410 protein-coding genes, 3 tRNA genes, 1 other RNA gene, 4 pseudogenes and 1 riboswitch (1 of these 419 only partly in view) are annotated in these 461,373 nt (G+C 63.6%); of the genes and pseudogenes, 203 read left to right on the top strand and 215 right to left on the bottom strand.

Annotated elements, in window-relative coordinates:
- Window positions 1–530 precede the first annotated feature (530 nt).
- On the top strand, window positions 531–965 hold the full coding sequence (locus FJW04_RS10240) for a hypothetical protein (protein WP_140660712.1): 435 nt from the start codon (window positions 531–533) through the stop codon (window positions 963–965).
- A gap of 9 nt (window positions 966–974) precedes the next feature.
- On the opposite strand, the gene FJW04_RS10245 is transcribed toward FJW04_RS10240, so the two are convergent.
- From FJW04_RS10245 to FJW04_RS10255, 3 genes are read right to left on the bottom strand one after another with little or no spacing between them, the layout of a single operon-like run.
- On the bottom strand, window positions 975–1,835 hold the full coding sequence (locus FJW04_RS10245) for an alpha/beta hydrolase-fold protein (RefSeq protein ID WP_140713935.1): 861 nt from the start codon (window positions 1,833–1,835) through the stop codon (window positions 975–977).
- Between the two features lie 28 nt (window positions 1,836–1,863).
- Complete coding sequence (fhuB, locus tag FJW04_RS10250; protein ID WP_246673799.1) at window positions 1,864–3,855, bottom strand: Fe(3+)-hydroxamate ABC transporter permease FhuB; 1,992 nt, start codon at window positions 3,853–3,855, stop codon at window positions 1,864–1,866.
- A gap of 49 nt (window positions 3,856–3,904) precedes the next feature.
- A complete protein-coding gene (locus tag FJW04_RS10255; RefSeq protein ID WP_246673779.1) occupies window positions 3,905–4,831 on the bottom strand; it encodes an ABC transporter substrate-binding protein in 927 nt (308 codons plus the stop codon).
- A gap of 271 nt (window positions 4,832–5,102) precedes the next feature.
- On the opposite strand from FJW04_RS10255, the gene FJW04_RS30245 reads away from it, so the two are divergent.
- Window positions 5,103–5,444 (top strand): hypothetical protein, encoded by a 342-nt coding sequence (locus tag FJW04_RS30245; protein WP_015319229.1) that lies wholly within the window; start codon window positions 5,103–5,105, stop codon window positions 5,442–5,444.
- Window positions 5,445–5,525: 81 nt separating this feature from the next.
- Here the strand turns inward: FJW04_RS30245 and ggt are convergent, their stop codons facing one another.
- From ggt to FJW04_RS10275, 3 genes are all read right to left on the bottom strand, one after another.
- The gene (ggt, locus tag FJW04_RS10265; protein ID WP_140713939.1) at window positions 5,526–7,259 is read right to left on the bottom strand and encodes a gamma-glutamyltransferase; all 1,734 of its coding nucleotides are present in this window, start codon (window positions 7,257–7,259) and stop codon (window positions 5,526–5,528) included.
- Window positions 7,260–7,473: 214 nt separating this feature from the next.
- Window positions 7,474–8,766 carry an L-rhamnose catabolism isomerase gene (gene rhaI, locus FJW04_RS10270; protein WP_140713941.1) on the bottom strand — a complete coding sequence of 431 codons (1,293 nt, stop codon included), beginning with the start codon at window positions 8,764–8,766 and terminating at the stop codon, window positions 7,474–7,476.
- 112 nt (window positions 8,767–8,878) lie between these two features.
- Entirely contained in the window at window positions 8,879–10,981 is a 2,103-nt protein-coding gene (locus FJW04_RS10275; RefSeq protein ID WP_140713943.1) for a bifunctional rhamnulose-1-phosphate aldolase/short-chain dehydrogenase, read from the bottom strand.
- Window positions 10,982–11,169: 188 nt separating this feature from the next.
- Between FJW04_RS10275 and FJW04_RS10280 the strand changes: the two genes are divergently transcribed.
- The 7 genes from FJW04_RS10280 to FJW04_RS10310 all read left to right on the top strand — a co-directional run bounded on the left by FJW04_RS10280 (window position 11,170) and on the right by FJW04_RS10310 (window position 18,313).
- Window positions 11,170–11,973, top strand: coding sequence for a DeoR/GlpR family DNA-binding transcription regulator (locus FJW04_RS10280; protein ID WP_140713945.1), 804 nt, complete (start codon window positions 11,170–11,172; stop codon window positions 11,971–11,973).
- 54 nt (window positions 11,974–12,027) lie between these two features.
- Window positions 12,028–13,023, top strand: coding sequence for a rhamnose ABC transporter substrate-binding protein (rhaS, locus tag FJW04_RS10285; RefSeq protein ID WP_015319234.1), 996 nt, complete (start codon window positions 12,028–12,030; stop codon window positions 13,021–13,023).
- An 83-nt stretch (window positions 13,024–13,106) separates the two neighbouring features.
- Window positions 13,107–14,648 (top strand): sugar ABC transporter ATP-binding protein, encoded by a 1,542-nt coding sequence (locus FJW04_RS10290; RefSeq protein ID WP_140713947.1) that lies wholly within the window; start codon window positions 13,107–13,109, stop codon window positions 14,646–14,648.
- Window positions 14,645–15,625 carry an ABC transporter permease gene (locus FJW04_RS10295; RefSeq protein WP_140713949.1) on the top strand — a complete coding sequence of 327 codons (981 nt, stop codon included), beginning with the start codon at window positions 14,645–14,647 and terminating at the stop codon, window positions 15,623–15,625. Before FJW04_RS10290 ends, FJW04_RS10295 begins: the two co-directional genes overlap by 4 nt.
- Window positions 15,622–16,623, top strand: coding sequence for an ABC transporter permease (locus FJW04_RS10300; protein ID WP_140713951.1), 1,002 nt, complete (start codon window positions 15,622–15,624; stop codon window positions 16,621–16,623). The genes FJW04_RS10295 and FJW04_RS10300 overlap by 4 nt, the downstream gene beginning before the upstream one ends.
- Complete coding sequence (gene rhaM / locus FJW04_RS10305) at window positions 16,623–16,940, top strand: L-rhamnose mutarotase (protein ID WP_140713953.1); 318 nt, start codon at window positions 16,623–16,625, stop codon at window positions 16,938–16,940. The genes FJW04_RS10300 and rhaM overlap by 1 nt, the downstream gene beginning before the upstream one ends.
- Complete coding sequence (locus FJW04_RS10310) at window positions 16,937–18,313, top strand: FGGY-family carbohydrate kinase (RefSeq protein ID WP_140713955.1); 1,377 nt, start codon at window positions 16,937–16,939, stop codon at window positions 18,311–18,313. Before rhaM ends, FJW04_RS10310 begins: the two co-directional genes overlap by 4 nt.
- On the opposite strand, the gene FJW04_RS10315 is transcribed toward FJW04_RS10310, so the two are convergent.
- From FJW04_RS10315 to galE, 3 genes are all read right to left on the bottom strand, one after another.
- Complete coding sequence (locus tag FJW04_RS10315) at window positions 18,314–20,140, bottom strand: alanine racemase (RefSeq protein WP_140713957.1); 1,827 nt, start codon at window positions 20,138–20,140, stop codon at window positions 18,314–18,316.
- Window position 20,141: 1 nt separating this feature from the next.
- Window positions 20,142–21,392 carry a D-amino acid dehydrogenase gene (locus FJW04_RS10320; RefSeq protein WP_140713959.1) on the bottom strand — a complete coding sequence of 417 codons (1,251 nt, stop codon included), beginning with the start codon at window positions 21,390–21,392 and terminating at the stop codon, window positions 20,142–20,144.
- Between the two features lie 115 nt (window positions 21,393–21,507).
- Window positions 21,508–22,503: a UDP-glucose 4-epimerase GalE gene (gene galE, locus FJW04_RS10325; RefSeq protein ID WP_140713961.1), complete on the bottom strand. Its 996-nt coding sequence runs from the start codon at window positions 22,501–22,503 to the stop codon at window positions 21,508–21,510.
- A gap of 279 nt (window positions 22,504–22,782) precedes the next feature.
- Here galE and hemA point away from each other — a divergent pair, with 279 nt between their 5' ends.
- Window positions 22,783–24,060 (top strand): 5-aminolevulinate synthase, encoded by a 1,278-nt coding sequence (hemA, locus tag FJW04_RS10330; protein ID WP_140713963.1) that lies wholly within the window; start codon window positions 22,783–22,785, stop codon window positions 24,058–24,060.
- A gap of 65 nt (window positions 24,061–24,125) precedes the next feature.
- Here the strand turns inward: hemA and FJW04_RS10335 are convergent, their stop codons facing one another.
- Window positions 24,126–25,292, bottom strand: coding sequence for a pyridoxal phosphate-dependent aminotransferase (locus FJW04_RS10335; RefSeq protein WP_140713965.1), 1,167 nt, complete (start codon window positions 25,290–25,292; stop codon window positions 24,126–24,128).
- A gap of 109 nt (window positions 25,293–25,401) precedes the next feature.
- Window positions 25,402–25,824: a large conductance mechanosensitive channel protein MscL gene (mscL, locus tag FJW04_RS10340; RefSeq protein ID WP_015319245.1), complete on the bottom strand. Its 423-nt coding sequence runs from the start codon at window positions 25,822–25,824 to the stop codon at window positions 25,402–25,404.
- Window positions 25,825–26,064: 240 nt separating this feature from the next.
- Here mscL and FJW04_RS10345 point away from each other — a divergent pair, with 240 nt between their 5' ends.
- Window positions 26,065–29,574 carry a PAS domain-containing hybrid sensor histidine kinase/response regulator gene (locus tag FJW04_RS10345; RefSeq protein ID WP_140713967.1) on the top strand — a complete coding sequence of 1,170 codons (3,510 nt, stop codon included), beginning with the start codon at window positions 26,065–26,067 and terminating at the stop codon, window positions 29,572–29,574.
- 133 nt (window positions 29,575–29,707) lie between these two features.
- On the opposite strand, the gene FJW04_RS10350 is transcribed toward FJW04_RS10345, so the two are convergent.
- Together FJW04_RS10350 and FJW04_RS10355 are read right to left on the bottom strand one after the other, a co-directional pair.
- On the bottom strand, window positions 29,708–30,367 hold the full coding sequence (locus FJW04_RS10350) for a response regulator transcription factor (RefSeq protein ID WP_015319247.1): 660 nt from the start codon (window positions 30,365–30,367) through the stop codon (window positions 29,708–29,710).
- Between the two features lie 122 nt (window positions 30,368–30,489).
- Complete coding sequence (locus tag FJW04_RS10355; RefSeq protein ID WP_015319249.1) at window positions 30,490–30,924, bottom strand: hypothetical protein; 435 nt, start codon at window positions 30,922–30,924, stop codon at window positions 30,490–30,492.
- Window positions 30,925–31,031: 107 nt separating this feature from the next.
- Between FJW04_RS10355 and FJW04_RS10360 the strand changes: the two genes are divergently transcribed.
- Complete coding sequence (locus FJW04_RS10360; protein WP_140713969.1) at window positions 31,032–31,382, top strand: DUF952 domain-containing protein; 351 nt, start codon at window positions 31,032–31,034, stop codon at window positions 31,380–31,382.
- Window positions 31,379–32,458 (top strand): quinone-dependent dihydroorotate dehydrogenase, encoded by a 1,080-nt coding sequence (locus tag FJW04_RS10365; protein WP_140713971.1) that lies wholly within the window; start codon window positions 31,379–31,381, stop codon window positions 32,456–32,458. Before FJW04_RS10360 ends, FJW04_RS10365 begins: the two co-directional genes overlap by 4 nt.
- Here FJW04_RS10365 and FJW04_RS10370 read toward each other — a convergent pair.
- Window positions 32,451–33,791 (bottom strand): MATE family efflux transporter, encoded by a 1,341-nt coding sequence (locus FJW04_RS10370; RefSeq protein WP_140713973.1) that lies wholly within the window; start codon window positions 33,789–33,791, stop codon window positions 32,451–32,453. The genes FJW04_RS10365 and FJW04_RS10370 overlap by 8 nt on opposite strands.
- A 131-nt stretch (window positions 33,792–33,922) precedes the next feature.
- Between FJW04_RS10370 and FJW04_RS10375 the strand changes: the two genes are divergently transcribed.
- Window positions 33,923–34,825, top strand: coding sequence for a histone deacetylase (locus tag FJW04_RS10375; protein ID WP_140660692.1), 903 nt, complete (start codon window positions 33,923–33,925; stop codon window positions 34,823–34,825).
- Window positions 34,826–34,828: 3 nt separating this feature from the next.
- Here the strand turns inward: FJW04_RS10375 and FJW04_RS10380 are convergent, their stop codons facing one another.
- Window positions 34,829–35,092 (bottom strand): DUF6460 domain-containing protein, encoded by a 264-nt coding sequence (locus tag FJW04_RS10380; protein ID WP_023770995.1) that lies wholly within the window; start codon window positions 35,090–35,092, stop codon window positions 34,829–34,831.
- A gap of 342 nt (window positions 35,093–35,434) precedes the next feature.
- On the opposite strand from FJW04_RS10380, the gene FJW04_RS10385 reads away from it, so the two are divergent.
- The 5 genes from FJW04_RS10385 (at window position 35,435) to FJW04_RS10405 (ending at window position 40,708) form a co-directional block, all read left to right on the top strand.
- Window positions 35,435–36,463, top strand: a complete 1,029-nt coding sequence (locus tag FJW04_RS10385; RefSeq protein ID WP_140660691.1) for a glycosyltransferase family 2 protein — start codon at window positions 35,435–35,437, stop codon at window positions 36,461–36,463.
- Between the two features lie 13 nt (window positions 36,464–36,476).
- Window positions 36,477–36,953, top strand: coding sequence for a GtrA family protein (locus FJW04_RS10390; protein ID WP_224588043.1), 477 nt, complete (start codon window positions 36,477–36,479; stop codon window positions 36,951–36,953).
- Window positions 36,950–38,443 (top strand): hypothetical protein, encoded by a 1,494-nt coding sequence (locus FJW04_RS10395; protein WP_140713975.1) that lies wholly within the window; start codon window positions 36,950–36,952, stop codon window positions 38,441–38,443. Before FJW04_RS10390 ends, FJW04_RS10395 begins: the two co-directional genes overlap by 4 nt.
- A gap of 207 nt (window positions 38,444–38,650) precedes the next feature.
- Window positions 38,651–40,582 carry an acyltransferase family protein gene (locus FJW04_RS10400; protein ID WP_140660689.1) on the top strand — a complete coding sequence of 644 codons (1,932 nt, stop codon included), beginning with the start codon at window positions 38,651–38,653 and terminating at the stop codon, window positions 40,580–40,582.
- A gap of 52 nt (window positions 40,583–40,634) precedes the next feature.
- A tRNA-Gly gene (locus FJW04_RS10405) sits at window positions 40,635–40,708 on the top strand.
- 67 nt (window positions 40,709–40,775) lie between these two features.
- Here the strand turns inward: FJW04_RS10405 and FJW04_RS10410 are convergent.
- Window positions 40,776–41,537, bottom strand: a complete 762-nt coding sequence (locus tag FJW04_RS10410) for a Stf0 family sulfotransferase (protein WP_140614736.1) — start codon at window positions 41,535–41,537, stop codon at window positions 40,776–40,778.
- 365 nt (window positions 41,538–41,902) lie between these two features.
- Between FJW04_RS10410 and FJW04_RS29920 the strand changes: the two genes are divergently transcribed.
- Window positions 41,903–42,169, top strand: a complete 267-nt coding sequence (locus FJW04_RS29920) for a hypothetical protein (protein WP_181171003.1) — start codon at window positions 41,903–41,905, stop codon at window positions 42,167–42,169.
- An 85-nt stretch (window positions 42,170–42,254) separates the two neighbouring features.
- On the opposite strand, the gene FJW04_RS10420 is transcribed toward FJW04_RS29920, so the two are convergent.
- Entirely contained in the window at window positions 42,255–43,244 is a 990-nt protein-coding gene (locus tag FJW04_RS10420; protein ID WP_140713977.1) for a LysR family transcriptional regulator, read from the bottom strand.
- Window positions 43,245–43,535: 291 nt separating this feature from the next.
- On the opposite strand from FJW04_RS10420, the gene chvE reads away from it, so the two are divergent.
- The 4 genes from chvE to araD1 all read left to right on the top strand — a co-directional run bounded on the left by chvE (window position 43,536) and on the right by araD1 (window position 48,787).
- Window positions 43,536–44,606: a multiple monosaccharide ABC transporter substrate-binding protein gene (gene chvE / locus FJW04_RS10425; RefSeq protein ID WP_015319282.1), complete on the top strand. Its 1,071-nt coding sequence runs from the start codon at window positions 43,536–43,538 to the stop codon at window positions 44,604–44,606.
- Between the two features lie 163 nt (window positions 44,607–44,769).
- Entirely contained in the window at window positions 44,770–46,302 is a 1,533-nt protein-coding gene (gene mmsA / locus FJW04_RS10430; RefSeq protein WP_140713979.1) for a multiple monosaccharide ABC transporter ATP-binding protein, read from the top strand.
- A complete protein-coding gene (mmsB, locus tag FJW04_RS10435; protein WP_140713981.1) occupies window positions 46,299–47,591 on the top strand; it encodes a multiple monosaccharide ABC transporter permease in 1,293 nt (430 codons plus the stop codon). Before mmsA ends, mmsB begins: the two co-directional genes overlap by 4 nt.
- A 203-nt stretch (window positions 47,592–47,794) precedes the next feature.
- Window positions 47,795–48,787 carry an AraD1 family protein gene (araD1, locus tag FJW04_RS10440; protein WP_015319285.1) on the top strand — a complete coding sequence of 331 codons (993 nt, stop codon included), beginning with the start codon at window positions 47,795–47,797 and terminating at the stop codon, window positions 48,785–48,787.
- A 142-nt stretch (window positions 48,788–48,929) separates the two neighbouring features.
- Here araD1 and FJW04_RS10445 read toward each other — a convergent pair whose 3' ends face one another.
- The gene (locus FJW04_RS10445) at window positions 48,930–50,024 is read right to left on the bottom strand and encodes a 2'-deoxycytidine 5'-triphosphate deaminase (protein WP_140713983.1); all 1,095 of its coding nucleotides are present in this window, start codon (window positions 50,022–50,024) and stop codon (window positions 48,930–48,932) included.
- 159 nt (window positions 50,025–50,183) lie between these two features.
- A riboswitch (SAM riboswitch) is annotated at window positions 50,184–50,261 on the top strand.
- Window positions 50,262–50,317: 56 nt separating this feature from the next.
- On the opposite strand from FJW04_RS10445, the gene FJW04_RS10450 reads away from it, so the two are divergent.
- The gene (locus FJW04_RS10450) at window positions 50,318–51,508 is read left to right on the top strand and encodes an O-succinylhomoserine sulfhydrylase (protein WP_140713985.1); all 1,191 of its coding nucleotides are present in this window, start codon (window positions 50,318–50,320) and stop codon (window positions 51,506–51,508) included.
- 30 nt (window positions 51,509–51,538) lie between these two features.
- On the opposite strand, the gene FJW04_RS10455 is transcribed toward FJW04_RS10450, so the two are convergent.
- Entirely contained in the window at window positions 51,539–52,690 is a 1,152-nt protein-coding gene (locus FJW04_RS10455; RefSeq protein ID WP_140660685.1) for a ceramide glucosyltransferase, read from the bottom strand.
- A gap of 219 nt (window positions 52,691–52,909) precedes the next feature.
- Between FJW04_RS10455 and apaG the strand changes: the two genes are divergently transcribed.
- Complete coding sequence (apaG, locus tag FJW04_RS10460; RefSeq protein WP_023772981.1) at window positions 52,910–53,302, top strand: Co2+/Mg2+ efflux protein ApaG; 393 nt, start codon at window positions 52,910–52,912, stop codon at window positions 53,300–53,302.
- Window positions 53,303–53,376: 74 nt separating this feature from the next.
- Here the strand turns inward: apaG and FJW04_RS10465 are convergent, their stop codons facing one another.
- From FJW04_RS10465 to FJW04_RS10475, 3 genes are all read right to left on the bottom strand, one after another.
- Window positions 53,377–54,408, bottom strand: coding sequence for an Hsp33 family molecular chaperone (locus FJW04_RS10465; RefSeq protein WP_140660684.1), 1,032 nt, complete (start codon window positions 54,406–54,408; stop codon window positions 53,377–53,379).
- A 164-nt stretch (window positions 54,409–54,572) separates the two neighbouring features.
- The gene (gene argF / locus FJW04_RS10470; RefSeq protein ID WP_140660683.1) at window positions 54,573–55,484 is read right to left on the bottom strand and encodes an ornithine carbamoyltransferase; all 912 of its coding nucleotides are present in this window, start codon (window positions 55,482–55,484) and stop codon (window positions 54,573–54,575) included.
- Between the two features lie 16 nt (window positions 55,485–55,500).
- On the bottom strand, window positions 55,501–56,700 hold the full coding sequence (locus FJW04_RS10475) for an aspartate aminotransferase family protein (protein WP_140713987.1): 1,200 nt from the start codon (window positions 56,698–56,700) through the stop codon (window positions 55,501–55,503).
- A 355-nt stretch (window positions 56,701–57,055) separates the two neighbouring features.
- Between FJW04_RS10475 and FJW04_RS10480 the strand changes: the two genes are divergently transcribed.
- Window positions 57,056–57,574, top strand: a complete 519-nt coding sequence (locus tag FJW04_RS10480) for a GcrA family cell cycle regulator (protein WP_140614743.1) — start codon at window positions 57,056–57,058, stop codon at window positions 57,572–57,574.
- Between the two features lie 71 nt (window positions 57,575–57,645).
- On the opposite strand, the gene FJW04_RS10485 is transcribed toward FJW04_RS10480, so the two are convergent.
- From FJW04_RS10485 to FJW04_RS10495, 3 genes are all read right to left on the bottom strand, one after another.
- Window positions 57,646–58,653 carry a magnesium and cobalt transport protein CorA gene (locus tag FJW04_RS10485; RefSeq protein WP_015319294.1) on the bottom strand — a complete coding sequence of 336 codons (1,008 nt, stop codon included), beginning with the start codon at window positions 58,651–58,653 and terminating at the stop codon, window positions 57,646–57,648.
- Window positions 58,654–58,750: 97 nt separating this feature from the next.
- Window positions 58,751–59,476 carry a phosphate signaling complex protein PhoU gene (gene phoU / locus FJW04_RS10490; protein WP_140713989.1) on the bottom strand — a complete coding sequence of 242 codons (726 nt, stop codon included), beginning with the start codon at window positions 59,474–59,476 and terminating at the stop codon, window positions 58,751–58,753.
- Window positions 59,477–59,590: 114 nt separating this feature from the next.
- The gene (locus FJW04_RS10495; protein WP_140713991.1) at window positions 59,591–60,856 is read right to left on the bottom strand and encodes an ATP-binding protein; all 1,266 of its coding nucleotides are present in this window, start codon (window positions 60,854–60,856) and stop codon (window positions 59,591–59,593) included.
- A 156-nt stretch (window positions 60,857–61,012) separates the two neighbouring features.
- Here FJW04_RS10495 and ppk2 point away from each other — a divergent pair, with 156 nt between their 5' ends.
- Window positions 61,013–61,921, top strand: coding sequence for a polyphosphate kinase 2 (ppk2, locus tag FJW04_RS10500; RefSeq protein ID WP_140713993.1), 909 nt, complete (start codon window positions 61,013–61,015; stop codon window positions 61,919–61,921).
- 52 nt (window positions 61,922–61,973) lie between these two features.
- On the opposite strand, the gene FJW04_RS10505 is transcribed toward ppk2, so the two are convergent.
- The 3 genes from FJW04_RS10505 to FJW04_RS10515 form a co-directional block, all read right to left on the bottom strand.
- On the bottom strand, window positions 61,974–62,723 hold the full coding sequence (locus tag FJW04_RS10505; protein WP_140660678.1) for an enoyl-CoA hydratase-related protein: 750 nt from the start codon (window positions 62,721–62,723) through the stop codon (window positions 61,974–61,976).
- Window positions 62,720–63,358 (bottom strand): acyl-homoserine-lactone synthase, encoded by a 639-nt coding sequence (locus tag FJW04_RS10510; RefSeq protein ID WP_015319299.1) that lies wholly within the window; start codon window positions 63,356–63,358, stop codon window positions 62,720–62,722. Before FJW04_RS10510 ends, FJW04_RS10505 begins: the two co-directional genes overlap by 4 nt.
- 98 nt (window positions 63,359–63,456) lie before the next feature.
- Window positions 63,457–64,188 (bottom strand): LuxR family transcriptional regulator, encoded by a 732-nt coding sequence (locus FJW04_RS10515; protein WP_041163567.1) that lies wholly within the window; start codon window positions 64,186–64,188, stop codon window positions 63,457–63,459.
- 259 nt (window positions 64,189–64,447) lie between these two features.
- On the opposite strand from FJW04_RS10515, the gene FJW04_RS10520 reads away from it, so the two are divergent.
- Window positions 64,448–65,299 (top strand): transporter substrate-binding domain-containing protein, encoded by an 852-nt coding sequence (locus tag FJW04_RS10520; RefSeq protein ID WP_140713995.1) that lies wholly within the window; start codon window positions 64,448–64,450, stop codon window positions 65,297–65,299.
- 39 nt (window positions 65,300–65,338) lie between these two features.
- Here FJW04_RS10520 and FJW04_RS10525 read toward each other — a convergent pair whose 3' ends face one another.
- Window positions 65,339–65,752 (bottom strand): tellurite resistance TerB family protein, encoded by a 414-nt coding sequence (locus tag FJW04_RS10525; protein WP_140713997.1) that lies wholly within the window; start codon window positions 65,750–65,752, stop codon window positions 65,339–65,341.
- Window positions 65,753–65,907: 155 nt separating this feature from the next.
- On the opposite strand from FJW04_RS10525, the gene FJW04_RS10530 reads away from it, so the two are divergent.
- Window positions 65,908–67,554 (top strand): lysine--tRNA ligase, encoded by a 1,647-nt coding sequence (locus FJW04_RS10530; RefSeq protein WP_140713999.1) that lies wholly within the window; start codon window positions 65,908–65,910, stop codon window positions 67,552–67,554.
- Here FJW04_RS10530 and FJW04_RS10535 read toward each other — a convergent pair.
- From FJW04_RS10535 to FJW04_RS10575, 9 genes are all read right to left on the bottom strand, one after another.
- Window positions 67,520–68,374, bottom strand: coding sequence for a thermonuclease family protein (locus tag FJW04_RS10535; RefSeq protein ID WP_348641967.1), 855 nt, complete (start codon window positions 68,372–68,374; stop codon window positions 67,520–67,522). The two genes, FJW04_RS10530 and FJW04_RS10535, sit on opposite strands and share 35 nt — an antisense overlap.
- Window positions 68,375–68,383: 9 nt before the next feature.
- Complete coding sequence (locus tag FJW04_RS10540) at window positions 68,384–69,019, bottom strand: helix-turn-helix transcriptional regulator (RefSeq protein WP_015319305.1); 636 nt, start codon at window positions 69,017–69,019, stop codon at window positions 68,384–68,386.
- Window positions 69,020–69,157: 138 nt separating this feature from the next.
- Window positions 69,158–69,397, bottom strand: coding sequence for a hypothetical protein (locus tag FJW04_RS10545; RefSeq protein WP_224718779.1), 240 nt, complete (start codon window positions 69,395–69,397; stop codon window positions 69,158–69,160).
- A 169-nt stretch (window positions 69,398–69,566) separates the two neighbouring features.
- Complete coding sequence (locus FJW04_RS10550) at window positions 69,567–69,752, bottom strand: hypothetical protein (protein ID WP_318011802.1); 186 nt, start codon at window positions 69,750–69,752, stop codon at window positions 69,567–69,569.
- Window positions 69,753–69,780: 28 nt separating this feature from the next.
- Window positions 69,781–72,000 carry a 3-hydroxyacyl-CoA dehydrogenase NAD-binding domain-containing protein gene (locus tag FJW04_RS10555; protein ID WP_140714001.1) on the bottom strand — a complete coding sequence of 740 codons (2,220 nt, stop codon included), beginning with the start codon at window positions 71,998–72,000 and terminating at the stop codon, window positions 69,781–69,783.
- A gap of 13 nt (window positions 72,001–72,013) precedes the next feature.
- Complete coding sequence (locus FJW04_RS10560; RefSeq protein ID WP_015319308.1) at window positions 72,014–73,222, bottom strand: acetyl-CoA C-acetyltransferase; 1,209 nt, start codon at window positions 73,220–73,222, stop codon at window positions 72,014–72,016.
- Between the two features lie 34 nt (window positions 73,223–73,256).
- Entirely contained in the window at window positions 73,257–74,429 is a 1,173-nt protein-coding gene (locus FJW04_RS10565; protein ID WP_140714003.1) for an acyl-CoA dehydrogenase family protein, read from the bottom strand.
- 46 nt (window positions 74,430–74,475) lie between these two features.
- A complete protein-coding gene (locus tag FJW04_RS10570; protein ID WP_140714005.1) occupies window positions 74,476–76,266 on the bottom strand; it encodes an acyl-CoA dehydrogenase in 1,791 nt (596 codons plus the stop codon).
- A gap of 265 nt (window positions 76,267–76,531) precedes the next feature.
- Window positions 76,532–76,993: a MerR family DNA-binding transcriptional regulator gene (locus FJW04_RS10575; protein ID WP_015319311.1), complete on the bottom strand. Its 462-nt coding sequence runs from the start codon at window positions 76,991–76,993 to the stop codon at window positions 76,532–76,534.
- Window positions 76,994–77,445: 452 nt separating this feature from the next.
- On the opposite strand from FJW04_RS10575, the gene FJW04_RS10580 reads away from it, so the two are divergent.
- The 4 genes from FJW04_RS10580 (at window position 77,446) to FJW04_RS10595 (ending at window position 84,841) form a co-directional block, all read left to right on the top strand.
- Entirely contained in the window at window positions 77,446–81,510 is a 4,065-nt protein-coding gene (locus tag FJW04_RS10580) for a peptidoglycan-binding protein (RefSeq protein WP_140714007.1), read from the top strand.
- A 192-nt stretch (window positions 81,511–81,702) separates the two neighbouring features.
- Entirely contained in the window at window positions 81,703–82,626 is a 924-nt protein-coding gene (locus tag FJW04_RS10585) for a sulfite exporter TauE/SafE family protein (protein ID WP_015319313.1), read from the top strand.
- Window positions 82,626–83,414, top strand: coding sequence for a TIGR02186 family protein (locus FJW04_RS10590; protein WP_140614750.1), 789 nt, complete (start codon window positions 82,626–82,628; stop codon window positions 83,412–83,414). The genes FJW04_RS10585 and FJW04_RS10590 overlap by 1 nt, the downstream gene beginning before the upstream one ends.
- Before the next feature lie 170 nt (window positions 83,415–83,584).
- Window positions 83,585–84,841 carry an Hsp70 family protein gene (locus FJW04_RS10595; protein ID WP_140714009.1) on the top strand — a complete coding sequence of 419 codons (1,257 nt, stop codon included), beginning with the start codon at window positions 83,585–83,587 and terminating at the stop codon, window positions 84,839–84,841.
- 8 nt (window positions 84,842–84,849) lie between these two features.
- Here the strand turns inward: FJW04_RS10595 and FJW04_RS10600 are convergent, their stop codons facing one another.
- Window positions 84,850–85,746, bottom strand: a complete 897-nt coding sequence (locus FJW04_RS10600) for a LysR family transcriptional regulator (protein ID WP_015319316.1) — start codon at window positions 85,744–85,746, stop codon at window positions 84,850–84,852.
- 278 nt (window positions 85,747–86,024) lie between these two features.
- Between FJW04_RS10600 and FJW04_RS10605 the strand changes: the two genes are divergently transcribed.
- The 3 genes from FJW04_RS10605 to FJW04_RS10615 are packed head-to-tail and all read left to right on the top strand — an operon-like array spanning window position 86,025 to window position 90,628.
- Window positions 86,025–88,955: a molybdopterin oxidoreductase family protein gene (locus tag FJW04_RS10605; RefSeq protein WP_181172919.1), complete on the top strand. Its 2,931-nt coding sequence runs from the start codon at window positions 86,025–86,027 to the stop codon at window positions 88,953–88,955.
- Window positions 88,952–89,686, top strand: coding sequence for a 4Fe-4S dicluster domain-containing protein (locus FJW04_RS10610; protein ID WP_140714011.1), 735 nt, complete (start codon window positions 88,952–88,954; stop codon window positions 89,684–89,686). The genes FJW04_RS10605 and FJW04_RS10610 overlap by 4 nt, the downstream gene beginning before the upstream one ends.
- Window positions 89,687–89,692: 6 nt before the next feature.
- Window positions 89,693–90,628 carry a DmsC/YnfH family molybdoenzyme membrane anchor subunit gene (locus tag FJW04_RS10615; protein WP_140714013.1) on the top strand — a complete coding sequence of 312 codons (936 nt, stop codon included), beginning with the start codon at window positions 89,693–89,695 and terminating at the stop codon, window positions 90,626–90,628.
- 3 nt (window positions 90,629–90,631) lie between these two features.
- Here the strand turns inward: FJW04_RS10615 and pdeM are convergent, their stop codons facing one another.
- The 5 genes from pdeM to FJW04_RS10640 form a co-directional block, all read right to left on the bottom strand.
- Window positions 90,632–91,348 carry a ligase-associated DNA damage response endonuclease PdeM gene (gene pdeM, locus FJW04_RS10620; RefSeq protein ID WP_015319321.1) on the bottom strand — a complete coding sequence of 239 codons (717 nt, stop codon included), beginning with the start codon at window positions 91,346–91,348 and terminating at the stop codon, window positions 90,632–90,634.
- Window positions 91,349–91,351: 3 nt separating this feature from the next.
- On the bottom strand, window positions 91,352–93,880 hold the full coding sequence (locus tag FJW04_RS10625) for a ligase-associated DNA damage response DEXH box helicase (RefSeq protein ID WP_140714015.1): 2,529 nt from the start codon (window positions 93,878–93,880) through the stop codon (window positions 91,352–91,354).
- 68 nt (window positions 93,881–93,948) lie between these two features.
- Window positions 93,949–94,809: an NlpC/P60 family protein gene (locus FJW04_RS10630; RefSeq protein ID WP_140714017.1), complete on the bottom strand. Its 861-nt coding sequence runs from the start codon at window positions 94,807–94,809 to the stop codon at window positions 93,949–93,951.
- 33 nt (window positions 94,810–94,842) lie between these two features.
- Window positions 94,843–95,193, bottom strand: coding sequence for a MarR family winged helix-turn-helix transcriptional regulator (locus FJW04_RS10635; protein ID WP_015319324.1), 351 nt, complete (start codon window positions 95,191–95,193; stop codon window positions 94,843–94,845).
- 79 nt (window positions 95,194–95,272) lie between these two features.
- A complete protein-coding gene (locus tag FJW04_RS10640; protein WP_140714019.1) occupies window positions 95,273–96,637 on the bottom strand; it encodes a leucyl aminopeptidase family protein in 1,365 nt (454 codons plus the stop codon).
- Between the two features lie 126 nt (window positions 96,638–96,763).
- Between FJW04_RS10640 and FJW04_RS10645 the strand changes: the two genes are divergently transcribed.
- Window positions 96,764–97,594 (top strand): tetratricopeptide repeat protein, encoded by an 831-nt coding sequence (locus tag FJW04_RS10645; RefSeq protein WP_140714421.1) that lies wholly within the window; start codon window positions 96,764–96,766, stop codon window positions 97,592–97,594.
- Between the two features lie 89 nt (window positions 97,595–97,683).
- On the opposite strand, the gene FJW04_RS10650 is transcribed toward FJW04_RS10645, so the two are convergent.
- The 9 genes from FJW04_RS10650 to FJW04_RS10690 all read right to left on the bottom strand — a co-directional run bounded on the left by FJW04_RS10650 (window position 97,684) and on the right by FJW04_RS10690 (window position 106,785).
- A complete protein-coding gene (locus FJW04_RS10650) occupies window positions 97,684–98,700 on the bottom strand; it encodes a type II secretion system F family protein (protein ID WP_015319327.1) in 1,017 nt (338 codons plus the stop codon).
- Between the two features lie 9 nt (window positions 98,701–98,709).
- Window positions 98,710–99,723 (bottom strand): type II secretion system F family protein, encoded by a 1,014-nt coding sequence (locus FJW04_RS10655; protein WP_015319328.1) that lies wholly within the window; start codon window positions 99,721–99,723, stop codon window positions 98,710–98,712.
- 29 nt (window positions 99,724–99,752) lie between these two features.
- Complete coding sequence (locus FJW04_RS10660) at window positions 99,753–101,264, bottom strand: CpaF family protein (RefSeq protein WP_015319329.1); 1,512 nt, start codon at window positions 101,262–101,264, stop codon at window positions 99,753–99,755.
- A 23-nt stretch (window positions 101,265–101,287) separates the two neighbouring features.
- Complete coding sequence (locus tag FJW04_RS10665; protein ID WP_140714020.1) at window positions 101,288–102,577, bottom strand: CpaE family protein; 1,290 nt, start codon at window positions 102,575–102,577, stop codon at window positions 101,288–101,290.
- 47 nt (window positions 102,578–102,624) lie between these two features.
- The gene (locus FJW04_RS10670; RefSeq protein ID WP_140714022.1) at window positions 102,625–103,356 is read right to left on the bottom strand and encodes a CpaD family pilus assembly protein; all 732 of its coding nucleotides are present in this window, start codon (window positions 103,354–103,356) and stop codon (window positions 102,625–102,627) included.
- Between the two features lie 14 nt (window positions 103,357–103,370).
- The gene (locus tag FJW04_RS10675) at window positions 103,371–104,885 is read right to left on the bottom strand and encodes a type II and III secretion system protein family protein (protein ID WP_140714024.1); all 1,515 of its coding nucleotides are present in this window, start codon (window positions 104,883–104,885) and stop codon (window positions 103,371–103,373) included.
- On the bottom strand, window positions 104,882–105,691 hold the full coding sequence (gene cpaB / locus FJW04_RS10680) for a Flp pilus assembly protein CpaB (RefSeq protein WP_140614762.1): 810 nt from the start codon (window positions 105,689–105,691) through the stop codon (window positions 104,882–104,884). The genes FJW04_RS10675 and cpaB overlap by 4 nt, the downstream gene beginning before the upstream one ends.
- 210 nt (window positions 105,692–105,901) lie before the next feature.
- Complete coding sequence (locus FJW04_RS10685; RefSeq protein ID WP_015319334.1) at window positions 105,902–106,420, bottom strand: prepilin peptidase; 519 nt, start codon at window positions 106,418–106,420, stop codon at window positions 105,902–105,904.
- A gap of 188 nt (window positions 106,421–106,608) precedes the next feature.
- The gene (locus FJW04_RS10690; RefSeq protein WP_140614764.1) at window positions 106,609–106,785 is read right to left on the bottom strand and encodes a Flp family type IVb pilin; all 177 of its coding nucleotides are present in this window, start codon (window positions 106,783–106,785) and stop codon (window positions 106,609–106,611) included.
- A 348-nt stretch (window positions 106,786–107,133) separates the two neighbouring features.
- Between FJW04_RS10690 and FJW04_RS10695 the strand changes: the two genes are divergently transcribed.
- The 3 genes from FJW04_RS10695 (at window position 107,134) to FJW04_RS10705 (ending at window position 108,955) form a co-directional block, all read left to right on the top strand.
- A complete protein-coding gene (locus FJW04_RS10695; protein WP_140660658.1) occupies window positions 107,134–107,553 on the top strand; it encodes a pilus assembly protein N-terminal domain-containing protein in 420 nt (139 codons plus the stop codon).
- Between the two features lie 138 nt (window positions 107,554–107,691).
- On the top strand, window positions 107,692–108,273 hold the full coding sequence (locus tag FJW04_RS10700) for a TadE/TadG family type IV pilus assembly protein (RefSeq protein ID WP_015319337.1): 582 nt from the start codon (window positions 107,692–107,694) through the stop codon (window positions 108,271–108,273).
- A 40-nt stretch (window positions 108,274–108,313) separates the two neighbouring features.
- The gene (locus FJW04_RS10705) at window positions 108,314–108,955 is read left to right on the top strand and encodes a TadE/TadG family type IV pilus assembly protein (RefSeq protein ID WP_140714423.1); all 642 of its coding nucleotides are present in this window, start codon (window positions 108,314–108,316) and stop codon (window positions 108,953–108,955) included.
- Window positions 108,956–108,960: 5 nt separating this feature from the next.
- Here FJW04_RS10705 and FJW04_RS10710 read toward each other — a convergent pair whose 3' ends face one another.
- On the bottom strand, window positions 108,961–109,881 hold the full coding sequence (locus FJW04_RS10710; RefSeq protein ID WP_140614766.1) for a phosphate/phosphite/phosphonate ABC transporter substrate-binding protein: 921 nt from the start codon (window positions 109,879–109,881) through the stop codon (window positions 108,961–108,963).
- Window positions 109,882–110,016: 135 nt separating this feature from the next.
- Between FJW04_RS10710 and FJW04_RS10715 the strand changes: the two genes are divergently transcribed.
- The 9 genes from FJW04_RS10715 to FJW04_RS10755 all read left to right on the top strand — a co-directional run bounded on the left by FJW04_RS10715 (window position 110,017) and on the right by FJW04_RS10755 (window position 119,635).
- Window positions 110,017–111,258: a phosphopentomutase gene (locus tag FJW04_RS10715; RefSeq protein WP_140714026.1), complete on the top strand. Its 1,242-nt coding sequence runs from the start codon at window positions 110,017–110,019 to the stop codon at window positions 111,256–111,258.
- Window positions 111,251–112,141: a bifunctional DNA-formamidopyrimidine glycosylase/DNA-(apurinic or apyrimidinic site) lyase gene (gene mutM / locus FJW04_RS10720; RefSeq protein ID WP_140714028.1), complete on the top strand. Its 891-nt coding sequence runs from the start codon at window positions 111,251–111,253 to the stop codon at window positions 112,139–112,141. Before FJW04_RS10715 ends, mutM begins: the two co-directional genes overlap by 8 nt.
- Before the next feature lie 33 nt (window positions 112,142–112,174).
- On the top strand, window positions 112,175–112,948 hold the full coding sequence (locus tag FJW04_RS10725; protein WP_140714030.1) for an enoyl-CoA hydratase: 774 nt from the start codon (window positions 112,175–112,177) through the stop codon (window positions 112,946–112,948).
- A gap of 179 nt (window positions 112,949–113,127) precedes the next feature.
- Entirely contained in the window at window positions 113,128–113,394 is a 267-nt protein-coding gene (gene rpsT / locus FJW04_RS10730; protein ID WP_015319343.1) for a 30S ribosomal protein S20, read from the top strand.
- A gap of 854 nt (window positions 113,395–114,248) precedes the next feature.
- On the top strand, window positions 114,249–115,793 hold the full coding sequence (gene dnaA, locus FJW04_RS10735) for a chromosomal replication initiator protein DnaA (protein ID WP_015313987.1): 1,545 nt from the start codon (window positions 114,249–114,251) through the stop codon (window positions 115,791–115,793).
- A 200-nt stretch (window positions 115,794–115,993) separates the two neighbouring features.
- Window positions 115,994–117,112: a DNA polymerase III subunit beta gene (dnaN, locus tag FJW04_RS10740; protein WP_015313988.1), complete on the top strand. Its 1,119-nt coding sequence runs from the start codon at window positions 115,994–115,996 to the stop codon at window positions 117,110–117,112.
- Between the two features lie 66 nt (window positions 117,113–117,178).
- A complete protein-coding gene (gene recF / locus FJW04_RS10745; RefSeq protein ID WP_015313989.1) occupies window positions 117,179–118,318 on the top strand; it encodes a DNA replication/repair protein RecF in 1,140 nt (379 codons plus the stop codon).
- A gap of 31 nt (window positions 118,319–118,349) precedes the next feature.
- On the top strand, window positions 118,350–119,102 hold the full coding sequence (locus FJW04_RS10750; RefSeq protein ID WP_015313990.1) for a molybdopterin-synthase adenylyltransferase MoeB: 753 nt from the start codon (window positions 118,350–118,352) through the stop codon (window positions 119,100–119,102).
- A gap of 2 nt (window positions 119,103–119,104) precedes the next feature.
- Entirely contained in the window at window positions 119,105–119,635 is a 531-nt protein-coding gene (locus FJW04_RS10755) for a GNAT family N-acetyltransferase (RefSeq protein ID WP_181172920.1), read from the top strand.
- Here the strand turns inward: FJW04_RS10755 and FJW04_RS10760 are convergent.
- Entirely contained in the window at window positions 119,625–120,626 is a 1,002-nt protein-coding gene (locus tag FJW04_RS10760; protein ID WP_140660652.1) for a D-glycerate dehydrogenase, read from the bottom strand. The two genes, FJW04_RS10755 and FJW04_RS10760, sit on opposite strands and share 11 nt — an antisense overlap.
- Window positions 120,627–120,774: 148 nt before the next feature.
- On the opposite strand from FJW04_RS10760, the gene FJW04_RS10765 reads away from it, so the two are divergent.
- Window positions 120,775–121,335, top strand: coding sequence for an SH3 domain-containing protein (locus tag FJW04_RS10765; protein ID WP_015313993.1), 561 nt, complete (start codon window positions 120,775–120,777; stop codon window positions 121,333–121,335).
- On the opposite strand, the gene FJW04_RS10770 is transcribed toward FJW04_RS10765, so the two are convergent.
- Window positions 121,325–121,705, bottom strand: a complete 381-nt coding sequence (locus FJW04_RS10770) for a DUF4260 domain-containing protein (RefSeq protein ID WP_140714034.1) — start codon at window positions 121,703–121,705, stop codon at window positions 121,325–121,327. The two genes, FJW04_RS10765 and FJW04_RS10770, sit on opposite strands and share 11 nt — an antisense overlap.
- 28 nt (window positions 121,706–121,733) lie before the next feature.
- Window positions 121,734–122,165, bottom strand: a complete 432-nt coding sequence (irrA, locus tag FJW04_RS10775) for an iron response transcriptional regulator IrrA (protein ID WP_015313995.1) — start codon at window positions 122,163–122,165, stop codon at window positions 121,734–121,736.
- A gap of 242 nt (window positions 122,166–122,407) precedes the next feature.
- On the opposite strand from irrA, the gene fabA reads away from it, so the two are divergent.
- The 4 genes from fabA to FJW04_RS10795 all read left to right on the top strand — a co-directional run bounded on the left by fabA (window position 122,408) and on the right by FJW04_RS10795 (window position 126,715).
- On the top strand, window positions 122,408–122,926 hold the full coding sequence (gene fabA / locus FJW04_RS10780; protein WP_127276870.1) for a 3-hydroxyacyl-[acyl-carrier-protein] dehydratase FabA: 519 nt from the start codon (window positions 122,408–122,410) through the stop codon (window positions 122,924–122,926).
- Between the two features lie 49 nt (window positions 122,927–122,975).
- The gene (fabB, locus tag FJW04_RS10785) at window positions 122,976–124,196 is read left to right on the top strand and encodes a beta-ketoacyl-ACP synthase I (protein ID WP_015313997.1); all 1,221 of its coding nucleotides are present in this window, start codon (window positions 122,976–122,978) and stop codon (window positions 124,194–124,196) included.
- Between the two features lie 31 nt (window positions 124,197–124,227).
- The gene (fabI, locus tag FJW04_RS10790) at window positions 124,228–125,040 is read left to right on the top strand and encodes an enoyl-ACP reductase FabI (RefSeq protein ID WP_140660650.1); all 813 of its coding nucleotides are present in this window, start codon (window positions 124,228–124,230) and stop codon (window positions 125,038–125,040) included.
- Window positions 125,041–125,170: 130 nt separating this feature from the next.
- A complete protein-coding gene (locus FJW04_RS10795; RefSeq protein ID WP_140714036.1) occupies window positions 125,171–126,715 on the top strand; it encodes a bifunctional diguanylate cyclase/phosphodiesterase in 1,545 nt (514 codons plus the stop codon).
- A gap of 116 nt (window positions 126,716–126,831) precedes the next feature.
- On the opposite strand, the gene FJW04_RS10800 is transcribed toward FJW04_RS10795, so the two are convergent.
- The 10 genes from FJW04_RS10800 to rimP form a co-directional block, all read right to left on the bottom strand.
- Window positions 126,832–127,842 carry a class I SAM-dependent methyltransferase gene (locus tag FJW04_RS10800; RefSeq protein ID WP_140714038.1) on the bottom strand — a complete coding sequence of 337 codons (1,011 nt, stop codon included), beginning with the start codon at window positions 127,840–127,842 and terminating at the stop codon, window positions 126,832–126,834.
- Window positions 127,843–127,911: 69 nt separating this feature from the next.
- Complete coding sequence (gene pnp, locus FJW04_RS10805) at window positions 127,912–130,059, bottom strand: polyribonucleotide nucleotidyltransferase (RefSeq protein WP_015314001.1); 2,148 nt, start codon at window positions 130,057–130,059, stop codon at window positions 127,912–127,914.
- Between the two features lie 277 nt (window positions 130,060–130,336).
- Entirely contained in the window at window positions 130,337–130,606 is a 270-nt protein-coding gene (gene rpsO / locus FJW04_RS10810; protein ID WP_015314002.1) for a 30S ribosomal protein S15, read from the bottom strand.
- A 181-nt stretch (window positions 130,607–130,787) separates the two neighbouring features.
- Entirely contained in the window at window positions 130,788–131,882 is a 1,095-nt protein-coding gene (gene corA / locus FJW04_RS10815; RefSeq protein WP_140660647.1) for a magnesium/cobalt transporter CorA, read from the bottom strand.
- Between the two features lie 52 nt (window positions 131,883–131,934).
- On the bottom strand, window positions 131,935–132,915 hold the full coding sequence (gene truB / locus FJW04_RS10820; protein WP_015314004.1) for a tRNA pseudouridine(55) synthase TruB: 981 nt from the start codon (window positions 132,913–132,915) through the stop codon (window positions 131,935–131,937).
- Window positions 132,915–133,325, bottom strand: a complete 411-nt coding sequence (gene rbfA / locus FJW04_RS10825) for a 30S ribosome-binding factor RbfA (protein WP_015314005.1) — start codon at window positions 133,323–133,325, stop codon at window positions 132,915–132,917. The genes truB and rbfA overlap by 1 nt, the downstream gene beginning before the upstream one ends.
- A 140-nt stretch (window positions 133,326–133,465) precedes the next feature.
- Window positions 133,466–136,042: a translation initiation factor IF-2 gene (gene infB / locus FJW04_RS10830; RefSeq protein WP_015314006.1), complete on the bottom strand. Its 2,577-nt coding sequence runs from the start codon at window positions 136,040–136,042 to the stop codon at window positions 133,466–133,468.
- Window positions 136,039–136,689, bottom strand: coding sequence for an RNA-binding protein (locus FJW04_RS10835; protein ID WP_140714040.1), 651 nt, complete (start codon window positions 136,687–136,689; stop codon window positions 136,039–136,041). The genes infB and FJW04_RS10835 overlap by 4 nt, the downstream gene beginning before the upstream one ends.
- Before the next feature lie 38 nt (window positions 136,690–136,727).
- The gene (gene nusA / locus FJW04_RS10840; RefSeq protein WP_015314008.1) at window positions 136,728–138,323 is read right to left on the bottom strand and encodes a transcription termination factor NusA; all 1,596 of its coding nucleotides are present in this window, start codon (window positions 138,321–138,323) and stop codon (window positions 136,728–136,730) included.
- A 49-nt stretch (window positions 138,324–138,372) separates the two neighbouring features.
- Window positions 138,373–139,020: a ribosome maturation factor RimP gene (gene rimP / locus FJW04_RS10845; RefSeq protein WP_140614778.1), complete on the bottom strand. Its 648-nt coding sequence runs from the start codon at window positions 139,018–139,020 to the stop codon at window positions 138,373–138,375.
- A gap of 285 nt (window positions 139,021–139,305) precedes the next feature.
- On the opposite strand from rimP, the gene FJW04_RS10850 reads away from it, so the two are divergent.
- A complete protein-coding gene (locus FJW04_RS10850) occupies window positions 139,306–139,470 on the top strand; it encodes a hypothetical protein (RefSeq protein ID WP_140714042.1) in 165 nt (54 codons plus the stop codon).
- Window positions 139,471–139,522: 52 nt separating this feature from the next.
- Here the strand turns inward: FJW04_RS10850 and FJW04_RS10855 are convergent, their stop codons facing one another.
- The 18 genes from FJW04_RS10855 to FJW04_RS10940 form a co-directional block, all read right to left on the bottom strand.
- Window positions 139,523–140,224: a tRNA (guanosine(46)-N(7))-methyltransferase TrmB gene (locus tag FJW04_RS10855; protein WP_140714044.1), complete on the bottom strand. Its 702-nt coding sequence runs from the start codon at window positions 140,222–140,224 to the stop codon at window positions 139,523–139,525.
- 27 nt (window positions 140,225–140,251) lie between these two features.
- Window positions 140,252–141,517 carry a methionine adenosyltransferase gene (metK, locus tag FJW04_RS10860; protein ID WP_015314012.1) on the bottom strand — a complete coding sequence of 422 codons (1,266 nt, stop codon included), beginning with the start codon at window positions 141,515–141,517 and terminating at the stop codon, window positions 140,252–140,254.
- Between the two features lie 168 nt (window positions 141,518–141,685).
- Entirely contained in the window at window positions 141,686–142,105 is a 420-nt protein-coding gene (locus tag FJW04_RS10865) for a helix-turn-helix transcriptional regulator (RefSeq protein WP_127279029.1), read from the bottom strand.
- Between the two features lie 138 nt (window positions 142,106–142,243).
- Window positions 142,244–143,836 (bottom strand): apolipoprotein N-acyltransferase, encoded by a 1,593-nt coding sequence (gene lnt / locus FJW04_RS10870; RefSeq protein ID WP_140714046.1) that lies wholly within the window; start codon window positions 143,834–143,836, stop codon window positions 142,244–142,246.
- Window positions 143,837–143,922: 86 nt separating this feature from the next.
- Window positions 143,923–144,393, bottom strand: coding sequence for a VOC family protein (locus FJW04_RS10875; protein ID WP_023795402.1), 471 nt, complete (start codon window positions 144,391–144,393; stop codon window positions 143,923–143,925).
- Between the two features lie 14 nt (window positions 144,394–144,407).
- Window positions 144,408–145,502, bottom strand: coding sequence for a hemolysin family protein (locus tag FJW04_RS10880; protein WP_015314016.1), 1,095 nt, complete (start codon window positions 145,500–145,502; stop codon window positions 144,408–144,410).
- 28 nt (window positions 145,503–145,530) lie between these two features.
- Window positions 145,531–146,037: an rRNA maturation RNase YbeY gene (gene ybeY, locus FJW04_RS10885; protein ID WP_015314017.1), complete on the bottom strand. Its 507-nt coding sequence runs from the start codon at window positions 146,035–146,037 to the stop codon at window positions 145,531–145,533.
- An 18-nt stretch (window positions 146,038–146,055) separates the two neighbouring features.
- On the bottom strand, window positions 146,056–147,048 hold the full coding sequence (locus tag FJW04_RS10890; protein WP_031241013.1) for a PhoH family protein: 993 nt from the start codon (window positions 147,046–147,048) through the stop codon (window positions 146,056–146,058).
- 83 nt (window positions 147,049–147,131) lie between these two features.
- Window positions 147,132–148,553 (bottom strand): tRNA (N6-isopentenyl adenosine(37)-C2)-methylthiotransferase MiaB, encoded by a 1,422-nt coding sequence (gene miaB / locus FJW04_RS10895; RefSeq protein ID WP_140714048.1) that lies wholly within the window; start codon window positions 148,551–148,553, stop codon window positions 147,132–147,134.
- Window positions 148,554–148,616: 63 nt separating this feature from the next.
- Window positions 148,617–149,417, bottom strand: coding sequence for a 1-acyl-sn-glycerol-3-phosphate acyltransferase (locus tag FJW04_RS10900; RefSeq protein ID WP_015314020.1), 801 nt, complete (start codon window positions 149,415–149,417; stop codon window positions 148,617–148,619).
- Window positions 149,418–149,538: 121 nt separating this feature from the next.
- The gene (locus FJW04_RS10905; protein WP_140714050.1) at window positions 149,539–150,033 is read right to left on the bottom strand and encodes an N-acetyltransferase; all 495 of its coding nucleotides are present in this window, start codon (window positions 150,031–150,033) and stop codon (window positions 149,539–149,541) included.
- 82 nt (window positions 150,034–150,115) lie between these two features.
- Window positions 150,116–150,793 (bottom strand): tRNA (adenosine(37)-N6)-threonylcarbamoyltransferase complex dimerization subunit type 1 TsaB, encoded by a 678-nt coding sequence (gene tsaB / locus FJW04_RS10910; RefSeq protein ID WP_140714052.1) that lies wholly within the window; start codon window positions 150,791–150,793, stop codon window positions 150,116–150,118.
- Between the two features lie 107 nt (window positions 150,794–150,900).
- Window positions 150,901–152,007, bottom strand: coding sequence for a DUF1513 domain-containing protein (locus tag FJW04_RS10915; protein WP_015314023.1), 1,107 nt, complete (start codon window positions 152,005–152,007; stop codon window positions 150,901–150,903).
- A 352-nt stretch (window positions 152,008–152,359) separates the two neighbouring features.
- Window positions 152,360–153,439 carry an imelysin family protein gene (locus FJW04_RS10920; RefSeq protein ID WP_015314024.1) on the bottom strand — a complete coding sequence of 360 codons (1,080 nt, stop codon included), beginning with the start codon at window positions 153,437–153,439 and terminating at the stop codon, window positions 152,360–152,362.
- Window positions 153,439–155,040, bottom strand: coding sequence for a di-heme oxidoredictase family protein (locus FJW04_RS10925; RefSeq protein ID WP_140714054.1), 1,602 nt, complete (start codon window positions 155,038–155,040; stop codon window positions 153,439–153,441). Before FJW04_RS10925 ends, FJW04_RS10920 begins: the two co-directional genes overlap by 1 nt.
- A gap of 12 nt (window positions 155,041–155,052) precedes the next feature.
- The gene (gene bfr / locus FJW04_RS10930; protein ID WP_015314026.1) at window positions 155,053–155,538 is read right to left on the bottom strand and encodes a bacterioferritin; all 486 of its coding nucleotides are present in this window, start codon (window positions 155,536–155,538) and stop codon (window positions 155,053–155,055) included.
- Window positions 155,504–155,815, bottom strand: coding sequence for a (2Fe-2S)-binding protein (locus FJW04_RS10935; protein WP_015314027.1), 312 nt, complete (start codon window positions 155,813–155,815; stop codon window positions 155,504–155,506). Before FJW04_RS10935 ends, bfr begins: the two co-directional genes overlap by 35 nt.
- A gap of 48 nt (window positions 155,816–155,863) precedes the next feature.
- The gene (locus tag FJW04_RS10940; RefSeq protein WP_140714056.1) at window positions 155,864–157,153 is read right to left on the bottom strand and encodes an imelysin family protein; all 1,290 of its coding nucleotides are present in this window, start codon (window positions 157,151–157,153) and stop codon (window positions 155,864–155,866) included.
- Window positions 157,154–157,586: 433 nt separating this feature from the next.
- On the opposite strand from FJW04_RS10940, the gene FJW04_RS10945 reads away from it, so the two are divergent.
- Window positions 157,587–158,840, top strand: coding sequence for an FAD-dependent oxidoreductase (locus FJW04_RS10945; RefSeq protein ID WP_140714058.1), 1,254 nt, complete (start codon window positions 157,587–157,589; stop codon window positions 158,838–158,840).
- A gap of 112 nt (window positions 158,841–158,952) precedes the next feature.
- Here the strand turns inward: FJW04_RS10945 and FJW04_RS10950 are convergent, their stop codons facing one another.
- Window positions 158,953–160,230, bottom strand: coding sequence for a 4-aminobutyrate--2-oxoglutarate transaminase (locus FJW04_RS10950; RefSeq protein ID WP_140714425.1), 1,278 nt, complete (start codon window positions 160,228–160,230; stop codon window positions 158,953–158,955).
- Between the two features lie 59 nt (window positions 160,231–160,289).
- Window positions 160,290–160,613 (bottom strand): hypothetical protein, encoded by a 324-nt coding sequence (locus tag FJW04_RS30250; RefSeq protein ID WP_224585246.1) that lies wholly within the window; start codon window positions 160,611–160,613, stop codon window positions 160,290–160,292.
- Here FJW04_RS30250 and FJW04_RS10955 point away from each other — a divergent pair.
- The 3 genes from FJW04_RS10955 to FJW04_RS10965 are packed head-to-tail and all read left to right on the top strand — an operon-like array spanning window position 160,612 to window position 165,748.
- The gene (locus FJW04_RS10955) at window positions 160,612–161,595 is read left to right on the top strand and encodes an efflux RND transporter periplasmic adaptor subunit (protein WP_246673784.1); all 984 of its coding nucleotides are present in this window, start codon (window positions 160,612–160,614) and stop codon (window positions 161,593–161,595) included. The two genes, FJW04_RS30250 and FJW04_RS10955, sit on opposite strands and share 2 nt — an antisense overlap.
- Window positions 161,592–162,662, top strand: coding sequence for an efflux RND transporter periplasmic adaptor subunit (locus FJW04_RS10960; RefSeq protein ID WP_140714062.1), 1,071 nt, complete (start codon window positions 161,592–161,594; stop codon window positions 162,660–162,662). The genes FJW04_RS10955 and FJW04_RS10960 overlap by 4 nt, the downstream gene beginning before the upstream one ends.
- On the top strand, window positions 162,659–165,748 hold the full coding sequence (locus FJW04_RS10965) for an efflux RND transporter permease subunit (RefSeq protein ID WP_140714064.1): 3,090 nt from the start codon (window positions 162,659–162,661) through the stop codon (window positions 165,746–165,748). Before FJW04_RS10960 ends, FJW04_RS10965 begins: the two co-directional genes overlap by 4 nt.
- Window positions 165,749–165,788: 40 nt before the next feature.
- On the opposite strand, the gene FJW04_RS10970 is transcribed toward FJW04_RS10965, so the two are convergent.
- The 12 genes from FJW04_RS10970 to ffs all read right to left on the bottom strand — a co-directional run bounded on the left by FJW04_RS10970 (window position 165,789) and on the right by ffs (window position 177,807).
- Window positions 165,789–166,550: an ABC transporter ATP-binding protein gene (locus tag FJW04_RS10970; RefSeq protein ID WP_140714066.1), complete on the bottom strand. Its 762-nt coding sequence runs from the start codon at window positions 166,548–166,550 to the stop codon at window positions 165,789–165,791.
- On the bottom strand, window positions 166,547–167,410 hold the full coding sequence (locus FJW04_RS10975) for an ABC transporter ATP-binding protein (RefSeq protein WP_140660629.1): 864 nt from the start codon (window positions 167,408–167,410) through the stop codon (window positions 166,547–166,549). Before FJW04_RS10975 ends, FJW04_RS10970 begins: the two co-directional genes overlap by 4 nt.
- Window positions 167,407–168,333 carry a nickel transporter permease gene (gene nikC / locus FJW04_RS10980; RefSeq protein ID WP_015314038.1) on the bottom strand — a complete coding sequence of 309 codons (927 nt, stop codon included), beginning with the start codon at window positions 168,331–168,333 and terminating at the stop codon, window positions 167,407–167,409. Before nikC ends, FJW04_RS10975 begins: the two co-directional genes overlap by 4 nt.
- Before the next feature lie 196 nt (window positions 168,334–168,529).
- A complete protein-coding gene (locus FJW04_RS10985) occupies window positions 168,530–169,591 on the bottom strand; it encodes an ABC transporter permease (protein WP_140714068.1) in 1,062 nt (353 codons plus the stop codon).
- Between the two features lie 19 nt (window positions 169,592–169,610).
- Entirely contained in the window at window positions 169,611–171,254 is a 1,644-nt protein-coding gene (locus FJW04_RS10990; RefSeq protein ID WP_140714070.1) for an ABC transporter substrate-binding protein, read from the bottom strand.
- A 260-nt stretch (window positions 171,255–171,514) separates the two neighbouring features.
- Complete coding sequence (locus tag FJW04_RS10995) at window positions 171,515–172,792, bottom strand: lytic murein transglycosylase (RefSeq protein ID WP_140714072.1); 1,278 nt, start codon at window positions 172,790–172,792, stop codon at window positions 171,515–171,517.
- Between the two features lie 188 nt (window positions 172,793–172,980).
- Window positions 172,981–173,586 (bottom strand): recombination mediator RecR, encoded by a 606-nt coding sequence (gene recR, locus FJW04_RS11005; RefSeq protein ID WP_015314042.1) that lies wholly within the window; start codon window positions 173,584–173,586, stop codon window positions 172,981–172,983.
- A 78-nt stretch (window positions 173,587–173,664) separates the two neighbouring features.
- Entirely contained in the window at window positions 173,665–174,672 is a 1,008-nt protein-coding gene (locus tag FJW04_RS11010) for a cell wall hydrolase (RefSeq protein ID WP_140714074.1), read from the bottom strand.
- Window positions 174,673–174,923: 251 nt separating this feature from the next.
- Window positions 174,924–175,331 (bottom strand): hypothetical protein, encoded by a 408-nt coding sequence (locus tag FJW04_RS11015; RefSeq protein WP_015314044.1) that lies wholly within the window; start codon window positions 175,329–175,331, stop codon window positions 174,924–174,926.
- An 84-nt stretch (window positions 175,332–175,415) separates the two neighbouring features.
- The gene (locus FJW04_RS11020; protein ID WP_015314045.1) at window positions 175,416–175,739 is read right to left on the bottom strand and encodes a YbaB/EbfC family nucleoid-associated protein; all 324 of its coding nucleotides are present in this window, start codon (window positions 175,737–175,739) and stop codon (window positions 175,416–175,418) included.
- 31 nt (window positions 175,740–175,770) lie between these two features.
- Window positions 175,771–177,606 (bottom strand): DNA polymerase III subunit gamma/tau, encoded by a 1,836-nt coding sequence (locus FJW04_RS11025; RefSeq protein WP_140714076.1) that lies wholly within the window; start codon window positions 177,604–177,606, stop codon window positions 175,771–175,773.
- A 104-nt stretch (window positions 177,607–177,710) separates the two neighbouring features.
- Window positions 177,711–177,807: signal recognition particle sRNA small type (gene ffs / locus FJW04_RS11030), an RNA gene on the bottom strand.
- A gap of 144 nt (window positions 177,808–177,951) precedes the next feature.
- Between ffs and FJW04_RS11035 the strand changes: the two genes are divergently transcribed.
- The 3 genes from FJW04_RS11035 to FJW04_RS11045 are packed head-to-tail and all read left to right on the top strand — an operon-like array spanning window position 177,952 to window position 179,696.
- Window positions 177,952–178,371, top strand: coding sequence for an HIT family protein (locus FJW04_RS11035; protein ID WP_015314047.1), 420 nt, complete (start codon window positions 177,952–177,954; stop codon window positions 178,369–178,371).
- 50 nt (window positions 178,372–178,421) lie between these two features.
- Window positions 178,422–179,366, top strand: a complete 945-nt coding sequence (gene nudC / locus FJW04_RS11040; RefSeq protein WP_140714078.1) for an NAD(+) diphosphatase — start codon at window positions 178,422–178,424, stop codon at window positions 179,364–179,366.
- Between the two features lie 30 nt (window positions 179,367–179,396).
- Entirely contained in the window at window positions 179,397–179,696 is a 300-nt protein-coding gene (locus tag FJW04_RS11045) for a Dabb family protein (RefSeq protein WP_140714081.1), read from the top strand.
- 1 nt (window position 179,697) lies between these two features.
- Here the strand turns inward: FJW04_RS11045 and FJW04_RS11050 are convergent, their stop codons facing one another.
- Window positions 179,698–180,561: a prephenate dehydratase gene (locus FJW04_RS11050; RefSeq protein ID WP_140714083.1), complete on the bottom strand. Its 864-nt coding sequence runs from the start codon at window positions 180,559–180,561 to the stop codon at window positions 179,698–179,700.
- A gap of 9 nt (window positions 180,562–180,570) precedes the next feature.
- Window positions 180,571–181,299 (bottom strand): 3-deoxy-manno-octulosonate cytidylyltransferase, encoded by a 729-nt coding sequence (locus FJW04_RS11055; RefSeq protein WP_140714085.1) that lies wholly within the window; start codon window positions 181,297–181,299, stop codon window positions 180,571–180,573.
- Window positions 181,300–181,491: 192 nt separating this feature from the next.
- On the opposite strand from FJW04_RS11055, the gene FJW04_RS11060 reads away from it, so the two are divergent.
- The 7 genes from FJW04_RS11060 to FJW04_RS11095 all read left to right on the top strand — a co-directional run bounded on the left by FJW04_RS11060 (window position 181,492) and on the right by FJW04_RS11095 (window position 191,238).
- Window positions 181,492–182,193: a cytochrome c family protein gene (locus tag FJW04_RS11060; protein ID WP_140660620.1), complete on the top strand. Its 702-nt coding sequence runs from the start codon at window positions 181,492–181,494 to the stop codon at window positions 182,191–182,193.
- Window positions 182,194–182,358: 165 nt separating this feature from the next.
- A complete protein-coding gene (locus FJW04_RS11065; RefSeq protein WP_140614807.1) occupies window positions 182,359–184,236 on the top strand; it encodes an extracellular solute-binding protein in 1,878 nt (625 codons plus the stop codon).
- Window positions 184,237–184,250: 14 nt separating this feature from the next.
- Window positions 184,251–186,119, top strand: a complete 1,869-nt coding sequence (locus FJW04_RS11070; RefSeq protein WP_140714087.1) for an extracellular solute-binding protein — start codon at window positions 184,251–184,253, stop codon at window positions 186,117–186,119.
- 279 nt (window positions 186,120–186,398) lie between these two features.
- Window positions 186,399–187,493, top strand: a complete 1,095-nt coding sequence (locus FJW04_RS11080; RefSeq protein WP_015314055.1) for a microcin C ABC transporter permease YejB — start codon at window positions 186,399–186,401, stop codon at window positions 187,491–187,493.
- A complete protein-coding gene (locus FJW04_RS11085) occupies window positions 187,493–188,638 on the top strand; it encodes an ABC transporter permease (protein WP_015314056.1) in 1,146 nt (381 codons plus the stop codon). Before FJW04_RS11080 ends, FJW04_RS11085 begins: the two co-directional genes overlap by 1 nt.
- Window positions 188,635–190,266 (top strand): ABC transporter ATP-binding protein, encoded by a 1,632-nt coding sequence (locus FJW04_RS11090; protein ID WP_140714089.1) that lies wholly within the window; start codon window positions 188,635–188,637, stop codon window positions 190,264–190,266. Before FJW04_RS11085 ends, FJW04_RS11090 begins: the two co-directional genes overlap by 4 nt.
- A gap of 30 nt (window positions 190,267–190,296) precedes the next feature.
- A complete protein-coding gene (locus FJW04_RS11095) occupies window positions 190,297–191,238 on the top strand; it encodes a glyoxylate/hydroxypyruvate reductase A (protein ID WP_140714091.1) in 942 nt (313 codons plus the stop codon).
- 115 nt (window positions 191,239–191,353) lie between these two features.
- On the opposite strand, the gene FJW04_RS11100 is transcribed toward FJW04_RS11095, so the two are convergent.
- From FJW04_RS11100 to FJW04_RS11110, 3 genes and pseudogenes are all read right to left on the bottom strand, one after another.
- Complete coding sequence (locus tag FJW04_RS11100; RefSeq protein ID WP_140614811.1) at window positions 191,354–191,881, bottom strand: AAA family ATPase; 528 nt, start codon at window positions 191,879–191,881, stop codon at window positions 191,354–191,356.
- Between the two features lie 14 nt (window positions 191,882–191,895).
- Window positions 191,896–192,255, bottom strand: a complete 360-nt coding sequence (locus tag FJW04_RS11105) for a hypothetical protein (protein WP_140714093.1) — start codon at window positions 192,253–192,255, stop codon at window positions 191,896–191,898.
- A gap of 100 nt (window positions 192,256–192,355) precedes the next feature.
- Window positions 192,356–193,275: pseudogene (locus tag FJW04_RS11110) on the bottom strand (methyltransferase domain-containing protein).
- A 150-nt stretch (window positions 193,276–193,425) separates the two neighbouring features.
- On the opposite strand from FJW04_RS11110, the gene FJW04_RS11115 reads away from it, so the two are divergent.
- A complete protein-coding gene (locus FJW04_RS11115; protein ID WP_140714095.1) occupies window positions 193,426–194,436 on the top strand; it encodes a ligase-associated DNA damage response exonuclease in 1,011 nt (336 codons plus the stop codon).
- Between the two features lie 4 nt (window positions 194,437–194,440).
- Window positions 194,441–196,042 (top strand): cisplatin damage response ATP-dependent DNA ligase, encoded by a 1,602-nt coding sequence (locus FJW04_RS11120; protein WP_140660890.1) that lies wholly within the window; start codon window positions 194,441–194,443, stop codon window positions 196,040–196,042.
- Between the two features lie 34 nt (window positions 196,043–196,076).
- Here FJW04_RS11120 and FJW04_RS11125 read toward each other — a convergent pair whose 3' ends face one another.
- Window positions 196,077–197,222 carry a hypothetical protein gene (locus FJW04_RS11125; protein WP_140714097.1) on the bottom strand — a complete coding sequence of 382 codons (1,146 nt, stop codon included), beginning with the start codon at window positions 197,220–197,222 and terminating at the stop codon, window positions 196,077–196,079.
- 289 nt (window positions 197,223–197,511) lie between these two features.
- On the opposite strand from FJW04_RS11125, the gene FJW04_RS11130 reads away from it, so the two are divergent.
- The 10 genes from FJW04_RS11130 (at window position 197,512) to FJW04_RS11175 (ending at window position 203,901) form a co-directional block, all read left to right on the top strand.
- Window positions 197,512–197,587, top strand: a tRNA-Thr gene (locus FJW04_RS11130).
- Window positions 197,588–197,894: 307 nt separating this feature from the next.
- Window positions 197,895–198,104: a hypothetical protein gene (locus FJW04_RS11135; RefSeq protein WP_015314065.1), complete on the top strand. Its 210-nt coding sequence runs from the start codon at window positions 197,895–197,897 to the stop codon at window positions 198,102–198,104.
- Window positions 198,105–198,252: 148 nt separating this feature from the next.
- Window positions 198,253–198,441 carry a DUF2158 domain-containing protein gene (locus FJW04_RS11140; RefSeq protein ID WP_015314066.1) on the top strand — a complete coding sequence of 63 codons (189 nt, stop codon included), beginning with the start codon at window positions 198,253–198,255 and terminating at the stop codon, window positions 198,439–198,441.
- Window positions 198,442–198,650: 209 nt separating this feature from the next.
- Complete coding sequence (locus FJW04_RS11145) at window positions 198,651–199,073, top strand: acid-shock protein (protein ID WP_140714099.1); 423 nt, start codon at window positions 198,651–198,653, stop codon at window positions 199,071–199,073.
- 45 nt (window positions 199,074–199,118) lie between these two features.
- Window positions 199,119–199,661, top strand: a complete 543-nt coding sequence (locus FJW04_RS11150; protein ID WP_140714101.1) for an RNA polymerase sigma factor — start codon at window positions 199,119–199,121, stop codon at window positions 199,659–199,661.
- Window positions 199,662–199,687: 26 nt separating this feature from the next.
- The gene (locus tag FJW04_RS11155) at window positions 199,688–200,140 is read left to right on the top strand and encodes a hypothetical protein (protein WP_140714103.1); all 453 of its coding nucleotides are present in this window, start codon (window positions 199,688–199,690) and stop codon (window positions 200,138–200,140) included.
- Window positions 200,137–200,592 carry a periplasmic heavy metal sensor gene (locus tag FJW04_RS11160; protein ID WP_140714105.1) on the top strand — a complete coding sequence of 152 codons (456 nt, stop codon included), beginning with the start codon at window positions 200,137–200,139 and terminating at the stop codon, window positions 200,590–200,592. The genes FJW04_RS11155 and FJW04_RS11160 overlap by 4 nt, the downstream gene beginning before the upstream one ends.
- Before the next feature lie 108 nt (window positions 200,593–200,700).
- Window positions 200,701–200,982: a hypothetical protein gene (locus FJW04_RS11165; protein ID WP_140714107.1), complete on the top strand. Its 282-nt coding sequence runs from the start codon at window positions 200,701–200,703 to the stop codon at window positions 200,980–200,982.
- A gap of 116 nt (window positions 200,983–201,098) precedes the next feature.
- Window positions 201,099–202,616, top strand: a complete 1,518-nt coding sequence (locus FJW04_RS11170; protein ID WP_140714109.1) for a DUF1800 family protein — start codon at window positions 201,099–201,101, stop codon at window positions 202,614–202,616.
- Window positions 202,617–202,662: 46 nt separating this feature from the next.
- A complete protein-coding gene (locus FJW04_RS11175) occupies window positions 202,663–203,901 on the top strand; it encodes a DUF1501 domain-containing protein (RefSeq protein WP_140714111.1) in 1,239 nt (412 codons plus the stop codon).
- A 53-nt stretch (window positions 203,902–203,954) separates the two neighbouring features.
- Here the strand turns inward: FJW04_RS11175 and FJW04_RS11180 are convergent, their stop codons facing one another.
- The 6 genes from FJW04_RS11180 to FJW04_RS11205 form a co-directional block, all read right to left on the bottom strand.
- The gene (locus tag FJW04_RS11180; RefSeq protein ID WP_140714113.1) at window positions 203,955–207,365 is read right to left on the bottom strand and encodes an acyl-[ACP]--phospholipid O-acyltransferase; all 3,411 of its coding nucleotides are present in this window, start codon (window positions 207,363–207,365) and stop codon (window positions 203,955–203,957) included.
- A 347-nt stretch (window positions 207,366–207,712) separates the two neighbouring features.
- Window positions 207,713–209,290: an indolepyruvate oxidoreductase subunit beta family protein gene (locus FJW04_RS11185; RefSeq protein WP_140714115.1), complete on the bottom strand. Its 1,578-nt coding sequence runs from the start codon at window positions 209,288–209,290 to the stop codon at window positions 207,713–207,715.
- Window positions 209,283–211,436 (bottom strand): indolepyruvate ferredoxin oxidoreductase subunit alpha, encoded by a 2,154-nt coding sequence (locus FJW04_RS11190; protein ID WP_140714117.1) that lies wholly within the window; start codon window positions 211,434–211,436, stop codon window positions 209,283–209,285. The genes FJW04_RS11185 and FJW04_RS11190 overlap by 8 nt, the downstream gene beginning before the upstream one ends.
- A 44-nt stretch (window positions 211,437–211,480) precedes the next feature.
- Window positions 211,481–211,963 carry a MarR family transcriptional regulator gene (locus tag FJW04_RS11195; RefSeq protein ID WP_140714119.1) on the bottom strand — a complete coding sequence of 161 codons (483 nt, stop codon included), beginning with the start codon at window positions 211,961–211,963 and terminating at the stop codon, window positions 211,481–211,483.
- The gene (locus tag FJW04_RS11200) at window positions 211,963–213,534 is read right to left on the bottom strand and encodes an NAD(P)/FAD-dependent oxidoreductase (protein ID WP_140714121.1); all 1,572 of its coding nucleotides are present in this window, start codon (window positions 213,532–213,534) and stop codon (window positions 211,963–211,965) included. Before FJW04_RS11200 ends, FJW04_RS11195 begins: the two co-directional genes overlap by 1 nt.
- Window positions 213,535–213,685: 151 nt before the next feature.
- A complete protein-coding gene (locus FJW04_RS11205; RefSeq protein WP_023772618.1) occupies window positions 213,686–214,477 on the bottom strand; it encodes a cyclase family protein in 792 nt (263 codons plus the stop codon).
- A 118-nt stretch (window positions 214,478–214,595) separates the two neighbouring features.
- On the opposite strand from FJW04_RS11205, the gene FJW04_RS11210 reads away from it, so the two are divergent.
- The 13 genes from FJW04_RS11210 to FJW04_RS11275 all read left to right on the top strand — a co-directional run bounded on the left by FJW04_RS11210 (window position 214,596) and on the right by FJW04_RS11275 (window position 228,798).
- Window positions 214,596–216,170 (top strand): NAD(P)/FAD-dependent oxidoreductase, encoded by a 1,575-nt coding sequence (locus FJW04_RS11210; RefSeq protein WP_140714123.1) that lies wholly within the window; start codon window positions 214,596–214,598, stop codon window positions 216,168–216,170.
- A gap of 112 nt (window positions 216,171–216,282) precedes the next feature.
- Window positions 216,283–217,812 carry an ABC transporter substrate-binding protein gene (locus FJW04_RS11215; protein WP_140714125.1) on the top strand — a complete coding sequence of 510 codons (1,530 nt, stop codon included), beginning with the start codon at window positions 216,283–216,285 and terminating at the stop codon, window positions 217,810–217,812.
- 88 nt (window positions 217,813–217,900) lie between these two features.
- Window positions 217,901–218,908 (top strand): ABC transporter permease, encoded by a 1,008-nt coding sequence (locus FJW04_RS11220; protein ID WP_140714127.1) that lies wholly within the window; start codon window positions 217,901–217,903, stop codon window positions 218,906–218,908.
- Window positions 218,901–219,749, top strand: a complete 849-nt coding sequence (locus tag FJW04_RS11225; RefSeq protein WP_140614831.1) for an ABC transporter permease — start codon at window positions 218,901–218,903, stop codon at window positions 219,747–219,749. The genes FJW04_RS11220 and FJW04_RS11225 overlap by 8 nt, the downstream gene beginning before the upstream one ends.
- Entirely contained in the window at window positions 219,746–220,624 is an 879-nt protein-coding gene (locus tag FJW04_RS11230; RefSeq protein WP_140714129.1) for an ABC transporter ATP-binding protein, read from the top strand. Before FJW04_RS11225 ends, FJW04_RS11230 begins: the two co-directional genes overlap by 4 nt.
- Window positions 220,617–221,453, top strand: a complete 837-nt coding sequence (locus FJW04_RS11235) for an ATP-binding cassette domain-containing protein (RefSeq protein WP_140714131.1) — start codon at window positions 220,617–220,619, stop codon at window positions 221,451–221,453. Before FJW04_RS11230 ends, FJW04_RS11235 begins: the two co-directional genes overlap by 8 nt.
- A 78-nt stretch (window positions 221,454–221,531) precedes the next feature.
- The gene (locus tag FJW04_RS11240; protein WP_140714133.1) at window positions 221,532–222,131 is read left to right on the top strand and encodes a VOC family protein; all 600 of its coding nucleotides are present in this window, start codon (window positions 221,532–221,534) and stop codon (window positions 222,129–222,131) included.
- Window positions 222,132–222,273: 142 nt separating this feature from the next.
- Window positions 222,274–224,568, top strand: coding sequence for a bifunctional salicylyl-CoA 5-hydroxylase/oxidoreductase (locus tag FJW04_RS11245; RefSeq protein WP_140714135.1), 2,295 nt, complete (start codon window positions 222,274–222,276; stop codon window positions 224,566–224,568).
- Between the two features lie 370 nt (window positions 224,569–224,938).
- Window positions 224,939–225,697 carry an SDR family NAD(P)-dependent oxidoreductase gene (locus FJW04_RS11250; RefSeq protein ID WP_140714137.1) on the top strand — a complete coding sequence of 253 codons (759 nt, stop codon included), beginning with the start codon at window positions 224,939–224,941 and terminating at the stop codon, window positions 225,695–225,697.
- Window positions 225,691–226,161, top strand: coding sequence for a MarR family transcriptional regulator (locus FJW04_RS11255; RefSeq protein ID WP_015314089.1), 471 nt, complete (start codon window positions 225,691–225,693; stop codon window positions 226,159–226,161). Before FJW04_RS11250 ends, FJW04_RS11255 begins: the two co-directional genes overlap by 7 nt.
- A complete protein-coding gene (locus FJW04_RS11260) occupies window positions 226,158–226,970 on the top strand; it encodes an enoyl-CoA hydratase family protein (protein WP_140714139.1) in 813 nt (270 codons plus the stop codon). The genes FJW04_RS11255 and FJW04_RS11260 overlap by 4 nt, the downstream gene beginning before the upstream one ends.
- 207 nt (window positions 226,971–227,177) lie before the next feature.
- Window positions 227,178–228,326, top strand: coding sequence for an acyl-CoA dehydrogenase family protein (locus FJW04_RS11270; RefSeq protein WP_140714143.1), 1,149 nt, complete (start codon window positions 227,178–227,180; stop codon window positions 228,324–228,326).
- A 76-nt stretch (window positions 228,327–228,402) separates the two neighbouring features.
- Window positions 228,403–228,798 carry a RidA family protein gene (locus tag FJW04_RS11275; protein WP_135916832.1) on the top strand — a complete coding sequence of 132 codons (396 nt, stop codon included), beginning with the start codon at window positions 228,403–228,405 and terminating at the stop codon, window positions 228,796–228,798.
- A gap of 241 nt (window positions 228,799–229,039) precedes the next feature.
- Here the strand turns inward: FJW04_RS11275 and FJW04_RS11280 are convergent, their stop codons facing one another.
- The gene (locus FJW04_RS11280; RefSeq protein ID WP_140714145.1) at window positions 229,040–230,131 is read right to left on the bottom strand and encodes an LLM class flavin-dependent oxidoreductase; all 1,092 of its coding nucleotides are present in this window, start codon (window positions 230,129–230,131) and stop codon (window positions 229,040–229,042) included.
- Between the two features lie 121 nt (window positions 230,132–230,252).
- Here FJW04_RS11280 and FJW04_RS11285 point away from each other — a divergent pair, with 121 nt between their 5' ends.
- From FJW04_RS11285 to FJW04_RS11300, 4 genes are all read left to right on the top strand, one after another.
- Entirely contained in the window at window positions 230,253–231,029 is a 777-nt protein-coding gene (locus tag FJW04_RS11285; protein ID WP_140714147.1) for an HpcH/HpaI aldolase/citrate lyase family protein, read from the top strand.
- Window positions 231,030–231,457: 428 nt separating this feature from the next.
- On the top strand, window positions 231,458–232,255 hold the full coding sequence (locus FJW04_RS11290; RefSeq protein ID WP_015314095.1) for an ABC transporter substrate-binding protein: 798 nt from the start codon (window positions 231,458–231,460) through the stop codon (window positions 232,253–232,255).
- A gap of 161 nt (window positions 232,256–232,416) precedes the next feature.
- Window positions 232,417–233,091: an amino acid ABC transporter permease gene (locus FJW04_RS11295; RefSeq protein ID WP_140714149.1), complete on the top strand. Its 675-nt coding sequence runs from the start codon at window positions 232,417–232,419 to the stop codon at window positions 233,089–233,091.
- Window positions 233,092–233,129: 38 nt separating this feature from the next.
- Complete coding sequence (locus FJW04_RS11300) at window positions 233,130–234,392, top strand: cysteine desulfurase-like protein (protein ID WP_181172921.1); 1,263 nt, start codon at window positions 233,130–233,132, stop codon at window positions 234,390–234,392.
- A gap of 252 nt (window positions 234,393–234,644) precedes the next feature.
- Here the strand turns inward: FJW04_RS11300 and FJW04_RS11305 are convergent, their stop codons facing one another.
- From FJW04_RS11305 to FJW04_RS11325, 5 genes are all read right to left on the bottom strand, one after another.
- Entirely contained in the window at window positions 234,645–235,475 is an 831-nt protein-coding gene (locus tag FJW04_RS11305) for a dipeptide ABC transporter ATP-binding protein (RefSeq protein WP_140714153.1), read from the bottom strand.
- Window positions 235,472–236,329 (bottom strand): ABC transporter ATP-binding protein, encoded by an 858-nt coding sequence (locus FJW04_RS11310; RefSeq protein WP_015314099.1) that lies wholly within the window; start codon window positions 236,327–236,329, stop codon window positions 235,472–235,474. Before FJW04_RS11310 ends, FJW04_RS11305 begins: the two co-directional genes overlap by 4 nt.
- Window positions 236,330–236,331: 2 nt before the next feature.
- Window positions 236,332–237,186 (bottom strand): ABC transporter permease subunit, encoded by an 855-nt coding sequence (locus FJW04_RS11315; RefSeq protein ID WP_174361976.1) that lies wholly within the window; start codon window positions 237,184–237,186, stop codon window positions 236,332–236,334.
- 70 nt (window positions 237,187–237,256) lie between these two features.
- A complete protein-coding gene (locus FJW04_RS11320; RefSeq protein ID WP_015314101.1) occupies window positions 237,257–238,264 on the bottom strand; it encodes an ABC transporter permease subunit in 1,008 nt (335 codons plus the stop codon).
- A 50-nt stretch (window positions 238,265–238,314) separates the two neighbouring features.
- Window positions 238,315–239,907 carry an ABC transporter substrate-binding protein gene (locus tag FJW04_RS11325; RefSeq protein ID WP_015314102.1) on the bottom strand — a complete coding sequence of 531 codons (1,593 nt, stop codon included), beginning with the start codon at window positions 239,905–239,907 and terminating at the stop codon, window positions 238,315–238,317.
- 466 nt (window positions 239,908–240,373) lie between these two features.
- Between FJW04_RS11325 and FJW04_RS11330 the strand changes: the two genes are divergently transcribed.
- Window positions 240,374–242,386, top strand: coding sequence for a long-chain-fatty-acid--CoA ligase (locus tag FJW04_RS11330; RefSeq protein WP_140714155.1), 2,013 nt, complete (start codon window positions 240,374–240,376; stop codon window positions 242,384–242,386).
- A gap of 71 nt (window positions 242,387–242,457) precedes the next feature.
- Complete coding sequence (locus FJW04_RS11335) at window positions 242,458–243,111, top strand: 50S ribosomal protein L11 methyltransferase (RefSeq protein ID WP_246673804.1); 654 nt, start codon at window positions 242,458–242,460, stop codon at window positions 243,109–243,111.
- Here FJW04_RS11335 and FJW04_RS11340 read toward each other — a convergent pair.
- A complete protein-coding gene (locus FJW04_RS11340; RefSeq protein WP_140714159.1) occupies window positions 243,095–243,817 on the bottom strand; it encodes an HAD family hydrolase in 723 nt (240 codons plus the stop codon). The genes FJW04_RS11335 and FJW04_RS11340 overlap by 17 nt on opposite strands.
- A gap of 5 nt (window positions 243,818–243,822) precedes the next feature.
- On the bottom strand, window positions 243,823–245,499 hold the full coding sequence (gene pgi / locus FJW04_RS11345; protein ID WP_181172922.1) for a glucose-6-phosphate isomerase: 1,677 nt from the start codon (window positions 245,497–245,499) through the stop codon (window positions 243,823–243,825).
- Window positions 245,500–245,803: 304 nt separating this feature from the next.
- On the opposite strand from pgi, the gene FJW04_RS11350 reads away from it, so the two are divergent.
- The 3 genes from FJW04_RS11350 (at window position 245,804) to FJW04_RS11360 (ending at window position 250,360) form a co-directional block, all read left to right on the top strand.
- On the top strand, window positions 245,804–247,297 hold the full coding sequence (locus FJW04_RS11350) for a PLP-dependent aminotransferase family protein (protein ID WP_015314107.1): 1,494 nt from the start codon (window positions 245,804–245,806) through the stop codon (window positions 247,295–247,297).
- Window positions 247,298–247,488: 191 nt separating this feature from the next.
- On the top strand, window positions 247,489–249,072 hold the full coding sequence (locus FJW04_RS11355; RefSeq protein WP_140714163.1) for a trimethylamine methyltransferase family protein: 1,584 nt from the start codon (window positions 247,489–247,491) through the stop codon (window positions 249,070–249,072).
- A 58-nt stretch (window positions 249,073–249,130) separates the two neighbouring features.
- Window positions 249,131–250,360, top strand: a complete 1,230-nt coding sequence (locus FJW04_RS11360) for an aromatic ring-hydroxylating dioxygenase subunit alpha (protein WP_015314109.1) — start codon at window positions 249,131–249,133, stop codon at window positions 250,358–250,360.
- A gap of 38 nt (window positions 250,361–250,398) precedes the next feature.
- On the opposite strand, the gene FJW04_RS11365 is transcribed toward FJW04_RS11360, so the two are convergent.
- The 4 genes from FJW04_RS11365 to FJW04_RS11380 form a co-directional block, all read right to left on the bottom strand.
- A complete protein-coding gene (locus FJW04_RS11365; RefSeq protein WP_015314110.1) occupies window positions 250,399–250,797 on the bottom strand; it encodes a hypothetical protein in 399 nt (132 codons plus the stop codon).
- 167 nt (window positions 250,798–250,964) lie between these two features.
- Complete coding sequence (gene chrA / locus FJW04_RS11370) at window positions 250,965–252,356, bottom strand: chromate efflux transporter (protein WP_140714165.1); 1,392 nt, start codon at window positions 252,354–252,356, stop codon at window positions 250,965–250,967.
- Window positions 252,353–253,171: a chromate resistance protein ChrB domain-containing protein gene (locus FJW04_RS11375; protein ID WP_140714428.1), complete on the bottom strand. Its 819-nt coding sequence runs from the start codon at window positions 253,169–253,171 to the stop codon at window positions 252,353–252,355. The genes chrA and FJW04_RS11375 overlap by 4 nt, the downstream gene beginning before the upstream one ends.
- A gap of 229 nt (window positions 253,172–253,400) precedes the next feature.
- Entirely contained in the window at window positions 253,401–255,206 is a 1,806-nt protein-coding gene (locus tag FJW04_RS11380; RefSeq protein WP_015314113.1) for an IlvD/Edd family dehydratase, read from the bottom strand.
- Window positions 255,207–255,357: 151 nt separating this feature from the next.
- Here FJW04_RS11380 and FJW04_RS11385 point away from each other — a divergent pair, with 151 nt between their 5' ends.
- Window positions 255,358–255,807 carry a carbon monoxide dehydrogenase subunit G gene (locus FJW04_RS11385; protein WP_140614856.1) on the top strand — a complete coding sequence of 150 codons (450 nt, stop codon included), beginning with the start codon at window positions 255,358–255,360 and terminating at the stop codon, window positions 255,805–255,807.
- Between the two features lie 18 nt (window positions 255,808–255,825).
- On the opposite strand, the gene FJW04_RS11390 is transcribed toward FJW04_RS11385, so the two are convergent.
- Window positions 255,826–257,004 (bottom strand): Mrp/NBP35 family ATP-binding protein, encoded by a 1,179-nt coding sequence (locus FJW04_RS11390; RefSeq protein WP_140714167.1) that lies wholly within the window; start codon window positions 257,002–257,004, stop codon window positions 255,826–255,828.
- Between the two features lie 146 nt (window positions 257,005–257,150).
- Between FJW04_RS11390 and FJW04_RS11395 the strand changes: the two genes are divergently transcribed.
- From FJW04_RS11395 to FJW04_RS11445, 11 genes are all read left to right on the top strand, one after another.
- A complete protein-coding gene (locus FJW04_RS11395; protein ID WP_140660575.1) occupies window positions 257,151–257,528 on the top strand; it encodes a VOC family protein in 378 nt (125 codons plus the stop codon).
- A 146-nt stretch (window positions 257,529–257,674) separates the two neighbouring features.
- Entirely contained in the window at window positions 257,675–258,574 is a 900-nt protein-coding gene (locus FJW04_RS11400; protein ID WP_015314117.1) for a LysR family transcriptional regulator, read from the top strand.
- 134 nt (window positions 258,575–258,708) lie between these two features.
- Complete coding sequence (locus FJW04_RS11405) at window positions 258,709–259,188, top strand: formate dehydrogenase subunit gamma (protein WP_023783362.1); 480 nt, start codon at window positions 258,709–258,711, stop codon at window positions 259,186–259,188.
- Window positions 259,185–260,741: an NADH-quinone oxidoreductase subunit NuoF gene (locus FJW04_RS11410; protein ID WP_015314119.1), complete on the top strand. Its 1,557-nt coding sequence runs from the start codon at window positions 259,185–259,187 to the stop codon at window positions 260,739–260,741. The genes FJW04_RS11405 and FJW04_RS11410 overlap by 4 nt, the downstream gene beginning before the upstream one ends.
- Before the next feature lie 10 nt (window positions 260,742–260,751).
- Window positions 260,752–263,664, top strand: a complete 2,913-nt coding sequence (fdhF, locus tag FJW04_RS11415) for a formate dehydrogenase subunit alpha (RefSeq protein WP_140714169.1) — start codon at window positions 260,752–260,754, stop codon at window positions 263,662–263,664.
- A gap of 2 nt (window positions 263,665–263,666) precedes the next feature.
- Window positions 263,667–264,497, top strand: a complete 831-nt coding sequence (gene fdhD, locus FJW04_RS11420) for a formate dehydrogenase accessory sulfurtransferase FdhD (protein WP_140714171.1) — start codon at window positions 263,667–263,669, stop codon at window positions 264,495–264,497.
- Window positions 264,487–264,798 carry a formate dehydrogenase subunit delta gene (locus FJW04_RS11425; protein ID WP_015314122.1) on the top strand — a complete coding sequence of 104 codons (312 nt, stop codon included), beginning with the start codon at window positions 264,487–264,489 and terminating at the stop codon, window positions 264,796–264,798. Before fdhD ends, FJW04_RS11425 begins: the two co-directional genes overlap by 11 nt.
- A gap of 110 nt (window positions 264,799–264,908) precedes the next feature.
- Window positions 264,909–266,462, top strand: a complete 1,554-nt coding sequence (locus FJW04_RS11430; protein ID WP_140714173.1) for an alpha/beta fold hydrolase — start codon at window positions 264,909–264,911, stop codon at window positions 266,460–266,462.
- 108 nt (window positions 266,463–266,570) lie between these two features.
- The gene (locus FJW04_RS11435) at window positions 266,571–267,050 is read left to right on the top strand and encodes a carboxymuconolactone decarboxylase family protein (protein ID WP_015314124.1); all 480 of its coding nucleotides are present in this window, start codon (window positions 266,571–266,573) and stop codon (window positions 267,048–267,050) included.
- An 82-nt stretch (window positions 267,051–267,132) separates the two neighbouring features.
- Complete coding sequence (locus FJW04_RS11440) at window positions 267,133–267,495, top strand: nuclear transport factor 2 family protein (protein WP_015314125.1); 363 nt, start codon at window positions 267,133–267,135, stop codon at window positions 267,493–267,495.
- 43 nt (window positions 267,496–267,538) lie between these two features.
- Window positions 267,539–267,853 (top strand): hypothetical protein, encoded by a 315-nt coding sequence (locus FJW04_RS11445; protein WP_015314126.1) that lies wholly within the window; start codon window positions 267,539–267,541, stop codon window positions 267,851–267,853.
- Between the two features lie 179 nt (window positions 267,854–268,032).
- On the opposite strand, the gene FJW04_RS11450 is transcribed toward FJW04_RS11445, so the two are convergent.
- The 6 genes from FJW04_RS11450 to FJW04_RS11480 form a co-directional block, all read right to left on the bottom strand.
- A complete protein-coding gene (locus tag FJW04_RS11450; RefSeq protein ID WP_140714175.1) occupies window positions 268,033–269,460 on the bottom strand; it encodes a gamma-aminobutyraldehyde dehydrogenase in 1,428 nt (475 codons plus the stop codon).
- 123 nt (window positions 269,461–269,583) lie between these two features.
- A complete protein-coding gene (locus FJW04_RS11455) occupies window positions 269,584–270,399 on the bottom strand; it encodes an ABC transporter permease (RefSeq protein WP_140714177.1) in 816 nt (271 codons plus the stop codon).
- The gene (locus tag FJW04_RS11460) at window positions 270,389–271,339 is read right to left on the bottom strand and encodes an ABC transporter permease (protein ID WP_181172927.1); all 951 of its coding nucleotides are present in this window, start codon (window positions 271,337–271,339) and stop codon (window positions 270,389–270,391) included. Before FJW04_RS11460 ends, FJW04_RS11455 begins: the two co-directional genes overlap by 11 nt.
- Before the next feature lie 14 nt (window positions 271,340–271,353).
- On the bottom strand, window positions 271,354–272,352 hold the full coding sequence (locus tag FJW04_RS11465) for an ABC transporter ATP-binding protein (protein WP_140714181.1): 999 nt from the start codon (window positions 272,350–272,352) through the stop codon (window positions 271,354–271,356).
- Between the two features lie 244 nt (window positions 272,353–272,596).
- A complete protein-coding gene (locus FJW04_RS11475) occupies window positions 272,597–273,751 on the bottom strand; it encodes an ABC transporter substrate-binding protein (protein ID WP_015314131.1) in 1,155 nt (384 codons plus the stop codon).
- Between the two features lie 207 nt (window positions 273,752–273,958).
- Entirely contained in the window at window positions 273,959–274,804 is an 846-nt protein-coding gene (locus tag FJW04_RS11480; RefSeq protein ID WP_140714184.1) for a class I SAM-dependent methyltransferase, read from the bottom strand.
- A 76-nt stretch (window positions 274,805–274,880) separates the two neighbouring features.
- Between FJW04_RS11480 and FJW04_RS11485 the strand changes: the two genes are divergently transcribed.
- Complete coding sequence (locus tag FJW04_RS11485; RefSeq protein WP_140714186.1) at window positions 274,881–275,372, top strand: helix-turn-helix domain-containing protein; 492 nt, start codon at window positions 274,881–274,883, stop codon at window positions 275,370–275,372.
- Here FJW04_RS11485 and FJW04_RS11490 read toward each other — a convergent pair.
- The 3 genes from FJW04_RS11490 to FJW04_RS11500 all read right to left on the bottom strand — a co-directional run bounded on the left by FJW04_RS11490 (window position 275,369) and on the right by FJW04_RS11500 (window position 277,582).
- Window positions 275,369–276,274, bottom strand: a complete 906-nt coding sequence (locus FJW04_RS11490) for a LysR substrate-binding domain-containing protein (RefSeq protein WP_140714188.1) — start codon at window positions 276,272–276,274, stop codon at window positions 275,369–275,371. The two genes, FJW04_RS11485 and FJW04_RS11490, sit on opposite strands and share 4 nt — an antisense overlap.
- Before the next feature lie 94 nt (window positions 276,275–276,368).
- Window positions 276,369–276,986: a DedA family protein gene (locus FJW04_RS11495; RefSeq protein ID WP_140714190.1), complete on the bottom strand. Its 618-nt coding sequence runs from the start codon at window positions 276,984–276,986 to the stop codon at window positions 276,369–276,371.
- Window positions 276,983–277,582 carry an rRNA adenine N-6-methyltransferase family protein gene (locus FJW04_RS11500; protein ID WP_140714192.1) on the bottom strand — a complete coding sequence of 200 codons (600 nt, stop codon included), beginning with the start codon at window positions 277,580–277,582 and terminating at the stop codon, window positions 276,983–276,985. Before FJW04_RS11500 ends, FJW04_RS11495 begins: the two co-directional genes overlap by 4 nt.
- A gap of 299 nt (window positions 277,583–277,881) precedes the next feature.
- On the opposite strand from FJW04_RS11500, the gene FJW04_RS11505 reads away from it, so the two are divergent.
- From FJW04_RS11505 to FJW04_RS11520, 4 genes are all read left to right on the top strand, one after another.
- On the top strand, window positions 277,882–278,556 hold the full coding sequence (locus FJW04_RS11505; protein ID WP_140660565.1) for a response regulator transcription factor: 675 nt from the start codon (window positions 277,882–277,884) through the stop codon (window positions 278,554–278,556).
- Window positions 278,557–278,566: 10 nt separating this feature from the next.
- On the top strand, window positions 278,567–279,928 hold the full coding sequence (locus FJW04_RS11510; protein ID WP_140714194.1) for a HAMP domain-containing sensor histidine kinase: 1,362 nt from the start codon (window positions 278,567–278,569) through the stop codon (window positions 279,926–279,928).
- 69 nt (window positions 279,929–279,997) lie between these two features.
- Window positions 279,998–280,447, top strand: a complete 450-nt coding sequence (locus FJW04_RS11515; RefSeq protein ID WP_140714196.1) for an Rrf2 family transcriptional regulator — start codon at window positions 279,998–280,000, stop codon at window positions 280,445–280,447.
- Window positions 280,437–281,336 (top strand): NAD(P)/FAD-dependent oxidoreductase, encoded by a 900-nt coding sequence (locus FJW04_RS11520; protein ID WP_140714198.1) that lies wholly within the window; start codon window positions 280,437–280,439, stop codon window positions 281,334–281,336. Before FJW04_RS11515 ends, FJW04_RS11520 begins: the two co-directional genes overlap by 11 nt.
- On the opposite strand, the gene FJW04_RS11525 is transcribed toward FJW04_RS11520, so the two are convergent.
- Window positions 281,333–282,100 (bottom strand): DeoR/GlpR family DNA-binding transcription regulator, encoded by a 768-nt coding sequence (locus FJW04_RS11525; protein ID WP_140614877.1) that lies wholly within the window; start codon window positions 282,098–282,100, stop codon window positions 281,333–281,335. The two genes, FJW04_RS11520 and FJW04_RS11525, sit on opposite strands and share 4 nt — an antisense overlap.
- Window positions 282,101–282,516: 416 nt before the next feature.
- On the opposite strand from FJW04_RS11525, the gene FJW04_RS11530 reads away from it, so the two are divergent.
- Together FJW04_RS11530 and FJW04_RS11535 are read left to right on the top strand one after the other, a co-directional pair.
- Window positions 282,517–283,404 carry a phosphotransferase family protein gene (locus tag FJW04_RS11530; RefSeq protein WP_140614878.1) on the top strand — a complete coding sequence of 296 codons (888 nt, stop codon included), beginning with the start codon at window positions 282,517–282,519 and terminating at the stop codon, window positions 283,402–283,404.
- Entirely contained in the window at window positions 283,401–285,854 is a 2,454-nt protein-coding gene (locus FJW04_RS11535) for an FAD-dependent oxidoreductase (protein WP_140714200.1), read from the top strand. Before FJW04_RS11530 ends, FJW04_RS11535 begins: the two co-directional genes overlap by 4 nt.
- On the opposite strand, the gene FJW04_RS11540 is transcribed toward FJW04_RS11535, so the two are convergent.
- On the bottom strand, window positions 285,851–286,483 hold the full coding sequence (locus FJW04_RS11540) for a class I SAM-dependent methyltransferase (protein ID WP_140614880.1): 633 nt from the start codon (window positions 286,481–286,483) through the stop codon (window positions 285,851–285,853). The two genes, FJW04_RS11535 and FJW04_RS11540, sit on opposite strands and share 4 nt — an antisense overlap.
- Window positions 286,484–286,574: 91 nt before the next feature.
- On the opposite strand from FJW04_RS11540, the gene FJW04_RS11545 reads away from it, so the two are divergent.
- The gene (locus FJW04_RS11545; protein WP_140714202.1) at window positions 286,575–287,477 is read left to right on the top strand and encodes a phosphotransferase family protein; all 903 of its coding nucleotides are present in this window, start codon (window positions 286,575–286,577) and stop codon (window positions 287,475–287,477) included.
- Window positions 287,478–287,495: 18 nt separating this feature from the next.
- Here the strand turns inward: FJW04_RS11545 and FJW04_RS11550 are convergent, their stop codons facing one another.
- Both FJW04_RS11550 and FJW04_RS11555 read right to left on the bottom strand, forming a co-directional pair.
- Entirely contained in the window at window positions 287,496–288,419 is a 924-nt protein-coding gene (locus FJW04_RS11550; RefSeq protein ID WP_140714204.1) for a DMT family transporter, read from the bottom strand.
- A 108-nt stretch (window positions 288,420–288,527) separates the two neighbouring features.
- A complete protein-coding gene (locus FJW04_RS11555) occupies window positions 288,528–289,808 on the bottom strand; it encodes an amidohydrolase family protein (protein WP_140714206.1) in 1,281 nt (426 codons plus the stop codon).
- 151 nt (window positions 289,809–289,959) lie between these two features.
- Here FJW04_RS11555 and FJW04_RS11560 point away from each other — a divergent pair, with 151 nt between their 5' ends.
- Complete coding sequence (locus tag FJW04_RS11560; RefSeq protein ID WP_140714208.1) at window positions 289,960–291,714, top strand: ABC transporter ATP-binding protein; 1,755 nt, start codon at window positions 289,960–289,962, stop codon at window positions 291,712–291,714.
- A gap of 304 nt (window positions 291,715–292,018) precedes the next feature.
- Here FJW04_RS11560 and ilvD read toward each other — a convergent pair whose 3' ends face one another.
- The gene (ilvD, locus tag FJW04_RS11570) at window positions 292,019–293,863 is read right to left on the bottom strand and encodes a dihydroxy-acid dehydratase (protein ID WP_140714210.1); all 1,845 of its coding nucleotides are present in this window, start codon (window positions 293,861–293,863) and stop codon (window positions 292,019–292,021) included.
- Between the two features lie 267 nt (window positions 293,864–294,130).
- Between ilvD and FJW04_RS11575 the strand changes: the two genes are divergently transcribed.
- Window positions 294,131–294,601 (top strand): VOC family protein, encoded by a 471-nt coding sequence (locus tag FJW04_RS11575; protein ID WP_015314150.1) that lies wholly within the window; start codon window positions 294,131–294,133, stop codon window positions 294,599–294,601.
- Between the two features lie 87 nt (window positions 294,602–294,688).
- On the opposite strand, the gene FJW04_RS11580 is transcribed toward FJW04_RS11575, so the two are convergent.
- Both FJW04_RS11580 and FJW04_RS11585 read right to left on the bottom strand, forming a co-directional pair.
- Window positions 294,689–296,281 carry a peptide chain release factor 3 gene (locus tag FJW04_RS11580; protein WP_140614886.1) on the bottom strand — a complete coding sequence of 531 codons (1,593 nt, stop codon included), beginning with the start codon at window positions 296,279–296,281 and terminating at the stop codon, window positions 294,689–294,691.
- A gap of 160 nt (window positions 296,282–296,441) precedes the next feature.
- Window positions 296,442–296,564: pseudogene (locus tag FJW04_RS11585) on the bottom strand (alpha/beta fold hydrolase); the annotation flags it as partial.
- 99 nt (window positions 296,565–296,663) lie between these two features.
- On the opposite strand from FJW04_RS11585, the gene FJW04_RS11590 reads away from it, so the two are divergent.
- Window positions 296,664–297,737 (top strand): FAD-binding oxidoreductase, encoded by a 1,074-nt coding sequence (locus FJW04_RS11590; protein WP_140714212.1) that lies wholly within the window; start codon window positions 296,664–296,666, stop codon window positions 297,735–297,737.
- A gap of 330 nt (window positions 297,738–298,067) precedes the next feature.
- Here the strand turns inward: FJW04_RS11590 and FJW04_RS11600 are convergent, their stop codons facing one another.
- Window positions 298,068–298,868: a class II glutamine amidotransferase gene (locus FJW04_RS11600; protein WP_140714214.1), complete on the bottom strand. Its 801-nt coding sequence runs from the start codon at window positions 298,866–298,868 to the stop codon at window positions 298,068–298,070.
- Window positions 298,869–298,883: 15 nt separating this feature from the next.
- Entirely contained in the window at window positions 298,884–299,132 is a 249-nt protein-coding gene (locus FJW04_RS11605) for a DUF6356 family protein (protein ID WP_015314154.1), read from the bottom strand.
- Between the two features lie 114 nt (window positions 299,133–299,246).
- Between FJW04_RS11605 and FJW04_RS11610 the strand changes: the two genes are divergently transcribed.
- The 5 genes from FJW04_RS11610 (at window position 299,247) to FJW04_RS11630 (ending at window position 303,172) form a co-directional block, all read left to right on the top strand.
- On the top strand, window positions 299,247–299,717 hold the full coding sequence (locus tag FJW04_RS11610) for an Lrp/AsnC family transcriptional regulator (RefSeq protein WP_140714216.1): 471 nt from the start codon (window positions 299,247–299,249) through the stop codon (window positions 299,715–299,717).
- A gap of 85 nt (window positions 299,718–299,802) precedes the next feature.
- On the top strand, window positions 299,803–300,288 hold the full coding sequence (gene dut / locus FJW04_RS11615) for a dUTP diphosphatase (protein WP_140714218.1): 486 nt from the start codon (window positions 299,803–299,805) through the stop codon (window positions 300,286–300,288).
- A gap of 54 nt (window positions 300,289–300,342) precedes the next feature.
- Window positions 300,343–301,014 (top strand): HAD family phosphatase, encoded by a 672-nt coding sequence (locus FJW04_RS11620; protein ID WP_015314157.1) that lies wholly within the window; start codon window positions 300,343–300,345, stop codon window positions 301,012–301,014.
- Between the two features lie 340 nt (window positions 301,015–301,354).
- Window positions 301,355–302,158: an oxaloacetate decarboxylase gene (locus tag FJW04_RS11625; RefSeq protein WP_140614891.1), complete on the top strand. Its 804-nt coding sequence runs from the start codon at window positions 301,355–301,357 to the stop codon at window positions 302,156–302,158.
- Window positions 302,159–302,173: 15 nt separating this feature from the next.
- Window positions 302,174–303,172, top strand: a complete 999-nt coding sequence (locus FJW04_RS11630) for a proline racemase family protein (RefSeq protein ID WP_140714220.1) — start codon at window positions 302,174–302,176, stop codon at window positions 303,170–303,172.
- A gap of 6 nt (window positions 303,173–303,178) precedes the next feature.
- Here FJW04_RS11630 and FJW04_RS11635 read toward each other — a convergent pair whose 3' ends face one another.
- Both FJW04_RS11635 and FJW04_RS11640 read right to left on the bottom strand, forming a co-directional pair.
- The gene (locus FJW04_RS11635) at window positions 303,179–303,889 is read right to left on the bottom strand and encodes a sulfate transporter family protein (protein WP_140714222.1); all 711 of its coding nucleotides are present in this window, start codon (window positions 303,887–303,889) and stop codon (window positions 303,179–303,181) included.
- 120 nt (window positions 303,890–304,009) lie between these two features.
- Window positions 304,010–304,912 carry an EamA family transporter gene (locus FJW04_RS11640; RefSeq protein ID WP_140714224.1) on the bottom strand — a complete coding sequence of 301 codons (903 nt, stop codon included), beginning with the start codon at window positions 304,910–304,912 and terminating at the stop codon, window positions 304,010–304,012.
- Between the two features lie 199 nt (window positions 304,913–305,111).
- Here FJW04_RS11640 and FJW04_RS11645 point away from each other — a divergent pair, with 199 nt between their 5' ends.
- Both FJW04_RS11645 and FJW04_RS11650 read left to right on the top strand, forming a co-directional pair.
- Window positions 305,112–306,104, top strand: coding sequence for an adenosine kinase (locus tag FJW04_RS11645; protein WP_140660544.1), 993 nt, complete (start codon window positions 305,112–305,114; stop codon window positions 306,102–306,104).
- A gap of 272 nt (window positions 306,105–306,376) precedes the next feature.
- Window positions 306,377–307,093: an antitoxin Xre/MbcA/ParS toxin-binding domain-containing protein gene (locus FJW04_RS11650; RefSeq protein ID WP_140660543.1), complete on the top strand. Its 717-nt coding sequence runs from the start codon at window positions 306,377–306,379 to the stop codon at window positions 307,091–307,093.
- A 13-nt stretch (window positions 307,094–307,106) separates the two neighbouring features.
- On the opposite strand, the pseudogene FJW04_RS11655 reads toward FJW04_RS11650, so the two are convergent.
- A pseudogene (locus tag FJW04_RS11655) lies at window positions 307,107–307,286 on the bottom strand (arginase family protein); the annotation flags it as partial.
- A gap of 45 nt (window positions 307,287–307,331) precedes the next feature.
- Between FJW04_RS11655 and FJW04_RS29925 the strand changes: the two are divergent.
- Window positions 307,332–307,535: a hypothetical protein gene (locus FJW04_RS29925; RefSeq protein ID WP_181172929.1), complete on the top strand. Its 204-nt coding sequence runs from the start codon at window positions 307,332–307,334 to the stop codon at window positions 307,533–307,535.
- Window positions 307,536–307,559: 24 nt separating this feature from the next.
- Here the strand turns inward: FJW04_RS29925 and FJW04_RS11660 are convergent, their stop codons facing one another.
- The 3 genes from FJW04_RS11660 to FJW04_RS30260 all read right to left on the bottom strand — a co-directional run bounded on the left by FJW04_RS11660 (window position 307,560) and on the right by FJW04_RS30260 (window position 310,750).
- The gene (locus FJW04_RS11660; protein ID WP_140714225.1) at window positions 307,560–309,839 is read right to left on the bottom strand and encodes an NADP-dependent malic enzyme; all 2,280 of its coding nucleotides are present in this window, start codon (window positions 309,837–309,839) and stop codon (window positions 307,560–307,562) included.
- 132 nt (window positions 309,840–309,971) lie between these two features.
- Complete coding sequence (locus FJW04_RS30255; RefSeq protein ID WP_246673786.1) at window positions 309,972–310,310, bottom strand: hypothetical protein; 339 nt, start codon at window positions 310,308–310,310, stop codon at window positions 309,972–309,974.
- A 17-nt stretch (window positions 310,311–310,327) separates the two neighbouring features.
- Window positions 310,328–310,750: a hypothetical protein gene (locus FJW04_RS30260; RefSeq protein WP_246673788.1), complete on the bottom strand. Its 423-nt coding sequence runs from the start codon at window positions 310,748–310,750 to the stop codon at window positions 310,328–310,330.
- Between the two features lie 160 nt (window positions 310,751–310,910).
- Between FJW04_RS30260 and mutS the strand changes: the two genes are divergently transcribed.
- Window positions 310,911–313,643: a DNA mismatch repair protein MutS gene (mutS, locus tag FJW04_RS11670; RefSeq protein ID WP_140714227.1), complete on the top strand. Its 2,733-nt coding sequence runs from the start codon at window positions 310,911–310,913 to the stop codon at window positions 313,641–313,643.
- Here the strand turns inward: mutS and FJW04_RS11675 are convergent, their stop codons facing one another.
- The 3 genes from FJW04_RS11675 to FJW04_RS11685 form a co-directional block, all read right to left on the bottom strand.
- Entirely contained in the window at window positions 313,644–314,489 is an 846-nt protein-coding gene (locus tag FJW04_RS11675) for an aldo/keto reductase (RefSeq protein WP_140714229.1), read from the bottom strand.
- Window positions 314,490–314,586: 97 nt separating this feature from the next.
- On the bottom strand, window positions 314,587–314,979 hold the full coding sequence (locus FJW04_RS11680; RefSeq protein ID WP_140714231.1) for a DUF305 domain-containing protein: 393 nt from the start codon (window positions 314,977–314,979) through the stop codon (window positions 314,587–314,589).
- 44 nt (window positions 314,980–315,023) lie between these two features.
- On the bottom strand, window positions 315,024–317,537 hold the full coding sequence (locus tag FJW04_RS11685; protein ID WP_140714233.1) for a heavy metal translocating P-type ATPase: 2,514 nt from the start codon (window positions 317,535–317,537) through the stop codon (window positions 315,024–315,026).
- A 202-nt stretch (window positions 317,538–317,739) separates the two neighbouring features.
- Here FJW04_RS11685 and FJW04_RS11690 point away from each other — a divergent pair, with 202 nt between their 5' ends.
- The 7 genes from FJW04_RS11690 to FJW04_RS11720 all read left to right on the top strand — a co-directional run bounded on the left by FJW04_RS11690 (window position 317,740) and on the right by FJW04_RS11720 (window position 326,904).
- Window positions 317,740–318,552 carry a glycosyltransferase family 25 protein gene (locus FJW04_RS11690; protein WP_015314170.1) on the top strand — a complete coding sequence of 271 codons (813 nt, stop codon included), beginning with the start codon at window positions 317,740–317,742 and terminating at the stop codon, window positions 318,550–318,552.
- A gap of 323 nt (window positions 318,553–318,875) precedes the next feature.
- Window positions 318,876–319,679 (top strand): glycosyltransferase family 25 protein, encoded by an 804-nt coding sequence (locus FJW04_RS11695; RefSeq protein WP_140714235.1) that lies wholly within the window; start codon window positions 318,876–318,878, stop codon window positions 319,677–319,679.
- An 89-nt stretch (window positions 319,680–319,768) separates the two neighbouring features.
- Window positions 319,769–322,570, top strand: a complete 2,802-nt coding sequence (locus tag FJW04_RS11700; protein ID WP_140714237.1) for a [protein-PII] uridylyltransferase — start codon at window positions 319,769–319,771, stop codon at window positions 322,568–322,570.
- Window positions 322,571–322,616: 46 nt separating this feature from the next.
- Window positions 322,617–324,224 (top strand): murein biosynthesis integral membrane protein MurJ, encoded by a 1,608-nt coding sequence (murJ, locus tag FJW04_RS11705; protein WP_140714239.1) that lies wholly within the window; start codon window positions 322,617–322,619, stop codon window positions 324,222–324,224.
- A gap of 172 nt (window positions 324,225–324,396) precedes the next feature.
- A complete protein-coding gene (gene trpS / locus FJW04_RS11710) occupies window positions 324,397–325,464 on the top strand; it encodes a tryptophan--tRNA ligase (RefSeq protein WP_015314174.1) in 1,068 nt (355 codons plus the stop codon).
- 102 nt (window positions 325,465–325,566) lie between these two features.
- Window positions 325,567–326,058: a universal stress protein gene (locus FJW04_RS11715; RefSeq protein ID WP_010913128.1), complete on the top strand. Its 492-nt coding sequence runs from the start codon at window positions 325,567–325,569 to the stop codon at window positions 326,056–326,058.
- A 276-nt stretch (window positions 326,059–326,334) separates the two neighbouring features.
- Window positions 326,335–326,904, top strand: coding sequence for a NifU family protein (locus FJW04_RS11720; protein WP_015314175.1), 570 nt, complete (start codon window positions 326,335–326,337; stop codon window positions 326,902–326,904).
- Between the two features lie 159 nt (window positions 326,905–327,063).
- Here the strand turns inward: FJW04_RS11720 and FJW04_RS11725 are convergent, their stop codons facing one another.
- Window positions 327,064–327,681 (bottom strand): L,D-transpeptidase, encoded by a 618-nt coding sequence (locus FJW04_RS11725; protein WP_140714241.1) that lies wholly within the window; start codon window positions 327,679–327,681, stop codon window positions 327,064–327,066.
- Window positions 327,682–327,906: 225 nt separating this feature from the next.
- Between FJW04_RS11725 and cueR the strand changes: the two genes are divergently transcribed.
- Both cueR and FJW04_RS11735 read left to right on the top strand, forming a co-directional pair.
- Entirely contained in the window at window positions 327,907–328,392 is a 486-nt protein-coding gene (gene cueR / locus FJW04_RS11730; RefSeq protein ID WP_140714243.1) for a Cu(I)-responsive transcriptional regulator, read from the top strand.
- A gap of 108 nt (window positions 328,393–328,500) precedes the next feature.
- On the top strand, window positions 328,501–328,971 hold the full coding sequence (locus tag FJW04_RS11735) for a nucleoside deaminase (protein WP_140714245.1): 471 nt from the start codon (window positions 328,501–328,503) through the stop codon (window positions 328,969–328,971).
- A gap of 1,487 nt (window positions 328,972–330,458) precedes the next feature.
- Here the strand turns inward: FJW04_RS11735 and FJW04_RS11740 are convergent.
- The 3 genes from FJW04_RS11740 to FJW04_RS11750 all read right to left on the bottom strand — a co-directional run bounded on the left by FJW04_RS11740 (window position 330,459) and on the right by FJW04_RS11750 (window position 332,806).
- Window positions 330,459–330,650, bottom strand: coding sequence for a hypothetical protein (locus tag FJW04_RS11740; RefSeq protein ID WP_181172923.1), 192 nt, complete (start codon window positions 330,648–330,650; stop codon window positions 330,459–330,461).
- Window positions 330,619–331,443: a hypothetical protein gene (locus tag FJW04_RS11745; protein ID WP_140714249.1), complete on the bottom strand. Its 825-nt coding sequence runs from the start codon at window positions 331,441–331,443 to the stop codon at window positions 330,619–330,621. The genes FJW04_RS11740 and FJW04_RS11745 overlap by 32 nt, the downstream gene beginning before the upstream one ends.
- A gap of 412 nt (window positions 331,444–331,855) precedes the next feature.
- Entirely contained in the window at window positions 331,856–332,806 is a 951-nt protein-coding gene (locus FJW04_RS11750) for an IS1595 family transposase (RefSeq protein ID WP_140714251.1), read from the bottom strand.
- A 110-nt stretch (window positions 332,807–332,916) separates the two neighbouring features.
- Between FJW04_RS11750 and FJW04_RS11755 the strand changes: the two genes are divergently transcribed.
- Entirely contained in the window at window positions 332,917–333,417 is a 501-nt protein-coding gene (locus FJW04_RS11755; protein ID WP_181172924.1) for an MmcB family DNA repair protein, read from the top strand.
- A gap of 215 nt (window positions 333,418–333,632) precedes the next feature.
- Here the strand turns inward: FJW04_RS11755 and nhaA are convergent, their stop codons facing one another.
- The 5 genes and pseudogenes from nhaA to FJW04_RS30635 form a co-directional block, all read right to left on the bottom strand.
- On the bottom strand, window positions 333,633–334,826 hold the full coding sequence (nhaA, locus tag FJW04_RS11760; RefSeq protein ID WP_140714255.1) for a Na+/H+ antiporter NhaA: 1,194 nt from the start codon (window positions 334,824–334,826) through the stop codon (window positions 333,633–333,635).
- A 233-nt stretch (window positions 334,827–335,059) separates the two neighbouring features.
- On the bottom strand, window positions 335,060–335,623 hold the full coding sequence (locus tag FJW04_RS11765; protein ID WP_015314185.1) for an ActR/PrrA/RegA family redox response regulator transcription factor: 564 nt from the start codon (window positions 335,621–335,623) through the stop codon (window positions 335,060–335,062).
- A 64-nt stretch (window positions 335,624–335,687) separates the two neighbouring features.
- Complete coding sequence (locus tag FJW04_RS11770) at window positions 335,688–337,019, bottom strand: ActS/PrrB/RegB family redox-sensitive histidine kinase (RefSeq protein WP_140614913.1); 1,332 nt, start codon at window positions 337,017–337,019, stop codon at window positions 335,688–335,690.
- Window positions 337,020–337,045: 26 nt separating this feature from the next.
- Window positions 337,046–339,508 (bottom strand): ATP-dependent helicase HrpB, encoded by a 2,463-nt coding sequence (gene hrpB / locus FJW04_RS11775; RefSeq protein ID WP_140714257.1) that lies wholly within the window; start codon window positions 339,506–339,508, stop codon window positions 337,046–337,048.
- Window positions 339,509–339,565: 57 nt separating this feature from the next.
- Window positions 339,566–340,455 (bottom strand): annotated as a pseudogene (locus tag FJW04_RS30635) (DMT family transporter).
- A gap of 24 nt (window positions 340,456–340,479) precedes the next feature.
- On the opposite strand from FJW04_RS30635, the gene FJW04_RS11785 reads away from it, so the two are divergent.
- The 15 genes from FJW04_RS11785 (at window position 340,480) to FJW04_RS11855 (ending at window position 354,513) form a co-directional block, all read left to right on the top strand.
- Window positions 340,480–341,169 (top strand): PIG-L deacetylase family protein, encoded by a 690-nt coding sequence (locus FJW04_RS11785; protein WP_140714259.1) that lies wholly within the window; start codon window positions 340,480–340,482, stop codon window positions 341,167–341,169.
- A gap of 264 nt (window positions 341,170–341,433) precedes the next feature.
- The gene (locus FJW04_RS11790) at window positions 341,434–342,765 is read left to right on the top strand and encodes an extracellular solute-binding protein (RefSeq protein WP_015314190.1); all 1,332 of its coding nucleotides are present in this window, start codon (window positions 341,434–341,436) and stop codon (window positions 342,763–342,765) included.
- A 123-nt stretch (window positions 342,766–342,888) separates the two neighbouring features.
- Window positions 342,889–343,836 (top strand): sugar ABC transporter permease, encoded by a 948-nt coding sequence (locus FJW04_RS11795; protein ID WP_041163577.1) that lies wholly within the window; start codon window positions 342,889–342,891, stop codon window positions 343,834–343,836.
- Complete coding sequence (locus FJW04_RS11800) at window positions 343,833–344,783, top strand: carbohydrate ABC transporter permease (RefSeq protein WP_015314192.1); 951 nt, start codon at window positions 343,833–343,835, stop codon at window positions 344,781–344,783. The genes FJW04_RS11795 and FJW04_RS11800 overlap by 4 nt, the downstream gene beginning before the upstream one ends.
- 151 nt (window positions 344,784–344,934) lie before the next feature.
- On the top strand, window positions 344,935–345,138 hold the full coding sequence (locus tag FJW04_RS11805) for a hypothetical protein (RefSeq protein WP_140660525.1): 204 nt from the start codon (window positions 344,935–344,937) through the stop codon (window positions 345,136–345,138).
- A 2-nt stretch (window positions 345,139–345,140) separates the two neighbouring features.
- On the top strand, window positions 345,141–346,253 hold the full coding sequence (locus FJW04_RS11810; protein WP_140714262.1) for an ABC transporter ATP-binding protein: 1,113 nt from the start codon (window positions 345,141–345,143) through the stop codon (window positions 346,251–346,253).
- Window positions 346,246–347,259, top strand: coding sequence for an ABC transporter ATP-binding protein (locus FJW04_RS11815; RefSeq protein ID WP_140614920.1), 1,014 nt, complete (start codon window positions 346,246–346,248; stop codon window positions 347,257–347,259). The genes FJW04_RS11810 and FJW04_RS11815 overlap by 8 nt, the downstream gene beginning before the upstream one ends.
- A 66-nt stretch (window positions 347,260–347,325) precedes the next feature.
- The gene (locus FJW04_RS11820) at window positions 347,326–348,969 is read left to right on the top strand and encodes a dihydroxyacetone kinase subunit DhaK (RefSeq protein WP_140714264.1); all 1,644 of its coding nucleotides are present in this window, start codon (window positions 347,326–347,328) and stop codon (window positions 348,967–348,969) included.
- Between the two features lie 72 nt (window positions 348,970–349,041).
- Window positions 349,042–349,644, top strand: coding sequence for a dihydroxyacetone kinase subunit DhaL (gene dhaL, locus FJW04_RS11825; RefSeq protein ID WP_140614922.1), 603 nt, complete (start codon window positions 349,042–349,044; stop codon window positions 349,642–349,644).
- The gene (dhaM, locus tag FJW04_RS11830) at window positions 349,641–350,030 is read left to right on the top strand and encodes a dihydroxyacetone kinase phosphoryl donor subunit DhaM (RefSeq protein ID WP_015314198.1); all 390 of its coding nucleotides are present in this window, start codon (window positions 349,641–349,643) and stop codon (window positions 350,028–350,030) included. The genes dhaL and dhaM overlap by 4 nt, the downstream gene beginning before the upstream one ends.
- A gap of 21 nt (window positions 350,031–350,051) precedes the next feature.
- Window positions 350,052–350,354, top strand: coding sequence for an HPr family phosphocarrier protein (locus FJW04_RS11835; RefSeq protein ID WP_015314199.1), 303 nt, complete (start codon window positions 350,052–350,054; stop codon window positions 350,352–350,354).
- A gap of 41 nt (window positions 350,355–350,395) precedes the next feature.
- Entirely contained in the window at window positions 350,396–351,970 is a 1,575-nt protein-coding gene (ptsP, locus tag FJW04_RS11840; protein WP_140614923.1) for a phosphoenolpyruvate--protein phosphotransferase, read from the top strand.
- 2 nt (window positions 351,971–351,972) lie between these two features.
- Window positions 351,973–352,395 (top strand): hypothetical protein, encoded by a 423-nt coding sequence (locus FJW04_RS11845; RefSeq protein WP_140714266.1) that lies wholly within the window; start codon window positions 351,973–351,975, stop codon window positions 352,393–352,395.
- A gap of 38 nt (window positions 352,396–352,433) precedes the next feature.
- Window positions 352,434–353,420, top strand: a complete 987-nt coding sequence (gene dhaK / locus FJW04_RS11850) for a dihydroxyacetone kinase subunit DhaK (RefSeq protein ID WP_140714268.1) — start codon at window positions 352,434–352,436, stop codon at window positions 353,418–353,420.
- 70 nt (window positions 353,421–353,490) lie between these two features.
- Window positions 353,491–354,513, top strand: a complete 1,023-nt coding sequence (locus tag FJW04_RS11855; RefSeq protein ID WP_181172925.1) for a nucleotidyltransferase family protein — start codon at window positions 353,491–353,493, stop codon at window positions 354,511–354,513.
- Window positions 354,514–354,521: 8 nt separating this feature from the next.
- Here the strand turns inward: FJW04_RS11855 and FJW04_RS11860 are convergent, their stop codons facing one another.
- From FJW04_RS11860 to FJW04_RS11870, 3 genes are read right to left on the bottom strand one after another with little or no spacing between them, the layout of a single operon-like run.
- The gene (locus FJW04_RS11860; RefSeq protein WP_140714272.1) at window positions 354,522–355,508 is read right to left on the bottom strand and encodes a serine kinase; all 987 of its coding nucleotides are present in this window, start codon (window positions 355,506–355,508) and stop codon (window positions 354,522–354,524) included.
- The gene (locus FJW04_RS11865) at window positions 355,505–355,942 is read right to left on the bottom strand and encodes a lasso peptide biosynthesis B2 protein (RefSeq protein WP_140714274.1); all 438 of its coding nucleotides are present in this window, start codon (window positions 355,940–355,942) and stop codon (window positions 355,505–355,507) included. Before FJW04_RS11865 ends, FJW04_RS11860 begins: the two co-directional genes overlap by 4 nt.
- Window positions 355,942–356,244 (bottom strand): PqqD family protein, encoded by a 303-nt coding sequence (locus tag FJW04_RS11870; RefSeq protein WP_015314206.1) that lies wholly within the window; start codon window positions 356,242–356,244, stop codon window positions 355,942–355,944. The genes FJW04_RS11865 and FJW04_RS11870 overlap by 1 nt, the downstream gene beginning before the upstream one ends.
- 764 nt (window positions 356,245–357,008) lie before the next feature.
- On the opposite strand from FJW04_RS11870, the gene FJW04_RS11875 reads away from it, so the two are divergent.
- Entirely contained in the window at window positions 357,009–358,916 is a 1,908-nt protein-coding gene (locus FJW04_RS11875; protein WP_015314207.1) for a propionyl-CoA synthetase, read from the top strand.
- A gap of 146 nt (window positions 358,917–359,062) precedes the next feature.
- Window positions 359,063–360,145 carry an acyltransferase gene (locus FJW04_RS11880; protein ID WP_140714276.1) on the top strand — a complete coding sequence of 361 codons (1,083 nt, stop codon included), beginning with the start codon at window positions 359,063–359,065 and terminating at the stop codon, window positions 360,143–360,145.
- 129 nt (window positions 360,146–360,274) lie between these two features.
- Here the strand turns inward: FJW04_RS11880 and FJW04_RS11885 are convergent, their stop codons facing one another.
- From FJW04_RS11885 to FJW04_RS11910, 6 genes are all read right to left on the bottom strand, one after another.
- Entirely contained in the window at window positions 360,275–362,659 is a 2,385-nt protein-coding gene (locus FJW04_RS11885; protein ID WP_140660513.1) for a polysaccharide biosynthesis tyrosine autokinase, read from the bottom strand.
- Window positions 362,660–362,807: 148 nt separating this feature from the next.
- Window positions 362,808–363,704: a UTP--glucose-1-phosphate uridylyltransferase gene (locus FJW04_RS11890; RefSeq protein WP_140714278.1), complete on the bottom strand. Its 897-nt coding sequence runs from the start codon at window positions 363,702–363,704 to the stop codon at window positions 362,808–362,810.
- Between the two features lie 74 nt (window positions 363,705–363,778).
- Window positions 363,779–364,747, bottom strand: coding sequence for a glycosyltransferase family 2 protein (locus FJW04_RS11895; RefSeq protein ID WP_140714280.1), 969 nt, complete (start codon window positions 364,745–364,747; stop codon window positions 363,779–363,781).
- On the bottom strand, window positions 364,737–365,687 hold the full coding sequence (locus FJW04_RS11900; protein WP_140714282.1) for a glycosyltransferase family 2 protein: 951 nt from the start codon (window positions 365,685–365,687) through the stop codon (window positions 364,737–364,739). The genes FJW04_RS11895 and FJW04_RS11900 overlap by 11 nt, the downstream gene beginning before the upstream one ends.
- Complete coding sequence (locus tag FJW04_RS11905) at window positions 365,687–366,676, bottom strand: glycosyltransferase family 2 protein (RefSeq protein WP_140714284.1); 990 nt, start codon at window positions 366,674–366,676, stop codon at window positions 365,687–365,689. Before FJW04_RS11905 ends, FJW04_RS11900 begins: the two co-directional genes overlap by 1 nt.
- A gap of 15 nt (window positions 366,677–366,691) precedes the next feature.
- Window positions 366,692–367,864 (bottom strand): glycosyltransferase family 4 protein, encoded by a 1,173-nt coding sequence (locus tag FJW04_RS11910; protein WP_140714286.1) that lies wholly within the window; start codon window positions 367,862–367,864, stop codon window positions 366,692–366,694.
- A 185-nt stretch (window positions 367,865–368,049) separates the two neighbouring features.
- Here FJW04_RS11910 and FJW04_RS11915 point away from each other — a divergent pair, with 185 nt between their 5' ends.
- Both FJW04_RS11915 and FJW04_RS11920 read left to right on the top strand, forming a co-directional pair.
- On the top strand, window positions 368,050–369,546 hold the full coding sequence (locus FJW04_RS11915; protein WP_140714288.1) for a lipopolysaccharide biosynthesis protein: 1,497 nt from the start codon (window positions 368,050–368,052) through the stop codon (window positions 369,544–369,546).
- Window positions 369,547–369,600: 54 nt separating this feature from the next.
- Window positions 369,601–370,623 carry a phosphoribosyltransferase family protein gene (locus FJW04_RS11920; protein ID WP_015314216.1) on the top strand — a complete coding sequence of 341 codons (1,023 nt, stop codon included), beginning with the start codon at window positions 369,601–369,603 and terminating at the stop codon, window positions 370,621–370,623.
- A 27-nt stretch (window positions 370,624–370,650) separates the two neighbouring features.
- Here FJW04_RS11920 and FJW04_RS11925 read toward each other — a convergent pair whose 3' ends face one another.
- From FJW04_RS11925 to FJW04_RS11960, 8 genes are all read right to left on the bottom strand, one after another.
- Window positions 370,651–371,730, bottom strand: a complete 1,080-nt coding sequence (locus FJW04_RS11925; RefSeq protein WP_140714290.1) for a glycosyltransferase — start codon at window positions 371,728–371,730, stop codon at window positions 370,651–370,653.
- Between the two features lie 67 nt (window positions 371,731–371,797).
- Window positions 371,798–372,247: a hypothetical protein gene (locus FJW04_RS11930; protein ID WP_140714291.1), complete on the bottom strand. Its 450-nt coding sequence runs from the start codon at window positions 372,245–372,247 to the stop codon at window positions 371,798–371,800.
- An 18-nt stretch (window positions 372,248–372,265) separates the two neighbouring features.
- Window positions 372,266–373,708 carry a GMC family oxidoreductase gene (locus FJW04_RS11935; RefSeq protein WP_140714293.1) on the bottom strand — a complete coding sequence of 481 codons (1,443 nt, stop codon included), beginning with the start codon at window positions 373,706–373,708 and terminating at the stop codon, window positions 372,266–372,268.
- Window positions 373,709–373,773: 65 nt separating this feature from the next.
- Window positions 373,774–375,105 (bottom strand): UDP-glucose/GDP-mannose dehydrogenase family protein, encoded by a 1,332-nt coding sequence (locus tag FJW04_RS11940; RefSeq protein WP_140714295.1) that lies wholly within the window; start codon window positions 375,103–375,105, stop codon window positions 373,774–373,776.
- Window positions 375,106–375,155: 50 nt separating this feature from the next.
- Window positions 375,156–376,022 (bottom strand): family 16 glycosylhydrolase, encoded by an 867-nt coding sequence (locus tag FJW04_RS11945; protein ID WP_140714430.1) that lies wholly within the window; start codon window positions 376,020–376,022, stop codon window positions 375,156–375,158.
- Between the two features lie 143 nt (window positions 376,023–376,165).
- Window positions 376,166–376,564, bottom strand: coding sequence for a hypothetical protein (locus FJW04_RS11950; RefSeq protein ID WP_140660027.1), 399 nt, complete (start codon window positions 376,562–376,564; stop codon window positions 376,166–376,168).
- Between the two features lie 291 nt (window positions 376,565–376,855).
- Window positions 376,856–377,878, bottom strand: a complete 1,023-nt coding sequence (locus tag FJW04_RS11955) for a glycosyltransferase family 2 protein (protein WP_015314223.1) — start codon at window positions 377,876–377,878, stop codon at window positions 376,856–376,858.
- A 64-nt stretch (window positions 377,879–377,942) separates the two neighbouring features.
- On the bottom strand, window positions 377,943–379,073 hold the full coding sequence (locus FJW04_RS11960) for a nucleotidyltransferase family protein (RefSeq protein WP_140614938.1): 1,131 nt from the start codon (window positions 379,071–379,073) through the stop codon (window positions 377,943–377,945).
- 506 nt (window positions 379,074–379,579) lie between these two features.
- Between FJW04_RS11960 and FJW04_RS11965 the strand changes: the two genes are divergently transcribed.
- The 6 genes from FJW04_RS11965 to FJW04_RS11990 all read left to right on the top strand — a co-directional run bounded on the left by FJW04_RS11965 (window position 379,580) and on the right by FJW04_RS11990 (window position 385,399).
- Window positions 379,580–379,732: a lasso peptide gene (locus FJW04_RS11965; RefSeq protein WP_015314225.1), complete on the top strand. Its 153-nt coding sequence runs from the start codon at window positions 379,580–379,582 to the stop codon at window positions 379,730–379,732.
- Window positions 379,733–379,867: 135 nt separating this feature from the next.
- Window positions 379,868–380,167, top strand: coding sequence for a PqqD family protein (locus tag FJW04_RS11970; RefSeq protein ID WP_015314226.1), 300 nt, complete (start codon window positions 379,868–379,870; stop codon window positions 380,165–380,167).
- A 109-nt stretch (window positions 380,168–380,276) separates the two neighbouring features.
- The gene (locus FJW04_RS11975) at window positions 380,277–380,669 is read left to right on the top strand and encodes a lasso peptide biosynthesis B2 protein (protein ID WP_224584338.1); all 393 of its coding nucleotides are present in this window, start codon (window positions 380,277–380,279) and stop codon (window positions 380,667–380,669) included.
- A complete protein-coding gene (locus FJW04_RS11980) occupies window positions 380,666–382,588 on the top strand; it encodes a lasso peptide isopeptide bond-forming cyclase (RefSeq protein ID WP_015314228.1) in 1,923 nt (640 codons plus the stop codon). Before FJW04_RS11975 ends, FJW04_RS11980 begins: the two co-directional genes overlap by 4 nt.
- On the top strand, window positions 382,585–383,562 hold the full coding sequence (locus tag FJW04_RS11985) for a serine kinase (protein ID WP_140714299.1): 978 nt from the start codon (window positions 382,585–382,587) through the stop codon (window positions 383,560–383,562). Before FJW04_RS11980 ends, FJW04_RS11985 begins: the two co-directional genes overlap by 4 nt.
- Window positions 383,555–385,399: an ABC transporter ATP-binding protein gene (locus FJW04_RS11990; RefSeq protein WP_140714301.1), complete on the top strand. Its 1,845-nt coding sequence runs from the start codon at window positions 383,555–383,557 to the stop codon at window positions 385,397–385,399. The genes FJW04_RS11985 and FJW04_RS11990 overlap by 8 nt, the downstream gene beginning before the upstream one ends.
- Window positions 385,400–385,420: 21 nt before the next feature.
- Here the strand turns inward: FJW04_RS11990 and FJW04_RS11995 are convergent, their stop codons facing one another.
- Window positions 385,421–385,696: a hypothetical protein gene (locus tag FJW04_RS11995; RefSeq protein WP_015314231.1), complete on the bottom strand. Its 276-nt coding sequence runs from the start codon at window positions 385,694–385,696 to the stop codon at window positions 385,421–385,423.
- Window positions 385,697–386,295: 599 nt separating this feature from the next.
- Between FJW04_RS11995 and FJW04_RS12000 the strand changes: the two genes are divergently transcribed.
- Complete coding sequence (locus FJW04_RS12000) at window positions 386,296–386,973, top strand: sugar transferase (protein ID WP_015314232.1); 678 nt, start codon at window positions 386,296–386,298, stop codon at window positions 386,971–386,973.
- An 85-nt stretch (window positions 386,974–387,058) separates the two neighbouring features.
- Window positions 387,059–388,315, top strand: a complete 1,257-nt coding sequence (locus tag FJW04_RS12005; protein WP_181172928.1) for a polysaccharide biosynthesis/export family protein — start codon at window positions 387,059–387,061, stop codon at window positions 388,313–388,315.
- Between the two features lie 193 nt (window positions 388,316–388,508).
- On the opposite strand, the gene FJW04_RS12010 is transcribed toward FJW04_RS12005, so the two are convergent.
- A complete protein-coding gene (locus FJW04_RS12010; RefSeq protein WP_140714303.1) occupies window positions 388,509–389,807 on the bottom strand; it encodes an O-antigen ligase in 1,299 nt (432 codons plus the stop codon).
- A 449-nt stretch (window positions 389,808–390,256) separates the two neighbouring features.
- Between FJW04_RS12010 and FJW04_RS12015 the strand changes: the two genes are divergently transcribed.
- From FJW04_RS12015 to FJW04_RS12035, 5 genes are all read left to right on the top strand, one after another.
- Complete coding sequence (locus tag FJW04_RS12015) at window positions 390,257–391,009, top strand: SDR family NAD(P)-dependent oxidoreductase (RefSeq protein WP_015314235.1); 753 nt, start codon at window positions 390,257–390,259, stop codon at window positions 391,007–391,009.
- Between the two features lie 16 nt (window positions 391,010–391,025).
- Window positions 391,026–392,552: a glycosyl hydrolase gene (locus FJW04_RS12020; RefSeq protein WP_246673793.1), complete on the top strand. Its 1,527-nt coding sequence runs from the start codon at window positions 391,026–391,028 to the stop codon at window positions 392,550–392,552.
- Window positions 392,545–393,885 carry a glucoamylase family protein gene (locus tag FJW04_RS12025; RefSeq protein ID WP_015314237.1) on the top strand — a complete coding sequence of 447 codons (1,341 nt, stop codon included), beginning with the start codon at window positions 392,545–392,547 and terminating at the stop codon, window positions 393,883–393,885. Before FJW04_RS12020 ends, FJW04_RS12025 begins: the two co-directional genes overlap by 8 nt.
- Entirely contained in the window at window positions 393,875–395,404 is a 1,530-nt protein-coding gene (locus FJW04_RS12030; RefSeq protein ID WP_140614949.1) for a mercuric reductase, read from the top strand. The genes FJW04_RS12025 and FJW04_RS12030 overlap by 11 nt, the downstream gene beginning before the upstream one ends.
- Window positions 395,405–395,609: 205 nt before the next feature.
- Window positions 395,610–396,869: a glycosyltransferase family 4 protein gene (locus FJW04_RS12035; protein ID WP_246673794.1), complete on the top strand. Its 1,260-nt coding sequence runs from the start codon at window positions 395,610–395,612 to the stop codon at window positions 396,867–396,869.
- 152 nt (window positions 396,870–397,021) lie between these two features.
- Here FJW04_RS12035 and FJW04_RS12040 read toward each other — a convergent pair whose 3' ends face one another.
- A complete protein-coding gene (locus FJW04_RS12040) occupies window positions 397,022–397,597 on the bottom strand; it encodes a DUF1349 domain-containing protein (protein ID WP_140614951.1) in 576 nt (191 codons plus the stop codon).
- Window positions 397,598–397,661: 64 nt separating this feature from the next.
- Entirely contained in the window at window positions 397,662–399,101 is a 1,440-nt protein-coding gene (locus FJW04_RS12045) for an aldehyde dehydrogenase family protein (protein WP_015314241.1), read from the bottom strand.
- Between the two features lie 274 nt (window positions 399,102–399,375).
- On the opposite strand from FJW04_RS12045, the gene FJW04_RS12050 reads away from it, so the two are divergent.
- Window positions 399,376–400,035, top strand: a complete 660-nt coding sequence (locus FJW04_RS12050) for a TetR/AcrR family transcriptional regulator (protein WP_181172926.1) — start codon at window positions 399,376–399,378, stop codon at window positions 400,033–400,035.
- An 80-nt stretch (window positions 400,036–400,115) separates the two neighbouring features.
- Here the strand turns inward: FJW04_RS12050 and FJW04_RS12055 are convergent, their stop codons facing one another.
- The 10 genes from FJW04_RS12055 to ssuD all read right to left on the bottom strand — a co-directional run bounded on the left by FJW04_RS12055 (window position 400,116) and on the right by ssuD (window position 411,197).
- Window positions 400,116–400,601, bottom strand: a complete 486-nt coding sequence (locus FJW04_RS12055; RefSeq protein ID WP_140714307.1) for a hypothetical protein — start codon at window positions 400,599–400,601, stop codon at window positions 400,116–400,118.
- A 167-nt stretch (window positions 400,602–400,768) separates the two neighbouring features.
- Window positions 400,769–402,016 carry an SfnB family sulfur acquisition oxidoreductase gene (locus FJW04_RS12060; protein ID WP_140714309.1) on the bottom strand — a complete coding sequence of 416 codons (1,248 nt, stop codon included), beginning with the start codon at window positions 402,014–402,016 and terminating at the stop codon, window positions 400,769–400,771.
- A 24-nt stretch (window positions 402,017–402,040) separates the two neighbouring features.
- A complete protein-coding gene (locus tag FJW04_RS12065) occupies window positions 402,041–402,832 on the bottom strand; it encodes an ABC transporter ATP-binding protein (RefSeq protein WP_140714311.1) in 792 nt (263 codons plus the stop codon).
- A 67-nt stretch (window positions 402,833–402,899) separates the two neighbouring features.
- The gene (locus FJW04_RS12070; protein WP_140714313.1) at window positions 402,900–404,237 is read right to left on the bottom strand and encodes an ABC transporter substrate-binding protein; all 1,338 of its coding nucleotides are present in this window, start codon (window positions 404,235–404,237) and stop codon (window positions 402,900–402,902) included.
- 78 nt (window positions 404,238–404,315) lie between these two features.
- Window positions 404,316–405,356 carry a branched-chain amino acid ABC transporter permease gene (locus FJW04_RS12075; RefSeq protein WP_140714315.1) on the bottom strand — a complete coding sequence of 347 codons (1,041 nt, stop codon included), beginning with the start codon at window positions 405,354–405,356 and terminating at the stop codon, window positions 404,316–404,318.
- A gap of 3 nt (window positions 405,357–405,359) precedes the next feature.
- Window positions 405,360–406,259, bottom strand: coding sequence for a branched-chain amino acid ABC transporter permease (locus FJW04_RS12080; RefSeq protein WP_015314248.1), 900 nt, complete (start codon window positions 406,257–406,259; stop codon window positions 405,360–405,362).
- Window positions 406,256–407,182 (bottom strand): ABC transporter ATP-binding protein, encoded by a 927-nt coding sequence (locus FJW04_RS12085; RefSeq protein ID WP_015314249.1) that lies wholly within the window; start codon window positions 407,180–407,182, stop codon window positions 406,256–406,258. The genes FJW04_RS12080 and FJW04_RS12085 overlap by 4 nt, the downstream gene beginning before the upstream one ends.
- A gap of 124 nt (window positions 407,183–407,306) precedes the next feature.
- Entirely contained in the window at window positions 407,307–408,410 is a 1,104-nt protein-coding gene (gene sfnG, locus FJW04_RS12090; RefSeq protein ID WP_140714317.1) for a dimethylsulfone monooxygenase SfnG, read from the bottom strand.
- 160 nt (window positions 408,411–408,570) lie between these two features.
- On the bottom strand, window positions 408,571–410,028 hold the full coding sequence (locus FJW04_RS12095; RefSeq protein ID WP_140714319.1) for an FAD/NAD(P)-binding protein: 1,458 nt from the start codon (window positions 410,026–410,028) through the stop codon (window positions 408,571–408,573).
- Window positions 410,025–411,197: an FMNH2-dependent alkanesulfonate monooxygenase gene (gene ssuD / locus FJW04_RS12100; RefSeq protein WP_140714321.1), complete on the bottom strand. Its 1,173-nt coding sequence runs from the start codon at window positions 411,195–411,197 to the stop codon at window positions 410,025–410,027. The genes FJW04_RS12095 and ssuD overlap by 4 nt, the downstream gene beginning before the upstream one ends.
- A gap of 393 nt (window positions 411,198–411,590) precedes the next feature.
- Between ssuD and FJW04_RS12105 the strand changes: the two genes are divergently transcribed.
- The 3 genes from FJW04_RS12105 (at window position 411,591) to FJW04_RS12120 (ending at window position 413,722) form a co-directional block, all read left to right on the top strand.
- Window positions 411,591–412,265, top strand: coding sequence for a GntR family transcriptional regulator (locus FJW04_RS12105; RefSeq protein WP_140614973.1), 675 nt, complete (start codon window positions 411,591–411,593; stop codon window positions 412,263–412,265).
- Window positions 412,266–412,455: 190 nt separating this feature from the next.
- Entirely contained in the window at window positions 412,456–413,157 is a 702-nt protein-coding gene (locus FJW04_RS12110) for a Crp/Fnr family transcriptional regulator (RefSeq protein WP_140714323.1), read from the top strand.
- A 337-nt stretch (window positions 413,158–413,494) separates the two neighbouring features.
- Complete coding sequence (locus FJW04_RS12120; protein WP_015314255.1) at window positions 413,495–413,722, top strand: hypothetical protein; 228 nt, start codon at window positions 413,495–413,497, stop codon at window positions 413,720–413,722.
- A gap of 84 nt (window positions 413,723–413,806) precedes the next feature.
- Here FJW04_RS12120 and FJW04_RS12125 read toward each other — a convergent pair.
- Together FJW04_RS12125 and FJW04_RS12130 are read right to left on the bottom strand one after the other, a co-directional pair.
- Window positions 413,807–413,882, bottom strand: a tRNA-Ala gene (locus tag FJW04_RS12125).
- Between the two features lie 173 nt (window positions 413,883–414,055).
- Entirely contained in the window at window positions 414,056–414,445 is a 390-nt protein-coding gene (locus tag FJW04_RS12130) for a TIGR02300 family protein (RefSeq protein WP_015314256.1), read from the bottom strand.
- A 206-nt stretch (window positions 414,446–414,651) separates the two neighbouring features.
- On the opposite strand from FJW04_RS12130, the gene aroA reads away from it, so the two are divergent.
- The 4 genes from aroA to FJW04_RS12150 all read left to right on the top strand — a co-directional run bounded on the left by aroA (window position 414,652) and on the right by FJW04_RS12150 (window position 420,836).
- The gene (gene aroA / locus FJW04_RS12135) at window positions 414,652–416,010 is read left to right on the top strand and encodes a 3-phosphoshikimate 1-carboxyvinyltransferase (protein ID WP_140714325.1); all 1,359 of its coding nucleotides are present in this window, start codon (window positions 414,652–414,654) and stop codon (window positions 416,008–416,010) included.
- A gap of 271 nt (window positions 416,011–416,281) precedes the next feature.
- Window positions 416,282–416,932, top strand: coding sequence for a (d)CMP kinase (cmk, locus tag FJW04_RS12140; RefSeq protein WP_140714436.1), 651 nt, complete (start codon window positions 416,282–416,284; stop codon window positions 416,930–416,932).
- A 206-nt stretch (window positions 416,933–417,138) separates the two neighbouring features.
- Window positions 417,139–418,836 (top strand): 30S ribosomal protein S1, encoded by a 1,698-nt coding sequence (gene rpsA, locus FJW04_RS12145; RefSeq protein ID WP_015314259.1) that lies wholly within the window; start codon window positions 417,139–417,141, stop codon window positions 418,834–418,836.
- Between the two features lie 131 nt (window positions 418,837–418,967).
- Window positions 418,968–420,836, top strand: coding sequence for a hypothetical protein (locus FJW04_RS12150; RefSeq protein ID WP_140714327.1), 1,869 nt, complete (start codon window positions 418,968–418,970; stop codon window positions 420,834–420,836).
- Here the strand turns inward: FJW04_RS12150 and FJW04_RS12155 are convergent.
- From FJW04_RS12155 to FJW04_RS12170, 4 genes are all read right to left on the bottom strand, one after another.
- Entirely contained in the window at window positions 420,821–421,528 is a 708-nt protein-coding gene (locus FJW04_RS12155; protein WP_140614983.1) for an SDR family NAD(P)-dependent oxidoreductase, read from the bottom strand. The two genes, FJW04_RS12150 and FJW04_RS12155, sit on opposite strands and share 16 nt — an antisense overlap.
- Before the next feature lie 232 nt (window positions 421,529–421,760).
- A complete protein-coding gene (locus FJW04_RS12160) occupies window positions 421,761–423,341 on the bottom strand; it encodes a 5-guanidino-2-oxopentanoate decarboxylase (protein ID WP_140614985.1) in 1,581 nt (526 codons plus the stop codon).
- A gap of 80 nt (window positions 423,342–423,421) precedes the next feature.
- On the bottom strand, window positions 423,422–424,093 hold the full coding sequence (locus tag FJW04_RS12165) for a TetR family transcriptional regulator C-terminal domain-containing protein (protein WP_015314263.1): 672 nt from the start codon (window positions 424,091–424,093) through the stop codon (window positions 423,422–423,424).
- Window positions 424,063–424,935, bottom strand: a complete 873-nt coding sequence (locus FJW04_RS12170) for a dimethylarginine dimethylaminohydrolase family protein (RefSeq protein WP_140614989.1) — start codon at window positions 424,933–424,935, stop codon at window positions 424,063–424,065. Before FJW04_RS12170 ends, FJW04_RS12165 begins: the two co-directional genes overlap by 31 nt.
- A 213-nt stretch (window positions 424,936–425,148) precedes the next feature.
- Here FJW04_RS12170 and FJW04_RS12175 point away from each other — a divergent pair, with 213 nt between their 5' ends.
- From FJW04_RS12175 to FJW04_RS12195, 5 genes are all read left to right on the top strand, one after another.
- A complete protein-coding gene (locus FJW04_RS12175) occupies window positions 425,149–425,964 on the top strand; it encodes an ABC transporter ATP-binding protein (protein ID WP_015314265.1) in 816 nt (271 codons plus the stop codon).
- A gap of 55 nt (window positions 425,965–426,019) precedes the next feature.
- Window positions 426,020–426,817, top strand: coding sequence for a transporter substrate-binding domain-containing protein (locus FJW04_RS12180; protein ID WP_140614991.1), 798 nt, complete (start codon window positions 426,020–426,022; stop codon window positions 426,815–426,817).
- Between the two features lie 204 nt (window positions 426,818–427,021).
- Window positions 427,022–427,687, top strand: a complete 666-nt coding sequence (locus FJW04_RS12185; protein WP_041163582.1) for an ABC transporter permease — start codon at window positions 427,022–427,024, stop codon at window positions 427,685–427,687.
- The gene (locus FJW04_RS12190) at window positions 427,687–428,496 is read left to right on the top strand and encodes an ABC transporter permease (protein WP_015314268.1); all 810 of its coding nucleotides are present in this window, start codon (window positions 427,687–427,689) and stop codon (window positions 428,494–428,496) included. The genes FJW04_RS12185 and FJW04_RS12190 overlap by 1 nt, the downstream gene beginning before the upstream one ends.
- A gap of 107 nt (window positions 428,497–428,603) precedes the next feature.
- Window positions 428,604–429,605 carry an Ldh family oxidoreductase gene (locus FJW04_RS12195; RefSeq protein WP_140714329.1) on the top strand — a complete coding sequence of 334 codons (1,002 nt, stop codon included), beginning with the start codon at window positions 428,604–428,606 and terminating at the stop codon, window positions 429,603–429,605.
- A gap of 25 nt (window positions 429,606–429,630) precedes the next feature.
- Here FJW04_RS12195 and FJW04_RS12200 read toward each other — a convergent pair whose 3' ends face one another.
- On the bottom strand, window positions 429,631–429,852 hold the full coding sequence (locus tag FJW04_RS12200) for a hypothetical protein (RefSeq protein WP_140714331.1): 222 nt from the start codon (window positions 429,850–429,852) through the stop codon (window positions 429,631–429,633).
- Between FJW04_RS12200 and FJW04_RS12205 the strand changes: the two genes are divergently transcribed.
- Window positions 429,851–430,132 carry a hypothetical protein gene (locus FJW04_RS12205; protein WP_015314270.1) on the top strand — a complete coding sequence of 94 codons (282 nt, stop codon included), beginning with the start codon at window positions 429,851–429,853 and terminating at the stop codon, window positions 430,130–430,132. The genes FJW04_RS12200 and FJW04_RS12205 overlap by 2 nt on opposite strands.
- A 268-nt stretch (window positions 430,133–430,400) precedes the next feature.
- On the top strand, window positions 430,401–431,378 hold the full coding sequence (locus FJW04_RS12210) for a complex I NDUFA9 subunit family protein (protein ID WP_140714334.1): 978 nt from the start codon (window positions 430,401–430,403) through the stop codon (window positions 431,376–431,378).
- Window positions 431,379–431,391: 13 nt separating this feature from the next.
- Here the strand turns inward: FJW04_RS12210 and FJW04_RS12215 are convergent, their stop codons facing one another.
- Window positions 431,392–432,765, bottom strand: a complete 1,374-nt coding sequence (locus FJW04_RS12215) for a cytochrome P450 (RefSeq protein ID WP_140714336.1) — start codon at window positions 432,763–432,765, stop codon at window positions 431,392–431,394.
- Window positions 432,766–432,977: 212 nt separating this feature from the next.
- On the opposite strand from FJW04_RS12215, the gene FJW04_RS12220 reads away from it, so the two are divergent.
- The 4 genes from FJW04_RS12220 to FJW04_RS12230 all read left to right on the top strand — a co-directional run bounded on the left by FJW04_RS12220 (window position 432,978) and on the right by FJW04_RS12230 (window position 437,650).
- Window positions 432,978–433,547, top strand: coding sequence for an NADPH-dependent FMN reductase (locus FJW04_RS12220; RefSeq protein WP_140714338.1), 570 nt, complete (start codon window positions 432,978–432,980; stop codon window positions 433,545–433,547).
- Window positions 433,548–433,591: 44 nt separating this feature from the next.
- Window positions 433,592–433,717, top strand: a complete 126-nt coding sequence (locus FJW04_RS30535) for a hypothetical protein (protein ID WP_281405541.1) — start codon at window positions 433,592–433,594, stop codon at window positions 433,715–433,717.
- A 327-nt stretch (window positions 433,718–434,044) separates the two neighbouring features.
- Window positions 434,045–436,516 (top strand): DNA topoisomerase (ATP-hydrolyzing) subunit B, encoded by a 2,472-nt coding sequence (gene gyrB / locus FJW04_RS12225; protein WP_140615003.1) that lies wholly within the window; start codon window positions 434,045–434,047, stop codon window positions 436,514–436,516.
- Between the two features lie 216 nt (window positions 436,517–436,732).
- On the top strand, window positions 436,733–437,650 hold the full coding sequence (locus tag FJW04_RS12230) for a membrane protein (protein WP_015314275.1): 918 nt from the start codon (window positions 436,733–436,735) through the stop codon (window positions 437,648–437,650).
- A 74-nt stretch (window positions 437,651–437,724) separates the two neighbouring features.
- On the opposite strand, the gene FJW04_RS12235 is transcribed toward FJW04_RS12230, so the two are convergent.
- The 10 genes from FJW04_RS12235 to FJW04_RS12280 all read right to left on the bottom strand — a co-directional run bounded on the left by FJW04_RS12235 (window position 437,725) and on the right by FJW04_RS12280 (window position 450,046).
- Window positions 437,725–439,122: an NAD(P)(+) transhydrogenase (Re/Si-specific) subunit beta gene (locus tag FJW04_RS12235; protein WP_140714339.1), complete on the bottom strand. Its 1,398-nt coding sequence runs from the start codon at window positions 439,120–439,122 to the stop codon at window positions 437,725–437,727.
- 1 nt (window position 439,123) lies between these two features.
- Window positions 439,124–439,552, bottom strand: coding sequence for a proton-translocating transhydrogenase family protein (locus FJW04_RS12240; RefSeq protein ID WP_174361964.1), 429 nt, complete (start codon window positions 439,550–439,552; stop codon window positions 439,124–439,126).
- On the bottom strand, window positions 439,549–440,823 hold the full coding sequence (locus FJW04_RS12245) for a Re/Si-specific NAD(P)(+) transhydrogenase subunit alpha (RefSeq protein ID WP_140714340.1): 1,275 nt from the start codon (window positions 440,821–440,823) through the stop codon (window positions 439,549–439,551). The genes FJW04_RS12240 and FJW04_RS12245 overlap by 4 nt, the downstream gene beginning before the upstream one ends.
- Window positions 440,824–440,910: 87 nt before the next feature.
- A complete protein-coding gene (locus tag FJW04_RS12250) occupies window positions 440,911–441,135 on the bottom strand; it encodes an aa3-type cytochrome c oxidase subunit IV (protein ID WP_015314279.1) in 225 nt (74 codons plus the stop codon).
- A 162-nt stretch (window positions 441,136–441,297) separates the two neighbouring features.
- Window positions 441,298–441,447, bottom strand: coding sequence for a DUF3096 domain-containing protein (locus FJW04_RS12255; RefSeq protein WP_015314280.1), 150 nt, complete (start codon window positions 441,445–441,447; stop codon window positions 441,298–441,300).
- Window positions 441,448–441,590: 143 nt separating this feature from the next.
- Entirely contained in the window at window positions 441,591–442,352 is a 762-nt protein-coding gene (locus FJW04_RS12260; protein ID WP_140660059.1) for an acyl-homoserine-lactone synthase, read from the bottom strand.
- 393 nt (window positions 442,353–442,745) lie between these two features.
- On the bottom strand, window positions 442,746–445,061 hold the full coding sequence (locus FJW04_RS12265) for an EAL domain-containing protein (protein WP_015314282.1): 2,316 nt from the start codon (window positions 445,059–445,061) through the stop codon (window positions 442,746–442,748).
- Window positions 445,062–445,199: 138 nt separating this feature from the next.
- Window positions 445,200–448,694 (bottom strand): indolepyruvate ferredoxin oxidoreductase family protein, encoded by a 3,495-nt coding sequence (locus tag FJW04_RS12270; RefSeq protein ID WP_140714342.1) that lies wholly within the window; start codon window positions 448,692–448,694, stop codon window positions 445,200–445,202.
- Window positions 448,695–448,911: 217 nt separating this feature from the next.
- A complete protein-coding gene (locus FJW04_RS12275) occupies window positions 448,912–449,445 on the bottom strand; it encodes a hypothetical protein (RefSeq protein ID WP_224682979.1) in 534 nt (177 codons plus the stop codon).
- The gene (locus FJW04_RS12280; RefSeq protein WP_140714344.1) at window positions 449,438–450,046 is read right to left on the bottom strand and encodes a CGNR zinc finger domain-containing protein; all 609 of its coding nucleotides are present in this window, start codon (window positions 450,044–450,046) and stop codon (window positions 449,438–449,440) included. The genes FJW04_RS12275 and FJW04_RS12280 overlap by 8 nt, the downstream gene beginning before the upstream one ends.
- A gap of 142 nt (window positions 450,047–450,188) precedes the next feature.
- Between FJW04_RS12280 and FJW04_RS12285 the strand changes: the two genes are divergently transcribed.
- From FJW04_RS12285 to FJW04_RS12300, 4 genes are all read left to right on the top strand, one after another.
- Complete coding sequence (locus tag FJW04_RS12285; RefSeq protein ID WP_140660062.1) at window positions 450,189–451,094, top strand: branched-chain amino acid ABC transporter permease; 906 nt, start codon at window positions 450,189–450,191, stop codon at window positions 451,092–451,094.
- A 181-nt stretch (window positions 451,095–451,275) separates the two neighbouring features.
- Entirely contained in the window at window positions 451,276–451,860 is a 585-nt protein-coding gene (locus FJW04_RS12290) for a TRAP transporter small permease subunit (protein WP_015314287.1), read from the top strand.
- Complete coding sequence (locus tag FJW04_RS12295; RefSeq protein WP_140714439.1) at window positions 451,860–453,647, top strand: TRAP transporter large permease subunit; 1,788 nt, start codon at window positions 451,860–451,862, stop codon at window positions 453,645–453,647. Before FJW04_RS12290 ends, FJW04_RS12295 begins: the two co-directional genes overlap by 1 nt.
- Before the next feature lie 13 nt (window positions 453,648–453,660).
- The gene (locus FJW04_RS12300; RefSeq protein ID WP_140714346.1) at window positions 453,661–454,689 is read left to right on the top strand and encodes a zinc-dependent alcohol dehydrogenase family protein; all 1,029 of its coding nucleotides are present in this window, start codon (window positions 453,661–453,663) and stop codon (window positions 454,687–454,689) included.
- Between the two features lie 104 nt (window positions 454,690–454,793).
- Here the strand turns inward: FJW04_RS12300 and FJW04_RS12305 are convergent, their stop codons facing one another.
- Window positions 454,794–455,903, bottom strand: a complete 1,110-nt coding sequence (locus FJW04_RS12305; protein ID WP_027142806.1) for a TRAP transporter substrate-binding protein — start codon at window positions 455,901–455,903, stop codon at window positions 454,794–454,796.
- 262 nt (window positions 455,904–456,165) lie between these two features.
- On the opposite strand from FJW04_RS12305, the gene FJW04_RS12310 reads away from it, so the two are divergent.
- Window positions 456,166–456,939 carry a gamma-glutamyl-gamma-aminobutyrate hydrolase family protein gene (locus FJW04_RS12310; RefSeq protein ID WP_041163249.1) on the top strand — a complete coding sequence of 258 codons (774 nt, stop codon included), beginning with the start codon at window positions 456,166–456,168 and terminating at the stop codon, window positions 456,937–456,939.
- Here FJW04_RS12310 and FJW04_RS12315 read toward each other — a convergent pair whose 3' ends face one another.
- The 5 genes from FJW04_RS12315 to FJW04_RS12335 form a co-directional block, all read right to left on the bottom strand.
- A complete protein-coding gene (locus FJW04_RS12315) occupies window positions 456,940–457,347 on the bottom strand; it encodes a hypothetical protein (RefSeq protein ID WP_140714348.1) in 408 nt (135 codons plus the stop codon).
- A 76-nt stretch (window positions 457,348–457,423) separates the two neighbouring features.
- Window positions 457,424–458,407, bottom strand: a complete 984-nt coding sequence (locus FJW04_RS12320) for a 2-hydroxyacid dehydrogenase (RefSeq protein ID WP_140714349.1) — start codon at window positions 458,405–458,407, stop codon at window positions 457,424–457,426.
- Entirely contained in the window at window positions 458,404–459,426 is a 1,023-nt protein-coding gene (locus tag FJW04_RS12325; RefSeq protein ID WP_023772401.1) for a LacI family DNA-binding transcriptional regulator, read from the bottom strand. The genes FJW04_RS12320 and FJW04_RS12325 overlap by 4 nt, the downstream gene beginning before the upstream one ends.
- 66 nt (window positions 459,427–459,492) lie before the next feature.
- A complete protein-coding gene (locus FJW04_RS12330) occupies window positions 459,493–460,377 on the bottom strand; it encodes a DMT family transporter (RefSeq protein WP_041163585.1) in 885 nt (294 codons plus the stop codon).
- A 194-nt stretch (window positions 460,378–460,571) separates the two neighbouring features.
- On the bottom strand, window positions 460,572–460,979 hold the full coding sequence (locus FJW04_RS12335; RefSeq protein WP_140714351.1) for a DUF2000 family protein: 408 nt from the start codon (window positions 460,977–460,979) through the stop codon (window positions 460,572–460,574).
- Between the two features lie 53 nt (window positions 460,980–461,032).
- Here FJW04_RS12335 and FJW04_RS12340 point away from each other — a divergent pair, with 53 nt between their 5' ends.
- Window positions 461,033–461,373, top strand: the 5' end (the start) of a protein-coding gene (locus tag FJW04_RS12340; protein WP_140714353.1) for an AraC family transcriptional regulator. 529 nt of this gene lie beyond the right edge of the window; only the first 341 of its 870 coding nucleotides appear in the window; it begins with the start codon at window positions 461,033–461,035; its stop codon lies beyond the right edge, outside the window.

Genomic DNA, 461,373 nt, shown 5'->3' on the forward strand with positions numbered 1-461,373 from the left:
CTTGCTCTCCTTGCAAAGGGCCGAAAGTGTAACCCATCTATCCGGAATGAACTGTCACCCATCTCTCGGGAAGGGCATAAAAATCCAAGCGCTTATGGCGTGACCACCTGATCGCTATCAATCGCATGCGCCTGTTGCAGGCGCGTTCGCGTGTCGTCGCTTAGGCTTTCTTGTCGCCATCGGGATTTGGTGCCGGCGCCTCTCGCACGTCTCGCGGTGGCGGATCGACATGCTCAGGCTCTGGCGGTGCTTCCTTGTCCGGCCGACGGACGGGTGGCTGCGGGCCGGGCTTCGGCCGTGGTTCTTGGATCTTGGCTGGCATATCCAGTTAACCGCAACCACAGGCTCTTGTTCCCTTGTGTCTTAAAGAACCGGGAGGCCGAAGCCTTCTGTCGGCTTGGTGCGGGTGCCCTGTCACAAAGATCGATGGACGGAACGACTTTGCCTTCGCCGGGCTTGTGGAGGATTCAATTTGCTTGGTGATCCCACAACCCTAGGGCAAACTCCCTGCCGGGGCTGCAGGAGGTGAAATGAGAGCACGCGCAGCAACGCTTGGGGATCTCGAGGATGTCTTCCATGGCCTGTCCAAGCGGATGTCGGACGAGTACGCGGCGGCCGGCAAGGACAGCAAGATCGCCTACGACAATCTGATGATGAATTTGAAGGAAGGCCGCGCGCACGCGCTTGTCGAGGGCGAGAAGGCCGTGGCGATCATCGCGTGGCATGAAAACAGCGATGCCGCCGATACGCTGTTCGCCGCCCAGGAGGATTTCTTCCGCGGCTCGACCGTCCGTTTCTGCAAGCGGCATATCAGGCATATTCAGGCGCTTGCCGGCAACCTTCCCATCCACTCGCGCAGTTGGCTCCAGGGGCCCGATGTCGCCAGGTGGTTCGGCATTATCGGCTATGTCGAGCGCGGCCAGGAAAACGGCGCAAAGCTGTTCGAACTGCCGCCTGCGCGCTGAACAGAAATTCTACCGCACCGCGAATGCCGCCTGCACCGCCCGGTTGACCGTCACCGGCAGGATCGACATGTGGTTTTCGCCGGCATGGAGTTCGAAGCTTGCCCGCAGGCCCGGGAGCGCGTCGAGGCGTTCCGCCATCGCCCTGGCGAATTCGTCGGTAAGGATGAGCTTTTTCTGCGCCAGGCGCTTTTCCTCGTCTTCCGCGCCGACCTGGAACGGCGCCAGCTTTTCGGTCTCATACTCTCCGGCCGACAGGATTACGTCGGCTTTCAGGCCGTCGGGAACAGCGGCTTCGAACCTTTCGAGAAAGCGGTCGATAACGCGATCTTCCCAATAGATGGCAGGGCTGGCCGCAATGAAGGTGCTGAATGAGAGCGGGCGGGTAAACAGGGCGTAGAGCGCGAACAGGCCACCGAAAGAGTGGCCGTAAAGTGCTTGGCGGCTCTCATCGATCCTGGTCCGGCTGGCGACCCACGGCTTCAGCTCGGCTTCGATGAAGGCCAGAAAATCCCCCGCCCCGCCGGTCCTGACTTCCGGCGTGCCCTCGTGGAAGGGCGGATAGGTCCTGCCCGGAGGGAGCCCCAGATCCCATGAGCGGCGCAGCGGGTCATAGGCGCCCTCGACGGGGTAGCCGATGGCGACGATGACGCCCCAGCCGACATTGGTGCCAGCGGGATAGAAGGCCTGTGCGCGCATCGCGTCGACCGCCGTGGCGATAACCGCGTTGCCGTCGGTCATGTAGAGCACCGGCCAGCCGGCCTCGGGCATTGGCCCGGACGGCACATGGATGAAGATCCGCCAGGGATCGCCGCCGCGTTTGCCAACGAAGTCGTGGACGGTGGTGTCGGCAATCAAGGCTGGCGTCGCCATCGGCTTGGATATCTCCACGGGACAAGGCTCAGCGGCGGCGCAAGAGCCACATCAGGACGGGGCCGCCGATCAGCGTCGCGACGAGGCCGGCCGGGATCTGGCGCGGGAAGATGGCGGTGCGGCCGATCCAGTCGGCGCAGACCATGATCAGCGCGCCGGCAAGCATCGCGCCGATCGCTTGCGGCAGCGCACGCGACAGGCCAAGGCGCCACGCCAGGTGCGGCGCCATAAGGCCGATGAAGGTCAGCGGCCCGACGACCAGGGTCGAGGCGGCGGTGAGCGCTGCCACCATCAAAAGCACCAGCAGCCGTGTTGCCTTGAGGTTGACCCCGAGGCTTTGCACCGCGGCGGAGCCGAGCGGCAGCATGTCCAGCCAGCGCAGGAAGAACGGTGCGAGCAGGAACAGGCAAAAGGCAAACGTCGAGGTCAGAAGCGCCGAGCCGGCGTCGACGCCGTAGGTCGAGCCGGTGAGCCAATTGAGCAAAAGCATGGCGCGCGGATCGCCCGTGGCGGTGAGCACCAGGATCAGCGCGTCGAACAGGGCCGTCAAGGCGACACCGGCAAGCAGCAGCCGCTCTGGCGCATAGGCGGTACGGCGGCCGATCGCCAGCGTCACCAGAAGGGCGGCGAAGGCGCCGATCGTGGCGGCCAGGGTCTGTACCGGGCGGCTGGCATCAGCGAGCGCGAACAGCGCCATCATCATGCCGAGCGCAGCACCGGCGCTGATGCCGAGCACTTCGGGGCTGGCCATCGGATTGCCGGTCAGCCGCTGCATCATCAGCCCGGCCAGCGCCAGCATGGCGCCGGCGGCAAGTGCCGCGGACACTCGAGGCAGCCGCCAGGCCAGCAAGGGCCGCAGCTGATCGCCGGACGCGAATGTCCAACCATCGGTGCCCGGCGCGTAGAGCAGCGCCAGCACGAGCAGCAAAAGCAGGAGGCCGCCGATCGCCGCCAGCACAAGGCCGGGCCTTTTCGTTCTGGGCAAGCGCTCGGCGGCGAGTGCCGGTGCCTCCGCGCCAAGCGCGAGGCGCGGCAGGAGCCAAAGAAGCAGAGGCGCGCCGAGAAGCGCCGTCATCGCGCCGGTCGGCAGCAGGTCGCCCTGTGGCCCGGTCGCGACCTGCACTCCCTGGTCCGCCGCCCACAGCAGTGCCGCGCCGATCAGCGGCGCCATCACCAGTTGCTGGCCGAGCCGGCGGGCGCCGCCGATGCGCGCGAGCGTGGCGGCGGCAAGGCCGACGAAGCCGATGACGCCGACGGCGGCAACGACGAAGGCGATCAGGGCGACCGCCGCCGCCAGTCCGGCGAAGCGATAGGCACCGAGCGGGACGCCGAGGCTGCGCGCGCCTTCGTCGTCGAGGCCAAGCAGGGTCAGCGGCCGCACCATGAGGCCGATCGCCAGCGCGGCACCGCCAAGGCGCGGCAAGAGCCACCGCGTCACCGACCAGTCCTGCTGGCCGAGCGAACCGGCGCCCCAGAGGAACAGGCTGGCCAGCCATTCATGCCGAAGCACCACAAGCGCAGCACCGATGGCGCCGGCATAAAGGCTGACGACCAGCCCGGCCAACACGACCGAAAGCGGCGACAGGCCCTTGTGCCAGGAGAGCGCCAGGACCGCCGCAAGGGCAGTGAAGGCGCCGGCAAGCGCCACCCATTCGCGGCCGAAGGCAAGCAGCGACGGCGCCAGAAGCGTCGCCAGCGCCAGCGCCAGATAGGCGCCGGCCGAGACGCCGACGGTTTCGGGCGAGGCGAGCGGATTGCGCAAAACCTGCTGCAGCACCGTCCCGGCCAGTCCGAGGGCCGCACCGCAGAGAAGGCTGACGGCGAGCCGGGGCAGGAAGGCGTAGTGCACGAGCACCTGCCTGATATCCTCGACATCGGGGCTTGCGAGCGCCCCCAGCCAGAGTGCCGGCGGCAATTGCACGCTCATGTTGGAGAGGGTCGCGGCGCCGGCCGCGCAGAGAAGCACGACGCAAAGCAGGATCGCGCCCAGGGGATATCCGCCTGGTATGCGAGGCGACAGGGCGCGACCGCGGACGAGGACGGCATTGTCGGGCAAGATCGCTTCCTGCTCAACCACGGGCGGTCTCCGCCGTCAGCGCCGCGGCCAGCAGGCGGGCAAAACGGCTCGCCGAGGGCAGCGTGCCGAACATCAGCACCGCAGGCAGGCGCATGATCGAGCCGTTGCGCACGAACGGCATGGCATTCCAGACCGGGCTCTCGGTCAGCGTTCCGCCCGCCCCTTCGGGCAAGGGTTCGAGATAGGCAAGGCGCGCATCATCAGACGTTGCCAGCCCGTCGATGCCGACGGTTGCAAATCCCCAGTAATTAGTCTCTCCGGCCCAGGCGTTGCGGATGCCGATGCGGTCGAACACCGCCTGAAACAGGCTTTTTTCGCCATAGACGCGCACATTGCGCGGATCGAGGAAGCTGACGACATAGATCGGCCGCGCCGAAAGCGGTTCCAGCTGCTGCTTGATGGTCGAAAAATGCGCCTCCGTCGCCGCTATCAGCGCCTCGCCTTCCCTTTCCTTGCCGACAAGCCCGGCCAATTGCCGGGTCGCCTCGATGGCGCGCTGATAGGGCTGACCGCCCGGCGTATAGATGCCGATCGTCGTCACCGGTGCCACGCGCTCGAGCAGCGGCTTGATGCCGTCGAGATAAGGGATGGAGAGGATGATGTCGGGACGAAGCTGTTGCAGGAATTCGAGATTGGGCTCCAGGATCGTGCCGATGTCGGCGACTAGGGGCGGCAGCGGCGGCTCCACAACCCACCTTTCCCAGACCTCACGGTCGGCGATAGCGACCGGCGTGATGCCGAGCATGAGCAGGGTCTCCGCCAACCCGTCATCGAGGCAGACGATGCGCGGCGGGCTGGCCGCGGCTGGCGTCACCACGCCGGTGAACGGCAGAGTGAACAGCGCGAGCGCGTGGCGACGCGTGATCCGGACGCGCGGACGATTGACCTCTCCTGGCCGGGGTTGATGATCTGTATTCAACTTGGCTTGCCTGTTGCCCGGGGCCCTGGTCTCCGGCGACCAATCCGAGTTGACTATTAAACAGGATATTCTTAGTCAAGTTTTAAGACGAGGCCGGCGGCGACAAACCCCAAGAAGGCAGGTGACGCGATCCGGCAACAGCTCCTAAAATCCGTCAGCAAACTATCCCCGAAAAGGGGCCGGAGGCGGTGCCGGGCGCATCCGCCACAGCGTGATCGGGTTGCGCTCGGCAGGCGTTGATGGTTTGTTGCCGGTCAGCGGAGATCAAGTGATGCGAGAATCCATGGGTCAAGACGAATACGGGTCGGCGAACCCCTTCGATCCGGACGACCTGCCGAATTTGAACGCGATCGGACCAGGGATCGGCAATAACGACTTCGAGAAATACGCGGTCGCCGTGATCATCGTGTTCGGCGCCCTGATCATCGGCGGCTTGATGGCCGCGTCGATGACTTTCGGCCACCGCAACGGGTTCCTGTTCGCGCTGGGCGGTGCCACGTCGGCCTGGATATCGGGAAACGCGCTGCTGCTCGACCGACCACGCATCTATGCGCTGTTCGTCGGCATCGCCGCCTTGATGCTGATCGCGTCGACCATCACGCTAGTGACCTGACGGCTCCCGGGCCATGAGGCGGAGGCCGGTCCCGAAAGGCGGAATCCGGCCTCATCCGGAAAGCAACGGTCTTGCGGCCTATCAATATCCGAGCGCTTCGCCGGCTGCCGCGCGGCTGTCGATGGCGCCATTGTAGCGCGCGCCGCCGCCCTTCTCGATTTCCGCCAGGCTCTTGCCGCCGACGAGAATGCCCGCCGCCTGGCCCCAGCTCTGGTCACTGAGATCAAGGCGATAGCCCATCCCGGCCAGCAGTCTTTCTGTATCCGGCGAAAGGCCGAACGGCTCGACATAGACGGTATCGGGCAGCCATTGGTGATGAATGCGCGGCGCGTCGATCGCCTCCTGGATGTTCATGCCGTGGTCGATCACGTTGACGATGGCTTCCAGCGTGATGGTGATGATGCGCGAGCCGCCTGGGCTGCCGATGACCATGAACGGCTTGCCATCCTTGGCCACCACGGTCGGGCTCATCGAGGACAGCGGCGTCTTCTTCGGCTGGATGGCATTGGCTTCGCCCTGGACGAGGCCATAGAGGTTGGGCACGCCGGGTTTCTGGGTGAAGTCGTCCATCTCGTTGTTGAGCAGGATGCCGGTGCCGTCGGCGACCACGCCGGCACCGAACGAACCGTTGAGCGTGTAGGTGACCGCGACCGCGTTGCCGTCCTTGTCGATGATCGAATAGTGCGTCGTCTCCTTCGACTCGCCGAAGCCCTTCGGCATCAGATCCTGCGACACGCCGGCGCGGAACGGATCGATCTTGTCGCGGATGTCCTTGGCATAGGCTTTGTCCAGCAGCCTGGAGACGGGGTTGTCGACGAAATCGGGATCGCCGAGCGCGGAGTTGCGGTCGACATAGGCGTGGCGCATCGCCTCGACCATGACGTGGACGGTCTCGGCCGAGCCGGCGCCGAGATAGGACAGCGGATAGCCTTCCAACACGTTGAGGATTTCGCAGATGATGACACCGCCTGAGCTCGGCGGCGGCGAAGAGATGATCTCGTAGCCGCGATAGGAGCAGGTGACGGGCTTCAACTCGCGCACCGCGTATTGTTCGAAATCACCCTTGGCCAGGATACCGCCCTTGGCGCCGCTCGCCTTGACGATGGCGTCGGCGATGGCGCCCTTGTAAAAGGCATCGGGACCTCTCTCGGAAATGGCCGAGAGCGACGCGGCAAGGTCGGGCTGAACCAGCTTCTCGCCGACGCCATAGGGCTTGCCATCAGTTTTGAGGAAGGCCGCCGCCGCCGCTGGGTCCTTCGCCAACCTTTCGGCGCTGCCGGCGAACGAAGCCGCATCGCCCTGGTTGAGGACGAACCCATCTCTGGCATAGGCGATCGCCGGCGCCATCAGGTCCTGCCTGGACAAGGTGCCATATTTCTGGCGCGCCATCTCGAAACCAGCCACCGAGCCTGGTACGCCGACCGCGAGATAGCCGTCCAGGCTAGCGCCCTTCACCGGGTTGTCGTCCTTGTCGAGATACATGGTCTTGGTCGCGGCAAGCGGCGCCCGCTCGCGGAAATCGAGGAAGGTCGATTTGCCGTCCTTGAAGCGGATGGTCATGAAGCCACCGCCGCCGATATTACCGGCATTGGGATAGACGACGGCCAAGGCATAGCCGACGGCGACCGCCGCATCGACGGCATTGCCGCCCTTTTTCAACACCTCGACGCCGACTTCGGAAGCCAGATGCTGGGCCGTGACGACCATGCCGTTCTCGCCCTTGGCCGGTGCCGGCGACGCGGCGAAAGCCGATGGCGAAAAGGCGAAGGCGATGGAAAGACCGAGGGCGATCAATGTCCTACGGGTGAGATGCATGGCGGGTTCTCCAAGTGGTGCTTGCCTAGAAGAGCTACTTGGAGCGATCGAGTCCATCTTCAATAAAGACATTCACGGGTTGGTGACTGCTCGCTTGTGGTGGAGATGCAGGGCAGAGGAGGCGTGAAGGATCGCCAACTTTCGGACGTCGGCGCGCGGCGTCCCCTCTGTCCTGCCGGACATCTCCCCCGCAAAGGGGAAGATCGGCTCTACCTCAAACGATCCCGCCGGAACCACCTGCGACGGCTGGCCGCTCCGCCGCGATCTTGGCGCGATAGCCCGCCGCCCGGTATGCGGCAACCGGATCGATGGCGCCACCTGTCTTCAGCCGTGCCATGGCAAGGATCGGCTCGACATCGGTTCGGTAGGCCGCCTTCAGCGTCTGCGTCGCCATCAGCGCGTCATTGCCGTCCTGGAACCCTTCAAGCGCCTTTCGGTCGACCAGCAGCGCCTGCGCGTAGGCGCGCTGCACCTCGACCGCCGACAGCATCAGGCTTTCGATCGGATCGGTGACGTTGTGGCTCTGGTCGAGCATATGGGCGGGGTCGAACCCCTCGGGGCCTGACAGCTCGGCATCGACCAATTCGTTGAAAACCAGGAACAGCCGATAGGGGTCGATCGACCCGGCATCGAGGTCGTCGTCGCCATATTTCGAATCGTTGAAGTGGAAGCCGCCGAGTTTTTTGAACTGAATCAGCCGTGAGACGATCATCTCGATGTTGACGTTGGGCGCATGATGGCCGAGGTCGACCAGGCAGAAGGCCTTGTCGCCGAGCTCCCTTGATATGATGTAGTTGGTGCCCCAGTCCTGCACGACGGTGGAGTAAAAGGCAGGTTCATACATCTTGTGTTCGGTGAACAGCTTCCAGTCGTCCGGCAGCCCGGCATAGATCTCCTTCATCGCGTCGAGATAGCGCTCGAACGCCTTGGCGAAATTGACCTGGCCGGGGAAGTTGGAGCCGTCGCCGATCCACACCGTCAGCGCCTTCGACCCAAGCGTCTTGCCGATCTCGATGCATTCGAGATTGTGCTCGACCGCCTGACGACGCGTGTCGGCGTCGGCATGCGACAGCGAACCGAATTTGTAGGAAAGCGTCTGGTCCTTCGCGTCGGAAAAGGTGTTGGAGTTCATCGCATCGAAGCCAAGCCCGAAGCGGGAGGCCGCCTGCTTGAGCCGGTTCGGATCGGCCTTGTCCCAAGGAATGTGCAGCGACACGGTCGGCGTCGCCTGCGTCAATTGCTGGATGACGGCGCAATCCTCGATCTTGTCGAAAATGTCGCGCGGCTCACCGGCGCCGGGAAAGCGGGCGAAGCGGGTGCCGCCGGTGCCGACGCCCCAGGACGGGATCGCGACCGCGAAGTTTTCCACCTTGTCACGGATAGCGTCGATGGCGATGCCGCGTCGGTCGAGGCGCTCGCCGAGCGAGGCATAGTCACGCTCGAGGTCAACCTTGCGCGCGGCGTTACTGCTGGCGACGATGTCGGCGGAGATGATGGATTCGGACACTGCTGTTCCTCCCAGAATGCATTCGGTCGGCGGCGCCCCTCATCCGCCTGCCGGAAACTTCTCCCCGTATAGCGACGGGAGAGAAGGGGCCAGCGTGAGCGCCGGCGAGCGGCTACCGCGTAAAGCTCTGTGCGTTGCCGGCGTCGACGTTGATGATGTTGCCTGTCGACTTGGCCGACATGTCGGAGGCGAGGAAATAGATCGCCTCGGCGATGTCTTCCGGGAAGACGGAGCGCTTCAGCATCGAACGCGAGCGGTAGTGCTCTTCCAGATCGTCGGTCGACATCTTGTAGGCGGCGGCACGCTGTTCCTTCCACTCGCCGGTCCATATCTTCGAGCCGCGCAGCACCGCATCCGGGTTGACGACATTGACCCTGATCTGGGCTTCCGCGCCCTCCAGCGCCAGGCAGCGGGCGAGATGAATTTCGGCGGCCTTGGCGGTGCAGTAGGCGGCGGCGTTGGGCGATGCCGCCAGGCCATTCTTGGAGGCGACAAAGACGACGTTGCCGCCGATCTTCTGTACCCGGAACAGCCGGAATGCTTCTCTGGAGACCAGGAAATAGCCTGTGGACAGGATGTCCATGTTCTTGTTCCACAGCGCCAGGGTCGTCTCCTCGATCGGCGCCGACGATGCCAAGCCGGCATTCGAGACCAGAATGTCGATGCCGCCGAACTCGACGGCCGTCTCGGCGAAGCCGGCGACGACCTGGTCCTCCGAGGTGACGTTGATGAGAACTGGGCGGACGAAATCCCTGCCATAGGCTTTTGCCAGTTCCTCGTTGGCGCCGGCGAGTGCCGCCTCGTCGATATCGGCCAGCACGACGCAGGCGCCTTCGCGCAGCAGGCGGTTGGCCGTGGCGCGGCCGATGCCGCCGGCGCCGCCGGTGACCAGTGCGATCTGGCCGGCGAGAGACTTCGGCTTCGGCATGCGCTGCAGCTTCAAATCCTCGAGCAGCCAATACTCGATGTCAAAGGCCTCCTGCGCCGGCAGGCCGACATAGGACGAGACGGTCGACGCACCGCGCATGACGTTGATGGCGTTGACGTAGAATTCGCCCGAGATGCGCGCTGTCGCCTTGTCGCCGGCGAAGGTGAACATGCCGACGCCGGGCATCAGATAGACCACCGCGTTGGGGTCGCGGATAGCAGGCGAGTCCGCATGCTTGCAGCTGTCGTAATAGGCTTGGTAGCCGACACGATATTCGGCAATGTCGTCGGCGAGTCGCGCGATGACGGCATCGACGTCGGGCTTTGCGGGATCGAATTCGATCACCAGCGGGCGGATCTTGGTGCGCAGGAAGTGGTCCGGGCACGAGGTGCCGAGGGCTGCCAGCGGGCGCAAATCCCTGGAGTTCACGAATTCGAGCACGGCGGGCGAGTCATCGAAGTGGCCAAGCTTGTGGCTCTTTTCCGAGACCAGGCCGCGAATCCTGGGCATCAGCTTGGCGGCAATTGCTCGGCGAGCAGCCGCATCGAGCGACTTCACCACCTCCCCACCGAAGATCGCCACGCCTTCGGAGCGGCGCTCGAACCACTCTATCGCCTGGTTGATCACCGAAATCGTCGTTTCGTAGCACTCCTTCGGCGTATCGCCCCAGGTGAACAGGCCGTGGCTTTCGAGGATGACGCCCTTGGCGGTGGGGTGTTCGACGCAGAATTTCTCCAGCCACAGGCCGAGTTCGAAGCCCGGCCGCTTCCACGGCAGCCAGCCAATGGCATCGCCGAATATCTCGTTCGTCAGCACCCTGGAATCCTTGGCGGCGGCGATGGCGATGATGGCATCGGGATGCATGTGGTCGACAAAAGGCTTCGGCACATAGGCGTGCAGCGGCGTGTCGATCGAGGCCGCGCGCGGATTGAGGTTGAAGGTGCAGTGGGGAAGATAGCCCACCATCTCGTCCTCGTGCTCGACGCCGCGATAAAGCCCCTTCAGCGCCCGCAGCTTGTCCATGTAGAGCGTTGCGAAGCCATCAAGCTTGATCGAGGCGCTGTCGCCGCCCGACCCCTTCACCCACAGCACTTCCACGTCCTGGCCGGTGAGCGGATCCTTCTGCCATATCTTCGAGGAGGTGTTGCCGCCGCCATAATTGGTGACGCGCTTGTCGGAGCCGAGCGTGTTCGAGCGATAGACCAGCAGCTCGGGCTCGCTCATCCCCTTCGCCTTCGCATCGTCCCACAGATTGGCGAGGCGCGAGCCGGAGCGCTTGTCGAGCATAGGTAATCCTCCCTTTGGAGCGCGCACCATGCGCTCCTTTTTCGCTCGGTAATGTTTACGCAAGAGGCGAGCTTGTCAATCACAAACGATCAATATCAATCATATTGCACTGCACAATGAAATTATATGATCGGAAATGATTGACACTGCTCGGTTTGGGTGCCTAGATGCTCAGGCAGGGAGGAACCATGCACGAAAAAGAGCGCCACAGGATCATTCTGTCCGCCGTCCAGGAAAAACCTGTGGTGACGGTGCAGGAAATGGTCGACCTGACGGAATCGTCCGAGGCGACGATCCGGCGCGACATCGCGGCTCTCCATGTCCAGAAGCGCCTGCGCCGTGTGCGCGGCGGTGCTGAAGCAATATCGCCGCCGCAGTTCATCGGGCTGGCCGGCCGGCCCTTCTCCGTCAACGAAACGCTCAACGCGGCGCAGAAGCGGGCGATCGCTCGTGAAGCGGTCGAGTTGTGCAAGGACGGCGAGCCGATCATCATCAATGGCGGTACCACCACCTTCCAGATGGTGCATTTCCTGACCGGCTTCCGCATGCCGATCTTCACCAATTCGTTCCCGATCGCCGAGCACCTGCTCAAGCACTCCAAGAACACGGTCATGCTGTCGGGCGGCACCATCTATCGCGAGCAGAACATCATCCTGTCGCCCTTCGACAATGACGTGACGCGCAATTTCTACGCACGCCGCATGTTCATGGGCGCTCAGGGACTGGGGCCTCTCGGCCTGATGGAAGGCGATCCACTGCTGATCCAGGCGGAGCAGAAGCTGATCGACCAGGCCGACGAGTTGGTGGTGCTGGTCGATTCCTCGAAATTCCGCAAACGCTCCAGCCTGATCCTGTGCGGTCTTTCGCGCATTGCCACCGTCATCACCGACGACGGCATCGAGGACCGCGAGGCAAAGATGCTGGAAGCCGCGGGGGTGACGTTGATCGTCGCCCGCAAGTCGACAAAAGAAGAATCTTCACTGCAGGCCTGAGACACCTCACGCCCGCAGCGGCGATGGAATGCAACGCTCAAGGGAGGAAATTCGATGAGCTTCTTGAAGAAATTGATGGTGACGGCGGCCTTCTCGGCCGCCATGTTCGTGAATGCCGCCTACGCGGAAAACGTCAAGATCGCGCTGGTGGTGAAGTCCCTCGGCAACGGCTTCTTCGATGCCGCCAACAAGGGCGCGCAAGAGGCGGCCAAGGAACTCGGCGACGTCGACATCATCTACACCGGCCCGACCAAGGCGACCGCCGAGGCGCAGATCGAAGTGGTCAATTCGCTGATCGCGCAGAAGGTCAACGCCATCGCGATTTCCGCCAATGACGCCGACGCTCTGGTGCCGGTGCTGAAGAAGGCGATGGAGCGCGGCATCACCGTCATCTCCTGGGATTCGGGCGTCGCCAAGGAAGGCCGCCAGCTTCACCTCAATCCGTCCGACACCGGCCTGATCGGCGAGACCATCATCAAGCTCGCCGCCGACTATCTGCCGGAAGGCGGCGATGTCGCCATCCTGTCGGCTTCCTCGACCGCGACCAACCAGAATTCCTGGATCGAAGCTGCCAAGAAGGTGCTGCCGGAGAAGTTCCCCAAGATCAAGCTGGTCGCCACCGTCTATGGCGATGACGATTCGGCCAAGAGCACGGACGAGGCCAAGGGCCTGTTGAAGTCCTATCCGAACCTCAAGGCGATCATCGCGCCGACCACCGTCGGCGTCGTCGCCGCCGCCCAGGTCGTCACCGACGAGAACCTGATCGGCAAGGTCAATGTCACCGGCCTTGCGCTGCCGTCGGAGTTCAAGAAGTTCATCGACAACGGCGCCAGCCAGGCGGTTGCGCTGTGGAACCCGATCGACCTCGGCTACTCCGCCGTTTACCTCGCCCACGACCTGGCGGTGAAGAAGGAAGAGGCCAAGCCGGGTGCGACGCTGTCGATCGGCCGCGTCGGCAAGGTGACGCTCGACGACACCAACTCGGCCGCGATGGCTCCGCCCTTCCAGTTCGACAAGAGCAACATCGAGAAGTTCTCCAAGATCTATTGATCTCGGAGCTTTCAAGCTGGCGCGGCGGGACTCACATCCCGCCGCGACTTCAAACGGACCTAGTTTCAGGGCTTGATACGGATATGGACACGACGGCCCGACATAGCGAGACTGACGAGCGGCTTCCGGCCTCCGCTCCGCGCCTGGCACTGTCCGGCATCTCCAAGAGCTTCCCCGGTGTCCGTGCCCTGCACAATGTCAGCCTGTCGCTCTATCCCGGCCAGGTGACCGCGCTGATCGGCGAGAATGGCGCCGGCAAGTCGACGCTGGTCAAGATCATGACCGGCATCTACCAGCCCGATGCGGGCACGATCAGCATCGACGGCCAGGCCGTCGCGCTGCCCAGCGCGCACGCCGCCTTCGGCCACGGCGTCACCGCCATCCATCAGGAAACCGTGCTGTTCGACGATCTCAGCGTCGCCGAAAACATCTTCCTCGGCCATGCGCCGCGCACGCGCTTCGGCACCATCGACTGGCGCACGATGCGCAAGAATGCGCACGAAGTGCTCGACACCATGCATGCCGGCCATATCGATGCCGATGCGCGGCTCAGGGATCTCGGCATCGCCAACAAACATCTCGTCGCCGTCGCACGCGCCATGTCGATCGACTCCCAGATCGTCATCATGGACGAGCCGACCGCAGCCCTTTCGATGAAGGAGATCGAGGAGCTTTTCCTTTTGATCGAATTCCTCAAGGAGCAGGGCAAGGCGATCCTGTTCATCAGCCACAAGTTCGACGAGATCTATCGCATTGCCGATCGCTACACGGTGTTCCGCGACGGCGAGATGGTCGGCGAAGGCCTGATCAGGGATGCCGGCCAGAGCCAGATCGTGCGCATGATGGTCGGCCGTTCGGTCGACCACATCTTTCCGCAGCGCAAGGCCGAGATCGGCGCGCCGGTGCTTTCCGTTTCCGGCCTGTCGCATCCGACCGAGTTCAGGGATATCGGCTTCGAACTGCACAAGGGCGAGATTCTTGGCTTCTATGGCCTGGTCGGCGCCGGGCGCAGCGAGGTAATGCAGGCGATTTCAGGCATTACCCGCATAAGCGCCGGCACGATCACGCTGGATGGCAAGGCGATCGCGCCGAAATCGGCCGCGGAGTCGATCGAGGCCGGCATCGTCTACGTCCCGGAAGAACGCGGCAAGCAGGGCGTGGTTATCGGCCTGCCGATCTTCCAGAATGTTTCGCTGCCATCGCTCGCCCGCACCTCCAAATCAGGCATGCTGCGGCTGGCGGAGGAGTTTTCGCTGGCCCGTTCCTACACGGAACGGCTCGACCTCAGGGCCTCCTCGCTCAGCCAGGATGTCGGCACGCTATCGGGCGGCAACCAGCAGAAGGTGGTCATCGCCAAATGGCTGGCGACGTCGCCCAAGGTGATCATCCTGGACGAGCCGACCAAGGGCATCGACATCGGCTCCAAGGCCGCCGTGCACAGCTTCATGGCCGAACTGGTGGCGCAGGGCCTGTCGGTGATCATGGTGTCGTCCGAACTGCCTGAAATTCTCGGCATGTCCGATCGCGTCGTCGTCATGCGCGAGGGCCTTGTCGCGGCGGTCTACGACAACAAGGGACTGGATGCCGAGACGCTGGTCAGGACAGCAGCAGGGATCGCGGCATGAAAGCTTTCCTCAAATACCGCGAAATCTGGCTGCTCGCGGCCATCGTCGTCTTGATCGGGCTGATCTCGACGCGCTTCCCCGCCTTTGCCGACCCCGGCAATCTGCGCCAGGTGTTTAACGACACCTCGATCCTGATGATCCTGGCGCTCGGCCAGATGGTCGTCATCCTGACGCGCTCGATCGACCTGTCGATGGCGTCGAACCTCTGTTTCACCGGAATGGTGGTGGCGATGCTGAACGCCGCGCACCCGGCGATCCCGATCCCGCTGCTGATCGTCATCGCGCTCGCAGTCGGGCTGGTGCTCGGCGCCATCAACGGCCTTTTGGTGTGGCGTCTGAACATCCCATCGATCGTGGTGACGCTGGGCACGCTCACCATCTATCGCGGCGCCACTTTCGTCCTGTCCGGCGGCGCCTGGGTCAACGCCGACAGGATGAGTCCGGATTTCATCGGCTTTCAGCGCGCTGCTTTCCTCGGCATTCCGGTTCTGTCCTGGATCGCTATCCTGGTGATCGCGCTGTGCTTCGTGCTGATGACGCGCACCGCGCTCGGCCGCTCGATCTATGCCATCGGCGTCAATCCGACGGCGTCCGTCTACACCGGCATCGATGTCGGGCGGACCAAATTCATCGTCTTCTGCATCTCCGGGATGATCGGTGGCCTCTGCGGTTATCTCTGGATCTCGCGCTATGTGATCGCCTCGGTCGAGGTCGCCAACGGCTACGAGTTGAACATCATCGCCGCCTGCGTCATCGGCGGCATCTCGATCGCCGGCGGCATCGGCTCGGTCGGCGGCGCCGTGCTCGGCGCGCTGTTCCTCGGCATCATCTCCAACGCTTTGCCGGTCATCAACATCTCGCCCTTCTGGCAGATGGCGATTTCGGGCAGCGCCATCATCCTGGCGGTCGTGCTCAACGCGCGCGGCGAACGCCAGCAGGGCCGCATCATCCTCAAGAAAGTGGAAGCGGTGACATGACCGACGTCCCCGCCCCTCGCCACATTCCCGACCGGCTCGACAAGCCGCTCTCTTCGGCGATCTTTTCCTGGGAAGCGCTGCTGGTCGTGGTGGCCATCGCCATCTTTGCCGTCAACAGTTTCGCCTCACCCTATTTTCTCGATCCGTATTCGCTGTCCGATCTGACCTTCAATTTCACAGAGAAGGGCCTGATCGCGTTCGCCATGGCGCTGCTGATCATTTCGGGCGAGATCGACCTGTCGGTGGCCGCCATCATCGCGCTCGCCTCGACCATGATGGGCATGGCGGTGCAGGCCGGCGCCGGCACGCCAGTGCTTGTCCTGATCGGCATCGTCGTCGGGCTCGGCTGCGGCGCCTTCAACGGACTGCTGGTCACGCGCCTCGGCCTGCCTTCCATCGTCGTCACCATCGGCACGATGAGCCTGTTTCGCGGCATCGCCTTCATCACTCTGGGCGACCAGGCCTACAAGGGCTATCCCGAAAGCTTCGCCTTCTTCGGCCAGGGTTACGTCTGGTGGGTGGTGTCGTTCGAACTGGTGCTCTTCCTCATCGCCGCGATGGTCTACTGGTTCCTGCTGCACCGCACGAGTTTCGGCCGCCGGGTCTTCGCAATCGGCAACAATCCGGTCGCGGCGCAGTTTTCCGGCGTGCGCGTCGGCCGCATAAAATTCATCCTGTTTTGCCTGACCGGCCTGATGTCGGGCATCGCTTCGGTGCTGATCACGGCTCGGCTCGGCTCGACGCGTCCGTCGATCGCGCAGGGCTATGAGCTGGAGGTCATCACCATGGTGGTGCTGGGCGGCGTCAGCATCCTCGGCGGCGCCGGCAGCATCGTCGGCGTGGTGCTTGCCGCCCTGATCATGGGGCTGGTGACCTTCGGCCTCGGCCTGCTCAACGTGCCCGGCATCGTCATGTCGATCTTCATCGGCCTGCTGCTGATCACCGTCATCGCGCTGCCGATCGTCTGGCGGCGGCTGCGCGGGGGGCGCCTGGCCTGATGCGCGAGAAATGCGCATTCAAGATGATGCTCAAACCCGGCATGAAGGCCGAGTACAATAAGCGCCACGATGAAATCTGGCCGTCGCTGGTCGCATTGCTGAAGCAGGCCGGCGTCTCCGACTACTCCATCCATCTGGACGAGGAAACGAACATCCTGTTCGGTGTGCTGTGGCGGCGCAATGGCCACGGTATGGACGATCTGCCGAAGCATCCGGTGATGCAGCGCTGGTGGGCTGAAATGGCCGACATCATGGAGACGAAACCGGATAACGAGCCGGTGGCGGTGCCGCTGGAAATGATGTTCCATATGGAATGAGCGCGGTCCGCCACATCGCCGTCATCGACATCGGCAAGACCAACGCCAAGGTGGCGCTGGTCGATCTCGCCACATTGAGGGAGGTGACGCTGCGCCGGGTGGCGAACGCGCCGGTGCGACAAGCGCCCTACCCGCATCATGATGTCGGAGCGCTATGGGCGTTCATCCTCGACAGCCTTGCCGACCTCAATCGCGAACAGCGCATCGACGCAGTTTCGATCACCACGCATGGCGCGACCGGCGTGCTGGTCGATGCCACGGGCGAGCTGGTGCTGCCTGTCCTCGATTATGAATACGATGGGCCCGATGAGCTGGCGTCCGACTATGACGCGATCCGCCCGCCCTTCTCCGAGACCGGCACGCCGCGCCTGCCGCTCGGCCTCAATCTCGGCGCGCAATTCTTCTGGCAGCAGCAAAGTTTCCCGACGGAGTTCGCCAGGGCCGCCGCGATGCTGATGTACCCGCAATACTGGGCGCTGCGCCTGACCGGCGTGGCCGCCAACGAGGTCACCTCGCTCGGCTGCCACACCGATTTGTGGAACCCCTGGACGGGGGATTTTTCGGCGCTGGTCGATCGCCTGGGCTGGCGCGAGCTGATGGCGCCGGTGCGGCCGGCCAGGGACCGGCTTGGCTCGATCCTGCCCGCGCTTGCGGAGCGGACCGGGCTCGATCCACAAACCCCGGTCTTTTGCGGCCTGCACGATTCCAACGCCTCGCTGCTGCCCCACCTCCTGTCAGATGCGCCGCCCTTCTGCGTGGTCTCGACCGGCACCTGGGTGGTGTCGATGGCGGTCGGCGGCAAGACGGTGGCGCTCGATCCGGCAAGGGATACGCTGGTCAATGTCAATGCGCTCGGCGACCCCGTGCCCTCGGCGCGGTTCATGGGTGGCCGCGAATTCTCGCTGCTGACCGAGGGCTCGGCGCAGAGCTGGAGCGACAGCGATGTCACCGCGGTGCTGGCGCGCAAGACATTGCTTTTGCCTTCGATCCAGCAAGGCTCGGGGCCGTTTCCGCATCACACCGCCGCATGGCGCAAGGGCGAGGCGATCCCTCCCGGCCAACGCTTTGCCGCCATCTCCTTCTACCTGGCGCTGATGACGGCGACCTGCCTCGACCTCGTCGGCGGCGATGGCCCGACGACCGTCGAGGGGCCTTTCGCGCGCAATCAATTGTTCACGCGGATGCTCGCCGCGAGCACTGGCCGCGCCGTCATCGCATCGGAAGCCGCTACCGGCACCAGCATCGGGGCCGCCCTGCTTGCATCGGACCAGCGCGCGGCGCATGGCAAAGGTCAAACACTGGAGCCGCCGGCCGATCCGGCCTGGGCGGAATATATCAGCGCGTGGCGGGCGGCCGTCGAGGCTATTGGCTGATCAGAGAATTCGCTTACCGAAGGCCGACATGACGAAGTTGACCGCGTCGCTACCGATCCTGGGCTCCAGATCGGTACTCAGGCCGGAGACATCCATCGACAGCAGCCCGCCGGAAAGCGCGATCGCCTCCATCGCCTGATGCGTCTCGCGGACGGTGAGGCCGCCGGAGCCAGCCGCCCAGCCGGCGAATTCGGTCGCCGTGGGCGAATAACTGACATGAAACCCTTGCGTGCCCGAGGTGGCGATACGGATTGCCTCGTGCATCAGGTCGCGCATGCCCATGGCGTCGATATCGGTCATCGTGAAGGCCGAGACGCGCGAATCCTTCAGGACCCGCACTTCCGCAGGGTCGGCATGGCGCAGTCCGATGATGACGACGTTTTCCGGCGACAGCTGCGGCTGCAGCGCGCCGGCCTTGTGGTCGAGGCCAAGCGAGCGCGCCAGTACCGACGCCTCCGGCAGGTCGATGCCATCTTCGTCCTCCGGCATCAGCGCGGCGATGGAATCGATCCAGATCAGGCCGAAGGAGTGGGTCGCGCGGGCCGTTGCGGTCAGCGCCTTGTGCGCGATGCGACGATCGGCGCCGGCGGCGAACCGGATCAGGCTCGAGGGCGGTCGATCGACATCGGCCAGTTCGACGACGTCGAAATTCATCGCCTCCAGCCGGGCGCCGGTTGCTTCGCGCGCGAGGATGCGAGCCGCTTCCGCTTCGGCCGAGATCGACACCATCTTGCGGCCGGAGAAATCCGCGACATCGTGCATCGGTGCTTTTTCGACATATTCCGAGGTCATCGCCAGAAGCATGGCGCCGTAGCTCATGCGGAAGGCGACGCGGTCACCAACGGCGAGCGGCGGGTCGGCATCCTGCACATCGAGCAGCAGATGGTCACTGGAGGCGCCGAGCACCCTTATCCCCTTGGCGATCGGCGTCAGTCCCTCGACCAGTACGTCCTCGCGGCCGATATTGGCGATGGCGCGCAGCCTGTCGCCTTCGTCGGGAAAGACTGGCTGGTTGCCGAAGGCGTCGTAGCCGGAGGTGCCGATCGGCCGCGACGGCTTGAGCTTGACCTCGATGACGTCGCTGGTCAGCCGGCAGGCATCGGGTTCGAGTTCCGCCCATGGGACATCGCGGAAGGTCTCGACACCGCCCTGCAGGATCGCCTCGCCGATGCGCAAATTGTTGATGCCGGCCGGCAATTTGCCTTCGAGCAGCAGCGGCAGCGACGACGACGCGCCGCCGGAGATGAAGTCCAGGCTTTTCCCGGACAGGCGTTCGGTCTTGTAGGCATGAGCGACGAGCTGGCCGAGATTTTCCTCCGTCGGCATGATGGCGCCGAAGCAACCGAGATTGGTGCCGATGCCGGCGATGCGCACGCCCTTCATGTCGAGAATCCGCTCGACGGTGGGGATGAGGTCGTTCGGCCAGATGCCTTCGCGGAGGTCGCCGAGATCGATCATCAGCATGATGTCGTGGACGCGGCCCATACGCTCGGCGATGCGCGAGATCTCGCGGATGATCGTCAGCTCCGACTGCAGGCTGACGTCGACGGTGCGCACCACCTCCTCGACGCGCGCCATCGGCGGGCTGCGCAACAGCATGATCGGCGCGCTGATACCGCTGTCGCGCAGCCGGCGGATGTTTTCGAAACGCGACTCGGCGATCCCGGAGACGCCGCCGCGCAGCATGGCGCGCGCCACTTGCGGCATGCCGCAAGTGCCCTTGGTGACGCCGAAAACCTTGATGTCCGAAAGCGCGCAGCGGTCCACGACGGTGCGGGCGTTGCGCTCGATGCGGCCAAGGTCGATGGCGACTTGCGGTCCCGACATCCTATCCCCTGTAGACCAGGCCTTGCGGGTCGATCTCCGGCTTGCGGCCGGCAATGAGGTCGGCGAGAAATTTTCCCGAGCCGCACGCCATGGTCCAGCCGACATGGCCGTGGCCGGTGTCGAGATAAAGGTTGCGGTATTTCGCCTGGCCGATGACCGGCACCGAGTTCGGCATCATCGGCCGCAAGCCCGCCCATAGCTCGGCCTTCCTCTCGTCGAAAGCACCGGGGAACAGGTCCTTGCCGGTTCTGAACATGGTGGCGAAGTCGCTGGGTTTGTGGGTGCGGTCGAAGCCGGTGAATTCGGCGGTCGAAGCCAACCGCAATCGATTGCCGAGGCGCGAATAGGCCATCAGCTGATCCTCGTCGGCGCCGCCCATGGTCGGGCCTTTGCTCTCATCCTCCAGCGGAATCGTCGCGGTATAGCCCTTCACCGGATAGACCGGCAGGTCGATGCCGTAGCGCCGGCCGAGCAGGCCGCTCTCCGGCCCCATCGATATGACCACCGCATCGCCGGCGATCGGTCCGGCCGAGGTCATCACGGCGCGCACCCGGTCGCCCTCGATATCGAGGCGCTCGACCGTCGTCCCATAAAGGAATCTCACGCCGAGCTTTTCGGCGGCATAGGCAGCGAGGTTTTCCACGAACTGCCGGGAATCACCGGTCTGGTCGATCGGCGAGTAGACGCCGCCGGCGATCTTTTGCTTCACCCCGGCAAGACCTGGTTCAAGCTCGACCAGCCGGTCGCGGCCGACGATCTCGATCGGCAGGCCATGCTCGGCCAGATAGCGGTAATTGTCGGTGCCGGTGTCGAGACTGTGCTGCGAACGGAAGAAGTAGAGGATGCCCTTCTTGCGCTCGTCGTAGTGGATGCCGGTGTCGGCGGATATGGCGTTGATGCAGTCGCGCGAATAGAGCGCCAGCCGCAGCTTGACCTGGCTGTTGGCCCGCAGGCGGGCCACCGTGCACTGGCGAAGGAAGCGCAGGCTCCAGGCGAGGAAATAGGGATCGAAGCGCAGCCGCACCTTGATGCCGAGATCATGATTGTAGAGCCCGCGCAGGAACGTCTTGAGTGCCGCCGGCGAGGCCCAGGCGGTGGCGTCACCTGGAGACACCAGCCCGGCATTCGACTGGCTGGTGCCTCGCGCCGGCGCCGCATGACGCTCGATCACGGTGACCTCGTGACCGTCGGCGGCCAGATAGTAGGCTGCCGCCGTACCGACGACGCCGGCTCCAAGCACCGTTATCTTCATACCATCCCCCAAAGCTCTTCGCGGCACCGCCTCCACACGTGTCGCGGATACTTGCATAGCGCGTCGCCGCGCGCCTTGCGAGCCCTGGGCTTGTGAGCCCCTGGGGAAAGCGCGCTCAGCCCCGCGCGGAGTTCTTGCTGGTCAGGATGCGTTCCCAGGCCAGCGCGTCGTTGACGATCTGGTCGAGATCGTCGCGCCGCGGGGTCCAGCCCAGTTCCGACCGGGCGAGATCGGAATTCGCAACCACCGCCGCGGCATCCCCGGGACGCCGGTCGCCCATCCTGACCTCGAAATCATGGCCGAAGGCGCGCCGCACGCTTTCGATCACCTCGAGCACCGAATAGCCATGGCTGTAACCGCAATTGGCGACGAGGCTGGCGCCCCCGGCGCGCAGCCGCTGCAAAGCCAGGCGATGCGCGGCGGCCAGATCGCTGACGTGGATATAGTCGCGCATGCAGGTGCCGTCCGGCGTCGGATAGTCGGTGCCGAAGACCTGCATGAAGGGTCGCTTGCCGAGCGCGGTCTCACAGGCGACCTTGATCAGATGGGTGGCGCCCGGAGTGGATTGGCCGGTGCGGCCCTTCGGGTCGGCGCCGGCGACGTTGAAATAGCGCAGCGCCGTGTAGCGGATGTCGTGCGCAAGGGCCGCGTCGCGCAGCATCCACTCGCTCATCAGCTTGGACAGGCCATAGGGCGATTCCGGCGCCAGGCGGGCATCCTCGCGCACCGGCTCCAGCCCGGCGCCGCCATAGACGGCGGCTGTCGAGGAGAAGATGAAATTCGGCACGCCTTCGCGGACCGCTGTTTCGATCAGCGTGCGGGTCTTCGAGGTGTTGTTCTCGTAGTAGGCGAGCGGATCGGCTACCGATTCCGGCACCACGATGGAGCCGGCGAAATGGATGATGGCGTCGACATGATTGTCCCGGATGATCCCGCCGACCAATTCCTTGTCGGAGACATCGCCGACAATCAGCTTTGCCTCCGGCGCCACTGCCCATTCGAAGCCGGTGGAAAGGCGGTCGAGAACGACCACGCTTTCGCCTGCATCCAGCAATTCCCAGACCATATGGCTGCCGATATAGCCGGCGCCGCCTGTCACCAAAACCGTCATCCCAAGTCCTCGCTTACCCAAGATTTATCGGAAACTGTCTCAACAACCGCCTTACTGGAAAGCCCGGCGCATGACCATTAGAACGAGAGGTAACCGGCGTTCACTTGATGTGGCATCATGCGGAAACAAAAGTGATCCACTGAGCGTGTCGTGAAGCGGAATAGGCCACGATCCGCCAACGTTAGGAACAGGTGCGGGGCGTGGCATTTTGACCAAAATGGCCCGGTGGACGGCCAAAAGGCCAATGATTATGATGCCGCGCAAAATTGGGAAGTCGACATGAACTATCAGCGGTTTTTCGAGGAAGCGATCGATCAGCTCCATGCCGAGCGTCGCTACCGCGTCTTCGCCGACCTGGAGCGTATCGCGGGCAAGTTTCCGCGCGCCGTCTGGCGTTCCAACGGCCGCGCCGAGGAAATCACCGTCTGGTGTTCCAACGACTATCTCGGCATGGGCCAGCATCCTGACGTGATCGCCGCATTCCAGAACGCGGCCGGCAAGATGGGATCGGGCGCCGGCGGCACCCGCAACATTTCCGGCACGTCCAACCCGCTGGTCGAGCTCGAGCATGAGCTGGCCGACCTGCACGGCAAGGAAGCCGCCTTGGTATTCACCTCCGGCTTCGTCTCCAACGAGGCCTCGATCTCGACCATAGCGCGGCTTTTGCCCAATTGCCTGATCATCTCGGACGAACTGAACCATGCCTCGATGATCGAAGGCGTGCGGCGCTCGGGCGCCGAGAAAAAGATCTTCCGCCACAATGACGTCGCGCATCTGGAAAGCCTGCTGCAGACCGCGGGGCGCGAACGCGCCAAGCTGATCGTCTTCGAAAGCGTCTATTCGATGGATGGCGACATCGCGCCGATCAAGGAGATCGTCGAACTCGCCGAACGCTACAACGCCATGACCTATATCGACGAGGTCCACGCCGTCGGCATGTACGGACGGCGCGGCGGCGGCATCACCGAGCGCGAAGGCCTGGCCGACCGCATCGATATCATCGAAGGCACGCTGGCCAAGGCGTTCGGCACGCTGGGCGGCTACATTACCGGCACCAGCGCCGTCATCGACGCGGTGCGCTCCTACGCGCCGGGCTTCATCTTCACCACCGCGCTGCCGCCGGCGATCGCCGCGGCGGCCACCACCTCGATCCGTCACCTGAAGCGCTCGCAGGCCGAGCGCGACGCCCAGCAGCAGCAGGCGAGCCGAACCAAGCAGATCCTGTCGGCGGCCGGTCTGCCGGTGATGGAGTCGCCGACACATATCGTGCCGGTGCTGGTTGGCGATCCTGAACTCTGCAAGATGGCGAGCGACCGCCTGCTCGGCGTCCACGGCATCTACATCCAGCCGATCAACTACCCGACGGTGCCACGCGGTACCGAACGGCTGCGTATCACGCCGACGCCGTTCCATTCCGACGCGCTGATCGCCGAACTGCAGGACGCGCTGGTCGAAACCTGGGACGCGCTTGGCATCCCCTACGGTTCGGCGGGACGGCCCTCAGTGACCAAGAGCGACCGCATCATTCCACTGCTGGTGCCCAAGTCGGGCGGCTGAAGCCCGTTTGAAACTCTACTCCGACGGCCAGCTGACGCGGCTTTCAATTCGGGCTTCGTCAGAGCTCAGACAGTCTTCATCCACCTTGCCAGCCGGTTTGCCGCATCCTCGAGCTGGTCGAGCCGGCGGTGGAAGCACAGCCGCAGGAACGCTTCGCCACCGGGCCCGAAGGCGGTGCCGGGCGCCAGGCCGACATTGGCCTTGTCGACGATTTCGAAAGCGGCTGCCCGCGAGTCCGTGATGCCGTCGACGGTGAAGAACAGGTAGAAGGCGCCCTGCGGCACGGTGAAGCGCGCCTTGCCGGTTTCGCCCAGAATACCGCAGACCAGGTCGCGCGCTTGCCTCGCCCGCTCCACCTGTTCGGCGACGAAGGCATCGCCCTCGTCGAGCGCCGCGACCGCGCCGCGCTGCATGAACTGGGCGACGCCCGAGTTCGAATACTGGATCAGGTTCTCGAACACCTGCTGCAGGCCTGGATGCGTCTTGATCCAGCCGACGCGCCAGCCGGTCATCGCCCAGTTCTTGGAGAAACTGTTGACGAACAGGATGCGGTCTTCCGCCTCCGCGATGTCGAGGAAGGACGGCGCGCGGCCGTGCCCATAGTGGAACAGCGAATAGATCTCGTCGGCGATGATCCACAGGCCTTTGGCGCGGGCGAGATCGAGGATCGCCCGCAAGGTCTCGTGATCGGCGGTCCAGCCGGTCGGATTGGACGGCGTGTTGATGAACAACGCCTTCGTGCGCGGTGTGACCGCCGCCGCTATTTTCTGGACGTCGCATGACCAGCCATTTCCGGAATGGTCGAGTGTGACCGGCACCGGAACGGCACCCGCGATGGCGGCGGCGGCGTCGAAATTCGGCCAGGCGGGCGACAGGTAGATCACCTCGTCGCCGGCTCCCGCAAGCGCATCGAGCGCCAACTGGATGGCATGCATGCCGGAGCCGGTGACGATGAATTGCTCCTCGGCGAAGGTCTTGGCGAAGTGCCTTTCGTAGTAGCGTGCCAGCGCCTGCCTGAGATCGGGAATGCCCCTCTGCCAAGTGTAGAACGTCTCGCCGCGGGCCAGCGCCTTCGACGCCGCATCGGTGATGAAGGACGGCGTCGGCAGGTCGCCCTCGCCGGCCCAAAGCGGGATCAGGCCTTCGCGCAATCTACCATAGTTGACGACGGCGACGATACCGCTTTCGGGCGCGGCCAGGGCCTCGGGGCGCAGGGTCTGGATCAAGGTCATGGGCAGGTCCATTGTCTCGGGGCGTTCGCAGGTGCTGTTTACCAGATGCGAAAACAGAAAACCCCGGCCGCGAACGACCGGGGTTTTGGTCCAGAAGAACCCTATCCGTCTATCGCCTGGCCAGCAGATCGCGGATTTCGGTCAAAAGCTGCACATCGGCCGGCGGTGGCGCGGCCGCTGGAGCCGGCTTTTCCCTTTCCAGGCGCCTGCGCATGTTGTTCACGGCCTTGACCATGAGGAAGATGATGAAGGCTAGGATGATGAAATTCAGCACCACGGTGATGAAGCTGCCATAGGCAAAAACAGCACCTTGCTTTTTGGCTTCCGCCAGCGAGGTGGCGTTGACGGCCGAGGAAAGCCCAAAGAAGTAGTTGTTGAAGTCCAAGCCGCCGAAGATCGCTCCGACGATCGGCATGATGATGTCGTTGACCAGGGAATCGACGATCTTGCCGAAGGCAGCGCCGATGATGACGCCGACGGCCAAGTCCATCACATTGCCCTTGGAAATGAATTCCTGGAATTCTTTCAGCATTCGACCCTCCTTATCATGGCGGGCCGCGCAGCCGTCCCATCCCGGAAGCACCGCCCCGGCGACACCATAACAAAAACCTCAAGTTGCAACATGGGCAAAAAGGAGAAAACAACCGGTTTCGCCTTACCCTGCGTTACCTCTTTGAAATCAGGTGCCCAAAGCCGTGATGGACTTGACGCCCAAGCTGTGATTGCGTCTGACCCGGCCAGGTGAAATCGGCACAGGGAGGATCTTGCCGGCGTGCAGGGCTTGTTCATCGTCATCATCGCGATCGCCTATGTGACGCTGCTGTTCGCCATCGCCAGCCTGGGCGACCGCCGCTCGGCCTTGTCAGGGCCCAGCAGGGCGCGACCTTTCATCTATGCGCTCAGTCTTGCCATTTACTGCACGTCCTGGACCTTCTTCGGCTCGGTCGGCCTTTCCTCCGAACGCGGCCTCGAGTTCCTCGGCATTTATACCGGCCCGGTGCTGGTGTTCGTGTTCGGCTTTCCCTTGCTCAACCGCATCGTGCGGCTGGCCAAGACCGAGAAGATCACTTCGGTCGCCGACTTCCTCGGCGCCCGCTACGGCAAGAGCTTCACCGTGGCAGCCATCGCCACGCTGATCGCCACGATCGGCGCCGTGCCCTATATCGCGCTGCAATTGAAGGCGATCTCCGGCTCGGTCAGCCTGATGGTCGAGCATTATACGGGCTCGCCGCCATCCTTCGATCCGTTTGTCAGCGACATCTCGCTGGTCGTCGCCATGCTGCTTGCGCTGTTCGCGGTCCTGTTCGGCACGCGCCATGCCGATGCCACCGAACACCAGGATGGGCTGGTGCTGGCGGTGGCGGTCGAGACCGTGGTCAAGCTCGCCGCCTTCCTGGCCATCGGCCTGATGGTCACCTTCCTGATCTTCGGCGGCCCCGGCGACATGTTCGACCGGCTGGCCGAGAATGGCCAGGTGCGGCAGGCAATGGGCTATTCGACATCGCTGGCCACCTGGCTGGTGCTGACGTGCCTGAGCGGCTTCGCCATCATCCTTTTGCCGCGGCAGTTCTACGTCACCATCGTCGAGAACCGCAGCGAGGCCGAACTGCGCACCGCGACCTGGGTGTTCCCGCTGTATCTCGTGGCGATCAACCTGTTCGTGCTGCCGATCGCCTTTGCCGGCCTGACGCTGGTCGGCGCGAGGACGAGCAGCGACCTTTACGTGCTGTCGCTGCCGCTGTTCAGCGGCCACGATTTCCTGGCCATGGCCGCCTTCATCGGCGGCTTGTCGGCGGCAACCGCCATGGTCATCGTGGAGAGCGTGGCGCTGTCGATCATGATCTCCAACGACCTGATCATCCCGCTGTTCGTGCGCCGGCTGTTGCGGACGACCACCTCCGAGAACGAGGATTGGTCGACGCTCATCCTCAATGTGCGGCGGGCGTCGATCTTCATCCTTTTGTTCATCGCCTTTCTCTATTATCGCGAGAGCACCAACAGCGCCCGGCTGTCCTCGATCGGCCTGATGTCCTTCGCGGCGATCGCGCAGTTCGCCCCTGCCCTGGTTGGTGGGCTGATCTGGCGCGGCGCCAATGGCCGGGGTGCGGCACTCGGCATGGTCGCCGGCATCCTGGTCTGGGGCTATACGCTGCTGGTCCCGTCGCTCGTCGCGCCCGATACAGGCATCATCGTCCACGGACTGTTCGGCTTCGAGGCACTGCGGCCGCAGGCACTGTTCGGCACCGTCGCCGAGCCGCTGAACCACGGCGTGCTGTGGAGCCTTTCGGTCAACGCGCTGTTTTTCGTCTTCGGGTCACTGTCGCGCGCGTCGGTACCGCTGGAGCGCATCCAGGCATCGATCTTCGTGCCGCGCGAAGCCGGACCGATGCCGAGCCTGCGCCGCTTCCGCACCGCCATCACCGTCAACGACCTCAAGGATACGATCGCACGCTATCTCGGCGTCGAACGAACCGAGCGGTCGTTTCAATCCTTCGAGAAGAGCAATGGTACCTCGCTGCATGGCAACGAGCAGGCCAGCATGGACGTCATCCGCTTTTCCGAGCAGCTTTTGGCCAGCGCCGTCGGCTCCTCCTCGGCACGGTTGATCCTGTCGCTGCTGTTCCGGCGCCACGACCGCGAATCCCGCGACGCCTTCCGCCTGCTCGACGACGCCACGGAAGCGCTGCAGCACAACCGCGACCTGCTGCAGATCGCGCTGGACCAGATGGAGCAAGGCATTACCGTCTTCGACCGCGATTTCCGGCTGATCTGCTGGAACCGCCAATACCGGGCGCTGTTCGACCTGCCCGACGAGATGGGCCAGGTCGGCGTTTCGCTCGACCAGATCCTTCGCCATCTGGCCGAACGCGGCGACATTCCCGCCGACCAGCGCGTGACGATGCTCAACCGGCTGACCAGCTTCGTCAGCCCCTGGCAGATGGAGCTGAAGACCAGCGGCCGCATCCTCGAACTGCGCTCCAACCCGATGCCTGACGGCGGCATCGTCGCCACCTATGCCGACATTTCCGGCCGCGTCGAACAGGATCTCGCGCTGAAAAGCGCCAATGAATCACTGGAGCAGCGCGTCAAGACCCGCACCATCGAACTGACTGGGGTCAACGAGGAATTGACCCGGGTCAACGAGGAACTGGCGCAGGCCCAGATGCTCGCCGAGGAGGCCAATCTCGGCAAGACGCGCTTCCTTGCCGCCGCCGGTCACGACATCCTGCAGCCCTTGAACGCCGCCCGGCTCTATTGCTCCTCGCTGATCGAGAAGGCCGGCAAGGGTCCGGCCGGCAAGGCGGCCATCAACATCGAATCCTCGCTGGAATCGGTCGAGACCATTCTCGGCGCCGTGCTCGACATTTCGCGCCTCGATGCCGGCGCCATGAAGCCGGACGATACCGCCTTCAACCTCGACGGCCTGCTCAGCCAGATCGGCAATGATTTTCGACCGATGGCCGCAGCAAAGAAGCTCGAGCTGACCATCATTGCGTCCTCACTGACCGTGATGACGGACCGCAACCTTTTGCGCCGCCTGATCCAGAACCTAGTTTCCAATGCCATCAAGTACACCCGCCAGGGCCGCATCCTGGTCGGCGTGCGGCGGCACGGCGAACTGGCGGAAATCCAGATCATCGACACCGGCATTGGCATCGCCGGTGACAAGCTGAACACCGTCTTCCATGAGTTTACCCGACTGGACGAAGGCGCACGCGAAGCAGAAGGTCTTGGTCTTGGCCTGTCCATCGTCGACCGCATCGCCAGGGTGTTGCGGCTTGAGATCCGTATCTTCTCCAACCCGGGCAAGGGCACGCGCTTTTCCGTCATCCTGCCCGTGGCGGCCGCGCAGGTGCCGCGACGCGAGGTCGAGACCAGGGCGCCGGCCCGCGCGGCGGCTTCGCTCTCCGGCCTGCATGTGCTGTGCATCGACAATGACATCCGTATCCTCGAGGGCATGCGGCTGCTGCTCGAGGGCTGGGGCTGCAATGTCGCCACGGTGACCGGCTCGGAGGATCTGGAGAGGGCCGCGATCGACCGTCCGGACATCGTGCTTGCCGACTACCATCTCGACCGCGAAACCGGTCTCGATATCATTATCAGGCTGCGAGCCACCCACGGCGACGACCTGCCGGCCGTGCTGGTCACGGCCGACCGTTCCAACGAGGTACGAGCAGCCGCGGCAGGCCTCGACATCCCGATGATCAACAAGCCGTTGAAGCCGGCGGTGCTGCGTTCGATGATGGCCAGGTTCAGGCCGATGGTGCGGGCGGCGGAGTGACGTCGAAGCGCCTGAATCAGGCCTGGTGCTCCAGGGTTTCGAGATAGGCGCAGAACATGTCGGCGAGCGCATCGGAACAGGTCGATGCGGCGAGCCGAAGTTAAAAGTTCCGACTGAGCCAAGCAGCCGGCACTCAGCCCGCCGGCTGCAGCGGGTCGCTGCCTATCTTGGACAGCAGGATCACCGCCTGGGTGCGACTGTCGACGCCGAGCTTTTGCAATATGGCCGAGACATGCGCCTTGATCGTCGCCTCGGAGACGCCGAGTTCATAGGCGATCTGCTTGTTGAGCAGGCCCTCGGCCAGCATGCCGAGCACGCGGGTCTGCTGCGGGGTCAACGTCTGCAATCGTTTGATCAGGTCCGATATTTCGGGATCGCGTTCGACGCCGAGATCGACGCCGACAGGTGCCGCGATATCGCCGGCAAGCACCGACTGCACGGCGCCGCGGATTTCCTCCATGCTGGCCGACTTGGAGATGAAACCGGAGGCGCCGAGATCGAGCGCACGCCGTATGGTCGCCGGGTCGTCATGCGCCGACACCACGACCAGCGGCACCGCAGGATGGATACCGCGCAACGAGATCAGGCCGGAGAGGCCGCTGGCGCCGGGCATCGACAGGTCGAGCAGCACCAGATCGACATCTTCATTGGCCACGACCAGCGCCTTGGCGCTTTCGAAATCACCGGCCTCATGGATGGCGGCGACATTGCCGATGCCGGCAAGCGCCTCGCGCAGCGCGCCGCGAAACAGCGGATGATCGTCGGCGATCACGAAAGAATAGCCTGACGGCAAATGTCCCTCCCCGAATCCCCGATTTATTGCTTTTTGCGGGATCAGTTGGACGATTATGAGGGGCTGCGCACTGTTTTCAAGCGGCAAAGCCAGCGCGCCGCGTTTTCCCTCGTCTATGGCGCTCAGGTCTTCTGCGAGTTGGGCCGGGCGCCGTCGCCGCTGTCCTTGTCCATATCCTTGACGATGCCCATGAAGCTCTTCAGGAAGCGCTCCATGTAGCTCATCGTCGTGTTGAAATCCTCCTCGCTCGGCAGTTTCGATTCGAGACGGGCGGAGAGCGAATTCTCCAGCTTGGTGACGCGCTCGTCCATCGCCTTCATCGAGGCCTGCAAGCGATCGACCTCGTCCTGGTAGGCGGCGCGTTCGTCGGCCGCCATCTTGCAGACGAGCTGGCCCGAACGCTCCTCGCAGATCGACATCGCGCCGGTCTGCGTATCCATGCGGATATAGCCGGTGGCCGACTTTTCCAGCCGGTAGCGGTCCGTTTCTTCCGAATAAGCTGAAGCCGCGACCAGCGAAACGAGCGCGGCGGGGATCAAAATGTGCTGCAGACGCATGTTGTCCTCCATGGCCAAGGCCTCAAATATCGCATGTTTGCGCCGGAAATGGGGAAGACCCTTGGCGTGGCCTTCCCCGCGCGACTGGTTCGGATTATAGCGCAACCATGTCACAGATTATCTACAAGATAACTCCGCAAGCGCCTTGGCGCGAGGCCGAAGCCAAAGGCCGCTTCGCCGGAGCGCCGATCGACACCGCCGACGGCTTCATCCATTTTTCGACGGCGGCGCAGGCCATGGAAACCGCGGCAAAGCATTTCCAGGGCCAGACCGACCTTCTGCTGGTCGCCGTCGACGAGGCCGTTCTGGGTGATGCGCTGAAATACGAAATCTCGCGCGGCGGCGCGCTGTTTCCGCACCTCTACGGCGTGCTCGACCTGAAAGCGGTGCTCTGGGTCAAGCCGCTGCCGCTTGGGGCCGACGGTACCCACCAGTTCCCGGCCCTGGAGGGGCAATGAGCGTGCTCGACCGGATCGGCCAGAAACTGCTGTTCACCTTCGATCCGGAAACCGCGCATGGCTTGTCGATCGCGGCACTGCGCTGCGGCCTGCCGGGCGGTGCGCGGACGGTACGCGATACGAGGCTGAAGGTCAGCCTTTGCGGTCTCGATTTCCCGAACCCACTTGGCATGGCGGCTGGCTACGACAAGAACGCCGAAGTACCCGACGCGCTGCTTGGCCTCGGCTTTGGCTTTGCCGAAGTCGGCACGGTGACGCCGCTGCCGCAGGCCGGCAACCCGAAGCCGCGCATCTTCCGGCTGACATCGGATGAAGCTGTCATCAACCGGCTGGGCTTCAACAATGAGGGCCATGCGGCCGCCGAAAAAAGGCTTGTGGCGCGCTTGGGGCGCGGCGGCATCGTCGGCGTCAACATTGGTGCCAACAAGGACAGCACCGACCGCGTCGGCGACTATGAGAGCGGCGTTTCCCGCTTTGCTCCTTATGCCAGCTATCTCACCGTCAACATTTCCTCGCCCAACACACCAGGCCTGCGCACCATGCAGGCGCGCGAGCAGCTCGGCGAATTATTGTCCCGGGTCAGGGCCGCGCGCACTGCAGCGTCCGCGCAGCCGCCGATCTTCCTCAAGATCGCGCCTGACCTGGTCGAGGCCGAGCTGCAGGATATCGCCGCCGAGGTCATCGAAAAGCAGATCGACGGCATCATCGTTTCCAACACAACCATTTCCCGCCCGGCGCTGCGCAGCGAGGATGCCGCGCGGGAGACAGGCGGGCTTTCGGGAAAGCCGCTATTCGAGCGCTCGACCATCGTGCTGGCCAGGATGCGCAAGCTGCTCGGGCCCGAAATGGCCATCATCGGTGTCGGCGGTGTCAACTCAATGGAGACGGCTCTGGAAAAGATCCGCGCCGGCGCCGATCTCGTCCAGCTCTACACCGGCATGATCTATGGCGGACCGGCGCTGCCGGGCCGGATCGTCGCCGGAATGGCACGTTTTGCCGAGACGGAAAAACTCAGGTCGATGCGCGAGTTGCGCGACAGCCATCTCGACCGATGGGCGTCGAAGCCGCTCAGCTGAACGCGGTTTGCATCCGCAGCCGCAGAATTGTCAGCAGGCTCAATCCACGCACCAGCAGAAAGACGTGCAGCGCCGCCCACAGGCCGTGATTGCCGAAGGCGGGCGCCAGCGTGATCAGCGCGGCGGCAAAGGCGAGGAATGACAAGAGCATCATGTTGCGCATGTCGCGCGACCAGGTCGCGCCGATGAAAACACCATCCATCTGGAAGGCGAGCACACCGCTCAGCGCGGTGAACGCGGCCCAAGGCAGGTATGTGTCGGCCACGGCGCGGACCTGCTGCGACGTCGTTACGACGGCAATCAGGTTGGTGCCGGCCATGAGCAGCACCAGCGTCGCGGCACCGGCCAGACCAAGGCCCCAGAACAGGGTCAGCCGCACCGCCTGCCGGAAGGGCTGTTCGGAGCGCGCGCCGACGGCGCGGCCGGCGAGTTGTTCGGCGGCGGTGGCGAACCCGTCGAGGAAATAGCCGGCGACGAGAAAGAAGTTCATCAGCACCGCATTGGCGGCCAGCGTCACCGTGCCGAACTGCGCGCCCTGGCGGGTGAACAGCGCGAAGGCGGCGAGCAGCGAGAACGAGCGGATCATGATGTCGCGGTTGAGCGACAGCATGCGCAGGAAGGCGCCCATATCGAGCAGGCGCTGCCGAGGCAAGGGCGGGGTGGATCGGAACCGGCGAACCACGATCGCGAGACCAAGCAGCATGGCGAGGAATTCGCCGGTGACGGTTGCCCAGGCGACGCCGGAAACACCCCAGCCGAGCTCAAGGCCGAGCAGGAAGCACAGCGCGATATTGGTGCCGTTCAGCACCAGTTGGAGGATCAAGCCGAGCCCGCCCTCGCCGCGCCCCAGCACGTAGCCGAGGATGGCGTAGTTGATCAGCGAGAACGGGGCGGCAAGCAGCCTGATCCTGATGTAGACACCCATCGCGTCGCTGACGCGTGGCCCGGCGTCCATGAACCACTGGCCGCCAACGGCGATGAGTGGTGAAAGCGCTGCCAGCACGACGCCGGCAACGACCGCGATCAGCACGGCACGCCAGAACACCGCCTGTTCCTCCAGCGCGTCGCCACGCCCGAAGGCCTGGGCGACGAGACCGGTGGTGCCCGAACGCAGAAAATTGAAGGTGGTGAAGACGACGTCGAAAGCCAGCGCGCCGGCGGCCAGGCCGCCAAGCAAGGCGGCGTCACCGAACTGGCCGACAACAGCCGTGTCGACGAGGCCGAGCAGCGGCGTCGTGAGATAGGCGAGCGTCATCGGCACGGCGATGGCAAGCACCGACCGGTTGGTGACGGAAAACGCCCTGGCTTCGGTTGGGATGGCGCCCTTGTCCAAAGGATTGCTGCCTTGCTGATTTGCGGCTTGATCGGGGAACCGATGTGCCCCATTTTCCGGCCACCGCGCAATCGCCCTTCCGCGGCGGCCAACCGAAATCCCGCTCTGGCGCGAAACCGTCCGACCAGTTCATGCCCCTGCAGATCGTCCACCATCCCGACTACGACGCCGGCTTCGCGACCAGCCATCGCTTTCCGATGAGCAAATATCCGCTGCTGATGGAGGCCCTGCGAGCACGCGGCCTAGCCGGAGCCGGGGCGCTCAATACAGCCGAACCCGCGCCTGCGTCGTGGCTTAAGCTCGCCCATGCGGCAGATTATGTCGAGCAGGTCATCGCTTGTTCAGTCCCTGAAAAAATCGAGCGAGAGATCGGCTTTCCGGTCGGCCCGCGCGTCTCGTTGCGCGCGCAGCTTGCCGCCGGTGGCACGGTGGCGGCGGCGCGGCTTGCCTTGCGTCAAGGCATTGCCTGCAACACCGCCGGCGGCAGCCATCATGCGCGGCGCGCGCAAGGCGCCGGCTTCTGCACCTTCAACGACGTCGCCGTCGCCTCGCTGGTGCTGCTTGAAGAGGGCGCGGCACACAGTATCCTGGTGGTCGATCTCGACGTGCACCAGGGCGACGGCACGGCGGATATTCTGGGCGACGAGCCACGCGCCTTTACCTTCTCCATGCATGGCGAGCGCAACTACCCCGTGCGCAAGATCGCCTCCGACCTCGACGTCGCCCTGCCCGACGGCACGGGCGACGCCGCCTATGTCGAAAGGCTCGATACCATCCTGCCGGAGCTGTCGGCCAAGGCGCGTTGGGACATCGTCTTCTACAATGCCGGCGTCGACGTCCATGCCGAGGACCGGCTCGGCAGGCTGTCGCTTTCCGACAAAGGCCTGCGCGCCCGCGACAAGATGGTCATCGGCCATTTCCGGGCGCTCGGCATTCCCGTCTGCGGTGTCATCGGCGGCGGCTATTCCACCGATGTGCCGGCACTTGCCGCGCGCCACGCCATCCTGTTCGAGGTCGCATCGGACTATGCCTGAAGGTCACTTCCGGTAGTTGGCGATCCTGAGCAGGATGAAGGCCGGCACGACGATCGCGGCACCGAGCAGGATGTAGCCGAGGAAACGGTCGATGGCGTGGAAGCCGAGATTCCATAGATCAATGAAGAACTTCTGGATGCCGTAGAACACGTCCATCGGCGACCAACCGAAAGCGTTCATAACCAGGCCGACGAGAAAGGATACCACTAGCAGCTTCAGAATAATCCTGAGCGGCGAGTCGCCGAGAAAGCGCGTCAGTGCGGACAAGGCCGTCTCCCGATTGAGATGCCCCGACTCATGGGCACGGCGCAGAGATACGTGCTTGGCGGCCATCCATCAAGCCGCCAGGGGCCGGTGCGGGGGAATTGATAAGCCGCGGCAGATGTTGGGCGCCATCGGGAGGGCGCTCTGCTCTGCCGCAGCTGGTGAAAGCCGGATCCTGGCGGGCTCATGGCGCGGTGCCCGCATCCGCATGGAACTGCCGGTTCGTTCGTGACACGTGCCATCGGCGCCGCCAAAAGCGTGGCGGCCGCGCGACCCCGGCTTACCTGTTTTCTGTTTTCTAACCAATTGCCGCTATTGCCATTCCAAAGCGGGAGCCAGGCTTTGGTGGGAACGGGAAAAATCGGCGCGCACCGCGCACCCATATTGTCGGTCGTCGTGCCTTGCTACAATGAGCGCGACGGCGTGGCGGAGCTTCATCGACGCGTCAGCGCGGCATGCCTCGAGCAAAGCCTCTCCTACGAGGTCGTGCTCGTCATCGATGGAGCGACCGACGGAACCCGTGAGGCCGTTTTCGAACTGGCCGAAAAAGACGACCATGTGGTCGCCATCGACCTTGCCCGCAACTACGGCCATCAGATCGCCTTGAGCGCCGGGCTGGAATTCTGCCGCGGCCAACGCATCCTCATTCTCGACGCCGACCTTCAGGATCCGCCCGAACTGCTTGGCGCGATGATGGCGAAGATGGATGAAGGCTTCGACGTGGTCTACGGCCAAAGGGTAAAACGGGAGGGCGAAAGCTGGTTCAAGCTGGCCTCCGCCTCGATGTTCTACCGCCTGCTCGGCCGGATGGTCGATGTCGAGATCGCGCCGGACTCCGGAGATTTCCGGCTGATGAGCCGGCGCGCGCTGGACCATCTGATCGCGATGCCCGAACGCTACAGGTTTATTCGCGGCATGGTGAGCTGGATCGGGCTGAGGCAGGCCGCCTTTCCCTATGAACGGCAGCGGCGCTTTGCCGGCGCAACGCACTACCCGCTGAAGAAGATGGTTCTTCTGGCGGTCGACGCCATGACCAGCTTTTCGATCGTGCCTTTGCGCTTCGCTTCGCTGCTGGGCATGATGTTTGGCCTGCTCGGCCTGGTCGTGCTTGGCTATACGCTGTTCGAATGGTCTATCGGCAATGTTCTGCCGGGCTGGACGAGCCTTGCCGCGATCATGCTTATCCTGGGCAGCGTCCAGCTTCTGGTGCTGGGCATTTTCGGCGAGTATCTCGGCCGCATGTACATGGAGACGAAGCGGCGACCGCTTTATTTCGTCAACGAAATCGTTTCACGAAGCCAGGCGGCGGCCGAGGACCAGGACCTGCCGGTCCACCGCCTCCAGGAAATAGTGAAACGGGCGGCGCGTCGTTGAGGTAGGGTCGACCGTGGGTAACGGGCACGCCATGGGCGGGATATGGTCGGCTGTTCCGGCCGGCTTTTCGCGGATGCTGCGGTTTGGCGCGGTCGGGCTGCTCAACACGGCGCTGGGCTATTGTCTTATCCTGGCCGGGCTGAAGCTGGGCCTTGGCGACATCGCCGCCAACATGACCGGCTATGCCGGCGGCCTTGTCCTTGGCTTCTTCCTCAACCGCCGCTGGACCTTCGGCCGCGCGGGCGGTTTTCGCTCCGGCACGGCCGTGCGGTATGCGCTTGCCTTCGTTGTGGCTTATACCGCAAACCTGACGATAGTGGTCGCCGCCATGTCCGCCGGCATCGTCGAAAATCCGTTTGTCCACCTGGCGGGAAACTGCCTCTACTCGGTCCTCTTCTATCTCGGCTCGGCCCGTTTCGTCTTCGTCGGCGCGGCAAAGGACACTGTCTTGGTCGCGATCGACATGAAATCCCCTGGAGCGGCGACATGAACAAGGTCGAGGCAATCGTTCCAGTGTTCTCGCCGCTCGAGGACGCACAGCGCGCCAGGCTGATATTCTGCCTGATCGGCGCCGGTGTCATGGCGACGGCTCTGGCAACCTTTGCCAGCGCAACCCTGCAGGACCCCGACAGCTGGTGGCATGTCAAGGTGGGGCTGGATTTCCTGGCAAACGGAACGCTTCCGACCGTCGACACCTATTCCTACACCTTTGCCGGCCAACCGTGGATCGCCAAGGAATGGCTAGGGCAGGTTCTGCTGGCCCTTGCCTACAGCGCGGGTGGCTGGAACGGCGTGGTCACGCTGATCATCGGCACGATCTGTCTCGCGGTCTTCCTGTCGGGATGGTTCCTCAGCGCGCACCTGAAACCGGTCCTGGCCGTAGCGCTGGCATTCGTCGCGGCGTTCCTGATCAGCCCGATCTATACGGCGCGCCCGCACGTCTTCACCTTGCCGATCATCGTCGTCTGGACGACGATGCTGTTTCGTGCCGCGCAGGACGAGAAGGCGCCGCCGCTCTGGCTGCTCGGCCTGGTCGTATTGTGGGCGAACCTGCATGCCACGTTCACCCTGAGCTTCATCATCGCCGGCTTCGCCGGCCTCGATCTCCTGGCGCGCACCGGCCTGTCGAAACCCGCACTTTTGGCGAAGTGGGTGGCGTTTGGCCTGCTCTGTCCGTTGGTCAGCCTGATACACCCTTATGGCGTGCAGGCCATCCTGGCCACGCTCACCGTCGCCTATGGCAATGAGGCGGTGCCGCTGATCCTGGAGTGGCGGCCGTTCAATGCCCAGGAACAGGTCCTCCAGGAAGCCGCGATACTGCTGGCCTTTTTCGGGCTTCTGACATCGAGGCTACGGATCGGCTGGGCGAAGGCGTTGTTCATCGTCTTCACCTTGCACGTCTACCTTTCGCATCTGCGGTTCGTCTATCTGTTCTTCCTGCTTGTTCCCCTGGTGGTCGCGGTCGAGGTCGCGCGCCAATATCCCGCCTTGTCCGCAGGCGCCTGGCTGAAAGAAGAGCGCGACGGACTGGAAAAATTCTTCGCCAGCCGGTTCCATCTGCTCCGCGGCGCGACGGCGGTGTCGCTGGTCGTTGCGATGCTTGCGCTCAACAACGCCGCCTACCAGGTCGCGCCGAGCCCAAAGACATCAGCCAGCGGCGCCCTTGCGTTCGCCAGGGATCACCACCTCGCAGGCAATGTGCTGAATTCCTACAATTTCGGCGGCACATTGATTTTCCACGACATCAAGACCTATGTCGACGGCAGGACGGACCAGCTGTTCCTGGGCGGGTTCACGAAAGCGGATGAGGCGACGGGGCAGACCGGCGGAAAACCCCTGCTCGAGGCGCAGTTGAAGAAATACGCCATCGGCTGGGCACTGCTTACAGCCGCGGATACCCGCATCCCCTTCTTCGCCGAGTTGGGCTGGAAGCGGGCCTATGCCGATGACCATGCCGTGATCTACCTGCCGGCAACCTGACCGGCCGCTTCCAAACCGGCTGCGCCGGCGTCCAAAGCATGGCGTTCCGGCTTGACACTCATGTTGCAGTGCAGCAAAATCGTTTCGCAGAGGAGAGCCTGTGAACCCCACGGCGTCACGATTTTTCGCACAACCAAGGCATCGTCGCATGAGCGGCGTGGCATGCTTCGCACGAGATCGGCGGGCCGCGAGCCGCGGACTGTCCGAATGAACTACAGGCGCGACATCGACGGCCTGCGGGCCGTTGCCGTGCTGCCCGTGGTGCTCTTTCATTTTGGCGTGTCCGCCATCCCAGGGGGATTCACCGGCGTCGATATTTTCTTTGTCATATCGGGCTATCTGATCAGCGGCAGCTTGCTGGATGATCTCGAGCGCGGCCAGTTTTCGATAGGCCGCTTCTACTGGCGCCGCGCACGGCGCATCCTGCCGGCGCTGACCTTCGTCATCCTGCTTGCAAGCATCGCGGCATGGTTCATCCTCCTGCCGTCGGACCTGCACGAGTTCAGCCTCAGCGTGATCGCTGCCTCGACCTTCTGGTCGAACATCTATTTCTGGAAGACGACGAACTATTTTTCGATCGACGCCGAACTGCGGCCGCTGCTGCACACATGGTCGCTTTCGGTCGAGGAACAGTACTACATCTTCGCGCCGATCCTGGTTTATCTGATCTATCGCTATGCCTCGAAGCGCTGGCTGACGATACTTCTGCCCATCACCATCGGCAGTTTTGCCCTGGCGGTGATGGCGACCACGCTGGCGCCGACCGCCGGCTTCTACCTGCTGCCGACACGCATCTGGGAACTGGCGCTGGGCGCCATGCTGATGCTGAAAAGGCCGCCGCCACTTGCCAGCCGGCCGGCGACGGAACTGATCGGCTTGGCCGGCTTTGCACTGCTCGGCTTCGGCTTCCTGACGATCTCGGAGAGCGACCCGTTTCCGGGCTATAACGCCCTGTTTCCCTGCGTCGGAACGGCCCTGCTGATCTATGCGGGCCAGAACCATGCGAACCGACCCGTGCCCCTCGCCACGCGTGTGCTTCAGTTCGCCCCGATGGTCTGGATCGGCCTCATCTCCTATTCGCTCTACCTTGTTCACTGGCCGATCAACTCCTTCGTCCACTACCTCTCGCTGAAGGCCATCTCGGTGCCGATGATCGTCGCGATGACGGTGGCCAGCGTCGCCCTGGCGACCTTCTCGTGGAAATATGTCGAGCAGCCTTTCCGGCGGAAGCGGGCCTTCACCGCCCCGTTGCCGATCTTCGCCTTTTCGGCGACGGCGATCGCCCTGCTGTGTGTCGGCGGTCTGGCCGGTGTGCTGGGCAAGGGCTTTCCGCAGCGGTTCCCGGATTTCTCGACGCAACGGATCCTGGTGGGCGACTGGCGCAACGGTGTCTGCTTCAATGAGGGTGCGAGCCGGATCGAGGATTGGAACCTTGCCGACTGCACGCGCACGCACGGCTTTGCCACCAATGTGCTGCTGTGGGGCGATTCCTTCGCGGCTCACTACGTATCGGGCCTGGAAGCCAACGCGCAGAAAATCCAGGCCAACGTCGTCCAATATACCTATGCCGGCTGCCCACCCAACCTGAGCTATTTTTCCTATGCCCGGCCGGCCTGCACCCGCTTCAACGAACGGGCGCTGTCGATCATCCGCGATGCCAACATCCAGGCGGTGATCCTGAGCGGTCGATGGACCGACTACCAGGCCAGGGGCTTCGACGGCCTGCAGACGACGATCGACCGGCTGCGCGACATGGGTGTCAAGGTCTATGTCATCGGCCAGTCTCCGGAGTTCATCGCCGACGTCCAGAAGATCGCTTTCTTTGCAAAACACGAGGGCGCCGCAAATACATCCTGGCCGATGGCCATGGATCCCGACATCAACAAGCAGGTGCAACTCTTCGCCAACGGCGCGACCTTCATCGACCCGCTCACCTATCTGTGCGACGCAACCGGTTGCTCCTATGCGGATGCCGGCAGCAAGCAGTTTCTCTATTTCGACTATGGCCATTTCTCTTCCGCCGGCGCGACGCTGGCCATCTCGAAATACTGGCCGAGCTTCGCCGCCGGCGGCGAAGTCGCAAAGGCCAGGGAACCAACGCCGACCGTCACCGGTGAGCTGGCGAAGCCCGCCTTGTGAGACCGGTTTGCGATTGCCCGAGGCCATGCCGTCATGATAACGAGGCTGCAGCGCGGGTATGATGTAATGGTAGCCTGTCAGCTTCCCAAGCTGAACGCGCGGGTTCGATTCCCGCTACCCGCTCCAGCTTGATGCGAAAAGCCGATTGCCTAGCCCGGCCCCTGTCCGATTGGCAGCACTATCGGGATTCCCCCTAGGCCTGTCCGGTTAGCATCTGCTTCTTGAGGAGGAACCGGGCGAGATTGTTGATGTTCCGCGGTGCCACCTTCCTGGGCAGATGCGCCAGGAGGTCTTCCGATTTGACGTCGTTGCGGAACCGCTCCGCCCAATCTTCGGTGAGATCGTCCCGCTGCAGGCGTAAATTCGTTTCGAACTCTCCGTCCGGCATTTCAACCGACAACTGCCGGGCCACCGACGCAACGTACGGCCGAGGATCGTCCAACAAATCCTCATAAAAAAAGTGATCGTATGCCAGGTCGGCCAGCCGCAGGTAAGCTTCCCAGAAGGCATAGCTCTGCTCGATCAGGAAATAGGCCTGGCAGATGCCGGCGAAGTCGTATCGCGGAACCAGATCGGCGCCGTCCATCGTACTTTTCCAGTGCCCCGACGCCTTTGCCCGGCAATAGGAAATCGCCTGGCGAAGGCGGTCCCGCCGCTCCAACAGGACCAAGCCCATGGCATGGCGCCGGCTGCATTCAGCGAGGAAGTCAACTCCATATCTGGCCTGCGACCAGTGAAGATGCCGCGGAAACAGTTTCACGGCGAACGTGCCGTTTGCGGTTCCGCCGCGATCGATGACGGCGGACATCAGGTCATCGAAGGATTTCGGCTTGCACCCCAGATTGGCCGTATCGAGCCACTCGGCCGACTTGCCCAACAATCCCGTGCTGTTCGTGAGACTGCCAAGCCATTCGGAGCCGCTGCGGGCTTCGGTCAGTATGGCGACGCCCTTCATGCGTGCCGCTTCTCCGCGGCACGCATGATCTTGATTGCAGAACGCCGTTCTTCTTGATGGTCCCTCGGCATGGTCAAAGCTCCGCTTTAAACAGGCTTCAACGGACAAAGGCTCATATGGTTCCGCCGATTCGGCGGCAGCTAGGCAAAAGTGCGAGTCCCAAACACGTTACAGTTTGGGTAATCAACGCCGGACTTGAAGAGCCTGAACACAGGTGCCGGCCACCTGCGGTGGCCGGCTTATGCGTCAGCAAGAAGAGACTACAGCCATACGCGGAGCCAGACGCGCTCGCGCCAGCAGCGGGTACGGCGGCGGCCATGGCGCCAGTAGCTGCGGCAAACTCGTCTCCAGCCGCGGCGACGCCCGTGGCGACGACGCCAGTAGCCATCGTGGCCATGATGGCGGCGAAAATGCCAGTCGCGATGCGAGACCTGCTCTACCTCGACCGCTTCATCCCCTTCGAAGACAGCCGGATCCGGCTTGTCCAGTTCATCGAGAATTCCGTTTCCCTGGGGAACACCGGCTACCGCGCGGCCGGGTCCGGCCACGCTCGCAAACGCCGCTGCCCCCGCGAGGCCAAGCATTCCAGTAAGAAACAACCGACGTTCCATAAAAACCTCCCGAGTTGTTAATCGTCGACACCTCGTTTCCTCGCCCGCAACGGGCTCCAGCGCGCATGCCGAACGGTTTGAACGCGCGGCAGCGGTTCTCGTTCCATCACCCCACTTCGCGCAGGATGAAATCATGCAGCATTTTGGCAGCCGGCGACAGTACGCGATTCCTGACGGTGATCAGGCTGTAAGGCCTGACCTCGATGTCGAATTCGGTTTGGACGACATCGATGGCGCCGGCAAGCCCGTCCGGGTTCTGGATGAACTTCGCCACCTGCACCGAGACCGGCGCGATGGCATCGGATTGCGCGACCATGACCAGCGTGAGCAGCAGCGAACTGGTGTTCAAGATCCGGTCCGGCAGCGCGATGTTGCGGTTCAGGAAGTTGCTCTCCATCGCTTGACGCAAGGGCGAACCGCCCGACTGGAACACCCAGTCATAGGCAGCGGTGTCTTCCAGCCGCACCACATTGCCTCCGGCGAGCGGGTGGCCGCGGCGCACGATCAGGCAGGCCTTCTCGACGCCGATCACACGGGATTCGAACAGTCGTGGATTGAGGTCGTCGGGAATGCGGGCGATGATGAAGTCGTGGCGCGAGCCGATCAGCTCGCGGGCGAGCACGTTCGACGTCTCGACCTGCATGGTGATCTCGATGCGCGGGTAGATGCGGCGGATTTCACGGATCGCCGGCACCGCCAATTCGATCGCCGGCGCGGTCACGGCGCCGAGGAACACCGAACCGCCCTTGCCAGCCTTGAGCTCGGCAATCTCGCGGTCGGCTTCGCGCATCTCGAGCAGGATCGAGCGGGCCCGCCTGGCAAGCGCCTGGCCATAGGGAGTGAGGGTCACTCCGCGCGGCAGCCGTTCGCACAGCTTCACGTCGAGCACCGCCTCCATCTCGGCAATCATGCGCGAAGCGGCCGGCTGGGAGATGTTCATGACCTGGGCCGCGGCGCTCACCCGTCCGTGATCGTCGAGGGCGGCGATCATGCGCATGTGGCGCAAGCTCAAACCACTGCGCAGGAGTGTCTCACCGTCTCCCGGGAGCTTCTCGTAACTTACTGGAATCGCATCTGGATCGCGCAATGCCCCCATGATCTCCAGCTTTCTCGCCGATTGCTTTCCGGATGCTAGATCATACCGGTTTCGGTATAGCAACCACCAAAGATCGCATTTGACAGTTATGGCAAAGGGACCCACCCTTCGCGCGTTCCGGGACGCAAGGGTCGGTGGCGATCAAAATCGTATCGATTGAAACTACGTCGCGGAGCCGATTGGGAGGATACCGGAGATCGATAATGCCGACAGCGGCGCGTTTGCGCTCCTGTCTGGCTGCGCGGCCCGCGAAGCCCCGAGGTGTCGCGTCCATCAACCAGGGAGAGTAATGTGAAGATTATCAAGACGCTGGCCGCCGTGGCGGCCCTTGGCATCGCTGCCATGACCTATCAGGCGCACGCGGCCGACAAGGGTCTTGTCGGCGTGCTGATGCCGACCAAGACCTCGCAACGCTGGATCAATGACGGCGACGCCGTCAAATCCCAGCTCGAGGCGCTCGGCTACACTGTCGACCTGCAATACGCGCAGGACGACATCCCCAACCAGCTCAGCCAGCTGGAAAACGAAATCACCAAGGGTCCGAAGGCGCTGATCATCGCCTCGATCGACGGCACCACGCTGTCGGATGCGCTGCAGAAGGCCAACGACGCGGGCGTCGTCGTCGTCGCCTATGACCGCCTGATCAAGAAGACCAAGAATGTCGACTATTACACCACCTTCGACAATTTCGGCGTCGGCGTGATCCAGGCAAATTCCCTGGTCAAGGGCCTCAAGGAGCGTTTCCCGAACACCAAGCCGTGGAACGTCGAACTGTTCGGCGGCTCGCCCGACGACAACAACGCCTTCTTCTTCTACAATGGCGCGATCTCCGTCCTGCAGCCGCTGATCGACGATGGCTCGATCAAGATCAAGTCCGGCCAGACCGGCATGGACAAGGTCGGCACGCTGCGCTGGCTCGCCGCCACCGCCCAGGCGCGCATGGACAACCTTCTGTCGGCCAACTACTCGGACGGCAGCCGCGTCGATGGCGTTCTGTCGCCCTATGACGGCCTGTCGCGCGGCATCACCGCCTCGCTGCGCGCTGTCGGTTACGGCACCGACGCACAGCCCTGGCCGATCGTGACCGGTCAGGACGCCGAGACCGCCTCGGTCAAGCTGATCATCTCGGGCGAGCAGTACTCGACCGTGTTCAAGGACACCCGCGAACTGGCCAAGGCCACGGTGCAGCTGGTCGACAAGGTGCTCTCCGGCGGCAAGCCGGAAGGCCTCGACGAAAAGACCTACAACAACGACGTCAAGGTGGTTCCCTCGATCCTGCTGACGCCGCATGAGGTCGACAAGTCGAACTACCAGGCCCTGGTCGTCGACTCCGGCTACATCAAGGCCGAAGACCTGAAGTAATCCCGGTTACAAAGGCAGGGGTCCTGCGCGACGCAGGGCCCCTTTTCGTTCACAAGCGGCCCCGGTATTGTCTCTGCCGGCCTGGAGCCATTCCCGGAAAAGTGCGCAGCGGTTTTCCGTCAGGAATCGCCTAAGAAAGAAAGTCTAGGAGGAGCTTGCCCTGATGACCTCGCCGATTTTGGAGATGCGCGACATCACCAAGACGTTCCCCGGCGTGAAGGCGCTGTCGAACGTCAACCTCCACGTCGAGGAAGGCGAAATCCATGCCGTGGTCGGCGAGAACGGCGCCGGAAAATCGACACTGATGAAGGTGCTTTCGGGCGTCTATCCCTCCGGCACCTATGATGGCCAGATCATCTTTCAGGGCCAGGAATGCCAGTTCAAAGGCATTCATGACAGCGAACACAAGGGCATCGTCATCATCCACCAGGAGCTCGCGCTGGTGCCGATGCTGTCGATCGCCGAAAACATTTTCCTCGGCAACGAGCAAGCCAGATACGGCGTCATCGACTGGGACGCCAACGAGGCGCGCACGGCCGAGCTTTTGAAGAAAGTCGGGCTCAAGGAAGACCCCAAGACGCTGATCACCCATATCGGCGTCGGCAAGCAGCAGCTGGTCGAGATCGCCAAGGCGCTCAGCAAGGAAGTGAAGCTGCTGATCCTCGACGAGCCGACAGCATCGCTCAGCGAGAAGGACAGCCAGGCGCTGCTCGATCTATTGCTCGAGTTCAAGCGGCAGGGCATGACCTCGATCCTGATCTCCCACAAGCTCAACGAGGTGAACCGCGTCGCCGACAAGGTGACGGTGATCCGCGACGGGCGCACGATCGAGACATTGCCGAGGAAGGACATCAGCGAGGACCGCATCATCACCTCGATGGTCGGCCGATCCCTCGACGATCGCTACCCGCCGCGCGAACCTAGCATCGGCGACGTCATTTTCGAGGTCAAGGACTGGTCCGTCTACCACCCGATCCATGCCGAACGGCAAGTGATCAAGAGCATCGACCTCAAGGTGCGCAAGGGCGAAGTTGTCGGCATTGCGGGACTGATGGGCGCCGGCCGCACCGAATTCGCCATGAGCCTGTTCGGCCGCTCCTATGGCCGGCGCATCAGCGGCGAGGTGCTGCTCAACGGCAAGCCCGTGGACCTTTCCACAGTGGGCAAGGCCGTGCAGAACGGCATCGCCTATGTCACCGAGGACCGCAAGACCTATGGACTGAACCTCATCGACCATATCAAGCACAATGTGACGCTGGCCAACCTCGGCGGCGTTTCCAGTGGCGGCGTGATCGACGATATGCGCGAAATGAGCGTCGCCAACGACTATCGCAAGAAGACCAATATCCGCGCCTCCAGCGTCTATCAGCTGACCGGCAATCTCTCTGGCGGCAACCAGCAGAAGGTGGTGCTGTCGAAATGGCTGTTCGCCGACCCGGAAGTCCTGATCCTCGATGAGCCGACGCGCGGCATCGACGTCGGCGCCAAGTACGAAATCTATACAATCATCGCTCGCCTTGCCGCCGAGGGCAAAGCGATCATCGTCATCTCGTCTGAAATGCCGGAATTGCTCGGCATCACCGACAGAATCTATGTCATGAACGAAGGACGCATCGTCGGCGAGATGGCGGCAAGCGACGCCAGCCAGGAAAAAATCATGCGCGCCATTGTTCGCGGAGAAGGAAAAGCATCATGAGCACAGACAGCGCTCCCGCACCGCAAAGCGGCACCGCCGAGGACGTCAAGCAGGGTCCTCGCGTCGCCGTCTCGGCGCTGACGACGAACCTGCGCGAATACGGCCTGATCATCGCGCTGATCGTCATCATGCTGTTCTTCCAGTACACGACGTCGGGAACGCTGTTCAAACCGGTCAACCTCAGCAACCTGGTGCAGCAGAACTCGTTCATCATCGTGATGGCGCTCGGCATGCTGCTGGTCATCGTCGCCGGCTATATCGATCTCAGCGTAGGATCGGTCGCCGGCTTCATCGGCGCGCTTGCCGCCATGATGATGGTCATCTGGCCGCTCGGCATATTCAGCAATCCGCTCGTTGTCTCGATCGTCTGCCTCATCGTCGGAGGGTTGATCGGCGGCGCGCAAGGGTACTGGATCGCTTATCACCGCATACCAAGCTTCATCGTGACGCTCGCCGGCATGCTGATCTTCCGCGGCATCTGCCAGGCGCTGCTTGGCGGCGGCTCCTCGGTCGGCCCGCTCCCCGACAGTTTCAAGGCGCTGAGCTCCGGCTTCATTCCAGACGTGATCGGCCCGCTGACGCTGATCCCGCCGACGGTGAACGCGGCCGGCAAGACCATCTTGGGCAGCGGCCTGACGCTTCACATGACGACAGTCGTGCTGGGCCTGATCGCGGTGCTCGCCTACGCCTATTTCGGCTTCAGGACGCGACGCAAGCGCGAACTCCACGGTTACGAGGCCGAGCCTTTCACCCTGTTCGTCATCAAAACCCTGGTCGGCAGCGCGCTGGCGCTCTTCCTGATCTTCCAGTTCGCGACCTATCGGGGCCTGCCGATCGTGCTCCTGGTGATGGGCGTGCTGATCTCGCTGTTCGTCTTCGTCACCAAGCGCATGACCATCGGCCGCCGCATCTACGCCATGGGAGGCAACGCCAAGGCGGCGCAACTGTCGGGCATCAACACCGAAAGGCTGACGCTCTGGGTGTTCGTCAATATGGGCGTTCTGTCGGCGCTCGGCGGGCTGATCATCGCCGCACGTCTCGGCCAGGCCGTGCCGGCGGCCGGCCTCGGCAGCGAGCTCGACGTGATCGCGGCCGTCTTCATCGGCGGCGCCTCGGCGATGGGCGGCGTCGGCCAGGTCATCGGCGCGGTGGTCGGCGGCTTCATCATGGGCGTGATGAACAACGGCATGTCGATCATGGGCGTCAATGTCGATTGGCAGCAGGTGGTCAAGGGTCTGGTGCTGCTCGGGGCCGTCATCTTCGACGTCTACAACAAGAACAAGGCTTGAGGGCTGGGGGCGAGGACTAGGAGGCATACGGGTTCTAGATCGCGAAGCTGCCGGCAGCCCGTCGGCACCAAGAAGTCCGGGGAAGGACCAGGCTCGCGAACGCAATCCGGACGAAGCGTTTCAACCGTGGTGCGTTTCCGCGCCGCGCCGGTCAGGATTTGCCCATTGGCAGCCGGATACAGATAAATGAGAGAGGACTGATCATGCTGATCTCGCAGATTCTCGACGACGCCGAGACGATCCGTGTCGTTGCCCGCAGCGGCGGGAAGACCCGGATCATCAACGGGGCGCGCAGCGTCTATTCGCTGGCGATGGAGGCCGCCCGCACCGGCGTCGGCCTGGCCGCCCTGATCGAACGCAAGGGGCTTGGCGAGACGATCGATCTCGACGCCGCCTACAAGCGGGGGCGCCTGCTGTCGCCGATCAATCACCCCGACCCGGCGCATCTGCACCTGACCGGCACCGGGCTGACGCATCTGGGGTCGGCGGCGACGCGCGATTCCATGCACAAGAAGCTCAGCACCGACGGCGAGGAGCAACTCACCGATTCCATGAAGATGTTCCGTATGGGACTGGAAGGCGGCAAGCCCGCGAAAGGCCAGGTCGGCGTGCAGCCGGAATGGTTCTACAAGGGCAACGGGACCATGGCGGTCGCGCCTGGCGCGGCGCTCATGTCACCGGCCTTCGCCAAGGATGCCGGCGAGGAACCCGAGGTCGCCGGGATCTATGTCATCGGCGACGACGGCGCACCGTTCCGCGTCGGTTTCACCTTGTCGAACGAATTCTCGGACCATGTGACCGAGCGCGTGAACTATCTCTTCCTCGCCCATTCCAAGCTGCGCAATGCCTCCTTCGGCCCGGAGATCCTGATCGGAGACCTGCCTTCGGACATCCGCGGCACGTCGCGCATCCTGCGCGACGGCAAGGCATTGTGGGAGAAACCCTTCCTGTCGGGTGAAACGAACATGTCCCACACCATCGCCAATCTCGAACACCACCACTTCAAATATTCGGCCTTCCGCCAGCCTGGCGACGTGCATGTGCATATGTTCGGCACCGCGACGCTATCCTTCGCCGACGGCATCAAGACGGAGGCCGGCGACGTGTTCGAGATCGAGGCCGGGGATTTCGGACTGCCGCTGCGCAACCCGCTCGAGATCGAGAAGCCGGTGAAGGTGTCGGTGAAGGCGCTTTGAATCCATGAGCGCGTGATTCCCCCTCTCGTGGGGAATGGCTGGCAAGCCAGAGCGGGGCGCTGTCCCGCCGATCTAGCAATAGGTTTCAGTCACGTCCCTGCCGGGCATCTCTCCCACAAGAGCGAGGTCGGCAGCTTCGACCTTAGCGCACGGCGCGGAAATGCTTCGACAACTTCAGGCCCTGCGCCTGGTAGTTCGAGCCGAGATCGGTGCCGTAGAGCGCCTGCGGTCGCTTCAGCATATGCTCGTAGACCAGCCGGCCGACGATCTGGCCGTGGTCGAGGATGAACGGCACTTCGTGGCTGCGCACTTCGAGCACCGCCCGGCTGCCGGTGCCGCCGGCCGCCGAATGGCCGAAACCCGGATCGAAAAAGCCGGCATAGTGGACGCGAAACTCGCCGACCAGCGGATCGAACGGCGTCATCTCGGCGGCGTAGAGCGGCGGCACATGCACCGCCTCCTGGCTGACGAGGATGTAGAACTCGTCGGGATCGAGCACCAGTTCGCCGGCGCGGCTCTTGTGGATCGGCTCCCAGAAGTCGAGGACATCCTGCGCGGCGCGCTTGTCGACATCTACGAGGCCGGTGTGGTGCTTGCCGCGATAGCCGACCAACCCATCCTTGTCGCCATTGAGGTCGATCGACAGCGCGATGCCGCCGCCGGAAATGTTCGGCGGCTCCGTGGCGACCAGCATCTCGGCACGATGCAGCTCATGCAACTCGGCTTCCGAAAGCAGCGCGTTGCCGGTGCGAAAGCGGATTTGAGACAGGCGCGAACCCGTGCGCGCGATGATCGGAAAGGTGCGCGGGCTGACCTCGAGATAGAGCGGACCGTTGTAGCCGGCGGCGATCTTATCGAACTCATGGCCCCGATCGGTCATGACGCGGGTGAAGATGTCGAGCCGCCCGGTCGAGCTCTTCGGATTGGCCGAGGCCGAAATGTCAGCCGGCAGGGCCAGACTTTCGAGCAGCGGCACAATATAGACGCAGCCGGTTTCGAGGACCGCGCCTTCGGTCAGACTGATCTCGTGCAGTTGCAGCCGATCGAGCTTTTCCGACACCTTGTGGTTGGGACCGGGCAGGAACGAGGCGCGAACCCGCCAGGCCTTTTCGCCCAATCTGAGATCAAGGCTCGCCGGCTGGATCTGGTCGGCATCGAGCGCACGCGGCGACTTCAGCGCGCCGGACCGGAACAGCGCCGAAATGTCCTGATCGGGAAGAATGCCTGTCTGCCGCAAAGTCTGGCTCCGCCCCAAGACTGGTCTCTATTCGTTGCAGGTTCTTGTTTGTTGCAGGTTCTTGCCGCAAAACCGCCGGGCACTTCTGCGGAACCTGCCTTGGTACAAACGTCTTAATGAAGCCGGCAATTGACGCAAGCGTGGCGCGGGTCTAAAGGGTCGTTATCCCGTGGTGATTTGGCCGGTCGGCTTGCAGCCACGTTAAACAAGTCGCTAAAGGACCGTCGGGCCGCAAGGCCGTATGGACCGGTTGCGACTTTCGCGGCCGGTTTTTTTGTGTCTGGAACAAAGCGATGAGCACCAAGAAGCGCAACTGGAAACCTCAGACGGCACTCGTGCATGGCGGAACCCTGCGTTCCGGCTTCGGCGAAACCTCCGAGGCGATGTACCTGACCCAGGGTTATGTCTATCAGACGGCGCAGGCCGCCGAGGCCCGCTTCAAGGGCGAAGAGCCTGGTTTCATCTATTCGCGCTACGCCAACCCGACCGTCGACATGTTCGAAAAGCGCATGTGCGCGCTTGAAGGCGCCGAAGACGCGCGCGCCACGGCGTCGGGCATGGCGGCGGTGACGGCTGCCCTTCTGTGCAGCGTCAAGGCCGGCGACCACATCGTGGCCGCGCGCGCGCTGTTCGGCTCCTGCCGCTGGGTGGTCGAGACGCTGGCGCCGCGCTATGGCATCGAGGCGACCTTGGTCGACGGCACCGAGATCGCCAATTGGGAAAAGGCGGTCAGGCCGAACACCAAGCTGTTCTTCCTGGAAAGCCCGACCAACCCGACGCTCGAGGTCGTCGACATCGCCGCCGTCGCCTCGCTTGCCAATTCGATCGGCGCGCGGCTGGTCGTCGACAATGTCTTTGCCACGCCGCTGCAACAGAAGCCGTTGCAGCTTGGTGCGCACATCGTCGTCTACTCGGCCACCAAGCACATTGACGGCCAGGGCCGCTGCCTGGGCGGCGTCATCCTGTCGGACAAGAAGTGGATTGACGAGAACCTGCACGACTATTTCCGCCACACCGGTCCCAGCCTGTCGCCGTTCAACGCCTGGACGCTGCTGAAGGGCCTGGAAACCTTGCCGCTGCGCGTGCGCCAGCAGACCGAGAGCGCCGGCAGGATCGCCGACTTCCTGGCCGGGCAGCCGCAGATCGCCCGCGTCATCTATCCCGGCCGTGCCGACCACCCGCAGGCCGATATCGTCAAGAAGCAGATGTCGGGTGGCTCGACGCTGATCTGCCTCGACGTCAAGGGCGGCAAGCCGGCGGCCTTCTCCCTGCAGAACGCCCTCGACATCGTGCTGATCTCGAACAATCTCGGCGACGCCAAGAGCCTGATCACCCATCCGGCGACGACCACCCACAAGAACCTCAGCGACGAGGCCCGCGCCGAACTCGGCATCGGGCCCGGTACGCTCAGGCTGTCGGTCGGCCTGGAGGATACGGACGACCTGCTGGAAGATATCGCGCAAGCCTTGAAGGCCGCCAAATAGGTTTCGTCCAGGCAGCGTCGTCAGCAGCGATCAAGCGCTCGATGGCGTCTCCTCCAGTTCCGCCGTCTTGGTGCGGATGGTCATGGCGTTGCCGCGCCAGTCGACGGCGCCGCCGAGCCAGCCGCGCGCCCAGATGGCCGGGAGCATGACGTCCCGCGCGACCGTCGCCGCGATCATGCGCGTCGAGACGTGCCAACCCTTGGCCAGGGCCAGAGCGCATTCCGGAAGATAGAACGCCGCCAGCACGGCAATCGCGGTCGCCCAGAGACTAATGCCGGCGCTCGCCGCGGCAATCAGCGCAAGAACCAGCGGGACCGCCGCACCAGTCAGGATCTCGGGCGCGAAGAACAGCGGGAAAGTGACGCGGCGCAGGCGCGCCCAGCGGGCCTGGCGCGACCAGATCTCGCCAAACGTGCGCTGGCCGAGCGGCTGCTCGAAGGGGGCGGCAACGAGGTTGACACGCAGGCCGAGGCCGTTCACCAGCTTGGTTGCGGCGGCGTCCTCGGCGATCTCGGCGGCCAGCGCGCGTATGCCGCCATTGGCGTCCAGCATCGGCTTGTTCCACAGCATGCTCTTGCCCTGCGCGAAGCCGAGGCCGAGCGCCGCGCCGGCATACTGCCAGCGGGCCTGCAATGTGTTGAGGAAGGCGCATTCGACGTCGGCCCAGAAACCATCTGGCCTGGAGCCGATCGGCGTCGAGCAGACAAGGCCGGTACCGTGCTGCCACGCCGCCATCATGTGCTCGACATAGTCCCTCGGCATCAGAACGTTGGAATCGGCAAGAATGACCCAGTCGTGGCGCGCCGCTTCCCAGCCTTTGACGCAGTTGTTGAGCTTTGGATTGGCACTGACACGGTCGTCGCCGATCAACAGCCGGGCCGGCACCTGCGGAAACCGGGCAATCGCCCTGTTTATCAGTTTGACCACCGGGTCGTCGGCATGGGCGACGCAGAAGATCAGTTCGTAGCGTGGCCAGTCGAGCGCGAAGGCGCGTTCCAGCGTCTCATGTGTGAATGGCTCGACGCCGCGCGACGGGACGACAATCGACACCGCCGGCGATCTGCCCGCCGGCGGGGCAATCGTGGTGCGCCGTTTCAGCTGTGAAGCGGCAAGCAGGATGCTGGCAGCGTTTGAGAGGATGAGTGCGGTCGAAAGCGAGGCGGATATGAGAGTGAGTTCCATCGAGATCTGGTCACTCCGGAAGTCGGCCCGCGTCGCGGCCGTTTTCAACAGTTCGACAGAGGGCCGAGTCGCCCGGTTCGCGCACACCACCATTGTCGTGTGTCACTTAAATGACATTCTTTGCCGGCACCTGCGTTTCAATCCCAGGCGCGACAAGACGCGCACGTTGACCTGCTCACCGCGAGCGTCGAAAGTCGTCGGATTGTTTTGGAGCCGCTCATGTACCGCGCCGTGACGCGCAACATCGAAGTGCAGGTCAGGCCGTTCTATCTGGAGGATCGTTCAGATCCCCAGGAGAACCGCTACGTCTGGGGCTATCAGATAACGATCGACAACCAGTCTGACGAGTTCGTGCAGCTTCTGTCGCGCTATTGGCACATCACCGATGGTGCCGGCCGGGTCGAGGAGGTGCGCGGGCCGGGCGTTGTCGGCGACCAGCCGGAACTCAATCCCGGCGACAGCTATCAGTACACGTCCGGCTGCCCGCTCTCGACACCCTCCGGGATCATGGTCGGACGCTATACGATGCGCAACAAGCGCGGCGAGACGTTCGACATCGCCATCCCGGCCTTCTCGCTCGATCTGCCGGGGACAAGGCGCACGGTGAACTGAGCGCCGACGGTCGCGCCGCCCCTCAGCCGCCCTTCGGGCACCTTCTCCCCGCGGAACGAGGAGAAGGAAAGGCTTTACTGAGCCGCAAACTCGGCCGGATCGAAGTCGTACTGCGTCGAGCAGAATTCGCAGGCGACATGGATGCCGCCATCCTCTGTGCTGTCCTTGATCTCCTGCGCTGAGAAGCCTTCGAGGATGCCACGGATCTTGTCGCGGGAGCATGAGCACTGGTCGGCCACGGGAACGCCGCCGAAGACGCGCACGCCATGCTCGTGGAACAGACGATACAGCAGCCGCTCGGCGCCTATGGTCGGGTCGATCAATTCGGTCGGCTCGATGGTGCCGAGCAAGGCCAGGAGTTCCTGCCAGGAATTATCGGCCGGATCGTGGACTTCCTCGCGCGGATCGCCGTCCCCACCCGGCAGATCCGGAATGCGCATGCGCTCGGGCGATTGCGGCAGGAACTGCGCCAGGATGCCGCCGGCGCGCCATTGCTCGCGCGCGCCGCCGATCCCGGGCGTCAGCAGCTTGGCGACCGAGAGCCTGATATCGGTCGGGATCTGTTCCGACTGACGGAAATAGGTGCGCGCCGCGTCTTCCAGCGTTTCGCCGTCGAGCTGGACGATGCCTTGATAACGCTGCGTATGGGCGCCCTGGTCGATGGTCAGCGCCAGCACGCCGCTGCCAAGCAGCGTCTGCTGGGACGTCTCGCCTGCCGCGACCAGTGCTTCGAGCCGATCCGCATCGAAGCGTGCGTAGGCGCGCAGTGCCGAGGGCGTGGAGAAGTCCGCGACCAGCATGTCTACAGGCCCGTCGGTACGGGTCTGCAGGATGAACTTGCCTTCGAATTTGAGCGAGGTGCCGAGCAGAACGGTCAGCACGCAGGCTTCCGCCAGCAGGCGGGCGACCGGCTCGGGATAATCGTGGCGGCCAAGGATGGCGTCGAGCATCGGCCCAAGCTGGACCGTGCGGCCGCGCACGTCGAGCGGACCGACCTCGAAGGGAACGACGTGATCGTCGCCGGCGTAGCCGAACTCGCCGAGTTTGGGGTGATGTTCAGTCACTTGATGGCTTTCCAACATGACAAAGCTCCAGGGCGCGGCCATGCGGCCCTGGTGGGCACATGCGTCCAAACGCGCTTGATTTGCGTGATGCGGCGCAGATAGGCATCGCGCCGCCGCAGATCAAGCGCCTGGGCATTTCAGGCGCCTGGGCATTTCGGGCGCCCAAGACACTTCAAGCCCCAAGACACTTCAAGCACCAAGACACTTCAAGCACCGAGGCACCAGGCAAGCACTGCCTTCTGGGCATGGAGCCGGTTCTCGGCCTCGTCGAAGACCACCGAATGCGGCCCGTCGATGACCTCGTCGGTCACTTCCTCGCCGCGATGGGCCGGCAGGCAGTGCATGAACAATGCATCCGGCTTGGCCTTGGCCATCAGCGCCGCGTTGACCTGATAGGGCGAGAAGACATTGTGCCCGCGAGCACGGTGTTCCTGTCCCATCGACACCCAGCAATCGGTGACGATGCAGTCGGCCTGGTCGACGGCTTCCTCGGGCGAGCGGGTGAAATGCAGCTTGCCGCCATGCGCCTTGGACCAGTCGACATGCTTCTGCGCCGGTTCGCTGCCTTCGGGCACGGCGACGTTGAGATTGAAGCGGAACCGTGCAGAGGCCTCGAGCAGCGAGTGCAGCACATTGTTGCCGTCGCCGGTCCAGGCAATCGTCTTGCCGGCCACCGGACCGCGATGCTCCTCGAAAGTCATGATGTCGGCCATCAGCTGGCAAGGGTGGGTGTCGTCGGTCAGTCCGTTGATCACCGGAACGGTGGCATTCTCGGTCAGCTCCAGCAGCCGCTCATGCGAGGTGGTGCGGATCATGATCGCATCGACGTAGCGCGACAGCACCTTGGCGGTGTCGGCGATTGTCTCGGAGCGGCCGAGCTGCATCTCGGTGCCGGTCAGCATGATGGTCTCGCCGCCGAGCTGGCGCATGCCGACGTCGAAAGAAACGCGCGTGCGCGTCGACGGCTTGTCGAAGATCATGGCCAGCACCTTGCCTTCGAGCGGCTTGCTCCGCTCGCCGGCCTTGAGACGCGCCTTTCGCGTCACCGCATCATCCAGCATGAAGCGCAAATCGCCTTCGGAAACGGTGGAAAGATCGGTGAAATGGCGAACTGACATCAGGAATGGTTCCGGATTACTTCGCGGCGGCGGAGGCGATCGCCTCCGACAGGCCCTTGGCGCCGGCGCGGATGCGGTTGAGCGCTTCGTGAATCTCGGCGTCCGTGACGGTGAGCGGTGGCAGCAGGCGAATGACGTTGTCGCCGGCCGGAACCGCCAGCAAATGCTGGTCGCGCAGCGCCATGTTCACCTTGCCGTTGGGCATCGCGCATTTGAGGCCGAGCATCAGCCCGGTGCCCCTGATATCCTCTACAATTTCGGGGAATTCGTCGGCTATCGAGGCTAGCCCCTGCTTCATCAGCAGCGCCTTGCGCTGGACATCCTCCAGGAAGCCGTCTTCCAGAACGACGTCGAGCACGGCGTTGCCGACCGCCATTGCGAGCGGATTGCCGCCGAATGTGGTGCCGTGCACGCCGGCGGTCATGCCGACGGCCGCCTCGTCGGTGGCAAGGCAGGCGCCCATCGGGAAGCCGCCGCCAATGCCCTTGGCGATTGCCATGATGTCGGGCGTCACCGCAGACCACTCATGCGCGAACAGCTTGCCGGTACGGCCAATGCCGCACTGGACCTCGTCGTATATCAACAACAGGCCGTGCTGTTCGCAGAGCTGCCGCAGCCGCTTGAGCGACTGTGTCGGTACTGGGCGGATACCGCCCTCGCCTTGCACCGGCTCGATCAGGATCGCGGCGGTCTCGGGCGTGATCGCCTTCTCGGCGGCGTCGATGTGGTCGAAGCCAACCTGGTCGAAGCCTTCGACCTTGGGTCCGAAGCCTTCGAGATATTTGTACTGGCCGCCTGCCGCGATGGTCGCCAGCGTGCGGCCATGGAAGGCGCCCTCGAAGGTGATGATGCGGAAGCGCTCGGGATGTCCCTTGACGAAGTGGTAGCGCCGCGCCGTCTTGATCGCGCATTCCAGCGCCTCGGCGCCGGAATTGGTGAAGAACACCTTGTCGGCGAAGGTGGCATCAGCCAGCCGCTCGCCAAGCCTGCTCTGCCCCGGAATCTCATAGAGATTGGAGACGTGCCAGAGTTTCGCCGCCTGTTCGGTGAGGGCCGCGACAAGATGCGGATGGCCGTGGCCAAGCGAGTTGACCGCGATGCCGCCGGCGAAATCGAGATATCGCTCCCCCTTGTCGGTAACCAGCCAAGTGCCTTCCCCATGGTCGAAGGCCAGGGGTGCGCGAGCAAAGGTCTCGTAAAGCGCCGAACCGCTCATTATATGCGTCTCCGGTACCGGAAAATCAAAAAAGCCGCCAAAGCGGCGGCCTTCTGCGGCTTATCGTGTTTTTCGGCCATGAAGTCAACGAAAACGTCGCGTAGTGGCGCGCGGCAAGCTCCCGACGCAACGCCGGCTCATGAGCGACCGGGCAAGTTGGGGAAAACCGAAAAAACCGATTCGTGTTGCACTTGGGACTCTTGTCACCGAGTCAGCGCATAGAGTAGTTGTAGTCGAGAAATAACTAGATTTCGTGCGGCGGACCTAATCACCAGATATATGTGGTGTCTGCCCCAGCAGTGGTGCTGGGTCGGGAATGGATTCTGATTGCCGCACGCTTATAAGGAGCGCGGTCATGAACTGGACTGACGAGCGGGTAGAACTCTTGAGAAAACTGTGGTCGGAGGGTCTGAGCGCAAGCCAGATTGCTGCGCAGCTTGGAGGGGTCAGCCGCAATGCCGTCATCGGCAAGGTGCACCGGCTGAAGCTGTCGGGTCGCGGTCGCGCAACAGCGACGCCGGCGCGCCAGAAGAAGGCTACGCAGGGATCGACCGTCCAGAAATCGGTGGCGCGCGCCGCAAGCACGGCACGCCACGTCACGACTTCGATCGGCGCGACGGCCCTTCAGACGCAATTCGACGCCGAACCGGTGGCGCGGCACTACATCCGTCCGGTCGAGAACGTCGTAGTGCCGATCTCACGGCATCTGCAGCTCGTCGAACTGACCGAGCGCACCTGCAAATGGCCGAACGGCGATCCACTTTCGGAGGACTTCAATTTCTGCGGCAACGAAGCCGCTGAAACCGGTCCCTACTGTAAATACCATGCCCGCGTGGCGTTCCAGCCGGCGGCGGAGCGGCGGCGGAATAGATAAGCGGTGAGTAGTGAGGAAACAAGCGCTCCCACCAACCACTACCGACTACTGACTACTGACTACCGACTTCCTCACAGCCAGCCGTTCTTCCTGAAGCGCCAATAAAGGAAGCAGCAGATAAGCGCGATGGTGGCCAGCACCATCGGATAGCCATATGCCATCTTCAGCTCCGGCATGTCGGTGAAGTTCATGCCGTAGATGCCGGCGAATGCGGTTGGCACTGCCAGGATGGCCGCCCATGAAGCGAGTTTCTTGGAGATCGCCGTTTCCTGGCTTTGACCGACCAGAAGACTGGCCTCGAAGGCAAAGGCCAGCACCTCGCGCAGACTGTCGATCTTCTCCTGGACGGTACGAATATGATCCGTAACGTCGCGGAACAGCGGGTGCATGGCCGAATGGATCTGCGGCAGGTCGGCGCTGGTCAGCCGGCGACAGACTTCCACCAGGGGCAATGCCGCGTTGCGCAGGCGCAGGAGGTCGCGGCGCAGCATGTAAAGGCGTTCGATGTCGGGGCCGGTCATTGGCTTCAGCAGGACCTTGTCCTCGATCGCCTCGACCTCGTCCTCGATCTGCTCGAGCACGGGCATGTAATTGTCGACGATGAAGTCGAGAATGGCATAGAGGACGAAATCCTCTCCCTTGGCCAGCGAGTGCGGGCAGCTTTCCCAGTGCTGCCGCACGGCGGCATAGGATGTCGAAGGACCGTGCCTGACGCTGACGATGTAGCCTGAGCCGACAAACAGATGTGTCTCGCCGAAGGTGACGCGCCCGTCGATCAGCTGCGCCGTGCGGGCGACGATGAACAGCGCATCGCCATATTGCTCGATCTTTGGCCGCTGGTGCGGATGCTCGGCATCCTCGATCGCCAGCTCATGCAGATGAAACTGCGCCTTGACGCGCAGCAGAAGTTCGCGGTCAGGCTCAAGCAGCCCGATCCAGACGACATGTCCCGACTTCTTGGCCCATTCGCCCGCTTCCTCGATCGGAATATCGGCGATACGGCGCCCGGCGGTATAGACACCGCAGGCGATGATGCCCGATGTCGGCGGCGAGGCCTTGAACTCCCGGACATATTCCATGGCAGCCTCCCGAAAGCGTTGCCTTCCCTAGGGAACCGGCAAGCTTATCTCAGGATAGTCTAGCGCAATATGATCAAGCGTTCGAGAGGACGTGCGTTCACTCCACCGGCAGCGCCTCGGGGAGGCCGATCTTGTCGGTCTTGTCGCCTTTCGGCCGGTCGGCGGGCATCTGGTCGCCGGTGACGATATAGTAGATGGTCTCGGCGATGTTGGTGGCGTGATCGCCGATCCGCTCGATATTCTTGGCGCAGAACAGCAGATGCGTACAGGGCGTGATGTTGCGCGGATCTTCCATCATGTAGGTCAGCAATTCGCGAAACAGCGACGTGTACATGGCATCGATCTGGTCGTCACGGTCGCGCACGAAGCCGATCTTGTCGACCGAGCGCGATGCATAGACGTCGAGGACTTCCTTCAGCTGGGTCAGCGCCAAATTGGCCAGAGCCTCCAGGCCGCGAAACAGGCTGGTCGGCTGCCGGCCGTCGGTAACGGCAACCACCCGCTTGGCGACGTTCTTGCCGAGGTCGCCGACGCGCTCGAGGTCGGCCGAAATGCGGATGGCGCCGACGATCTCGCGCAGGTCAGTCGCCATAGGCTGACGCCTGGCGATGATGATGATCGCCTTATCGTCGATCTCACGCTGTCCCTCATCCAGGACGGCGTCGTCTCGGATGACCTTCTGGGCCAGCCCCGGATCGGCGTTGACCAGGGCGGCGACCGCCTGCTCGACCATACGCTCGGCATGGCCCCCCATCGCGGCGATGCGCTTCGACAGATATTTCAGTTCCTCGTCATAGGCGCTGACAATGTGAACGGACTGCATGGATGAAATGCCTTCCCACGGGATCTTGTCTTTGAGTCGTTTCCTCGAATCCCCGCTGATACGCTAACGGGATGACAGAAAAAAGAAACGGCCCCGTGGAAAACTAGGGCAGTATCAGTGCGCCGGCAAATGGACCGAGAAGGCGGCGCCCTTGCCGACCTCGGACCTGATCGTCAGCCTGGCGTTATGACGCGTCAGGATGTGCTTGACGATCGACAGGCCAAGCCCCGTGCCCTTCTGGGTCCGGCTGGTCTCGACATCGATACGATAGAAGCGCTCGGTGATGCGCGGTATGTGCTCCTCGGGGATGCCGGGACCAAAATCCCTGATGGTGACGTCGATGCCGGGTTCGGAACCATCATCGCCGCGCGCGATCGACACCACGACACGACCGCCCGACTGGCCGTATTTGCAGGCATTTTCCAAAAGGTTCTCGAACACCTGGAACAGCTCGTCGCGATCGCCCGGCACATCGAGCGGCCCCTTGGCGAAATCGCGCTCGATGGCGACATTGTTTTCGCGGGCGAGCGGGCCGAGCGAATCGATGACGCTGTCGACGGTCTGGCGCAGATCGACTTCGGTTCCCGGCTTGAGATAGGGCTTCATCTCCAATCGCGACAGAGACAGGAGGTCGTCGATCAGGCGGGCCATGCGGCCGGTCTGGTTCTGCATGATCTGGAGGAACTGCTCGCGCGCCGCCGGATCGTTGCGGGCCGGTCCGCGCAGCGTTTCGATGAAGCCCGCGATCGAAGCCAGCGGGGTGCGCAATTCGTGGCTGGCATTGGCAATGAAATCGGCGCGCATGCGGTCGATACGCCGCGCCTCGCTCTGGTCCTTGAAAACCAGCACATAAAGATCGGTGCCATGCCCGACCGAGGATGCGCTGACCCGGTAGGCCCGTTCGACAGGCAGTTTCTCGGTGTAGTCGACGACATCCGAGGCGACAGTGCCCGACAGCACACTGTCCAGCAGCGCCTGCATTTCCGGCGCCCGGAATTTCAGCGGCAGCGATATGCCGGGCGCGATGCCGCCAAAGGCGGCAAAGGCGGCGGCGTTGGCGTGGACGATGGTGGCGGCGTGGTCGAAGATGATGAGCGGGTCGGCCACGGCGGCCGCCAGATATTCACCGGACAGGCGCTGCAAGCCAATCGCCTCGATCGCCGCGGCGTTCCCCGCGGAATAGCGGGCGCCGGTGACCGGCAATATTGCCGCGGCCGGCAGCAGGAGCAGCGCCGGCACCAGCACGTAGGCGGAAAAGCCCGCGAAGCCAAAGGCGATCAGAACCGCCACGACACCGGCCGCAAGCAGCCAGCGGCTGTGCCACAGCCGAGCGGCCACAGCTTGCCCCGTGCTCTTCTGCTCTGCGCCCAGCTCGGTCATTCGCGCGCCCAGCCTCCACCGGTCAGACGGCGGCGAAAACTTCCGCTGGACCGCAAATCAAAAGTGCTACAGCCTCCTTTGCGCGTCCAAACGGAGGCGCGGCGCTGTAGTGGCTCCCAATAGCATGAGTCCAGACACTTAAAAGGGTTCGTCTGCATGAAAAAAGCCAACGACAATTCGGTCACTCCAACCTCAGGCCCGCTGAAAATCAGGATCGGCGGCAAGGAACGGGAGTTCGATATCGAGAATCCCGAGCTTCCGGACTGGGTCGAGGAGAACAAGCTGACCGCGGGCGGATATCCTTACGACAAGAAGATGAAGAGCGAGGAGTATGACGAGACGCTCGAGAAATTGCAGATAGAGCTCGTCAAGGCGCAGGCATGGCTGCAGGCGACCGGCAAGCGGATGATGGCGCTGTTCGAGGGTCGTGACGCGGCCGGCAAGGGCGGCACGATCTTCGTGCTGCGCCAGTATCTTAACCCACGCACGGCGCGCAACGTCGCGCTGACCAAGCCAACCCCGACGGAACTGGGGCAATGGTACTACCAGCGCTACGCCGACCATTTCCCGACAGCGGGCGAATTCGTCACCTTCGACCGCTCCTGGTACAATCGTGCCGGCGTCGAGCCGGTGATGGGTTTTTGCACCCCCGAACAGCACGAGAAGTTTCTCGACGAGACGCCGCATTTCGAACGCATGATCGTCAATGACGGCATCTATTTCTTCAAATTCTGGCTGAACATCGGCCGGGAGACGCAGCTCGAGCGCTTTCACGATCGCCGCTACAGCCCCCTGAAGAGCTGGAAATTCTCGCCGATCGACATTGCCGGCATCACCAAGTGGGACGATTACACCAAGGCGCGCGACACCATGTTCGAGCGCACCCACAAGGAGTTCGCGCCATGGATCATCGTGCGGGCCAACGACAAGCGCCGCGCGCGGCTGGCGGTGATGCGCCGCATCCTCCTGTCGCTGCCCTATGAGGGGCGCGATCTCGACGATATCGGCAAGGAAGACAAGAAGATCATCGGCGAAGGGCCGTCATTCCTGAGCAAGGAAAGCTGATCCCTGCCGTGCCGCGTGATGGTCCGCGCGGCACGGCATTCCGGGCGGTGGCTCAGGCAGCCAGCCTGGCGATCCGCTGCAACCGTCGCAACGTGGCGTCGTCCTGCAGCGCCTGCTGGAACAGCGATATCTCCTCGTCGATGCGCTCGCAAAGCGCGGCGGTGTTCCCCTTGAGCAGGCCCCGTGTCTGCAGCAAAGCGGCAACCGGCTTTTTGGCGAGCTGCCTGGCCCGGCCAAGCGCCGCTTCCTCGACGCTGCCTTCCGCGACGATCTCGGCAACGAGGCCGAGCGCTCTGGCGTCTTCGGCAACAAGCGTGTCGCCGAGACAGAAGAAGCGGAAAGCACCGGCATAGCCGAGTTTCTGCGGCGCCAGGATGCTGGTTGCCGCGTCCGGCACCAGGCCGAAATCGACGAACGGCACCCGGAAGGTGCTTTTTTCAGATGCGATCACCATGTCGCAATGGAACAGGATGGTGCAGCCGACGCCGACGGCATCGCCGTCGACACAGGCCAGGATCGGCTTTGGAAACGTCGCCAGCATGCGGAACATGTCGGTGACGGCGGCGATCAGCTTCTGGTGCTTGGCGGCATCCAGGAATTCGGAAAAGTCACCACCAAGGCAGAAGCAGCCGGCCAGGCCGCGCAGCACGACAACCCGCACCTCGTCATTCTCGGCGGCTTCATGGAACGTCCTGGCAAGGCTCTCATAGGCCCTCCGGTCGAGCACCGGCCGGCCGTCGTTCGACGACACGGTGACGATCAGTGTGTGGTTGCGCAGTTCGGGTTGCGGGTGCGCGTTCATGACGCCCTCCTTTGACCGAACATGTCGGGATATCCCCTGGCTAGGACGGGTGCATGATGATTGCGGCGCGAACGCACCACGTCCAGCGTGTGCTCGTTGAAGGTGAGCAGCGTCGCCACGACCTGCTGGTTGCCATAGGTGCGCTGATAACCGAGCGGCGTCGCCAGGAAGTGCAGTTGCAATGCGCGCAGCACCCACATCGGCTCGAACTCGATGATCACCTTGTCGACGCCGCGCTTCAGACCCCACTCGACGAAGCCGGCTATCAATTCCGTGCCGACGGTCGAGACACCGCGACGCCCATCGCGAAAACCCGGAGCCACCGCATAGCGGGTCAACTCCCAGATGTTGGGACCCGCCGGCGGCGTTCCTTCGGAGAGATCGGTCAACACCTCGGTCAACAAATGCGGCCGTGTGGTCGGCAACATCCTCTGATAGCCCGCGACTTCATTGCCCCTAATGACGATCTGATGCACCGCCTCGTCATGATCGAACTGGTCGACCTCAAATCCGTCGGGGCGCCGAAGGTCCTCCCATCCCATCTCCTCGACGAATATCCGGTAGCGCAGCCGATGGACGGCCTCCCAAAGGTCGGGACGTTCCATCAATTCCTTGGTCGTAAGACAAAAAAGCATTCCGTAGTCTCCTGTGGTTCAGGGGAAGATACGGCCGTGCTTCGATGCGAAAATTGCGTGATCACGTAGGCAAGAAGTTCTAGGCCTGCACGGCCGACCTAGCTAATGTAGCCGCGCCTTATCGCCTCGGCGACTGCCTGGACCCGGTTGACGGCACCGAGTTTGCTTTTGGCGTTAAGAAGATGTTTCTCCGAGGTGTGCTCGGAGATGCCGAGGATTTGGGAAATCTCCCATTCGGACTTGCCGACGGCAGCCCATTGCAGGCATTCGCGTTCGCGCGGCGTCAGCTCGATGTGATCGATCGTCGTTGTCGCCATGGTGTGGAGTTGCATGGCGCGGCCGACGGCATAGGTCGAGACCAGGGAGACCAGGCCGAACTCGGCCGCCGACAGTTCCACGGCCTCGCCCCCCAGCGACACCATGACGATTTCGCCGTCGAGCGTGATCAAGGGAAAGGCCAGCCCGTCGCGCAACTTGAAGGCGCCGGCGTCGCCCATCACTTCGCCGCTGCTCTTGTCGATGCGGATGCCCTGGGCGGCTTCCCGCCACTGGAACGGCGCTTGCAGCTGTTTCATGTGACTGACGACGGGATCGTGATCGACATAGTTGCGTGTCACGTAGCGCTCGAGCCATTCGACCGGCCAGTCGCAGAGCAGCACATGCTGCTTCTGCTGGCCCGTCGGTGTGCCCGGCTGCGGAACGGTTCCGGCCATCAGCGCGGTCAGGCCGAACTCCGATGTTACGCCCAACAGTTTCTCGCAGACCGCGGCCGCCGTTGCGGCGTGCTGCAGTTGATCTATGTATTCCAGCGTTCGATCGAACTGACTCATCGCAACATCAACCCCATGTTGCCTCATGCATTAAGTCCATGGTCCGCGCCTTCCCGGCACTTCGCCACCGACCACGGATTGCAAAGCGCCCGCTTCCGGTTGTGGTTCTCGACCCTGGTATTCCCACCAGGGCAGCCACCGCTGTTTGCAAACCGACCGAACCATATCCTGAAATCGAAGCGTTGAAATCAAAAAGCATTGTGCCTGTATCGTTTTCGTACCAAAACCGGCACGAGCACGGGTGCGGCGGAGTTTTATCGTGGCGTTCCAATGGAGGTCCCATGTCCTGGCAGCGGCGCTCATCGCCGCATTGTCATGGGTTTCCGGCGCGGGCGCGGCGGAGCCGCAGGTGCCGGTGTTGTGGGATGCCAAGGAGCGGCTTCCCAAGCCCGACCTTTCGGCGCTGCCGCGGCTGCGGTTCCTGACGACCACGGATTTTCCCCCCTTCAATTTCCTCGACGGCGCGGGGAAGCTGTCCGGTTTCCACATCGACCTGGCGCGCGCCATCTGCGCGGAACTCGGCATCGTCGACAAATGCCAGATCCAGGCCTTGCCTTGGGCGGAGCTTCAAGGCGCGCTTGAGAGGGGCGAAGGTGAAGCTGTTATCGCCGGCATTGCCCCAACGCCACAGTCGCGCCAGACATACGCCTTCTCGCGCGCCTACCTGCAGTTCCCGGCGCGCTTCATCACCGCGAAGAACAAGGCGCTGGCGGAACCGCTCTTCGACAAATTGCATGGCAAGCGCGTCGGCGTGATATCGGGCTCGGCCCATGAACGCATGCTGCGCGATTATTTCGGCACGGTCCAGGTCGTCCCCTTCGACAAGCCGGAAGCCCTCTATGGCGATCTCAAGGCCGGCAAGATCGACGCGGCCTTCGGCGATGGCATGCGCTTCGCCTTCTGGCTCGGCGGCTCCGATGCCGCCGGCTGTTGCCACTTTGCCGGCGGCCCCTATCTGGCGCCCGAATATCTGGGCACCGGAATGGCCATCGCCACGCGAGCGGACAATCCAGCGCTGGCCGCGGCCCTCGACTACGCTTTGCAAGAGATTTCGATGAAAGGCACCTTTGCCGAATTCTACCTGCGCTATTTCCCGGTCAGTTTCTTCTGATCCGGTCCGGTCAGCTTTTCTGATCCGGCCGTAACCTCGTCAGGTCAGAGTTCGCAGCCGCGCCTTGGCCGCACGGCCGATGGCCGCCACGGTCAGCGTGTCGAGATCGAGCTGACGACGGATCAACTGCAGCACCCGCACTTCCTCCAGCTGCATCTCCAGATCGACGGCGGCCACTTCGAAGGCCGCGGCATAAGCGGTGTCGCGCAACCGCTCCGGCAGCGCCTCCGAGACCTGGGTCAGGACACCTTCGAGCCCACCCTTCTCATGCAGCATTTTCTGGCAGGCTTGGGCCACGGCAACGAGACGCTCCTGCTTGAAATCCTCGAACACCGGCCACGAGCGCACAACCTCGCCGATCCTGGCCAGTTCGACATCGGTCATGTCCCGGTCGGAGGCCGAAGTGATGACCATCAGATAGATCAGGGCTTCGTGCGGGGTGGGCGACAGCATTCTTTGCTCCTTGAACGGGCTCCGAAGGTAGGAAGGGGAGCCTGAGGCCGCAAGGAAAAAGCGCCCGACGCGTTGACGCTCCGGCCACGCACGCCTAGAGACCGGTTGAAAATGCACTTGCGGCTATTGCCGGGATACAATCTGGAAACTGTGACATGGCGGGATCAAACATCATCGATCTCAATCCCGAACTGCTGACGGCCGCGGCCGAGAGCAAGGCATGGCCGTTCGAGGAAGCCAAAAAGATTATCGAACGCTACAAGGGCGCCGATTTCCCCGAAACGATCCTGTTCGAGACCGGCTATGGACCGTCGGGCCTGCCGCATATCGGCACGTTCGGCGAAGTGGCGCGCACCTCGATGGTGCGCCATGCGTTTCGCGTGCTGACGCAGGACAAGGTCGCGACCAAGCTGCTGTGCTTTTCCGACGACATGGACGGCATGCGCAAGATACCCGACAGCGTGCCGGACCGCGCTGCGCTCGAGCCATATCTGCACAAGCCGCTGTCATCGGTGCCCAACCCCTTCGGCGGCGACTATGCGAGCTTCGCCGACCATAACAATGCGATGCTCTGCCGCTTCCTCGACACGTTCGGCTTCGATTACGAATTCGCCAGCGCGACGCAGTACTACAAGTCAGGCCGTTTCGACGCGATGCTGTTGCGCGCCGCCGAACGCTACGACCAGATCATGGCGGTCATGCTGCCGACGCTCGGACCCGAGCGGCAGGCGACCTACAGCCCCTTCCTGCCGATCTCGCCAAAGAGTGGGCGCGTGCTTTACGTTCCCATGAAGCATGTCGACGCCAAGGCCGGCACCATCACCTTCGACGATGATGGCACCGAAACCACGCTGCCGGTCACCGGCGGCCGCGTGAAGCTGCAGTGGAAGCCGGATTTCGGCATGCGCTGGGCGGCACTCGGCGTCGATTTCGAGATGTTCGGCAAGGACCATCAGACCAATGCAGTGGTCTATGACCGCATCTGCAACATACTGGGCGGGCGGGCGCCGGAGCATTTCGTCTACGAACTGTTCCTCGATGAGAATGGCCAGAAGATCTCCAAGTCGAAAGGCAACGGCCTGACCATCGACGAATGGCTGACCTATGCGCCGACCGAGAGCCTGGGGCTCTACATGTACCAGCGGCCGCGGCAGGCCAAGAAACTCTATTTCGACGTCATCCCGCGGGCCGTGGACGAATATTACACCTTCCTCGCCGCCTATCCCCGCCAAGAGTGGAAGGAGCGGCTGGGCAACCCGGTCTGGCATATGCATGACGGCAATCCGCCCGCCATCGACATGCCAGTGCCGTTCTCGTTGCTGCTCAACCTTGTCAGCGCCTCCAATGCGCAGAACAAGGACGTTCTGTGGGGTTTCATCTCGCGTCACGTCGCGGGTGTGACTCCGGCGACCCATCCCGAGCTCGACCGGCTGACGGGCTACGCGATCCGCTACTTCGACGATTTCGTGAAGCCGACGAAAACCTTTCGCCCGGCCGACGAGGTCGAGCGGGAAGCGCTGGTGGCTCTCGAAAAGGCACTTGGCGACTTGCCGGCGGGCGCCAGCGGCGAAGCGATCCAGAACGCTTCGCTCAACGTGGCGCGCAAGATCGCACGCTATCAGGATCATTCCAAGCAAAGTCCTGAAGGTGGCCCGGGTGTCTCAGGCGCCTTCTTCCAGATGATCTACCAGGTGCTGATCGGCCAGGAGCGTGGTCCACGCTTTGGATCATTCGCCGCCCTCTACGGCGTCGCCGAGACCCGCTCGCTCATTCAGAAGGCGCTGGCTGGTCAGCTGGCTTGAGGACGCCGCCGTCCTCCTCCAGGATCGAGCCCGGCGCCTGAGGCGCCGGGGCAGGTGCGGCCGGCACCGCCGAGATGCCGGCAAGGTTCGGCGCCGGCCCGAAAATGCCTTTCTTCGCGCCTTGTGCCTTGTCACCGGCCTCGACATAGGGTCCGCCCTTGGCGGCACGGGCCCAGCCGTTTTCGACCAGCCATTGACCGACATCCTGCTTGCCGATCCGGCACTCCGCCGCGATCCGGTCGCGTCCGCCTTCCGGCGGCACCGTGCAAACCACGGCGCGGCCGCGCAGGAAGGCGCGGAATGCCGTGCGCGCGCGGATGCCGCACGGCCAGGATTTCCCGTCGGTGGTGCAGGTCTCGTCCTGACTGACGACATCGATGCCGGAAATCGCGACCGAATACCCCTTCGCCTCGATCAGGCCGGCGGCCGGAGCTACCGGCTGGAACAGTTTCGTGCCGTTCCAGTCGTCGGGCATTTTAGGCTTGGGCGGCACGGCGAGCGCCAGCTTGCTCAACGGCGCACGCGGCTCGACCCGCTCGAGTTCGCCGGTGGGCAGTTCCGGCGGCGCGACCACGTCCGGGTCGATCGCCCGCGAATGCACCGCCGGATTTGGTGGCTGCGCCGGTGCACGAATTGCTGAGGTGGACGGTTCCTCGGGCGTCGCATCCCTATCTGCCTCAGCGGTAGTGTCGGCGCCGGGATCGATCTGATCCACCGCAACAGTGCTTTCGCTGCCTTTCAGCGTGCGTCCGCCGGCAACGACCAGCGCCGCCATCGCCGGGATCATCAGAACCGCCAGGACAAGATGAGGAAGCCGCACCCGTTGCACCTATTGGCTTGCCCAGACGATCCGCGCCACCCACTCGACCTCGAGCATGGGGATGTCGCGGTCCGGATGCTCTGGATTGAGCGAGACCAGCGCGATCGACTTGACTGTCTGGCGCTCGAGCACCTTGGCCATCACCTCGCCCGATGTGGTCTTGACGACGACGCGGTCGCCCTTGCGGGTGGCCGCACCCGGCTCGACGATGAGGACGTCGCCATTGCGGTAGAGCGGCAGCATGGAATCGCCCTGCACCTGCAGCGCATAGGAACTTTCGGTCGATTGCGCCGGCAATTCGACGAGATCCCAGCCCTGCCCCGCCGGAAAGCCGGCATCGTCGAAGAAGCCGCCGGCGCCGGCCTGGGCGAAGCCGAGCAACGGCACCGCGCGCCGGCTGGCGGGCGATGCGCCACGGCCTTCGATCAGCCCGGTGAATTCGTCCAGCGAAGCGCCCGTCGCCTCGATGATCTTGGCCAGCGATTCGGTCGAAGGCCAGCGCGGCCGACCGTCCGAGGACAAGCGTTTGGATTTGTTGAAGGCGGTTGAATCAAGTCCCGCGCGCCTTGCCAGACCCGAAGCCGAAAGCGAATAGCGCTCGGCAAGAGCATCGATGGCAGCCCAGACTCGGTCGTGCGAGAGCATGACGTGCTCTCCTTCGAAACAGGAAAAAATGCCTCTTCCTGTCTAACGCGCAACGGCTGAGTTGTCCACCAGCGGGCTGGCGGATCACGAACAAAGCTGTGTGCCGCAACCACGGCACAGTGTCATGGCCGAAGCCGGCTATCCGGCCAATGCCGCCATCGCCCTCGGCAGGCCCTTCTGGAGCTCGTCGACGTTCATCACCGGGATGAGCTCGACGGTGGCATTGAAGGCGAAGAAGAACCGCTCGGCGACATAGGGCATGTCCGAACTGTCCTTTACCTCCAGGAAAAGGTAGGCCGTCCGCCAACCACCGTCCGCGGTAAAATAGGCAGCCTCCGGCTTGAGATCGGACAGGGTTTGCTCGATGATCTTGCCCATGCTGCCGTCCTTGATCGCCTTATTGCCTTCCTCGGCCGGGATGGAAACTCATGTTAGCGATACCTAATATATCATCCGCGCCTGGTTTGGGAAAGTCGATCGAATCCTGCTTGCCAACGGGTTGGTCAGCCGGACGATTTGGCCAGGCCGCGCAGTCCCTGGTGCGATGTCATGAAAATGCGTTCTGCCTCGGTCGGTGGCCGCGGTTCACCGCACGGCCAAGTGCGGCGACAACCGCGTCAATGTCGAGGAAGCGGCGCGCCTTGCGGTCATAGTCGGTCGGCAGGCAGCGAAAGGCCAGCCGGCCTTCACCGCCCATCATGTAGGGGCCACGGCTTCGCGCCGTGGCCGGCATGCGCGCCCAGACATAACATGACGCTCTGTCAGGCTGCCTGCTTCACATCGCCCTTGGCATAGGGGTCGAAGCGTTCGTAGAAGGTCTCACCTTTCTCGGCCATGTCGAGGAGCAGCTTGGGCGCCTTGAACTCGGCGCCATACTTCTTCTGCAGCGCCTTGGCGATCTTGACGAATTGTTTGGCGCCGATGCCGTCGATATAGGACAGCGCGCCACCGGTGTAGGGCGCGAAGCCGAAGGCCAGGATCGAGCCGACATCGGCCTCGCGTGGATCGGTGACGATGCCCTCTTCCATCACGCGCGCCGCTTCGAGCGCGATGGTGACCAGCAGGCGTTGCTGCAGCTCCTCATAGTCGACCTTCTCGGCCGCGAGCTGCGGATAAAGATCCTTCAGGCCGGGCCACAGCTTCTTCTTGGCCGGCTTGCCCGGGTAGTCGTAAAAACCCTTGCCGTTCTTGCGGCCGAAGCGGCCGTGATCGTCGACCATGGTGTTGATCAGCGCCATCTGCCTGGGGTCGACGGCCTTTTCGCCGAGATCCCTGATGGTCTGCTTCATGATCTTCTGGGCAAGGTCGATGGCCGTCTCGTCGGTCAGCGCCAGGGGACCGACCGGCATGCCGGCGGCCTTTGCCGCATTCTCGATCATCGGCGCGGGCACGCCTTCGATCAGCATCTTGTAGGCTTCCGACATGTAGCGCAGCACGCAGCGATTGACGTAGAAGCCGCGCGTGTCGTTGACGACGATCGGCGTCTTCTTGATGGCCCGCACGAAGTCGATCGCGGTGGCCAGGGCCTTGTCGCCGGTTTTCTTGCCAAGGATGATCTCGACCAGCATCATCTTGTCGACCGGCGAGAAGAAGTGGATGCCGATGAAATTCTTCGGCCGCGCCGAATTCCTGGCGAGGCCGGTGATCGGAATGGTCGAGGTGTTCGAGGCGAAGATCGCCGACGATTTCAGCACGGCTTCCGCCTGTTCGGTGGCGTTCTTCTTGACGGCGGAATCCTCGAACACGGCTTCAACGACGAGATCGCAGCCGGCGAGGTCGGCAAAGTCTGCCGTCGGCGTGATCAGAGACAAGAGCTTGTCCTTATCCTCGGGCTTGGCACGGCCCTTCTTGACCTGATCCGAGATCAGGCCGTCGGAATGCGCCTTGCCCTTTGCGGCCGCCTCCATGTCCCGGTCGAGCAGCACCACCGGAATGCCGGCCTTGGCCGTGACATAGGCGATGCCCGCGCCCATGAAACCGGCGCCGAGGATGCCGATCTTCTTGAACTTGGTGTCCGGCACGCCGGCCGGGCGGCGTGCGCCCTTGTTCAATTCCTGCAGCGACACGAACAGCGAGCGGATCATCGCCGCCGCTTCCTTGGTCTGCATGATCTCGGTGAAATAGCGCTGCTCGATCCTGAGCGCCGTGTCGAAGGGCACCAGGAGGCCCTCATAGACGCATTTCAGGATCGCCGCGGCGGCCGGATAATTGCCATGGGTCTCGCGGCGCAGGATGGCGATGGCTGGCGGCCACAGATTGGCACCGGCCGCCGAATAGACCGGGCCGCCGGGCAGCTTGAAACCTTTCTCGTCCCACGGCGCCACCGGCTTGAGGCCGTTCCTGATCATCGCCTTGCCCATCTCGACCAGCTTGGCCGGTTCGGCGATCTCATGGATCAGGCCCATCGCCTTCGCCTTCTGCGGCGACAGGGTCTGGCCGGAGGTCAGCATTTGCAGCGCCTGCTGCTGGTCGGTCAGCCGCGGCACACGCTGGGTGCCGCCGGCACCGGGGAAGATGCCGATCTTCACCTCGGGGAGTGCCATCCTGACCTTGTCGGAATCGGCCGCGACGCGGCCATGGCAAGCGAGCGACATTTCGAAGGCGCCGCCCATGCAGGTGCCGTTGATCGCCGAGACCCATGGCTTGCCGCAAGTTTCCAGCTTGCGGAACAGGCCGGTCATGATGCCGGCATTGTCGAACAGCGCCTTGGTCGCCTTTTCGACATCCTTGACCTTGTCGGTGGCGAAGGTGGTCAGCATCCTCTGCAACAGCGTGATGTCGGCACCGCCGGAGAAGGTGTCCTTGCCGGAGGTGATCACCGCGCCCTTGATGGCGGCGTCGCCGGCCACCTTGTCCACGATATCGTTCAGCTCGCGCATCACCTCTTCGGTGAAGACGTTCATCGAGCGGTCCGGGCTGTTCCAGGTGACCAAGGCGATGCCATCGGCGTCGATGTCGAGGGTGAAATTGGTGTAGCTCATCGTTCTCTCCCCGTCAGACGCGTTCGATGATGGTTGCAGTGCCCATGCCGGCGCCGATACAGAGCGTCACCAGCGCGGTGTTGAGGTCGCGCCGCTCGAGTTCGTCCAACACGGTGCCGAGGATCATCGCGCCGGTGGCGCCGAGCGGGTGACCCATGGCGATAGCGCCGCCATTGACGTTGATCTTGTCGTGCGGAATTTCGAAAGCCTGCATGTAGCGCAGCACCACCGAGGCGAAGGCCTCGTTGAGCTCGAACAGGTCGATGTCCGACAGCTTCATCTTGGCGCGCTTCAACAGTTTCTCGGTGACGTCGACCGGGCCGGTCAGCATCAACACCGGCTCGGAGCCGATGTTGGCGAAGGTGCGGATGCGCGCGCGCGGCTTGAGACCCATCGCCTTGCCGGCCTTCTTCGAGCCGAGCAGCACGGCGGCCGCGCCATCGACGATGCCGGACGAGTTGCCGGCGTGGTGGACGTGGTTGACCTCCTCGACCTCCGGATGCTTCTGCACCGCCACCGCGTCGAAGCCGCCCATTTCGCCAGGCATGACGAAGGACGGGTTGAGCGAGGCGAGCGACTGCATGTCGGTCGACGGCCGCATATGCTCGTCATGATCGAGAATGGTGAGACCATTCTGGTCCTTGATCGGGATGACCGAGTTCTTGAAGCGGCCATCAGCCCAGGATCTTGCGGCGCGCTTCTGGCTCTCGACCGCGTAAGCGTCGACGTCGTCGCGCGAGAAGCCGTATTTGGTGGCGATCAGGTCGGCCGAAATGCCTTGCGGCACGAACCAGCCGGGCAGGCCGACCGAAGGATCCATGAACCAGGCGCCACCGGACATGCCCATGCCGACGCGCGACATGGATTCGACGCCGCCGGCGATGACGATTTCATCGGCGCCTTGCGCGATCTTGGCGGCGCCGAAATTGATGGCGTCCAAGCCGGAGGCGCAGAAGCGCGAGATCTGCATGCCGGGTGCCTTGGTGTCGTAGCCGGCCTCGAAGGCGGCGGCGCGTGGAATGACGGAACCCGCCTCGCCGACCGGGTCGACGCAGCCGAAGATGATGTCGTCGACGTTTGCAGTGTCCAGCCCGTTGCGATCGCGCAGGGCCTCGAGCGTCCTGGCGGCGAGCCGTACCGCCGGCACTTCGTGCAGCGATCCGTCCTTCTTGCCCTTGCCGCGCGGCGTGCGCACGGCGTCATAGACATAAGCTTCGGTCATTTTTCATGCTCCCTGGGGTTCGCTGAAAAGCTGCTCAGAGCGAGCGTCCGATCAGCAATTTCATGATCTCGTTGGTGCCGCCATAGATGCGCTGGACGCGAGCGTCGCGGAACATGCGGGCGATCGGATATTCGTTCATGTAGCCATAGCCGCCATGCAATTGAAGGCATTCGTCGACGACTTTGCCCTGGAGGTCGGAGAGCCAGTACTTGGCCATCGAAGCGGTCACCGGATCGAGGCCGCCATTGATGTGGCGGGTGACGCAGTCATTGTAGAAGACGCGGCCGATGGTGGCCTCGGTCTTCAGCTCCGCCAGTTTGAACTGTGTGTTCTGGAAATCGATGATCGCCTTGCCGAAGGCCTTGCGCTCCTTGACGTAGTCGATGGTCAGCGCCAGCGCCCGTTCGATCATGGCGATCGCCCCGGTGCCGATCTGCAGCCGCTCCTGAGGCAATTGCTGCATCAGCTGGACGAAGCCCTGTCCCTCTTCATGGCCGAGCAGATTGGAGGTCGGTACACGCACGTCGTTGAAGAACAGCTCCGACGTGTCGTTGGCCTTCAGTCCGATCTTGTCGAGGTTGCGGCCGCGTTCGAACCCCTCGACCTCGTCGGTCTCGATGACCATCAGCGATGTGCCCTTGGCGCCCTTCTCCGGATCGGTCTTGGTGACGACGATGATGAAGTTCGCCAGCTGGCCGTTGGTGATGAAGGTCTTGGAGCCATTGATCTTGTACTGGTTGCCATCCTTCTCGGCACGGGTCTTGACACCCTGCAGGTCGGAACCGGCGCCGGGCTCGGTCATGGCAATGGCGCCGATCAGTTCGCCGGTGGCGAGCCTGGGCAACCATTTCTTCTTCTGCTCTTCCGAACCGTAATGGAGGATGTAGGGGGCGACGATCGAATTGTGCAGGCCGATGCCGAAACCGTCGACGCCGACATGGCCGATCGCCTCGATGATGGCGCTCTCATGCGCGAAGGTGCCGCCGGAGCCGCCATATTCCTCCGGCATGGACGCGCAGAGCAGGCCGGCGGAACCAGCCTTCAACCAGCTTTCGCGGTCGACCATCTCGTTCTTCTCGAACTCGTCGTAGCGCGGTGCGATCTCCTCCGACATGAAGCGGCTAGCCATGTCGTAGAGCATGCCGACCTCGTCGGCCGCCCAGGCTGGTTTCGGCAAAGAGAGCACTTCGGCGGGATTTGTCGCCACGATTTCCTCCGCGTATCGACAGACAGAAAGGCTAGCGAGACGGAGTTTAGAACGCTTCCGCCGACAGGGCCATCAGCGTATCGGCACCACTCGAAATACGGGCGAGGTGCGCCGACGTCTCCGGCATGATCCGCTCCATGAAGAAGCGCGCGGTCACGACCTTGTTCTCGTAGAAAGACTGGGAGCCGTTGGCATCAGTCTTGCCCTGTGCCGCCTTGGCCATCTGCGCCCACATGTAGCCCAGCGCGACGAGGCCGAAGAGATGCATGTAGTCGGTCGAGGCAGCACCGGCATTATCGGGCTTGGCCATGCCGTTCTGCAGCAGCCACATGGTCGCCGCCTGCAAATCGTTGAGGCCCTTCTTCAAACCCTTGGTGAACGGCGCCATCTTTTCGTCCGCGCGGTTTTCCTCGCAGAACTCGCCGACCTCCTTGAAGAAGGCCTGGATGGCGCGGCCGCCGTTCAAGCCGAGCTTGCGGCCGACGAGGTCGAGCGCCTGAATGCCGTTGGCGCCTTCATAGATCATGGCGATGCGGGCGTCGCGCACGAACTGGCTCATGCCATGTTCTTCGATGTAGCCGTGGCCGCCGAACACCTGCTGCGCCATGACGGTGTGATCAAAACCCTTGTCGGTCAGCACGCCCTTGACCACCGGCGTCATCAGGCCGGTGTAGTCGTCGGCCGCCTGGCGATCCTTGTCGTCGGCGGAGCGGTGCGCGATATCGGACTTGATCGCGGTCCACAGCGCCAGTGCACGGCCGGCCTCGTTGAACGCCTTCATGGTCATCAGCGAGCGGCGGATGTCGGGATGAACGATGATCGGGTCGGCCTTCTTGTCCGGCGCCTTCGGGCCCGACAGCGAGCGACCCTGCAACCGGTCCTTGGCATAGGCGGCGGCATTCTGGTAGGCGATCTCCGACAGCGACAGGCCCTGCAGGCCGACGCCGAGGCGGGCCTCGTTCATCATCGTGAACATCGCCTTGAGGCCGCCATTGGCCTCTCCCAGCAGCGTGCCTTCGGCCTCGTCATAATTCATGACGCAGGTCGAGTTGCCATGGATGCCCATCTTCTCCTCGATCGAGCCGCAGGAGACGGTGTTTCTCGTCCCCGGATTGCCCGAGGCGTCGAGCTTCAGCTTGGGCACGATGAACAGCGAAATGCCCTTGACGCCCTCCGGCGCGCCTTCGATGCGGGCCAGCACCAGATGGACGATGTTGTCCGACATGTCGTGCTCGCCGGCCGAGATGAAGATTTTCTGGCCTGAAATCTTGTAGGTACCATCGCCGTTCGGCACCGCCTTGGTGCGCAGCAGGCCAAGATCGGTGCCGCAATGCGGCTCCGTCAGGTTCATGGTGCCGGTCCAGCTGCCCTCGACCATCCTGGGCAGCCAGGTCGCCTTCTGCTCGTCGGTGCCGTGGGTGATGATGGCGGCGATCGCGCCCTGGGTCAGGCCCGGATACATCATCAGCGACATGTTGGCCGACACCATGTATTCAGCCACCGCCGTGTGCACGGCATAGGGCAGGCCCTGGCCGCCGAACTCGACGGGCGCCGCCAGGCCCATCCAGCCGCCTTCGCGATACTGGTCGAAGGCTTCCTTGAAGCCCCTGGGCGTGGTCACCGAGCCGTCGTCATGGCGCACGCAGCCCTCCATGTCGCCGACACGGTTGAGCGGATGCATGACGTTCTCGGCGAGCTTGGCCCCTTCGGCGAGAATTGCCTCCAGCACGTCAGGCGTTGCGTCGGCGAACCCCGGAAGGTTCGAATAGCGCTGATAGCCGAGCACCTCGTTGAGCACGAACAGCGTGTCCTGGACCGGGGCCCTGTAGATCGGCATGCTTTTCCTCCACCATGCGGATTGACCCCGAAATCAAGCCGTGCGCGGCAAGCGGGCCAATGTCGAAGCCGCAATAGCAAATATTGACGTTTGCGTAAACGTCAATATCTGCGCTGCGGCAAGATTTCCGCCACCACGGGCGCAATCGGCCAAGCGTCACGGCAATGCGCAAGCCAGCGCGAAGCAGGCAGGCCAGACAGCGAAAAGCCGCGCGGCATGGCCACGCGGCTTTGTGGTGAAGGGTCCGACAGTATCGGAGGGTGGCTTAGCTCGCGACGCTCGCTTGCGGCGCCGAACGCTCGGCCAGCATCTGACGCACCGCCGACATCGAGCCGCCGAGCTCATTGATGGCGTCGTCGATCAGCGCCCGCTGCTTCTGCAGGCGAGCGAGCTGCTTTTCCGACTTGTCCAGCGCCAGCCGCAACTGCTTGGTGTTGGAACCGGTCGGATCGTAGAGGTCCATCATCTGCTTGACGTCGCGCAACGAGAACCCAACCTTGCGGCCGAGCAGGATCAGCTTCAGCCTCGCCTTGTCGCGGCGCGTATAGAGACGGGTCGAACCGTCGCGCTGGGGGTTGAGCAGGCCCTTGTCTTCATAGAAACGCAGCGTGCGCAGCGTCACGCCGTACTTCTTGGCCATCTCGCCGATGCGGGAGAGATCCTCGCCGGCTTCAACGGTTGCATTATTGGTGTTGGCCGCGGTCTCGCCGGCCGAGATAAGCTTCATGGTCACTGGCTTCCCCGTCTGGTGGCGTCGCGGTCCCGGACCATGCGTCGCCTGACTGGAAGCGGGGGCGTGCTTCCGGCCGTGGTTTCGACAAACAAATCGAAAACAGCGCAGTTGATACGCCATTTACGTTTACGTCAATTCTATACCGGTAGCCGTCTCATGACGCAAGGGCGTTCTGAGAACGGTGCTTTATGCCGCACCGGAAGTCACGTCAGCCAACTTCCTTGCAACTTCTTAAGCTTGGTTAACGCGTTGTTTACCACGTTGGGCGAAATGTGCGCGTGTCGGCTACCCGTGGTTATCCTGTATCGAATTTTCACGGTTTTTCGGAGCGCGGGGAAACCCGGGAAGCTTGTCTTCCACCGTGGCATCGAAGCGCGGTCGCCTCGTTCCGGCAGGGACTTGGGGAGCTGGCCGCAAGCCGGCCAATCTGAAAGACGGACGCACCGATGAACAGCAAGCGGTCCTACCTCGATACACTCAATGCTGGCAGGCAGCGCAAGCCGCAGACCACGCTCGAGCAGCTGAACCGCTCCCTGGAGACGCTGGAACAGCGCCTGGGGCAGACGCGCGAGGACGCGACGGCACGACCCGCTCCTCGCCAATATGGCGCCGAACCGCGTTACCCCGCCTCCGACCCGCGCTCTCCCGCTGCGCAGCCGACGGCCCAGCAGCGCTGGTACGAGGATCCGCAGCCGGCACCGCGTGCGCACAACCCGGCGCCCTCCCCTGCACCCTTCGACCAGAATTATCAGGCGATCGCGCGTGACATCGACCGCGTGCGCGGCCAAGAAGACAGCGTCGCCATGGTCGGCAAGATCGCCAGCGAACTGCGCGGCATGCGCGAGGAACTGCGCCACCAGGTGACTTCAGGGCTGCAGCGCGAATTCGACGCGCTGCGCAAGGACATCGACCGCGCCTTCCAGTCGAACGCCAAATCCGGGACATCGGGCAAGGGCAGCGCCGAACTCGGCGTGGAATTCGAGCGGCTCTCCGGCGCCATCAAATCGCTGTCGGAGAAGAGCGACGACAGGAGCGTCAACCTGCTGCGACTGGAACTCGAACAGGTCAAGGCCGCGCTCGACACGCTGGCGCGCGAGGAGAGCGTGCAGAAGGTCGACCGCCGCTGGGACGAGTTCGACCGCCGCTGGACGGCCTTCGAGGACCGCGTCGACGCCGACCAGCGCAAACGTTCCGACGACCCCGCCCTTGCCGCCTTGACCGACCGGCTGGAGCAGATCAGCAACGCCGTCAACAACCTGCCGGAATCGCTGTCCCTGCGCTCGCTGGAGGAGAAGGTCCGCACGCTGGCCGGGGCGGTCGACCATTTCGCCAGCCAGCAGGACAATCGCGGCGGCGGCACGCTGGCCATGATCGACGAGCGGCTGGACGAGATTTCCCGCGCCATCGTCGCCTCGACAGTCGCCGCACAGGCGAATTCAGTCGACCACGAAGCCTTCGAGCGCATCGAGAAGCGGATCGACTCGCTCGCCCAGCAGATCGAGGAAGTGGCGCAGGACCGTCCCGCAAATGTCGTGATCGACCGGCTGAACACGCTGTCGAGCCGGGTCGACGACCTCGCCGGCCGCGCCAACCTGCCCGAGCAGGCGATGGAACGGCTCGCCAAGCAGATCGCGCTGATCGCCGACAAGATCGATCAGGCGCCGGCCATGCCCGACGCCGACTACATCTTCCACGGGCTGGAGCAGCGCTTCGACGTGCTGTCGGGCATGATGGAGCGGCGCCAGGGCGACGCCATCGAGCAGGGCAACATGCTGTTTCGCGATCTCGAGCGCCGGCTGGACGAGGTTGCCGACCGGCTGGACCAGCGCAGCATGCCGCAGGTCGACAGTGCCGGCATCATGGACGCCATCGACGCTCGCTTCACCGCACTGGCCAAGCGCATGGAGACACGCGCTCCCGATCCCGCCGGCGAGGCGGCGATCCGGGGCCTGGAAAGCCGGCTCGAAGATATTTCAAGCCGGCTGGACGCTTCGGCGGCCCAGGTGGCCGGCATCGATCCGGCGCTGATCCGCAGCCTGGAGGCGCAGGTCGCCGGCCTGTCGGCGCATCTTTCCAAGCCCAGCACGCCGCTGCCGGACTTCGAGGACATCAGCCCACGCCTCGACGAAATCGAAAAAGCGCTGGCCGGGACCCGCGATTCCATCCTCGGCGCGGCACGTGAGGCGGCCGAGAACGCGGTGCGCTCGCTGGCCGGAACGAGCACCAATACGGCCGCGGTATCCGGCCTCGCCCAGGATCTGAAGACCCTGGAGACGCTGACGCGGCGTTCCGACGAGCGCAATTCGCGGACCTTCGAGGCCATTCACGACACACTGCTCAAGATCGTCGACAGGCTGGGCTCGCTGGAAACCAGCGAGCCGTCCGAAGCGGTAAGCGAACTCCTGGACGCGGCCTCGATCGAACCCAGTGGCTGGCGTGGCTTGCAGCGGCCCAAGATGGCCGTGAACGCACCATCCATGACCATGGACGAGCTGCCGCTGACTGGCGACATGGCCGATCTGGACGCGCGTGCCGCGGCCATAGTGCGCACCGAGCCCGGCGAGCCCGCACTGCACGTTGGAACGGGCTTGTCTCCCCGGCCGGGCACGCGCTCGCCGGCGGAAGCCGCCGCCGCCGCCGCGATGGCCGCACTCGGTTCCGACACCACCGCCGGAAAGGACCAGCCGGCAGGCCGCAAATCGATGTTCGGCGGACTGGCGCGGGCCTTCAAGGGCAAGAAGGCGGCGGATGTTCCGCCGCTGGCCGGCTCAGCGCCGAGCGCCGACATCCCGAGTGTCGATCTCGACGAGCCGCTCGACCCGAAAGTGGCCAACCGCCCGCTGGAGCCCGGCTCCGGCGCGCCTGACCTCAATGCCATCATGAAGCGCGTGCGCGACGAGCGCGGACAACCGGCAAAGTTCGGCGACAGCGACGCGGCGAAATCGGATTTCATCGCCGCCGCCCGGCGCGCGGCGCAGGCGGCCGCGGCCGAGGCCGACGCCCTGAAGCGCCAGTCGACGATGAAAGGCCCCGTCAAGGCGCTCAGGATAGGCGACCTGCTCAAGGCGCGGCGCAAGCCGATCCTGATGGCGGCGGCAGCGATCATGCTGGCGCTTGCCGGCCTGCAGCTCGGCAAGGCGTTCCTTTCGGATCCCGCCCAGGTGGCAAGCAACGACGCATCCCCGATCGTCGCCGCGCAGCCGGTTCAGACGGCATCTCTCGATACCGCCAGCCAGCCGAAGACCGAAGTTCAGCCGACGGCGATGAACAGCGCGCCGGCCCGTCCGGCCAGGCAGGCCGAACAATCCGCGCCGGCCAGCAAGGACGATATGGCGGCGCGGACCGTCGTGGCCATGCCGTCTGATACGGACGCGATGCCGGACACAGCGCCCACGGCCGAGCCCGCTTCGCCGGTCACGTCGGCCATGGCCTCCGGCCCGAGCGCCCCCGACGCGATGGCTTCGGCCGCGCCGGTTGCTCCGATGACCGCTGCCCCGGCCATGACGGATCCGGCACCAGCCGCCGGCGCTACGCAGGCGACGGATGCCGATCTCCAAGCGGCCCCTGCCGCGCCAGTGGCGACCGAGGCGACGACCAACGACACGACTGGCGCCGTTGCGCCCATGGACAAGCCGGCGGCGACAGCCGCGATCAAGTTCGACATTCCGGCCGATGCCGGCCCGGTCGCCTTGCGTGACGCCGCCGCCGGTGGCGACGCCAAGGCGCTGTTCGAGGTCGGCTCGCGCTACGCCGAGTCGCGCGGCGTCAAGGAAGACATGCCGGCTGCCGCCAAATGGTACGAGAAATCGGCGGAACTCGGCTTCGCGCCGGCTGAATACCGCATCGGCAATTTCTACGAGAAGGGCATCGGCGTCGCGCGCGACATCAAGAAGTCGAAGACCTGGTACCAGCTCGCCGCTGCGCAGGGCAACGCCAGCGCCATGCACAATCTGGCGGTGCTGTTCGCCATGGCCGCCGACGGCGCAACCGACAATGAATCGGCCGCGCATTGGTTCCAGGCGGCCGCCGACCTCGGCGTCAAGGACAGCCAGTTCAATCTTGGCATCCTCGCCGCCAAGGGCGTCGGCATGAAGCAGAACCTGGAGGAATCCTACAAATGGTTCGCGCTCGTCGCCAAGACCGGCGACAAGGATGCTGCGGCCAAGCGCGACGAGATCGCCAACGCGCTGCGGCCCGAGCAGCTCGAGCGCGCGCGCGCGGCGACCGAATTGTGGAAGGCCAAGCCGCTCAACGCGGCGGCCAATTCGGTGGACATTCCCGAATCCTGGCAGGAAGGCACGCCGCAGACGACGGCCGGCATCGACATGAAAAAGGCGGTCAAGAACATCCAGCTCATCCTCAACAAGAACGGCTATGACGCCGGCGGCGCCGACGGCGTGATGGGCGGGAAGACCAAGAACGCGATCATCGCTTTCCAGACCGACAACAAGCTGCCAGCGACGGGCGCGGTCGACGAGAAGCTGGTCAAGGCATTGCTGGCGCGCAAATAACGGCAGAAGCGTCGTTTCCACGACGCCCTTGCCTTACATTTGCCTGTTAACTGATTGAGTTGTTTTTTGTTTCGGCGCGGTGACGGGGTTTGGTCCCGCTGCCGCGTCGGCGCAAGAGAAAATTGGCTTTTCGATGCGATAGTGCCCGCAGCGGCTTTATTCGCCGACAGGCAAACTGATCGAGACAGACGGGTGGGCATCTATCTCCCGATCGCGGAAATTTCCGTCAACGTCTTCGTGCTGCTGGCCATGGGCGCCGCGGTGGGCTTCCTGTCGGGCATGTTCGGGGTCGGCGGCGGCTTCCTGATCACGCCGCTCTTGATCTTCTACAACATCCCGCCGGCGATCGCGGTCGCCACCGGCGCCAATCAGGTCATCGCTTCTTCCGTCTCCGGCGTGTTGTCGCACATGAAGCGAGGGACGCTCGACTTCAAGCTCGGCAGCGTGCTTCTGGCCGGCGGCGTCGTCGGCTCAACCGGCGGCATCTATGTGTTCGGCTTCCTGCGCAGGCTCGGCCAGCTCGACCTGTTCATCTCGCTGCTCTACGTCGTGCTGCTCGGCACCGTCGGCGGGCTGATGCTGGTCGAGAGCATCAACGCCCTGCGCGCCACGCGCAGCGGCGCGGCACCGGTGCTGAAGAAATCCGGCCAGCACAACTGGATCCACCGCCTGCCGCTGAAGATGCGCTTCCGCGCGTCGAAACTGTTCGTCAGCGTCATTCCGGTGCTCGGGCTTGGCGCCGGCATCGGCTTTCTGTCGTCGATCATGGGTGTCGGCGGCGGCTTCATCATGGTGCCGGCGCTGATCTATCTCTTGAAAGTGCCTACCAATGTCGTCATCGGCACCTCGCTGTTCCAGATCATCTTCACCTCCGCCTATACGACGCTGGTTCACGCCACCACAAACCAGACCGTCGATGTGATGCTGGCCTTCCTGTTGATGGCCGGCGGCGTGGCTGGGGCGCAATATGGCGCCAAGGCCGGCCAGCGGCTGCGCGGCGAGCAATTGAGGGCGCTGCTGGCGCTGCTGGTGCTGGCGGTGGCGATCCGGCTTGCCACCGATCTATTCGTCACGCCGCCCAACCTTTATTCGCTGTCCGGCCTGGGCCTCAACTGATGAATGGCCTGAAAGCGCTCGCAGCCGTCGCTCTCCTGTCCCTGATCGCCGCCGCGCCGGCGAAGGCGCAGACGCCGCTGACGGAAGGCATCCAGATCGGCCTTTCCACCGACGCGGTGTCGATCACCGCCGGTTTTTCCGGCGCCGACCTGACCATCTTCGGTTCGCTGGAAAATCCCGACCCGCTGGTCGCACGCCAGGGCCGTTACGACGTCATCGTCGTGCTCGAAGGGCCGCCGAAACCGGTGGTCGTGCGCCGCAAGGACCGGGTGCTGGGCGTCTGGGTCAATTTGGATTCCGAGACCTTCGAGAACGTGCCGGTGTCCTATTCGGTCGCGACGACGCGGCCGCTGCAGGACATCACCGAACCCAACAGCTACAAGCAGCTGTCGCTCGGCGCCTCCAACCTCTATATGCAGCCCGCCGAAGCCGGTGACAGCCCGGCGACGATCGAGGAATTCACGGCCGCACTGCGCGAACGCAAGGCCGCCGCCGGCCTCTACAGCGAGAATGTCGGGGGCGTGCAATTCCTGTCGCAGAACCTGTTTCGCGCTACCGTCAGGCTGGCGCCTGATGTCTCGGTCGGCACGCACAAAGCACGCGCATTCCTGTTCAAGAGCGGCCTATTCGTCAAGGAGAGTTCGGCGCAGCTCGAAATCCGCAAATCGGGCTTCGAACAATCGATCTTCCGCGTTGCCCACGACTATTCGTTCCTCTACGGCGTGTTCGCCGTATCGCTGGCCATGGTGACGGGCTGGCTCGGCCGGCTGGTGTTCCGCAAGGATTGATGCCGCGGGAAAAGAGGGTTCCCCTTTTCGCCGCCATGCGATAAACCGCCGCCTCCCAACCCAGGGGCAAACAAGCACATACCGTTCGCCAGGAGCGGTCCGGCATCCCGATGACAGCGGCGACGCGTCGCCGCTGTTTTGCCGCCATGAAACAATGACAGGAGGCTGCGATGCATCAGGCATTCGGCGGCATCGACTTCGGCACGTCCAATTCCACGGTGGGCGTCATCCGGAACGGCAAGGCGCGGCTGGTCCCGCTGGAGGGCGAGCAGCCCACTTTGCCAAGTGCCGTGTTCTTCAATTTCGAGGACGGCCATACCTATTTTGGCCGCCGCGCTATCGGCGACTATACCGACAGCATCGAAGGCCGCCTGATGCGCTCGTTGAAGAGCGTGCTCGGCAGTTCGCTCGCCCACGAGAAGACGCGGATCAAGGCACGCCAGATCGGCTTCATCGACATTATCGGCCTGTTCATCGGTCATCTGAGGACGCGGCTGGAAGAGGACGCCGGCGGCGTGGTGGAGAGCGTGGTGCTCGGCCGCCCGGTGCAGTTCGTCGATGACGACGCGCAAGCCGACGCGGTGGCGCAAGGCGAACTCGAGAAGGCTGCCCGTGCCCAGGGCTTCAAGCACATCGCTTTCCAGTTCGAACCGATCGCGGCGGCGCTCGATTACGAGCAGAAGGTGACACGCGAGGAACTGGCGCTGATCATCGACATGGGCGGCGGCACGTCCGACTTCTCCATCGTGCGGGTCTCGCCAGAGCGCGCGCGATCGACCGATCGCAAGGACGACATCCTGGCCAGCCGCGGCATCCATATCGGCGGCACTGATTTCGACCGGCTGCTGAGCATCGCCCATGTCATGCCGCAGCTCGGGTACCTCTCGCCGACCAAGGACGGCAAGCGCAATCTGCCGGCCAGCTACTTCATCGATCTCGCCACATGGCAGCGCATCAATCTGGTCTACACCGCCAAGGCGATGACGCATCTGCGCCAGATCCGCTACGAGGCCGCGCGCGCCGACCTGGTCGACCGCTTCATCCATATCGTCGAGCACCGCTACGGGCACGCGCTGGCGGCGCTGGTCGAGAAAGCCAAGATAGAGCTGACCGACATGTCATCGGCGGACGTGGCTGTGAAGCTGCCGGGCGCGGCGTTCGCCGCCGGGATCACGCGCGACGGGCTGGAGGCGACGATCGCTCGAGACATCGAGCGGGTTACCGAAACGGTGGCGCAGACCATCCGCGACGCCGGGATCAAGCCCTCCGACATCACCGCGGTGTTTCTGACCGGCGGATCGACGGCGATCCCGCTGGCAAGGCGGGAAATCCTGTCGCTGGTGCCGCGGGCTTCCGTCATAGAAGGCGATATGTTCGGATCGGTCGGACTCGGCCTGGCGCTCGATGCGCAGCGGAAGTTCGGCTGAACCTACCCCTACGTAGTCCCGTTCGCCTCCGCGGCCAGATGCGCCTTCAGCGCCATCTGGGCCAGGCTTGCCTGACGGTCGCGATGGGTAATCATGGCGAAGTCGCGCTTGGGCAATTCGATCGGCACGGCTCTCAGGCTCCCCTCGGCGACCGCGCGCCCGACGACCAGCTCCGAAATGATGGTCGCGCCGGCACCCGCCTCGACAGCTTGGCGAACCGCCTCGTTGCTGGGCAGCACCAGGAATATCCTGAGGTCGGCAAGCGAAATCCCCTCGCGGCGCGCCAGATCCTCCAGCACCTCGCGCGTGCCGGAGCCGCCCTCGCGGATTATCCAGCGCAGGCCGGTGATGTCAGGGCGGCCCGGCGCGGTTTCGGCGATCTCTGGATGGGAGCTGGCAACGACCAGCATCAACCGGTCGGTATCGACCTTGACGCGGCGCAACAAGTCGGACTCGGTGCGCCCTTCGACCAGGCCGAGATCGGCGGTTCCATCCAGCACGCTGGCCTCGACCTGCCTTGTGTTGCCGATGGTGACGCTCAGCCTGACGGCCGGATAGGCCTCGTGGAAAGAGGCCAGCCGGCGCGGCAGCCAGTAACTGGCGATGGTCAGGCTGGCGGCGATGGAGAGGCTGCCGGCGACCGTCTGCGAAACATGTTCCAGGACATTGCGCGCGGCTGCGGCCCGCTCCAGCACGGCCTTGGCCTCCGGGAGGAACCGATGGCCGGTCTGGGCCAGCTCGATGTTGCGGCCGACGCGGTTGAACAGATGGACACCATGCTGCTCTTCCAGAGCGCGAATGGCCGCCGACGCGGCCGACTGGGAAATGCCCAGGAGCTCCGCCGCCTTTGTCATGTGGCCGCGCTCTGCGACGGCGACGAAAATGCGCAACTGATCCAGGGTCATGCCTGTATTAAGAACCAATATCGATCGAATTTACAAGAACAACTGATTAGACGGATCGATAGCTTTATTCTACTTTTTCGTCGGAAGTTAGAAAAAATTAGCCTGCAGGTCGCAAAGAGCAAAATGATCGGGCGGTTCAGATCCCTGCTTGCGCATTGGAGCCGCGGTATAAGGCGACGGCTGGCCGGCGACCGCTACCATCCCGAAGAACATTATATGCGCGGCCCCGGGCCGAAGACGCGAGCCAAATCCGCTGACCGCGCGAGCACCACGGGATCATGATGCAAGGACCGCCGCGCGGCGCCAATTCAGCCCCCTCGCAACGCCCGCTTGCCGACACGCGGGCGCCCGATGAAGGCGACGGTGTCGACACCTCGCCTGATGTTTCCGACAGCATCGCCAAGACGACCTGCTACATGTGCGCCTGCCGCTGCGGCATCGACGTGCACATCAAGGACGGCAAGGTCCGCTACATCAACGGCAACAAGGATCATCCGGTCAATCGCGGCGTGATCTGCGGCAAGGGCAGCTCCGGCATCATGCAGCACTACAGCCCGGCCAGGCTGAAGAAGCCATTGCTGCGCACCGGGCCGCGCGGCTCGGGTGAGTTCCGCGAGATCGAGTGGGAGGAGGCCTTCTCGATCGCCACCGAGCGGCTGTCGAATATCCGCCGGACCGATCCTAAGAAACTCGCTTTCTTCACGGGCCGTGACCAATCACAATCTCTTACAGGGTGGTGGGCGAGCCAGTTCGGCACGCCGAACTTCGCCGCTCATGGCGGCTTCTGTTCGGTGAACATGGCGGCGGGCGGGCTCTACACGATCGGCGGCTCGTTCTGGGAGTTCGGCGAGCCCGATTGGGACAACACGAAATACTTCATGCTGTTCGGCGTTGCCGAGGACCATGATTCCAATCCGATCAAGATCGGACTGGGCAAGCTCAAGGCGCGCGGCGCCAAGGTGGTGTCGATCAATCCATGCCGGACCGGCTACAATGCGATCGCCGACGACTGGATCGGCATCCGGCCCGGCACGGACGGCCTGTTCGTGTTCGCGCTGATCCACGAACTCTTGAAAGCCGGCCGCGTCGATCTCGATTATCTGCTCCGCTACACCAACGCGCATGTCCTGGTTATCCAGGAGCCGGGCGCGGCCGATGACGGGCTGTTCATGCGCGACAGCGACGGCAATCCGCTGGCATGGGACAGAGTGGCGACGACCTCCGTCAACGCAGTCGATTCAAATGCCAAACCGGCACTGACCGGCAGCTTCACAGTCGACGGGCGCAGGTGCCTTCCCGTGTTCCAGCTGATCGCGGACCGCTACATGGACGTCAGCTATTCGCCCGATGCGGTCGCGGAGCGTTGCGGCATCCCGGCCGGAACGATCCGCCGGATCGCCGCCGAACTGGCCCACGTCGCCTTCGAGCAGGCGATCGAACTGCCGGTGGCATGGACCGATTGGGCCGGGCGCCGGCATCAGACGATAAAGGGACGGCCGGTTTCGATGCATGCCATGCGCGGCATCTCGGCCCATTCCAACGGCTTTCACACCTGTCGCGCCATCCACCTGCTGCAGGTTCTGCTGGGCACGGTGGATGTGCCGGGCGGCTTCCGCTTCAAGCCGCCCTATCCCAGGTCGGCGCCGCCCGGCCCGAAGCCCTGCGGCAAGGATGTCAGGCCGATGACGCCGCTCGACGGCATGCCGCTCGGTTTCGTCTGTGGACCCGACGATCTGCTGGTCGACGAAGCGGGTACGCCGCTGCGCATCGACAAGGCCTATTCCTGGGATTCGCCGCTTGCGGCCCATGGGCTGATGCACACAGTCATCCGCAACGCCTGGGCCGGCGATCCCTACCCGATCGACACGCTGATGATGTACATGTCGAACATGGCCTGGAATTCCTCGATGAATACCGTCGAGACCATGGCCATGCTCACCGACCATGACGAAGCGGGCAACTACAAGATCCCCTTCATCATCTATTCCGATGCCTACTACTCCGAGACCGTGCCGTTCGCGGACCTGGTCCTGCCCGACACCACCTATCTCGAGCGTCATGACTGCATCAGCCTGCTCGACCGGCCGATCAGCCATGCCGATGGGCCGGGCGACGCCATTCGCCATCCGGTCGTCGAGCCCGACCGCGACGTCAGGCCCTTCCAGTCGGTGCTGATCGACCTCGGCGCGCGGCTTGGCCTGCCCGGCTTCGCCGATGACGAAGGCTCGCCGAAGTACCGCGACTATGCCAACTACATCGTCAATCATGAACGCACGCCCGGCATCGGCCCGCTCGCAGGCTGGCGCGGCAAGGACGAAAACTCGATCGGCAAGGGCGACGTCAACCCCAACCAGTTGCAACGCTACATCGACAATGGCGGGTTCTGGCACCACGATTTCACCGAGGACCAACGCTATTACAAGATGGCCAACCGCTCCTATCTCGACTTCGCGGTGCAACTGGGCTTTATCCCCAAGGCCGAGCCGATCGTCTTCCAGCTCTATTCCGAACCGATGCAGCGTTTTCGGCTGGCCGCGCGTGGTCATGGCCGGGTGATGCCGCCCGAAAGCGAACGCAAGCGCGTCGAGACCTACATGGACCCGCTGCCGTTCTGGTACATGCCGTTCGAGGAAGCGTCCGTCGACCAGGAAGAATACCCGCTGCACGCGCTGACGCAGCGGCCGATGCACATGTACCATTCCTGGGGTTCGCAAAACGCGTGGCTCAGGCAGATCACCAGCCAAAACCGGCTGTTCGTGCATCAGCGAACCGCCGCCGGGCTCGGCCTTGGCGACGACGACTGGGTCTGGATCGAAAGCATCAACGGCAAGGTGAAAGGGCAGATCAAGCTGGTCGACGGCGTGAACGAAAGCACGGTGTGGACCTGGAACGCGATCGGCAAGCGACGCGGCAGCTGGGGGCTGAAGGACGATGCCGCCGAAAGCAATCGCGGCTTCCTGCTCAACCACATCATCGGAGACCAGACCTTGGCCGACGCGCAGGGCAAGCGTTATTCGAATTCCGATCCGGTCACGGGACAGGCGGCGTGGTTCGATCTGCGCGTGCGCATCGTCAAATGCGCGGCGGAGGAGGCCGGCTTCACCGAACCGCAATTCGAGCGTTTTCAACAGCCGCCGCATTTCGAACCCTCGCCCGACAAGCTCACTTTCGGCGCCGGGTTTCGGCAGGCAAGAGAGGCGGCCGAATGACCTGTCTTCCAAGTCCAGGCGGCAAGAAGCTCGGCCTCGTCATCGACCTCGACACCTGTGTCGGCTGCCAGGCCTGCCTTACCGCCTGCAAGGAATGGAACACCGGCGGCCACATGGCGCCGCTGACCGACATCGACCCCTATGGCGGCCATGTCGACGGGGTCTGGTTCAACCGCGTGCACAGTTACGAGCACATCACCGAGATGGGTGGGCGCACGGTCAACTTCCCGCGTTCCTGCCTGCATTGCGAGACGCCGGCCTGCGTCACCGTCTGCCCGACCGGCGCCTCCTACAAGCGCGCGTCGGACGGCATCGTGCTGATCGACGAGGACAAGTGCATCGGCTGCAAATTGTGCAGCTGGGCCTGCCCTTACGGCGCGCGCGAATTCGATGGCGATGTCGGGGTGATGAAGAAATGCACGCTCTGCGTCGACCGCATCTATAACGACAATCTGGCCGAGGGGGACCGCGTGCCGGCCTGCGTCGCCGCCTGCCCGACCAGCGCCCGGCATTTCGGCGACCTCGGCGATCCCCAATCCCCCGTTTCGCAACTGGTGGCGGAGCGCGGCGGTGTCGACCTGATGCCTGAACTCGGCTATCGCCCGACCAACAAATACCTGCCGCCGCGCGCTCACACGCAACGCGCCGCATCGGTGACCGCTCCCGCGCTGGAGCCGCTACGGGCCGAGGGCGGTTTCCTTGGCTGGGTCGACCGCATGCTTTCGAGCTGACCATCCATGCATCCGGCTTTTTCGGTCGTCTTCTTCACCACCGCCACGGGTGCCGGCTATGGGCTGCTCGCGCTGCTCGGCGTGCTCGGCCCGCTCGGCTTCGTCGCGCCCGATTTCTGGCCGGGCTTCGTCGGCATGGGGCTGGCGCTCGGCCTGATCGCCGCCGGCCTGTTGTCATCGACCGGCCATCTCGGCAGGCCCGAACGTGCCTGGCGGGCGTTCTCGCAATGGCGCAGTTCATGGCTGTCGCGCGAAGGCGTTGCCTCGGTCGCCACCTTCATTCCCGCAGGCGTGTTCGGCGTAGGCTGGGTCTTCCTTAGCCGCCTCGATGGCTGGGTGGCGGCCGCCGGCGTCCTGGCCGCCGTCGGCGCCACAGCCACGGTCTGCATGACAGGCATGATCTATGCCTCGCTGAAACCCATCGCCCACTGGCACAGCCCCTACACCTTGCCCGGCTATCTCATCTACTCGGCGATGAGCGGCAGCGTGCTTCTGAACGCTGTGCTGCAAGCATTTTCTCTCGGCTCGAAAATGCTTCTGGCGGCTTCCGCGCTGCTCATTTTGCTCGGCTGGGGCTGGAAGCTGGCGACGTGGCGCTACAACGACCAGCTTGAGATCCCGACCAATGCCAACACCGCGACCGGGCTCTCCGGCGGCATGGTGCAATCCTTCGAATGGCCGCATACTGAGGAGAACTACCTGCTCAAGGAAATGGGTTTTCGCATCGCGCGCAAGCACAGCGCCAAGCTGCGCCGGATCACGCAGGCGCTGGCTTTCGGTTTGCCGATCCTGTTGCTGCTTGCCGCCTTCGCCTTGCCGTGGCCGCTCGCGGCGGCGCTATCGGCGCTGGCCGCGATCGCCCAGTTCGCCGGCATGCTGGTCGAACGCTGGCTGTTCTTCGCCGAAGCGAAGCACACGGTCATGCTCTATTATGGGCGATAGATCTCAGCCTGGCCGCAGCATCGAGTGCGAGATGGCGAAGATGCGCTCGGTGCCGAGCATGTAGGCCATCAGCGACTCCAGGCGAAACAGCCCGGCATAGGCGCGGTCGAGCACGTTGAGCGAACCGGTATAGGCGCCGAAAGCCGGCATGATCATGCGGCCGCCATCGCCGGCAAAGCAGCGCCTGCGCACCGAGCGGCCTTGTTGCACAATGCGCGCGCAGGGGTGCAGATGACCAGATATTTCGCCCTCGACCCTCACCTTCGATGGCTCATGCCTGAACAGCAGCGAGCCTATGGCCAGTTCCCGCACGGTCTCGCCAGGCAGATCCGCCGGCGCTTCGGGGTCGTGATTGCCGGCGACCCAGAACCAGTCACGGCCTGCCATCTGCGCTTCCAGCCGTTCGCGAAAGCTCGAATGCATGCGCGCTGCGCCGCCACCGTCGTGGAAGGAGTCACCCAGGCTGATGACGATCGACGGCTGGTAGTCCGATATGACCGCCTGCAGCCTGAGCAGGGTCGCGCCAGTATCGTAGGGCGGGATGAGCGTGCCGCGCCTTGCCAGGGACGACCCCTTCTCCAGATGCAGGTCCGATACCGTCAGCAGCTTGAGCTCGGGGAAATACAGCACACCGCGCGGATCGCAGACCGCGCGCTCGCCCGCGATGCCGACGAGATCGGCCTCGGCGATCAGCGATGCGCGCGCCAGCGAAAAACTCATTCCTCAGCCATTCCCAGGCCCCATGGCCTCTTCGACCAGCGTCGCCGCATCCATCAGCAGCGTTTCATCGGCCTCGCCGTTCACCGGCATCTTGCCGATCTCGAGCATGATCGGCACGGCAAGCGGCGATATCTGTTCGAGCGCCTTATGCATGATTCGACCCTGGATGCGCGAGAGCATGTCCGCAAGTCTGCTGACATCGAGCAGGCCGGTCGCTGCATCGGCACGCGTCGCCTGAAGGAGGATGTGGTCCGGCTCATGGCTGCGCAGCACGTCGTAGATCAGGTCGGTCGACACGGTGACCTGCCGGCCGCTCTTCTCCTGGCCGGGGTGGCGTTTTTCGATCAGGCCCGAGATCAGCGCGCAATTGCGGAAAGTGCGCTTGAGAAGCCAGCTGTCGGCCAGCCAGGCTTCGAGATCGTCGCCCAGCATGTCCTGATCGAACAGCGCGCTCAGTGAAGGTTTCCTGGCTTTGAACATCGCGCCCATGTCGCCCAGCGACCATATGGCCAAGGCATAATCAGTGGCGACAAAGCCGAGCGGCCTGACGCCCGCCCTGTCGAGGCGACGGGTGAGCAGCATGCCAAGCGTCTGGTGCGCCAGCCTGCCCTCAAAGGGATAGGCGACCAGATAATGGCGATTGCCACGCGGAAAGGTCTCGATCAGCAAATCGTCGCGCTTGGGCAGCATGGATTTGTCCGACTGGAACCGCAGCCAGTCGGCCACCTGCTCCGGCAGCTTCTTCCAGCGCTGCGGATCGTCCAGCATGATGCGGACCTGCTCTGCGAGGTAGGTCGAGAGCGGGAACTTGCCGCCGCCATAATATGGCACCTTGGCGTCGCTGCCGGGCGCGTTCGACACGAAGCACTCATTCTCGCGGATGCCCTCGAAACGCAGCACCTTGCCGGCGAACATGAAAGTATCGCCATGCGTCAACGTTTCGAGGAAGGCCTCCTCGATCTTGCCGAGCACGCGGCCACCGTGCGACGCCGCGCCTTTGCTGCCGGCCTTGACGTAACGCACGTTGAGGGCGGGCACCTCGATGATGGTGCCGACATTGAGCCTGTATTGCTGGGCGACGCGCGGATTGGAGACGCGCCACAGCCCGTCCTTGTTAAGGCGGATGCGGGCATAGCGCTCATAGTTCTTCAGTGCATAGCCACCGGTGGCTACGAAATCGATGACACGGTCGAAGGTCGGCCGATCGAGGCCGGCATAGGGTGCCGCCGTTCGTACCTCCTCGTATAGGTCATCGGCGCGGAACGGTGCGCCGCAGGCGCAGCCGAGCACATGCTGGGCCAGCACGTCGAGCCCGCCATTGACCAGTGGCGGCGTATCCTGCGCGCCGAGATAATTGGCGTCGAGTGCGGCCCGGCACTCCAGCACCTCGAAACGGTTGGCGGGGATCAAAATCGCCTTGGACGGCTCATCCATGCGGTGGTTGGCACGGCCGATGCGCTGTGCCAACCGGCTGGCGCCCTTCGGAGCACCGACATGCACGACCAGATCGACATCGCCCCAGTCGATGCCGAGATCGAGCGTCGATGTGGCGACGATGGCGCGCAGCGCGTTCTCGCCCATTGCCTTCTCGACGCGCCGGCGCTGGGCGACGTCGAGCGAACCATGATGCAAGGCGATCGGCAACGTGTCCTCGTTGACGCGCCACAACTCCTGGAACAGCAGCTCCGCCTGGCTGCGTGTGTTGACGAACAGCAAGGTCGTCTTGTGGCGCTTGATCTCGCGGTAGATTTCCGGCGTGGCGTAGCGCGCCGAGTGCCCTGCCCACGGCACGCGCTCCTCGGAATCGAGGATCGAGATTTCGGGCTTGGCACCACCCGTCACAGTGATCAATTCCGCCATGTCACCCGGTGGGTTCTGGCTGACAAGCCAGCGCCGCAACTCGTCCGGCTCGGCCACCGTCGCCGACAGGCCGATCGTCTGCAGGCCAGGGACAAAGCTGCGCAACCGCGCGAGGCCGAGCGCCAAAAGATGGCCGCGTTTCGACGTCACCAGCGAATGCAATTCATCGAGCACGACATAGCGCAGATCCTCGAAGAAGCGTCTCGCGTCGCCTGCCGCGATCAACAGCGCCAGTTGCTCCGGCGTGGTGAGCAGAATGTCGGGCGGCGCAAGCTTCTGGCGCTGGCGCTTGTGGGCGGGGGTGTCGCCGGTGCGCGTTTCGATGGTGACGGGCAGACCGATCTCCGCGACCGGCTTGCCGAGATTGCGCTCGATGTCGACGGCCAGTGCCTTCAACGGCGAGATGTACAGCGTGTGGATGCCGCGCCGCGCCTGGCCTGGTTTTCGCTTCGGCCTGACGGCCAGTTCGGTCAGCGACGGCAGGAAGCCGGCCAGCGTCTTGCCGGCGCCGGTCGGCGCGATCAGCAGCACCGATTGCCCGGCCTGGGCCTTCGCCAGGAGCTCTATCTGATGCGCGCGTGGCGACCAGCCTTTCTCGCCGAACCATTTCAGGAATGGCTCGGGCAGGACGACTGCGGCATTCTGGTCGGCGAGGCGGGGCTCAACTGTCACGCGCCAGAGGTAGCGCGGCGACAGGCAATCGCCAAGCAGATTCGGAACAAAAGGGGATCGAAAAAGCCTTACGGGCGCCGGAACCCTGTAGGCCCGCCATAGAGATAGCCGATGCGGGCGATGGCTTCCTTCAGCCCTTCGCGCGACACAAGCATGGTGTGGCCGTTGGCGTGGATCATGGTTTCGGCGTCGGTCATGATGGCGACATGCCCTTTCCAGAACACCAGGTCACCACGTCGCAGCCCCGAAAAATCAGGGCCCGGCCCGAGCGGCTCGCCGATCGAGGCGGCCTGCATGTCGGAATCGCGCAGCACATTCTTGCCGGCCATGCGCATGGCCAGTTGCACCAGGCCGGAGCAATCGATGCCGAAGCCGGAAACACCGCCCCATAGATAGGGCGTGCCGAGAAATGTCTCGGCCACGGACACATAGTCGCCGGCCACTTCGCCGATCGGCTGCAAATGGCCAGCGATCACGGCTTTACCGGAGGGCAGCAACGCATAGTGCGTACCCCGTGTTTCAGCGGCACCCGTAACGGTTACGGTCGATCCCATGGACAATTGCCCGGCAATCGGAAAGCGCAGGTCCGGACCGGGATAAAGAAACGTGCGTGGCACCGAAACGATATGAGTGGACGCATGGTCGCGCCCGCCCAGCATGGCAGCGGCGACATAGCCGACATAGCCATCGCGTTCGCCCTGGACCCAGGCCCAGCCTTCGGTTTGCTCGAAGACGAGGACATCGTCGCCGAAGAGGAACTGCGTGTTGATGCCGGCGTCGGGCCGCGGCCCCTTGCGCACTTCGGCAACGGATGCGGAAATCCGCGCCGGCCGGCCGGCGACGAAACGCTCCGCCGTGACCTCGCCTATCAGGCGCGAATCGGCAAGGTCGGAGCGGAAAGCGTGCAGGCGGGCGTCGTGGGCGGTCAAATCGGCAATCCAGTTAGTTAGACAGAGCACTTGTCAGATCGGCAGTTCGTGGGCCTTGGCGATGATACCATCTCCGAAACGCTCGACAAAGAGCGCGCCTTCGACGGTGCGCTTGATCAGGACGTTGCGCTTGTCGAGCTCGTCGCGATGGCGCGACACCAGTTTCAGCGCGCCCATCGTGTCGAGCGCGCGCGTGATGACCGGCTTGGTGACGTTGAGGCGGGCGGCGAGCCCGCGCACGGTGTGCGGCGGCGGATCGAGGTAGATGGTAAACAGGATCGCCGTCTGACGCATGGTGAGATCAGGCGCGTCCTCGCGCACCTGCGACAGCATCACTTGCTGCCACAGTCGCAGGGCCTGGCTCGGGCGCATCGCAATCGACATCGCGCCAGCATGACGGCAAATTGTTTCGGTTCCGTTTCAATTTCCAGCAATTTGCCGGCTCTGCTTGCGGGCCGTCCCTTCAGCCAAAGCGTGTCGAAATGACCCGCTCCAGCGCCCGGATGCCTTGCGCTTCACCACCAGCGGGGCCGTGGGGGCGATCGGCGGGGTTCCAGGCGAAGATGTCGAAATGCGCCCAGCTTGCCGTCTTCTCGACGAAGCGCCTGAGGAACAGCGCCGCGGTGATCGAACCGGCGAAACCATCTGATGTGACGTTGTTGATGTCGGCTATCTTCGACGACAGTTTCGCGTCGTAAGGCCGCCATAGCGGCATGCGCCACAGCGGATCCTCGACCGCCAGCGCCGCCGCCGCCAGCTCCGAGGCAAGCGCCTCGTCATCGGTGTAGAAGGGCGGCAGGTCGGGGCCAAGCGCGACGCGGGCGGCGCCGGTCAGCGTCGCCATGTCGATGAGAAGCTGCGGCTCCTCGTCGTCGGCCAGCGCCAGCGCGTCCCCCAGCACCAGCCTACCTTCGGCGTCCGTGTTGCCGATCTCGACCGTGATGCCCTTGCGGCTCGCCAGCACGTCGCCCGGGCGGAAAGCGTTGCTGGCGATCGAATTCTCGACCGCGGGGATCAGCACGCGCAGCCGCACATTGAGCCCGGCGGCCATGATCATCGAGGCCAGGCCCAGCACATTGGCGGCGCCACCCATGTCCTTCTTCATCAACAGCATGCCCGATGACGGCTTGATGTCGAGCCCGCCCGTGTCGAAGCAGACGCCCTTGCCGACCAGCGTCACCTTCGGCGCGCCCTGCCGCCCCCAGGTCATGTCGATCAGACGCGGGGCATCGGACGAAGCGCGGCCGACGGCATGGATCATCGGGAAGTTCTGTGCGAGCAGGTCGTCGCCCCTGATGACCGAGACTTCGGCCTTGTGAGCCCCAGCCAGGATCCGCACCGCCTTCTCCAGATCGTCCGGCCCCATATCGTTGGTCGGTGTGTTGACCAGGTCGCGCGTCAGGAAAACACCATCGACGACGCGGCGAACGCGCTGCGCATCGACGCCGGCCGGCAGCTCGAAGCGCAGCGCCTTGCCCGGTTTCTTGCCGTAGCGGGCAAAGACATAACCGCCGAGCACGATTGCAAGAGCCGCCAATTCCGGCTCCGCGGGCATGGAGGCAAAATGCCAATCGCCCTCCGGCAAGGTTTTCGCCAGCGCACCGACGGCAAGCGCGCCCTCGCCGTCACCGAGACCGAACATGGCGCCGCCAAGCGCTCCGTTCTCGCCAGGCAGGATCAGCGTCCTGCCGGCCTCGCCGGAAAAGCCGTTTGCCTTGGCCCAAGCGACAATAGACGGCGACAGACCGGCCGTCTCCAGTCTGTCCCTGGCGACCAGATGGATCGACAGCGGGTTCTTCGGCTTGCTCTCGACCAGTTCAACGGACATCAGATGTTTCTCCTACCGAGTTTGCGAGTCGGCGCGTCTTAACCCTCCGTTAGGGTTAACAGAATATTTCTGCTGGAGGGAAGATGGCCACGCAATGGCCACGCATGAATGGAGGCCCAGGTGCCGATGCCGACCAACCGCACAATAGACATCGGGGGAAAACGGCTCATTACCACGGCATTCATGCTGGCGCTCGCGGCGGGCGTTGCCGGTTGCGCGACCGACAAACTCACCACAGGCTCGATCGGACGCACCAGCGGCAAGCCGCTGGAAACGATGTCGGCGGGAGAATTGCACAACGCCACGGCCGCACTTGGCCAATCCTACGCGAGGAACCCCAACGACAAGCGGATAGCGACCAACTTCGCGGCGGCGCTGCAGATGGACGGCGATGCCGACCAGTCGCTTGCCGTGATGCGCAAGCTGGCGATCGCCTACCCCAAGGACCGCGAAGTTCTCGCCGCCTATGGCAAGGCATTGGCCGCCAATGGCCAGCTCGAGGCAGCGCTCGACGCCGTGCGCCGCGCACAAACGCCGGAATACCCCGACTGGAGGCTGGTGTCGGCGGAGGCGGCCATCCTCGATCAGGTCGGCCAGAAGGACGAAGCGCGCCAACTCTACCGCAAGGCGCTTGAACTCAAGCCGAACGAGCCATCGATCCTTTCCAATCTCGGCATGTCCTATGTGCTGGAAGGGGATCTGCGCACCGCCGAGACCTATATGCGCTCTGCCGCCCAGCAGCCGAATGCCGATAGCCGGGTGCGTCAGAACCTGGCGCTCGTTGTCGGGCTGCAGGGTCGCTTCGATGAAGCCGAGAAGATCGCCTCGCAAGAACTTTCCCCCGAACAGGCGCAGGCCAACGTCGCCTATCTCCGGCAGATGCTGGCCCAGCAGAACGCCTGGAGCCAGCTCAAGGATCAGGACAAGGCGAAAACGGCGAAAACCGCCACCAACTGATCGTCGCGCGCGGCGCCCGATCGCGCCAAACGAAAGAGCCGCGTGGCATTTTCCGCGCGGCTCTTTCGCTTTGGATTGTGCGGATTCGCCTACTGGGTGCCGTTGCTTTGCGACTGGCCGAAGATGCCGCGCTGGCTGACCTGGATGCCGGCAGGACCCAGGATGATGGCGAACAGCACCGGCAGGAAGAACAGGATCATCGGCACGGTGAGCTTGGGCGGCAGCGCGGCGGCCTTCTTCTCGGCCGCGTTCATGCGCATGTCGCGGCTTTCCGCGGCAAGCACACGCAGTGCGAGCGCCACTGGCGTGCCGTAGCGCTCGGCCTGGACGAGCGCCTGTGACACGGACCTGACCGATTCCAAGCCGGTACGGCTCGCAAGATTCTCGTAAGCCTGCTTACGTTCCTGCAGGTATGAGAGCTCGGCGTTGGTCAGGATGAATTCTTCCGCCAGGGCCACCGATTGCGCGCCGATCTCGTCGGCGACTTTGCGCAGGCCGGCTTCCACCGACATGCCGGATTCCACGCAGATCAGCATCAGGTCGAGCGCATCCGGCCACGCCAGCTGGATCGACTGCTTGCGCTTGGTCGCGCGGTTGTTGACGTAGAGGACCGGCGCATAGAAGCCGCCATAGGCAACGAGGATGCAGACGAAAAGCCGGATCACCAATGGCTTGTCGGGCAACCCTCCCAGCACGAAAATATAGAACAGACCCAGCGCGAAACCGACAAAAGGAAGCACCAGACGGAAGAACAGAAATCGCGTTAGCGGATTTTGCCCGCGAAAGCCGGCGACCTTCAGCTTTTGCAAGGTGGACTCGTCGGCCAACGCACGGCGCAGATCGAGCCGGTCGACAATGTTGCGCATACCGACCGACTGCTGCTCGCGCAGGCCCTTGCGGCGGCGATCGGCCTCGTTCGCAAGCCGCGCGCGCTGCTTGGCGCGAAGCTCGTCACGCTCCAGCGCGACCGACTTCATGCGCGCCTTGAGCTGGTTTCCGCCAAGGGCCGGCAGCAGCGTAAAAACGGTTGCGAACACGGCGACAGCGACCAGCATCGCAATCAGGAGGCTGGGATCCGTCAGTGATTTGATGACTTGTTCGGTCATGCCACGGCCCTAGACTTCAAAATTCATCATCTTGCGCATCACGAAGATGCCGATCGACATCCAGATGCCGGAAACACCGAGGATCAGATGGCCGACGCTGGTCGTGAACAGCGGCATCAGGTAGTTGGGACTGGAGAGATAGACGAGAAAGGCAACGATGAAAGGCAAGGCGCCGATGATGGCGGCGGATGCTTTCGCCTCCATCGACAGGGCCGCGACCTTGGCCTTCATCTTCTTGCGGTCGCGCAAGACGCGCGAAAGATTGCCTAGCGCTTCGGAGAGATTGCCACCGGCTTGCGACTGGATCTGGATGACGATGCCGAAGAAGCTCGCCTCGGTGCATGGCATGGTTTCGGGCATGCGCAAGGTGGCGTCGGGGATCGACAGGCCCATCTGCTGCGAATCGACGATGCGGCGAAACTCGGTCTTGACCGGTTCAGGGGATTCGTTGGCGATCAGGCGTATGGCATCGTTCAGCGGCAGGCCGGACTTGACCGCCCGCACGATGACGTCGAGCGCGTTTGGAAATTCGTTGAGGAATGACTTGACGCGCCGGCTACGACGAAAAGAAACGAACCAACGCGGCAGGCCAAGCGCTCCGGCGAGCAGCACACCGGGCAAGACAATCATCGGCGCACCGGCCACGAACGCGACCACCGTCAGCGCGAGACCGCAGATGGCCGAATAGATATAGAAACGTTCGATCGACACCTTCATCCCAGCCTGGCGAAGCTGCGCTTTCAGCGGCGGCTTCTTGACGGCGATGTCCTTGGATTTCTGCTTTTCGTCGAGATCCTTCAGTGAATCCTGCACCGATTTGCGGCGCTTGGCGGCGTCGGCCGCCCGGTCGCGGGTGGCCTTGACGACGGAACGGTCCGTCTCGGCGGCCTTGATCGTTTCCAGCCGCCTGCCGGCCTGTTTCTCGTTGCTGATCTGGTTGAACAGAAATACATAGGCGACCGCGCCGGCGCTGAAGCCGGCGAGTACGACAAACGCCAGTACGGTGCCGTCAATTCCAAACATCGACCAGAACCTTCACGCCTGTGAGTGCGTCAGTCAGCACGTTTCTCCATGGCCTCGAGCGCTATTGCGAGGCGCTGCTCTTCGCCGTAGTAGCGCGCGCGTTCCCAGAAATGCGGGCGGCCGATGCCGGTCGAGACGTGTTCTCCCAGCAGCCTGCCGTTGGCGTCCTCGCCCTTGATGTTGTAGAGGACGATATCCTGGGTGATGACGACGTCGCCCTCCATCCCGATCACTTCGGTGATATGGGTGATGCGGCGCGATCCATCGCGCAGGCGTGCCGCCTGGATGATGACGTCGATGGAGCCGACGACGATTTCGCGCACGGTTTTCTGCGGCAGCGAATAGCCACCCATGGCGATCATGGATTCGATACGGTTCAGGCATTCGCGCGGGCTGTTGGAGTGGATCGTGCCCATCGAGCCGTCATGGCCCGTGTTCATCGCCTGAAGAAGGTCGAAGACCTCGGGTCCGCGCACTTCGCCGACGATGATGCGTTCAGGCCGCATGCGCAGGCAATTCTTGACCAGGTCGCGCATCGTCACCTCGCCCTCGCCCTCGAGATTGGGCGGACGCGTTTCCAGGCGCACGACATGCGGCTGCTGCAGCTGCAGTTCGGCCGAGTCCTCACAGGTGATGACGCGCTCGTCGCGGTCGATGTAGTTGGTCAGGCAGTTGAGCAATGTCGTCTTGCCGGAGCCGGTGCCGCCCGAGATGACGATGTTGCAGCGGACACGGCCGATGATCTTGAGAACTTCTGCCCCTTGCGGAGAGATGGCGCCGAACTTGACCAGCTGATCGAGCGTCAGCTTGTCCTTCTTGAATTTGCGGATGGTGAGCGCGGTGCCATCGATAGCCAGCGGCGGCGCAATGACGTTGACGCGCGACCCGTCGGGAAGACGAGCGTCGCAGATCGGGCTGGATTCGTCGACGCGGCGGCCGACCTGGCTGACGATGCGCTGGCAGATGTTGAGAAGCTGCTGGTTATCGCGAAACCGAATGCCGGTCTGCTCGACCTTGCCGTTCACTTCGATGTAGACGTTCTTGGACCCGTTGACCATGATGTCGGCGATGTCGTCGCGCGCCAGCAACGGCTCGAGCGGCCCATAGCCAAGCACGTCATTGCAGATGTCCTCGAGCAGTTCTTCCTGCTCGGCGATCGACATCGCGAAGTTCTTGATCGCGATGATGTCGTTGACGATGTCGCGGATTTCCTCGCGCGCGCTTTCGGGATCGAGCTTGGCGAGCTGCGACAGGTCGATCGTATCGATGAGAGCCGAGAACACCTGGCTCTTGGTGTCATAGTAGGTTTCGCTCTTTTCGCGGCCCCTCCTCGGTTCCGGCGCCATGGGTGGCGCTTCGACCGCGCGCCTGGCCGGCGGCGCGACAGGTGCGCTCGGCTGAGGCGTGGCCGCGGGCCGGGCAAGCACCGCGGTGTCGGCCGGACCCGCGGCGGCCGGCGCAATCGTAGCCGGTGCCGATGCCGGCTGGCGGAATTCCGGCGTGAACCGGTTGCCGTCGTCGTTGCCTCTTTTACCGAACATGACCGACTACCGACCCCATTGCGTCACTTCTTGTTGCGCGAGAGCTTGCCGAGCAGACTGCCCAGGCCAGCTTTCTTCTTCGCCCGGATTTCGCTGCGGCCCGTCAGCACATGGGCAATCTCGTTGATCGTGGCCACAACCGGATTCTTGGCATCCATCTCGCCCAGCATGCGCCCGTTGTTTGCGGCATTGCCGAACAGCAGGGGATCAAAGCCGATGACCGACATTGGTGTCAGGCCGAGCGGTTCGGCGAAATCGGATGCCGAGATCTCGGGCCGCTTGGGCACGCCGGCCTGGTTGATGATCAATTTCGGCGGCGGGTCGTTCGGACGAAGCCGCTTCAACATGTCGACCAGGTTCTTGGTGTTGCGCAGATTGGCCAGTTCCGGAGTCGCCGTGATGACGATCTCGTCAGCCTTGACCAGCGTGTTCTTGGCCCATCCCGTCCAGACATGAGGAACATCGAGCACAAGCAGCGGCACGCTGCGCTGCGCGGTATCGACAAGTTGCGCGAAGGCATCGGGATCGAAGTCGTAGACGCGTTCCAGCGTCGAGGGCGCCGCAAGCAGCGACAGGTGCTCGGCGCATTGGGTCAACAGCCGGTCGAGATAGACTTCGTCTATGCGCTCGGGCGAGAACACCGCCTCGGCGATGCCCTGGGCCGGATCCTGGTCGAAATTGATGTTGGCGGTGCCGAAGGCGAGATCGAGGTCGGCGACAACGACCTCGGATTTGAACAGCGAGGACATTGCCCAGGCGACGTTGTGCGCGATCGTGGAAGAGCCGACACCGCCCTTGGCGCCGACGAAGGCGACCGTGCGGCCGAGCGGTTCGGCATCCGGATCGACGAAGATCGACGACACGACGCTGACGATGTCGGCCATCGACACCGGCGCGATGACATATTCGGAGATGCCGGAACGGATGAGTTCGCGATAAAGACCGACATCATTGTAGTGACCGATCACCACCACTTTCGAGGATGGATCGCAGTATTCCGAAAGCTGGGCGAGCTGCTCCAGCAATTGCTTGGGTTCGCTGCGCGATTCCAGCAGGATCAGGTTCGGTGTCGGCGCCGACTGGTAGAATTCGATTGCGGTGGCGACGCCGCCCATATGGACCTTGAGATGCGCCTTGGTCATGCGACGGTCCTCGCCGGCGCGCTGGACCGGATTGGCAACGCCCTCGGTCTCGCAGAATGCCTGGATCGAAATGCGCGGAACCGGCCGCAACGCCTGCATCGCGGCGACGTCCTGCGGCGAGGTATCGCCGCCCTCGACGGTGGCGTCATAGGCAAGGCTGCTCATGGTCATGCTCTTTCCGTGGCCCGTTCCTGGCGTCGCTTCTTTCCGAAGGCGGCTTAGTAAGTCACTTCCGAGTTGCCGAGGAATTCATCCGAAATGCCCCTGTCTTGGTAGACACCGATGGCTTTGCTGCGATTTGCCGCATCAATGGTGGTAGACTTGCGCGGCCCGAGAAGGTCGGCCGGATTGGCCATCTGGGCGGCCAGATTGTTCTGATAGGAGCAGCCGAAATCGGCGTAGTGCTTGTTTTCCGACGTTTCCACCAGGTCATCGGGCCAACGTCCGCATTTGTCGGTCTGTGCCCTCACCGCGATATAGGAGACGCGAACCGGGGCTGATGCCTCGCTCGATCCAGCCTGATAGGAGACCACGACGATCCGGTTGCGCTTGATACCGGCGGCGGCCGCGAGCCGGGCGAAATCACGGCCGGCCGCCGTCGCGGCAAGCTCGTTGGCGGATCCGCTTGGAACCTGGATCGTCAATGTCGGAGCGGCAGACTTGTCGTAGCCGTCGAGGAACCCCAGAAGCGTGTCGCGCTGCGCGCCGGTCATGCCACGGTCACCGGCGCCGACGGGAAGATCGATCTTCTGGTTCTTCTCCGCGATGACGATCGGATGATTGGTGCGATAGTCGTCGGGGATGGCGCCGACGGTAACGCTGTCGCGGTGGGCGCAACCGGCCAGGAGAGCCGTCAACGCTGCCGCGAGGATCGGAAGGACCCGCAGGCCTGTCCGAGAACGGCCGGAGCGCATCGCCATGGTCTTTGCCTTCAATACTGACTGAGACATGTCCGCTTTCCCGTTCACTTGTAGATGAAGCCGACAACGCCATGATAGCGGCCGTTGGGCCTGTCGGTCTGCATGGTGCCGTAGACGCGATTGACACGCCCAAGGAACATGCCGGCCCCGTCGCTTGGAGGGTTGAAATTGTCGTCCGGCTTGGCGAGTTCATTGCGCGCCACCGGCTTCACCAGATAGGGCGTAATGATGATGACGAGCTCGGTCTCGTTGCGCACGAAATCCCTGCTGCGGAAGAGCGCGCCGAGCACCGGGATCTTTGTCAGTCCAGGCAAGCCGTTGACGGCTTGCCTGACATCGTCGCGAACAAGGCCGGCGATCATCATGGAGCCGCCGGAGGGCAGTTCCACCGTCGTATCGGCAAGACGCTTGCGCAGAGACAGGACATTCGTGCCGGGACTTGTCACACCCGAGGACAGCGAAACGGACCCTTCGGTGGTCGGCTCGGAAACCGACGTTCTGACTTTCAGGCTGATGCGACCGGGAGACAGCACCACCGGCTGGAACTCCAGGCCGATGCCATATTCGATCTTGTCAATGGTATAGTTCTTCAGGCCAGTCTGGTTGTCGGTCGACACGTTCGCCGTGACGCCGCTCACCATGTTGTATTCACCGCCGACCTTGAAGGTTGCCTTCTCGCCGGATACGGCAGTCAAGGTGGGCTCGGCCAAGGTCTTCATGACCCCGGACTGCTCCATGGCATTGACATAGGCTTGCAGCCCCGAGGCGCCTATATTGAACCCCGAATTCGACAGCTGCTTACCGAGTCCGGTGAAATTGTCGCTAATCGCTCCATAGCTGATGCCGTTGCTGCCGCCACTGCCGACCATATTGACGCCGAGCTGCTTCATCACGGAACGGCTGACTTCGGCCACCGTCACCTTCAGCGTGACCTGATCATCTCCGATGATCTGCAGCAGATTGACGATCTGGCTGACGCGGCGCTCCTGGTCCGGATTGTTGATGTCGACACCGCTCTGGGCCGAGCCGCCAGCGGCGGTCTGCGAATATTGTCCCGTCGTCGCTTCACCGCCGGACACAAACATATTTGCCAGCTGTTCGGCACGCTTGGCATCCAAGGGGGTATCCACGGTGCCGGTCAGAACCACGTTGTCGTTGAGCAGTTCCACTTTGACGGCCGAGGTCGGAAGGAAGCGCTTGATATAGTCTTCCAGGCCGGCGACGTCGCGCTCGATGGCCAGGTCCAGGCTGGCGATCTGTTCGCCGTTCGGTCCAAAGACGAAGATGTTGGTTTCGCCGACCGACTTGCCAAAGAGATAGATACGCCTTGCGGTACGGGTCACGGCGTCGGCAACAGAGGGATTGGCGACAAGAATGTCATAGGCATCGCTCGGCAGGTCTATGACCACCGACTTGTTGAGGCCCAGCTTGACGCGCTGGGTGGCTGTCGTGGCCGACACCTGCGTGCTCTTCGCCTCGACGCCCTGCACATTCGCTCCGACCAGCAGCAGGCCGAATGCCATGGCTGCGATTGCCGGCAGTTTAGCGCTTAGCCTCATTTCCTTGCCCCTACCTCGGAGACTTCGCCCGACTTGATCAGCCTCACCGTTCCCCTGCGACCATTGCCGGAAACGAGATAGTCGGCCTCGTCCACATTCTTTTCCTGGGTGTCCGTGATCGCCCGCAGCGCCAGCGTCAGGCGATCCGCCATCTGCTGGGCAACGGTGATGATCTCCGCCTGTTTGGGTGTCAGCTCCAGCGTGGCGGTCTGGCCTACCCTGGTCTTCTTGCCTTCCTCGTCTTCCTGGATGGTCTGATCGATTGCCAGGACGCGGATATTCTTCAGGATGGTCTCGGTGCTGAAGCCGGCCCCAGTGTTGGCATCGGCCCTGCGGGTCATGATGACGTCGACGAAATCGTTTGGAAGGATGAAGCCGCCGGCCGAGGTGTCGGCCGATATGGTCGTGGCGACCGCCCGCATGCCGGAAGGCAGGATGGACGACATGAAGCTTTGCCCCTCGCCGATCAGCTTGGAGCGCCGCACGGGCTCGCCCGCATACATCGGCACACGGGCAATCGACCCTTTCAGCTTCTCCAGGGCGTCGGGAGCGGTGGCCTTGGTGATGAAATTCGCGTTGATGCCGTCAGCGGGCCAGGATTGCCAGGCGATGCTGTTCTGGAGCGCGTTGCCCATCGCGACATCACCCGAAAGCACGAGCACGTCCTGCAGGGATACCGCCGGGGCCTGGGGGCCAGAATCGACGACGATCTGAGGCGGCGGAGCGACCATGTTTTTCGCGACATAGCCAGCACCGCCCGCCGCGGCCACCGCCACGCTCAGAATAATCAATCGGGATGCTGGCATCTGTCCGAACCCTCGCCCTTGGCAAACCACCTAGCCAAGCCGGACTTTGCAGCGGCAATCGTCAAAACAAGGTTAATGCAATGCTTACGATCGTGATTAATTTAAGGTTTACATAAATTGGATGGATCGCGCCGAGATGCGTGGAAATGCTGGGCCGCCGCTCCGCAAGACGGCTTGCAAGGCATGCCAGCCGACGAAAAATTGATGAATTCAGTTCGCCAGCCTTGCCAGCGCCCATACCATCATGGGGGAATCGGGGAAGGTCAGCAGTCCGCCCAGGCCGAGCGCGATCCCATAGGGAACACCGGCCGACTCTTCGGCGAAATGACGCAGGAATGGATTGCGGCCGGTGAAAACCGCCAGCGTCGACTTCCGGTAAAGCAGGATGGCGATTGTCAGAAGGCCGCCGATGAATGTCGAGACGACAAGATATTCGACGAGATGCACGTTGAGCCCCATCCACACGGCCGTGGCGGCCAGCAGTTTGGCGTCGCCGCCGCCCATGCCACCCAAGGCGAACAGGCCGAACGTCACGGCAAGGACGATGGCGCCGGCGGCGAAATGTCCGCCATAGGCTGCCCAGTCCATGCCCGTCAGCGGCGCCACCAGCGCGAAGACGACGACAAGCAGAACCGGCACGCGATTGGCGATCGTCATCGACAGCATGTCGGAGATCGCGGCGAACAGCATGCAGAACGGGAAGACGACGAAAATCAGGGCCTCAAGCATCGGCGCTTATGCCTATTGTGCGGATTTCCAGGATACTCAATCTAGGTCGGTTCGATTAACGATTGATGAGGTCCGCATGAAAAGACGGTCGTTGTCGGCAGCACTCTGGACCGGTCACAGAGAAACAGGGGCCGCAATGTGGCGACCCCTGTCCAGAATGCAATCCAGGTGATCAGCAAATAAGCAGATCAGCTGCCGCTGCTGTTCAGCGTTGTACCGATGGTCGTGAACTTGGCGTTGATGGCATTGCCGAGCGCGCCTGCGCCGGTGATGATGGCGAGCGCGATGAGAGCGGCGATCAGACCATATTCGATGGCGGTCGCGCCGGATTCGTCTTTCACGAAACGTGCGATGAGATTAGACATTCGAGAGCTCCTACTCCACGTGTTACAGCACTTCCGTCAACTTCTGTGATGGTTGATCGGATGCTGCAAATCTAGGGAGAAGCTCTTTCGATCGGCTTAATAAACAGCCTTACCGATTCCTTTCCCGGCTAGAACATGTTGCGTGGTTAACTCCACACTAAGCGTTCTGTTTTGCAGGTCGACGCCGCAAACGGCAAGGGCTTGGGCAGGCTTGCGACGCCTGCACGAGTCCAATGGTGCGCTCGGCCATGCCGACCGCCATATCCGGGCGCAACAAGTCAACTTAACCGTTGGTTCACCAATCTCGTTCATGTTCTGTTGAACAGTCCGCTTGCGTGGAGCGCCGTGATGGCCGTGCCGAGATCCTCAATTCTGATTGCCGTGCTTCTTGCCGCCAGCTTGACCGCGCCCGCCAGGGCCGGCGCCGGGATCGAGGTCACCATGAACCAGGCCAAGATCGTGAAATTGTCGCGCCCCGCCGATACGATCGTCGTGGGCAACCCGGCAATCGCCGACGCCTCCGTCCAGGATGCCTCGACGATCGTGCTCACCGGCAAGGGTTTCGGTGTCACCAATCTCGTCGTTCTCGACCCAGAGGGCAGCCCGATCGTCGACGCACAGGTTACCGTGGTCCGCCAGGCGGCCTCGTCGGTTCGCATTTACCGGCGCGCGGAGGTCCAGACCATGTCGTGCACGCCCTATTGCGAAAGCTCCTACAAGAGCGACGCGGAGAAATCGTCCGAAGCCGAGATGAGCGTCAGCAAATAAGCCATGGGGGCCGTGCCAGCGCCCAGGTTACTGCCTGGTTAAAGCGCCTGCGCCGAGTTTAACGATCATTCAAACCGGACCTCAATTGGTTTGCACTAATACACCTGTCAGCACCGTCCAGGATGGCAGGAACATCGCATGAGCAAGGAAATCGGCTCGACAGATCAACGCAAGATCGAGCGCGCCAGGCCTTTCCAGCGCTTCGTGCGCGACCGGCGCGGCGCCACGGCGCTGGAGTTCGCGCTGCTTGCGATGCCGTTCGCGCTTCTCGTCTTCGCCATCCTCGAAAGCTGCATCTCGTTTGCCAGCCAGGAGGTGATGGCCAACATTACAGACGATGTCGCGCGCCGGCTGCGCACCGGCCAGTTGAGGGCCGCTGACGTCGCCGGAGACAATTTGAAGAACATGATCTGCGGCAAGCTGGAAATCATCGTTTCGCAGGATTGCCCCAATCAGTTGAGCGTCGATCTTCGCCAGTACACGGCTTTCGCCGACGCGGCCCAGGCCGGCTTCAGGATTCAGGGCGGTAACATCCAGCTGACGAATAGCGGCGCCGATGTGCCCTTTACCGTCACGGCGGGTGCGGCGGAGTCAAGGAACATGCTGCGGGTTTTCTACAAATGGCCCATCATGACCAACCTGATGGCGCAGTCGATGGGCGGCAACAAAACGCTGCATTTCGCTTCGGTGACCTGGCAGAACGAGCCGTTCGACAATTGAGACAATCACCGAAGCAACAACAAGAAAAAAGGCAGTGAATATGATGCGTGCGGGGGCACATCAGGGAATTGCTGGGCTCTGGGGCAAATCAATGCTCTGGGGCAAATCAATCCGGTTCTGGTCCAATCGTCGTGGCGTCGCGGCGGTCGAGTTCGCGCTTATCGCGCCTATCCTGCTGGTCATGTATTTCATGACCATGGAGGCTTCGCAGGCCATCGAGACGAGCAAGAAGGTCAGCCGTGTCGGCAGCATGGTCGCCGATCTCGTCACACAACAGCCGACCATCGCCAAAGTGGACCTCGATGCCATCATGAAGATCGGCACCTTGACCCTTCAACCCTATAACCGCTCCGTGCCGGACATCACCATCACGGCCATACAGGTCACCACCGATGCCACGCCGCAGGTCCTGGTGGTGTGGTCGCGCAAGGTGGTCAACGGTGTGAACGGCGTCGGAGCCACCGCCGGCACCGCCACCACGGTTCCGGCAAGCCTCAGGGTCCCCGGAACCTTCCTCGTCCGCGTCGACAGCACCCTGGCCTATAAGCCGATCATCAGCTGGACGACCGACAGCCAACAGAAGCTCGGGTTTATCGAGACGCTCGCCAAAGGCATGACGATGGGCGAAACCTATTATCTGCGTCCCCGCAGAAGCGTCACGATCCCTTGCAGCGATTGCTGAAAGACTTATTGCCGCCCATCGACCGATACCATCCGCACGATGGCCTCCGCCGCCGCATAGTCCTTGGGAGCCACGGGCATGAAGCCGCCAGCATGCTTCGGCTCCAGAAGGTCGTAGACATCCGGCGTCGTCGATTTGAGGTTGGTGAGGAACACGGTCAGCCGACGCTTGGCTTCCGGATCGAGGTCGCCGCGCACCGCATGGGGACCGTATCTCAGCAGACCCGACGTCCACACGACCTGAAGGGCCGACGCCGAAAGGCCTGATGCCTCGAGCCTTGCCTGGGTGCCCCCGGGCGGTCGCGGCTGACCGTCGGCCGCTGCCTTCACCCAGCCGAACATGGCGTCGGCCTCGCCGCCGACGAGCATGGTTTCGGCCGCGGACGCCGACGGGGCATGGACAAGGAATGGTGCGTCTTCGGCTATCCTGACATGTTCGGCGGCCAAGCCCGCCAGCGGCAAAAGCGAACCGCCGACGCTGTCCGGCGGCGGCATGGCGATCCGGCGGGTCTCCATGTCAGCCAGGCCGGGCAATTTGCCGTCCCTGGTCAGCAGTACCGAGCGGATGCCGGCCGCACCGTCTGAATCGACCGGAGCTACGAGCGGCTCGACGCATTCGCAGCGTTGCAGCGCCGTGGCGTAGGCGGTCGCCGAATAGATGGCGTATTCGATCCGCGCATTGGCCTGTGCCTCGATCAGTGCCGCGTAATCGCGGGCAACGACGAATTCCACCTTCATGCCGAGCGCATTGGTAAAGGCTTGCGTCAGCACGGCCAGCCCCGGAACGGTATTGCCGGCGCCGGGTTCGGCGACGATACCGATGCGAAATGTGCCGATATCGTCGCGCCAGTCTGCCCACGCCGGTCCACAACAGAACGCACCGTTCACAGCCATGAGGGCAGTCCATGTCTTGAGCGCAGCCTTCATGACGGGACCGCCTTGCCTCTTGTTTCGTCCATGGGCGCCCAACTGGTCGCGACACCTGATCTTTGCGCCTTCCGAATTGCCAAGGCCGCCATGGAACCCTATGTCTTGAGGTCCACACTGGCAACAAATGACCCGATGGCGCGTGCATTCCTCTTTGTCCTGGATTCCTTCGGCATCGGCGGCGCGGCCGACGCAGAACGTTATGGCGACGCCGGTGCAAACACGCTGGCGCACATCGCCGAAGCTTGCGCGGAAGGGCGCGCCGATCGCGACGGGCTTCGTCAGGGACCACTGTTCGTCCCCCACATGGCATCGCTGGGACTTGGCAAGGCGGCCGAGACGGCGACAGGACTGGGTTTTGCTCATTTCGGGACGGACCTGCTCGCCAATGCCTTCCATGGCGCGGCGCAGGAGATTTCGAGCGGCAAGGACACGCCTTCCGGCCACTGGGAGATCGCAGGCCTGCCAGTACGCTTCGACTGGGGTTATTTCCCGGATACGGTTCCCGCTTTTCCGGCCGACCTGACCGAGGCGATCATCCGCGAGGGCAAGGTTTCAGGCATCCTCGGCAATTGCCATGCGCCAGGCACCGAGATCATCGAGCGGTTCGGCGAGGACCACATCCGCACGGGCAAGCCGATCTGCTACACGTCGGTCGATTCCGTCCTGCAGATCGCCGCGCATGAAATCCATTTCGGCCTGGAGCGGCTCTATGACTTGTGCCAGGTGGTGCGCCGGCTGGTTGACCCGCTGAGGATCGGACGGGTGATCGCCCGCCCCTTCGTCGGCGAGACGTCAGCCACCTTCGAGCGAACCTACAACCGCCACGACTACGCCGTGCCGCCACCCGAAGCGACATTGCTCGACCGGCTGACGGCGCGCGGCAGCCGCGTCATCGCCGTCGGCAAGATCGGCGACATCTTCGCCCATCGCGGGATTTCGCAGGTCCGCAAGGCGGCGGGCAACATGGCCATGTTCGACCAGGCGCTGGGCGCCATGGACGAGGCCGGCGACGGTGACCTCGTCTTCGCCAATTTCGTCGATTTCGACACCGAATTCGGCCATCGCCGCGACGTCGCCGGTTATGCCGCCGCACTCGAGGCCTTCGACCGGCGTCTGCCGGAGGCGTTTGCGAAGCTGAGGCCGGGCGACCTTCTCATCCTGACCGCCGACCACGGTAACGATCCGACCTGGCGCGGCACCGATCATACGCGCGAACGCATTCCGGTCATCGGCACTGGACCCGGCCTCAAAGGCGGCGACATAGGGCTGAGGGCGACATTCGCCGATATCGGCGAGACGGTTGCCGAACATCTGCGGCTGGCGCGCGGCCGTAACGGCACGTCCTTCCACGCCACGATTGGCGGTCATGCCTGAATTGCCCGAAGTCGAGACAGTCCGGCGCGGCCTGCAGCCGGTCATGGAAGGTGCTCATCTGGCCAAGGTCGAGATGAGACGACCCGATCTGCGCTTCCCCTTTCCCGAACGGTTCTCGGAGCGGCTGACGGGCAGGACGGTCACGGCGCTTGGCCGGCGCGCCAAATATCTGACCATGCATATGCAGGGCGGTCCGGTTCTGATCTGCCACCTCGGCATGTCGGGCTCCTTTCGCATCGAGACCGGCGACAACGACGAGACACCGGGCGTGTTCCATCATGAGCGTTCGAAGAGCGCGGCGCACGATCATGTCGTGTTCCATGTCGTTTCCGCGGCCGGCGCGCGCTCCCGGGTGATCTTCAACGACCCGCGCCGCTTCGGTTTCATGCTGTTTGCGGAAGAGCCGCCGGAGACGCATCCGATGCTGGGCGGACTGGGTGTCGAGCCCACCGGCAATGCGCTGGACGGCGTTCTGCTTGCCTCGCTGCTGAAAGGCCGCAGAGCGCCGCTCAAGGCAGCGCTTCTCGACCAGAGGCTGATCGCCGGCTTAGGCAATATATACGTCTCGGAGGCCCTCTGGCGCGCAGGGCTGTCACCCCTGCGCGAGGCAGGCACCATCGCCAAGCCAGGCAAGAAGGCCAGGGAACAAAGCGAAGGCCTCGCCGAGGCAATCCGTTCGGTCGTCGCGGACGCCATCGCGGCCGGCGGGTCTTCACTGCGCGACTATGTGCACACCGATGGGTCGCTGGGCTATTTCCAGCATTCCTTCGCCGTGTACGACCGCGAGGGTGAGCCTTGCCCCAAGCCCGGCTGCCGCGGCCATGTCGAACGTATCGTGCAGAGCGGACGCTCGACCTTCTATTGCCGGACCTGTCAGAGGTAGGCTAGACCGCCGTCGAGCGAGGAGAAGCAGCCCATGGACTATGAGACGATCATCACCGAGACGCGTGGCAAGGTCGGGCTGATCACGCTGAACCGGCCAAAGGCGCTCAATGCGTTGAATTCCCGGATCCTTGCTGAACTCGTCTCGGCCGTGAACGGTTTCTGCGCCGATCCTGGCATCGGCGCCGTGGTTGTTACCGGTTCCGACAAGGCCTTCGCCGCCGGTGCCGACATCAAGGAAATGCAGGCGATCTCCTACGCCGATGCCTACATCCAGGACTTCTTCGTTGGCTGGGAAGAGTTCACGCGGGCACGAAAGCCGATCATCGCGGCGGTGGCCGGCTATGCCCTGGGAGGCGGCTGCGAACTCGCCATGATGTGCGACTTCATTATTGCCGCCGATACGGCCAAATTCGGCCAGCCCGAGATCACGCTCGGTGTCATTCCCGGCATGGGCGGGTCGCAACGCCTGACCCGGTTCGTCGGCAAATCGAAAGCAATGGACATGTGCCTGACGGGACGGATGATGGATGCCGCCGAGGCCGAACGTTCGGGCCTGGTGTCGCGGGTCGTTCCGGCCGCCGAGCTGGTCGAAGAGGCCGTCAAGGCGGCGGCCAAAATCGCGGATTTCTCGCTGCCATCGGTGATGATGGCCAAGGAAGCGGTGAACCGGGCCTATGAGACGACGCTTGCCGAGGGATTGCGCTTCGAACGCCGCCTGTTCCACTCGCTTTTCGCGCTCGAAGACCAGAAGGAAGGGATGGCGGCGTTCGCCGAAAAGCGGAAGCCGAATTTCACCAACCGGTAGGGCGTGGCGGGCCAGCGTCTGAAACCCGTGGGATCGGCAAAAAGAACGCCCGTCGGCGTTGACGCGCCGGAAAAGCTGAACTATAAGCCGCACCAACCGAGGCGGCCCCGTGGCTGCCCGTTTGTTTTTTGCGCCCTGCGGCACGCCGCGTGCGCCGACCAGATCAGAAGAGAGGCATCATGGCCAACACATCCTCGGCCAAAAAGGCAACGCGCAAGATCGCCCGCCGCGCAGCGATCAACAAGAACCGCCGCTCGCGCGTCCGCACCTACGTCCGTCAGGTCGAGGAGGCACTCGCCTCCGGCGACAAGGCCGCCGCACAGGCCGCCTTCAAGGCAGCCGAGCCGGAATTGATGCGCGCCGCAACCAAGGGCGTGATGCACAAGAACACAGCGTCCCGCAAGGTGTCGCGCCTCGCCCAGCGCCTCAAGGTGCTGTCGGCCTGACATCGCCTTTTCAGGACGATCTTCTTCGAACCCGGCCGATCGCGCCGGGTTTTTTCGTTTGCCGGCAAGTACTTAAAAAGAATAGCCGCAGACAGCCCCAAGTGCAGATTCCCCAGTGCGAAATGATTTGCCGGCACATACATGCCCGCTGATGACCGGCACGCTTGAAAAGCGCCGACTGAAAAAACTACGCTCCGCACAAATAGCTATTTTTTTTCAAGCGGTTAGCGACAGTCATCCACAGCTTGTCCACAACGCGCCGAAGAGACGGGAGGACAACTGGCTGTCAAGTGAATTATTTCAGAAAATTTCGCGCCGGCCCGGCTTTTTCATATTCGTCGGAAAAGGGTTTGAATCCCAATGGCTTTGTCAAAATATGCCGCTGCGGCATGGCGCTCCAACCTGCCCGAGGTAACCAGATTCCTTAAAAATCCGTTAGACGTGGCCTTGCCCTATCCACAGCGATTTCGGTAATGTCGATCTATCGAACGGGACGGGCCTCTGGCCCTAACCCAGCCTTACGCGGCCAGCTTAAATTGGCGGGATTTGCGACGTGGATCAAGTCCGCGAACGGGTATGGTTTGCTCTTTTTCGATACGGTAGGGGACTGGCGTAACTAGACATGGCAGGTAGGACGGCGCGCCGGCGCTCTTTCGCCGGACGGCGTTGTATTGCCCTGACATACCCAACGCGGACTGGCTTCCATGGGCCGGCACCGGTTCCCGTCGGATAGTGGGCGACGTTCATTGCCGGCGGCGGCAATGGGCATCGTAGCGAAGACACGGTCGCCGGAAAAGGATGCAGGAGGCGCATCCCCAGCGAAAAACAGGTACAGAAAGGCAAGGAACTCGATCATGCAGAGCGGCATCGAAAGGGAGCTTACGGGCGACCTCCCATTTCCTGGAACTTTGATCGGAGCAAACGAGATGGCGGTCTCCAGCGACGCGGAACAGAAGTTCGACCGGGTCAAGGCCCAGTTGAAGGCGCGCCTGGGAACCGAAGTCTATTCCAGCTGGTTTGGGCGCATGAAGGTCGCGGAAGCGTCCAAGGGCATTGTCCGCATCTCCGTGCCCACCGCATTCCTACGCTCGTGGATCAACGGCCACTATCATGATCTCATTTCAGAGCTGTGGAAGCACGAGGATCCCGAGCTTCTCAAGATCGAAATCGTCGTGCGCACCGCAACCCGTCAGGGGCGCGGCCAGCCCGAACCGGAATTGGCGCCGGCCCGCAAGATGACGCGGCAGACGCAGACGGCGCTGGCCGCCGGCACCGTCAGTCCAAGTAGGGTGGAGCGGTCTCCGATGCCGCGTCCGGGCGTGCCGGTCGAGAGCGAGTTCCGCCACAATGTCCTGGGATCACCGCTTGATCCGCGTTACACGTTCGGCTCCTTCATCGAGGGACCGTCGAACCGCGTTGCCTTCGCCGCCGCCAAGGCCGTGGCGGAATCGCAGTCGAGCGCGGTACGCTTCAACCCGCTTTTCCTGCATGCCACCGTCGGGCTCGGCAAGACGCACCTGCTGCAGGCCATCGCGGCGGAATCGCTGAAGCAGAACCCGAAGTCACGCGTCGTCTACCTCACCGCGGAGTATTTCATGTGGCGCTTCGCCACGGCGATCCGCGACAACAACGCACTGACGCTCAAGGAGCAGTTGCGCGACATCGATCTCTTGATCATCGATGACATGCAATTCCTGCAGGGCAAATCGATCCAGCATGAATTCTGTCATCTGATCAACATGCTGCTCGACAGCGCCAAGCAGGTCGTCGTTGCCGCCGACCGGCCACCGTCGGAGCTGGAATCGCTCGAACCGCGGGTCCGTTCGCGTCTCAATGGCGGCGTCGCGCTCGAAATGTCGGCGCCCGATTTCGCCATGCGGCTCGGCATGCTCAAACTGCGTCTGGCCACGGCCAGGATCGACGATGCATCGCTGGGCATTTCCGAAGAGATCCTCAACCACGTTGCCCGCACCGTGACCGGCAGCGGACGTGAACTGGAGGGCGCCTTCAACCAGCTCCTGTTTCGCCAGTCGTTCGAGCCGCAGATCACCATCGACCGCATCGACGAGATCCTCGGCCACATCTATCGCACGGGCGAGCCGAAGCGGGTCCGCATCGAGGACATTCAGCGCATCGTGGCGCGTCACTACAACGTCTCGAAGACGGAATTGCTGTCCAATCGGCGCACGCGCACCATCGTCAAGCCGCGACAGGTCGCCATGTATCTGTCGAAGGTGATGACGCCGCGCTCGCTGCCGGAAATCGGGCGGCGCTTCGGTGGCCGCGATCACACGACGGTGCTGCACGCCGTGCGCAAGATCGAGGACCTTTCCGGCAATGACAACACGCTGGCGCAGGAACTGGAATTGCTGAGAAGGCTGATCAACGACCAGGCCTGACCGGCTGGAAAGCGCCCGCTTGCGGGGTTGGCCAGCTTTATCCCCAGAAAGCCCGCGCAACCGGCCCGAACCGGTGGCGCGGGCTTGCGTTCACTGGTTTTTTCCTGTCAGTTTGCGTAGATTCTGAAGCCTGTTCAGAGCTTTCGCGGGCCGCCGGCAGCCGGAGACCCGTTCATTCATTCAAGCGAGCCTGTTTCGTCATGCGTGTTATCCTGGAACGGTCAAATCTCCTGAAGTCGCTCAACCACGTGCACCGCGTGGTCGAACGGCGCAACACCATACCGATCCTGTCGAACGTGCTTCTCAGCGCGGACGGCGCCAGCCTCGAAATGAAGGCCACCGACCTCGACCTGGAGGTGACGGAAGCGACGCCCGCCAAGGTCGAGCGCGGCGGCGCGACGACGGTCCCCGCGCACCTGCTCTATGACATCGTGCGCAAGCTCTCCGACGGCGCCGAGGTAATGCTGAAGACGGATGAGGACGGCAACGCCATGACGGTGACGTCGGGCCGCTCGAGCTTCCGCCTGCAGTGCCTGCCGCAATCCGATTTTCCCGAGCTTTCGGCCGGATCCTTCTCGCACATCTTCCGCCTCGATGCGGTGGCGCTGAAGGGCCTGATCGAGAAGACGCAGTTCGCCATCTCCACCGAGGAGACACGCTACTATCTCAACGGCATCTACCTGCACACGCACGAAGTCGGCGGCAAGCTGAAGCTGCGCTCGGTGGCAACCGACGGCCATCGGCTGGCGCGCGCCGAGATTGACGCGCCGGCCGGCTCCGAGGGCATGCCGGGCATCATCATTCCGCGCAAAACAGTGAGCGAGTTGCAGAAACTGGTCGACGATCCGGATGTCGCCGTGACCACCGAACTGTCCGACACCAAAATCCGCTTCACCATCGGCAGCGTCGTCCTCACCTCGAAGCTGATCGACGGCACCTTCCCGGACTATCAGCGGGTCATTCCGACCGGCAACGACAAGAAGCTGATCCTCGACCGCCAAAGCTTCGCCGCCGCGGTCGACCGGGTCTCGACCATCTCTTCCGAACGCGGCCGCGCGGTGAAGCTCTCGATCAGCGAAGGCCAGGTGACGCTTGCGGTCAACAATCCGGATTCAGGCAGCGCCACGGAAGAACTGGCGGCCGACTATTCGGCCGACCCGATCGAGATCGGCTTCAACGCCAAATACCTGCTCGATGTCGCCGCGCAATTGACCGGCACGGAGGCCAAATTCATGTTGGCCGATGCCGGTTCGCCGACGCTGATCCACGACATGGCCGATGAGACCGCGCTTTACGTGCTGATGCCGATGCGGGTATAGCCGGCGCGGCGTCGCTGGCGATACGACTAGGCCTTGGTTGCGGCGACTTCTACAGGCGGATAGCGGTTGCCGGCACAAACCCACATAAGTAAGCTCACGCTTACCAATTTTCGCAACTATGCGACCCTTGCGATAGATGTCGCGCCGGGCGCCGTGGTCTTTTCCGGCGACAATGGTGCCGGTAAGACCAATCTCCTCGAAGCGATCTCCTTTTTGACACCGGGACGCGGCTTGCGCCGCGCAGCCTACGGGGATGTGGCCCGTGAGGGTGGCGATGGCGGTTTTGCCCTGCATGCACGGCTCGACGGACCTGAAGGCGAGGTCGAGATCGGTACAGGCATTTCCGGGGGCGACACCGCGGAGAGCGGCAGGCGGGTGCGTATAAATGGAGCCGCGGCGCGGGCCGAGGACATGCTGGAATGGCTGCGGGTCGTGTGGCTGACGCCGGCGATGGATTCGCTGTTCACCGGGCCGGCCGCGGATCGCCGGCGCTTTCTCGACCGGCTGGTGCTAGCGATCGATCCCGGCCATGGCCAGCGCGCACTCGATTACGAGAAGGCGATGCGAGGCCGTAACCGCTTGCTGACGGAAGGCTCGCGGGATGCCAGCTGGTTCGAGGCGATAGAGACGCAGATGGCCGAGACCGGCGTGGCGATAGCGGCCGCGCGCGCCGAGTTGGTGCGCCTGCTGGTGGCCATGATCGACAGGCTGCCCGACACCGGACCGTTTCCGCGGGCCGATATCGGCCTTTCGGGTGAATTGGAGGCCGAGATTGCCGGTGCGCCGGCGGTCGATGTCGAGGAGCGGTTCCGACGGGCGCTTGCCGATGGCCGCGACCGCGACCGCGCCGCCGGACGTACCCTCGAGGGCCCGCACCGCTCGGACCTCATGGTCCGGCACCGGCCCAAGGCAATGCCGGCCGAACTCTGCTCGACCGGCGAACAGAAGGCGTTGCTGGTCGGCATCGTGCTGTCGCATGCCCGGCTGACCGGCGAAATGTCCGGCCTGACGCCGATCCTGCTGCTCGACGAGATCGCGGCGCACCTCGATGGCGGCCGGCGCGCGGCACTGTTCTCGATCCTGGAAGACCTGAACTGCCAGGCTTTCATGACGGGTACCGATGCGGCGCTGTTTTCCAGCCTGCATGGCCGCGCTCAGTTCCTGACGGTCGACCATGGCACGGTTGGGCCAACCGAAGACCCCTGACAATATTTTTCGGCCGCTATATGGTCCTGACATGACTACCGCCCTCACCGCCGACGAGATCGAACGCTATGCCCGCCACATCGTGCTGCCCGAGGTCGGCGGCGCTGGCCAGCAGAAGCTCAAGCAGGCGCGGGTGCTGGTGATCGGCGCTGGCGGGCTCGGGGCGCCGGTGCTTGAATATCTCGCCGCGGCCGGTGTCGGCACGCTCGGCATTGTCGACGACGACACTGTTTCGCTCTCCAACCTACAACGGCAGGTCATTCACGGCACCGATACGGTCGGCATGCTGAAAACCCAGAGCGCCGGCGCTGCGATCGCCCGCATCAATCCCAACATATCGGTCGAAACGCACACATTCCGGCTCACCGCGGAAAACGCCCCTGCCCTCGTCGCCAAGTACGATATCGTCGTCGACGGGTCCGACAATTTCGAGACGCGTTATGTGGTTGCCGATGCCTGCGCCAGCGAAGGGAAGCCGCTGGTGCATGCGGCCGTCGGACGTTTCGATGGCTCGGTCACCGTGTTGAAGCCTTTCGAGGACGGCAGGGACGGCAAGCCGAACCCGAGCTATCGGGATCTGTTTCCCGAAGCCCCGCCGCCGGGCCTGGTGCCGTCCTGTGCGGAGGCCGGAGTGCTCGGCGCGCTGACCGGCGTCGTCGGCACCCTGCAGGCAATGGAGGCGATCAAACTGGTCACCGGCATAGGCGAGCCGCTGATCGGCCGGCTGCTGCTTTACGATGCGCTCGCCGCCCGCTTCGAGACCATCCGCTACAAAAGACGCTGATCTTGGAACAACCCCCTGTTTCGATCACGCAAATCCCCGCCGATTTCGGCCGCTGGGGTGATGTGCTTGCCCTGATCATGCATGCCTTCGCCTTCATGGACGACATCATCGACCCGCCGTCGTCGGCTCACCTGCTCACAGTCGAAGCACTGCGCGCCAAAGCCTTGCGGGAGACAGGCTTTCTGGCGCTCGACGGCGACAGGATCGTGGGCTGCGTTTTTGCTCTCGAAAAGGCCGAGGGTCTTTATGTCGGCAAGCTCGCCGTCGCCCCGGACCGGCAGGGGCAAGGCATTGGCCGGCGGCTGATGCAAGCGGCCGAAGATCTGGCCCGCAGCCGCGGCAAGGCCGACATCGAACTGGAGACGAGGATCGAACTGGCCGCAAATCATGCCGCCTTTGCCCGGCTCGGCTTTCGCGAAACCGAACGGACGGCGCATGAGGGCTATGACAGGCCGACGTCCATCACCATGCGCAAGACCATTCGTAAGCTTCGGTTTATGAGAGCCGGCGCCTGGAAGGTTTTCAGGTCCTGAGCGGCAGCACGCGGTCCGGCGGGCGATGGCCATCGACGAAGGCGCGGATATTGATGATGACCTTCTCGCCCATGTCGATGCGGCCCTCGAGCGTGGCCGAGCCCATATGCGGCAGAAGCACGACCTTGTTCCTGGCGGCCAGCTTCAAGAGCTTGCCGTTCAGGGCCGGTTCGTGCTCGTAAACGTCCAGGCCGGCGCCGGCGATCTTGCCGTCCTGGATCAGCTTGACCAGCGCTTCTTCGTCGATGATGTCGCCGCGGGCAGTGTTGACGATATAGGCGGTGGGCTGCAGCAACGCGAGCCGCCGCGCCGACAGAAGATGAAAGGTAGCGGGTGTCGAGGGACAATTCACCGAGATGATGTCCATGCGGGCCAGCATCTGGTCGAGACTTTCCCAATAGGTCGCCTCCAGCCCATCCTCGACCGCCGGCAGCACACGATGCCGGTTGTGATAGTGAATGGACAGGCCGAAAGCCTTGGCTCGCCTGGCAACGGCGGTGCCGATGCGGCCCATGCCGACAATGCCGAGCCGCTTGCCCCAGATGCGCCGGCCAAGCATCCAGGTCGGCGACCAGCCGGCCCATTTCTTGTCGCCCGTGAGCACACTGGCGCCTTCCGCCAGCCGGCGCGGCACCGCCAGCATCAACGCCATGGTCATGTCGGCGGTATCTTCGGTGAGCACGTTGGGCGTGTTGGTGACGGTGATGCCCCTCTTGGCCGCCGCCGCCACGTCGATCTTGTCGACGCCGTTGCCGAAATTGGCGATCAGCTTGAGATTGTCGCCGGCCTGGGCAATCAGTGCGGCGTCGATCTGGTCGGTCACGGTCGGCACCAGCACGTCGGCTTCCTTGACCGCAGCGACCAGTTCCGGCTGCGTCATCGGCCTGTCCTCGACGTTCAGCCTTGCGTCGAACAGCTCGCGCATGCGGGTCTCGACCGGGTCGGGCAGCTTTCGCGTGATGACCACGAGAGGCTTCTTTTTGCCTACCATTGTTTCCCTCGTTGAGACCTCTTTAACCAAGACAGGCGAAACTGAAAGCCGGTCGCGGTAGCCGATTTACCCATGTAACAAGCGGTGCCGCCGAAGACAAAGAAAAAGGGGTGCCGCAGCCATCGGGCCGGTGCCGAAAGGAACGAAAGTGTCTGGTTTCGCGTCGCTTCGCCTGGCCCTCAGCGCAGCATTTCTCGGCGCTCTTCTCTATTCTCCGCTTGCCGGCGCGCAAAGCGCGGCCGCTCCCGCCCAGAGCGCCATCACGCTCGGACCGAGCGGCCTGCCGCTGCCGCGATTCGTCAGCCTGAAATCCGGCCGCGTCAACTCGCGTGTCGGCCCCGGCGCCAACTATTCGGTCGACTGGATGTACATGAAGGCTGGCCTGCCCATGGAAATCATCCAGGAATTCGATACGTGGCGGCGCGTGCGCGACGCCGACGGCTCGGAAGGATGGATCAACCAGTCGCTGCTTTCGGGCCGACGTACCGCAATCGTCGCTCCCTGGCAGCGCGGCAAGGGCGGCCAGATCAACCTTCTCAAGAGCCCCGAAAAGGATGCCAGAGTGGTGGCGATCGTAGAACCCGGCGTCATGGGCACGATCAAAGCCTGCGACGGCCAGTGGTGCGAGATGACGTTCGACGGCCACACCGGCTGGCTTGCCCAGTCGGTCGTCTGGGGCGCTTATCCGGGCGAGCGGGTCAAGGACTGAACGTTTCGCTTTTGCGCCCGATACGGCCGAGATGGGTATCCTGAAATCCTGTTGACAGCTTCAAGCCGTAGCCCAGCGCGCGGTCGATCGCGATATGCGCGATCCAGATCAGTGCGACGGCGTTGCCGACCGCACTGCCGGCGAGGTGCCCGGCAAGCAACACAAGCACCGGTACGATCAGAATGTGCAAGGCGTTGTAGGCAATGGCGCCGACGCGTGGGCCGCCGAGATAACCCAGCATCGACAGGTCCGGCGCCAGGATGAGCAACGCGAAGAGCCACCAGGAAACGCCTGTCGCGCCATAGAAGACGATCGCGGCAGCCGCCGCGACGGCCCATTCGAGCCGGACTATCCAATTGAGGAATTTCATCCCAGACCGCTTATTCCGGCCTTGCCGATCATTCCGGACGCTTGGGACGCAGCCTCACCACGATATCGACATTGGCGATCTCCATGCCTTCGGGCGGCTCCGGCAGATTGGTGACGGTTACCGGGCCGTTGGCGATGTCGAAAATCCTGTTTTCGCCTTCGATGTAGAAATGGTGGTGGTCGGAGGTGTTGGTGTCGAAGTAGGTCTTGGAACCTTCGACGGCGAGAATGCGCAGCAGCCCCGCCTGGGTAAACTGGTGAAGCGCGTTGTAGACGGTGGCCAGCGATACCGGCACGCCGGCGGCCTGCGCCTCCTCATGCAGTTCCTCAGCCGACAAATGGCGGTCGCCCTTGGCGAAAAGCAGGTCGGCCAGCGCAATGCGCTGACGGGTCGGCCTCAGGCCGGCTTCACGTACCCGCTTGTCCACAGCGACATTTTCCTTCCGGCAGCCCCGGTCCATCTGGTCTTCCAAGCTCGCAGTCCCGCTTCGAGACACGCCCAGAATGGCAAAAAAATGAATGTCTGCCGGAACCGGACCCCTGTTGACATATATTCTGTCGCCCGAATGCGATCAATAGCGCGCATTGACCCGGGCAGACTGGCGGGTTAAGCGCAAACGCCGGTTTCCGGCCTGAAACAGATTGTGTTAGGACACCAACGACAAGGGCGCGCTACCGCCCGGACGATATGGGGACGAAATTGATGGCGGGTTCGAAATCCAGCTACGACTACGAAGAATTGCTGGCCTGCGCTCGTGGCGAGCTGTTCGGAGAGGGCAATGCCCAGTTGCCCTACCCGCCGATGCTGATGTTCGACCGCATCACCGAGGTCAGCGAGACCGGCGGCGCCTTCGACAAGGGTTTCATTCGCGCGGAATTCGATATCAAGCCCGACCTGTGGTTCTTTGCCTGCCATTTCATAGGCAATCCGATCATGCCGGGCTGTCTCGGCCTTGACGCCCTGTGGCAATTGACCGGCTTCTATCTCGGCTGGCTTGGCGAACCCGGCAAGGGAATGGCGCTGTCGACCGGAGAGGTCAAGTTCAAGGGCATGGTCACGCCATCGGTCAAGAAGGTCGAGTACGGCGTTGATTTCAAGCGTGTGATGCGCGGCCGGCTGGTGCTCGGCATCGCCGATGGCTGGATGAAGGCGGATGGCGAGCCCATATATGCGGCGACGGACCTGAAGGTCGGTCTGTCCAAGCAGTCGGCGGTCGCTTGACCGCAGCCCTGGCCCGCGCATTGGCCAGCATCCCTGGAAGGAGTTGCGAATGAGACGTGTCGTAGTCACAGGCCTCGGCATCGTGTCGTCGATCGGCAACAATGCCAACGAGGTGCAGACCTCGCTGCATGACGCCAGATCCGGCATCAGCTTTTCCGATTCCTTTGCCGAACATGGCTTCCGGTGCCAGGTCTGGGGCGCGCCGACGCTCGATCCTTCGGCGATGATCGACCGCCGCGCGATGCGATTCCTGAGCCAGGGCGCGGCGTGGAATCACGTCGCCATGGACCAGGCGATCGCGGATGCCGGCCTCGACGAGAGCGACATCACCAACGAGCGCACCGGCATCGTCATGGGTTCGGGCGGCCCCTCCACGCGCACCATCGTCGAGGCGGCCGAAACCACGCTCAAGAACGGCAGCCCCAAGCGCATCGGTCCCTTCGCGGTGCCGAAGGCGATGTCGTCGACGGCCTCGGCAACCTTGGCCACATGGTTCAAGATCCATGGCGTCAACTATTCGATCTCCTCGGCCTGCTCGACCTCGGCGCATTGCATCGGCAATGGCTACGAGCTGATCCAGTGGGGCAAGCAGGACATGGTCTTTGCCGGCGGCCACGAGGATCTTGACTGGACGATGTCGGACTTGTTCGACGCCATGGGCGCCATGTCGTCGAAGTTCAACGACAGGGCCTCGACCGCATCGCGCGCCTACGACGCCAATCGCGACGGCTTCGTCATAGCCGGCGGCGCCGGCGTGCTGGTGCTGGAAGAGCTGGAGCACGCCAAGGCGCGCGGCGCCAAGATCTACGCGGAGATCGTCGGCTACGGCGCCACTTCGGACGGTTTCGACATGGTTGCGCCCTCGGGCGAAGGCGCGGTCCGCTGCATGCGCCAGGCGCTGGCGACGGTTTCCACGCCGGTCGACTACATCAACACGCACGGCACCTCGACGCCGGTCGGCGATTCCAAGGAAATGGGCGCCATCCGTGAAGTGTTCGGCGAGAAGATGCCGTTCATCACGTCGACGAAGTCGCTGACCGGCCATTCTCTGGGCGCGGCGGGCGTGCAGGAATCCATCTATTCGATCCTGATGATGCAAGGCGGCTTCATCGGCGAAAGCGCCCATATCGAGACGCTAGATCCGGAATTCGAGGGCATGCCGATCGTACGCAAGCGCATCGACAACGCAGGGATCGACACCGTTCTGTCGAACTCCTTCGGTTTCGGCGGCACCAACGCGACGCTCGTTTTCCAGCGCTACTCCGCATAAGGCCAAGTTTTTCATATAAGGATTGCCGGCCATGGACGGATTGATGAAGGGCAAGCGCGGGCTTGTCATGGGTGTTGCCAACGATCATTCGATCGCCTGGGGCATTGCCCGGAAATTGTCCGAACAGGGGGCGGAACTGGCCTTCACCTACCAGGGCGAGGCTTTTGGCCGCCGGGTCAAGCCGCTCGCCGACAAGCTCGGCGCTTCGCTGGTCGTTCCCTGCGACGTCGAGGACAGCGCTTCGGTCGCCGCCACGTTCGAGACGCTTGGCAAGGCGTGGGGCGGACTGGACTTCGTCGTCCATGCCATCGGCTTTTCCGACAAGAACGAGTTGAAAGGCCTCTATGCCGATACCAGCCGGGACAATTTCGTCCGCACCATGGTGATCTCCTGCTATTCCTTCACCGAGGTGGCGCGCAATGCCGCGCCCCTGATGACCGCCGGCGGCTCGATGATCACGCTGACCTATGCCGGCTCGGTCCGCGTCATGCCGAACTATAATGTCATGGGCGTCGCCAAGGCCGGCCTGGAGGCCAGCGTGCGCTACCTCGCCAACGACTACGGTCCGCGCGGCATCCGGGTCAACGGCATCTCGGCCGGTCCGGTGCGTACACTGGCCGGCGCCGGCATTTCGGACGCCCGCCACATGTTCTCCTACCAGCAGCGGAACTCGCCGCTGCGCCGGACGGTGACGATCGACGAGGTCGGCGGCTCCGCGCTGTATCTCCTGTCCGACCTTGCTTCCGGCGTCACAGGCGAAATCCACTATGTCGATTCCGGCTACCATATCGTGTCGATGCCGACCCTCGATGAGTTGAAGCAGACGGATGGCGGTCGCGACTGACGAGCGGCCCCGGTCACGCGGGTCTTTTGCCAGTAAAGAAAATAATCCTCTCCAGTAAAATTGGATTCATTCGCGGAAACTCATTTTAAGAAGGTTTCCGCTATAAAGCTTCCCATCTGGGGACCTTTTCATGCCTGCCGCCATCAACCCGAAGCGAACACCCGTGTTCCGACTGCTCACGATAGCAAGTTCGGGCATTGGCAGTTTCGTCATCGGAATCTGGGGGCTGAAGCACGGTCTCGGCGACGGATTTGCCGGCATTTCGGCTGATATGATGGTGTCGATCATGGCCGCGCTTTGTGCGCTGGCCGCATCGGTGGCGGCAATGTCCTTCTTTGCTGGTGTCGATGAATCAGCGGATTTCGTCTTCAACGAAACCCATTTCGACAAGCTGACCGGACTGCTGGCCCGCCCGGCGATGGTCGGCAAGATCGCCGAGGCGGCATGCGCGACAAGCCGCACCGGGGAACCGATGTTCCTGATCGACATCGACATCGACCGGTTCAAGCAGATCAACGATGCAATCGGCTACACTCACGGTGACGAACTGATCCGCGCCTTCACCAAGCGGCTGCGCGACTGCGTGCCGGCGCGCGCACTGATCGGGCGGATCGGGGCCGGCGAGTTCGCGGTGCTGCTTCCCGATCACCAGATCCAGGGGACCCTGGAAAGCATGGTCGAGAGGCTCATCGACGAGCTGATGGAGCCGTATGAACTCAGCACCCACCAGCAATCGGTGAGCCTGTCGGTGGGCATCGTGGCGATGCCCAAGGATGGGATCGATCCGGTCCTCATCCTGCGCCGTTCCAACCTGGCGCTGCAGAATGCGCGCGCCAGCGGGGTTGGCAACTGGTCGGTCTTCAACAGCGATATGGGGCGGGTGGCCGACCATCGCCAATGGGTCGAGTCCGAACTGCACAATGCGTTCGAGCGCGGCGATTTCGACCTGCATTATCAGCCGCAGCTCGACCTTCCGACCGGCCGCATCGTCGGCTACGAGGCGTTGATCCGGTGGCAGCATCCCGAACGCGGCATGATCCCTCCGATGGAGTTTATCCAGATCGCCGAGGAGACCGGCATGATCAATCCGATCGGCGAATGGGTGCTGCGCAAGGCCTGCAGCGATGCCCGCCATCTGCCGGACGACTGTTTCGTCGCCGTCAACATCTCGCCGGTCCAGTTCATGACCAAGGATTTCGTCGGCCTTGTGCGCGACACGATGCGGAGCACCGGCATCAAGCCGTCACGGCTGGAACTGGAAGTCACCGAGACGGCGATGATGCAGGACCGCGACCGCGCGGCCGCCATCCTGAAAGAACTCGCCGAGATGGGGATCTCGGTCGCCGTCGATGATTTCGGCACCGGCTATTCCAACCTCAGCTATCTGATCGACTTCTCATTCGGCAAGCTGAAGATCGACCGCTCCTTCGTCAGCCGTATCGATACCGATGCGAGCTCCGGCGCGGTCGTGTCGACCATTGTCGGGCTTTCCCGGGCGCTTGGCGTCAGCATCATTGCCGAGGGCGTCGAGACCGAGAACCAGGCGACACTGCTGCGGGCAGCTGGTTGCGAAGTGGTGCAGGGCTATCTGTTCGGCCGGCCGGCGCCGCTCAAATTCAGCGCTGGTGACAGGCACGCCACCGACGAAGTCCGGCGCGTCGCCAATCTACACTGACCTACAACATGTCGCGGCAATAGGATTCGCCCGACCTGCTGTAAGCTTCCGATTTATGGATGGCGTTGTCCCCGAACCGATGACACTTCCGGGCGACACGCATTAAATGCATCGCGTCAGCGCCGTGCGACAAACACCTTGAACATGCCGTCGCGGGCAAGCTCGGCGTGGCTGGCAAAGGCGGCCGACAGCACCGGCTCGTAGGGAAGCTGGCGGTTGGCGACCATGAACAGGCGCCCACCGGGCTTCAAGGCCTTGGCCGCGGCGCGGATCATGCCGACGCCGATCTCGGGCTCGGCCGCACGGCTGCGGTGGAAGGGTGGGTTCATTGCGATGACGTCGTAGCGGCGCTCGACAGGCTCGGCCAGCAGATCCGTCCAGAAGAAGCCCTGCGCCACGGTGTTGGCAAGGTTGCCCCTGGCGGCCTCCAGCGCATCGAAATCGGCTTCGTAAAGATCGAGGGCCGACAAGCCCGGACAGCGGGCAGCCATCTCGGCCGCCACATAGCCCCAGCCGGCGCAGAAATCGGCCGCGGTGCCACGCAAATCACCGGGCAGATTGTCGACCAGCAGTTTCGAACCGGCATCGACGCGGTCGAAGGAGAACATGCCGGGTGCGGTGCGGAACCGGTCCTCAACAAGCAAGTCGGGATTGGCGGCGCGAAGCGCGGCGGCGGCTTGCACATCAACCGGACGACGCAGCCAGAAGGCAATGCCGTGATATTTTGGCATGTGGCTATCAAGGAGAACAAGATCGCCGACGCGCTTACGCAGGCTTGCGATGCCATCCTCCTTGCCACCGGCAATGACGATCAATCCGCCCTCCGCCACCCGCTCGAGAGCCTCGGCGATGCGCAGTTCGTTTTCGCCGCGATGGCGGCCGGCGAGCACAAGCACTGCATCGAAATCCTCACCAGCCGATCGCGGCGTGACCGTGAAGCCAACCGCCTGCAAAGCGCGGAAATACGGGCGAAAGCCCTGTACGAGATGCAGCGTAGCCTCGAAGCCTTGTGGCAAGCGCAGGCCGGGTTCGGCGCCAAGGAAGAGAATGCGCTCGTCCCTGCCCGGCGGGGAAAGAGCCTCGGCCTCGAATGGATGAAAAAGCGTCTTCAACGCTTCAGCGGACATGGCCGTGCTCCATAAACAAAAGCGGGCGCGACATAAGCCGCGCCCGCTTCGATTTTTCCGTCAGAGGCCTCAGGCGGCGTTTTCTTCGCCTTCGGTCTTCTTGTCGCGGGCGATTTCCTTGCCGGTGGCCTGGTCGACGACCTTCATCGACAGGCGGACCTTGCCGCGCTCGTCGAAGCCCATCAGCTTGACCCAGACCTTGTCGCCTTCCTTGACGACGTCCGAGGTCTTGGCGACCCGGTCGTTGGCAAGCTGCGAGATGTGGACGAGGCCGTCACGCGGACCGAAGAAGTTGACGAAGGCGCCGAAGTCGGCGGTCTTGACGACCGTGCCTTCGTAGATCTCGCCGACTTCCGGCTCGGCGACGATGGTGTGGATCCACTTCTTCGCCGCCTCGATCTCCTTGGCGTTCGACGAAGCGATCTTGACCGTGCCGTCGTCCTCGATGTTGATCTTGGCGCCGGTCTTCTCGACGATCTCGCGGATGACCTTGCCGCCCGAACCGATGACGTCGCGGATCTTGTCGGTCGGGATGTGCATGACCTCGATGCGCGGCGCGAACTCGCCGAGTTCAGGGCGGGCGCCGGTCAGGGCATGGGACATCTCGCCGAGGATATGCAGGCGACCGTCCTTGGCCTGGCCAAGGGCGATCTTCATGATCTCCTCGGTGATGCCGTCGATCTTGATGTCCATCTGCAGCGAGGTGATGCCGCCTTCGGTGCCGGCAACCTTGAAGTCCATGTCGCCGAGGTGATCCTCGTCGCCCAAGATGTCGGAGAGCACGGCAAAGCGCTCGCCTTCCTTGATCAGGCCCATGGCGATACCGGCCACCGGCTTGGCCAGCGGCACGCCGGCATCCATCAGCGCCAGCGAGGTGCCGCAGACGGTAGCCATCGAGGACGAGCCGTTGGACTCGGTGATCTCCGAGACCACGCGCAGCGTGTAGGGGAACTGGTCGGCGGAGGGCAGCATCGGACGGATGGCGCGCCAGGCGAGCTTGCCATGGCCGATTTCGCGGCGGCCCGGCGAACCCATGCGGCCCGTCTCACCGACGGAGTAGGGAGGGAAGTTGTAGTGAAGGAGGAACTTCTCCTTGTACATGCCGGTCAAGGAATCGACGTACTGCTCATCCTCGCCGGTGCCGAGCGTGGCAACCACCAGCGCCTGGGTCTCGCCGCGGGTGAACAGCGCCGAACCATGGGTGCGCGGCAGGACGCCGACTTCGGAGACGATCTTGCGAACCGTGCTCAAATCGCGGCCATCGATGCGCGCGCCAGTGTCGAGGATGTTCCAGCGAACGACCTTCGCCTGCAATTCCTTGAATACCGAGCCGATCTGTTCGGAGGTGTACTTTGCGTCCTCGCCTTCAGCCGGGGCAAACGCGGCCTTGACCTTCGCCTTGACGGCGTCGACGGCGGCGTAGCGCTTCTGCTTGTCGACGTTCTTGTAGGCATTGCTGAGCTCGTCGCCGACGATCTTCAACATCTCGGCCTCAAGCGCGGAATAATCCGGCGCGGTGAAGTCGCGCGGCTCCTTGGCGGCAACTTCCGCCAGCTTGATGATGGCGTCGATGACCGGCTGGAAACCCTTGTGGCCGAACATGACAGCGCCGAGCATCAGCTCTTCGCCGAGTTCCTTGGCTTCCGACTCGACCATCAGCACGGCATCGGTGGTGCCGGCGACGATGAGGTCGAGCTTGGACTCCTGCATCTCGTCGACATGCGGGTTCAGCACATATTCGCCATTGATGTAGCCGACGCGCGCGCCGCCGATCGGGCCCATGAAGGGAACGCCCGACAGGGTCAGGGCCGCCGAGGTGGCGACGATCGACAGGATGTCCGGGTCATTTTCGAGATCGTGCTGGACGACGGTGACGACGATCTGCGTGTCGTTCTTGTAGCCGGCGGCGAAGAGCGGGCGGATCGGGCGGTCGATGAGACGGGAAACCAGCGTTTCCTTCTCGCTCGGACGGCCTTCGCGCTTGAAATAGCCGCCCGGGATCTTGCCGGCGGCATAGGTCTTTTCCTGGTAATTGACGGTCAGCGGAAAGAAGTCGAGACCGGGCTTGGGCTCCTTCATCGAAACGACGGTGGCGAGAACCTTGGTCTCGCCGTAGGTGGCGAGCACCGCGCCGTCGGCCTGGCGCGCGATCTTGCCGGTCTCCAGGATGAGCGGACGACCGCCCCATTCGATTTCCACTTTGTGGTGATTGAACATGTCTTGTCCTTAATAAGCGGAAAGGGCCGCGCCGTTTCACGGTGCGCGGATGCCCTTTGCCTGGCTTCCTTTCTCGGGCAGCCACGGGCAAGACAACGGGAAGCTCGGGTGATTTAGGCGCGACAAGCGCGCGAGCGTCCTGCAATCCTGCCCCATGACCGTCCATGGGCGGTTTCGAGCGGCCCTTTGCACGTTCGAAACCGGGTCTGGCCAGCCTGTGCGACTGGCAGAATGCGCGACCGGCGGGCTCTCCGAAGAAAGCCCGCCGGTCAATTCGTCAACGGCGCAGACCGAGCTTCTCGATCAGTGTCTGATAGCGCGAGTCGTCCTTGCGCTTGAGATAATCAAGCAGGCTGCGGCGCTGGGACACGAGAGCGAGCAGACCACGGCGGGAATGGTTATCCTTCTTGTGGTCCTTGAAATGGTCGGTCAGGTTCTTGATGCGCTCGGAAAGGATGGCCACCTGGACTTCCGGAGACCCGGTATCGCCCTTGGCGGTTGCGAATTCACCCATCAATTCCTGTTTGCGCTCGGCAGTAATCGACATCGTGTTTTTCCTTATCTGTTTGAGGAAACGGGTCGCCCACAGCCGGGATGTCGTCCAGCAGGGGCCGTGCATGCAAAGCGTCAAGGCGCTATGCTGCGGCGCATATAGTGCAATTCCCAGAAAAACACCAGCCCAATTCACAAGCCGGCTTTTGAGGCTCAAATGACAGGTTTAAACCCGGTCAAAGCCATTTCTTCCATTTGAAGAATGCAATCAGCCCGACAGCGACGGCAGCCATGAACAGCAGAGACAAGGGATAGCCGTAGTACGCCTTCAGCTCCGGCATATTCCATGGCGAGCTGGCGGGGTCGAAGTTCATGCCCCAGATGCCGACCAGGAAGGTGAGCGGCATGAAGATGACCGAAACGATGGTGAGATAGGAGATGACATCGTTGGTGCGGGCCTGGCTCAGCGACAGATGCATTTCGATCAGGCCGGTCAGCATGTCGCGCTGGGTCTCGACCAGCTCTATCAGCCTGAGCGAATGGTCGAGCGTGTCGTTGAGGAAGACCTTGGTCTCGGCTGTGACATAGGCCACGTCGTTGCGGATCAGCGTTGCCAGGGCATCGCGCATGGGCCACAGCACGCCTTTCAAAACATTGGCATCGCGCCGCAATTCGTGCAGCTGCCGCATCTGGTGCTTGTGCGTCGAATGCAGCATCTGGTCCTCAATGCTGTCGACCAGGTCGCCGGCAGCCTCGATCGGCGGAAAATAGCTGTCGACGATGGCGTCGATCAGCGCATAGGCGAGATAGTCGGCGCCGCGCGTGCGCAACCGGTTGGGGGCCGAACTCTCGATGCGCTTGCGCACCGGATCGAACGGATCGCCCTCGCGCTCCTGGAAGGTGACGACGAAGTTCTCGCCGAGGAAGAGAGCGATCTGCTCATAGCGATGCGACGTGACATCGTCGATCATGCGCATGACGACGAAGGCGTGATCCTCGAAGAAGTCGACTTTCGGCCGCTGGCCGGTGTTGACGACATCCTCCAGCGCCAGCGGATGCAGGCTGAAGATGCGGCCGATCTCCTCGATCAATTGGATGTTGGCAAGGCCGGTGCAGTCGAGCCAGATGACGGGCCATTTCCGGCAACTGACCTCGACGTCGTCGATGCTGGCGTTCTCGATGGTCTTGAACTTCTGCGGCGAGATCAAGGTCAGCCGCAGTTCGGAGCGCCGCGCCGCCGGATCGGCGATCAGCGTGCCGGGCGAGGCGCCAACCGGAGGCCGTCTCGTCTTCACCGGCGCCCGTTTTTTCACCACCTCGGCCTTTGCCATGCCACCACCCGTCGAACCTGCTTGTCCTATACCGCCATGGCGATCAGACCGATCACCCGGCAAAGACCCGCTTGGGCTTGAACATGCCTTGCTCGATAGCGCCGATGGCGACGAGCTTGCCGCGCGCCGTCGCACAGGCTTCTTCCGCCTCCACCGGCGCGTCACGGCCACGAATGATGACCGGATTGCCGAGGCGGATCTTGGTCGCGGCATCGTCGCTGATCGCGATCTGCGGCAGGCAGTCGAGCGCCGCCGAGGTGTCGACGAGAAGCCCGTCGATGGCGCCGAAATCGATAGGCATCTCCACTGCGTCCGCGGCATCTGCCTCCGGATCCGGTTTATCGTCACCTTGCGCGCCGAAGCGCGCGGCCTCGAGTTCGGCGATGGTGACGAAGTCCTCTGGCGTAAACGGCTCGACCTCGACCCGGCGCAGTTCGCTGATATGGCCGAAGCAGCCGAGGTCGCGGCCCATGTCGCGGGCCAGCGAACGCACATAAGTGCCCTTGCCGCATTCGACCTCGAAAATCGTCTGGTCCGGCTTGTGCTCGACAATGTCGAGCCGGCCGATCTCGATCTCGCGCGGCGGTATGTCGACCGTCTCGCCTTCGCGGGCGAGGTCGTAGGCGCGTTCACCCGCGATCTTGATCGCGGAAAATTGCGGTGGCGTCTGCATAATGACGCCGGTGTATTTCGGCAGCAACACCCGGATATCGGCTTCCGATGGACGCTGATCGGCCTCTTTCGTCACCGGACCTTCGAGGTCATCGGTCGACCGCTCCTGTCCCCAGGCAACGGTGAAACGATAGATCTTGGCGCCGTCCTGCACGTAGGGCACGGTCTTGGTGGCCTCGCCGAGCGCGATCGGCAGCATGCCGGAGGCAAGAGGGTCGAGCGTGCCGGCATGGCCGGCCTTTTCGGCCTGGAACAGCCATTTGATCTTGGAGACGGCCTCGGTCGAGCCCATACCGACCGGCTTGTCCAGCACCACCCAGCCGGAGACCGGCCGGCCCTTCTTCTTGCCGCGACGCCCCATTATTCTTCTTCCTTGTTGTCGTCGCTATCCAGGTCGCGTGCCACTTCGGGTGACTTCAGCAGGTCGTTGATCCTGGCGAAATTGTCGAAGGACGTATCCAGCCGGAAACGGAACTCCGGCATGTACTTCATCTGCCGGAGCGCGCCGGAGACGCGGCCGCGCACGAACTTGGCATGCTTGTTCAGCGCTTCGATCACCGCGTCGGTATCCTTTGCGCCGAGCGGAGAAACGAAGGCTGTGGCGATCTTGAGATCCGGCGACATCCGCACTTCCGACACCGAAACGACGGTATTTTCAATCAACGGGTCGATGATGTCCCCGCGCTGCAGGGTTTCCGAGAGCGCATGGCGCACCTGTTCACCGACGCGCAACATGCGCTGGGATGGGCTTGATGTGGTGGAACGGGGCATTTTTCTCGATCCTGAAAGCGTGAGGCGCGGGATGGGACCGTGCCGCATGTCTCAAATGATTATTCTCAACAGGCTTGTGGTCAACAGGCTTGGGGCGGCGGTCTTTCGACCACCGCCCGATATCGACAAGTCACTCGACCTCAGAGTGTGCGGGTCACCATCTCGACGCGGAAGCACTCGATGACGTCGCCGACGCGCATGTCCTCGTAGTTCTGGAAGGCCATGCCGCACTCCTGGCCGCCCGGGACTTCCGAAACTTCGTCCTTGAAGCGCTTCAGGGTCTTCAGCGTGCCTTCGTGGATGACGACGTTGTCGCGGATCAAGCGTACGCCCGCACCACGCTCGACCTTGCCTTCGGTGACACGGCAGCCGGCGATCTTGCCGACCTTGGTGATGTCGAAGATTTCGAGGATCTCGGCATTGCCGATGAAGGTCTCGCGACGCTCCGGCGAGAGCAGGCCCGACAGAGCCGCCTTCACGTCATCCACGAGGTTGTAGATGATCGAATAATAGCGGATCTCGATGCCCGCGGCCGCGGCCGCGGCACGTGCCTGCACATTGGCGCGAACGTTGAAGCCGATGATCGCCGCGCCAGACGTTTCCGCCAGCGAGACGTCGCTTTCGGTGATGGCGCCGGCGCCGGAATGAACGATGCGCGCACGAACCTCGTCGGTCCCAAGCTTGTCGAGCGCGGCATTGATCGCCTCGATCGAACCCTGCACGTCGCCCTTGATGACCAGCGGGAATTCCTTCAGCCCGCTCGTCTGCAACTGCGACATCATCTGTTCGAGCGAGCCGCGCTGGCCGGCATGCCTGGCCACCGCCTTCTCGCGCGCCAGACGCTGGCGATATTCGGTGATCTCGCGGGCACGGGCCTCGTTGTTGACCACGGCGAAGCGGTCGCCAGCCTGCGGCGTTCCCTGAAGGCCGAGCACCTCGACCGGCATCGCCGGCGGTGCTTCCTTGATCTGCTCGCCGCGATCGTTGACCAGAGCGCGCACGCGGCCCCACTCATTGCCGGCGACGAGGATGTCGCCCGGCATCAAGGTGCCGGTCTGCACCAGAACGGTGGCGACGGGACCACGGCCCTTATCGAGCTGCGCCTCGATGACGACGCCCTCGGCGGTACGGTCGGGGTTGGCCTTGAGGTCGAGGATTTCGGCCTGCAGCAGGATCGCCTCGAGCAGCTTGTCGAGATTGGTGCCCTTGGTCGCCGACACTTCGACGTCCAGCACTTCACCGCCCATGGATTCGACGAAGACCTCATGGCGCAACAGTTCGGAACGCACCTTCTGCGGATCGGCGTCGTGCTTGTCGATCTTGTTGATCGCCACGATGATCGGAACGCCGGCCGCCTTGGCGTGGCTGATCGATTCGATCGTCTGCGGCATGACGCTGTCGTCGGCCGCGACCACCAGGATGGCGATGTCGGTCGCCTGGGCGCCACGGGCGCGCATCGCCGTGAAAGCGGCGTGGCCGGGCGTGTCGATGAAGGTGATCTTCTGACCGTTCTTCTCGACCTGATAGGCGCCGATATGCTGGGTGATGCCGCCGGCCTCGCCGGAAACGACATTGGCATTGCGGATCGCATCGAGCAGCGAGGTCTTGCCGTGGTCGACGTGGCCCATGATGGTCACGACCGGCGGACGCGACACCAGGTCCTCGGCATTGTCGGCGATGTTGAACAGGCCTTCCTCGATGTCGGACTCGGCAACGCGGCGGACCGTATGACCGAATTCGGTGGCGACCAGCTCGGCCGTGTCGGCGTCGATGACGTCGCCTGGCTTCAGGATCTGGCCCTGCTTCATGAAATACTTGACCAGGTCGACAGCACGCTCCGACATGCGCTGCGCCAGTTCCTGGATGGTGATGGTCTCGGGCAGGATCACTTCGCGCATGACCTTCTCGCGCGGCTCGTTGTGCATCGCGCGCTTGAATTTTTCCTGGCGGCGACGCATCGACGACAGCGAACGAGCCCGGGCATCCTCGTCGGACAGCGCGGAGTTCAGTGTCAGCTTGCCACGGCGGCGGTCTTCCTCGCTCTTGGTGGGCTTTGCCGGGCGCGCCACTTCGGGCGTGACCAGGCGGCGCACCGGTGCGCCGGCGGTCGCCCGCTTCGGCTTGACCTCTTCCTCCTCGTCGGCGGTCGCCAACTCGGCGGCTTGCGGTGCGCGGCGGCGCGCCTCTTCCTCGGCGCGGCGGCGCGATTCGGCCTCGGTCTGCAACCGTGCCTCTTCCTCGGCCTGGCGGCGCGCCGAATCCTCACGTTCGCGCTTGCGGCGCTCTTCGTCCTCGGCGCGGCGCTTGGCGTCCTCAGCGGCCCGCTGACGGTCTTCGACCTCGCGGACCTTCGAGCCCTCGAGCGCCCTGCGGCGCGCTTCCATCTCGCTGCGCGACAATTCGTTCAGCACCATGCCGCTGCGCTCGACCGGAGCCGGCGGCGGAGGTGGCGCCTTGGGCGCTTCCTGGACGACAGGTGCCGCCACGACCGCCGGCTTCGGCGTGAAGACGGGCGCAGGCGGAGCCGCGGCCGGCTCCGGCTTGTCGCCGGGCAGCGAGAACTTGCGCTTCTTAGTCTCGACCACGACCGACTTGGTACGGCCGTGCGAGAAGTTCTGGCGCACGGTGCCCTGTTCCATGCCGGGGCGCTTCAGCGTCAAGGTCTTCTTCGGTGTAACACTCAACGTCTTGTCGTCGCCCGATTTCGTATCGCTCATTCCATATCCTCTGCGGCATCATCTTCGTCAGCAACGGCCGCAAGCATTGCAAGATCGTCCGGGGTACCGCCCCGATATCGGTCGAGCGCAACCATGCGCTTCTGGACCGCCTTACCCGCGTCTCCCGCGAGGACGGCAGCATGTATCACATTTGTACCCCCCAATGCCAAGCTCAACTCGGCCTCGGAGAAAAGTTTGTAGGCAAGGATGGAGGGGCCGCCGATATGGACGGTCGCCCGCCGCGCCTGGCTGATCTTGCGCACGCCATCCTCGGACGCTTCGGTCGCGTGGAGCACGAAAAGCGCCAGTCCGCCGCGCACCGCGCTCTCGACCTTGGTGGCGCCTAGCGAAATCGAGCCTGCCTTGCGGGCAAGACCCAGCATACCGAGGGCGGATCTGGAAAGCAGCCCGTCGACCATGCCGCCGAGATCGGGCGGCACGACCACCTGTGCCTTGAAGGCGCGGGCAAAAAGGTTCTTGGCCGCCGCCTTGTCGATATGTAGGCGGTCCGCACTCACCCAGCAACCACGGCCGGGCAGATTTCTCTTGAGATCGGGAACGACGGCCGAATCCGGGCCGACGACGAACCGGATCAGTTCATCCGGTTCGGCCTGTTTGCGGGTGACGATGCAGGTGCGATCGTTCATCTCGTCCAAGGGCGGGTTGTGTGCGATGCGGTTTCACCTCACGCACCAACGGCTTCGTCGGCCGTTTCTTCTTCGGCCGCAAGCTCGTCTTCGGTGATCCAGCCGGCCTTGAGGCGAGCGGCCAGAACCATCTGCTCGGCATCGGCGCGCGAAACGCCGTGATTGGCCAGCACGCCGGGATAGACCTTGGTCTCGCCGTCCTTGCGTTCCTTCCAGCCGGTGAGGTCGTCGGCGGCATAGCCGGCGAAATCCTCGATCGTCTTCACGCCATCCTCGCCGAGCGTCACCATCATGGCGGTGGTGACGCCGGGGAGTTCGCGCAGATCATCCGAAACGCCCAGCGCCTTGCGCTTCTCGTCGTGCTCGGCCTCGATCTTCTCCAGATATTCGCGGGCGCGGGTCTGGATTTCCGAGGCTGTATCCTCATCGAAGCCGTCGATCGAGGCGATCTCGCCGGCATCGACATAGGCGACTTCCTCGACGCTGGTGAAGCCTTCCGAGGCCAGCACCTGGCCGACCATCTCGTCGACATCGAGGGCTTCCATGAACAGCGCCGAGCGCTCGACGAATTCCTTCTGGCGGCGCTCGGATTCCTCGGCCTCGGTCAGGATGTCGATGTCCCAGCCGGTGAGCTGCGAGGCAAGGCGCACATTCTGGCCGCGGCGGCCGATGGCCAGCGACAGCTGATCGTCGGGAACCACCACTTCGATACGCTCCGCATCCTCGTCGAGCACGACCTTGGCGACTTCCGCCGGCTGCAGCGCATTGACGATGAAGGAGGCCGCCGAAGGCGACCACGGAATTATGTCGATCTTCTCGCCCTGCAATTCGCCGACGACGGCCTGGACGCGGCTGCCGCGCATACCGACGCAGGCGCCGACCGGATCGATCGAGCTGTCACGCGAAATGACGGCGATCTTGGCGCGCGAGCCCGGGTCGCGGGCGACCGACTTGATCTCGATGATGCCGTCATAGATCTCCGGCACTTCCATGGTGAAGAGTTTGGCCATGAACTGCGGATGGGTGCGCGACAGGAATATCTGCGGGCCGCGCTGCTCGCGCCGCACGTCGTAGACATAGGCACGCACGCGATCGCCATATTTGTAGTTTTCGCGCGGGATCAGCTCGTCGCGGCGGATGATCGCCTCGCCACGGCCGAGATCGACGATGACGTTCCCATATTCGACGCGCTTGACCGTGCCGTTGACGATCTCGCCGATGCGGTCCTTGTATTCGTCATACTGGCGGTCACGCTCGGCCTCGCGCACCTTCTGCACGATGACCTGCTTGGCAGACTGGGCGGCGATGCGGCCGAAATCCATCGGCGGCAGCAGTTCGGCGATGAAATCGCCAAGCTGGGCGTCGGGATTGCGCTCGCGTGCCGAGGAAATGGCGATCTGGGTGGCGTAATCGTCGACCTTCTCGACCACTTCCATCAGCCGCTGCAGCTTCATCTCACCGGTGTTCGGGTTGATGTCGGCGCGAATGTTGGTCTCCTGGCCATAACGCGAACGCGCCGCCTTCTGGATCGCATCGGCCATGGCGGCGATGACGATCGACTTGTCGATCGACTTCTCACGCGCGACCGCATCGGCGATCTGCAGCAGTTCAAGTCTGTTGGCGCTTACAACCATGTTCTTTCTCCCGAGCCTGTTCGCCGGACCTTTGCGCCCGGCAGCTCAATCAAATTTCCTGTTCGTGTTCTTCCGTGGCGTCCGGTTCCGTACCCTCGGACACATCGTCGTCCGGTTCACCGCGGCGTCTCTTGGCTTCCTTGCGCTCCCTGTTGTCCTTGGACAACGCTTCGCGAATGAGGTCGTCGGTCAGGATCAGCCTGACATCGGCAATGGCATCGTAGGGCACGCGCACTGTCGGCTCCTCGCCATAGGCCGCCTTGTCGCGCTCGATCAGCACGTCGTTCTCACCGGCTTCGGCGATCTTGCCCTTGAAGCGCTTGCGGTCGGCGACGACGACCGATGTTTCCATCTTCACCAGATGACCGGTCCAGGTCACGAAATCCGATTTGCGCACCAGAGGCCGGTCGATGCCGGGCGAAGAGACTTCGAGGTGATAGGCCTTTTCGATCGGATCATCGACGTCGAGCGCCGGCGACACCGCGCGGCTGACCTCTTCGCAATCCTCGACGGTCATGGTGCCGTCCTCACGCTCGGCCATGATCTGCAGCGTCAGCCCGTTCTGGCCGGACAGATGCACGCGCACGAGGCGAAAGCCGATGCCGCGCAGCACCGGCTGGACGATCAGCGCAATGCGCGCATCGATGCCGCTTTCGCGGATGATGCGATCGTCACCTTCGTTTGCCGTTCCAGTCATCGTTGCCTATCGTTGGTCTCGAACCTATCGGCAGGTAATAAAAAAGAGCGGGACCGGGTGGACCCACTCTTCGTCATACCGACCAAGAATTTGAGGCTGATATAAACGAACACGGTTCGTGTTTCAAGTCCGCAGTCCCGGCCGGACGAAAGCCTGTGGGTTCAGGGTTGTTCCAGGCGCATGGCCGCCATGCGGCAATCCGCCTGTGAGAGCCGGCGGCGCGCTCTTATTTGTTAGCCATCAAACGAATTGAATTGGCGCGCTGGCGCGCGAAAGGACAAGACCATGAGCAACCGCAGGATATTCTCCGCCTTGGGCGATCTGTTCACCTCATTCGGCAGCGCCGTTGCCGCGTCTCGCGCCGTGGAAGCAGGGCGCAAGCCCAGAGCCGACGACCTGCGAAACCTCGGTATGGATCCGGCCGTATTCAACAGGATCGGTCGTTTCTGACTCCAACAGGCATTCGACCCCGTCCTCCCGGCAGGTTGTCGGTTGGGCGGACCTAGGTCCTGACGAAAGTCAGATAGGCCGGCCGGCGCCCCTCGCGAATGGCCTTTGCCTCATAGCGCGTGCCGGGCCAGCCCTCATAGGAGCGATGCCAGTCCGCCGCTTCCGCAGCCTGCCATGCGAAAGCGCCATGCGCCCGGCAATGCAGCAAGGTCCAGTTCACATAAGTGTCGATGTCGGACGCAAAGCGGAATTTCGAGCCGGGTTTCAGGACGCGTGCGAAACGATCGAGATTGACCGGACTGACGAAACGCCGCTTCCAGTGTTTTTTCTTCGGCCAGGGATCGGGATAGAGAAGATCGATGCCGTCGAGCGAGGCCGGCGGCAACCAGTCAAGCAACTGGGTGGCGTCGTCGTCGTAGACCCTGAGATTGGCCAGCGGCGCTGCCCGCACCGCCATCATCATCTTGGCCATGCCGTTGACGAAGGGCTCGACGCCTATGAAGCCTGTCGCGGGCGCCTCGATGGCGCGATGCAGGAGATGTTCACCGCCGCCAAAGCCGATCTCGAGCCGAACCGCCGAAACCTCTGCTTCAAACAGGACGCGCAGGTCCGGTGGTGCCTCGGCCGTCAGATCGAGCCGGTATTTGCCAAGCCCGCTTTCCAGCGCCGCAGCCTGCTGCGGGCGCACGGGCTTGCCGCGCCGACGACCGAAGAAGGCTTCGGTCATGCGGCTTGGCCTGTCCGCGTCACTCATCGACTGGCGCCAGTCCTGCCGCCGCCCTCAGGCCGCGACAGCATCCTTGAGCGCTTTGGCCAGATCGGTCCTTTCCCAGGAGAAAGACCCGTCACGGCCAGCCTTGCGGCCGAAATGGCCGTAAGACGACGTCTTGGCGTAGATCGGCTTGTTGAGGTCGAGATGACGGCGGATGCCTGACGGCGACAGGTCCATCACGCTGCGCAGCGCGTCCTCGAGCTTTGCCTCGTCGACCTTGCCGGTGCCGTGCAGGTCGACATAGACCGATAGCGGCTGGGCGACACCGATGGCGTAGGAAAGCTGGATGGTGCAGCGATCGGCGAGCTTCGCCGCCACGACATTCTTGGCCAGGTAGCGCGCCGCATAGGCAGCCGACCGGTCGACCTTGGTGGTATCTTTGCCGGAAAAGGCGCCGCCGCCATGGGGGGCTGCGCCGCCATAGGTGTCGACGATGATCTTGCGGCCGGTCAGGCCTGCATCGCCATCCGGACCGCCGATGACGAACTTGCCGGTCGGGTTGATGTACCACATGCAATCGTCAGCGATCTTGAGGTCGCCCAATGCCTCGCGGATATAAGGTTCCACCACCTTGCGGACCTTCTTGGAATCCCAGCTTGAATCCAGATGCTGGGTCGACAGGACGATCTGCGTCGCCTCGGCGGCCTTGCCGTCGACATAGCGGACGGTGACCTGGCTTTTCGCGTCCGGCCCGAGCTTGCCGGCCTCACCGTTGTTTTCGTGGCGGGCCGCTGCCAGCAGTTCGAGAATCTTGTGGCTGTAGTAGATCGGCGCCGGCATCAGGTCCGGCGTCTCGCGGCAGGCATAGCCGAACATGATGCCCTGGTCGCCGGCACCTTCCTCGCCCTGACGGTCGGCCGCATTGTCGACGCCCTGGCCAATATCAGGCGACTGGCCATGCAGCAGGACCTCGATCTTGGCCGTCTTCCAGTGAAAGCCGGCCTGCTCGTAGCCGATCTCACGGATCGCCTTGCGGGCGACGGATTTGAACTTCGCCGGGTTGACGACGGGGTGGCCCGCGGCATCCTTGAGGATGTTGCCGGCCTTGTCCTTCTTCAACAACGTCTCGGGAACGCGCACTTCACCGGCGATGACGACTCGGTTGGTGGTCGCGAGCGTCTCGCAGGCGACACGGACTTTCCATGGGTCCATGCCGGTCTTTTTGGCTTCACGATAGACCAGATCGACGATTTCGTCGGAGATGCGGTCACAGACTTTGTCGGGATGGCCCTCGGCTACGGATTCCGAGGTAAAGAAGTAGTTCTGCCGCGTCACGGGTGTCCCCTCTTGAAAAACGATCGGCAGGCTGCCGATTTTGGCGCGCCACGTGTTAGCGGGGCAAAGCGCTGCTCGTCAAGCGCTGCCGCGGCTCTGGCCTGAATGTCGGAGGCGATATCTTGTGCCACCGGCGGCGCATGCCGCCGGCGCAAAGCGCATTGCGGATCAGTCGAGATCGTCCTCGGCGAGCGATTTCACCAGGTCAATGATCCTGCGGCGTACCTTGACGTCGGCGATCTTGACAAAGGCCCGGTTGAGCTGAAGTCCTTCGGGACTGCCGCAGAACTCGACAGCGAAAGCCATCGAACTATCCTCGGCAAAGCCGCGGTTGGCGGTCAATTCCTGGCCTGGCGCATCCTCGAAAAAGAAGGCGACAGGCACGCCGAGTATGGAGGCAATCGCCTGCAGGCGGCTGGCACCGACGCGATTGGTGCCCTTTTCATATTTCTGGATTTGTTGGAACGTGATGCCGAGATTCTCGCCCAGCTTTTCCTGGCTCATTCCGAGCATATTGCGGCGAAGCCGGACCCGGCTTCCCACGTGAATATCGATGGGATTGGGTTTCTTCTTGTTTTCTTCTGTCATTTTTTCCTCGCCGAATTTTTTCGGCTTTGTGATTTTTTCCTGCCCAAAGAAAGCCGGAGGCGACTGCCCCAACAGAACGATCCACCAGCTTCGAGAAATTTTCAGGCGGTACAGTATGAGTTTCTAATGTGCCAGCTGTCAATTCACCCGTAGCTTTTGCCTTACGTTCAACAGCCCCCCTACAAGCGCAAACAGCAACATGATCAGCATTCCGTTAATGCGCCGCTGGCTGGACGAAATGACCGTCTGTGCGGAAACAGGCACCTTCACATCGATGGCTCCGCGCGCGTCGATCGCAAGGGCGTCGACGACGCGGCCACGGGCGTCGACCACGGCCGAGATGCCGTTGTTGGCAGCACGCAACAAGGGCAATCCATTCTCCACCGCGCGAATCTGGGCCTGCCTGAAATGCTGATACGGTCCCGGCGTGTCGCCGAACCATGCATCGTTGGTAACGTTCACAATAAGCTGCGATGACGTAGCGTCAACTGCCACCAGATCGGGAAAGATCACCTCATAACAGATAAATGGCAGGGCACGAATGCCGCCCGGAAGCGTGATGGCATGACGCCCGTTGCCGGCCGTGAACGTCAGCGGCCCGGCGACGAGCTGTTCGATGCCGAAACGAGCGAGCAGGTCGGCGAAAGGCAGGTACTCGCCGAACGGCACCAGATGAACCTTGTCCACGGCGTCGGCGATCTCGCCCTTGTCGTTGATCGCCACCACGGAGTTGTAGTAGCGGCTGTCGGCGCTGGCCGCCGAGCCGCCCTCCTCACGCACGACGCCGGCGATCAGCATCTGCCCGTCGCCCAGCATGTCGCCCAGCGCCGTCAAGGCGTCAGGGCGCTCCGTGAAAAGGAACGGTACCGAGGTTTCCGGCCAGAGAATCAATTGCGGTTTTTCGTGACCTGGGTCCGGTGCCTTTGCGGAGAGGCCCAGCAAGGTGGCGAAGATGCGGTCGCGCACCGAGGCATCCCATTTTTCCGACAGATCCACGGCCGGCTGGACGATGCGGACATCGAGACTGCGCGTCGCCGGCTTTTCGGGGGCGTTGAGCCTGACATAGCCAAAGCCGACATGGGCGGCGGCGAGCACGACAAACAGCGCGGCGCCCAGCCGAAGATGCCGACGCGCCGCCAGCAGCGCCGGCAGCGCGAAAAGGAAAACCGCGAGCGCGTTCATGCCGATCATGCCGGTCACCGAGACGCTCTGCATCAAAAGCGGCACCGGCATCGCCGCGTAGCCGATGGCGTTCCAGGGGAAACCGGTGAACAGGAAGCCGCGCAGCCACTCCGCCAGCGCAAAACCGGAGGCAAGGGCAGCGATACGGCCGATATCGCTGCTCCACAGGAGCCGCGCGACCACCGTTGCGAAGCCGTAGAAAAATGCGAGCGCGAAGGGAATGCCGACCACCGCGAACGGCAGCGCCCAGGCAAAGTCGTCGGCCTCGACCAGCAGCGCCGAGCCGATCCACCAAAGGCCGGCGAGGAAATAACCGAAGCCGAACCACCAGCCGACGGCGAAAGCCGGCCGCAGGCGCCGCAACAGGCTGCCGGAGGCTTCGCCGGTCGCGCCATCGAGCAGCCAGACCAGCAGCGGAAACGAAATGAAACAGGCGGCAAAGAAATCGTAAGGCGCCTGGCCCAGAACCGTGAGCGCCCCAGCGAAAAACGCCACAAGCGAACGCCGCCAACCCCAAAGCAGAATTATCCGGCCGGCAAGGCGCTCCATGCGTATTTCCGTCGCGCGAATCAGGAGCTAAGATTTATCAGGCCGCGCCGCGCGCTCCAAACGCCGGCGTGGTTACCGGCCGCTCTCTACCGGTGCCAGCCTTCGATGCGCAGGCCACCCAACCGCTCGGCCTCTTCACGAGAAACAGAACCCATCGGTTGCGTGAACGTCCAGACATGGCCCTCGGGATCGCGCGCCCGATACTGGCGTTCGCCGTAGAACTGGTCCGCCGGCTCCTGGATTATTGCAGCACCGGCCGCGCGGGCCTGCTCGCAATGCGCATCCAGGCCGTCTTTCAACCTGACATAGACCGATTGCGTGTTCTTGCCCTGGACCGACGCGGGGCTCGCGACATGATCGGCCCATTCAGAATCGACAATGAGGTAGCAATCGCCGAACCGCATTTCGGCGTGGACCAGCTTTCCCTCGGCATTGCTGACCACCATGCTGCGCTCGAAGCCAAAGGCTGCTTCAAGCCAATCCAGGGCAGAGCGTGGATCTTTGTAAAACACGCCGGAGCCGAGGACCGAGTGCTTGAACGGATCTTCGATCGTCATGCGACAGCAGGCTTTCAGGCCTGTTCGGTGCGCGCCGTGACCCGCCGGCGGCGTTCGCCCTTCTGGCTCTGCACGATGCGCACGCGCTTGACGCGGCGCGGATCGGCGTCCAGCACATGGAATTCGAAGCCGGGAATGGCCTGCACCACCTCGCCGCGCGCCGGCACGCGGCCGAGCGTGTTGAAGATCATGCCGCCAATGGTGTCGACATACTCGCCATGTTCACCGGCGGCGAAATCCTCGCCGATCATCTTGGCGACCTCGTCGATCTCGGCCTTGCCATCGACGATAAACACGCCGTCGCCGGTCTGGGTGATCATCGGCTCGTCGTCGTCGTGCTCGTCCTCGATGTCGCCAACCACCATCTCGACGATGTCCTCGAGCGAGACGAGGCCGTCCGTGCCGCCATATTCATCGATGACCAGGGCCATCTGCGTGCGCGTCGTCTGCATGCGGCCCATCAGGTCGGACGCAAGCATCGACGGCGGCACGAACAGGACCTGCCGGATCAGGTTGAGCTCTCCGATGGTGCGCGCGAGGTCGACCTGGGCGAGATCGAGAACCGTGGCGACAGGCGTTTTGCGGGTCGCACGGCCCTTCCTGACGCGCGCCAGCTTGGTGATATGGGCCAGCACGTCGCGGATATGGACCATGCCGCGCGGGTCGTCGAGCGTCTCGGAATAGACCGGCATGCGGGAATGGCCGGATTGTTCGAACATGCCAAGCAAGTCACCGAGCGACGTGGCGATCTCGACCGCCTCGATATCGGCGCGCGGCACCATGACGTCCTCGACGCGCACCTCGCGCAGGCGCAGGATGTTGTTGAGCATGGCGCGCTCGCCAGGCGAGAAGGATTCGACATCGCTCGTCGTCTCGGCGAGCGCGCCGGCGATCTCTTCGCGCAGGCTGGTGCCGTTGCGTTGCCGGAACAGGCCCAGTACGCGGTTGAACAGGGAGGGGCCGGCAGGCGACGGCTCGATGGCCGCGCTGCCAGTGTTGGCAACACCAGGGGTGACGGTACTCGGACCTGATCCCTCTTCCGACGTATCGGAAGCCTTGATCGCACTGCCGACATCGGGGCGGGCGGCAGTCTCTGGTTTGTCGTTCATCGTCGTCCGGTCAATTGGTCGTTTTTAGTTACGCGTAGGGATCGGGAATGGCAAGCCTTGCCAGCGCGGCGCGCTCGATGGCTTCCATCTCCTCGGCCTCCGCGTCGGTCTCGTGATCATGGCCCATGAGATGCAGCAGGCCATGGATGACGAGATGGCAGATATGGTTCTCCAGCGGCTTGTCTTCCAGTGCCGCCTCGCGCGCCACCGTCTCGGCGGCAAGCACGATGTCGCCGAGCATCGGCGGCAGCGGGCCGCCTTTTGCCGGCGGAAAAGCCGGGAAAGACAAGACGTTGGTGGGCTTGTCCTTGCCGCGCCAGCCGGCATTCAACGTACGGACATGGGCGTCGTCGGAAAAAACAATGCTGAGTTCGGAATGACCCGCCGCACCGGTCTCGGCAAAGGCGGCGTCAACCGCGCGATCGACCAGCCGCGTCAGGCTTGCTTCATCGGGCCAGTCGCCCGCTTCAACCGATATATCGATCTCGACGGGAACCGGGAGGCTCCCGCCGCCGGATGTGTTGTCATCAGGCATGAGGCCGCATCGTCAAGATCAATTCTCGGCACCGAGGCCACGAGCCAGCTTGGCGTCCCGATCATAGGCCCTGACGATTTCCGCCACCAGCGGATGGCGGACGACGTCGACATCGTTGAAGCGTACGGTTACCGCGCCTGCCACACCGTCGAGGACACGCAAGGCTTCGACCAGGCCCGACTTGGTGCTCGGAGGAAGGTCGATCTGTGTCGGATCGCCAGTGACGATCATGCGCGAGTTCTCGCCGAGACGGGTGAGAAACATCTTCATCTGCATCGGCGTGGTGTTCTGAGCCTCGTCGAGAATGACGGCGGCGTGCGCCAGCGTGCGGCCGCGCATGAAGGCGAGCGGCGCGATTTCGATTACTTCGGCGGCAATGGCGCGCTCGACCTTGTCGGCCGGCATCATGTCGTAGAGCGCGTCATAGAGCGGCCGCAGATAGGGATCGACCTTCTCCTTCATGTCGCCCGGCAGGAAGCCCAGCCGTTCGCCCGCCTCGACAGCCGGTCGCGATAAAATGATGCGCTCGACCATGCCGCGTTCCAGCAGCATCGCCGCATGCGCCACTGCCAGATAGGTCTTGCCGGTGCCGGCTGGACCGATGCCGAACACCAGTTCCGACCGCTCCAGCGCCCGCATGTAGGCGTCCTGATTCAGGGAGCGGGCATAGATGGTCTTCTTGCGGGTGGCGATCTGGGCGGCGGAGACCTTGCCCTTGCGCTCCAATGTCGGCAGCGTGAGCTGGTCGTCGGCGGCGATAGCCATGCGCACGGCCCCGTCGACATCGGACTGGCTGATATCGACGCCCTTCTGCAGGATGCCGTAGAGATTGTCCAAGGCGCGGCGCGCCTGTTCGGCGGCCGAAGCGGATCCCTTGATGGTCAGCTGGTTGCCGCGCGAGCGTATGTCGACGCCGAGCTTCTGCTCAAGCCGGGCCAGGTTTTCGTCGAACTGGCCGTAAAGGGCGCTGGCAAGCTTGTTGTTGTCGAAAGTCAAAACGATGTGCGCCATGTCAGAAGCCCCGGATGCCGGTACCGGGGGCAGATTCTTCAGCTCCGCTGCGCTCAACCGTCTCTCCTCATCTGCCGAGACCATCAGGCCAATTCGGCGAACAGGCTGTTGTAGCCCGTCTTCGTGATTCGCACCTTGATAATGTCACCGATTTCGCCGGCGTTTTCATCAACAATAACTGGCTGCAGCCAAGGCGAGCGGCCGACCTTCTGGCCGGCCTGACGACCGGGCTTCTCGATCAGCGTATCTATGGTGCTGCCGATCAAACTCAAGCCGAAATCCTGCTGTTGCTTCAAGAGCAATGCCTGCAGGCGCTGTAAGCGGTCGTCCTTGACCGCTTCCGGCACGTGGTCGGACATCTCGGCGCCGGGCGTACCGGGACGCGGCGAATATTTGAACGAGAAGGCCGAGGCATAATTCACCTGGCGCACCAGATCCATGGTCGCCTCGAAATCGGCCTCCGTCTCGCCGGGGAAACCAACGATGAAATCGCCCGACAGCGCGATATCGGGGCGGGCGGCGCGGATGCGGTCGAGCAGCGCCAGATAGTCCTTGGCCGTATGCCTGCGGTTCATCGCCTTCAAAATGCGATCCGACCCGGATTGCACCGGCAGGTGCAGATAGGGCATCAGTGCGGCCAAGTCGCGGTGCGCGGCGATCAATTCGTCGTCCATGTCGCGCGGATGGCTGGTGGTGTAGCGCAGCCGCGCCAGGCCGGGGATTTCGGCCAGCCGGAACAGCAGCCGCCCGAGACCCCATTCCGCGGTCTTGCCCCCTTTGGCCTCGCCCTGGCCATGCCAGGCGTTGACGTTCTGGCCGAGCAGCGTCACCTCGCGCACCCCGGCCTCGGCCAGCCGCTCGGCCTCGGCGACGATCTGCGCCACCGGCCGCGACACTTCCGAGCCTCTCGTATAGGGCACGACGCAGAAGGTGCAGAACTTGTCGCAGCCTTCCTGGACGGTGAGGAAGGCGGTGACGCCACGCTTGATCACCTCGGCACGCTTGGGCTGCGGCAGATGCTCGAACTTGTCCTCGATGGCGTACTCGGTTTCGACGATCTTTTCGCCGCCGCGAACCCGTGCCAGCACGTCGGGGAGACGGTGATAGGTCTGCGGACCGATGACCAGGTCGACGGCCGGCGAACGCCGGATGATCTCGGCGCCCTCGGCCTGCGCCACGCAGCCGGCGACGCCGATCAGCATCTCGCGGCCGGCACTTGCGCGTTCCGCCTTCATGTCGCGGATGCGGCCAAGTTCGGAATAGACCTTTTCGGCGGCTTTTTCCCTGATATGGCAGGTGTTGAGCAGCACCAGATCGGCCTCGCCGATGGCATCGGTCGCCGTATAACCGTCAGCGACCAGCGCATCGGTCATGCGCTGTGAATCATAGACGTTCATCTGGCAGCCATAGGTCTTGACGAAGACCTTCTTGGCTGCCGTGGCGTTCGCCGCCGACTGTCCGGCCGCAGTGCCGATGTCGTCGCTTTCAATCGTGTTCAAGTCCATCCGGCGGCTTCTAACGCCTTTCCGTGACAAAAAACAGACGATTCTGCCTTGGGGCCGCTGGGTTCAGCGGCTCGGGAGCGGATCGGTAAGGGCCGCCTGCATCATCTCGCGCACCCGGCCTTCCATCAGCTTGGCCGTTTCCTTGCGGTTGGAACCCTTGGCAAAGGCGATCGGTTCGCCGAAATGCACCTCGACGTCGAGCGCGCCCTCGGCCATCAGCACCTTGAGATGCGGCATCAGGTCCTCATCGCCGATCCAGGCTGCGATCGGGCGGTGGCGGCGGCCGAGCGGTACGCCGTGCAGGCGCGTATAGGCGATCGCAACGGGCTGGATGAAGACCTGCTCGGCCGCGCCTTCGGAGATGGCCATCGAGGCGGCGCCGAACAGGGTGCTTTTGAAGGGCAGGACGACATTGCCGTCACCGGTCGAACCCTCGGCGAACAGCACCATGGCATCGCCCTTGGCCATGCGTCTGGCGATCTCGCTGGCCTGATCGCCAGACGAACGCTTGCGTTCGCGCTCGATGAAAACAGTGCGCTGCAGTTTCGACAGCATGCCGATCAGCGGCCAGCCTTCCATGTCGGCTCGGGCGATGAATTTCACATCGGCAAAGGAGCCCAGCACCATGATGTCGGTCCAGGAGATGTGGTTCGAGGCAACCAGCAAGGGGCGTTTGTCGGACAGCGCCCCCCTGACATGGATACGCATGCCGAGCGCCCGGATGATCAGCCGGTGCCAGATCTTGAGGATGAAGGTTTCCGGCCACCAACCGGTCTTCATCGACAGGATCTGCAGCGGCACGAAAACCAGCGACCCAGCGACGACGAGGCCCAGCGCCAGGAAAATCCTGATTTTCTTGATCATCGCCCTACCATTACAGCGCCGCGCGTCCTCTTGGACGCGCAAAGGACGCTGTAACACCTTAATTCTGGCGCATGATCCTCTCCGAAATCGGATTCGATTTTCGGGATCATGCGGTCCCTGGCTAGCGAAGATCGCGGCGCATGACAAGCGCCCCAGTCGGCCCCCGATCGGGCGACTTGTAGTAATCCGGACGCTTGCCGACTTCCCGAAAACCCAACCGACGATAGAGAGCGATCGCCGCGGCATTGGTCTCATCGACATCGAGGAACAAGGCTTCGGCGCGCTGCGAATGCAATTCGCGCAGCACTGCGTCCATCAACTGCCAGCCCAGGCCCTGGCGACGATGCGACCGTGCCACCGCGACGGTCAGGATTTCACCCTCGCCCGCGGCCAGCCGGGCGAGGACGAAGCCGACAGGCGGCTTGGCGCCCTGCCCGGTTTCGCGCGCGGCATAACCGAACACGGTGTCCTGTTCGAGCAAGGCGGCGAACTCACCATCGGTCCAGGGGCGGACAAAATCCTCGCGGTGCAGCAGCGAGACCGCGGCGCTGTCGGTGATCCTGAGCGGCTCGAGCGCGTAGTCGCGGCGACGTGGTTGAAGAAAAGGTATGCGCATCAATTCTCGTTTTCTCGTCTGACCATGGTCTCTAGGCGAACGGGACCGTTTGTCCGCGAAAGCCGGCTTCCACTTTTCGGGATCATGGTCTTTGCCTCGATAGTATAAACCCGGCCTGCGGCTTGGCATCGGCACCGCGCAGATAAAGCGGCTTCGGCCTTTCGCCCTGCCCCTTTGCGGCAGCCAGCCGGGCGTAGGTGAGAATGTCGGCGGTGGCCGCCCGAGGCCCGATGTCGAAGGTACGGCCGGCCGCGTCAGCGATCAGCGTCGCTGCCGTGCCGGCGAGCACCGCGGTACGTTCCGACGCCATCGTCACCGCATCCGCAAGCGTGGCCACGGCCGGACCGTAAGTCAACACTGACATTTCATCGTACAGTGCGGCATGGATTTCCTCGCGGCCGGCATCAAGCGCCGCCAGCACGGCGCGGCCAGGAAAGGCACTGGCCGCCTCGGCGGCCAGTGCCTCGAGGGTCGTCACCCCGATTGCCGGCAGCTTGAGCGCCAGCGCCAGGCCACGCGCCGTCGACACGCCGACGCGCAGGCCGGTGAAGGAACCCGGACCGACAGAGACGGCAATGGCGCCAAGTCCGGCGTAGTCGGTCGCGGCGGTCTTCAACGCGTCAGCGATGACGGCCATCAGGTGCTCGGCATGACCCTTGCCCAGATCAAGCACCGAGCGGCCAAGCTCCAGCCCAGCCGCCGCGTCGTAGACGCAGGCGGCGCAGAGGCTGGCGGCACAGTCGATGGCGAGAACTTTCATGAAACGACCGGTTCGAGAAACAATTCCCTGTGCCCGCCATGGCGCGCAACCGCAAGTGTGTAGTGCATAATTTGTTAAGCGGCTTCGGTTTGGCCCGGCAGAAGAGGTTATGCCGCCGGCCCTATGCGCAGCATGTGATTGTCCCAGACATAGTCCGGTTCCGTCCGCGTGGCACCACCGCCCTCGATGATCTCGCCGGCGCCCGTGGTGGCCATGAAACCTGCCCCGTCGGGCGCCACGCCGCAGACCTCGACCAGCGCGCTGGAGGAGACGATCCGGCCGCTGCCCGCATCGATCACGACAAGCGAATTGCCTTCCGGCGAGGAGACGGCGACGGTGCCGGCACCAGGATTGGCGGCGACCGAGCCGATATAGTTGCGGAAACCGGACAGCACATCCCGCGGCATGTCGAGCAATGCCAACTCCTTACCCCGCGCGGCGCGACCGACCAGAAGCGGACGATCGGTGCCGGAGCCCCTGTATTGGCAGCCGAACCAGACGGTGCCGGTCTGGTCGATATCCATGTGGCGAATCGACAATTGGTGGAGAGCGGCCGGCAGTTCATGCTTTTCGATCAGGTCGCCGGTGACGCGGTCGACCAGCACATAGGAAGGTTTCATGGTGGCAATGTTGAGCTCGGCGCGTCCATAGTCTGGGTGGGTCTCGATGCCGCCATTGGCGACCGCGATCGTCTTGCCATCGCCCAGCAGAAGAAGTTCGTGCGGGCCCATGCCGTAGGTCGGGAATTCGCCGACGCGATTGAATTTCGCCCGCGCGTCATAGACCCCGACCACGCCAGCGGCGTTGTCGAAGTCGTTCTCGGTGGCGTAGAGCAGAGCGCCGTCGGGCGAGAAGACACCATGACCGAAGAAGTGCCGGCCCGCGATGCTGGCGATGGTCTGCGAGGCGTCGCGCCCGGCGTGATCGAAAACGACGGCGAAGGTGCCGGGCTGGCGGGCGAAAACCACCGAACGCTTCGATATCGGATCGAAGGTGACGTCATGACCGCGATCGGGCAGGTCGATCGCATGCAGCACCTTGCCGGCCTCGGACAGGACGGCGGCACCAAAACTGCCGTCGCGCTTGACGAAGGCGGTGGCGAACACGGCATCCGCCGCGAGCGTATTTGCCCAGGCCGAGGGCGTCACGGCGGCGGCAAAGCCAATGCCGGCGGCCCTCAAGAAATCGCGGCGGTCGATGAGACGCGTTTTCAAGACATGGCCCTCCCCTGCACTGGCCGGCTCCAAGACATGGTAGTTTTTAGGGATCGGAGCTGACGCTTGGCACCTGCCAATTCTTCGAATGACTCATCGCAGACGTTGGAAGTTGGCCGAAGCCTCCGGAACTTCGTCATCCTTGGGCGGAGCAGGAGCGTAGCTCCGTCGCGGAGACCCAAGGATCCATGCCGTGACTTTCGCCGAGGAATGCAGCAGAGCAGAATTCTGAACCGTTGCAAGGCCTTGCGGTCACGGCATGGATCCTGGGGTCTACGCCGCGTCGCTTCGCTCCTTGCTTCGCCCCAGGATGACGAAGCTATGGGCGTTTCGGCCAATCTCAAGGTCACGCTCAGTCTCCATCCAGCGACGAGAAGCCGGCGGTCAGGCCGAATTCGGCGGTCAGCCTGGCGCCGATCAGGGTCGACAGGCTGGAGGTGATCAGGGCGAGATGCTCGAGTTTTTCGCGCAGCGCCGGATCGGCGAGCGCCTTGTCGATCGGACCCTGGACGGCCTTGGCGGTCGCAACGCCGTTGAGCAGCTGGATGTGGATCGACTCTGCCATCCAGCGCGCATCCGGCGGCAGCGCGTTGCCGAGCTTCGACACCTGGAACAGCGCATCGATGCCGGCCAGATTTCCGGCCAGCGCGTTGGCGGTGTTCTGCGAACGCCAGTAGATCGCCTGTTTTGGCTTGTCGGCCTCGGGCTTGGCGCCCAGAAAACCCTTCAGGCGCACATCGCGGACCATTTCCAGTTCGTTGATCAAGACGCCGACCAGTTCGGTCACCGCCTCGTTACCATCGCGATAGAGCGTGTTTTGCGGCCCCGGATTGGCCCACAGTGCCGCGAATCCATCTGGTTTGTCCCAGGCCGCGCTGACGTCCGCGGCGATGGTTTCGATGTTGCCGGCGACAGCCGCCCCGTAAGCGCAGCGATAGGATTCAGCCTTGCCCGTCAAGGCGTCGGCGCCGTCGCCGTAGAGCACGAATTCCAGCGCCCCGAGCCCCTGCATGGCAACGCTCTTGCCGGCAAGCTGGACAGGATCGGTGGCAGCGGGATCCTTGTCCGACAACGCCGCCTGCACCTGTTTCAGGCCGATGCTCTTGCGATCCGGCCAGAACAGCATGCGCTCCAGCCTGTTGTTCTCCTTGATCGGCCCGAAACCGATGATCTCGGCCGATGACCAGGCGTAGACGGTAGCCGAGAACGCGGCTCGCGCCGCTTCAAGGTCCGCTTGCGAGGGCGCCTCGCAAAGCTTGTGCATGGCTTTGGTCAGGGCTTCCGCATGCTGGTGCAGGTCCTCATATGCCGGGCGGACAAAGCCGTCGATCGCGCGCTGGATGACATCAGAGGCTTTCACCGCGGCCGATGCGGGCAAGGCGCCCAGCAGAACCAGCGGAAGAACGAGAACCAGCGCGAAACGCTTCGCCATCAAAGTGACCCCAGGAATTTGACCAATGCATCGCGCTCGGTGGCGCTGGTGGCGGCAAAGCGGTCGCGCGCCTTCTGCGCCTCGCCGCCATGCCACAGGATGGCCTCGACCAAAGTGCGCGCACGACCATCGTGCAGATAGAAGGAATTGCCGTTGACCATTTCGGTGAGGCCGATGCCCCATAGCGGCGGCGTGCGCCACTCATTGCCGGTCGCATCGCCCACAGCCTGGCCGTCGGCAAGATCCGGCCCCATGTCGTGCAGCAGGAAATCGGAATAAGGCCAGATCAACTGGAACGCCTGCGGCTTGTCAGGTGCATCGCGACGGGTAACGAATTTCGGCGTGTGACAGGCAACGCAGCCGATTTCATAAAAGACCTTCTTGCCGGCGAGCACCTCAGGCGAGGCGAGGTCGCGTCGCGCCGGCACCGCCAGGTTGCGCGAATAGAAGGTGACGAGATCCATCACCGGCGCCGGCGCCTCGACCGGGCCGAGGCGCGCCTGCACGCCGTTGGGCATGGCGAGGCACTTTTCCTGCGCGGCGGTGCAATCGCCCCAGTGTTTCGGCGCCTCCGGCGTCGAGATGCCGATATCGCCGGCAAAGGCATCGGCGGCCTGCTGGCGGATCGACGCGGTCTGCGCCTTCCAGCCGAAACGGCCAAGCGTCAGCTCGCCGCTCAGGCCATCACGCACGATGTTGGGCTTGCCGGAAATACCATCGCCATCCCTGTCGTCAGGGTCGGCACGGGCCAGAATGTCGGCCGGCGCGATCTGTTCGATGAGGCCGAGGCCGATCATCGGCGGCGTCAGGCGCGGCGACAGCGTGGTGTGCGGATCGAGCGGCCCGTAGCCGAGATCATCGATCGTATAGGCGGGTTTGCGCAGTAAAACCGCGGTGCCGTCCGGCAGTTCCACCTTCCGTTCCCGATAGTCGACACGCATCCTGCCCTCACCCCTGAGACCAGGCACGGCCAGTTGCTGCAATTGCGTGCCATAGACCGGGTCTGGAAGGTTGAGCAGCCTATAGTCGGCGAGCGCCGCCTTTTCTTCCGCGCTGCTGGCATCGCGCGCCAGCCGCAGGAACATCGAGGTGGTGCCAACATCGGCTTGCGGCGGCCGTCCGCGTCCATCCTTCAGATGGCAGTTCTGGCAGGCCCGTTCGTTGAACAAGGGTCCGAGCCCATCCGATGCCTGCGTCGAGGACGGCGATGAGACCCAGTTCTTGCGGAAAAGCGCATTGCCGAGCTTGAAGGTGCCTTCTTCCTCGAAGCTGATGTTGGCCGAAGATTGCGAGAAGGAATCACGGCTGATGTCTTTCCGCGAGGTGCCGGCGCCACCTTGCATCAGTTCGAAAGGCTCGGGCTTGGAAAAATCCGTGGTCGGCCTGGTAATGGCTGTGACGTGCACCTGATCCTTGGCATTAAGGTCGGTGCGCGTGGTGGCGAGACCGGCGGGTAGAAGGTCGCCGGCGATGGCAGAAGTGGTCAGCGCCAGCATCAGAATAATGCCGTGCCGACCAGCCGATATGGCTGGCATTTTCCGGAGGCGCGGCGGGCCCTTGGCCCGCCGCAAGCGGCGCAGGACGTCTAAGAGGCGCCGCATTCCCGCATATCCTTAGTCCGCCTCGTCCGCCGGTGCGGCGTTGAGCTGGCCGTACTTTTCCTCACCGATCGAGGCCAGCAGGTCGAGCTGCGTCTCGAGGAAGTCGATATGGCTTTCCTCGTCGGCGAGCAGTTCCTCGAACAGTTTCATCGTCACGTAGTCGCCCGCTTCCTCGCAGATTTCGCGCGAGCGCTTATAGGCAGTGCGCGCGTCATATTCACCGGCCAAGTCGGATTCGAGCACTTCCTTGACGTTCTGGCCGATGCGCAGCGGCGCCACGGACTGCAGGTTGGGATGGCCTTCAAGGAAGATGATGCGGGCGACGAGCTTGTCGGCGTGGTGCATCTCCTCGATCGATTCCGCCCGCTCCTTCTTGGCCAGCTTGGCGTATCCCCAATCCTCGAGCAGGCGGAAATGCACCCAATACTGGTTGACGGCGCCGAGCTCCAGAAAGAGAGCCTCGTTAAGCCGCTCGATGATCTGTGGTTCGCCTTTCATGGGTCCTGCTCCCGTATTGGATGCGCAGGCCTCTGACGCGATCCAGATGTGAAACGATGTCCACGCCGCTTGCCTGCGAGCGGGCGTGGTAGTTCTCGGTGACCCGAATGATCGTTTCGACCACATTTGGGAAGCAGCCGCAACAGCGACCCCGTTTGTGCATGGCGTGATAGACCTTTGCCGGCACGATGAGCTGCCAGGGATCCTGATCCAGCAGGCCGATGATCGTCTGCTCGATCTCCTTCTCGGTGATGATGTTGCAATGGCAGATCAGCATTTCGTCGCTCTGGCTGACGGCGCTCCGATGCGCCGTTTGGCTGGGGGCTTACTTGAACACTTTGTCGGGCGCGTCGAGACTGTCGGAGCCTTCGAAGGCGATGTTGTTGAGCTTCAAGGCGCCGACGGCGCGTTCGATCGACTTGGTCTGGTCGATCAATGCGTCGATTGCCGCCTGCACGGTGGCATTGCCCGCCGTATTGCCCTCGGCGATCTGCTGGTCGTAGGCCTCGCCGGCCAATGCCCGTGCCTTGATGGCTTCCATCTTGGCGACCGAAACATCGAGCTTGTCGGACAGTTCCTTGTCGATTGCCGGATCCGCTGCCTTGACCATGTCGTGCACCGAGGGACCCGAAACGACGGTACCATCCAGCCTTGTGTAGCTGGCGTGATAGGCGGCGCGAATGCCGACTGCATCATAGAGATGAGAATTGTAGGTGTTGTCGGAGAAGCAGTCATGCTCCTCTTCGGGATCGTGCAGCAGCAGGCCGAGCTTCATGCGCTCGCCGGCCAGTTCGCCGTAGGAGAGCGAGCCCATGCCGGTGAAGATGATCGAGATCGCGGTGTTCGGCTCGCCATCGACGAGGTTCTTGCGCGCGGCGCCGTCTTCCTTCCAGTCATTGACCATCTTCTGCAGGTCGGAGACCAGAAGGTCAGTTGCCGATTTCAGGTACTGTGCGCGGCGGTCGCAATTGCCGCCGGTGCAGTTCTTGAAGTCGTAATCCGTATAGGGACGCTCGCCGGCGCCTGGACCGGTGCCATGCAGATCCTGGCCCCAGAGCAGGAACTCGATGGCGTGATAGCCGGTAGCGACGTTGGCCTCGATACCGCCGGCTTGCTGCAAGGTCCCGGAGAGGAATTCCGGCGAAAGCGTCGAGGCGTCGATCTTCTTGCCGTTGATTTCGATCTCCTTGTTGGCGATCACATTGGCGGTGTAGAGAGAATTCGCGTCCGATTCCGTGCCGTAGCTCTTGGCGACATAGTCGATCAGGCCTTCGTCCAGCGGCCAGGAATTCACCTCGCCCTCCCAGTCGTCGACGACCTTGTTGCCGAAGCGATAGACCTCGGTCTGCTGGTAGGGCACGCGCGCCGCCTTCCAGGCGTCGCGGGCGGCATTGAGCGTTTCCGCCGACGGGTTGGCCAGCAGCACGTCGACCGCCTTGTCCAGCGTCCGCGCCGTGGTTAGCGAATCCTCGTACTTGGCAAGCGCGATGTCGGAATAGGTCTTGATCACCGCCTTCGCATCGGTTTGCGCCTTTGCAGGCAGCACGAACACCGCCGCCGTCAGCAGCGCCGTGGCGCCGATCGCCACAAGCCTGCCGCCATATCGTGCCGTCATTATCGCTCTCCAGTTTCTCGGGAATTCCGCAAACGGCGCGCGCGGCAACCAGCACCAGGCCGTGTGCATGCCACCGGCCGCAAGATATGCCGCGCTGCCGCGCGGCCCAGGGAAGAAAGACACCAAAATGCCTCCAATCGAACGGGTTCAAGGCCCAGACATCAAAGGGATGCGCCAATGCGCAAGCTTCCTTAAAACTTCGCGCTCGATGGAGTCAACGGAAATTACTGAAAAAACCCAATCGAAACAACAGTTTAGAATTATTCTAAACTACAACTGTCAACTTTACGCGTTCCCTTGCACCGACTTTGCGGCCGAACTGTACGATTGACAGTCGCCATCCCGGGTGCGACCCGCAGACATTCTCTTGCGGCGGTGCCAGGCAATTGCCGCTTGGCGAGACGTCCTAGGATCGAATCGGGATCGGAATGCGATGAAGAACGGCGTGGTCATTGTCGGTGCGGGTCATGCGGGCGTGCAGGCAGCCGCCAGTCTGCGCGAGGATGGTTATGACGGGCCGGTGATCCTGGTCGGCGACGAGAACGAACTGCCCTATCACAAGCCGCCGCTGTCGAAGACCTTCATCAAGGATGCCACGGCCAAGCCGCAGCCCTTGCGCGGCGAAGCCTTCTACACCGGCAGCGCCATCGACTACCGGCCGGGCATCCGGATCGAGCGCATCGATACCGGCCGCGGCAGTCTCGACATTGCCGGCGGTGGCGCACTTGCCTTCGACCATCTGATCCTGGCGACCGGATCGCGCCCGCGTGCCTTGCCATTACCCGGCGCGGAGCTGTTCGGCGTGGTGTCGCTGCGCTCGCTGGCCGATGCCCGGCTGATCCGGGACTTGAGCGCGCACAGCGAAGATGTCGTTATTCTCGGCGGCGGCTTCATCGGACTGGAAATCGCCGCGACGCTTCGGGCGGCGGGCCGCACCGTCACCGTTGTCGAGGCGGTCGACCGGCTGCTTGGCCGCGCCGTGGCGCCGGTGGTGGCTAGCCATGTCCGGCAAAGGCTGGAAGCGACAGGCGTGCGCATCCTCACCGGCACCTCGATTGCAAGGCTCGAAGGCGAAGACGGCCATGTCACCGCCGCGATCACCACCTCAGGCGAAAGGCTGCCGGCGCGCATGGTCGTGGTGGGCATCGGTGCCGTGCCGAATGTCGAACTGGCGCAGGAAGCCGGCCTCACCATCGCCAACGGCATCCGCGTCGATCACCAGATGCGCAGCTCGGTACCGGATATCCTCGCCATCGGCGACGCCGCCTCGTACCGGCACTGGTTCACCGGCGGCGACGTGCGGCTGGAATCGGTGCAAAACGCCACCGACCAGGCGCGGCTCGCCGCGCGCACCATATCAGGCCACGCCGACGCTTATTCGGCGGTGCCATGGTTCTGGTCCGACATTGGCGACATGAAATTGCAGATGGTCGGGCTGACATCAGGCGGCGACAGCCATGTCGTGCTCGGTGACCTGCCCGACAACAAGTTCTCGATCTACCACTACGCGGGAGACCGGCTGCTCGGCATCGAGTCCGTCAACCGCCCCGGCGACCACATGCTTGGCCGCAAGATGCTCGGTGCCGGCTTCTCGCCGACACCGCAAACGGTAGCCACGGGTCCCGAAGGGCTGAAGGCGGCTCTGGCTGCCTTTCAGCAGGATGAGCTGGCAAGAGCTGCGGGATAGCCGCCCTCCCCTTGTGGGAGGGTCGCTGCGAAGCAGCGGCGGGGTGGGTCGGCGCCAAGCCCCCCACCCGGACCTGCGGTCCGACCTCCCCACGAGGGGGAGGTAACGTGGTTCAGGCGGCGCAGACTTCGCGGATCGAGCTTTCCAGAATGTCGAGCGCTTCGTTCATGACTTCGTCCTGAATGGTGATCGGCGCCAGGAAGCGGATGACGTTGCCGTAGACGCCGCAGGTCAACAGGATCAGACCCTTGTCGAGCGCCTTCAGCCGGATCGCGTTGGCGATCTCGGCCGACGGCAGGCCCTTCTTGACGTCATTGAACTCAACCGCGTTCATGAAGCCCAGACCCCTGATGTCGACGATCTCGGGCACGTCGTCACGGATCGACTGCAGACGCTGCTTGAGCCGCGCACCCAGCGTGTTGGCGCGGTCGCAGAGCTTTTCGTCCTCGATGACATCCAGGACGGCGTGTGCCGCGGCGACGCCGATCGGGCTGCCGCCATAGGTGCCGCCGAGCCCGCCGGGGCTGGGCGCATCCATGATCTCGGCGCGGCCGGTGACCGCCGCAAGCGGGAAGCCGCCGGCCAGGCTCTTGGCCATGGTGGTGATGTCGGCCGCCACCTCGTGATGGTCCATGGCGAACATCCTGCCGGTGCGGGCAAAGCCGGTCTGCACTTCGTCGGCGATGAGCAGCATGCCGTGCTGATCGCAGAGCTTGCGTAGCGCCGTCAGGAGTTCACGCGGCGCGTCGTAGAAGCCGCCCTCGCCCTGAACGGGCTCGATGATGATTGCGGCGACGCGGGCCGGATCGACATCCGCCTTGAACAGCTTGTCGAGTGCCGCCAGCGAATCGGCGACCGAGACGCCATGCAGTTGCACGGGGAACGGCACGTGGTAGACGTCGCCCGGCATGGCGCCGAAGCCAACCTTGTAGGGCACGACCTTGCCGGTCAGCGCCATGCCCATGAGGGTGCGGCCGTGGAAGCCGCCGCCGAAGGCGATGACGGCCTGGCGGCCGGTGGCGTTGCGAGCGATCTTGATGGCATTCTCCACCGCCTCGGCGCCGGTGGTGACGAAGATCGTCTTCTTCTCGAACTTGCCGGGCAGCATGGCGTTCAGCCGTTCGGCCAGCCGCACATAGCTCTCGTAAGGCACGACCTGGTGGCAGGTGTGGGTGAAGCGGTCGAGTTGCGCCTTGACCGCCTCGATCACCCTGGGATGACGATGGCCGGTGTTGACGACGGCGATGCCCGAGGAGAAGTCGATATAGCGGCGGCCCTCGACATCCCAGATCTCCGAATTCTCGGCCCGGTCGGCGTAGATTTGCGTGGTCATGCCGACGCCGCGCGAGATCGACTGGTTCTTGCGTTCGGAAATGGCGGAGTTCTTCATCATATCCCTCACCGGGCCGGCGCCCGTTCTGTTTGATGCCGTTGAGTTCCCTTCTGGCCTTATTTCAGGTTTTCCTCAAGCCGGCACCATCGCAGGGTCGATTGGGCCTGACTTAACCAGTCCGGCGATACGTCTACGAGACCGGTTTCCTTTTTTCCGGGATCGACTATCCTCCTGACTATCCGCGAGGGACCGCGATCAGCGACCGGCGCGCGGCCGAGGGGAGCCATGAGCAGGAACGTGACATCGTCCGTCTCGCCGCCATCCGCCAAAACTCCTAGCCTTTTGTCTTTTCCAGCCGCTTCAATTCTCGCCTGCACGGCCCTGGCGCTGCTCGCCGGTTGCCAAAAGCAGGCGGCGGCGGAAAAGAAGCTGCCGGTCATGGTACGCACCGAAACGGTGGCGATGGCCGACTATGCGCCGAGAACCTCCCTGACCGGGGTGATCGCGGCGCGCACGCTGAACAATCTTTCGTTCCGGGTTGGCGGACGCGTCGCCGAGCGGCTTGTCGATGTCGGCCAGCATGTCGATCAGGGGACAGTGCTTGCCCGCATCGATCCGCAGGAGCAGGAATCCGATCTGCGATCGGCGCAGGCCGATCTCGATGCCGCGCAGGCGCAACTGACCCAGGCCGCGGCCACTTTCGAGCGGCAAAAGACGCTGCTTGCCCAGGGTTTCACCACCAGGCGCGATTATGACGCGGCCGACCAGGCACTGAAGGTGGCGCAAGGCAGCGTCGATGCCGCGCAGAGCGCGCTCGCCAATGCCCGGCAGAACCTGTCTTTCACCGAACTCAAGGCCGGTGCCGCCGGCGTGATCACCGCCCGCCAGGTCGAAGCCGGCCAGGTGGTGCAGGCGGCGCAGACCGTCTTCACCGTTGCCGAGGACGGCGACCGCGACGCCGTGTTCAACGTGCAGGAGACGCTGGTCGCCAGGACGCCGGCCTCGCCGGCGGTGACGATCACGCTGTTATCCGATCCGCAGGTCAGGGCAACGGGCAAGGTGCGCGAGATCTCACCGGCGGTCGACCCGGCTTCGGGCTCGATAAGGGTCAAGGTAGCCATTCCCGAGACGCCCGCCGGCATGCCGCTTGGGGCGGCCGTCATCGGCTCGGTCGGCGCCAAGCCGGCGAAGGCGATCCTGTTGCCCTGGCAGGCCCTGACATCCAGCTCCGGCAAGCCGGCGGTCTGGATCGTCGATCCCGCGACCAAGGCAGTCGCGACGACGCCGGTCGAGGTGCTGGCGTTCGATTCGGGTACCGTCGTCATTGCCAAGGGACTTAACGAAGGCCAGAGCGTCGTTACATCAGGCGGGCAATTGCTCAGCCCCGGCCAGACAGTCGAAATATCGGGAGCAGCGCAATGAAGCGGCTCCTGCTTGGCCTTGCCGCGCTTGGCACGCTCGCAGCCTGTTCGAAATCGGAGGAAAAACCGCCGGAGATCGTCCGGCCGGTGCTGTCGGTCGTGGTCGAGCCGCGCACCACCCAGATCTTCGGTTTCGCCGGCTCGGTTGAACCGCAGGTCAGTGCCGATCTTGCCTTCCGACTGCTCGGTCGCGTCGTCTCGCGTGACGTCAAGGTCGGCGACATCGTCAGCAAGGGCACGACGATCGCGGCACTCGATCCAACCGCGCTGGAGCTGGCCGTCCAGGCGGCCAGGGCCGAACTCTCCAATGCGCAGGCGCAGTTCGCCAATGCCGCGGCCAGCGAGGAGCGCCAGCGCCAGTTGCTCACCTCGGCCAACACGTCGCAGTCTGTCTTCGATGCCGCGCAGCAGGCACGCAAAGCCGCGGAAGCCAGCGTCGAGCGGGCCAAGGCTTCGCTGGCCAAGTCCCAGGAGCAGCTCGGCTACGCCAGGCTGTTCTCGGATTTCGACGGCGTCGTCACCGCCGTCGGCGCGGAGGTCGGCCAAACCGTCTCGCCGGGCCAGACGGTCGTCACCGTGGCACGCTCGGACCCGCGTGAAGCGGTTGTCGATATTCCCGACCAGTTGACCGGCGATCTCTCGGCCGACACGCCCTTCCAGGTCATCTTGCAGTCGCTGCCGACAATCCAGACAGAGGCCAAGCTGCGCGAGATCGCGCCCCAGTCCGAGGGCTCGACCCGCACCCGGCGCGTCAAGCTGACGCTCACCAATCCGCCGCAAGCCTTCAGGCTCGGTTCGACGGTAACCGCGACCCGGATGACCAAGGTCGTACCAACGATCGAACTGCCCATCTCGGCGCTGCTCGAAAAAAACGGTTCTGAAAAAGTGTGGATCGTCGATCCAAAGACGTCGAGCGTGAGCGCGCGCGATATCAAGGTCGCGCGGAAGGCTGGAGGCACCTTCACCGTGGCGGAAGGGCTCGAAGCCGGCATGCGCGTCGTCACCGCCGGCGTTCACAGCCTCGTCGACGGCCAGAAGGTCAAAGTGCCCGCGGGAGGGGCCTCATGAAGGGCTTCAACCTCTCCGACTGGGCGCTCAACCACCGCTCGCTGGTCTGGTATTTCATGCTGGTCTTCGTGGTGGCCGGCGTATTTTCCTATCTCAATCTCGGCCGCGAGGAAGACCCCAACTTCACCATCAAGACCATGATCATCCAGGCCAACTGGCCGGGTGCCTCGGTCAAGGAGACGGTGCAGCAGGTGACCGATCGCATCGAGAAAAAGCTCGAGGAGCTTGACAGCCTCGACTTCACCAGATCCGTCACCACCGCCGGCCAGACCGTCATCTTCGTGAACCTGAAGGACACCACCAAGGCTCGCGACGTCGTGCCGAACTGGCTTCAGGTGCGCAACATGGTCAACGACATCAAGGCGCAATTTCCGCAAGGCGTGCAGGGACCGTTCTTCAACGACCGCTTCGGCGATGTCTACGGCAACATCTATGCCTTCACGTCAGACGGGCTGACGCCACGCCAGTTGCGCGACTATGTGGAGGATGTCAGGACCAAGATCCTGACCGTGCCCAATGCCGGCAAGGTCGATCTGGTCGGCGCGCAGGACGAGGCCATCTATCTCGAATTCTCGACGCGCCAGATAGCGGCGCTTGGCCTCAACCAGCAGCAAATCGTCGCCAGCCTGCAGGCCCAGAATGCGATCACCCCGTCCGGCGTCATTCAGTCCGGGCCGGAGCGCATCAGCGTGCGCGTCGGCGGCCAGTTCACCTCCGAGGAGAGCCTGCGCGCGATCAACCTGCGCGTCAACGATCGGTTCTTCCGGCTGAGCGACGTGGCGACGATCACGCGCGGTTATGCCGACCCGCCGACGGCCTTGTTCCGCTTCAACGGCCAGAACGCGATCGGGCTTGCCATCGGCATGAAGCCCAACGCCAATCTGCTCAAATTCGGCGAGGCGCTTCATGAGGAGATGAACAAGGTGCTGGCCGACCTACCGGTCGGCGTCGGCGTGCATCTGGTAGCCGACCAGCCCGTCATCGTCGAGGAGGCGGTCTCAGGGTTCACGCGTGCGCTGTTCGAGGCGGTGGCGATCGTGCTTGCCGTCTCGTTCATCAGCCTTGGCATGCGCGCCGGCTTCGTGGTGGCGCTGTCGATCCCGCTGGTGCTGGCCATCACCTTCACGGTCATGGAGTATCTGGGGATATCGCTGCAGCGCATTTCGCTCGGCGCTCTGATCATCGCGCTCGGGCTGCTGGTCGACGACGCGATGATCGCGGTCGAAATGATGGTGGCGCGGCTGGAGGTCGGCGACAGCCTGCGCAAGGCGGCGACCTATGTCTACACCTCGACCGCCTTCCCGATGCTGACCGGCACGCTGGTGACGGTCGCGGGCTTCATCCCGATCGGGCTCAACTCGAGTGCTGCCGGCGAATACACCTTCACCTTGTTCGTCGTCATCGCGGTGTCGCTGCTGGTGTCATGGATCGTGGCGGTGCTGTTCGCGCCGCTGCTCGGCGTGACCATCCTGCCGGCGACGATGAAGACCAAGCATCATGACCAGCCAGGACGCTTCACGTCGCTGTTCCGGCGCGTCCTTGTCGGCTCGGTGCGCCATCACTGGCTGACGATCATCGTGACCGTGCTTCTGTTCGCCGCCTCGATCGCCGGCTTCGGCCTGGTGCAGCAGCAGTTCTTCCCACCTTCCGACCGGCCGGAGCTGATCGTCGATTGGAACCTGCCACAGAACTCCTCGATTACCGAGACGCGCGACCAGATGGAGCGCTTCGAACAGCGGGCGCTGGTTGGCAATCCCGACATCGATCATTTTTCGTCCTATATCGGTCAGGGCGCCGTGCGCTTCGTGCTGGCCTATGACGTGCAGCCGGCCAATCCCTATTTCGGCCAGACGGTGATCGTCACCAAGAGCATCGAGGCGCGCAACCGGGTGAAGCCGGCGCTGGAGAAGCTGCTGCGCGCGGAGTTTGTCGGCACCGACGCTTTCGTCAAGCCGCTTGAACTCGGACCGCCGGTCGGGCGGCCTGTGCAGTACCGCGTCGGCGGCCCCGACATCCAGACGGTGCGAGAACTGGCGCAGCAATTCGCCGGCGTGATCTCGGCCAATCCGAAACTCGCGGCGCCGACTTTCGACTGGAACGAACCGCAGCGTGTGCTGAGGGTCGACGTGCTGCAGGACAAGGCGCGCCAACTCGGCATCACCTCGTCCGACATCGCCAGCACGCTGAACAGCACGGTGGGCGGCGCGACGATCACGCAGGTGCGTGACGCGACGTACCTGATCAACGTCGTGGCTCGCTCGCGCGAGGCCGAGCGCGGCTCGATCGAGACGCTGCAAAACATCCAATTGCCGACCGGAAATGGCGAGGCGATCCCACTCGCCGCGGTGGCCAATTTTCGCTACGATCTGGAGCAGCCCACCGTATGGCGACGCGACCGCATCCCGACCATCACCGTGCGCGCCGGCTTGGTCGGCGACGTGCTGCCGGCGACCGTCGTCAATGAGTTGAAACCGTCGGTCGACGCCTTTATCGCCAAGCTGCCGGCCGGCTATTCGGTCGAGACCGCCGGCTCCGTCGAGGAAAGCGCCAAGAGCCAGGGGCCGATCGCGGCCGTGGTGCCGCTGATGCTGTTCGTCATGGCGACCATCCTGATGGTGCAGTTGCAGAGCTTCCAGCGCCTGTTCCTGGTGGTGGCGGTGGCGCCACTCGGGCTGATCGGCGTGGTCGCGGCCCTGGTGCCGAGCGGAGCGCCGCTCGGCTTCGTCGCCATTCTCGGCGTCTTGGCGCTGATCGGCATCCTGATCCGCAACTCGGTCATCCTGATCGTGCAGATCGAGGACCTTGTCGCCGAGGGCAGGGATCGCTGGGCCGCGGTCATCGAGGCAACGGAGCACCGCATGCGGCCGATCGCGCTGACGGCGGCCGCGGCCAGCCTGGCGCTGATCCCGATCGCGCGCGAAGTGTTCTGGGGGCCGATGGCCTATGCGATGATGGGCGGCATCATCGCGGGTACTGCGATCACGCTCTTGTTCCTGCCGGCGCTTTATGTGACGTGGTTCAGGATCAAGGAGCCGAAGCGGGAACAGGGCGGCGAAGTAGAGATCGCCGCTGTTGCGGAAACTTAAGCCGAGGTCGAGCTCCCTGGCGTGACGCGGAGAACTATCGTCAGATCTGCTTCGGAGCCGTTCTCACAAACCCGTCGCTGGCCCGCAACAGGTTGCGCGTATAATCCTTCGTCACACGGCGCTCGACGAGATCGTTGGCCACCAGATTCTCCACCGCCTCGCCGCCCTGCATCACCATCAGCCGCTCGCACATATGGGTGATGATGGCGAGGTCGTGGCTGACCATCAGGAAGGTCAGCTTGCGCCGCCGGCGGACTTCCTCCAGCAGGTTGAGGACTTCCGCCTGCACCGAGGCGTCGAGGGCCGAGGTCGGCTCGTCGAGCAGCAGGATCGAGGGCTCAAGGATAAGCGCGCGCGCGATCGCCACGCGCTGGCGCTGACCGCCGGAAAGCTGGTGCGCGTAACGGAAACGAAAGCCGTTGCCGAGGCCGACCTCGTCGAGCGCGCGTTCGATCCGTTTTTGACCATCGGCAAAACCATGGATTTCGAGCGGCTCCTGCAGCAGGCGGTCGACGGTCTGGCGCGGGTGCAGCGAGCCGTAAGGATCCTGAAAGACCATCTGCACTTCGCGGTAAAAGGCCTTGTCGCGGCGCGCGCCGAGCGTCTTGCCATTGACTGTGATGCTGCCCGAGGCGACCGGCGCGAGGCCGGCTATGGCCCGCAGCAATGTCGATTTGCCCGAGCCGGATTCGCCGACCAGGCCGAAGGATTCGCCCGGCTGCACGTCGAGGCTGACGCCCTTCAGCGCGCGAAAACGGTCGAAGATCACCTCCAGCCTGTCGACGGCAATCGCAGAAGTCATGCCGCCCACTCCGGCTTGCGGTCGAGCACCGGCAGCGGGTGACGGTCGGCGCCGATTTTTGGCATGCAGTTGAGCAGCCCGCGCGTGTAGGGATGCTGGGCCTGACTCAATTCCGACGCCTTGAGCTGCTCGACGACCTTGCCGGCATACATGACGATGACGCGGTCGCAGAAGGACGAGACCAGGCGCAGATCGTGCGAAATGAAGATCAGCCCCATGCCGCGCTCCGCGACCAGCCTGTCGAGGATGCCGAGCACGTCGAGCTGCACCGTGACGTCGAGCGCCGAGGTCGGCTCGTCGGCGATCATCATTTCCGGTCCGGCGATCAGCATCATGGCGATCATGGCGCGCTGGCCCATGCCGCCCGACACTTCGTGCGGATGCAGGTCGAAGACGCGTTTGGGATCGCGGATCTGCACCGCCTCGAGCATGGCCAGCGCGCGCTCGCGCGCCTCGGCCTTGCCGACCTTTTCGTGGGTGCGCAGCGTCTCGACGATCTGGCGGCCGATGCTCATCACCGGATCGAGCGAATATTTCGGGTCCTGCAGGATCATGGCGATGCGGTTGCCCCGCAGCGCCCGGCGTTGGCGCGGCGAGATGCCGAGCAGGTCGATGCCGTCGAAAGTCAATTTATTGGCCGATATGCGGGCCTGCGGCGGTGTCAGGCCCATGATGGCGCGGCCTGTCTGCGACTTGCCCGAGCCGGACTCGCCGACGATGCCGAGGCGTTCGCGGCCAAGCGAAAAGGAAACGCCGCGCACCGCCTCGATCATGCCGGTGCGGGTCGGAAAGGTGACGCGCAGATCCTCGACGTCGAGAAGCGTGCTCTTGGATCGCTGCTGATCAGGGGGGCCACTCATTGGTCACCGCTACGGGGATCGAGTGCGTCGCGCAGGCCGTCGCCAAGCAGGTTGAAGCCGAGGCTGACGATGAGGATGGCGAAGCCCGGCGCACCAGCCACCCACCATTGGTCGAGGATGAAGCGGCGACCCGAAGCGATCATGGTGCCCCATTCCGGCAGCGGCGGCTGCGCGCCAAGGCCGAGGAAGCCGAGGCCCGCGGCCGTCAGGATGATGCCCGCCATGTCGAGCGTCACGCGGACGATCAGCGAGGAGATGCACAATGGCATGATGTGGCGAAGCACGATACGGAAAGGCGAGGCGCCCATCAATTGCACGGCCTTGATGTAGTCCGAGTTGCGCACGGTGAGCGTCTCGGCGCGGGCGATGCGCGCATAGGGCGGCCAGGAGGTGATGGCGATCGCCAGCACGGCGTTCTCGATGCCGGGGCCAAGGGCGGCGACGAAGGCCAGCGCCAGCACCAGCTTGGGGAAGGCAAGGAAGATGTCGGTGATGCGCATCAATATGGCATCGGTCCAGCCGCCGGCATAGCCGGCGACGGTGCCGACCAGGAGACCGATGGGAGCGGCGATGATGGCGACCAGGACGACGACATAAAGCGTCCAGCGGGAGCCGTAGAGGATGCGCGAATAGATGTCGCGGCCGAGGTCGTCGGTGCCGAACCAGTGCTGCGCACTCGGCGCCAGCAGCCGCGCGTTCTTCAGGTCACCGAAGGTCGGCGAATACGGCGCCAGCATACCGGCAAGGACGGCGACGAGCAGCAGCGCGATGATGATCAGCAGGCCGACAAAGGCCAGCCGGTTGGCGGAAAAGCGCCGCCACGCGACATAGGCGCGGCCGAGCCTTGCCTGCAAGCGCGATGCCGGCCGCTCCGACAGCAACCATTCGCGACGGGAGAAGGTGCGGGCGTCGGAGGCGGTCATGACGATGCCTCTTTAAGCTGTCGACCCCCACTCCGGTCTGCTTCGCAGACCACCTCTCCCCCGTTCGACGGGGGAGAGGAAAGGCGCCAAGCCTGCGACCGCGTTTTCCTCTCCCCCGGGCAGGGGGAGAGGTGGCCCGAAGGGCCGGAGTGGGGGTGACTAGCGGCAGCCAAGCCCGAAAGTGCAATACCTCTACTCATCCTGTCTTCGTCCTCGGGTCGAGCACACGGTAGAGCAGGTCGGACAGAAGATTGATGGCGATGAACACCGAGCCGATGACGATGGTACCGCCGAGAACGGCGTTCATGTCGGCGTTCTGCAGCGAGTTGGTGATGTAGAGGCCGATGCCCGGCCAGGAGAAGACGGTCTCGGTCAGCACCGAGCCCTCGAGCAGCCCGGCATAGGACAACGCGATCACGGTCACCATCGGCACGGCGGCATTGCGCAGCGCGTGGCCCCAGATGATGCGGGTTTCCGACAGGCCCTTGGCGCGCGCGGCGACGACATATTCCTGGGCGAGTTCGTTGAGCATGAACGAGCGCGTCATGCGGCTGATGTAGGCCAGCGAGAAATAGCCGAGCAGCGAGGCCGGCAGGATGATGTGACGGAAGGCGTCGTAAAAGACGTCCCACTGTCCCTGCATCGCGGAGTCGAGCAGGTAGAAACCGGTGATCGGCGTGAACGTGTATTCGTAGACGACGTCGAGCCGTGCAGGGAAGGCCACCCATTGCAGCTTCGCGTAGAACAGCACCAGGGCCAGCAGACCCAGCCAGAAGATAGGTACGGAATAGCCGATCAGGCCGATGATGCGCACGACCTGGTCGACGAAGCTGCCGCGTTTGACCGCGGCCAGCACCCCGAGCGGCACACCGAACAGCGCGCCGATCAGTGTCCCGAATGTCGCCAGTTCCGTGGTTGCCGGAAGGGCGCGGCGGATATCGGTCATGACAGGGTTGGTGGTCAGAACCGAGGTGCCGAAATCGCCGCCCAGCGCATGTTTCACATAGATGTAGAACTGCTCGATCAACGGCAGGTCGAGACCCATCTCGCGGCGCGTGCGCTCCACGACATTGGCGGGTGCCCGGTCGCCGAGAACGGCCAGCACCGGGTCGATCGGGATGACACGGCCAATGAAGAAGGTGACCGCGAGAAGACCAAGATAGGTCGTCACCGCAATGACCAGGAATCGGCCAAGCGAAGATGCAAGGGCTACGGCGCGGGCGCTGCCGCGCCCGCCCTCGTTTTCAATCGCGCTCATGCGGGCGTGTCCGCGAACGCTATTCCTTGGAGACCGGCCCGACGAAGTTGGTGTCGAAGCTCGGACCAAGCGCGAAGCCCTTGAGGTTCTTGCGCAGACCGGCGACTTCCAACTGTTGGTGGATGACGACGAAGGGACTGGTGTCGAGGATCTTCTTTTCGAGATCCTTGTACATATCGGCGCGCTTGCCAGAATCCTTCTCGAGCAGGGCTGCTTCCGTCTGCTTGGTCAGCTCCGGAATGTCCCAGGCATTGCGCCATGCCAGCGTCTTCGACTTGCCAGCATCCGAATTGTCCGGGTTCGAGGCAAAGGTCTGGGCATTGGAGTTCGGATCGAAATAGTCCTGGCCCCACTGGCCGATATAGATGTCGTGGTTGCGGGCACGGTATTTGGTCAGCGTCTGCTTGCCGTCGCCGGGGATGATCTCCAGCTTGATGCCGGCCTGGCCGAGCGTCTGCTGGATGGATTCCGCCATGCCGGTGGTCGGCTGGCCGGTGCGCACGTCCATGGTGACGCTGAAGCCGTCGGGCAGGCCGGCCTTGGCCAGCAGTTCCTTGGCCTTGGCGACATCGAGCTTGAACGGGTTCTCGTCCAGTTCGCCCAGAACGCCCTTGGGCAGGAAGGTCTGGTGGATCTCGCCGATGCCCTTGAGGATGGTCGTGCTCAACGCATCATAGTCGACCAGGTATTTGAAGGCCTGGCGGACCTCGGGCTTGGCGAGGTTCGGGTTCTTCTGGTTGAGGCTGATGTAGTAGACGGTGCCTTTCGGCGCGCTGGTGGTGGTGAGGTCGGCATTCTTGGCGATGGCGTCGAGGTCGTTCGGCTCGAGGTTGCGGGCAACGTCGATGTCGCCGGCTTCGAGCGCCAGGCGCTGCGCCGAGCTTTCCTTCATGTTGCGGTAGATGACGCGGGCGAGCTTGGCCTTTTCGCCGTAATAATTGTCGTTGCGCTCCATGACGACCGCCTCGTTGGCACGCCATTCACGCAGCTTGTAGACGCCCGAGCCGGCGTAGCCCGTCTTCAGCCAGGCGTTGCCGAAGTCGTTGTCCCATTTGTAGTCGGCGCTCGGCGTCACCGCCGCGACATGTTCCTTGACCAGCTTGGCGTCGACGATGGAAGCGACGGTGGCCGACAGGCAGTTCAGCACGAAACTTGGCGCATAGGCCTTGTCGACGGTGAACTGGAACGTTGTGTCGTCGACCGCCTTGGCCTTCTCGGTGACGTTGTCGCCGCTGATGCCGAACTGATCGATGATGAAGGCCGGGCTCTTGTCCAGCTTGACGGCGCGCTCGAACGACCAGGCGACATCGGCGGCGGTGATCGGGTTGCCGGAGGCGAATTTCAGGCCCGGCTTGAGCTTGAACGTATAGGTCAGGCCATCGTCGGAGACGGTCCAGCTTTCGGCGAGATCGGGCTTGACCTTGGAAGTGTCGCTGAGGTCGAGGCGGACAAGAAGATCATAGGTGTTGCCGGTGACTTCGGCGGTCGACAGCTCGAACGCCTCGCCCGGATCCATCGAGATGATGTCGTCGATGGCAAAACCTTCGACAAGCGTATCGGCGGGGGTGACCGCGCCAGCCGGCGCTCCGGCCAGAAGCAGCGCCGACATGGCGGCGCCCGCAAGCAGGATACGGGATCGTAGAGCAAGCTTTTCCATCATCATGATGATTGTTCCCTGTTTTGTTGTTGGTTGACCTGAGTTCCCGGCTCAGGGTTACGGTGTTCTTTCAAGGCTCGACGAGAGCCTCTGCCCCACTAACGTCGTGGTTTTTGTCCAGTTGGTCAACAGCATATCCGGCGGCCCAGCGGTGGGCAACGAGCATTTATGCGACGGTTCATTGGACCAGAATGGCGGGCGGGCGTGTCGACGCATACATCAGCCAATCGAGGCACCGATCGAGAAAAAATCTGCTAAATTCGGAGCTATTTCAGCGCCGCGACGAGGCCGGCATCGGGAAAACAGGTGGCGGCCTGGCCATTCTTTTCCTGCCATCTACCGATCGAGCGGCGGGTCTTGAAGCCAGGCAGGCCGTCGGCGCTGCCGACATCGTAGCCCTTGGCTTCCAAGGCACGCTGCAGGGCGGCGATATCGGACCGGTGGAGATCGCCGACCGGACCCCAGCCACCGGTAAAATTCTGATCGCCATGGGCGATGCGGTCGGCGCCATGGCCGATGAACAGCGCATAGAGGTCGCTGGTGTTGTATTCCTTCAGCACGTAGAAATTGGGGGTCGCGATGAAGGCCGGACCGCTGCGCCCGGCCGGCATCAGCAGGAAACCTTCCGCCTTCAGCTCGCTTGCCGGGAACGCCTTGCCGCCGACGCGCTCGACGCCCATGGCAGCCCATTGTGCAATCTTTTTCCCTTGGTCCGGGCCCTCCAGCGAACAGGAGACGCTCTGGGGCACCATCACCTCGAAACCCCAGCTGCGTCCCCTCACCCAGCCGTAGTGGACAAGATAATTGGCGATCGAGGCCAGCACATCGGGCGTCGAATTCCAGATGTCGACGCGGCCGTCGCCGTCGAAATCGACGGCATGCTTGAGCAACGAGGTTGGCATGAATTGCGGCTGGCCGAGCGCGCCGGCCCAGGACGATTTCATCGCGCCGACCGGCGCCAGCCCACGCTCGACGATTTCCAGCGCCGCCAGCAGTTCTGTGCGGAAGAAATCCTTTTTCGTCGACATGAATGCCTTGGTGCCCAGCACCTCGAAGGCGTCGTAGGGCATCTTCGCCGCGCCGAAGCCGGTTTCGCGGCCCCAGATCGCCAGAAGGATTTCGCCCGGCACGCCATAGCGCTTCTCGATCGAGGCAAGCGTGCGGGCGTTGGCGGCTTCGCGGGCGCGTCCACCTGATGTCACCGCACGAACCGTCTTCTCGGCGAAATAGGCGCCGGGCGATCCGAACTCGGCCTGATGCTGCTTCTGCGGGGTTTTGGGTTTCTCGCCGGGCATGACAAGGTCCGGCAGCTTGAGATTGGGCTTCACGCCGTCGAAGGCGGCGTCGAAGGTGTTTTTGGAAATGCCTTTGGTTTTGGCTTCCGGCCAGAGGTCGTTTTGCAGCCAGGCGCGGAACTGGTCGTCAATGGGGGCGGCGTGGGTGGGGACGATGAGGACCATCCCCACTAGAGCAGCCAGAAAAAATGCAAGGCTGAATTTGCGAAAGTCGCGTTCCGTCGCACCCCCCTCTGTCCTGCCGGACATCTCCCCCGCAAGGGGGGAGATCGGCTGTCGGCTCGGCTTTCGCCAATCACCAACGTTGAAAGGAGTTCGCCGACGCCGAAGCTGCCAATCTCCCCCCTTGCGGGGGAGATGTCCGGCAGGACAGAGGGGGGTGCCTGGCACAGACAGGTGAATGACGGCCATAGAATGCACCTTCCCCACCAATAACGTTAAAACGCCGTCCTGGACCGCAGCGCCGCGGCAAGCGTTCCCTCGTCGAGATAGTCGAGTTCGCCACCGACCGGCACGCCATGAGCCAGCCGTGTTATCTTCACCTCGAAACCGGACAATTGATCGGTCAGGTAATGCGCCGTGGTCTGGCCCTCGACCGTCGCGTTGACGGCGAGGATGATTTCCTTGATTTCGCCGCCGGCGACGCGATCGATCAGCGAGCGGATGTTGAGCTGGTCCGGGCCGATGCCGTCGAGCGGCGACAGCGTGCCGCCGAGCACATGGTAGCGCACGTTCATCGCCGCCGCCCGCTCCAGCGCCCAGAGATCAGAGACGTCCTCGACGATGATCAGGGTGGCGGCATCGCGGCGTGGGTCCGTGCAGATCATGCAGGGGTCCGAGGTGTCGACATTGCCGCAGGTCGAGCAGATGCGCACCTTGTCGGCGGCCTCGCCCATGGCGGCGGCCAGCGGCGAAAGCAGCTGTTCCTTCTTCTTGATCAGGTGCAGCGCGGCGCGCCTGGCCGAACGGGGGCCAAGCCCCGGCACCTTGGCCAGGAGCTGGATCAGGCGTTCGATCTCGGGACCGGCGATTCGCTTGGACATCGCTCTGATCTAGGATTTTTCAGAGCGCTTTGAAACATCCCCCGTCGACGCACGGTTCGCCATGCTGCCATGCGAGAATTAGTTTGTTTCGAGCGGGCGGCCGTGGCTGACAATCATCGCGCCTATGGCATCGGTGTTTTCAGGCGTCGACTGGAATCCCATCGAGGCTTCCTGTGGAGCGTCCTGGATCGAGGAGATGACCCGTTTGTTCGAGGTTCCGCTGTTCAGGGTTCCGCCAAAACGGGCGGCATCCGGCTCTTCCATCGGCTCCTGCATGGCAACTTCCACCGGCTTCGCCGAGACCCGCGCGGATTTTGCCGTCGGCGCCGCGGCCGCGGTCAGATAGGTCTGCTGCGCGGGGGCGGTACGGACGGGCTCCGGCTTGGCCGCCGGTTCCGCCGCGGCGGTCATGTAGACTTGCTGGGCTGGAGCGTTGCGAACTGATGCCTTGGCCGGGCGCACTGTCTCGATGGATGCGACCCGTGTCGCGGGTACCCCCGGCAACGCCGCCGGCTGCTCGGCCGAGGCAATCATCGGCTCATCCGGCAGCGGCTGCCAGTTGCGGCCGCGCTTCTCGTAGAAGGCGTTGCCGCCGGCTACCATGGTGTAGTGCATGTTCTTGTAGGGGAAGCGCAGGCCGGCGGTGTGGAAATACATCGTGTTCTTGAGCTTGGTCTTGCGCTCGCCCTTGAGCACGGCGTCGGCGGCCTCTTCGACATCGGGCATTGCGCGCGAATTCATCGATCTGGTCATGACGCCCGGCGCGAACTGCCCGGGCTCACCGACCACTTGGCAGATGGTGTTGCCATGGTTGCCCGAGCGCAGCCGGTTCATCACCACCGTGCCGACCGCGATCATACCGTCGCGGCTCGACCGGTTGGATTCGAAGAACATCGCCCGTTCCAGGCATTCCCTGTCCTTCGGCGTGTGACTGTAGGCGCGCGAACTCAGAAAGCTCGGCGTGATGGCGTCGGTCAGGCTGGGGACGGACATGCCGTGCGAGGTTGTCTGGCTGCAAGCGGCCAAGAAAAGGGGAGACGTAATGACGCCGAGCAACAGCGGCGTCTTCCATCGCATCGCGATCAACAGGTAACCCTCTCACTTCAACGCCCGCCCCCAGGCTGCGGCAAGAATGAGACACTTTCGGGCAAAATGATGGCCAAAACGTTATTAACGGCATACTGTTGCCGAATTGACACAAAATCGAGGCTTTCCAGATAGATCGAGCCATCGTTTCACATGGATGATGACCGTTCTCTCTTCGTTTTGCCGCAATTCCCTTGGGGAAACGCCAAGTGCTTTTCCCGGCAAGACCGCGCCATGCGTTCCAAAACGGCCTATTGCCCGGCGGCGATTGCTGTCGGCCGGCCGGGCTCGATCTCTTCGATCTTCTCTGAAAACAGGCCGCGCCTGAGAAACAGCGCCCGCGCCTCCCTGGCCGTCGGCGCGATCTTGCCCGGCCAGTCGCTGTCGATGAACTCGGCCTTGGTGAAATCAGGATTTGTTTCGGAGGCCGCCTCCAGGAATTCGGCGATTTCCAGCACGATCGCGCGTTCGTCCCTTGAAAGCGCCGACGTGCCGGCCTCGATCGACGGCCGATGCACGAAATCCTCGAACAGGTTGAAGTAGCCCTTGATGCCGACGAGATCGACCCCGGCGTCGCAATCGGCGAGGATTTCCAGAATCTCGTAGATCCTGTTGCGGATACGCTGCTCGATCAGTCTTTCGGACGGCTCGTCGATCATGGGCGCCGGTCTCTGCTTTCATGCATATCGTTGCCTGCCCACCCTCAGGGCCGAGCCCGTGGGCATGCTTTTGGGCTACATGCATCAGAAAGGCAGTTTCATTCCCGGGGGAATGGGCAGGCCGGCGGTCAGCGCCTTGGTCTTTTCCTGCATGATCTGCTCGACCTTGGCCTTGGCGTCATTGTGCGCGGCAAGAATCAAATCCTCGAGGATTTCGACGTCGTCCTCCTTGAACAAGGACGGGTCGATCTTCAGCGACTTGATATCGAATTTTCCGCTCAGCGTGACGCTGACCAGGCCGCCGCCGGCCTGACCAAGGGCTTCGACCGTCGCAATCTCATCCTGCATGGCCTGGAACTTGGCCTGCATTTCCTTCGCCTTGCCCATCAGGCCGAGAAGATCTTTCATGGTCCGATCCTTTGCGGATTAGTGCTGGATATCAGGGTTCGTCGTCATCGGCCGGCGGCTCGACCGGCATTTCGGCCTCGCTCGCGTCGGCGTCGGGCGTGTCGGGAATGCGCACATCGATGATCTTGGCGCCGGGAAAGCGGGCCAGGATGGAGGCCACGGTCGGGTCGTTCCTGGCATCGAGGAAAGCGTTTTCACGCTTCGTCGATTCCATCTCGGCCAGCGTCTGGCCGCCCTCCTCCTTCGACAGCGACACCAGCCAGTGGCGGCCGGTCCAGGCGCGCAGCTTGGTCGTCAGGTCGTTGAGCAGCATCTTGGGCGCATCGTCGGTCAGGCTTACGTCGATGCGGCCCGGTTCGATGCGCACGAGACGGATGCAGCTCTTGATCAGCACCTTGAAGGCGATGTCGCGTTTCGCGTCGGCAAGGGCAACGATGTCGGCCAGCGATTTCAGCGGTACGGCTTGCGTCTCCGGCGCCGGTTGCGGGGGCGCGACGAAGGCAGTCGGAGTAGGCGTGGCCTCGACCAGCCGCATGGTCTGGGCGCCGCCCGAGCCGCCAGGCATGCGCGCCTGCGCCAGGGCGCTGGCGCCATTGCCGCCATTGCCGGGATTCACGGGGCCGGGGCTCATCGGCGCGCCGTTCGGGCGCGGCGCGGCGCCAGTTGCCGAGGCGCCGCTCTCCAGCGATCTCAGCGCCTCGTCCAATGTCGGGAGGTCGGCGGCATGCGCCAGCCGGATCAACACCATTTCGGCGGCACTGACCGGCCTGTTGGAGGACTGCACCTCGGGAATGCCCTTGAGCAGCATCTGCCAGGTCCGCGACAGCACCCTGACCGACAACGCCCGGGCGAAATCGGCACCGCGCTGACGCTCGTCCTGCGACAGCGAGGCATCGTCCATCGCGGTCGGCACGAAGCGCAGCCTGGTGACGAGATGGTTGAACTCGGCAAGATCGGTGAGCACGGCGGCCGGATCGGCGCCGGTATCGTATTGCGCGCGAAACTCCCCAAGGGCTGCCGCCACATCGCCCTTCATCACATGCTCGAACAGATCAACGATACGGGCGCGGTCGGCCAGGCCCAGCATGGCGCGCACGGCCTCGGCGCCGACCGAGCCGGCGCCATGGGCGATCGCCTGGTCGAGAATGGAGAGCGAATCGCGGGCGGAACCTTCCGCCGCGCGCGCGATCATCGCCAGTGCGTCGTCGTCGACCGAAATGCCTTCCTTGCCGGCGATCGAGGAGAGATGCGAGACGAGCGCGCCGGCGTCGATGCGCCTCAGGTCGAATCGCTGGCAGCGCGACAGGACGGTGATCGGAACCTTGCGGATTTCGGTGGTGGCGAAGATGAACTTGACGTGCGGCGGCGGCTCTTCCAGCGTCTTCAGCAGGCCATTGAAGGCCTGCGTCGACAGCATGTGCACTTCGTCGATGATGTAGACCTTGTAGCGGGCCGAGACCGGCGCATAGCGCACGCGCTCGATGATGTCCCTGATGTCGTCGATGCCGGTGTGCGAGGCGGCGTCCATCTCGATGACGTCGACATGGCGGCCTTCCATGATCGCCTGGCAGTGCTCGCCAAGCACTGCGAGGTCTACCGAGGGCTGATCCGTGGTGGCGGTTTTATAGTTCAGGGCACGCGCCAAAATGCGCGCGGTGGTGGTCTTGCCGACGCCGCGCACACCGGTCAGCATCCAGGCCTGGGCAATGCGGCCGGTGGCAAAGGCATTGGTGAGGGTGCGCACCATCGGCTCCTGGCCGACGAGTTCGGAAAAATTCGACGGACGGTATTTGCGCGCCAGCACGCGATACGCGGCGGCCTTGCCCGTCGCCAGACTATCGGGGCCCGAATTTCCGGCTTCGCTCATTCGCCCGTTAAGCTCCAAAAGGCCGCGCCCACAGGCGCCGATTCCTGCGCATAGTCTCGCCCGCGCTGCAATGCGTCGTCAATGTCGCGAGGAGGGCCGATGAGGTGGGAGGCTGGAACAATGACCCGTTCCGGGCTCGTTAGGGCTGCTTCCTTCCGGACCTGACCCGGTTGGCGAGTGGATCGTCCACCACCAACCTCCCGCTGTCCATATCGGCAATTGCGCGACGAAATGCAAGTGCGCAGGCAAATCGGCACCGCGGACCACCAGATTCGCTTGCAGCACCGGTGCAGCCGCTCTAGCGTTCATGGTTTGAGGAAACCAAGAAAAGCAAGGGAAACGCCGATGCTGCCGGGCCTGAAGGCCGGATTCACGCTGGATGCCCGGCTGGAGGCTGACAGCGAGCAATTGATGTGGCTGGGGCTGTGCGAATTGCGGGTGATGAACGACCGCCGTTGGCCATGGCTGCTCCTGGTGCCGCAGCGGCCGGGCGCGGAGGAGATCCATGACATGACGCCGCTCGACCAGGCGATGCTGACCTTCGAGACCAATATGGTGGCGCAGGCGCTGAAGAAAGTGAGCGGCTGCACCAAGATCAACACCGGTGCGCTCGGCAACATCGTGCGCCAACTGCATGTCCACATCATCGCACGGTCCGAGGGCGATCCCGGCTGGCCCGGCCCAGTCTGGGGGCACGGCCTGCGCGAGCCCTATCAGCGTTCCGACCTGCGCCGGTTTGCCGAAACGATAAGGGCAGCGCTATAAGCCTTGCCGTGTCCATCCCAAGCATGTCCATCCCCAACACCAGAGTCCACATGACCTTCCGCCTGTTTGACGCGCCCGTGCGCGAGCCGAGCCAGTTCGTCGGCTTTGCCGGCAACACGATCGACCGGCAATCCGAGAACCGCGCCGACGATTCGGTCGACAAGGCGCTGGCCGACCCGACGACGCGGCTGCTGTTGATGAATGGCGGCAGGCTCCTGCTGAAGCCCGGCGAGGGCGGCCGCCTCGACCCATGGTTCGGCATCGCCGAAAGCGAGCCCTTCAGCCCTTCGGTCGACCAGGGCGTGCTGCTCGGCTTTTCCGAACAGGGGCCGGTGCTGGCGGTGCTGGCGGGCGTCGATGCCGAACAGCTGCCTGAAACCATTAAGGCGATCGATTACCGCTCGGTCTATATGCAAGGGCTGATCGACGAGGCCGCCGCCGGCGCGATGGCGCAGGGCGCCGCCCTGCTTGCCTGGCACGCCAGTCACCGCTTCTGCAGCAAATGCGGCACGCAATCGCAGATGCGGGCCGGCGGCTACAAACGGCATTGCCCCAATTGTGGCACCGAGCATTTTCCGCGCACCGACCCGGTAGCGATCATGCTGACCACGACGCGGGAGAAATGCCTGCTCGGGCGCGGCCGGCATTTCGCGCCGGGCATGTATTCGGCGCTTGCCGGCTTCATCGAGCCGGGCGAGACGATCGAGGCGGCGGTGCGCCGCGAAACGCTGGAGGAGGCGGGCATCCGGCTCGGCCGCGTCGTCTACCACGCCAGCCAGCCCTGGCCGTTCCCCTATTCGCTGATGATCGGATGCTTCGGCGAGCCGCTCAACGAGGACATCCAGGCCGATCTCAACGAACTGGAGGACTGCCGCTGGTTTTTGCGCGACGAGGTGCGCCTGATGCTGGACCGAACGCATCCCGACAATCTGGTCACGCCGCCGAAAGGCGCCATTGCGCACCACCTCATCCGCGCCTGGGTCGACAGCGAATAACGAATATCGAAGTCATTGCAGGAGAGACAAATGATCCGTCACACCGTCGTCTTCACGCTGAAGCACCCACCGCATTCGCTGGACGAAAAGCGGTTCCTCGTCGACGCCAGGAAAATCCTGTCGGCGATCCGGGGCGTCACGCATTTCGAGCAATTGCGGCAGGTCAGCCCGAAGAACGACTATCAGTTCGGCTTCTCGATGGAGTTCGCCGACCAGGCCGCCTACACTAGGTACAACGACCATCCCGACCATGTCGCCTTCGTGCGCGACCGCTGGGTGCCGGAGGTCGAGGCCTTCATGGAGATCGATTACGTGCCGTTGGGCTGGTAGCTCAATCCGCCACCTTCCACTGCTCGCGTGACTCGCTCGCTGGATAGACGCCGAGGATCCGCACTTCGCGCGAAAAGAACCGCAGTTCGTCGAGCGCCAGCTTGACCAGCGGATCGTCGGGGTGGCCCTCGATGTCGGCGTAGAACAGCGTCGCCGTGAAGGCGCCAAGCTGGTAGCTTTCCAGCTTGGTCATGTTGATGCCGTTGGTGGCGAAGCCGCCCATGGCCTTGTAGAGCGCGGCCGGCACGTTGCGGACGCGAAAGATGAAGGTCGTCATCATCTTGACGTCGGGTGACGGACGCTCGGCCCATTGCTTGCTCTTGGTCAGGACGACGAAGCGAGTGACGTTGCTGTCGGTGTCCTCGACATTTTCCTCGATGATGTCGAGCCCGTAGAGCGCTGCTGCCAACGCCGGCGACAGCGCGGCCATGGTGCGGTCCTTGACCTCGGAGACCATCTTGGCGGCGCCCGCCGTGTCGCCGGCGACCACTCCCTTCCACCCGTTCTTGCGGATGTATTTGCGGCATTGGCCGAGGGCGTGGATGTGGGTGTGCACGGTCTTGATCTCGTCGCGCCTGACGCCCGGCAGCACCATCAGCTGGAAATGGATCGGCAGGAAATATTCGCCGACGATGTGCAGCTTCGATTCCGGCAGAAGGTGGTGGATGTCGGCGACGCGCCCGGCGATGGTGTTCTCGATCGGGATCATGGCAAGATCGGCCTTGCCGGTCTCCACGGCATTGAACGCGTCCTCGAAGGTCGGGCACGGCAACGGCTCCATAGAGGGATAGACGTTGCGGCTGGCGGTGTCGGAATTGGCGCCGGGCTCGCCCTGGAAGGATATTCTATTGGTCTTTTCAGGCATGCTGATATCTCAGTTGGAAAGGATTTGCCTGGCACGGTCCAGGTCTTCAGGGGTGTCGACACCAAGCGGCAGCGACTGCACGATCTCGGCGTCGATGCGCATGCCGGCTTCCAGGGCCCGCAGCTGCTCCAGCCGCTCGCGGCGCTCAAGCGGCGACGGCTTCAGCGCGACGAAACGCTCGAGTGCCGCGCGTCGATAGGCGTATAGGCCGACGTGGTGATAGAGCGGCCCCTCACCCCAGGGTGCCGTGGCGCGGGTGAAGTAAAGCGCCCGCAACCGCGTGCCGGCGAGCGGCGACCCGACGATCTTGACGACGTTAGGATTGGTCTTTTCCCCCTCGCGGACGATCTCGACGCCGAGCGTGGCGATATCCACCAAGGGGTCGTCGAACGGCCTGAGCGAAGCGGCGATGATGCCGGGATCGATGGTCGGCAGGTCGCCCTGCACATTGACGATCGTTTCGACTTCGCCCCGGGGATCGAGTGCCAACAGTGCCTCGTGGATGCGATCCGAACCCGACTCATGATCCAAGCGCGTCATCACCGCCTCGAAACCATGCGCCCGCACCGCTTCGGCCACGCTTTGCGTGTCGGTCGCCACCACCACACGACCAAGCCCGGCCTCGGCGGCGCGGCGCGCTACGTGGACGATCATCGGGGCGCCGGATATGTCGGCCAGCGGCTTGCCCGGGAGCCGGGTCGAGGCCATGCGGGCGGGGATCAGGATCAAGGTTGACATCGGTCTGGCAAGGCGTTCGAAACGAGGAGGGGAAAGTGGCAAAAGGTCTCACTGGAAGCGCCCTTATAGGTGTTGCAACGCCGGAGCAAAAGACCTAGTTTCCGCCCGATTTGACCGGCTCTGGAGGGCAGGTCTCGATACCGACGGACGGAGTGGACGGATCGGTCCGCCGGAAAAGGGAGCAAGGGGCGTATGGATTCCAACGAAGTCAACAAGCTGCTCGCCGGATTGCTCGGAACCATTTTCGTGGTCTTCTCGGTCGGCATCGTGTCGGACGCGCTGTTTGCCTCGCCCGCTCCGGAAAAGCCCGGCTTCGCCATCGAGGCCGCCGAGCCCGCCGAGGGCGGCCCCGCCGGGCCGGCAGCAGCCGAAAAGCCGATCGCAGATCTTCTGGCCAGCGCAAGTGTCGAACAGGGCGCCGCCATCTTCAAGAAATGCCAGGCCTGCCACTCCGGCGAGAAGGGCGGCCCCAACAAGGTCGGCCCGGATTTGTGGGATCTCATCGACCGCCCCGTCGCCGCGCATGAGGGCTTCGCCTATTCGGCCGGCATGAAGGAGTTTTCCAAGGGCGGCGCCGAGAAGTGGACCTACGACAACATCAACCACTTCATCACCTCGCCGAAGAAATTCGTGAAAGGCACGGCGATGGGCTTCGCCGGCCTGCCCAAGGAAGAGGACCGCGCCAACGTCATCGCCTATCTGCGCACGCTGTCGGACAATCCCAAGCCGCTGCCCGCGCCGGGCGCTGCCGCCGACGCGACGGCGCCGGCCAAGCCGGCTGAAGGTGCCGCACCGGCCAAGCCGGCCGAAGGGGCTGCTCCCGCCAAGCCGGCGGCACCTGCGGCTCCCGCCGCACCAGCTCCGGCCGCCCCAGCACCGGCGCCTGCTCAATAACCCAAATATCGTCTCGACGACCTTGAAAAAGCCGGGTTCAGCCCGGCTTTTTCGTTAGGAAAATCGCATATGCGGCGACAAAGCCGCGCATGGCGGTTTTCACGCGCGACAAATCATCTAGATTGCCTTTCTGGATGATGGCACGCATCGCGAAGAGGACAGTGGATGACGCTTGGCCGGGTGCTTCTCAAATCATTGCTGGCGGCGGCCCTGCTGGCCGCGGGGTTGCAGGCGGCCCTGGCCGACGAGTGGCGCACGACATCATCGCTGATCGGCGAATCCAAATATGGCGACAACTTCCAGCACTATGATTACGTCAATCCGAACGCGCCCAAAGGCGGCACGCTGAATTCGGTGGTGCTGGGCACTTTCGACAGCTTCAATCCCTATATCGTGCAGGGTTCGCCGGCCGCCGGCCTGGTCGGCTTCGGCGGCGGCCTGCTCTATGACACGCTGATGGAGCAGGCGACCGATGAGGGCAGCGTCAGCCATCCTCTGATCGCCGACGCCTACAAATTCCCGGCCGACTATTCCTCGGCGACTTACCGGCTCGACCCCCGCGCCAAATGGCATGACGATCAGCCGATCACCGTCGACGACGTGATCTGGTCGTTCCAGATGCTGAAGGCGAACAGCCCGCAATACAGCCGTTATTTCGAGAACGTCACCGATGCGGTGGCGATCTCCGACCGCGAGGTCGAGTTCCATTTCAACCAGAAGGGCAACCGCGAACTGCCGAAGATCCTTGGGGATCTCGCCGTGCTGCCGAAGCATTGGTGGGAAGGCACGGACGCCAATGGCAAGAAGCGCGACGTCACCAGGCCGACGCTGGAAATTCCGCTCGGTTCGGCTGCCTACAAGATCGCCAGCTTCAAGCCGGGCTCGGAGATCGTCTGGCAGCGCGTGCCCGACTACTGGGCGGCCAAGCTGCCGGTGAAGATCGGCCGCGAGAATTTCAACACGCGCCGATACACCTACATTCTCGACGACAATGCCGCCTGGCTTGCCTTCACCAAGGGTGGGCTGGAAGACATCAACCGCGAATACAGCTCCCGCAAATGGGCTACAGCCTATAATTTCCCGGCCATTCAGGCTGGCGACGTCATCAAGAAGGACTTCCAGACCCGGTCGCCGCAGCCGATGCAGGGCTTTGTGCTAAATCAGAGGCGGCCGCTGTTCCAGGACCGACTGGTCCGCGAGGCATTGACCATACCCTTCGATTTCGAGAGCATGAATCGCACCTTGTTCTTCGGCTTCAACACACGCACATCGAGCTATTTCCAAGGTACCGAACTGGCGTCCAGCGGATTGCCGCAGGGCAAGGAACTGGAAATCCTGGAAAAGTATCGCGACAAGCTGCCGCCAGAACTCTTCTCTCAGGAGTTCAAGCTGCCCGTCTACGACTCGCCGCAAGCGGAACGAAAGTATCTGAAGCAGGCCGTCGATCTCTTCGCCAAGGCCGGATGGATCATCAAGGGCGGCAAGATGCTCAACGCCAAGACAGGCGCACCGTTCAAGTTCGAGATCCTCGGCTGGAACGACACAGACCAGGTGATCGCCAGCCCCTACATCGCCAACCTGCGCAAGATCGGCGTCGACGCTACCCTGCGTATCATCGACCAGACGCAGTATATCAACCGCGTCAACAATTTCGATTTCGATGTCGTGACGGGTCTGTTCGGCCAGTCGGAGTCGCCCGGCAACGAGCAGCGCGATTTCTGGAGTTCCAAGGCCGCCGATGCGCCTGGTTCGCGCAACCTGATGGGTATCAAGGATCCAGTCGTCGACGCGCTTGTCGATCGCATCATCTTCGCCACCGATCGCGATGATCTCGTCGCCGCCACCCACGCACTCGACCGCATCCTGCTGTGGAACTTCTACGTCGTGCCGCAATATTACCGTTCAGCGGTATGGCTGGCCTATTGGAACAAGTTCAAGTTCCCCGACAAACAGCCTGCCTATGTCGGCGCCGACATCGATTCATGGTGGATCGACCCGGACAAGGAAAAAACGCTGGCGGCCAAATACAAGGGCGGCAATTGATGGGGCGGCAATTGATGGCGGCCCTGCCCCGCCGCGATTTCCTGGCTTTGGGTGGCGCTGCCGCTGCAGCAGCGCTGATGCCGGGCAAAGCCTTTGCAAACGTTGCGACCGGCACCAAGCTGCACGGCCTTTCCGCCTTCGGCGACCTCAAATACAAGCCTGATTTCCCGCATTTCGACTATGTCAAAGTCGATGCGCCCAAGGGCGGCATCTTCAATTTCTCGCCGCCGAATTGGGGTTACAACCAGGATACGCAGACTTTCAACACGCTGAACTCCTTCGCCAACAAGGGCGATGCGCCGCCACGCATGGAGATGTGTTTCGACGCGCTGATGGTGCGGGCGCTCGATGAACCCGACGCGGTATATGGCCAGATCGCGGATGGCGTGACGCTCTCCGACGACCGCAATGGCTTCACCTTCTCGCTTCGACCCGAGACGCGTTTCCATGACGGCACGCCGCTGACGGCGCAGGATGCTGCCTTCACCCTCAAGCTCTACAAGGAGAAGGGCCATCCCGACCTATCGCTGTCGCTGACGCACATGATCGATGCCGTTGCCGTCGATGACCGCACACTGCGGCTTACTTTTTCCGGCAAGCAATCCGCCCGGACCGTGCTCAACGTGGTGGAATTCCCGATCCTGTCCAAGGCCTTCTACACGGCAAATCCCTTCGATTCCTCGCAATTGAACCCGCCGCTCGGGTCCGGCGCCTACAAGGTCGGGCGTTTCTCGGCCGGCGCATGGATCGAGTACGATCGGGTGGCGGACTATTGGGGTCGTGACCTCGCGTTCAATCGCGGACAGAACAATTTCGATCGTATCCGCATCGAGTTCTACCAGAACCGCAACGCCGGATTCGAAGCCTTCAAGAAAGGTGAGATCACTTATCGCGAGGAATTCGTGTCACGCGTTTGGGCCACCGCCTATGACTTCCCTGCAATGACCGCGGGCAAAGTGGCCAAGCATGAATTCCCGGCCGAAAAGCGACCCTCGATGCAGGCCACCGCGGTCAATCAGCGGCGAGAGCAGTTTCGCGACCCTAGGGTGAGGCGGGCGCTCGCGCTATGTTTCGATTTCGAGTGGACGCGCCGCAACTTCTTCTACGGCTCGTACGAGCGTTCGCAATCCTGCTTCGAGAAATCGGACTTTCGCGCCGAAGGGACACCGTCGCCGCAAGAACTGGCTCTGCTGGAGCCGCTGCGAAGCCAGTTGCCGGCAGAGGTCTTCGGCGAGGCAGTGACCCAGCCCGCATCCGACGGCTCCGGTCGCGACCGCAAGCTGCTTGGCCAAGCGGCAAAACTTCTGTCCGCCGCCGGGTGGAAGCGATCAAGCGACTTTGTCGTTAACGACAAGGGAGGCCGGCTTTCAGCCGAGTTCATGGTCGATGACGACACCTTCGTCCAGGTCTATTCGCCCTGGGTCGCCAACATGAAGGCGATCGGCATCGACGCCACGATACGGTTGGTGGATTCGGCGCAATACCAGTCCAGGCAGGCGAGTTTCGACTTCGACCTCTTGTCTGCTGCCTTTTCGTTCAGCGCGACGCCGACTCGGGATGATCTCGAAGTCTTCTTCCATTCGAGCACCGCCGGCGTCTCCGGCTCCCGCAACTTGCCGGGTATCTCCGATCCCGCTGTCGACACGCTGATCAATGCCGTGGGCGCGGCAAAGGACCGTGAAAACCTGACCGTGGCGATGCGGGCGCTCGACCGGGTCTTGCGTGCGCGATGCGATTGGATTCCTAGTTGGTTCCTGGCGAATCATCGCGTTGCCTATTGGGACATGTTCGGCTTTCCCGAGCAAAAGCCCGATTACGGCTTTCCGGTCGAGACGCTGTGGTGGTTCGATAAAGGCAAGGCGGCAAAAATTGGCAAAGGCTGAATTCCTTGGGGGTGTTGGCGCTGCCCCTCACCTGCCTGCCGGCATCCTCTCCCCGTATAGCGACGGGGAGAGGGGCGCTCTCACCAACGGTTTCGCCAACTACGAGAGTCGCATTAAGAACGCCGAGACTGCGGCCAGCCCCTTTCTCCCCGTCACTATACGGGGAGAAATGTCCGGCAGGACAATGAGGGGCGGCGCCCGCGTCGACATTTGGCCCGGAGCGATTGCCTTGCGGGTGCCGCAAGGCGCGGTGACTCTCCTCAAGGAGGATGACACCTGATGGGCGCCTATATACTGCGCCGCATCCTTTTGATGATCCCGACCCTGTTCGGCATCATGGCGATATCGTTCGCCGTCATCCAGTTCGCGCCTGGCGGGCCGGTCGAGCAGGTCATCGCCAAGCTGACCAACCAGGGCGGCAGCGACCGCCTCGGCGGTGGCGGCGGCGATGCAGGCGGCTCCAATTTCGACGTCGCCGGCGATGTCAGCTCGAAATATCGCGGCGCCCAGGGCCTCGATCCGGAATTCATCAAGAAGCTGGAGAAGCAGTTCGGTTTCGACAAGCCGCCGCTCGAGCGCTTCGGCATGATGCTGTGGAATTATGCCAGGTTCGATTTCGGCAACAGCTATTTCCGCGACATCTCGGTGCTCGACCTGATCCTGGAAAAGATGCCCGTATCGATTTCGATCGGGCTCTGGATCACCTTGTTGTCCTATCTGATCTCGATCCCGCTCGGCATTCGCAAGGCGGTGAAGGACGGCACGCCCTTCGACGTCTGGACCAGTGGGGTCGTCATCGTCGGCTATGCCATTCCAGGCTTCCTGTTCGGCATCCTTTTGATGGTGCTGTTCGCCGGAGGCTCGTTCTGGGACTGGTTCCCGTTGCGCGGCATCGTCTCGGACAATTGGGACCAATTGTCGTGGCCGGCCAAGATCGTCGATTATTTCTGGCACATGACGCTGCCGCTGACGGCGCTGGTGTTGTCGGCCTTCGCAACGACCACGCTTTTGACCAAGAACTCCTTCCTGGAGGAAATCCGCAAGCAGTATGTGGTGACGGCGCGCGCCAAGGGCCTGTCGGAACGGCAGGTGCTTTATGGGCACGTTTTCCGCAACGCCATGCTGATCGTCATCGCCGGCTTCCCGGGTGCCTTCATCTCGGCCTTCTTCACGGGATCGCTGCTGATCGAGAACATCTTTTCGCTCGACGGGCTCGGCCTGCTCGGCTTCCGGTCGGTGGTCGAGCGCGACTATCCCGTAGTGTTCGCCAACCTTTATATCTTCTCGCTGCTTGGCCTCTTCGTCGGGCTCCTGTCCGACCTGATGTACACCTGGGTCGATCCGCGCATCGATTTCGAGCGGAGAGACATCTGATGTCGGAGGCAAGCGTGACCGCCGGTGTCTTGCCGGAGCGGCTCCCACGGCCGTTCCTGTCGCCGCTCAACAAGCGCCGCCTGCAGAATTTCAAAGCCAACCGCCGCGGCTACTGGTCGCTGTGGATTTTCCTCGTCCTGTTCGTGCTGTCGCTGTTTGCCGAATTCATCGCCAACGACAAGCCGATCATCGCTTCCTACAAGGGCGAGATCCTTTTCCCGGTGATGGTCGCTTACCCCGAGGAAAAATTCGGCGGCTTCTATGCCGTCACCGATTACCGCGACCCGGTCATCCAGGACGAGATCAACGCCCATGGCTGGATGATCTGGCCGCCGATCCGCTATTCCTACCAGACCGTCAATAACGCCATTCCGGAAGCAGCGCCGGCCAAGCCATCATGGGAATATGACGCCAAGACGCGCTGCAACCAATATCCACGAGGAGCCGATGACCCGGCCTGCAATGTCGGCAACTGGAACTGGTTCGGCACCGACGACCAGGCGCGCGACGTGCTGGCGCGCGTCATTTACGGCTTCCGCATTTCGGTGCTGTTCGGCCTGATCCTGACCGCGGGTTCGGCGCTGATCGGCGTCGGCGCCGGTGCCTTGCAGGGCTATTTCGGCGGCTGGACCGATCTCCTGTTCCAGCGCTTCATCGAGATCTGGTCGGCCATTCCCGTGCTCTATCTGCTGCTCATCGTCGCCGCCATCCTGCCGCCGGGCTTCTTCATCCTGCTCGGCCTGATGCTGCTGTTTTCCTGGGTGGCGCTGGTCGGGGTGGTGCGGGCGGAGTTCCTGCGCGCCCGCAACTTCGAATATGTCAACGCGGCGCGCGCGCTCGGCGTGCCCAACCGCACCATCATGTTCCGGCATCTGCTGCCCAACGCCATGGTGGCGACATTGACCTTCCTGCCCTTTTTGCTGAGCGGCTCGATCTCGACGCTGACCTCGCTAGACTATCTCGGCTTCGGCCTGCCGCCCGGCTCCGCCTCGCTCGGTGAACTGCTCAAGCAGGCGCAGCGCAATCTCAACGCGCCTTGGCTCGGCATTTCCGGCTTCGTCGTCATCTCGCTGATGCTGTCGCTGCTGGTATTTGTCGGCGAGGCGACGCGCGACGCCTTCGATCCGCGCAAGACGTTCAAATGAGCGATGCTCCCTTGCTCAGCGTGCAGGACCTCAGCGTCGCCTTCAGCCAGGGCGGCGGCCAGTCAGTCGCCGTCGACCACATTTCGTTCGACATCGCCAGGGGCGAGACGGTGGCGCTGGTCGGCGAATCCGGCTCCGGCAAATCGGTCTCGGCGCTGTCGGTGCTGAAGCTGCTGCCCTATCCCAGCGCCAGCCACCCCTCAGGCAAGATCCTGTTTCAGGGTGCCGACCTGCTCGCCATGAGCGAGAAGCAATTGCGCCAGGTGCGCGGCAACAAGATCACCATGATCTTCCAGGAGCCGATGACCTCGCTCAATCCGTTGCACACGATCGAGCACCAGATCGTCGAAATCCTGAAGCTGCATCAAGGGATGGGCGACCGTCCGGCCAAGGCGCGCACGTTGGCCCTGCTCAACGAGGTCGGCATCCGCGATCCGCAGAAGCGTCTGGACGCCTATCCGCATCAGCTGTCCGGCGGCCAGCGCCAGCGCGTCATGATCGCCATGGCGCTCGCCAACGAGCCGGAACTGTTAATCGCGGACGAGCCGACGACCGCGCTCGACGTCACGGTGCAGGCACAGATCCTCGAACTGCTCGCGGGCCTCAAAAGCCGCAAGGGCATGTCGATGCTGTTCATCACCCATGACCTCGGCATCGTGCGCAAGATCGCCGACCGGGTCTGCGTGATGACCAAGGGCAAGATCGTCGAGACCGGACCGACCAAGGACATCTTCGCCAACCCTCAGCACCCCTATACGCGCCATCTTCTGGCCGCCGAGCCGAAAGGCAAGCCGCCGGCCGCCAATGCCGACGCCAAGCCTGTCATGACCGGCAAGGACATCAAGGTCTGGTTTCCGATCAAGCAGGGGTTCTTCCGGCGCACGATCGATCATGTGAAGGCGGTCGACGGCATCGACATCACCGTGCGCGCCGGCCAGACGCTGGGCGTGGTCGGCGAATCCGGTTCGGGCAAGACGACGCTCGGCCTGGCACTGGCGCGCATGATCTCGTCGACCGGGACGATCCAGTTCAACGGCCGAGACATCAACCAGCTCACCTTCAACGCCATGCGACCGCTCAGGCGCGAATTGCAGATCGTCTTCCAGGATCCGTTCGGCTCGCTCAGCCCGCGCATGTCGATCGCCGAGATCATCGAGGAAGGGCTTAAGATCCACGAGCCAAAGCTGTCGCCCGACGAGCGCGACGACAAGGTGGCCGCCGTGCTGAAGGAAGTCGGGCTCGATCCGGCGACCCGCAACCGCTATCCGCACGAGTTTTCCGGCGGCCAGCGCCAACGTGTCGCCATCGCCCGCGCCATGGTGCTCAACCCGCGCTTCGTCATGCTGGACGAGCCGACATCGGCGCTCGACATGAGCGTGCAGGCACAGGTCGTCGATCTCCTGCGCAATTTGCAGGCCAAGCACGACCTCGCCTATCTTTTCATCAGCCACGACCTCAAGGTCATCCGGGCGCTGGCCAATGACGTCATCGTCATGCGCAACGGCCAGATCGTCGAAGCCGGCCCTTCCGAACAGATTTTTGGAAATCCGCAAACCGACTATACTCGGGCTCTGATCTCGGCCGCTTTCAAGATCGAGACAGCGCCGACAGGCGTGGTCAGCGAGTGATCCGCACAAGGAAGGACTGAACGAACCGCGATGGAAAAAGGCCGCATCCTGCTTGCCGTCACCGGCTTTCATCCGCAGCGCTGGCGCGACCTGCTGTCGGCCGAACGCGAGGTGGTGCTGGAACCGGATGGAGCCGAGGATCCCTCGATCACCTATGCGGTGGTGTGGAAGCAGAAGCCGAATTTGATGTCGTCGCTGCCCAATCTGCGCGCCATCTTCTCGATCGGCGCCGGCGTCGACCATATCTTCGCCGATCCCGGCCTGCCCGACGTGCCGATTGTCAAGGTCGTCGCCGACAACCTCACCCAGTACATGACCGAGTACGTCGTCTGGCGGGTGCTCGATCACCATCGCCAGGGCCTGCTCTACCGGTCGCAGCAGCCAAAGAAGATCTGGCACGAGCCGCAGCAGAGGCCGGCCGGTGACATTTCCGTCGGCATCATGGGACTTGGCAGTCTCGGCCGCGCGGCAGCCTCGGCGCTGCTGTCGCTGGGCTTTGCGGTCAATGGCTGGTCGCGCACGGACCGGCCAATGGAAGGGGTGGCGACGTATAGCGGCGAGGCCGGGCTGATCCCGTTCCTCAACGCCACCGATATTCTGGTCGTGCTTTTGCCGCTGACGCCGGACACGCAAGGCATCGTCAACTACGGCGTGCTGAAGGAATTGAGGAAACGCAACGGCCTCGGCGGCTCGGTGCTGATCAATGCCGGACGCGGCCGCCTGCAGAAGGACGCCGACATCGTGCGCGCGCTGGATGACGGCATGCTGAAGGAGGCGAGCCTCGACGTGTTCGAGGTGGAACCACTGCCGAAGACCAGCCCGTTGTGGAACCACCCGAAGGTGTTCGTGACGCCGCATGCCGCGGCGACTTCCGATCCAGCCCATCTGGCGCCGCTCATGCTGCGCCAGATGGACGCTTTCGAACGCGGCGAAAGGCTCGACAATCTGGTGGACCGCAAGGCAGGATACTAGAGCGGTTCAGCGTTTTATGGAATCGCCGACCCGCTCTAATTCTTTGTTTTTACGCAATTCCGGACGGAAAACCGCTACGCACGTTTCCTGGAATTGCTCTAGCCAGACGTCCTCGTCACCTGGCCAAATCCCAGTCCTGAAAACATTTCTTGATCGCATTGGCGGACGACAGTTGCAGCTTCGGCAGGTTGACCTGCTCGAACGTCACCCGGTATCTCGAGCGGTTTTTCGGCGTGGTCACGGCAATGTGGTGGATCATGTCCCATTTGATGCTGTCGCGCCCACCCTCCAAGGCTCCGCGTCTCTCCTTCTCGAACAAGGTACGCCTGAAATAGCGCAGCAGACTTGCCGGGGTGGAAATATCCAGCAGGATCAATCCGGTCGCGCGCTGGAAGCGTTGCGGCATGCAAACCGAGTAATTTCCGTCCATCACCCACCGTTCGCCGGCGATCGCTGCGTCATGCAAGGCAATGAATTCGTCCCTCGGACGCTGCAGCCAATCCGTGTTGGGCAGGTGAAAGAGCAGATCAAGATGAATGGGTGTCAGGCCACGCTTGCGCGCGATCGCGTCGGCAAGCGTCGACTTGCCGCTGTTCGACGGGCCCAGGATACAGATGCGGTCGCCGAGGTCCGAGAGCTTCATTTGGGCAACACGCATCAGCCAGGCAGCGCGAACTTCTTCTGCTTGTCCGGTTTGCCGCAGTCGCGGCGATCGATCGACCGGTTCATGGCATCGATTTCGCCTGACGCCTTGTCGCTGTCGCGCCGAGCCTTGGAACGCATGTCGGGCGTGAACGGGCCAAAACCCATGGCGGGATTGGAAAAGGTCGGCTTGGCGGTCGTGGGGAGATTATATTGCTGCGCCAATCCGTTGCGCTGCGTCAGCAACTGATCGCATGGCACGCTGTCATATTGCAGCGAGGACTCGACGTTGGCATCCTGCCGCTCGGACGCTGAATTGCCCACGCAGCCGGTGGTTACGAGGCAAGACGCCAAAATCATCACGTTCCAGCGCATCGAAGTGCTCCTCCTGATATACCGCCCTGATGCGACCAGATCGCAAATATCAGTCGCGCACGCAAATCGGACTTTTTCGCAGCAGCGCAAAGAGTTGCCCTCACAGGGGACCGGCTTTCCATGCCACGACGGCCAGGCCTTTGACAGGCTCGCGGCGATCCAGCGGATGGTTGTCGGCTCCAGCGCGAGGACCGAGAGGCCGGTGGCCTCGAGGCTCCGTACGACATAGCCATCCGAATGGGCGTAACGCCGGGAGGGCTGTAGCGCGAACTCGCCACCGCCTTCCGCCAGGCTCTCGACTGAAAAGGCAAACAGGCCACCCTCGGCGAGCAGGCCGGCGACCGTTTCCACGAGCCCTTCGAGGCCGCCGATGTAGATCAGCACGTCGGCTGACGTCACCAGATCGGCCTTGTCGCCTGAATAGGAAAAATCCTGCAAATCCGCTTTCGTCAACGCGTCGTAGATGCCTTTTGCCCGCGCCTTCTTCAGCATCCTTGCCGAGATGTCGATCCCCTCCAGCCGGTCGACGATCGGCCTCAGCTTCTCGCCCACCAGCCCAGTGCCGCAACCCAGGTCGAGCGCCAGGCGGAAGCGGCCCGGCCTTGCCTTGCGGATGGCCGCGTCGAGCACCTCGGGCAGCCGGTAGTCGAGTTTGCCGACCAGCATCGCCTCGAAGGTCTCTGCATAATGGTCGAACAGCGTTTCGACAAAGGCGCTGGGCGGCGCCATAAAGACCGGACCTTTGCCGATCAGCTGCAATTTGAGAGCCGCGCCCTGACGATCGGCCGGATCCAGTTTCAACGCCGTCCTCCAGGCCTGCGCCGCCAGGTCGAGCCTGCCTGATGCCTCCTGCATCTCGCCCAGGCGAAACCAGCCCATTGCCCATTGCGGCGCCAGTTCCAGCCCGCCGAGCAGCAACTCGGCGGCAGCGGCATGATCGCCGGAGGCAACGAGCATTTCGGCATAGTCCGCACGGCGATCGGCGTTCGGGTCGCCCGACGAGGTCTGAAGCGGTTTCATGATGATGGTTTCCACCTGCAGGGAGCCGGCCGCCCATATCTGTAGAGCAAGGAATGCCGAAGCTGAACCGAATTGGACAGGCTTTGTCCGGGAGTCAGCAGTCTCGGCCAACAGGCTTCCCGCGGCGGAATTATATCCTATCTTGGCATCATGCGCGCCAGCGACCTGCTTCATCCCCGGCCCGAAGGCCTCTACTGCCCGCCGGGCGATTTCTTCATCGATCCGGTGCGGCCGGTGAACCGGGCGCTGATCACGCACGGCCATTCCGACCATGCGCGTTCCGGCCACGGCTCGGTGCTTGCGACACAGCAGACGCTCGACATCATGGGACTTCGCTACGGCGAGGATTTCGCGGGGACGACGCAGGCAGCCAGGCTCGGCGAGACGATTGCTCTCAACGGCGTCGATGTCCGCTTTCATCCGGCCGGCCATGTGCTGGGTTCGGCGCAGATATCGGTCGAGCACCTGGGCAGGCGCATCGTCGCCTCCGGCGACTACAAGCGGCAGAAGGATGCGACCTGCGCGCCCTTCGAGCCGATCCGCTGCGACATCTTCATCACCGAGGCGACTTTCGGCCTGCCGGTGTTTCGCCATCCGCCAGACACGGAAGAGATCGCCCGGCTGCTGAAATCGGCGGCGCAATTCCCGGAGCGCTCGCACCTGGTCGGGGCTTACGCGCTGGGCAAGGCGCAACGCGTGATGCGGCTGTTGCGCGACGCCGGTTACGACAAGCCGCTCTACATCCATGGCGCGCTGGCCAGGCTCAGCGCGTATTACCAGAGCCAGGGCATCGATCTCGGCGATCTCGAGCCGGCGACGGTGGAGAGCGGGGCCAAGCAAGATTTCGCCGGCGCCATCGTGGTCGGCCCGCCATCGGCCTTCGCCGACCGCTGGGCGCGGCGCTTTCCCGATCCGATCTCGTGCTTCGCGTCGGGCTGGATGCGCATCCGCCAGCGCGCCAAGCAAGGCGGCGTCGAACTGCCGCTGATCATCTCGGACCATGCCGACTGGGACGAACTCACCGCCACCATCAAGGAGACCGGCGCCGCCGAAGTCTGGGTCACGCACGGCCGCGAGGAAGCACTGGTGCGCTGGTGCGAACTGGAAGGCATCGCCGCCCGCCCGCTGCATCTGGTGGGCTATGAGGATGAGGGCGATTGACGGCATGAACCGCTTCGCCGAGCTTCTCGACCGCCTGGTGCTGACGCCGTCGCGCAACGGCAAGCTGACCCTTTTGACCGACTATTTCCGCAGCGTCGAGGATCCCGATCGCGGCCTGGCGCTGGCGGCCATCACCGGCGATCTCAGGATTGCCGCGGTCAAGCCGGCCATGCTGCGCACGCTGGTCACCGAACGCATGGACCCGGTGCTGTTCGGCTATTCCTACGATTATGTCGGCGACCTCGCCGAGACGGTGTCGCTGGTCTGGCCGCAAACGCCTGGCAGGATCGCCAACCGCGAGCCGACGCTTGGCGAGGTGGTGGCCAAGCTGCAGGCGGCAAGCCGCTCCGATGGACCGAAGGTGCTGACGGGGCTGCTCGACAGCGCCGGTATCTCGGCACGCTTTGCCATCATCAAGCTGGTCACCGGCGGCCTGCGCATCGGCGTCTCGGCGCGGCTGGCCAAGCAGGCGCTGGCCGATTTCGGCAAGGTCGACGTCGCCGAGATCGAGGAGCTCTGGCATGGGCTATCGCCGCCCTACACGGCGCTGTTCGCCTGGCTGGAAGGCAAGGACGAGAAACCGCGCAGCACCGTGATGGCGCTGTTTCGCCCGGTCATGCTGTCGAACCCGGTCGGTGACGGCGACCTCGAAAAGCTCGATCCCGCCGACTACGCGGCGGAGTGGAAATGGGACGGGATCCGCGTCCAGGCGGTGGCCGAAGGCGGCATCCGCCGGCTCTATTCGCGCACCGGCGATGATGTCTCAGGGGCCTTTCCAGACCTCGCCGACGCCATGCATTTTTCCGCCGCGCTCGATGGCGAATTGCTTGTCGGCGATCCGCGAGAAGCGACGGGAACCTTCTCGGACCTGCAGCAGCGGCTGAACCGCAAGACGGTGACGCCGAAGATGCAGCAGCAATATCCAGCCTTCATGCGCTGTTACGACGTGCTTCAAATCGGTGCCGAGGATCTGCGCGGACTGTCCTTCCGCGAGCGACGCGGCCGGCTCGAAGCCTTCATCGGGACGCTCGACCCGAGCCGCTTCGATCTTTCCCCCTTCGTCGCGTTCAGGGACTGGCAGTCGCTCGAGGACCTGCGCCGCGCGCCGCCGCATCCGATCATCGAAGGCGTGATGCTGAAGCGCTGGGATTCGCCCTATGTCGCCGGCCGGCCGAAGGGTCCATGGTTCAAATGGAAGCGCGATCCGCACACGGTGGACGCGGTGCTGATGTATGCCCAACGGGGCCACGGCAAGCGCTCGAGCTTCTATTCCGACTACACGTTCGGCGTCTGGTCCGGAGCCGAGGGCGAGGAGGAACTCGTGCCGGTCGGCAAGGCCTATTTCGGATTCACCGATGAAGAGCTGAAGCAGATCGACAAATATGTCCGTGACAACACCGTCGAGCGTTTTGGACCGGTGCGCTCGGTGCGCGCCGACCGCGACAATGGCCTGGTGCTGGAAGTCGCCTTCGAGGGACTCAATCGTTCGACCCGGCACAAATCGGGTGTGGCCATGCGTTTCCCCAGGATTTCACGATTGCGCTGGGACAAGCCGGCCAACGAGGCCGATCGCATAGAAACCCTGCAGGCGCTGCTCGACCGCTAGGGACCGTCAATGTGTCAGTCGCAACGAATTCAGTTCAGGGTTCGACCGAGACACGGATCTCGTAGACGTCGACCGCCTTGCCCTGCTTGTCGAAATCGGAATTGATGGCGATGGTTCCGGCCGAGCCCGGATGCTTGTCGGGAAACTTCACGTCGAACAGATATTCGTTCTTCTGCTGGCCGACCGCGTAACGCTTGCGGCCGCAATCGCCGAGTTCGCCAAAATTGCAGTCGACGGATATCTGCGTGTCCTTGCCGTCCTCGGCCCGGGCGATGATGTCGAACACGGCGTGCTTGCCGGCGAGTTTTTCCAGCACGCCCTGTCCGACATCGAAGGCGATCGCCGAGCCGGAGGCGCCGGACTGGATGCGCAGGAACGGCCCGCTGTCGTCCTTCATCACCTCGGCCTTGGCGTCGGACGGAGCGGCGACATGCGTCGGGTCGGACGGTGAAAACACATTGATCCAGTCGCGCGACAGGTCCGCGGCACCGGGCTTTGCCGGCGCGTTGGCGCCATCGGCCGGGGTGAAATCGTCGTCCTCGACGGTCGGCGGCGCTTCCGGCGGCGCGGTATTGAGCTGCGCGGCGGTCTTGAACACACCGGTTTGCATGGCAAAGTACAGTCCGATGCCAATCGCCGCGAGCAGCGTCACCGTGAAGAAAATGGCGGTCAGCGGCAGCCGCCGGCCTCGAATGCGCCGCTCATCGCGATCGGGCGCGACTTCCGTGGCGGCACCGGAAGAGGCTGGAACCGACATGTCGATGGCTGGCGCACCGGGCAGGGTCGCATCCGGCATGATGTCGGGAACCACCGGCAGCACGCGCGAACGCGGTGCGTCGGAAGCGGGCTGCCCGGGACCGTCGACGGTCACAGCGGGCGATGACGCCCTTGGGCCCGCCTCGACCGCGGGCGCCGCGCCGGCCGCGGCCTCGACCGCCGGCGCGTCGATCTGCGGGGCAACACCGGGCACCGCCGGCAGGTACTCGGATTCGATTTCGGTGATTTTTGCCTGGATTGCCTTGCGGCGCTTGATGGCGACTTCCACGGTCACGCCGGGATTGGCCTGGAGCGCGCGGTCGAGCGCGGCGAAGGCCGAACGATAGACCCTCTCGCGGAACGCACGGTCCTCGGCATTGCCCTTTTCCAGGGCGTTCCGGATCGCTTTTTCGATCGCGTCCAAGCGAGATCCCTCTGCAAATTGTCCCAAGCTTTCATGATGGTTAGCCGCAGGCGACCAATCAATCAACGGGCGGGCAGCCGCATTCTGCCTCGACAGACCGTCCAAAGTCTATTTTCACGATGTTCCGGCAAACAAAATCGGAACATGTCGGCGATTCCGGGCATGCAGGGACGCCAGAACGCCGGTTTCGATCGGGGCGCGGCTCTTGCATGATTTGCCAAGTCGCATCTTGAATTCGCGGCCGGTTGAGTCTATCACCCTGCCCATCTTGGAGGCCTTGGCCTCCCGGGCCGCTTTAGCTCAGTTGGTAGAGCACATCATTCGTAATGATGGGGTCAGGTGTTCGAGTCACCTAAGCGGCACCAGTTTTTCAAACCGATGGTCGAAGCTGCCTTGACGCGCGGAAGAGGCCCGAATCCCCGGCCGTTTGCGTTTGCCATGGATGCAAGGATCTGCCCGTCGATCGACAACAACTCGGGAGCGGTGCAGATCTGGCCGAAGACCCGCGAGGCAAGTCGCGACTTGCTCCGGGCTTGGAAAACTCGCGAAAGCGAGCAATCCGGGATTTTCAAATCTCAATAACAAATGATGGACCGCGCATTTCTATTTTTTTGGAACAGACACTTGGGTTGCACATTTCCTGCCGACAGTTCCATGACAGGAGGTTTTGAATTGCCAAGGCGTGTCGACAAGGAAAAGCTGGCAAGAGCGGACCGCGAGGCGAGGCTGGTGCTGGATGCCGAGCGTCACGCAAGGGACGCCAAGACAACCCGCCTGAGGGAGCAGAGACTGCAGCAGGAGGCATTGGCGGACAAGGCCCCGCCTGCGCGCCGACGGGAGCCGACTGGGAAGCCGGCCAGGCGTGTGATCGAGGTGGACTGACCTGTTGGGGGGTTGCCCGGTTCGCCCCGATGGCGCGTCAGCGATGTCTCCGCGTTGCCGCATAAGACAGTAGCCCAGAAGACCCATATGCCATTGTCGGGCCCCCCGTTTTGGTATGAAATGTCGGGTGTCAGCATGGGAGGTCCAAATGCCCAACACTTTCAAGACCGGAGACGTCGTCAAGCTGAGGTCGGGAGGCCCGAAGATGACGGTCAGCGACGGCGCCGCTTCCGGCATGTATCTGTGCCACTGGTTCAACAAAGACGGCGACGTGTGGACCCCCCAGCATGCCGGCTTCAAATCGGATCAGTTGATAGCCGCCGACCAATCGACGTAATTCCCGCCTTCGCCAACGAGCCGGCCCGGCGCAATTCAGATGCGCCGGACGAGGTGTTCTGCCGTACCCTGGGCCGCCAAAGTCCATCATCGCCGGCAAGCGGCGTGATAGGCATGGCGACCGACGGATTTCTGCGATCACGACGTTTAACGGTTGAAGCATGACCATGGCATCGGGCCATGGCAATGCGCCAACCGGAGACGTGAAGCATGATACGCCGTTCGATCCTTGCCGCTGCCCTGAGCCTGCTGACCACCGCGGCTCTGGCCCAGACAGGGACACAGCCACCGGCCGCCACACCGCCCGCCGCGACTTCGTCGGCCGCCAAGTCCGACATCACGCTGGCCAAGTTCCAGAAACGGCGAGAGAAGGCGATCATGGCCGCCGACACGGACGGCGACGGCAAGATCAGCCTGCTGGAATGGGAGGCCTTTCAGGCCAAGCGCAACGTCAAGGGCGATCCCGCCAAATCCTTCGCGCGCATTGATTCCAACCATGACGGCTTCATCGACCGGGCCGAGCCCGATGCGTTCTTCGCCAAGCGCTTTGCCAGGCTGGACAAGAATGGCGACGGCATTCTGACGGGCGACGAGATGCCGGGCCACAAATCCGCTCCCAAGCCGGAGCAATGACCAAGAGGCTATGACGCATGATGGACATTGGGTGTGCGCCAACCCATGAGCCCCGACCCGGACGAGGAGCTGGTTCGCCGGGTCGGCACCGGCGACCCCGCGGCGGTGCGGACGCTCGTCGCGCGCAAGCTGCCGCGCATCCTTTCGCTGGCCGCGCGCATGCTCGGCGATGCGGCGGAGGCCGAGGACGTCGCGCAGGAAACCTTTATGCGCATCTGGCGTCACGCATCGGGCTGGCGGCGCGGCAACGCACGCTTCGACAGCTGGATCCACCGGGTGACGCTAAACCTTTGTTACGACCGGCTGCGCCGGCGCCGCGAGCTGGTGACCGACGACCTGCCGGACATTGTCGATCCCGCCCCGCTTCCCGATGCCCATCCCGGCAAGGAGGCGCATCGGGTCGAGCAGGCCTTGCAGGCAATCGCGCCGCGCCAGCGCGAGGCGATCCTCCTGGTCTACTATCAGGAGATGTCCAACATAGAGGCGGCCGCGATCCTGGAGATCAGCGTCGATGCCCTGGAAAGCCTGCTTTCGCGCGGCCGGCGGGCGCTGCAGGTGATCCTGGCCAAGGATAGTGTCGATGAATGAGAAAGCCGCGATCAAAGGACAGACCGATGTCTGATGGGTCCAGGAACGAACCGGCAGTGGATGCCGAGCGCTTTGCGGCTCTGGCGGCGGCCTATGGCGGCGACTTGCGGCGGTGGCCGCAGGCCAACCGCACGACCGGCGCGACGTTCGCAAGGACCGAGATGGGCGCGGCCATATTGGGGCAGGCAGGCAAACTCGACGCCTTGCTCGACAGCTATGACGTCATGGCGCCTGGCGCGGCACTGCACGGCGGCATCCTGCGAATGGCCGACCGGCTGCTCGTCCAGCGCCGGCGCCGGCGGGCCTGGTGGCTGGGTCTTGGACTCGCCGGCATCGGCCTGGCCGGCGCCATCGCCGGATTGGCCCTGGTGAGCGTCGTCACGCCAGAGTTTCAGCCCGACCGCTATGTCCTCGATGCCAATGCGACCGCGTTCGGCGATGCCGGGTCCGATGGCGAGACGATCGAGGAGGACCTATGAGCACGGGCCGCTACCTCGTCATCGCATCCGTGGTGCTGAATGTCTTCCTGGCCGGCGCGCTTGCGGGCGGAGCCGTCTGGATAAGAAGCGGCAAGCCCGGCCAGGGCTATTCGCTGGAAGCCGCCGGGAGCCGGCTTCCCAACCAGGAACGTGTGCTGTTTCGAAAGGCGCTGCGCGACGTGCGGCGCGAATCCCGCCAGGTCATCCTCGATGGCCAGCAGGCCAGGCGCGAGGCAGCCGACCTGCTGCGCCAGCCGGTCCTCGACACGACGGCCCTGTCGGCCGCGCTGGAAAGGGCGCGCAATGCCGATATCGCCGTGCGCACACGGCTTGAGCAGCGCATCGTCGAGTTCGCGACGGCGGGTTCGGCCGCGGATCGCGCCGTGCTCGCGGACGGGCTGGCCAGGCGGGCCGGGCCGCCACCGACGGCAGAGCCAAAAAAATCGCCGTGACCGCCGACGGAAAACGACCGCAAGGCCGTTTAACCAGAGGAAGGGCAGCCTGCCGGACCAATCGGTACGCACAGGTTTTCATTCTCGGAGAACATTCGGAGTAACATCATGAACCGTCTGACACAGTATTCGGCGGCAGCCGTCCTCGCCTTCACCGGAACCGCCGCGACCGTCGCGACCTCCGCCGCCATGCCGATGGTGGCGCAGCCGGCCGCCCCGGCGCTGATCGAGCACGTGGCCTGGGGTTGCGGGCCTGGATGGCATCCCAATCACTGGGGGCGCTGCGTTCCCAACCGTGTCGTGGTGTATCCGCGCTACCGCTATTGGCACGGCCCGGCCTACTACGGCTGGCATCCGCACCGCCACTGGCACCGCTGGCACCGCTGGTAAGCGCGGGGGGCCCGGCGGCATCCGCCTGCCCGGCCGCCTGTCCCCGTTTTGAGCTGGGGAAACAGCCCGATCGGGCGTCGCGCGCCTCGCGTGAGATCCAACGATGGAGCGTTGACATGGCTGTCGCGACCAAAATGCCCATGGCGCCAGATCCCGCTTTGCCAGATCCCGCTTTGATAGTCTTCAATCGCTTCGGCCTTGGAGCCCGGCCGGGTGATCGCGAAAGACTGGCCGGCGACCCTCGCGGTTATCTCAAGGCGGAGCTGCGGCGGCCCGACGTCGCCATGATATCGCTCGACGATCCCGCCTATGCCGACCTCAAGGGGAGCACGCCGGCCATCCAGGCCAGCATGGCGGCAAATCTCCAGCGCAAGCGGGACCGGCAGCGGATGGCGACGGAGCAGCCGCCAGCGGGCAGGCCAGCCGCGGCTTCGGTCATGCCTCCACCCGCCGCACCGGCCATGTCGCCGCCCGTCGCCCCGGCCGCGGCCGCGGCCGCGGCCAAACCCGCCGTGCCGCCTGTCGAGGTTACGTTGTTCCGGGCCGAGGCACAGGCGCGCTTCGACAAGGCAATGCAGGCAGAGGCCGGCTTCGTCGAGCGTCTGGTCTATTTCTGGTCGAACCATTTCTGCGTCTCCGTCGCCAAGGACAACATCGTGCGCGCCAGCGCCGGGGCGTTCGAACGGGAGGCCATCCGGCCCTTCGTGCTCGGGCGCTTCGCCGACATGCTCATGGCGGTCGAGCGGCATCCGGCGATGCTGTTCTATCTCGACAACCAGCAGTCGATCGGCCCGGACTCCCGCGCCGGCAAGAACCGCCAGCACGGCCTCAACGAGAACCTCGCCCGCGAAATCCTGGAACTGCACACGCTCGGTGTCGGCAGCGGCTACAGCCAAGCCGACGTGACCAGCTTCGCGCGCATCCTGACCGGCTGGATGATGGCCGGACGGGAAGGACGGCTGGGCGAACCCGGCAGTTCCGTTTTCAACGCCAATGCGCATGAGCCGGGTGACGCGGTGCTGCTCGGCAAGACCTATCCGGCTGGCGGCATGGGCCAGGCCGAGGCCGCGCTCAATGACATCGCCCGTCATCCGGCGACCGCGCAACACATCGCCACGCAACTTGCCCGCCATTTCATAGCCGACGACCCGCCGTCGGCGGCGGTCGCCCGCCTCGCCAAGGTGTTCACCAGGAGCGACGGCAATCTCAGGGCACTGGCGGCGGCGCTCGTCGACATGCCGGAAGCGTGGTCGACGCCATTGGCCAAGATGCGCTCGCCGTTCGACTATATCGCGGCCATCCGCCGAGCGGCCGGCCCTGGTCCGACGAACGACCCTGGCCAGTCGCTCAACTGGCTCAACGCGCTGGGCGAGCCGCTCTGGCGGCCGCCGGGACCGAACGGCTTTTCCGACCAGGCGGACAGCTGGGCATCGGCGGAAGGCATGAAGACCCGCCTCGACATCGCATGGCAGGCCGCCTGGCAAGTGAAGGACGTCGGCAACCCCAACGGCATGCTCGACGCGGTCATCGGTCCCTCCGCCTCGCCCGAAACACGCCAAGCGATCGCCCGCGCCGAGTCCAAACAGCAAGGCCTGGCGCTTCTGCTGATGGCGCCCGAATTCCAGCGACGATAGATCGAACGATAGGTCCGGCGTCGACAACTCCCATGGAGACGAAGTCATGAGCCTGCTGTGCGAAACCCCTCACCCTTCCCGCCGCGCCGTGCTGACGACCGGCGGCGCGCTGTTTGCCTGGTCCTATCTGCCGCGCTTCGCCCGTGCCGCCGACAACCGCGACCCGCGCCTGATCGTCATCGTGCTGCGCGGTGCGCTGGACGGCCTGTCGACCGTCGGTCCGGTCGGCGATCCCGACTATGCCGGCCTGCATGGCGACATCGCCCTGTCGCTCACCGGCCCGCACGCGGCACTGCCGCTCGATGCTTTCTTCGCGGTCAATCCGGCGATGCCGGTGTTTGCGCGGCTGTTCAAGAACAAGCAGGCGGCTGTCGTGCACGCCGCCGCGACCGGCTATCGCGAGCGCTCGCATTTCGATGGCCAGGATGTGCTGGAAAGCGGCTTTGCCGGTCCCGGCCATGTCGCCACCGGCTGGCTCAATCGGGCGCTGGAGAACCTGCCGGCGGGCGACCGCGTGGCGACACTCGGCGGCCTGGCCGTCGGACCGTCGACGCCGCTGGTGATCCGTGGCGCGGCTCCCGTGCTCGGCTGGGCGCCGCAATCGCTGCCGGCGCCGGCCGGCGACCTCGCGGCGCGCGTTCTCGATCTCTACCAGCATCGCGATCCGGTTCTGGCCGTCGCGCTGCAAAAAGGTCTCGACGCCGATCGCATGGCGCTTGACGACCAGATGGGCGCCAAGACGATGAAGCCGAAAGGCGGCCTCGACAGCGCCGCCGGCATGCGGCAGGCCGCGCAAGGCGCCGCCAGGCTGATCGCCGCCGATGACGGGCCGCGTGTCGCGGCACTCGCCTTCGATGGCTGGGACACGCATGTCAACGAAGGCGGCGCGACCGGCCGCCTCGCCAGCCTGCTCGGCGGCCTCGACGGTGTCTTCGAGGAATTCAAAAAAGGCCTCGGCGAGCGCTGGAAGAATACGGCAATCGTCACCATCACCGAATTCGGCCGCACCGCGCGGATCAACGGCACGGTCGGCACCGACCACGGCACCGGCACCGTGGTGCTGCTCGCCGGCGGCGCCATCAAGGGCGGCCGCGTCATCGCCGACTGGCCGGGGCTGAAGCCCGCGCAACTTTACCAGCAGCGCGACCTTGCGCCGACCAGCGACGTGAGGGCGGTGCTGAAAGGCCTGCTCGCCGACCAGTTCGGACTTTCGGCCTCGGTGCTCGGCGAGAAAGTGTTTCCGGACTCAGGTGCGGTGAAGCCGATGATGAACCTGATCGCCTGAAGGCTGGCGGCGCCGCGTCTCCTACCGTGGCGCCGTCTCGCTGTCGCCGGCGATCAGGCGGCCTCGACCTTGGCTGCCTGCAAGGCTTCGCCGCGTACCAGCCTGGTCACGCCGACGAAGTCGATCTTGCCCGAGCCAAGCACCGGTACATGCGTCACGACGCGCACTTCAGCCGGCACCATCAGGTCCATGGCGCCGTTTGCCTTGGCGAACGCCAGAAACTCGGCGCGCGTCGCTTTCTCGGCCTCGGTGATGAGAACGAGTTTTTCACCCTTGCGCGGGTCCGGTACGGTCGCGACCGCCGAGAGCGAACCTTTCCACAGCTCGCCCGCCAGCGCTTCCACCGCAGCCAGCGAAATCATCTCGCCGCCGATCTTGGCGAAGCGCTTGGCGCGGCCGCGAATGCTGACGAAACCGGCATCGTCGATGCTGACGATGTCGCCGGTGTCGTGCCAGCCATCTTGCAGCGGTTCGAGCACACCCGGCTTTTCGGCCCTGAGATAGCCCGCCATGACGTTGGGGCCGCGCACGAACAGCCGGCCACCGCCCTCGACGCCGATCACCGGTTCCAGACGATATTCCATGCCGGGCATGATTTTTCCGACCGTGCCCGATTTGTTGTACATCGGCGTGTTGATGGAGATCACCGGCGCCGTCTCGGTAACGCCGTAGCCTTCGAGAATGCGCAGGCCGAACTTCTCCATGTAGGTTTCGCGGGTCGAGGCCTTGACCGGCTCCGCACCGGAAAAGCAATAGCGCACCGAGCGGAAATCATAGGGATGCGCTGTACGCGCATAGCCGCTGAGGAAGGTGTCGGTGCCGAAGATGATTGTCGCATTCGAGGCATAGACCAGTTCCGGCACGATGCGGTAGTGCAGCGGCGACGGGTAGAAATAGACCGGGACGCCGGACACCAGCGGCAGCACCGTGCCCGCCGTCAGGCCGAAGGAATGGAAGATCGGCAGAACGTTGAACACCTTGTCGCCCGAATGGAAATCGATGCGCGAGGCGGCTTGCGCGGCGTTGGCCAGGATGTTGCGGTGGGTGAGCACGACGCCCTTCGGCGTCCCTTCGGAGCCCGAGGTGAACAGGATCACGGCCGGGTCGGTGGCCTTGCGGGCAACCCTGGGCGTACTTTTGCGCAGCAGGCCGAGCAGCTTGTCCTTGAGGCCGATGGGCGCGCGCAAATCATCGAGCCAGACAATGTTGAGCGAGCGGCCGATCTCCTCGACGATCGCGCCAAGCTTGGCCTGTTCGACAAAGGCCCGCGAGGTCAGAATGGTGGTTACCTGCGCCGCCTTGCAAGCGGACAGGATGTTGGCGGCACCGGCGGTGAAGTTGATCATCGCGGGGACCTTGCCGGCGGAGATGACGCCGAGCAGCGCGGCACAGGCGCCATTGGCGTTGGGCAGCATGATGCCGAGCGTGTCCTGTCCGGCATAGAGCGTCTCGAACTTCTCGCCGAGCACGGCGACAGCCGTGAGCAGCTTGCCGTAGCTCAGCGAACCGGCGACCGGATCCTGCACGGCAAGTTGCTTCATGCCGCGCTCGGTCGCCGTCTCGATGATCCTTTCGAGCACGGTCTTGTCGATATGCTGGGTGCGGAAGACGAGGTCGGACATCACCTGGTAGAGCGCGGCGCCGGCGGCGGCGCGCCGCTTGCGTCCCTTCAGCTCGTCGTCGACCTTGAGCCTGACCGGCGGCAGTATGGTCACCTTGACCTTCGGGAACAGGCGGCGGCGCACGTGCTGTGCCGTCAGCCGTGAGAAGGGGCTTTTCTCCAGCCCCTCGATGCGGATCGGCACCACCATCGAGCCGGTCTTGTCGGCCACCATGGCGGCACCGTCATAGACCTTCATCAGCCCGCCCGTGACGGTGATGCGGCCCTCGGGGAAGATGACCAGCGGGTCGCCGTTCTGCACGATCTTGATCAGCGTGCGTGTCGACATCGGCTTGGACGGATTGAGCGGCAGCGCGCGGGTCAGCTTTAAAAACGGCTTCATCCACCAGGCCTGCGCAATGGTGTAGTCGATGGCGAAGACCGGCTCCTCATTGGTCAGCGTCAGAGCCAGCGGTCCATCGAGGAAGCTGACATGGTTCAGTGCTAGGATGGGTGCCGGGCCCGCGGCCTTGAGATTGTCCAGGCCTTCGACTTCCAGCCGATGGAAGGCGCGGAAAAGAATGGAGACAAAATCGCGGAAGGCATTGGTCGGCAGGTATTTCAGCATCAGCCAGGCGGCGACGGCATTGGCCAGGGCGAGGCCAAACAGGATGCCTCCCGTCGAGACGCCGGCTGCCTGGATGATGGCGACGAGCAAGCCGCCGACGGTCATGAAGCCGGCGTTGACGATACTGACCGCGGCGACGACCCGGGCGCGGCGCGCCTCCGGCGACCAGGCCTGCACGGCGGCAAAGGTCGGCACTACAAGGAAGGCGCTGGAAATGGCCATGCCGGCGAGGTCGATCGCAACACGGATCGTGTTTGGCCCGGCGAAGAAGAGGCCAAGGGTTTCGGATCTGGGCGAAGGCTGCATGCTCCAGATGGTCGATGCGAGGTCGAGGCCGAACAGCGCCAGCAGCGCCGTGCCGACCGGTGCGGGCAAGAGCACGATGCGTCCCTGCGACATCCACGCGGCGATTGCCGAGCCAATGGCGATCGAGATAGCGAACACCGCGAGATAGGCGGTGACCGCGATCTCGCCACCGCCGAGCTGATCCTTGACCAGCGTCGGCAGGATCGAAAGCACAATGGCGCCGATCAGCCAGAACCAGGACGTCATCAGGCCGGCGCGCCAGATCCGTGAGTCCGTGCGCAATTCGCTGACCTGGCGCCAGGTCGAGCGAAAGACATTCCTGTCGATGACGAGGTCGGGCGCCGCAGAACCGGTTGAAGGGATGTGGCGGCTGACGGCCCAGCAGCCGACGGCGAGGATCATCATGATCGGCCCGAAGACCGAGACGCCGATGCCATCGGCCGAGACGACGCCCCCGGCGATGGTGCCGCCGAGGATGGCGGCGAAAGTCGCCGACTCGATCCAGGCGTTGGCGCCCGGCAATTCCTTGCGTTCGAGGTGATCGGGCAGGATCCCGTATTTGATCGGCCCGAACAGCGCCGAGATGATGCCGAACATCAACAAAGCCGCCATCAGCACGGGGATGGAGGACAGCGCGATGCCGACAACCGCCACGGCAGCGGCGCCGATCTCGGCAAATTTCAGCCGGCGGGCGATGAGCGCCTTGTCGAAGCGATCGGCGATCTCGCCGCCCAGCGCCGACAGGAGCAGGAATGGAGCCATGAACACGGCGCCGGCCAAAGTGACCAGCGAGGCCGCCTGATCGGCGGCCAGTGTAAAGAGGATCAGGAACACCAGCGTGTTCTTGAGGAAATTGTCATTGAAGGCGGACAGGAACTGCGTCCAGAAAAGTGGCGCGAAGCGCCGCGAAAGCATGAGATGCGTGTTCATGGCGATTTCCATTTGGCGGAACCCTTCGACAGTGTGCCGATAGGCCCTGCGGGTTGCAGGCGCTGTTCAGTTTCAGTGATAGTCCTGAGCTGGTTAAACTTCCTTGCTGCGCTGTTGCCCCATCCGCGGCTTTCGGCCGCTGCGAAATGAACGTCGTTCACAATCGCACTCTATCACGCTTTGAACATCGTTCAAGGGGAAAAATGAACAGTGTTCACCAAAGCGGTTGATGGTCCGAATGTCGAAACCAGCCCTCGCAGGACCGAGGGCGCCACGGGGTGACCCTCCGAGCTCAAGCACTACCAACGGGGCCGGTGCCCCGGTGAAGTCTGTCGGGACGTGCCGGCTCAGTTGCCCGTTGCCGGACCCAAGGTCGCCACGGTCTTCAGCGCGCCGTCGAGCATGTCGCCCTTCTCGTCCTTCAGCGCCGCCTCGCGCAGGCGGCGGATCCAGTCGGCGGCGTCGTCCCTCCCTTCGAGCAGATCAAGCGCCGAGAGCACGCGGTCGAATTTCGACTGGGCGCGCACATGCGTGTCGCTGTAGCCCTTGATCAGCCGGCGGCAATTGAGGATTTCGACGGCAAGCGCGTAATCCGCCGGCACGTAGCCAAGCGCCAGCGCATACCAGCGGTCGAGATGCGCGACCTCGACCTTGTGGCGCAGCAGGCCGCGGCGCCAGCGGCGCAGGCCGCCGATGAACCACAAAGCGGCGAAGCCGGCAAAGCTGTCGGTACGGATGCGGCGGCCCCGGTTGATGCGGCGGTCGAGGAAGGCTGCCAATTTCGGCCGCTCCTCGATGTAGCTGCCCAGCCTCGCCGGCAGCGTGCCGCAGAACTCCTCGATGCGCGGATGGAAGTACTCGGTCACTTGCAGGACCGAACCGTCCTTGACGCCAACCTCCTTGCGCACCCGCCTGTCGCGGGTCGAGCGCGTCTTCAAATCGGCGACGCGGATCATGTCGTCATAGCACATGGCGTTGGCCAGATGCTTGGCGGCCGCGATTGACAGCGCATGGGTTGGATCCGCGCTGCCAATCGCGACGGCCCTGTCCAGCCGCTCGAGATATTCGCGCCCATAGGCGATGTCCTGATAGTCGACGACCTTTCTCAGGCCCCTGAGCGCCATCTCGCGCACCGCCACCGGCAGCAGGTCGATGCGGGCGGTAAGCGCCTGCCATCCCTGCAACAGGTTTCGCGGACCACTCACATGTCCCGCACCCAGGGCAGATTCGACAATGGCCGGCTCCGCCGGTTTCGCCGTCGGCGCCGCCATGCCGCGCGCACGATCATACGCGGCCGCGAAGGCGGCGAGGCTGGCCTTGACGCCACGGCCGCCGGTGCCAATCGCCTGCTCGTAGCTTTCACGGGTAAACGGCAGCGCGTCGGAGCCGGCCAGCGCGCCAAGCAGGCTGGCCGAGATCATCGAGCCGTTGTCGGCGGCGATCTTTTCCATGTCGAAAGCGATGAAGCGCTTCGACGCGGCCCCCGCGGTGGCGTGGACTTTGGACGACGAAGCGCGGCCATCACCCGGTTCGATCTTTTCCGACACGGCGGCGATGCGGTGCGAGGAAGCGATCAGCGTCGTGCGGTTGGGGGTGACGAAGCCCCTGATGATGGCTCGGCCGGCTTCCATCAATTCGGCAGCGATCAGGATATCGACATCGCCCTGCGAGGGCGACAGCGCGAAGACCGGCAGGCGGCCGGTGTCGCGGGCCATTTCGATATAGTAGATGGTGGCGCCGGTGCGCTGCGCGACGCCGGCGACCGAGGTCGATTGCGCGACAAAGCCATTGCGCTCGGCGACGTCGGTGATCCAGTCGGCGAGCACGCCGCCGCCCTGGCCGCCGACGGCCAGAACGGCGAGCTTGATCACCGGCTCATCGGCAGCACCGGACCGGGGGCGCGAGGAAGGAACGGGATCAAGCATCGGCGAATATCAGGCGCCGGCCTTCGCGCCGCCTCTGCAGGAAACCGATCGTCGCGCGGCGCGCCGTCTCCAGGAAACGGTCCCAGCGGCTTGGATTGTGCACGACGTCGGCACGGTAGAAGGACGGGCACAGCACCGCCGCATCGGCGACCTCGCCGCAATTGCCGCAGCCGACGCAGTTCTGGTCGATCGACGCGACCGGATCGTCGCGCAGCGGATCGTCGAGCGACTTGACCGACAGCGATGGGCAGCCGGAGAGCCGCATGCAAGCATGGTCGCCGGTGCAGATGTCCTCGTCGACGCCAAATTTCGGCTTGACGACACGCTCGCCGCCTTTGATCGCCTTGTCGACCAGCGGCTTTTCACGGCGCTGGCGATTGAGCATGCATTCCGACGAAGCGACGATGACTTTTGGCCCCTTCTCGTCCGTCGTCAGCGCCTCGCGCAGCGTGTCCTGCATCTTGCCGACATCGTAGGTGCGGTCGACATGGCGCAGCCATTTTACGCCCATGCCTTTCACCGCCTCGGTGATCGGATGCTTGGTCGACTTGGTCTTGTTGCCCGCGCGCGACGACAGGATGTCTTGCCCGCCAGTGGCGGCCGAGTAAAAATTATCGACGATGACGATGACGCCATCATTCTTGTTGAACACCGCATTGCCGATCGATGAGGTCAGGCCGTTGTGCCAGAAGCCGCCGTCGCCGACGAAGGAGATCGAGCGGCGCTTGGCATCGGGCGCGTTGAACGCCGAGGCCGAGGCTGGTCCGAGCCCGTAGCCCATGGTGGTGGCGCCGAGTTCGAAGGGCGGCATGATCGAGAACAGATGGCAGCCGATGTCGGAAGCGATGTGGTGCTTGCCGAGCGCCTGCTCGACCAGCTTGGTCGCGGCGAAGATCGGCCGCTCCGGGCAGCCGATGCAGAAACCGGGCGGTCGTCCTGGAACGACATTGATCAGGTCCGCCGTGTCGACGCCGTCGCCGACCTTGTTGGGTGCGCGCACTTCGCCCGGCAGCAGATGCGGGGCCTCGGCGCGCAGGAAGGCGCCGATACCGTCGAGCATGACCTGGCCGGTATATTCCCCAGCCATCGGCAGGTGCTCCTTGCCGACCAGCCTGGTGCCGCGCCCGGCCTTGTGCAGCATCGCGGCAAAAGCCTGCTCGATATAATTGGGCTGGCCCTCCTCGACGACGAGCACCGCCTGCTTGCCTTCGCAGAAGACGAGGAATTCGTCGTCGATCAGGGGATAGACGGCGTTGAGCACATAGAGCGGCACATCCGTCTCGCCATAGGTGTCGGCAAGGCCGAGCCGCTGCAGCGCACGGATGACTGAATTGTACATGCCGCCCTGCATGACGATGCCGACGGAGCCATGGTCCGAGCCGAAGAACTCGTTGATCTTGTTCCTGGCGATGAAATCCACCGCCGCCGGCCAGCGCTTTTGCACTTTCTCCTTTTCGTGCAGGAAGGAGGCGGGCGGCAGCACGATACGGCCGGTGTCGCGGCGCGGTGCTTCGAGCGCATCGGCGACCGTCATCGGCGGACGCTTGTTGTCCTTGGCGATGAAATGGCCATGCACGTGGCAGCAGCGGATGCGCACCTGCAGCATGACCGGCGTGTTGGAGATTTCCGACAGTTCGAAACCATCCTCCACCGCCTTGACGATCGACGGCAGGTTCGGACGCGGGTCGAGCAGCCAGACCTGGCTCTTCATCGCGAAGGCATGGCTGCGCTCCTGCATGATCGAGGAGCCCTCGCCATAATCCTCGCCGACGATGATCAGCGCGCCGCCGGTGACGCCACCGGAAGCGAGGTTGGCCAGCGCGTCTGAAGCCACATTGGTGCCGACGGTCGACTTGAACGTCGCCGCGCCCCGGATCGGGTAATGCACCGAAGCGGCGAGCATGGCGGTGGCGGTGGCTTCCGAGGCGCTCGCCTCGAAATGCACGCCGAGTTCGCCCAGAATGTCCTGCGCGTCGGCCAGCACGTCCATCAGATGGCTGATCGGCGCGCCCTGATAGCCGCCGACATAGCCGACGCCGCACTGCAGCAGCGCCTTGGTGATGGCGAGGATGCCCTCGCCGGCGAATTCCTCGCCGGCGCCGAGCCTGAGTTTTTCGACTTCCTTGGCAAAAGACCGTTCGGCCATGTCTGCCTCCTTCCGTTGCCGCCGACAGCTGGCGGCGCCTATATCTAGATGTCGTGCTTGCGAATGTTTTTGAGCATCTTCAGAAGCGTCGCGATGAGTGCTGCATATTCGGCGTCGTCGATATCGTCGAACATCGCCTCGAAGGCGTCATGCATGGCCGGCCAGGCGCGGGTGAACTCGGCGCGGCCCTCGTCGGTCAGGAACACGTGGCGGATGCGGCTGTCGGTGACGCCTTGCTCGCGCCGCACGAAGCCCTGGCCCTCCAGCGTGTCGAGCGTGCGGCTCAGGGTAGACTGCTCGATGACCGTATAGACCGAGAGGTCATTGACGGTGACGCCATCGGTGACCGACAGCACCGCCAGCGTGCGCACCTGCGAAATGGTCAGGCCCTGCTTGCGGAAATCGTCGCGCAAGGTGGCGTTGTAGCGGCCCATGATGCGGTTCATCAGATAGGGCGCGAATTGCTGCAGGCCGATCTGGCCGAGGGTGGAAATGCGCTGGCGTTTTTCGACGACCTTCTGTTCCATCAGAGCTTCCCTGCCAGCAGGAAGCCGGAGCCACCGCCGAGGCCCGCACCGGGATGGGTCGAGGCGCCGATATGGTAGAGGCCCTTGACGCCGGTCTGATGGTTACGGCTGGTCTTGAACGGCCGCCACAGGAACGACTGGTCGACAACAGAGGAGCCGCCGTAAGGGTCGCCGCCGACCAGGTTGATGTTCATCGCCTCGAGATCGGCCGGCGAATAGGCGCGGCGCGCGATCACGCTGTCCTTGAAGCCGTCGATATGGCCGGCGAGTATCGCTTCAGCGCGATCGGCATAGGCCTCGCGCAGCGCCTCGGTCCATAGTCCGTCGGCAGGCGCATCGAGCTTGCCGGCGGCGTCGCCCTTGATGTAGCGGGGCGCCTCGGGGAGTTGCAGCCACAGGATCGCCTGGCCTTCCGGACAGCGTGATGGGTCGAGCGCGTGCGGCTGGCCGACGCAGATGGTCGGCACCTCCGGCAGCATGCCGCGCGCCGCCTCGTTGCAGGCTTTCGAAACGCCATCCAGTCCGGGCGTCAGATGCAGCAGCGCCACCTTGTCGAGGCCCTCGCCGCGCCAGGACGGCGGCTTGGTCAGCGCGTAATGGATTTGAAAATTGCCCTTGCCATAGCGGTATTTCCGCGTCGCTTCGACGTCGTCCTTCGAAGCGTCCTTGCCGAGCAGACGGCCGTAAAGCTGCGTCGGCGTGACCGAGCAGATGACGCTCTTGTTCGCCGTGATCGTTTCGCCCGACGCCAGCCGCACACCGGCTGCGCGGCCACCCGCCTGGACGACCGAAGCGACGTCGGCGCCGGTGCGGATGTCGCCGCCGCGTTCCCTGATCAGCGCTTCGAAGGCGGCAAGCAGGTTCTTCGCCCCGCCCTTGACGATCGGCGCACCGGCAGCCTCCAGCGCGAAGGCGATCACCTTGGCGATCTGGCCGGAAAACGCATCTTCCGGGCCAAGCCCGGCATGCAGCACCCAGGGCGCCCAGAGCGCCCTGACGGTCTCGGACCGATAGCTGCTCTCCAGCCAGCCGCGCGCCGGCACCAGCGCTTCGCCAAGAAAGGCGGCTAGGCCACGCGGACCACGCCGCCAGGTATCGCCGGCCAGCAGCTTCGCCGTCGGGTATGACCAAAGCACGCCGCCGAGCAGACCGAACAGCAAGCCGGCATTGCGCTCAATGCCGCCGACATCTTCCGCATGCCGGTCACCGTCGCCGGCCGCGATCGCGTTCAGCGCAGCGACATTGGCGGCGCGGCCGGTGCTGAGCACGGCATGGCTGCCGTCGGGCATGAGCACGCCGGTCGGCGTGCCGGTGTGGCAGAACTCCAGCCCGTGCCGGGCGAGGTCGCCGCCCAATGCTGCAAAGGCCGGCGAGGTGATGAACAGCACGAAGGTGGTCGCCATCACGTCATGGACGAAGCCCGGCGCGGTGATCTCCTCGGTGCGCATGCAACCGCCGATACGGTCGTTGCGCTCCAGCACGAGCACCTTGGCGCCCTTGCCGCCGAGCATTGCGGCGCAGACCAGCGCGTTGATGCCGCTGCCGACGATGATGTGATCGGGGGCGGTCATCGAGGGGCGCTCCCCCGCTTTGGTGGATGATGTTCAATTGCGCGCGGTAGCGTTCCTTGGCGTAGAGCGGCAACCCCACGAGGTCGCCGCGCCCACTTCGTCATCGCGGTACCGTTTGCAGCCATGATCTTCTCCCGAAGACCGCCTCGCTCTATTTCCCCGGCACCAGCGCCAGCGCGCGGATCGGGCTGCCGGTGCCGTGCTCGATCTTGAGCGGCGCCGCGATCAGGATGGCGCCTTTCGGCGGCAGCTGGTCGAGATTGCAGAGGCTGGCGAGGCCATAGCGGTTAGCCTTGTGCATCAGCGTGTGCGCCGGGAATGGCGGCTCCATGCCGCCGGCCTTGCCGGCATCGGTGCCGATCGTCTCCGAGCCCCAGCCCTTGATGTCCTTGCTGATCAGGAACTGGATTGCTTCCGCCGTCGGGCCGGGCGTATGCGGGCCGGTCTCGTTGGCGTTGAGGAACTCGGCTTCCGAGCCGTTGCGCTTGTACCAGTCGGTGCGCATCACCACCCACTCGCCGGCATTGATCGCTCCATGCTTGGCCTCCCAGGCCTTGATGTGGTCGACGGTGAGCAGGAAATCGTGATCGGCGGCGGCCTCTTTCGAACAGTCGATGACATTCACCGGCCCGATGAAATTCTGCGCCGGAATGGTATCGGTGGCGCCGTCCGGATAATCCTTGCCGCTGATCCAATGCTGTGGCGCGTCGAAATGCGTGCCAGAATGCTCGCCGAGCTTCAGCCAGTTCCACGCCCACCATGGACCGTTCTTGTCATAGCGAGAGATCGAGTGGATCTCGACCTTCGGCGTGTCGACGGCAAGCTCCGGCGGCAGCTTGATCAGCGGTGTGTCGGGCCCGAGCGGCGCCGTCAGGTCAACCACCTTAATGGCGCCGGAAAGAAGCTGGCCGGCAACTTCGCCGAGGAGTTTCTGGGTATCCATGGTCTCTGTTCCCTCTTGTCTGACATGATCAAGGCTCGTCTCGGCCCTTAATATCCTACTAGACGAAAACATATGCATCTGCAATTATCTTTAAGCATAAAGGAAATGGGAACGGGGCGTGAGCGAGTTCGACGCCATCTTTGTCGGGGCGGGCCACAACACTCTGGCATGCGCCGCGCATCTGGCGCTCAAGGGCTGGAAAACCGGGGCTTTCGAGCGTAGCGTAACAATCGGCGGAGCCGTCCAGACCCGCGAATTCACGCTTCCGGGCTTCCGCCACGATTTCGGCGCGATGAATCTGAGCCTGTTCGCCGGCTCCCCCTTCCACCGGAAATATGCAAATGAATTGAAAGCGCAGGGGCTGGAATTCGCGCCTGTCGCCGACTGTTTCGCCAGCGCCTTTCCGGATGGACGCTGGTTCGGGGTCAGCAACGACCTGGAAAAGACCGCCAGCCGCATGGCGGCTTTCTCAGCCGCCGATGCCGCGACGTGGCGAGGGCTGGTTGCTGGCTTCCCCGCCGAAGCCGAGCATTTGTTCAAGCTGCTGGGCTCGCCGATGAGCGCCCGGGCGCTTGCAAGCACCGCCTGGAACCTGTGGCGCAAAAAAGGTGTTTCCGGTGCGCTGGACACCGGCCGGCTGTTGCTGTCGTCGCCGCGTGCCTGGCTGGAGGAAAATTTCGAGTCTCCGCACATCAGGGCGACGCTCGCCACCTGGGGCATGCATCTCGACTTTGCGCCCGACATCGCCGGCGGCGCCGTGTTCCCCTATCTGGAATCCATGGCCAACCAGAGCTTCGGCATGGTGCTGGGCAAGGGTGGCGCCGACACGATCATCCGGGCGCTGGCCGGCATTGTCACATCGGCCGGCGGCAGGATCGTCACCGGCGCCGATGTCGCCGAGATAACCGTCTCCGGTGGCAAGGCGACCGGTGTGCGGCTTGCTTCCGGCGAGGCGCATACGGCCACCAAGGCGGTGATTGCCGGCGTCACGCCCAAGGCGCTGGCCGGCAAGTTGCTGCCGGTCGGTTCGGGCGACGCCGGCTTCGACATGGCGATGCAAAAATTCCGCCATGCGCCGGGCACGATGATGATCCACCTGGCGCTGGACGACCTGCCGGACTGGCGCGCCGGGGCAGAGCTTCGACAGTTCGCCTATGTGCATCTGGCGCCATCGCTCGAGCAGATGTCGCGCACCTATCAGCAGGCGATGGCGGGCATGTTGCCGGACGAACCGGTGCTGGTCGTCGGCCAGCCGACGGCGGTCGATCCTTCCCGGGCACCTGAAGGCAAACATGTTCTGTGGGTGCAGGTGCGCATGCTGCCCGCCGAAATCGTGGGCGACGCCTCGGGCAAGATCGCAGCAGCGCATTGGGACCAGGTCAAGGAGGCCTATGCCGACCGCGTGCTCGACATCATCGAGACCTACGCACCTGGGCTGCGTGCGAAGATCCTCGGCCGCGCCGTGTTTTCGCCGATCGACCTCGAGCGCGAGAACCCGAACCTCGTCGGCGGCGACCAGGTCTGCGGCAGCCATCATCTGGCGCAGAACTTCTTGTTCCGTCCGGCGCGCGGCTATGCCGGCTGGGACACGCCGATCAGCAATCTGCATCTCACCGGCGCCGCGACATGGCCCGGTGCCGGCACGGGTGCCGCCTCGGGCTTCATGCTCGCGCAACAGCTTGGCGGGAGGTAGGCCAGACGATTTCATGAAGGCGACGAGAGGCAAGCGCTGCTGCCGACGAAGCCCGAACCAATGACCGGACGAAGCCGCGCAAAAGACAAATAAACCAACAAGGGGAACGACCATGACAATCAACAGACGCGAATTACTGGGATACAGTGCCGCGGCACTTGGTGTGGCCGCTGTCGGCCTGCCCAAGATGGCCAATGCCGCCGCCGGCGAGTTGACCATCGCCTATAATGTCAACCTGCCGTCCTGGGACCCGACCACCGGACCGTCGGCCGTCAACCCGACCATCCAGGGCCTCTACCAGTCGGTGTTCGACCAGTTCATCCCGCAGAAGCCGGACCTGTCCTTCGCGCCGGGCCTGCTCACAGAATGGGGCTGGAACGAGGACCGCACCAAGATCATGATGACGGTGCGCGAGGGTGTAACCTGGCATGACGGCTCGCCGTTCACGCCCGAGGACGTCGTCTGGTCGTTGCAGCGGGCGGGCGATGAAAAGACCGGCAACCCGATCCAGTTCGTGTGGAAGAACGTCAACAATTTCAAGATCGACGGCAACAAGATCACGGGCGATGTCGTGCAGTTCGACCCGGTCTATTTCAAATGGATGTCGTTCCTCACCGGCTACATCATGCCGAAGGCCTATTACGAGAAGGTCGGTGCCGAAGGTTTCGAGAAGGCTCCGATCGGAACCGGCCCCTACATGGTCGAGAAGTTCGAACGCAACGCCTTCCTGCGGCTCAAGGCCAATCCGAAATACTGGGGCGGCAAGCCGGCATTCGAGAACGTGACGATCAAATTCGTCACCGACGCTGCGAGCCGTGTCGCCGAGATCGAATCCGGTTCCTCGCAGGTGACGCTCGAAATCCCCTATGAAGAGTACGACCGGCTGATCGCCAAGGACGGGCTTGCCGGGTCGATCAAGAATGTTTCCGATATCGGCATGATCTTCTTCAACGACATCGAAGCGATGCTGGACAAGAACGTGCGCCAGGCAGCCGTCATGGCGGTCGACAAGGAGCTTCTGGTCAAGCGGCTGCTGCGCGGCTATGGCCAGCCGATCGCCACGCTGGAAACGCCGGAATACACGGCCTTCGATGCCTCGATCAAGGTGGAGCACAATCCGGAGAAGGCCAAGGAGCTGCTGGCTGCTTCAGGCTATTCGCCGGAAAAGCCGGTCAAGTTCACCATCCAGACGACCAAGGGCTTCAAGCCCAAGGACTATGAGATGATCCAGGCGATCGTCGGCATGTGGCGCAAGGTCGGCATCGAGGCGACGATCGAGGTCTACGAGATCGCCAAGCACTACGAGCTGCGCGCCGCCGACAAGCTGGCGCCGGCGGCCTTCTACAATTGGGGCAACGCCATTGGCGACCCGACCACGTCGACCGGCTTTGCCATGTATGGGCCGAGCCCGCATTCGGTCTGGGACAGCCAGGACCTGATCGACATGATCAACCCGCTGTGGGGAGAGAAGGACGAGACCAAGCGCATCGCCGGGTGGAAGGCGGTCGATAAATACATCGCCGAGCAGGCCTACGTGCTGCCGCTTATGCAGTATGCGCAACCGATCGTGCATGCGAAGGGCGTCAAGGTGGTGCAGCATATTTCCGGCGCGCTGCTGCCGGCCCTGATGACCCCGGCCTGATATCAGCCTGGGCTTACCGCGCGCCGTCCATGGCGACGGCGCGCATTTCTACAGGCATATGAGCCTGCGGGCTCCTGCAAAGATTTACATGCTCCTGCAACGATTCCTGATCCGTCTGCTGACGATGCTGATCACGCTGTTCGGCGTGGCCGTCGTCGTATTCGTGGTCATCCGCGTCGCGCCCGGCGATCCGATCGCCATGATGCTGCCGCCTGGCGCCACCAATGACGACATCGCCCGTCTGCGTGCACTCTATGGGCTCGACAAGACGATCGTACAGCAGTTCTTCATCTGGCTGTCCGGCGTCGTCAAAGGCGATTTCGGCACCTCGATCTCGCTGCGGCAAGACGTGCTTGGCCTCGTCTTCAACCGGCTGCCGGCAACGCTGGAGCTTGCCATTGTCGCGCTCATCATGGCGGTGGCGATCGGCGGCACGACGGCGATCCTGGGCGCGCGCGAGCGCGGCACGGCGGTCGAGGCCGGCATCGACATCGCCAGCGGTGCCGCGCTTTCCATCCCCGATTTTCTCTGGGGCCTGGTGCTGATCCTGTTGTTCGGCGTGCTGGTGCCGATCTTCGACATTTCCGGCCGCGTGTCGCCGCAGCTCGACCTGCCCTTCGTCACCCAGTTCTACTTCTTCGAGAGCCTGCTTCGGCTGCGCTTCGACCTCACCTGGGACCTCTTGAAGCACATGCTGATGCCAGCCGTGGCGCTGGCGCTGCCGCTCGCGGCCATCATCGCACAGCTCCTGAAGCAGTCGCTGAAGGAGGTGCTCAACCTCGACTATGTCGTGCTGGCGCGGGTCAAGGGGTTTTCGGAAACGCAGGTCATCTTGCGCGAGGCGCTGAAGAACGCCGCGCTGCCGACGCTGACGCTCATCGGCGTGCAGTTCACCTTCCTCATCGGCGGCACCGTCATCGTCGAGCGGCTGTTCTCCTATGAGGGCCTCGGCAACATGGCGATCGACGCCGTCATCAACCGCGACCTGCCGCTGATCCAGGGCATCGTGCTGGTATTCGCGCTGCTGTTCGTGCTGATCAATCTCGCGGTGGACATGATGTACGCGCTGCTCAATCCGAGGCTGCGCCATGGATGAGGCACGCATCATCAGGCACGGATCGAGCCCGAGGCTGTGGCTCGCCGGCGGTTGGCTGCTGCTGGCGCTGCTGGCCGCGATCTTGGCGCCGCTGGTGGCGCCGCAGGATCCGCTGGCGCAGGATTTGATGCTGGAGCGTCTGCCGCCCTTCTGGCTCGATGGCGCCGAGCCCGGCTATTGGCTGGGCACCGACAGTCTCGGCCGCGACCTGCTCTCCCGGCTGATTTTCGGCGGCCGCATCGCCTTCATCGTTGCTTTCGCGGCGGCCATCGCCGCCTGCGTGGTCGGCTCCACATTAGGGCTGGTCGCGGGCTATTTCGGCGGCTGGGCGGACCGCATCATCTCGCGCATCGTCGACATCTGGATGGCCTTCCCGCCGGTGCTGTTCGCCATCCTCTTGGTCGCCGTGCTCGGCACCGGCTTGAGCTCCGTCATCCTCGCCATCGCCATCATCGACTGGACGCGTTTTTGCCGGGTCATTCGCGCCGAGGCGATGGGCCAGTCACGCATGGACTATGTCGAGAATGCCCGTATCGCCGGCTATGGCCGCTTCGGCATCATGCTGCGCGAAGTGCTGCCCAATGTGGTACCGTCGATCGTGGCGCTGCTGTCGCTGGAGATGGGCATCGCCGTCATCGTCGAGGCGATCCTGTCCTTCGTCAACCTGTCGATCTCGACCGACGACCCGACCTGGGGCGGCATCATCGCCGAGGGCCGGCTGTCGATCCATCAGGCATGGTGGGTGCTGGTCTTCCCGCTGATCACGCTGATCCTCACCGTGCTCTCTTTCAGCCAGTTCGGCGAAGCGCTGAAGACGCGTTTCGATCCGGTGCTGCGATGAGCGCCTGTCTCGACATAACCGATCTGAGCGCCGTGCTGGCCAACGGCCAGCGCGTGCTGCGCTCTGTTTCGCTCTCGGTACAACCCGGTGAAGTGCGCGCGCTTGTCGGCGAAAGCGGCGCCGGCAAGACGATGATCGGCAAGGCGGTGCTTGGTGTGTTGCCGTCGAGCGTGCGCATCGTCGAAGGCTACATGAGACTCGAGGGCGAAGACCTCGGCAAACTCCCGCCAAAAGCGCGGCGCACGCTGATCGGCGCGCGCACGGCGCTGATCCCGCAGGATCCGCTGACCGCACTCAACCCCTCGCGCCGCATCGGCCCCCAGATGACCGACCGTCTGGTGCGCATTCTCGGCTGGAGCGGAGACAAGGCCGATCGGCGTATCCGGCAGTTGCTTGATGAGGTGCAGATCCGCGACCCCGACCGCGTGCTGAAGAGCTACCCGCACGAATTGTCCGGCGGCATGCGCCAGCGCGTGCTGATTGCCGCCGCCTTCGCAGCCGAGCCACGGCTGATCGTCGCCGACGAGCCGACCACGGCCCTCGACGTCACCGTGCAGAAGCATATCCTGCGGCTCATCGCTGCGTTGCAGCGCGAACATGGCACCGCGATCCTGTTCGTCACCCACGATCTCGGCGTCGTCGCCAAGATCAGCCAGAAAGTCTCGGTGCTCTATGCCGGCAAGGTGGTGGAAGAGGCAGAGACCGCGGCGCTGTTCGCGGCACCTCGGCATCCGTACACCCGAGCGCTGATGGCGGCGACGCCGCGCTATACCGATCCATATGCTTCGCTGAAGCCGGTGGACGAGGCGGTACTGGCCGGGCTCGCCGCAGAGATCGCTGCCGCCGACCAGGCCTGGAGGCGTCCGCATGGCTGAGCCGCTGTTTTCCGTGCGCGGGCTGAAGGTCGCCTTGCCCGACATGACGCGCAAGCCGCTCATCGGCCGCGCACCGCTGGCCGAGATTCTGAAAGGCCTGGATTTCGACCTGCCCAGCGGCTCGGTGACGGGCATCGTCGGCGAATCCGGTTCGGGAAAGTCGACGCTTGGCCGTGCGCTGGTGCGGCTGCTGGAGCCGAGCGCCGGCGAGATCCGTTTCGAAGGTCGTGACATCACCCATCTGCCGGAATCGGAGTTGCGGCCGTTGCGCCGCAACCTGCAGATGATCTTCCAGGATCCGATGTCGTCGCTCAACCCGCGCCGTACCATTGCCAGCATCATCGCCGCTCCGCTCAAGCAGAACGGGCTTGGCGACAATCTGAAATCCCGCGTCGCCGAGGCACTGCAGCGCGTCGGCCTGCCGCAGAGTTTTGCCAGCCGTTACCGGCACGAACTGTCGGGCGGCCAACGCCAGCGCGTCGGCATTGCCCGCGCGCTGGCGCTGTCGCCGAAATTCGTGCTGGCCGACGAGATCGTCTCCGGCCTCGACGTCTCGACGCAGGCGCAGATCCTGACCCTGCTGGAGAAGCTTGCCGCGGAGATGGGCCTGACGGTCGCCTTCATCAGCCACGATCTGTCGGTCATCCGGCGGCTGTGCCGGCAGGTGATCGTCATGCGCGAAGGCAGCATCGTGGAAGCGAGCGCCACGGACGCGCTGTTCGACATGCCGCGGCAGAGCTACACGCGCGACCTGATTTCGGCGATCCCGCTGCCCGAAATCGACGAGGGCTGGCTGGACATTCCTTCCGCTGCCAAGGCTCAGACATGAATGCATACGCACGCCGAAAGCGGGCTCGGACGTGCGGCTGGCTAATGACAAAGCCCCGCCAATGGAGGAGAAACTGACATGAAGATGATAATCCGAAATGCAACGCTCGCGGCCGCTATTCTCGGCAGCGCAGGCATGGCCGCAGCGAGCTCGATTCCCGGCATGCGCGGGCACGACCACACCGGCATCACGGTTCCCGACATGAAGCAGGCGGTCGACTTCTTTACCGACGTGGTCGGCTGCAAGAAGGCGATGTCGTTCGGCCCGTTCGCCGACGACAAGGGCACCTTCATGCAGGATGTGCTGGGCGTCGATCCCAAGGCTGTCATCGAGCAGATCACCATGGTCCGCTGCGGCACGGGATCGAACATCGAACTGTTCAAATACACAGCACCCGACCAGAAGGACGTGACGCCGAAGAACAGCGACATTGGCGGTTTTCACATCGCCTTCTATGTCGACGACGTCGCGGCGGCGAAAGCCTATCTCGACGCCAACGGCGTCAAGACCAGATTGGGGCCGCTGCCGGTCAAGGAAGGACCCGCCGCCGGCCAGACCATCCTCTATTTCCAGGCGCCCTGGGGATTGCAACTGGAGGCGATCAGCTATCCCTCGGGCATGGCCTATGAGAAGGGTGCCGAGACCGTGCTGTGGAGCCCGAAGAATCCGGAGAAATAATCTCTCGCGGCGCGCTTGCAGGATGTCCCGGCAAGCGCGCCACCCACGCTCGCATAATCATTTCGATATAAAACTTTAAGCTTGAAATATCCTACCTCCGGCGCGATACTGAGGCATAGCAAGCGAAGAGGAGATCGCACAAATGAAGGTTGCGGTTCTCGGCGGCGGACCAGCCGGCCTCTACTTTGCCATTTCGATGAAGCTGAGGGACGCCGCGCACGACGTGACGGTTTTCGAGCGCAACCGCGCCGACGACACGTTCGGCTGGGGCGTGGTCCTGTCGGCCGAGACGCTCGACAATCTTGCTGAGAATGATCCGGTCAGCGCCGTCTGGATCAAGAAGCATTTTGCCTATTGGGACGACATCGCCGTCATCCATGACGGCGTGCGCACGGTCTCGTCGGGCCACGGCTTCTGCGGCATCGGCCGCAAGCGGCTGCTGGTCCTCTTGCAGCGCCGCGCGCGCGAACTCGGCGTCAAGCTGATGTTCGAAACCGACATCGCCGATCCCCGCCCCTACATGGAGACGCATGACCTGGTCGTCGCCGCCGACGGACTGAATTCCAGGGCGCGCAACACGTTCGTCGATATCTTCAAGCCCGACATCGACACACGCAAATGCAAGTTCGTCTGGCTCGGTACCAACCAGAAATTCGACGACGCCTTCACCTTCATCTTCGAGAAGACCGAGCATGGCTGGGTGTGGGCGCACGCCTACCAGTTCGACAGCGAGACCGCGACCTTCATCGTCGAATGCAGCGAACAGACCTGGGCCGCCTTCGGCTTCGGCGCGATGTCTCAGCAGGAGTCCATCGCGGTGTGCGAGCGCATCTTTGCCAAGCATCTTGGCGGCCACGCGCTGATGACCAATGCCAACCACATCCGTGGCTCGGCCTGGATCAACTTCCCGCGCGTGCTGTGCGAGCGCTGGTCCTACAAGAATCTGGCGCTGATGGGCGACGCGGCGGCCTCGGCGCATTTCTCGATCGGCTCCGGCACCAAACTGGCGCTGGAAAGCGCGGTGGCGCTGGCCGATTATGTCGAGACCGAACCGGACCTCGAGGCCGCCTTCCGTAAATATGAGGACGCCCGCCGCACCGAGGTGCTGAAGCTGCAGTCGGCGGCGCGCAATTCGCTGGAATGGTTCGAGGAGGTCGAGCGCTATCTCGGCCTCGATCCGGTGCAGTTCAACTATTCGCTTTTGACCCGCTCGCAACGCATCAGCCACGAGAATCTGCGGCTGCGCGATGCCGAATGGCTGGGCGGCGCCGAAGAATGGTTCCAGCGCCAGGCGGGTGCCGGTGGCAACAGGCTGCGCCGGGCGCCGATGTTCGCGCCGTTCAAGCTGCGCGACATGCGGCTGCTAAACCGCGTCGTTGTCTCGCCGATGGCGCAGTACAAGGCTGTCGACGGGTGCCCGACGGACTGGCATTTCACCCACTATGCCGAGCGTGCCAAGGGCGGCGCCGGGCTCATCTATATCGAGATGACTTGCGTCAGTCCGGAAGGGCGCATCACGCCCGGCTGCCCGGGCTTCTACGCGCCTGAACATGAGGCGGCTTGGAAACGGCTGGTCGGCTTCGTCCATACCGAGACCGAAGCGAAGATCTGCGCGCAGATCGGCCATTCCGGCGCCAAGGGTTCGACCCGGCTCGGCTGGGAAGGAACAGACGTACCGCTGGCATCAGGCAACTGGCCAGTCATGGCGGCATCCGCCGTGGCGTGGTCGCCGCAGAATCAGGTGCCGAAGGCGATGGACCGCGCCGACATGGACAGAGTGCGCGACGAGTTCGTGGCTTCGGCGCAGATGGCCGATCGCTGCGGCTTCGACATGTTGGAGATCCACGCCGCCCATGGCTATCTCCTGTCGTCCTTCATCACGCCGGTCACCAACCGCCGCACGGACGCCTATGGCGGTTCGCTGGAAAACCGCATGCGCTATCCCCTCGAGGTTTTCCACGCGGTGCGCGCCGCCTGGCCGGCGCACAAGCCGATCTCGATGCGTATTTCTGCCAATGACTGGGTCGGCATCGAAGGCGTGACACCCGCCGACGCGGTCGAGATCGCGCGGCTGTTGCATGAGGCCGGCGTCGACATTTGCGACGTCTCGGCAGGACAAACTTCGGTGCTGGCAAAGCCGGTCTATGGCCGCATGTTCCAGACGCCGTTTTCCGACCGCATCCGCAACGAAGTCGGCATGGCGACGATGGCGGTCGGCAACATCTACGAGCCGGACCATGTCAATTCGATCCTGATGGCCGGCCGCGCCGATCTGGTGGCGCTGGCACGGCCGCATCTCGCCGATCCCTACTGGACGCTGCATGCGGCGGTGTCGCTCGGCGACCGCGGCGTCAAATGGCCTGATCCCTATCTGCCCGGGCGCGACCAGATCTACCGGCTGGCCGAGCGCGATGCGGCGGCGGGGCTGAAAGTATGAGTATTTTTCGTTCGCCACGCTGCCCCTCATCCGCCTGCCGGCACCTTCCCGCAGCATGCAGGGGGGCGTCGCGCATGCATGGTCTTGCACTGCGCTGGTCGACCCCCACTCCGTCTCGGCTTCGCCGATCCACCTCTCCCCCGATCGACGGGGGAGAGGAACGGTGCGACCCCTCTGCCGCCGATGCTCGTCTCATGAGGCTCCCTTCCTTTCCCTCCGGAGGAGGGAAAGGTGGCGTTGCGAAGCAACGACGGATTGGGGGAACCACCTGGCAACCAAGCATCGGGCCAATCGCCAGTCCCAGAATGTCTGTGCATGTCATGGCTTCGATCTGGCGCAAGAGGCAGCGCCGACCTTCGAGGATTGCCACATGATCGCGGGCAAGCACGCACTGGTCACCGGCGGCGGCTCCGGCGTCGGCCGGGCAATCGCGCTGGCACTGGCCGGCGCCGGCGTTGACGTGACCATCTGCGGCCGGCGGGAAACGGAGCTCGCAAAGGTCGCGGGCCAAAGCGGCCGCATCTTCGGCATTACCGCCGATGTCACGAGCGAGACCGAAACGGCGGCGCTCTACGCGCAGGCTGAAGCCGCGCGCGGGCCGTTCGATATCGTCATTGCCAATGCCGGCATGGCCGGCAGCACGCCAGCGCACAAGATCCCGCTGGCCGACTGGCAGCGGACGCTCGACGTCAATCTGACCGGCGCCTTCCTGACGGTGAAACCGGCGCTGGCCGGCATGGCCGCGCGCAAGGCAGGCCGCATCGTGTTCATCGCCTCCACGGCAGGTCTGAAGGGCTACGCCTATGTCGCGCCCTACGTCGCGGCCAAGCATGGCGTCGTCGGCCTGATGCGGGCGCTGGCCGCCGAGACGGCGAAATCCGGTGTCACCGTCAACGCCGTGTGCCCAGGCTTCGTCGAGACCGACATGCTGGAGGAGTCCATCCAGCGCATCGTCGAAAAGACCGGCCGCTCGGCAGAACAGGCGCGGGCCAGTCTTGCCTCGACCAATCCGCAAGGCCGTTTCATCCAGCCCCGGGAAATTGCCGAAGCCGTGCTTTGGCTGTGTGGCAACGCGGCGCAATCGATCACCGGACAGGCGATTTCGATCTCGGGAGGTGAAACATGGTAGCCGGCCCCCTGCCCCTGCCATCGGGACCCGGCAAGGACCGGCTGCGCCTGTGGATCAGGCTGCTGCGCGCGTCGCGCACGATCGAGGCCGAACTGCGCGAGCGCCTGAAGAAGGAATTCGACACGACGTTGCCGCGTTTCGACGTCATGGCAGCACTTTACCGCGCGCCGGAGGGCATGCTGATGAGCGACCTGTCGCGCTTCCTGCTGGTGTCCAACGGCAATGTCACCGGTATTGTCGACCGGCTGGTTTCGGAAGGGCTGGTGGCGCGCGCGCGCCGCAATGGCGACCGCCGCACCTCGATGGTTCGGCTGACCGAGGAAGGTACGAAGTCCTTTGCCATCATCGCCGCCGCGCATGAGGGCTGGATCGGCGAATTGCTGGGCAAGGTCAGCGAGGAGGATGCGCGCCGGCTGACCGGCATGCTGACCTCGTTCCGCAGCAACTGGGAGGGACGCGAATGACCGCAATGGCCGGCCTCAAGCCGAAGCATTTCCTGTGGGAGGTCGAGGGCAGGATCGCCAAGGTCCGGCTCGACGGACCGGAGCGCAAGAACCCGCTGACCTTCGACAGCTATGCCGAGCTGCGCGACACGTTCCGCGACCTTGTCTATGCCGACGACGTCGACGCCGTGGTGTTCCTTTCCAATGGCGGCAATTTCTGCTCCGGCGGCGATGTTCACGACATCATCGGCCCACTGGTCAAGATGGACATGAAGCAGCTCTTGGCCTTCACCCGCATGACCGGCGATTTCGTCAAGGCGATGCTGAATTGCGGCAAGCCGATCATCGCCGCGGTCGACGGCGTGGCGGTCGGCGCCGGCGCCATCATCGCCATGAGTTCGGATATCCGCATCGCCACGCCGGAAGCCAAGACGGCGTTTCTGTTCACCCGGGTCGGCCTTGCCGGCTGCGACATGGGCGCCTGCGCGATCCTGCCGCGCATCATCGGCCAGGGCCGCGCCGCCGAACTGCTCTACACCGGCCGAACCATGACAGCGACGGAAGGCGAGCGCTGGGGGTTCTATAACAGGCTGGTAGCGGCAGACGTACTTGAGGCCGACGCGCTCGACATGGCCGCCCGCATCGTCTCCGGCCCGACCTTCGCCCACGGCATCACCAAGACGCAGCTCAACCAGGAATGGTCAATGGGCCTCGACCAGGCGATCGAGGCGGAAGCACAGGCGCAGGCGATCTGCATGCAGACGCGCGATTTCGAACGGGCGTATCGGGCTTTCGTGGCCAAGGAAAAGCCGGTGTTCGAGGGGAATTGAGGATGGCTTGTTGCCTAGGCACCCCCCTCTGGCCTGCCGACCATCTCCCCCGCAAGGGGGGAGATCAGATGTCACTCTGGCTTTCGCCAATCACCAGCTCTGAGGAAGGGGCGGCATCGGTGAAACCGCTAATCTCCCCCGTTGCGGGGGAGATGGCCGGCAGGCCAGAGGGGGGTGTGACGGAACGAGGCGTAACGGGAGATATCCATGCCTGACCGCTCCTTCCTCAACTGGCCCTTCTTCGAAGACCACCATCGCCAACTGGCCGAGCACCTGGACGCCTGGTGCGCGAAAAACCTGCCGGTTGACCACCACGACGTCGACGCCGCCTGCCGCGAGTTGGTGGCGAAGCTCGGCAGGGATGGCTGGCTGAATCCGACGGCGCTCGACACCCGCAATCCGGCACCACTCGACGTGCGCGCCCTGTGCATCACGCGCGAGACGCTGGCCCGCCACGATGGCCTCGCCGACTTCGCTTTCGCCATGCAAGGTCTCGGCACCGGCGCGCTCAGCCTGTTCGGGACGCCGGAGCAGCAGCAATGGCTTGCGAAGACACGCGCCGGCAAGGCGATCTCAGCCTTCGCCCTATCGGAACCGCGTTCGGGATCTGATGTCGCCAACATGGAGATGGCGGCGACCCGTGACGGCGATAGCTATGTTCTCACGGGCGAAAAAACCTGGATATCGAATGGCGGCATTGCGGACATCTATGTCGTCTTCGCCCGCACCGGCGAGGCGCCCGGAGCCAAGGGCCTCTCTGCCTTCCTGGTGCCGGGCGATGCAAAGGGGCTCGGTATCGCCGAACGCCTGGAAGTGATCGCGCCGCATCCACTGGCGCGCTTGTCTTTCGACGGGGTGCGGTTGCCCGCCTCGGCCCTGATCGGCAAGCCTGGCGACGGTTTCCGCATCGCCATGTCGGTGCTCGACGTGTTCCGCTCGACCGTCGGCGCGGCGGCACTCGGCTTTGCCCGCCGCGCGCTCGATGAAAGCATCAAGCGGGTGGCCGAACGCAAATTGTTCGGCGCGCCGATGGCCGAGTTGCAGATGGTGCAGGGCCATGTCGCCGACATGGCGCTCGACGTCGATGCCGCGGCGCTTCTGGTCTATCGCGCCGCCTGGACCAAGGACATGTGCGCTGCGCGGGTGACGCGCGAGGCGGCGATGGCCAAACTGTTCGCCACCGACAAGGCGCAGGAGGTGATCGACAAAGCGGTGCAGCTGCATGGCGGCGATGGTGTCCGCAAGGGCCATATCGTCGAGAGCCTGTATCGCGAGATCCGCGCGCTGCGAATCTACGAGGGCGCATCGGACGTGCAGAAGGTTGTGATCGCACGGCAAGTAATGGGCGCGGCCTGAACAGGTCGTGACCACGGACTGAAATGTTTTCGAGACGGATATTGCGGACCCGATATTGGACAGGCGGAGAGACGACATGCACGAGATCCTGCAGCCGGAAGGCTGGGCAAAACCGGTCGGCTACGCCAATGGCGTGGCCGCGCGCGGCAGGCTCGTCTTCGTCGGCGGACAGGTCGGCTGGAACGGGCAATGCCAGTTCGAGACCGACGATTTCGCCGGCCAGGTGCGGCAGACGCTTCAGAACATCGTCGCGGTGCTGGCCGAGGCCGGCGCGGAGCCACGGCACATCACCTCGATGACCTGGTATTTTACCGACAAGGCCGAATATCTCGGCAACCTCAAGGGGATCGGCGAGGCCTATCGCGAGGTGATCGGCCGGCATTTTCCAGCGATGGCCGCCATGCAGGTGGTGGCGCTGGTCGAGGACCGCGCCAAGGTGGAGATCCAGGCGACCGCCGTTATTCCGGAATAAACGCCCATCGCTTCGTCATCCTGGGGCGAAGCAAGGAGCGCAGCGACGCGGCGCAGACCCCAGGATCCATGCCGTGAAATCAAAGCGTTGCAGCGGTCCGGAATTCTGCTCCGCCGCACTCCGTGGCTAAGATCGCGGCATGGATCCCAGGTCTCCGCGACGGAGCTTCGCTCCTGCTCCGCCCAGGGATGACGACGTTGAAATCCTGGCTAGGCCACCGATCATCCCCTTGGCATCGCTGCTACCCGCGAAGGCCAGCCTGCCTCAGCAGCGGCAGCACGTGATCGCAGAAATAGGGCAGCTCCTGCGTGTAGTTGACGAAGGACAGGGCGATGCCTTGATAGCCGTGCTCCGCAATGGCGGCCATTTCGGCGGCAATCGTCTGCGGCGTTCCAACCAGCGGATAGGTGCCGGCACCGCCGGCGAAACGCTGCCGGTAGCGGTCATAGGCATGCGGGTCGTGCGACTGCGAGAATTCCTTCTTGCCCGCCATGTGCGCATCGACCGCCTCGTGATCGGCCAGATCGACGGCATATCTGTTGTAATAGGCCTGCGCCTCTTCCATGGTCGGACGGCAGACGACATGGGCCACGGTGTAGACGCCGACCTGCCGGCCAACCTTGTCGGCTCGCTCGCTGATGTCGGCGACATGCTTGCCGGCATCGGCCATCTCGGAAAAGGTCGTGAACAGGTAGTCGCAATGGGCCGCGGCGAAATCGCGGCCGGGGCCGCCGAAAGCGGCGTTCATGGTCACGGGGCGCGGAACTTGCAGGCTGGCCGGCCGGCTGACCGCCTCCTTGAGGTGATAATAGGTGCCTTCGTAGTCCAGCGGCTCCGCCGATGCATAGAGCTTCTCGAGGATCTCGATCCATTCGGCCGCCTGGTCGTAGCCCTTCTCGACCAGCGGCGTGCCGAACATGCCGAATTCCTTCGGGTTCCAGCCGCAGACGATGTTCAGGCCGGCCCGGCCTTTGCTGATGTGATCGACCGTCGCCAGCGCCTTGGCGGCATAGAGCGGATGCACCAGCGGCACGTGCACGGTCATGAACAGGCCGATCCGGTCGGTGGCCATGCTGAGTGCCGCCGCCCAGGTGAAGGTCTCGAAGGACCGCTCGCGCACCTTGTTGCGGCCGCCAAAGCCACGCCAGCGCGCGATCGGCAACATGAACTCCAGCCCGGCGCGATCGGCGATCCGGGCGGCCGTTAGATTGTCCTGCCAGCTCGCCGTCCAGCGTTCCGGCACATCCGATATGGCAAGGCCGCCATCGGCGTTGGTCGAGAAAACGCCAAGCTTCAGCTTGTTGGAGCCGTGCAGCGGATGTGCTTTGTTCATGTCGCGACCTCCCGGCGAAGATCGCACGCTACGGCTCCGCGAAAATATTTCAAGGATGAAATAGCTTCGCCCTGCGCCTGTTTGCCGATATGAGTTTGGCGGGATGAGAAAAGGACTAGGCATGAGCGAGTTCCGCCAGAATTGCATCGGCAAGGCCAACCTCGTCGGCTCCTTCGCTGCCATTCCTCACCCCGTCGCGGTTGAAGTGATGGCGCTGTCCGGCCTCGACTTCCTCTGCATCGACTGGGAGCATGCCCAGATCTCACGCGACATCATCGAGACCATGGTGCGCGCCGCCGATGTCCACCGCGTGCCGGCGATGGTGCGCGTTCCCGGCCAAGCGCCCGAAGCCATCCAGGCGGCGCTGGACAGCGGCGCGCAAGGCGTGCTGGTGCCACGCGTCTCGACATCCGCACAGGCGGCAATGGCCGTGAAAGCATCCCGCTATCCGCCACGGGGCGAGCGCGGCGTCGGACCCGGCCGCGCGGCCGGTTATGGCTATCGCATTCCCGAATATCTGGCCGGCGCCAATGACCGGATCGTCGTGGCGGTCCAGGTCGAGACTTCAGAGGGATTGGCCAACATCGAGGCGATCGCTGATGTCGACGGCGTCGACGTGATCTTCGTCGGCCCCGGCGATCTCTCCGTGTCGATCGATGCGATCGGACCGAAGGGCGCCGACAAGCTCACGGACGCGATCCGCAGGATCATCGGCGTGGCGATCGCGCACGACAAGACCTCCGGCATATTCTGCGCCAGCCCGCAGGCCATCGGCCAATGGGCGGCAATCGGCGTCAGCTTCTTCGTCCTGGCCAGCGACACGATGTACCTGGGTGCGGGCGCCGCGGCCAATTATGCCGCCGCCCGGGCCGAACTGGCGCGGGAGGACCCGCGCTAGCGCCGGGTTGCACAAGCGATCAAGCCAGGAAACTTTTTAAGCTTAAAACTTTTGCCTTGAAAAGCGCCGCGCTTTGGATAAGCATTCAGGATGGATGGCGACTGTCGGCCTGGAGGGCTTTACGGGCAGTCATCATGGTGCTCCGGGTGGGAGGGGTTTCAGTCCTTGTCGTTTGTGCAGCCCCAATCATCGTCCAGCGCGCGCTACGCTTTCGATGGTGCGCGCGCTCAGCTCCACGACCTGCGTACCGAGACCATCGCCAACCTTTCGCGCGTGAATGCGTATGCGACCGCGACAAAATCGCGGCTGCGCTCGAGCGCATGGCCGCCATCATGAATTGACGCCCCGCTGGGAGGCGGGACGGCAAGAACCGTGCGGGCCAGCCCGCCCGATCAACAACCAGAGGGAACACCCCAGAGGGACCACCAATGAAGCTCAACCGTCGCAATCTCATCCTTGTCGCCGCGGCAATCGGCATCGCGGCCGGACCGGCAACCGCCTATGCCGCCGATGTGCTCAATGTCGGCGCCTACCCGACCAATCCGCCCTTTGAATACAAGAACGAGAGCGGCACGTTCGAGGGTTTCGAAGTCGACATCGTCAACGAGGCGGCCAAGCGCGCCGGCATGACCACCGACATCGCCGATCTCGGCTTTCAGGCACTGTTCGCCGCGACCACTTCGAAGCGCATCGACGTCGCCATCTCCTCGATCACGATCACGCCGGAGCGGCTGAAGTCGCAGTCGTTCACCCAGCCCTATTATGATTCCGACATGGGTATCGCGACCAAGACCGACAGCGCGGTCAACGCCGAGGCGGACCTCAAGGGCAAGATCGTCGGCGTGCTCTCGGGCTCGACCGGCGAGACCTGGGTCAAGGCGCATCAGGAAGCCGACGGCTTCAGCGATGTGAAGGGCTATGACACGCAGCAGAACCTTTTGCTCGACCTCAGCGCCGGCCGTGTCGACGCCGCCGTCAGCGACATTCCCGGCATGGAATATTCCTTCACCAAGATGAAGGACCTGAAGGTCAAGCAGCGCATCAAGACCGGCGAGCAGTACGGCCTGATGATGACCAAGGATCATCCGCTGCTCGGCAAACTCAACGACGCGCTGACGGCGATGAAGAAGGACGGCACGTTGGCCGCGATCCACAAGAAGTGGTTCGGCAGCGACGCCCCTGCCGATTCCTCGACCGTCAAGGAAATGCCTATGCCCAAGGCCTGAGCGGCGGCCAGACGGAATGCGTGCCGGCCCCAAAGGGGTCGGCACGTCCCGTTTTTCACGCATGACTTTCCCGGGACCAGCATCCGTTCGGCACAGCCGATCTTGATGTTCCGGGTCGGGCTCTGACGTCAGATGACGCAACACCGTTCGGGAATGCCTCGATGTCGCTGATCGACACTTTCTTCAACGCCGACGTCATCGCGTCGAGCCTGCCGGCGTTGCTGCGCGGCTTCCTGAACACGCTGCTGCTCGGTCTGCTCAGCATCGGCATCGGCATTCCCATCGGCCTGGTGATCAGCCTGTTGCGGCTCTATGCGCCGAAGCCGCTGCGCTGGCTGGCGGTCGGTTACACCGACATTTTCCGCGCCTTGCCGGTCCTCGTCGTGCTGATCCTGATCTATTACGCGCTGCCTTTCCTCGGCATACGCCTGTCGTCCTGGGCGTCGGCGGTGACCGCGTTCGCCATCATCATGTCGGCCTATTCGGCCGAAGTGTTCCGCTCCGGCATAGAGAGCATTCCGCGCGGCCAGTTCGAGGCGGCGCAGGCGCTTGGCCTGCCGTTTCTTTTGACCTTGCGCAAGGTGGTGCTGCCGCAGGCGGTGCGCGTCATCATCCCGCCGATGACCAGCAACTGCGTCTCGATGTTCAAGGACACGTCGCTGGCCTCCACCGTGGCGCTGCCGGAATTGCTCAAGGAAGCGACCAATGCACAGTCGCTCTACGCCAATCCCTCGCCGCTGATCGGCGCGGCGCTGGTCTATCTCATCTTCCTTTGGCCGATGGTTCGTCTCGTCAGCCTGCTTGAAGCCCGCTTCAAGACCGAGAAGACCCGCTGACCACTCACCACCCCGCAAGCACTTCGCAGGAGATATCCTTGAGCAATCCCCAGGCCACCGGCGGCTTTCCCGTCGACACCATCCGCGCCATGTTTCCCGCCCTGCAGCGGGCTGGCGATTTCATCTTCATGGACAACGCCGCCGGGGCGCAGATTCCGCAAAGCGTGCTCGACGCGGTGACCAACCACCTGGTCTCGCACAATGTGCAGCGCGGCGGCCGCTATGGCCGCAGCGTCACCGTCGACCAGTCGGTCGCCGATGCGCGGACAAGCGTCGCACTGTTGATCAATGCTTACAGCCCGGCGGAAATCTGCTTCGGCATGAACGCCACCTCCTTCATCCGCCTGGTCAGCCTCGGCATCGGCCAGATGCTTGGAGAACGCGACGAGATCGTCATCACCGACATGGACCACGACGCCAACATCGCCACCTGGCTGGCGCTGGAATCGGCCGGCGCCAAATTCAAGTGGTGGCGCATGCGTGAGGATGGCAATCTGCATGTCGACGATCTCAAGCCGCTGGTTTCGGACCGCACTCGGCTGGTCGCCTGCACGGTGACGGCGCACTCGATCGGTTCGATCGTCGATGTCGCGTCGGTGGCGCAAATCGCCCACGCCGCCGGCGCCGAAGTGTTCCTCGACTGCGTTCATTACGGGCCGCATGGGCTGATCGACGTGCAGGCCTGGGGCTGCGACTATCTCGTCTGCTCCGGATACAAGAATTTCTCGCCGCATATGGGCTTCCTGTGGGGCCGCTTCGAGACGCTGAAGCGGCTGCCGACCTTCCGCGAGGATTTCATTCCGGACGAGCCGCCATACAAGGTTGAGGCGGGCACCTTCATCTACGAGAACGTGTCGGGCATGGATGCCGCCGTGCAGTATCTGGAACTGATCGGCCGCAATCTGGCGCCCTCCAACAACCGCTCGCGACGCGAAAACATCGTCGCCGGCATGGGCGCTATCCGCGATTATGAGCTGGTGCTGGCGCGCGAGATGATGGGCGTACTGAAGGATTGCGGCGCGACCATCTACGGGGTCGCCGACGAGGCGCGCATCAACGAGCGCGTGCCGACCTTCTGCTTCAATATCGGCAAGCTGTCGCCGCAGCGGATCGTCGAGGAAATGGCCGAGATGCAGATCGGCATCCGCGACGGCCACATGTACGCGCCGCGGCTGATGAAGCGCCTCAACCTGTCGATGGACAGCGGCGCCATCCGCGCCTCGCTGGTGCACTACAATACGATCGAGGAGGTGCAAAAATTCGGCGAGGCTTTGCGCGCCATCATCGCCAAGCTGTCGTAATGAGTCAGGCTCGCGGCAATCGCACCGATCGATCCGGGCCGTCGCGCTGCCCCTCATCCGCCTGCCGGCACCTTCTCCCCGTATAGTGACGGGGAGAAGAGGCTGGCCGCACCCTCGGCACCCTGCTCGCAATCTTGGTGGTGGCGAAACCGGCCGTGAGAGCGTTTTTCTCCCGGTCACTATACGGGGAGAAATGTCCGGCAGGACAATGAGGGGCGGCGCTGACGTCGGCCATTTGCATGGCTTGCGACCTTAGGCGGCCTTCTTCTTCGCCAGCCTCGCCTTGATGCTCGCCACGTCGGCGCGCGGTGTCGCGGCGAACAGCGTCCTGGTGTAGCTGTGCTTGGGGTCGGCGAAGACCTCGTCGCGCGGGCCGTATTCGACCGCCTCGCCGAAATACATCACCATCACGTCGTCGGCGATGTAGCGCACCACCGACAAATCGTGGCTGATGAAGACATAGGTCAGCTGGAATTCGTCCTGCAGGTCGGCGAGCAGGTTGAGCACCTGCGCCTGCACCGAGAGATCGAGCGCCGAAACCGGCTCGTCGAGCACCAGCAGGCTTGGGTTGAGCATCAGCGCACGGGCAATGGCGATGCGCTGGCGCTGGCCGCCCGAGAACATGTGCGGGTAGCGGTTATAGTGCTCGTGACCGAGGCCGACCTTCTTCAGCATCTTCATGGCGAGGTCACGCCGTTCGGCGGCTGGCTTGTCGGTGTTGATGAGCAGCGGCTCGCCCAGCACATCGCCGATCTTCTGGCGCGGATTGAGCGATCCGTAAGGGTTCTGGAAGACGATCTGCACCTTGCGGCGCATCTCCTTCGTCAATCCGCCTTTGGCGATATCGACCTTGTTGCCGTCGATGAAGAGCTCGCCCGACGTCGCGGGATCGATCAAGGTGATGATGCGGGCGAGCGTGGACTTGCCGCAGCCGCTTTCGCCGACGATGGCCAGCGTCTTGCCCTTGTCCACCGTGAAGGAGACGCCCTTGACGGCATGCACGGTGCGCGGCCCGGAGAACAGGCCGCCGCCGATATGGTAGTCGCGAACGATGTTCTTGCCTTCAAGGACGGTGGTGCTCATGCCGAGGCTCCCGCTGCCGAAGGGGCAGGCTCGAACAGCATGTCGGACACAGTCGGCAGCCGGTCGCCGACGGCGTTTTCCGGCAGCGCCGACAGAAGCGCGCGCGTGTAATTGCTTTTCGGCGATTCAAACAGCGACAGCACGTCGGCCTCTTCCATCTTGCGGCCCTTGTACTGGACGATGACACGATCGGCGGTCTCGGCCACCACGCCCATATTGTGGGTGATCATGATCAGGCCCATGCCGTATTTGGCCTGCAGCGAGACCAGGAGATCGAGGATCTGCTTCTGGATGGTGACGTCGAGCGCGGTCGTCGGCTCGTCGGCGATCAAGAGCTTCGGATTGCAGGCGATGGCAATCGCGATCATGACGCGCTGGCACTGGCCGCCCGACATCTGGTGCGGAAAAGAGCTCAGCCGTTCTTCCGGATCGGCAATGCCGACCAGCTTCATCAGCTCGATGGCGCGCGCCCGGCGCTGGGCGCGATCCATGCCCATGTGAAAGCGCAACACTTCCTCGATCTGGAAGCCGACGGTGAAGCATGGATTGAGGCTGGCGATCGGCTCCTGGAAGATCATCGAGATGTCCTTGCCGACGATCTTGCGGCGTTCGGACGGGCTGAGCTTCAACAGGTCGACACCATCGAAAGCCATACGGTCGGCCTTGACCGTCGCGGTGTTGGGCAACAGCCCCATCACCGCCAGCATCGAAACCGACTTGCCGGAGCCGGACTCGCCGACGATCGCCAGCACCTCGCGCGGCTCGACCGAAAGGTCGATGCCTTGCACGGCCATGAACGGTCCGGCGGCGGTGTCGAAGGAAACGGTGAGGTTCTTGATCTCGAGCAGGGACATGCTCACGACCTCTTCAACTTGGGGTCGAGCGCGTCGCGCAGGCCGTCGCCGATCAGGTTGATGGCAAAGACGGTGATGAGGATGGCAAGGCCCGGGAAGGTCACCACCCACCAGGCGCGCAGGATGAACTCGCGCGCTTCGGCAAGCATGGTGCCCCATTCCGGCGTCGGCGGCTGCGCCCCCATGCCGAGGAAGCCGAGGGCGGCCGCCTCGAGGATGGCGTTGGAGAAGGACAGCGTCGCCTGCACGATCAGCGGGGCGATGCAGTTGGGCAGGATGGTGACCAGCATCAGCCTGAGATGGCTGGCCCCGGCGACCTTGGCCGAGACTACATATTCGCGGGTCTTCTCCGCCATCACGGCGGCGCGGGTGAGCCGGGCGAAGTGCGGCTGCAGCACGAAGGCGATGGCGATCATGGCATTGACGAGGCCTGGGCCGAGCACCGCGACCAGCACCAGGGCCAGCAGCAGCGACGGGAAAGCCAGGATGATGTCCATGATGCGCATGATCAGCGTGTCGACCCAGCCACGGCAGTAGCCGGCGAGCAGGCCGAGGATGACGCCGGAGATCAGTGCCGTGGTGACGACGACGAAGCCGATGGCGAGCGAGAATCGCGAGCCGTAAATCAGGCGCGAAAGCATATCGCGGCCGACGGCGTCGGTGCCGAGCAGGAACTGTGCGTTGCCGCCCGCCTGCCAGGCCGGCGGCGTCAGGAAGAAGTCACGGAACTGGTCATCAGGCGAATGCGGGGCGAGCAACGGCGCGAAGATGGCGATCAGGATCAGCAGGGCGAAGACGAAGAGGCCGATCACCGCGCCCTTGTTGATCGAGAAATAGTGCCAGAATTCGGCGAACATCTGCAGCCGCGCATCCTGCGGCTTGACGACGGTTGCGGCTTCGATGGTGGCTGGGCCTTCATTGGTCATGTCAATTCGCCCGGATGCGCGGGTTGATGACGGCATAGAGCACGTCGACGATAAGGTTCACCGACATGACGATCAGCGCGATCAAAAGCAACCCGCCCTGCACGGTGAAATAGTCGCGCTTGGAAATGGCATCAATCATCCACTTGCCGATGCCCGGCCACGAAAAGATGCTCTCGGTCAGGATGGCGCCGGTCAACAGCGTGCCGACCTGCAGGCCGATCGTGGTGACGACCGGGATCAGCGCGTTGCGGAAGGCATGCAGGCCGATGACGCGCCGCGGCGCCAGGCCCTTGGCGCGCGCGGTGCGCACATAATCCTCTCCCAGCACTTCGAGCATGGCCGAGCGGGTCTGCCTGGCGATGACCGCCAGCGGAATGGTGCCGAGCACGATGGTGGGCAAGATGAGGTGCGACACCGCCGAGCGGAAGGCGCCCTTCTGGCCCGAGATGAGGGAATCGATGGTCATGAAGCCGGTCACCGGCTTGAAGAAATAGAGAAGGTCGATGCGGCCCGAGACCGGCGTCCAGTGCAGCGTGCCGGAAAACACGATGATCAGCAGCAGCCCCCACCAGAAGATTGGCATGGAATAGCCGGCGAGCGCGGTGCCCATGGTCAGCTGGTCGAACCAGGAGCCGCGGCGGATGGCGGCGAAAATGCCGAAGGCGACACCGAAGATGACGGCGAAGATCATGGCGAAGATGGCGAGTTCGACCGTGGCCGGGAACCGCACCAGGAAATCCTTGAGCACCGGCGTCTTGGTTGAAAACGAGGTGCCGAAATCGCCGCCGAGGATATTGGTCAGATAGGTCAGATACTGTTGCCAGATCGGCAGGTCGAACCCGAACTGGTGCATCAGCGCCGTATGGCGTTCGGGCGACAGGCCACGTTCGCCCGCAAGCACCAGCACCGGATCACCGGGCAGGATGCGCACGAAGCCGAAAGCGAGGATGGTTATCCCGATGAAGGTCGGGATGATGAGGGCGAGCTTGCCGAGGATATAACGCAGCATGGCGGGCGAGGTGGGGCGGCGCCTTGTGGCGCCGCCCCGTTTCGCAATCCTTATTCGGCGATATCGACGCCGTCAAAGCGATGGATACCGAGCGGATCCATCGCAAAGCCGGAGACGGTCTTCTGCATCGGCATGAACACCTTGGAGTGGGCGAGCGTCGCCCACGGTGCCTGCTCCTTGAAGATGACCTGTGCCTGTTCGTAGAGCTTGGTGCGCTCGGCCTGGTCGGAAACCGTCTTGGCTTTGTTGATGAGCGCATCGAAGTCCTTGTTGCACCATTCCGCGCGGTTGTTCGAACCGACGGAAGCGCAGCTCAGGAGCACGCCGAGGAAGTTGTCCGGATCGCCATTGTCGCCGGTCCAGCCGACGATGACGGCGCCGTCGTGATCGACCGCGGAAGCGCGCTTGAGGTATTCACCCCAATCGTAGCTGACGATGTTGACGGTGACGCCGACCTTTGCGAAGTCAGCCTGGATCAGCTCGGCGGTGCGGCGCGCGTTCGGCATGTACGGACGCGAGACGGGCATCGCCCAGACGTTCATCTTGAGGTCCTTGACGCCGGCCTCTTCAAGCATCTTCTTGGCCGCGTCCGGATCGTACGGGTCGTCCTTCACGTCCTTGTTGTAGGACCACATGGTCGGCGGGATCGGGTTGATCGCCACCTGGCCGGCGCCCTGGAACACCGCGTCGATGATGGCCTTCTTGTTGATGGCCATGTTGAGCGCCTTGCGGACACGCACATCGTCGAACGGCTTCTGCTGGGTGTTGTACATCAGCGCGCCGACATTGAGGCCTTCCTGCTCCGCGACCGTCAGGTTCGCATCAGCCTGCAGGCCGGCAATGTCGGCCGGTGCCGGATAGGACATGATGTTGCATTCGCCGGCCTTCAGCTTCTGCGCGCGCACCGCCGGATCGGTGGTGATGGCGAAGACCAGATCGTCGATCTTCTGCTTGCCGCCCCAATAGTCCGGGTTGGCCTTGTAGCGGATGGCGGCGTCGGTCTGGTAGTCGACGAAGATGAACGGCCCAGTGCCGACCGGCTTCTGGTTGAACAGTTCAGGCGTCTTGTCGGCTTGCAGCTTGTCGGCATATTCCTTCGAGACGATCGAGGCGAAATCCATGCCCAGCGTCGGAATGAAGGTGATCGCCGGTTCCTTGAGGGTGAACTTCACCGTCAGGTCGTCGACCTTCTCGACCTTGGTGATGTTGTCGCCGAACTGATCATTGTAATACTGGTAGGCGATGCCCGGTATGTACTGGAACCAGGGGCCATTCTTGTCGACCTGGCGCTCGAAAGAGAACACCACGTCGTCGGCGTTCAGGTCGCGGGTCGGGGTGAAGTAGTCGGTGGGCGCGAACTTGACGCCCTTGCGCAGCTTGAAAGTATATTCCTTGCCGTCGTCGGAAATGGTCCAGCTATCCGCCAGGCCGGGCGAGACCGAGGTCTTGCCGTGATCGAATTCGACAAGGCGGTTGAAGACGGTGCGCGAGGACGCGTCGAATGTCTGGCCCGCGGTATACGGCGCCGGGTCGAAACCCTCCGGCGACGCTTCAGCGCAATAGACCAGAGTTTTCGCGTTGGCCACGCCGCCCAGGACGCTTGCAGCCAGCAACGCGGCTGCAAAAGTCAATTTCTTCTTCATTGAGCACTCCCTGATGTTCTTCCAAGCCCCTCTATCAGGCTCGCGAAGCGCGCATATAAGCACCGTTTTTCCGGGTTTGAAACACCCCGTTTGCTTACCCCGCGGGAAGCAGGAAAAAAATCCGCAATTTTGCTAAATGGCAAAAAAAATTAGCACTTTTTTCTATTCACGATATTATTAACGACCGCATTTTTTTATTGATCAGACGTCCGGCGACAAGGGTGCCGCGCCCAGTATTCATCCGCCGCCGGTGCGGAAAGATGCCGTTCCAACCGTGGCCGGCGGGAAAGGTTTTCGGCGGCAAATCTTTCGGCATCCTGCCGCTAGGGCAAGACTTGCACCGCCGCCGATAGAGGCAATACATAGATAGACAGCTGGCGGCAGCGGAGGGACGTCTCCATCAATCTGGGGGCGGCGCGGTAGGGCCCAGCGAGAACAGGCGACCAGGGTTGTCGAGGAGGAATGGGTGGCAAAAGCATCGAAGGCCCCGGTGAAAGCGTCGGCCAAGGCGAGGCCTAGACCAGCCGCCGGCAACGACGGGCAAGGCAAGGCCGCGACCGCGAAGTCGGCGGCCGGCAAGAAAGCGCCCGCGGTAAAAGCCGTGGCCACTGCCAGGACCGCCGCGAAGCCGGCGTCGAAGGCCGCGCCGACAAAGGCACCCGCGACCAAGCCCGGATCGGGCAAGGCCGGAACGGGCAAAACCGCGACGACGAAGAGTTCGCCACCGGCGAAGACTGCACCGGTCTCCAAGCCAGCGACAGCGGCCAGCCAACGGCTGCCGAAGGCGCTCACCGAACTCGCCGCCGGCCTGCCGCAAAAGCCATGGCTCAACAGCTATCCCAAGAACATGCCGGCCGAGATCGGCGCCCTTCCCTACGGTTCCATCGGCGACTTCCTCGTTGGCGCCTGCAAGCAGTTCGCGGGCCAGCCGGCTTTCACGTGCATGGGCAAGTCCATCACCTACGCGCAGCTCGAACAGTCTTCGGCGGCCTTCGGTGCCTACCTGCAGTCCACAGGATTGCAGAAGGGCGCCCGTGTCGCCCTGATGATGCCGAACGTGCTGCAGTATCCCATAGCGATGATGGCGGTCGCCCGCGCCGGCTTCACGGTGGTGAACGTCAATCCGCTCTACACGCCACGCGAACTGGAGCATCAACTCAAGGATTCCGGGGCGCAGGCCATCGTCATCCTCGAAAACTTCGCCAACACCCTGCAGGCGGTCGTCGCCAGGACTTCGGTCAAGCACGTCGTCGTCGCGGCAATGGGCGACCTGCTCGGCGGCCTGAAGGGCTCGATCGTCAATCTGGTCGTGCGCCGCGTCAAAAAGATGGTGCCGGCCTGGTCATTGCCTGGCCATGTCAAGTTCAACGCGGCCCTCAAGGCTGGCCGCGGCATGGCTTTCAAGCCGGCCACGGTGGCCGCCAGCGATGTCGCCTTTCTGCAATATACCGGCGGCACCACCGGAATCTCGAAAGGCGCGACCCTCTCGCACAGCAATGTGCTGGCCAATGTCGCGCAGAATGCGCTGTGGCTGCAGGACGCCTACACCGTCAAGCCAAAGCCGGCGCATCTCAACCTCGTCTGCGCACTGCCGCTCTACCATATCTTCGCGCTGACGGTGAATGCGCTGATGGGCATGCAGATGGGCGGCCAGAACATACTGATCCCCAATCCGCGCGACATTCCCGGCTTCGTCAAGGAAATGGGCAAGTATCCGATCCATATCTTTCCGGGCCTCAACACGCTGTTCAACGCGCTGCTCAACAATGAGGACTTTCGCAAGCTCGACTTCAAGCCGCTGCTCTTGACGCTTGGCGGCGGCATGGCGGTACAGAAGGGTGTCGCCGAGCGCTGGAAGGCGCTGACCGGTTGCCCCATCAGCGAAGGCTACGGTCTTTCGGAGACCTCGCCGGTGGCGACGGCCAACAAGTTCAGCTCCGGCGAGTTCACCGGCACTATCGGCCTGCCGCTGCCCTCGACCGAAATCGCCATTCGCGACGACGACGGCAACAACGTACCGCTGGGCGAAGTCGGTGAGATCTGCATCAGGGGACCGCAGGTGATGGCCGGTTACTGGAACCGGCCGGACGAGACCGCCAGGGTGATGACCAAGGACGGCTTCTTCAAGTCTGGCGACATGGGCTTCATGGACGATCGCGGCTTCACCAAGATCGTCGACCGCAAGAAGGACATGATCCTCGTCTCCGGCTTCAACGTCTATCCGACCGAACTCGAGGAAGTCGTGGCGGCGCATCCCGGCGTGCTCGAAGTGGCGGCGATCGGCGTGCCGGACGAGCATTCGGGCGAAGTGCCGAAACTGTTCATCGTCAAGAAAGACCCGGCCCTGACCGCCGAGGCCATCACCGCCTTTTGCCGCGAGAACCTGACCGGCTACAAGCGGCCCAGATACATCGAGTTCAGGACCGAATTGCCGAAGACGCCGGTCGGCAAGATCCTGCGGCGGGCGCTGCGCGAATAGTGGGTCTCGCCAACGACGATACGCCGGTCCGGCGCCCGCGCCTCGACCCGGCGGAATTCATCAAGGCGAACATGCGCCTGGCATCGGTGCCGGCGCTTCCCGAAATCTGGCTTTATACCGCCCACCCGGGCAGCGGGCTGAGACGCCTTGTCGAAGGCGATGACGCCGATTCGCAGGAGCCGCAACCGCCCTATTGGGCCTATGCTTGGGCAGGCGGCGCCGTGCTGGCGCGCTATGTGCTGGACCATCCGGAGATCGTGGCGGGCCGCCGCGTGCTCGACCTTGGAGCAGGCTCCGGCATTGTCGGGATTGCCGCGGGAAAGGCCGGCGCGCGTGAGGTGATGGCCGCCGAGATCGACCGCAATGGTGTTGCCGCGCTGGCGCTGAATGCAGCGGCCAACGGCGTCACGATCGCGATAATGGGGAACGACATCACCACCGGGCCACCGCCCGCCGTGGACCTGGTGCTCGCCGGCGACGTGTTCTACGGGCAAGGTGTGGCCCTGGGGATGATGCCTTTCCTCGACCGCTGCGTCGCCGCCGGCATCGAGGTGCTGGTCGGCGATCCGGGCCGGGCCTATCTGCCGCGCTCGCGGCTGCGGCTGCTTGCCGAATACAAGGTGCCGGATTTCGGCGAGGCGAAAGACGCCGCGCTCAAGCCGAGCGCTGTCTTTCGCCTCGAGACCGAACCGTCCCTAGCCCTGCCGATCAGACCGTCTCCTTGACCCGCGCCGAAAGGAAATCCGGCAGATCGGCAACCGAATCCAGGATGACATCGGCGATCTCGGCCAGCGATTCGCGCGTGCCGGTGCCGGAGAGCACGCCGACCGCCAGGCCGCAGCCGCCGGCACGCGCCATTTCGAGATCGTGCCTGTTGTCGCCGACCATGGCGATCTCCGACGGCTTGAGCCCCGTAAGATCGCAAAAGGCCTGGATGGTGTCGGGAGCGGGCTTGGGGTTGGCCACCGCGTCATAGCCATAGGCGGCTTCGAACAGTTGCGCGACACCAAGCGTGACAAGCGTCTTTTCCGCGCCGCTGGTCGAATCGTTGGTGGCGACGCCAAGCCGGTAGGACCGCCTGTGCAGCAGAGCCAGCGTGTCGGCGATGCCTGGCAGCGCCACCGCCATCGTCGAGCCCTGCACCGAGGTGATCTCGTTGAAACGGGCGACGGCCAGCATCTGGTCTTCGTTGGACAGGCGCGGGAACCACAGTTCGACAACGTCGAGATTGGTGCCGGAGGCAAAGATGGAATCGGGCTTGAAGCGCCGGTTGGCGAAATCGAAGCCCGCGGCCGCGAGCAGCCTGTCGGCTTTCCAGCGGTCGCCGTCGGCCGCGTCCATGGCCATGAAGTCGGCGACGCCGAGCCAGGTCGCGTTGAAGTCGACAAGCGTTCCGTCCTTGTCGAACAATATCCCCTTGATGTCAGCCAAGCGCTTCACTCCGAACCACGCAATTGGTGGATGCGTTCCACAAGGCCCCTGGTCGAGGCGTCCCGGTTTGCGGCGCTTTCCTTGCCTTCCACGACAGGCAGGAGGCCGGTGGCCAATTCCTTGCCGAGTTCGACGCCCCACTGGTCGAAGGAGTTGATGTTGAACAGCGTGCCCTCGACGAAGACGCGGTGCTCGTAAAGCGCGATCAGCCGGCCGAAGGTGCGCGGGTCGAGCTTGCGGTAGAGAATGGTCACCGAGGGCCGGTTGCCGGAGAAGACACGATGCGGCGCGATACGGTCGACATCGGCCGGCTTCATGCCCTTGGCCAGCATCTGCGCGCGCGCCTCTTCCAGCGTACGGCCCTTCATCAGCGCTTCCGACTGCGCCAGGCAGTTGGCGAGCAGCAGGTCATGCTGATGCTTGAGATCAGGCTCGTGGCCGACGGCGGCGGCCAGGAACTCGACGGGGATCAAATCGGTGCCCTGGTGCAGCAGCTGGAAGAAGGCGTGCTGGCCGTTGGTGCCTGGCTCGCCCCAGACCAGCGGCCCGGTCGGCGTCGTCACCGGCGTCCCGTCAAGGGTAACGCTCTTGCCGTTCGATTCCATGTCGAGCTGCTGCAGATAGGCCGGCAGTCTGGACAGGCGCTGATCGTAGGGGATGACCGCGCGGGCCGGATAGCCGCAGATCACGCGGTGCCACCAGCCGATCAGCCCGAGGAGCGCCGGCAGGTTTTTCTGGAGCGGCGCGGTGCGGAAGTGTTCGTCCATTTCGTGCGCGCCGTCGAGGAAAGCGCGAAAATTCCTTGGGCCGACGGCGATCATGACCGGCAGGCCGATCGCGCCCCACAGCGAATAGCGGCCGCCGACCCAGTCCCAGAAGCCGAAGACGCGATTCGGCTCGATGCCGAACTTGGCCACCAGGTCGAGCGCGGTCGAGACGGCGGCGAAATGCTTGCCCACGGCCTCCTTGCCGAGCGCCCTCTGCACCCAGTCGCGCGCCGTCTGCGCATTGGTCATCGTCTCGACCGTGGTGAAGGTCTTGGAGGCGATGATGAACAGCGTGGTTTCGGCGGACAGCCCCTTCAGCGTGTCGTGGATGTGGGCGCCGTCGATGTTGGAGACATAGTGGGCGCGCGGGCCGTCATGATAGGGGGCGAGCGCCAGTGTCGCCATCGCCGGACCAAGGTCAGAGCCGCCAATGCCGATGTTGACGATATCGGTGATCTTCTTGCCGGTGGCGCCTGTTGCCTTGCCGGAGCGAATGGCATCGGCGAAGGCGCCCATGGCGTCGAGCACGGATATGACATCCGCCTTGACGTCCTGGCCGTCAACCGTGACGCCCTTGCCGCTCAGGTTGCGCAGCGCCGTGTGCAGAACGGCGCGGTCTTCGGTGATGTTGATCTTCTTGCCGGCGAACATGGCGGCGCGACGGCCTTCCAGATCGGCGGCGGCGGCGAGCTTCTCAAGGAAGTCCATGGTCGTCGCATCGACGGCGCATTTCGACCAGTCGAGCAGGAGGTCGCCGTCAGCGGCGGAGAATGTCTTGAAGCGCTGCGGATCGGCGGCAAAGGCCTGGCGCATGTCGCCCGGGGCTGCGGCGCGATGGTCGCGCAGGGCGGCAAGCTGTTTCTGGAAGGCTGACTGATCCACTGGCGGGGACTCCTGGCTTTTTTGACGCACCATATCAGACCGGATGTTTCCGGCGCGTGTCGTCGCGCCCCAACTATTGAGCCGAAATCCATCCGGTCAATACGCGGCGATGACGCAGCACATCACGATGCGATGACACAATGTATCGAGCAAGGAGGTGGGTATCGAGGAGCGAGGTGGTGTCGAGAGCGAGGGGCCGCGCCTTATTTCGAGCTTGAAGGATCACTGGCATAAATCCCAAAGATCAGAAAAATTGATTGGCGCAACCCCTTGTGCCACGGTTACGTTCGGCTGGTCCAGCCAAGCGAAAAAAGCTGGCCATCGAGGAACATCTTCCATGCCACAGAGAAACGACACGGCGATATGGTCCGGCCTGTTCCGGATTTCGGCCGAATCCGGCCAGACCCTGCAGGCGCAGATCCGCCAAGCCATCGTGGCCGCGATTCTCGACCGCCAGATCGCCGCTTCGATGCCGCTGCCTTCCTGCCGTATCCTGGCCGAAAAACTCGGCGTCGCACGCGGAACGGTGGTGCTGGCATTCCAGCAGCTCGTCGACCAGGGTTTCCTGGTGGCGCGCGAGCGGCGCGGCCATTTCGTCAATCCGGACGTGCTGGCGACACCCGCCAAGCCGCACCAGAAAGCACCCGACCAGGCCAACGAGATCGACTGGAAGGCGCGCCGGCAGATCGCGGCAAGCGACATGCCGCCGCCCGCCAAGCACGAGAACTGGATCAAGTCCTCCTACCCCTTCGTGTACGGCCAGTTCGACCCGGCGCTGTTCCCGACCGCCGAGTGGCGCGAGTGCAACCGCATGGCGCTGGCCGTGCTGGAGATCCGCAACTGGGCGTCCGACATGGTCGACCGCGACGATCCGCTGCTGATCGAGCAAATCCAGGCACGGCTGCTGCCCCGGCGCGGCATCTTCGCCAATCCCGACGAGATCATCGTCACGCTGGGCGCCCAGAACGCGCTCTATATGCTGGCCTCGCTGCTGATGACCAAGGGCTCGAAAGTGGCGATGGAGGATCCAGGCTATCCCGACGCACGCTCGATCTTCCGGCTCGCGGGCGCCGACATTGAGCCGGTGCCAGTGGACCAGTCCGGTATCGTAACCTCTTCTATTCCCAATGATTCCGGCTTCGTCTTCGTCACCCCCAGTCATCATTGCCCGACCATGGTGCCGTTGTCGGCGGAGCGGCGGCAGGATCTTCTGGCGCGCGCCAACCGGCACAACCAGATCATCATCGAAGACGGCTATGACAGCCAGCTTCTCGACGAGGCGCCGCAGCAGGCATTGAAGAGCCTCGACCGTTCCGGCCGCGTCGTCTATGTCGGCTCGATGTCGAAGACGCTGGCCCCGGGGCTGCGGCTTGGCTACATCGTGGCTTCCGCTGGACTGATCGCCGAACTCAGGGCGCTGCGCCGCTTCATGCTGCGCCATCCGCCGGCCAACAATCAGCGCGCCGTGGCGCTGTTCCTGTCGCTCGGCCATCACGAAGCGCTGGTGCGGCGGCTGTCGAGCGCCTTCGACGAGCGGCGCAAGCGGCTGGTCCATGCGATTTCGGCCTTCCTGCCGGAATGGCGCTCGACCGACTCGGCCGGCGGCACGTCGCTGTGGCTGGAAGGGCCCCGCGGCACCGATTCCCGCGGTTTGGCCGAAGCCGCGGCCTCGCGCAGCGTCATCATCGAGCCCGGCGACCGCTTCTTCGACCGCACCGAGAAGCCTTCGCGTTTCATGCGGTTGGGCATTTCCTCTATCGCTCTGCAGCACATCGAGCCCGGCATCCGGGAACTCGCCACCGCAGCCGGACGCAGGCCGGCCGCCGCCTGATCCATCAAGCCGATTTCGTGACCGGAGCCGCTTCTCAGCGGCTCCGGTTTGTTTTAGGTCTGGCACATGTAGCTGGGCCAGCTGGCTCATAGGATGGGCCAGTGCCGGCGGCATAGTCGGCGTCAGAGAAGAAGCAGGTTGATGGTGGACCAACCGCCACGAGCTCCTGCCGGTAGAGGTGGAGTGCTTCCATGCCAGTGGCTGTCGAAAAGCAGGACATGCCGGCGAACCGTCGTCCACAACGCTCCGGCGACCGCGAAACGGGACGTGCGGTGAAATCAGCCATTCCACCAAACGGGCCACTACACCAAGCCATGGAAGGCGGCAGTTACGGGCCATTGCGCGGAAACGACTGCGAGCGCATTCATGAGGGCGTGCTGACGCTTCTGGAAACGGTCGGCTTCGCCAACGCCATCCCGTCCTGCATAAAAGTCCTGACCAAGGCTGGCGCCATCCATGGCGACGATGGCCGCATCCGTTTCCCCCGTGCGCTCGTACTCGACACCATCAAGCGAGCCGCGCGGCATTTCACGCTGCATGGCCAGGACCCCAGGCACGACATGGTGATCCAGGGCAAGCGCGTCCATTACGGCACGGCGGGTATCGCCGTGCATCTGGTGGATCTCGAAAAACGCGAGTATCGCGAATCGAAGCTGCAGGACATCTATGACGCCGCCCGCATCGTCGATGGACTGAGCAACATCCATTTTTTCCAGCGGCCGATGGTGGCGCGCGACATCGCCGACCCGCTCGATATGGATTTCAACACGCTCTACGCCTGCGTGATGGGGACGTCGAAGCATGTCGGCACGTCCTTCACCGTGCGCGAGAATGTGAAGCCGGCGCTCGAAATGCTCTATGCCATCGCCGGTGGCGAGGAGAATTTCCGCGCCCGGCCATTCGTTTCCAACTCCAACTCCTTCGTCGTGCCACCGATGAAGTTCGCCGAGGATGCCTGCGGCGTGCTCGAGGCCTGTGTCGAAGGCGGCATCCCCATCCTGCTCCTCTCCACCGGCCAGTCCGGAACAACCGCTCCGGCGGCGATGGCCGGCGCGGTCGCGCAGGCAGTGGCCGAAGTGCTGGCTGGCCTGGTATATGTCAACGCACTCAAGCCGGGACATCCGGCGATCTTCGGCGCCTGGCCGTTCATGTCGGACCTGCGCACCAACACCATGGCCGGGGGCTCGGCCGAACAGGCGGTGGTAACGGCGGCCTGCGCGCAGATGGCGCAATTCTACGACCTGCCCGGCGGCTCGGCCGCCGGCATGACAGACTCGAAACTGCCCGATATCCAGTCCGGCTACGAGAAGGGCATCACCAATGTGATGGCCGGCCTCTCGGGCCTCAACCTCGTCTACGAATCGGCCGGCATGCATGCCTCGCTGCTCGGCTTCTGCCTGGAAAGCCTGATCATCGACAATGACATGCTTGGCCATTGCTTGCGCTGCGCACGCGGCATCGAAGTGACGGACGAAGCGCTGTCGATCGACACCATCGCCGATGTCTGCCTCAAGGGTCCGGGCCATTATCTTGACAACGAGCAAACGCTCAAGTCGGCCCGGGCAGAGCGTTTTTATCCCGCCTTCGGCGACCGTTCCTCACCGAAGGAATGGAACGAAAAAGGCCGCCCTGATATATTGGCCCGGGCGATCGACGAAAAGAAGCGCATCCTTGCGGAACGATTTCCGCGGCACGTGCCCAAGCTGGTCGACGACAGATTGCGCGCCCGCTTCGGCAACCTGATCCACCTGCCGCGAGCGAGCATGGGCGGCTAGCCAGAAGACCGACATACAGATAGCCACCGACAGAACCAACCATTGGGCAGAACGACAAATGAGCGTCTATCCTATCCAGCAAGCCGCAAATACCGAAGATGCCATCGATCGGCTGGTGGCCTCGCACCGGCCAGGCTACGGCCTGACGCGCCCATTCTACCACGACCAGGATATTTTCGAGCGGGACATGGAACGTCTGTTCCGCCGCCATTGGCACTGCCTGGCGCATGCCAGCGTCATTCCCAACCCCGGCGACTTCGAACTGTTCAAGCTCGGTGACGAGGCGGTCATCCTGTCGCGTGGCATGGATGGCACCGTGCATGCCATGCTCAATGTCTGCCGCCATCGCGGCGCCGAGGTCTGCACCAAAGAGAAGGGCAACGCGAAAGTGTTCGTCTGCCCGTACCATGCATGGACCTATTCCAATGACGGCTCGCTGCGCGCCGCCAGGCTGATGCCGAAGGATTTCGACCGCACCGCGCACGGGCTGAAGAAGCTCCATGTCCGCGTCGCGACCGGCCTTGTCTTCATCTCCTTCGCCGAGACGCCACTCGATTTCGATCCGATCGAGCAATCTTTGCGCACGAGTTGCGGACAATATGGGTGGGGCGATGCCAAGGTGGCGTATCGCCAAAGCTACCCGCTCGAGGCGAACTGGAAGCTCGCCGTCGAAAATTATGTCGAATGCTACCATTGCGGACCGGCGCATCCCGAATATTCGCAGACGCACGCGCTGGAAAAGCCCGCGGAGATGATCGAGCAGCTCAATGCCGCGATGGAACAGCGGACCTGCGCTCTCGGCATCGAGATCGGCAGCGGCGATCGCTGGCAGAATTCGGCCGCCGGCCAGGAGGCGATCCACACCTTCCGCTATGCGCTCTATGACGGCGTTTCGAGCGGCAGCCGGGACGGCTCCCCCGTCGCGCCACTGATGGGCCGCTTCACCGACTATGACGGCGGCGTCACCTCCATCCATCTTGGCGGCACGACTTTCCTCGTCTGCTACCCCGACCATGGGATGATCTACCGATTCATCCCGAAAACGGCTCAGACCTGCGAGATGGAACTGATCTGGCTGGTGCGCGGCGACGCTGTCGAAGGCCAGGACTACGATCTGGAGAAACTGACCTGGCTGTGGAAGGTCACCACGGACGAGGACAAGAAGATCATCGAGCATACGGCGCGCGGCGTACGCTCGCACTATTTCGTGCCCGGACCGATCGCGCCGATGGAGTACAACGAGCTGCGTTATATCGGCTGGTATCTCCAGGAGATAAGCCGGGCTTAGAGCGGTTTCAGCGTTTCACGAAAGCACTCAGCCAGCGCTCAGTCGGCGCCCAGCCCGAAGCGCTCAACCACCTCGGCGTTGATCAGCTTGGCGTGCAGTGCCATCAGCACGATCTGGGCATCGAGATCGTCGCCGGTTTCGAGAGCGGCCTCGATCCGGCGCTCCGCGTCGAGCCGCTGCTGTGGGCCTTGCGCACGCTCGAAGGTTTCCGGTCCGGCGATGCAGTAGCTGAACAGGTTCGCTACCCGCGGATAGGCCTGCGGCGGCGGCTCCTCGGGCCAGTGGTCCTTCATCAGATTGACGATGGTTAGTTTCACCCCTTCGGGCACGAGGGCGGGATGCAGGTCGGCGCCACGCAAGGCGGCATCGAGCTGCCGCAAATCACCCGAGCGACCGAACATACCGAGAAAGCCGAGGGAAGAGCGTCGTCCCGCCATTGCTGGTCCAATCCGTTTTCCACCAGTTAGGGGGTTCGGAAGCGGAATACAAAGGAGCCGGAAAATCTAAAGCGCGTCGCGTCGAAACGGATTCATGCGACGCGCCTTAGATCTTGTTTCGATGCATGTCGTTTTCCCGAACCGAAGACACTTCCGGGCGACATCCACTAGCCGCCCGTGGCGAGCAGCAACACGCCGGCAAGGGCGCATCCCGCAAGCGTCGGCAGCACACCGGTTTTCCACTTCAGGATGGCGACCATGGCGGCGACCGAAAGCAGCGCGGCTCGCCAGTCGATCGACGAAAGCACCGGCACGTTCATGCCAAGGCCCGTCATGCGCACTTCGCGGAAGACGACGTGCAAGGCGAACCACAGAGCAAGGTTCATGACGACGCCGACCACGGCGGCGGTGATCGCGCCCAGCGCGGCCGACAGGGCCTTGTTGCCGCGCAGGGCCTCGATGTAGGGCGCGCCGAGGAATATCCAGAAGAAGCAGGGTGTGAACGTAACCCACAGCGTCAGCAGCGCTCCAAGCGATCCGCCAAGCAGCGGATCCAGCGAGCCGGCGTGGCGAAACGCGGCGATGAAGCCGACGAATTGCAACACCAGGATGAGTGGACCCGGCGTGGTCTCGGCAAGGCCGAGGCCATCGACCATTTCACCAGGGGCGAGCCAGCCGAAGGACTGCACGGCTGCCTGCGCGACATAGGCAAGAACCGCGTAGGCGCCGCCAAAGGTGACCACCGCCATGAGGCTGAAGAAGCCGCCAATCTGCGTCCACACGCTGCTCCTTCCGGTGAGCGCCCACAGCAACAGAACTGGCCCGAGCCAAATCGGCAGCCAGATCGCGATGGTGCGCGGCGCATGCCATCGTGTCGGCCTGGTATGGGCCAGTTCGCCGCGTTCGAACATCAGGTCGACCGCGCCCCTGATATCGGGAGCGTCGTTCTTGCCGTGCGCCGCGCCGGAAAACAGGGCTGGCGCGACACGGTTTCCCACCCATCCCACCGATCCCGCAATCAGGACGATGAGCGGGAACGGGATGGCGAGCACATAGATGCCGAGAAAAGCGCAAAGCGCGATCGCCACCATCAACCGGTTCTTCAAGGCGCGGCGGCCGATGCGGATCACCGCCTCGACCACGACCGCGAGCACGGCGGCCTTGACCCCGAAGAACAGCGCCGCGACCAGCGGGACATCACCATAGAGCGCATAGAGAATGCTCAGGGTGAGCATGACGAGTGCGCCGGGCACCACGAACAGAACACCGGCGACAAGGCCGCCGATCGTCCTGTGCAGCAGCCAGCCGATATAGATGGCAAGTTGCTGGGCCTCGGGACCGGGCAGCAGCATGCAGTAGTTCAGCGCATGCAGGAAACGCTGTTCGCCGATCCAGCGCCGGTCCTCGACCAATTCCTTGTGCATGAGCGCGATCTGCCCGGCCGGCCCGCCGAAGCTCAGCAATCCGATCTTCGCCCAGAGTTTCGTGGCTTCGCGGAAGCTCGGGACCGCCGGCGCCTCGACGAGGTCGGCATCATTGCCCGAAATGAGGCTGCTCATGACGGCTTTGCCCCGCCCGGCCAGTTGTGCGTCTCGTCAGTGGCGTCGCGACACCAGCGGAAGAACGCGTCATAGAGCATCGTGCCGGCCTCCAGCTGCTCCAGATCGTCGCGGAACATGCGTGACAGGCCAAGGGAGGCGGCCAGAAATCCGGCTGCCTGGGGAACGAGATCCAGGCGTGCGGTGTCGGCCGCGCGCACGATCGTGGCAAGCCGATCGAGTGCCTGGGATTCCAGCCCGAACTCCTCGATCATCGTGTCGAAGGTGCAGCGCTCGCCGCGATGACTCCAGAACACATTGTCGATGTCGAAAGGCACGGCCTGAAAGCGGTCTGCGACAGCCGGAACCTCAGCGGGTTCGACGAAGAGAAACACCGCGTCGGGATCGATGAAGCGCCGGATCAGCCATGGGCAAGCGATGCGATCGACCTTGGGGCGAGCCCGCGTTACCCAGACGGTGCGGCCCTTTTCATCGCGGGAAGGTATCATGTCGGCGCGGACCAGAAGCCCGCCGGCATCGCGCCAGGCTTCGAAGCCGCCTTCGAGGGATTCGGCGGCAATGCCTTCATGCCGCAGCCACGCGGCAACCCCTTGCGAAAGCTTTTGCCCCTTCTGGCAAACGACGGCCACTTGGCTGCCGGCAAGGTCGTTTGCCCAAGCCGAGACCGTTTTGAAATTGCGCCGGTGAGAGGCCGGCAGCAGGCGCGGGTCGGCGTCGTAGTCTTCATCGATACGGACATCGACGATCACAGGCGCGCCCGGCAGACCAATCAGACGGGATAGTTGCTGTACGGTGATAGCGGTTGTTGACGGCATGGCGTCCACCTCCTGAAGAAGCCTGGACGCGAACATTGGGCTGACGCCTCACGGGGTCGTCGCGATACACCCCTTGCGATGATGGTGGAATTGTTGGGCTGGCTTGTCAAGGACGGAACGTTTCCCGGCCCGTGGCCGTGAGAACGGCGGCCTGATCGAAGGCCGCCGGTCGTCGTCATCCATCATCAGTGGCCAGCCAGGAATAATCGATGACTATTCCCGGGAGTAATCAATGATTGTCGCGAGGCACTCCCATGGTGTGGGCGACATCCTGATATTTCACCGCCGGCTTCAGCACCATGCCGGTCGAGAACTGGTCGACCATGCCGCGCTGGATCTCCTGCCATGGCGTCTGGTGCTGGGGATAATGATAGCCGCCATCCTTCTGCAGCTCGGCGCGTCGCCGTGTGATCTCGTCATCGCTGACGAGGATGTTCGCCGTGCCCTTCCGCAGGTCGATGCGGACGCGGTCGCCGGTCTTGAGCAGCGCCAGGCCGCCGCCGACCGCGGCTTCCGGCGAGGCGTTCAGGATCGACGGTGAGCCCGACGTACCGGACTGGCGGCCATCGCCGATGCAGGCCAGCGCGTGGATACCCTTCTTGATCAGGTAGGCCGGCGGCTGCATGTTGACGACCTCGGCGCCGCCGGGATAGCCGACGGGACCGGCGCCGCGCATAAACAGGATGGTATGCTCGTCTATGCCTTGCGCCGGATCGTCAATGCGGGCGTGGTAATCCTCGGGCCCGTCGAAGACCATGGCGTTGCCTTCGAAGGCTTCCGGGTCGTTCGGGTTCGACAGATAGCGCTCGCGGAATTCCGGCGAAATGCCGCTCATCTTCATGATCGCCGAATCGAACAGATTGCCCTTGAAATTGATAAAGCCGGCATTGGCCTTCAGCGGCTCGGCCACCGTGCGGATGACGTCGGTATTCTCGTTGGCGACGCCCTCGCAGTTGGCGCCGATCGACTTGCCATTGACGGTCAAGGCATCGGGATGCGGCAGCATTCCGGCCTTCATCAGTTCGGCGACCACGGCAGGCACGCCACCGGCGTGGTGATAGTCCTCGCCCAGATATTCACCTGACGGCTGCAGATTGACGATGAGCGGCACTTTGAGGCCGATGGTCTGCCAGTCGTCATTGTCGAGCGGCACGCCGAGATGGCGGGCGATGGCGTTGAGATGGATCGGCGCGTTGGTCGAGCCGCCGATCGCCGAATTGACGACGATGGCGTTTTCGAAAGCCGCGCGGGTCATGATATCGGACGGTTTCAGGTCTTCGTGCACCATGTCGACGATGCGCTTGCCGGTTTCGTAGGCGATCTGGCCGCGCTCGCGGTAGGGCGCCGGAATGGCGGCCGAACCGGGCAGTTGCATGCCGAGCGCCTCGGCCAGCGAATTCATCGTGGTGGCCGTGCCCATCGTGTTGCAGTAGCCGGTGGACGGCGCCGAGGACGCGACGATGTCCATGAACTCGTCATAGCCGATCTCGCCGGCCGACAGGCGCTGGCGCGATTCCCAGACGATGGTGCCCGAGCCGGTACGCTTGCCCTTATGCCAGCCATTGAGCATCGGGCCGACCGACAGCGCGATGGCCGGGATGTTGACGGTCGCCGCCGCCATCAGCAAGGCAGGCGTGGTCTTGTCGCAGCCGATGGTGAGCACGACGCCGTCGAGCGGATAGCCGTAGAGCACCTCGACAAGGCTGAGATAGGCGAGGTTGCGGTCAAGGGCGGCGGTCGGCCGCTTGCCGGTCTCCTGGATCGGGTGACAGGGGAATTCGAAAGGAATGCCGCCCATCGAGACGATGCCTTCGCGCACGCGCTTGGCAAGTTCGATATGGTGCCGGTTGCAAGGCGAAAGGTCAGAGCCCGTCTGCGCGATGCCGATCAGCGGTTTGCCAGACATCAGCTCGGCGCGTGTCAGCCCGTAATTCAGGTAGCGCTCGAGATAAAGCGCCGTCATTCCCGGATTGTCGGGATTGTCGAACCACTCCTGCGAGCGGAACTTTTTCTTTTTCGTGGGGGCGCCGGCCATCATGGTCTCCGTATTTGTATGACAAATCGATATGACAACGCGCGGATGCAGGCAAGGGGCACGCGTGATCTGAATCCGGACTTTGGTGCGATAGACAGCTATCGAGCCGCACGCTACGACCAATCCGACATCGGCGATGCGGGAGGTTTAGATGGCTTTGGTGATCGAGGGCGAGGAACGTATCGCCGCACCCGTGCAGAAAGTGTGGGAAGCGCTGAACGACCCAGCCGTCCTGAGGGGCGCCATCCCAGGCTGCCAGAGCCTGGAAATGAAATCGGCGACCGAGATGGCGGCAACGGTGGTGCTGAAGATCGGGCCGATCAAGGCCACCTTCAACGGCGAAGTGACGCTCAGGAATCTCAAGCCGCCGCATGCCTACACCATCCAGGGCGAAGGCAAGGGCGGCATCGCCGGCTTCGCCAAGGGCGGCGCCGACGTCACGCTCACCGCCGACGGGCCGGACGCGACGGTCCTCAAATATGCGGCCAAGGCAGAAGTCGGCGGCAAGATCGCGCAGCTTGGCAGCCGGCTGATCGAATCGACGTCGAAGAAACTGGCCGGACAGTTCTTTTCGGCTTTCGGCGAGAAAGTGGGCGGCTGACGCACTCCCCGTGAGGGTTCACTCAAAGACGATACTCGGCACGGCCGCTTCGGCCGCGCCGCGTTCCTCGTTGACCCTGTCCCAGACCTTGGAGGCGATATCGCGGTAGATTTTCGCCTCGGCGCCATCCGGCTTCGAGACGACCACCGGCGTGCCGGCGTCAGAGCTCTCGCGGATGCCCATTTCAAGCGGCACCTCGCCAAGGAAGGTGACGCCGAGCCTCTCCGCCTCGCGGCGCGCGCCGCCATGGCCGAAGATGTCGTATCGCTTGCCGGTATCCGGGGCGATGAAGTAGCTCATGTTCTCGACGATGCCGAGCAGCGGCACATCGACTTTCCGAAACATATTGAGGCCCTTGCGGGCGTCGATCAGTGCCAGGTCCTGCGGCGTCGAGACGATGACGGCACCGGCCAACGGCACCTGCTGGGCCATGGTCAGTTGCGCATCGCCCGTGCCGGGCGGCATATCGACGACGAGCACGTCGAGCCGCCCCCATTCTACCTCGCGCAGCATCTGCGTCAGCGCCGACATCACCATCGGCCCGCGCCAGATCATCGGCGTCTCCTCATCGACGAGGAAACCCATCGACATCACCTTGAGGCCGTAGTTCTCCATCGGTTTCAGGATCTTGCCGTCGATTGTCTGCGGCCGGCCATGGATGTTAAGCAGTCTGGGCATCGACGGGCCATAGATGTCGGCATCCAGCACACCGACCCGCAAGCCATTGGCGGCCAGGCCAAGCGCCAGGTTGACGGCCGTGGTCGACTTTCCGACGCCACCCTTGCCGGAAGCAACCGCTATGATCGCCTCGATGCCGGGCACGCCGCGCTTGCCCTGGCTCTGCGAAGAAGGACCATGCGGAGCCGCCCGCGGTGCCGCAGCGACCGGAGCCGTCGGCGCCGGCCTGGGTGCGGGACGCGATGGAACCGACGCCTCCATGCCGCCGCCTTTCTTTTCAGCCGTCAGCGCGACGACCGCACCGGCGACGCCGGGAATGGCCTTCACCACCCGCTCGGCGGCGGCGCGCAACGGCTCCATCTCCTGAGCGCGCGCGGCGGGAACGGTGATCGAGAAGAACACTTTCGAATCGGCGATGAAAATCTCCGAAACCATGCCGAGGTCGACGATGTTGCCGGTAAAGTCCGGCCCGTTCACCGTCTTCAGGCGCTCGGTGACGATTTCCTTGGTGATGGACATGGCTGTTGTTCCCTGGCGTTCGGCTGCAGCTCACATAGTGCAGATCGCGGACCGCTCCAAGCGCCAGGCATGATGGCGGTCGTCAAGCGGCCTGGGCGACCTATTTCCATGACCAGAGGGAATGACAACCAGGGAAGGAGACGATCATGCTTGCAAACAGCAACGCATCGGCAAACCTCGCCGTGAAGGATCTGGCAAGGGCCAAGGCCTTCTATGAGAGAACACTCGGCCTGGAACAGGTGCACGATGAGGGCGGCGAATTGATCGTCTACAAAAGCGGCGATACCACGATCAATGTCTATCGCTCCGAATTCGCAGGGACCAACAAGGCGACGGCGGTAACCTGGATGGTCGGCGACACCATCGCCGATGTCGTCAACGCCCTCAAGTCGAAGGGTGTCGCCTTCGAGCATTACGAGATGCCCGGCCTAACGATGGAGGGTGACCTGCATGTCGGCGGCGGCATGAAAGTCGCATGGTTCAAGGATCCGGACGGCAACATCCTCAATCTCGTGGATCGGTAGATCCCGGCGATCGAGGCAGCGCTGCGCGATCGCTTTTTTATGCATGTCGTTGTCCCAAAACCGAAGTCACTTTCGGGCGACATGCATTGGAGGATTGAGCGCGACACCATCTGGCGCGACGCCACCGCGCCGGATAGCTTCCCCCAATGATCGACAAGCTGGAATTCTTCATCGCGCTGGCCAAGGAAGAGCACTTCGGCCGGGCGGCCGAGGCGTGCGGGGTCACGCAGCCGACCTTGTCGGCCGGCATCAAGCAGCTCGAGGGCCAGCTCGGCGTCATGTTGGTCAATCGCGGGTCGCGGTTCCAGGGGCTGACCCCGGAGGGCAAGCAAGTGTTGGTCTGGGCGCGCCGCATCGTCGGCGACTCCAGGACCATGCGCGAGGAGATGCGCGCCGCCCGGTATGGCCTTTCCGGCCGCATCCGGATTGCAGCAATCCCGACGGCATTGGCGATGGTCGCGAGATTGACGACGCCCTTTCGAGACAAGCACCCAGGCGTCACCTTTTCGGTGCTGTCGCGGACCTCGATCGAAGTGCTGTCGCTGCTTGGCAATTTCGATGTCGATGCGGGCATCACCTATCTCGACAACGAACCGCTGGGACGGGTGACCAGCGTGCCCCTCTATGACGAGCGCTACCAATTGATCACCGCAATCGGCAATCCCTATTCCGACCGCGACAAAGTGACATGGTCCGAGATCAGCCAGTTGCCGCTGTGCCTTCTGACGCCGGACATGCAGAACCGCCGCATCATCGACCAGCACCTGGCGGAAGCCGGCGTGCAGGTGCGGCCGACGCTGGAATCGAATTCGATGATCGTGCTGTTCTCGCACATCCGGACCGGCAAATGGTCATCGATCATGCCACTCAACCTTGCGGAAACATTCGGTTTTTCCGAACCGATCCGGGCCATTCCGATCGTCGAGCCCGATGCCAGCCACACAGTCGGGCTGGTCGCCGCGCCGCGCGAGCCGCACACGCCGCTGGTGCAGGCGCTGCTGGACGAGGCGATGGCGCTGGCAGACGATTTCCGCGCCCACCGCTAGGCTAGACAATGCTGAGCGCAGCTCGTCGATAGAAGATTTCTATCGAGCAACGAAACAGCTTTATTGATTTCGCGGGTTTCCTCTGATTTTGTAAAGACTTAGCGATAAAAGCTATCGACCAGGGAGGGCGCTGCATGACGATGCAGCCTGCAAGTACCGAGATCGCATCGCGCACGGCGGCGATTATCCAGGAGTTGAAGGACCTCGAAGGTCCGCTGCTGCCGATCCTCCACGGCATCCAGGAAGAATTCGGCCACGTCCCGCAGGATGCCGTCCCCGTCATTGCCGACGGCCTGAACCTGTCCAGGGCCGAGGTGCATGGTGTCGTGACTTTCTATCATGATTTCCGCGCGCGCCCGGCCGGGCGGCACGTGCTCAAGCTCTGCCAGGCGGAAGCCTGCCAGTCGATGGGTTCGGACGCGGTCGCCGCCAAGGTCAAGCAGTTGCTCGGCATCGACTTCCATGAGACCACGCGTGACGGATCGGTTACGCTGGAACCGGTCTATTGCCTCGGGCTGTGCGCCTGCTCGCCATCTGCGATGCTGGATGGCGAGGTGATCGGTCGGTTGGATGACGACAAGATCGACGAGATCGTCGCCGAGGTGCGCTCATGACCCCCCGTATCTATATTCCCGGCGATTCCGGCGCACTGGCGCTGGGCGCGGAAAAGGTCGCGAAGGCCGTCGCCAAGGAACTCGCGGAGCGCGGCATCGAGGCCAAGATTGTGCGCAACGGCTCGCGCGGCGCCTATTTCCTCGAACCGATGGTCGAAGTGGCGACGGCCAATGGCCGTGTCGCCTACGGGCCGGTGAAACCGTCGGACGTGAAGAGCCTGTTCGACAGCGGTTTTCTCACCGGCGGCCATCACAAGCGCTGGCTCGGCGCACCGGACAAGATTCCGTTCCTGGCCAAACAAACTCGCTTGACGTTTGCACGTTGTGGCATCAACGACCCGCTGTCGCTCGATGCCTACAAGTCGCTCGGCGGACTGAGCGGCCTGCGGAACGCGGTGGCCATGACGCCCGCCGACGTCGTCAAGCAGGTCACCGACTCCGGCCTGCGCGGCCGCGGCGGCGCAGGCTTCCCGACCGGCATCAAATGGAAGACGGTGCTCGATACGACATCGGAGCGCAAATACATCGTCTGCAACGCCGATGAAGGCGACAGCGCCACCTTCGCCGATCGCATGATCATGGAGGGCGACCCCTTCGTGCTCATCGAAGGCATGACCATCGCCGGCATCGCCACCGGCGCGACCAAGGGTTTCGTCTATATCCGCTCGGAATATCCGCACGCGGTGGCTGTCATGAACAAGGCCGTCGAGATCGCCCGCAAGGCCGGTGTGCTCGGCGTCAATGTGCTGGGTTCGCCTAACGCCTTCGACATGGAAATCCGCGTCGGTGCCGGCGCCTATGTCTGCGGCGAGGAAACCTCGCTCTTGAACAGCCTGGAAGGCAAGCGCGGCGTGGTGCGCGCCAAGCCGCCGCTGCCCGCGATACAGGGTTTGTTCGGCAAGCCGACGGTGATCAACAACGTCATTTCGCTCGCTTCCGTACCCATCATCATGGACAAGGGCGCCACCTTCTACAAGGATTTCGGCATGGGCCGCTCGCGCGGCACGATCCCGATCCAGATCGCCGGCAACGTCAAGCAAGGCGGCCTGTTCGAAACCGCTTTCGGCCTGACGCTGGGCGAGATCGTCGACGAGATCGGTGGCGGCACGTCCACCGGGCGTCCGGTGAAGGCAGTGCAGGTCGGCGGCCCGCTCGGCGCCTACTTCCCGCGCGCACTGTTCGACACGCCGTTCGACTACGAGGAATTCGCCAAGCGCGATGGACTGATCGGCCACGCCGGCATCACGGTTTTCGACGATACCGCCGACATGCTGAAGCAGGCACGCTTCGCCATGGAATTCTGCGCCATCGAAAGCTGCGGCAAGTGCACGCCTTGCCGCATCGGCTCGACGCGGGGCGTGGAAACCATCGACAGGCTCGCCGCCGGAATCGAGCCGGAAAAGAACCTCGCTTTGGTCACCGACCTCTGCAACACGATGAAGTTCGGTTCGCTCTGCGCGCTGGGCGGCTTCACGCCCTACCCGGTGATGAGCTCGATCACGCATTTCCCCGAGGATTTCAAGCCCGCGCCAGCGCGCGTGGCTGCTGAATAGGAGCTGGCAGATGAACATCAAGGCCGACTTCCCAACGCTGATCGAAGAGATTGACTACGGAACTCCGGAGTCGAAGGCGCAAAAACAGGTCACGCTGACCGTCGATGGCCGCAGCATCAGCGTGCCTGAAGGCACGTCGATCATGCGTGCGGCGATGGAAGGCGGGGTGGAGATCCCCAAGCTCTGCGCCACAGACATGCTGGACTCCTTCGGTTCCTGCCGCGTCTGCCTCGTCGAAATCGACGGGCGCGGCGGTACGCCGGCTTCCTGCACGACGCCTGTCGGCGAAGGCATGGTGGTGCGCACGCAGTCGGACAGGCTCGAGGCCATCCGCCGGGGCGTCATGGAACTCTACGTCTCCGACCATCCGACCGGCTGGCACGAGAAGGCCGGAACTGGCGCCAGCGAGTTCGATGTGGTGGCGAAGTCTGTCGGCCTGACCGAAAATCGCTACGGCGTTGAGGGCCGCAACCACGTCAAGGAAGAAAATGGCGTCGCGCCGGGCCATGGCTCGCTCGCGGTCGACTACATCGCCCGTGATGAGTCCAACCCCTATTTCACCTATGATCCGGCGCAGTGCATCGTCTGCTCGCGCTGCGTGCGCGCCTGCGAGGAGGTGCAAGGCACTTTCGCGCTGACCATCGAGGGCCGCGGCTTCGAATCGCGCATGGTCGCCGGCATGCACGAGGACTTCATTGCCTCCGAATGCGTGTCCTGCGGTGCCTGCGTGCAGGCCTGCCCGACCGATGCGCTGCGCGAGAAGACCGTGCTTGAAAAGGGCCTGCCGGAGCGCTCGGCCGTCACCACCTGCGCCTATTGCGGCGTCGGCTGCTCGTTCAAGGCCGAAGTGAAGGGCGACGAGGTCATCCGCATGATGCCCTACAAGGAGGGCATGGCCAACCACGGCCATTCCTGCGTGAAGGGCCGCTTCGCTTACGGTTATGCCACCCACAAGGACCGCATCCTGTCGCCGATGATCCGCGAGAAGGTCAGCGATCCCTGGCGCGAAGTGAGCTGGGAAGAGGCGATCGCCCATACGGCCAAGGAATTCCGCCGCATCCAGTACCAGTACGGACGCACCGCGATCGGCGGCATCACCTCCTCGCGCTGCACGAATGAGGAGACCTACCTCGTCCAGAAGCTGGTTCGGCAGGGCTTCCGCAACAATAATGTCGACACCTGCGCACGTGTCTGCCATTCGCCGACCGGCTATGGGCTCGGCCAGACCTACGGCACCTCGGCCGGCACGCAGGACTTCGATTCCGTCGAATTCACCGACGTCGCCGTGATCATCGGCGCCAATCCGGCTTCCGCGCACCCGGTGTTCGCCTCGCGGCTGAAGAAGCGGCTGCGCCAGGGCGCCAAGCTGATCGTGCTCGACCCGCGCCGCACCGAGATGGTCAAGTCGGCCCATGTCGAAGCCGACTACCATTTGCCGCTGAAGCCCGGCACCAATGTCGCCGTGCTGACCTCGCTGGCGCATGTCATCGTCACCGAGGGCCTTTTCGACGAAGCCTTCATCCGCGAGCGCTGCGACTGGGCTGAGTTCCAGGACTGGGCGTCCTTCGTCGCCCTGCCGGAAAACAGCCCCGAAATCGTCGGCAAGCTGTCCGGCGTCGATCCGGAGTTGATCCGCGGTGCCGCCCGTCTCTACGCCAAGGGCGGCAATGGCGCGATCTATTACGGCCTCGGCGTCACCGAGCACAGCCAGGGCTCGACCACGGTGATGGCGATCGCCAACCTCGCAATGGCCACCGGCAATATCGGCCGGCCTGGCGTCGGCGTGAATCCGCTGCGCGGCCAGAACAATGTGCAGGGCTCCTGCGACATGGGCTCGTTCCCGCATGAACTGCCGGGCTACCGGCACATTTCGGGTGACGCGGTGCGCGACATCTACGAAAGCCTCTGGGGCGTGAAGCTCGACGACGAACCCGGCCTGCGCATTCCCAACATGCTGGATGCCGCTGTCGACGGCTCGTTCAAGGGCATCTACATCCAGGGCGAGGACATCCTGCAGTCCGATCCCGACACCAAGCATGTCGCCGCCGGCTTGGCCGCGATGGAATGCGTGGTGGTGCACGACCTCTTCCTCAACGAGACGGCGAACTACGCGCATGTCTTCCTGCCGGGCTCGACCTTCCTCGAGAAGGACGGCACGTTCACCAATGCCGAACGCCGCATCAATATGGTGCGCAAGGTGCTGGAACCGAAGGCGCGCTACGCCGATTGGGAGGCGACGCAGGAACTCGCCCGTGCGATCGGCCTCGACTGGAACTATACGCATCCGTCCGAAATCATGGACGAGATCGCCAAGACGACGCCAAGCTTCGCCAACGTCTCCTTCGACCTGCTCGACCGGGTCGGCTCCGTGCAATGGCCCTGCAACGACAAGGCGCCGCTTGGCACGCCGATCATGCATGTCGACGGCTTCGTGCGCGGCAAGGGCAAGTTCATCCGCACCGAATATGTGGCGACCGACGAAAGAACCGGACCGCGCTTCCCGCTGCTGCTGACCACCGGCCGTATCCTGTCGCAGTACAATGTCGGCGCGCAGACGCGACGCACCGAAAATGTCATGTGGCACTCCGAGGACCGGCTGGAAATCCATCCGCACGACGCAGAAAATCGCGGCCTGCGCGATGGCGACTGGGTGCGGCTGACCAGCCGTTCGGGCGAGACGACGCTGCGCGCGCTGATCACCGACCGGGTGTCGCCGGGCGTGGTCTACACTACCTTCCACCATCCCGACACGCAGGCCAACGTCATCACCACCGATTTCTCCGACTGGGCGACCAATTGTCCGGAATACAAGGTGACCGCGGTGCAGGTCGGCGCTTCCAACGGCCCGTCGGAATGGCAGCGCGACTATGACGAGCAGGCCAAGCAGAGCCGTCGCATCGCTCCGCTGCAGGCGGCGGAGTAGTCTTGGCCGCGCGCCGCAGAGCGACGACGCAGATATCGCGACTGGCGCACCGCGCCAGCGGCACGGCTGCGGCCAACCGCATGGTGCCGGAAGAGACGCCGGTGGCGTTGTCCTTCGCCGGCACCACGCATGCGGTGATGATGGCGAGCCCCGCCGATTTCGAGGACTTCGCGCTCGGCTTCTCGCTCACCGAAGGCATCATCGCTGCGCCTGATGAGATCGAAGCCATCGAGGTCGAGGATCATGGCGCCGGCATCGACATCCAGATCCGGCTGAAGGACCAGGCCAATACGCGCTTCGAGGCGCGGCGGCGGCGGCTTGCCGGACCGGTGGGCTGCGGGCTGTGCGGCATCGAATCGATCGAGGAAGCGATGCGCTCGGTCGATCCGGTGGGTGCGTCGAAACTTACGCTTGAGGCCGACGATATCACCCGCTCGGTCAAGCTGCTGTCGAAGGTGCAGCCGCTGCATACCGAGACAGGCGCCGTGCATGCAGCCGGCTTCTACGTCCATGGCAAGGGCGTCGTCATGGCGCGCGAGGATGTCGGCCGCCACAATGCGCTGGACAAGCTGGCCGGCGCGCTGGCCAAGGCCAATATCGATGGCGCATCGGGCGCCGTCGTGGTGACCAGCCGTGTTTCGGTCGAGATGGTGCAGAAGACGGCGGCGATCGGTTCAGCCTTCATCATCGCCGTCTCGGCGCCGACGGCCCTTGCCATCCGCACCGCGGAAGAGGCCGGCATGACGCTGGTGGCGCTGGTGCGTGGCGACGATTTCGATGTTTTTACCCACCCCGACCGGGTGATTTCGGGAGTTGCCCAGCATGTCGCATGACGAAGAGCACATCATGAGCACGGGGGAAAAGCTGGTGCGCATGGCCAACCAGATCGCCGCCTTTTTCCACTCCAGGCCACGCGAGGAAGGCGTTGCCGGCGTCGCCGAGCATATCAACAAGTTCTGGGAGCCGAGAATGCGGCGCCAGTTCTTCGAGATGCTGGACAGCGGCGGTGAAGGCTTCGACGAACTGGTCGTGGTCGCTTCGGCCAGGATCAAACGGCCGATCACGCCGGCGGAGGCCGATCTCAAGCTCGGCCTCGCGGCCTCGCCTGGCGACGTCGCCGCGTCGCAAAAGTAACCGCGTCGGCCGCCGGCTACATTCATTTCCGCTAAAATACAAGCTGCCGCAACCGGCGCGGCTCTGCTATGGTTGGCGATCAGAAATCGTCAGGCCGGGCGGACACCCTCGTGAGGCCGATCGAGACCCGATACGCCCTTAGCGGCGAGGTGCGGATCGCCTATCAGGTGGTCGGCCAGGGGTCGTTCGACCTCGTCTTCGTCCCCGGCTTCATCTCCAACCTCGACCTGCACTGGGAAGATGAGGGCTATACCAGGCTCCTGAGGCGGCTTTCGGCCTTCTCACGGCTGATCCTGTTCGACAAGCGCGGCACGGGTCTTTCCGACCGCGTCGATGTCCATCACCTGCCCAGCCTCGAGACCCGCATGGATGATGTGCGCGCGGTGATGGATGCGGTCGGCAGCGGCCGCGCGTCGATCCTTGGCGCTTCGGAAGGCGCGCCGCTGGCGATGCTGTTCGCCGCCACCTATCCAGAGCGGACGCGGGCACTGGCGCTCTATGGCGGCTACGCGCATTTCCACAAATGGGTGATGCCGCCGGAGCGTCTGGAAGCCTTCATCGCGACGGCCGAGACGGCCTGGGGCACAGGCGCCACCTTGCCCAATTTCGCACCGGGCAGGGTCGACGATACCCGCTTTTCAACCTGGTGGGCGCGCTTCGAGCGGCTGTCGGCAAGCCCTACCGCGGCGGCGACGCTGGCGCGGATGAACGCGGGGATCGATGTGCGCGGCATCCTGGCGGCAATCGGCGCGCCGACGCTGCTGATCCATCGCCGCAACGATGTGCGGGTCGACCCCGACGCCAGCCGCTTTCTGGCCAGGAAAATCCCCAACGCGCGGCTGGTCGAAATCCCTGGACGCGACCACCCGATCTGGACCGGTGATGTCGACCGGGTCGCCGACCTGATCGAGGAGTTCCTGACCGGCGAGCGCGCCGTGGTGGAAGCCGAACGCGTTCTGGCTGCGCTTCTCGTGACTCGGATCTACGACACGGCCCGCCTCGGAGACCGGATGTGGAGCGAACGCAGCCAGCATTTCCATGAGACATGGCGGACCCTTGTGACGCGCCATGGCGGGCGCTGCGCGGACATGCACTCCGAGATGATGATTTCGCGCTTCGACGGCCCTGGGCGTGCCTTGCGTTGCGCGGCGGCGTTGCGGGACGCGGCGCAGCAAATCGGGGTGGCAAGCGCGCAAGGGGCGCATGTCGGCGAGATCGAGTCGCGCGGCCCTCCTGCAGGATTGACGGGCCGCGTGACGATACAACTCGCCGCTCACGCCGGGCGCGGCGAGATATTGGCGTCGAGGCTGGTCGCCGATCTGGCCGTCGGCTCGGGTCTTCATTTCGTCGATCGCGGGCGTGTGGGCATCGACGAGCTGGACGAGCCGCTGGCGTTTGTGCTTGCGATGTCCGAACAGCACCTGGAGCCGGCCTGCCGGCCCAAGACCAAAGCGGCCGAACCGGCTTGCCTGACCGCGCGCGAGAGCGAAGTCGTGAATTTGATCGCCGACGGCAAGAGCAATGCGGCGATCGCCGCCGAACTCAGGCTGAGCGAGCATACGGTCAAGCGCCACGTCGCCAACATACTGCTGAAGCTCGACCTGCCGTCGCGAGCGGCCGCGGCGGCATTTTCCGCCAGGCAGACTGGCCCGGACGGGCCATGAGAGCCATGGCGCTTTCGGGCGAAGCAGGCACACTGCCATAGGCGCTATCAATCCCCCATGCAGGCCAAGGCGGATATCGCCGGAAAGGCGCTGCGAACGGAGGATGAAATGCCCAAGTCAAAACTGAATGTCAGGTCACTCGTGATCGCGGCGGGCATTGGCGCGCTGTTCACGATCACCCCGGCGAAAGCCGAGGATGCGTCGGCGGCGGCAGCCTACAAGGACATCGAGGCGACGCTCGGCTCGGTGCCGGATATGTTCAAGACACTGCCTGACGTCGCCATCGCCGGCGCCTGGGCCGAGATCAAGGGCGTCCAGCTCAATCCCAAGACCGCGCTCGACGGCAAGACCAAGGAGCTGATGGGGCTGGCGGTCGCGTCGCAGATCCCGTGCCAGTATTGCATCTATTTCCACACCGAGGCCGCCAAGCTCAACGGCGCATCGGACGAAGAGATCAAGGAGACGATCGCGATGGCCGCGATCGTGCGCCACTGGTCGACGATCCTCAACGGCAGCCAGGTCGATCTGGCCACCTTCAAGAAGCAGACCGACGGCGTGTTTGCGGCAGTTAAGGCCAAGTCACAGTGAAAGACACCGCCCGTCGGCGAGCGCCGGGCGACACCTCAAACGTCAAACGCCCGATCTTGAAGACGGGCATAGGGAGGATAAAATGCTGACCAAGACCCAAGCCGTGGATGGCGCGGCGATCAAGAAAGCGATCGAAGGCCGTGACGGCAAGATGCTGTCGAGCTTCTATGCCGATGATGCGCTGGTGCGGGTGATCGACCGCAACAATCCGCCGAGCAAGCCGCGCGAAATCCGCGGGCGCGCGGCGATCACGACGTTCTGGGACGACATCTGCAGCCGGGCGATGACCCACAAGGTCGACACCACCATCGCCCACGGCGACAGCCTGGCATTCACCCAGGCATGCGCCTACCCGGACGGCACCAAGGTGTTCTGCGCGGCAATGCTGGAGCTGAAGAACGGCCTGATCGCGCGCCAAACCGTCGTGCAGGCCTGGGACGAGTAGATCAACCCGCGGCCTGAGCCGCAAGTGATGGAGGAGAACCAACATGTTCAGCGCCAGATGGCAGATCGATGCCAAGTTCGGGCACAAGCAGACGGTGCTCGAGCTGATGCGGAAATGGGAACGCGAGATCGGCTCGCAGGTCGGCCTCACCGAGCTCAAATTCCAGATCATGACCGGATCGATCGGCGCCCGTGAAGCGACGGTCGAGTCGCATCACCAGGTCGAAAGCCTGGCCCAGTTGGAGGCGATGTTCGCCAAGATCGGCAAGATCGACGCGCACGCCAAATGGGGCAAGGAGATGGAGCCCTATGTCGTGTCGGGCACCAGCCTGTGGAACATCTATCGCATCGTGGAGTAGCGGCTGGAGTTCTTCTCCCGTTCACGGGAGGAGATGCCGCAGGCAAATGAGGGGCAGCGCCGGCATCGTAGAAGCTTGCGCTGCCCCTGATCCGGCGCCCGGCCCTTCGCTATGGCTCCGGGCGTTCGTCGCTTCGATCGACAAATCGTTGTCGATTGATCGCCAGCGGCGACCGCTCCTCACCCATGCGCAACCATCACATGGCGCACGGCGGTATAATCCTCCAGCGCATAGAGCGACATGTCCTTGCCGTAGCCGGATTGTTTCAGGCCGCCATGCGGCATCTCGTTGGTCAGCATGAAATGGGTGTTGATCCAGGTGCAGCCATATTGCAGCCGCGCGGCGGTCGCCATGGCGCGCGAAACATCCTTGGTCCACACGGATGACGCCAGGCCGTAATCGCTGTCGTTGGCCCAGGCCACCGCCTCGTCCACTTCCGTGAAGCGGGTTATCGAAACGACGGGGCCGAACACTTCGCGGCGCACGATCTCATCCTCCTGCAGCGCGCCGGCGACGACAGTCGGCTGGTAGTAGAAGCCGGTGCCCTCGCCCGGCTTGCCGCCGGTGGTGATCTCGATGTGCTTCAGCTCCGAAGCACGTTCCACGAAGCTCGAGACGCGGTCGCGCTGGCGTCGCGAGATCAGCGGCCCGATCTCGTTCTCGGTGTCGTCTGATAGATTGTATTTGATCGTCGAGACGGCGGTGGAGAGATCGGCGACAAGCTTGTCGTAGATCTTCTTGCCGGCATAGATGCGGCAGGCGGCGGTGCAGTCCTGGCCGGCATTGTAGTAACCGAAGGCGCGCAGGCCTTTGACGACGGCGCCAAGGTCGGCGTCGTCAAAGACGATGACCGGCGCTTTGCCGCCGAGTTCCAGATGCGTGCGCTTGACCGATTTGGCGGCGGCCTGCAGCACCTTCTTGCCGGTGGCGACGTCGCCGGTGATCGAGATCATGTTGACCCTGGGGTGATTGATCAGCGTGTTGCCGACGCTGTCGCCCCGGCCAAGCACGACATTAACGACGCCCTCGGGCAGGACATCGGCCAGGATCGTCGCCAGCTTCAGCGCCGTCAACGGCGTCTGCTCCGACGGCTTGAAAACCACCGTGTTGCCGCCGGCGATTGCCGGCGCCAGCTTCCAGGCCATCATCATCAGCGGATAGTTCCATGGCGCGATCGAGGCGACGATGCCGATCGGGTCGCGCCGGACCATCGAAGTGTGGCCGGGCAGATATTCGCCCGCTACCACACCTGGCATAGAGCGCACCGCCCCGGCGAAGAAGCGGTAGCAGTCGACGATGGCCGGGATTTCGTCATTGAGCACCGCATTGATCGGCTTGCCGCAATTCAACGCCTCCAGCGTCGCGAACTCCTGCGCCTCGGTCTCGATGCGGTCGGCGATCTTCAGGAGGTAGCCGGAGCGCTGTGCCGGCGTGGTGCGCGACCACAAGGCGAACGCCTTTTCGGCGGCGCTCACCGCCGCCTCGATCTGTGCCTGGCTGGCCTCGGGCAGATTGAGGATGGTCGCCCCGGTCTTCGGATTGAGGATCGGCTCCTCGGTCTCGGTGCCCTTCTCGAATTTCGAGCCGATCAGCATCTGGGTGTCCATGGTGTCTCCTTGGGCAGAAGCGAATGGGGTAATTAGTGAGTAGTGAGCAGTGAGCAGTGAGCAGTGAGCAGTGAGCAGTTAAAGAGCGGACCAAATCTACTCACTACTCACTACTCACTACTTTCATTTGCCCGAACCGGCGATCTGGTCGCCGTCGCGGGTCAAGTAATAGGCAACCAGGATCGGCAGCAGCGTCACCAGCACAACCACCATGGCCACGACATTGGTGACCGGGCGCTGGCGCGGGCGGATCAGTTCCTCCAGCATCCAGATCGGCACGGTCTGCTGCTGGCCGGCGGTGAAGGTGGTGACGATGACCTCATCGAACGAGAGGGCGAAGGCCAGCATGCCGCCTGCGAGCAGTGCGGTGGCGATGTTGGGCAGCACGACATGGCGAAAGGTCTGGAAGCCATCGGCGCCGAGATCCATCGAGGCCTCGATCATCGAACCGGAGGTGCGGCGGAAACGAGCGACCGCGTTGTTGTAGACGACGACCACGCAGAAAGTGGCGTGGCCGAGCACGATCGTCCAGAACGAGAACGGGATTTCGGCCAGCGAAAAGGCCGAGCGCAGCGCGATGCCGGTGATGATCCCGGGCAGCGCGATGGGCAGGATGACCAGCAGCGAGATGGTCTCGCGGCCGAAGAATTTCGTCCGCGACACCGCGGCGGCGCAGAGCGTGCCGAGCAGCAGCGCGATCGCGGTCGAGATGGCGGCGACGCGCACCGACAGCGACAGCGCTTCCCAGACATCGGGCCGGTTCCAGGTGACGGCGAACCATTGCGTGGTCAGCCCGGGCGGCGGCCAGACGAAGCTCTTCTCCTCGATGGTGAAGGCATAGACGAAGATCAGCAGGATCGGCAGATGCAGGAAGAGCAGGCCGCTGGCGGCGGCGATCTTCAGGCCGAGGGGAGCGGATTGACCACGGTCAGAGCGCATCGAAAGCCCCCATGCGCTTGGCGCCCCAGAGGTAGAAACCCATAATGACGATGGGCACCACGGTGAAGGCGGCGGCGAGCGGTATGTTGCCGGCGGTGCCTTGCTGCGAATAGACGGCCTGGCCGATGAAGAGGCGCGAGGTGCCGATGATCTGCGGGATGATGTAGTCGCCCAATGTCAGCGAGAAGGTGAAGATCGAACCGGCGACGATGCCGGGCAGCGCCAGCGGGAACAAGACGTTGCGGAATGTCTGCCCCGGCGAAGCACCGAGATCGGACGAGGCCTCGACCAGATTGCCAGGCACCCGCTCGAGGGCTGCCTGAACGGGGAGGATCATGAACGGCAGCCAGACATAGACGAACACGATGAAAGTGCCGGTGAACGACACCGACAGCGAATTGCCGCCGACGACCGGCAGTGACAGCCAGGCGTCGAGCAGCCACAACAAATGCAGCTTGGCGAGCAGCCAGGTTAAAATACCTTCCTTGGCAAGGATCAGCTTCCAGGCATAGATCTTGACCAGGTAGCTCGACCACAGCGGCAGCATGACGCCGAGATAGAACAGCGCCTTCCAGCGGCCGCGCGCATAGCGCGCCGCATAGTAGGCGATCGGGAAAGCGATTATGGCGGAGGCAAGCGTGACCAATGCGGCCATCGTCACCGTGCGCAGGATGATGTCGAGATTGGCCGCCTGGAGCAGGTCGCCATAGGTCTTCAGCGTGAATTGGCGATTGATGAGGCCCGAGAATTCGTCGATCGAGAAAAAACTCTGGGCCAGCAGCGCGAACAACGAGCCGATATAGACGATGCCGAGCCACAGCACCGGCGGCAGGAGCATCAACAGCAGCAACAGTTGGGGTCGGCGCCAGAAGAGATCGGACAGCGCCCCGCGCATGCCGCCGCTGCCGGGCAGGATGGCGGGCGCCGTGGCACGCGGCATGGTAGCGTCGAGGCTCATACCGGCTCGTCCATCAGGTGCAGATGCTCGCGGTTGAAGGTGAGCATGACCGCCTCACCTTCCGCCGGCAGGGGCGTTCCCGCAGGCACCACGGCGTGCAGTTTCAACCCGTCGGCATCGAGCGCCAGCCTTGTCGTGGCGCCGAGATAGTTGGTCGAGACGAGGCGCGCGGCGACGCCTTCGCCGCTCGCCGCGCGGCCGACACGAATGGATTCAGGGCGCAGGCTGCCCCAGCGGTGCTGGCCGGAATAACGCTGGACGAAATCCGGCGGCAGCACGTTGGAGGAGCCGACGAAATCGGCGACGAAACGCGTGCTCGGCCGCTGATAAATATCCTCGGGCGTGCCGATCTGCATGATCCTGCCATCGTTGAAGACGGCGACGCGATCGGCCATCGACAGCGCCTCGCCCTGGTCGTGAGTGACGAAGACGAAGGTGATGCCGAGCGCCTTCTGCAGCGATCTCAGCTCTTCCTGCATGTTTTCGCGCAGCTTGAGGTCGAGCGCGCCGAGCGGCTCGTCGAGCAGCAGCACCTTGGGCTGGTTGACCAGGGCACGGGCGAGCGCGACACGCTGGCGCTGACCCCCGGAAAGCTGGCCGGGCCGGCGCGCGCCATAGCCGGGCAGCCGCACCAGCGACAGCGCTTCTTCCGCCGCCTTGTGCCGCTCGGCCTTGCCGACACGCTTGACCATCAGCCCGTAGGCGACGTTGTCGAGCACGTTGAGATGCGGGAACAGCGCGTAGTCCTGGAACACGGTGTTGACGTTGCGGCGGTAGGGCGGCACGCCCTCGGCCCGCTCGCCGAAGATCGAGATCGAACCCGCCGTCGGCTGCTCGAAGCCGGCGATAAGACGCAGGCACGTGGTCTTGCCCGAACCGGACGGCCCGAGCATGGCGAAGAATTCGCCTGGCGCGATGTCGAGATCGACAGCGTCGACAGCGCGAACGCTGCCGAAATGGCGCGAGGCTTTTTGAAAGGAAACGGCTGATATCATGGGGTGTCCTGCAATGTCCCAGGCTCTTCAATTGAAGCGTCTGCGCTGCCCCTCATCCGCCTGCCGGCACCTTCTCCCCGTATAGTGACGGGGAGAAGGAAGCTGGTCGCGATATTGGCGCTTATTCTGCAACGTTGGTAGTTGGCGAAACCATTGATAACAGCGTCTTTCTCCCCGTCTCTATACGGGGAGAAATGTCCGGCAGGACAATGAGGGGCAGCGCCAAGCTCTCAGCAAAGCGCGATTACCGTCCGCCGATGACGCCGATATAGTCCGAGACCCAGCGGTAATAGGGCACGCACTGGTCGTTCTGGGTGGCGCATTTGGAAACCGGCGTCTTCCAGAACTTGATCTTGTCGAAATTGTCGTAGCCGTTGGTCTTGCAGCCTTCCTCGCCGAGCAGCTCGTTGCCCTTGCAGGCGGCCGGCACGACCGGCAGCGAGCCGAACCAGGCGGAGACATCGCCCTGCACCTTCGGCGCCAGCGAATGCTCGAGCCACATATAGGCGCAGTTCGGGTGCGCGGCGTCGGCTTCCATCATGGTGGTGTCGGCCCAGCCGGTGACGCCTTCTTCGGGCACGGTCGAGGCGACCGGCTTCTTGGCGGCGACCAGCGTGTTGACCTGGTACGGCCACGAGCCTGATGCAACGACGCCTTCGTTCTGGAAATCGTCGACCTGGATGGCGGCGTCGTGCCAGTAGCGGCCAACCAGCGTGCGCTGGACGCGCAGCAATTCGAGCGCCGCCTTGTACTGGTCCTCGTTCAATTCGTAGGGATCCTTGATGCCGAGTTCCGGCTTGTGGAACATCAAATAATTGGCGGCGTCCGCTATATGGATCGGTCCGTCATAGGCCTGGACGCGGCCTTTGTTGGACTTGCCATCCGGCAGCTTCATCTCCTCGAAGACGACGTTCCAGCTCTTCGGTGCTTCCTTGAAGACCTCGGTGTTGTACATCAGGATGTTGGGACCCCACTGATAGGGGACGCCGTAATGCACCTTGTCGACGGTGAACCAGGGCGCGTCCTTCAGCCGGTCGTCCACCGTCTTCCAACTCGGGATGAGATCGGTGTTGATCGGCTGCACGCGCTTGCCGGCGACGAGCCGCAGCGAGGCATCGCCCGAAGCTGTGACGAGGTCGAAGCCGCCCTCGTTCATCAGCGAGACCATTTCATCCGAGGTGTTGGCGGTCTTGACGTTGACCTTGCAACCGCTCTCCTTCTCGAAGGCGCTCACCCAGTCATAGCCCTTGTCGGTCTCGCCGCGCTCGATGTAGCCCGGCCAGGCGACGATGTTGACCTGACCTTCGCCCTTGCCGAGTTCCTTCACCTGGGCGATGGCCTGACCGGAGAAGGTCAGCGCGACCGTCAAGGCAGTGCACGACTTCAGGAATGAATGCATATCGATCTCCCATTTTGGCACGTGATCCTGAAACCGCTCCGGTTGTCGCCAGATCACGCGCGGACTGAAAAACTTGTCAGCTCGTCCGTTGGACTTGACGCCACTCTGATGGCAGCTTTGGTCCTTCCAACGGAAGGTGCTTTGAAAATCCCGGTTTCGCAAATTCATTTATCAGAAGGCCGATATCGGTTTTTCCGATATACTCCCTCAGGCCAGCGCCGTCACCAGCCAGCAGGCGGCGTTGAAACGAGCCTGACCATCCTTTACGAAAGGGGCGAAGGCAGCAGGCAACACCGTGATAATTTTTTCGGCCGTCGCCTGGTCGACCTCGCGCAGCGCGGCGGCGAGCGGCCCTAGCCGGGTGGCATACATCATCAGATCCCCTTCGGCGATCTTACATGGTAAGTTCGCCTGTCTGACGTCGATTGACGACCAGCCGCTCGCTTCAAGTATCCGCTTCACCTTGGCGCCGTCGGCAAAGGCAAACTGCCCCGGCGCATCGGGGTCTGGCGCGGGTGCGGTCGGCAGGAAAGGCGCAGCCGCTCGCGCGGCGGTCGTCATGAAATCGTTCTCCGCCGGACTGCGCCAGGCAACAAAGGCGAGTTTGCCACCGCGCCTCGCTGCCTGTCTTATGTTGGAGAACGCGGCCACGGGATCATCGAAGAACATGATACCAAAGCGCGAGACAACAGCGTCGAAGCGGCCTGATTCGAACGCATACGTCTGGGCATCGCCCACTTCAAAACTTGCGTTTGCCACCTCTTCCGCCTGCGTGCGTTCTGTCGCCAGAGCGATAAGCGGCTGCGAAATGTCCAGCCCAACACAACGTCCGTTGTTGCCGACGCGACGCGCCATCGCCAGAGTTGTCGCCCCGGCGCCGCAGCCGATGTCCAGGACGTTGCCCGCTTCCCCGGGATAGCCGGCATCGACTACCAGCCGCTCGAACGGCGCCAGAATCTCGTCAAGGATCGGCTGCATTTCGACCCAGGCCTTTCCGCTGGCGTCGTTCCAGAGCGCGGCTTGCCGTGTGTTTGGCTGTGCGGATCGCGACATAACGGACCTCACTTTTCTGTTGCTCTCACCAACCGTCGCCATCACTTTACGAGTTCAAGCCGACTTGAGGTCAAGCATGAAAGATATGGACATTGCCGAAGTGTCGCGCCGCAACGGCGTACCCGCATCGACACTTCGTTACTACGAGGAGAAGGGCCTAATTGCTTCGACCGGCCGTCGCGGCCTGCGCCGCTTGTTCGATCCGGCTGTCCTGGAACGGCTCGCCTTGATTGGGCTTGGACGCGCCGGCGGATTCGCACTGGACGAGATTTCCGCGATGCTGACGCCCGACGGCCTGCCGAAAATGGATCGGGCGCGCCTGGATGCGAAGGCCAACGAACTGGACCACACCATCCAGCGCCTGACCGCGATCCGGGAGGCTTTGCGTCACGCCGCCCGATGCCCCGCCGCTCGGCCGATGGAGTGTCCGACGTTTCGCCGCGCCGTCAGGCTTGCCGGCGCCGGCCGCTTCGAGGTTGCTCCGCTCGGGCCTTTCAAAGCGGAGCCGGTTCCCGCCACAAAGCGCAAGCGCAAGACTGGCGGCGTCGCCGGGAGCAGACCACACTAGCGGCGCACCGTCCGCTGCGACTGGGCAAGACCCACAAAATCGCGCGCCGCGGCGGCCAAGCCAGATCCCCGCCGCCAGACCATGCCAACCTGCACCACCGGCAAGGAACCGGAAATGTCGCGCGATTCGATGCGGTCGCCCTCCAGCGACCAGGGTCGATAGACGAGGTCAGGCAGCAGCGCCACGCCGGCCCCGGTGGCGACGAGGCTGCGAACGGCCTCCACGGAACGGGTGCGGAAGGCGACATGCGGCCTGGCGCCGATCGCCGTCAGCAGCTTGCCGGTGTTTTCCTCGATCTCGTCAACGGTCAGCATGATCAGCGGTTCGGAGGCGATATCGCCGATGCCGATAATGTCGGCGCCAGCCAGAGGATGGCCGAGCGGCAGCCACAGCCGGTAAGCCGAGACTTCGAGGATTTCCGATTGCAGTGCGGTGCGGTCGCGCAAATTGGAGGTGACCATGACGGCAATGTCCAGCTTGCCGCCGATCAGGAGATGTTCGAGGTAGTCGCCATTGTCCTCGATGGCCGAGACCTCGACGCCGGGATAGGCGCGGCGGTAGCGTGAGAGCAGATCCGACAGCACATAGCCGGCGACCAGCGAGGTGACGCCGAGTTGCAGCCGCCCGCCCGCCACGGCCTGCTCGCCGGAAAAAGAGCGGCGGGCGTCGGACACGTCAGCGAGAATCTTTCTCGCGTGACGCAGGAACTGGTGACCCTTGTGGGTGATGTTGAGGCCGCGCGGATGGCGCTCGAACAGTTCGACGCCAAGATCGCTTTCAAGTTCCTTGATCGCCTCGGTGACCGACGATTGCGAGATGGAGAGGTTTTGCGCCGCGCGCGATACCGTGCCTTGCTCGGCGACGGCGATGAAGAACTGCAACTGCCGGATGGTGAAGGCCATGGCCGGACTAAACACCGCCGCAACCGCGAAGAAAAGCCGATGGCGACGCTTATCCCATGGCTGGATGTCCCATGGCTGGATGTCTGGCCGTGGCTCAGCCGAGCATCGGCCGGATGCGCCGCCAGCATGCCGGGCCGTAGCGCAAGGCAAGCATGAACGCCGTTTCCAGCGCCACGACAATAGCGATGATGCGAAAGCCGACGGCGAGCGGGCTCTGGCCGCTGCCATGCAGCGCATAGCCTGTAAGCAGAAAGCCGGCATTCCAGAGCGTGGCTCCGGCTACCGTCGCGACCACGAAAGGTAAGGCTGGCAGGCAGAGCGCGCCGGCCGCGATCGGCAAATAGTTGCGCACCGTCGGAATGAACTGCGCCAGCAGGGAAACCCTGACATGGTTGCGGCGATAGGCCTGGCCAAGCTTGCGGTAGGTCTCGGGGCGCAAAAAGACATATCTGCCGAACCGCTCGACCAGCCTGTCGGCGCGATCGATTCCGATCCGGCGGCCGACAGTGTACCAGACGAGACAGCCTGTCGTTGAGGCCAGCGTGGTCACGCCAAGCAGGATTGCCAGCGTCGCATCGTCAGGCGCCGCCGTCATGCCGAGGAACAGCAGCAGCACATGCGAGGGCGGGATCGGCAGAATCTTCTCGGTAAAGGCGAGGCAGAAGACGCCGAACAGGCCGAAGCCAAGAATGGCCGACAATGGTCCCGTCATGCGAAGCGCCAGTCGTAGGTTCCTGACGTCTTGAGCCTGGCGATGCGATAGACCGTCGCCGGCGGGAAGTTGCGAAAGGTATGGCCAACCCGCGTAACCCCGAGATCGAGCCTGTCGAGCAGCGACTGGTCGAATGGGCAGCGCCGTCCGAGCGTGAACTGGTAGAGCGCTGCGCCGGGGCGAAGGTTGGCGAAAACAGCTTCGAGAATGGCAAATGTCCTGCGCGGCGAAATCAGCCGGAAAGGCAAGCCGCTGACGGCGGCGCCAATCGCAGGCCGTTGGAAGAGCGAGAGATGGCGCAGACCGACGGCGTCCATTTCGAAAATCCGGGCAGCAGGAAAACGACGCATGAGCAGTGCGGCGAAATCCGGATCGGATTCGATCAGCGTCAAATCTTCCTCCTTCACCCCGCGCGACAGCAGCGCCCTCGTGAACGGCCCGGTTCCTGGGCCGAGTTCCAGCACGGGGCCAGTCTCGGGTCCAATGTCACGGGTCATCAATGCCGCCAGGCTGGAACTGGACGGCGTGACGGAGCCGACCCTGAACGGCGCGACGGTCCACGCCATGAGAAAAGACAGAGCATCATTTGCGGGCATGGTAACCTCAATCCCGGACAACATCACGCCAACCAGTTTGGTGTGGCCACGTGGTTTCGTTTCAGCGTCATTGGTTTCGAGCGTCAGGCCCGACCTGTTGCATATTCGGGCCTGACGCCTTCACGTCGGCGCGACCGATTCGTGCCGACCCGGCGTTGTTTGCCGCGACTGGGTTGCATAGACATTGCGCAATCTCGCTGAGGCTAAGAAAGTGCCTGTCGACCGCAGTCCTTCGGCTTTGCCATGTTCACGCAATGTTGGCGCGGTAGCGCCCGACGCAGTGTTCTGAGGGATTGTCGATGCGTATCTTGCTGGTCGAAGACGAACCCGAGATGGTCTCGGCCCTGCGTGCCGCGCTGAAGCGCCACGACATGGTGGTAGATCACGCCGGCACATTGCTGGAGGCGGAGGGGTTCGTTGCCGTCGACAGCTATGACGCCATCCTGCTCGACCGCCAGTTGCCGGATGGCGACGGGCTGTCGCTGGTGCCGAGACTGCGTTCGGCCAGGAACACCTCGCCCGTGCTGGTGCTGACGGCGAGAGGCGACACGTCGGACAAGGTCGATGGGCTGGACATGGGCGCGGACGATTATCTGGCAAAGCCATTCGCGTTCGAGGAACTGCTTGCCCGGTTGCGCGCGCTGCTCAGGCGCCCGGCGCCGCTGCAGTCGCAGTTCATCCGCGCCGGCGATCTGGTGCTCGACGTCGGACATCGCGAAGCCTCTATCCGCGCCGAACCGCTCAGCCTGCCGCGCCGCGAACTCCTTGTGCTGGAGGCTCTGATGCGCCGCACCGGCCGCATGGTGCAGCGCGAGGCGCTGATGGAGGCGGTGTTCGGTCTCGACGACGAGATCCAGTCCAACGCGCTCGACACGCATGTCTCGCGCCTGCGCCGCAAGCTCGCCGATGCCAATGCCGGGGTGACGATCAACGGCATTCGCGGCGTCGGCTATCTCCTGCGCGAGACGACATGAGCGCCAAGCGATGAGCCTCAAGCGCCTGCATTCGCTGAAATGGAGCTTGGTGCTGCGCATCGCCTTGCTGCAATGCGCCATGCTGACCCTGATCATCGTCGGCATTCTCGGCGCCATGCTGGCCACCGGCCTTATCCCGGACGATTACGAGGACGGCACGATGGACGTGCTGGCGGATGCGGTGACACGCGATGCCGGCGGCAAGTTGGTTCTGCGCGAGACCTCGGACCTGACGAAGCTGCGGTCGGGTGTTTCCGACCTCTGGTTCATCATTCGAGACAAGCAGGGGCAAAGGCTGCAGGAGGGGACCGTGCCGCCCATCTTCCAGCCTTTCAGCGGACTGCTGGACACGATCAGCGACGCCCGTATCGACCATGCAATCGGACAAGCCGCGCCGCCGGAGGGAAAGATCCGCTGGACCGACACGATGGCCGGCAACGTCCAGATTTTCAGCGGCACCAAGGGCGGGCTTTCGCTGCTGCGTCTGCTCGGCCAGGCGCCGCAATTCTTCCTGCAGGGCATATTGCCGCTCGCCGGGCTGATGGCGCTGGCCACGCTGTTCGCGACGCCATGGGTGGTGCGTGGCGCTTTGTCGGGCCTTGGCCATGCGGCGGCCGAGGCTGAGCGCATCGACATCGACCAGCGCGGCGTGCAGCTGCCGCTGAAGGACGTGCCGACGGAAGTGACGCCGCTGGTCAAGGCCGTGAATGCCGCCCTTGCGCGCCTCGACAAGGGCTATGAGCGCCACAAGCGCTTCCTCACCGACGCCGCCCATGAGCTCAGGACACCGGTCGCCATCCTCAACACGCGCCTCGCCTCGCTGCCGGCGACACCGGAGCGGGCACGGCTGCTGCAGGACGCGGCCAGGCTTTCGACGCTGACCGACCAGTTGCTCGACCTGCAGCGCCTCGACCGGCAGACGTCGCCGTTCGAAGCGGTCGATCTCGTGGCGACCGCGCGCGGCGTTATCGTGGACCTCGCGCCGATGGCGTTTTCTGCCGGTTACGAAATGTCGTTCGAGCCGGAACGGGACACGATGTTCGCCACCGGAGACCGCACCGCCATCGAGCGCGCGGTGACCAACATCGTCCAGAACGCCATCGAGCATGGCGGCCGCGCTGGCAAGATCACCGTCACCGTCACAACGCCCGCCATCATCGAGGTCCGGGACGAAGGCGACGGCGTCCCGCCGGGCGAGCGGGAGCGCATCTTCGAGCCCTTCTATCGGCTGCGCCCGCAGGACCATGGCGCCGGCCTCGGCCTCAATCTCGTGCAGGAAATCATGTATCTCCATGGCGGCCGCATCGATATCCTCGATGGCAAGCCCAGCGGCGCCTGCTTCAGGATGAGTTTTCGCGCTTTACCCGTTTAGCCTTGCCGCCAACCTCGCAAGGCCGCTGGTGCGTTTGACATTGCGATAAATCGTAACTAACTAAGTTACATGAAGCGCAATAGCCGACTGTCTTCCACTCTGCACATCCTCGTTCACATGGCCGAGAAGCCCGAGCAGGCTCTGACCTCCGAGCAGCTTGCCACCTTCATCCATACCAATCCGGTGGTGGTGCGCCGGACCATCGCAGGCTTGCGCGACGCCGGCATCGTCACCTCGTCACGCGGACATGGCGGCGGCTGGCTGCTCGGGCGCGCGCCCGAGAACATTTCACTGGCCGAGATCAGCCTTGCCCTGGGCGAGACGCTGCTGCCGTTCAGCACCGAGCCGGAAAGCCCGGGCTGTCTCGTCGAGCAAGCGGTGATCGCCGTGCTCGACGATTTTCGCATCGCGGCCGAGAAGCTGCTGGCGGAGAAGCTCAGCCGCATCACGCTGGCCGACCTGACAGCCGATTTTCGCCGTCGTTTCGACCTCGTTGGAGTTTCCAGCCATGCAGTATGATCTTGCCGTTATCGGCGGCAGCTTCGCCGGCCTGTCCGCCGCCATGCAGGCGGCGCGGGCGCGGCGCACCGTGCTGGTGATCGACGCCGGCCAGCCGCGCAACCGCTTTGCCGCGCATTCGCACGGCTTTCTCGGCCAGGACGGACGCACGCCTGGAGCGATCCTGGACGATGCAAGGCGGCAATTGCTTGCCTACCCGACGGCCAGGCTTGTGACCGCACGGGCGGACAAAGCCATTGCCAACAGCAGCAGCGATTTCGAAATCACCACCGATGGCGGCGAGACATTCGGCGCCGCTCGACTGGTGCTGGCAACCGGCGTGCGCGACATCCTGCCGGAGGTTCCCGGGCTTGCCGAGCAATGGGGCAGAACCGTGCTGCATTGCCCCTATTGCCACGGCTACGAGGTTTCCACCGGGCCGCTCGGCGTGCTCGCGACCGGCCCGATGTCCATGCATCAGGCGCAACTGATTTCCGATTGGGGCGACATCACGCTGTTCGGCAACGGGCTGATCGAGCCCGATGCCGACGAGATGCATGCGCTTGAGAGCAAGAATGTAAGGTTCGAGCCCGCGACGGTCAACGAACTGAGCGATGATGGCTCCGGGGGATTGGTTGTCCATCTCGTCGATGGCCGGAAGGCTGGCGTCAAGGCGATATTCACCGCGCCACGCAACACGATGGCGAGCCCGCTGGCCGAACAGCTCGGCTGCGGCCTCAAGGACGGCCTGCTCGGCCCGATGATATCAGTCGATGACCGGCAGCAAACGACGGTTCCCGGCGTCTATGCCGCCGGTGACGCGGCACGCGCGATGCACAACATCGCCTTCGCCGTCTCGGGCGGCACCTTCGCGGGCGTGTGCGCCCACCAGTCGCTGGTCTTCGGCTAAATTCCGCCGGCGACGCTGAGGCGCGCCCCGGCCTGCGCCAGTGCCGCGGCAATGTCGTGCGGCGGCGCGCGGTCGGTGGCGAGTTCGGAAAAGCCGTCAAAGCCGCAGACCTGGACCAGGCCCTGGCGGCCGAACTTCGTGTGGTCAGTGACGACCAGCGATCGCTGGCCCCGCGACAGCACCATGCGGGCGAATTCCGCCTCGTCCAGATCAAAGTCCATGACACCGGTCAGCGCATCCACGGCGCCGGTGGAGATGATGGCGTGGCTGACCGAGAAGCGGCTGACGAACTCGATGGCCGACGTCCCGAACGCGGCGCCTGAATCGCTGCGCAGCTCGCCGCCGGCCATATAGACCTTGTTGCCGTTGATGGTCGCCAGGGTGCGGGCGATGTCGGACGAGTTGGTGACGACCGTCAGGCGCCGGTGGCCGAGCAGTTCGCGCGCCAGGAACGAGGTCGTGGTGCCGGTGTCGAGCATGATCGATTCGCCGTCGCGGATGGTGGCCGCGACCGCGCGGGCAATGCTTCGCTTGGCGTCGGCATGCTCGCGCATGCGCCGTTCGAACGGCGCTTCGCCGACCATCGACGGCAGGCCGATGGCGCCATGCATCTTCAGAACCGAGCCGTCGCCGGTGAGCGGCTTGACGTCGCGGCGCACGGTCTCGAGCGAAACGCCCAACCGGTCGGCCAGGCTGGCGATAGTGACGGTTCCCTCTTCCTGCAGCAGCCGCAGGATCTCGCCATGCCGTTTCGAGTGGTTCATATGGGCATCCCAAAAATGACCGATTCTAAGGCATTCCTAGCGCTTTTAAAGAAATTGCCCATGCTTTCGGACAAAACACCCAAAAAAAGTCACATCTTTTTATTGACAGAAGAGCAACCCCGGCGTGAAATCCATCTTCAACGGGTTCGGAACTGCAGCGGGATGGTAATTGGCAGAGCCGCAATTCACTGACCCCAGGCAGCCTGTAACGTGTCTGGCGCAAGGAATTTTCAGATCCGCGGGGGCGGATGCCGGGCGCAAAAACCTGGCCAAGGGGCTCGTCGGTGCGGTGCGGGATACCGATCCTGGCATCCCGCACCGACGAGATTGTTTGCGTTTCACCACGCCGCCGTTGCGCGGCCCATGGCGCCATATCGAAGCCCAGCAAACCAGGCCTGCCAACCAGGGATGATCCCGTGATTGCCGAAGACCGCATCCACGCCCTGCCGTGCTGGACGGGCGCCATCGAGATCGCGCCGCTGCCCGGCGGCCTGAGCAACGCCAATTATGTGGTCACCGATGCGGCCGGCAAACATGTGGTGCGTTTCGGCCAGGATTATCCGTTCCACCATGTCTTCCGCGAACGGGAGGTGATGACCGCGCGGGCGGCTCACGCGGCGGGCTTCGCACCGGCGGTCCGTTATGCCGAACCGGGGATCATGGTGACGGCGTTTCTTGGCGCCAGAACCTATCTGGCCGAGGACGTGCGCGCCAATCTCCGCCGCGTCGCGACGCTGATGCGCGGCTTTCACCGCGAGATGCCCAACCATATCTCCGGCGCCGGCTTCATGTTCTGGGTGTTCCACGTCATCCGCGACTATGCACGCACGCTCGACGAGGGCAACAGCCGCAAGCGCGGTGACCTGCCGCGCTTTCTGGCGTTGGCCGACGAACTGGAGCGCGCCCAGAAATTGCTGCCGATCGTCTTTGGCCACAATGATCTTTTGCCGGCCAACATTCTGGACGACGGCGGCAGGCTTTGGCTGATCGATTTCGAATATGCCGGCTTCAATACGGCCATGTTCGACCTTGCCGGCGTCGCCTCGAACGCGGGCATGAGCGACGAGGAATCCTTCGCCTTCCTGACCGCCTATTTCATGAAGGAACCGGACGAGGCGATCCGCCGCTCGCACGCCGCCATGCAATGTGCCTCGCTGCTACGCGAGGCGATGTGGAGCATGGTGTCGGAGCTCTATCTCGACGCTCCCGGCATCGACTACGTCGCCTACACCGAGGAAAACCTGGCGCGGCTCGACGCGGCGCTGGAAAACTACCGGATAAAATACGGGATCCTGAAATCATGACCTTGCCTAGCCAGGCCGAGATCGTCGTCATCGGCGGCGGCATCATCGGCTGTTCGACGGCCTATCATCTGGCGCGTGACCACAAGGCCGACGTGGTGCTGCTCGAACAGGGCAAGCTGACCTCGGGCTCGACCTGGCATGCCGCCGGCCTGGTCGGCCAATTGCGCTCGTCGGCCTCGATCACGCGAGTACTGAAATACTCGGTCGACCTCTACAAGGGGCTGGAAGCCGAAACCGGTCTTGCCACCGGCTGGAAGATGACGGGGTGCCTCAGGCTCGCCACCAATGCCGACCGCTGGACCGAATACAAACGGCTGGCGACGACGGCGAAAAGCTTCGGCATGGACATGCAGCTGCTGTCTCCGGCGGAAGTCAAGGCGATGTGGCCCTTGATGGAGACCGGCGATCTCGTCGGCGCCTCCTGGCTGCCGACCGACGGCCAGGCGAGCCCTTCCGACATCACGCAGTCGCTGGCCAAGGGCGCGCGCATGCACGGCGCCAATCTCTACGAGGACGTGCGCGTCACGGGTTTCGAGATGAAGGGCGACCGCATCACGGCGGTGAAGACCAATCAAGGCGACATCGCTTGCGACAAGGTCGTGAACTGCGCCGGGCAATGGGCGCGGCAGGTCGGCGCGATGGCCGGCATCAACGTGCCGCTGCAGCCGGTCAAGCACCAGTATATCATCACCGAGAAAATCGCGGGGCTGGGAACCGACGCGCCGACGCTGCGCGACCCCGATCGGCGCACCTATTTCAAGGAGGAGGTCGGCGGGCTGGTGATGGGCGGCTATGAGCCGAACCCGCAAGCCTGGACGACCAATCTTCCCGGGGGCGACGTGCCCAATGATTGGGAGTTCCGGCTGTTCGACGACGACTACGATCATTTCGAGCAGCACATGGCGCAGGCGATCGCGCGGGTGCCGGCGCTGGAGACGGTCGGTGTCAAGCAGATGATCAACGGATCGGAAAGCTTCACGCCGGACGGCAATTTCATCCTCGGTGTGGCGCCCGAATGCGCCAACATGTTCGTCGGCGCCGGCTTCAACGCCTTCGGCATCGCCTCGGGCGGCGGCGCCGGCTGGGTGCTGGCGCAATGGGTGGTCGACGGCGAGGCGCCGCTCGACCTTTGGGTGGTCGACATCAGGCGTTTTTCCAACTTGCACCGCGACCGGCAATGGGTAAGCGAACGTACGCTGGAAGCCTATGGCAAGCATTACGCGATCGGCTTCCCGCACGAGGAATACACCAGCGGCCGGCCGCGCATCGTCTCCCCGCTCTACGACAGACTGAAAGACCATCGCGCCGTGTTCGGCTCCAAGCTCGGCTGGGAACGGCCGAACTGGTTCGCGCCGGAGGGCGTCGAGCCGAAGGACATCTATTCGATGGGCCGGCAGAACTGGTTCGCCGCCGTCGGCGACGAACATCGGCACGTGCGCAAGCGTGTCGGTATCTTCGACCAGTCGTCCTTCGCCAAGTACGAGCTGAGCGGGCCCGACGCGGCGAGGGCCTTGGACTGGATCTGTGCCAACGATGTCGGCAAGCCGGTCGGCCGGCTGACCTACACGCAACTCCTCAACTCGCGCGGCGGCATCGAGGCCGACCTGACCGTGTCGCGGCTGGCCGAGGAAAAATTCTACATCGTCACTGGCACGGGTTTCCGCACCCATGATGCCTCGTGGATCAGCGACCATATTGGCCACGGCCTCGATGCCCAGCTCGCCGATGTCACCGAGGATTTCGGCACGCTGTCGCTGATGGGACCGCGCGCCCGCGACGTGCTTTCAGCGGTCACCGATGCGGATGTGTCGAATGCCGGCTTCCCGTTCGGCCATGTGCGCGAGATCACAATAGCCGGTCACACAGTCCGGGCGCTGCGCGTCACCTATGTCGGCGAACTGGGCTGGGAACTGCATGTGCCGATCGCCGCTACCGGCGAAGTCTTCGACGCGCTGATGGCGGCCGGCGGGAAGCACGAGATCCGGCCGGTCGGCTACCGCGCGCTGGAATCGCTGCGGCTGGAAAAGGGCTATCGCGCCTGGGGCTCCGACATCACGCCCAACGACACACCGCTGGAAGCTGGGCTCGGCTGGGCGGTCAAGCTGCGCAAGAACACCGACTTCGTCGGACGGCGCGCACTCGAGAAGATTGGCGGCGCCTCGCTGAAGAAGCGCTTTGCCGGCTTCACGGTCGACGATCCGGAGATCGTGCTCGTCGGACGCGAGACCATCCTGCGCGATAGCCAGCCGGTCGGCTATCTCACCAGCGGCGGCTATGGCTACACGGTGGGAAAGAACATCGGCTACGGTTATGTGCGCAACGCTGACGGAGTAAGCGATGATTTTCTCGCCTCGGGCAGCTATGAACTTGTGGTGGCGATGGAGCGGACGCCGGCTCAAATCCATCTTGAGCCGCTATACGACCCGGCAATGGAGCGCGTGAAGGCTTAACTCACGCGCAAGGCGAGGCCACGGCTGGGGACGGTATCGGCCTCGCCTGGCATTGAGACATATGGTCGTGTTTCCTCGACCCGCGTGACCAGGCCTTGTGCCTCGAGTTCGGCGATGCGCGCGGCAAAACCGTGATCCCACAACGTGTTCTTGACCGTCAGCACGATCACCCCACCCGGCCGGCAGATGCGGATCAGTTCGTCCAGTCCCTCGGCGCCGACATGGCCGGAGGTAAAGACGCCGGCCGAGATGATGCCGGCATAAGTGCTGTCGGCAAATGGCAAGGCGCCGCCGAGCGCCAGACAATGCAGCGCCGAATAGACGCCCTTGCGCGCGGCTTGATCCAGCATGCCTTGCGAGATATCCAGCGCCTCGACCTGGGGATAGCCGGCAATATCGAGCCACTCGCCGATCAGCCCGGTACCGGCCCCGGCGTCGAGCAGCGGGGCTGACCCGCGCGGCAGATGGCGGGCGAGCAAAGCAAGGCAGATGGTCGGGTGGCGGTAGCCGGCTGCCGACATGTCGGCGTCGTAGGTTTGCGACCAGCGGTCGTACAGTGCGGCCACCTCTTCCGGGCGCTTGGCCGCGTAGACCTCGCCGAGCGCGCCTTGATGTTTGCTGTCCGCCACTGTCCACCATCCCTCGTCTCGCCGCGATGATAGCCAAACGGCGAAAATTGTGGAACCGTGCAGCCGAGAAATAACGCGTGGGGACGCAGGCATGGGGACAGACGAGGCGCGGGCAAAACTTGCCGTCATTCCGGTACTGGCCGGCTATACTGGGCCGCTGGAACGGCTCGGCGGCTTGACCAACCTCGTCTTCAAGGCCGGCGATTACTGCCTGCGTATTCCAGGCAAAGGCACCGAGGAATACATCAACCGCGCCAACGAGGCGATTGCCGCGCGTGAGGCGGCAATCGCGGGGGTAAGTCCTGAAGTGCTGCATGCCGACGCCGCCAGCGGCCTGATGGTGACGCGCTACATTGCCGGTGCGGAGACGATGTCGCCGGAGAAGTTCAGGGAGCGGCAGGGCAGCCCGGCCCGAGCGGCCGAGGCCTTCCGCAAGCTGCACGCGTCCGGCGCGGTGTTCCCTTTCCGCTTCGAACTGTTTTGGATGATCGACGACTATCTCAAGGTGCTGTCGACCAGGGATGTCGCCCTGCCCGCCGGCTATCATGACGTGGTGCGCGAGGCCGAGAGCGTACGCTCGGCCTTGGCCGTCCGCCCCTTGCCTCTCGTCGCCTGCCATTGCGACCCGCTGTGCGAGAATTTCCTCGACACGGGCGAGCGGATGTGGATCGTCGACTGGGAATATTCGGGGATGAACGACCCGCTCTGGGACCTCGGCGACCTCAGCGTCGAAGGCAAGTTCGAAGCCGCCCAGGACGAGGAGCTGATGCGCGCCTATTTCGGCGGCGAGGCGAGGCCGGCGGAGCGCGGCCGCATCGTCATCTACAAGGCGATGTGTGACCTGTTGTGGACGCTGTGGGGGCTGATCCAGCTTGCCAATGAAAATCCCGTCGACGATTTCCGCGCCTATGCCGACGGCCGCTTCGCCCGCTGCAAGGCGCTGATGGAGACAGAGGAATTTTCGCGGCACCTGGCGGCGGTACGCAAGGGCTAGGCACCAGAAATCTGGCCCCTAGTTCACACCTTTCGGCACGTTCTCCGGCGGCACCGTGGTGTCTACCACCTTCTGGCGGTGGAAGATGAACAGGCCGGCCAGGACGATGATGCCCGAGCCGATCAGGATGCGCGGACCGGGAACGTCGCCGAAGAACACCAGCCCGAACACCACCGCCCACAAGAGCAGCGTGTAGTGCAGCGGCGCCAGCGTCGAGGCCGGCGCCAGTTTCAGCGCCCTGGTGATCATCAGATGCGCCCCGCAGGAAACGATGCCGAGCAGCAGCATGGCGCCGAAATCAAGCGCAGACGGCGTCTTCCAGGCCCCGATGGTGAGGGCGCCGCCGACCGCCAGCGTGCCGATCGTCTGCCATGTCACCAGATTGGTGTCGCTGGTGCCGCGCAGGCGTCGGTTGAGGATGATGGCGAAGGCGAAGGCAAGGCTGCCGACAAGTGCGAAACTCGATGACAGCGAAAACGCGGCAGAGGACGGTTTCAGCATGATGACCACACCGCAGAAGCCGAGCAGGATCGCCACCCAGCGGCGCCAGCCGACCTTTTCGCCAAGCAGGAAATGTGACAGCGCCGCCACATAGATCGGCCCGGCCATGTAGAAGCTCATCACATCGGCAAGCGGCAGGTAGACGACGGCGGCGTAGAACAAGGCGGTGTCCAGTGTCGTCGCCACCACGCGCAGGATCTGCAACCCTGGCCGCTCCAGCTGGAACAGTCTGCCGGCGCCCTGGTTGGCGATCATCGGACCCAGCACGAAGAAAGCGCCGATCGAGCGGATGAGCACCACCTGGCCGACGGAGAAACTGGCGACCAGCCACTTGCCCATCGCATCATTGAGCGCAAACAGGAAGTCGCCGGCCAGCATCAGCAGGATGCCGGCCAGGAGGACATTCTTGATTGTGGAATTCCGCGCCACGGGTTGCGTCATGCCTGCCCCGATTCCTCCCTCGCCCGAGCCGCGTCGTAGACGGAAGCGCCGGCTTTGACGAGGAGAAATCGGGAAATAGGTAAGACCAGCGTCGGGAATCGGCTGTATCTAGGTGGATATATGTCTGCGGTTCACCTGCGACGGCCTGCCGGAGATCGAAAGCCTGGTATCCTGCCTCGTCCGCTCCGCCACCACCTTGCCCTTGGCAATGACGCAGATGCGCTCGGCGCGCAGGCGCAGAGCCTCGATCGGATTGCCGGCATCGAGGATCACCAGGCTGGCGCGCTTGCCGACGCCGAGGCCGAGATGGTCGAGGCCCATGATCGCGGCATTGACGTTGGTGACCATGTCGAAGCAGCGCGCCATGTCGGCGGGGCTCGACATCTGGGTGACATGCAGGCCCATGAAGGCGACGTCGAGCATGTCGGCGGTGCCCAGCGAATACCAGGGGTCGAGCACGCAATCCTGACCCCAGCCGACACGGATGCCGAGCGCCAGCATCTCCTTGACGCGCGTCATGCCACGCCGCTTCGGAAACGTGTCGTGGCGGCCCTGCAGCATGATGTTGATCAGCGGATTGGGAATCGCGGAAACGCCGGCCTCGGCGATCAGCGGCAGAAGCTTCGAAACGTAGTAATTGTCCATCGAATGCATCGAGGTGAGGTGCGAACCGGCCACCCTGCCCTGCAGGCCGAGGCGCTGCGCTTCGTAGGCGAGCTGTTCGATATGGCGCGACAGCGGGTCGTCGGTCTCGTCGCAATGCAGGTCGACCATGAGCCCGCGTTTTACCGCGATCTCGCACAGTTCGGTGACCGAGCGCGTGCCATCGGCCATGGTGCGCTCGAAATGCGGAATGCCGCCGACGATGTCGACGCCCATGTCCAGCGCGCGAATGGTGTTTTTTCGCGCGGTCGGCGAGCGATAGAAGCCGTCCTGAGGGAAGGCAACCAATTGCAGATCGATATAGGGGGCGACGATTTTCTTGACCTCCAGCAGCGCCTCGACGGCCAGCAGCCGGTCGTCGCAGACGTCGACATGGGTTCGGATGGCGAGCAGCCCCATCGACACCGCCCAGTCACAATAGGCGAGCGCCCGGTCACGCACGGCCTCGTGCGTCAGGAGCGGCTTCAGTTCGCCCCATAGCGCTATGCCTTCGAGCAGCGTGCCCGACGCGTTGATACGCGGAAGGCCGTAGGAGAGCGTCGCGTCCATGTGGAAATGCGGATCGACGAAGGGCGGTGACACCAGATTGCCATGGGCGTCGACCTCGGTCCGCGCGGAACCGTCGAGCTTCGGCTCGATCGCGGCGATCGTCTCGCCGCTGATGCCGATGTCGGCGATGCCGCCATCCGGAAGCGTGCCGCCGCGCACAATAAGATCGAAATCCATCTGTCATCATCCTGCTTGAAGAATCACTGCCGCATCGTGTCTCAAAAGACACCCCGCCGCAGCGGTTTCTTTCCATGGCGGCGAAAGGTTCCCTCCGGCGGCATCTCCCTCTATAAGCCGCCTTCGTCATCCCGGCATCAAGGATCAGCCGTTGTTTCGCTTCTTCCGCTCGACGGAGAACCAGCGCCTCGTCGCAAGGCTGCTCCGGGAATCGTTCCGGCAACACAGGGCCGGCTACGCCGCCGCCATCCTGTCGATGCTCGTGGTGGCCGGCATGACGGCCGCCAGTGCCTGGATCCTGCGTGAAATCACCAATGAATTCGTCATCGATAAACGGGTCGACCGCGTCAATATGATCGCCGTGGCGGTCGCCGGGATCTTCATCGTCAAGGGCATCGCCAATTTCGTCCAGGCCTACTTCATGAGCCGCGTCGGCAACGCCATCATCGCCGAACGGCAGCGCAAGATCTATGACCGTATCCTGGCGCAAGGCATCGAATTCTACCATTCGACCTCGTCGTCCGACCTGATCACCCGCATGACCAACAATGCCCAGGCGGCGCGCAACGTGCTCGACCTCATCGTCACTTCCTACGTGCGCGATCTGGTGACGCTGGCTGCCCTGATTGGGGTCATGGTCTGGCAGCAGCCGGCGCTGTCGCTGATCTGCTTCGTCGTCGGTCCGTTGGCCATCTACGGCGTCAACCGCATCCTGAAGCGCGTGCGCAAGTTCGCCGCCATGGAGTTCCGCTCGGTCGGCCAGATCGTGCAGGTTATGCAGGAAACCGCGATCGGCGTGCGCGTGGTCAAATCCTTCAATCTCGAAGGCCTGATGCGCAAACGCATGTACAGGGCGGTGGCGGACGTCGAGGATCGGGCCAACAACATCGCCGCGCTGGAAGCGGTGACCAATCCGGTGATGGAAACGCTGGCCGGCCTGGCGATCGCCGGCGCCGTCATGGTCAGCGGCTTGCTGGTCCTGCAGGGCGGCCAGATGCCTGGCAACATCATGGCCTTCATCGCCGCGCTGCTGCTTGCCTATGAGCCGGCAAAGCGCCTCGCGCGGGTGCGCATATCGCTGGAAAGCGGCATTGTCGGCGTGCGCATGATGTTCGAGCTCGCCGACCAGCCGCTGACATTAGCCGAGAAGCCGGATGCGAAGCCGCTTCGGGCCGGACCGGGCGAGATCCGGTTCGATGCCGTCAGCTTCGCCTATCAGAACGGTCCGCCGGTGTTGGACCGGTTCGACCTGACCCTGGCGCCCGGCAAGATGACGGCGCTGGTCGGCCCCTCCGGCGGCGGCAAGTCGACGATCCTGAACCTCATCATGCGCATGTATGACCCGAAGAGCGGCAGGGTGCTGCTTGACGGCCAGGATATTTCCCATGCCACGCTCGCCTCACTGCGGGAAAAGATCGCCTATGTCAGCCAGGATACGTTCCTGTTTGCCGGCACGATCATGCACAACATCCGGCTTGGGCGCGAGGACGCGACCGACGACGAGGTGATCGCCGCGGCCAGGGCTGCCAACGCCCATGACTTCATCGTCGCGCAGGCGAAAGGCTACGAGACGGATGTCGGTGAGAATGGCGGCCTCTTGTCGGGCGGCCAGCGCCAGCGCATCTCGATCGCGCGCGCCATGCTGCGCAATGCCGAAATCCTGCTGCTGGACGAGGCAACCAGTGCGCTCGACGCCGAGTCGGAAGCGCTGTTCCGCGACGCGCTGCAACAGCTGACGGAAGGGCGCACCACAATCGTCATCGCACACCGCCTCTCGACCGTGCACCAGGCCGACACGATCGTGGTGCTGGAAGCCGGCAAGGTGGTGGAAAGCGGGCCGCACAAGATGCTGCTCGGGCAAGGCGGGCTTTACCAGAAGCTATATGAATATCAGCTGATGCCTTAATGTGGGGCGGCGCAAGTCGAGGACAGGTAGTCCTGCGGAGTTTGTGCTGCCCCTCATTGTCCTGCCGGACATTTCTCCCCGTATAGCGACGGGGAGAAAGGGGTCGGCATCAACGGCTTCGCCCAATTTGTCGTTGTTGCAAGAATGCTAAGAGGTTGCCGTAAGCCCCTTCTCCCCGTCGCTATACGGGGAGAAGATGCCGGCAGGCAGGTGAGGGGCGGCGCTGATGTGACCGGCAACGAGCATAGTTGAAGCCGCTCACGAGCGCAGCTATCGCAGCGTCGTCAGACTCCCCACCCGGATCCTACTCCGGCACGTGCCTCACCGCCCCCTTGTCGGCGCTGGTGGCGAAGGCGGCGTAGGCGCGCAGCGCCGTCGTCACCTTGCGCTTGCGCTTTTCCTGCGGCTTCCAGGCGTCCGCGCCCCTGGCCTCCATCGCCGCCCGGCGCGCATCGAGTTCCGCGTCATCGACGGCAAGGCGAATGGTGCGGTTCGGGATATCGATCTCGATCGTATCGCCCTCCTGCACCAGTCCGATCAGCCCGCCTTCCGCCGCTTCCGGCGAAGCATGGCCGATGGACAGGCCCGAGGTGCCGCCGGAGAAGCGCCCATCGGTGACCAGCGCGCAGGCCTTGCCGAGGCCTTTCGACTTCAGATAACTGGTGGGATAGAGCATCTCCTGCATCCCGGGGCCGCCGCGCGGACCCTCATAGCGGATGACGACGACGTCACCAGCCTTGATCTCATTGGCAAGGATCGCCTTGACCGAAGCGTCCTGGCTTTCGAAGACGCGAGCCGGTCCGGTGAATTTCAGGATCGATTCGTCGACGCCGGCTGTCTTCACGATACAGCCGTCGAGCGCCAGATTGCCTTTCAGGACGGCAAGGCCGCCGTCTTTCGAGAAAGGCGTATTGGCCGAGCGGATGACGCCTGTCTCGCGGTTCATGTCGAGCTCGTCCCAGCGGCGGTCCTGGCTGAAGGCGACCTGCGTCGGCACGCCGCCGGGCGCGGCGAGGAAGAAGTCGCGCACATTTTGGCTCGAGGTGCGCGAAATATCCCAATGGTCGAGCGCTTCGCCGAGGCTCGCCGTATGCACGGTCGGCAGGTCGCGGTTGAGCAACCCGGCATTGTCGAGCTGGCCAAGGATCGCCATGATGCCGCCGGCGCGGTGAACGTCTTCCATGTGGACGTCGGACTTGGCCGGCGCCACCTTGCACAGGACCGGCACCCGCCGCGACAGCCGGTCGATGTCTTCCATGGTGAAATCGACCTCGCCCTCATGCGCGGCGGCCAGAATGTGCAGCACGGTGTTGGTGGAGCCGCCCATGGCGACATCGAGCGTCATGGCGTTCTCGAAGGCGCCCTTCGAGGCAATGCTGCGCGGCAATGCACTCTCGTCATCCTGCTCGTAGTAGCGCTGGGCGAGATCGACGATGAGATGGCCGGCCTCGACGAACAGGCGCTTGCGGTCGGCATGCGTGGCCAGCGTCGAACCGTTGCCGGGCAGCGACAGGCCCAGCGCCTCGGTCAGGCAGTTCATGGAATTGGCGGTGAACATGCCCGAACAGGAACCGCAGGTCGGGCAGGCCGAGCGCTCGATGACCTTGACGTCCTCGTCGGAGATCTTGTCGTCGGCGGCCGCAACCATGGCATCGACGAGGTCGAGCGCCTGCGTCTTGCCGGCCAGCACAACCTTGCCGGCTTCCATCGGGCCGCCGGAGACGAAAACGGTCGGGATGTTGAGGCGCAATGAGGCCATCAGCATGCCGGGCGTGATCTTGTCGCAATTGGAAATGCAGACCATGGCGTCGGCACAGTGCGCATTGACCATGTATTCAACGGAATCGGCGATCAGCTCGCGCGACGGCAGCGAATAGAGCATGCCGTCATGGCCCATGGCGATGCCGTCGTCGACGGCGATGGTGTTGAATTCCTTGGCGACACCGCCGGCCTTCTCGATCTCGCGCGCGACGAGCTGGCCTAGGTCCTTCAGATGGACATGGCCCGGCACGAACTGGGTGAAGGAGTTGACCACCGCAATGATCGGCTTGCCGAAATCGCTGTCCTTCATGCCAGTAGCGCGCCACAGGCCGCGGGCGCCGGCCATGTTGCGGCCATGGGTGGTGGTGCGGGAGCGATAGGCGGGCATGAATTTTCCTTGGCTGTCTGGCTGCGCTCGATGCGGAGCGTGGCGGCGCTGAATTTTGATCGCAGGGTTTATAGACCGCCAAGTATGGTCTGGCCACATTTTTGCAATGCGCCAGGTTCTCCTGAAAAAACGAGCGTCTCAGAAAAATTCGATGTCTATGTCGGGTCGGGCGTATCAGGGCCGTCCTTGGGCAGACGGCAAGAAATGGCACCATTCTCGGAGTCAGCCGTTTCATTGTAACAGCAGGAAGCAACCTAGGAGCACGACATGCAAAAGATCACCACCTGCCTGTGGTTCGACGGCCGGGCAGAAGAGGCGATGAATTTCTACGTCTCCATCTTCAAGAATTCGAAGGTTACGAGCGTTCTGCGTTGGCCCGAGGGTCACGCAGATGCGGGCAAAGTGCTGATGACCACGTTCGAGCTCGACGGCGTGCCGTTCCAGGCGCTCAATGGCGGACCGCAATTCAAGTTCAACGAGGCGATGTCACAGTCGATCGACTGCAAGACGCAGGAAGAGGTCGACTACTTCTGGGAGAAGCTTATCGAAGGTGGCGGCGAACCTTCGCAATGCAGCTGGCTAAAGGACAAATTCGGTGTGTCTTGGCAGGTCGTGCCGGAGCAGCTGCCGCGCCTGCTTCTGGATCCGGACAGGGCCAAGGCCGGCCGGGTGATGTCGGCAATGATGCAGATGAGCAAGATCGACATCGCTGAGATCGAAGCGGCGGCCAAGGGGTGATCATAAGAGTAGAGTAGTGAGTAGTTGCTAGTGAGTAGTGCGATGGGAGAACGAGGCGTACCTACTCACTACTCACTACTCCTAGAATCACGCCGCCTTGTCTCGCACCTGATAATCCTTGATCGTGGCGAAGCGGATCGCCTTCCAGCGTTCGGCTTCGTAGTTCAGCGAGAAGGCGTGCTGGGCGAGGAAGACCGGGTCGTTGTCGAGGTCGCGGGCGATGTCGCCGCGATGCGCCTCGATGAAGCGAAGCACCTCGCCCTTGTCGTCGGCCGATATCCAGCGGCAGATGGAAAAGCGCGACATCTCGAATTCGACCGGCAGCGTATATTCGAAGTTCAGCCGCTCTTTGAGCACATCGAGCTGGAGGGCGCCGACGACACCGACGATGGCCGGCGAGCCGTCTTCCGGCGAGAACAGCTGGACGACGCCCTCCTCTGCCATCTGGTGCAGCGCTTCCTTGAGCTTTTTCGCCTTCATCGCGTCGCCGAGACGGACGCGACGCAGGATTTCCGGGGCGAAGTTGGGCACGCCGCGAAACAGGATTTCCTCGCCTTCGGTCAACGTGTCGCCGATGCGCAGCGTGCCGTGGTTGGGAATGCCGACGACATCGCCGGCAAACGCCTCGTCGGCGGTGACGCGGGTGCGGGCAAAGAAGAATTGCGGCGCCGAGAGTGACATCGGCTTGCCGGTGCGCACCAGCTTGGCCTTCATGCCGCGCTCGAGCTTGCCCGAGCAGACGCGCACGAAGGCGATGCGGTCGCGGTGATTGGGATCCATGTTGGCCTGGATCTTGAAGACGAAGGAAGTCATTTTCTCCTCCGTCGCCTCGATAGTGCGGGTATCGGCCTCCTGCGCGCGGGGCGGCGGGCCAAAGGCGCCAAGCGCCTCGATCAGATCGCGCACGCCATAATTGCGCAGCGCCGAGCCGAAATAGACCGGCGTCAGATGGCCCTCGCGAAAGGCCTCGATGTCGAGCGGACGGCAGGCTTCTCGCGCGAGCTCGAGTTCCTCGATGAAGGCCTCGCGCTCGTTTTCCGGCAGAAGGCCGGCAACGCGGTTGGAATCGGGACCGTTGACGGGGGTGCGTTCCTTCTCGTCATCGCCCTTGCGCACGGCGTTCAGCGCCAGGTGATAGGTACCGGAGAAGGTCTTGCCACGGCCGATCGGCCAGGTGATGGGCGCGGTGTCCAGCGCCAGCTTCTGCTCGATTTCGTCCAAAATCTCGAACGGATCGCGGCTTTCACGGTCCATCTTGTTGACGAAGGTGATGATGGGGATGTCGCGCAGCCGGCAGACCTCGAACAATTTCAGCGTGCGCGGCTCGATGCCCTTGGCGGCGTCGATGACCATGACGGCCGAGTCGACCGCCGACAGCGTGCGATAGGTATCGTCGGCGAAATCCTCGTGGCCCGGCGTGTCGAGCAGGTTGAAGACGTTGTCCTCATATTCGAAGGTCATCACCGAGGTGACGACCGAAATGCCGCGCTCGCGCTCGATCTTCATCCAGTCGGACCGGGTCTGGATACGGTCCTTCTTGGCCTTCACCTCGCCGGCAAGCTGGATGGCGCCGCCGAACAAAAGCAGCTTTTCGGTCAGCGTCGTCTTGCCGGCGTCGGGGTGGGCGATGATCGCGAAAGTGCGGCGGCGCGCCACTTCCTCTGGGATAGTTTCGGGCATTCTCTTGGGATTTCCGTGTGACAGGCCGGGCTTCTAGCAGCGCAGCGCCGGGCTGTCGACCGGTCCGGCGGCGTGAACACCGCCGGTTGCGGGGCTTGCTTCAGGCTGGCTCGTTCAAGCGGCCTGCCTGAACGACCCCCGGAAGCCATCCGGCATGGCACTGCCGCGCCGCGAGATGAAAGGCAAGGGCCGTGCCCCAATCCTGGGCGACCAGCACCATGTCCTGGATGCCGAGCGCGTCGAGGAAGGCATCGAGATAGCGCACATGGTCGAAGAAGCGATGATGTCAAGATGCATAATTTTGCGCTGCCAATGTTGGCAACGGGCCGCCGGAATGGCACTGGGATGAACCGTCCCCCAATCACGAGGCAAAGGAGCGACCATGACCGAGGCGAAACAAGTGATCGTCATCGGCGCCGGCATCATCGGCGCTTCCATCGCCTGGCATCTGACCATTGCGGGCGCGCAGGTGACAGTCATTGCCGAAAGCGAACGCGGCGGCGTGGCGACCCCTAACTCGTTTGCCTGGATCAACGCAAGCTGGGGTAACCCGGAGCCGTATTTCCGGCTGCGCACCCGCGCCATGGCTGAGTGGGCTCGCCTAGCGCGGGACCTCCCCGGCCTGCCGCTCAATTGGTGCGGCGGCCTGTGCTGGGATCTGCCGGCGGCCGACATGAAGACCTATGCAGCAGAGCATTCTGAGTGGGGCTACGGAATCGAGCGCGTCGACCGCGGCGAGGTGGCGCTCATCGAGCCCAATCTCACCGAGCTTCCCGATTTCGCCCTGCATGTCGCAGAAGAGGGTGTCGCCGAGCCTGTCGCGGCCACCAAGGCACTGCTGGCCGATGCCGAACGGCGCGGCGCGCGAATCCTCTTCAGCACGGTGACGGCGCTTGTCCAAAGCGTCGGCAAGATTACCGGCGTGGACACATCGCATGGACTGTTTGCCGCCGACGAGGTGGTGATCGCGGCCGGCGTGGGTTCGCCAGACATTGCCGCGACCGCCGGCATCAACCTGCCGATCGAGACACCGCCCGGGTTGATCGTCCACTCGCGGCCTTACAAGAAACTGCTCAACGGGCTGGTGCTGGCCGAGCGCCTGCACATGCGTCAGACCGCCGAGGGTAGAATCATCGCCGGCTCGGATTTCGGCGGCGCCGATCCCGGCATGGACGCCGAAGCCACGGCGCGTGAATTGTTCGCGGCCATGAAGGCCATGCTGCGCGACAGCGACGGGCTGGAGCTGGATTTCCACACCGTTGGCTACCGGCCGACACCGATCGACGGCTTTCCGATCATCGGCCGCGCCAAAGGCAAGGAGGGTGTCTATATCGCGGTCATGCATTCCGGCATCACTCTGGCGCCAGCCATCGGCCTGTTCGCCACGCGCGAAATTCTTGATGGCAAGCGCGACACGCTGCTGGCGCCCTATGGATTGGATCGCTTCGCTCAATAGCCGGGCGGACGGCGAAAGCCGCTGGTCAAGGGCATCATCGCCCTGGCGATGCCGAGCAGCCGCGCCTCCGACCAGCGTTTGCCGACCAATTGCAGCCGATCATCACGCTGCACGCCATGATTGAGGTCGTCACTCTACGGCGCCCCCTTTGTCCTGCCGGACATCTCCCCACCGGTGGGGAGATTGGCAGTTTTCGGCGCTTCGCTCTGTCCTGCAACGCTGGGGATTGGCGAAAGCCATTGAGGCATCCGATCTCCCCCCTTGTGGGGGAGATGTCCGGCAGGACAGAGGGGGGCGCTGTCCCGCGACGTTACTCAATGCGGCGAAAGCCTATCCAACCAGCGCCAGTTTTGCCGCGACCGGAGCGAATGGATGTATGTCGATGCCATCCCTGGTCATGGTGACGAAGCTCGATGGCGGAATCGCCTGCCAGTCGCCGCCCTCGCGATCGAAGGGTTCGGAGACGATGCAGCGGCCGGCCCCTTTGCGGAAAATGGACGTGTAAAGCGTCGGAGCCTGGCCATCGGTGGCATAGCGCACCGCATACAATGCCTGTCCGTCGCAGAAGGCGGCGGTCAGTTTCAGCGCCGGCTCGAGACCGGCACAACGCGAGGCTTCCAGCACCCGGCTGGTGGCGCGCGAGACGGCGCCTTGCGGGTCGGCCGAAAGACCCTCGTCGATCATGAGCAGAAAAAAGAGTTCGGAATCGGTGGTGCCTTCGCGCTGGTCGAAAACGGCGTCGGACAGCGAGTTCTCCAGCGCGCGGCGGATTTTTTCGAAACCGCCGATCTGGCCGTTGTGCATGAACGACCAGCGTTCTGAGATGAACGGATGGCAGTTCATGCGGCTGGTGGCGCTGCCGGTCGAGGCCCTGACATGGGCGAGGAACAGGCTGGACTTGATCTGCCGGCACAGGCTTTTCAGATTGGGATCGGACCAGGCCGGCAGGATATCGCGGTAGAGGCCGGGTTCTGGCCTCTCGCCATACCAGGCAAGGCCGAAGCCGTCGCCATTGGTGGGCGACTTCGCTTCCTGGGCGCAATGGCTCTGGGCGATCAGCGAGTGACAGGGCGCCGTGAGGATGTCTTCGAGAAAGACCGCTTCACCGAGATAGGCCGCCCACCGGCACATCGCTTCTGTCTTCCTCTAGGCGCGATCCGGAAGAGCAGCGGGCTCGTTGATCGCGTGCGTGCCTCTGTTGTGCGTCCGCTCGTAGAGCTCGCGAATGATTCGGCTGGCGGTAGTCTCGAAGAGAAATGGCAAGAAAGCGTGAACAAAAGCTGCTCCCGCCGCCATCAGCAGGCGCGAGGAAAACCAGGCGGCGAAGGCCATATGGCTGAAATAGGTTTCGCCGACCTTGGCCGGATGAGAGGTGAAAATCCTTGCGACCGACATGCTGTTTCCCCTTCAGCGCTTTTCGTTTCGATATGAGTATCCTGACACGCCTCACCGGTTCATTGGTCCCAAAATATCCTTGTATTTTGCTATTCCATGGGACAAACATCCCATATGAGCTTTGGCGTTGACGAAATTGATCGAAAACTGCTCGCCGAATTGCAACGTGACGGCACGCTGTCCGTCGACCAGCTGTCGGAGCGCGTAGCCTTGTCGCGCAATGCCTGCTGGCGTCGCGTCAAGCGGCTGGAGGAAGATGGCGTCATCACCGGCCGCGTGGCGCTGGTCGATGCCGAGAAGCTCGGGCTGGGCCTTTCGGTGTTCATCCTGATCCGCACATCCAATCACGACCCCGACTGGCTGCAGAAATTCCGGGCGGCGGTGACCGGTCTTTCCGAGATCATCGGGGTCTACCGGATGTCCGGTGATCTCGACTATGTGCTGCGCGCCCGCGTCGCCGACGTGAAAGCCTATGACCGGCTCTACCAGCGGCTCATCGCCAAGGTGGCTTTATCCGATGTCTCCGCCTCCTTCGTCATGGAGGAGATCAAGGAGACGACGGTGGTTCCTATGGAACTCCGCTAGGCCACAGTGATGCCTGAAAGAAAGCCGTTGATAGCGCCGCGGTCGAGTTGACCGAATCGACATTCGCGCCGATAGGATCGATTTTATGCGCGCAGCCCTTCAAACACCTTCCGTCATCGGTCCCACCGTCGGCTTCGTCAGGTTGCCGCATGGCGAGGGACTTCCGCTTCCCGCCTATGAAAGCGCCGGCGCCGCCGGCATGGATTTCCGCGCGGCGGTGCCTGAAGACCGGCCGCTTCTGATCCTGCCGGGCAAGCGCGCCTTGGTAGCGACGGGGCTGATCCTGGAAATTCCCGAAGGCATGGAAGGCCAGGTGCGGCCCCGCTCGGGCCTTGCCTTCAAACACGGCCTTACCGTCCTCAATTCACCGGGCACGGTCGACAGCGATTATCGCGGCGAGGTGAAGGTGCTGCTGGTCAATCTCGGCGACGAGGATTTCGCGGTGACGCGCGGGATGCGCATTGCCCAGATCGTTTTCGCCGCGGTGACGCAGGTGGCGGTTGAAGAGCGTTCGCTGGCCGGCGGCACGGCGCGTGGCTCGGGCGGATTCGGATCGACCGGGACCGCCTGATGCCTGGCTGTGTTTCGGCACAGTGAACCGTTTTGCCGGGCAGACTGATCCAACATGATTGAAACACGCCCCCTGCCAAAGCTCGTCATCTTCGACTGCGACGGGATCCTGGTCGATACCGAGAACCTCGCCAACCGGCGCCTGGCCGAATGGCTGAGCGACGCCGGTTTTCCAACGACCTTCGAATATTGCCGCAAGAACTTCTCCGGCCGCAGCATGGTCTCGGTGCAGAAGGAGATCGAAGAGACGACCAGCGTCAGGCTCGGCGCCGATTTCGTCGAGCGCTGGAATGCCGGCCTGCCGGATCTGTTCGCTCACGGTGTCGAGGCGATCCCTCATGTCCGGGAGTTCATCGAGGCGGTCCGCGCGGCCGGCATCGCTTATTGCGTCGCCACCTCGGCCAGGATCTCCAAGATGCACATAACGCTTGGCCAGACCGGTCTGTTGCCGCTGTTCGAACATGCCATGTTCAGCGCCACCATGGTGTCGCGCGGCAAGCCGTTCCCCGACCTGTTCCTGCATGCGGCCAAAACGATGGGCTTCCCGCCCGCCGACTGCATCGTCATCGAGGACAGCGTCGCCGGCACGCAGGCCGGCATCGCCGCCGGCATGCGCGTGTTCTCCTATCATGGCGACCCCTATTCGGACCGCGATGGCTTGATCCAGGCCGGCGGCATCCTGTTCGACGACATGCGCGAGCTCGCCGGGCTGGTGCCGATCCACTGATCCGCTGCACTGGACGCCACGAAGCGCTGTGCTACCTTCCGCGCGCCCGACAATGGGGCGCCGCCATGCCAACGTACCTGCTTCGCTTCATCCTCACCTGGGGTGCTGCTGCGGCTTTGGGGATGGCGGCCTCTGCACAAGCCGTCAGCTTCCCTGACCTCGGCAGCGCGCTGCCCGTCACAAGGATGCCACCTCCGTGCCTGTCGAGATGCGCCACATCGACGCTTTCGAGAAATTGGCAGCAGAGAACGAGAAACGCTTCTGAACCAACCGCATTCGTTTGCCCGGCAGCAAACAGCGCGGTAGCATCCGCCCCAACACTCGTTATGGGGGAGCATTCATGGACAAGGGCAAGATTTTTCGCGACCTGCATGCCTCGACCTTCGTCATGCCCAATCCCTGGGATCCGGGCACGACGAAGCTGCTCGGATCCTTCGGCTTCAAGGCACTGGCCACCACCAGCGCCGGCTTTGCCTTTTCGCGCGGCCTGCCGGATGGGGCCGTGACCTTCGACCAGATGATCCATCATTGCCGCGAGGTGACGGGCGCGACCGACCTGCCGGTCTCGGCCGATCTCGAGAAGGGCAAGGGGGACAGCGCCGAGCAGGCCGCCGAAACCATTTTCGCGGCGGAAGCGGCCGGGCTTGCCGGCTGCTCGATCGAGGATCACACCGGCGATCCTGAAAAGCCCATCTACGAGTTTTCGCACGCGGTGGAGCGCGTCGCCGCAGCGGTGGAGGCGGCGCGGGCGCTGAAGCGCGACTTTGTCTTCACGGCGCGGGCCGAGAATTTCCTCTGGGGCAAGTCCGATCTCGACGACACGATCAAGCGGCTGCAGGCGTTCGAAAAAGCCGGCGCCGACGTGCTCTATGCACCTGGTATCGGCGATGTCGAGATGGTGCGGACCTTGTGTTCGTCGGTCGGCAAGCCGGTCAATGTCATGGCGAGGCCCGGCTTCACCATCGCCGACCTCGCCATGGCCGGTGCCAAGCGGATTTCGCTTGGGCCATGGCTGACCAATTTCGCCTACGGCATGCTGGAGACGGCGGCGCGCGAGATCCAGCAGGACGGCACGTTCGGCTTCACCCGCGCCGCCATGCCGTTCGGCAAGCTGCAGGCGCTGTTCGGCAAATCCCAGGGCTAGGATGGGTTCGGCCGCATGAACCTTACCGTTGTCGACATGCATACGGGTGGCGAGCCGCTACGGATCGTCACGGGCGGTTATCCCGCTATCCCCAAGGCCACCATTCTTGAGAAGCGCGCCTATGTGCGGGACAATCTCGACCATTTGCGCAAGTTGCTGATCTTCGAGCCGCGCGGCCACTATGACATGTATGGCGCTTTGCTGGTCGAGCCCGATTTGCCCGGCGCCGACCTCGCGGTGCTGTTCATGCACAATGAGGGCTATTCGACCATGTGCGGCCACGCCATCGTCGCGCTCGGCCGCTACGCCGTCGATCAAGGGCTGGTGGCGAAGCAGGAGCCGTTCACCACCGTGAACATCGAGGCGCCGTGCGGCCTGGTCGTCGCCTCGGTCGCGGTCAACGATGGCAAGGCCGGCGCGGTGTCGTTCGAGAGCGTGCCGGCGTTCCTGTTCGCCGGCGATCGACAGATTGAGCTGACAGGCTATGGCAAGGTCGGTTTCGATATCGCCTATGGCGGCGCCTTTTACGCGCTGGCCGACTGTCATCAATTCGGCTTGGAGTTCGGCCGCGACCGCGTGCGCGATTTCGTCGACGCGGCAACCACGCTGACGAACCGGCTGAAGGCCGAGTTTCCGCTGTCGCATCCCGATCATGATGACCTCGCCTTCCTCTATGGCACCATCCTGACCGATGGAAAGGACGCCTTTTCCGGAGAGGCCACCAGGAATGTCTGCGTCTTCGCCGAGGCGGAGGTCGACCGCTCGCCGACCGGTTCCGGCGTCACCGCCCGGCTGGCGGCCATGCATGCCAAGGGCGAGATCGCCGTGGGACAGACGCGAGCGTTCGAGAGCATCGCCGGCTCGCGCTTTTCCGGGGCGGTGGCGCGAGCAGCGCAGGCCGGCCCGCATGAAGCGATCGTCGCCCGCGTCGGCGGCCGTGCCTATTATTCCGGACGAGCCGAATTCATTGTCGAGCCGGACGACGAGTTGGGGCGGGGATTTCTGCTACGCTGAAGAGATTTAGCGCCGCGACGCGCGTGCGACTTCCCGCGCCGAGATCGCCTTGTGCAGATGCACCATCATGGCGGCGGCGAAGAGCGGCGTCAGCAGGTTGAGCAGCGGCACGGCGAGGAAGGCCGCGACAACCAGCCCGGAGAGAAACACCGTACCGGCATACTGCCTGCGCAGGGCCCGGGCCTCTTCTTCCCCGCGAAAGCGCATGGCGGCGAATTCGAAGAATTCGCGTCCGAGCAGGTAGCCGTTGACGATGAAGAAGGCGGCGATGTTGATGCCCGGCACCAGCAGGAGCATCAGCGCCACGACGTTGCCCAGGATGACGACGCCGAAGAATTTTATCGCCAGCACCAGCGAGCGCAATACCGGCATGGCGCGTCCGGCCGGGTCGCCGGGATAATCGGTGCGCTCGACCACTTCGGCGACATCGTCGAGGAACAGGCCGGCGATCACCGCCGTGACCGGTGCGATCAGAAGCGCCATGCCGAAGGCCAGCGCGATGGCCGCGACGATGCCGCCCAACCAGCCGGCCCAGGACGGCATGCCGGGCAACAATGTTTGCAGCCACGGCAGGGCAAGCCATTCGACAAGGCTGGTCAAGCCGAACCACAGGGCGACCAACGCCAGCAGGGTCAGGCCGAGCGTCTTGATGAACACGGCGCGAAACGGAGGCGAGAGCAGCTCAAGGGCCGCGATGCGGGCAGCGTCGAAAATCACCGTGCTTCACCCCCAGGTCAGCGGACACAGCCACAAGGCAGGACGCCTCCGAGATAGGCGGTGCGGCCCGCGAGCACAAGCGCGGGCCGTTGCTTGCCTTCGTATGTTCCCCAGATCTGCCTATCGGGCTAAGCCCGGCTTACGAACCGGTATGGTCATGGCCGCCACGCCGGCGACGACAAACCCCATGCCGAGCCAGGCCGTGGGCCCCAGGCTTTCGCCGAGGAAGACGGCGCCGATGCCGACGCCGATCGGCACCCGCAGATAGGCCTGAGACGTGGTGCCGACCGAACCCAGCGTGTGGATCAGGCGGAAATAGATGACGAAAGCCAGTGCCGTCGAAAACACGGACAGGCCGAGCAGGGCAAGGATGGAAGCCGTCGAAGGCGCCAGCGTCCATGGCTGGTCGACCGCCAGGCTGAGCGGTACCAGCATGACAGCGCCGCACAGCATCGAACCGGCGGCGGGAAGCATCGGATCGAGGCCCTTGAAGCCTCGGCCGAAAATGGCGGCCCCGGCATAGCAGATCGTCGCCGCGACGATGGCGATCTGTGCCCAGAGCTGGTGGCCGATGCCGCCAAGCGCCTGCGTGCCGACGATGAGGCAGATGCCGGCGATGCCGGCGCCAACGCCGACCAGCTTGCGCGCGGTCACCGGCTCATGACGGGTGATGAGCGCCGTCAGCAGGAAGGTGAAGATCGGCGAGGTGGCGTTGAGGATAGTGGCAAGGCCGGCGTCGACCGAACGCTCGGCCGCGGCGATCAGCGTGAACGGGACGACGCTGTTGAGGCAGGCCTGGAAGGCGAAGCGACGCCAGCTTGCCGCATCGCCCGGCATGGCAAGCCCGCGCCAGCGGATGACGGCGAACAGGATGGCGCCGGCGATCAGGGTGCGGGCCGCGATGAAGGTGATGGGCGGGATGGTCTCTACGCCGATCTTGATGAAGGTATAGGAGGCTCCCCAAAGCACCGCCAGCACGCCGAGCAATGCCAGGTCGATGGTCGTGTTGCTTTTGGCAGGCATGGGCTCGCGCCTTCGGACCGTGATTGAACAGGCGCAGATGTAGGCGACATAGCGACGAAATGTTTCGGCCACGGTCGAATTGTCGTAGCGCCTGGCTGGCGCGGCAAGGACAGAAAATCGGTTGCCAGTTTTCAGGGTCATGCTGTAGACCCGCGCGGGCATGGCAAGAAGCCGGCCCGGGTTTTTGGCGGAGACATTGATGCCGGATTATGACGTGCTTTGCATCGGCAATGCGATTGTCGACATCATCGCCCAGTGCGAGGAGGAATTCCTCGAAACCAACGGCATCATCAAGGGCGCGATGAATCTCATCGACACGCAGCGCGCCGAATTGCTCTACAGCCGCATGGGCCCGGCTATCGAGGCCTCCGGCGGCAGCGCCGGCAACACGGCGGCCGGTGTTGCCTCGTTTGGCGGACGCGCCGCCTTCTTCGGCAAGGTCTCCAGCGATGCGCTGGGCGAAATCTACGCGCACGACATCCACGCGCAGGGTGTCGCCTTCGACACCAAGCCGCTCGAGGGCGAGCCGCCGACGGCGCGCTCGATGATCTTCGTCACGCCCGATGGCGAGCGCTCGATGAACACCTATCTCGGCGCCTGCGTCGAACTCGGGCCGGAAGATGTCGAAGCCGACAAGGCGTCCGGCGCCAAGGTGACCTATTTCGAGGGTTATCTGTGGGACCCGCCGCGCGCCAAGGAAGCCATCCGGCAGACGGCGAAACTGGCGCACGCGGCCGGCCGCGAAGTATCGATGACCTTGTCGGATTCGTTCTGCGTCGACCGTTACCGCGACGAGTTCCTAGACCTGATGCGTTCGGGCACGGTCGATATCGTTTTTGCCAACAGCCACGAGATCAAGTCGCTTTACCAGACGTCATCGTTCGAGGAAGCGCTGGCGCGGATCCGCAAGGATTGCAAGCTCGCGGCGGTTACCCGCTCCGAAAAGGGCTCGGTTATCGTGCGTGGCGACGAGACCGTGATCATCCAGGCGACCGCCATCAAGGAACTGGTCGACACGACGGGCGCCGGCGATCTCTACGCCGCCGGTTTCCTGCATGGCTACACACAAGGACGCGACCTCCAGACCTGCGGCGATCTTGGCTCACTGGCGGCCGGATTGGTGATCCAGCAGATCGGCCCCAGGCCAAGGCAGAACCTGCGCAAAGAGGCCGAGCAGGCGGGGTTGCTGTAACAACGCCCTTTCTCTTCGCTCGCTGTTGGGGAAAGGAGGCAAGCGCGGACAGCTTCTCATCGTCGCGCAGTTGTCACATACCGCTCCTACACGCAAATGCGAGCGTGCCGTGACTGACATTTCGACATGCTAATCGGGGTGTGAAGCAATGCAGGACAGCAACCTGTCGGGTCGCTGCATCCGTTGCCGTCGCACTTTCCACTTTCCGCCGTAACCGTTCAACAACCGGCCGCGGCCAAGGGAGGAGAGCGCGCGGCCCAGAAAACAGATGCATGACAAGATTTCAGACCAAGACGACATTCCAGACCAAGACGACCGGCATCACGCAGGACGATTTCGCCGACATGGTGGCGGAAAGGGTCGAGCGTGCGCTTGCCCACTATGACGAAGCCATCAACGGCCCCACAATGGTCTCGGTCGGCAAGATCGCCGGCTCTATAGCGTCCGCCGTCACCTTGCTGTCGCCCAAGCACCAGCGCGCCATCGACGCCATCCATGCCGACCTTCCGGGCCTGGCCCAGAAATTCGTGCGGGCGCTGGCGGCGGAAGCCGCACGCCGCGGCGAAGCCGGCGCCATGACCGCCACGACGCTGTCGGCAGAGGCTGAAACAGTTGCCGCGCTCCCCCAGTCCGACGACCTCGAATCGATGCTGATCGAGGACTGGGCCGGACGCGTCGCCGGCTCGACCTATCTGGAAGAGAACCTGCGCATCGCCCGCTCCACCCTGCACCGCTGGCAGAGGCGCGGCGACGTCATCGCTCTGCGCAAGGGCGGCCGCAAGCACGTCTTCCCGCTGGCGCAGTTCGTCGATGGCAGGCCGGTCGCGGGCATAAGCGACGTGCTGGAGCTGATCGGCAATCCGAGACTCGCATGGCTGTGGCTGACCCGTCCAGCGGCGCACCTTGATGGGCGTATTCCCATCGACCTGCTGCGGCAGGACCAGGCGGAGGAAGTCGTGGAGGCGGCGCGGGCGTTCGCGCCGGGGTGAAGTCGGCGCGCTGTCAGCCGTTTCGTTCCGCGAGCAGGCCGAGATAGTGCTGCAGCACCGCCGCCCCGGCAAGCGACGTGACATCGGCGTGGTCATAGGCGGGCGCCACCTCCACAACGTCGGCGCCGACAATGAGTGCCCGTGCCGGGAGATAGGCCGGGTCGAGGCAATCGATGTCGAAGGTCAGACGCGAGCCCGATCTTCCACGACCCGGCGCTTGCCGTCCGTGAGGCCGTGAATGGCGCTGGCCGACAACATCATGGTCGAGGACCTGCTGGCCAGCGGCCAGTTGGTCGCGCCCTTCACGATCCGCCACGCAATTCCACAGAGCTACTGCCTGTGGCAGAAGCCGGGCAACCGCATTTCAATCAGCGTCAGGCTGTTCCGGGATTGGCTGCTGTCGGAGATCGCCAGCCACAAGCAGGTGATGCGGCTGGCGTGAGGCGTCCAACACGGGGGAAGCCCCTCAAGCCCCCGCCGTATAGGCGGCGATCGCCGCCATGTTGACGATATCGCTGTCCTTGGCATTCAGCGACACGATCTGCACCGGCTTGTTCAGGCCGACCAGCAGCGGGCCGATGACGGTCGAGCCGCCCAGTTCCTGCAGCATCTTGGTCGAGATGGAGGCCGAGTGGAAAGCCGGCATGATCAGGACGTTGGCCGGACCGGTCAGCCTTATGAACGGGTATTGCGCCATGGCGCGGGCGTTGAGTGCGACGTCGGCGGCCATTTCGCCATCGTATTCGAAATCGACGCGGCGCTTGTCGAGGATGCGCACGGCTTCCTGGACGCGCTCGGAACGTTCGCCCTGTGGATGGCCGAAAGTGGAATAGGCAAGCATGGCGAGCCTTGGCTCGTAGCCCATGCGGCGCGCGAAGCCCGCCGCTTCCTCGGCGATGTCGGCGATCTGCTCGGCGTTGGGCATGTCGTGCACGGCGGTGTCGGCGACGAGCACCGTCTTGCCGCGCGCGAGCACGATCGAGACGCCGATGACGCGGTGACCGGGCTTGGCGTCGATGACGCGCCTGATGTCGTCGAGCGCGGTCGAATAGTTGCGGGTCACGCCGGTGACGATGCCGTCGGCGTCGCCCAGCGCCACCATGCAGGCGGCGAAATGGTTGCGGTCGTTGTTGATCAGCCGCTGGCAGTCGCGGAACAGGAAGCCTTTGCGCTGCATGCGCTCGTAGAGATAGTCGGTGTAGATCGAATTGCGGCGCGACAGGCGCGCATTGATGATCTCGATGCCTTGCTTGTTCAGGTCGATGCCAGCGTGCCTGGCGTTCTCCTTGATGACGTCGTCGCGACCGAGCAGGATGGCGGTGCCGAGCCGCTGGTTCACGTAGGAGACGGCGGCGCGCATCACCTGCTCCTCCTCGCCCTCGGCGAAGACGATGCGCTTGGGCTGGCGGCGCACGCGGTCGTAGATGCGCTGCAGCGTCGAGGCGATCGGGTCGCGGCGGGCGGAAAGCTCCTGCGCGTAACGGTCGAGATCGAGGATCGGCTTGCGGGCGACGCCAGAATCCATTGCAGCCTTGGCCACGGCGATCGGGATGGCCGAGATCAGGCGTGGGTCGAACGGCACCGGGATGATGTAGTTGGGGCCGAATTTCGGCCGGTTGCCCTGATAGGCCGCGGCGACGTCGTCGGGCACGTCCTGGCGCGCCAGTTCGGCCAGCGCGCGGGCGGCGGCGATCTTCATGTCGTCATTGATGGTGGTGGCCCTGACATCCAGCGCACCGCGGAAGATGTAGGGAAAGCCGAGCACGTTGTTGACCTGGTTGGCGTAATCCGACCGCCCGGTGGCCATGATGGCGTCGGTGCGGATCTCGGCCACTTCCTCCGGGGTGATCTCGGGATCGGGGTTAGCCATGGCGAAGATGATCGGGTTCTTGGCCATCGACTGCACCATGGCGGTGGTCAGCGCCCCCTTGGCCGAAAGGCCGAGGAAGACGTCAGCGCCGTCCAGCGCTTCGGCCAGGGAACGCGCCTCCGTCTTGACCGCATGCGCCGATTTCCACTGGTTCATGCCCTCGGCGCGGCCCTGGAAGACAACCCCCTTGGTGTCGCATAGGATGATGTTTTCTGGCGAAAAACCCATCGCCTTCATCAGCTCGATACAGGCGATGCCGGCCGCGCCCGCACCGTTGCAGACCAGCTTCGTGGTCTTCATGTCGCGGCCGGTTATTTCCAGCGCGTTGATCAGACCGGCGGCCGAGATGATGGCGGTGCCGTGCTGGTCGTCATGGAAGACCGGAATGTCCATCAGTTCGCGCAGGCGCTGTTCGATGATGAAGCACTCCGGCGCCTTGATGTCCTCCAGGTTGATGCCACCGAAGGACGGACCGAGGAAGCGCACGCAGTTGATGAACTCGTCGGCATCCTCGGTGTCGACCTCAAGGTCGATGGAATCGACATCGGCGAAGCGCTTGAACAGCACCGCCTTGCCTTCCATCACCGGCTTGGAGGCCAGCGCGCCGAGATTGCCGAGGCCAAGAATGGCGGTGCCGTTTGAGATGACGGCGACCATGTTGCCGCGCGTCGTGTAGTCGAAGGCTTTGGATGGATCCTCGGCGATGGCGCGCACGGGCACTGCCACGCCTGGCGAATAGGCGAGGCTGAGATCGCGCTGCGTCGTCATCGGCTTGGTGGCGACGATCTCCAGCTTGCCGGGCCGGCCCATGGCGTGGAATTCGAGCGCTTCCTGCGCGCTGACGGACGGACCGTTGTTCTCGGTTTTCCTGGCCATGGTGCTTTTGATTTCCTCGCCGGTGCGGCACCTCCTTGAAGCGGGTACCTGTGTGCTTGCGAATTAAGACCACGGGCCGCCGCGTGTAAACCACGAAGCTGGGCAAAGCTGCTTCAAAGCGGAGACGGCCGGTCAGAAGCCTTTCCGCGCCGTTCCCAATGTCGTGATTTCATCCGCATGCTGGCGGGCCGTTGCCCAGCGCCGCAGCGTCCTGGTTCCGGGAAACGGCCATTGCGTCAGCGGCGGTTGGCTGCTTCCCATCCTCTTCAACAGGTCGGACAGGAACACTGTGAGTTCCTCCCGTTGAGCCCGCACCTTGGCCAGCGTGCGGTCGCGTATCTCCTCGCGCGGAATGGCGCGGTCGCGCAACGTCTCGACAGCGCGCCGGATCGCCGCCGGATCGGGCTCGGCGATGATGCAATAGTCCGGATCGAAAAAGACATCCCGGCCGCCAAGGCTGGGCGTGCTCACCACCGGCAACCCGGCCATCAAAGAAAGATCAGTTCGTGAAGCGAGAAGCTCTCACGGTACCAGGCGAGATCCCTGCCAAGCTTCGCGACGACATGGGGCCGCTCAAGCGTCCAACTCGGCATCAGCAGGAACACGGCGCGGCGCGAGGCCAGGCGACGGCCGATTGCCACCACTGAGTTGAGGGGGCGCTCGCCGCCGATCGGCGTGTAGATCAGCAGCGGATCGTGGCTGAGCACGTAAGCTGCAAGCCGAATGCCGCTATCCAGGTGGGACAACGGACCGCTGAGCGGCAGCGCGAAAGGAAGGCGCTTGGCTGCTACAAACTTAAGCCTGCCCAACCGTTGGCTGGCGTGCCGAGCTGTCATGAGCCAGAAGCGCTCGAGCGCCGAGTCGATAGGTCCCACCATCTCCTCGAACGTTTCGTGCCCGTCTTTGTCCATGACGCCCCCGCCATTATTGCCCAAGATGACAGATATTCGCGATCGCCGCGTCGGGCAATGCAGCTGAACAGCCGTTCCATGAAGACAGCTCGCGGTCTTCCCCTGCTTTTCGATGGCCTGGCATTAAACCCCGCCATCACATCTGCTAGCGTGCCGCGCCATGAACATGCACAGCCCAAACGAGCCCGACGCCGCCCCCGAGGCGATGACGCCGCCGCAGCCCGGCGCTGCCGCCGTCACGCCGATGATGGAGCAGTTCATCGAGATCAAGGCGGCTAACCCGGATTCGCTGCTGTTCTACCGCATGGGCGATTTCTACGAGCTGTTCTTCGACGATGCCGAGAAGGCGAGCCGGGCGCTGGGCATCGTGCTCACCAAACGCGGCAAGCATCAGGGCCACGACATTCCAATGTGCGGAGTGCCGGTGCACGCGGCCGACGACTATTTGCAGAAGCTGATCGGCCAGGGCTTCCGCGTTGCCGTCTGCGAGCAGATCGAGGATCCGGCCGAGGCCAAGAAGCGCGGCTCCAAATCGGTCGTGCGCCGCGACGTAGTGCGGCTGGTGACGCCGGGCACCATCACCGAGGACAAACTGCTGGCGCCGTCGGAATCGAGTTATCTGATGGCGTTGGGTCGGGTGAAGGGCGGCAGCGAGCACAGCTTTGCAATTGCCTGGATCGACATCTCGACTGGTGCTTTCCGCGTCGCCGAGACCACCGCCGACCGGCTGCTGGCCGACATCTTCCGTGTCGATCCGCGCGAACTCATAGTCGCCGAGCCGGTGTTCCATGATCCCGACCTGAAGCCGGTGTTCGACGTGCTCGGCCGTGTCGCCAGCCCACAGCCGCCGAGCCTGTTCGATTCGGCCTCGGCCACGGGGCGGATCGCGCGTTTCTTCGAGGTGGCGACACCGGACAGTTTCGGCACGTTTTCGCGCGCCGAATTGTCGGCGATCTCGGGCGCCATCGCCTATGTCGAGAAAACGCAAAAGGCCGAGCGGCCGCCGCTGTCGCGGCCCGAGCGCGAGGAGCAGGGTTCGACCCTGTTCATCGATCCGGCGACGCGCGGCAATCTCGAACTGTTGCGTACGCTGTCCGGCAGCCGCGAGGGTTCGCTGTTCAAGGCGATCGACCGCACGGTGACCGGTGGCGGCGCGAGGTTGCTCGCCGACCGGCTGATGGCGCCGCTGACCGACCCGGCGGCCATCGGCGCGCGGCTGGACTCCGTCTCGTTCTTCCGCTCCGAGGTCAGGCTTTGCCAGGCGGTGCGGATGAGCCTGAAGAGCGTCGCCGACATGCCTCGCGCCCTGTCCAGGCTGGCGCTCAACCGGGGCGGGCCACGCGATCTCGGCGCGCTCCGCGCTGGTTTCGAGGCGGCCGGTGCCATCGCCGAAACCTTTGCCGCGATCGCCCTGCCCCAGGAGTTGGCCGGCGCGATGGCCGCGATCAAGGCGCTGCCCAAGGCGCTTGCCCAACATCTCACCCAGGCGCTCGGCGAGGAGCTGCCGCTGCTCAAACGCGACGGCGGCTTCGTTCGCGGCGGCTACCACCCGGACCTCGACGAGATGCGGGCGTTGCGCGACGAGTCGCGAAAAGTGATTGCCGGACTGGAGCGCTCGCTGATCGAGGAAACCGGCATACGCTCCCTGAAGATCCGGCACAACAATGTGCTGGGTTACTACATCGAGGTGACGGCCAATCATCACGCCGTCATGACTGGCAGCGATGGCGCCAAGGCGCGCTTTATTCACCGCCAGACCATGGCCAACGCCATGCGTTTCACCACGACCGAACTCGCCGAGCTCGAGACCAAGATCGCCAATGCCGCCGACCGGGCACTGAGCATCGAACTGGCCGCCTTCGATGCGCTGACGGCGGAAGCGGTCGACGCGGCCGAGGCGATCCGCGCCGGCGCCGACGCGCTCGCCGTGCTCGACGTGTCGGCAGCGCTTGCGCTTCTGTCGGAAAGCGAGGCCTGGTGCCGGCCGGTGGTGGATTCCAGCCTTGCCTTCGAGATTTCAGGCGGGCGGCATCCGGTGGTCGAACAGGCGCTGCGCCGTTCGGGCGAAGGCCCATTCGTCGCCAACGATTGCGACCTCTCGCCGGAGGGCAATGCCAAGAACGGCGCGATCTGGCTGCTGACCGGCCCCAACATGGGTGGCAAGTCGACGTTCCTGCGGCAGAACGCGCTGATCGCCATCCTGGCCCAGACCGGCTCCTTCGTGCCGGCGACATCGGCCCATATCGGCGTCGTCGACCGGCTGTTCTCACGCGTCGGCGCGTCGGACGACCTGGCGCGCGGCCGCTCGACCTTCATGGTCGAGATGGTGGAGACAGCGGCGATCCTCAACCAGGCCGGCGAACGGGCGCTGGTGATCCTCGACGAGATCGGCCGCGGCACCGCCACCTTCGACGGGCTGTCGATTGCCTGGGCGGCGGTGGAGTATCTGCACGAGAAGAACCGCTGCCGGGCGATCTTCGCCACCCACTTCCACGAAATGACGTCGCTCGCCGGCAAGCTGGCGCGGCTTTCCAATGTCACCATGCGGGTCAAGGAGTGGGAGGGCGACGTCGTTTTCCTGCACGAGGTCGGCAAGGGTGCCGCCGACCGCTCCTACGGCGTGCAGGTAGCCCGCCTTGCCGGCCTGCCGGAAGCGGTGGTGGGCCGCGCGAAGGAAGTTCTGCATCAGCTTGAGGAAGGCGAGGTCTCCGGCAAGACCAACCGGCTGGTCGATGACCTGCCGCTGTTTTCGGTGGCGGTGAAGCGAGAGGCGCCAAAGCCGGTGAAGAGCGACGCTGTGGGCGCGGCACTCGGTGAGATCAATCCCGACGAGATGACCCCCAAGGAAGCGCTGGAGGCGCTTTACCGGCTGAAGGGGCTGGCGGGGAAATAGTCAGATCATTTCCAGTCCGCGCTTGCGCGTCGGTGGGGGGAATGCACGGTCGAGATCGGCGAGGTCATCGGCCGTAAGCTTTATGTCCAGCGCGGCAAAATTCTGGCGGACGTGTTCCTGGCTGCTGGCCTTGGGAATGGCGATAACGCCGTCCTGATGCATCACCCAGGCCAAGGCGATTTGCGCAGGGGTCGCATTGTGACGGGTGGCGATGGCCTCCAGCCTGGCATTGCGCGCCAACGCGCCCTGCTCGACCGGCGAATAGGCCATCAGAGGAATGCCGCGCTGGCGGCTCCATGGTGCAAGGTCGAATTCGGGGCCGCGCCGGATCAGATTGTAGAGCACCTGATTGGTCTGGACATTGCCGCCCGAGCGCAAACCGGTGAGCTCTTCCATTTCATCGGTATCGAAATTGCTGACGCCCCAGTGGCGGATCTTGCCGGCCTTCTTCAGAGCCTCGAAAGCGTCGACGGTCTCGGCCAAAGGCACGCTGCCCGGCCAGTGCAGGAGATAAAGATCGATGCGGTCGGTGCGCAAGCGCTTCAGGCTTTTCTCGCAAGCCGCCGGCACGCCGGTGCGCGAAGCATTGGACGGCAGCACCTTGGAGACGAGAAAGAGTTCTTCGCGCCGGCCGGCGATGGCTTCGGCCACCACCTCCTCGGCGCCGCCGCTGGCATACATTTCGGCGGTGTCGGTCAGCGTCATGCCGAGGTCCAGCCCAAGCTTCAAGGCATTGACCTCCCCGGCTCGACGGCGGGCATCCTCGCCCATTTTCCAGGTGCCCTGTCCCAGCACCTGGACGGCTTCGCCCGAAGGCAGCTTGGTGGTTCTTGTCGTCGTGGGCATGGGGGCTCCTGGGTAAGCGATCGAGGCGCATGGCATCACAAGCATACGGAGAAATCCAGGATGGAGCTCGGGTTCTCCGGTCGCCGCCGTTGATGCCTTACTTCACCGGATGGGCGGCGAGCCAGTCCTGCATCTGCTTGATTTCGGCTTCCTGCGCGGCGATGACGCGTTCGGCGAGTTTGCGGATTTCCGGATCCTTGCCGTTGGCCAGTTCGACCTTGGCCATGTCGATCGCCCCCTGATGATGCGGGATCATGCCGCGGACAAAATCGACATCGGCGTTGCCGGTATATTGGGAGGCCATCATGTCGGTATGCATCTTGTCCATCGCCGCCTTGTAGCCCGCCGTGGAAGGGCTTTCCGCCCCCATGGCCATGGCACCCATGTCGTGCTTCATCTCCTCGCTCTGCGCCGGCACGCTTTCGAGGAAGACGGCAAGCAGCATTCCGGCGCCCATCAGCAGCAGCACGAGTTTTTTAGCCAAGGTCATTCATGGTCTCCTGTCGGTTTGGATTTCGTATCTGGGGGTTAATCTCACAGTTTCAACGTTCTCAGGCGCAATGCGTTTGCGATCACCGAGACCGAGGACAGGCTCATCGCCGCCGCCGCCAGCATCGGCGACAGTAGCGTGCCGGTGAGCGGATAAAGCACGCCGGCCGCGACCGGCACACCAAGCACATTGTAGAGGAAGGCGAAGAACAGGTTCTGCCGGATATTACCGATGGTCGCCTGGGCCAGCGTTCGGGCGCGGACGATGCCGTTGAGGTCGCCCTTGACCAAGGTGATGCCGGCGCTTTCGACCGCGACATCGGCGCCCGTTCCCATGGCGATGCCGACATCGGCGGCGGCAAGCGCGGGCGCATCGTTGACGCCGTCGCCGGCCATGGCGACGGCGGCACCCTTGCCGCGCAGTTCCTCGACCAGCGCTGCCTTCTGTTCCGGCAACAGACCTGCCCGAACCTCGTCTATGCCGAGATGTCCAGCGATCGCCCTGGCCGTGCGCTCATTGTCGCCGGTCGCCATGATGATCCGCAGCCCGCTGCCATGCAGTGCCTTGATCGCCTCGGCCGTGGTCGCCTTGACCGGATCGGCGACGGCGACGATGCCGGCCAGCTTGCCGTCGACAGCGACGAACATCACCGTCTTGCCATCGCCCTGCAAGGCTTCCACGCTGGCCAGGACCCCGGAAACGTCGATGGCGAGATCGGCCATCATCGCGGCATTGCCGAGCGCGACCTTCTTGTCCGACACCGTGCCGGAAACGCCTTTGCCGGTAACCGCCTCGAAGCTGCCGGCCTCGGCGATCTTCACGCCGCGCTGGCCGGCTCCGTCGACGATGGCCTCGGCCAGCGGATGCTCCGACCCTTTTTCCAGGGTCGCGGCGCATCTCAGCAATTCGTCCTCGGAAAAGCCGCTGGCAGCAACGACATCGGTCAATTTCGGCCGGCCCTCGGTCAGCGTGCCGGTCTTGTCGACGATCAGCGTGTCGACGGAGGCGAAGCGCTCGAGCGCGGCGGCTTCCTTGATCAGCACACCGGCATGCGCGCCGCGCCCGGTGGCGGTCATGATGGACATCGGTGTGGCGAGACCCAGCGCACAGGGACAGGCGATGATCAGCACCGAAACCGCCGAGACGATGGCGAAGATCAGGCTGGGCTCGGGGCCGAAGATCGCCCAGGCGACGAATGCGGCGATCGCGACCAGGACGACGGTCGGGACAAAGTAGAAGGAAACGCGGTCGGCCAGGCCTTGGATCGGGGCGCGCGAGCGCTGTGCCTTGGCGACGAGTTCGACGATGCGCGACAGCGTCGTCTCGGCGCCGATCCGTTCGGCGCGCATGATCAGCGAGCCGTTCTTATTGAGCGTGCCGCCGGTCAAGGCGTTGCCTTCGGCCTTCTCGACCGGCAAGGGCTCGCCCGTGATCATCGATTCGTCGATGGAGGAGCGGCCTTCGAGCACCGTGCCGTCGACCGGGACGGCATCGCCGGGACGGATGCGCAGGCGATCGCCGGTCTTGACCTCGTCCAGCCCGACATCGATCTCGGCGCCGTCCTCGGCGACCCGCCGCGCGGTCTTCGGCGCGAGGTCGAGCAAAGCTCGGATCGCCGATCCGGTCTTCTCGCGGGCGCGCAGTTCCAGCACCTGGCCGAGGAAGACCAGCGCGACGATGACGGCGGCCGCCTCGAAATAGACCGGCACCGCACCGCCATGGCCGCGAAACTGATGCGGAAAGATGTCCGGGAAGAGCGTGGCCACGACGCTGTAGAGATAGGCGGCGCCGACACCCAGCGAAATCAGCGTCCACATGTTGGGGCTGCGGTTGAGCATCGAGTCCCAGCCGCGATGGAAAAACGGGAAAGCGGCCCACAGCACCACCGGGCTCGCCAGCACCAGTTCGATCCAGACCTTCGCGCGATCCTCGACCAGGCCCTCAAGCGGCAGGCCTACCATCGGCGCCATGGCGAAGATCAGCAGCGGGACCGACAGCACCGCGCTCACCCAGAGGCGTCTGGTGAAGTCGACCAGTTCGGGATTTGGCCCTTCATCGCCCGTCGGCACGCCCATGGGCTCGAGCGCCATGCCGCAGATCGGGCAGGAGCCGGGCTTGTCGCGGATGATCTGCGGATGCATGGGGCAAGTGTATTGCGTGCCCTTGGGCATCGGCGCCGGCGCCGGCCTGTCGCCGAGATAAGTTTGCGGCGCCGCCTCGAACTTCGCCTTGCAGCCGGCCGAACAGAAATAGAAGCCCTGGCCTTCATGGCGGGCGAAATACCTGGCGTCGGCGCGGTCGACGATCATGCCGCAGACAGGGTCAACGGCGGTCAGGTAGCTTTCCGGCTCGGCCTGGAACCTCGAACGGCATCGCTCGCTGCAGAAATGATAGAGGCGGCCGCCATGCTCGGATGTCGGCTTGCCGGCGGCCGGCTCCACCGTCATGCCGCAGACCGGATCGCGCAGAACCGCATCCGAATCTCCGCCCGTGCCCTTTGCCGCGCAGCAGCCGCCATGAGCGCCATGCGTGTGATGATCGTGATCTGAATGCGTCATCTCTAATGCCTCGATGCACCTGCTTCGAGGCAGAGGTAGTGCTTCCAGTAACTGGAAGGTCAAGGGCTGTTTTGAATTCGGTTCTCCGAACCCAGCGGATTGACCAAATGGCGAAAACTGTACACAACCGCGCGCCCACACTAAAAAGCGCGCCGCTTCTAATATATCGTTCGCCGCCCATCCCGCTGGACCTTTGTCGACAATGAAGTGCCTGGTCATAAACCTAGATCGGTCCCCGGACCGACTTGCACACATAAGTGCAGAGTTCGCCCGGATCGGCGTCGCGTTCCAACGCGTTGCGGCGGTCGATGCACGTAGCCACCCTGAACTCGGGCAGCAACCGCAACATCCGATTTATGCGTCCCGGCGTTTGTTGGCCAGCGAGGTCGCCTGCCTGCACAGCCACCGCGTCTGCTGGACGATGCTGGCGCAGGACGAGGCTCGCTACGGCGCCGTTTTCGAGGATGACGTGGTTTTTTCAGCAAAGGCCAGTCCGTTGCTTGCTGACGACGGATGGATTCCGCCCGATGCCGACATTGTCAAATTGGAAACGTACTTCAAGAAGACCCTCATCCACCGGCGAAGGATCGCCGCCGGTCATGGTTTTTCCGCGTTCAGGCTTTACAAGAACCATCCGGGGACCGGGGGTTACATTATCTCCAGACAGGCCGCGCGCGATCTCCTCGAAGCGACTGAAACGATCAATATCACCGCCGACGATCTACTTTTCACCCCGGCGTTCGGGGTCTCATCCAGCAAGACGATCTACCAGCTCGTCCCTGCGCTGTGTGTGCAGGACCAGTTCGTCAGCGACCGACTGCCAAGCCTGCTTGGCCAAGAGCGGGATGCCGCAAGAACCGGTAATGAGCTTGCCGCGAAACGCAGAAGCCCGACGGCTGAAAGAATAATGAGGGAAGGCGGACGGACAGCGCGGTGGGTTCTCGGCTTCTGCAGAGGTCGGCGACACATCGTTGTCCCCTTCGAGACGACTGGGAAGCCGACTAATCTTGCCTGACGGCCGGCAAGTCCATATCCGGCGCCGCAGGAATGCGCTTGAGCTCCGCCGGAAGGCAAGCCCGACCGACATCTATGGCAGGAAGCTCCAAAGCCTGCCAAGATAAATATAGAGCTCCGCGTTGCTTCCACCTTGCCGTGTGGCGAGCGGACACAGAAATTGAATCCTGCTCTATCCAAAATATCGATAGTGATTCCAGCCAGGAGATGGTAAACATCCGTGTTTCCCTGTTTATTTACAAAAAACCAAGTCCTTCTCATAAATAAAAACTCTGGTTCCGCATGTGCTATAGAGCGCCATAAGAAAAAAGTTTTGTTAAAGAAATGAAGTGTCTGGTCATCAACCTCGATAGGTCCCCCGACCGGCTTGCCCATATGACGGCGGAGTTTGCGCGCATCGGCCTCGGATTCGAGCGGGTTGCCGCAATCGATGCAAGGGACCGGCCAGACCTCGCGCTGCAGCGCCAGCATGCACGATATGCGGTGCGACGTCTGTCCGGCAGCGAGATCGCATGCTTGCACAGCCATCGCGCCTGCTGGGCCATCATCGCGCAAGACGACGCGCCGTACGGCGCCGTCTTCGAGGACGACATGGTGTTTTCCGCGAAAGCCGATAGGCTGCTTGCCGATGCGAGCTGGATCCCCGCCGACGCAGATGTCGTCAAGCTCGAGACATTCTTCCACACAACCGTGATCCAGCGGGAGAGGTTTCCCGTCGGCGGCGGGTTTTCCCTGTTCAGGCTCCGCAAGAACCATATAGGGACGGGCGGATACCTGCTCTCCCGGCAGACGGCACGCGCCCTTCTCGAGACAACCGCCGATGTGAATGTGGCGGTGGACAGTCTCATCTTCGATCCCACATTCGCGATCTCGACCGGCAAGACAATCTACCAGCTTGTTCCGGCGCTCTGTGCGCAGGACCAGTTCGTGGGCAATAGGTTGCCGAGCCTGCTCGAACAGGGCCGGGAGGCTGAGTGGGTCGCAAGCGGGCTCGCCAATGGACACAGGATACGGGCTCTCGCGCGTATCCGCAGGGAGGCCAGCCGGGCAGCGCGGCAGATCACCGATCTCTGCAGGCTACGGCGGCAGATTGTCGTCCCGCTCGCTTCAGTCGAGGCAAACGACTAGAGCGATCGCCGGATTGACAGCAGGCCCATACCCAGCGCCGCGAAAACACGCTATAGACGCCGCCCAAAAGGCAAGGCCAACCGGTATCTATGGCGAAAATCTCACTGAAGCTCGATGAACTGATCGACGGCGAACCCTTGCGCCGCGAGATGACCGCGCTGACCGCGGCCAGCGCCGGCGACGGTTCCAGCAAGGGCATCCGCACGGCCGTCCTTCAGCTTCTCAAGGGGCGTCTCGCCGAGGGCCGCAAGACAGCCGAGGCCATGCTGAGACAAGATGGCGGCGGCAATGCCTGCGCCGAACGGCTGTCGCACCTGATGGACGAGCTGATCCGCTCGCTCTACGATTTTGCCGCAACCCATGTCTACCGGGTGAAGAACCGATCCTCGGCCGAACGCATGGCGGTCGTTGCCGTCGGCGGCTATGGCCGCGGCACGCTGGCGCCGGGATCCGACATCGACCTTCTGTTCCTGCTGCCTTACAAGCAGACGCCGTGGGGCGAACAGACGGTCGAATATATGCTCTATATGCTGTGGGACATGGGGCTGAAGGTCGGCCATGCCACCCGCAACATCGATGAGTGCCTCAGGCTGTCGCGCACCGACATCACCATCCGCACCTCGATCCTGGAAGCCCGTTTCCTGTGGGGCGAACGCAAGCTCTATGACGAGTTGATGCTGCGCTTCGACCATGAGGTGGTACGCACGACCGGCCCGGAATATGTGCAGGCCAAGCTTGCCGAACGCGACGAGCGCCATGCCAAGGCCGGCGAAAGCCGCTATCTGGTCGAGCCCAACGTCAAGGACGGCAAGGGCGGCCTGCGCGACCTGCAGACGCTGTTCTGGATCGGCAAATATTTTTACCGGGTGCGCACCGGCGAGGAACTGGTCGAAAAAGGCGTCTTCACCGAAGCCGAGTACCGCGAGTTCCAGAAGGCCGAGGATTTCCTGTGGGCGGTGCGCTGCCACATGCACTTCCTCACCGGCAAGGCCGAGGAGCGGCTGCATTTCGACATTCAGCGCGAGATCGCCGAACGGCTCGGCTATACGACCCATCCCGGCCTGTCGGCGGTCGAACGCTTCATGAAGCACTATTTCCTCGTCGCCAAGGATGTCGGCGACCTGACCCGCATCTTCTGCGCCGCGCTGGAGGAGGAGCAGGCCAAGCATGTTCCCGGCTTCAACCGCATCTTCCTCACCTTCCAGCGCCGCAAGCGCAAGCTTGCCGGCACGTCGGACTTCATCGTCGACAACCATCGCATCAACATCGCCGACGACGGCGTCTTCGAGCGCGACCCGGTCAATCTTCTCAGGCTGTTCTGGTTTGCCGACAAGCACGGGCTGGAATTCCATCCCGATGCGCTGAAACTGCTCACCCGTTCGCTCGGCCTGGTCAACAAGTCGCTCAGGCGCGACGAGGAAGCCAACCGGCTGTTCCTCGACATATTGACCTCGGACCGCAACGCCGAGCTCAACCTGCGGCGGATGAACGAGGCGGGATTGCTGGGCCGGCTGATCCCGGATTTCGGCAAGATCGTCGCCATGATGCAGTTCTCGATGTACCACCACTACACGGTCGACGAGCACCTGATCCGCTGCATCGGCGTGCTGGCCGAGATCGAGCGCGGCGACGGCGAGAAGGTGCATCCGCTGTCGCATGCGCTGATGCCCGGGCTGAAGAAAAGCCGCGAGGCGCTCTATGTCGCCGTCCTGCTGCACGACATCGCCAAGGGCAGACCAGAGGACCATTCCGAGGCCGGCGCCAGGATCGCAAGGCGGATCTGCCCGCATATGGGGCTTTCGCCGGCCGATACGGAAACTGTCGCCTGGCTGGTCGAGAACCACCTCGTCATGTCTATGACGGCGCAGACCCGCGACCTCAACGACCGCAAGACGATCGAGGACTTCGCCTCGATCGTGCAATCGGTCGAGCGGCTGAAGATGCTGTTGATCCTCACCGTCTGCGACATCAGGGGCGTCGGACCGGGCGTGTGGAACGGCTGGAAGGGCCAGTTGCTGCGTACGCTCTACTACGAGACCGAACTGCTGCTGACCGGCGGCTTTTCGGAGGTCTCGCGCGCCCAACGCACGGCGGCGGCGCGCGAACGCCTGGCCGAGGCGCTCGCCGACTGGCCCGACAAGGCGCGCAAGCGCTATGTCGGGCTGCATTATGAAAACTACCTCCTGACGGTGGACCTGCCGGACCAGCTTCGCCACGCCGAATTCATCCGCGAGGCGGACGCGGCGGGCAACAAGCTCGCCACCATGGTCAAGACCCACCAGTTCGAGGCGGTTACCGAAATCACCGTGTTGGCGCAGGACCATCCCCGTCTTCTCTCGGTGATTGCCGGGGCATGCGCCGGCGCCGGCGGCAACATCGTCGACGCGCAGATCTTCACCACGTCGGACGGCCGCGCGCTGGACACGATCCTGATCTCGAGGGAATTCGACCGCGACGAGGACGAACGCCGGCGCGCCGAGCGTGTCGGCCGGCTGATCGAGGACGTGCTGTCGGGCAAGAGCTGGCTGCCGGAGATGATCGAGAAACGCACCAAGCCAAGGCGCGGATCCAAGGTCTTCAAGATTCCGCCACGCGCCGAAATCCGCAACGCATTGTCGAACCGGTTTTCGGTGATCGAGGTCGAGGGGCTCGACCGCCCCGGCCTGCTGTCGGAAATCACCGGAACACTATCCGACCTGTCGCTCGACATCGCATCGGCGCATATCACCACCTTCGGCGAGAAGGTCATCGACACCTTCTATGTCACCGACCTGACCGGTCAGAAGATCGACAACCCGGCCCGCATCGCCACCATCCGCAACCGGCTGATAGCGACGCTCGAAGGTGTAGCGCTCGAACGCGGCGGCAAGGCCAAGGCAGCCGCCGAGTGACGGCCATCATCCCCTTCTTCCAATCCCACAGGCAGTTTGCGAACGCATGAGTCTCGTCAAGAAATTCGCTACCGTCGCGTCCGGCACGCTGATGAGCCGTGCGCTCGGTTTCGGCCGCGAGATGCTGATGGCGGCCGCACTCGGCACCGGACCGGTCGCGGACGCCTTCAATGCCGCCTTCCAGTTCCCCAACACCTTTCGCCGGCTGTTCGCCGAGGGCGCGTTCAATGCCGCCTTCGTGCCGCTGTTCGCCAAGGAGATCGAGACACACGGCACCGATGGCGCCAGGCGTTTTTCCGAAGAGGTGTTCGGGGTGCTGTTCACCGCGCTCCTGGCGCTGACCATCGCCATGGAACTGGCCATGCCGCTGATCGTGCGCTACCTGGTGGCGCCGGGCTTTGCCGACACGCCGGGCAAGTTCGAGACGACCGTCACGCTTGCGACGATCATGTTCCCTTATCTCATCTGCATGTCGCTCGCCGCCATGATGGCGGGCATGCTGAACTCCTTGCGGCGCTATTTCGCCGCGGCAATCGCGCCGGCTTTCCTCAACATCATCCTCATCAGCGTGCTTGGCTATGCCTGGTATCACGGACTGGATGCACACGCTGTCGGCTTCGGCCTGTCCTGGGGCGTGCTGGCGGCCGGCGTCGTGCAACTCGCCATCGTCTGGGTGGCGGTGCGCAATGCGGGCATCTCGATCGGCTTCCGCCGGCCTAGGATGACGCCGAACGTGAAGCGGCTCCTGATCCTGGCGCTGCCGGCGGCGATCACCGGTGGCATCACCCAGATCAACCAGCTGATCGGAACGGCCATCGCCTCCGCGCAGGACAGTGCCGTGTCCTCGCTGGCTTATGCCGACCGCGTCTACCAGTTGCCGCTCGGTGTCGTCGGTGTAGCGGTGGCGATCGTGCTGTTGCCCGAACTGTCGCGGGCGCTGAAGTCAGGCAATCTGATCGAGGCAGCCAATCTGCAGAACCGTTCCGTCGAATTCACCCTGTTCATGACCTTGCCGGCGGCGGCGGCGCTCTGGGTGATGGCGGAACCGATCGTGCGGCTGGTCTATGAGCGCGGCGCGTTCGCCGCCAACCATTCGACACCTGTCGTGGCGGCGATCCTGGCGATCTTCGGTCTCGGTCTGCCGGCCTTCGTGCTGATCAAGGCCTTCACCCCAGGCTATTTCGCCCGCGAGGATACGCGCACGCCGATGATCTTCGCCGCAATCTCCGTGGCGGTGAACGTCGCCACCGCGCTGACGCTGTTCCCGAGGATGGGTGCACCCGGCATCGCCGTGGCCTCCGCCGTTGCCGGCTGGGTCAACGCGCTGATGCTGCTTGCCGTGCTGATCCGGCGCGGCCATTGGGGCCGCGACGTGCCGCTGTTGAGGCGCATCCCACGGCTGGTGCTGTCGGCGGTGGTCATGGGTGTCGCCCTCTATTTCGCCGAACATTGGTTGGCCACAAGGATCGGCCCCGGCTCGCCGCTGGTCGTCAAGGCGACGACGGTGCTGGCACTGGTGGCCGGCGGGGCGCTGCTCTATTTCGTCACCGCTTTCGCCACCGGCGGCGCCGATTTCGGCATGATCCGGCGCAATGTGGGGCGCCGGAGGACAGAAGCCGGCCCGTCCGTGGCAAAATCAGAACTCGACGAATAGATCGGCCGAGCATCCCGCCTGGCCGGTCTTGATCCCGCCCGCGCTCTCGTCCATAAGCGCGCCGTCGCAGACTTTCGCCGCGCGCGGTTTCCAGCCGCATGATTGGCTCCGAAAAGTCCGCAACTTTTCGGAATCACGCTTATACGGCCCTCCACAAGCCATGAGGAAAACCATGTCCGCCTTCAAGCCACTCGTCTTCTCCGGTGTTCAGCCGACCGGCAATCTGCATCTCGGCAACTATCTCGGCGCTATCAAGAAATTCGTCGCCCTGCAGGATACGTCCGACTGCATCTATTGCGTTGTCGACCTGCATTCGCTGACCGCCCAGCTTGTCCATGACGACCTTGCCGACCAGACGCGGTCGATCACCGCGGCGTTCCTCGCCTCCGGCATCGACCCGAAGAAGCACATCGTCTTCAACCAGTCGCGGGTGATGCAGCACGCGGAGCTCGCCTGGATCTTCAATTGCGTGGCGCGCATAGGCTGGATGAACAAGATGACGCAGTTCAAGGACAAGGCCGGCAAGGACCGCGAGAACGCCTCGCTGGGCCTGCTTGCCTATCCCTCGCTGATGGCGGCCGACATCCTGCTTTATCGCGCCACCCATGTGCCGGTGGGCGAGGACCAGAAGCAGCACCTGGAACTGACACGCGACATCGCGCAGAAATTCAACAACGATTTCTCCGACCGCATCGCCGGTCTTGGCGTCGGCGTCGAGATGAGGATAGGCGAGGAGACGGTGAACGGCTATTTCCCGCTGACCGAGCCGGTCATCGGCGGGCCGGCAGCGCGCATCATGTCGCTGCGTGACGGCTCCAAGAAGATGTCGAAGTCGGACCCGTCGGACCTGTCGCGCATCAACCTGACCGACGATGCCGACGCCATCTCGAAGAAGATCCGCAAGGCCAAGACCGACCCGGAGGCCTTGCCGAGCGAGGTCGACGGGCTGGAAAGCCGGCCCGAGGCGGAGAACCTGGTCGGCATCTATGCCGGTCTCGCCGAGATGTCGAAGGCCGATGTGCTCAAGGAATTCGGCGGCCAGCAGTTCTCTGTATTCAAGCCGGCGCTGGCCGATCTCGCGGTGGAGAGGCTGGCGCCGATCGCCACCGAGATGCGCCGTATCCAGGGCGACCGCGCCTATGTCGACGCCGTGCTGCGGGATGGCGGCGAACGCGCCGGCGTGCTCGCCGAAACGACGATGAAGACGGTGCGCGACATTATCGGGCTGCTGCAGGGCTGATCGCGGCGCCGTGCACTGCACAACACTGGCACAAGGCCGGCGGCTTGCCGCCGGTCAGCGGCGGTGGCAGATTGCGGCCGAAAAGACACCGAGTAGATAGACATGGTCTCCAAACGCCTCAGCCGCGAAGCCGGTCACCGCAGGAAATTCCTGACGATCATCGACGACACGCCGGAATGCGAGCGCGCCGTCGCCTACGCCTCGAAGCGGGCGCAGAGCACCAGCGGCACGCTGGTGCTGCTCTATGTCATCGTACCGGACGACTTCCAGCACTGGCTGGGGGTCGAGAAGATCATGCGCGAGGAGGCGAACGCCACGGCGCGCGCCGCACTGGACGGCTACGCCAACAAGGTGCGGCAGAAGCTCGGCATCGAACCGGAGATGGTGGTGCGCGAAGGCAAACCGACGGAAGAGATCCACAAGCTGATCGAGGAAGACCAGGACATCGCCATCCTCGTGCTGGCGGCCGGCGCCGGCAAGGAAGGTCCAGGACCGCTGGTCGGCGCCGTGGCTGGCAAAGGCGCTGCCTTTCCGATCCCGGTGACCGTGGTGCCGCAGAATTTGTCGGATGAGGAGATCGACAGCCTCGCCTGAAGTGTATCGACATTCGGGTGATGGCGGCCTGCAAATGACGCTCCCTGCGCTTCCGCTGCTCACGTACTTCAAGTACGCTCCGCTCCGGTTCTCGGAAACCATCATTTTCGACTCGGCCTGACCCGAATCTCGACATACTTCGCAGTGCTTGGCATGAGTCGCAAAAACATTCCGCCAGCCAGCCGTTCGGGCGATGCGTTTCGCTTGAATGTCCAGCCGATAGAGCCTATTTAGAACTATTCTAAACTAGTTGCCCAAACGGGCATGGAGACGGCCATGTTCATCCAGACCGAGTCGACGCCCAATCCGGCGACGCTGAAATTCCTGCCCGGCAAGGAAGTGCTCCTAGAAGGCACCGCCGATTTCCGCGATGCCGACAGTGCGGCCATTGCCTCGCCGCTGGCTGGGCGGCTGTTCGAAATTCCCGGCGTCACCGGCGTGTTCTTCGGCTACGATTTCATCACCGTGTCCAAAGACGGCCCGGACTGGCAGCACCTGAAGCCGGCGATCCTCGGTGCGATCATGGAGCATTTCATGTCCGGTGCGCCTGTCATGGCCAAGGCCGGCCCCGCCGCCGAGACCAGCCAGACCGGTGAATTCTATGACAAGGCCGACGAGGAACTCGTCATCACCATCAAGGAGCTGCTCGACACGCGGGTGCGCCCGGCGGTGGCGCAGGACGGCGGCGACATCACCTTCCGCGGCTTCGAGAACGGCACCGTGTTCCTGCACATGAAAGGCGCCTGCGCCGGTTGCCCGTCTTCGACGGCGACGCTGAAGCACGGCATCCAGAACCTGCTTCGCCATTTCGTGCCGGAAGTGCAGCAGGTCGAGCAGGTCTCTTAGACGGCAATTTCCTACCCACGGACAACAAAAAACCGGGCCGAATTGCCCGGTTTTCTGTTTGGGACGTCCGTTGTTGCCTAGACGGTCCGCGTATGAAAGGCGACTTCCAGTCTAACCACGATATGCCGGAAAAGCGGACAGGCTTTCCGGGATCATGGCCTAAAGAACGATGACCTTGGCGCCGACCTCGGCGCGATTGTAGAGGTCGATGACGTCCTGGTTCATCAGCCGGATGCAGCCCGACGACATGGCCTTGCCGATCGAGTTCCATTCCGGGCTGCCGTGCAGGCGGTAGCCCATGTCACCGCCCTTGTTGAACAGGTACATGGCGCGCGCGCCGAGCGGGTTCTTCAGGCCCGGATCCATGCCGCCGGCGAACTTGGCGAGTTCGGGCTGGCGCTTGATCATCTGCGAAGGCGGCGTCCAGGTCGGCCATTCGCGCTTGATGGCGATATGGGCGGTGCCGTGCCATTCGAAGCCCTCGCGGCCGACGCCGATACCGTAGCGGATTGCCCGGCCATCGCCCTCGATGAAGTACAGGAACTTGTTCTGCGTATCGACGATGATGGTGCCGGGCTTTTCCTTGGAGTCGTAACTCACTTCCTGGCGATGGTACTTCGAGGGGACCTTCTCGATCGGGATACGCGGCAGCTGGTAACCGGCATCGGTCACCGCGCCATAGTCGTTGGAGAACATCTGCCCGCCGATGGTGCTGCAACCGGCAATAGCAGTCGACAGCGCCAATGCGGCGATTATTGCAAGCGACTTCATGTGCATGTGGTGATCCGGTGCCCTGCCCAAACTAGAGCGGCACGAGTCGGCCGCTTTCTCGCCATCATTCATGCTGGCATTTGCTTTGCTTGCCAAGCACACGATGCCTATATGCGGGGACTTACGTGCTGGTATGCGTATCACTATGGCATTTCGGCAACATACTTCACCGGATTGTGAAGGAAATTCAATGGGTCTGAATCGCAGGCCCGCGAAACTCGAGGATCCGTCATGAATGTCGGCCACGCCGCTCACCGCTCAGGCCTGCCGGCCAAGACCATCCGCTACTATGAGGAGATCGGCCTGATCGCGCCCGCGCGCGCCGCCAATGGCTATCGCGATTATTCGGGCGACGATATCCACCGGCTGGCCTTTCTGCGCCGCGCGCGCAATCTCGGCTTTTCGATAGACGATTGTCGCCAGCTGACGGCGCTCTACAAGGATCGCGGCCGCGCCAGTCACGACGTGCGCGCAATCGCCGCCGCCCACGTCACCGCCATCGAGGAGAAGGTGCGCGAACTGCAATCGATGCGCTCGACGCTGCAGAAGCTCGTTCACGCCTGCCATGGCGACGAGCGGCCGGACTGCCCGATTTTGGATGACATGGCGGGGGCGGCGTTGGCCGGCGGCAAACCCAACCGCGGAAGCGATAGACCACCTGTTGAAGAGGGTGGCCTGGGCGAAGGCGGCGTTAGCCGCCTTGCCACGCGCTCGTGAAGCCGCCAGCATGGGTTCGTGTGGTATATTGCGCGCTCTGATATCAGCGTAGGGTAAAAGTACTGCCGCTGGTCGCCGGCCAGTGGCCCCAATGACCGGAGAGAGCGCATGACCCGCGACCAGATGCTCGCCCACCTTCGCGCCGCCGATGCGGTCGCCCGCGAGGCTGCCGCGCACGGCCACCATCCGTTCGGCGCGGTGCTGGTCGGCCCCGACGACGCAATCCTCATGCGCCAAGGCAATATCGACACCGTTCATCACGCCGAGACCGAACTTGCGCGGCGCGCGGCGGCAGCCTATCCGCCGGAGTTTCTCTGGACATGCACGCTGGTCTCGACCGGCGAGCCCTGCGCGATGGGCACCGGAACGCTCTACTGGGCGAATATCGGCCAGCTGGTCTATGGCTTCGAGGAGACCGAGCTTCTCGCGCTGACCGGCGACCATCCCGAAAATCCGACGATGAGCCTGTCCGCGCGAATTGTGCTCGGCTCTGGACAGAAGAAGATCGAGGTCCACGGCCCCTTCCCCGAAATTGAGGATGAACTTGTATCGGTGCACCGGGGCTTCTGGCAGCGGTAGGGTTCTTCGGCCCACGTCCCGCGAAAGGTCAGAAAGAGCGAACCGAACATAGGCGCAATGCGGACCACTGCTACATCCACTCGCCCTTCGTTCGAATGACGCGAACCCGTCAACCCTGCGATATCCTGGTCAAAGCTGACGGCGAACTCCCAAATCCCCAAATTTGCCGCCGCCAGTCAGGCTCGGCGGTTTTGCCCGTATTGATGTCCCCCCAAACCGCCGAGCCGCCCCGGTCAGCCGGCAAACTCCCTCCAGGTCTGTCAAATACATAATCGCCGTTAAAAAGGCGATTATCTGGTTGACAAACCCAATCAAATCATAGGACTCTGACTATGACAGTGCTACAAGTTAGCCATCATGCTAGTGCCCTTTAGCAGTTTCATAGGAACCATGATCCTCTGCTTGATCGGGGTTTTGGCTTACAGGTGGTTTGGCCCAATCGCGCTGGTTGTTGTCGGCGGCATCGGGTTGCCAGCGTTGCTGGCGATTAACTTTTATAGGGCTGATTTGAAAAACCGGAAGCGGCTCAATTCAACAGATAGGGGCTTCTAGCCGCTCGCCACCCCGCTACCCAGCCGTAGGGGAATGGCTACAGGCCCTGTAACGCCATCCGGCCATCTTTCGTAGCGAAACTGGCGCAAGTTGAGATGTATCGGTGACTTTAATGCTCGAAGGCAGTAGATGCTAACATGAGTCGATTTTCGATCATGTTGTTGAGTTTTGTCCGCACATCTTTCCGCCGCAAAAAAGCGATACGCTCAGAATAAGCACGACGCCTGCAAGGCGGCTGAGTCGCTCGCTAAGCCTATTGGCACCACATTTCAGGTAACCGAGGTTAGCGGGCGAGCACTCCGTTACATTGCTGATGAATGGGGCGAGACGCATTTCGATTGGCCGGAAATATTTCGAAGGCACAATGAACCGGATGCCATGCCAATGGCTATTTGGCACGGAGACCGCCTTTGCGCTATAGCGTTGGCCCTAACTACGGGCCAGGCGGTCGTGCTTAGATTCTTAGAAGGCGACCCGCGACAAGATTGCCCACTTAAGGGTCGCCGTTTACTGATTGCGCTCGAAGCTGCGGCGAATTATGCTCAGGCGCGCGGGAAAAAGGAAATTCGGCTGCAACCTAAAAACGATGCCCTCGTTTACCTTTACGAGAATGTTTACGGGTTTGCGCTTGAATCCCCCAAGAATGAAGCGCCATATTACAGGAAAGGAGTTTGACATGCTTGCTTTGAAAAAAGCATTCCGGACGTCTCTCTCCCTCTGGTACGGGGATAAGCCCCTTCCGGAGCCAGAACCCTTTTGCGCTACGCCCCGCCCCATGACGGGCTTCTTTTCGTCACTGACAGATGACCAAAAAAAGCTAGCGCTCGAATACAGGGGTGACGAAAGACACGGCGATGCGAGTTTCGCGCGCTAGTTTCGGCTAGCGTAAAACTGACCATGAAGCCCCGCCATAGCGGGGCTTTTTTGCGCCGTACTTAGCCCGCCTCGCCGCGCTTCCGGCGCACCAGTTCCTTTATCTGCTCATTGGTGAGCTTCGGCGCATGGGCGATCTTGTCCATCGCCTTGTCGAAGGCGGCTTCGGACTGGTCGGTTTTGAGTTCACGCGCGGCTTCGCGAAACTTGTCGATCTGGAACTTACCCGACGAATCGCTTTTGGGTTTCTTCAATTGTTCCGACCTCATCGTCCTCGTCATCCATCGATAGCATCTGTTCGAACATCGCAATTTGACGCCGCAGTTTGCGTAGGCCTTTCAGATCGACGTTCGCATTGATGATAACACGACCACCGACGATGCGAGCGTCAATCGCTGCGACGCCTTCCGGGCTTAAGAAAGGGGAAGGGGCAGCGCTCGCATGTGCCGACACAGCGGCCGTTGCTGTTTCCAAAACCATGGCTTTCGCTAGCTCCGCTTCTACGGAACGCTTGTGTGCAGGCTCCGTTTGTGCGGCCGATTCTAAAGGGGTATCCTGATTTGCGCTAGGCTTCAGGCCCGCAAATTGAACGTTTTCTTTGAAGATTGTCAGCAGTGAGCGAGCCGACTGGTCATTCAGATTCCGCTCTACCTTAAGGTGGCTTCGCGCGACGGTATCGGCCGGAATTCCTTCGCTCCAACGGTCTTTCTTCCAAAGCCACCGGAAAAGCGGCGGGTGCAATGCAAAGGCAGCGATCATGTCGGCGCGAATTTCGTCTCGCTCGTCAAGAAAATAGCGCCGTGCCGCCCCGGTCAATTTGAGCTTGCGATCAGCATTCGAACCTTCATCTTCTAACAGCCCGTATTGCTTGAGAGCGCCTGTCGTTTGAAACCCGCCGCTGCTTTTGGGACTGTAGCCCCATAGCTCAAAGGCGGTTACCACCGGCATTGGCTTACCGGCGCGGTCTCCGTCAAAAAGCTGCTGCGCCTTCGCCAGAGCCTTCTCTAGACTGATAAATGGAAAGCGCGTGGAAGCATCGTCGGCCATATGCGATTCTCCAATTGTGAGAGACATATAGCCGAGTTCAGTTCACCGTTCAATGCCAGTTCAGATCGCTAGTTCATATACCCTTGACCGAATCGAAACTTTCTGGCCTTATCGGCAAATCGAGCAACGAGTGCTCGGGAAAGGAGCGAACGGTGAAGATAAGAAGGGTCTCCCTAGCCTGTGACACGCTCACGGTCACGGCGCGGGATAAATGAGAGAGGCTCCCTGACTGGCTGGTCAAAGGAGCCTCGAAGTGGGCCACAGCGAAAAAACTACGGCGGCGGTGAACATATATCACCGCCGCTTTCGTTTGTGAATCCCCTTGATCTGTTCACCGGGGCTGGAGGGTTGTCGATATCGCCAGAGTGGCAATTCCAACTGCACTGGCTTTCGGAAGTGGGTTCGCTTCGCGTCAATCAGGTCTGCGATAGGTGAGGCGCTTACCGGCAGCACCCTTCAAGGCGATGAAAGCGCGGGTGCCGTCATCAACGCCCATGGCGATGCGGTTCGAATAGCGGAAGTCGAATTCAGCGAGATAGCGGTGCAAGTGCTGTTCGCCGCAATGCTGGTAAACGCCCTTCATGCCGCGCTTGAAGATCGAATAGAAGCCTTCGACGGTGTTCGTATGGATGGTCTTTTCGCCTTCGTAGCGTACGTATTCGTCCTTAGAATGCGTCACGACATCGTGGGAAGCGAATTCCTGGCCCACGCGGCGGTACATGCCAGCCTCGTCAGTCATCAAGGCGCTTTCTTTGGCGATGTTGGCGCGAACGATAGGCATCACGGTGCCAATGCGGGCGGTATCGACATGGAAGGAACGGGCGCGGCCACCACGTTCGACAAGCGTAACGACAGTGTTCTTGTGAGAAGTGCCGGCCTTTACCGGGGTATCCTTCAAGCGACCGATATACGTCTCGTCAACTTCGACGGTCTTGCCGTTGCCGCCCATCGGGGAAAGCTCGCCAGACGCCATAGCAAGGCGAATGCGGTGGCACAGGAACCAAGCGGCCTCATAGGTGCATTCGAGTATGCGGTGCATCTGGTGGGCGCTGATACCCTTCTTTGAGGCGCACATAAGGTGGATAGCCTGTAGCCACTTGGTCAGCGGCAAATGGCTCTCCTCGAAGATCGAACCCATGCGGACGGTGAACTGCGAGCGGCAAGCGCTGCACTTGTACAGGCCGTGCCGCTCTATGCCGTGCGGGTTCTTTTTGGAGGGCTTGGTGCGAACGCCCTTCAAGGCGTAGTGGCGATCAACGCTACCGCACTTGGGGCAAACGGGACCGTTGGGCCACAGTATCGATTCCACATGCTCGAAAGCCTTGGCTTCGTCATGGAACTCGGGGCGGGACAGAACGGACATGGAAATCTCCTATGTCCTTACCCTACGTAATCATGTTGGGTTTGTCAACCAGATAATCGCCGTTAAAAACCGGGTTCAAACCGTGAACAAAGTCTGGCATGGTGCCTGCCATGCCAATCATCTCGCCGATTCCCCTGAACCCTCTGATCGACGGTCGCCAGTCCGAGCGCGCCATGCTGGTGCGGCGGGGCGTGCAGCGGTTGCTGATGCAGATGGGCGCGCATGTGCTGCCTGAACTGTCGCTGGCCACCGGCCGGCGCGCCGATCTCGTGGCGCTGACGCGGCAGGGCGATATCTGGATCATCGAGATCAAATCCTCGATCGAGGATTTTCGCGTCGACCGCAAATGGCCTGATTACCGGCTGCATTCCGACCGCTTCTTTTTCGCCACACATCCTGGCGTGCCGGCCGAAATCTTTCCCGAGGAATGCGGCTTCATTCTCTCCGACGGCTATGGGGCCGAGATTTTACGCGATGCGCCCGAGCACCGCATGGCGGCGGCGACGCGCAAGGCGCTGATGCTGCGCATCGCGCGCGCCGGCGCGGCGCGGCTGCTGGCGGCGGAGCTGGCGGGGGTCGCGGTGCCGGTGCTGGAGGGGGAGAGCGAGTAATCGCGGCCCTGAAATTGACGCCGCAACTGTCAGATGCTGGCGCCGCCCCTCATCTGCCTGCCGGGCGCTCTCATCATGGATTTCGCCGATCGCCGGCGTTGCAGAAAAAGGCGGCTGTGTTGCGGCCCACCCTTTCGACCCCGTTTACGGGGAGATGGCGGCAACCAGGTGAGAGGCGGCGCGGCGTTGCCAGCAGATGCTCCAGCCCGGAACGGCTACTCCGTCTCTTCCTCACCACCCACGGCCGGGGCCATCAGCAGCACCGCGGCGCCAAGAAGCGCGGCGATGAAGGAACCGGCAAGGATGCCGACCTTGACCGCGTCCTGCAGCGCCACGTCGTTGGCGAAGGCGAGCAGGCCGATGAACAGGCTCATGGTGAAGCCGATGCCGCACAGGAGCGAAATGCCGATCATGTGCGACCAGCCGGCGTTGGCCGGCAGGTCGGCGAGACCGAAGCGGATGGCGAGCGCGGAGGAGCCGAAGACGCCGACCAGCTTGCCGACGACGAGACCGGCTGCAACGCCCAGCGTGAGCGGCTCGATCAGGGCGCCGAAACTCAGGCCGGCGAGCGAAACGCCGGCATTGGCAAAGCCGAAGATCGGGATGACGATGAACGCCACCAGCTTGTGCAGGCCGTGCTCGAGCCGGTGCAGCGGCGAATGGTCAAGGTCGTGGCCGATGCCGGCCGAGCGTTCGAGCGGAATGGTCAGCGCTAGTGCCACGCCGGCCAGCGTGGCATGGACGCCGGACTTCAGCACCAGTACCCACAGGATGGCGCCAAGCACGAGATAGGGCACAAGGCTCATCACCCGCATGCGGTTGAGCACAATGAGCACGGCAATGACGGCGAAGGCAGCGCCGAGATAGGCCAGCGACAGGCCGCTGGTGTAGAACATGGCGATGATGATGACGGCGCCGAGGTCGTCGATGATGGCAAGCGCGGTCAGGAAGACCTTCAGCGAGGCCGGCACGCGGCTGCCGAGCAGCGACAGGACGCCGAGCGCGAAGGCGATGTCGGTGGCGGTCGGGATCGCCCAGCCGGACAGTGCGGCCGAATTGTTGCTGTTGATGGCGACATAGACCAGCGCCGGCATCACCATGCCGCCGGCCGCCGCGATGCCGGGCAGCACCCTGCGCGGCCAGGTCGAGAGCTGGCCGTCCAGCATCTCGCGCTTGATCTCCAGCCCGACGAGCAGGAAGAACACCGCCATCAGCCCGTCATTGACCCAGTGCGAGACGCTGAGCGGGCCGAGATAGGCGTGGAGAACCGAGAAGTAGGTCCCGGCGAGCGGCGAGTTGGCGACGATCAGGGCAAGGGCGGCGGCCACCATCAGGATGATGCCGCCGGCCGCCTCGCTGTCCAGGAACTCGCGGAAAACGGAAACCGGCCGTCGCTTCAAATCCTGCATGTCGCCTCCGTCATGCCGCCTGCCGGCGTGCGTCATTGCAATGATGCGCAAAGTCCGGCCGCCGGGCAAGCAGGGGACCCTTTTCAGCGCCTCGGAGACTGTTTCGAAGTTCGCTCCGACGAGTCATGCGTGGTGGTTTCGAGAACCGTAGCGCAGCGGACATTCGTCCGGGGCAGCGGAAGCGCAGAAATCGCCGCCCAATGGCCGCCAGAGCAGAATTTCCAAACAGTCTCTCAGCGCGGCGCGCGCTTGGCCAGGATCCGCTGCAGCGTGCGGCGATGCATGTTGAGCCGGCGTGCGGTCTCTGAAACGTTGCGCTCGCACATTTCGTAGACGCGCTGGATGTGCTCCCAGCGCACGCGGTCGGCCGACATCGGGTTTTCCGGCGGCGCGGCGCGCTCGCCGGTGGTGCGGGTCAATGCCGCAAAGACATCGTCGGCGTCGGCGGGTTTCGACAGATAGTCGACGGCGCCGAGCTTCACCGCCGTCACCGCGGTGGCTATGTTTCCGTAACCGGTCAGGATGATGGTGCGGGAGTCCTCACGCTTCTCGCGGATGGCGGCGACGACATCGAGGCCGTTGCCGTCGCCCAGCCGCATGTCGACCACCGCATAGGCGGGCGGATTGGCGCGCGCCTTGCCCACGGCCTCCTCGACGCTCTCCGCCGTCTCGACCACGAAACCCCTGGTTTCCATGGCACGGGCCAGACGGGTCAGGAACGGCTTGTCGTCATCGACGATCAGAAGCGAGGTGTCCTCGCCTTCAACCATAGGCCCACTGTTCTCATCGCCTGTCATCGTCTCGAAAATTCCTGCTGCCTTATTTTTACGCAGATATAGTTTTGCGGGGCCATTGTCCAATTTACGCAGTGTCAAACATGGTGGCTGGGGCCGATTCCGGGTTCAGGAAGACGCTTCTCGGCCACGAAATCCGCACCACGGCCCCTTCGCCGAGGCCGCTCGAATTGCGAAAGTCGAGCGTGGCGCCCGAACGTTCGAGCAATGTCTTGGCGATAAACAGGCCGAGCCCGAGGCCGCCTCCGGCTTCCGTGCCCTGGCGTGTCGACATGTAGGGTTCACCGATGCGGTCGATGATCTCGGGCGGGAAACCCGGGCCGTCATCGGTGATCGAGAAGGAGACCGTCGCCTCGTCCCAGCTCCAGCGCACGGTGACGCTCTTGCGGGCGAAATCGACGGCGTTCTCGACCAGATTGCCGAGACCATAGATGACGCCGGGATTGCGGCGCCCGACCGGCTCCGGCCCGGTCCGCTCGCCAGGGCGAAGCTTGATCGAGATGCCGAAGTCGCGATGTGGTGCGGTCACCTCCTCGACCAGCGAGGTCAGCGGCAGGCGGGACAGGTGTGCCTCGCCCTCCGACGACAGGCTGGTCAGGCGCTTGAGGATTTCACGGCAGCGCTCGCTCTGAGAGCGCAGCAGCTTCACGTCTTCCCCGTATTTCGGATCGCTGCCGAGCGCCTTTTCCATCTCCTTGGCGACGAGCGTGATCGTGGCGAGCGGGGTGCCGAGTTCGTGCGCCGCCGCCGCCGCCAGCCCGTCGAGCGCGGAAAGGTGCTGCTCGCGCTGCAGCACCAGTTCCGTGGCGGCGAGCGCGTTGGCCAATAGCCGGGCTTCGGCGGCCACCCGGAAGGCGTACATGGCGGTGAAGGCAATGGAGGACAGCACCGCCATCCACATGCCGGCGACATAGATGAAGGGCATCACCAGGGGCGCGCCTTCGTACCAGGGCAGCGGCAGATGGCGAAAGACCAGCAAGGTCGCCGCGATCATCACCAGCCCGCCGAGGATGGCGGTGAGGCGAAGGGGCAGCGACGTCGCCGAAATGACGACGGGTACGGTCATCAGCAGCGAGAACGGATTGGTCAGGCCGCCGGTCATGTAGAGCAGGCCGGCAAGCTGCAGGCTATCGAAGACCAGGATGCCGAAGGCGGCGAACGGGGTGAGCCGGTGCGCGGCCGGAAAGCGAAAGGCCAGAAACAGGTTCATCCAGGCCGAACAGGCGATGAGGGCAAAACACAGACTGACCGGCAGCGGAAACTTCAGGCCGTAGGCGACGACGAGCACGGTCACGCTCTGGCCGACAATGGCCAGCCAGCGCAGCCGGATCAGCGTGTTGAGGCGCAGTCGCTGGCTTTGCTGGAAGTCGGGCGTGTTCAGGATGTTGATCATGGCCATGGATTACAGCCGCAAACCAGCAAAGGCTAGGTCCCGCGCGGCTTGGCGCGGGCGGTGGCGGCGGCGAGCAATGGGTTTTCCGGCCAGACATGCTTGGGATAGCGGCCGCGCATGTCGGCGCGCACATCGGTCCAGGAGCCGCGCCAGAAGCCAGGCAGGTCTCGCGTCGTCTGGATCGGCCGGTGCGCCGGCGACAACAGTTCAAGCGTCAAGGGGACGGTGCCGTTGGCGATCGACGGATGGCGGTCGAGGCCGAACAATTCTTGCACGCGCACCGCCAGAACCGGCCATTCGCCGTCATAGCGGATCGGCACATGGCTGCCCGACGGGGCATCGAAATGAGTCGGCGCCAGTGCTTCGATCTTGCGTTGCAGGTCATGCGGCACGAGCGACGCCAGCCCGGCCGCGACAGTTCCGGGATCGATGGCGGCCAGGGAGGCCGCGCCGGACAGAAAAGGCAGCAGCCAGTCGTCGAGGCGCGCTATGAGCGCTTCATCCGACATGTCGGGCCAGGGCTCGCCCAAGCCCTTGTGCAGCCAGGACAGCCGGTGGCGCAGCGTCTGCGCCTCCTTGCTCCAGGTCAGAAGGGAAAGCCCATGCTCGCGCAGGGCCTCGATGATGGCGCGGTCGGCATCGGCGCCGGCCGGCGGCGGCAACATGCGTTCGGCGAGCGTGATGGCGCCAAGGCGCACGGTTTCGCGCACCCGCACGGCGCGCCTGTCGCGATCGAAACTCGTCTGCCGGCGCGTTTCGATCCTGCCGCCAAGTGCTGCCCGGATGTCCTCCTCACTGCTTGCCGCAGCCGCCGTAATGCGGGCATTCTGCGCCTTGCCCTGCAGGTCCGCGACGACCAGAAACGGCTCGCCCGCCAGCGGGTCGCCGGCGTCGAGCATGGCGCCGGAACCGTTGGCCAGCACGAAACGGCCGCGCTCGCCGCGCGCCTTGGCGACGCGATCCGGCCAGGCGTGGATGAGCAGGGTTCCGGCTGGAACAGCTCCGCTGGTCTTCGCACCGCCTACATGCCTGGCCAGGCGCTCGGCAAGCTGGCGCGCCGACGTGGCACGCGGCGATCTTTCCGTGCGAAAGCGCATCAGTCGCCGTTCGAGGTCGGCACCGTCACCGCCAAGGCCACGCTCGGTCAGCAGCACGGCAAGCATGGCCGCCTCACCACCATGACCGCTGCTGGCCGCCTCGGCGACCATATGCGCCAGCCGGACCGGCAGAGCGAGCTTGCGCATCGCAGCGCCGGCGTCCGTCAGCCGCCCTGCTTCATCGATGGCCCCAAGCGCCCGCAACAGCGCCCGTGCTTCATTGAGCGCGGGAGCCGGCGGCGGATCGAGGAAAGCAAGACTGACTGGATCAGCGACACCGAAGGCGGCGCAGTCGAGCAGCAGACCCGACAGGTCCGCCTCGAGGATTTCCGGGGGTGTGAAGGCGGGAAGTGCCGCCGTCTGCTCGGCACGCCATAGCCGGATAGCGACGCCCGCCTGCGTGCGGCCGGCGCGGCCGGCGCGCTGATCGGCGGAGGCCTTGCTGACGCGCACGGTTTCCAATCTGGTCAGTCCGCTGGCCGGCTCATAGCGCGGCAGCCGCGACAGGCCGGAATCGATGACGACGCGCACGCCGTCGATGGTGATGGAGGTCTCGGCGATGGAGGTCGCCAGCACCACCTTGCGGCGGCCTGGCGGCGCCGGCTTGATCGCCGCGTCCTGCGCCTTGCCGTCGAGCTGGCCATAGAGCGGCACGATATCGGTGTCGGCGCCGATCTTGCCGGCCAGCCGCTCGGCGGTGCGCTCGATCTCGCGCTGGCCGGGCAGGAAGGCAAGCACGCTGCCGCTCTCCTCGGCAAGGGCGGCGCGGATCGCCTTGGCCATGGCGTCCTCGATCGGGATGCCGGCCGGCCGCTCGTCGTATCTGACATCGACGGGGAAGGCGCGGCCCTCGCTTTCGATCACCGGCGCGCCCGACAGGAGTTTCGCGACCCGTGCGCCGTCGAGCGTTGCCGACATCACCAGCAGACGCAGATCCGGCCGCAGCGCGCCTTGCACATCGAGGGCAAGAGCGAGACCGAAATCGCCGTCGAGCGAGCGCTCGTGGAATTCGTCGAAGATGACCGCCGAAACGCCGGGCAGTTCAGGGTCGTCGAGGATCATGCGCGCCAGCACGCCCTCGGTGACGACCAGGATTTTCGTCCGCGCCGAGGTGCGGTTTTCCATGCGCATGGCGTAGCCGATGGTGGCGCCAGGCTCTTCCCCCAGCAACTCGGCCATGCGGCGCGCGGCGGCGCGGGCAGCAAGCCGGCGCGGTTCGAGCAAGACGATCTTGCCCCTGCCCAGCCAGGGCGCATCGAGCAGCGCCAACGGCACCAGCGTGGTCTTGCCGGCACCGGGTGGCGCCACCAGCACGGCGCTGTTGCCAGAGCCGAGCGCCTCGCTCAGCGCCGGCAGCACGGCGGATACCGGAAGTTCCGGCAAGGGTTTGGTCGTCATTACGCCCGCATATCAGCGGTCGCGGGCGCCGTGCAACTTTATCGCATCAGGGCCCGGTTAGAGCCGTGCGCGGGAAAACGGATTCCAGCGCACCGTGCCCAGCCGCACTTCCTCGCGCACCATGGTCAGCAGGCCCGATCCGCCGACGACGGCGAGGCCGACAAGCGACAGCCAGTCCGGATATTCCCGGAAGAACAGCGCGCCGAGGATGACCGCCCAGACGATCTGCGAATAATGCGTCGGCGCAATCCGGTTGGCCGGAGCGTATTTGGCGGCCAGCAACTGCAGCAATTGTCCACAGGCGGTGAAGGCGCCCGCCATCACCAGCCATGCCAGCTGTTTTCCATCCGGGACGGTGAAGGAGGTCGCGGCGACACCGATGCCGTTGAACAGCAGTCCATAGCCGATCAGCACGCCGAGCATGGTCGTGCGTTTTTCCTGCTGCGCCAGCGACCGCATCAGGATGACGTTGGTGGCGGCGAGGAAAGCGATGGTGAAAGCGGCAAGATGACCAAGGTGCAGATCGCGAAAGCCCGGCCTGACAACCAGCATGACGCCGGCAAAGCCGGCGACCACCGCCAGCCAACGCCAGGGCCCGACCTTTTCCTTGAGGATCACCGTGGATAGAATGGTGACGCAGAGCGGCGCCAGAAGATGAGCGCATAGGTCTCGGCCAGCGGAATGGTGGTGAAAGCATAAACGCTGAGCACGCCCGACGCGATGCCGGCCCAGGCCCGCGCCTGCACCGCCCAGGGACGTTTGGCACGCCAGAAATCACGCCAGCGCTCGTTGGCCGGCCGGCTGAAGAAGAGGAAGCAGCCAGCAAACAAAGTCGAGAAGAAGCCGATCTCGAACACCGTGAATTGGCCGCCCAGGCTCTTGATAACGGCATCGCTGCCCGAATAGCTTGCATAGGCGATCAGGGCGAGCAGGATTCCGTTCGGCACGTTTTTCATTTCCGGGAGAGAAAGTTGAAAATACTGGCGCTCGGTGCCCATCCAGACGACATCGAGATCTTCATGTTCGGTACGATGGCCGCCTATGCCGCGCAAGGCGCAGAACTCACTTTTGCCGTGGCTACCGATGGTGCCAGGGGCGGCAACAGCGATCCCGCTGTTCTGGCTCGTTTCCGGCGCGAGGAGGCAATGGCCGCTGCCGCGCTGCTCGGGGCGGCAGCCCGCTTCCTCGACTTTCCCGATGGCGGGCTGGTGGCCGACGCTGCGCTGATCGATGCACTGAAAACACTGATCAGCGAGATCGGGCCGGACCTGGCGATCACGCACGCGCCCAACGACTATCATGCCGACCACCGCGCGCTGTCGGACGGCGTGCGCATCGCTGCTTCGTTCGGGGTTCCGGTGCTGCATGCCGATACGATGGGCGGCACCGGATTCTCGCCGACGCACTATGTCGATATTTCCGCCCATGCCGACATCAAAGCCAAAGCGATCCGCATGCACCAGTCGCAGGACCCGGACCGCTTCGTCGACATTGCACTGACGCAGAACCTTTTTCGCTCGGGCCAGTGCAACGGCGCGCAAGGTTCGCTGGCCGAAGCCTTCCGCTTCGAGCCGACATTTCCCTTCGGCGACATCCGCGCGCTGCTGCCGCCGGCGCCACCGATCCGGACGGTGATGGTGAGCACCAAACGGGTCGACTGAACCCGCGGACGATCGGCCAGGGGTATCGCATTCCGCGCTCGTCCGCCTGATGCCCGGCGCTTTTCCCAACATTTTCAGAGACCGGCTTCAGCATGTTGCGGCGCAGCAACGAATTCGCTTGCCTTGTTTAGTAAAAATTGCATCACTAAACAAATTACTAAACATCCGCGACGCGACGACGCCGCCATGTTTGGGCCTCTGAGGAGAGAGGTTGAGGGATCTTGAGACCGTCATCCGGACGTGTTTCGCAAATGGGAGGAAGGCATGAAATCGAGCTTGAAACTGGCGTTGGGACTGACCTCGGCGATCGCAGCGTCGACAGCCGTCTCGAGCGCCGCGCACGCTGAAGACCTGACGCTATGCTGGGCCGCCTGGGACCCGGCCAACGCGCTGGTCGAACTGTCCAAGGATTTCACCAAGGAAACCGGCATCGGCATGAAATTCGAGTTCGTGCCGTGGACCAACTACGCCGACCGTTTCCTCAATGAGCTGAACTCGCATGGCAAGCTCTGCGACCTGATCATCGGCGACAGCCAATGGATCGGCGGCGCGGCCGAGAACGGCCATTACGTCAAGCTGAACGACTTCTTCGACAAGGAGAAGATCAGCATGGACGACTTCGTGCCGGCGACCGTCGTCGGCTATTCGGAATGGCCGAAGAACACGCCCAACTACTGGGCGCTGCCGGCCATGGGCGACGTCGTCGGCTGGACCTACCGCAAGGACTGGTTCTCCAAGCCCGAACTGCAGAAGGAATTCAAGGAGAAGTATGGCTGGGACCTCGGCCCGCCGGCCACTTTCGACCAGTTGAAGCAGATCGCCGAATTCTTCCAGAAGCGGCAGGTCGACGGCAAGACGGTCTATGGCGCCTCGATCTACACCGAGCGCGGCTCGGAAGGCATCACCATGGGCGCCATGGACGTGCTCTACAGCTACGGCTTCCAATACGAGAACCCGAAGAAGCCCTACGAGATGGAAGGCTTCGTCAATTCGCCAGACGCCGTCAAAGGCCTGGAATTTTACAAGGCGCTCTACGATTGCTGCACCCCTCCGGGCGCCTCGAACAGCTACATGGGCGAAGGCGTCGATGCCTTCAAATCCGGCCAGGTGGCGATGCACATGAACTTCGCCTTCACATGGCCGGGCCTGCAGAAGGACGAGAATGTCGGCGGCGACAAGATCGGCTATTTCGTCAATCCCAAGGGTCCCGGCGGCGCCCAGTTCGCCCAGCTCGGCGGCCAGGGTATTTCGGTGGTCTCCTATTCCGACAAGCAGGAATCGGCGCTGAAATACATCAAGTGGTTCGCCAACAAGGACGTCCAGGCCAAATGGTGGTCGCTCGGCGGTTATTCCTGCCTCAACGCGGTGGTCAAGGACCCGAAATTCCCGGCCAGCCAGCCCTATGCGCAAACCTTCCTCGACTCGATGGCGATCGTGAAGGACTTCTGGGCCGAGCCGAGCTACGCACCGCTGCTGCAAGCCTCGCAGAAGCGCTTCCATGACTATGTCGTCGCCGGCCAGGGTTCAGCCAAGGATGCTCTCGACGGCCTGGTCAAGGACTGGACGCAGGTCTTCCAGGACGACGGCAAGATGTAGCCGCGACAACCGCAAGGCTCCTCCCGAGCCATGACCCCGCGTCCCGTGCCACCCTTGGCACGGGACGCGGTTCAGATAAATTCCATGACAGAGACGAACGAAGTGACCGAAGCAGGACTGACCATGCTCAATCGGACCGCGGAGACCGTTGCCCGGGCGACCCCGGAACCGTTGGCCCGCAAGGTCCGGGGCATCAGCGACAAGGGCCTCGCCTGGCTGTTCATCTCGCCGACGATCCTGTTGCTGCTCGCCATCAACATCTTCCCGCTGTTCTGGGCGATCTACCTGTCGTTCACCAATTTTCGCGCGAACCGGCCAAACGAGGTGGTGAAGAACCTCGGCTTCGCCAATTACCAGCGCATCCTTGGCGACCAGGACATCTGGATCGCCATGCAGACGACAGCGCATTTCGTGTTCTGGACCATCCTCTTGCAGACGCTGATCGGCTTCACGCTGGCCTGGCTGATCGACCGCAAGTTTCGCGGCCACGCTTTCTGGACGACGCTGATCCTGGTGCCGATGATGCTGTCGCCGGCGGTGGTCGGTAATTTCTGGCGCTTCCTCTACGAGCCGCAGATCGGCCTGTTTTCCTATGTCATCTCGTTCGTGTCGGGCATTCCGCCGACAAGCATCCAGATGCTTTCCAACGTCTCGCTGGCGCCGTGGTCGATCATCATCGTCGATACCTGGATGTGGACGCCCTACGTGATGCTGATCTGCCTCGCGGGCCTGCGCTCGATCCCCGAATATATTTATGAAGCGGCCGAGGTCGACCGCGCCTCCAACTGGCGGCAGTTCTGGTCGATCACGCTGCCGATGGCGCTGCCCTTCATCATGCTGGCGGTGCTGTTTCGCGGCATCGAGAACTTCAAGATGTTCGACATGGTCAACCTGCTCACCGGCGGCGGGCCGGGCTCGACCACCGAAGTCGCCTCGATCACGCTGAAACGGCAGGCATTCGAGAGCTGGCGTACCGGCTATTCCTCTGCCTTCGCCATCATCCTGTTCGTCGCGGTGTTCGGTCTCGCCAACATCTACGTCAAGGCGCTCAACAAGGTGAAGCAGAGATGAGCCTGACCACAGCCCATTCGGTCGTCGCGCCCTCGTCGAATTCGAAGCGCATCGCCGGCGCCATCATCATCGCCTACGCGCTGATCTCGATCGTGCCGCTCCTGTGGATCTTCGCCACCAGCTTCAAGACGCCGCCGGATTCGATCGCCTATCCGCCCAAGATCGTGTTCCAGCCGAGCATCGAGGGCTACTGCAACCTGTTCACGACGCGCACCAGGCAGACGCCTGAATATATCAACTCGCTCGGACCGGCGACGGGCTTCTGCGACGAGACCGTGCGCAAGCGCAACATGGTGATCGCCGGACCATCCAACTTCCTGCCGCGCTTCATCAATTCGCTGATCATCGCCTTCGGCTCGACCTTCTGCGCCGTCTTTCTCGGCACATTGTCGGCCTACGGCTTCTCGCGCTTCAAGGTGCCGCTCGCCGACGACCTTCTGTTCTTCATCCTGTCGACACGCTTCATGCCGCCGATCGCGGTCGCCATTCCCATCTACCTGATGTACCGCGAGCTTGGCCTGTCGGACACCGCCCTCGGCATGATCCTGCTCTACACGGCGGTCAACGTGTCGCTGGCGGTGTGGCTGCTCAAGGGCTTCATCGACGAGATCCCGCGCGAATATGAGGAAGCGGCGATGATCGACGGTTACACGCGGCTGCAGGCCTTCTGGCGCACCGTGCTGCCGCAGGCGACCACCGGCATTGCCGCGACGGCGATCTTCTGCCTGATCTTCGCCTGGAACGAATATGCCTTCGCCGCACTGCTGACTTCCGGCACGGCACAAACAGCGCCGCCCTTCATCCCGACCATCATAGGCGAAGGCGGCCAGGACTGGCCGGCCGTGGCGGCCGGCACGACGATCTTCTTGGTGCCGATCCTGGTCTTCACCATCCTGCTCCGCAAGCAATTGCTGCGCGGCATCACCTTCGGTGCGGTGCGCAAATGATTAGTGTGGAAGGGCGCGAACTTGATTCAGCCAGGCTCCCTTCCTCTCCCTCCGGAGGGGGGAGAGGTGGCGCTGCGGAGCAGCGACGGAGTGGGGGAACCACCGGGCAACCATCTCTCCCTTTGAACGGGGAAAAGGGAGGAAGCTACGCATGAGGCGCCCCGCCATCTCCAGGAAATCGCGCTGGCCCCGCTGGGCCAGGCGCGGGTTGATGGAAAACATTGCCACGGCGCTGATCGCCATCGGCTTCCTGATGCTGTTCCAGCCCTTCGCGCTGTCGCTCTACACCTATTCCTTCATCACCATGCTTGCCGGCACGGTGATGTTCATCATCGTCTCGAAGTTCCCGGAATAATCATGGCCGAAATTCGCGTCCAACATCTGAGAAAGGCCTTCGGCGATTTCGTCGCCGTCCAGGATTCCAACTTCGTCGTCGAGGACGGCGAGTTCTTCGTCATGCTGGGGCCATCGGGCTGCGGCAAGACGACGACACTGAGAATGATCGCCGGGCTCGAACTGCCGACCGGCGGCCAGATCCTGCTCGGCGGCGACGACGTCACCATGCTCAGGGCCCGCGAGCGCGACATCGCATTCGTCTTCCAGCTGTTCGCGCTCTATCCGCACATGAATGTGCGCAAGAACATCGGTTTTCCGCTCTTGGCGCAAGGCATGCCCTCGGCCGAGATCCGCACCCGCGTCGAGGAGACGGCGAAGCTTCTGCGCATCGACCATCTGCTCAACAAATCCGTATCCGGTCTTGCCGGCGGCGACCGCCAGCGCGTCGCGCTCGGCCGCGCCATCGTGAGGCGGCCGAAATGCTTCCTGATGGACGAGCCACTCGGCACGCTCGACACTGAATTCCGTGACCTAATGGTCCATGAGCTGCGCGAACTGCACAACCGCATCCACGCGACGACCGTGTACGTCACGCATGACCAGATGGAAGCGATGTCGATGGCCGACAAAATCGCAGTGATGAACCATGGCGTCATCGAGCAGTTCGGCAGCCCCCGCGAAATCTACGACCGCCCCGCTACCATGTTCGTGGCCGACTTCATCGGCTCGCCGCCGATGAATTTTTTGAAATTTGGCGGTGGACTCACAAAAGGCGCGAAGGAGGTGGTCGTCCAAGGGGCGACAGTGGCAGTGCCAGAGGTGCGCGAGGACGTAGCACCTGCCGACATGGCGCTCGGCATTCGCCCCGAACACATCCGCTTCGACGATGCATCCAAGCTGCGCGGCGCCATCTACGGCACCGAATATCTCGGCACCACCCAGATCGTCGCGGTGGAAACGGCGGACGGCATCATCAAGGCGCGGGTGCCGGCCGAAATCCGGCTCAATGCTGGCGACCATGTCGGCCTCACACTGAACGGCGCGCGGCTGTCGCTGTTCGAAAAAGGCTCCGGGCGCGCGGTGAGAACGGCAATCCACGACACAGCGTCGTTGGGGAGAGCGCAGCATGGCTGACGTGCACATTAAAGGCGTGACCAAAAGCTTCGGCGACCATGTCGCCGTCAGCGGGCTCGACCTGCATATATCGGACGGCGAATTCGTCGTGCTCTTGGGGCCGACCGGCGCCGGCAAGACGACCACACTGCGGCTGATCGCAGGGCTGGAACGGCCGGATGCAGGTACGATCGAGATCGGCGGCCACAATGCCACGACCCTGTCACCGGCCGAGCGCGACACAGCCTTCGTCTTCCAGCAATATTCGCTCTATCCGCATCTGTCGGTGTTCGACAATCTCGCCTTCCCACTGCGCTCGCCGGCGCGGAAAATACCGGAAGACCAAATCCGCCGCCGGGTCGAGGAGGTCGCGAAGATGGTGCGCATCCATCACAAGCTTTCCAACCGTTCGACCAAATTGTCGGGCGGCGAAATGCAGCGTGTCGCCATCGGCCGCGCGCTGGTGCGCAAGCCTTCCATCTACCTGATGGACGAGCCGCTGTCGTCGCTCGACGCCAAGCTGCGCGCGGATCTCAGGCTCGAATTGAAGCGCATCCAGTCCGAGCTCGGTGCCACCATGCTCTACGTCACGCACGACCAGATCGAGGCGATGACCATGGCCGATCGCATCGGCATCCTCGCCGACGGCGTGCTGGTACAGATCGGTTCACCACGAACCATTTATTCGGAACCGGCAAATCTGCATGTCGCGGCAAGGCTCGGCCAGCCGGCGATCAATCTTTTACCGACGGGGCTACTTCCCGATGGCGGCGCGCCGGCCGGCACCAGGACAATCGGCGCGCGCACCGAGCACCTGGCGATCGAGAAGGCCGTGAATGGCCATGCTGATGGCGTCGTCGACTGGGTCGAGCATCTCGGCGATCAGAACCATCTGCACGTGACGGTGGGGCCGAAGAAGCTGGTGACGCTGACCGATCCCGACACCGATCTGGCGCAAGGCGACAAGGTGGTGATCCGCTACCGCTCGCCGCTCTATTTCGGCGCCGACGGACAACGATTGATGTGAGCGGCTTCGGCGCCCGCCAAGGCGACGCCGGCTTCCGATTGAGATTGCGAATACGGGACGAATTCGATGAAGCACTTTTTCAACCGCAGGGAAACGATCGTCACCGAGGCCCTGGACGGCCTGTTGCGCACCATTGGCTCAGGCGACCTCGCGCGCCTCGACGGGTGTCCCGAGATCAAGGTCGTGCTGCGCGCCGATTGGGACAAGTCCAAGGTTGCCGTCGTCTCCGGCGGCGGCGCCGGGCACGAGCCGTCGCATGCCGGCTTCGTCGGCAAAGGCATGCTGACGGCGGCGGTCTCGGGCGAGATATTCGCCTCGCCGAGCGTCGAAGCGGTTATGGCGGCCATTCGCGCGGTCACCGGACCAGCCGGTTGCCTGCTGATCGTCAAGAACTACACCGGCGACCGGCTCAATTTCGGCCTCGCTGCCGAGAAGGCGCGCGCCGAAGGTTTTGCCGTCGAGATGGTGATCGTCGCCGACGACATCGCGCTGCCCGACATCGCCCAGCCGCGCGGCGTTGCCGGCACATTATTCGTGCACAAGATATCAGGCCACCTGTCGGAAGCCGGCAAGGACCTGGTATCCGTCGCGGCGGCCGCGCGTGCGGCGGCAAAGGATATCATCTCGCTCGGAATGTCGTTGTCGTCCTGCTCCATTCCCGGCCAGCCGCACGAGGACAGGTTTGGCGAAAACGATGGCGAGCTCGGCCTCGGCATCCACGGTGAGCCGGGCGTCGAGCGCATCGCGGTGCAGAGTGCCGACAAGCTGGTGGCTGTCATGGCGGAGCGCCTCGCGGGGCGGCTCGACACGAAGGCCGATCATGCCTTGCTGATCAACAATCTCGGCTCCGTGCCGCCGCTCGAAATGTCGCTGGTTGCCAATGCGGTGCTTGCCTCACCGCTGGCAAAGACAGTGAAGTTCACAACCGGTCCCGGATCGTTGATGACGGCACTCAACATGAACGGGTTCTCGCTGTCGCTGATCCGGCTCGATGCGGCACGCGAGGCCGCCTTGCTGGCGCCGGTCGGCCCGCACGCCTGGATGCCCGCCAAGCCGCTCGTTGCGCCCGCTGTCGTACCGATGGCGAAAGCAGCCGGACAAAGCGCGGCACACAGGGCCAGCCAGGATGCCGGCACCAGGCGCTTGATCGTCACGGTCTGCGAGAAGCTGATTTCGCTCGAAGCGGCATTGAACGGACTGGACGCCAAGGCGGGCGACGGCGACACCGGCTCGACGGTGGCGACCGGCGCACGAAGCGTTCTTGATCGGCTCGACACGCTGCCGCTTGCCGACCCCGCGGCGACCCTAGGTGCAGTGGGCGACATATTGAGCGCATCGATGGGCGGCTCCAGCGGGGTGCTGCTGTCGATCTTTTTCACGGCGGCCGGACGGGCCCTGGACGCTGGCGCCAGTGTGCCCAAGGCCCTGCTCGCCGGGCTTGAACGCATGACCTTCTACGGTGGCGCCAAACCCGGCGATCGCACCATGGTCGATGCGCTGGAGCCGGCCTTGAAGGCCCTCGACGGCAACGGCCTTGGCGACGCGGCGACAGCAGCCCGGCGCGGTGCGGAGGCCACCGCGGCCATGGAGAAGGCAAAAGCCGGGCGGTCCGCCTATGTCGGTGCCGGATTGCAGGGCGTGGTCGATCCGGGTGCTCATGCCGTGGCAGAGGTGTTCGCGGCCGCCGCCACACTGCTTGTCACGGCCTGACGCATGCACCAGTTGTCGAACGACCGCTCTTTCGCTACTGCCGGCAAGGTGCAAACCGGGAATTCGGGCGACATGACGGCGCTGGACCTTTCGAGGCTTATCACGGCCGCCGCGGATGCGATTGCCGCGCACGCCGAGGAACTGACCGCGCTCGACCAGGCGATCGGCGACGGCGACCACGGGCTGAACATGAAGCGCGGCTTCGACGCCGTACGGGCCGAGGCCGACGTGTTCGCCGCGAAGCCGTTGCCGGACGCCCTGAAGGCAATTGGCACCAAGCTGGTGATGACGGTGGGCGGCGCTTCCGGCCCGTTGTTCGGCACGCTGTTCATGGCGCTCGGCAAGGAGATTTCGGTTGAACCCGACCGCGCCGATCTGACGGCTGCCTTCGGCAAGGCGATCGAAGCGGTGGCCGCGCGCGGCAAGTCGCAGGTAGGACAAAAAACCATGCTCGATGTGCTGCGGCCGGTGCATGACGCCTTGGCCGGGGAAAGGACGGCGGCTGAAATAGCCAACGTCGCCGACGCCGCGGCCGAAGCCACCGTGCCTATGAAGGCACTGCGCGGCCGCGCCTCGTTCCTCGGAGACCGCTCGATCGGCCATATGGATGCCGGCGCGCGCTCGACCGCGCTGCTGGTGCGCACGCTGGCGCAAATCATCGGGGGCAAAGCATGAGCAATGTCGGGATTGTGATCGTGTCGCATTCGCCGCTGGTCGCCGAGGGCACGGCCGACATGGTACGCCAAATGGTCGGCGACGAGGTGCCGCTTGCGTGGTGCGGCGGAAACGGCCATGGCGGGCTCGGCACCAATGTCGAGGCGATCATGGGCGCCATCGACAAGGCCTGGTCGGACGCCGGCGTCGCCATTCTTGTCGATCTCGGCGGCGCCGAGACCAATTCGGAAATGGCGGTGGAATTGATCGGCGAGCCGCGTGCGCACAAAATCATCGTCTGCAACGCGCCGATCGTCGAGGGCGCGGTGATGGCGGCGACCGAGGCATCCGGCGGCGCCTCGCTCCGGGAAGTGGTGGCGACGGCGCACGAATTGTCGCCGTCGTGAGCGAATGGGATTTTTGAACACATGTCCGCAACCGCCGAAGCGACCGTCCTGATCACCCACGATGTGGGCCTGCACGCGCGTCCTTCGGTGAAGTTCACCAAGCTCGCCAAGAGCTTTGCCGCCGAGGTGGAGATTGCACTCGCCGCCAACGGCCCATGGTTCGATGCAAAAAGCATCGTCAAGGTGATGGCGGCCAAGGCGCCGAAGGGCACGGTGCTGCACATCAGGGCCAATGGCGATGGTGCCGATGATGCTATCCGGGCGCTGGTCGAACTGGTGCAGCGCGATTTCGACGAGGACGCCGGCCATGTCCGCTCGGCTTGAGGCCGATCCGCGCCTGCGCTCACCCGCTGGGAACGCGTGCCATGCGTATTGAGGGTGTTCCTGCCTCGGCCGGCTATGCCGAGGGACCTCTGTTCGACCTCGGCCAGCCCGCGGGCATTTACGTTAGCAAGGCAAGCTCCGTCGAGGAGAGGACGTCCCTGCAGGCCGCGATCGGCAAGGCGGTGAACCGGCTCGTGGCCATGGTCGGAACCGCCGAGAAAGATGCGGCCGACATACTCGAATTCCACATCGCCATGCTGGAAGACGACGCGCTGAGCGGGCCGGCCTTCGCATCGATCGCTTCCGGAACACCCGCCGACACGGCCTGGCGGCAGGCGCTCGATGCCGAGATCGCCGGCTACGAGGCTTCGGACCAGGATTATTTCCGCGCCCGCGCCACGGACCTTCGGGATATCAGGGACCAGGTGCTGCGTGCCCTGACCGAGGACAGTGACCAAGCCGCGCCGTCCGGCGCCATCCTCTACGGCGAGGACATCGCGCCGACGCGCTTTCTCGAAACCGACTGGAGCCATGGCGGCGGCATCGCTCTGAAGGCAGGCAGCACCGCCAGCCATGTCGCCATGTTGGCGCGCTCGCGTGGCGTGCCGATGGTCGTGGGCCTGCGCGAGCCGCTCACCGCCGTTGCCGACATGGCACTGCTCGACGCGGAGCACGGCAATATCGTCCTGGCGCCCTCGCCGGCCGAGATCGGCTCGTTCCGGCAGTCATCCTCTTCCTTCACCGCCGGCCAGGGTGAGGCACGGACTTTTCTGGCGCGGCCGGCCATGACAAAAACCGGCACGGCGGTGCGCGTACAGGTCAACATCGCCGATCCTGGGGATGTCGATGCCCTCGACATCGCGACCTGCGACGGCGTCGGCCTGATGCGCACCGAATTCCTGTTCGGCAAGACGCTGCCGGATGAGGAGACGCAGTATCGTGCCTATCGCAAGGTGCTGGAATGGGCCGGCGAAAAACCGGTGACGATCCGTACCGTCGATGCCGGCGGCGACAAGCCGGTGCCAGGCTTCACCGTCGAGGAAGGCAATCCATTCCTTGGCCTGCGCGGCATCAGGCTGTCGCTGGCCAGGCCCGATATATTCCGGATTCAAATCAGGGCATTGCTGCGCGCCGCGCCACACGGCAATCTCAAAATCATGTTTCCGATGATCGCCACATCAGCAGAGTATGAAAGCGCCGCCGCCTTGTTCGCCGAGGAGCGGGTAGCCCTTGCCGCGCGCGGCATCGCGCACAAGATGCCGCCGCTCGGCATCATGGTCGAAGTACCTTCGGTGGCCATCGCGCCGGAGGCGTTTACCGGCGTCGCTTTCCTGTCGATCGGTTCCAACGATCTGACGCAATATGTGATGGCGGCCGCCCGCGACAATGCCGCTGTGGCACACCTGAATTCAGTCCGCCATCCTGCGGTGTTGAGGCTGATCGCTTCGGTCGCTGCCTTTGGACGGGAGACCGGGATCGCCGTCAGCCTGTGCGGCGATGCCGGCGGCGACCCCGCCTCGATTCCCTCTCTGCTGGAAGCCGGTCTGCGCGATCTTTCCGTGGCGCCGGCGCAACTCGCCATGGCCAAGGCGGCCATAGCCGACGTTCCGGTCTAGGCATGGCCGACATCAAACCCGAACCCGGTTCCGAAGAAGCGATCCGCGCCTACAAGACGATCCTGTCGCAAGTCATCGACCAGCGGCCGTCCGGCATGCGCCAGCGGCTCGCCGATGCGCTTGGCAAGCACCGCAGCTTCGTCACGCAGATTTCGAGCCCGAGCTACTCGATTCCCATTCCGTCGAAACATCTGCCGGCCATCTTTTCCGTCTGCCATTTCAGCCAGGTCGAGCGGGACCAGTTTCTTGCCGCCTACCATCAGGCACATCCCGGGAAGATCTCGGTCGCCGCGGGCGCGCGCAAGACAAGGCACGTTTCGCTCATCGTGCCGGATTTCGGCGACGACAAGCAGAATGCGGCGCTCGACCGAGCGATCAACGAATTCATCCAGAAGGTCACCAGCATCACCGGCAAGAGCGGCTGAACGACCCTTGATGCAGGCTATTTCGGGAGGAGACGGCCGTGAAGAAATTCATGAACTCGGTGGACACGGTACTGACCGAGAGCCTCGACGGTTTCGCGGCCGCCCATGCCGACATCCTTGTGCTTGGCGAGGAGCACAAATTCATCCGCCGCAAGATGCTCAAGCCGGGCAAGGTGGCGCTGATCTCCGGCGGCGGCTCCGGCCACGAGCCGCTGCATGGCGGCTTTGTCGGCCGTGGCATGCTGGACGCCGCCTGTCCCGGCCAGGTGTTCACCTCGCCGACACCGGATCAGATGCTGGCGGCCGCGCAAGCCGTCGACACCGGCGCCGGCTGCCTGTTCATCGTCAAGAACTACGAAGGCGACGTGATGAACTTCGAGATGGCTGCGGAGATGTCCGATGGCGTGCTGCAGGTCGTCACCAATGACGACGTCGCCGTCGAGAATTCGTCCTACACAACCGGGCGGCGCGGCGTGGCGGGCACGCTGGTGGTGGAAAAGATCGTTGGCGCCGCCGCCGAGCACGGGGTGGCGTTGCCTGCGTTGAAGACGCTGGGTGACCGCGTCAACCACGCCACCCGCTCGATGGGCGTGGCATTGACCAGCGGCACCGTGCCGGCTGCCGGCAAACCGACCTTCGACATCGGCGAAGGCGAGATGGAATTCGGCGTCGGCATCCATGGCGAGCCCGGCCGCCGGCGCGACAGGCTGAAAAGCGCCGATGCAATTGTCGAAGAAATCTGCGCTGCGATCCTGGGCGATCTCGACGACAGGGCGAAAGGACCCGCGCTGCTGTTCGTCAACGGCTTCGGCGGCACGCCGCTGATGGAGCTCTATCTGATGTACAACAGCGCCCGCCGGATTTTCGAGCAACATGGCGTGACGGTTACCCGGTCGTTGGTCGGCACCTATGTCACCTCGCTCGACATGGCCGGCTGCTCGATCACGCTGACCCTGCTCGACGACGAACTGACGGAATGGTGGGACGCACCTGTCCACACCGCCGCGCTGCGCTGGGGCGTGTAAGGCTGGCTTCAGCCGCCCTTTTCTGCAACCATTCCGGACAATCCACTTAACGATGGATTTGTCCGGATCGATGCTGCCGTCTCTTACTCCAGCTGAAGAAAAACTGCTGCTGCGCTTCGCCGATCCGGAAGCTGCGGCGGTCGGGGACAATTTATCAGCGAAGGCGCTGTCTGCCCTGCTCGACAATGCCGAATTCCACGGCGTCCTCCCGATCATGCTGCGCAAGCTCGGGGAGCGTGGCGATGCGCACCTGCCGTCGGATACTGGTTTGCGAGACAAACTCGACGACCTGCGCCAGAGGGCGACGATCGCCACCGGCCAGTCGATGCTGCTTCAGTACCATGGCGACCGCATCATGAAGGGAATGGCGGCGGAGGGTATTCCGGCGCGGATCGTCAAGGGGCCGGTCTTCGCGCGAAAACTCTATCGCAATGTATCCGACCGGCCTTTCACCGACATCGACATCATGGTCGAGCCCGCCAACCTTGCGCGGGCAAACCGAGTGATTGCGGCATGCGGCTTCGAGCTTGCCAGCAACGAGGCCGAATCCTACCGGCTGCAGGAATTCAAATGGCTGGAAAAGGAGAATTCCAGCCTGCTGGTCGAGTTGCATGGCGACCTTGTGCACGACATCGGCATGCGGCGGCGCCTGTCGCTGGGTTTTCGCGAGCTTGGCATCATCGATGGCGACGCGACGGATACGCCGGCCGCCCTTCTGACAATCGCCATCGTGCATGCCGCCGGCGGCCACAAATTCCACCGTCTGCAGCTTTGCGTCGACGTGCTGCAAGGTGTGAGGGCGCTGCAATCCCCGGTTTCGGAAACCCGCCTGCTCGACGCCGCGCGCATGACCGGCATCGAACTCGAACTTGCGATCGTGCTCAACGTAACCGGGCGGCTGTTCGACGAACCGCATGCGCTGGCACTCGCCGGGCGAATAAAGCCCGACCTGTCGATCCGACTGGCCAAGAAGCTGATCACGACCAACACGCTGCTCAGGGTCAATTCCCGGGAGAAGATCGGCTCGCGGCTACGCCGCGATGCCTTTCGCTGGATCCAGCGGCTGGCCAAGGCCAGGCCATACGCCGCTTGAGCGGATCGTCAGTCCAGTGATGCCAACCTAGCGCTTATCAGCGCCGCCGCATCGGCCGGACGCACGCCTACTTCCAGGGTAAAGGTCGGCACCGACGACACCAGTCCGCGGATCGCCGCCAACCTGCGCTTCTGCAGCGGCAGCAGACCGGTCGCGCCGGTGCGGACATTGTCCATCGCCAGCGCCACCATCGCGTCGGTCCGGGCCATGGGCGCGAGCCGGGTCTCTTCGTCGCCGGATCGCGCAAGATGCAGGAGCGCTGCGACCGGACGGGCGGTCGGACTTTCGATTTTTATGATCCCACTCAGCTTTTCCAGCGAAACAGCCTGTTCGCCATTGCGGTCCCATGACAGACCGAGGCATGGCGCCACAAGCGGGATCATCCGCGCGGTCTTCTCATGGATCTTGACATGGCGCGGCAAACCCCAGGCGGCAGGCGTGGGGGAAGCGAGATTCAGGATCATGGCGTCGTCGGAGCACAGGCCGAATCCTTGCGTTGCCAAGGCCAGCGATGTGGTGGTCTTGCCGGTGCCGCTCGGGGCATGGACCAGCACGACGGCGTCGCGGCCCGGCAGCGTCAGCCCGGCCGTGTGCAGCATATGCTGGCCGCCTGCGTCGAGTGCTGCGTCCAACACCAGCATCGATGGCGTCCAGGCGGCCTTCGCACCGGGGCGAACCCGGAGTTCGGCCCAACCCTCCTCGTCATTGACGACAACGGCTTGGCGTTCGGGAAAGACGAGATGGACCGTGCCGCCATCCGCGATCATCCGGCAGTAGCCGTCCTCCGATATCTCGCCCTCGAAGACGAGCGATCCGCTGGGCGCTTCGTCCAGAACGTCCGCCTCTTTGATCTCGAGGCGAAAATCCGGCTCGACGGGACCTGTGACACGCAAGATGCCCAGCATCCCGTCGAAATCCTGCCACAGGCCGGGGCGCTCGGCCGATATGCCGAGGATCTGGCCATTGAGGTCATAGAATACTGAAGGTCTGGTCAAGCGGAGCGCACCTTCGTGGCGGCGGTGGCGGGGTGACGATAGATCTCGACCATGCCGGGAAGGCTGTCACTGACCACCGGCTTGCCGTTCAGGCACACCCAGCAATGCGCCGACAGCCGCGACGCTTGCAACGACTTCGGATCGACGCCGAAACGCAGCTGCGGATCGAAACCGGCAAGGCGCAGGAAACGATGGCCGAGCAAGCCCTCCCGCAAGCATCTGCGGTCGCGCATCAGCCAGGGATGACGCACGGCACGGTTGACGCGGGCGACAATGTAGGGGGCAGGCAGGCCGCGATAGGGCGCCGGCGAGGCGAGCGGCGCCCATTTCAGCACGTCCTCGAAGCTGCGATTGGCAATGAGAATTGGCATCAGCCGCGCGCTTGCCCAGAGATGACAGCGGAACAAGGCGCGCAGGAGAGGACCGTCCACCATCAAGCGGTGCCTTCAGCCATCAAGCCTGGAGCAGCGAGAATGCCTTCCGAGACCAGATCGCTGGCCAGCGCCGCCATGTCCTCGTCAAGCGTGCCCTTGTCGATTTCGAACTCCTCGCAAAGCAGGCCGACGATCTGGCCGAGGCTGCGCGCGCCATCCACCTTGTCGAGAAAGGCTTCGGTCGTCCCGTTGCAGGTATAAAGCTGGCCGCTGCGCGCCAAAAGCACAACCGCGCCGTCGCCGACATGCTGAACCGAGGCATCGTCCGCCAGTCGCAGAACCGTTCCAGAGGCAATTTCCATAACGGACCCCAAAAGCCATGCAAAACCCGGAAATGAGATAGCGCGGTGGTGGGGCGCTGTCTATTGGTCGGCCGGGATGGCTCGCGTGGCTTTATTTTGCGGACATACTCTCGTGAGGCCGCAACATCCATCCAGAGTCGAAAATCGTCCCAGAAATAGTCGCCGGAAAGGCGCGCCAGGCAAGCATGCTGACCGGCGGCACCGTTGCTTTTCTTCCCTGAGGTAAGGTAAGAACTCCTCGGGTCTTGGGGAGATAGCGTATGCGTTACAATTGGGAGCGAGCTCCGACGACTTTCGAACGTCATCGAAAAGCTCTGGCGACAGCCATTTTGATCTTCGGCGGCGTCGGTCTCATGCTGGTGGCCTTGCCGATCTAGCACCGTCGACATTCGCCCAACGAATCCGGCTTGTTAGACGGCAATCGACGAATTGTTCAGCGGGTTGTTCGGTCACCGCTATGAAGCGGCGATCGCACCCTTAAAAAAGCCCTGGCTGAAGCGCTGCACCAGCACGACGATCACCGCCGGCTTGCCGGCCGGTGTTCACAGGATCCGACAGGCTGTAGGAGGTCGGACGGTTCCTCGAGCCTGGCCTCGATCGACCATTGATGGCGCATGCGCTCACATCCTCTCGCTCGATATCGTCGGACAGCGGGCATCCCGGTCAGGACAAGACCGGTTCAAACGAAAATCAGGGAAGACAGCGCCGGAAAAAACAGCATAGGCTGTTTGCAAAGACGGCAAATGGTTTCCGGGAGGGTACGGATGGCTTCACGCTATCACGAGATCTATGACGGCTGGAAACGCGACCCGGAAAAATTCTGGGCCGACGCGGCCGGCGCCATCGACTGGTATTCGCCCTGGAACAGGGTGTTCGATGCCACCGCCGGCGTCTACGGCCGCTGGTTCACCGGCGCGACCTGCAACACCTGCTACAATGCCCTTGACCGGCATGTCGCCGGCGGGCGGGCCGACCAGATCGCGCTGATATACGACAGCGCCATCACCGGCACGGTGAAAAAGTTCACCTATGCCGAACTGAAGCGCGAGGTGGTGGCGCTGACCTCGGTTTTAAAGAACCGCGGCGTCGGCAAGGGTGACCGCGTCATCATCTACATGCCGATGGTGGCGGAAGCGGCCATCGCCATGCTCGCCTGCGCCCGCATCGGCGCAGTGCATTCGGTCGTGTTCGGCGGCTTTGCCTCGCATGAGCTTGCCACCCGCATTGACGACGCAAAACCGAAACTGATCATCTCGGCCTCGTGCGGCCTGGAGCCGGGGCGGGTCGTCGCCTACAAGCCTCTGCTCGACAAGGCGATCGAGATGTCCCGGCACAAGCCGGACGCCTGCCTGATCCTGCAGCGCGATCAGCTGCGCTGCGATTTGAAGGACCATTTCGACATCGACTATGCCGACGCCGTCGCTCGTGAGCGCGCAGCCGGCGCCAATGTCGACTGCGTGCCGGTGCTGGCCACCGACCCACTCTACATCATCTACACGTCAGGCACGACGGGCCAGCCCAAGGGCATCGTGCGGGACAATGGCGGCCACATGGTCGCGCTGAAATGGACGATGGAAAACGAGTTCGGCGTGAAGCCCGGGGAAGTGTTCTGGGCGGCGTCCGATGTCGGTTGGGTGGTCGGCCATTCCTACATCGTCTACGGCCCGCTGCTGCATGGCTGCACCAGCATCCTGTTCGAAGGCAAGCCGATCGGCACGCCCGACGCCGGCACCTACTGGCGCGTCATCGCGGAACATGGCGTGGTTGCGTTGTTCACCGCGCCGACTGCCTTCCGCGCCATCAAGGGGCAGGATCCCAAAGGCGAGTTCGTGCCGAAATACGATCTGTCGAAATTCCGCACCCTGTTCCTGGCCGGCGAACGCGCCGACCCCGAAACCATCAAATGGGCGGAGCAGAAGCTGAACGTGCCGGTGGTCGATCATTGGTGGCAGACCGAGACCGGATCGCCGATGACGATCAACCCCGCTGGGCTCGGCCTGTTGCCGGTGAAGTACGGCTCGCCCGGGGTACCGATGCCCGGCTACGATATCCGCGTGCTCGACGATGCCGGCCATGAGGTGCCGCGCGGCACGCTCGGCAATGTCGTGGTAAAGCTGCCGCTGCCCCCGGGCTGCCTGCCGACCCTGTGGAACGCCGATGCCCGCTTCCGCCAGGCCTATCTCGATGAGTTCCCCGGCTTCTACAAGACGGCGGATGCCGGCATGATCGACGAGGACGGGTATCTCTACGTGATGGCCCGCACCGACGATATCATCAACGTTGCCGGCCACCGATTGTCGACGGGCGCCATGGAAGAGGTGCTGGCCGCCCATCCCGATGTCGCCGAATGCGCCGTCGTCGGCATCGCCGATGCGATGAAGGGCCAGATTCCGCTCGGCTTCGTGGTGCTGAACGCCGGTGTCGCGCGCGACGGCGCCGCCATCGAGAAGGAGGTCGTCGCGCTGGTGCGCGAGCGCATCGGCCCGGTGGCCGCCTTCAAGACCGTGGTGACGATCAAGCGCCTGCCCAAGACGCGCTCGGGCAAGATCCTGCGCGGCACCATGCAGAAGATCGCCGACAAGGAAGCGTGGATGATGCCTGCAACCATCGACGACCCCGCCATCCTCGATGAGATCACCGCTGCCCTGACGGAGCGCGGAATCGGCGTGTAAGGAGCACTGCCGGGACCTGACTGGAGCTACCGTTGCGCGATGTTGCGACGCGGCGAACTTTGTGATGACCGCTGGGCGCAATCGTAGATTGTGCGATGCAACATTCCGCCCTACAGTTTCCGCGGGGGGCCATTCGATTGGATCGCATGGCTCAGAAAAAAATAACCTTTGGCGGTATCGACATCCTGCGGTTTCTCGCCGCCGTGCTGGTCATGGTCTATCACTACGGCTTCTGGGTGTGGGCCTATCCCGACGGCATCTCGGCGCAAGCGACTGGTGGCGTTCCAGCGCAGCCTGGGATCGGCGCCTGGGTCGGGTCCGGCTGGGTCGGCGTCGAGATCTTCTTCGTCATCAGCGGTTTCGTCATTGCCTTCAGCGCCGAGAATTCGACGCCGCTGCGGTTTTTCGAGGCAAGGGTCAAAAGGCTGGCGCCGGCGGTCTGGATTTGTGCCCCGATCACCACGGCGCTGTTGCTGCTGATCGGCTTGAGCTGGCCGACCGATGCGGTGGTTCGGCTCGTGCGCACCGGCCTGTTCGCGCCTTATGGTCCCTGGGTGGACAGCGTCTACTGGACGCTCGGCATCGAAATCGCCTTCTACGCCATCGTCTGGATCCTGCTGCGGCTCGCCCGTTTCCATCTGATGGAAAGGGTTGCGATCGTCATCGGCATGATCAGCACGCTGTTCTGGTGCCTTTATTATCCGCTCGGCTGGTCCGCCTTCGCCGAGACGCGGTGGCTGCAGCTCGTGCTGGTGCATCATGGCTCATTCTTCGCGGTCGGCGTGCTCATCTGGCTGATGCGGTTCAAGGCGGTGACGGCGTCTCGCCTTGGCTTCTGCCTGCTGTTCCTCGGCGGTGGGGTGCTGCAGATCGCCAGCTCCGTCGACGCCCATAGCATCAAAGTCGGAGCCGTGATGCCGTACGGGCCGCCAATCTTGATCTTCCTCGCGGCCATCGCGCTGATGGCGTGGTCGCTCACGCTTGATCTCAGATGGAGCGGCTGGCGCCGGATCGGCCTGATGACCTATCCGCTCTATCTGATCCACGACGTCATCGGCGCGGCGATGCTCGGCGCCATGGTGCGCTCCGGGCTGCCTTATCTCCTGTCGATGGCAATGGTCGGCGCGACCATGATCGCGGCAAGCTGGCTGGTGGCAACCGAGGCCGAACCGCGCATCCGGCTGCTGCTCGACCACACGCTTTTCCGTTACCGGCTGAAGGCGGCATAGCCTCGAGCTATACGCCGCTCCGCTTCATGTCCGGCCGCATCAACGGCGGTCGGACGGCGCCGAAACTTTGCGCGATTCGGAATGAGAACCGCAGCGCATGCCCAAGACATGACGGGCAACGGCCTTATCTCAGACCGCCGCCTTCGAACGCACTTCCGACTTGTCGAGATAATAGCTCGAGTACTTGTCGAAGAATTTCTCCGACGCGCCGAACGATCCGTATTTGGCGAGCTTCTTCAGGTCGACCTTGTTCAGCACCGCGCCGACGATCTTGTTGGCGACATAGGGCTCGGATTCCAGCATCGAGCGCACCATGGCGCGCGGCGTGCGGCCCCATTCGGTGACGAGCACGAAGCCGTCGACCAGCGGCGCGAAGGCCTTGGCGTCGACCACCGGGCCAAGCGGCGGCAGATCGACGACGATGTATTCGAACGTCTCCTTGGCGTTTTCGATGAAACGACGCATGCCGGCCGAGGAGAGAAGCTCGCTGGTGTGCGAGAAATGGCCGCGCAGCACAGCCGGGATGATCGCCAGCTTGGTCTGCCTGTCGATCTTGCCGACGGACTGCCAGGTCTGGCCGCTCACCACCGCTTCCATCAAGCCTTGCTCGGCTTCCATGCCGAGGCTGCGGCTAAGGCCCGGATTGCGCAGATCGCCATCGATGAGCAGCGTCCTGGAGCCATTGGCGGCGAGCAGCCCGGCGAGATTGGCCGCGACCGTCGACTTGCCTTCGCCGGGCAGGACCGAGATCACGCCGATGACGCGGCTGCCTTGCCCTTCCATCACCACATCGAAGGCGATCTTGGCGCTGCGCAGCGTTTCGGAGAACATCGATGCCGGAGCGTCGATGCTCACCCGCATCCGTGCGCGCCTTTCGATCGCGGCCGGCGATCTGGCGACCTTGAGATCGGGTTCGGCTGGCTTGTCTTCCTTGCTCGGTTTGCTGCCGATGGTCGGCAGGTAACCGAGGAATTTGAGGCCGACGCGGTCGCGGACCTCCTCGCCGGTCCTGAAGAACCGCTCGTTGAACTCGTTGAGGCCGCCGAAGCCGGCGCCCATCAGAACCCCGAGCACCAGCGAAAGGCCGAGCACGATGACTGTGCGCGGGCTTGAGGCGGCAAGCGGCGTCGACGCATCCGAGATGATGCGGATCTTGCCGACCGGGAAGGATTGCTGCTGCGCGGCTTCCTCGTAGCGTCCGAGGAACGTCTGGTAGAGCGTGGAGAGTGCCGTCGCCTTCTGATCGAGATCACGCAATTGGACCTGCGACTGGTTGTCGATCGAACTCTTGCCCTGCGCGGCGGCGACATTGGCCCTGAGCGCGGTCTCGCGCGCCAACGCCACCTCATACTCGTTGCGGTAGCTTTCGGTGAGCTGCTTCAGTTCGCCGAAGATCTGCGTCGAGATGTCGGCCTTCTCCTTGGCGAGCGCCACCGCCTGCGGATGCTGCGGGCCGAAATTCGCCTCGACATCCTGCTGCCGTTTGGCGACCGTGAGATAGCGGGTCTTCAGCGCCGCAATGACCGAGCTGGCTGGCTGGTCGCTGGATATGGCGGCATCCTTGAAAGCGTTGTCCGAGCCGCTGTCGACGATCGACTTGTATTGCTGGTAACGGGCGCTGGCACGCGCGGTGTCAGCCTGCGCGACGATGAGCTGGGCGTTCAGGTCGGCGAGCTGCTTGTCGCTCATCAGCTGGCCGTCGCTGTTGGCGGACAGGCCGTGTTCGGCCCTGAATTTCTCGACCGCCAGCGATGCCTGCTGCGAGCTCTCGCGCAGTTCGGTTAGCCGGCCCTGCAGCCAGACCGCCGCGCGCTCGGTGGCGTCGAAGCTGGCATCGAGCTGGTCGGCGAGATAGGCGTCGGCATAGGCCTTGGTAATGGCCTTCGCCAATGCCGGATCCGTCGCCTGGTAGCCAAGCGCGATAACGTAGCTTCGCCCGACGCGATCCGCCCGGATCTCGTTCTGCAGTTTGAGGATGGCGTAGTCGCGGCGCGACGTGGCGATCAGCGCATCGCGCGCGGCGGGGTCGAGCTTGGTGATGTCGCCGACACCCGGCATGACCGGGCTGCTCGGACGAACATACTGGATCAGACCGCGGATCAGGCCAACGCCCTGGGCAAGAGCCGACTGGGGCGGGTTCATGAACGTGTCGTTCTGGTCGAGCTTGAGCTTGTCGACGACCACGGCGGCAAGACGCGTCGAGGTCAGGATCTCGATCTGGCTCAGAATCGCGGAATCGGTCTGCATCGTCGTCGATGCCGCCGAGATGTCGTCGACGATCTTGTTCAGACCTTCGTCGATCAGCACGCTGGAAACCGACACGAATTTTGGCGGCGTGGTCTGCAGATAGAGCATGCCCAGGAAAAGGCCGATGACGGCGCACACGCCAACCACCTTGGCCTGCCGTGCGGCCATGCCAAGCAGCCGCTCGATGTCGATGAAGTCGTCGCCGTCTCCTGCTTCCGAATTCGGCAATGGCATCCTCTTGTCGAGAGGAAAATTGGCATAGTTCATCTTCGGTCCAATTCTGGCTTGTCTCGCTCGCAGGCCCCGGAGAGATCGGGAGCATTGGCAGGCGCGACACACGCTTGGTGCCGGACAGCGCGGAGCCGGCCGGCCCCCGCGCCGTCAGCCACCCTACAATACTCCCGAAAGATGGGCATTATGCGGCTTCTTCCTGGCGTTCATGCGTCCGGACGAACTCCCGGAGCATCTCGAAAACCGGACCCTTCATGTCGTCGCGCGCCAGCGCGAAGGCGATATTGGCCTGGATGAACCCTTCCTTGGACCCGCAGTCGAACATGCGCCCCTTGAAAGGCTGGGCAAAGAATGGCTGCTCCTGCGACAGGCGAACCATGGCGTCGGTCAGCTGGATCTCGTTGCCGGCGCCGCGCTGCTGGTTGCCCAGAAGCTGGAATATCTCGGGCTGCAGGATATAACGGCCATTGATGTAGAAGTTCGACGGCGCATTGGCCGGCGCCGGCTTTTCGACCATGGCCGTCACCTCGAAACCGCCGCCAATGTCGGCGCCACGGCCGACAATGCCATATTTGTTGGTCTCGGTGGGATCGCAACGCTCGACGGCGATGACGTTGCCGCCGGTCTGCGCATAGAGGTCGGTGATCTCGGCCAGGCATCCGCGCCCGCCGAAGGAGACCATGTCAGGCAAAAGCAGGGCAAAGGGCTCGTTGCCGATGACCTCGCGGGCGCACCAGACGGCATGGCCGAGGCCTTGCGGCGACTGCTGGCGGATGAAGGAGGTGGCGCCGGCCACCGGCAGCATGCTTTCGAGCGCCTCCAGCTGAGTCTTCTTGCCAGTTTGCTCCAGGGTTCCGATCAATTCCGGATGCAGGTCGAAATAGTCCTCTATGACCGCCTTGTTGCGGCCGGTGACGAAGACGATGTGCTCGATGCCGGCCTCGAAGGCCTCGTCCACCGCATATTGCACGACGGGCCTGTCGACGACGGGAAGCATTTCCTTCGGCATCGACTTGGTCGCCGGCAGGAACCGTGTTCCAAGCCCCGCCACTGGTATCACGGCCTTCCTGATTTTCTTCATCGCAAATTCCTTCTGAGGAGATCGACTACAGTCCATTCACAGGCCACGAAAAATCCCTCCATGTGCCTGCATCTTCACCTCCCCGCCCCGACGGCAAACTGTGCCGCTACTCTTCGCAACCGCACGGCGATCGGCATGCCCATATGCCTGACCGCCGCCGGGTCGCTGAGCGCCGTCCGGATCGCCTTGAGCGGGGACCGCGCCTTGATGTGCTGGACCATCGCCAGGAACGAGGCCGCCTTGCGCAGGCTGCGGCCGCGCCGGGCGAATGCCGCCTGCGCGGCCACGTCCATCGAATGGGTTTGAGCGAAAATCTCGTCGGCCTTGCGCATCGCCTCGACATGATGAGGCTCGAGCACGCGCGAGATGGAGCCGCTGCGGATATGATAGGCATAGCCGATTTCAGGCTCCACCACGCATCTGCCGCCCATGGCCAGGGCTTCGGCAAACAGGATGTAGTCCTCGCCGATCCTCAGCTTCTCGTCATAGCGAAGCCGGTTTTCGTCAAGGAACCGGCGCAGGAAGATCGGCTTGAGATAGCCGAGATTGAACTTCGATTCGAAGACGACGTTGCCGGCGATGTAGGTCGCCAGCGAAATCTCGCGCAGGCCTTCCAGATACCGGCGCGGGAACATCGCGTCCTGGACCACGCCGTCCTCACGGACGACCTGGAGATTGTCGACGGCGATCTCGGCGCCCGCCTTTTCGGCGCGGCCGATCATGGCGGCGACGCGTCCGGGAAAGACGGCGTCGTCGGCATCGAGAACCGCTATCCACCTGCCGCGGGCGGCGTCGAGCCCGGCATTCCTGGCCCCTCCGGGGCCCCTGTTCTTTTCCAGCGCCACGACACGCACGACATGCTCGGGATAGGCCCTCGCCACATCGAGCGTGGCATCACGCGACTTGTCGTCGACGACGATGATCTCGAGGCTGACGCCCTTCTGGGCGATGGCGCTGGCGACCGCCCTATCAAGGGTTGCCTCGGCATTGTAGGCGGCGATCACAAAGGAAACATCGGGCACGGACGAAATGTCAGGCTGCACGCTTGCCTCCTTCCCCTGGTGAAGGCTGGCCATAGAGGCGCAGTTCGCGGACACCGACCAGACCGCTGACAACGCCGACATGCATGATGCCGCGCAAGACACTGCGGTTCCTGCGTACCGGACTGGCTGCAACCGGAAGTGCCGCGGCGAAGCAAAAAGCGGCCTTTGCCGCGGCAAGGCCGGCCTGCTTTACTCGCGCGATGCCGCTGGCGCCGCGGCCCAGGAGATGGCCGTGCGTCTGGCCAACCCGGAAGCGGCGGCGGCTGAGCCAGTCGAATGCGGCCCTGGCCCTCGGCACCGCCTCGTCGACCCATGCCTCCGGCGCAAAGGCGATCCGGCCGCCTGCCTTGTGCATCTGGTCGAAGAATTCGGTGTCCTCGCCGCCGGTCTGGCCGCGCGCCAGGCTGAAGCGGCGGCCGCGCAAGCTGTCGGATGCCATGCGCAGCAGGACGTTGCAGGTGTAGCCGGTGCGGATTTCGCCGTGCACGCGGACCGGCAAGGTGGAATGGAAATCGCCGCGGCGCATCCATTCCGGCGCATCCGGACGATAGAGCGCGCGCACCGGGCCGAGAACCGCGGCGGCGCCGCTTTTATCGGCCGTTGCCACCAGTTCGGCGAGCCAGTGGGCCGTAGCGGTCTCATCGTCGTCGATGAAGGCCAGGAAATCAGCCTCGCTGGCCTCGAGACAAGCGTTGCGAGCGATCGAGATGTTGCGGGCCGGGCAATGCCGGTAGCGGACCGGCAACTTCAATTCCTGCGACAGCACCGTCACCAGGTCCCTGGCGCTCGGCGTGTCGTCATTGTCGGCGACGATGACGCCGACCTCGAAGCCGTCAGGCATGGCCAGGGCGGCGAGCGAGCGCAGCGTGTCGGCCAGTTCCGGCCGCCGGAATGTGCACACGCCGATGTCGATGCTGCGATGCTTGACCTCAACCGCCATCACGCCGCCCTCCGCCGCGTGCCGAGGCCGAGAAGCTGCAGCCAGAAGCCGACGGACCAGCCGAAATGCATGACCATCGCCGAGACGCCGGCAAGCGCGATATCGGCATTGCGCTGGCTGATCGCCGCCACCAGGCCGTAGCCTAGGCACACCGCCACCCACAGCAATAGCGGCAGCGCCGCGATCCAGTGCACGAAGGAGAAGGCCGCCAGCAGAACCACCGGGAAGACCGCCAGCGGCACCATCTGCCTGACCTTCGGGATCACACGATGTTTCAGCACGTTCTTGGCGCGGCCGCGGCCATAGCCGAGATACTGGACATAGAGGCCACGCAGCGAGGTCCGCGGATAATAGACCATCTGCGTCCTGCCGCTCATCCAGATCCTGTAGCCGGCCCGCCTCAGCCGATAGTCGAGTTCCGCATCCTCATTGTGGCTGAACGTCTCGTCATAGCCGCCGACGGCCTGGAAGGCCGATATCCGCATCAGTGCGTGATGGCCGTGGTCGACCCACTCCCCGGCGGAGAGATGGCGATGCTTGGAGCCGCCGGTGCCGAGCTTGGAGTTCTGCGCCGCCGCCGCCGCTTTCTGCACGGTGCCGCTGCCGCTGGTCAGCATCGACACCACGACCGAATCCGCGCCGGTCGCCAACGCCTCCTCGACCAGTCGGTCGCAATAGTCGTCGGGATAGCCGCCATGGGCGTCGATGCGGATAAGGTAGTGCGCACCCTCGCCAAATTTGGCCACCGCCAGGTTGATCGCGGCGCTCTGGATGCGCTTTTCGTTGTGAAGCAGGATGATGCGAGGATCGTTCCTCTGGCGCTCGCCGACAATGGCCAGCGTGCCGTCGGTGCTGCCGCCATCGGCAACCACGATCCGCGCGCCAAGCCGTTCCGCCGCCGGGCAAAGCTGGTCGAGCAGCGCGCCGATATGAGTCGCCTCGTCGAGACACGGGATCACGATCAGGGTGGAGGCAAGCGCTTGCGTCATCGGGCGATGTCCATCCTATGCCAGGGCCTCGGTCGCGAGCGGCCCGTGCACTGTGGTCAGGCGGCGCAGTTTTTCGACCAGGGCGCCGCAGTCGCTGCGATCGTAACTCCACATCCTCGGGTTGTGGGCCAGCACGCGCGCCTTCAGCCTGCCGAAGCGGTGCTGTTCCATCCCGCCAAGCGCGGTTTCGAGCGCCTCGGGCGTGGCCTGCGGCAGCAAAACGCCGATATCGCGCTGCCGAAGGAACCGTCCGGTCTCGGTGTTGTCCATCGAGATCGGCACCGCGCCGAAGCGGCAGCCTTCATAAAGGCGGTTGGGCAGCAGCCATTCGGAGTTCTGTCCCTCCTCGAAGAAGTCGATCGCCCAGGAGAAATGGACGTCGTGATAGATCGCCGCCATGTCCTCCGGGTTGCGGTACGGCCCGCGAAACGACATGTAAGGTTCGGCATCGACAAAGGCATGGAAATCCGGGAACTCGGAAAGTGCCGGACGGCCGCGCAAGACGATTTCGAACCGGCCTTCCATGTGACGCGTGAAACCGGCCAGCAGTTCGAGCGAACGGCGGCACCGGAGCGCCCCGAACCAGCCGATCCGCCACGGCGGGGCGAGAGGTCCTTCCACCGCCTCGCGCTCGGCCGGCAGAATCGCCGCCGCCTCGAAATATTTGTTCTCGACCAGTTCAACCGGCGCCGCGACCTGGCGGAAAGGCTTGAAATAATTGGCGATGAAGGCGGGCGAACTGGTCACCAGCAGCCGCACATCCCGCGCCAGATGACGCTCGGTGGCGCGCAGCGCCTTACCCAGGACATCGTCGCGAAGCACCAGGCGGTGAATGTCGAGACATTCATAGACGATCGGGACAGCGGCGCCGAAAGCCGACCGGGCGCGGCGGGCCAGCGCCAGCATCTCCAGGTTACGCGCGATGATGATGTCGGGCTTCGGCACGTCCCTGAGCTTCGAACCTATCGAAACCGCTGTTTTTGCCACCGCCACCAGGCGCTGGGCGAATCGCCCGTCGCGCGTCGCGCCAAGGTCGATTGGCCGCAAGCCTTCGATGTCGGCAATCGGAGTGGCGGCGCGGCGGAAGCCCGCCAGGGTAACCCGGGCGCCACCTGTCCTGAGCATCGTGATCCGCCGGCGAACCGCCGGGTCGGAAACATCATGTACCAGGTACAAGACATGCAGCATGAAAACTCGACCGCTGTTTGACCCACCCAGGGGAAGCCTAGTACAGCTCTTGCTGCATCGCAACATTTTTGGCGCACCGTTCCACGTTTTCTGTTGCACTGCAAAATTATTGCCGTAGTTTGTGGTCGGCGGCGGTTGTGGATTTCGGGGCTCCGAAATCCGCGCAAAGATCAGGAATCCTGAATTTGGAAGCCAATCCATTCGATCCGCCGGAAGGCTCACTGCGCAAATCGGTCGGCCGCGGTGCCGTCGTGACCGCAATGGCGCAATCGGTGCGGGTCGCTACGCAGATCATTTCCGTCATCGTGCTGTCGCGACTCCTGTCGCCGCAGGATTTCGGCGTCGTGGCCATGTGCGCTCCTGTGCTCGCCTTCATCGCCCTGTTCCAGGATTTCGGCCTGACCCAGGCGACCATCCAGAAATCGGGCATCCGGCATGAGGAGGTGAACTACCTCTTCTGGATCAATGTCGCCGTCAGCGCGGTCCTCGCCTGCGTGCTCGCGGGCGCGGCACCCCTGGTCGCCGCGTTCTATGGCGAGCCGCGCGTCGCCGGTCTGGTGGCGGCACTGGGATTGCAGATCCTGGCTTACGGCCTGGGAGCCCAGCATCTGGCGCTGCTGACGCGTCGCATGCAGTTCGGCCGCCTGGCAATCATCGACGTGGCCGGGGCCGTCGCGGGGCTGGCCGTCTCGATCGCCTGGACTTTCATCGACCGTTCCTACTGGGCGCTGTTTGCCGGCACGCTGACCGGCGCGGTGCTGCCGACGCTGTGCTACTGGGCCAGCTCGCGCTGGCGCCCAGGCATGCCGCGCAAGGTCGTCGGGATCAGCGAGCTGATCAATTTCGGTGCCGGGATCACCGGTTTCAATTTCGCCAATTTCTTCGCCCGCAATCTCGACAACGTGTTGATCGGCAAATACTGGGGCGAGGCCCAGCTCGGACTCTACGACCGCGCCTACAAGCTGCTCCTGTTCCCGCTCAGCCAGATCACCAATCCGCTGTCGAAGGTGATGGTGCCGGCGCTGTCGCGACTGAAGGACGAGCCGGACCGCTATCGCAGCGCCTATTTGCGCGTGATGCCGCTGATCCTTCTGGTGGCGCTGCCCGGCGTCGCTTTCGCCACCGCGATGTCGGATGTGCTGATCCCCTTCGTGCTCGGCGAGCAGTGGCGCGCCAGCGCCTCGATCTTCCTGGCGCTCGGCTTTGCCGGCCTGCTGCAGCCGCTCAACAATCCGGCTGGTTGGCTTTTCGTCAGCCAGGGCCGCTCCGGCGACTTCATGCGCTGGGGCATCATCACGGCGGTGACCTCGGTGCTTGCCTTCGCGCTCGGCCTGCCCTACGGCGCGCTCGGCGTGGCGGTCGCCTATGCGGTCAGCGAGTATCTGCGCACGCCCTTCCTATGGCTCTATGTCGGCAAGAGCGGACCGCTGCGAGCCAGCCATGTGCTGCGCACGGCAGCGCCGTTCGTGCTTGGCGCGCATCTGGCGCTTGGGGCGGTCTGGCTGGTCAAGCCGATGCTGCCGCAGCAGCATGTCGTCGCCTTGGCAAGCGGCGTCATCCTGGCCTACGCGATCACCATCGTCGTCGCGCTGACCTTCGCCGCCGGCCGCGAAGCCTTGCGGGAGGCCTTGAAAATGCTGCCTGCAAGGGCGCCGGCGGCGACGCCGCGCGAGGCGCAATAATTTCGGCGCCTTTGTCGTCTATTCCATATCCCACCCGAGCATCAGGCCTGATCCATGCATTACCGATCGATCTCCGACATGAACGACGCCATCGTGAGCAACCTTCATCGGCTGCCACGCGACATCGACCTGGTGGTCGGCGTTCCCAGAAGCGGCGTGCTGGCTGCGACGCTGGTCAGCCTTGCGGCCAACATTCCGATGACCGACCTGGACTCCTTCCTCGAAGGCAGGGTCTACACGTCAGGCATCACCAAGCGCCGCGCGGCCCTGGACCGCAAGGTTTCGGACATGCGCAAGGTGCTGGTGATCGACGACAGCATCGCCGGCGGTAATGCGATGCGCGACGCCCGTGCCCGCATCAAGAGCGGCGGTATCGAGGCTGACTACACCTTTGCCGCCGTCTTCGGCCTGGAGCCGGAGCATCAGGAGACCGATCTGGTGTTCGAGGTCGTGCCGCATCCGCGCATGTTCCAGTGGAACTTCATGCATCATAAATTCCTGGCGCAATGCTGTGTCGATATAGACGGGGTGCTGTGTCTCGATCCGACCGAGGCCGAGAACGATGACGGACCGGCCTATGAAAAATTCCTCAGCGAGGCGCGGCCGCTTCATGCCGTGACCCACAAGATTGGCTGGCTGGTCACCAGCCGGCTCGAGAAATACCGTGCGTTGACGGAGGCGTGGCTCGCCAAGCACGAGATCAAGTACGACAAGCTGATCATGCTCGATCTGCCGAGCAAGGCGGAGCGCCAGCGGCTTGGCGCGCATGGCAGTTTCAAGGCCGATTTCTATCGCAAATCCGACGCCATCCTGTTCATCGAAAGCGAACATGCCCAGGCGCTGAGGATTGCCAAACTGTCGGGGAAACCGGTCCTGTGCGTCGAAACGCACATGGTCAGTTTTCCCGATGCGCTGTCGCTGCCAGCACTTGGCCAGGCCGCGCGCAACCTGCCGGCGAGGCTGCGCCAGGTCAATTCGCAGGAGGGCCGCAAGAGCGCCGCCAAGACCATTGCCCGCGCCCTGCTCGGTGCACGCGGCTATGAAACGCTGAAGAACAGGGTCAAGCGCCCAGCCTGATACAGAACCGATCGGGTCGCTGCTTGGCTACGCGGCCTGGCGTGCGCGCTGCCGCACCGCTCTGTCCAGTATCGAGAAGAAGGTGACGAACTGACGGTCGGGGTCGAGTTCCGGCCGGCCGGCGAAGCCGCGCGCGAGGGCCGAGACCCGCTGATATTCCTTGTTGTCGTTCCACAAGAGCCTGACGGCCGCGACCCATTCGGCGAGCGGCGCATCATAGTCGAGCACCGTGCCGCCAGGGCCGACCGCTTCCGGCAAGCCACCGCGGCGCGAACCGACGACCGGAATGCCGCTGCAATGGGCTTCCGAGGCAACCCGCCCCCAGGCCTCCTCCCATTTGCTGGGCGCCAGCAGGATCCGGGTGCGGCCATAGACCGTCTTCATGTCACTGGTGCGGTTCTCCAGCGTGACATTGCCGAGCGGCGTGATCGTCTGTTCGATGCGTGCCCGGTGATCGTCCGCCAGCTTCCAGCTTTCGACGAACAGGAACGGGATTTCGGGGCACGCGGCGGCGATCCGCACCGCAAGCTCGAAGCCCTTTTCCTCATAAGGGTTGATCAGGGTGACGAACTGGCCTGAAGTCGGCGTGCTGTAGTGGGCCGGATTGATGGTCGGAGGGATCACCGCCGCCTCGATGCCGAACTCCCTGGCGTAGGTACGCGCAGTGAATTCGGAATTGGCGATGTAGAGCGCCGAGCGCAGGTCGCGCAGGTCGCCCCCAAGCTCGTGAAACTCGACGTTGCGGAGGTAGACGACCAGCGGCACGCCCTTGGCCTGCAACGCCTTGCCGAGTGGAACCGACTTGTGACACTGAACCACCGCCACATCCGGCTTGACCCTGTTGACGGCGAAGGCCGCCGCCTCCCACGGAAACCACGCCCGAATCACTGGGTAGCCGGGAAAACTGTCGACGACCGCCGGCTGGCGCAGAAGCTTCATCTTGGCACGCGCCTTGAAGCCGAAGACACCATCGCCAAACAGCGCGGCGAGCACCGCGGCCTCATGCCCATGCTCGATCAGCTGCTCGGCCAGATGATGGGTGCTCGACTGGACGCCGCCGCTGAACTCCGGTGGGTAGCCATTGCCGCCTGCAAAGAGAACTTTCATGGTCCTGGCTCCTCGTCTATCGCGTTTCAATGCCCACGGCCGATGAACGGCAGCGTCAAGTGCAGCCTCACGCAGTCTTTGGCGGATCAAGCGTCGCGAACGGATTTGTGCATGGCTGCCATCCGGTGAACCGGATGGGATCACTAGGCGAACTGCGCGAGGCGTAGTCCGTCAACATGTGAAATTCGGCCACGACCCAGCGGTCGAAATGCCGGAGGTCGCGCTGCTTCCGCTTGGGCAACAACCTGCGTGCCTGGCCGAGCTTCGCCGTCTCGAGCAAAGTGACGGCGTCGCCCAGTTTTTCGCTGGGAAACAGCCACGGATTGCGGTTGCGGAACTCCAGCACGAACTGCTGCAGGTGCTCGATGCGCATGTTCAACCCGCCGAGGTATTTTTCGAGCGTGACGCGAACCAGGTCCTCGTCCGAAAACGAAGACACCGCCGCGAAGGCCACGCCAGTCGATGCAACTCCACCAGCCATGATGGCCAAGACCGAGCGCCGTGAGATTTCCATCATCGGTTACCTCCTTCCCCCTCACGCCATCCGGCTCGCCGCGCGCAGGGACAAAGCTGCCGCGGTCAGGCTCGGGTTGGCGCAGGAGCAGCTTGGATAGGTGCTGGTGCCGACGACGACCAAGTTTCTCAACCGGTGATGGATCATGTTGCTGTCGATCACCGAATCAGCCGGGCCGGTGCCCATCCGCAATGTGCCCTGGACGTGCGATTCCGTTGGCCGGATGCCGCGGTCGAAGAGCCGTTCGACAGGCAACGGGGCAAGCAGTCCGGGCAATTTGTCCAGCGCCCGGGCCATGCCTTTGACGGCATGGTCCGACGGCGCCTTGAAGGAGACGAAGGCGTTGTCATCCTCGTCGAGGGTGACGAAATTCTCGTGATCGAGCAGGTTCTCGGTGACCACGACCAGCGGCAGCGCCTGGCGCAGCCGGCCCTTCTCTGCGCGCATCCCGTGCTGCCAGCGGTTCTCGAAATAGACGAGGGCCGCCGCGTGCTCGGACCGGTGCGGACCGTCATAGAGGCCGAAATTCAGGCCGGTGGTGATGGTGCTGCCGTCGAAATTGTCGACGCCGTCGAGATAGACCTCGAAATTCCAGCCATAGGATTCATGCAGGCCGCGCCCGACGAATTCATCGCCCAGGCCCGAGCGCAGCATGATCGCCGCGCTCTGGATGGCATTGGCGCCGAGAACGAAGAGGTCGCCGCTGACCTGATATTCCCTGCCCTCATGCACGAAGGCGACCGAACGGACCGTGCCGCCGACATGGTCGAGCCGCCGCACTTCGGAGCCGAGGCAGACCGAAACGTCGGGATGCTCGAAGACATGCATAAGGCCGTTATTGGCGGTGAACTTGGCATCGACCGGGCACAGCCAGCAGCGCAGATTGGCGCAGCAGGAGCTGCGTTGCGCGGTCGGCACGCGCGCCCGTGCGGTCGGCATGACGAAATGCTGGTCGGGCTGGGCCGCCTTCATCATCCTGTCCGGCGTCGACATGCGATGCGGTGGCTGCGGAAAGGGCTTCGAGCGCGGCAGCATCGCCGCCATGTCGGGATCGCCGGAGATCGACATGATGTCTTCGGCGTCGCAATAGAACGGCTCGACATCGTCGTAGCTGATCGGCCAGTCATTGCCGACGCCGTAGGTGCTTTTCAGCCTGAAATCATTGGGGTGGAATCTTGGCGTCTGCGCGAACCAGCAATTGGTCCCGCCACCCAGCCCGATCGTGTAATTCCACGGCTTGTCGGAATTGGTGCTGTAGGTCGTCTCGTCGTCTATGTCGGTGTTGACGTTCTGGTCAAGCTGCCATTCATGCGTGTTGTGGCGACCCCACTCCAGAACCAGGATGCGCGCCTTACGCCGCCTGGCGAATTCATGCAGGAAGAACGCCGAACCGAAGCCGGAACCGATCGCGACAACATCGAAATGATCTTTGGTGACTTGCTCGGGCTTTACGTCCAGCACCATCAGCTACAATTCCTTCTACGCCGGGCGTTTGGCCCGATCCTGCTTTCGGCTCTCCGCGCCCGATCTCATGCCGCCATTCTGCCGATCGAGTGATATTCGATGCCGTGGCGCGCCACGACCTTGGGATCGTAAAGGTTGCGGCCATCGAAGATGACCGGCGTGGTCAGCGCATCCTTCAGCGCATCGAAGGACGGTGCGCGAAAACTCTTCCATTCGGTGGCGATCAGCAGCGCATCGGCGCCGCGCAGGGCCGCCTCCTTGGTGCCGCACAACAGCAGGTCGTCGCGCAGCCCGTAGATGGCCTGGCATTCCTGCATGGCCTCGGGATCATAGGCCTGCACGGCCGCGCCGGCGTTCCAGAGCGCCTCCATCAGCACGCGCGCGGGCGCCTCGCGCATGTCGTCGGTGTTGGGCTTGAAGGCCAGGCCCCACAGCGCGAAGGTCTTGCCCTTGAGGTTGCCCTTGAAATAGCGGTGCACCTTGTCGAACAGAACGGATTTCTGGTCATTGTTGCGCTCCTCGACGGCGCGCAGCAGCTTGGCGTCATACTTGACGCTCTCGGCGGTCTTGATCAGGGCACGGACGTCCTTGGGAAAGCACGAGCCGCCATAGCCGAGACCCGGATAGATGAAGTGATAGCCGATGCGCGGGTCGCTGCCGATGCCCTGGCGCACTTCCTCGATGTCGGCGCCGAGTTGCTCGGCGAGATTGGCCATCTCGTTCATGAAGCTGATCTTGGTCGCCAGCATGCAATTGGCGGCGTATTTCGTGAATTCGGCGCTGCGCACGTCCATCACGATCATCTTCTCGTGGTTGCGGTTGAAGGGCGCGTAGAGTTCGCGCATCACCGCCTCGGTTTCCTCGCTCGACGTGCCGACGATGATGCGGTCGGGCTTCATGCAGTCGGCGACCGCGGAGCCCTCCTTGAGGAATTCGGGATTGGAGGCGACGTCGAAGCTCAGATCCTCGCGGCCCCGCTTCTTCAGCGTCTCGGCGATCCTGGCCTTCACCTTTTCGCAGGTGCCGACCGGCACGGTCGACTTGCCGACGACGATCTTGGCGGTATCCATCTCGCGGCCGATGGTCTCGGCGACCGCCAGCACATATTTGAGGTCGGCCGAACCATCTTCGCCGGGCGGCGTGCCGACCGCGATCATCTGGATTTCGCCGTGCCTGACGGCTGCCGCCGCATCGGTGGTGAACTTGATGCGGCCGGCGGCGTGATTCTCCCTGACGATCGTTTCAAGACCCGGCTCGAAGATCGGAACGAGGCCCTGATTGAGCCGCTCCACCTTGTTTGCGTCGATATCGACGCAAACAACCTGGTGGCCAACCTCGGCAAGCACCGCCGCCTGCACCAAGCCGACATAGCCAATTCCAAACACCGTCAAGTTCATTCGGTTTCATTCCCATCCAGGGCAGCGGACCGCTTCTCGGCCCTGCCGGTTCAATTCGTCTTTCCCAGCTCTTTTACACTACACACCAGCGATTCCGGAAATTGGCAGGGCTGACCCAGCGCGGTGAACGCGACCCGTTCAACCTGCAGCGAAAGCGTGCGGCCCGGATCCGCGAACGCTCCCATCCAGCCCTTCATGGTGTCGCTGCCCCAAAGGCTGAAGAATATCTTCTGCGCATGGCTGGGCAGCTTCGCGGGATCGGTGATGGTGTTCACCAGCTGGCCGTTGAGATACCAGCGCAGGCTATCCTTCTCCCAGACGAAGGCATAGTCGTTGAAGGCACTGTCGGTGCCGCCCGGCACGTCGACCAGCTTCTCGTTCTTGCCCTTGCCGGCGATATAGGCATTGACCTGCACCTTGGAGGTGTCCTTGGTCAGGATCTCGAAGTCGATCTCGTCCCAGGGCTGCTTGTCGGATGGGCCGATATAGGAGAAGAACGCCGCGTTGAGGCCAGGGCCTGTGTCAGTCTTCATCCGCGCCTCATAGGTACCATAGCCGAAACGCTGCTTGGTCTGGATCTCGCCGCAGGCAAACTCGCGATCCTTGGTCTTCTGCTTCGCGAATCCGAGCGAAAGAACGCCATCGGAAAGCTTGACCAAGCCTTTCGACCAGGTGCAATTCTGATGGCTGCCGTTCGTCCAGCCGTCTGAAACGTACCAGCGCTCGCGGTCGAAATTCTTGAAATCGTCGACGAAAGAGGGCGCGGACTGGATATCCTGCGCATGAGACGGGGTTGCCGGCAGGCTGCCAAGAGCGACCAGCAGCAAAGCGACCGCCAGACCAGACCGCCGCCAGAAATGCAGGGCTGAAGGGGCGTCTATTGCTGTCGTGGACATGGTCTTTGGATCCGAATTCATGAGTGACTCACCTTTGCGCTGTGTCCCCAACCCAAAGTCGACGTTCGAACCGCTTCCAAACGGGCCAACCTTGACCTTTTCAATAACCCTCCCGACGTCCAGCCTTGCATCACCTTCGCCGTAACGGTCCCGCGCCGCCGCCTTCAATTTCGGCCGGCTCCCGCCTGCCTGGCGGGGTCGACCGCCGCCGGATCGGTGCTCGTATTCTCGTCGAAGACCACGTCCAGCGAATGACGGAGCTCGCGCATCCTGCCGCCCTGGCGCGACAGCGCAGCGATGCGGCGCTCGCTGTTCAGGATCGACTGCGTCAACGCGCTGACTTCGGACGAGCGGCGATCGGAGGCGGAGCCGTTTTCCATGGCTTCGACCAGAAAGGCCGCGTTGGTCGCCTCCTTGCGGTAGCGGCTCTCCAAGCCGGTTTTCTCCGCCTCGATCTCGGCGGCGATCTGCTCGAACAGCTTCGCCAGCCGGTCCAGGCGCGCAACGTCGGTCTGCCTGTCGCGGGCCGGATCCCTTGATCTGAAGCCGAATATCGAGGCCATGAACTTAAATTCCCGTCATCGCCGGCTTCCTGGACCGGCTTTCAGGCCAGGCCACTGGCCGATCCCCGCAACCGGGGCTGAAAACTCGTAACCGCGTCGCCCAACTCCTCTGACGAAGAGAGACTTCGCACCAGTCCGATCGGGGGCCAGTTCGGCTGGTCGTTTAATTTGTTGCACCGCAACATAGACTGCCATCCCCAGAGGCGCGAGGCAACCACCCAATTCGTAAACTCATAAATCCGATGGAAATGGTTGCGTGGCGGCCTCGCGGTCGGCAGGTAACACCGCGCCTTACCGTCCTTTGCCGGTACTGGTTCCAGCCATCAGGAAACGGAGCGGCGGCACGTGCTTGTTCCTGGAGACCAGGCCAACACTGCGAAACAGCGCCTCGATCTTGTCGGACGCCACGCCCTGGACGATGGGGACGAGGTTGGATTGGCTTGCGAAGGCGTAGGCCGCGGCAGAAGCCAGGCCCCGCTCGGCCTTCACGTCGAGGAAATTGCGCAGCCGGTATTTGTCGCGCACATGCCGCTCGTGCCGCCGTAGCACTGCTTTCGACCCTTCCGGCAGGCTGTCGATCGCCAGCAGCGCCAGATCGGCATCGGCCAGCCGCTTCAGGTCCTGCGTCTTGTGGCGGCCGCTGAGTGAATCGGCACGCACGATGGCCCCGTAGCCGCAGGAACGTATGACCTTGAACCGTGCCCCGTGGGCGACCGCTCGCGCGTAAAGCTCGTAGTCCTCGCCCAGTCGCAGGCTCTCGTCGTAGCGCAACCCATGGCGGTCGAGAAAGGCACGGCTGATCACCGGCTTCAAGAAGCCGAGTTCGCCTCTTTGGACGCGGCGCCTGGAGATGTTGCCTTCCACGAATCCTTCGAAATCGAGGAATTCCGGATCGGCGGCAAAATCCGGGGCGACGATTTTGGTTGCATCGCCAGCCGCGTCATCCCTGATGAGCATGATGTTGTCGGCGGCGAAATCCCAATCGGCGCCGACAAACAGGTTGCGAAACCGGCCCTCGAGGAAGAAATCGTCGGCGTCCAGAATGCTGATGAACGGGGCTCGTGAACCGGCGATCGCCGCATTGCGGGCAAAAGAAGGGCCGCGATTGACGTCGAGGCGCATCACCGCAAGCCGGCCGCTGCCATCGTCGGCGGAGCGTGCGACCTCGGCCGTATTGTCCGTGGAGCCATCGTCGACGACGACGACCTCCCCGACTTCCGGTTCGCGCAACGCGGACGCGATGGCGACGGCGATCGTTCGCGCCGCGTTTTTGGCCGCGATGATCACGCAGACTTGGGATTTCGTCATCGACATGGAATTGCCTCTTGCACAGGTTCCGATCTGCCCTCGCCCTGTACGCGTTCGATATTCGCCGCCTTCACGGGCCGGCCGGCCGTTCGAAGATGCGGCGGCTGATGTCCGCCGACGCCGCCCAACCGGCCTCGGAAAGGTAACGGACCGGAGCCCGGCCGCACAATTCCCACAACACCGTGCGTCGCTGCGGCCAGCGCAGCGACGACAGCCATGGCGCGATGACCATGTTGAGCAGGTCTTCATTGCCGATGCGCGACAGGATCGGCTTGGCCCGCTCCGACAGAAGCGTACCGGTGCCGCCGAGCAGCACATCGGCGGAACGCAGGCCGAGCAGCAGCGTGTCCTCCAGCCCCTGGCTCACCGCCGCATCGAGCACACGCTGCTGATCGGCGTGGCCGAGACGGCTGGCGCTGGCCCTGATATCGCAGACGTAGCCGGCGCAAGGCTCCCGGTTGAACAGTGCCTTGGCGACGCTGATGCAGGCCAGCATCAGCGTGTCGGCAGCCGACGTGAACGGGACTTCGGCGCCGGTGATCTCGACCAGCCGCTTTCGCCGCAGGAACCCGTCGGCATCGCGCGGACTGGGCGAGCCGGGCTGCTGAAGCCGGTAATGAAGGTCGACAGTGGATGATTTCGACCCATTGCCACGGATCATGTGCTGTTCGCCGAGGAAGCGGACCCACCAGACCGAACGCGACTTGCCCGATACTTCGTAGCCGATCGAGCGTAACGCTTCGCGCGCCTTCAAGAACCCGGCAGGCGAAACCAGAATATCGATATCGCCCGAGGGTTTCATGAAATGATCGTCGTAAAGCAGATGCTGCTGGAACGGCCCTTTCAGGAACACGAAATCAATCCGCCTGTCGAGCAGCGCCTCGTGAATGGCGATCGAATCCATTAGGCAGGCGGCGTTCATCGACACCGTCCTCCTGCGATAGGTTTCGAGCCACTGGAACAGTTCGGCCGGCCTCTCATGCGCCGGCGTACGCGACAGCGCCTTCAAGACGAAGGTACCGACCTTGTTCAACCTGGCGATATCAGTGACGACAGCGTCGGAAAGGCCCGGCGTCCACGTTTCACCGGCCGAGGCGGCCGGCCCCGCGAAATACAACCGTAAGCAGGCCCGCACATAAGCGATCTCGTCGGCGCAGTCGGTGGCGCGCAGTCTTTCATAGGAGCTTTCCGGCAAGGCCATTGAGCGCACAGTCTCCAAAAAGCGGTTTGCGCGAAGCGTATGCTGCAGCTGCTAAGCAAAGCATCGTCAAAAACGGCGGCGCCGTAAAGCCTTTCCTTTCGCAGTGCGAAATTTTACAACCATAGCGTTTGCCGGCTTCGCGGAAGGGGATGAGATGTATGGAGAAATTCCCACCCTAGCGCAGCGCTTCGGCCGGGCCATCGATGGGATCAGCTGAAAGTTGAGTATCTTTCGGCGTTGTCCAATGGCAATGGCCAAGCATGGCTTCATCTTGTTCATGCAAAATCAATGGTTTACGGAATCTCGTGTGACGAGGGGCAATCACACCCGGCTTCATCTCGAAATAGGTGGATTTCTTACACGCGGGGTGACGTCCGCAACCCATAATTGATTAACGACCGGTAAATCAGGCTTGACTCATAAATGTTGCTGTGCAGCTATTGCGATGCAGCATGAAAGTGCTGACGGCAATCGACAGGCCGTTTCCAGTCCTTATGGAGAGTAAAATGGAACAGAATGTTGAAAAGCATGAGTACGAAACGCCAAACCTGACAGTACATGGTTCAATCGAAACCATTACCCAAGGCGGTGGTGGCAGCACGGCAATCGACGCGTCGTTTCCCGCGCACACCCCGATTGGCGACCTGACGTTCTCCTGAGACCAGCCTGATTCTGGAGGAATGACGTTGGGCCTCCGGGATCGAAGACAATGAAATGGAGCCGGGGATGAAAATCCCCGACTTTCCATTGAACCTGATGACGCGTAGACCGTGTGTTGCAAACGAGGTTTTAGGATGAACTGGAACCCATCCGAGCACGATTGCGTAAAGGCCACCAAGGACGCCGTTGCTTGCGAATTCGGCGATGGCCTCGCGCTTCTCAACCTGAAGTCCAATATCTATTACAGCCTCAACGGTGTCGGCGCCTTCATCTGGGAATTGATCCAGGAACCCAAGCCGATCGCGGACATCCGCAGCGCCGTCCTCGCTCGCTACAATGTCGACGCCGAACGCTGCAAGGCCGACGTCGACGCATTGCTGAAAGGCCTGGCGGAAAACGGGCTTGCGAGGCTTGAGCATGAGGCACTCGTCTAGGCAGGCGTCGCAGAAGGCCATGGCTGTGCGGCAAAGACCTGTGACGCAGAGAAATCCCCGGCCGATGAAGCAGCGGCCTGGCAGGCGCAGCCTGGCCAGGATCTTGTCCTTGAGCGGCTCGGAAGCGCTTTTCCTGTGCCGCTGCCTGCTGGTGGTCACGACCGTCCGGCTCGGGCTGACATTGTTCTCCTACAACCGGGTGCGTGGGATGGTGACGCGGCTCAACGCGCACCAGTGTGCCAGCATGGGCGAGTTGCGGCTCGTCGCCTGGGGGGTTGCCGCCGCAGCACGGTTCGTTCCGGGCGCCACCTGCCTGACCCAGGCGCTGTCGGGCCAATACCTCCTCGCGCGCCAGGGCAATGCGTCGAACATCCGCATCGGCATCGAGCGCGGCACGGGCGAGCAATTGAAGGCGCATGCCTGGCTGGTCAGCGATGACCACATCGTGCTTGGCGGATCCGTCGATGGTTTCGCCCACCTGATCGACCACGGCAGCCGATGAGCGGCGTAGCCGGAATCCTGCTGCGACAAGGCCCCGCGCCGGCTGAAGCGGCGAGCGACATCCAGCAGATGCTGGCGCGCATACGCCATCGTGGTCCCGACGGAACCTCGTGGTGGCAGGACAGCGGCGTCGCGCTTGGCCATGCCTGGCTCAACACCACCGACGAAGCCGGCCCCGGCCCGCTGACCATGGCCGGCGGCAAGCTGGCCATCACCGCCGATTGCCGGCTCGATAACCGCGACGAGCTGCTCGCAAGGCTCGGCATCAGGGACAACTCGGTCGCCGATGCGGCGTTGCTGATGCGGGCCTATCTGCGCTGGGGTGAAACGTGCCCCGTGCATCTGCAAGGCGACTTCGCCTTTGCCATCTGGGATGCCGAGCGGCAGCTTTTGTTTTGCGCGCGAGACCATTTCGGGGTCAAGCCTTTCTACTACCACGCAGCGGAACGCCGCTTTGCCTTTGCCTCCGAGATCGGGCCAATGCTCGGCCTCGACGGGGTCGGTGCGCGCCTCAGCGAGCACCGGATTTCGGGGTTCCTGGCCGGGCTGCCCGATGACCCGCAGTCCACGCCCTACAGCGACATCTTCGCCCTGCCGGCGCGTCACAGCCTCACCGTCACCGCGCAACGTCTGGTGCTGCGCCGGTACTGGCAGATCGAACCATCGCAGCGAGCACCGCGGCCTGATGCCGCGGAGGAATTCGCCCATCTGTTCGCGCAATCGGTCCGCAACCGCATGCGAGGAAGTCCGTCGATCGGCGCGATGCTGAGCGGCGGCCTCGATTCATCCTCGATCACCTGCGTGGCGGGAGTGCAAAATGCGGCCGAGCGCAAGCCGAGGCTACCGACCTTCTCGCTCGTGTTCGAAAAGGGTTCCTCGATGGACGAGCGCCCGTTCATCGATGCCGTGCTCGATCAGCAGAAGGCCGATCCGACGTTCATCCCAGTCGGCAATTATGCACCCTTCGCTGAATTCGAACGGGTGCTGGAGGAACAGGAAGGCACGTTCCTGGCGCCGGGCCTGACGCTGACCCGCGGTATCTACCGGACGGCCGGCGCCAAGGGCATCAAAGTGCTCCTCGACGGCCATGGCGGCGACGAAGTTGTTTCACAGGGGCATGGCCATCTGCACGAGCTTGCCAATGGCGGCAGGTGGCTGGATCTTTGGCGCGAGGTCCGCAGCGCCTCCAACACCTATGGCGACAGCACGCTCGGCCTCTATTTCCAGTTCCTGACCATCTACGGGCCGGCCTGGCGCATCGCCAGGCTGAGACAGCTGGGGAACCGAGCCCTGAACAGGATGCGCAGGCCTGCCCGATCGAAGCGTGGCCGCAGCTGGCGCGACCTGATCAATCCGGACCTTGCCAGGCGAACCGAGCTCATCGACCGGTTCCATCGGGCTGGCTACATGCCGCCCGGCGTCCAAGCCAGCGACGCGCTCAGCCACCGCTGGATCCTGTCCAACGGCTATGTTCCGCACTCTTTCGAAGTTTTGGACAAGGCCGCCGCCAATTTCGGCGTCGAGCCGCGGTATCCCTTCTGGGACAAGCCGCTGGTGGAATTCTGCCTGGGGCTGCCGGGCGAGGAGAAGCTCCGTCATGGGTTTGGCCGCTACGTGCTGCGCCGCGCCATGGAAGGCATCCTGCCGGCGGCGGTACAGTGGCGGCGCGACAAGATCGATTTCACCGCCAATCTGGTCAACGGCATGGTGCGCAACCATCGCGACCTGCTGGAGCAGTTGCTGGTCGGCGATGCGGGTCGCATCGCACCCTATGTCAACCTGCCGGAAGTAAACGCCGCCTATGCGCGGCTGCTGCGCCAGCCGGACCAGGCGGCACCGCTCGATGTCCAGTATGTCTGGCGCTCGGCGTCGCTGTCGCTGTGGCTGCGGCAGGTCCAGCATGGCGGGAGCCCCGCATGATGTCTCGCCATGAGCCGTTCGCCGGCGATCTCGACCGTCTTCCCAACCGCGACAGGACAGCGGGAGAACGAAGTTACTACCGCGCCTACGGCCTGCTCATAGCGTCCGACGTGTGGCTGCCCGAACTGGAGCCGGCGGACCCGGCAACGGCCGACATCGAGATCGTCATCGGCCCGATCGATATGCCCAAGCCTTCGGCGAAGGCAGCGACCGTCTTCCGTTTCGAGCCTGGCCGGCAGTATCTGGCCTGGGAGGCCGTCGGCGCATTCCTGATCAGCGACGCCCGCCGCATCGATGTCCAGCCGGCGCCCGGCGTCGACGACGCCTTGCTTGCCTTCCCGTTGCTGGGGCCGGTGCTGGCGCTGCTGCTGCACCAGCGCGGCCTGCTGGTGCTGCATGCCAGCGCCATCGCGGTGGCCGGCAGGGGCGCCATCTTCATGGGCGACAAGGGCGCCGGCAAGTCGACGACGGCAAGCGCGCTGATCCGGGCCGGACACGACCTGCTCACCGACGACGTCGTGGCGCTCGATCTCACCAACCCGGACGAACCGATGATCGTTCCGGGATTTCCGCAGATCAAGCTTGCCGCCGATGCCGCGGCGGCAATCTCGCTTGGGCAAGCGCAAGTGCGACCGCAAGTGCATCCGGCAATCGAGAAGATGCAGCATCGCCTGCACGGCGCCTTCTCCGGCAACAAGGTGCCGGCGGCCAGGATTTACATCCTCGAGCGCGGCGAAGGGGCGGGGATCACCCTCCTGCCTCAAATCGCCGCCTTGCCAGCCATCATCAAATTCTCCTACGTGACGCGGTTTGGCCGCGCGGCGCTCTCCGGCGATTTCGCGGCGATGCATCTTCGCCATTGTTCAGCGATCGCTAACCATGTCGGCGTGTGCCGGCTGAACGTTCCGACGGGCATCGACAGGATCGGCGAGGCTGTGGCGCTGATCGAAAAGGAATTGGCTGGCGATGCCTAGGTCATCGGTCTTCAGCCTGTCGCTGTTTCGCGATGTCGCGGCATTCGGCGCGGTCATTGCCCGGATCGGTGGACGACGAACCTGGACGGCGCTGCTGTTCCTGATCCTCGGCAGCCTGACGGAAGGCGTTTCCATCCTGCTGCTGGTGCCGCTGCTGCACCTGGTCGGCCGTGCCGACCAGGATTTCGCGGTAAGGCTGCCCAATATCGAGTTTGTGCACTGGCTGGTGCCCGGCGGAACGCTGCAGCTGACGACGGTGCTTTGCGCGCTGGTCGGGCTTGTTGCCGTGCAGGCAGCCTTCAACCGCTTCAAGTCGGTGTACATGGCAAGGCTGCTCTTCGATTTCATCAACCGCTTGCGCATGAACCTGTTCGAGAGCATCGGCAAGGCGCGCTGGGGCGTGTTCACGCGCATGCGCGGCTCCGATCTCGACCATGCCCTGACCGGCGACATAGACCGTGTCCAGGGGGCGGCTTTTGCCCTGCTGATGCTGGTGCAGATCGCCGTGCTGCTGGCGGGCTATCTGGTGATTTCCATGTTCATTTCGCCGGTCATGACGGCGTTTGCCGTCGTCATCGGCATCGTCATGTTCATAGCGCTGCAGCCATTTCGCTCGCGAGCCACCGCCTTCGGCCGGATCCTGACGACCAATCGCCAGGACCAGTACCGCACGGTCTCGGAATTTCTCGGCGGCATCAAGGTAGCCAAGAGCCTGAACGTCGAGGCCAGCTATTTCGCGCAGCTGCAGGTCACGCTCGAAAAGATGAAGGCCGACAATATCGCCTATGTCCGCAACTCTTCGATCGGCACCGCCGTGTTCCAGGTGGCGAGCGTCGTGGGCTTGAGCGTCTTCATCTATGTGGCGTTGGTCCGCTTCCACCTGTCGCTGGCCGAGATCGTCGTGCTGCTCCTGGTCTTCATGCGCATCGCGCCGCGCTTCATGGACATGCAGACGCAGGCCCAGCAGGTGCTGATCAACCTGCCCGCCTATACGGCAATGCGCAACCTGCAGGCGCGTTTCGACGCCGAACGGGAGCCTGGCCACGTCGAATCCACGGATGCCCGCAAGCTGACCCTCGATACGGGGCTGAACATTCGCGACGTCTCCTTTGTCTATGACGACGGCGCCGGCAAGGCAGTGGTGAGCGACATCACCTTCGGCCTTCCGGCCGGCAAGGTCACGGCGCTCATCGGCCCGTCCGGGTCAGGCAAGAGCACGATCGCCGACATGCTGCTCGGGCTGCTCGAGCCGACCACCGGCAAGATCCTCGTCGACGGCGTCGAGCTCGATGCCGGCAATCGCCGCCGCTGGCGCGATCAGGTGGCCTATGTGCCGCAGGACGTGTTCCTGGTGCATGATACGATCGCGGCGAACCTGCGCCTTGCCGCGCCCCAGGCCAGCGAGGACGACTTGTGGAAGGCACTGCGCGCCGCTCACGCCGGCGATTTCGTGGACCGACTGGACCTGAGGCTGAATACCGTGGTCGGCGACCGCGGCGTGCGCCTCTCGGGTGGCGAGCGCCAGCGCATCGCGCTGGCACGCGCGTTGCTGCGCAAGCCGTCACTGCTCATCCTGGACGAGGCGACAAGCGCGCTCGACTGGCAGAACCAGTCGCTTATCGCCCGGTCGATCGACGGCCTGCGCGGCGCAATGACGATCCTGACCATCGCGCACCGGCCGTCGATGATCGCCTTCGCCGACTGGGTGGTGGCGATGGAGGATGGTCGTGTGGTGGAGGTCGGGCAATATCAGCGGTTGAAGGCGAAGCCGGGGAGCCGGTTGTCCCGGATGCTGTCGGGAGAACAGTCGGAAACCGAACCCGCCGATGTGGCCTGAGGACGATGATGTCCCGTGGATCTAATGCAGCCCCCGCCGGACGCTGCCCAGCTTCTCGCCCTCGGGCACTTCGGTGGAGTTCTGCTTTCTCTCGGCTTCGCGCAGCCTGTCGGCCGGCGTTGGCGCGCTCCTGGCGATCATGGCATAGACGACCGCGAAATAACCGGCCTGGATGACCACCGCGCAGATGATGACACGCAGCAGTGTCGTGCCAAGCGAAGCTCCACCCAGCCAGGACCAGGCGACGACGATCGCGAGCGCGAACAGCATCCCAACGATGAATTTTGGAAGCGACATACCCAACAGCCCATAAACCGGCTCGGGTATATCCAACGATAGCCCCACCCGAGCGCCGTCCCTTGTGATGCGGGCTTGTTAAACCACCCGCTCTCGACCGGTTGCTTCCGGCCTTTCAACCTGTCGCCACCGTGACAGGTATAATTTGCAATTCTATTAAGGCGAGCAGAAGGCGGCAAGGGCAACCGCACATATTTTTGATTGCGCTTACGCGTTCGATTCTGCCATGCTGCAACGCACCCGGCCGCATTTCACTCAACCTGCAGCCATTGCAGATCTGGAGTACAACCCATAATATTAGATGGTATTTTAGGTGAATAGTCCAGAATATAGCATCGTCAGTAAGGACTCGTATGCTCTGGATCCCGACACTGGGAACGCGCCGCCCACAAAACGCCCTAAAAACGCCCGGATTTTTTTATGCTTGCCCATTTATTGTCACAAATGTGCTAAACATTTCGAAATTTGTGCAGCGCGAGCTTATTATTTAGTCAATTCATGACGCGACTATTTCAGCGGCGTGGGAAATTGTGTGTTGCGCTGCAGCATTTTTTTGGTATCGTGCGGTAAACCATTCGTTCAACGCATGGAGTTTCCGTATGAGGGATATTGCCAAGTCGGCCACGGCGGGGTTTTCGCAGGCCGACACCGACTTTCCGCCGCCGATCGGCGGCCTCATCAAGCGGAGTTTCGACATCGTCGGTTCGCTGGCTGGACTGATCGCGCTCAGCCCGCTGTTCATCATGATAGCGCTGCTCGTCAAATTCTCCGATGGCGGATCGGTTTTCTATGGTCACCGCCGAATCGGGCGCGGCGGACGGCTCTTCTCCTGCCTCAAGTTCCGCACCATGGTTCCGGACGGCGACAAGGTGCTGGCAGCCTATCTCGCGACCAATCCAGAGGCCAATGCGGAATGGATAGCGACCCGCAAGCTGAAGAACGATCCACGCGTCACCCGCGTCGGAACGGTGCTGCGCAAGCTGAGCCTCGATGAATTGCCGCAGATCATCAACATCCTCCAGGGCGACATGAGCCTTGTCGGGCCTCGCCCGGTGGTCCGGGACGAACTGGAAATCTATGGCAGCGCGGCTGTCTATTATCTGAAGTCCCGGCCCGGCCTGACCGGCCTATGGCAGGTCAGCGGCCGCAACGACGTTTCCTATGACAGCCGCGTCGCGTTCGACCGCCACTATGTCGAGAACTGGTCGCTGTTCGAGGACGTTCGCATCATCATCAGAACAGTGCCGGCCGTCTGGATGTCGCGCGGCTCTTACTGATCGGCCGGCAGGATCAAGGCATCCGGCGGCAAGCTCATCGGGCGATGGGGCTAAAACGGATCGGAACGCTCAGTTGAAGATAGACATTTTCGAAGCCTTTGGCAGCGGCCCGTTTTCCGGCCGCTCGCGGCTCCTGGCGACCTGCCTTGCGATGTCGCTTGCTTTTCCCCAGATGGCCGCCGCCGACGATTACCGTCTGGGCTCCCAGGACAAGCTCACCATCCGCATCGCCGAATGGCAGACCGTCGAAAGCACGTTCCGCGACTGGTCGTCGGTCAATGGCCAATATACGATCGGCCCGGCAGGCACGCTGTCGGTGCCTTTCGTCGGCGAGTTGCCGGCGGCCGGCAAGACCACGGCGGAGGTCGCCGCGGCGATCGGCGAGGCGCTGCAGCACAAGCTCGCTTTGTCGGACAAGCCCGAAGCCTCGGTCGAAATGGCACAGTTCCGGCCCTTCTACATTTCGGGCGAGGTGCAGAATCCCGGGCAATTTCCCTTTGTGCCCGATCTTACGGTGCTGAAAGCGATCAGCGTCGCCGGAGGCATCAGGCGCAACGCCGACTACGGTCCCCAGCTCGGCAAGGACCTGGTCACCGCCAAGGGCAATTTCGATATCTCCGACGACCAGCGCGTTCGGCTGATCGTCAAGCGCGCCCGCATCGACGCCGACATGGCCGGCAAGACGAGTTTTGAGGCACCCAAGGAGGTCGAAGGCGATCCGCGGCTGCCGACCATCGTCGCCGACGAGATGACAATCCTTACCGCCGACCAGAAGGCGCTGAAGCTCAAGCTCGAGGCGCTCGACGATCTCAAGGGTGTGCTGCAGGCCGAAATCGAATCGCTGCAGAAGAAGATCGTCAACCAGCAGAAGCAGGTCGACCTGGCCCAGCAACAGCTGGCCAGCATCGGTCCGCTGGCCCAGAAGGGACTGGTGGCCAATGCCAGGCTTCTGGATTCGCAGCAATCCGTTACCGACCTGCAGGGCAAGATCCTGGACTACGAGACAGCCATCCTGACCGCCAAGCAGGCGATCAGCAAGGCGACGCAGGACGCCATCGACGCCCAGAACACCTTGAGTTCGAGCCTCGCCGCCGATCGCCAGCAGACCGAAGCCGACCTGAACGAGGCCGCGCTGAAGGTGAATATGCAAAAAGGCCTGATAGCCCAGGCCACGGATCCGGCAACGACGGCCGCCATCACCAACGACCAGCAACCTACCTTGCTCTATTCGCTGGTGCGCAATGTCGACGGCAAGACCAGCGAAATCGCCGCCAAGGAAGACACACCGGTACTGCCTGGCGATGTGATCAAGATCAAGCTGGCGCCGCTGGCCAGCCAGTAGAAACGCGGAAGATCGCGGGCTCGCCGCGTTCTATCCACAGCGCAAGACTTTGAGCCTCAGCCAAGCCTGCTTGGCGGAGGTTTTTGCTGATAGATTTTCAGCACCGGAAAATCAGAATGGCTGTTGACGCAATCCCGAACGGAACCGCTACGCGGTTTTCCCGCGATGGCTTTAGACTAGCGGACTCTCATCATTACTCGGCTGCCGCGGGACGGTGAGGCCAGGCTGCCTGTCCGGCCTTGGCATCCGCCGGCTCGAAAGCCGGTGACCATCGCGTGCGGGTGACCGGCAGCCTCGCCAGCTTGAAGAAGCTGAAATACATCAGGAATGAACCCATGATGTAGGGGTTGAGTATCTCGACCTCGACGAAGGAGCGGATGAGCAGCAGCACCATCACGCCGATCAGAACCACCGATTCGGCCTGCCATGTCTTGAAGACCACCGCCGCGATGTGGCCGAGGAGCGTGCGCAGCATGATCAGCGATATCAGCACCGCCCCGGTGAAGCCGAGTTCGACAAGGGCTTCGACATAGGTGTTGTGGAAATGGAAGCCGGTGCGGGTGCTGATGTAGAATTCGTTCCACAGCCGCTCCGCCTCGGCAAAGCCCTGCACCCAATAGGCGGCATAGCCGACGCCAAGGATCGGCGATCGCATCGCGGCGTTCCAGCCCTGCTCCCACAGATAAGTCCGCCCGGTGAGCGTCGAATCCTTGCCGAAGATGCCAAGCACGAAGTCCATGAGCCCGAGATTGAGGGCGACGATGGCTACCACGACGATCATGCCGGCGCCGACCAGGAAGATCACCCGGCGGTAGCGTCGCGACAAAAGCTTGCTCATCGCAAGAAGCGCCACCAGCGCCAGAACCGCCGGTATCGAGGCCATCGAGGTGGCGGAATGCGAGACGACCAGCACATAGGCCGACAACAGCACGACCGGCACGGTCAGCATGAAACTCAGCCGGCCACGCCGAAGGAAAGCAAGGAACACGACCGAGAAATAGATGCCGAGCGAGCCGACGAAGCCGATCTGGTTCTTGGAGGCGAAGGCGCCGACGAAATTATAGGTGCCGTCGAGGACGTCCTCGGAATAGGCGCCGACTTTCAGCGAATAGAGCAGGACGAAGAATATGCCGACCAGGGCGCCTATTGTCAGGGTGCGCACGCTGACGGTGCGTGCGGCGACATAGGCGCAGGCGATATGGGACAAATACTGGACCGCCGTTCTGGCGGTGATGCCGGGCGCCTGCGACCAGAATATGGAAAAGCAGACATAGGCCGCGAAGAGCAGCGGCAGCCAGGCGCTGGACAGTTGCCGCAGGAAACGCCGGTAGTCGACCAGGATAAGCGGAAGCCAGACGGCATAATAGGCCAGGATCAGCACCTGGCCGAAAATGACGGAATAGGAGAACGCCCAGATCGAAACGGCAACGGCAAAGCTGCCATAGACCGAATTCTTCTCGGGATCGACGAGCAGGGATTTGGGAATTTTCATCTCACGGTCCCGTCGACACGACCCAGGACCGGCAGGCCGCAAACCAGCCGGCATATCCGCAAACAGGGTCGTACAAGAAACGGCGCCTCCATTGTGCAGTGCAATATAACCTATCGCACCCCGTGCTCAATGGCAAATCCGGTCACCTTGTCTTACAGCGCGGCGATCGCCGAGAGATGTCGGCCGTGGACGGGCCAATCGGTCATGTGCTCCGACTGCCATCAGGAACGAGGCGCGTCCCTTGAGGTTTCCTTAGTCCATGCGCATGCCTAAATCGGCCTCGCCGTGGTGGGTATGGTGGAAGCGCTGCGCGAACCGCGCCATAATCCGGCCGATTGGCCCAGACGATCCGGCCGCATGCCGGCTTGAACTCGGTCGGCGGTCACCTCACAGTCCCAAGACGGGCCAGCACGCGGGGCGGCTTCAGCCAACATGACCAGGGGGAACACATGCCAATGAATTTCGCGGGGCGCTTCTCAGGCCGGTCGGCGGTCATCACCGGGGGTGCCTCGGGCATCGGACTGGCGGTCGCGCAGAGGATCGTCGACGAAGGCGGGCGCGTCTGCGTCTGGGATCGCGATCCCGCACAGATCGAGCAGGCGAAAGCCATTGTTCCCGGCCTGCGTGGAGTGACGTTGGACGTTGCGGATGCGGCAAGTGTGGAGGTCGCCGCACGATCGACGATCGACGCCTTCGGCGCGGTCGACATACTGGTCACCAGTGCGGCCATCACCGGCCCTAACATGACCACCTGGTCCTATTCGGTCGAGGACTGGCGTGGGGTCATCGACATCAACATCAACGGCGTCTTCTACTGCAACAAGGCGCTGGTGCCACACATGCTCGAGCGCAACTATGGCCGCATCGTCAACATTGCCTCGATCGCTGGCAAGGAAGGCAATCCCAACGCTTCCGCCTACAGCACCTCGAAGGCGGCGGTGATCGGCCTGACCAAGTCGCTCGGCAAGGAACTCGCCAAAACCAAGGTGACGGTCAATTGCGTGACGCCAGCCGCCGTGCGCACCGCGATCTTCAAGCAGATGAAGCAGGAGCACATCGATTTCATGCTCTCCAAGATACCGATGGCGCGGTTCGGCGAGGTCGAGGAAGTGGCGGCGCTGATCTCATGGATCGCCTCGGAGGAATGCTCGTTCACCACGGCCGCTGTGTTCGACGTCTCGGGCGGCCGCGCCACCTACTGATGCACTACAAATCCGCGTGAGCAGGCAACGATATGCCATCGCCGACGTATATCCGGTGATGGAAGGTGTAGAAACGGCAAATATTTCAGACAGTTCCACGGGTGTGACCTTTCGCTGCGATCTCGGCGTTCAGGGAGAGGAATTCCCCCACTTCTGGGAACATACGGTCGGCAGCGGCCACGCGACGCTCGCCCTGCGCGCGGACTGGCAGGCACAGATGCGCCGGGCGCATGACGAACTCGGCTTTCGCCATGTCCGTTTTCACGGGCTGCTCGACGACGACATGGGCACGCTCATCGACCAGGACGACAAGCCGCTCTATTCGTTCTTCAATGCCGATCAGATCTTCGATTTCCTGCTGTCGATCGGCATGCGCCCCTTCGTCGAGCTGAGTTTCACGCCGACGATGCTGTCGTCGTCCGGAAAGATCGTCTTCCGTTATCGCGCCAATGTCAGCGCGCCGAAGGACTACGACCAGTGGTCGACGCTGATTTCGAAACTCGTCGCTCACTGGGTTGATCGCTACGGCCTCGACGAGGTGCGGCAATGGTTCTTCGAGGTCTGGAATGAACCCAATCTCGAGGCGTTCGGCAGCGGCAAACAGGAGGATTATTTCAAGCTGTATGCCTACACGGCAAGAGCAATCAAATCCGTTGACACGCATTTGAAGGTCGGCGGACCAGCCACAGCCGACAATGCCTGGATCGATGAGTTCATCGCTTACTGTGGCCAGAACGGCCTTCCCGCGGACTTCGTCAGCACGCACCATTATCCGACCGATGCCTTCGGCCAGCCTGGCGACGACACCGAAGCCCAGCTCTCGAAAAGCACGCGAAGCGTCCTGCGCGAGGAAGCGCGCACCGCGCGACGGCAGGCAGGCGACCGTCCGCTCTACTACACCGAATGGTGCACATCGTCGAACCCGCGCGATCCCATGCACGACGAGCCCTATGCCGCCGCCTTCATCGTCAAGACGGTCATGGAGGCGAGAGGGCTGGTTCAGGGCTACAGCTACTGGACCTTTTCGGATATTTTCGAAGAGAATTATTTTCCATCCCTGCCCTTTCATGGTGGTTTCGGCCTGATGAACCTTCACGGCGTAGCCAAACCGGCTTACCGTGCCTTCGAAATGCTGCATGGCCTTGGAACCGAAATCCTGTCGACTCAAGGCAATCATCCCACCGTCGACAGTTGGTGTGTGCGCGACGGAAATTCGTTGACCGTGCTGATCTCCAACTTCGCTTTGCCGCGGCATCCGATCGCGAACGAGACCGTGCAGATTCAACTTGAGAATGCACGGCGGCCCGACATGGTAACCATCCGACGCGTCGATGCGGCAAATGCCAACCCCAAGGCGCTATGGGCGACGATGGGAAGTCCCGATTACCTGAGCCGAGCAATGGTAGAGCATTTGCATGCGGCCTCGGCGATGCCGAAACAGCCGCAAGCGATCGCCTTCAGCGATCATACCCTTCTGTTCGATGTCACCGTACCTGCGCAGGGCGTTGCTGCCATCAGGCTGGAGTTTTTATCGATTGCTTAGAGCAGATCCCGCCGCGCTGGCCGATGACGAACTGCTGGACCGCTGTCAACGCGCCGCGTTCGGCTATTTCCTGGAGAACGTGAACCCCGACAACGGGCTGGTCGCCGACACGTCGCGGCCCAATTCGCCGTGCAGCATCGCCGTCGTCGGTTTTGCCCTGTCCTGCTATCCGATCGGCGTCGAACGTGGCTGGATAACGCGTGATGCGGCTGCCTGCCTGACCCTTGCGGCGCTACGCTTTTTCCAGACCAGCACGCAAGGCAGCGGCCACGACGTCACCGGCCACAAGGGTTTTTACTACCACTTTCTCGACTTGAGGAGCGGCTTGCGCGTTTGGCGCTGCGAACTGTCGATGGTGGATACCGCCCTGCTGATCGCCGGCATGCTGGTGGCGAGCGCCTATTTTTCCGGCGACAACGACGAGGAAGCCGAAATCCGCCTCCTGGCCGAGGCGCTCTACAGGCGCGTCGACTGGCGATGGGCGCAAGGCAGCAGCCCAACGCTCCGCCAGGGCTGGAAGCCGAGGAGCGGCTTTCTGCATTATGGCTGGGAAGGCTATAACGAGGCGACGATCCTCTATGTGCTGTCGATGGCCTCTCCGGACCGCCCGACCTCGGACGACAGCTACGAGGCCTGGACGGCGACCTATCAATGGGAAAACATCTACGGCCACGACGTGCTCTATGGCGGGCCGCTGTTCATGCACCAGTTCTCGCATGCCTGGATCGATTTCGCAGGCATCCGCGACGCTTTCATGCGGGAGAAGAATTCGGACTATTTCGAAAACAGCCGCCGCTCGACATACCTTCACCGCGACTACGCCCGGCACAACCCTTACGGCTTTGACGGCTATGGCGAGAATTTGTGGGGTCTTTCGGCCGGAGACGGACCGGGCGGCTTCCGCGCCAGCGTGGAGCGGCGGACCCACCGGTTTTCCGGCTATGCCGCGCGCGGCGCGCCTTTCGGACCGGATGACGGGACAATCGCGCCATGGTCCTATCCGGCGTCGCTGCCTTTCGCGCCGGACATTTGCCTGGCGGCGCTGCGTCACCTCGTCGATCGTTATCCGGAGGTTCTCGACGATTTCCGCCTGCCGAGCGGTTTCAACCCGACATTGGCCAACCGCCGCAAATTCGGCCGCAACGGCTGGGTCTCGGAAGGCCACTACGGGCTCGACCAGGGCATCGCGGTGATGATGATCGAAAACCACCGTTCCGGACTGATCTGGAAGCTGATGCGTTCCAATCCCCATATCCGTCGCGGCCTGGGCAAGGCGGGTTTCACCGGCGGATGGCTGTCGCGGCCGGTACCCGGAGGGCGCGATGTCGCGTGAACCGACGAGAGCCGCCGTCTTCCCTGTCGACAGCAATGACGTCGAACTGATCAGGGGCGCGCATCCCGCGCACTGGAAGAACCCGACCCCGAACGGCCCCTACAATCTCGTCGTCATCGGCGCCGGGCCGGCCGGGCTGACCGCCGCGCGTGACGCCGCGAGCCTTGGCGCGAAGGTCGCGCTGATCGAACGCGGGCTGATCGGTGGTGCCTGTGTCAATGTCGGCGGCATCCCGTCGAAGTCGATCATCCGCACGGCCAGGCTCTATGCCGATATGCGCGATGCCGAGAGCTTTGGCGGCGACCCGCCAGACCACCTTCGTGTCGACTTTCAACGGGCGATGACACGGATGCGGCAGATACGGCAGCGGATCAGCCGTGCCAATTCGGCCGTTTCCGTCGCAGCCGAGGGCATCGACCTCTATTTCGGCGAAGCGCGCTTCGCCGGACCGGACACCGTCGTGGTCGCGGACAGGACCCTGCATTTCAAGAAGGCATTGGTCGCGACGGGCGCGCATGCGAGCGGGCCCGCGATTCCGGGGCTTGCCGAGGCCGGTTATCTCGACAACGAGACCATGTACGACCTTACGCAATGCCCGCCGCGGCTCCTCGTCATCGGCGGCGGGCCGCTCGGCTGCGAGACGGCGCAGGCTTTCTGCCTGCTCGGCGCCAAGGTCATCCTGGCGCAGAGCGATCCGATGTTCCTGCCCGGCGAGGAGCGCGACGCCGCGCAGATCCTTTCGGATGCGCTGGCGCGCGAGGGGATCGAGGTGCGGCTGAACACCGAAGTGGTGGCGGTGCGGATGGAGGGCGAGAAGAAGGCCGCCGACCTGATGCGGGATGGCGACACGACGACGATTACGGTCGATGAGATCATCACTGGCGTCGGCCGTTCGCCCAACGTCGATGGCCTGGGCCTCGATGAAGCCGGCGTGGCCTATGACGCCAGCGGCATCAAGGTCGACGATTATCTGCGATCCACCAACCCAAATGTCTACGCAGCGGGCGACGTCTGCCTCGAATACAAGTTCACCCACACCGCCGAGGCAACAGCGCGCATCGTCGTGCGCAATGCCCTGTTTCGCGGCCGCGAAAGGCTCAGCGAACTCGTTATCCCCTGGTGCACCTATACCGATCCGGAGATCGCCCATGTCGGTCTCTATCCCCTGGAGGCGCGGCGCAACGGCATTCCGGTCAAGACCTATACGGTCCTGATGCACGATGTCGCCCGCGCCGTGATGGACGGCGAAGAGGAAGGGTTCGTCAAGATCCACGTCAGGGAGGGATCCGACCGCATCCTGGGAGCGACGGTCGTCGCCAGCCATGCCGGCGAGATGATCAATGCCGTGACCCTCGCTATCCGTTCGGGCATGGGATTGCATGCGTTGGCCGATGTCATCCATCCCTTCCCGACACAGGCGCAAGGCATCAAGATGGCGGGCGACGCTTACCGACGGACACGGTTCACTTCATTGCGCAGGCGCCTGGCGGCCCGCTGGCTGGCCTGGTCCAGGCGATAAGCCTTTGCGCTCGGTCCCAGCCGGATCCGCATTGCGACCGATCCGCAAGGCAAGCGCGCCGGGCATCAGACTGTGATCCAACGCTTGACGAAAGCACGGTTCGGCTAAACAAGTCGAAGCTGATTTCTGTGGCTGCGGGGGCCTCGTTAATGTCGTCCGAGAAAGAGCTTGCGCAACTTCTGGCGCGAAGCGTCGGGCGTCCGCCTTGAGCGCGCGGCCCGATGCCGACATGCCGGCGCGCGGCAGCGGGCGACGCGTGCTGATCGTGTGCCATGAGCCGGCGTTTCCGCCGACTTCCGGCGCGGATCTGCGCAACTATCGCAATGCCGTGGCGGCGGCCGCGTTCGGACCGGCCTGCCTGGCCTCGGTGCGGCCCAGGGCCATCGCCATGACCGCGCCCAATCCGCTGATCCGCACCGAGGCGCTGTCGATCGAGGGAGAGCCCCGGACGGCTTCCATCGGATGGTGGCGTATAAGGGAGGAGCATCGCATTTCGCGCGCGGCCCTGGCACGGCTGGAAGCACTGATCCTCGAATTCCGCCCTGACACCGTGGTGGTCGAGAGCATCGGCCTGTTCAAGCTGCTGCGGCCTTTGCGATCGCTGGCAAAGCAGCTCATCCTCGACATGCACAATGTCGAGTCCGACTTGTCCGCGCAGATGAAACGCGCCGAAGCGACCGCATCGCGCCTTTCCGTTGCCGCATCGGTGCCTGGCATCAGGCATCTCGAAAGAAAGGCGCTCGCCCTTGTCGACAGGGTCTGGGTCTGCTCGAACGAGGATCGCGAGAAGCTGATGCGCTTTGGCGGGCGCGCGATGCCCATCGATGTCGTTCCCAATGGGATTCCCAACGTCGAGGCGATTCCCAATGTGCTGCCCCCGGAACCGTCGGCCAATAGCGGCTTTCCGGTGATCCTTTTCATCGGTCATCTCGGCTATCCTCCAAACGTCGACGCCGCCGTGCGATTGGCCCGGACCATATTGCCCCGCATCCGCCTGGCCTTGCCCGACGCGAAGCTGGTTCTCGCCGGACGCGGCCCGGAACCGGCCGTGCTGGCCCTGCGCGGGTTGCCCGATGTCGAGCTCGTTGAAGATCCCGAAAGCGTGGGGCCGCTCCTGTCCAGCGCGCATCTCAGCATCATCCCGCTCAGGGCGGGCGGGGGCACGCGCATCAAGATTCTGGAGGCGATGGCTTGGGGGGTGCCGGTGATCGCGACACCGCTCGCGGCCGAGGGCCTGGGCCTGGTCGAGAACGACGAGGTGCTGCTGTCGGCCAGCGACGAAGGCCTGGCCGCCATGGCCGTCCAACTTTCACGCGACGCCGGGCGCCGGGCAAGGCAGCGCGTGCGCGCCCACCAGGCCGTATGGGCAAGGTTTGGCCCGCAGGCGATCCGCGATGCCGTCCGTGCCGGGCTTGCCCTGGACAATGACGGCGATGACGACCAGCCGTCTCGGATCACCCCATGAGCCGCCGATTATCCCGCCGATCCTGCACCGGGCGTGGAAGACGGACAGCGTTCCCGAACGCTTCCAGCCTATGCCGAGAGCTGGAAGGGCCTTGGGGCCGCAATGTCCTACCGGTCCGTTCGCACACGCCACGCGGAGCCCGGTTGCAAGGGTCAGTCGTGCAGATCCCGCGCAATCGGCGGACCGACCGAAAATCCGGAGAACGTGACTTCGAAACCTTCACGCTGCGGCGAACAGCACATCAACCCGACATCGACCATCTTCGAGGTCGGGAAATAGGCGAGCCGCACCGGCTTCCAATGACCGTCGGAAGCGTCGAGATACTGGACGCGGACCGCCTCGCCGTGGCGGGTCAGGCGGATCCTGACGCCGTCAGGGCCGGCGGCAATGGCCACCAGCGACCAGTCCGAGGTGTCGTTGGTGACGACGACGGAGAAATAGGCAAGACCATCGGTGTATTCGATGCCGGCCTTGATCCAGTGCGTTTCGCTCAGCCGGACCATCAGCCCGGCCTGATCGTAAAGCACCTCGTAGTCGCCCTTGACGGTCACTTCGGCGGTGAAATCGCCCTCGACCCGCCGATACAGGAAGTGGCCGTTGTCGCGCCAGAAGCCATAGAAGGTCTCACGCCAGAAATCGGTCTCCTTGCCGGTGCGCACGCGCACGCCATCACCTTCGATGGCATGATGCGGCGGCGGGTTGAGCCAGGTCAGGTCCTGCAATGTCATCCCTTTGCACCGGTCCGTTTCCAGGGGAGGTGACGGTCCGCCGGCGGTCGGCCGGCGCGCCAGATCATCCCGCGAACGTATAGGCGGTCTTTACCGTGGTGTAGAACTCCATGGCATAGCGGCCCTGTTCGCGCGGACCGAAGCTCGAACCCTTGCGGCCACCGAAAGGAACGTGGAAATCGACGCCCGCCGTCGGCAGGTTGACCATCACCATGCCGGCTTCGGAGTTGCGCTTGAAATGCGTGGCGTGCTTGAGGCTCGTGGTGCAGATGCCCGAGGTCAGGCCGAACGGCGTGTCGTTGGCGACGGCAAGCGCCTCGTCATAATCCTGGACGCGGATGACACTGGCGACGGGGCCGAAAATCTCCTCGCGCGAACTGCGCATGGCGTTGGTGGCCTCGGTCAGCAGCGCAGGCTTGAGATAGAAACCCGGCGTCTTGCGGTCGAGCCGTTCGCCGCCGAAAGCGAGCGTGGCGCCTTCGCGGACGCCGATGGCGATATAGTCCTCGTCCTGCTTGAGCTGGGTGGCGTCGACGACCGGGCCGATCTGGGTCTGCGCGTCGAGCGCGTCGCCGATCACCAGCTTTTCCATGCGCTCCTTGAGCGCGTCGACGAAACGGTCGTGGATGCCTTCGGTGACGATCAAACGCGACGAGGCCGTGCAGCGCTGGCCGGTCGAGAAGAAGGCGCCGTTCAGCGCGCAATCGACAGCGACCGCGAGATCGGCATCGTCGAGCACGACCAGCGGATTCTTGCCGCCCATTTCAAGCTGGAACTTGCGCATGTGCTCGACGCTTGCCGCCGCGACGCGCTTGCCGGTTCCCACCGAGCCGGTGAAGGAGATGGCGTTGACGTCGGGGCTGTCGAGCATCGCCTGGCCGACCACCGAGCCCTTGCCCATGACGAGGTTGAGCACGCCCTTGGGCAGGCCGGCGCGATGCAGGATGTCGACGATGGACCAGGCGCTTTCGGGAACGAGCTCGGCCGGTTTGAAGACGATGGTGTTGCCGTGGGCCAGCGCCGGAGCGATCTTCCAGGCGGGAATAGCAATGGGGAAATTCCACGGTGTGATGATGCCGACCACGCCGACCGCTTCGCGCGTGATCTCGACGCCGACGCCCGGCCGCACGCTTGGCACCACCTCTCCCGACAGGCGCAATGTTTCGCCGGCAAAGAAATCGAATATCTGGGCGGCGCGGATGGTCTCGCCAATGCCCTCGGCCAGCGTCTTGCCTTCCTCACGCGCCAGATTGCGGCCGAGTTCATCCTTGCGCGCCATGATCTCGTCGGCCGCCTTTTTCAGCACCGCATGGCGCGCCAGCGGACCGGAACGGGACCACGCTGGAAACGCCGCCTTGGCCGCCGCTATCGCCTGGCCCGCCTGTTCGACCCCCGCCGAAGCATATTCGCCGACGACGTCGCCGGTATCCGAGGGGTTGATGTTGCGGGAGCCGGCATCGCCGACCCATTCACCATCGATGAGGTTTTTTCGAAACGCTGTCATGTCCTTGCCTTCCTGGCTGTTGGCCGCGCGGCGGCATCTGTCTGAAGTGGTATTTGCCAGACAATTGCCTTGCGGGAAAGCACGCACTGGGCCTGCAGACCGCGACAAAAGTCCCCGGGCTGCACCCACGCCTTCGCGGCAGCGGCGACGGAGCCGCGTCGCCAAGCAATCCGGCTAACATGGGCGGGCAGCGCTCCGGGTCAAGGCCGGATCGCCTGTACAGGCATGTCCACAATCTTGATTTGCCTGGTGTGGCGTGTCATGCGTCGTCAAGATGGCAGCAATCGAAACGACGATCCAGCGCGCCGGCGCCACCGGCAACGTCAAGGCTACCCGCGAAGACTGGCTGAAGCTGGCGCTTGAAACCCTGATCTCGGACGGCGTCGAACGCGTCCGTGTGCTGACGCTTGGCCAGCAACTCGATGTCTCGCGCTCGAGCTTCTACTGGTATTTCAAGAGCCGGCAGGATCTGCTCGACCAGTTGCTGGACCATTGGCGGCAGACCAATACCCGATTCATCGTCGAGCGTGCCGCACGCCCTTCCGCGACTGTCATTCGAGGGGTGATGAGCATTTTCGAATGCTGGGTGGACGAAAAGCTGTTCGACCCCCGGCTGGATTTCGCCATCCGGGCATGGGCTCGACGCTCCCCCACCATCCGGCGTGCGCTCGACGAGGCCGACGAAGAACGCGTCACAGCCATCCGCGGCATGTTCTTGCGTCATGGCTATGAGGAGGAAGACGCGTTCGTTCGCGCTCGCGTGCTCTATTTCATGCAGATCGGCTACTATTCGCTCGAACTCAACGAGCCGATGAGCAGTCGCCTGCCGCATGTTGCCGCGTATCTGCGCAGCTTCACCGGCCAGGAGCCTTCGGCTGCGGATGTCGAGGATTTTTCGCGCTACGTCGCGAAAGCGGTCTCCGGCGGCCGGTAGCCGAAGACTCCGAACTCGTGATCCCAATAGCGCTTCGCCATGGAACGAAGAACAGGTGGCGATAGGATGGTAGGTTCCGGCTAAAGCGTAAACGACCAGAACAGGCAGGCCAGCGTGGCGGCGGCAAAGATCACGAAGAACAGGCTGCGCAGCAGCACGTTGCGGCGCAACTCGTTCATGACGAAGTGGCAACCGACGACCGCCACGGCAAACAGGAACCGCCAGTTCAACAACGCCAGAAGAGCGCTGCCCTGACCGAAGGCCCATCGGGCGAGCAGGCCGCCGACGATGGTGGCGAACAGCACGATGACAGTCCAGAAGATCGCATCGGCGGCATGGAGGAGGACGATACTGGCCGCGCGGATCGGCAGGATCATCATCAACAGCGCGCTGAAGAAAAAAATTGCCGCAAGCGGAATGAACGTTCCGGCGTCGGCGATGCCGTCGAGACGCTTGACGCCGATCGCGCCATAGGGATAGCCGTGGCGGGCCACCGCAAGGCTCAGCGCCATGAGCAAGGCGGTCAAGGCGGCGACGAGTGCGAAGGTCGTGAGGGCTTTGCTCATGGTGTTCCTGTCCCGAACGAATCAGACAGGAACCGGTGTAACCGATGGTCGTAAATTGCGCGTAAGCTTTCACCCGCCGCCGGCATCCGGAAGGGGATAACCGTCAGGGCAAAGCCACTCGGCGACGACAAGGTCGACCGCAGCCCGCGCCGCCCGCCTCCGGCAAATCAGCTCCAGGCGTGCAGCGGCGGATTCTCGCCGTTGAGGAAATATTTGCCGAGGATCGAATATTTCCAGCGCACCGGATCGTGCAGCGTGTGCGTGCGGGCGTTGCGCCAATGGCGATCGAGATTGTGCTCGGCCAGCGTCGAGCGCGTGCCGGCCAGTTCGAACAGCTTGTTCGTTGCGGCGATGGCGATCTCGGTCGACAGGATTTTTGCTTCCGCGGTAACGATCTGGGCTTGCGCGACCGTTTCGGCTGTCGGCTCGGCCACCGCCTTGTCGATGGCATGGCCGGCCTTTTCGAGCAGCGCCTGCGCCGCGTGCAGGCGCAGCGTGAGGTCGCCGACAGCCTGGATGGTGTAGGGATCGTCCCAGGCATTGTCGAAGCCGCTGTCGATCCAGGCGCGGCTCCTGGTCCTGACAAAGTGAACCGTCTCGTCGATCGCCGCCTGGGCGATCCCGGTGTCCACCGCCACCTGGATGATCTGGAAGATGGCGCCGTCGGCGGTCGGCTTGTCGTAGCCCTTGTAGCCCGGCACCAGATACGTCTTCGGCACCTTGACGTTGTCGATGATGACGGTGCCGGAGAGCGTCGTGCGCTGGCCGAAGCTCGACCAGTCGTCGATAACGGTCAGGCCGGGCGCACCACGGTCGGCGATGGCATACCAGGCGCGACCTTCGTCATCGAGCGCCACGATCGGCACCAGATGGGCAAGCAGCGCGCCGGACGAATAGAATTTGCGGCCGTTGACGACGACATGGTCGCCGGCGTCGGTGAAGCGGGTCTCGAAATCGGCGGCGCGCTTCGAACCGAACTCGGAAAAGGCGTTGCCGAACCGGGTACCCTTCAGCGCCTCGGTGAACAGCAGCTTCTGCTGTTCCACATCCGACACGGTGCGGATGGCCGCGATGACGCCGAGATGGTTCTGCGCGACCTGGCCGATTGAGGAATCGGCCGCCGAGATGATCTCGATCACCTTGACCAGCGTCGCATAGGACAGTTCCGGCCCGCCGAATTCCTTCGGCACATTGATCGACCACAGGCCGCTTTGGGAGAAGGCGTCGAGCTCGGCAACCGGCCAGATACGCTCGCGGTCGCGCCTGGACGCCCCCTTGACGAATTCGGCGGCGAGCGCATGGGCGATGGCGATCGCCTCCGCATCGTCCCTGATGATGTGTGCTGGTGCCGAGGGCCTTGCGACCGGCGGTACGGCGGCGGAAGCATGGTCTGTCTTGACGGCCGAGACGGTCATTTCATTGCTCCTTCAAATTTCGGTTCAGGCAACGGCGTGGAGACGGGATGGCTTGGCGGCGGGCGACGGCTGCTGGCCGAGATAGAGCGCCCTGATATCCTCGCGCTGGCGAAGATCGGCGGCCGCGCCGGACAGGACCGAGACGCCGTTTTCGAGCACAGTGGCGTGGTCGGCATAGCGAAGCGCGACCGCCGAGTTCTGCTCGGCGACCAGGATCGACAGACCGGTCTCGCGGTTGAGTTCTTTCAGCGTCTGAAAGATGTCCTGCACGATGAGCGGGGCAAGCCCCATCGAGGGCTCGTCGAGAACCAGCAGGCGCGGCCGCGACATCAGCGCGCGGCCGATGGCAGTCATCTGCTGTTCGCCACCGGAGGTGAGGCCGGACAATGTCCGGCGCTTTTCCCTGAGACGCGGAAAATAGGAATAAACCCGTTCGAGGTCCGCGTTGATTTCGGCTCGGCGGCCGCTGCGGCCGATGCCGCCGGCGACCAGGTTTTCCTCGACGGTGAGGCTCTTGAAACAGTGACGGCCTTCCAGCACCTGGACCAGCCCGGCGCGTACGAGATCGCCCGGCTTGCGGCGCGAGACATCCGAGCCATCATAGCGGATGGAGCCGGCGTTGACCTGGCCGTGCTCTGCCGGCAGCAGGTTGGAGACGGCCTTCAACGTGGTGGTCTTGCCGGCGCCGTTGGCACCGAGCAGCGCCAGAATCCCACCCCGCCTGATCTCGAAGCTGACGCCATGCAGCGCCGTGATGGCGTTGATATAGGTGGCGTGGACCGCGTCCACGGCCAGAATGATGTCGTCGTTCGGCATGGCTGTTTCCGTGCTTTGCGGATGGGCCGGGCGCCGCGGATGGTGTCCACGGCACCCGGCCCGGAGATCAGTTGGTGGTCACGGCGTTGGCATCGTCGGCGGTGCGCAGCTTGATGCCCTTCTCGGCGGCATAGGCCTCGGCCGACTTCTCGATGATCGGCCGCAGCAGCGCCCAATCCGGCGCGATCCAGTCGGAAACGACGTTCCACTTCTTGCCGTCCCACTGCTGGAAGGTCACGTAGCCCTCGCCCTCGTGGTTGTCCCAGCTGACATTGATCGAGTGGAACAGGTCCTTGGCCCCGAGCGCCTCGACCTTGGACGGGTCGAGCTTGAGGTGTTCGAAGCCCCAGCGGACTTCGTCGCCGGTCAGCGTGCGATGGCCGAACTTCTCCTGCGCGACGCGGATCGCCTCGACATTCAGGATGCCGTTGACGATGCCGAGATTGTGGTAGACAGAGCCGATGCGCGACTTGTCTTCGAGATTGCCCTTGCCGGCGCCGTAGACGGTCTTCACGATCTCCTGCACCACCGGATAGGTGTTGCCCGAGGCCTGGGTGGTGATGGCGGTGTAGCCCTTGGCGGCATCGCCGGCGGGGATGACGTCCTCTTCCGAATTCGACCAGACATTGCCGACGATGTGGTCGACGGGATAGCCGACCTTGACCGCCGTCTTCAGCGCCACCGGGTTCATCACGCCCCAGCCGCGCAGGACGACGAAAGCAGGCTTGGCGCGGCGGATGGTCAGCCATTGCGACTGCTGTTCGTTGCCGGGATGCGGCACCTCGATCTGCTGCACGGTGAAGCCATATTTCTGCGCCAGCAAATCATATATCGGGATGGTCTCCTTGCCGTAGGGCGAGCCGTGATAGAGCACGACGATCTTCTTGCCCTTGAGCTTGTCGATGCCGCCTTCCTTGGCGGCGATATAGTTCACGATGCCTGACGTCTCGCTGTAGGGGTTGAGCAGCAGCGGGAAGACGTAAGGGAAGACGCGCCCGTCGGTCGAGTCGGTGCGGCCATGGTTGACCGTGATCAGCGGCACCTTGTCGGCGGTGATACGGTCGATCATCGCATAGGCGATGCCCACTGAGAGCGGGTTCCAGGCAGCGGCACCCGCATGGCTCTTCTGCCGCTCGTAGCATTCGACGCCGCGCTCGACCTCATACTGGGTCTCACACTCGTCCCAGGTCAGCTTGACGCCGTTGACGCCGCCGTCGCGGATGTTGATGAGGTTGAGATAATCGATGAAGCCGCCGAAGAAGCCGGTGCCGCCGGCCGCGTAGGGTCCGACGCGATAGCTCTGCAGCGGGAAATATTGTTCGTCGGCATGAGCTGATGGCAAGGCCACCGACACAATCATCGCCGCGGACAAAGCCGCCGCCTTGATGGTGCTGAGGAAGGTCATGGCTAGGTACTCCCGGTATGGGCCGTCTTTGGTCCGGCCTCTGGTTCATCTTCGAATAGGATTCTGGAGTGCGAGGGCTCAGGTCGATTGCCAAGCGAACAGGAGCCGTCTTCGGATCCTGTCCCACAGGGCCACCAGCCCGTCGGGTTCGAGGATCAGAAACAGGATGATGAGGACGCCGAGCACGATGCGCTGGCTCATGTCGAGCACGCCCGAATCGAAGACATCGCCAAGCAGGAAGCCGCCGAGGCGCGACAGTGCGAGCGGAAAGACCACGATCAGGGCGGCGCCGAAGAATGCGCCGCGGATCGAGGCGAGGCCGCCAATGATGATGATGAACATTATCTGGAACGAGCGGTCGAGATCGAAGCCATCCGGCTCGACGGTCCTGAGATAAGCGAACGCCCAGATGACACCGGCGACGCCTATGACGAAGGACGAGATGGCAAAGGCCAGAAGCTTGGTCTTCAAGACCGGGATGCCGATGATGCGGGCGGCGGTCTCGTTGTCGCGGATGGCGATGAAGTTTCGTCCCGTCTGCGACGACACTAGCCGATAGGCGAAGAAGGTCAGGATGACGACGATGGTCAGCGCAAAGAAATAGCGGTCGACGGGGCCATCGAGTGTGAAGCCCGAAATCGAAAGCCTCGGCGCGTCGATGACGCCGGATGCAGAGTTGTTGGAAAACCAGCTGAACTTGGTCAGCGCCCATTGCACGAAGAACTGCGCGGCAAGCGTCGAAACCGCGAGGTAAAACCCTTTCAGCCGCAGGCTCGGCAAGCCGAAGACGATGCCGATCGCGGCGGCCACGATGCCGGCGAGGAAAATGCTGCCGATCAGTGGCAGGCCTTCGACGCGCAGGTTGAAATTATAGGCGGCAAAGACGCCTGCCGCCATGAAAGCGGCGCTGCCCAGCGAAACCTGGCCTGCATAGCCGGTCAGGATGTTGAGGCCGATACCGGCGAGGCTGAGCGCCAGGAACGGCAGCAGGATGGCCTCGAACAGGTAGCTCGAGCCGATCAGCGGCAAGACCCCATAGGCGAAGGCGAGCAGGAGTACGGGCACCGCCCATTTCGGCAGCACCGTCACGGCGGAAAAGTCGCTTGCAATCGCGGCCATGGCTCAGACCCTTTCGACGAGCTTTTGGCCGAACAGGCCGGAAGGACGGATCAGGAGGAAGACAAGCGCGACGACATAGGCGAACCAGCTCTCGATGCCGCCGCCGAAATAATCGCCGATATAGACCTCGGCGAGCTTCTCGCTGGCGCCGATCAGGAGCCCGCCGACAATGGCGCCAAGAATGGAATCGAAGCCGCCAAGCACCAGCACCGGCAGCGCCTTGAGCACCACCAGCGACAGCGAGAACTGCACCCCTAGGCGGGCGCCCCAGAGCAGCCCGGCGACCAGCGCGACCAGGCCGGCCGCCGCCCAGACGGTGGCCCAGATCAGTGGCAGACGCAGGCCAACCGCGAGTGCGGCGAACTGGTCGTCCGCGACGGCGCGGAAGGCGAGGCCGATGCGGGTGTAGCGGAAGAACAGCGACAGCAGGAGAACCATGCCGGCCGCGACCACCGCCGCAAAAATATCGAACTGGCTGATCAGCACGCCGCCGACTTCCAGCGGCACATCCTCGATACCGAGGTCAAGACCATGGACCTGCGTCCCCCAGATCAGTTGGGCGGCGCCCTCGATGATGTAGGACAGGCCAAGCGTCGCCATGAACAGGGTGATCGGCGGCTTGTTGGTTAGCGGCCTCAGCACCGTGCGCTCGATGGCGATGCCGATCGCCACCATGATGGCGAACGTTGCCACCAACGCCAGTGCAAACGGAACACCGCGTTCGACAAGGCTGACGAAGGTAAGGGCGGCGAACAGCAGCATCGCGCCTTGGGCGAAGTTGAGCACGCCCGAGGTCTTGTAGATCAGCACGAAGCCGATCGCGACCAGCGAATACATGACGCCGGAGAGCAGCCCGCCGACGAGCACCTCGATGAAGAACTGATAGTCGAAGTCGGCGATCATATGCCCGCCCCGTCCTCATTGTCTGAGGCGACGCCCAGATAGGCATCGATGACGCGCTGGTCGTTGCGGACCTCGTCGGGTGTGCCGTCGGCAATCTTGCGGCCATGGTCGAGAACGGCGACACGGTCGGACAGGCCCATGACGACGCCGACATCGTGTTCGATCAGGACGACGGTGGTGGCAAAGCGGTCACGCGCGGCGCGCACGAAAGCAGCCATTTCGCTTTTCTCACCTGATGTCATGCCGGCCATCGGTTCGTCGAGCAGCAGCAGGCGCGGCTCCGCGACCAGCGCCCGGGCGAGTTCGACCCGCTTCCGCAGCCCGTAGGGCAGCGTGCCGGCAAGACGATCGCGCACGGCGGTGAGGTCGAGAAATTCGAGAATCTGATCGGCGCGGCTGCGTGTCTCACGTCGCTCGCCGCGCGATCGTCCGATGCCGAGCACCTGGCCGGCGAAGTTGGAACGGACCTTGTAGGCAAGGCCGGTGGCGACATTGTCGAGGACGCTCAGTCCCTTGAACAAAGCAAGGTTCTGGAAAGTCCGGGCGACGCCGAGATGCGCCAGCCGCTGCGTCGGCACCTGCGCATAGTCGATTCCGGCAAGCTGGACCTGGCCGCGATCCGGCCGGTAGACACCGCTGATGACATTGATCAGCGAGCTCTTGCCGGCGCCGTTCGGGCCGATAATGGCGCGGATTTCACCTGATCGAACAGACAGATCGATGTCGGCCAGCGCGACGACGCCGCCGAACGACAGGCCGATGGCCTGGAGTGAAAGCATCGGAGATGTGGCCACCGCAGTGCCTGTTACCGGTGCGGTATGACCTTCGGACGGCTGCAGCGCCGAGGGCAGGCCGCGCGCGAAAACTTCCGGCGCATAGACCGAGGCTTCCATCACGCCTATGGCATAGCTGGGCAACGGCATTCCAATCGTCCTCGATTTCGCCCGCAGGCGCACGAATTCTCGATGCCGCCCGAAAAGATCGAGCGCGCTTGAAAACCTTCATTCGGGTGCTGGCCGGATTACCCGGCCAGCCTTGGAGAGATGACTATTCCGCTGCCAGCGAAGCCGCCTGCCCGGCATCCTCCAGCTCGCGAACGAGCGGGATGACATGCTTGCCGAAATACTCGACCTCTTCCTGGAAATGCAGGAAGCCGAGCAGGATGAGATCGGCGCCGGCGCTCTTCAAATCGACGATGCGCTCGGCAACCTGTCTCGGTGTGCCGATCAGGTTGGAGCGAAAACCGTCATTGTACTGGACGAGGTCGTCGAAGGAGGACTTCGCCCAATTGCCCTCGCCTTCCGGCGAGGCCTTGCCGGCGTTCTTGACCTCGTGGCCGAAGGCGTTGACCGCTTCCGGATTGGCCCTGGCGATGATCTCGGCAAGCACCGCCTTGGCCTCGTGCTCCGTCTCGCGCACAATGGCGAAGGCGTTGACGCCGACCTTGACGGAATGATTGCTGGCCTTTGCCTTGGTCTTGAGATCATCGACCTGTTTGGCGATTTCGGCCGGCGTGTTGCCGTTGGTGAAATACCAGTCGGAGACGCGTGATGCCATGTCGCGTGCCGCGCGCGACGAGCCGCCCTGGAATATCTCGGGCAGCGGCCGCGGCGGCTTCGGTTTCAGCGAGTATTCGTTGAAGCGGTAGAAGTCGCCTCGGAAGGTGAAGCTGTCTTCAGTCCATATGCCGCGCAGCGCACGGATGAATTCCTCGGAGCGACGGTAGCGCTCATCATGGTCGAGCCAATGCTCACCGATGGCGTGGAACTCGCCACGGAACCAGCCGGAGACGAGATTGATGGCGACACGGCCGTTGGTCAGGTAGCTGATGGTGGCAATCTGCTTGGCCGCCAGCGCGGGATTCCAAGGGCCGGGCAGGATCGCGGCGATCACCTTCAGCGTCGTGGTGGCGGCCAGCAGGTCATGGCTGAATGCCACCGATTCATGCTGCTCGTCGGCGCCGTAGCCGGCGGTGAAACGGATCTGGCTCAGCGCGTAGTCGAAACCGGCCTTTTCGGCAATCTGTGCCAGCTTGCGGTTGTACTCGGCTGAATGGCTGGTGCGCTGCTCGATGTCGGAGATCACCAGGCCGCCCGAAACATTGGGCACCCAGTAGGCGAATTTGACCGCGTCGGTTCCTGCATGTGCCATGAATTGTCTCCCAGTCAGGCTGTTGATCGGTCCAGCCGCAGCCGGATGTCGCTATATTTATTATGTTTATCGAATTTATATACAAAGGAGGATTTTCCGTTTTTGGCGCACTTGCGGGACGGAAATACCAATTTTGCCCAGCCATGCCGGCTTGCGGTTGTCAGCCCGCGACCGCAACGCCCCCGGCATTGGGGCCAACCGCTCCGCCTGAAGAAGATGTGTCGAGCAGCCCCGCGATCTCGGCCGAGACCCTTTGGGCATAGCGAGCGACCTCCGGCAGGCCCATGAGTTCGCCAAAGGTGCCTCGCGCCAGCGGACCGGCGACGAAAAGCCCGGCAACCGCCTTGTCATCGCCACCGACGGCGCGACTATCGAGGCCGGTCTCGATACCGAGCCCGTATGCGTCCGCCCTGATCAGACTGGCCTCAGTCAGGGAACGCAGCGCCGGATTTGACTGGAGCGCCTGCCCATGGGCCGGCCCTGTCGTGTTGATGACGGCATCGAAGCTTGCCGTCTCGATGCGCGTCTGTCCGCGCCGTTGGAAGCTGACCGCGAGGCTGTCGCCCTCGACGTTCGACGCGACAAGCCGGGCTGCAATGGTGTCGAATGTGCCGGCGGTCTGACGGCGGTCGAGCACGGAAGCCACCTGCGGTGCGATCCTGAAGCGATGCACGTCCCAGAACACGCGCAGCTGGCGGACCAGCCTTGCCCGCTCTTGCGGAGCGAGGGCGGACCACAGCACCGGCCCTTGCATGCGCAATTGGTCAAAGACCGACTGCCAGTTGACGTTGGCGGCTCGCGCCGCGGCCAGCGTGGCGCGAATGTTCTTCAGCAGGCCAAGTGCGGATGTGGCCGGCACCGACGCAAAGTCGCCGAAGGGCTCATGTCTGATATCCGGGTGGGCGCGCGAACGCAGTCCGCGGCGCGACAGCGCCAGGATGCGGCCGCGATGACCCCGGCGGTCAAGCTCGGCCACCATGTCGGCCGAGGTCAGTCCGGAGCCGACGATCAGGACCGACGCCTCCGGCCCGATCCCAGCGAGTGCCGACGGCGCGTAGGGATCGGCGATGAAGCCAGGTGCTTCAGCCAACAGGGCAAGTGCTGCCGGGATGGCCGGCAGAGGATGAGTCGCGGCGAGCACGACGATGTCGGCCGCGACAGGTCCGGCTAAGGTCTGTACGGTCCAGCCCGCGCCGTTGGCTCGAACTACCCGGGTGGCCTGAGCTTCGACATGACGGATAGCGCCCGAGTCGAGCCAAGGTGCGAGCTGCTCGGCGACATAGCGACCGAACACCCGCCGGCGCGGAAATACGTCGCCGTTCTTCCACAGCGCATCCGGGTCCCGCTCGATTTCGCCGCTGCCGGCCAGCCAGCGCGCAAAATGCTGCTGGTCTTCGGGAACCATGCTCATCCGGACGGCCGGGACGTTGACGCGGTGCGACGGCTCTTCGCTGGAATAGGCAAGACCGCCGCCGAGCGCGGAACGCGGTTCGATCACCGAGATCGACAGGCGCTCCGGCCCATGCGCCAGCGCAAGATGCCAAGCGACCGCCGCGCCGGAAAAACCACCGCCGATTATGGCGACGCGCGATCGGCGGACCGGAGGCAGCGCGTTCACGAGGCGCTGGCGAGCGACTTCGGCCGATGGTCACCGGCAATGGTCTCGCCGAACGGCCCGGTATTGACCGACGACCCGGCCGACTTGACCGGATGATCGGTCGGCAGTTTCGGCAGCACCAGTTCGCCGAAGCGATAGGCTTCCTCCAGATGCGGGTAGCCGGACAGGATGAAGGTGTCGATGCCGAGGCGACGGTATTCATCGATGCGCTCGGCAATCGTATCCGGGTCGCCGACCAGTGCCGTTCCCGCACCGCCGCGCACCAGGCCGACGCCGGCCCATAGATTGGGCGCGATCTCGAGCTTGTCACGGTTGCCGCCATGCAGCGCGCTCATGCGCGCTTGGCCGACCGAATCCATGCGGCCGAACACTTTCTGCGCCGAAGCGATCGTCGCGTCGTCGAGCCGACTGATCAGGCTGTCGGCGGCGGCCCGGGCCCGTTCAGTGGTTTCACGGGCGATGACATGCAGACGAATGCCGAAGGAGAGTTTGCGGCCGGCCTTGTCGGCCAGTTCGCGCACGGCATCGAGCTTGCGTCCGACGTCGGCCGGGGGTTCGCCCCAGGTCAGATATTTGTCGATTTCCTGCGCCGCGACTGCCGATCCGGCATCCGATGAGCCACCGAAATAGAGCGGCGGATAGGGCGCCTGCACCGGCGGGAACAGCAACCTTCCGTCCTCGATGCGGAAATGCTTGCCCTGGTGCTCGACCGTCTCACCGCTCAGCACCCGTTTGTAGATCCGGAGGAATTCCTGCGTCACCTCATAGCGCTCGGCATGCGAGAGAAAGATCCCATCGCCCTTGTTTTCCAGCGGATCGCCGCCGGTGACGACATTGATCAGCAGGCGGCCGTTGGAGATGCGGTCGAGCGTGGCTGTCATGCGCGCGGCAAGCGTCGGCGACTGCAAGCCGGGCCGCACGGCGACGAGGAAACGCAGCCGCTCTGTCAGGGGCGCCAGCGCCGACGCAATCACCCAGGAATCCTCGCAGGCCCGGCCGGTCGGCAACAGCACGCCGTAATAGCCAAGCGTGTCGGCCGCTTTCGCCACTTGCGACAGATAGGGCAGATCGACGGCCCTGCCGCCCTCGGTCGTGCCGAGATAACGGCTGTCGCCATGCGTCGGCAGGAACCAGAGAACCTTGATGCGGTCAGGGACATCTTGGGTCATGCCTTGCCTCCTGTGGTTCGGTGGTAGCGGCCCGGCTCCGGCACGGTTGAGAGTAAACGCGGAAATGCTGGCATGGCGTGGTCCTGTGCAGGAAACAGATCGCCCATGCAGATTGCTTATTCTATAAATTCTGTAGAGTTTGTTTATTCTAAATCCGTGCACGCAATTGGAAATTCTTCCTCATGCCCGCCGCCTGCGAGCGGAGAGGGCCGGCTCGACCGCGTTGACGTTGTCCTTGCGCCGCCTTGGAAGGGTTGGCGGCCTCCTTCCAGGCGTCGAGTGACTTGGCCACCCCCTCCATTGTCGACAGGGACGCCTCCGCATTGGGTGCATTCCAATTTACGTTCCAATATACTCCGATCATTTCTGGTGAACGAACGCTGCGGATTTGCCATGGACCTTGACCCTTCGACCCTCAATCGGGCTTTGCCGCTGCGCGATCAGATCTATCAGAAGATCCGCAACCTGATCGTCGTCGGACAGATGAAGCCGGGGGAAGTGATCAACGAGGTGGCCATCGCCGAAGCGCTCGGCGTTTCGCGCACCCCGGTGCGGGAAGCGGTGAAGCGCATCAGCGACGAAGGCCTGGTCAATATCCTGGCGCAGACCGGCACCTATGTCGCGCCGATCAGCCGCGCCGACCTCGAGGAGGCCTACGTCATCCGGCGGGCGCTGGAAATGGAGAGCGCCAGGCGCGCGGCCATCAAGCTCACGCCGGCATCCGCCGAATTGCTGGAGGACAATATGGCGGCGCACAAGCTCGCCATCGCGCGCGGCCGATATGCCACCGCGATCCAACTCGACGATGTCTTTCATCGCACCATCGCCGAAATCTGCGGCCTGCCGATGATCTGGCGAGCGGTCGACATCTCCAAGGCGCAGATGGACCGCGGCCGCTATCTCGCCATTCCAAAGCCCGGCTATGGCGAACAGACGATCGAGCAGCACGAAACCATTCTCGATGCCCTGAAGCGGCACGATGCCGAGGGCGCCGCACAAGCGATGGAACACCACCTCGAAACCTCTTTCCGCAACACGCTCGAAGTCGCCGCGGACCTTCTCGGCTGAAGCCTTCTCGGCGTCTGGCAGCGCTGCGGCCCCCGGGACGCTTGACGTCAACGCTTAGTTAGCTTTCCACGCAGGCGCAGTCGTTTGCCAAGCCCGCGCATGAAGCGTAAGATCAGCCATCGGCCGCCGTTTGTCCGGATGCAGCCGACAGTAAGAGGGTACATGCTCTTGCCCGATAGGGAGAAGAGCCATGCCTCAATCCACCTTTCGCAACCATGTTCTGAAAACCCTCACGCCTGAGGATTTCGGGCTTTTACGGCCGTCGATGCATCACGTCGAACTGGCCATCAAAGCCCGGCTGGAGATCGCGCATCAGCCGATCGAGCATGTCTATTTTCCCGAAACCGGTATCGCGTCGGTGGTCGCCGCCATGACCGGAGGGCGGCAAAGCGAAGTCGGCATCATCGGCCGCGACGGCATGACCGGGGTAGCGGTCGTTCTCGGCCAGGACCGATCTCCCAATGAAACCTATATTCAAGTCGCCAGCAACGGCTGGTGTCTGCCGGTTGAACGTCTGCGCATTGCGATTGCCGAGAGCCAGACCCTTCGCGCGTCGCTGCTTCGCTACGCCCACGCATTCCTGGTCCAGTCGTCGCGAACGGCGCTGGTCAATGGCCATTCGAAAATCGAGGAACGGCTCGCCCGCTGGTTGCTGATGGTCAACGATCGCGCTGAAGGAGATATCATCTACCTGACGCATGAATTTCTGGCGACCATGCTTGGCTCCAGGCGCCCGGGCGTTACCACCGCCCTCCAAATGCTCGAATATCGGGGGCTGGTTCACGCCAAGCGCGGCGAGATCACGATCGTCGACCGTACCGGAATGATAAAACTCACGGATGGTGCCTATGGCGAGGAGGAGCAACATCACTTCAGCGCAGGGGCTGGCTGATTGTCTGGAACCGGACATAGGCTTGAAGACCACCGAAGTCCTGCCGTAAACCATATTGGTCAGGGTTCAGGGAGGAAATTCTCGATGACCAACTCTTTCACTCCATCACGGTTGAAAGAGCCGCCGAAGCCTATGTTCTTTCCAGAGGCAAGGCACGCTTTCTCTCCATTGCGCAGGCAATACGCGCCATCCGAACACTCATACCCGCATGCAGGGCTACCGACGGCGAGTTGGAGGAGTTGCTGGCGACCGCATCCCTCGTTCACGGCGTGCCGGTGGCCTTCGACACAAACTCAGCCGATGGCGTAGCGCCACAGCTCCATTCGTAGGGGCTGAGATGCCTGCGCTCGCGCAGACGCCTACCCTGTCGGACGTTCGCCAAGCGATTGTCCGCTGCCTGATCGACACCGTCGACAGGCCGTGCATTTCGATATCCGAGGTGAGCCACGAGGTGAGGAGAATGTTCCCGCTTTGCGAACTCACGGATTGGGAACTTGGCGATCTCATTGCGCGAAGCGCGATCGACGCGGGATTTGCCGTCGAGTTCGGCGCTGACGTTCCGTGATCGCGCAAATCAGGGATCGCCAATGGTTGAACAGGGCGGAGATGTCCCGCCGAAGCAAAGCGTTTCCTTGCCCTGGAAGGTAACTGGTGGAGCCAATCGGGATCGAACCGACGACCTCTTGAATGCCATTCAAGCGCTCTCCCAACTGAGCTATGGCCCCACTCCCGGCAGTCAGCCGGCGCCGTTTCCGGCGAGAGATCGGCGCGGGTTGGAAGACCGCGCCGTTAGTGCAGGCGGCTTCTAACCCCGCCATTCCCAGATATCAAGCCTTCATCGGCGGCTTTTTCTTCACAGGGCGTGAAAGCCGGCAAACGCTTACGTTCGAAGCCTTTGTCAGACTTCGTCGTCGTCGTCGCCGACGCCGATCATGTCGGAAACGTCGTCGTCTTCTTCCTCTTCGTCGGCAAGGAAGGTGTCATCCTCGTCGTCGCCGAGGTCGACGTCATCCTCGTCGTCACCGAGATCGGGAAGATCGTCGCTCTTGGCGTCGTCTTCCGCCTCTTCGAGCGAGACGACCTCGACGCCCTCTTCCTCCTCGGCGTCCACTTCCTTCTCGGCCACTTCCTCTTCCTCCTCGACGGCGGCGATCTTGCCTTCCTCGAAATAGGAGCGCGGATAGGTCTTGCCCGTATAGGGCGAGACGATCGGGTCCTTGTTCAGGTCGTAGAATTTCCGGCCCGTTTCCGGGTCGATGCGTTTTGTGCCAAGTTCGGTTTTTGCCACGGCAAGCCTCGTCGATAAAAGAGTGGTCCCCTTAACCACAGTTTGCAGCGCTGTCAAAGCGAAAAGCCGGCGTCACAAAACCAAGCACTGAAAGGCCTCGCGCCAAGTGACAGGCATGGGGATGACCATTTCGTCCCGCCGTGATACGAGACCGCCGCAACAAATGAAAAGCGTCGGCACGCCGGCAATCCGTCCAGGGAAATTCCATGTCTCACGCCGCCGCTGCCAAGCCGGCCACTGCCCGCAAGTCACCAGCCCTTTCCGGCACGGCCCGCGTGCCGGGCGACAAGTCGATCTCGCACCGCTCGTTCATGTTCGGCGGGCTCGCCTCCGGCGAAACCCGCATCACCGGCCTGCTCGAGGGCGAGGATGTGATGCGCACGGGCGCGGCCATGAAGGCGATGGGCGCGCATATCGAGAAACGCGGCGCCGAGTGGGTGATCCGCGGCACCGGCAACGGCGCGCTGCTGCAGCCGGAAGGTCCGCTCGATTTCGGCAATGCCGGCACTGGCTCGCGGCTGACCATGGGGCTCGTCGGCACCTACGACATGGAGACGACCTTCATCGGTGATGCCTCGCTGTCGGGCCGGCCGATGGGTCGCGTGCTCGAACCGCTGCGCCAGATGGGCGTGCAGGTGCTCAAAGCCACGCCCGGCGACCGCATGCCGATCACGCTGCATGGGCCGAAGCACGCCGCCCCGATCACCTACCGCGTGCCGATGGCCTCGGCGCAGGTGAAGTCGGCGGTGCTGCTGGCCGGGTTGAACACGCCAGGCATCACCACCGTCATCGAACCTGTCATGACGCGCGACCATACGGAAAAGATGCTCAAGGGCTTTGGCGCCAACCTGTCGGTCGAGACCGACGAGCGCGGCGTGCGCCACATCTTCATCGAAGGCCAGGGCAAGCTGACCGGCCAGACCATCGCCGTGCCGGGCGACCCGTCCTCGGCCGGCTTCCCGCTGGTGGCGGCGCTGATCGTGCCGGGTTCGGACATCACGATCGAAAACGTGCTGATGAACCCGACCCGCACCGGGTTGCTGCTGACGCTGCAGGAAATGGGCGGCCAGATCGACATCTTGAACCCGCGCAATGCCGGCGGCGAGGATGTCGCGGACCTGCGCGTGCGTTACTCCGAGTTGAAAGGCGTCGCCGTGCCGCCCGAGCGGGCGCCGTCGATGATCGACGAATACCCGGTGCTGGCCGTTGCCGCCAGCTTCGCCGAGGGCGAGACGCTGATGCAGGGGCTGGAGGAACTTCGGGTGAAGGAATCCGACCGGCTGTCGGCGGTCGCCAACGGGCTGAAGCTCAACGGCGTCGACTGCACCGAGGGCGAAGCTTCGCTTGCCGTGCGCGGCAAACCAGGCGGCAGGGGATTGGGCGGCCACCCCAACGGCCGGGATACGACGGTGCAGACCCATCTCGACCACCGCATCGCCATGAGCTTTCTGGTGATGGGATTGGCAACGGAAAAGCCTGTCACCATCGACGACCAGGCGATGATCGCGACGAGCTTTCCGGAGTTCATGGAACTGATGACGGGGCTGGGCGCGGAAATCGAGTGATAGTGGCAATCGCAAACCTTGGGGATTGGCTGGCGACATCCCGTGCTTCGTTATCCTGGGGCGAAGCAAGGAGCGCAGCGACGCGGCGCAGACCCCAGGATCCATGCCATGACCTCAACGCCCCGCAACGTTGCAAAATTGTGATCCGCAGCGTTCTTTGGCTGACGTCACGGCATGGATCCCAGGGTCTTCGCTCCGCTTCGCGTTCGCTACGCCCTAGGATGACGAAGTCGCGGGGGCCTGCTTCCATGCATAAGGCGTCTGCATGCCAATGACCCACCCCTTCACCATCGCCATCGACGGACCGGCCGGCGCGGGCAAAGGCACGCTCGCCCGCCGTCTCGCCGATCACTACCGCCTCAACCTGCTCGACACCGGCCTGACCTATCGTGCTGTCGCCCATGCGCTGCTGCGGCTGGGCCTACCGCTCGACAATGTCTCGGCGGCAGAAACCGCCGCCCGCCAGGTCGATCTGGCAAAGCTCGACCGTGCGGTGCTGTCGGCGCATGCGGTTGGGGAGGCCGCCTCGAAGGTCGCGGTTTTCCCTACGGTGCGGCGCATCCTGGTCGAAAAGCAGCGCGACTTCGCAAGGACGCCGCCGGGCGCGGTGCTGGACGGGCGCGACATCGGCACGGTCGTGTGCCCCGAGGCCGACATAAAACTCTATGTGACGGCAAGTGCCGAGGTGCGCGCCAAGCGCCGGCTGGCTGAGATCGAAAGCATCGGCGGCACCGCCGATTTCGCCGAAATCCTTGCCGATATCCAGCGTCGCGACGAGCGCGACATGGGCCGGGCGGACTCGCCGCTGAAGCCGGCGGCCGACGCGCACTTGCTTGATACCAGCGAAATGGCTATAGAAGCCGCGTTTCTCGCGGCCATGTCCGTCATCGATGACGTGCTGGCCAAGAGAAACAAGGCCTGATCCGGGTTTCATGCTGCTTCCGGTTGCCGGAGGCGAAGAAAATACCCATATCGGGCACGAACCAGCCTGCCTGCATTCTTCATGCGCCGGAATTGCCGCTTGAAAAGCGGCCCAGGGCTTTTGCAGCCCGGAACGCCGGCAGGCCAACGCAACGCTAACCCACGGCGCCCGCCCCGCGAAAAATGCGGGGTACTCCAGGAGAAACAATGTCTGCTGCAAATCCCACTCGCGATGATTTCGCGAGCCTGCTCGAAGAATCATTTACCACCGGTCATTCCGGCGAAGGCCAAGTCGTCAAGGGCACGATTCTGGCGATCGAAAAAGACATGGCCATCATCGATGTCGGCCTCAAGGTCGAAGGCCGTGTGCCGCTGAAGGAATTCGGCGTAAAGGGCAAGGACTCGACGCTCAAGGTCGGCGACACCGTCGAAGTCATGGTCGAGCGCATCGAAAATGCGCTGGGCGAGGCCGTGCTGTCGCGCGACAAGGCACGCCGCGAGGAGAGCTGGGTCAAGCTCGAAGAGAAGTTCACCAAGGGTGAGCGCGTCGAAGGCGTCATCTTCAACCAGGTCAAGGGCGGCTTCACCGTCGACCTCGACGGCGCCGTGGCCTTCCTGCCGCGCAGCCAGGTCGATATTCGCCCGATCCGCGACGTCTCCCCGCTGATGCACAACCCGCAGCCCTTCGAGATCCTCAAGATGGATCGCCGCCGCGGCAACATCGTCGTGTCGCGCCGTACCGTGCTTGAGGAGAGCCGCGCCGAACAGCGTTCGGAAATCGTGCAGAACCTCGAGGAAGGCCAGGTTGTCGAAGGCGTCGTCAAGAACATCACCGATTACGGTGCGTTCGTCGACCTCGGCGGCATCGACGGCCTGCTGCATGTCACCGACATGGCATGGCGCCGCGTCAACCATCCGACCGAAATCCTCAACATCGGTCAGACGGTCAAGGTGCAGATCATCCGCATCAACCAGGAAACCCACCGCATCTCGCTCGGCATGAAGCAGCTCGAGAGCGATCCGTGGTCCGAGATCGGCACCAAGTTCCCGATCGGCAAGAAGATCAAGGGCACCGTCACCAACATCACCGACTACGGCGCGTTCGTCGAGCTGGAGCCGGGCATCGAGGGCCTTATCCACGTTTCGGAAATGTCGTGGACCAAGAAGAACGTGCATCCCGGCAAGATCCTGTCGACGACGCAGGAAGTCGACGTGGTGGTGCTCGAAGTCGATCCGGCCAAGCGCCGCATCTCGCTCGGCCTCAAGCAGACGCTCGAGAATCCGTGGCAGGCTTTCGCCTCGAGCCATCCGGTCGGCAGCCAGGTCGAGGGCGAGGTCAAGAACAAGACCGAGTTCGGCCTGTTCATCGGCCTCGAAGGCGACGTGGACGGCATGGTGCACCTGTCCGACCTAGACTGGACCCGTCCGGGCGAGCAGGTCATCGAAGAGTACAATCGCGGTGACATGGTCAAGGCGCAGGTGCTCGACGTCGACATCGACAAGGAGCGCATCTCACTCGGCATCAAGCAGCTGGCCAAGGACACGGTCGGCGAAGCCGCGACGTCAGGCGAACTGCGCAAGAACGCCGTCGTTACCTGCGAAGTCATCGGCGTCAAGGATGGCGGTCTGGAAGTGCGGCTGGTCGACAGCGGTATCGAGACCTTCATCAAGCGCTCCGACCTCAGCCGCGATCGCGACGAGCAGCGCCCCGAGCGCTTCACCGTCGGCCAGAAGGTCGACGCCCGCGTCATCGCCTTCGACAAGAAGACCCGCAAGCTGCAGGTCTCGATCAAGGCGCTGGAAATCGCCGAAGAGAAGGAAGCCGTCGCACAGTACGGCTCGACCGACTCCGGCGCTTCGCTGGGCGACATCCTGGGTGCCGCGCTGAAGAAGCAGGGCAACTAAGGATTCACCGCTTGCCGCACGATTTTCGTGCGGCTTGAACAAAGACCCCGCCGGAGCGATCCGGCGGGGTCTTTCTTTACGGCAAGATAAACTTCCTCGCGTATTTGGCAGTCATCCCGGGGAAGCTTTCCATGAGCAATGACGACGACAGGGCCGCAGCGCAATCTTCGTGGCTGCCGCGTCTTTATATGAGCGCACCGGCCCTTTTCTGCTTCAGCGGCATGGTGACGGTGATGATCGTCCTCTGGTCCCTGGGCTTCCGGCTCAATGCCGATGCGGACGACCTTCTCAAAATACACGAGATCCGCACCTTGCTCGTGACCGGGAATATCTTCGACCGGACAATGCCCGGCATTGCCCAGCCCGAGCCCTACATCTCGCACTGGCCATGGATCGTGGACCTGCCCTATGCCGCTTTTGCGTGGCTGCTCGCGCCGTTCGCCGGCTTCGAGCCGGCGCTGATGGCAGCAAGCTTTGTCGTGCCGCTGCTCCTGTTTGTACCCGCGCTCTACTTCTACAACCGGCTGATTGTCGCGATGGGCTTTGCCTATCCGGCCATTGCATTGCCGTTGGCCTTGATCTTCGCCGCGCGCACCTTCTTCGAATACGCGCCGGGGCGGATCGACTATCACAATCTGCAGATATTGCTTCTGCTTGCCGCCCTGGTCCTGTTGCTGTCGCGGAATCGCCTTTCGCCCTTCGTCAACGGCTTGCTGACAGCCCTGGCAATCGCGATCAGCGCCGAGTTCGCACCGTTCTTCGCCCTGGTGATGGCCGTCTACGCCTTCGACTGGATCGCCGGCCGCGACGAGAGTGCGACAGGGATCACCGGCTTTGGAGTGGCCCTGGCGATCGGCGCGATCGGCCTGTTCGCCGCTACCGTCGCGCCCTCGGCTTATGCCGCGGTCAAATGCGATACCTATTCCGCGCCGCATGTGCTGGCGCTGACCGCCGCCGGGCTCTCATTCGCCGTCGTACCTCGGCTTGTCGGCACGCGTGGCGGCTGGGCAATGCGGGCCGCGCTTCTGCTGGTGTTCGCCGCCATCAGCCTGGTGGCGCTGGTGAAACTGTTTCCGCAATGCCTGGACGGCCCTTACGCGTCGATGGACGCCTATGTCCGCGACAACATGCTCAACAGAATTCTTCAGGAATTGAGCCTGTTTCGGCGCCCCGATTTCGTCCTGTCGTCCGGCTTTCCCAGCATGTTGCTGCTGTTCGTCGGCGCGCTCGCGCCGGTCGGCATCTGCACCGGGTCGCATGGCCGCAGCCGGCCTCTGGTCATACTGGCCCTGTTTTCGCTGCTCGGATTGGTGCTGGCGATCGACTATCTCCGCTACTTCCGCTATCTTCCGATTTTCTCCGGCATCGGCCTGATCTTCGTGCTGGAGAGCCTGCTGCCGCAAAGTTCGGGGTTGCGGCGCTACTTGAAATCTCCCGTGCCGGCGCCATCGCGCAAATACGCATTGATCCTGCCCGGTCTGGTTTTGTCCGGGGCCATGGCGCTGTACCATCTGGGGGTCAGACCCTCCCAAGCGGCGATACCCGCCGCCGAATTCGCCGACAGTTGCGACCTCGATCATTTCGGAGCGCAACGGGGTTGGCCGTCGGGCGCCATCGTCTTTTCGCCACCGCTCATCGGATCGCATTTCGTCGCGCTGGCCGACGGCCCCAAGGTGGTGACGATCCCAAACCACCCTTCGGCCAAAGGCATCGAACGGAGCTACCGCTTTCTCGACCCCATGACCGCCGACCCGCGTGCGATTCTCGACGCGTCGAAGGCGACACATGTCGCGATCTGTGCCTGGCGAGGCGCGCCGTCGCCAGGTCTCGAAGCCGCCTACCCTTTCGCGGCGGCCCTGATGGAAGGCAAGCCGCCGGCTTGGTTGAGGGAGTGTCCCACGGACGCTTCATCGCCGCTGCGTATCTACAGCTACCGCAACGCCGATGGATCCGACGCCGGCTGCCCGGCTTCGACGCTCTCCGCTCAGGCCCTGCCGTAGAGCGGCACCAGCGTTCCGCTCATTGCCTGATTGGCCGGCGAGGCGAGATAGGCGATTGCCTCGGCCGCTGCTTCGAGGCTGACCCATTTGGTGAAATCGGCATCCGGCATGTCGGCGCGGTTGGCCGGCGTGTCGAGCGTCGATGGGGCCACCGCGTTGACCAGGATGCCCTGGGCCTTCAATTCTTCCGCCATCGCCACCGTCATGGCCGCGACTGCCGCCTTGCTGGCCGTATAGGCGACCATGCCGGCGCCGCGGCGCGGGTCGAGCCCGGCGCGTGCCGTGACATTGACGATGCGACCGGCGGTATCCGACGCCAGCATCGAGCGGATGGCGGCGCGGCTGCACAGGAAGGCGGTGCGGGCGTTGGTGTCCATCATCTCGGCAAACGACGCCGATTCGATCTTCTCCACCGGCGCCATGGCAAAGCCGCCGGCCAGATGGATCGATCCCCACAAGGCAGGAACCTGGCTATAGAACGCCTCGACCTTGGCGGGGTCCGAGAGATCGACATTGTGCGCCAGTTTGACATTATCGTGCGTGGTGAAGGGGAAGTGCTGAGGTGCCGCGGCATGCGCGTTCGGCACGTGGCAGATCGCGCCCTGTTCCAGCAGTCTGCCGACCACCGCCCCACCGAGCGCGCCGGTTCCACCGGTCACAACGATGTGCCTGCCTTCAAGTGTTTCCGTCATCCTGGACCGCTCCTGTCATTTTTATGACTTTTGTCGTTGGTTTGCCGCGCCGACGCGAAGCGTCGCCCCTTTCAGTCGATCACTCAACCGATATCTCGACATGGCAGCCGTCACGTCTTTGCATGCGTCAGGGCATCGCCGAATAACGAAGCCGCCCGGAAGCGGATCAGGTCTTGCAAAAACCAAGCCGGCAAATGGTCCACTTCCTGTCGGCAAGGACGGCCCGGATGTTTCAGACGACCGTGACTTCGATGACGCGCGGCAGCCCCGTTGCCCGGGCGTGCCTGAGCGCCTGTGGCAAGGCGTCGATGTCGGCCAGCCTTTCGGCACCAATGCCATAGGCTTCGGCAAGCTTGCAGAAATCCGGCGGCGCCGGCGACACGCCGACAGGTTCCACGCCGACATCGAGCATCGAGGTCTCGATCTCGCGATAGCCTCTGTTGTTCCAGACCACGAAGATGACGGGCGCTCCAGAATCGAGCGCCACCGCTATCTCCGGCAAGGTGAACTGGAAGCCCCCGTCGCCGGTCAGGCAGACAACCGGCGCATCGGGCACGGCAAGTGCCGCACCGATCGCCGCCGGCGGACCGTAGCCAAGCGCGCCAAAGCCGGTCGCGGCATTGAACCAGCCGCCGGGCCGGTCGTGGTCGTAATAGAGGTTGGCGGCGTAAATCGGCTGGGTCGAGTCGCCAACGATGATGGCACCGGGCAAAGCGTCGCGGATCATTTCCACGGCACGCACCTGCGCCGCATAGGCCGGGCTCAACTCGGCAAAAGCGGCCTTTCGCGCCGCCGCGGCGCGGCCATGGCCATCTTCGCCAGCGCTGTGGGCGGGATCGATCGCCGCAAGCAGCGCCTCGATCGCCTCGGCGCAATCGGCCTGGATGGCGACCGTCACCGGACGCCGCGCAAGCTGGTCGGCGCCGATGTCGATACGGATCAGGTTCGAAGGCAGTACGAAGCCACCGTCGCCATAGCCGTCATAGTCGGTCGGGCCGAATTCGGTACCGGCGGCGATCACCAGATCGGCCCCGGCCATGAGCGCGCGAACCGCCTTGAGGCTTGGGCTTGCCGGCACGCAAAGCGGATGGCCATGCATGAGACCGCGCGCGTTGGTGGTCTCGACAACCGGCGCGCCCAGCCTTTCGGCAAGGCGCCGCAGCGCCGCATCGGCTTTCTTGGCGCCGCCGCCTGCAAGGATGAGCGGGCGGCGTGCGGTGGCGACGAGTTCGGCAGCCCTGGCAATGGCGGCACGCTCTGGCGCCGGCGGCCCGGCATTGCTCAAGGCTGCCGACAATCCGTCCGCCGGCTTGACCATGATATCGGTCGGGATCTCTATATGCACAGGGCCGGGCCGAGACGAGGAAAACAGGGCGAAAGCCCGCGCCAGCGCACCGGGCAATTCGCTGGCCCCGGTCACGTGTAGCGACAACAGCGCTACCTTCTCCATCATGCCGCGCTGATCGGGCAATTCGTGCAGGAAGCCAAGCCCCTTGCCGAGCGTGTCGGTGGCGTTAACGCCGGAGATCACCAGCATCGGCACCGAATCGGCGCGCGCCTGGCCCATGGCGGTGATGGTGTTGGTCAGCCCCGGCCCGGTGATGACGAAGGCGACGCCCGGCCTGCCGCCGGCGCGCGCATAGCCGTCGGCCATGAAGCCGGCGCCCTGTTCGTGGCGCGGCGTGATGTGGCGAATCTTCGAGCGCGCAAGACCGCGATAGAGTTCGACCGTGTGGACGCCGGGAATGCCGAACACGGTGTCGACGCCATGCGCCTCGAGCAGCGAAATGAGCGCTTCGCCCACAGTGGTCATTGGTTTTCTCCCCTATCTCTTTGTTTCTACGCAATTCCCAAGGGGGAAGCGCTGCGCGCTTTTCCCGGGAAAACCGCTTCTCATTTTTCCAGGAATTGCTCCAGCGGCGCGAGGCCGAGTTCGGACTCGACAGCCTTGATGCCAATCGCCGCCAATTCGCCGGGCGAGAACATCTCGCCGGCCAGGCAGCCTTCGATCCAGAGCCCGTCGATGATCGCATTGATCGCGATGGCATGGTGGCGCAACTGGGTTGCGTCCGGCTTGTGCTGTTCGGCGGCGAGCACGTCGGCCACAACTGCTTCCACCTCGTTGCGAAAGCCAAGGTAGCCTTCGCGGTGGGCACGGGCCAGGGCGGGATCCGCACTGGCGCGGCCGATGAAGGTTGCCCAGAGCGAAAACACCCGCGCGTCGATGATCGGCGCATTGAGATTGGCGGTGATGAAAGCCGCAAGACGCTGGCGCGGCGAGGCATCATCCATGACCAATGCCGCCTTCGCCTGCTCGGTCATGCGGTCGACCAGCGCCGTATAGGCTTCCTGCAGCAATTCTTCCTTGCCCGGGAAATAATGCCGGATCAGCCCGGCGGTGACGCCGGCACGCAATGCGATGGTGCGCAGGCTGGCGCCTTGAAGGCCATATTCCGCCACGCTGTCCAGAGTCGCCTCTATCAGATCCTGCCGCCGCCGCTCCTCGCCCTCGCGACGGAACTTACGGCGCCCATTCATTGGCGCAGGATCGGTCGCGTCAGGCATGTCGGCCCGCCTTCGCAGGCGATGCAGAGCGCGTCCGCCTCGAAGATCTCAACCGTGCATCCGGCGGCTTCCATGGCGGCCTTGGTCCTGGGAAAGCCCGCAACGGCAATGACCTTGAGCGGGCTGGTCGGCAGTACGTTGAGACTGAGGCCGTTGGAAGCCGCGAACTCCTCGGCGTCGCCTTCGACCAGCCGGATGCCGCGTGCCTTCAGCGTCTGATAGAAAGGGGCCGGTAAAAGCGGTGAATAGACCAGCGCCAGGTCGTCGGCCAGCGGGCTGATAACCGACATCAGATGCAGGCACGCCTCTTCGCCCTGCCACAGCGGCAGATCGAAGCCGTAGACGGAAATCCCCAGCGGCGACAGCAGGTTGGAAACCTGCTGGATGCCTTCCTGGTTGGAACGGACACCGCGCCCGATCGCCAGCGTGCGGGCATCCACCCATACACAGTCGCCACCTTCGACCTGGCCAGGAGCCTCGACGCGACCAAGGATCGGAATGCCCAGCCTTCTGTAGGTTTCTTCATGCAGCGAAGGCTCCCTGGCGCGCAGCGGCTTGCCCATGGACAGGATCAGCGCACCGCGGTCGGTCATCAGCGAAGGGTCGTGCGTGAACACCGAATCCGAAAGTCCGTCGGCCTTGTCCTCGATCCATTCGATCTCGGCGCCGGACGCCGCCACCAGTTCAGCAAGGACTGCGTGCTGCGAGGCCGCTTTCGCCGGGTTGAATCCCGGACCATAGTGCCAGGCAGCCCGGTCGGCGTCGCGCATGGCGTTGGCCGCCGACCGCATCAGCACGCGCCGTAGCGGCGCCGCCATGGACTGAGATCCGAAAGCGCTCATCGATGCCCTTTTTAAGCTGAAAAAAACCGAGAAAATTTCATGAGAGGTTATTTATACACTTGCACAACAAGGCCGCAAGTGCCGTAATGAGCGGGATTGACGGGCTCGCTCTGTTGGGTCCATGCTTGAGGTCTGGAGCGAGGCAGTACAGCGTATGTTGATTAGCCGGATAGACGTTCGACGAACCGCCGGCGGCGATATGGAGGTCATTTGGTGAGCGCTGTGGCAGCTGCCAAAGTCCCATCCGGCGAGGCGCAGGACGGCGCCGCAGAAGCCATCCATGTCGAGAACCTGCACAAGAAATTCGGTCAACTGCATGTGCTGAAGGGCGTATCGCTGTCGGCGCGCGACGGCGAGGTCATCGCCATCATCGGCGGCTCGGGCTCAGGCAAATCGACGCTGCTGCGCTGCATCAACTGCCTGGAAAACCCGACCAGCGGCATCATTCGGGTCAATGGCGAGGAGATCAAGCTCAAGGCGGACAGCCATGGCCATACGATTCCGGCCGACCGCAGGCAGATCGAACGCATCCGCTCCAAGCTCGGCATGGTGTTCCAGAACTTCAACCTGTGGAGCCATATGACGCTGATCGAAAACGTCATCGAGGTTCCCGTTCATGTGCTGGGCGTCAAGCGCGACCAGGCTGTCGCCCAGGCCGAAAAGCTGCTGGTGCGCGTCGGTCTGGCCGAGAAGCGCGACGTCTATCCGGCCTATCTCTCCGGCGGACAGCAGCAGCGCGCCGCGATCGCTCGCGCCTTGGCCATCAATCCGCGCGTCATGCTGTTCGACGAACCGACCTCGGCGCTCGATCCCGAACTGGTCGGCGAAGTGCTGAAGGTGATTGGCGATCTGGCCCGTGAAGGCCGCACCATGGTGCTGGTCACCCACGAAATGAAATTCGCCCGCGAGGTCGCGACCCACGTCGTCTACCTCTACAACGGGTTGGTCGAGGAGGAAGGCCCGCCGGAGCAGATCTTCGGCGCGCCCAAGTCCGAAAGGCTAAAGCAGTTCATCCGCAACATCGGCTAGGGACAGGCCGGGACGGAAGAAAACCGGGAACCAACAACAAACTGGGAGTTCTGAAATGAAGACTGTTCTGAAGACATTCGCCGCGGCGCTGCTGCTCGGCGTCGCCGCCATGGGCGTGGCCAAGGCCGATCCGGTCAAGATCGGCGTCGCCGCCGAACCCTACGCGCCCTTCACCTCGCCCGATGCTTCGGGCAAATGGGTCGGCTGGGAGATCGACTTCATCGACGCCGTGTGCGCCGAAGAGAAGCTCGACTGCGTCATCACCCCTGTCGCCTGGGACGGCATCATCCCGGCACTGACCACCAAGAAGATCGACCTCATCGTCTCGTCGATGTCGATCACCGACGAACGCAAGAAGACCATCGACTTCTCCGACAAATACTACAACACCCCGACCGCCATCATCGGCCCCAAGGACCAGAAGTTCGGCGCCACGCCCGACGATCTCAAGGGCAAGGTCCTCGGCGTCCAGGTGTCGACGGTGCATGCCGTCTACGCCAAGAAGCATTTCGGCCCCACCGCATCCGAGATCAAGGAATACCAGACGCAGGACGAAGCCAACAACGACCTCGCCGCGGGCCGCCTCGACGCGGTGCAGGCCGATTCCATCGCGCTCAAGGAGTTCCTCAAGACCGACCAGGGCAAGGCCTGCTGCGATCTCAAGGGCATGGTGGCCCCTGACGACGAGGTGCTCGGACCGGGCGTCGGCGCCGGCGTGCGCAAGGAAGACACCGCCCTGAAAGAGAAGATCAACGCCGGCATCAAGGCGATCCGCGCCAACGGCAAATATGACGAGATCTCGAAGAAATATTTCGATTTCGACATTTACGGTGGCGCCACGCAGTCGAACTGAGACCCTCGCATCGGCTGGAGGACAGGGCGCTGACGCCCTCGTCCTCCAGCCGGCCTGTCCACGCATGCTTGCCGCCGGCTGCTGGTGCCGGCGGACAGAGCCAGCAATCCGGGGGCGAAGCTGATCGAATCCTTTCTTCCGGCCTCCGCGGCCGGCATCGTCGAACTGCTCTCGCCGGCTCCCGTCGGCTGGGGCGGGACGCTCTTGCTCGGGCTCCTGCATTCGCTAGAGATCGCCGTCGGCGCGACCATCGTCGGCCTGCTGATTGGAACCTGCGGTGCCTATGGCAAGCTTTACGGCGGACCCGTGGTGCGCGACCTGTTCGCGGTCTACACCACCGTGGTGCGCGCCGTGCCGGAACTGGTGCTGATCCTGCTGCTCTACTATGCCGGCACCGACCTGATAAACCAGGTGCTGACGGCGATGGGTTACCAGCGTGTCGACATCAGCGGGCTGGTGGCCGGCATCGCCGTGCTCGGCTTCGTCCAGGGCGCCTATTCGACGGAAGTCATCCGCGGCGCGATCCTCGCTATCCCGCAGGGCCAGATCGAAGCCGCCCGCGCCTTCGGCATGTCTCCCGGCCTTCTGTTGCGGCGCATCACGCTGCCGGCGATGCTGCCTTTCGCCATTCCGGGCCTCGCCAATCTGTGGTTGATCGCCACCAAGGACACCGCGCTGCTGGCCGTCGTCGGCTTCTTCGAACTGACACTGGCGACACGACAGGCGGCGGGCGTCACCAAGGCATATCTGGTTTTCTTCCTCGCCGCCGGCGTGCTCTATCTCTGCGTGACACTGGTTTCGAACCTCCTGCTTGGCCGCGCGGAGAAATGGGCGCGGCGCGGCATGCCTTCGATCAAGGAGGCACGCTGATGACCAGCGAAACGGTCATCATCGACACGGCGGCGCGCGCATCGCTCTGGCTGCAGCCGCATCGCATCGTGCTGATCCTGATCGCGCTGGGGCTGGTGGCGTCGGCCGCCTTCTTCATGCGCTGGGACTGGCTGCCGCAATATTGGGAAATGGGCCTGATGGGCATCTGGCGTGCCCTGTGGATCCTGGCCGTCACCTGTACGCTCGGCTTCATGATCGCCGTGCCCGTCGGGCTGGCGCAGGCGGCCGGCTCGATCTGGGTCGCGGCACCTGCGAAAGTCTTCTGCACCATCATCCGCGGCACGCCGCTGCTTCTGCAGCTATGGCTGCTCTATTACGGGCTGGGCTCGCTTTTCCCGCAATATCCATGGATCCGCGAATCCTGGATGTGGCCCTATCTCAGGCAGGCCTGGCCGTACGGCGTGCTGGCGCTGACCTTGTCCTTCGCCGGCTACGAGGGCGAAGTGATGCGCGGCGCCTTTGCCGGCGTGCCCAAGGGGCAGCTGGAAGCCGCCCGCGCCTTCGGCATGAGCCGATGGAAGATCTTCCGCCGCATCTGGCTGCCGCAAGCCTTCTACCGGGCGCTGCCGACGCTGACCGGCGAGACCGTGCTGCAGCTGAAATCGACACCGCTGGTGGCAACCATCAGCGTGATCGACATCTTCGCCGTCTCGTCCAAGGTGCGGCAGGACACCTATCTCACCTACGAGCCCTTGCTGCTCCTGGCGTTGATCTATATGGCGATCACCGGCATTCTGGTCTTCGCCTTCAGCCGGATCGAGGCACGAATCCCGGTCAAGATCGGCTAGGTTCAAGTGAGTGGTGGGTAGGGATTGGTAAGTAGGAAGTTGCTGCCGCGCACTCCACAACTCACCACTCACCAACCCCTACTCACTACTCACTAAGGGCAATCGCCATGCAACTCAGTCTCGACCAGGCAAAAGGGCTGTGCCGGATGGCGGCACTTGGCGCCGGCGCCAACGAGGAAGCAGCGCAATCGCTCACCGCCTCGATCATCGCGGCCGAGGCAGAGGGACTTGCAGCCGTCGGGCTCACACATTTCATCGACTACCTCGAAGCGCTCGAGGCCGGACGCATCGACGGCAATGCCGATCCTGTGATCACCCGGCCGGCGCTGGCCGTCTATCTCTCGGACGCACGCGGCGGGCTGGCGCATACCGGCTTCGACCGCACCATCGACGACCTCGCCAAGGCGGCAAGACTGTTCGGCGTCGCCATCTTCTCGCAGAAGAACGCCTACACCTGCGGGGCGCTCGGCTACTTCACCGGCCGGCTGGCCGCGCAGGGGCTGGTGTCCTTCGCCGCAACCAATGGTCCGGCCGTCCTGGCCGGCTCAGGCTCGGTCAAGCCGGTCTTTTGCACCAACCCGATGTCTTTCGCCGCCCCCGCCGCCGACGGCGCGCCGCTGGTCATCGACCAGTCGTCGAGCGCCACCGCCTTTGTCAACATCCGCAAGGCCGCCGAGGACGGCAAGAAGATCCCCGAAGGCTGGGCGCTGGACGCCAGCGGCAACCCGACCACCGATCCGGCGGCGGCCATGAAGGGCGCCATGCTCGCCTTCGGCGGCCAGCGCGGCGCCAACATCGCGCTGATGGTCGAAGTGCTGGCGGCCGGCCTGTCGGGCGCCAACTGGTCACTCGACGCGCCATGGTTCAGCGGCGGCCCGGACAGCCCCGGGACGGGCCTGTTCGTGCTTGCCGTCGAGCCCAAGCTGCTCGACCCGGGCTTCGAGCAGCGCATGAAAGACCAGCTTGACCGGCTGCGGCGGCGCTTCGGCGTTCACGTGCCAGGCCGCGCCCGCGCCGAAGCGGCCGAAAAGGCGCAGGCGCGCGGCATCACCGCGCCCAAGGCAGTGATCCAGCGCATCTCAGAATTCGCCGAACGCTACTCGGCCTGATTTCTTCTCCTTTCTTTGCAGACGATTACTTGGCCGCCCCCGCCTGACGCGCGGTTGTGCGCGTTTTTTTTCGCGCGCGTCCTGAACCTTTTTGAGCGCCCGGGCGACCAACGTTTGTCCAGGGCAAGGTGAGCTTGCCCGATCCAGACCGGGGAACAGCAAAATCAAAATCGAAAGTCTGCTTCGCGCGAAAGGCATCGCCCCCCGCGTCCCGGAAACCCAACCTCAAATCAAAGGAAATCATCATGACCAACACCAAGACCACCATGCTGACCGCCGTCCTCCTGCTCGGTTCCTTCATGGGCGCCACGCAGGCTGCCAATTTGAAGGCCGCACCGGTCAAGCCGGCCAACCCGGGCGTCATTACCGCGCCGGGTGGCGGCGCCACCGAGGACCACTACTGCAAGAACGGCCATGCGAAATTCGCCAACTGCAGCGCCGATTTCGTCGCCGCATGCAAGAAGGTTGGTGGCACCATGTCGGATGTTCAGGGCTGGGGTGGGCGTACTTGCTTCACGCCCTCCTGATACCGTCTCAGGTCAGGCCGCTCGTCGGCCCCTGACACCTCATGGATGTCATCCGGGAAACCCCGCTTCGGCGGGGTTTTCTGCGTTTGTCGCTCGCAGGGCCAAGATATGATTCGTGCGCTTGTCGCAGGAAAACCGCGTCTTACTTTTTCTTTGATTTGCGCGAAAAACAAGGATGACGCGACGACGCGTCGCCCTTTGCCTTTGGCGCAAAACGGACTATGAAACGGCTCAGCCAAGCCATCTGGAACGCGCGCCGGAGCCCGCCATGACCGAAATCCTGCAGACCCCAAAGCTCGTCGTCGTCTTTGGCGGGTCAGGCTTTGTCGGCCGTCATGTCGTGCGGGCGCTGGCCAAGCGCGGTTATCGCATCAGGGTCGCCTGCCGGCGGCCCGACCTTGCCGGCCATTTGCAGCCGCTCGGCAATGTCGGCCAGATCCAGCCGGTGCAGGCCAATGTGCGCGTGCGCTGGTCGGTCGACCGCGCCGTGCAAGGTGCCGACCATGTCGTCAATCTCGTCGCCATCCTGCATGAGAGCGGCCGGCAGAAATTCTCCGCCGTGCACGAATTCGGTGCTCGCGCCATCGCCGAGGCGGCGCGCTCCGTCGGCGCCGGGCTCACCCATATTTCGGCGCTCGGCGCCGATCCGGATTCCGAATCGGATTATGCGCGCACCAAGGCGCTCGGTGAAAAGGCCGTGCTGGAGACGATCGCCGATGCCGTGATCTTGCGGCCGTCGATCAATTTCGGGCCGGAGGACAGCTTCTTCAACCGGTTCGCGAACATGGCGCGTTATTCGCCGGTGCTGCCGCTGATCGGCGGCGGCCAGACCAAGTTCCAGCCGGTCTATGTCGGTGACGTGGCGGAGGCTGTCGCGCGTTCGGTCGATGGCAAGATCGATGGCGGCCAGGTTTACGAGCTCGGCGGCCCCAACGTGCTCACCTTCAAGGAGTGCATGCAGGAACTGCTCACGGTTATCGAGCGCAAGCGCCTGCTGGTGCCGGTGCCGTGGTGGATGGCAAACATCCAGGCCTCGATCCTCGGCCTGTTGCCCAATCCGCTGCTGACCAAGGACCAGGTGATGCAGTTGCGCGAGCACAACATCGTTTCGGACGAAGCCGCCAAGGCCAACCGGACACTGGCGGGGCTCGGCATCCAGCCGCAATCGATCGCGACGATCCTGCCGAGCTACCTCTGGCGCTTCCGCGCCGCCGGCCAGTTCCAGCAGCGTAGGCCCGCGGTATAAGAAGCGTCGGCCCTCAGCGAGGGCGAGGCGTGACCCGCATCGGCAGACCGCCTTGCGGCTGCGTGGTCAATTTCTGCACCGGCCAGGGTTTTGTTTCAGCGGTCGCGTCGAAGCGGAAGCGTGACAAGAGGATGGCGAGCGCGATGATCGCCTCCTGCATGGCGAAGCTGGCGCCGATGCAGACGCGCGGGCCGGCGCCGAAGGGCAGATATTGGAAACGGTCGATCTTTTCACGGTTTCCCGGATGGAAGCGTTCGGGCAGGAAGGCGTCGGGCCGGTCCCACAGCTTCCTGTGGCGGTGAACGACCCATGGCATCACCAGCACGGCGGCGTGCTTGGGGATATAAAGATCCTTCCACATTTCCGGAACGATCGGCTCGCGATTGATCGATGGCGCCGGCGGGTAGAGCCGAAGCGCCTCGTCGAAAGCGGCGCGTGTCAGCGGCATGGCGTCGAGCCACTTCGCCGGATCGGGCTCGCGCGCCAGCACCCGGTCGATCTCCTGTTCGACCCGGTCGCGCTCCCAGGGCGATTCGGCCAGGCAATAGAGCGTCCAGCCGAGCGCGCGCGCCGTGGTCTCGTGGCCGGCGCCGATGAAGGTGATGATGTTGTCCTCGACTTCCGGGCGCGTCAGTCCGTCGGGGCCTTCGGCCTTGAGCAGCAGCGTCAGGAAATCCTGCGGCACGGCATCGGGGTCGCGCCTGAACTTCTCTTCGCGCATCTTGACCGTGTCGGTCACGATCTTGCGGAAATAGGCCATGGTCTTGCGGCCGCGGATACGGGTCAGCCGCGGCAGCCAGTCGGGCGCGCGCAGCAGGTCGAGCGGATCCACGCGGCCCATGGTTTCGAACAGGCGGTCGATCTCGTTGGCGAAACTGCCGGGCTCGCCCGCGATCTCGCCGGAAAACAGCGTCTCGGCGAGGATGTAATAGGTGAGCAGCGTCATGTCATGGGCGATATCGGACGTGCCGCCGGCCTCGTAACGGGTGACGAACTCCAGCGTCCGTTTCAGCATCGGCTGGGCGAAGCCGAAAATGTGGCGTGGCGTGAACACCGGCGCCATTGCCTTGCGCGACCGCTTCCACACCTCGCCCTCGGCCGTCAGCAGGCCGTCGCGCAGGATCGGCCTCAGTATCTTCTGGCGCACCGTCGCCATCTTGTAGTTCTTGGCGTTGTCGACCAGCACATGCCGGATCAGGCCCGGATCATTGGCGATGACCAGCGGCCCACCAGCGCCCTTGGCAGAAATCCAGGGTTCGTTGTAGGTCGGCTCGCCCCAGAGTTCGAGCGGGTTGCGATAGACGATGCGGATCATTTCCAGCGTCGAAGGCGGCGACGTGCGCGGCTTCGGGGCGGGAGGAACGAATGGGGCGGGCTGCGTGTCCATGAAGTGCTCCGCTGTTCCCATCAATGTAGTGGCTGCCACCTCCGGCGTCCATGTCACCGAACGGCAAACCGGACCGATGACGGCGGGAACGCCAGGGCGGACGGTCTGTTCATCCGATCGTGACCGTTCCTTCAGGGATCCAACCTTGCCTGCTGGAACGCTCTGCCGTAGTGGCCGTCACCAACAGATACTGCCTGACAAAGGAGCCTGCCTTGAAGCACCAGTTGAACATCATCATCGGCAGCACGCGGCCCGGCCGCGCTGGCCCGGTTTTCGCCGAATGGCTGGAGACGTTCGTACGCGAACACGGAAAATTCGAGCCAGTGCTGACCGACATAGCCGCGTTCAACCTGCCGGTCCTGGATGAACCGCATCATCCAAGGCTCGGCAATTATCAGAACGACCACACCAAGGCCTGGTCGAAGGCGATGGATGCCGCTGACGCCTTCGTGTTCGTGGCGCCGGAATACAATTACTTCGCCGCACCCGCGATCATCAACGCGATCGACTATCTCGCCCGCGAATGGAAATACAAGCCCGCTGCGATCTTCAGCTATGGCGGTGTCTCCGGCGGCCTGCGCGCGGCGCAGGCGCTGAAGCCGCTGCTGACCTCGGTCGGGATCATGCCTATCCCGGAAGGTGTCGCGCTGCCGCTGTACCAGAAACTGCTCGACGAGAACGGCGCCTTCGATGCCAGCGAGCAAGTGCGGAGCGGGACCAAGACCATGCTGGACGAACTGTTGCGCTGGAGCGAGGCGTTGAAACCGATGCGCGCCGCCTGAGAGAGCCGCCTCAGCGCGGCTTGCTTGCGCCATAAAGAGGTGGAATGGTCGGCAAACGACTGAGCCGGGGGGCGGTTCGACTGCGTTTGCTGTTTACCATGCTGCTGATGCTTGCGACCACCGCTATCGCGGCGGCCGAGCGGCACGTGGCCATTGGTCATGGCCAATGACGACTACCGGCTGGTCCGGCCGCTTGCCAACCCCGCCCAAGGCGGCGAAGCGATGGAAGCGGCGCTGAGGAAACTTGGTTTCGCTGGAGCTCGACCAGACGGGCCGGCTGGCGCCCAGGGACAAATCCACGGTCAAATATTTGCGCGGCCTCCTGGCTAAATTCAACGCCCGAAAAAAATAGCCGGCTGCCGGCTCGGCATTCGCGCCGGAAATGCCTGCAAACCTTGGAAAAACCGCCTTTAGCGCCTATATCTACCCCATATCAGAAGCGCGATTCGGGGCCGATTTTTCGCGCTGTAAAAGCGGCATCTAGACAACAGGTTTTCATGAGCGACCAGACCGAGAACACAAACGGCGCTGAAGCCGAATACGGCGCCGATTCCATCAAGGTTTTGAAGGGGTTGGACGCCGTCCGCAAGCGGCCGGGCATGTATATCGGCGATACCGATGACGGCTCGGGCCTGCATCACATGGTCTACGAAGTGGTCGACAACGCCATCGACGAGGCGCTGGCCGGCCATGCCGACCTGGTTTCGGTGACGCTCAATCCCGACGGTTCGGTGACGGTTATCGACAATGGCCGTGGCATTCCAACCGACATTCACCCCAGCGAAGGCATTTCGGCGGCCGAAGTGATCATGACGCAGCTGCATGCCGGCGGAAAGTTCGACCAGAACTCCTACAAGGTGTCTGGCGGTCTGCATGGCGTCGGCGTCTCGGTGGTCAACGCGCTGTCGGCCTGGCTGAAGCTCAAGATCCGCCGCAACGGCCAGGTCTTCGAGATGAGCTTTACCCACGGCAATGCCGATGCGCCGCTGAAGGCGATCGGCAGCTACGAGCAGGACAAGCGCCCAGGCACCAATGAGGGCCGCAGCGGCACCGAGGTCACCTTCTTTCCGTCGTCCGAGACCTTTACCATGGTCGAATTCGATTTCGGCACGCTGGAGCACCGGCTGCGCGAACTCGCCTTCCTGAACTCCGGCGTGCGCATCGTTCTGACAGACGCACGTCATGCCGACGTCGTGAAGCACGAACTGCACTATGATGGCGGCCTGGAAGAGTTCGTCAAATATCTCGACCGGGTCAAGAAACCGCTGATCGGGAAGCCTATCTCCATCAGGGCCGAGCGTGACGGCATCACCGTGGAAGTGGCGATGTGGTGGAACGACAGTTACCACGAGAATGTGCTGGCCTTCACCAATAACATCCCGCAGCGCGATGGCGGCACCCATCTGGCCGGTTTTCGCGGCGCACTGACCCGCCAGATCACCGGCTATGGCGAATCTTCGGGGCTGACCAAGAAGGAAAAGGTCTCGCTGATCGGCGACGATTGCCGCGAGGGCCTGACGGCGGTGCTGTCGGTCAAGGTTCCCGATCCGAAATTCTCGTCGCAGACCAAGGACAAGCTGGTCTCGTCGGAGGTTCGTCCCGTGGTCGAGGGACTGGTCAACGAAGCGCTCGGCACGTGGCTCGAAGAGCATCCGACCGAGGGCAAGGTGGTCGTCGACAAGGTGATCCAGGCCGCGGCGGCGCGTGAAGCGGCGCGCAAGGCTCGCGACATCACCCGCAAGACCTCGCTGGGCGTCACCTCGCTGCCCGGCAAGCTGGCCGATTGCCAGGAACGCGATCCGGCGAAGTCCGAAATCTTCATCGTCGAGGGTGACTCGGCCGGCGGCTCCGCGAAGGGCGGCCGTTCGCGCCAAAACCAGGCAATCCTTCCCCTGCGCGGCAAGATCCTCAATGTCGAGCGGGCCCGCTTCGACCGCATGCTCTCGTCCGACATGATCGGCACGCTGATCACCGCGCTCGGCACCTCGATCGGCAAGGACGAATTCAACGCCGACAAGCTGCGCTACCACAAGATCATCCTGATGACCGACGCGGACGTCGACGGCGCCCATATCAGGACCTTGCTGCTCACTTTCTTCTTCCGGCAGATGCCGGAGCTGATCGAGCGCGGCCACCTCTACATCGCCCAGCCGCCGCTCTACAAGGTGACGCGCGGCAAGAGCTCGCAATACATTAAGAATGAGAGCGCCTTCGAAGAATTCCTGATCGATTCGGGGTTGGAGGAAGCGTCCCTTACGCTCGGCTCAGGGGAAGTGCGGACCGGACAGGATCTGCACGGCGCCGTCGCCGATGCGCTTGCCGTGCGCCAGCTCATCAACGGCTTGCACACGCGCTATAACCGCGACGTCGTCGAGCAGGCGGCGATCGCCGGCGGGCTCAATCCCGAAATCTTCGCCGATCTTGGCCGCGCCAACGCGATGGCGGAGCGGATCGCGCAACGCCTTGACATCATTGCCGAGGACACCGAGCGCGGCTGGACCGGCCGCATGTCGACCTCGAACGAGGGCATCGGCGGCTATGTCTTCGAACGCACCGTGCGCAGCGTCAAGGAATACGCCCATCTCGACATGGCGTTGATCAATTCCGCCGACGCACGCCAGCTCGATCGCTACGCGCAGCGCCTCAGCGAAGTCTACGGGGCGCCGCCGGTGCTGCGCCGCAAGGAGGTGTCCGAAACAGTCTCGGGACCGCTGGCGCTGCTCAACGCGGTCTTTGCGACCGGCCGCAAGGGGCTGACCATGCAGCGCTACAAGGGTCTCGGCGAAATGAATGCCGAGCAGCTCTGGGAAACCACGCTTGACCCGAACGTGCGTTCGCTGCTGCAGGTCAAGGTCAACGATGCGACCGATGCCGACAGCCTGTTCTCGCGGCTGATGGGTGACGAGGTGGAGCCTCGGCGCGAGTTCATCCAGGACAACGCACTGTCGGTCGCCAACCTGGATATTTGAGGTTTCGCACAGCCTTTTTGACAGATTGGCATAGCTCGTGCCCGCGCCAATAATGAGGATGCGCCGGAACAGAAGGCCTTCGAAGACATTGTGACAGTGTCCATCACAATTTCTTGCAGGAGGCTTTTCATGGGACGCGGCATTCTACTCTGGTTGCTCGGCATTCCGATTCCGATCATCATCCTCATCATGCTGTTCGTACGGTAGGGGGCGTCGATGCAGTCCACCCTATCGGCTGTCGACGTATCCGCTTCCACGGAATCGTCCTCCACCGCCGTCAGCTGGGGACCGATCATCGCCGGCGCTTTCGCGGCCTCGACGTTGACGTTCATCCTCATGCTGCTCGGCTCAGGCCTTGGGCTCAGCATGGTTTCACCATGGTCGGGCTCTGGCGCGTCAATCACCACCTTCGCGGTTTCCACCGCCGTCTGGCTGGTGATCGTGCAGTGGCTGTCCGCCGGTGTAGGCGGCTACCTTGCGGGCCGGTTGCGGACCAAATGGGTCGGCATCCACACCGACGAAGTCTATTTCCGTGACACCGCGCACGGCTTTCTCGCCTGGGCGCTGGCCACCTTGCTGGTCGCCGGCGTGCTTGGCTCGGCACTTTCCGCCGCGATTGGTTCAGGTGTGCAGGCCGCGTCCACCGTGGCCTCGGGAGCCGCCATGGGTGCGTCGGCCGGCGCCTCGGCGAATGCCAGCGGTGCATCGACCGACAATGCGACCTCCTATCTGGTGGATTCGCTGTTCCGCCCTGCCGATCCGGCCAAGCTCGCCACCGCCAATCCTGCCGACGAAGCCGCCGCGGCCGGGCAGGCCTCGCGGATCCTGATTGCCGGCGCCGTCGCCGGCGAGGTTTCGGCGGAAGACAAGACCTATCTTGCGCAATTGGTCGCCGCGCGCACCGGCCTTTCCGAGGCTGATGCCAAGACGCGTGTCGACACGGTGCTGGCGAAGGCGCAGGACGCAAAGGTCAAGGCGAAGCAGGCGGCCGACACGGCAAGGAAAGCAAGCGCCACTTTCGCGCTTCTCGGCGCCTTGTCGCTGGTCATCGGCGCCTTCATCGCCAGTGCGGCCGCAGCGCTCGGCGGCAGGCAGCGCGATGAAGAGGAAGCGGTGTTCCTGACCAACGGCTGAAGGCAGCATCACGCCAAAATTACAGAGCCCGGCATCGACCGGGCTCTTTCTATTCGACGATCAAGACCGACCGGTCAGTGATCCATCGCCTTGACGATTTCCTCGGTCATCTTCTTGGCGTCGCCGAGCAGCATCATGGTGCCGTCCTTGTAGAACAGCGTGTTGTCGATGCCGGCATAGCCGGACCCGAGCGAGCGCTTGACGAACAGGCAGGTGCGGGCCTTGTCGACGTCGAGGATCGGCATGCCGTAGATGGGCGACGACTTGTCGTCGCGCGCGGACGGGTTGGTGACGTCGTTGGCGCCGATGACGTAGGCGACGTCGGCCTGGGCAAACTCCGAGTTGATGTCCTCGAGCTCGAATACTTCGTCGTACGGCACGTTGGCTTCGGCGAGCAGCACATTCATGTGGCCGGGCATGCGGCCGGCGACGGGGTGGATGGCATATTTGACGTCGACGCCGTTGGCCTTGAGCTTGTCGGCCATTTCACGCAGCGCATGCTGCGCCTGGGCGACCGCCATGCCGTAACCCGGCACGATGATGACCTTCTGCGCGTTCATCATGAGGTAGGCGGCATCGTCGGCCGAACCCTGCTTGACGGTGCGCTCGATGCCGTCATCGGCCGCAGCGGCGGTCTCGCCGCCGAAGCCGCCGAGGATGACCGAGATGAAGCTTCGGTTCATGCCCTTGCACATGATGTAGGACAGGATCGCGCCCGACGAGCCGACCAGCGCGCCGGTGATGATCAGCGCCAGATTGCCGAGCGTGAAGCCAAGGGCGGCGGCCGCCCAGCCGGAATAGGAATTCAGCATCGATACGACCACCGGCATGTCGGCGCCACCGATCGGGATGATCAGGAGCACGCCGAGCACCAGCGAGGCGGCAACGATCAGCCAGAACACCAGTTTCGATTCCGTGGTGACCAGCAGCACGATCAGCACGATCAGGGCCACGCCAAGGGCAGCGTTGATGACGTGACGGCCGCCGATCATGATCGGCTTGCCCGACATGCGGCCGTCGAGCTTCAGGAAGGCAATGACTGAGCCGGTGAAGGTGATGGCACCGATGGCGACGCCAAGGCTCATCTCAACCAGCGCCTGGGCATGGATGTCACCCGCCGCGCCGATGCCGAAGCTTTCCGGCGCATAGATGGCCGCGGCCGCCACCATGACGGCGGCAAGGCCGACCAACGAATGGAAGGCGGCGACCAGCTGCGGCATCGAGGTCATGGCAATGCGCCTGGCCGTGACGGCGCCGACGCCACCGCCGATGGCGAGACCAAGCACGATCAGGCCGAAGCGGCCGGCGGACGGGGTTGCCAGCGCCAGCGTGGTGGCAATGGCGATGCCCATGCCGACCATGCCGTAGAGATTGCCCTGCCGGCTGGTGGTCGGATGCGAGAGGCCGCGCAACGCCATGATGAACAGGACGCCGGATACCAGATAGAGGAAGGAGGCGAGATTGACGGTCACGTCACTTGTCCTTCTTCTTGTACATGGCCAGCATGCGCTGGGTGACGAGGAAGCCGCCGAAGATGTTGACCGAGACCAGCATCAGCGCGACGAAACCGAAGCCGGCGGCGACGCCGGAGGCCGCGATGCCGACGGCGAGCAGCGCACCGACGACAATGACGGACGAGATGGCGTTGGTGACGGCCATCAGCGGCGTGTGCAGTGCCGGGGTCACCGACCAGACGACGTAATAGCCGACGAAGATCGCCAGGATGAAGATGGCGAAACGGAAGACGAAGGGATCGATGGCCCCGCCCGAGAGCGCATGCGCGGCATCACCGGCCGCCTCTGCACCGCCTGGGGCATTGGCCAGGTTCTGCACCGCGAGCCGAACGGCAGCGCTTGCCTGGTCGAGCTGATCCAAGGCTTTCTGCAAGGTCTGGTCCATCACGCGGTCCCTTTCGGCTTCGGCGAGGGTGACTTGGATGCGGCGGTCTTCCCGGGCGCGGCCTTCCTGGGCGCGGCCGTGGCATCGGCGACCATGGTCGTGGCCGGGATCGCGGCCGGCTCGACATAAGGCTGCTGGTCGGCCTTGGCGAAGGCCGGATGAACGACCTTGCCGCCGTCGGTCAGCATGGTTGCCTTGACCAGATCGTCGTCGCGATTAATGGCAAGCGTCTTGGTCGTCTTGTCGACGAGCGTCTCGACGAAGGCGAACAGGTTCCTGGCATAAAGCAGCGAGGCGGATGCCGCGATGCGACCTGGCACGTTGAGATGACCGACGATCTTTACATTGTTGACCGTGGTGACGATCTTGCCGGCCTCGGCGCCCTCGACATTGCCGCCACGCTCGACGGCGAGGTCGATGATCACCGAGCCCGGCTTCATCGAGGCGACCATCGCCGCCGACACCAGCTTCGGCGCAGGCCGGCCGGGGATCAGCGCCGTGGTGATGACGATGTCCTGCTTGGCGATGTGTTCGGCGGTCAGCGCCGCCTGCTTGGCCTGGTACTCCTTCGACATTTCCTTGGCATAGCCGCCGGCGGTCTCGGCCGCCTTGAACTCCTCGTCCTCGACGGCGAGGAACTTCGCGCCGAGCGAGGCGACTTGTTCCTTGGCGGCGGGCCGAACGTCGGTGGCGGTGACGACGGCACCGAGACGGCGCGCGGTGGCGATCGCCTGCAGGCCGGCAACGCCGACGCCCATGATGAAGACCTTGGCAGCCGGCACCGTGCCAGCCGCCGTCATCATCATCGGCAGCGCCCGGTCGTATTCGGCGGCTCCGTCGATCACCGCCTGGTAGCCAGCAAGATTGGCCTGGCTGGACAGGACGTCCATCGATTGCGCGCGGGTGATGCGCGGCATGAACTCCATCGAGAAGGCGGTGACGCCGGCTTTGGCCAAGGCCGCGACAGCCGCATCGTTGCCGTAGGGATCCATGATGGCGATCACCGCGGCGCCGGATTTGTAACTCTTCAGCTCGGCATCCGTTGGCCGGCGAACCTTCAGCACGACATCGGCCTTGGCGACATCCGAGGCCTTGCCGATGACAGCACCTGTCTTGGCAAACTCTTCGTCGGGGATACGCGAGCGGGTGCCGGCACCGGCTTCGACGACCACGTCGAAACCCAGGGCCGTCAGCCGCTTCACCGTATCGGGCGAAGCCGCGACACGCGGCTCGTTCGCGTCGAGCTCACGAGGGATGAAAACCGTCTGTCCCACCGCATGATCCTTTCGGCCGGAACCTGTCTGCGCGAAGTGTCGACCGGGATATCCGGCGACGTCAACCGCAAGAGCGTTTTGGAAGGTCTATCGCAGAATGAAGGCGCCGACTGCCAGAATAAGCACGAACAGGATCAGCGCGGAGAAGAAGCCGCCCGCGAAGAAGCCGAAAGCCATCGCCAGGAGAAGCGCGCCGCAGAAGAGCGAGCCATATTTGGCCAGCGCCAGGAAGCCCGCATAGGTGCGGTCATGCTCGGCATAGTCCATCTTCGCGCCCAGTTCTACAGGACCGCTCGGCGTGTGCTCAGCCATAGGAATACCCCTTCGAAGACATCTTTCAGGCACATACCGAAAAGCTGGGCGCAGGGCAATGGCGCTATTGCCGCATCGCAGCCGACAACTCCCTCAAGGGAAAATTGAAACTGGCGGCCGATGCCCGCGGGATGGCTTTTGAGCGAGCCCCTGCCTAGCGTCTCAGCCAGCAAGGTGAGGAAAAAGCCCGAGCAGCCCAACGACAATCAGATAGAGCGCGACGATGTAGTTCAGGAGCCGCGGCATGATCAGGATCAGCACGCCGGCGATCAGCGAGATAAGCGGTGTGAGCGCGAGCGAGTGGATGGTCATGGCCGTATTCCTTCCCACGAACAATGCGACAGGAGCCCGGGGCGAAATGCCCGTTGGGCAGGATCGCGGCGACACTTGATGGCGATGCCGCTACCTATAACGGCGAAGCCGCGGGAAGGTTCAGATGCAAGGACGACGCCCGTTCAGGCAGCATCGCGGTAGTATTTCGCCGTCGGCACTATGGACAGCGGCGTCAGCCGGTTGATGGCCGGATTGGCGAACATCATCCGCTGTTCCACGGCTGTCGACTTAAAGAACGGGAACCGTTCGAGTGTCTGGCGCAAGTTTTCGCCGCACGGGATTTCGAACAGAGCGATCGGCGCAAGGACTCCCGGGAACACCTTGCCCTCTGTCCTCTGAACGGCATGAAAGATACGAGCATAGTAAGCGGAGTGCTCGATCTTGACCGGCGTTAGCACTGCGGTAAGCCCAAAGTAAGAAGCGGCCACCATGCCAAGCCTGAGCGTCAGAAAAGGCAGAACTCCGGGCGCGGGCGCACTGTCGGCATCGGTTGCGAAACGAGTCCCGTCGATGAACGTCTCTCCGCGGGCAAGCCGCTCGGCCAATATTTCGGGATAGGCATCAACGGACGGCGAATGAGGGTGCTCTCTGGAAATGTAGTGAAGCCGTAACGTGCTGACCAGGTGTCCATCGAAATAGACGCCGAACCGATAGGAATTCGGCAGATTGTCCCAGCGATCCTCGAACATCCCGCTGGCGATCGGGCCGCACATGCCCGATTGCAGGTAGGATTGATAGCGAAGGCGGTAGATCGCCTCCAGATCCTCGCCTCCAGTGATGAGACGGTAGTCGACATGCTCCAGCAATTGCATGATCGACTGGTTCAGCGCCGACCCAGCATTGGAGCTGGCGCCAGCCCGCGCATCGTTTCTCGCAGCATCCATTCTCAAGTCCTCGTATCCGCCGTGAACAGGCTATTCGAGTTGAAATGAGACACAAGCCGAAAATTGGATCCCACTGGTTTACCACTTGTTAACCTTAACAGCTGGAGATCTATGGCTGCGGAGTGGTTGCCGAAGGGGCAGCCTGGACGCTCTAATCCAAGCCTTCATTCCTATGAAAGGCGCTGCAAACTCGGGCGCGAAAAGCACTGGAGCGTTCCGCTTTGACAGATGCGCCGATCCGGTCAAACCTTTTCGCTTCTTCAAAATCGGCCAAAACTACTGCACGTCTTGGTTGGATTTGTTCGCCGCCGATAAAAATATTCTGGTTCGCACCAACCGCACGACCCAAGCACGCGCTTTATCAACTTCGATTGGCAGAATTTGCGACGAAAGCTAGCCGACTGTGCGCTTTGCGGCGAGACGCAGATCCGCGGCAAACGGCCAGGTGACGTTCGACATCGTCTCGATGCCCGACGCGCTGAGCGCCGCGCCGAACAGGAAGCCCTGGACAAGATCCGGCTTCACCGAATGCATGAGGACCTTAAGCTGCTCGAATGTTTCCACGCCTTCGATGGTGACGGTGAGCCCCAGGACACGGGTCAGGTCGACGACGCCCTTCAACAGCTCGAGCGAGCGCGGATTGTGGGTGACGTCCATCACGAACGACCGGTCGATCTTGATCTTGTCGAGCGGAAGCTTGTGCAGATAGCTCAGGCTTGAATAGCCGGTGCCGAAATCGTCGAGAGCGATGCGGACGCCAAGCTGCTTCAGTTCCTCGATATACTGGCGGGTCAGGGATTTGTCGTCGAGCAGCGCGGTTTCCGTGACTTCGATCTCCAGGCGGCTAGCATCGAGGCCGGAGTTAGCCAACGCATCGCGCACCTTTTGGATGACGTCGCGGCTGCGGAAATCCCTCGCCGAGAGATTGACCGAGACGCTGGTCTGGTCAGGCCATTTGGCGCATTCGGTGCAAGCTGCATGCAGCACAAAGGTGCTGATCTCGGAAATGATGCCCATCTCCTCGGCCAGGGGAATGAAGATGCCGGGCGAAATCGGTCCGAGATCGGGATGGTCCCAACGGCAGAGCGCCTCGCAGCTGGCGATGCGCATGGTGTTCATCGCCACGATGGGCTGGTAGACGACCCGCAGTTCCCTGCCTTCCACGGCACTGCGCAGATCCGCCTTCATCAGCTGGCGATTGCGGAATGCGGCATCCATTGCCGCCTCGAACAGCCGCCACCCGTTCTTGCCGAGTTCCTTGGCCTTGTAGAGCGCCAGGTCCGCCTTGACGATCATGGCGTCGACATCGGTTCCGCCGACCTTGGACAGTACCGCGCCGGCGCTGGCCTGGATCCGCAACCCGTGGCCCGCCACGTCGACCTCTCCCTGCAGCTCGGCGAAAATCTGGTCGAGCAGGCTCTCCAGATGGCTCTCGTCATCGATGCGGTCGAAGAACAGCATGAACTCGTCGCCACCGAAGCGGCTGACGGTAAGGCCTTGCCCGGCGATGGCCGCCAGCCGGTCGGCCACGGCGTAGATCAGCCCGTCGCCGACGGGATGGCCGAGCGTGTCGTTGACGCTCTTGAAATCGTCGAGGTCGATCACGGCGAGGCCGCACAGGCGATCCCGGTCGCCGGAGGCCATCAGCTCGCCGACCAGTTCGTGGAAATAGGCGCGGTTGGGAAGGCCGGTGAGATTGTCGTAGCGCGCCATGAAGCGGATCTTTTCCTCCGCTTCGACGCGCGCCGTGACATCCTCGAAGGTGATCACGCCGAGTTCCTGGCTGCCTTCACGCGCGGAGAATTCGTAATGCTGGCCGTTGGCGAGCGAAACAAGCACCTTGCGGTCCCTGCCCTCGCGCAGCGCGCGCGTCAGCTGCGCCTCGACGTAGCGGCAGTCCTTCGGCGCCAGCATGCCGCCGGCAACGCCGCGCATCAGAAGCCCGTGGATGGAGCGCCCGAGCAGTGCGTCGGCCGATTTCAGCGACATCAGGTGAGCGGCCTCGGCATTGGCGACCGCGACGCGTCCGTCAGGGCCGAGCATGACCAGGCCGTGCGACATGGTGTTGAGCGCGCGGTCGAACTTGCGCGTTATGCTTTTCGCCTGCTTGTGGCCGATGACCGCCGAAAACAGCACATTGCGAACATGGTCGGCGCTGTTGATGGTAATGAACGTCATCGGGAAGATCATCAGACCGAGGACGACGGACGGGGCATCCAGACGCAGCAGGAGCGCAAGAGCCGCCGGACCGATGAAGGTTACAGAAAAAATCCGCACCATGCGCGGAGACCCGTAATTACGGGCGACAACCGTGACCAGGGTCGCCAGGGTCAGCGACATTGCCGCCAGTTCGGCGAATGGGTCGGGATACACATAGATCGACACGAAGCACAGCGCACCCAATCCGAGGCCCTGCAAGCAGCCCTTGAGGATGTAACTGCGCTCCAATCGGTGTGCGTGTTCGACGTCGGCAATCACGCCCCCGGTCTTCAGGAAGCTGCGAATACCGAAATAACGCAGAAGGCTGATCGGCAGTAGAATAAAAGAAAAGGCCAGAAACAACGGATTTTGCGTGCGCAGATAAATCATGAATCCGAGGATCCAGTAGCACGCGCCACCGATCACCAACATGTGCGCGTTGTCGAACAACGACCGCACAAATTGGATATAGACATCCGCGGGGATGCTTTCGGTCTTTGTTTTGCCCATATGATCGGCCCAACGCTAAGCCTTGTCATGCCACAACCGCCTTAAGAAAGGCTTAGACAGAGGGGCTTAAGCTACGGCTTCGGTCGGCCCGCCTCGGCAAGAGGACCTTGCAGCAGGCTTCGGGCATGGGTGGAGAAGTCACTCAGCGGCACTGAGAACCGGTACCGGCATGGTTTGGGTCAGTCGCTGGAGCAGTCTGGAGCGCTCGCCCGCCGCCTTTTCGGCGCTTGCCTGCCGGACATGGCCATAGCCGCGGATCAGCGCCGGGACCGAGACCAGGGCTACCGCGGCCTCGATCTTGCCCGGCGCCAGCGAACTGGCCACGAGCTGCAGATCGGCCTCGTACTGCGCCAGCAATTGCCGCTCCATGCGCCGCTCGGCGGTGTAGCCGAACAGGTCGAAGGCCGTGCCGCGCAGGCCCTTCATCGCGGCCAGCAGGCGAAAGCCTTTCATCATCCAAGGGCCGAAGCTCGATTTCCTGGGTTTGCCGTCATTGCCGCGACGTCCCATGATCGGCGGGGCGAGATGGAATTCAAGTTTCTCGTAGCTCTGGAACTGCTTGCCAAGCGCGGCGGCGAAGGAGCCGTCGGTATAAAGCCGCGCAACCTCGTATTCGTCCTTGATCGCCATCAGCTTGAACAGGCTTTTGGCGGCGGCCTCGGTCACGGCGGTCGAACCCGGCACGGCCTTCGTTTCTGACCCTCGCAGCGTCGATATCCTATCGGCGTAGCGCTTGCCGTAAGCAGCGTTCTGATAGGCCGTGAGGAAGGCAACACGGCGGGCGATGATATCGTCCAGTGTCTCAGCGACCGGACCGGCCTGTCCGGCCTTGTCGCCGAGGGTTGCGGACGGCTGGGCGATGAGGCCGCGCACGAAATCCGGCTGATGCGCGGCGCGGCGGCCCCAGCGGAAAGCAGCGATGTTCATCGCCACCGCTTCGCCATTCAATTCAATGGCCTTTTCGACGGCTTCGGCCGAGAGCGGCAGACCGCCGAACTGGAAGGCAAAGCCGAGCATGAACATGTTGGCGCCCAGCGAATTGCCGAACAGGGCTGTGGCGGTGCGGGTGGCGTCGAAGAAATGCGCCTTGCCGTCACCGGCCGCTGAGCGGATCGCCTTCTTCAGGCGCTCGATCGGCAGCGAGAAATCGGCTGATCGAGCAAATTCGCCCGGCATGATCTCGGCGGTGTTGGCGAGGAAGATCGTATGCCCCTCGCGCACCGCCGTCAGCACTTTCTTGGCGCCCGACACGACGAGATCGCAGCCGAGCACGAGGTCGGCCTTCCCCGCCGAAACGCGGATGGCATTGATGTCTTCCGGTGTGCGGGCGATGCGGACATGGGTGAACACCGAGCCACCCTTCTGGGCGAGGCCGGCCATGTCGATCATGCCGCAACCCTTGTCCTCCAGATGCGCCGCCATGCCGAGCACGGCACCGACGGTGACGACGCCGGTGCCGCCGACGCCGTCGATGATCGCCGCCCAGCCCTCGACGCCGAGCGGGAATTCGGCTGGCATGGGCACGCCTTCAAGCGGGTCGGTCCCGCCGGCCAGGCCCTCGGCCTTGCGGATCTTGGCACCGTGCACGGTGACGAAGGACGGGCAGAAACCGTTGACGCAGGAGAAATCCTTGTTGCAGCTCGACTGGTCGATCTTGCGCTTGCGGCCGAATTCGGTTTCGACCGGCTGGATCGAGACGCAGTTCGATTGCACGCCGCAATCGCCGCAGCCTTCGCAGACCAGTTCGTTGATGAAGACGCGCTTGTCGGGATCGGGAAAGGTGCCGCGCTTGCGACGACGGCGCTTTTCGGCGGCGCAGGTCTGGTCGTATAGCAGGATCGATACGCCCTTGACGTCGCGCAGCTCGCGCTGGACGAGGTCGAGGTCCTCGCGGTGGTGGATAGTGGCGCCGGCCGGGAATTCGGCCTTCCCGGCATATTTGTCGGGTTCGTCGGTGACGATGGCAATGCGGTCGACGCCCTCTGCCCGCACCTGCCTGGCGATCATGTCTACCGTCAGCCCGCCCTCATGCGGCTGGCCCCCAGTCATGGCGACGGCGTCGTTGTAGAGGATTTTGTAGGTGATGTTGGCCTCGCTCGAGAGGGCGAAGCGGATCGCCAGCGTGCCGGAATGGTTGTAGGTGCCGTCGCCGAGGTTCTGGAAGATGTGGTCGCGCCTGGAGAACGGCGCCTGGCCGACCCATTGCGCCCCCTCGCCGCCCATGGCGGTAAAGCCAACTGTGTTGCGATCCATCCACAGCGCCATGAAGTGACAGCCGATGCCAGCAGCGGCGATCGAGCCGTCAGGCACCTTGGTCGAGGAATTGTGCGGACAGCCCGAACAGAAGAAGGGTGTGCGCGAGCCGATGTCGGTGGCATCGGCCAGCATCGCCTGGAACTGGCGTAGCTTGGCTACCCTGGCCGAAATCTCTTCGGATGGGCCGATGGTCTTGAGGATTCTCTCGCCGAGCGCAATGGCGATCTCGTTGGGGTCGAGCGCCCCCTTGGCCGGAAACAGCCAGTCGCCGCGCTCGTCCTTCTTGCCGACGATGACCGGCTGCGAGGCCGTGCCGTAAAGGCTTTCGCGCAGTTGCACCTCGATCAGCGAGCGTTTCTCCTCGACGACGACGATGGTGTCGAGACCGCGCGCGAAGTCGGCGATGTGCTGCAGGTCGAGCGGCCAGGGGCAGCCGACCTTGAACAGCCGCACGCCGATGCGGTTGGCGGCCGCCTCGTCGATGCCGATATCCTCCAGCGCCTGGCGGACATCGAGATAGCTCTTGCCCAGCGTGATGATGCCGAGTTTCGGATTGCTGCCGCCCGAATAGACGAGCCTGTTCAGCCCATTGGCATGGATGAAGGCGGAGGCCGCGGCACGCTTGTGTTCATGCAGCCGTTCTTCCTGGCCGAGCATGTCGATCTCGTGGCGGATGTTGAGGCCGCCCGGCGGCATGTCGAAATCCGGGACGACGATGTTCAACCGTTCGAGCGAGGCGTCGACCGAAGCCGTCGATTCGATGTTGTCCTTGACGCATTTGATCGCCGCCCAGGTGCCGGCGAAGCGCGACATGGCAAAGCCGTACAGGCCATAGTCGATGATCTCCTGGACACCGGCCGGGTTGAGGATCGGCACCATGGTGTCGACGAAGAGGAATTCCGTGGCGTGCGCATTGGTCGAAGATTCGGCCATGTGGTCGTCGCCCATGAGCGCAAGGACGCCGCCATGTCTGGACGAGCCGGCGAGATTGGCGTGGCGGAACACGTCGCCCGAACGATCGACGCCCGGCCCCTTGCCGTACCAGACCGAAAAAACGCCATCATGGGTGCCCTCGCCCAGCAGTTCCGTCTGCTGCGAGCCCCAGCAGGCGGTGGCGGCCAGCTCTTCGTTGAGGCCGGGCTGGAAAACGATGTCGGCCCCGGCGAGCTGCTTTTTCGCCTTCCACAGCTGCATGTCGAGGCCACCGAGCGGCGAGCCGCGATAGCCGGAGACGAAGCCAGCCGTGTTCAGGCCGGCGCGGCGGTCGCGCTCGCGCTGCATCAGGAGCATGCGGATGACCGCCTGCGCGCCGGACAGGAAGATGCGCTCCTTTCCAAGATCAAACTTGTCGTCGAGCGCGACATCGTGCAGCGTCATCAGGCATTTCCTCTGCGAAGGCCGCGCGGGGCAGCAGCCAACGTCGGGATCGGATGACGCATCCTTTCTCCCCTTGCAAGGCAGGTCAAACAAAATCGAAAGGACCGGCCAACGCGCGACAAGCAGTTCGGCGGGCGCTGGATCACGCATCAAACGGTGCGTCACCAAGCGCGATGGCACACGAAAATTCAGCGGAAATCGAGGCCGTCGGAAGGTGTCAGCCGGCTTTCGAGCAGTCCGGCTTCGGCTCGCCCGGCAGCTTGCCGTCGGGATGACCGACGAGGTCGGGATTGGCCGTGTAGAGCTGGTCGATGACCAGCGGCCGATCGGGCAGGATGGACTGGTCTTCCGTCGACATCAGCGTGGTGTCGATCTCCTGCAGGACCGCGCCATCGGCGCCCTTGATGCTGATGGCGATGGCATAGGGCTTGTTCCTGACAACGCAGGTCAGCGCCGGGCTTTCCAGGCTCACCTTGTCGAGCTTCGGCCAGATCTTCTGCTCGACCACGAAGGGATCGCCACCGGCGGGGTTCTGGAAACTGGCAACCGCCACCTGACCCTCGCCCATCGGCCGCAAGGGTCTCAGCGTCACGACATAGGTCGCCCTGGCGAGGCGGTAGTTGAAGACGAATATCTTGCCGGAAACTTCAAACAGCTTGCCTTCACCGCCGGTATCCCGGCAAGCGCCAAGCGTCATCGCCGCGATCAGCGCCGCGCCAGCAACCGTCGAGCGGGAAAGAATTCTAGGCATTCCTGACCTCATTGGCCGCCATGCGGCGGCGATAGTGACGGCTTGCCTTCTGCCTGTTGCCGCACACCGCCATGTCGCACCAAAGGCGGCTGGAATTGCGGCTTCTGTCGACGAACAGCCAGGTGCAATTGGGACAGATCCTGAGCCTCGCGACGGTGTCGTCACGCAGCAGGGAAAGCGCCGAAACCGCCAGTGCCGCCTCGAAGGCGATCGGCGTCGCCGGATCGCCGAACGGCCGTCCCTGCGCCCCGATCTCGGTCCCGCCGGCGGCCAGGCCGTCGGCGCAGGACCCCAGGAATTCGGGCAGATCGGCGGTGGCGACCGCGCCTTTCAACACAGCGCCTCGAAACAGCCTATCGGTCGTCTCGCGGATCGACAGCACGACGGGCGCGATTGCCGCCGGCGAGGACACCGCCAGCCGCCTGTCGCCAAGCTCGGCGGCGCGAAAGCCGCTAGCCGCGTCGGCGAAGCGGGCGATTTCGGCCGGATCGTCGAAGCGGTCGAATGTGCGCTCCGGATCGCCGCGCAGCACGACGGTGTTCGCCGTGTCGAGCGCGAGCAGGCCGCCGGTGAAGCGGTGAGGAGTCCAGGCAACTGTCATTTCCGGAAATCTAACCGATAAATCGCGTTTGACAAGTTAGATTCGGCGATGCAAACCTCGGATGCGCAGGGTATCGTCGCCTTTGTCCGCTCCGCGCTTGTCCTATTCCCTCTTGGGCGGGATGCTTCTGGTGTTGTCGAGCATGCTTTACTTCTTCCAGCAGGTGCTGAACGGGCTGCATTCGGGTGCGCTCTATGCGTTGCTCGCCTTCGGCTATGTGCTGACCAACGGCATTCTGCACCGCACCAACCTCGCCTATGGGGCGCTGTTTGCCTTTTGCGGCCAGGCAATGATCCTGAGCGTCGCCTTCGGCTACCAAGTGCTGTGGCTGACGCTGCTGGCTTCGGTGCTGTTCGGCGTCCTCGCGGCGTTCCTCTATGCGGCGCTCATCAGCCATGTCCTGTCGCGCAGCGTCTTCGAGCCGTTGGCCGACCGCTCGCCCAACGCCATCGTGGTGACGACGCTCGGCATCCTGCTCGTCCTGTCGGAAGCAAGCCGCATCGCCGCCGACACACATGATCTGTGGCTGCCGCCGATGCTGGCCGAGCCCGTCGTTTTCGCCGAAGCCTCCGGATTCAAGGCGACGCTGACGCTGATCCAGGTGCTCGACTGCGCCGTGGTCGTGGCGGCGGTCGCCCTCGCCACCTGGGCATTTGCCCGCTCAAACTTCGGCCGGTGCTGGCGCGCCGTCTCCGACGACCCCAGGGCCGCCGCCCTATGCGGCGTCGACGTGCGCGGCGTGTTCCGGCGTGCCGTGCTGTTCGGCGGCTTCTGCGCCGCGCTGGCCGGGGTCATGGCCAGCCTCTACTACGGCAATGTCAGCTTCGGTTCCGGCCTTGTCTACGGCCTGAAGATCCTGTTCGTGACGGCGGTCGGCGGTTATCTCTCACCGCCAAGGGCAGCGCTGGGCGCGGCCGCTTTCGGCATGGCCGAATCACTGTGGGCCGGCTATTTCCCGGCCGAATGGCGCGATGCCTGGATGTATCTGTTCCTGGTTGCCATGCTGATCCTGATCGGCGCCGGCCGCGACACCGGCAAGGTCGTCTGATCCCGCCAGACTTTGGTTGCATGACGTCTCTTCAGGCCGCGGTTTTCCACCGTGCCGCGAGCGCCGATTGGCCTGCATCCTTCGTCCCCGTGTTGACCAACCGGACCACGCACTGCATACGGTTGGGCCAGGCGGCGCGACGAAAAGGGCGATCGCGCGTCACCGCATCAGGGAGGAATACATGGCAGGGCTTCTCGCTCTATCCAGAACGATCGATCGTATGAACGAGTTCATCGGCAAATCGGTATCCTGGCTGATCCTGCTGGCGATCCTGGTGAGTGCGGCCAACGCGGTCATCCGCAAGGTGTTCGACACCTCGTCCAACGCCTGGCTGGAGCTGCAATGGTACCTGTTCGGCGCCGCCTTCATGCTGGCCGCCGCCTACACGCTGAAACAGAACGAGCATATCCGCATCGATATCGTCTACGGCCTGTTTTCACGCCGCGTGCAGCACTGGATCGACCTCTTCGGCCACGTCTTTTTCCTGATGCCGTTCGTGACGCTGATGGTGTTCTATTTCGTGCCCTACGTGTCGCTGTCGTTTCACAGCGGCGAGATGTCGACCAACGCCGGCGGCCTGATCGTGTGGCCGGCCAAGGCGATCCTGCTGGTCGGCTTTTTCCTGCTCGCGCTGCAGGGCATTTCCGAGATCATCAAGAAGATCGCCATCATGCGCGGCGTCATTGAGGATCCCAACCCATTCATTTCCGTGCACGAACAGGCTGAACTCGAAGCCAAGGCGCTCGCCGAAGAGGTGCGTTCGTGATGGAGTTCATCGCCCAGAACATGGCGCCGATCATGTTCGCCTCGCTGATCCTGTTCATGCTGATCGGCTATCCCGTCGCCTTTTCGCTCGCCGCCAACGGCTTGATGTTCTTCTTCATCGGCGTGCTTCTGACGCCCTATTCGGGCGGCGCGATCAATCTCGCATGGCCGCTGCTCTATGCGCTGCCGGACAATTTCTACGGCAGCCGGGTGATGTCGAACGACACGCTGCTCGCGATCCCGTTCTTCACCTTCATGGGCATCGTGCTCGAACGATCGGGCATGGCCGAAGACCTGCTCGACACGATCGGCCAGTTGTTCGGGCCCGTCCGAGGCGGCCTCGCCTACGCGGTGATCTTCGTTGGCGCACTGCTGGCGGCGACCACAGGCGTGGTGGCGGCGTCCGTTATCGCCATGGGACTGATCTCGCTGCCGATCATGCTGCGCTATGGTTATGACCGCCGGGTGGCATCCGGCGTCATCGCGGCGTCGGGCACGCTCGCCCAGATCATTCCGCCATCGCTGGTGCTGATCGTTCTCGCCGACCAGCTCGGCCGCTCTGTCGGCGACATGTATGCCGGCGCCCTGATCCCCGGCCTGGTGCTGACCGGCCTATACACGCTCTACATCGTGATCATGTCGATCGTCCGACCAAAGTCGATGCCGGCCCTGCCGCTCGAGGCGCGGACGCTCGGCCATGGCGTGGTGTCGTTGCTGATCGCGTTGATAGCGGCCATTGCGGTCGCCTATGCCGCCTACCGTTACCTGGTGCCCGCTCATGGCGACAATGCCGATATTCTCGGCGCGACGGTCGGCGTCGTCTTCATCTACATCATCGCGATCCTCGACCGCAGCCTGAACATCAACATGATGTCGCGGCTGGCGCAGCAGGTCGTGATCGTGCTGATCCCGCCGCTGGCGCTGATCTTCCTGGTGCTCGGCACCATCTTCCTCGGCATCGCCACCCCAACCGAGGGCGGCGCGATGGGCGCGGTCGGTGCGCTGGCAATGGCGGCAATGAAGGGCCGGCTGTCGATGGACGTGATCAAGCAGGCGCTGGCCTCGACGACGCGGTTGTCGTCCTTCGTGCTGTTCATCCTGATAGGCGCGCGGGTGTTCTCGCTGACCTTCTACGGCGTCAACGGCCAGATCTGGGTCGAGCATCTCTTGACCTCGCTGCCTGGCGGCGAAGTCGGCTTCCTGATCGGCGTCAACATGCTCGTCTTCTTCCTCGCCTTCTTCCTCGATTTCTTCGAACTGGCCTTCATCATCGTGCCGCTGCTGGCGCCGGCGGCCGACAAGCTCGGCATCGACCTGATCTGGTTCGGCGTGCTCCTGGGCGTCAACATGCAGACCAGCTTCATGCATCCACCATTCGGCTTCGCGCTATTCTACCTGCGCTCGGTCGCTGCCCGCGTGCCCTATCTCGATCGCCTGACCGGCAAGCAGATCGCGCCGGTGACAACGGGCCAGATCTATTGGGGCGCGGTGCCATTCGTCTGCATCCAGGTGATCATGATCGGCCTGACCATCGCCTTCCCGCAAATGGTGATGCGCTACAAGGGCACGGCCGTCGATTCCGGCACGATCGACTACACGGTGCCCGGGGTGCCCAGCCTGTCGCCGCTCGGCGCGCCGGACGGTGGCGGCGTGCCTGCCAATGGCGGCGCCGCACCGACGGCGCCCGGCACGCCCGATCTGTCGCAGCCCCCGAATTTCGGCGATGCGCCGCCGGCCAAGCCGGCTGCACCCGCGCCGGACCTGTCGCAACCGCCGAGCTTCAATTGATGGAAACGATGCCATGAAAGCCGTGCGGTTGGAGGCAGTGGGCAGCATCTCGTTGCGCGAGATCGCCAAACCAGTCCCGGGCTCGGACGACCTCCTGGTGCGGATCGAAGCCTGCGGTGTCTGCGGCACCGACCGGCATCTTTTCCGCGGCGAGTTCCCCTGCAGGCCGCCAGTGACACCCGGGCACGAATTCTCCGGCATCGTCGAGGCAATCGGCACCGCCGTCTCCGGCTTTGCCGTCGGCGACCGCGTCACCGGCGACCCCAACATCGCCTGCGGGCGCTGCGGCCATTGCCATGCCGGCCGCGTCAATTTGTGCGGCAATCTCACCGCCATCGGCATCCACCGCGACGGCGGCTTTGCCGACTATGTGGTGATGCCGCAGAAACAGGCCTTTGTCCTTCCCGCGAATCTGAAGCCGACACATGGTGCTTTCTGCGAACCGCTCGGCTGCTGCCTGCACGGCGTCGACCTTGCCGAGATCAAGCCAGGCAGCTCGGTGGTGGTGCTCGGCGGCGGCGTCATCGGCCTGCTCACCGTGCAACTGGCACGGCTGGCCGGGGCCACCACTATCATCCTGTCGACACGGCAAGCCTCGCGGCGAGCGCTTGCCAGCGAACTCGGTGCGACGGCGACGGTCGATCCCGCCGCCACCGATGTGATCGAGGCCATCGCCGGTCCGGCCGGACTAATGCCTGGTGGCGCCGACGTGGTGTTCGAATGCGCCGGTGTGCGCGAGACCGTCGAACAGTCGATGCGGCTGGCAAGGGCGGGCGGCACCGTCGTTATCGTCGGCGTGACGCCGCAAGGCATGAAGGTGGAATTCGAGCCCTTCGACCTGTTGTTCCGCGAACTCAAGGTGGTGGGCTCATTCCTCAATCCCTACACGCATCGCCGCGCCGCCGAGCTTATCGCGTCGGGCGTGATCGAGATCGATCAGTTGATCTCCAGGCAAGTCACGCTCGAAGAGGCGCCAGGGGCGATCGCCAATCCGCCGGCTCCGGGTGAAGTGAAGGTGCTGGTGGTACCAGCTATGGGCTGAGGTTCAGGCTTCGCGGCATTTGGCGATTGCCGTCGCCGTCGAGCAAAGAAAAGCCCCGGGGAACAAAAATGCCCCGAGGCTTTCGAAAAGCAAAGTGCGATCGCCTACAGCTTGCCGTTGCGCTGCTGGACCATCATGAAGGTGTCGTAATTGTATTCGGCCACCTGCGCCCAGAGATAGTGCTCCTTGCGGAAGCCCTTGATCGATTCCCAGATCTTCTTGAACGGCGCGTTCGAGGCTTCCATTTCGGCGTAGACTTCGTTGGCCTTCTCGAAGCAGGCGGCCATGATCTCCTGGCTGAATGGGCGCAGTTTGGCGCCGCCGGCCACCAGTCGCTTCACCGCCGGAGGGTTCACATAGTCGTATTTCTGCAGCATGTTGGCGTCCGCGGCCTGGGCGCACGTCCGCAGCAGCGACTTGTAGGTCGGCGAAAGCTCGTCGTATTTCGCCTTGTTGAACATCAGGTGGACGGTCGGGCCGCCTTCCCACCAGCCGGGATAGTAATAATAGGGCGCGACCTTGTAGAAGCCGAGCTTCTCGTCGTCATAGGGGCCGACCCATTCGGCGGCGTCGATGGTGCCTTTTTCCAGCGCCGGGTAGATGTCGCCGCCGGCGATCTGCTGCGGCACCACGCCGAGCTTCTGCACCACTTTGCCGGCAAAGCCGCCAATGCGCATCTTGAGGCCGGAGAGGTCGGCGACGGTGTTGATCTCCTTGCGGAACCAGCCGCCCATCTGCACGCCGGTGTTGCCGCCCGGCAGGCCGAACAGACCTTGCGTGGCGAGAAACTCATTGAACAGATCGATGCCGCCGCCATGGTAGTGCCATGCATTCATGCCGCGCGCGTTGAGCGAAAAGGGCACCGCCGCACCCAGCGCCCATGTCGGGTCCTTGCCCCAGTAATAATATGCCACCGTGTGGCAGGCCTCGACCGTGCCGGCCGTGGTGGCGTCGGCGGCCTGCAGGCCGGGAACAAGCTCGCCCGCGGCAAAGACCTGGATCTGGAAATTGCCGTCGGTGGCTTCCGACAGCATCTTGGAGAACACTTCGGCCCCGCCATAGATGGTGTCGAGCGACTTCGGGAAGGACGACGCCAATCGCCATGTCACCTTGGGGTTGGACTGGGCGATTGCCGGTGCGGCGAGCGTGGCCGCCGCCGCGGCTGCGCCGACGCCGGTGACGCCGGCCTTGCGGATAAATGAACGACGATCCATGCAGTTCCTCCCTTTTGGACCAACAAACCGACGTTCGGGAAATCCTCGGCTCCCGCATCGGTTCGCTCGAAACAATACACGGGCAAGGAGTCGAGTCCAGCACGCCGGCCGGATTTGATGGCGAAGCCATGCGACCCTGCAACTATAGTCTAACAGGCGGTTTCGTGGCCCATGCGACAAGCCGAGACTTGGCTGGAAAAATGCCCGGGGATCGCTTATTTAAAGGCAGGACATCCCTTGCCAGATGGAAGACAGACCCAAAATGCAGCAGCCGCTCGTCGCCATATCGACCGACGTCCGTCAGTTCGACAACTACACCTGGCATGCCGCCCCCCAACAATATCTGGAAGCAGCAATCGTAGGTGCCGGCGTTTTCCCACTGCTCGTGCCATCGTTCGGCGACCGGCTGGACTTCGACGAACTTCTGTCGTCGGTCGACGGCGTCATGCTGACGGGCTCGAAATCCAACGTCGACCCCTCGCTCTATGGCGGCGATGCCAGCGAAGCGAACGGCCCTTATGACACCGCGCGCGACGCTACGACGCTGCCGCTGATCCGCAAGGCGATCGAGCGCGGCGTGCCGCTGCTTGCCATCTGCCGCGGCATCCAGGAATTGAACGTGGCGCTCGGCGGCACACTGGGGACCGAGATCCAGGAGCGCGAGGGGTCGCTGGACCACCGTGCGGCGGTGAGCGACAAACAGGATGAGCGCTTCGCCATTCACCAGACCATTTCGATCAAGCCAGGCAGTTGCCTGGCAGGCGTGTTCGGCGCCGGCGACATCAAGGTCAATTCCTTGCATCGCCAGGCGATTGACCGACTGGGATCGAAGCTCGAGATCGAGGCTGTCGCCACCGACGGCACGGTCGAAGCGGTTTCAGTCAAGGGTGCCCGCGCCTTCGCCGTCGGCGTCCAGTGGCATCCCGAATACTGGGTCAAGTCGGACAGCAATTCCGCCAAGATTTTTCGCGCTTTCGGCGATGCGGTGCGCCTGCATGCCGCCGCGAAAGCCGGCGCGCGGGCGGCGGCGGAGTAGTCAGTCTCTAGGTTTCAAGCCACCGTCTGATGCCAGCGACAGCAACGGCAGGGCCGGCGCGTAGGATTCGTAGCCATCGCCATCAGCCACGGCAAAGGTGACGATCGGATCGATGCCGTTGGCGCTGAAGGCAACGGTTCCGTCGTTTTGCTCGCGCCAGAATTTAGCCCGCTCGAGGCCCGGCAGGAGCCGTCGGCAATTCGGCGCCACCGTCAGCAGCGACAGGCCATCCGAGACCGAGGCGCCGCGCGTGACCGCGCATGCGCCTTCGTTGCCGTTGGCAATCAGTCTGTAGGCATTGGAAGGCGTGGCCTCATTGGCAATGCTTTCCCCGCTGCCGTCATGAAACAGCTGAACGCCGCCAAACAGCGCGGCGGCACCGGTCAATGCGAAAAGCGTTTTCATCATTCCTCATCCAGCACACAGGATGAAGAATGGTTTCAAAGGGTTAAGCGGACGTTAATAAATATGGCAGTGCCACCGCTCAGAGGCGAGCCTTCACATGCGCCGTCTCGGGCACTGGTGTCAGCGGCCTGCGGTCGCTGAACCACGACACCAGATTGTCGACGCATAGATCGGCCATGGCGCGGCGTGTGTGCTCCGAGGCCGAGCCGACATGCGGCAACAGAGAGGCGTTTGGTAAGTCGAGCAACGCCTTGGGGACATTCGGCTCGTCGGCGAAGACATCGAGCCCGGCGGCGGCGATGGTGCCGTCGGCGAGAGCGGCCGCAAGCGCCGCCTCGTCGACGGTGCTGCCGCGGCCGATGTTGACGAAGACGCCGTTCGCGCCGAGCGCCGACAGGATCTCGGCATTGACCGCTTTCTGTGTCGAAGCACCGCCGGGCGCCACCGAAATCAGCGTGTCGACTGCCTCGGCCAAGCCCTTCAGCGTGTCGTGGTATTGATAGGACAGGCCTTCGACCCGGCGTCGGTTGTGATAGGCGATCGGCAGGCCGAAGGCCTCCAGCCGCCGTGCAATGGCTTGTCCGATGCGGCCCATGCCGAAAATACCGACGCGGCGCGCGCGCAAGGTCAGCCGGCTCAGCGGATAGTTGCCCTTCTTCGCCCAGCTGCCGTCACGCAGCCAGGTTTCGGCACGCGGCAGATCGCGCACCGTGTTGATCAGCAGCCCGATCGCGGTGTCGGCGACCTCTTCGGTCAGCACGTCGGGCGTGTTGGTGACCATGATGTTCTTCGCCGCCGCATGGCCGACATCGACCGAATCGTAGCCGACGCCGAACGAGGCTATGAGTTCGAGCTTCGGCAACGCATCGATCATCGCCGCACTGATGCCGGCAAAGGATGCGATGCCACGCACCGCGCGGCGCATCTCGTCGGTGACCAGCGCGGGATCGGCGCGCTCGATGCCGATGCGATTGAACGTCCGGTCGATACGCGCGACGGCGTGGTCGCTGAAATCGGCCGGCACCAGAATGGCAACGGCTCCCAATTGTTCGGCCTTGGTCATGCACGCTCCACCGGCTTGCCGGTCGACTGGCGCACATGCAGTTCCGGCTTGATCAATTCCTGCGAGGGCCGCACCGTCTGCCCGTTGAGCTTGTCGAGCAGCGCACTGGCGGCGCGGCGGCCGACCTCGCGCTGGCCGTTCCAGACGGTGGTCAGCGCCGGCGTGGCTATCGCCGCCTCTTCGAGGTCATCATAGCCGGTGACGGAGATGTCGACGCCCGGCACAAGGCCGGCACGCGCAATGCCGTTCATCAGGCCGATGGCGACGAGGTCGTTCCAGCAGCAGGCCGCGGTAGGCCTGTCCTTCAGCGCCAGAAACTGCCCGGCGGCCTCGAAACCGGCCTGCTTGGTGCGCGGGCCTGATATGCGCCAGGATGGCCTGACTTCAAGCCCGGCTGCCTCCATGGCGTTCACATAGCCCTGATAGCGATCGCGGCCGGTCGAGGTCTGGTCGGTGCCGCCGATCATGGCGATGCGCTTGTGGCCAAGCGAGATCAGATGGTTGGTGGCGAGGCCCGTGCCATAGGCATCGTCGCCGCGAAACACCGGCACGTCGGCGCCCTCGACGGTGCGTGCGATCAGCACCGCCGGCAGCCCATTCTCCTCGGCCATGACGATATCGGACGCCGGCGTGCCGATAGCCGGCGACATGATGACGCCATCGGCGCCGAGCTGCAGCAATGTATCGATGAAGGTGCGCTGTTTTTCGAGCTGATCGTAGTGATTGGACAGGATGAAGGTCTGTCGGCTGCGGTCGAGCTCACTCTCGATCGAGCGCAGAATCTCGGCGAAGAACGGGTTCATGATGTCGTGGACGACGACACCGACAATGCCCGAGCGCGAGGTGCGCAGGCTGGCGGCGCGGCGGTTGTAGATATAGCCGATGGCGCGCGCATGTTCCTTGATGCGGTCGCGCGTCGAGCCGGCAACCAGCGGGCTGTCGCGCAGTGCCAAGGATACGGTGGCCGTGGACACGCCGAGCGCATCCGCGATCGTCGACAGCTTGATCTTCTGTGCCAGCCTTTCGCTCCCCGTCGTTTTTTTAAACTGTTTAAGGGCGGCCTTATGCCATCGATCCGGGCCAAATCAAAGTTTTTTTGCCAGCGCCTCGGCCTCGACATCCGAGGCCGCACGGCTGCGCAGCCTGAGCCGATGTTCGCGATGGACGATGTAGAGGCCGCTGGCGACGATGATGGCGGCGCCGACCAGCGTCCAGCGGTCGGGGAACTGCTTGAAGACAAGCCAGCCCGAAATGATCATCCACACCATTTGCGAATAGGGATATGGCGCGAGCGCTGTGGTCGTCGCCAGCCGATAGGCCTGGACCAGCAACCAGTGGCCGACACCGCCGAACACGCCAAGCATGAGCAGCACGGACCAGTGCCAGCCATCATGCGGCAGGGAAAATGAAAACGGCAGCAAGGGCAGCAGCAGGACCGTCGGCGCCAACGCCGAGAACAAGATCAGGCTCTCCGGAGTCTCGGTCGCCGACATGCGGCGCGTCATGATGACATAGAAGCAGTTCGACAGCATCGAGCCGAGCGCGAAGAGATGTCCGATGCCGAAAACGCCGACACCGGGCCGCGTGATGATCAGGACCCCGGCGAAAGCGGCCAGGATAGCCAGCCAGCGCCGCCATCCGGCCCATTCGCCGAGCAGCGGCCCGGCAAGGGCGGTGATCACCATCGGCCCGAAGAAATAGATCGACGTCGTCTCGGCCAGTTGCAGGGAGCGCAGCGCCAGGACATTGAACATGGTCGAGCCGAACAGGAACGCGCCGCGCATCACATGCGCCGGCAGGTTGACCGGCCGAAATCGCCTCGGTTCGCGCCAGCCACGCAGCAGCGCTCCAACCAGCACGACATGCACGGCAAAGCGCACCCAGGCGACGATCAGGACGGAGACGCCGGCCAGGACGAGATATTTGCTGCTGGTGTCGAGGAAGGTGAAGAAGACATAGGTGGTCAGCATGCACAGGATCGCCACCGGCGGCGTCGCGCTTTCGACATGTCTTTGGGAAGGATTCACGTGCAGGCCGGGGAAAAGCTGGACTGGAACCCCACCTTTGCGGGAATTGCGGCTTGCCGGCAAGCCAATTGTCGCCCGCAGCCGCGCCTAAGCTCGCTGGTACAACAACAGTCGGCGTCAGGCTTAGCCTTCGGGCGCTACGCGTGCATGCGGGCGCCCTTGGTTATCTTGTCGACCACCTTCTTCTCGGCACGCAGCGCTATGCCGACCACCTTGGCATCTTCGGGCGCGAATTCGGCAAAGACGGCGCGGTTGGCGGCATCGAAGCCGGTCGAGAACATTTCCTCGACATAGAGCGAGGTGGTGACGCCGCGTTCCAGCGCACGCCGATGGATCGCACTCATCGTTGCCTGGTCGGCCGAGAGCACGATGACCGGCTGGATCGACAGGGGATTGTAGAGATTGCCGGTGCGGTCGCGATAGGGCTCGCCGATGATGTCGGGGAATTGCGCGACAATGCCGCTGGTCAGGAAGGCGGTGACGTTGAGTTTCTGCCAGACGGCCAGGTCTTGCCGCAGTACGATTGCAAATTTCGTATCGAACATGAGAAAACAAGCCATTCAAAGTTAGGCCCCGTGTAACGAGGCTGAAGGAGACGATGTCGTTCGATCTAGACCGCCAGGCCTTCGAGGGTCTTGGACGTTTGTGCGCGGATGCCGCTGAAAACTGCATCATCTCCGCTCGCGACCCCGTGGGGATGGAGCGCATCGAGGCGCGGTTTCACGGCAGCGCCTTCGATCCGCATCGCCACGACACCTACGCGATCGGGGTGACGCTGCGCGGCGTGCAGACCTTCCGCTATCGCGGCGCGGCACGGCTGAGCCTGCCCGGCCAGGTCATCGTGCTGCATCCGGACGAGTTGCACGATGGCGGCGCCGGCACGGAAGAAGGCCTGCGCTACAGGATGCTCTATCTTGAGCCGTCACTGATGCTCGACTG

The organism is Mesorhizobium sp. B2-7-3 (assembly GCF_006440715.1).
GTDB lineage: Bacteria > Pseudomonadota > Alphaproteobacteria > Rhizobiales > Rhizobiaceae > Mesorhizobium > Mesorhizobium australicum.

Coding starts and splice junctions, on each gene's coding strand:
- galE (WP_140713961.1), bottom strand. CDS start 22,503: ATGACGGTTTTGGTGACAGGCGGCGCCGGCTATATCGGCAGCCATATG.
- FJW04_RS10245 (WP_140713935.1), bottom strand. CDS start 1,835: ATGGCGACGCCAGCCTTGATTGCCGACACCACCGTCCACGACTTCGTT.
- FJW04_RS11240 (WP_140714133.1), top strand. CDS start 221,532: ATGAAGATGATAATCCGAAATGCAACGCTCGCGGCCGCTATTCTCGGC.
- FJW04_RS10495 (WP_140713991.1), bottom strand. CDS start 60,856: ATGACCGAGCTGGGCGCAGAGCAGAAGAGCACGGGGCAAGCTGTGGCC.
- FJW04_RS12085 (WP_015314249.1), bottom strand. CDS start 407,182: ATGCCGTTGCCCAGCTATGCCATAGGCGTGATGGAAGCCTCGGTCTAT.
- FJW04_RS11700 (WP_140714237.1), top strand. CDS start 319,769: ATGGCGAAAATCTCACTGAAGCTCGATGAACTGATCGACGGCGAACCC.
- FJW04_RS11285 (WP_140714147.1), top strand. CDS start 230,253: ATGAGCGAGTTCCGCCAGAATTGCATCGGCAAGGCCAACCTCGTCGGC.
- FJW04_RS11960 (WP_140614938.1), bottom strand. CDS start 379,073: ATGGCCTTGCCGGAAAGCTCCTATGAAAGACTGCGCGCCACCGACTGC.
- FJW04_RS11685 (WP_140714233.1), bottom strand. CDS start 317,537: ATGACGCATTCAGATCACGATCATCACACGCATGGCGCTCATGGCGGC.
- FJW04_RS11835 (WP_015314199.1), top strand. CDS start 350,052: ATGTCCGCAACCGCCGAAGCGACCGTCCTGATCACCCACGATGTGGGC.
- FJW04_RS10410 (WP_140614736.1), bottom strand. CDS start 41,537: ATGAAGGGCGTCGCCATACTGACCGAAGCCCGCAGCGGCTCCGAATGG.
- FJW04_RS11755 (WP_181172924.1), top strand. CDS start 332,917: ATGCCAATCATCTCGCCGATTCCCCTGAACCCTCTGATCGACGGTCGC.
- dnaN (WP_015313988.1), top strand. CDS start 115,994: ATGCGTGTTATCCTGGAACGGTCAAATCTCCTGAAGTCGCTCAACCAC.
- FJW04_RS11195 (WP_140714119.1), bottom strand. CDS start 211,963: ATGGAACAGAAGGTCGTCGAAAAACGCCAGCGCATTTCCACCCTCGGC.
- FJW04_RS10310 (WP_140713955.1), top strand. CDS start 16,937: ATGAGCGCGGTCCGCCACATCGCCGTCATCGACATCGGCAAGACCAAC.
- mscL (WP_015319245.1), bottom strand. CDS start 25,824: ATGCTGAAAGAATTCCAGGAATTCATTTCCAAGGGCAATGTGATGGAC.
- FJW04_RS30245 (WP_015319229.1), top strand. CDS start 5,103: ATGCGAGAATCCATGGGTCAAGACGAATACGGGTCGGCGAACCCCTTC.
- rbfA (WP_015314005.1), bottom strand. CDS start 133,325: ATGCCCCGTTCCACCACATCAAGCCCATCCCAGCGCATGTTGCGCGTC.
- FJW04_RS10610 (WP_140714011.1), top strand. CDS start 88,952: ATGACCTGTCTTCCAAGTCCAGGCGGCAAGAAGCTCGGCCTCGTCATC.
- FJW04_RS10240 (WP_140660712.1), top strand. CDS start 531: ATGAGAGCACGCGCAGCAACGCTTGGGGATCTCGAGGATGTCTTCCAT.
- FJW04_RS11590 (WP_140714212.1), top strand. CDS start 296,664: ATGACCGAGGCGAAACAAGTGATCGTCATCGGCGCCGGCATCATCGGC.
- FJW04_RS11525 (WP_140614877.1), bottom strand. CDS start 282,100: ATGAACCACTCGAAACGGCATGGCGAGATCCTGCGGCTGCTGCAGGAA.
- FJW04_RS11445 (WP_015314126.1), top strand. CDS start 267,539: ATGTTCAGCGCCAGATGGCAGATCGATGCCAAGTTCGGGCACAAGCAG.
- FJW04_RS11725 (WP_140714241.1), bottom strand. CDS start 327,681: ATGCACATGAAGTCGCTTGCAATAATCGCCGCATTGGCGCTGTCGACT.
- FJW04_RS11105 (WP_140714093.1), bottom strand. CDS start 192,255: ATGCGCTGGAACGTGATGATTTTGGCGTCTTGCCTCGTAACCACCGGC.
- dut (WP_140714218.1), top strand. CDS start 299,803: ATGCGCGCAGCCCTTCAAACACCTTCCGTCATCGGTCCCACCGTCGGC.
- FJW04_RS11520 (WP_140714198.1), top strand. CDS start 280,437: ATGCAGTATGATCTTGCCGTTATCGGCGGCAGCTTCGCCGGCCTGTCC.
- dnaA (WP_015313987.1), top strand. CDS start 114,249: ATGCAGAGCGGCATCGAAAGGGAGCTTACGGGCGACCTCCCATTTCCT.
- FJW04_RS11050 (WP_140714083.1), bottom strand. CDS start 180,561: ATGCCTGAAAAGACCAATAGAATATCCTTCCAGGGCGAGCCCGGCGCC.
- rpsO (WP_015314002.1), bottom strand. CDS start 130,606: ATGTCGATTACTGCCGAGCGCAAACAGGAATTGATGGGTGAATTCGCA.
- FJW04_RS12265 (WP_015314282.1), bottom strand. CDS start 445,061: ATGGGCAAAACAAAGACCGAAAGCATCCCCGCGGATGTCTATATCCAA.
- FJW04_RS10945 (WP_140714058.1), top strand. CDS start 157,587: ATGAAGAACGGCGTGGTCATTGTCGGTGCGGGTCATGCGGGCGTGCAG.
- ilvD (WP_140714210.1), bottom strand. CDS start 293,863: ATGCCCGCCTATCGCTCCCGCACCACCACCCATGGCCGCAACATGGCC.
- FJW04_RS11920 (WP_015314216.1), top strand. CDS start 369,601: ATGCATTACCGATCGATCTCCGACATGAACGACGCCATCGTGAGCAAC.
- FJW04_RS11140 (WP_015314066.1), top strand. CDS start 198,253: ATGCCCAACACTTTCAAGACCGGAGACGTCGTCAAGCTGAGGTCGGGA.
- FJW04_RS11475 (WP_015314131.1), bottom strand. CDS start 273,751: ATGCATTCATTCCTGAAGTCGTGCACTGCCTTGACGGTCGCGCTGACC.
- FJW04_RS11245 (WP_140714135.1), top strand. CDS start 222,274: ATGAAGGTTGCGGTTCTCGGCGGCGGACCAGCCGGCCTCTACTTTGCC.
- FJW04_RS10920 (WP_015314024.1), bottom strand. CDS start 153,439: ATGGCGAAGCGTTTCGCGCTGGTTCTCGTTCTTCCGCTGGTTCTGCTG.
- FJW04_RS11695 (WP_140714235.1), top strand. CDS start 318,876: ATGAAGTGTCTGGTCATCAACCTCGATAGGTCCCCCGACCGGCTTGCC.
- FJW04_RS12205 (WP_015314270.1), top strand. CDS start 429,851: ATGACCAACACCAAGACCACCATGCTGACCGCCGTCCTCCTGCTCGGT.
- FJW04_RS12285 (WP_140660062.1), top strand. CDS start 450,189: ATGCTTTACTTCTTCCAGCAGGTGCTGAACGGGCTGCATTCGGGTGCG.
- FJW04_RS10750 (WP_015313990.1), top strand. CDS start 118,350: ATGACTACCGCCCTCACCGCCGACGAGATCGAACGCTATGCCCGCCAC.
- FJW04_RS12015 (WP_015314235.1), top strand. CDS start 390,257: ATGCCAATGAATTTCGCGGGGCGCTTCTCAGGCCGGTCGGCGGTCATC.
- FJW04_RS10335 (WP_140713965.1), bottom strand. CDS start 25,292: ATGACCTTGATCCAGACCCTGCGCCCCGAGGCCCTGGCCGCGCCCGAA.
- cpaB (WP_140614762.1), bottom strand. CDS start 105,691: ATGCCAGCATCCCGATTGATTATTCTGAGCGTGGCGGTGGCCGCGGCG.
- FJW04_RS12295 (WP_140714439.1), top strand. CDS start 451,860: ATGGAGTTCATCGCCCAGAACATGGCGCCGATCATGTTCGCCTCGCTG.
- FJW04_RS11995 (WP_015314231.1), bottom strand. CDS start 385,696: ATGTCGCTTCCAAAATTCATCGTTGGGATGCTGTTCGCGCTCGCGATC.
- FJW04_RS10660 (WP_015319329.1), bottom strand. CDS start 101,264: ATGTTCGGTAAAAGAGGCAACGACGACGGCAACCGGTTCACGCCGGAA.
- FJW04_RS11865 (WP_140714274.1), bottom strand. CDS start 355,942: ATGGTGGACGGTCCTCTCCTGCGCGCCTTGTTCCGCTGTCATCTCTGG.
- FJW04_RS12045 (WP_015314241.1), bottom strand. CDS start 399,101: ATGACAGCGTTTCGAAAAAACCTCATCGATGGTGAATGGGTCGGCGAT.
- FJW04_RS12275 (WP_224682979.1), bottom strand. CDS start 449,445: ATGCCTAGAATTCTTTCCCGCTCGACGGTTGCTGGCGCGGCGCTGATC.
- FJW04_RS11940 (WP_140714295.1), bottom strand. CDS start 375,105: ATGAACTTGACGGTGTTTGGAATTGGCTATGTCGGCTTGGTGCAGGCG.
- FJW04_RS12040 (WP_140614951.1), bottom strand. CDS start 397,597: ATGACATTGCAGGACCTGACCTGGCTCAACCCGCCGCCGCATCATGCC.
- fabA (WP_127276870.1), top strand. CDS start 122,408: ATGGCGGGTTCGAAATCCAGCTACGACTACGAAGAATTGCTGGCCTGC.
- mutS (WP_140714227.1), top strand. CDS start 310,911: ATGAACATGCACAGCCCAAACGAGCCCGACGCCGCCCCCGAGGCGATG.
- FJW04_RS11600 (WP_140714214.1), bottom strand. CDS start 298,868: ATGTGCCGGTGGGCGGCCTATCTCGGTGAAGCGGTCTTTCTCGAAGAC.
- FJW04_RS11460 (WP_181172927.1), bottom strand. CDS start 271,339: ATGCCGCGTGCCACGGCGCCCGCCATCCTGCCCGGCAGCGGCGGCATG.
- FJW04_RS11855 (WP_181172925.1), top strand. CDS start 353,491: ATGCTGCCGTCTCTTACTCCAGCTGAAGAAAAACTGCTGCTGCGCTTC.
- ppk2 (WP_140713993.1), top strand. CDS start 61,013: ATGAAAAAAGCCAACGACAATTCGGTCACTCCAACCTCAGGCCCGCTG.
- FJW04_RS12200 (WP_140714331.1), bottom strand. CDS start 429,852: ATGATGATTTCCTTTGATTTGAGGTTGGGTTTCCGGGACGCGGGGGGC.
- sfnG (WP_140714317.1), bottom strand. CDS start 408,410: ATGGCACATGCAGGAACCGACGCGGTCAAATTCGCCTACTGGGTGCCC.
- FJW04_RS11070 (WP_140714087.1), top strand. CDS start 184,251: ATGGCGGCCCTGCCCCGCCGCGATTTCCTGGCTTTGGGTGGCGCTGCC.
- FJW04_RS11045 (WP_140714081.1), top strand. CDS start 179,397: ATGATCCGTCACACCGTCGTCTTCACGCTGAAGCACCCACCGCATTCG.
- FJW04_RS11270 (WP_140714143.1), top strand. CDS start 227,178: ATGCCTGACCGCTCCTTCCTCAACTGGCCCTTCTTCGAAGACCACCAT.
- FJW04_RS10540 (WP_015319305.1), bottom strand. CDS start 69,019: ATGCTCTCGCACGACCGAGTCTGGGCTGCCATCGATGCTCTTGCCGAG.
- FJW04_RS11735 (WP_140714245.1), top strand. CDS start 328,501: ATGACCCGCGACCAGATGCTCGCCCACCTTCGCGCCGCCGATGCGGTC.
- FJW04_RS12080 (WP_015314248.1), bottom strand. CDS start 406,259: ATGATCGCCGACTTCGACTATCAGTTCTTCATCGAGGTGCTCGTCGGC.
- FJW04_RS11625 (WP_140614891.1), top strand. CDS start 301,355: ATGGACAAGGGCAAGATTTTTCGCGACCTGCATGCCTCGACCTTCGTC.
- FJW04_RS11645 (WP_140660544.1), top strand. CDS start 305,112: ATGCCGGATTATGACGTGCTTTGCATCGGCAATGCGATTGTCGACATC.
- FJW04_RS10955 (WP_246673784.1), top strand. CDS start 160,612: ATGGTACGCACCGAAACGGTGGCGATGGCCGACTATGCGCCGAGAACC.
- FJW04_RS10475 (WP_140713987.1), bottom strand. CDS start 56,700: ATGAGCGGTTCGGCGCTTTACGAGACCTTTGCTCGCGCACCCCTGGCC.
- FJW04_RS12120 (WP_015314255.1), top strand. CDS start 413,495: ATGCCTGCGCTCGCGCAGACGCCTACCCTGTCGGACGTTCGCCAAGCG.
- FJW04_RS10950 (WP_140714425.1), bottom strand. CDS start 160,230: ATGAAGAACTCCGCCATTTCCGAACGCAAGAACCAGTCGATCTCGCGC.
- hrpB (WP_140714257.1), bottom strand. CDS start 339,508: ATGACGACCAAACCCTTGCCGGAACTTCCGGTATCCGCCGTGCTGCCG.
- FJW04_RS11650 (WP_140660543.1), top strand. CDS start 306,377: ATGACAAGATTTCAGACCAAGACGACATTCCAGACCAAGACGACCGGC.
- FJW04_RS11180 (WP_140714113.1), bottom strand. CDS start 207,365: ATGAACACGCATCTCATGCTTTCGCGGCGCTTCGCGCCACTTTTCTGG.
- FJW04_RS11120 (WP_140660890.1), top strand. CDS start 194,441: ATGAACCGCTTCGCCGAGCTTCTCGACCGCCTGGTGCTGACGCCGTCG.
- FJW04_RS11510 (WP_140714194.1), top strand. CDS start 278,567: ATGAGCCTCAAGCGCCTGCATTCGCTGAAATGGAGCTTGGTGCTGCGC.
- FJW04_RS10670 (WP_140714022.1), bottom strand. CDS start 103,356: ATGTCTCAGTCAGTATTGAAGGCAAAGACCATGGCGATGCGCTCCGGC.
- FJW04_RS10640 (WP_140714019.1), bottom strand. CDS start 96,637: ATGTCCGTTGAACTGGTCGAGAGCAAGCCGAAGAACCCGCTGTCGATC.
- mmsB (WP_140713981.1), top strand. CDS start 46,299: ATGAGCACAGACAGCGCTCCCGCACCGCAAAGCGGCACCGCCGAGGAC.
- FJW04_RS11575 (WP_015314150.1), top strand. CDS start 294,131: ATGCAAAAGATCACCACCTGCCTGTGGTTCGACGGCCGGGCAGAAGAG.
- FJW04_RS11580 (WP_140614886.1), bottom strand. CDS start 296,281: ATGCCCGAAACTATCCCAGAGGAAGTGGCGCGCCGCCGCACTTTCGCG.
- FJW04_RS11215 (WP_140714125.1), top strand. CDS start 216,283: ATGACAATCAACAGACGCGAATTACTGGGATACAGTGCCGCGGCACTT.
- bfr (WP_015314026.1), bottom strand. CDS start 155,538: ATGAAAGGCGAACCACAGATCATCGAGCGGCTTAACGAGGCTCTCTTT.
- FJW04_RS11875 (WP_015314207.1), top strand. CDS start 357,009: ATGGCTTCACGCTATCACGAGATCTATGACGGCTGGAAACGCGACCCG.
- FJW04_RS10760 (WP_140660652.1), bottom strand. CDS start 120,626: ATGGTAGGCAAAAAGAAGCCTCTCGTGGTCATCACGCGAAAGCTGCCC.
- FJW04_RS10875 (WP_023795402.1), bottom strand. CDS start 144,393: ATGACGATCGAAGATCCGTTCAAGCACTCGGTCCTCGGCTCCGGCGTG.
- FJW04_RS10925 (WP_140714054.1), bottom strand. CDS start 155,040: ATGCGGCGCCTCTTAGACGTCCTGCGCCGCTTGCGGCGGGCCAAGGGC.
- FJW04_RS11115 (WP_140714095.1), top strand. CDS start 193,426: ATGCGCGCCAGCGACCTGCTTCATCCCCGGCCCGAAGGCCTCTACTGC.
- FJW04_RS11200 (WP_140714121.1), bottom strand. CDS start 213,534: ATGACCGCCCCCGATCACATCATCGTCGGCAGCGGCATCAACGCGCTG.
- FJW04_RS11750 (WP_140714251.1), bottom strand. CDS start 332,806: ATGTCCGTTCTGTCCCGCCCCGAGTTCCATGACGAAGCCAAGGCTTTC.
- FJW04_RS11550 (WP_140714204.1), bottom strand. CDS start 288,419: ATGACGCAACCCGTGGCGCGGAATTCCACAATCAAGAATGTCCTCCTG.
- FJW04_RS11450 (WP_140714175.1), bottom strand. CDS start 269,460: ATGGACACCCAGATGCTGATCGGCTCGAAATTCGAGAAGGGCACCGAG.
- FJW04_RS10320 (WP_140713959.1), bottom strand. CDS start 21,392: ATGAAGATAACGGTGCTTGGAGCCGGCGTCGTCGGTACGGCGGCAGCC.
- FJW04_RS11910 (WP_140714286.1), bottom strand. CDS start 367,864: ATGCTGCATGTCTTGTACCTGGTACATGATGTTTCCGACCCGGCGGTT.
- FJW04_RS11235 (WP_140714131.1), top strand. CDS start 220,617: ATGGCTGAGCCGCTGTTTTCCGTGCGCGGGCTGAAGGTCGCCTTGCCC.
- FJW04_RS11820 (WP_140714264.1), top strand. CDS start 347,326: ATGAAGCACTTTTTCAACCGCAGGGAAACGATCGTCACCGAGGCCCTG.
- FJW04_RS10835 (WP_140714040.1), bottom strand. CDS start 136,689: ATGAACGATCGCACCTGCATCGTCACCCGCAAACAGGCCGAACCGGAT.
- FJW04_RS12110 (WP_140714323.1), top strand. CDS start 412,456: ATGCCTCAATCCACCTTTCGCAACCATGTTCTGAAAACCCTCACGCCT.
- ssuD (WP_140714321.1), bottom strand. CDS start 411,197: ATGACCCAAGATGTCCCTGACCGCATCAAGGTTCTCTGGTTCCTGCCG.
- irrA (WP_015313995.1), bottom strand. CDS start 122,165: ATGGACCGGGGCTGCCGGAAGGAAAATGTCGCTGTGGACAAGCGGGTA.
- FJW04_RS12310 (WP_041163249.1), top strand. CDS start 456,166: ATGCAGCAGCCGCTCGTCGCCATATCGACCGACGTCCGTCAGTTCGAC.
- FJW04_RS10700 (WP_015319337.1), top strand. CDS start 107,692: ATGAGCAAGGAAATCGGCTCGACAGATCAACGCAAGATCGAGCGCGCC.
- FJW04_RS11225 (WP_140614831.1), top strand. CDS start 218,901: ATGGATGAGGCACGCATCATCAGGCACGGATCGAGCCCGAGGCTGTGG.
- FJW04_RS10575 (WP_015319311.1), bottom strand. CDS start 76,993: ATGAAGCTTATCTCGGCCGGCGAGACCGCGGCCAACACCAATAATGCA.
- FJW04_RS11845 (WP_140714266.1), top strand. CDS start 351,973: ATGGCCGACATCAAACCCGAACCCGGTTCCGAAGAAGCGATCCGCGCC.
- FJW04_RS12030 (WP_140614949.1), top strand. CDS start 393,875: ATGTCGCGTGAACCGACGAGAGCCGCCGTCTTCCCTGTCGACAGCAAT.
- FJW04_RS11610 (WP_140714216.1), top strand. CDS start 299,247: ATGAGCTTTGGCGTTGACGAAATTGATCGAAAACTGCTCGCCGAATTG.
- FJW04_RS11410 (WP_015314119.1), top strand. CDS start 259,185: ATGACCCCCCGTATCTATATTCCCGGCGATTCCGGCGCACTGGCGCTG.
- mutM (WP_140714028.1), top strand. CDS start 111,251: ATGCCTGAATTGCCCGAAGTCGAGACAGTCCGGCGCGGCCTGCAGCCG.
- FJW04_RS12215 (WP_140714336.1), bottom strand. CDS start 432,765: ATGGACACGCAGCCCGCCCCATTCGTTCCTCCCGCCCCGAAGCCGCGC.
- FJW04_RS10525 (WP_140713997.1), bottom strand. CDS start 65,752: ATGCTGTCGCCCACCCCGCACGAAGCCCTGATCTATCTGATGGTCATC.
- FJW04_RS11890 (WP_140714278.1), bottom strand. CDS start 363,704: ATGAAGAAAATCAGGAAGGCCGTGATACCAGTGGCGGGGCTTGGAACA.
- tsaB (WP_140714052.1), bottom strand. CDS start 150,793: ATGAAAGTTCTCGCCATCGACTGTGCCGCCAGCCTCTGCGCCGCCTGC.
- FJW04_RS10865 (WP_127279029.1), bottom strand. CDS start 142,105: ATGACAGAAGAAAACAAGAAGAAACCCAATCCCATCGATATTCACGTG.
- FJW04_RS10615 (WP_140714013.1), top strand. CDS start 89,693: ATGCATCCGGCTTTTTCGGTCGTCTTCTTCACCACCGCCACGGGTGCC.
- FJW04_RS11325 (WP_015314102.1), bottom strand. CDS start 239,907: ATGAAGAAGAAATTGACTTTTGCAGCCGCGTTGCTGGCTGCAAGCGTC.
- FJW04_RS10800 (WP_140714038.1), bottom strand. CDS start 127,842: ATGTCCGCTGAAGCGTTGAAGACGCTTTTTCATCCATTCGAGGCCGAG.
- FJW04_RS12305 (WP_027142806.1), bottom strand. CDS start 455,903: ATGGATCGTCGTTCATTTATCCGCAAGGCCGGCGTCACCGGCGTCGGC.
- FJW04_RS11205 (WP_023772618.1), bottom strand. CDS start 214,477: ATGGATACCCAGAAACTCCTCGGCGAAGTTGCCGGCCAGCTTCTTTCC.
- FJW04_RS10940 (WP_140714056.1), bottom strand. CDS start 157,153: ATGACGGCACGATATGGCGGCAGGCTTGTGGCGATCGGCGCCACGGCG.
- FJW04_RS11690 (WP_015314170.1), top strand. CDS start 317,740: ATGAAGTGCCTGGTCATAAACCTAGATCGGTCCCCGGACCGACTTGCA.
- FJW04_RS11260 (WP_140714139.1), top strand. CDS start 226,158: ATGACCGCAATGGCCGGCCTCAAGCCGAAGCATTTCCTGTGGGAGGTC.
- gyrB (WP_140615003.1), top strand. CDS start 434,045: ATGAGCGACCAGACCGAGAACACAAACGGCGCTGAAGCCGAATACGGC.
- FJW04_RS11950 (WP_140660027.1), bottom strand. CDS start 376,564: ATGGCCTCGATATTCGGCTTCAGATCAAGGGATCCGGCCCGCGACAGG.
- FJW04_RS11795 (WP_041163577.1), top strand. CDS start 342,889: ATGCTCAATCGGACCGCGGAGACCGTTGCCCGGGCGACCCCGGAACCG.
- FJW04_RS10360 (WP_140713969.1), top strand. CDS start 31,032: ATGTCACAGATTATCTACAAGATAACTCCGCAAGCGCCTTGGCGCGAG.
- FJW04_RS11310 (WP_015314099.1), bottom strand. CDS start 236,329: ATGTCCCTGCTCGAGATCAAGAACCTCACCGTTTCCTTCGACACCGCC.
- FJW04_RS11765 (WP_015314185.1), bottom strand. CDS start 335,623: ATGACAGGCGATGAGAACAGTGGGCCTATGGTTGAAGGCGAGGACACC.
- FJW04_RS12255 (WP_015314280.1), bottom strand. CDS start 441,447: ATGACCATCCACTCGCTCGCGCTCACACCGCTTATCTCGCTGATCGCC.
- FJW04_RS11900 (WP_140714282.1), bottom strand. CDS start 365,687: ATGGCGGTTGAGGTCAAGCATCGCAGCATCGACATCGGCGTGTGCACA.
- FJW04_RS12260 (WP_140660059.1), bottom strand. CDS start 442,352: ATGGATGCTGCGAGAAACGATGCGCGGGCTGGCGCCAGCTCCAATGCT.
- FJW04_RS12195 (WP_140714329.1), top strand. CDS start 428,604: ATGCAACTCAGTCTCGACCAGGCAAAAGGGCTGTGCCGGATGGCGGCA.
- FJW04_RS10905 (WP_140714050.1), bottom strand. CDS start 150,033: ATGCGCATACCTTTTCTTCAACCACGTCGCCGCGACTACGCGCTCGAG.
- FJW04_RS11295 (WP_140714149.1), top strand. CDS start 232,417: ATGTCGCTGATCGACACTTTCTTCAACGCCGACGTCATCGCGTCGAGC.
- FJW04_RS12010 (WP_140714303.1), bottom strand. CDS start 389,807: ATGAAAATTCCCAAATCCCTGCTCGTCGATCCCGAGAAGAATTCGGTC.
- pdeM (WP_015319321.1), bottom strand. CDS start 91,348: ATGAGTTTTTCGCTGGCGCGCGCATCGCTGATCGCCGAGGCCGATCTC.
- argF (WP_140660683.1), bottom strand. CDS start 55,484: ATGTCAGTTCGCCATTTCACCGATCTTTCCACCGTTTCCGAAGGCGAT.
- FJW04_RS11970 (WP_015314226.1), top strand. CDS start 379,868: ATGAACTGGAACCCATCCGAGCACGATTGCGTAAAGGCCACCAAGGAC.
- FJW04_RS11925 (WP_140714290.1), bottom strand. CDS start 371,730: ATGAAAGTTCTCTTTGCAGGCGGCAATGGCTACCCACCGGAGTTCAGC.
- FJW04_RS11905 (WP_140714284.1), bottom strand. CDS start 366,676: ATGACGCAAGCGCTTGCCTCCACCCTGATCGTGATCCCGTGTCTCGAC.
- FJW04_RS11315 (WP_174361976.1), bottom strand. CDS start 237,186: ATGTTCGCCGAATTCTGGCACTATTTCTCGATCAACAAGGGCGCGGTG.
- cmk (WP_140714436.1), top strand. CDS start 416,282: ATGACCCACCCCTTCACCATCGCCATCGACGGACCGGCCGGCGCGGGC.
- FJW04_RS10530 (WP_140713999.1), top strand. CDS start 65,908: ATGGCGGGATCAAACATCATCGATCTCAATCCCGAACTGCTGACGGCC.
- FJW04_RS10880 (WP_015314016.1), bottom strand. CDS start 145,502: ATGAACGACAAACCAGAGACTGCCGCCCGCCCCGATGTCGGCAGTGCG.
- FJW04_RS10395 (WP_140713975.1), top strand. CDS start 36,950: ATGAACAAGGTCGAGGCAATCGTTCCAGTGTTCTCGCCGCTCGAGGAC.
- FJW04_RS10645 (WP_140714421.1), top strand. CDS start 96,764: ATGCCGACCAACCGCACAATAGACATCGGGGGAAAACGGCTCATTACC.
- FJW04_RS12160 (WP_140614985.1), bottom strand. CDS start 423,341: ATGACCACTGTGGGCGAAGCGCTCATTTCGCTGCTCGAGGCGCATGGC.
- FJW04_RS10650 (WP_015319327.1), bottom strand. CDS start 98,700: ATGACCGAACAAGTCATCAAATCACTGACGGATCCCAGCCTCCTGATT.
- FJW04_RS10850 (WP_140714042.1), top strand. CDS start 139,306: ATGAGCAACCGCAGGATATTCTCCGCCTTGGGCGATCTGTTCACCTCA.
- pnp (WP_015314001.1), bottom strand. CDS start 130,059: ATGTTCAATCACCACAAAGTGGAAATCGAATGGGGCGGTCGTCCGCTC.
- FJW04_RS10545 (WP_224718779.1), bottom strand. CDS start 69,397: ATGGGCAAGATCATCGAGCAAACCCTGTCCGATCTCAAGCCGGAGGCT.
- FJW04_RS11605 (WP_015314154.1), bottom strand. CDS start 299,132: ATGTCGGTCGCAAGGATTTTCACCTCTCATCCGGCCAAGGTCGGCGAA.
- fabI (WP_140660650.1), top strand. CDS start 124,228: ATGGACGGATTGATGAAGGGCAAGCGCGGGCTTGTCATGGGTGTTGCC.
- FJW04_RS12170 (WP_140614989.1), bottom strand. CDS start 424,935: ATGAGCGCTTTCGGATCTCAGTCCATGGCGGCGCCGCTACGGCGCGTG.
- FJW04_RS12300 (WP_140714346.1), top strand. CDS start 453,661: ATGAAAGCCGTGCGGTTGGAGGCAGTGGGCAGCATCTCGTTGCGCGAG.
- FJW04_RS10965 (WP_140714064.1), top strand. CDS start 162,659: ATGAAGGGCTTCAACCTCTCCGACTGGGCGCTCAACCACCGCTCGCTG.
- FJW04_RS12150 (WP_140714327.1), top strand. CDS start 418,968: ATGAGCAATGACGACGACAGGGCCGCAGCGCAATCTTCGTGGCTGCCG.
- FJW04_RS11320 (WP_015314101.1), bottom strand. CDS start 238,264: ATGCTGCGTTATATCCTCGGCAAGCTCGCCCTCATCATCCCGACCTTC.
- phoU (WP_140713989.1), bottom strand. CDS start 59,476: ATGCAGTCCGTTCACATTGTCAGCGCCTATGACGAGGAACTGAAATAT.
- FJW04_RS11290 (WP_015314095.1), top strand. CDS start 231,458: ATGAAGCTCAACCGTCGCAATCTCATCCTTGTCGCCGCGGCAATCGGC.
- nusA (WP_015314008.1), bottom strand. CDS start 138,323: ATGGTTGTAAGCGCCAACAGACTTGAACTGCTGCAGATCGCCGATGCG.
- FJW04_RS11360 (WP_015314109.1), top strand. CDS start 249,131: ATGAGCGTCTATCCTATCCAGCAAGCCGCAAATACCGAAGATGCCATC.
- FJW04_RS11500 (WP_140714192.1), bottom strand. CDS start 277,582: ATGCCCGCAAATGATGCTCTGTCTTTTCTCATGGCGTGGACCGTCGCG.
- FJW04_RS10960 (WP_140714062.1), top strand. CDS start 161,592: ATGAAGCGGCTCCTGCTTGGCCTTGCCGCGCTTGGCACGCTCGCAGCC.
- FJW04_RS11080 (WP_015314055.1), top strand. CDS start 186,399: ATGGGCGCCTATATACTGCGCCGCATCCTTTTGATGATCCCGACCCTG.
- FJW04_RS11385 (WP_140614856.1), top strand. CDS start 255,358: ATGGCTTTGGTGATCGAGGGCGAGGAACGTATCGCCGCACCCGTGCAG.
- FJW04_RS10690 (WP_140614764.1), bottom strand. CDS start 106,785: ATGTCTAATCTCATCGCACGTTTCGTGAAAGACGAATCCGGCGCGACC.
- FJW04_RS12330 (WP_041163585.1), bottom strand. CDS start 460,377: ATGCTGACCACCTATGTCTTCTTCACCTTCCTCGACACCAGCAGCAAA.
- FJW04_RS12065 (WP_140714311.1), bottom strand. CDS start 402,832: ATGCCGAACGACGACATCATTCTGGCCGTGGACGCGGTCCACGCCACC.
- FJW04_RS10555 (WP_140714001.1), bottom strand. CDS start 72,000: ATGAGCTACACCAATTTCACCCTCGACATCGACGCCGATGGCATCGCC.
- FJW04_RS12320 (WP_140714349.1), bottom strand. CDS start 458,407: ATGACCAAGGCCGAACAATTGGGAGCCGTTGCCATTCTGGTGCCGGCC.
- FJW04_RS11485 (WP_140714186.1), top strand. CDS start 274,881: ATGAAAGATATGGACATTGCCGAAGTGTCGCGCCGCAACGGCGTACCC.
- FJW04_RS11150 (WP_140714101.1), top strand. CDS start 199,119: ATGAGCCCCGACCCGGACGAGGAGCTGGTTCGCCGGGTCGGCACCGGC.
- FJW04_RS11035 (WP_015314047.1), top strand. CDS start 177,952: ATGCTGCCGGGCCTGAAGGCCGGATTCACGCTGGATGCCCGGCTGGAG.
- FJW04_RS11255 (WP_015314089.1), top strand. CDS start 225,691: ATGGTAGCCGGCCCCCTGCCCCTGCCATCGGGACCCGGCAAGGACCGG.
- chrA (WP_140714165.1), bottom strand. CDS start 252,356: ATGAGCAGCCTCATTTCGGGCAATGATGCCGACCTCGTCGAGGCGCCG.
- rhaM (WP_140713953.1), top strand. CDS start 16,623: ATGCGCGAGAAATGCGCATTCAAGATGATGCTCAAACCCGGCATGAAG.
- FJW04_RS11715 (WP_010913128.1), top strand. CDS start 325,567: ATGGTCTCCAAACGCCTCAGCCGCGAAGCCGGTCACCGCAGGAAATTC.
- FJW04_RS11935 (WP_140714293.1), bottom strand. CDS start 373,708: ATGGTGCTGGACGTAAAGCCCGAGCAAGTCACCAAAGATCATTTCGAT.
- FJW04_RS10590 (WP_140614750.1), top strand. CDS start 82,626: ATGAATGGCCTGAAAGCGCTCGCAGCCGTCGCTCTCCTGTCCCTGATC.
- FJW04_RS10515 (WP_041163567.1), bottom strand. CDS start 64,188: ATGAGTCAGTTCGATCGAACGCTGGAATACATAGATCAACTGCAGCAC.
- FJW04_RS12165 (WP_015314263.1), bottom strand. CDS start 424,093: ATGCCTGACGCGACCGATCCTGCGCCAATGAATGGGCGCCGTAAGTTC.
- FJW04_RS11020 (WP_015314045.1), bottom strand. CDS start 175,739: ATGAAAGATCTTCTCGGCCTGATGGGCAAGGCGAAGGAAATGCAGGCC.
- lnt (WP_140714046.1), bottom strand. CDS start 143,836: ATGGAGCGCCTTGCCGGCCGGATAATTCTGCTTTGGGGTTGGCGGCGT.
- rimP (WP_140614778.1), bottom strand. CDS start 139,020: ATGACTGGAACGGCAAACGAAGGTGACGATCGCATCATCCGCGAAAGC.
- FJW04_RS12290 (WP_015314287.1), top strand. CDS start 451,276: ATGGCAGGGCTTCTCGCTCTATCCAGAACGATCGATCGTATGAACGAG.
- FJW04_RS11055 (WP_140714085.1), bottom strand. CDS start 181,299: ATGTCAACCTTGATCCTGATCCCCGCCCGCATGGCCTCGACCCGGCTC.
- FJW04_RS11280 (WP_140714145.1), bottom strand. CDS start 230,131: ATGAACAAAGCACATCCGCTGCACGGCTCCAACAAGCTGAAGCTTGGC.
- FJW04_RS11025 (WP_140714076.1), bottom strand. CDS start 177,606: ATGAGCGAAGCCGGAAATTCGGGCCCCGATAGTCTGGCGACGGGCAAG.
- FJW04_RS11640 (WP_140714224.1), bottom strand. CDS start 304,912: ATGCCTGCCAAAAGCAACACGACCATCGACCTGGCATTGCTCGGCGTG.
- rhaS (WP_015319234.1), top strand. CDS start 12,028: ATGAGCTTCTTGAAGAAATTGATGGTGACGGCGGCCTTCTCGGCCGCC.
- FJW04_RS10510 (WP_015319299.1), bottom strand. CDS start 63,358: ATGCTTTTTTGTCTTACGACCAAGGAATTGATGGAACGTCCCGACCTT.
- FJW04_RS10595 (WP_140714009.1), top strand. CDS start 83,585: ATGCATCAGGCATTCGGCGGCATCGACTTCGGCACGTCCAATTCCACG.
- FJW04_RS11770 (WP_140614913.1), bottom strand. CDS start 337,019: ATGGCCATGATCAACATCCTGAACACGCCCGACTTCCAGCAAAGCCAG.
- FJW04_RS10710 (WP_140614766.1), bottom strand. CDS start 109,881: ATGAAGGCTGCGCTCAAGACATGGACTGCCCTCATGGCTGTGAACGGT.
- mmsA (WP_140713979.1), top strand. CDS start 44,770: ATGACCTCGCCGATTTTGGAGATGCGCGACATCACCAAGACGTTCCCC.
- FJW04_RS12335 (WP_140714351.1), bottom strand. CDS start 460,979: ATGTTCGATACGAAATTTGCAATCGTACTGCGGCAAGACCTGGCCGTC.
- FJW04_RS10935 (WP_015314027.1), bottom strand. CDS start 155,815: ATGCTGATCTGCCATTGCAACATCATCACCGAGAAGGAGATCGAGCAG.
- pgi (WP_181172922.1), bottom strand. CDS start 245,499: ATGGTGCGTCAAAAAAGCCAGGAGTCCCCGCCAGTGGATCAGTCAGCC.
- FJW04_RS10685 (WP_015319334.1), bottom strand. CDS start 106,420: ATGCTTGAGGCCCTGATTTTCGTCGTCTTCCCGTTCTGCATGCTGTTC.
- FJW04_RS10770 (WP_140714034.1), bottom strand. CDS start 121,705: ATGAAATTCCTCAATTGGATAGTCCGGCTCGAATGGGCCGTCGCGGCG.
- FJW04_RS12180 (WP_140614991.1), top strand. CDS start 426,020: ATGAAGACTGTTCTGAAGACATTCGCCGCGGCGCTGCTGCTCGGCGTC.
- FJW04_RS11365 (WP_015314110.1), bottom strand. CDS start 250,797: ATGGCGGGACGACGCTCTTCCCTCGGCTTTCTCGGTATGTTCGGTCGC.
- FJW04_RS11230 (WP_140714129.1), top strand. CDS start 219,746: ATGAGCGCCTGTCTCGACATAACCGATCTGAGCGCCGTGCTGGCCAAC.
- FJW04_RS11630 (WP_140714220.1), top strand. CDS start 302,174: ATGAACCTTACCGTTGTCGACATGCATACGGGTGGCGAGCCGCTACGG.
- FJW04_RS11275 (WP_135916832.1), top strand. CDS start 228,403: ATGCACGAGATCCTGCAGCCGGAAGGCTGGGCAAAACCGGTCGGCTAC.
- FJW04_RS10505 (WP_140660678.1), bottom strand. CDS start 62,723: ATGAACGCGCACCCGCAACCCGAACTGCGCAACCACACACTGATCGTC.
- FJW04_RS11930 (WP_140714291.1), bottom strand. CDS start 372,247: ATGATGGAAATCTCACGGCGCTCGGTCTTGGCCATCATGGCTGGTGGA.
- FJW04_RS10675 (WP_140714024.1), bottom strand. CDS start 104,885: ATGAGGCTAAGCGCTAAACTGCCGGCAATCGCAGCCATGGCATTCGGC.
- FJW04_RS10300 (WP_140713951.1), top strand. CDS start 15,622: ATGACCGACGTCCCCGCCCCTCGCCACATTCCCGACCGGCTCGACAAG.
- FJW04_RS10455 (WP_140660685.1), bottom strand. CDS start 52,690: ATGGAACTCACTCTCATATCCGCCTCGCTTTCGACCGCACTCATCCTC.
- FJW04_RS11065 (WP_140614807.1), top strand. CDS start 182,359: ATGACGCTTGGCCGGGTGCTTCTCAAATCATTGCTGGCGGCGGCCCTG.
- FJW04_RS12250 (WP_015314279.1), bottom strand. CDS start 441,135: ATGGCTGAGCACACGCCGAGCGGTCCTGTAGAACTGGGCGCGAAGATG.
- FJW04_RS12075 (WP_140714315.1), bottom strand. CDS start 405,356: ATGGCCGCGATTGCAAGCGACTTTTCCGCCGTGACGGTGCTGCCGAAA.
- FJW04_RS11375 (WP_140714428.1), bottom strand. CDS start 253,171: ATGCCGTCAACAACCGCTATCACCGTACAGCAACTATCCCGTCTGATT.
- FJW04_RS11965 (WP_015314225.1), top strand. CDS start 379,580: ATGGAACAGAATGTTGAAAAGCATGAGTACGAAACGCCAAACCTGACA.
- FJW04_RS10695 (WP_140660658.1), top strand. CDS start 107,134: ATGGCCGTGCCGAGATCCTCAATTCTGATTGCCGTGCTTCTTGCCGCC.
- FJW04_RS11440 (WP_015314125.1), top strand. CDS start 267,133: ATGCTGACCAAGACCCAAGCCGTGGATGGCGCGGCGATCAAGAAAGCG.
- FJW04_RS11380 (WP_015314113.1), bottom strand. CDS start 255,206: ATGGCCGGCGCCCCCACGAAAAAGAAAAAGTTCCGCTCGCAGGAGTGG.
- FJW04_RS12230 (WP_015314275.1), top strand. CDS start 436,733: ATGCAGTCCACCCTATCGGCTGTCGACGTATCCGCTTCCACGGAATCG.
- FJW04_RS10970 (WP_140714066.1), bottom strand. CDS start 166,550: ATGACTTCTGCGATTGCCGTCGACAGGCTGGAGGTGATCTTCGACCGT.
- FJW04_RS11250 (WP_140714137.1), top strand. CDS start 224,939: ATGATCGCGGGCAAGCACGCACTGGTCACCGGCGGCGGCTCCGGCGTC.
- FJW04_RS10560 (WP_015319308.1), bottom strand. CDS start 73,222: ATGACCGAAGCTTATGTCTATGACGCCGTGCGCACGCCGCGCGGCAAG.
- FJW04_RS29925 (WP_181172929.1), top strand. CDS start 307,332: ATGGCGCTGGCCGACAACATCATGGTCGAGGACCTGCTGGCCAGCGGC.
- FJW04_RS11535 (WP_140714200.1), top strand. CDS start 283,401: ATGACCTTGCCTAGCCAGGCCGAGATCGTCGTCATCGGCGGCGGCATC.
- FJW04_RS10450 (WP_140713985.1), top strand. CDS start 50,318: ATGAGCACCAAGAAGCGCAACTGGAAACCTCAGACGGCACTCGTGCAT.
- FJW04_RS10600 (WP_015319316.1), bottom strand. CDS start 85,746: ATGACCCTGGATCAGTTGCGCATTTTCGTCGCCGTCGCAGAGCGCGGC.
- FJW04_RS11545 (WP_140714202.1), top strand. CDS start 286,575: ATGGGGACAGACGAGGCGCGGGCAAAACTTGCCGTCATTCCGGTACTG.
- FJW04_RS10635 (WP_015319324.1), bottom strand. CDS start 95,193: ATGTCGATTGCGATGCGCCCGAGCCAGGCCCTGCGACTGTGGCAGCAA.
- FJW04_RS10655 (WP_015319328.1), bottom strand. CDS start 99,723: ATGTTTGGAATTGACGGCACCGTACTGGCGTTTGTCGTACTCGCCGGC.
- dhaM (WP_015314198.1), top strand. CDS start 349,641: ATGAGCAATGTCGGGATTGTGATCGTGTCGCATTCGCCGCTGGTCGCC.
- FJW04_RS12190 (WP_015314268.1), top strand. CDS start 427,687: ATGACCAGCGAAACGGTCATCATCGACACGGCGGCGCGCGCATCGCTC.
- FJW04_RS10715 (WP_140714026.1), top strand. CDS start 110,017: ATGGCGCGTGCATTCCTCTTTGTCCTGGATTCCTTCGGCATCGGCGGC.
- FJW04_RS10400 (WP_140660689.1), top strand. CDS start 38,651: ATGAACTACAGGCGCGACATCGACGGCCTGCGGGCCGTTGCCGTGCTG.
- FJW04_RS12000 (WP_015314232.1), top strand. CDS start 386,296: ATGAGGGATATTGCCAAGTCGGCCACGGCGGGGTTTTCGCAGGCCGAC.
- FJW04_RS10795 (WP_140714036.1), top strand. CDS start 125,171: ATGCCTGCCGCCATCAACCCGAAGCGAACACCCGTGTTCCGACTGCTC.
- FJW04_RS11515 (WP_140714196.1), top strand. CDS start 279,998: ATGAAGCGCAATAGCCGACTGTCTTCCACTCTGCACATCCTCGTTCAC.
- FJW04_RS11165 (WP_140714107.1), top strand. CDS start 200,701: ATGAACCGTCTGACACAGTATTCGGCGGCAGCCGTCCTCGCCTTCACC.
- FJW04_RS11800 (WP_015314192.1), top strand. CDS start 343,833: ATGAGCCTGACCACAGCCCATTCGGTCGTCGCGCCCTCGTCGAATTCG.
- FJW04_RS11305 (WP_140714153.1), bottom strand. CDS start 235,475: ATGAGCACCACCGTCCTTGAAGGCAAGAACATCGTTCGCGACTACCAT.
- truB (WP_015314004.1), bottom strand. CDS start 132,915: ATGGGGCGTCGCGGCAAGAAGAAGGGCCGGCCGGTCTCCGGCTGGGTG.
- FJW04_RS10290 (WP_140713947.1), top strand. CDS start 13,107: ATGGACACGACGGCCCGACATAGCGAGACTGACGAGCGGCTTCCGGCC.
- FJW04_RS10900 (WP_015314020.1), bottom strand. CDS start 149,417: ATGATCAAGAAAATCAGGATTTTCCTGGCGCTGGGCCTCGTCGTCGCT.
- FJW04_RS10550 (WP_318011802.1), bottom strand. CDS start 69,752: ATGCCGGCCACGGCGCGAAGCCGTGGCCCCTACATGATGGGCGGTGAA.
- FJW04_RS11355 (WP_140714163.1), top strand. CDS start 247,489: ATGCCAGTGGCTGTCGAAAAGCAGGACATGCCGGCGAACCGTCGTCCA.
- aroA (WP_140714325.1), top strand. CDS start 414,652: ATGTCTCACGCCGCCGCTGCCAAGCCGGCCACTGCCCGCAAGTCACCA.
- FJW04_RS12210 (WP_140714334.1), top strand. CDS start 430,401: ATGACCGAAATCCTGCAGACCCCAAAGCTCGTCGTCGTCTTTGGCGGG.
- FJW04_RS10365 (WP_140713971.1), top strand. CDS start 31,379: ATGAGCGTGCTCGACCGGATCGGCCAGAAACTGCTGTTCACCTTCGAT.
- FJW04_RS11660 (WP_140714225.1), bottom strand. CDS start 309,839: ATGGCCAGGAAAACCGAGAACAACGGTCCGTCCGTCAGCGCGCAGGAA.
- FJW04_RS11160 (WP_140714105.1), top strand. CDS start 200,137: ATGAGCACGGGCCGCTACCTCGTCATCGCATCCGTGGTGCTGAATGTC.
- FJW04_RS11745 (WP_140714249.1), bottom strand. CDS start 331,443: ATGGCCGACGATGCTTCCACGCGCTTTCCATTTATCAGTCTAGAGAAG.
- FJW04_RS10465 (WP_140660684.1), bottom strand. CDS start 54,408: ATGGCCGCGCCCTGGAGCTTTGTCATGTTGGAAAGCCATCAAGTGACT.
- FJW04_RS11185 (WP_140714115.1), bottom strand. CDS start 209,290: ATGCTTGATCCCGTTCCTTCCTCGCGCCCCCGGTCCGGTGCTGCCGAT.
- trpS (WP_015314174.1), top strand. CDS start 324,397: ATGTCCGCCTTCAAGCCACTCGTCTTCTCCGGTGTTCAGCCGACCGGC.
- FJW04_RS11490 (WP_140714188.1), bottom strand. CDS start 276,274: ATGGCCTTCACCATCCGGCAGTTGCAGTTCTTCATCGCCGTCGCCGAG.
- FJW04_RS11455 (WP_140714177.1), bottom strand. CDS start 270,399: ATGCGCTCTGACCGTGGTCAATCCGCTCCCCTCGGCCTGAAGATCGCC.
- rpsT (WP_015319343.1), top strand. CDS start 113,128: ATGGCCAACACATCCTCGGCCAAAAAGGCAACGCGCAAGATCGCCCGC.
- apaG (WP_023772981.1), top strand. CDS start 52,910: ATGTACCGCGCCGTGACGCGCAACATCGAAGTGCAGGTCAGGCCGTTC.
- corA (WP_140660647.1), bottom strand. CDS start 131,882: ATGGCAAAGGCCGAGGTGGTGAAAAAACGGGCGCCGGTGAAGACGAGA.
- FJW04_RS10485 (WP_015319294.1), bottom strand. CDS start 58,653: ATGGAATATGTCCGGGAGTTCAAGGCCTCGCCGCCGACATCGGGCATC.
- FJW04_RS11145 (WP_140714099.1), top strand. CDS start 198,651: ATGATACGCCGTTCGATCCTTGCCGCTGCCCTGAGCCTGCTGACCACC.
- FJW04_RS11790 (WP_015314190.1), top strand. CDS start 341,434: ATGAAATCGAGCTTGAAACTGGCGTTGGGACTGACCTCGGCGATCGCA.
- FJW04_RS10580 (WP_140714007.1), top strand. CDS start 77,446: ATGAACAGCAAGCGGTCCTACCTCGATACACTCAATGCTGGCAGGCAG.
- FJW04_RS11885 (WP_140660513.1), bottom strand. CDS start 362,659: ATGAACTATGCCAATTTTCCTCTCGACAAGAGGATGCCATTGCCGAAT.
- FJW04_RS11395 (WP_140660575.1), top strand. CDS start 257,151: ATGCTTGCAAACAGCAACGCATCGGCAAACCTCGCCGTGAAGGATCTG.
- FJW04_RS10315 (WP_140713957.1), bottom strand. CDS start 20,140: ATGTCGGGACCGCAAGTCGCCATCGACCTTGGCCGCATCGAGCGCAAC.
- FJW04_RS30250 (WP_224585246.1), bottom strand. CDS start 160,613: ATGACCGGCAGCTTCTTTTCCGCCGCCGCCTGCTTTTGGCAACCGGCG.
- FJW04_RS11680 (WP_140714231.1), bottom strand. CDS start 314,979: ATGACCTTGGCTAAAAAACTCGTGCTGCTGCTGATGGGCGCCGGAATG.
- FJW04_RS10295 (WP_140713949.1), top strand. CDS start 14,645: ATGAAAGCTTTCCTCAAATACCGCGAAATCTGGCTGCTCGCGGCCATC.
- FJW04_RS12060 (WP_140714309.1), bottom strand. CDS start 402,016: ATGACCGTCTCGGCCGTCAAGACAGACCATGCTTCCGCCGCCGTACCG.
- FJW04_RS11425 (WP_015314122.1), top strand. CDS start 264,487: ATGTCGCATGACGAAGAGCACATCATGAGCACGGGGGAAAAGCTGGTG.
- FJW04_RS10985 (WP_140714068.1), bottom strand. CDS start 169,591: ATGAGCGCGATTGAAAACGAGGGCGGGCGCGGCAGCGCCCGCGCCGTA.
- FJW04_RS10280 (WP_140713945.1), top strand. CDS start 11,170: ATGCACGAAAAAGAGCGCCACAGGATCATTCTGTCCGCCGTCCAGGAA.
- nikC (WP_015314038.1), bottom strand. CDS start 168,333: ATGACCGCCTCCGACGCCCGCACCTTCTCCCGTCGCGAATGGTTGCTG.
- FJW04_RS11100 (WP_140614811.1), bottom strand. CDS start 191,881: ATGAAGCTCTCGGACCTCGGCGACCGCATCTGTATCCTGGGCCCGTCG.
- FJW04_RS11170 (WP_140714109.1), top strand. CDS start 201,099: ATGGCTGTCGCGACCAAAATGCCCATGGCGCCAGATCCCGCTTTGCCA.
- FJW04_RS10570 (WP_140714005.1), bottom strand. CDS start 76,266: ATGCCGATCTACAGGGCCCCGGTCCAGGACACGCTGTTCGTGCTCAAC.
- rpsA (WP_015314259.1), top strand. CDS start 417,139: ATGTCTGCTGCAAATCCCACTCGCGATGATTTCGCGAGCCTGCTCGAA.
- FJW04_RS11390 (WP_140714167.1), bottom strand. CDS start 257,004: ATGTCCATCACCAAGGAAATCGTCACCGAGCGCCTGAAGACGGTGAAC.
- FJW04_RS11620 (WP_015314157.1), top strand. CDS start 300,343: ATGATTGAAACACGCCCCCTGCCAAAGCTCGTCATCTTCGACTGCGAC.
- FJW04_RS10725 (WP_140714030.1), top strand. CDS start 112,175: ATGGACTATGAGACGATCATCACCGAGACGCGTGGCAAGGTCGGGCTG.
- FJW04_RS11435 (WP_015314124.1), top strand. CDS start 266,571: ATGCCCAAGTCAAAACTGAATGTCAGGTCACTCGTGATCGCGGCGGGC.
- FJW04_RS11220 (WP_140714127.1), top strand. CDS start 217,901: ATGCTCCTGCAACGATTCCTGATCCGTCTGCTGACGATGCTGATCACG.
- FJW04_RS11880 (WP_140714276.1), top strand. CDS start 359,063: ATGGCTCAGAAAAAAATAACCTTTGGCGGTATCGACATCCTGCGGTTT.
- FJW04_RS11870 (WP_015314206.1), bottom strand. CDS start 356,244: ATGGAAATTGCCTCTGGAACGGTTCTGCGACTGGCGGACGATGCCTCG.
- FJW04_RS30260 (WP_246673788.1), bottom strand. CDS start 310,750: ATGGACAAAGACGGGCACGAAACGTTCGAGGAGATGGTGGGACCTATC.
- FJW04_RS11505 (WP_140660565.1), top strand. CDS start 277,882: ATGCGTATCTTGCTGGTCGAAGACGAACCCGAGATGGTCTCGGCCCTG.
- FJW04_RS11805 (WP_140660525.1), top strand. CDS start 344,935: ATGAGGCGCCCCGCCATCTCCAGGAAATCGCGCTGGCCCCGCTGGGCC.
- FJW04_RS11720 (WP_015314175.1), top strand. CDS start 326,335: ATGTTCATCCAGACCGAGTCGACGCCCAATCCGGCGACGCTGAAATTC.
- FJW04_RS10420 (WP_140713977.1), bottom strand. CDS start 43,244: ATGGGGGCATTGCGCGATCCAGATGCGATTCCAGTAAGTTACGAGAAG.
- FJW04_RS11085 (WP_015314056.1), top strand. CDS start 187,493: ATGTCGGAGGCAAGCGTGACCGCCGGTGTCTTGCCGGAGCGGCTCCCA.
- FJW04_RS10705 (WP_140714423.1), top strand. CDS start 108,314: ATGATGCGTGCGGGGGCACATCAGGGAATTGCTGGGCTCTGGGGCAAA.
- FJW04_RS11990 (WP_140714301.1), top strand. CDS start 383,555: ATGCCTAGGTCATCGGTCTTCAGCCTGTCGCTGTTTCGCGATGTCGCG.
- FJW04_RS10375 (WP_140660692.1), top strand. CDS start 33,923: ATGCCCCTGCAGATCGTCCACCATCCCGACTACGACGCCGGCTTCGCG.
- fdhF (WP_140714169.1), top strand. CDS start 260,752: ATGAACATCAAGGCCGACTTCCCAACGCTGATCGAAGAGATTGACTAC.
- FJW04_RS10995 (WP_140714072.1), bottom strand. CDS start 172,792: ATGTCCGGCAGGACAGAGGGGGGTGCGACGGAACGCGACTTTCGCAAA.
- ptsP (WP_140614923.1), top strand. CDS start 350,396: ATGCGTATTGAGGGTGTTCCTGCCTCGGCCGGCTATGCCGAGGGACCT.
- FJW04_RS11810 (WP_140714262.1), top strand. CDS start 345,141: ATGGCCGAAATTCGCGTCCAACATCTGAGAAAGGCCTTCGGCGATTTC.
- murJ (WP_140714239.1), top strand. CDS start 322,617: ATGAGTCTCGTCAAGAAATTCGCTACCGTCGCGTCCGGCACGCTGATG.
- FJW04_RS11480 (WP_140714184.1), bottom strand. CDS start 274,804: ATGTCGCGATCCGCACAGCCAAACACACGGCAAGCCGCGCTCTGGAAC.
- FJW04_RS12315 (WP_140714348.1), bottom strand. CDS start 457,347: ATGATGAAAACGCTTTTCGCATTGACCGGTGCCGCCGCGCTGTTTGGC.
- hemA (WP_140713963.1), top strand. CDS start 22,783: ATGAACTATCAGCGGTTTTTCGAGGAAGCGATCGATCAGCTCCATGCC.
- FJW04_RS11405 (WP_023783362.1), top strand. CDS start 258,709: ATGACGATGCAGCCTGCAAGTACCGAGATCGCATCGCGCACGGCGGCG.
- FJW04_RS11350 (WP_015314107.1), top strand. CDS start 245,804: ATGCCACAGAGAAACGACACGGCGATATGGTCCGGCCTGTTCCGGATT.
- FJW04_RS12050 (WP_181172926.1), top strand. CDS start 399,376: ATGGCAGCAATCGAAACGACGATCCAGCGCGCCGGCGCCACCGGCAAC.
- FJW04_RS10975 (WP_140660629.1), bottom strand. CDS start 167,410: ATGAGTGGCCCCCCTGATCAGCAGCGATCCAAGAGCACGCTTCTCGAC.
- FJW04_RS11175 (WP_140714111.1), top strand. CDS start 202,663: ATGAGCCTGCTGTGCGAAACCCCTCACCCTTCCCGCCGCGCCGTGCTG.
- miaB (WP_140714048.1), bottom strand. CDS start 148,553: ATGGACTTGAACACGATTGAAAGCGACGACATCGGCACTGCGGCCGGA.
- FJW04_RS12070 (WP_140714313.1), bottom strand. CDS start 404,237: ATGACCTTCCTCAGCACCATCAAGGCGGCGGCTTTGTCCGCGGCGATG.
- FJW04_RS10605 (WP_181172919.1), top strand. CDS start 86,025: ATGATGCAAGGACCGCCGCGCGGCGCCAATTCAGCCCCCTCGCAACGC.
- dhaL (WP_140614922.1), top strand. CDS start 349,042: ATGACGGCGCTGGACCTTTCGAGGCTTATCACGGCCGCCGCGGATGCG.
- FJW04_RS10665 (WP_140714020.1), bottom strand. CDS start 102,577: ATGACCATGAGCAGCCTTGCCTATGACGCCACCGTCGAGGGCGGCGAT.
- FJW04_RS12280 (WP_140714344.1), bottom strand. CDS start 450,046: ATGACAGTTGCCTGGACTCCTCACCGCTTCACCGGCGGCCTGCTCGCG.
- FJW04_RS11335 (WP_246673804.1), top strand. CDS start 242,458: ATGCGCCTGGCATCGGTGCCGGCGCTTCCCGAAATCTGGCTTTATACC.
- FJW04_RS11555 (WP_140714206.1), bottom strand. CDS start 289,808: ATGGATTTCGATCTTATTGTGCGCGGCGGCACGCTTCCGGATGGCGGC.
- FJW04_RS12105 (WP_140614973.1), top strand. CDS start 411,591: ATGGACCTTGACCCTTCGACCCTCAATCGGGCTTTGCCGCTGCGCGAT.
- nhaA (WP_140714255.1), bottom strand. CDS start 334,826: ATGCAGGATTTGAAGCGACGGCCGGTTTCCGTTTTCCGCGAGTTCCTG.
- FJW04_RS11465 (WP_140714181.1), bottom strand. CDS start 272,352: ATGATATCAGCCGTTTCCTTTCAAAAAGCCTCGCGCCATTTCGGCAGC.
- FJW04_RS10990 (WP_140714070.1), bottom strand. CDS start 171,254: ATGATGATGGAAAAGCTTGCTCTACGATCCCGTATCCTGCTTGCGGGC.
- FJW04_RS11400 (WP_015314117.1), top strand. CDS start 257,675: ATGATCGACAAGCTGGAATTCTTCATCGCGCTGGCCAAGGAAGAGCAC.
- FJW04_RS10855 (WP_140714044.1), bottom strand. CDS start 140,224: ATGAGTGACGCGGACAGGCCAAGCCGCATGACCGAAGCCTTCTTCGGT.
- FJW04_RS10890 (WP_031241013.1), bottom strand. CDS start 147,048: ATGGCGCACATCGTTTTGACTTTCGACAACAACAAGCTTGCCAGCGCC.
- FJW04_RS11945 (WP_140714430.1), bottom strand. CDS start 376,022: ATGAATTCGGATCCAAAGACCATGTCCACGACAGCAATAGACGCCCCT.
- fabB (WP_015313997.1), top strand. CDS start 122,976: ATGAGACGTGTCGTAGTCACAGGCCTCGGCATCGTGTCGTCGATCGGC.
- recR (WP_015314042.1), bottom strand. CDS start 173,586: ATGTCCAAGCGAATCGCCGGTCCCGAGATCGAACGCCTGATCCAGCTC.
- FJW04_RS10275 (WP_140713943.1), bottom strand. CDS start 10,981: ATGCTCGACAAGCGCTCCGGCTCGCGCCTCGCCAATCTGTGGGACGAT.
- FJW04_RS11155 (WP_140714103.1), top strand. CDS start 199,688: ATGTCTGATGGGTCCAGGAACGAACCGGCAGTGGATGCCGAGCGCTTT.
- FJW04_RS12270 (WP_140714342.1), bottom strand. CDS start 448,694: ATGACGCTGCACGATGTCGCGCTCGACGACAAGTTTGATCTTGGAAAG.
- FJW04_RS30535 (WP_281405541.1), top strand. CDS start 433,592: ATGGTCGGCAAACGACTGAGCCGGGGGGCGGTTCGACTGCGTTTGCTG.
- FJW04_RS11815 (WP_140614920.1), top strand. CDS start 346,246: ATGGCTGACGTGCACATTAAAGGCGTGACCAAAAGCTTCGGCGACCAT.
- infB (WP_015314006.1), bottom strand. CDS start 136,042: ATGAGCGATACGAAATCGGGCGACGACAAGACGTTGAGTGTTACACCG.
- FJW04_RS11955 (WP_015314223.1), bottom strand. CDS start 377,878: ATGTCGATGACGAAATCCCAAGTCTGCGTGATCATCGCGGCCAAAAAC.
- FJW04_RS11675 (WP_140714229.1), bottom strand. CDS start 314,489: ATGCCCACGACGACAAGAACCACCAAGCTGCCTTCGGGCGAAGCCGTC.
- araD1 (WP_015319285.1), top strand. CDS start 47,795: ATGCTGATCTCGCAGATTCTCGACGACGCCGAGACGATCCGTGTCGTT.
- FJW04_RS11060 (WP_140660620.1), top strand. CDS start 181,492: ATGGATTCCAACGAAGTCAACAAGCTGCTCGCCGGATTGCTCGGAACC.
- FJW04_RS11980 (WP_015314228.1), top strand. CDS start 380,666: ATGAGCGGCGTAGCCGGAATCCTGCTGCGACAAGGCCCCGCGCCGGCT.
- ggt (WP_140713939.1), bottom strand. CDS start 7,259: ATGCATCTCACCCGTAGGACATTGATCGCCCTCGGTCTTTCCATCGCC.
- FJW04_RS11985 (WP_140714299.1), top strand. CDS start 382,585: ATGATGTCTCGCCATGAGCCGTTCGCCGGCGATCTCGACCGTCTTCCC.
- FJW04_RS12055 (WP_140714307.1), bottom strand. CDS start 400,601: ATGAGCAAAGCCCTCACGACCTTCGCACTCGTCGCCGCCTTGACCGCC.
- FJW04_RS10480 (WP_140614743.1), top strand. CDS start 57,056: ATGAACTGGACTGACGAGCGGGTAGAACTCTTGAGAAAACTGTGGTCG.
- FJW04_RS11015 (WP_015314044.1), bottom strand. CDS start 175,331: ATGATCGACGAGCCGTCCGAAAGACTGATCGAGCAGCGTATCCGCAAC.
- FJW04_RS11495 (WP_140714190.1), bottom strand. CDS start 276,986: ATGACGGGACCATTGTCGGCCATTCTTGGCTTCGGCCTGTTCGGCGTC.
- nudC (WP_140714078.1), top strand. CDS start 178,422: ATGACCTTCCGCCTGTTTGACGCGCCCGTGCGCGAGCCGAGCCAGTTC.
- FJW04_RS10355 (WP_015319249.1), bottom strand. CDS start 30,924: ATGCGTCTGCAGCACATTTTGATCCCCGCCGCGCTCGTTTCGCTGGTC.
- ybeY (WP_015314017.1), bottom strand. CDS start 146,037: ATGCCTGATGACAACACATCCGGCGGCGGGAGCCTCCCGGTTCCCGTC.
- FJW04_RS11095 (WP_140714091.1), top strand. CDS start 190,297: ATGGAAAAAGGCCGCATCCTGCTTGCCGTCACCGGCTTTCATCCGCAG.
- cueR (WP_140714243.1), top strand. CDS start 327,907: ATGAATGTCGGCCACGCCGCTCACCGCTCAGGCCTGCCGGCCAAGACC.
- FJW04_RS11190 (WP_140714117.1), bottom strand. CDS start 211,436: ATGGCCGAACGGTCTTTTGCCAAGGAAGTCGAAAAACTCAGGCTCGGC.
- FJW04_RS11090 (WP_140714089.1), top strand. CDS start 188,635: ATGAGCGATGCTCCCTTGCTCAGCGTGCAGGACCTCAGCGTCGCCTTC.
- FJW04_RS12155 (WP_140614983.1), bottom strand. CDS start 421,528: ATGACGGAAACACTTGAAGGCAGGCACATCGTTGTGACCGGTGGAACC.